General features: G+C 47.4%; 350 protein-coding genes, 1 tRNA gene, 4 pseudogenes and 1 riboswitch (1 of these 356 only partly in view). Of the genes and pseudogenes, 87 read left to right on the forward strand and 268 right to left on the reverse strand.

Features of this window, described 5'->3' with window-relative positions:
• From FGT79_RS15440 to spoIIR, 54 genes are all read right to left on the reverse strand, one after another.
• Positions 1-334, reverse strand: the beginning of a protein-coding gene (locus FGT79_RS15440) for a flagellar hook-basal body protein (RefSeq protein ID WP_138753725.1). The gene continues 530 nt to the left of window position 1, outside the view; 334 of the gene's 864 nt are visible here — the first part of the coding sequence; it begins with the start codon at positions 332-334; the stop codon falls past the left edge of the window.
• A gap of 165 nt (positions 335-499) precedes the next feature.
• Positions 500-1,498 (reverse strand): rod shape-determining protein MreB, encoded by a 999-nt coding sequence (gene mreB / locus FGT79_RS15445; RefSeq protein ID WP_138753726.1) that lies wholly within the window; start codon positions 1,496-1,498, stop codon positions 500-502.
• A gap of 124 nt (positions 1,499-1,622) precedes the next feature.
• Positions 1,623-1,910, reverse strand: a complete 288-nt coding sequence (spoIIID, locus tag FGT79_RS15450) for a sporulation transcriptional regulator SpoIIID (protein WP_053373789.1) — start codon at positions 1,908-1,910, stop codon at positions 1,623-1,625.
• A gap of 171 nt (positions 1,911-2,081) precedes the next feature.
• Positions 2,082-2,825: a M23 family metallopeptidase gene (locus tag FGT79_RS15455; protein WP_138753727.1), complete on the reverse strand. Its 744-nt coding sequence runs from the start codon at positions 2,823-2,825 to the stop codon at positions 2,082-2,084.
• 79 nt (positions 2,826-2,904) lie between these two features.
• A complete protein-coding gene (spoIID, locus tag FGT79_RS15460; RefSeq protein ID WP_246096453.1) occupies positions 2,905-4,098 on the reverse strand; it encodes a stage II sporulation protein D in 1,194 nt (397 codons plus the stop codon).
• Positions 4,099-4,223: 125 nt separating this feature from the next.
• Complete coding sequence (locus tag FGT79_RS15465; protein WP_138753728.1) at positions 4,224-5,414, reverse strand: ABC transporter permease; 1,191 nt, start codon at positions 5,412-5,414, stop codon at positions 4,224-4,226.
• Positions 5,356-6,123, reverse strand: a complete 768-nt coding sequence (locus tag FGT79_RS15470; RefSeq protein WP_425465018.1) for an ABC transporter ATP-binding protein — start codon at positions 6,121-6,123, stop codon at positions 5,356-5,358. The genes FGT79_RS15465 and FGT79_RS15470 overlap by 59 nt, the downstream gene beginning before the upstream one ends.
• The gene (locus tag FGT79_RS15475; RefSeq protein ID WP_171056265.1) at positions 6,120-7,709 is read right to left on the reverse strand and encodes an efflux RND transporter periplasmic adaptor subunit; all 1,590 of its coding nucleotides are present in this window, start codon (positions 7,707-7,709) and stop codon (positions 6,120-6,122) included. The genes FGT79_RS15470 and FGT79_RS15475 overlap by 4 nt, the downstream gene beginning before the upstream one ends.
• Before the next feature lie 236 nt (positions 7,710-7,945).
• On the reverse strand, positions 7,946-8,899 hold the full coding sequence (locus tag FGT79_RS15480; RefSeq protein ID WP_138753730.1) for a carbohydrate kinase family protein: 954 nt from the start codon (positions 8,897-8,899) through the stop codon (positions 7,946-7,948).
• A gap of 11 nt (positions 8,900-8,910) precedes the next feature.
• On the reverse strand, positions 8,911-10,365 hold the full coding sequence (locus FGT79_RS15485) for a glycoside hydrolase family 32 protein (RefSeq protein WP_138753731.1): 1,455 nt from the start codon (positions 10,363-10,365) through the stop codon (positions 8,911-8,913).
• Between the two features lie 497 nt (positions 10,366-10,862).
• Positions 10,863-12,311, reverse strand: coding sequence for a UDP-N-acetylglucosamine 1-carboxyvinyltransferase (gene murA, locus FGT79_RS15490; RefSeq protein WP_138753732.1), 1,449 nt, complete (start codon positions 12,309-12,311; stop codon positions 10,863-10,865).
• 392 nt (positions 12,312-12,703) lie between these two features.
• On the reverse strand, positions 12,704-12,970 hold the full coding sequence (locus FGT79_RS15495; protein ID WP_138753733.1) for a DUF1146 family protein: 267 nt from the start codon (positions 12,968-12,970) through the stop codon (positions 12,704-12,706).
• A gap of 129 nt (positions 12,971-13,099) precedes the next feature.
• Entirely contained in the window at positions 13,100-16,201 is a 3,102-nt protein-coding gene (locus tag FGT79_RS15500; protein ID WP_246096454.1) for a S8 family peptidase, read from the reverse strand.
• Between the two features lie 491 nt (positions 16,202-16,692).
• The gene (locus FGT79_RS15505) at positions 16,693-18,243 is read right to left on the reverse strand and encodes an NADH-quinone oxidoreductase subunit N (protein ID WP_138753734.1); all 1,551 of its coding nucleotides are present in this window, start codon (positions 18,241-18,243) and stop codon (positions 16,693-16,695) included.
• 3 nt (positions 18,244-18,246) lie between these two features.
• Entirely contained in the window at positions 18,247-19,881 is a 1,635-nt protein-coding gene (locus FGT79_RS15510) for a complex I subunit 4 family protein (RefSeq protein ID WP_246096455.1), read from the reverse strand.
• The gene (gene nuoL, locus FGT79_RS15515) at positions 19,878-21,749 is read right to left on the reverse strand and encodes an NADH-quinone oxidoreductase subunit L (protein ID WP_138753735.1); all 1,872 of its coding nucleotides are present in this window, start codon (positions 21,747-21,749) and stop codon (positions 19,878-19,880) included. The genes FGT79_RS15510 and nuoL overlap by 4 nt, the downstream gene beginning before the upstream one ends.
• An 8-nt stretch (positions 21,750-21,757) precedes the next feature.
• Positions 21,758-22,060, reverse strand: coding sequence for an NADH-quinone oxidoreductase subunit NuoK (nuoK, locus tag FGT79_RS15520; RefSeq protein WP_138753736.1), 303 nt, complete (start codon positions 22,058-22,060; stop codon positions 21,758-21,760).
• A gap of 3 nt (positions 22,061-22,063) precedes the next feature.
• Entirely contained in the window at positions 22,064-22,582 is a 519-nt protein-coding gene (locus tag FGT79_RS15525; RefSeq protein ID WP_138753737.1) for an NADH-quinone oxidoreductase subunit J, read from the reverse strand.
• The gene (gene nuoI / locus FGT79_RS15530) at positions 22,583-23,032 is read right to left on the reverse strand and encodes an NADH-quinone oxidoreductase subunit NuoI (protein ID WP_138753738.1); all 450 of its coding nucleotides are present in this window, start codon (positions 23,030-23,032) and stop codon (positions 22,583-22,585) included. It abuts the gene before it with no gap.
• Between the two features lie 16 nt (positions 23,033-23,048).
• Entirely contained in the window at positions 23,049-24,065 is a 1,017-nt protein-coding gene (nuoH, locus tag FGT79_RS15535; RefSeq protein WP_138753739.1) for an NADH-quinone oxidoreductase subunit NuoH, read from the reverse strand.
• Positions 24,065-25,165: an NADH-quinone oxidoreductase subunit D gene (locus tag FGT79_RS15540; RefSeq protein ID WP_138753740.1), complete on the reverse strand. Its 1,101-nt coding sequence runs from the start codon at positions 25,163-25,165 to the stop codon at positions 24,065-24,067. Before FGT79_RS15540 ends, nuoH begins: the two co-directional genes overlap by 1 nt.
• Before the next feature lie 5 nt (positions 25,166-25,170).
• Positions 25,171-25,827, reverse strand: coding sequence for an NADH-quinone oxidoreductase subunit C (locus FGT79_RS15545; protein ID WP_138753741.1), 657 nt, complete (start codon positions 25,825-25,827; stop codon positions 25,171-25,173).
• Positions 25,824-26,342: a NuoB/complex I 20 kDa subunit family protein gene (locus FGT79_RS15550; protein ID WP_138753742.1), complete on the reverse strand. Its 519-nt coding sequence runs from the start codon at positions 26,340-26,342 to the stop codon at positions 25,824-25,826. Before FGT79_RS15550 ends, FGT79_RS15545 begins: the two co-directional genes overlap by 4 nt.
• Positions 26,327-26,698, reverse strand: a complete 372-nt coding sequence (locus FGT79_RS15555) for an NADH-quinone oxidoreductase subunit A (RefSeq protein ID WP_138753743.1) — start codon at positions 26,696-26,698, stop codon at positions 26,327-26,329. Before FGT79_RS15555 ends, FGT79_RS15550 begins: the two co-directional genes overlap by 16 nt.
• Before the next feature lie 98 nt (positions 26,699-26,796).
• Positions 26,797-28,020 (reverse strand): GerAB/ArcD/ProY family transporter, encoded by a 1,224-nt coding sequence (locus tag FGT79_RS15560; RefSeq protein ID WP_138753744.1) that lies wholly within the window; start codon positions 28,018-28,020, stop codon positions 26,797-26,799.
• Between the two features lie 5 nt (positions 28,021-28,025).
• Positions 28,026-28,268 carry a hypothetical protein gene (locus FGT79_RS15565; protein WP_138753745.1) on the reverse strand — a complete coding sequence of 81 codons (243 nt, stop codon included), beginning with the start codon at positions 28,266-28,268 and terminating at the stop codon, positions 28,026-28,028.
• Positions 28,269-28,277: 9 nt separating this feature from the next.
• Positions 28,278-29,528 (reverse strand): Ger(x)C family spore germination protein, encoded by a 1,251-nt coding sequence (locus tag FGT79_RS15570; protein WP_138753746.1) that lies wholly within the window; start codon positions 29,526-29,528, stop codon positions 28,278-28,280.
• Positions 29,525-31,138, reverse strand: a complete 1,614-nt coding sequence (locus FGT79_RS15575; RefSeq protein ID WP_138753747.1) for a spore germination protein — start codon at positions 31,136-31,138, stop codon at positions 29,525-29,527. Before FGT79_RS15575 ends, FGT79_RS15570 begins: the two co-directional genes overlap by 4 nt.
• A gap of 174 nt (positions 31,139-31,312) precedes the next feature.
• The gene (locus tag FGT79_RS15580; RefSeq protein ID WP_138753748.1) at positions 31,313-33,535 is read right to left on the reverse strand and encodes a methyl-accepting chemotaxis protein; all 2,223 of its coding nucleotides are present in this window, start codon (positions 33,533-33,535) and stop codon (positions 31,313-31,315) included.
• A gap of 314 nt (positions 33,536-33,849) precedes the next feature.
• Complete coding sequence (locus FGT79_RS15585; RefSeq protein WP_138753749.1) at positions 33,850-34,254, reverse strand: F0F1 ATP synthase subunit epsilon; 405 nt, start codon at positions 34,252-34,254, stop codon at positions 33,850-33,852.
• Positions 34,255-34,275: 21 nt separating this feature from the next.
• Positions 34,276-35,682: a F0F1 ATP synthase subunit beta gene (gene atpD / locus FGT79_RS15590; protein ID WP_138753750.1), complete on the reverse strand. Its 1,407-nt coding sequence runs from the start codon at positions 35,680-35,682 to the stop codon at positions 34,276-34,278.
• Between the two features lie 79 nt (positions 35,683-35,761).
• Entirely contained in the window at positions 35,762-36,622 is an 861-nt protein-coding gene (gene atpG / locus FGT79_RS15595) for an ATP synthase F1 subunit gamma (protein WP_138753751.1), read from the reverse strand.
• A gap of 109 nt (positions 36,623-36,731) precedes the next feature.
• Positions 36,732-38,246, reverse strand: coding sequence for a F0F1 ATP synthase subunit alpha (gene atpA / locus FGT79_RS15600; RefSeq protein ID WP_138753752.1), 1,515 nt, complete (start codon positions 38,244-38,246; stop codon positions 36,732-36,734).
• A gap of 25 nt (positions 38,247-38,271) precedes the next feature.
• Positions 38,272-38,811, reverse strand: a complete 540-nt coding sequence (locus FGT79_RS15605) for a F0F1 ATP synthase subunit delta (RefSeq protein ID WP_138753753.1) — start codon at positions 38,809-38,811, stop codon at positions 38,272-38,274.
• Positions 38,808-39,290, reverse strand: a complete 483-nt coding sequence (atpF, locus tag FGT79_RS15610) for a F0F1 ATP synthase subunit B (protein ID WP_138753754.1) — start codon at positions 39,288-39,290, stop codon at positions 38,808-38,810. The genes FGT79_RS15605 and atpF overlap by 4 nt, the downstream gene beginning before the upstream one ends.
• Positions 39,291-39,376: 86 nt before the next feature.
• Complete coding sequence (gene atpE / locus FGT79_RS15615; protein WP_053373757.1) at positions 39,377-39,592, reverse strand: F0F1 ATP synthase subunit C; 216 nt, start codon at positions 39,590-39,592, stop codon at positions 39,377-39,379.
• Between the two features lie 86 nt (positions 39,593-39,678).
• Positions 39,679-40,437, reverse strand: a complete 759-nt coding sequence (gene atpB, locus FGT79_RS15620) for a F0F1 ATP synthase subunit A (protein WP_138753755.1) — start codon at positions 40,435-40,437, stop codon at positions 39,679-39,681.
• A 22-nt stretch (positions 40,438-40,459) separates the two neighbouring features.
• Complete coding sequence (locus FGT79_RS15625; protein ID WP_171056266.1) at positions 40,460-40,828, reverse strand: ATP synthase subunit I; 369 nt, start codon at positions 40,826-40,828, stop codon at positions 40,460-40,462.
• Complete coding sequence (locus FGT79_RS15630) at positions 40,821-41,054, reverse strand: AtpZ/AtpI family protein (protein ID WP_138753757.1); 234 nt, start codon at positions 41,052-41,054, stop codon at positions 40,821-40,823. Before FGT79_RS15630 ends, FGT79_RS15625 begins: the two co-directional genes overlap by 8 nt.
• A 190-nt stretch (positions 41,055-41,244) precedes the next feature.
• Positions 41,245-42,393, reverse strand: a complete 1,149-nt coding sequence (gene wecB / locus FGT79_RS15635) for a non-hydrolyzing UDP-N-acetylglucosamine 2-epimerase (RefSeq protein WP_138753758.1) — start codon at positions 42,391-42,393, stop codon at positions 41,245-41,247.
• A gap of 38 nt (positions 42,394-42,431) precedes the next feature.
• On the reverse strand, positions 42,432-43,061 hold the full coding sequence (gene upp, locus FGT79_RS15640) for a uracil phosphoribosyltransferase (RefSeq protein WP_138753759.1): 630 nt from the start codon (positions 43,059-43,061) through the stop codon (positions 42,432-42,434).
• 165 nt (positions 43,062-43,226) lie between these two features.
• Positions 43,227-44,306 (reverse strand): glycine-rich domain-containing protein, encoded by a 1,080-nt coding sequence (locus tag FGT79_RS15645; protein WP_138753760.1) that lies wholly within the window; start codon positions 44,304-44,306, stop codon positions 43,227-43,229.
• Between the two features lie 375 nt (positions 44,307-44,681).
• Entirely contained in the window at positions 44,682-45,644 is a 963-nt protein-coding gene (locus FGT79_RS15650; RefSeq protein WP_138753761.1) for an ABC transporter ATP-binding protein, read from the reverse strand.
• Positions 45,641-46,639, reverse strand: coding sequence for an ABC transporter ATP-binding protein (locus tag FGT79_RS15655; protein ID WP_138753762.1), 999 nt, complete (start codon positions 46,637-46,639; stop codon positions 45,641-45,643). The genes FGT79_RS15650 and FGT79_RS15655 overlap by 4 nt, the downstream gene beginning before the upstream one ends.
• A gap of 12 nt (positions 46,640-46,651) precedes the next feature.
• Positions 46,652-47,575 (reverse strand): ABC transporter permease, encoded by a 924-nt coding sequence (locus FGT79_RS15660; RefSeq protein WP_138754046.1) that lies wholly within the window; start codon positions 47,573-47,575, stop codon positions 46,652-46,654.
• Positions 47,575-48,507, reverse strand: coding sequence for an ABC transporter permease (locus FGT79_RS15665; protein ID WP_138753763.1), 933 nt, complete (start codon positions 48,505-48,507; stop codon positions 47,575-47,577). Before FGT79_RS15665 ends, FGT79_RS15660 begins: the two co-directional genes overlap by 1 nt.
• Before the next feature lie 131 nt (positions 48,508-48,638).
• Positions 48,639-50,324 (reverse strand): peptide ABC transporter substrate-binding protein, encoded by a 1,686-nt coding sequence (locus FGT79_RS15670; RefSeq protein ID WP_138753764.1) that lies wholly within the window; start codon positions 50,322-50,324, stop codon positions 48,639-48,641.
• 743 nt (positions 50,325-51,067) lie between these two features.
• Positions 51,068-52,315 carry a serine hydroxymethyltransferase gene (locus FGT79_RS15675; protein ID WP_138753765.1) on the reverse strand — a complete coding sequence of 416 codons (1,248 nt, stop codon included), beginning with the start codon at positions 52,313-52,315 and terminating at the stop codon, positions 51,068-51,070.
• Positions 52,316-52,492: 177 nt separating this feature from the next.
• Positions 52,493-53,098 carry a TIGR01440 family protein gene (locus FGT79_RS15680; RefSeq protein WP_138753766.1) on the reverse strand — a complete coding sequence of 202 codons (606 nt, stop codon included), beginning with the start codon at positions 53,096-53,098 and terminating at the stop codon, positions 52,493-52,495.
• A 16-nt stretch (positions 53,099-53,114) separates the two neighbouring features.
• A complete protein-coding gene (gene rpiB / locus FGT79_RS15685; RefSeq protein WP_138753767.1) occupies positions 53,115-53,573 on the reverse strand; it encodes a ribose 5-phosphate isomerase B in 459 nt (152 codons plus the stop codon).
• 98 nt (positions 53,574-53,671) lie between these two features.
• Positions 53,672-53,752, reverse strand: a riboswitch (ZMP/ZTP riboswitch).
• 70 nt (positions 53,753-53,822) lie between these two features.
• Positions 53,823-54,401 carry a low molecular weight protein arginine phosphatase gene (locus FGT79_RS15690; RefSeq protein ID WP_138753768.1) on the reverse strand — a complete coding sequence of 193 codons (579 nt, stop codon included), beginning with the start codon at positions 54,399-54,401 and terminating at the stop codon, positions 53,823-53,825.
• A 44-nt stretch (positions 54,402-54,445) separates the two neighbouring features.
• Positions 54,446-55,006, reverse strand: a complete 561-nt coding sequence (locus FGT79_RS15695) for a manganese efflux pump MntP (RefSeq protein ID WP_138753769.1) — start codon at positions 55,004-55,006, stop codon at positions 54,446-54,448.
• Positions 55,007-55,103: 97 nt separating this feature from the next.
• Complete coding sequence (locus FGT79_RS15700) at positions 55,104-56,165, reverse strand: L-threonylcarbamoyladenylate synthase (protein WP_138753770.1); 1,062 nt, start codon at positions 56,163-56,165, stop codon at positions 55,104-55,106.
• Between the two features lie 221 nt (positions 56,166-56,386).
• Positions 56,387-57,148, reverse strand: coding sequence for a stage II sporulation protein R (spoIIR, locus tag FGT79_RS15705; protein ID WP_138753771.1), 762 nt, complete (start codon positions 57,146-57,148; stop codon positions 56,387-56,389).
• 307 nt (positions 57,149-57,455) lie between these two features.
• Between spoIIR and FGT79_RS15710 the strand changes: the two genes are divergently transcribed.
• Positions 57,456-58,328 carry an RNA polymerase sigma-70 factor gene (locus FGT79_RS15710; protein ID WP_138753772.1) on the forward strand — a complete coding sequence of 291 codons (873 nt, stop codon included), beginning with the start codon at positions 57,456-57,458 and terminating at the stop codon, positions 58,326-58,328.
• 127 nt (positions 58,329-58,455) lie between these two features.
• Positions 58,456-58,893 (forward strand): carboxymuconolactone decarboxylase family protein, encoded by a 438-nt coding sequence (locus FGT79_RS15715; protein ID WP_138753773.1) that lies wholly within the window; start codon positions 58,456-58,458, stop codon positions 58,891-58,893.
• 301 nt (positions 58,894-59,194) lie between these two features.
• Here FGT79_RS15715 and prmC read toward each other — a convergent pair whose 3' ends face one another.
• The 4 genes from prmC to ychF all read right to left on the reverse strand — a co-directional run bounded on the left by prmC (position 59,195) and on the right by ychF (position 62,782).
• A complete protein-coding gene (gene prmC / locus FGT79_RS15720) occupies positions 59,195-60,148 on the reverse strand; it encodes a peptide chain release factor N(5)-glutamine methyltransferase (protein ID WP_138753774.1) in 954 nt (317 codons plus the stop codon).
• A complete protein-coding gene (locus FGT79_RS31225) occupies positions 60,123-60,260 on the reverse strand; it encodes a hypothetical protein (protein ID WP_171056267.1) in 138 nt (45 codons plus the stop codon). Before FGT79_RS31225 ends, prmC begins: the two co-directional genes overlap by 26 nt.
• 134 nt (positions 60,261-60,394) lie before the next feature.
• On the reverse strand, positions 60,395-61,465 hold the full coding sequence (gene prfA, locus FGT79_RS15725; protein ID WP_138753775.1) for a peptide chain release factor 1: 1,071 nt from the start codon (positions 61,463-61,465) through the stop codon (positions 60,395-60,397).
• A 216-nt stretch (positions 61,466-61,681) separates the two neighbouring features.
• Positions 61,682-62,782, reverse strand: a complete 1,101-nt coding sequence (gene ychF / locus FGT79_RS15730) for a redox-regulated ATPase YchF (protein ID WP_138753776.1) — start codon at positions 62,780-62,782, stop codon at positions 61,682-61,684.
• Between the two features lie 174 nt (positions 62,783-62,956).
• On the opposite strand from ychF, the gene FGT79_RS31230 reads away from it, so the two are divergent.
• Positions 62,957-63,100, forward strand: coding sequence for a hypothetical protein (locus tag FGT79_RS31230; RefSeq protein WP_171056268.1), 144 nt, complete (start codon positions 62,957-62,959; stop codon positions 63,098-63,100).
• A 135-nt stretch (positions 63,101-63,235) separates the two neighbouring features.
• Here the strand turns inward: FGT79_RS31230 and FGT79_RS15735 are convergent, their stop codons facing one another.
• The 7 genes from FGT79_RS15735 to FGT79_RS15765 all read right to left on the reverse strand — a co-directional run bounded on the left by FGT79_RS15735 (position 63,236) and on the right by FGT79_RS15765 (position 69,662).
• Positions 63,236-65,617: a YcdB/YcdC domain-containing protein gene (locus FGT79_RS15735; RefSeq protein WP_138753777.1), complete on the reverse strand. Its 2,382-nt coding sequence runs from the start codon at positions 65,615-65,617 to the stop codon at positions 63,236-63,238.
• A gap of 142 nt (positions 65,618-65,759) precedes the next feature.
• Positions 65,760-67,049 carry a phospholipid carrier-dependent glycosyltransferase gene (locus FGT79_RS15740; RefSeq protein WP_138753778.1) on the reverse strand — a complete coding sequence of 430 codons (1,290 nt, stop codon included), beginning with the start codon at positions 67,047-67,049 and terminating at the stop codon, positions 65,760-65,762.
• 5 nt (positions 67,050-67,054) lie between these two features.
• Positions 67,055-67,399 carry an EamA family transporter gene (locus tag FGT79_RS15745; RefSeq protein ID WP_138753779.1) on the reverse strand — a complete coding sequence of 115 codons (345 nt, stop codon included), beginning with the start codon at positions 67,397-67,399 and terminating at the stop codon, positions 67,055-67,057.
• Positions 67,399-67,743 carry a DUF2304 domain-containing protein gene (locus FGT79_RS15750; protein ID WP_138753780.1) on the reverse strand — a complete coding sequence of 115 codons (345 nt, stop codon included), beginning with the start codon at positions 67,741-67,743 and terminating at the stop codon, positions 67,399-67,401. Before FGT79_RS15750 ends, FGT79_RS15745 begins: the two co-directional genes overlap by 1 nt.
• 63 nt (positions 67,744-67,806) lie before the next feature.
• Entirely contained in the window at positions 67,807-68,589 is a 783-nt protein-coding gene (locus FGT79_RS15755; RefSeq protein WP_246096458.1) for a glycosyltransferase family 2 protein, read from the reverse strand.
• 269 nt (positions 68,590-68,858) lie between these two features.
• The gene (gene trxA / locus FGT79_RS15760) at positions 68,859-69,170 is read right to left on the reverse strand and encodes a thioredoxin (RefSeq protein ID WP_138753781.1); all 312 of its coding nucleotides are present in this window, start codon (positions 69,168-69,170) and stop codon (positions 68,859-68,861) included.
• Positions 69,171-69,242: 72 nt separating this feature from the next.
• Positions 69,243-69,662 carry an RrF2 family transcriptional regulator gene (locus FGT79_RS15765; protein ID WP_138753782.1) on the reverse strand — a complete coding sequence of 140 codons (420 nt, stop codon included), beginning with the start codon at positions 69,660-69,662 and terminating at the stop codon, positions 69,243-69,245.
• A 288-nt stretch (positions 69,663-69,950) separates the two neighbouring features.
• On the opposite strand from FGT79_RS15765, the gene FGT79_RS15770 reads away from it, so the two are divergent.
• Entirely contained in the window at positions 69,951-70,160 is a 210-nt protein-coding gene (locus FGT79_RS15770) for a hypothetical protein (RefSeq protein ID WP_138753783.1), read from the forward strand.
• Between the two features lie 62 nt (positions 70,161-70,222).
• Here the strand turns inward: FGT79_RS15770 and FGT79_RS15775 are convergent, their stop codons facing one another.
• The 11 genes from FGT79_RS15775 to FGT79_RS15825 form a co-directional block, all read right to left on the reverse strand.
• Positions 70,223-70,900 (reverse strand): serine/threonine-protein kinase, encoded by a 678-nt coding sequence (locus FGT79_RS15775; RefSeq protein ID WP_138753784.1) that lies wholly within the window; start codon positions 70,898-70,900, stop codon positions 70,223-70,225.
• A gap of 128 nt (positions 70,901-71,028) precedes the next feature.
• On the reverse strand, positions 71,029-71,352 hold the full coding sequence (locus FGT79_RS15780) for a DMT family transporter (protein WP_138753785.1): 324 nt from the start codon (positions 71,350-71,352) through the stop codon (positions 71,029-71,031).
• A 1-nt stretch (position 71,353) separates the two neighbouring features.
• Positions 71,354-71,734: a DMT family transporter gene (locus FGT79_RS15785; protein WP_138753786.1), complete on the reverse strand. Its 381-nt coding sequence runs from the start codon at positions 71,732-71,734 to the stop codon at positions 71,354-71,356.
• A gap of 6 nt (positions 71,735-71,740) precedes the next feature.
• Positions 71,741-72,346 (reverse strand): TetR/AcrR family transcriptional regulator, encoded by a 606-nt coding sequence (locus tag FGT79_RS15790; RefSeq protein ID WP_138753787.1) that lies wholly within the window; start codon positions 72,344-72,346, stop codon positions 71,741-71,743.
• Between the two features lie 273 nt (positions 72,347-72,619).
• Positions 72,620-73,042 carry a hypothetical protein gene (locus FGT79_RS15795; protein WP_138753788.1) on the reverse strand — a complete coding sequence of 141 codons (423 nt, stop codon included), beginning with the start codon at positions 73,040-73,042 and terminating at the stop codon, positions 72,620-72,622.
• Positions 73,042-74,103 carry a histidinol-phosphate transaminase gene (gene hisC / locus FGT79_RS15800; RefSeq protein WP_138753789.1) on the reverse strand — a complete coding sequence of 354 codons (1,062 nt, stop codon included), beginning with the start codon at positions 74,101-74,103 and terminating at the stop codon, positions 73,042-73,044. The genes FGT79_RS15795 and hisC overlap by 1 nt, the downstream gene beginning before the upstream one ends.
• Positions 74,104-74,232: 129 nt before the next feature.
• Positions 74,233-74,682 (reverse strand): VanZ family protein, encoded by a 450-nt coding sequence (locus FGT79_RS15805; protein ID WP_138753790.1) that lies wholly within the window; start codon positions 74,680-74,682, stop codon positions 74,233-74,235.
• 2 nt (positions 74,683-74,684) lie between these two features.
• Entirely contained in the window at positions 74,685-75,398 is a 714-nt protein-coding gene (locus tag FGT79_RS15810) for a metallophosphoesterase family protein (protein WP_138753791.1), read from the reverse strand.
• Positions 75,395-75,901 carry a GNAT family N-acetyltransferase gene (locus FGT79_RS15815; RefSeq protein ID WP_138753792.1) on the reverse strand — a complete coding sequence of 169 codons (507 nt, stop codon included), beginning with the start codon at positions 75,899-75,901 and terminating at the stop codon, positions 75,395-75,397. Before FGT79_RS15815 ends, FGT79_RS15810 begins: the two co-directional genes overlap by 4 nt.
• 81 nt (positions 75,902-75,982) lie before the next feature.
• Complete coding sequence (mobA, locus tag FGT79_RS15820; protein WP_138753793.1) at positions 75,983-76,582, reverse strand: molybdenum cofactor guanylyltransferase; 600 nt, start codon at positions 76,580-76,582, stop codon at positions 75,983-75,985.
• 82 nt (positions 76,583-76,664) lie between these two features.
• A complete protein-coding gene (locus tag FGT79_RS15825; RefSeq protein ID WP_138753794.1) occupies positions 76,665-78,338 on the reverse strand; it encodes a glutamine--tRNA ligase/YqeY domain fusion protein in 1,674 nt (557 codons plus the stop codon).
• Positions 78,339-78,593: 255 nt separating this feature from the next.
• Here FGT79_RS15825 and FGT79_RS15830 point away from each other — a divergent pair, with 255 nt between their 5' ends.
• The 3 genes from FGT79_RS15830 to FGT79_RS15840 are packed head-to-tail and all read left to right on the forward strand — an operon-like array spanning position 78,594 to position 81,742.
• Positions 78,594-79,826 carry a hypothetical protein gene (locus FGT79_RS15830; RefSeq protein ID WP_138753795.1) on the forward strand — a complete coding sequence of 411 codons (1,233 nt, stop codon included), beginning with the start codon at positions 78,594-78,596 and terminating at the stop codon, positions 79,824-79,826.
• Positions 79,827-79,850: 24 nt separating this feature from the next.
• Positions 79,851-80,597 (forward strand): glycosyltransferase, encoded by a 747-nt coding sequence (locus FGT79_RS15835; RefSeq protein ID WP_138753796.1) that lies wholly within the window; start codon positions 79,851-79,853, stop codon positions 80,595-80,597.
• Positions 80,594-81,742, forward strand: a complete 1,149-nt coding sequence (locus FGT79_RS15840) for a glycosyltransferase family 4 protein (RefSeq protein ID WP_138753797.1) — start codon at positions 80,594-80,596, stop codon at positions 81,740-81,742. Before FGT79_RS15835 ends, FGT79_RS15840 begins: the two co-directional genes overlap by 4 nt.
• Before the next feature lie 73 nt (positions 81,743-81,815).
• Here the strand turns inward: FGT79_RS15840 and FGT79_RS15845 are convergent, their stop codons facing one another.
• From FGT79_RS15845 to FGT79_RS15870, 5 genes are read right to left on the reverse strand one after another with little or no spacing between them, the layout of a single operon-like run.
• The gene (locus FGT79_RS15845; RefSeq protein ID WP_171056269.1) at positions 81,816-83,825 is read right to left on the reverse strand and encodes a tetratricopeptide repeat-containing glycosyltransferase family 2 protein; all 2,010 of its coding nucleotides are present in this window, start codon (positions 83,823-83,825) and stop codon (positions 81,816-81,818) included.
• A gap of 5 nt (positions 83,826-83,830) precedes the next feature.
• Entirely contained in the window at positions 83,831-85,414 is a 1,584-nt protein-coding gene (locus tag FGT79_RS15850; protein WP_171056270.1) for a tetratricopeptide repeat-containing glycosyltransferase family 2 protein, read from the reverse strand.
• The gene (locus tag FGT79_RS15855) at positions 85,365-87,536 is read right to left on the reverse strand and encodes a glycosyltransferase (protein WP_138753800.1); all 2,172 of its coding nucleotides are present in this window, start codon (positions 87,534-87,536) and stop codon (positions 85,365-85,367) included. Before FGT79_RS15855 ends, FGT79_RS15850 begins: the two co-directional genes overlap by 50 nt.
• A gap of 45 nt (positions 87,537-87,581) precedes the next feature.
• Positions 87,582-89,117, reverse strand: coding sequence for a DUF6385 domain-containing protein (locus FGT79_RS31920; protein WP_246096459.1), 1,536 nt, complete (start codon positions 89,115-89,117; stop codon positions 87,582-87,584).
• Positions 89,118-89,173: 56 nt separating this feature from the next.
• On the reverse strand, positions 89,174-89,620 hold the full coding sequence (locus FGT79_RS15870) for a DUF6385 domain-containing protein (RefSeq protein ID WP_138753801.1): 447 nt from the start codon (positions 89,618-89,620) through the stop codon (positions 89,174-89,176).
• Between the two features lie 188 nt (positions 89,621-89,808).
• Here FGT79_RS15870 and FGT79_RS15875 point away from each other — a divergent pair, with 188 nt between their 5' ends.
• On the forward strand, positions 89,809-90,342 hold the full coding sequence (locus tag FGT79_RS15875; RefSeq protein WP_138753802.1) for a hypothetical protein: 534 nt from the start codon (positions 89,809-89,811) through the stop codon (positions 90,340-90,342).
• A gap of 1 nt (position 90,343) precedes the next feature.
• Positions 90,344-90,925, forward strand: a complete 582-nt coding sequence (locus FGT79_RS15880) for a hypothetical protein (protein WP_138753803.1) — start codon at positions 90,344-90,346, stop codon at positions 90,923-90,925.
• Between the two features lie 806 nt (positions 90,926-91,731).
• Here FGT79_RS15880 and FGT79_RS15885 read toward each other — a convergent pair.
• From FGT79_RS15885 to FGT79_RS15895, 3 genes are all read right to left on the reverse strand, one after another.
• Complete coding sequence (locus FGT79_RS15885) at positions 91,732-92,277, reverse strand: glutathione peroxidase (RefSeq protein WP_138753804.1); 546 nt, start codon at positions 92,275-92,277, stop codon at positions 91,732-91,734.
• Positions 92,278-92,453: 176 nt separating this feature from the next.
• Positions 92,454-93,800, reverse strand: a complete 1,347-nt coding sequence (locus FGT79_RS15890; protein WP_138753805.1) for a DUF2252 domain-containing protein — start codon at positions 93,798-93,800, stop codon at positions 92,454-92,456.
• 20 nt (positions 93,801-93,820) lie between these two features.
• Complete coding sequence (locus tag FGT79_RS15895) at positions 93,821-94,300, reverse strand: CcdC family protein (RefSeq protein WP_171056271.1); 480 nt, start codon at positions 94,298-94,300, stop codon at positions 93,821-93,823.
• 186 nt (positions 94,301-94,486) lie between these two features.
• On the opposite strand from FGT79_RS15895, the gene FGT79_RS15900 reads away from it, so the two are divergent.
• Positions 94,487-95,023, forward strand: coding sequence for a hypothetical protein (locus FGT79_RS15900; RefSeq protein WP_138753806.1), 537 nt, complete (start codon positions 94,487-94,489; stop codon positions 95,021-95,023).
• Between the two features lie 171 nt (positions 95,024-95,194).
• Here FGT79_RS15900 and FGT79_RS15905 read toward each other — a convergent pair whose 3' ends face one another.
• The 15 genes from FGT79_RS15905 to cls all read right to left on the reverse strand — a co-directional run bounded on the left by FGT79_RS15905 (position 95,195) and on the right by cls (position 112,779).
• Positions 95,195-95,959 (reverse strand): IclR family transcriptional regulator, encoded by a 765-nt coding sequence (locus FGT79_RS15905; RefSeq protein ID WP_246096460.1) that lies wholly within the window; start codon positions 95,957-95,959, stop codon positions 95,195-95,197.
• A gap of 75 nt (positions 95,960-96,034) precedes the next feature.
• Complete coding sequence (locus tag FGT79_RS15910) at positions 96,035-97,621, reverse strand: HAL/PAL/TAL family ammonia-lyase (protein ID WP_246096461.1); 1,587 nt, start codon at positions 97,619-97,621, stop codon at positions 96,035-96,037.
• The gene (locus FGT79_RS15915; protein WP_138753808.1) at positions 97,548-98,645 is read right to left on the reverse strand and encodes a thiohydantoin desulfurase; all 1,098 of its coding nucleotides are present in this window, start codon (positions 98,643-98,645) and stop codon (positions 97,548-97,550) included. Before FGT79_RS15915 ends, FGT79_RS15910 begins: the two co-directional genes overlap by 74 nt.
• A gap of 28 nt (positions 98,646-98,673) precedes the next feature.
• The gene (locus FGT79_RS15920) at positions 98,674-100,323 is read right to left on the reverse strand and encodes a thiourocanate hydratase (protein ID WP_212758590.1); all 1,650 of its coding nucleotides are present in this window, start codon (positions 100,321-100,323) and stop codon (positions 98,674-98,676) included.
• Positions 100,223-101,590, reverse strand: a complete 1,368-nt coding sequence (locus tag FGT79_RS15925; protein ID WP_138753810.1) for a Zn-dependent hydrolase — start codon at positions 101,588-101,590, stop codon at positions 100,223-100,225. Before FGT79_RS15925 ends, FGT79_RS15920 begins: the two co-directional genes overlap by 101 nt.
• Positions 101,587-102,960 (reverse strand): dihydroorotase, encoded by a 1,374-nt coding sequence (locus tag FGT79_RS15930; RefSeq protein ID WP_138753811.1) that lies wholly within the window; start codon positions 102,958-102,960, stop codon positions 101,587-101,589. Before FGT79_RS15930 ends, FGT79_RS15925 begins: the two co-directional genes overlap by 4 nt.
• 68 nt (positions 102,961-103,028) lie before the next feature.
• A complete protein-coding gene (locus tag FGT79_RS15935; protein ID WP_138753812.1) occupies positions 103,029-103,946 on the reverse strand; it encodes a DMT family transporter in 918 nt (305 codons plus the stop codon).
• Between the two features lie 102 nt (positions 103,947-104,048).
• On the reverse strand, positions 104,049-105,407 hold the full coding sequence (locus tag FGT79_RS15940) for an LLM class flavin-dependent oxidoreductase (protein ID WP_138753813.1): 1,359 nt from the start codon (positions 105,405-105,407) through the stop codon (positions 104,049-104,051).
• 26 nt (positions 105,408-105,433) lie between these two features.
• Positions 105,434-106,375, reverse strand: a complete 942-nt coding sequence (locus FGT79_RS15945; RefSeq protein ID WP_138753814.1) for an ABC transporter substrate-binding protein — start codon at positions 106,373-106,375, stop codon at positions 105,434-105,436.
• A 26-nt stretch (positions 106,376-106,401) separates the two neighbouring features.
• Complete coding sequence (locus tag FGT79_RS15950; protein ID WP_138753815.1) at positions 106,402-107,052, reverse strand: ABC transporter permease; 651 nt, start codon at positions 107,050-107,052, stop codon at positions 106,402-106,404.
• On the reverse strand, positions 107,049-108,185 hold the full coding sequence (locus tag FGT79_RS15955) for a betaine/proline/choline family ABC transporter ATP-binding protein (protein ID WP_138753816.1): 1,137 nt from the start codon (positions 108,183-108,185) through the stop codon (positions 107,049-107,051). Before FGT79_RS15955 ends, FGT79_RS15950 begins: the two co-directional genes overlap by 4 nt.
• 255 nt (positions 108,186-108,440) lie before the next feature.
• Positions 108,441-109,277: a DUF427 domain-containing protein gene (locus FGT79_RS15960; protein WP_171056272.1), complete on the reverse strand. Its 837-nt coding sequence runs from the start codon at positions 109,275-109,277 to the stop codon at positions 108,441-108,443.
• Positions 109,278-109,603: 326 nt separating this feature from the next.
• The gene (locus tag FGT79_RS15965; RefSeq protein ID WP_171056273.1) at positions 109,604-110,410 is read right to left on the reverse strand and encodes a winged helix-turn-helix transcriptional regulator; all 807 of its coding nucleotides are present in this window, start codon (positions 110,408-110,410) and stop codon (positions 109,604-109,606) included.
• Complete coding sequence (locus tag FGT79_RS15970) at positions 110,386-110,781, reverse strand: Fur family transcriptional regulator (RefSeq protein WP_138753819.1); 396 nt, start codon at positions 110,779-110,781, stop codon at positions 110,386-110,388. The genes FGT79_RS15965 and FGT79_RS15970 overlap by 25 nt, the downstream gene beginning before the upstream one ends.
• A 558-nt stretch (positions 110,782-111,339) precedes the next feature.
• Positions 111,340-112,779: a cardiolipin synthase gene (cls, locus tag FGT79_RS15975; protein WP_138754051.1), complete on the reverse strand. Its 1,440-nt coding sequence runs from the start codon at positions 112,777-112,779 to the stop codon at positions 111,340-111,342.
• A 237-nt stretch (positions 112,780-113,016) separates the two neighbouring features.
• Between cls and FGT79_RS15980 the strand changes: the two genes are divergently transcribed.
• Positions 113,017-114,333 carry a deoxyguanosinetriphosphate triphosphohydrolase family protein gene (locus FGT79_RS15980; RefSeq protein ID WP_138753820.1) on the forward strand — a complete coding sequence of 439 codons (1,317 nt, stop codon included), beginning with the start codon at positions 113,017-113,019 and terminating at the stop codon, positions 114,331-114,333.
• Between the two features lie 76 nt (positions 114,334-114,409).
• Here FGT79_RS15980 and FGT79_RS15985 read toward each other — a convergent pair whose 3' ends face one another.
• Positions 114,410-115,375 carry a nucleoside hydrolase gene (locus FGT79_RS15985; protein ID WP_138753821.1) on the reverse strand — a complete coding sequence of 322 codons (966 nt, stop codon included), beginning with the start codon at positions 115,373-115,375 and terminating at the stop codon, positions 114,410-114,412.
• A gap of 72 nt (positions 115,376-115,447) precedes the next feature.
• On the opposite strand from FGT79_RS15985, the gene FGT79_RS15990 reads away from it, so the two are divergent.
• The gene (locus tag FGT79_RS15990; protein ID WP_076266302.1) at positions 115,448-115,603 is read left to right on the forward strand and encodes a DUF1540 domain-containing protein; all 156 of its coding nucleotides are present in this window, start codon (positions 115,448-115,450) and stop codon (positions 115,601-115,603) included.
• A 95-nt stretch (positions 115,604-115,698) separates the two neighbouring features.
• On the opposite strand, the gene FGT79_RS15995 is transcribed toward FGT79_RS15990, so the two are convergent.
• Complete coding sequence (locus tag FGT79_RS15995) at positions 115,699-116,619, reverse strand: M15 family metallopeptidase (protein ID WP_138754052.1); 921 nt, start codon at positions 116,617-116,619, stop codon at positions 115,699-115,701.
• Between the two features lie 339 nt (positions 116,620-116,958).
• Here FGT79_RS15995 and FGT79_RS16000 point away from each other — a divergent pair, with 339 nt between their 5' ends.
• The gene (locus FGT79_RS16000) at positions 116,959-118,827 is read left to right on the forward strand and encodes an LTA synthase family protein (protein ID WP_138753822.1); all 1,869 of its coding nucleotides are present in this window, start codon (positions 116,959-116,961) and stop codon (positions 118,825-118,827) included.
• A 97-nt stretch (positions 118,828-118,924) separates the two neighbouring features.
• On the opposite strand, the gene bcp is transcribed toward FGT79_RS16000, so the two are convergent.
• The 7 genes from bcp to FGT79_RS16035 all read right to left on the reverse strand — a co-directional run bounded on the left by bcp (position 118,925) and on the right by FGT79_RS16035 (position 124,645).
• Positions 118,925-119,395, reverse strand: a complete 471-nt coding sequence (gene bcp / locus FGT79_RS16005) for a thioredoxin-dependent thiol peroxidase (protein WP_138753823.1) — start codon at positions 119,393-119,395, stop codon at positions 118,925-118,927.
• 15 nt (positions 119,396-119,410) lie between these two features.
• A complete protein-coding gene (locus FGT79_RS16010; RefSeq protein WP_171056274.1) occupies positions 119,411-120,091 on the reverse strand; it encodes a VOC family protein in 681 nt (226 codons plus the stop codon).
• Between the two features lies 1 nt (position 120,092).
• Complete coding sequence (locus FGT79_RS16015) at positions 120,093-121,151, reverse strand: asparaginase (protein WP_138753825.1); 1,059 nt, start codon at positions 121,149-121,151, stop codon at positions 120,093-120,095.
• Positions 121,152-121,381: 230 nt separating this feature from the next.
• Positions 121,382-122,776, reverse strand: a complete 1,395-nt coding sequence (locus tag FGT79_RS16020) for an ABC transporter substrate-binding protein (protein WP_138753826.1) — start codon at positions 122,774-122,776, stop codon at positions 121,382-121,384.
• A 33-nt stretch (positions 122,777-122,809) separates the two neighbouring features.
• Positions 122,810-123,364: a ferric reductase gene (locus FGT79_RS16025; protein WP_138753827.1), complete on the reverse strand. Its 555-nt coding sequence runs from the start codon at positions 123,362-123,364 to the stop codon at positions 122,810-122,812.
• Positions 123,361-124,323 carry an FAD:protein FMN transferase gene (locus FGT79_RS16030; RefSeq protein ID WP_138753828.1) on the reverse strand — a complete coding sequence of 321 codons (963 nt, stop codon included), beginning with the start codon at positions 124,321-124,323 and terminating at the stop codon, positions 123,361-123,363. Before FGT79_RS16030 ends, FGT79_RS16025 begins: the two co-directional genes overlap by 4 nt.
• 1 nt (position 124,324) lies before the next feature.
• Positions 124,325-124,645, reverse strand: a complete 321-nt coding sequence (locus tag FGT79_RS16035; protein WP_138753829.1) for a hypothetical protein — start codon at positions 124,643-124,645, stop codon at positions 124,325-124,327.
• A gap of 542 nt (positions 124,646-125,187) precedes the next feature.
• On the opposite strand from FGT79_RS16035, the gene FGT79_RS16040 reads away from it, so the two are divergent.
• The gene (locus FGT79_RS16040) at positions 125,188-125,781 is read left to right on the forward strand and encodes a PadR family transcriptional regulator (protein ID WP_138753830.1); all 594 of its coding nucleotides are present in this window, start codon (positions 125,188-125,190) and stop codon (positions 125,779-125,781) included.
• Between the two features lie 79 nt (positions 125,782-125,860).
• Here the strand turns inward: FGT79_RS16040 and FGT79_RS16045 are convergent, their stop codons facing one another.
• The 4 genes and pseudogenes from FGT79_RS16045 to FGT79_RS16060 form a co-directional block, all read right to left on the reverse strand.
• Complete coding sequence (locus FGT79_RS16045; RefSeq protein ID WP_138753831.1) at positions 125,861-129,073, reverse strand: MMPL family transporter; 3,213 nt, start codon at positions 129,071-129,073, stop codon at positions 125,861-125,863.
• A gap of 28 nt (positions 129,074-129,101) precedes the next feature.
• Entirely contained in the window at positions 129,102-129,542 is a 441-nt protein-coding gene (locus FGT79_RS16050) for a MarR family winged helix-turn-helix transcriptional regulator (protein ID WP_138753832.1), read from the reverse strand.
• Positions 129,543-129,729: 187 nt separating this feature from the next.
• Positions 129,730-130,587 (reverse strand): aldo/keto reductase, encoded by an 858-nt coding sequence (locus FGT79_RS16055; RefSeq protein ID WP_281285967.1) that lies wholly within the window; start codon positions 130,585-130,587, stop codon positions 129,730-129,732.
• Between the two features lie 23 nt (positions 130,588-130,610).
• Positions 130,611-130,832 (reverse strand): annotated as a pseudogene (locus FGT79_RS16060) (ArsR/SmtB family transcription factor); the annotation flags it as partial.
• Positions 130,833-131,005: 173 nt separating this feature from the next.
• Between FGT79_RS16060 and FGT79_RS16065 the strand changes: the two are divergent.
• Positions 131,006-133,660, forward strand: a complete 2,655-nt coding sequence (locus tag FGT79_RS16065) for a putative bifunctional diguanylate cyclase/phosphodiesterase (RefSeq protein ID WP_138753835.1) — start codon at positions 131,006-131,008, stop codon at positions 133,658-133,660.
• A 92-nt stretch (positions 133,661-133,752) separates the two neighbouring features.
• On the opposite strand, the gene FGT79_RS16070 is transcribed toward FGT79_RS16065, so the two are convergent.
• Positions 133,753-134,916, reverse strand: a complete 1,164-nt coding sequence (locus tag FGT79_RS16070; RefSeq protein WP_138753836.1) for a hypothetical protein — start codon at positions 134,914-134,916, stop codon at positions 133,753-133,755.
• Between the two features lie 292 nt (positions 134,917-135,208).
• Between FGT79_RS16070 and FGT79_RS16075 the strand changes: the two genes are divergently transcribed.
• On the forward strand, positions 135,209-136,954 hold the full coding sequence (locus FGT79_RS16075) for a methyl-accepting chemotaxis protein (protein ID WP_138753837.1): 1,746 nt from the start codon (positions 135,209-135,211) through the stop codon (positions 136,952-136,954).
• A gap of 150 nt (positions 136,955-137,104) precedes the next feature.
• Here FGT79_RS16075 and FGT79_RS16080 read toward each other — a convergent pair whose 3' ends face one another.
• Together FGT79_RS16080 and FGT79_RS16085 are read right to left on the reverse strand one after the other, a co-directional pair.
• Complete coding sequence (locus FGT79_RS16080) at positions 137,105-139,132, reverse strand: ABC transporter ATP-binding protein (protein ID WP_138753838.1); 2,028 nt, start codon at positions 139,130-139,132, stop codon at positions 137,105-137,107.
• A gap of 22 nt (positions 139,133-139,154) precedes the next feature.
• Positions 139,155-140,900 (reverse strand): ABC transporter ATP-binding protein, encoded by a 1,746-nt coding sequence (locus FGT79_RS16085; RefSeq protein ID WP_138753839.1) that lies wholly within the window; start codon positions 140,898-140,900, stop codon positions 139,155-139,157.
• 655 nt (positions 140,901-141,555) lie between these two features.
• On the opposite strand from FGT79_RS16085, the gene hmpA reads away from it, so the two are divergent.
• Positions 141,556-142,788, forward strand: a complete 1,233-nt coding sequence (gene hmpA, locus FGT79_RS16090) for an NO-inducible flavohemoprotein (RefSeq protein ID WP_138753840.1) — start codon at positions 141,556-141,558, stop codon at positions 142,786-142,788.
• Positions 142,789-142,798: 10 nt separating this feature from the next.
• Here the strand turns inward: hmpA and FGT79_RS16095 are convergent, their stop codons facing one another.
• Positions 142,799-143,299 (reverse strand): Crp/Fnr family transcriptional regulator, encoded by a 501-nt coding sequence (locus tag FGT79_RS16095; RefSeq protein ID WP_138753841.1) that lies wholly within the window; start codon positions 143,297-143,299, stop codon positions 142,799-142,801.
• 142 nt (positions 143,300-143,441) lie between these two features.
• Here FGT79_RS16095 and FGT79_RS16100 point away from each other — a divergent pair, with 142 nt between their 5' ends.
• Positions 143,442-143,984, forward strand: a complete 543-nt coding sequence (locus FGT79_RS16100; protein WP_138753842.1) for an HPP family protein — start codon at positions 143,442-143,444, stop codon at positions 143,982-143,984.
• Between the two features lie 90 nt (positions 143,985-144,074).
• Here FGT79_RS16100 and FGT79_RS16105 read toward each other — a convergent pair whose 3' ends face one another.
• Together FGT79_RS16105 and FGT79_RS16110 are read right to left on the reverse strand one after the other, a co-directional pair.
• Positions 144,075-146,378 (reverse strand): helicase C-terminal domain-containing protein, encoded by a 2,304-nt coding sequence (locus tag FGT79_RS16105; protein WP_425465019.1) that lies wholly within the window; start codon positions 146,376-146,378, stop codon positions 144,075-144,077.
• Between the two features lie 186 nt (positions 146,379-146,564).
• Positions 146,565-146,945 (reverse strand): hypothetical protein, encoded by a 381-nt coding sequence (locus FGT79_RS16110; protein ID WP_138753843.1) that lies wholly within the window; start codon positions 146,943-146,945, stop codon positions 146,565-146,567.
• A 150-nt stretch (positions 146,946-147,095) separates the two neighbouring features.
• On the opposite strand from FGT79_RS16110, the gene FGT79_RS16115 reads away from it, so the two are divergent.
• Entirely contained in the window at positions 147,096-148,196 is a 1,101-nt protein-coding gene (locus FGT79_RS16115) for a GGDEF domain-containing protein (RefSeq protein ID WP_171056275.1), read from the forward strand.
• A gap of 31 nt (positions 148,197-148,227) precedes the next feature.
• On the opposite strand, the gene FGT79_RS16120 is transcribed toward FGT79_RS16115, so the two are convergent.
• The 4 genes from FGT79_RS16120 to FGT79_RS16135 form a co-directional block, all read right to left on the reverse strand.
• Positions 148,228-149,097: a PP2C family protein-serine/threonine phosphatase gene (locus FGT79_RS16120; RefSeq protein ID WP_171056276.1), complete on the reverse strand. Its 870-nt coding sequence runs from the start codon at positions 149,095-149,097 to the stop codon at positions 148,228-148,230.
• Positions 149,098-149,245: 148 nt separating this feature from the next.
• Positions 149,246-150,562 (reverse strand): ABC transporter substrate-binding protein, encoded by a 1,317-nt coding sequence (locus tag FGT79_RS16125; RefSeq protein ID WP_138753846.1) that lies wholly within the window; start codon positions 150,560-150,562, stop codon positions 149,246-149,248.
• Positions 150,563-150,710: 148 nt separating this feature from the next.
• Entirely contained in the window at positions 150,711-151,544 is an 834-nt protein-coding gene (locus FGT79_RS16130; protein ID WP_138753847.1) for a carbohydrate ABC transporter permease, read from the reverse strand.
• A complete protein-coding gene (locus FGT79_RS16135; RefSeq protein WP_138754054.1) occupies positions 151,544-152,431 on the reverse strand; it encodes a carbohydrate ABC transporter permease in 888 nt (295 codons plus the stop codon). The genes FGT79_RS16130 and FGT79_RS16135 overlap by 1 nt, the downstream gene beginning before the upstream one ends.
• 179 nt (positions 152,432-152,610) lie before the next feature.
• Between FGT79_RS16135 and FGT79_RS16140 the strand changes: the two genes are divergently transcribed.
• Both FGT79_RS16140 and FGT79_RS16145 read left to right on the forward strand, forming a co-directional pair.
• A complete protein-coding gene (locus FGT79_RS16140) occupies positions 152,611-154,467 on the forward strand; it encodes a sensor histidine kinase (RefSeq protein WP_171056277.1) in 1,857 nt (618 codons plus the stop codon).
• A complete protein-coding gene (locus tag FGT79_RS16145; protein ID WP_138753849.1) occupies positions 154,464-156,086 on the forward strand; it encodes a response regulator in 1,623 nt (540 codons plus the stop codon). The genes FGT79_RS16140 and FGT79_RS16145 overlap by 4 nt, the downstream gene beginning before the upstream one ends.
• A gap of 83 nt (positions 156,087-156,169) precedes the next feature.
• On the opposite strand, the gene FGT79_RS16150 is transcribed toward FGT79_RS16145, so the two are convergent.
• Both FGT79_RS16150 and FGT79_RS16155 read right to left on the reverse strand, forming a co-directional pair.
• Positions 156,170-156,400: a cold-shock protein gene (locus tag FGT79_RS16150; protein ID WP_053373644.1), complete on the reverse strand. Its 231-nt coding sequence runs from the start codon at positions 156,398-156,400 to the stop codon at positions 156,170-156,172.
• 261 nt (positions 156,401-156,661) lie between these two features.
• Entirely contained in the window at positions 156,662-157,363 is a 702-nt protein-coding gene (locus FGT79_RS16155; RefSeq protein WP_246096462.1) for a hypothetical protein, read from the reverse strand.
• A gap of 125 nt (positions 157,364-157,488) precedes the next feature.
• Here FGT79_RS16155 and FGT79_RS16160 point away from each other — a divergent pair, with 125 nt between their 5' ends.
• Complete coding sequence (locus FGT79_RS16160; protein WP_342778492.1) at positions 157,489-157,623, forward strand: DUF4023 family protein; 135 nt, start codon at positions 157,489-157,491, stop codon at positions 157,621-157,623.
• 170 nt (positions 157,624-157,793) lie between these two features.
• Here FGT79_RS16160 and FGT79_RS16165 read toward each other — a convergent pair whose 3' ends face one another.
• The 5 genes from FGT79_RS16165 to ggt all read right to left on the reverse strand — a co-directional run bounded on the left by FGT79_RS16165 (position 157,794) and on the right by ggt (position 162,584).
• Positions 157,794-158,120, reverse strand: coding sequence for a hypothetical protein (locus tag FGT79_RS16165; RefSeq protein WP_138753850.1), 327 nt, complete (start codon positions 158,118-158,120; stop codon positions 157,794-157,796).
• A gap of 38 nt (positions 158,121-158,158) precedes the next feature.
• Positions 158,159-158,857 (reverse strand): pirin family protein, encoded by a 699-nt coding sequence (locus FGT79_RS16170; protein WP_138753851.1) that lies wholly within the window; start codon positions 158,855-158,857, stop codon positions 158,159-158,161.
• A 69-nt stretch (positions 158,858-158,926) separates the two neighbouring features.
• Positions 158,927-159,787 carry a fumarylacetoacetate hydrolase family protein gene (locus FGT79_RS16175; RefSeq protein ID WP_138753852.1) on the reverse strand — a complete coding sequence of 287 codons (861 nt, stop codon included), beginning with the start codon at positions 159,785-159,787 and terminating at the stop codon, positions 158,927-158,929.
• 19 nt (positions 159,788-159,806) lie between these two features.
• On the reverse strand, positions 159,807-161,003 hold the full coding sequence (locus FGT79_RS16180; RefSeq protein ID WP_138753853.1) for an amidase: 1,197 nt from the start codon (positions 161,001-161,003) through the stop codon (positions 159,807-159,809).
• Between the two features lie 30 nt (positions 161,004-161,033).
• On the reverse strand, positions 161,034-162,584 hold the full coding sequence (gene ggt / locus FGT79_RS16185) for a gamma-glutamyltransferase (protein WP_138754057.1): 1,551 nt from the start codon (positions 162,582-162,584) through the stop codon (positions 161,034-161,036).
• Between the two features lie 285 nt (positions 162,585-162,869).
• Here ggt and chrS point away from each other — a divergent pair, with 285 nt between their 5' ends.
• From chrS to chrA, 3 genes are read left to right on the forward strand one after another with little or no spacing between them, the layout of a single operon-like run.
• Complete coding sequence (chrS, locus tag FGT79_RS16190; RefSeq protein WP_484217459.1) at positions 162,870-163,352, forward strand: chromate efflux transcriptional regulator ChrS; 483 nt, start codon at positions 162,870-162,872, stop codon at positions 163,350-163,352.
• A gap of 2 nt (positions 163,353-163,354) precedes the next feature.
• Entirely contained in the window at positions 163,355-163,954 is a 600-nt protein-coding gene (chrB, locus tag FGT79_RS16195; protein WP_281285968.1) for a chromate efflux transporter ChrB, read from the forward strand.
• 3 nt (positions 163,955-163,957) lie between these two features.
• The gene (chrA, locus tag FGT79_RS16200) at positions 163,958-164,503 is read left to right on the forward strand and encodes a chromate efflux transporter ChrA (RefSeq protein WP_138753854.1); all 546 of its coding nucleotides are present in this window, start codon (positions 163,958-163,960) and stop codon (positions 164,501-164,503) included.
• A gap of 72 nt (positions 164,504-164,575) precedes the next feature.
• Here chrA and FGT79_RS16205 read toward each other — a convergent pair whose 3' ends face one another.
• From FGT79_RS16205 to yidC, 4 genes are all read right to left on the reverse strand, one after another.
• Positions 164,576-164,785: a hypothetical protein gene (locus tag FGT79_RS16205; RefSeq protein WP_138753855.1), complete on the reverse strand. Its 210-nt coding sequence runs from the start codon at positions 164,783-164,785 to the stop codon at positions 164,576-164,578.
• A gap of 96 nt (positions 164,786-164,881) precedes the next feature.
• Positions 164,882-165,463: an O-methyltransferase gene (locus FGT79_RS16210; protein WP_138753856.1), complete on the reverse strand. Its 582-nt coding sequence runs from the start codon at positions 165,461-165,463 to the stop codon at positions 164,882-164,884.
• A gap of 197 nt (positions 165,464-165,660) precedes the next feature.
• Positions 165,661-166,485 carry a sugar phosphate isomerase/epimerase family protein gene (locus tag FGT79_RS16215; RefSeq protein ID WP_138753857.1) on the reverse strand — a complete coding sequence of 275 codons (825 nt, stop codon included), beginning with the start codon at positions 166,483-166,485 and terminating at the stop codon, positions 165,661-165,663.
• Between the two features lie 17 nt (positions 166,486-166,502).
• Positions 166,503-167,333, reverse strand: coding sequence for a membrane protein insertase YidC (gene yidC, locus FGT79_RS16220; RefSeq protein WP_138753858.1), 831 nt, complete (start codon positions 167,331-167,333; stop codon positions 166,503-166,505).
• 529 nt (positions 167,334-167,862) lie between these two features.
• On the opposite strand from yidC, the gene FGT79_RS16225 reads away from it, so the two are divergent.
• From FGT79_RS16225 to FGT79_RS16245, 5 genes are all read left to right on the forward strand, one after another.
• A complete protein-coding gene (locus FGT79_RS16225) occupies positions 167,863-169,365 on the forward strand; it encodes an ABC transporter substrate-binding protein/permease (protein ID WP_138753859.1) in 1,503 nt (500 codons plus the stop codon).
• Complete coding sequence (locus tag FGT79_RS16230) at positions 169,358-170,080, forward strand: amino acid ABC transporter ATP-binding protein (protein ID WP_138753860.1); 723 nt, start codon at positions 169,358-169,360, stop codon at positions 170,078-170,080. The genes FGT79_RS16225 and FGT79_RS16230 overlap by 8 nt, the downstream gene beginning before the upstream one ends.
• Before the next feature lie 131 nt (positions 170,081-170,211).
• A complete protein-coding gene (locus FGT79_RS16235; protein WP_138753861.1) occupies positions 170,212-170,730 on the forward strand; it encodes a DinB family protein in 519 nt (172 codons plus the stop codon).
• Positions 170,731-170,828: 98 nt separating this feature from the next.
• Positions 170,829-171,254, forward strand: a complete 426-nt coding sequence (locus FGT79_RS16240) for a DUF1284 domain-containing protein (protein WP_138753862.1) — start codon at positions 170,829-170,831, stop codon at positions 171,252-171,254.
• A gap of 84 nt (positions 171,255-171,338) precedes the next feature.
• Positions 171,339-174,437 (forward strand): ATP-binding protein, encoded by a 3,099-nt coding sequence (locus FGT79_RS16245; RefSeq protein ID WP_138753863.1) that lies wholly within the window; start codon positions 171,339-171,341, stop codon positions 174,435-174,437.
• A 70-nt stretch (positions 174,438-174,507) separates the two neighbouring features.
• Here FGT79_RS16245 and serS read toward each other — a convergent pair whose 3' ends face one another.
• Positions 174,508-175,788 (reverse strand): serine--tRNA ligase, encoded by a 1,281-nt coding sequence (serS, locus tag FGT79_RS16250; RefSeq protein WP_138753864.1) that lies wholly within the window; start codon positions 175,786-175,788, stop codon positions 174,508-174,510.
• Between the two features lie 410 nt (positions 175,789-176,198).
• Between serS and FGT79_RS16255 the strand changes: the two genes are divergently transcribed.
• Positions 176,199-176,765 carry a hypothetical protein gene (locus tag FGT79_RS16255; RefSeq protein WP_138753865.1) on the forward strand — a complete coding sequence of 189 codons (567 nt, stop codon included), beginning with the start codon at positions 176,199-176,201 and terminating at the stop codon, positions 176,763-176,765.
• 74 nt (positions 176,766-176,839) lie between these two features.
• Here the strand turns inward: FGT79_RS16255 and FGT79_RS16260 are convergent, their stop codons facing one another.
• The 3 genes from FGT79_RS16260 to FGT79_RS16270 all read right to left on the reverse strand — a co-directional run bounded on the left by FGT79_RS16260 (position 176,840) and on the right by FGT79_RS16270 (position 180,936).
• Entirely contained in the window at positions 176,840-178,837 is a 1,998-nt protein-coding gene (locus FGT79_RS16260; RefSeq protein ID WP_138753866.1) for a GTP-binding protein, read from the reverse strand.
• A gap of 152 nt (positions 178,838-178,989) precedes the next feature.
• Positions 178,990-180,393 carry an MATE family efflux transporter gene (locus tag FGT79_RS16265; protein WP_138753867.1) on the reverse strand — a complete coding sequence of 468 codons (1,404 nt, stop codon included), beginning with the start codon at positions 180,391-180,393 and terminating at the stop codon, positions 178,990-178,992.
• Between the two features lie 324 nt (positions 180,394-180,717).
• Positions 180,718-180,936 (reverse strand): hypothetical protein, encoded by a 219-nt coding sequence (locus tag FGT79_RS16270; RefSeq protein WP_138753868.1) that lies wholly within the window; start codon positions 180,934-180,936, stop codon positions 180,718-180,720.
• Positions 180,937-181,219: 283 nt separating this feature from the next.
• Between FGT79_RS16270 and FGT79_RS16275 the strand changes: the two genes are divergently transcribed.
• The 4 genes from FGT79_RS16275 (at position 181,220) to FGT79_RS16290 (ending at position 185,579) form a co-directional block, all read left to right on the forward strand.
• A complete protein-coding gene (locus FGT79_RS16275) occupies positions 181,220-181,858 on the forward strand; it encodes a hypothetical protein (RefSeq protein WP_138753869.1) in 639 nt (212 codons plus the stop codon).
• Between the two features lie 203 nt (positions 181,859-182,061).
• A complete protein-coding gene (locus tag FGT79_RS16280) occupies positions 182,062-182,565 on the forward strand; it encodes a hypothetical protein (protein ID WP_138753870.1) in 504 nt (167 codons plus the stop codon).
• Between the two features lie 79 nt (positions 182,566-182,644).
• Positions 182,645-183,130, forward strand: coding sequence for a hypothetical protein (locus tag FGT79_RS16285; RefSeq protein WP_138753871.1), 486 nt, complete (start codon positions 182,645-182,647; stop codon positions 183,128-183,130).
• Between the two features lie 172 nt (positions 183,131-183,302).
• Positions 183,303-185,579 carry an ATP-binding protein gene (locus FGT79_RS16290; RefSeq protein ID WP_138753872.1) on the forward strand — a complete coding sequence of 759 codons (2,277 nt, stop codon included), beginning with the start codon at positions 183,303-183,305 and terminating at the stop codon, positions 185,577-185,579.
• A gap of 87 nt (positions 185,580-185,666) precedes the next feature.
• On the opposite strand, the gene FGT79_RS16295 is transcribed toward FGT79_RS16290, so the two are convergent.
• From FGT79_RS16295 to FGT79_RS16330, 8 genes are all read right to left on the reverse strand, one after another.
• Positions 185,667-186,347, reverse strand: a complete 681-nt coding sequence (locus FGT79_RS16295; RefSeq protein ID WP_138753873.1) for a DUF4956 domain-containing protein — start codon at positions 186,345-186,347, stop codon at positions 185,667-185,669.
• A gap of 18 nt (positions 186,348-186,365) precedes the next feature.
• The gene (locus tag FGT79_RS16300) at positions 186,366-187,076 is read right to left on the reverse strand and encodes a polyphosphate polymerase domain-containing protein (protein WP_138753874.1); all 711 of its coding nucleotides are present in this window, start codon (positions 187,074-187,076) and stop codon (positions 186,366-186,368) included.
• Between the two features lies 1 nt (position 187,077).
• Positions 187,078-190,188, reverse strand: a complete 3,111-nt coding sequence (pelG, locus tag FGT79_RS16305; RefSeq protein WP_138753875.1) for an exopolysaccharide Pel transporter PelG — start codon at positions 190,186-190,188, stop codon at positions 187,078-187,080.
• Entirely contained in the window at positions 190,164-191,603 is a 1,440-nt protein-coding gene (pelF, locus tag FGT79_RS16310) for a GT4 family glycosyltransferase PelF (RefSeq protein ID WP_138753876.1), read from the reverse strand. Before pelF ends, pelG begins: the two co-directional genes overlap by 25 nt.
• Positions 191,604-191,607: 4 nt before the next feature.
• A complete protein-coding gene (locus FGT79_RS16315) occupies positions 191,608-193,440 on the reverse strand; it encodes a DUF2194 domain-containing protein (RefSeq protein ID WP_138753877.1) in 1,833 nt (610 codons plus the stop codon).
• Position 193,441: 1 nt separating this feature from the next.
• A complete protein-coding gene (locus FGT79_RS16320; RefSeq protein ID WP_138753878.1) occupies positions 193,442-194,335 on the reverse strand; it encodes a hypothetical protein in 894 nt (297 codons plus the stop codon).
• Position 194,336: 1 nt separating this feature from the next.
• Complete coding sequence (locus tag FGT79_RS16325) at positions 194,337-196,520, reverse strand: NAD-dependent epimerase/dehydratase family protein (protein ID WP_171056278.1); 2,184 nt, start codon at positions 196,518-196,520, stop codon at positions 194,337-194,339.
• A gap of 424 nt (positions 196,521-196,944) precedes the next feature.
• Positions 196,945-199,713, reverse strand: coding sequence for a right-handed parallel beta-helix repeat-containing protein (locus tag FGT79_RS16330; protein ID WP_138753880.1), 2,769 nt, complete (start codon positions 199,711-199,713; stop codon positions 196,945-196,947).
• Positions 199,714-200,198: 485 nt separating this feature from the next.
• On the opposite strand from FGT79_RS16330, the gene FGT79_RS16335 reads away from it, so the two are divergent.
• The 4 genes from FGT79_RS16335 (at position 200,199) to FGT79_RS16350 (ending at position 204,824) form a co-directional block, all read left to right on the forward strand.
• The gene (locus tag FGT79_RS16335) at positions 200,199-201,794 is read left to right on the forward strand and encodes a histidine kinase N-terminal 7TM domain-containing diguanylate cyclase (protein ID WP_171056279.1); all 1,596 of its coding nucleotides are present in this window, start codon (positions 200,199-200,201) and stop codon (positions 201,792-201,794) included.
• Positions 201,795-201,830: 36 nt separating this feature from the next.
• Positions 201,831-203,198 carry a TrkH family potassium uptake protein gene (locus FGT79_RS16340; protein ID WP_138753882.1) on the forward strand — a complete coding sequence of 456 codons (1,368 nt, stop codon included), beginning with the start codon at positions 201,831-201,833 and terminating at the stop codon, positions 203,196-203,198.
• 82 nt (positions 203,199-203,280) lie between these two features.
• The gene (locus FGT79_RS16345; RefSeq protein ID WP_138753883.1) at positions 203,281-203,988 is read left to right on the forward strand and encodes a futalosine hydrolase; all 708 of its coding nucleotides are present in this window, start codon (positions 203,281-203,283) and stop codon (positions 203,986-203,988) included.
• Entirely contained in the window at positions 203,985-204,824 is an 840-nt protein-coding gene (locus FGT79_RS16350; RefSeq protein WP_138753884.1) for a 1,4-dihydroxy-6-naphtoate synthase, read from the forward strand. The genes FGT79_RS16345 and FGT79_RS16350 overlap by 4 nt, the downstream gene beginning before the upstream one ends.
• A gap of 167 nt (positions 204,825-204,991) precedes the next feature.
• Here FGT79_RS16350 and FGT79_RS16355 read toward each other — a convergent pair.
• A pseudogene (locus FGT79_RS16355) lies at positions 204,992-205,246 on the reverse strand (ArsR/SmtB family transcription factor); the annotation flags it as partial.
• A 39-nt stretch (positions 205,247-205,285) separates the two neighbouring features.
• Positions 205,286-206,638: an MATE family efflux transporter gene (locus FGT79_RS16360; RefSeq protein ID WP_138753886.1), complete on the reverse strand. Its 1,353-nt coding sequence runs from the start codon at positions 206,636-206,638 to the stop codon at positions 205,286-205,288.
• 137 nt (positions 206,639-206,775) lie between these two features.
• Here FGT79_RS16360 and FGT79_RS16365 point away from each other — a divergent pair, with 137 nt between their 5' ends.
• Positions 206,776-207,462: a TetR/AcrR family transcriptional regulator gene (locus FGT79_RS16365; RefSeq protein WP_138753887.1), complete on the forward strand. Its 687-nt coding sequence runs from the start codon at positions 206,776-206,778 to the stop codon at positions 207,460-207,462.
• A 139-nt stretch (positions 207,463-207,601) separates the two neighbouring features.
• On the opposite strand, the gene FGT79_RS16370 is transcribed toward FGT79_RS16365, so the two are convergent.
• Together FGT79_RS16370 and FGT79_RS16375 are read right to left on the reverse strand one after the other, a co-directional pair.
• Positions 207,602-208,540, reverse strand: coding sequence for an NADP-dependent oxidoreductase (locus tag FGT79_RS16370; RefSeq protein ID WP_138753888.1), 939 nt, complete (start codon positions 208,538-208,540; stop codon positions 207,602-207,604).
• A 43-nt stretch (positions 208,541-208,583) separates the two neighbouring features.
• Positions 208,584-209,051, reverse strand: coding sequence for a MarR family winged helix-turn-helix transcriptional regulator (locus tag FGT79_RS16375; RefSeq protein ID WP_246096463.1), 468 nt, complete (start codon positions 209,049-209,051; stop codon positions 208,584-208,586).
• 256 nt (positions 209,052-209,307) lie between these two features.
• Here FGT79_RS16375 and FGT79_RS16380 point away from each other — a divergent pair, with 256 nt between their 5' ends.
• Positions 209,308-209,871, forward strand: coding sequence for a hypothetical protein (locus tag FGT79_RS16380; RefSeq protein WP_138753889.1), 564 nt, complete (start codon positions 209,308-209,310; stop codon positions 209,869-209,871).
• A 184-nt stretch (positions 209,872-210,055) separates the two neighbouring features.
• Positions 210,056-210,322 carry a hypothetical protein gene (locus tag FGT79_RS16385; protein ID WP_138753890.1) on the forward strand — a complete coding sequence of 89 codons (267 nt, stop codon included), beginning with the start codon at positions 210,056-210,058 and terminating at the stop codon, positions 210,320-210,322.
• A 94-nt stretch (positions 210,323-210,416) separates the two neighbouring features.
• On the opposite strand, the gene hxlB is transcribed toward FGT79_RS16385, so the two are convergent.
• The 3 genes from hxlB to FGT79_RS16400 all read right to left on the reverse strand — a co-directional run bounded on the left by hxlB (position 210,417) and on the right by FGT79_RS16400 (position 212,075).
• Positions 210,417-210,977, reverse strand: a complete 561-nt coding sequence (hxlB, locus tag FGT79_RS16390; protein WP_138753891.1) for a 6-phospho-3-hexuloisomerase — start codon at positions 210,975-210,977, stop codon at positions 210,417-210,419.
• Positions 210,978-210,981: 4 nt separating this feature from the next.
• The gene (hxlA, locus tag FGT79_RS16395) at positions 210,982-211,614 is read right to left on the reverse strand and encodes a 3-hexulose-6-phosphate synthase (protein WP_138753892.1); all 633 of its coding nucleotides are present in this window, start codon (positions 211,612-211,614) and stop codon (positions 210,982-210,984) included.
• Between the two features lie 122 nt (positions 211,615-211,736).
• Positions 211,737-212,075 carry a winged helix-turn-helix transcriptional regulator gene (locus FGT79_RS16400; protein WP_138753893.1) on the reverse strand — a complete coding sequence of 113 codons (339 nt, stop codon included), beginning with the start codon at positions 212,073-212,075 and terminating at the stop codon, positions 211,737-211,739.
• A 277-nt stretch (positions 212,076-212,352) separates the two neighbouring features.
• Here FGT79_RS16400 and FGT79_RS16405 point away from each other — a divergent pair, with 277 nt between their 5' ends.
• From FGT79_RS16405 to FGT79_RS16420, 4 genes are all read left to right on the forward strand, one after another.
• On the forward strand, positions 212,353-213,072 hold the full coding sequence (locus tag FGT79_RS16405; RefSeq protein WP_138753894.1) for a 3-ketoacyl-ACP reductase: 720 nt from the start codon (positions 212,353-212,355) through the stop codon (positions 213,070-213,072).
• A gap of 118 nt (positions 213,073-213,190) precedes the next feature.
• Complete coding sequence (locus tag FGT79_RS16410; protein ID WP_138753895.1) at positions 213,191-214,204, forward strand: LLM class flavin-dependent oxidoreductase; 1,014 nt, start codon at positions 213,191-213,193, stop codon at positions 214,202-214,204.
• A 174-nt stretch (positions 214,205-214,378) separates the two neighbouring features.
• Positions 214,379-216,496, forward strand: coding sequence for a YhgE/Pip family protein (locus FGT79_RS16415; protein WP_342778496.1), 2,118 nt, complete (start codon positions 214,379-214,381; stop codon positions 216,494-216,496).
• Positions 216,497-216,574: 78 nt separating this feature from the next.
• On the forward strand, positions 216,575-217,141 hold the full coding sequence (locus FGT79_RS16420) for a beta-class carbonic anhydrase (RefSeq protein ID WP_138753897.1): 567 nt from the start codon (positions 216,575-216,577) through the stop codon (positions 217,139-217,141).
• A gap of 81 nt (positions 217,142-217,222) precedes the next feature.
• Here FGT79_RS16420 and FGT79_RS16425 read toward each other — a convergent pair whose 3' ends face one another.
• The 4 genes from FGT79_RS16425 to FGT79_RS16440 all read right to left on the reverse strand — a co-directional run bounded on the left by FGT79_RS16425 (position 217,223) and on the right by FGT79_RS16440 (position 220,619).
• Positions 217,223-217,744: a GyrI-like domain-containing protein gene (locus FGT79_RS16425; protein WP_138753898.1), complete on the reverse strand. Its 522-nt coding sequence runs from the start codon at positions 217,742-217,744 to the stop codon at positions 217,223-217,225.
• A gap of 64 nt (positions 217,745-217,808) precedes the next feature.
• Positions 217,809-218,723: a helix-turn-helix transcriptional regulator gene (locus FGT79_RS16430; RefSeq protein ID WP_342778493.1), complete on the reverse strand. Its 915-nt coding sequence runs from the start codon at positions 218,721-218,723 to the stop codon at positions 217,809-217,811.
• Between the two features lie 54 nt (positions 218,724-218,777).
• The gene (locus FGT79_RS16435) at positions 218,778-219,581 is read right to left on the reverse strand and encodes a GNAT family N-acetyltransferase (protein WP_138753900.1); all 804 of its coding nucleotides are present in this window, start codon (positions 219,579-219,581) and stop codon (positions 218,778-218,780) included.
• A gap of 129 nt (positions 219,582-219,710) precedes the next feature.
• Entirely contained in the window at positions 219,711-220,619 is a 909-nt protein-coding gene (locus FGT79_RS16440) for an NAD(P)/FAD-dependent oxidoreductase (RefSeq protein WP_138753901.1), read from the reverse strand.
• A gap of 265 nt (positions 220,620-220,884) precedes the next feature.
• On the opposite strand from FGT79_RS16440, the gene FGT79_RS16445 reads away from it, so the two are divergent.
• Positions 220,885-222,363: a hypothetical protein gene (locus tag FGT79_RS16445; protein WP_138753902.1), complete on the forward strand. Its 1,479-nt coding sequence runs from the start codon at positions 220,885-220,887 to the stop codon at positions 222,361-222,363.
• Between the two features lie 18 nt (positions 222,364-222,381).
• Positions 222,382-222,912: a hypothetical protein gene (locus FGT79_RS16450; RefSeq protein WP_138753903.1), complete on the forward strand. Its 531-nt coding sequence runs from the start codon at positions 222,382-222,384 to the stop codon at positions 222,910-222,912.
• A gap of 64 nt (positions 222,913-222,976) precedes the next feature.
• Here FGT79_RS16450 and FGT79_RS16455 read toward each other — a convergent pair whose 3' ends face one another.
• Entirely contained in the window at positions 222,977-224,248 is a 1,272-nt protein-coding gene (locus tag FGT79_RS16455) for a TolB-like translocation protein (protein WP_138753904.1), read from the reverse strand.
• A gap of 352 nt (positions 224,249-224,600) precedes the next feature.
• On the opposite strand from FGT79_RS16455, the gene FGT79_RS16460 reads away from it, so the two are divergent.
• Positions 224,601-226,517, forward strand: a complete 1,917-nt coding sequence (locus FGT79_RS16460; protein ID WP_138753905.1) for an acyltransferase family protein — start codon at positions 224,601-224,603, stop codon at positions 226,515-226,517.
• 365 nt (positions 226,518-226,882) lie between these two features.
• On the opposite strand, the gene FGT79_RS16465 is transcribed toward FGT79_RS16460, so the two are convergent.
• The 4 genes from FGT79_RS16465 to FGT79_RS16480 form a co-directional block, all read right to left on the reverse strand.
• Positions 226,883-228,991: a glycoside hydrolase family 36 protein gene (locus FGT79_RS16465; RefSeq protein WP_138753906.1), complete on the reverse strand. Its 2,109-nt coding sequence runs from the start codon at positions 228,989-228,991 to the stop codon at positions 226,883-226,885.
• A gap of 98 nt (positions 228,992-229,089) precedes the next feature.
• Positions 229,090-230,409, reverse strand: a complete 1,320-nt coding sequence (locus FGT79_RS16470) for an ABC transporter substrate-binding protein (protein ID WP_138753907.1) — start codon at positions 230,407-230,409, stop codon at positions 229,090-229,092.
• A 130-nt stretch (positions 230,410-230,539) separates the two neighbouring features.
• The gene (locus FGT79_RS16475; RefSeq protein WP_138753908.1) at positions 230,540-232,180 is read right to left on the reverse strand and encodes a response regulator; all 1,641 of its coding nucleotides are present in this window, start codon (positions 232,178-232,180) and stop codon (positions 230,540-230,542) included.
• Positions 232,173-233,969: a sensor histidine kinase gene (locus FGT79_RS16480; RefSeq protein WP_138754061.1), complete on the reverse strand. Its 1,797-nt coding sequence runs from the start codon at positions 233,967-233,969 to the stop codon at positions 232,173-232,175. The genes FGT79_RS16475 and FGT79_RS16480 overlap by 8 nt, the downstream gene beginning before the upstream one ends.
• A gap of 202 nt (positions 233,970-234,171) precedes the next feature.
• On the opposite strand from FGT79_RS16480, the gene FGT79_RS16485 reads away from it, so the two are divergent.
• Positions 234,172-235,062 carry a carbohydrate ABC transporter permease gene (locus tag FGT79_RS16485; RefSeq protein WP_138754062.1) on the forward strand — a complete coding sequence of 297 codons (891 nt, stop codon included), beginning with the start codon at positions 234,172-234,174 and terminating at the stop codon, positions 235,060-235,062.
• A complete protein-coding gene (locus FGT79_RS16490) occupies positions 235,062-235,901 on the forward strand; it encodes a carbohydrate ABC transporter permease (protein ID WP_138754063.1) in 840 nt (279 codons plus the stop codon). Before FGT79_RS16485 ends, FGT79_RS16490 begins: the two co-directional genes overlap by 1 nt.
• 170 nt (positions 235,902-236,071) lie before the next feature.
• Here the strand turns inward: FGT79_RS16490 and FGT79_RS16495 are convergent, their stop codons facing one another.
• Positions 236,072-238,129, reverse strand: coding sequence for a methyl-accepting chemotaxis protein (locus FGT79_RS16495; RefSeq protein ID WP_138753909.1), 2,058 nt, complete (start codon positions 238,127-238,129; stop codon positions 236,072-236,074).
• A 349-nt stretch (positions 238,130-238,478) separates the two neighbouring features.
• On the opposite strand from FGT79_RS16495, the gene FGT79_RS16500 reads away from it, so the two are divergent.
• Positions 238,479-239,090: a class I SAM-dependent methyltransferase gene (locus FGT79_RS16500; protein WP_171056280.1), complete on the forward strand. Its 612-nt coding sequence runs from the start codon at positions 238,479-238,481 to the stop codon at positions 239,088-239,090.
• A gap of 4 nt (positions 239,091-239,094) precedes the next feature.
• Positions 239,095-240,276: an ATP-grasp domain-containing protein gene (locus tag FGT79_RS16505; protein ID WP_138753911.1), complete on the forward strand. Its 1,182-nt coding sequence runs from the start codon at positions 239,095-239,097 to the stop codon at positions 240,274-240,276.
• A 62-nt stretch (positions 240,277-240,338) separates the two neighbouring features.
• Here the strand turns inward: FGT79_RS16505 and FGT79_RS16510 are convergent, their stop codons facing one another.
• The 12 genes from FGT79_RS16510 to FGT79_RS16565 form a co-directional block, all read right to left on the reverse strand.
• Positions 240,339-242,189 (reverse strand): Rieske 2Fe-2S domain-containing protein, encoded by a 1,851-nt coding sequence (locus FGT79_RS16510; protein WP_138753912.1) that lies wholly within the window; start codon positions 242,187-242,189, stop codon positions 240,339-240,341.
• A 234-nt stretch (positions 242,190-242,423) separates the two neighbouring features.
• Positions 242,424-242,789 carry a DUF1304 domain-containing protein gene (locus FGT79_RS16515; protein WP_138753913.1) on the reverse strand — a complete coding sequence of 122 codons (366 nt, stop codon included), beginning with the start codon at positions 242,787-242,789 and terminating at the stop codon, positions 242,424-242,426.
• 17 nt (positions 242,790-242,806) lie between these two features.
• The gene (locus tag FGT79_RS16520; protein WP_138753914.1) at positions 242,807-243,421 is read right to left on the reverse strand and encodes a flavin reductase family protein; all 615 of its coding nucleotides are present in this window, start codon (positions 243,419-243,421) and stop codon (positions 242,807-242,809) included.
• Between the two features lie 32 nt (positions 243,422-243,453).
• Complete coding sequence (locus tag FGT79_RS16525) at positions 243,454-244,068, reverse strand: alpha/beta hydrolase (RefSeq protein WP_138754064.1); 615 nt, start codon at positions 244,066-244,068, stop codon at positions 243,454-243,456.
• A complete protein-coding gene (locus FGT79_RS16530) occupies positions 244,068-245,015 on the reverse strand; it encodes a ring-cleaving dioxygenase (RefSeq protein WP_138753915.1) in 948 nt (315 codons plus the stop codon). Before FGT79_RS16530 ends, FGT79_RS16525 begins: the two co-directional genes overlap by 1 nt.
• Before the next feature lie 60 nt (positions 245,016-245,075).
• A complete protein-coding gene (locus FGT79_RS16535; RefSeq protein WP_138753916.1) occupies positions 245,076-245,477 on the reverse strand; it encodes a DoxX family protein in 402 nt (133 codons plus the stop codon).
• A gap of 151 nt (positions 245,478-245,628) precedes the next feature.
• Positions 245,629-246,081: a MarR family winged helix-turn-helix transcriptional regulator gene (locus FGT79_RS16540; protein ID WP_138753917.1), complete on the reverse strand. Its 453-nt coding sequence runs from the start codon at positions 246,079-246,081 to the stop codon at positions 245,629-245,631.
• 319 nt (positions 246,082-246,400) lie between these two features.
• On the reverse strand, positions 246,401-247,333 hold the full coding sequence (locus tag FGT79_RS16545; RefSeq protein ID WP_425465021.1) for an MBL fold metallo-hydrolase: 933 nt from the start codon (positions 247,331-247,333) through the stop codon (positions 246,401-246,403).
• 271 nt (positions 247,334-247,604) lie between these two features.
• Positions 247,605-247,856 carry a GlsB/YeaQ/YmgE family stress response membrane protein gene (locus FGT79_RS16550; protein WP_138753919.1) on the reverse strand — a complete coding sequence of 84 codons (252 nt, stop codon included), beginning with the start codon at positions 247,854-247,856 and terminating at the stop codon, positions 247,605-247,607.
• A 143-nt stretch (positions 247,857-247,999) separates the two neighbouring features.
• Positions 248,000-249,067 (reverse strand): sensor histidine kinase, encoded by a 1,068-nt coding sequence (locus FGT79_RS16555; RefSeq protein WP_138753920.1) that lies wholly within the window; start codon positions 249,065-249,067, stop codon positions 248,000-248,002.
• Positions 249,064-249,738, reverse strand: coding sequence for a response regulator transcription factor (locus FGT79_RS16560; RefSeq protein WP_138753921.1), 675 nt, complete (start codon positions 249,736-249,738; stop codon positions 249,064-249,066). The genes FGT79_RS16555 and FGT79_RS16560 overlap by 4 nt, the downstream gene beginning before the upstream one ends.
• A 21-nt stretch (positions 249,739-249,759) precedes the next feature.
• On the reverse strand, positions 249,760-251,505 hold the full coding sequence (locus FGT79_RS16565) for an ABC transporter ATP-binding protein (RefSeq protein ID WP_138753922.1): 1,746 nt from the start codon (positions 251,503-251,505) through the stop codon (positions 249,760-249,762).
• 292 nt (positions 251,506-251,797) lie between these two features.
• Here FGT79_RS16565 and FGT79_RS16570 point away from each other — a divergent pair, with 292 nt between their 5' ends.
• A complete protein-coding gene (locus tag FGT79_RS16570; protein ID WP_138753923.1) occupies positions 251,798-252,778 on the forward strand; it encodes an N-acetylglucosamine kinase in 981 nt (326 codons plus the stop codon).
• 74 nt (positions 252,779-252,852) lie between these two features.
• Here the strand turns inward: FGT79_RS16570 and FGT79_RS16575 are convergent, their stop codons facing one another.
• Complete coding sequence (locus FGT79_RS16575; protein ID WP_138753924.1) at positions 252,853-253,227, reverse strand: winged helix-turn-helix transcriptional regulator; 375 nt, start codon at positions 253,225-253,227, stop codon at positions 252,853-252,855.
• Between the two features lie 127 nt (positions 253,228-253,354).
• Here FGT79_RS16575 and FGT79_RS16580 point away from each other — a divergent pair, with 127 nt between their 5' ends.
• Positions 253,355-254,383 (forward strand): zinc-binding alcohol dehydrogenase family protein, encoded by a 1,029-nt coding sequence (locus FGT79_RS16580; RefSeq protein ID WP_171056281.1) that lies wholly within the window; start codon positions 253,355-253,357, stop codon positions 254,381-254,383.
• A gap of 149 nt (positions 254,384-254,532) precedes the next feature.
• Positions 254,533-255,219, forward strand: coding sequence for a class I SAM-dependent methyltransferase (locus FGT79_RS16585; protein WP_138753925.1), 687 nt, complete (start codon positions 254,533-254,535; stop codon positions 255,217-255,219).
• A gap of 18 nt (positions 255,220-255,237) precedes the next feature.
• Here FGT79_RS16585 and FGT79_RS16590 read toward each other — a convergent pair whose 3' ends face one another.
• The 3 genes from FGT79_RS16590 to FGT79_RS16600 form a co-directional block, all read right to left on the reverse strand.
• Positions 255,238-255,852 carry a class I SAM-dependent methyltransferase gene (locus FGT79_RS16590; RefSeq protein ID WP_138753926.1) on the reverse strand — a complete coding sequence of 205 codons (615 nt, stop codon included), beginning with the start codon at positions 255,850-255,852 and terminating at the stop codon, positions 255,238-255,240.
• A 30-nt stretch (positions 255,853-255,882) separates the two neighbouring features.
• Complete coding sequence (locus FGT79_RS16595; RefSeq protein WP_138753927.1) at positions 255,883-256,446, reverse strand: class I SAM-dependent methyltransferase; 564 nt, start codon at positions 256,444-256,446, stop codon at positions 255,883-255,885.
• Between the two features lie 85 nt (positions 256,447-256,531).
• Positions 256,532-257,980 carry a DEAD/DEAH box helicase gene (locus FGT79_RS16600; protein WP_138753928.1) on the reverse strand — a complete coding sequence of 483 codons (1,449 nt, stop codon included), beginning with the start codon at positions 257,978-257,980 and terminating at the stop codon, positions 256,532-256,534.
• A gap of 264 nt (positions 257,981-258,244) precedes the next feature.
• Here FGT79_RS16600 and FGT79_RS16605 point away from each other — a divergent pair, with 264 nt between their 5' ends.
• From FGT79_RS16605 to FGT79_RS16615, 3 genes are all read left to right on the forward strand, one after another.
• Positions 258,245-260,077, forward strand: coding sequence for an HSP90 family protein (locus FGT79_RS16605; RefSeq protein WP_138753929.1), 1,833 nt, complete (start codon positions 258,245-258,247; stop codon positions 260,075-260,077).
• Positions 260,074-261,135, forward strand: coding sequence for a hypothetical protein (locus FGT79_RS16610; RefSeq protein WP_246096464.1), 1,062 nt, complete (start codon positions 260,074-260,076; stop codon positions 261,133-261,135). Before FGT79_RS16605 ends, FGT79_RS16610 begins: the two co-directional genes overlap by 4 nt.
• Before the next feature lie 370 nt (positions 261,136-261,505).
• Positions 261,506-263,122, forward strand: coding sequence for a copper amine oxidase N-terminal domain-containing protein (locus FGT79_RS16615; RefSeq protein WP_138753930.1), 1,617 nt, complete (start codon positions 261,506-261,508; stop codon positions 263,120-263,122).
• A gap of 80 nt (positions 263,123-263,202) precedes the next feature.
• On the opposite strand, the gene FGT79_RS32730 is transcribed toward FGT79_RS16615, so the two are convergent.
• Together FGT79_RS32730 and FGT79_RS32570 are read right to left on the reverse strand one after the other, a co-directional pair.
• Positions 263,203-263,532: a choice-of-anchor Q domain-containing protein gene (locus FGT79_RS32730; RefSeq protein WP_484217460.1), complete on the reverse strand. Its 330-nt coding sequence runs from the start codon at positions 263,530-263,532 to the stop codon at positions 263,203-263,205.
• Positions 263,533-264,514: 982 nt separating this feature from the next.
• Positions 264,515-264,733, reverse strand: a complete 219-nt coding sequence (locus FGT79_RS32570) for a hypothetical protein (RefSeq protein WP_425465023.1) — start codon at positions 264,731-264,733, stop codon at positions 264,515-264,517.
• A 276-nt stretch (positions 264,734-265,009) separates the two neighbouring features.
• Here FGT79_RS32570 and FGT79_RS16625 point away from each other — a divergent pair, with 276 nt between their 5' ends.
• Positions 265,010-267,244: a GDYXXLXY domain-containing protein gene (locus tag FGT79_RS16625; protein WP_171056282.1), complete on the forward strand. Its 2,235-nt coding sequence runs from the start codon at positions 265,010-265,012 to the stop codon at positions 267,242-267,244.
• A 101-nt stretch (positions 267,245-267,345) separates the two neighbouring features.
• Here FGT79_RS16625 and FGT79_RS16630 read toward each other — a convergent pair whose 3' ends face one another.
• Both FGT79_RS16630 and FGT79_RS16635 read right to left on the reverse strand, forming a co-directional pair.
• Complete coding sequence (locus tag FGT79_RS16630; RefSeq protein ID WP_138753933.1) at positions 267,346-267,804, reverse strand: hypothetical protein; 459 nt, start codon at positions 267,802-267,804, stop codon at positions 267,346-267,348.
• Positions 267,805-267,985: 181 nt separating this feature from the next.
• On the reverse strand, positions 267,986-268,315 hold the full coding sequence (locus FGT79_RS16635) for an MGMT family protein (RefSeq protein ID WP_138753934.1): 330 nt from the start codon (positions 268,313-268,315) through the stop codon (positions 267,986-267,988).
• 405 nt (positions 268,316-268,720) lie between these two features.
• On the opposite strand from FGT79_RS16635, the gene FGT79_RS16640 reads away from it, so the two are divergent.
• Together FGT79_RS16640 and FGT79_RS16645 are read left to right on the forward strand one after the other, a co-directional pair.
• Complete coding sequence (locus FGT79_RS16640; protein WP_138753935.1) at positions 268,721-269,167, forward strand: DUF1641 domain-containing protein; 447 nt, start codon at positions 268,721-268,723, stop codon at positions 269,165-269,167.
• Between the two features lie 36 nt (positions 269,168-269,203).
• The gene (locus tag FGT79_RS16645) at positions 269,204-270,385 is read left to right on the forward strand and encodes an NAD(P)/FAD-dependent oxidoreductase (RefSeq protein ID WP_138753936.1); all 1,182 of its coding nucleotides are present in this window, start codon (positions 269,204-269,206) and stop codon (positions 270,383-270,385) included.
• Between the two features lie 409 nt (positions 270,386-270,794).
• Here the strand turns inward: FGT79_RS16645 and FGT79_RS16650 are convergent, their stop codons facing one another.
• From FGT79_RS16650 to FGT79_RS16685, 8 genes are all read right to left on the reverse strand, one after another.
• On the reverse strand, positions 270,795-271,154 hold the full coding sequence (locus tag FGT79_RS16650; RefSeq protein WP_138753937.1) for a hypothetical protein: 360 nt from the start codon (positions 271,152-271,154) through the stop codon (positions 270,795-270,797).
• 53 nt (positions 271,155-271,207) lie between these two features.
• Positions 271,208-272,404 (reverse strand): ParM/StbA family protein, encoded by a 1,197-nt coding sequence (locus FGT79_RS16655; protein WP_138753938.1) that lies wholly within the window; start codon positions 272,402-272,404, stop codon positions 271,208-271,210.
• A 456-nt stretch (positions 272,405-272,860) separates the two neighbouring features.
• Entirely contained in the window at positions 272,861-273,418 is a 558-nt protein-coding gene (locus tag FGT79_RS16660; RefSeq protein ID WP_138753939.1) for a pyridoxamine 5'-phosphate oxidase family protein, read from the reverse strand.
• A gap of 37 nt (positions 273,419-273,455) precedes the next feature.
• Complete coding sequence (greA, locus tag FGT79_RS16665) at positions 273,456-273,935, reverse strand: transcription elongation factor GreA (RefSeq protein WP_138754067.1); 480 nt, start codon at positions 273,933-273,935, stop codon at positions 273,456-273,458.
• An 82-nt stretch (positions 273,936-274,017) separates the two neighbouring features.
• Positions 274,018-274,854, reverse strand: coding sequence for a YitT family protein (locus FGT79_RS16670; protein WP_138753940.1), 837 nt, complete (start codon positions 274,852-274,854; stop codon positions 274,018-274,020).
• Between the two features lie 142 nt (positions 274,855-274,996).
• Positions 274,997-276,073 carry a dual-specificity RNA methyltransferase RlmN gene (gene rlmN, locus FGT79_RS16675; protein WP_138753941.1) on the reverse strand — a complete coding sequence of 359 codons (1,077 nt, stop codon included), beginning with the start codon at positions 276,071-276,073 and terminating at the stop codon, positions 274,997-274,999.
• 139 nt (positions 276,074-276,212) lie between these two features.
• Positions 276,213-277,331, reverse strand: a complete 1,119-nt coding sequence (locus FGT79_RS16680; RefSeq protein WP_171056283.1) for a response regulator — start codon at positions 277,329-277,331, stop codon at positions 276,213-276,215.
• Positions 277,309-280,362: a hybrid sensor histidine kinase/response regulator gene (locus FGT79_RS16685; RefSeq protein WP_138753943.1), complete on the reverse strand. Its 3,054-nt coding sequence runs from the start codon at positions 280,360-280,362 to the stop codon at positions 277,309-277,311. Before FGT79_RS16685 ends, FGT79_RS16680 begins: the two co-directional genes overlap by 23 nt.
• 294 nt (positions 280,363-280,656) lie before the next feature.
• On the opposite strand from FGT79_RS16685, the gene FGT79_RS16690 reads away from it, so the two are divergent.
• From FGT79_RS16690 to FGT79_RS16710, 5 genes are all read left to right on the forward strand, one after another.
• Complete coding sequence (locus FGT79_RS16690) at positions 280,657-281,715, forward strand: phosphatidylglycerol lysyltransferase domain-containing protein (protein ID WP_138753944.1); 1,059 nt, start codon at positions 280,657-280,659, stop codon at positions 281,713-281,715.
• 104 nt (positions 281,716-281,819) lie between these two features.
• The gene (gene pepT, locus FGT79_RS16695) at positions 281,820-283,052 is read left to right on the forward strand and encodes a peptidase T (protein WP_138754068.1); all 1,233 of its coding nucleotides are present in this window, start codon (positions 281,820-281,822) and stop codon (positions 283,050-283,052) included.
• A gap of 162 nt (positions 283,053-283,214) precedes the next feature.
• A complete protein-coding gene (locus FGT79_RS16700) occupies positions 283,215-284,405 on the forward strand; it encodes an MFS transporter (RefSeq protein WP_138753945.1) in 1,191 nt (396 codons plus the stop codon).
• A gap of 146 nt (positions 284,406-284,551) precedes the next feature.
• Positions 284,552-285,031: an RNA polymerase sigma factor gene (locus FGT79_RS16705; protein ID WP_138753946.1), complete on the forward strand. Its 480-nt coding sequence runs from the start codon at positions 284,552-284,554 to the stop codon at positions 285,029-285,031.
• A 4-nt stretch (positions 285,032-285,035) separates the two neighbouring features.
• Positions 285,036-285,728: a zf-HC2 domain-containing protein gene (locus FGT79_RS16710; protein ID WP_138753947.1), complete on the forward strand. Its 693-nt coding sequence runs from the start codon at positions 285,036-285,038 to the stop codon at positions 285,726-285,728.
• Positions 285,729-285,783: 55 nt separating this feature from the next.
• Here FGT79_RS16710 and FGT79_RS16715 read toward each other — a convergent pair whose 3' ends face one another.
• From FGT79_RS16715 to FGT79_RS16750, 8 genes are all read right to left on the reverse strand, one after another.
• The gene (locus tag FGT79_RS16715) at positions 285,784-286,125 is read right to left on the reverse strand and encodes a zinc ribbon domain-containing protein YjdM (RefSeq protein ID WP_138753948.1); all 342 of its coding nucleotides are present in this window, start codon (positions 286,123-286,125) and stop codon (positions 285,784-285,786) included.
• A gap of 110 nt (positions 286,126-286,235) precedes the next feature.
• Positions 286,236-287,135 (reverse strand): NAD(P)/FAD-dependent oxidoreductase, encoded by a 900-nt coding sequence (locus tag FGT79_RS16720; RefSeq protein WP_171056294.1) that lies wholly within the window; start codon positions 287,133-287,135, stop codon positions 286,236-286,238.
• A 252-nt stretch (positions 287,136-287,387) separates the two neighbouring features.
• A complete protein-coding gene (locus tag FGT79_RS16725; RefSeq protein WP_171056284.1) occupies positions 287,388-289,109 on the reverse strand; it encodes an S-layer homology domain-containing protein in 1,722 nt (573 codons plus the stop codon).
• 38 nt (positions 289,110-289,147) lie between these two features.
• Complete coding sequence (locus FGT79_RS16730) at positions 289,148-291,361, reverse strand: hemoblobin-interacting domain-containing protein (RefSeq protein WP_138753950.1); 2,214 nt, start codon at positions 291,359-291,361, stop codon at positions 289,148-289,150.
• Between the two features lie 138 nt (positions 291,362-291,499).
• Positions 291,500-292,636, reverse strand: coding sequence for a response regulator (locus FGT79_RS16735; protein WP_138753951.1), 1,137 nt, complete (start codon positions 292,634-292,636; stop codon positions 291,500-291,502).
• The gene (locus tag FGT79_RS16740) at positions 292,617-294,434 is read right to left on the reverse strand and encodes a sensor histidine kinase (RefSeq protein WP_138753952.1); all 1,818 of its coding nucleotides are present in this window, start codon (positions 294,432-294,434) and stop codon (positions 292,617-292,619) included. The genes FGT79_RS16735 and FGT79_RS16740 overlap by 20 nt, the downstream gene beginning before the upstream one ends.
• Positions 294,435-294,671: 237 nt before the next feature.
• Complete coding sequence (locus tag FGT79_RS16745) at positions 294,672-295,529, reverse strand: class II fructose-bisphosphate aldolase (protein WP_138753953.1); 858 nt, start codon at positions 295,527-295,529, stop codon at positions 294,672-294,674.
• A 304-nt stretch (positions 295,530-295,833) separates the two neighbouring features.
• Complete coding sequence (locus tag FGT79_RS16750) at positions 295,834-297,423, reverse strand: stalk domain-containing protein (protein ID WP_138753954.1); 1,590 nt, start codon at positions 297,421-297,423, stop codon at positions 295,834-295,836.
• Positions 297,424-297,604: 181 nt separating this feature from the next.
• On the opposite strand from FGT79_RS16750, the gene FGT79_RS16755 reads away from it, so the two are divergent.
• On the forward strand, positions 297,605-298,399 hold the full coding sequence (locus FGT79_RS16755) for an AIM24 family protein (protein ID WP_138753955.1): 795 nt from the start codon (positions 297,605-297,607) through the stop codon (positions 298,397-298,399).
• Positions 298,400-298,573: 174 nt separating this feature from the next.
• On the opposite strand, the gene FGT79_RS16760 is transcribed toward FGT79_RS16755, so the two are convergent.
• From FGT79_RS16760 to FGT79_RS16780, 5 genes are all read right to left on the reverse strand, one after another.
• Entirely contained in the window at positions 298,574-299,692 is a 1,119-nt protein-coding gene (locus FGT79_RS16760) for a response regulator (RefSeq protein ID WP_171056285.1), read from the reverse strand.
• A gap of 341 nt (positions 299,693-300,033) precedes the next feature.
• A complete protein-coding gene (locus FGT79_RS16765) occupies positions 300,034-304,218 on the reverse strand; it encodes an S-layer homology domain-containing protein (RefSeq protein ID WP_138753957.1) in 4,185 nt (1,394 codons plus the stop codon).
• Between the two features lie 171 nt (positions 304,219-304,389).
• The gene (locus tag FGT79_RS16770; RefSeq protein WP_138753958.1) at positions 304,390-307,746 is read right to left on the reverse strand and encodes a glycosyl hydrolase 53 family protein; all 3,357 of its coding nucleotides are present in this window, start codon (positions 307,744-307,746) and stop codon (positions 304,390-304,392) included.
• Positions 307,747-308,055: 309 nt separating this feature from the next.
• Positions 308,056-308,391, reverse strand: a complete 336-nt coding sequence (locus tag FGT79_RS16775) for a carboxymuconolactone decarboxylase family protein (RefSeq protein WP_138753959.1) — start codon at positions 308,389-308,391, stop codon at positions 308,056-308,058.
• A gap of 1 nt (position 308,392) precedes the next feature.
• On the reverse strand, positions 308,393-308,797 hold the full coding sequence (locus tag FGT79_RS16780; RefSeq protein ID WP_138753960.1) for a tautomerase family protein: 405 nt from the start codon (positions 308,795-308,797) through the stop codon (positions 308,393-308,395).
• A 108-nt stretch (positions 308,798-308,905) separates the two neighbouring features.
• Between FGT79_RS16780 and FGT79_RS16785 the strand changes: the two genes are divergently transcribed.
• A complete protein-coding gene (locus FGT79_RS16785) occupies positions 308,906-309,799 on the forward strand; it encodes a LysR family transcriptional regulator (RefSeq protein ID WP_138753961.1) in 894 nt (297 codons plus the stop codon).
• Positions 309,800-309,874: 75 nt separating this feature from the next.
• Here the strand turns inward: FGT79_RS16785 and FGT79_RS16790 are convergent, their stop codons facing one another.
• From FGT79_RS16790 to FGT79_RS16840, 12 genes are all read right to left on the reverse strand, one after another.
• Positions 309,875-310,717 carry a DUF5666 domain-containing protein gene (locus FGT79_RS16790; RefSeq protein WP_138753962.1) on the reverse strand — a complete coding sequence of 281 codons (843 nt, stop codon included), beginning with the start codon at positions 310,715-310,717 and terminating at the stop codon, positions 309,875-309,877.
• Positions 310,698-311,195, reverse strand: coding sequence for an RNA polymerase sigma factor (locus tag FGT79_RS16795; RefSeq protein WP_138753963.1), 498 nt, complete (start codon positions 311,193-311,195; stop codon positions 310,698-310,700). Before FGT79_RS16795 ends, FGT79_RS16790 begins: the two co-directional genes overlap by 20 nt.
• A 303-nt stretch (positions 311,196-311,498) precedes the next feature.
• Positions 311,499-316,067, reverse strand: a complete 4,569-nt coding sequence (locus FGT79_RS16800; protein ID WP_138753964.1) for a fibronectin type III domain-containing protein — start codon at positions 316,065-316,067, stop codon at positions 311,499-311,501.
• 40 nt (positions 316,068-316,107) lie between these two features.
• Entirely contained in the window at positions 316,108-318,519 is a 2,412-nt protein-coding gene (locus FGT79_RS16805; protein WP_138753965.1) for an autotransporter outer membrane beta-barrel domain-containing protein, read from the reverse strand.
• 212 nt (positions 318,520-318,731) lie between these two features.
• The gene (locus FGT79_RS16810) at positions 318,732-319,625 is read right to left on the reverse strand and encodes a LysR family transcriptional regulator (RefSeq protein ID WP_138753966.1); all 894 of its coding nucleotides are present in this window, start codon (positions 319,623-319,625) and stop codon (positions 318,732-318,734) included.
• Between the two features lie 233 nt (positions 319,626-319,858).
• Positions 319,859-321,463 carry a hypothetical protein gene (locus FGT79_RS16815; protein WP_138753967.1) on the reverse strand — a complete coding sequence of 535 codons (1,605 nt, stop codon included), beginning with the start codon at positions 321,461-321,463 and terminating at the stop codon, positions 319,859-319,861.
• A complete protein-coding gene (locus FGT79_RS16820) occupies positions 321,460-322,344 on the reverse strand; it encodes an ABC transporter ATP-binding protein (RefSeq protein WP_138754070.1) in 885 nt (294 codons plus the stop codon). The genes FGT79_RS16815 and FGT79_RS16820 overlap by 4 nt, the downstream gene beginning before the upstream one ends.
• Before the next feature lie 264 nt (positions 322,345-322,608).
• Positions 322,609-323,058 (reverse strand): NAD(P)/FAD-dependent oxidoreductase, encoded by a 450-nt coding sequence (locus tag FGT79_RS16825; RefSeq protein ID WP_138753968.1) that lies wholly within the window; start codon positions 323,056-323,058, stop codon positions 322,609-322,611.
• Positions 322,997-323,152 (reverse strand): hypothetical protein, encoded by a 156-nt coding sequence (locus FGT79_RS31235; protein ID WP_171056286.1) that lies wholly within the window; start codon positions 323,150-323,152, stop codon positions 322,997-322,999. Before FGT79_RS31235 ends, FGT79_RS16825 begins: the two co-directional genes overlap by 62 nt.
• Positions 323,153-323,389: 237 nt before the next feature.
• Positions 323,390-323,689 (reverse strand): protease inhibitor I42 family protein, encoded by a 300-nt coding sequence (locus FGT79_RS16830; protein WP_138753969.1) that lies wholly within the window; start codon positions 323,687-323,689, stop codon positions 323,390-323,392.
• Positions 323,690-323,939: 250 nt separating this feature from the next.
• Positions 323,940-328,508, reverse strand: a complete 4,569-nt coding sequence (locus FGT79_RS16835; RefSeq protein WP_171056287.1) for a hemoblobin-interacting domain-containing protein — start codon at positions 328,506-328,508, stop codon at positions 323,940-323,942.
• A gap of 383 nt (positions 328,509-328,891) precedes the next feature.
• On the reverse strand, positions 328,892-330,937 hold the full coding sequence (locus FGT79_RS16840) for a methyl-accepting chemotaxis protein (RefSeq protein WP_138753971.1): 2,046 nt from the start codon (positions 330,935-330,937) through the stop codon (positions 328,892-328,894).
• Positions 330,938-331,307: 370 nt separating this feature from the next.
• Here FGT79_RS16840 and FGT79_RS16845 point away from each other — a divergent pair, with 370 nt between their 5' ends.
• Positions 331,308-332,012, forward strand: coding sequence for an MBL fold metallo-hydrolase (locus tag FGT79_RS16845; RefSeq protein WP_138753972.1), 705 nt, complete (start codon positions 331,308-331,310; stop codon positions 332,010-332,012).
• Positions 332,013-332,388: 376 nt separating this feature from the next.
• On the opposite strand, the pseudogene FGT79_RS32575 reads toward FGT79_RS16845, so the two are convergent.
• The 8 genes and pseudogenes from FGT79_RS32575 to FGT79_RS16885 form a co-directional block, all read right to left on the reverse strand.
• A pseudogene (locus FGT79_RS32575) lies at positions 332,389-332,505 on the reverse strand (phage tail protein); the annotation flags it as partial.
• On the reverse strand, positions 332,504-334,126 hold the full coding sequence (locus tag FGT79_RS31925; protein WP_425465024.1) for an ATP-binding cassette domain-containing protein: 1,623 nt from the start codon (positions 334,124-334,126) through the stop codon (positions 332,504-332,506). The pseudogene FGT79_RS32575 and the gene FGT79_RS31925, both read right to left, overlap by 2 nt.
• Before the next feature lie 134 nt (positions 334,127-334,260).
• Entirely contained in the window at positions 334,261-335,112 is an 852-nt protein-coding gene (locus tag FGT79_RS16860; RefSeq protein ID WP_138753974.1) for a glycosyltransferase family A protein, read from the reverse strand.
• Entirely contained in the window at positions 335,109-335,774 is a 666-nt protein-coding gene (locus FGT79_RS16865; protein WP_138753975.1) for a glycosyltransferase family A protein, read from the reverse strand. The genes FGT79_RS16860 and FGT79_RS16865 overlap by 4 nt, the downstream gene beginning before the upstream one ends.
• Before the next feature lie 4 nt (positions 335,775-335,778).
• A complete protein-coding gene (locus FGT79_RS16870; RefSeq protein ID WP_138753976.1) occupies positions 335,779-336,198 on the reverse strand; it encodes a hypothetical protein in 420 nt (139 codons plus the stop codon).
• A gap of 1 nt (position 336,199) precedes the next feature.
• A complete protein-coding gene (locus tag FGT79_RS16875) occupies positions 336,200-337,237 on the reverse strand; it encodes a phosphoenolpyruvate carboxykinase (ATP) (RefSeq protein WP_138753977.1) in 1,038 nt (345 codons plus the stop codon).
• A gap of 38 nt (positions 337,238-337,275) precedes the next feature.
• Entirely contained in the window at positions 337,276-338,448 is a 1,173-nt protein-coding gene (locus FGT79_RS16880) for a nucleotidyltransferase family protein (protein WP_138753978.1), read from the reverse strand.
• A gap of 828 nt (positions 338,449-339,276) precedes the next feature.
• The gene (locus tag FGT79_RS16885; RefSeq protein ID WP_138753979.1) at positions 339,277-340,221 is read right to left on the reverse strand and encodes an alpha/beta fold hydrolase; all 945 of its coding nucleotides are present in this window, start codon (positions 340,219-340,221) and stop codon (positions 339,277-339,279) included.
• 97 nt (positions 340,222-340,318) lie between these two features.
• On the opposite strand from FGT79_RS16885, the gene FGT79_RS16890 reads away from it, so the two are divergent.
• Together FGT79_RS16890 and tnpC are read left to right on the forward strand one after the other, a co-directional pair.
• On the forward strand, positions 340,319-341,233 hold the full coding sequence (locus tag FGT79_RS16890; protein ID WP_138753980.1) for a helix-turn-helix transcriptional regulator: 915 nt from the start codon (positions 340,319-340,321) through the stop codon (positions 341,231-341,233).
• 514 nt (positions 341,234-341,747) lie between these two features.
• Positions 341,748-343,190 (forward strand): annotated as a pseudogene (gene tnpC, locus FGT79_RS31930) (IS66 family transposase).
• Positions 343,191-343,292: 102 nt separating this feature from the next.
• Here tnpC and FGT79_RS16905 read toward each other — a convergent pair.
• From FGT79_RS16905 to FGT79_RS16915, 3 genes are all read right to left on the reverse strand, one after another.
• Complete coding sequence (locus tag FGT79_RS16905) at positions 343,293-343,613, reverse strand: hypothetical protein (protein ID WP_342778497.1); 321 nt, start codon at positions 343,611-343,613, stop codon at positions 343,293-343,295.
• 42 nt (positions 343,614-343,655) lie between these two features.
• The gene (locus tag FGT79_RS16910) at positions 343,656-344,357 is read right to left on the reverse strand and encodes a response regulator transcription factor (RefSeq protein ID WP_138753984.1); all 702 of its coding nucleotides are present in this window, start codon (positions 344,355-344,357) and stop codon (positions 343,656-343,658) included.
• 145 nt (positions 344,358-344,502) lie between these two features.
• On the reverse strand, positions 344,503-346,536 hold the full coding sequence (locus FGT79_RS16915) for a sensor histidine kinase (RefSeq protein WP_212758592.1): 2,034 nt from the start codon (positions 346,534-346,536) through the stop codon (positions 344,503-344,505).
• Positions 346,537-346,784: 248 nt separating this feature from the next.
• Between FGT79_RS16915 and FGT79_RS16920 the strand changes: the two genes are divergently transcribed.
• Entirely contained in the window at positions 346,785-347,147 is a 363-nt protein-coding gene (locus tag FGT79_RS16920) for a hypothetical protein (RefSeq protein WP_138753986.1), read from the forward strand.
• 5 nt (positions 347,148-347,152) lie between these two features.
• On the opposite strand, the gene FGT79_RS16925 is transcribed toward FGT79_RS16920, so the two are convergent.
• From FGT79_RS16925 to FGT79_RS16945, 5 genes are all read right to left on the reverse strand, one after another.
• Entirely contained in the window at positions 347,153-351,601 is a 4,449-nt protein-coding gene (locus tag FGT79_RS16925) for an InlB B-repeat-containing protein (RefSeq protein ID WP_246096472.1), read from the reverse strand.
• Positions 351,602-352,212: 611 nt separating this feature from the next.
• Positions 352,213-352,692: a 23S rRNA (pseudouridine(1915)-N(3))-methyltransferase RlmH gene (rlmH, locus tag FGT79_RS16930; protein ID WP_053373454.1), complete on the reverse strand. Its 480-nt coding sequence runs from the start codon at positions 352,690-352,692 to the stop codon at positions 352,213-352,215.
• A 37-nt stretch (positions 352,693-352,729) separates the two neighbouring features.
• Positions 352,730-352,897 (reverse strand): CxxH/CxxC protein, encoded by a 168-nt coding sequence (locus FGT79_RS16935; protein ID WP_063845975.1) that lies wholly within the window; start codon positions 352,895-352,897, stop codon positions 352,730-352,732.
• A 56-nt stretch (positions 352,898-352,953) separates the two neighbouring features.
• Positions 352,954-353,151 (reverse strand): hypothetical protein, encoded by a 198-nt coding sequence (locus FGT79_RS16940; protein WP_138753988.1) that lies wholly within the window; start codon positions 353,149-353,151, stop codon positions 352,954-352,956.
• A gap of 78 nt (positions 353,152-353,229) precedes the next feature.
• Positions 353,230-354,591 carry a S1C family serine protease gene (locus tag FGT79_RS16945; protein WP_138753989.1) on the reverse strand — a complete coding sequence of 454 codons (1,362 nt, stop codon included), beginning with the start codon at positions 354,589-354,591 and terminating at the stop codon, positions 353,230-353,232.
• Positions 354,592-354,751: 160 nt separating this feature from the next.
• On the opposite strand from FGT79_RS16945, the gene FGT79_RS16950 reads away from it, so the two are divergent.
• Positions 354,752-354,973, forward strand: coding sequence for a hypothetical protein (locus tag FGT79_RS16950; RefSeq protein ID WP_138753990.1), 222 nt, complete (start codon positions 354,752-354,754; stop codon positions 354,971-354,973).
• Here the strand turns inward: FGT79_RS16950 and FGT79_RS16955 are convergent.
• From FGT79_RS16955 to FGT79_RS17025, 14 genes are all read right to left on the reverse strand, one after another.
• Positions 354,942-355,748 (reverse strand): MBL fold metallo-hydrolase, encoded by an 807-nt coding sequence (locus FGT79_RS16955; protein WP_138753991.1) that lies wholly within the window; start codon positions 355,746-355,748, stop codon positions 354,942-354,944. The genes FGT79_RS16950 and FGT79_RS16955 overlap by 32 nt on opposite strands.
• A gap of 32 nt (positions 355,749-355,780) precedes the next feature.
• Positions 355,781-356,530: a two-component system regulatory protein YycI gene (yycI, locus tag FGT79_RS16960; protein WP_138753992.1), complete on the reverse strand. Its 750-nt coding sequence runs from the start codon at positions 356,528-356,530 to the stop codon at positions 355,781-355,783.
• A gap of 32 nt (positions 356,531-356,562) precedes the next feature.
• On the reverse strand, positions 356,563-358,017 hold the full coding sequence (locus FGT79_RS16965) for a YycH family regulatory protein (RefSeq protein WP_138753993.1): 1,455 nt from the start codon (positions 358,015-358,017) through the stop codon (positions 356,563-356,565).
• On the reverse strand, positions 358,014-359,864 hold the full coding sequence (walK, locus tag FGT79_RS16970; RefSeq protein ID WP_138753994.1) for a cell wall metabolism sensor histidine kinase WalK: 1,851 nt from the start codon (positions 359,862-359,864) through the stop codon (positions 358,014-358,016). The genes FGT79_RS16965 and walK overlap by 4 nt, the downstream gene beginning before the upstream one ends.
• 1 nt (position 359,865) lies before the next feature.
• Complete coding sequence (yycF, locus tag FGT79_RS16975) at positions 359,866-360,612, reverse strand: response regulator YycF (protein WP_138753995.1); 747 nt, start codon at positions 360,610-360,612, stop codon at positions 359,866-359,868.
• A gap of 1,162 nt (positions 360,613-361,774) precedes the next feature.
• On the reverse strand, positions 361,775-363,349 hold the full coding sequence (locus FGT79_RS16985; protein ID WP_138753996.1) for a M23 family metallopeptidase: 1,575 nt from the start codon (positions 363,347-363,349) through the stop codon (positions 361,775-361,777).
• A 142-nt stretch (positions 363,350-363,491) separates the two neighbouring features.
• The gene (locus tag FGT79_RS16990) at positions 363,492-364,172 is read right to left on the reverse strand and encodes a hypothetical protein (RefSeq protein ID WP_138753997.1); all 681 of its coding nucleotides are present in this window, start codon (positions 364,170-364,172) and stop codon (positions 363,492-363,494) included.
• Between the two features lie 169 nt (positions 364,173-364,341).
• Positions 364,342-365,628 carry an adenylosuccinate synthase gene (locus tag FGT79_RS16995; RefSeq protein WP_138753998.1) on the reverse strand — a complete coding sequence of 429 codons (1,287 nt, stop codon included), beginning with the start codon at positions 365,626-365,628 and terminating at the stop codon, positions 364,342-364,344.
• A gap of 198 nt (positions 365,629-365,826) precedes the next feature.
• Positions 365,827-367,188 carry a replicative DNA helicase gene (gene dnaB / locus FGT79_RS17000; RefSeq protein WP_138753999.1) on the reverse strand — a complete coding sequence of 454 codons (1,362 nt, stop codon included), beginning with the start codon at positions 367,186-367,188 and terminating at the stop codon, positions 365,827-365,829.
• A gap of 135 nt (positions 367,189-367,323) precedes the next feature.
• Positions 367,324-367,767 (reverse strand): 50S ribosomal protein L9, encoded by a 444-nt coding sequence (gene rplI / locus FGT79_RS17005; RefSeq protein ID WP_138754000.1) that lies wholly within the window; start codon positions 367,765-367,767, stop codon positions 367,324-367,326.
• Positions 367,764-369,725: a DHH family phosphoesterase gene (locus FGT79_RS17010; RefSeq protein WP_138754001.1), complete on the reverse strand. Its 1,962-nt coding sequence runs from the start codon at positions 369,723-369,725 to the stop codon at positions 367,764-367,766. Before FGT79_RS17010 ends, rplI begins: the two co-directional genes overlap by 4 nt.
• An 18-nt stretch (positions 369,726-369,743) precedes the next feature.
• Complete coding sequence (locus FGT79_RS17015) at positions 369,744-370,649, reverse strand: DUF2232 domain-containing protein (protein ID WP_425465020.1); 906 nt, start codon at positions 370,647-370,649, stop codon at positions 369,744-369,746.
• Between the two features lie 317 nt (positions 370,650-370,966).
• The gene (locus FGT79_RS17020; protein ID WP_138754003.1) at positions 370,967-371,395 is read right to left on the reverse strand and encodes a CBS domain-containing protein; all 429 of its coding nucleotides are present in this window, start codon (positions 371,393-371,395) and stop codon (positions 370,967-370,969) included.
• Between the two features lie 92 nt (positions 371,396-371,487).
• The gene (locus FGT79_RS17025; protein ID WP_138754004.1) at positions 371,488-372,537 is read right to left on the reverse strand and encodes an LCP family protein; all 1,050 of its coding nucleotides are present in this window, start codon (positions 372,535-372,537) and stop codon (positions 371,488-371,490) included.
• 154 nt (positions 372,538-372,691) lie between these two features.
• Between FGT79_RS17025 and FGT79_RS17030 the strand changes: the two genes are divergently transcribed.
• From FGT79_RS17030 to FGT79_RS17040, 3 genes are all read left to right on the forward strand, one after another.
• Positions 372,692-373,099 (forward strand): DUF4870 domain-containing protein, encoded by a 408-nt coding sequence (locus tag FGT79_RS17030; RefSeq protein ID WP_246096465.1) that lies wholly within the window; start codon positions 372,692-372,694, stop codon positions 373,097-373,099.
• 265 nt (positions 373,100-373,364) lie between these two features.
• Positions 373,365-374,684 (forward strand): hemolysin family protein, encoded by a 1,320-nt coding sequence (locus FGT79_RS17035; protein ID WP_138754005.1) that lies wholly within the window; start codon positions 373,365-373,367, stop codon positions 374,682-374,684.
• Between the two features lie 111 nt (positions 374,685-374,795).
• Positions 374,796-375,260, forward strand: coding sequence for a CBO0543 family protein (locus FGT79_RS17040; RefSeq protein WP_138754006.1), 465 nt, complete (start codon positions 374,796-374,798; stop codon positions 375,258-375,260).
• Here FGT79_RS17040 and FGT79_RS17045 read toward each other — a convergent pair.
• From FGT79_RS17045 to rpsF, 5 genes are all read right to left on the reverse strand, one after another.
• Complete coding sequence (locus tag FGT79_RS17045; RefSeq protein ID WP_138754007.1) at positions 375,255-376,412, reverse strand: AI-2E family transporter; 1,158 nt, start codon at positions 376,410-376,412, stop codon at positions 375,255-375,257. The two genes, FGT79_RS17040 and FGT79_RS17045, sit on opposite strands and share 6 nt — an antisense overlap.
• A 95-nt stretch (positions 376,413-376,507) precedes the next feature.
• Complete coding sequence (locus tag FGT79_RS17050) at positions 376,508-377,662, reverse strand: cation:proton antiporter (RefSeq protein WP_138754008.1); 1,155 nt, start codon at positions 377,660-377,662, stop codon at positions 376,508-376,510.
• A 134-nt stretch (positions 377,663-377,796) separates the two neighbouring features.
• A complete protein-coding gene (gene rpsR, locus FGT79_RS17055) occupies positions 377,797-378,081 on the reverse strand; it encodes a 30S ribosomal protein S18 (RefSeq protein ID WP_054025756.1) in 285 nt (94 codons plus the stop codon).
• Positions 378,082-378,192: 111 nt separating this feature from the next.
• Complete coding sequence (gene ssb / locus FGT79_RS17060) at positions 378,193-378,711, reverse strand: single-stranded DNA-binding protein (RefSeq protein WP_138754009.1); 519 nt, start codon at positions 378,709-378,711, stop codon at positions 378,193-378,195.
• Positions 378,712-378,747: 36 nt separating this feature from the next.
• The gene (gene rpsF, locus FGT79_RS17065; protein ID WP_053373427.1) at positions 378,748-379,032 is read right to left on the reverse strand and encodes a 30S ribosomal protein S6; all 285 of its coding nucleotides are present in this window, start codon (positions 379,030-379,032) and stop codon (positions 378,748-378,750) included.
• Positions 379,033-379,282: 250 nt separating this feature from the next.
• On the opposite strand from rpsF, the gene FGT79_RS17070 reads away from it, so the two are divergent.
• Positions 379,283-379,465 carry a YjzC family protein gene (locus FGT79_RS17070; protein WP_138754010.1) on the forward strand — a complete coding sequence of 61 codons (183 nt, stop codon included), beginning with the start codon at positions 379,283-379,285 and terminating at the stop codon, positions 379,463-379,465.
• A 53-nt stretch (positions 379,466-379,518) separates the two neighbouring features.
• Here the strand turns inward: FGT79_RS17070 and FGT79_RS17075 are convergent, their stop codons facing one another.
• The 5 genes from FGT79_RS17075 to FGT79_RS17095 form a co-directional block, all read right to left on the reverse strand.
• Entirely contained in the window at positions 379,519-379,986 is a 468-nt protein-coding gene (locus tag FGT79_RS17075; protein WP_138754011.1) for a helix-hairpin-helix domain-containing protein, read from the reverse strand.
• Between the two features lie 71 nt (positions 379,987-380,057).
• Positions 380,058-380,148 (reverse strand) — tRNA-Ser (locus tag FGT79_RS17080).
• Positions 380,149-380,219: 71 nt separating this feature from the next.
• Positions 380,220-380,441, reverse strand: coding sequence for a DUF951 domain-containing protein (locus FGT79_RS17085; protein ID WP_138754012.1), 222 nt, complete (start codon positions 380,439-380,441; stop codon positions 380,220-380,222).
• Entirely contained in the window at positions 380,431-381,306 is an 876-nt protein-coding gene (locus FGT79_RS17090) for a mechanosensitive ion channel family protein (RefSeq protein WP_138754013.1), read from the reverse strand. Before FGT79_RS17090 ends, FGT79_RS17085 begins: the two co-directional genes overlap by 11 nt.
• 32 nt (positions 381,307-381,338) lie before the next feature.
• Positions 381,339-381,593, reverse strand: a complete 255-nt coding sequence (locus FGT79_RS17095; protein ID WP_138754014.1) for a putative Se/S carrier protein — start codon at positions 381,591-381,593, stop codon at positions 381,339-381,341.
• Positions 381,594-381,704: 111 nt separating this feature from the next.
• Between FGT79_RS17095 and yyaC the strand changes: the two genes are divergently transcribed.
• Positions 381,705-382,313: a spore protease YyaC gene (gene yyaC, locus FGT79_RS17100; RefSeq protein WP_138754015.1), complete on the forward strand. Its 609-nt coding sequence runs from the start codon at positions 381,705-381,707 to the stop codon at positions 382,311-382,313.
• 7 nt (positions 382,314-382,320) lie between these two features.
• Here the strand turns inward: yyaC and FGT79_RS17105 are convergent, their stop codons facing one another.
• From FGT79_RS17105 to rpmH, 12 genes are all read right to left on the reverse strand, one after another.
• On the reverse strand, positions 382,321-382,803 hold the full coding sequence (locus tag FGT79_RS17105) for a DUF4446 family protein (protein ID WP_138754016.1): 483 nt from the start codon (positions 382,801-382,803) through the stop codon (positions 382,321-382,323).
• A gap of 27 nt (positions 382,804-382,830) precedes the next feature.
• Entirely contained in the window at positions 382,831-384,006 is a 1,176-nt protein-coding gene (locus tag FGT79_RS17110) for an aminotransferase class V-fold PLP-dependent enzyme (RefSeq protein WP_138754017.1), read from the reverse strand.
• A gap of 101 nt (positions 384,007-384,107) precedes the next feature.
• On the reverse strand, positions 384,108-384,962 hold the full coding sequence (locus FGT79_RS17115) for a ParB/RepB/Spo0J family partition protein (RefSeq protein ID WP_138754018.1): 855 nt from the start codon (positions 384,960-384,962) through the stop codon (positions 384,108-384,110).
• Positions 384,943-385,716, reverse strand: coding sequence for a ParA family protein (locus tag FGT79_RS17120; protein WP_138754019.1), 774 nt, complete (start codon positions 385,714-385,716; stop codon positions 384,943-384,945). The genes FGT79_RS17115 and FGT79_RS17120 overlap by 20 nt, the downstream gene beginning before the upstream one ends.
• Before the next feature lie 233 nt (positions 385,717-385,949).
• On the reverse strand, positions 385,950-386,768 hold the full coding sequence (noc, locus tag FGT79_RS17125; RefSeq protein ID WP_138754020.1) for a nucleoid occlusion protein: 819 nt from the start codon (positions 386,766-386,768) through the stop codon (positions 385,950-385,952).
• 571 nt (positions 386,769-387,339) lie between these two features.
• Positions 387,340-388,062: a 16S rRNA (guanine(527)-N(7))-methyltransferase RsmG gene (rsmG, locus tag FGT79_RS17130; RefSeq protein WP_138754021.1), complete on the reverse strand. Its 723-nt coding sequence runs from the start codon at positions 388,060-388,062 to the stop codon at positions 387,340-387,342.
• Position 388,063: 1 nt separating this feature from the next.
• Entirely contained in the window at positions 388,064-389,953 is a 1,890-nt protein-coding gene (mnmG, locus tag FGT79_RS17135; RefSeq protein ID WP_138754022.1) for a tRNA uridine-5-carboxymethylaminomethyl(34) synthesis enzyme MnmG, read from the reverse strand.
• A 104-nt stretch (positions 389,954-390,057) separates the two neighbouring features.
• Positions 390,058-391,437, reverse strand: coding sequence for a tRNA uridine-5-carboxymethylaminomethyl(34) synthesis GTPase MnmE (mnmE, locus tag FGT79_RS17140; protein WP_138754023.1), 1,380 nt, complete (start codon positions 391,435-391,437; stop codon positions 390,058-390,060).
• A 95-nt stretch (positions 391,438-391,532) separates the two neighbouring features.
• Complete coding sequence (gene jag / locus FGT79_RS17145; RefSeq protein WP_138754024.1) at positions 391,533-392,156, reverse strand: RNA-binding cell elongation regulator Jag/EloR; 624 nt, start codon at positions 392,154-392,156, stop codon at positions 391,533-391,535.
• Positions 392,153-392,935, reverse strand: a complete 783-nt coding sequence (locus FGT79_RS17150) for a YidC/Oxa1 family membrane protein insertase (RefSeq protein WP_138754025.1) — start codon at positions 392,933-392,935, stop codon at positions 392,153-392,155. Before FGT79_RS17150 ends, jag begins: the two co-directional genes overlap by 4 nt.
• Before the next feature lie 353 nt (positions 392,936-393,288).
• Complete coding sequence (rnpA, locus tag FGT79_RS17155; protein WP_138754026.1) at positions 393,289-393,660, reverse strand: ribonuclease P protein component; 372 nt, start codon at positions 393,658-393,660, stop codon at positions 393,289-393,291.
• A 129-nt stretch (positions 393,661-393,789) separates the two neighbouring features.
• Positions 393,790-393,924: a 50S ribosomal protein L34 gene (gene rpmH, locus FGT79_RS17160; RefSeq protein ID WP_054025773.1), complete on the reverse strand. Its 135-nt coding sequence runs from the start codon at positions 393,922-393,924 to the stop codon at positions 393,790-393,792.
• Positions 393,925-394,562: 638 nt separating this feature from the next.
• Between rpmH and dnaA the strand changes: the two genes are divergently transcribed.
• From dnaA to gyrB, 6 genes are all read left to right on the forward strand, one after another.
• Entirely contained in the window at positions 394,563-395,918 is a 1,356-nt protein-coding gene (gene dnaA, locus FGT79_RS17165; RefSeq protein WP_138754027.1) for a chromosomal replication initiator protein DnaA, read from the forward strand.
• 229 nt (positions 395,919-396,147) lie between these two features.
• Positions 396,148-397,290 carry a DNA polymerase III subunit beta gene (gene dnaN / locus FGT79_RS17170; RefSeq protein ID WP_138754028.1) on the forward strand — a complete coding sequence of 381 codons (1,143 nt, stop codon included), beginning with the start codon at positions 396,148-396,150 and terminating at the stop codon, positions 397,288-397,290.
• 38 nt (positions 397,291-397,328) lie between these two features.
• The gene (gene yaaA, locus FGT79_RS17175) at positions 397,329-397,544 is read left to right on the forward strand and encodes a S4 domain-containing protein YaaA (RefSeq protein ID WP_138754029.1); all 216 of its coding nucleotides are present in this window, start codon (positions 397,329-397,331) and stop codon (positions 397,542-397,544) included.
• Positions 397,545-397,571: 27 nt separating this feature from the next.
• Positions 397,572-398,681 (forward strand): DNA replication/repair protein RecF, encoded by a 1,110-nt coding sequence (gene recF / locus FGT79_RS17180; protein ID WP_138754030.1) that lies wholly within the window; start codon positions 397,572-397,574, stop codon positions 398,679-398,681.
• 29 nt (positions 398,682-398,710) lie between these two features.
• Positions 398,711-398,962, forward strand: a complete 252-nt coding sequence (gene remB / locus FGT79_RS17185; RefSeq protein ID WP_012772007.1) for an extracellular matrix regulator RemB — start codon at positions 398,711-398,713, stop codon at positions 398,960-398,962.
• Between the two features lie 46 nt (positions 398,963-399,008).
• On the forward strand, positions 399,009-400,919 hold the full coding sequence (gene gyrB / locus FGT79_RS17190) for a DNA topoisomerase (ATP-hydrolyzing) subunit B (protein WP_138754031.1): 1,911 nt from the start codon (positions 399,009-399,011) through the stop codon (positions 400,917-400,919).
• Between the two features lie 59 nt (positions 400,920-400,978).
• On the opposite strand, the gene FGT79_RS17195 is transcribed toward gyrB, so the two are convergent.
• Positions 400,979-401,752: a YheC/YheD family protein gene (locus FGT79_RS17195; RefSeq protein ID WP_138754032.1), complete on the reverse strand. Its 774-nt coding sequence runs from the start codon at positions 401,750-401,752 to the stop codon at positions 400,979-400,981.
• 286 nt (positions 401,753-402,038) lie between these two features.
• Between FGT79_RS17195 and gyrA the strand changes: the two genes are divergently transcribed.
• Together gyrA and FGT79_RS17205 are read left to right on the forward strand one after the other, a co-directional pair.
• Complete coding sequence (gene gyrA, locus FGT79_RS17200) at positions 402,039-404,519, forward strand: DNA gyrase subunit A (RefSeq protein WP_138754033.1); 2,481 nt, start codon at positions 402,039-402,041, stop codon at positions 404,517-404,519.
• Between the two features lie 103 nt (positions 404,520-404,622).
• A complete protein-coding gene (locus FGT79_RS17205; RefSeq protein ID WP_138754034.1) occupies positions 404,623-405,696 on the forward strand; it encodes an HD-GYP domain-containing protein in 1,074 nt (357 codons plus the stop codon).
• Positions 405,697-406,142 lie beyond the last annotated feature (446 nt).

A 406,142-nucleotide genomic window follows, 5' to 3' on the forward strand; every position in this document is an offset into this window, starting at 1 on the left:
CGCTTTTGCCTGATGCATCGAATGACATACCGTCTACTTCAATGTTGGAAATAAGCGCAAAGTCAGACGAGTTGTTCGTTTGCGTGAGATCACCTTGCAAATGAATAGACAAGCTTTCTTCTGCAAAAACGCCGTTCGTCAATTTACCGATTTGCTTGTAATTCTCTTGTCCCGCTCCCGTTAATGACAGCATCACTTCTGGAAACGAACGAGTTACCGCATTCGTCTGTTTATATCCAGGCGTATTTATATTCGAAATATTATTCGTTACCGTATCATGTCTGCGCTGCTGGGAAATCATACCCGACGCAGCCGTATACAAGCCTCTTAACATCGCTGTTACCTCCCCGAATGCTTCCAAACGAACCTACTATATATGTTATCGGTTGGAAGCAACGCTGCCTGAATAGCTTGTCATGCGACCTATGACCCATTTACGCCTCGGCTGCGCCCCCCAAAGGCTCCCTACCCGCGCAAATGTATGTGGCCAGGCCGCTTGTTATCTTCGCTTCTTCCCGAGCTTGTCCAAATTATCAAGCAGAATGCCCGTTCCCTTCACAACGCAGTGCATCGGATCCTCTGCGATCAACACCGGCACCTTCAATTCCTCCGCAAGAAGCGCATCCAAACCACCTAGCAGAGCGCCACCGCCCGTTAGAATAACACCACGGTCAATAATGTCAGCTGACAACTCCGGCGGTGTCCGCTCCAGCACAGCTTTAGCTGCCGAAACGATAGACATAACGGAATCCCACAACGCTTCGCGAACTTCACCTGAACGGATCGTAAGCGTGAGCGGCAGACCAGATACCATGTCACGGCCACGAATGTCAATTTCCTCCTGCTTACCGCCTTCGATTACTGTACCAATCTTGATCTTAATGTCCTCACTTGTTCTCTCGCCAATAAGCAGCTTGTACTTATTTTTAATAAACTTCATGATCGCATCGTTGAACTTGTCCCCTGCAACCTTAATAGAGGAGGAGGTTACGACGTCGCCCATCGATAGAACAGCTACGTCCGTCGTTCCTCCGCCAATATCAACAACCATATTGCCGCTAGGCTGGAAAATATCCATTCCTGCCCCGATAGCAGCAGCTTTCGGCTCATCCTCAAGAAATACTTCTTTTGCGCCGCTGCGTTCAGCAGCTTCACGAATAGCCTTTTGCTCGACTGACGTGATATTCGTCGGCGCGCAAATAAGAATACGGGGACGGCTAAACCATTTCCGTCCCTCAACACGATCAATAAATGCCTTTAACATAATTTCTGTAATCTCAAAATCGGCAATAACTCCATCCCTAAGCGGACGAATTGCGATAATATTGCCTGGTGTCCGGCCAACCATACGATGCGCTTCCTCACCAACAGCGAGCACATTCTTCGTATCGCTTTCAATCGCTACTACTGAAGGCTCATCCAGCACAACGCCTCTACCTTTCACATGAATAGAAACATTGGCTGTACCTAGATCAATCCCAATATCCTTGCTCAACATAAGGCTTAAGTCCCCCAACGAATAATAATTACATAACGTACGTTTAGTTCCCTTGACACAGAAACCGCTAACGTTTATTATTCGCCAAAAAAGACAAATTTCCTCTATAATTCGAGAAAAAACTTCATAACTTTCCAGCAGCGAGCACTTCCCGCTTCTTCGTGCTAGTTTTCTTATACTTAATCTTGGTCGCTTCTCCCCCTCTCAAATGCCGAATCGATTTGTGGTACTCGAGAATGTGCTTTACCTGATCGGCTAAATCGGGGTTTATTTCAGGAAGCCGCTCAGTCAAGTCCTTGTGCACCGTGCTTTTGGATACACCGAACTCTTTCGCGATCGTCCGCACCGTGTGCTTCGTTTCCACGATACAGCGGCCTATTTTAATGGTTCGCTCCTTAATGTAATCGTGCACGTTCCCGCCTCCCTACTCGAGATAGTTTGGTACATTATATGAGTAGGCCCAGTATATATTCGTTGTGGTCAAGCCTGACAGGCCGGAATGTGAAAAAATTTTCATAAAAACGTAAAACAGGCAGGGAATTGTTCCCCGCCTGTACGTCTAAAGTCCTATTTCGTTCGCTTCTTACTCCGCAATCAATGAACTCGGATTAATCGGCTTCCCATTATTTCTTGTTTCATAATGGAGGTGAATACCAAGATCCCGTTCGAGGTCATTCCGGCCCGCTTTAGCAATGACCGTGCCCTGCGTTACATCGTCGCCTTCTTGAACGGCAATATCAGTAACGCTCTGGTACACGGTAACCAAACCACCTTCATGCGTAATCTCAATGACATTCCCATTTGTCGGCTCCGTCTTCACATAAGTGACTTTGCCGGAAAGAGATGCATGTACATCGAAGGTTTTCCCGCTTGGGTCAACGAAGTCAACACCCAAATGCGGAGAGAACGTGTCCCCGATTTGAACGAGCGCTGCCTCGCGCTCCTCATCAGACGCCTTCTCATCGTAGAACGGCAGCTCCACGTTCAGCGCTTTGATGTCAGCTACTGGCCACTGGAACGACTCATTGCCTGCAATAACCGGGGCTGCTTCTTCGCCTTTACCTTGCGTTTCAGTCGTACCTTCTTGCGAAACTTCAGTAGGATCGGCTTTACCTGTTGTAGGACTCGTTGTATCCGTTCCCTGATAGATCCACATTAAGGTTACAATAATTGCTGCCGCGGCCATGAAGATTGCTGGAGATACCCATCGCTTTGCAAAAAGGTTCTTCCATCCACTGCTAGATTTGGCGGCAGACGCTCCTCCCAGATTCGTTTTGGGAGTTTCTTCTGGTCTTTGCTTCGGTTTACCTTGATTTTGATCATTCATTTTCTATCACCTCACTAGCCATTGTTGCCAGATCTGCTAGGTTTATACGTGAGGTATTATGAAATATTGAAAGATTCCTTTAGAGCCGGCTAGCAAGCACAGCTGCCCATTTGGAAGCCTGCTCTACTTGAACGCTAGAATAGTAATGTGCTAGGATCTCATCGTCGCTTGCGCCTGACTTCGCCATGCCATTCGCTCCCCATTGACTCATACCAACGCCATGACCGTATCCATAGGTTGTAATAGATATCGCACCTTTTTTCATTCTCCACGTGAATTGAGAAGAGGCTAGGCCGAGTTTCTCTCTTACTTCCCGCCCTGTGAAGGTCATGCCTCCTATCCTAATCTTACTAATTCGCTTGCCTTCCGATTTCTCTATAATTCGTATAGTTGATTTGACTGAGGACTTACCCTGCATCCCCAGCCTGCTATAGAAATCTTCCAGTTTAAATGTAATGGTTTCTTCGTATTTGGGAGATATCGCTTCATCCCACGGACTTGCCACACTTCGAAGATAAGGTATTTCCTGACTCCAATAGTCTTCTGAATTTTCAGTATATCCATTGCTGGTTGAGAAGAAGGCCGCTTCTATCGGATCGCCTTTGTAGGTAATGATCTTTCCCCTTGTTTGTGCGATAACTGCGTCCAGCTTCTTCATGTTCGCTTTCTGATCCGCTGCAGGCCACTTCTTCGCCAGCTCGGCAAGAGGAATATACACCTGATGCTGGACGGTATCTGTCACATCAGCACCATCTATCGGCACTCCGCTGTCATCATCGTGAACGATTCTTCTCATCATATACGTCCGCGCAGCAATCGCCTGCGCCTTTAGCGCCTCAAGCTCAAAGTTGATCGGCATCTCAGCAGCTACAACACCTCGCACATACGTTTCTAGAGGCACGCTCTCTATGCGCTTTTCTTTTGCCAAATAGATGCGAATGATCAGCCTGTCCATTGCTTCAAGCTCTTCCGAGTGCCGGTCACTGCTTTCTGCTGCACTAGGTTTCAGCGGTACTACTTCATCGGAATCCGTCTGATGCCCTGTGACCTCATCTGGCTTAGAAGCAGCCTGAACCGTTTCCGTACCAACCTGTGCGGTCGAAGCAGCGACATCCTGCGTGGCATGAGCCGCTCTCAGCTCAAGCAAAGAAAGCTTCACTAAGAGCGCGGAAGCACCTAACATAGCGCCAATCGCAAATAAAGCCGCCCACCGACTTGTTCGTAAACGACCGATTAACGTAACAATTGAAATTCTACCTATCCTCCGCTTCATAAGCTCTCCTTCCACTTTGGCAGGCAAGAGAGAATAGGAATAGAAAGCTTCTAGTCCGCTCTCTCTTAAACCAATCCTGATGGTTCATTCTATGAGCGTAAATGATAGGGTAGAACCGTTAACGTCTAATCATGGCGAAGCGCGTCAACAGGCCGCAGTCCCGCCGCCTTATTAGCTGGCAAATAACCAAATACGACACCAACCAGCGCTGAGAATGCGAACGCCAGCCATACGGTATCTATCGGAACTTCCGTCTCCGTCTGCATCACTACTCCAATGATGACAGAAGCAATATAGCCAAGCCCAATGCCGAGCGCACCGCCAAGGCCGCTTATGCATACGGCCTCCACTAGAAACTGGAACAGGATATCCCGTTTCTTCGCTCCAAGAGACTTTCGAATTCCAATCTCTCTCGTTCGCTCCGTTACCGATACGAGCATAATATTCATGATGCCAATACCGCCGACGATCAACGATATAATCGCTACATAAATCAGCTGTCTGTTCATCGTCTCATTTACCGAATTAAGTGTCTTCATCGCTTCCTCTTGATTAAGCACACGGTATGCATTCTCGTTGCCCCGGAATTTCTCATAGAGAACAGCTTCAATTGCAGTAACCGTCCTAGCCATTAACTCTGTATCCGTAACAGTTAGATTAATCGTAGAAACACCTTTAGTTTGAAATATTTTTTGAGCCGTCGTAACGGGAATCAATATTTTCTCATCGTTTGAGCCTGTAAGCGAGCTGCCTTGGGATTCAAGCAAACCGACAATGGTAAACTGGTAGCCGTTTATCGTAATTTTTTTACCGACTGCGGCAGACGGGTCCTCTCCCTCATCTTCAAAGAGATCAGTTGCAGTATCTACTCCAATCAGCGCTACCTTTGTATTGTTCTTGATATCAGGAGAAGCAATATACCTCCCATCCTGCACAGGGAAATCCTTCACCTCTTCATAAGCTGCAGTAATCCCCTCTACCGTTACAGATACTTCCGTCTTCCCATACTTCGCATAACCGGTCGCACTTGTAACAGGAGCAACACCGGCTATGTTTGACACGTCACCAAGCTCATTCGCTTCATCGACAGACAGCGTCGTAACCGTACCGCGGCCTAGAATCGTAACGGAGAGTGAGTTCGGGCTGCCTAGAGACGATACCTGCTCCGCCACTTCATTAGAGGATGCCTTCCCCATCGCCACAAGCGCGATAACCGTTGCAACGCCAATCAAGATCCCAAGCATAGACAGAATGGTTCTAAGCTTGTTGGACAATACGCTCTTGACTGCCATCTTGAGGCCCTGTGTAAGTTTCATCGCCGTCCCTCCTCTCCCGGACATGCTCAGTCAGCACCCCGTCCCTAATAATAACTGTACGGCTAGCCCGTTTCGCGACTTCCATGTCATGGGTAATCAATACGATCGTCTGGCCCGTTCGGTTCAGCTCCTCCATCATACTGAGCACTTCCATACCCGTCTTCGAATCCAACGCCCCTGTAGGTTCATCTGCCAGCAGCATAGGCGGATTCGTCGCTAATGCCCGTGCGATGGCAACCCGTTGCTGTTGTCCGCCGGAAAGCTCGTTCTGACGATGGTGCATCCGCTGCCCAAGTCCTACTCGCTCCAGCGCATCCATCGCTCGCATTCTCCGCTCCTTGCCTGGTAAGCCTCTGTAAATAAGAGGAAGCTCGCAATTCTCCAGCGCCGTCAGCTTGGGAAGCAGGTGATAGCCTTGAAAGATAAAGCCAATCTTTTTGTTGCGCATTTCCGCCAGTTTATTGTCGCTTTGCCCGGTTACTTCCATCCCCTCCAGCTTGTAGCTGCCTTCGGAAGGCAGATCGAGACAGCCAATAATGTTCATGAGTGTTGATTTGCCTGATCCAGAAGGACCTACGATAGCTAGAAAATCACCATGTGCAACCTTAAGCGATACCTCATGCAGCACGGTCGTCTTCTCACGAGCCATCATATAAAACTTCGTAACATTAGACATTTCAATTAAAGGGGCATTCGTATGCATGCTCATCGTGTTCCACCGCCGGTCGCAGCCCGCGTACCGCCGCCTCCGCCTGTACCGCCCATTCCCATTCCGCCTCCACCGCTAGGGAAACCCATACCTCCGCCTGGGAAGCCGCCTTGCTGTGTGAAGGATTCCGTTTCTGAACCCATCCCTGCTGTACCCTGTGCGATAGGAACAAGTACGTTGTCACCTTCTGCCAATCCTGATACGATTTCAACAAAATTCTCATCGCTGAGGCCAGTTGTCACTTCAACCATCTGGCCTTCAAGACCACCCATCATCCTTCCTCCGCCTGTTCGACCGCCCGCTGCCATGCCTCCGCCTGCGGTTGCACCAGCTTCTCCGCTTGCAGCCGCGCCTGTCCCTTGGCCACCTTGCTGTCCACCCGCTGCCATACCCGTACCTCGGCCGCCTTGCAGACCGCCTGCAACCGCACCTGTCCCTTGACCGCTTTGCTGACCGCCCTCTGCCATACCCGTACCTTGGCCGCCTTGCTGACCGCCTGCAACCGCACCTGTCCCTTGACCGCTTTGCTGTCCACCCGCTGCCATACCCGTACCTTGGCCGCCTTGCCAGCGTCCTTCAGACGTTCCGCCCTCTTGGCCTGCTGGCGCAGAACCCTGCTGACCGCTGGTTCCCGCTGACGCTTCACCGTTTTCGCTAGGAATACGGACAAATGATCTTGTCCCCATCTCTACGACCGCATTAACCGGGACAAGTACGACATTTTCCTTAGAAGCAATCGTGATGGCAGCTTCACCAGACATGCCTGCCTTTACTCCCGTGATATCATTAATCAAAATATTCACTTCAAAAGCGGAAGAACCATTGCTCGAGGTACCTTCCTTCGCAATTTCAGAAACGGTCGCTTCAATTGTTCGATCCGTGATGGCGCTCAATGACAAATTGACGGCTTGTCCCACCTCAACCATTGCAATATCAAGCTCGTCAACAGACGTGACAAATTCAAGCTCCGTATAATCCACGATCGCAGCCACTGTTGTATTCGCATTAACCTCATCACCGACCTCGATATCCATTTCTGTAATCTCACCGTCAATAGAAGCGGCAACGACCTTTTCTTCTTTCGCTTGCTCTTCATATATATCTTGCAATTGATCGTTGTAGTCGGCGATCTCTACGTTCGCAGCCTCCATCTCCTTCTGGAGAGACTTCTTTGTTTCCTCCTCCTTCTCCGTTCCCGTTGCTTCCTTGTAGCTCTCCTGATAGCCCTCAATGGAAGTCTTGAGCTTCGTTATGCTCTTTTCAATTGAACTTATTTTATCTTCATTATCTTCAGCCGCTTCAAACGTAACGAGCACTTGACCGGCTTTAATTTTATCCCCAACCTTGACGTTTACTGTTGCGATTGTACCGCTTTTTCCTGCTGTTACCGTTTCACGCGAATTCGCGGCAACGGAACCTGTACCGCTGATTTGCTTCAAGATCGAACCTTTTGTGGCGGCTACCGTTTGCGATGTTGGCGTTGCTCCCACTGCTGCCTCGTCTTTTGCAAAATAAAAATAATAGGCCCCTGCACCTGCAGCCGCCAAAATGATGATGATGCTAATTCCTATCGTCCATTTCTTCATTCGCTTACATCCACCCTCCATTAGTCTAAGTAAGTTAGAATATAGCACTCTAACATGAACGGAAGATGAACAAGCCGGCACTTCAAGCGTAAACAATTGAAGCCGTCCTCTGGCGGCTAAGCTAATGTTTCGCGCAGAAATTGACATAAATTTGAAAATATATATTTTCCTATATTTCAAAAAAACAAGGCTCCCCCTCCCAAACGGGAGAAGAAGCCCTGCCGAAATGATAGTTATTAAGCCAGCACAGGAAGCTCTGCTAACAGTGGAAGCGACGAAATCGCGCCTTCCCTAGTCGTTGTCAGCGCAGCAGCAGCATTGGCAAATGCCACGATTCGCTCAGCTTGACTTGCATCTATGTGCTCCAGGTAGCCTTTGTTTCTTTGGAGCTGATACAGCAGGGCACCTACAAAAGCATCTCCCGCTCCCGTTGTATCGATCACCGCTACCTTCTGGCCTGGAATAGATACCTCGTATTCACGCGTATACCATACCGCTCCTTCCGATCCTTTGGTGTAGACCACCGCCAGCACATCGCCTACAAACAAAGAGGAGATTGCCTCCTGCTCGTCCGTAATGCCGGTAATAAAAGCAAGCTCATCCGAGCTGATTTTGACCAAATGACTTCGAGGAATAAACGAAAGAATGGTCTGCCTGCATTGCTCATGGTCTGCCCATAGCGGCAATCTAACATTCGGATCGAAGCTAATAAGCCCGCCAGCCGCTTTCATAGCCGTAATGGCTTTGATGTGTGCATATTTGACTGGTGCCTCGATGAGATCCACGGAACAATAATGCAAAATATCTCCTTCGTGAAACCAAGCCTCGTCGATTTCGTCCTCTGTAAGCAGCATATCCGCACTAGGATTCCGATAAAATGAAAAATCCCGATCTCCGTCTGCCTTTAAGCTGACGAATGCGAGCGCCGTATTCGCTTCGCCAGTCCGCAGTACGAAGCGCGTATCGACATTGACGGCAGCGAGCGTCTCCACTAAAAAGTCGCCGAAGGCATCCGATCCCAGCTTGCCTATAAATGCACTGCTCCCGCCTAGCTTCGCCACTGCGCAGGCTACGTTAGCTGGAGCGCCGCCAGCTTCCTTCCTAAACGAGACCACATCCTTCAATTCCGTCCCCCTAGTATCCGGAATGAAATCGATCAACGCTTCACCAATCGTATACAGCTTTGACAATGCAAACCCTCCTATTTCATCATGTCCCATTTCTTAAACGATACAATCGTACATACCCCATCGCTATACGTTTGAATGCCAAGCGAACGGGTACTTGGGTAAATTCTGCTGGTCATAACCTTCTCGCCGCCTTGAATAAATACCTCAACAGAGGATTTATCCACAAAAATATTCAACGCGAGCAATCCATCCTTCATCGCTATCCTAGTTCTACGCTCACCGCCAAGGCCGATACCAGACTTATCACGGTTAAATCGGAATTTCTCCTCTGCCTGCCGATAGGATAGCACCGTCTCTTCCTCGCCGTACACCCTTAGCTTCAAGCCAAACTCCTCTGCTTGATCCGCCTTGAAAACGACCTCGAGCTCATAGCAATCCCCACTGACATCCATATCTTTAATACCTGATAAAACAATATCGCTTGTCTCATAACCATTCTTTCGGTAGGCCTTCGTTTCCTCCAGCGGCTTGAATACTAACGACTCTCCTTGTAAAACAACTTCGCGAGGCAGTGTCATGGCACCAGCCCAATAGTGACCAAGCTGCGTCGGAATCTCAGTTTCCCACGTCTCCATCCATGCCATAATAATGCGTCTACCTCTCTCGTCGGTCGTCGTCTGCGGAGCATAATAATCAAAACCATAGTCGACAGGCTCATAACGATCGTAGCTAAAGGTGCTTTGCAGAATATCCAAGCGTCCTATCATATATGTAGTGGAGTGTACATTATGATAGTCATCTCCTTGTGCAGGCATACGCTGCGGCGACATTACAAGCACATCATGACCGTCCAGCTCAAATAAATCCGGGCATTCCCAGTTATCGCCAAGCTTTCCGTCACTACGGGCGATTTCACCGATGAAATTCCAATCCACTAAATCAAAGGAACGATATAATAAAATCAATCCACTGCCATGCCCATCATTAGAGCCTAGCACCACATAATATGCGCCGTCACGTTCGAACACCTTGGGATCACGGAAATCCTTTTGGCTTACGCCTGCGGGGATTTGCTCCGTACGGATGACCGGATTGGCAGCCAGTTTCTCGAAATGGATACCATCCTCGGATACTGCTATATTTTGATTTTGGCGGTAATCATTATCCGTCCCTGTTACGATATGGCCGGTATACATCAAATATAGCCTGCCATCGCGCTCGAAAGCGCTGCCCGAGAAGCAGCCATCGCGATCATAGGTCTGATCTGGTGCTAGAGCAACCGGCAGATGCTTCCACGTCATAAGATCCGGACTCACCGCGTGTCCCCAGTGCATTGGGCCCCATACGGGTTGGTACGGATAATACTGATAGAACATATGATATTCCCCATTGTAATAGATAAATCCGTTTGGATCATTCATCCAGCCAAACTCGCTTATGAGATGATAATTAAGCCGATATTCATCCTTTAATAAATACTTACGCTGAGCAACAAATGCATCCGCATTTTCTCTTGTATATAAGATAAATCAATCATCCCTTTCTACTTATTTAATGGAGCCTTGCATAACTACTGGAAAAACAACTAGGCAATGCGTCTGCATACGCTTACATCACATCCGATATTCATATGAATGGGGACCCATTTGCAGTTTAGAAAACCAATGGAGCCGGTATATTTTGAAGACAAGAATCACAAGAACCTGGCATGATACAATCATGACTACAACCATTAAAAAGAACAAACATCCATAGCATATAGTCCCATTAAGTATAGCTAAATTCGCAGCATAATCAATCTATAGCTAGATAATTATGCTCGGATCAAGCTGAGGATAGATAGCATGGATCGGCAAGGCGAAACGGCAGTAGCCGTCCTCAGGCTGCGTGTGTTTCATTCCGAGAAATATAGTGAAAGGATGGCGAAATCATATCCTTTCCTATATTTCAAAAAAAGAAGCTGTTTCAAATAAGCTCATTACAGCTTGTTTGAAACAGCTTCTTCATTGTGTTTGCCTTGACCCTAAGCCCAGGTCGGTTGAATCTTAAGAACAGCTACTTCCTTCTCACGCATGTAAGAAACAGCAGCTTCTCCTTCAGACGATGCTGCAACTGTACTAGCAGCTGCTGCAGCCAATTCCTTAGCTGGTTTAGATGATCGGGTAACGACTGACTCCTGATGGCTTGTCGCCACATCCAAAGCATTCTCAGCAACTGTCTCGATACGGTAAATATCCGCTCCTAGCGCGGCAAGCTTGCCCGTAATATCGACATAACCACGATCAACGTGATGCAGTCCGGTAAGTTCCGTCTCGCCTTCTGCACGTAATGCTGCGCAAATCAGCGCGGCTCCTGCGCGCAAATCAGTTGCGCATACTTTAGCACCTGTAAGCGGCAGCCCACCGCTAACGATAGCTGTGCGTCCATCGACTTTTATTTGAGCGTTCATTTTCTGGAACTCATCAACGTGCATGAATCGGTTCTCGAATACCGTTTCCGTCACTACGCTTGTGCCTTCTGAAACGAGCAGCAGCGCCATCATCTGCGACTGCATATCGGTTGGAAAACCAGGATGCGGCAGCGTCTTAACATCGACTGACTTCAGTACAGGTCCCGCTTGTACGCGAATACCGTTGTCGCTTTCGGTAATCTCCACGCCCATTTCTTGAAGCTTAGAAATAACCGGAGTCAGATGGTCTGCAATAGCGCCTTCCACGAATACGTCGCCGCCCGTAATAGCAGCAGCAATCATATATGTACCCGCTTCAACACGGTCAGGAATAACATGATGAACAGCGCCATACATGTGATCCACGCCTTCGATACGAATAACGCCTGTACCTGCACCGCGAACCTTACCGCCCATTGCATTAATATAATTAGCCAAATCTACAATTTCCGGTTCCTTGGCTGCATTCTCAAGAATGGTTGTGCCATCAGCCAATGCTGCCGCCATCATAATATTTTCCGTTGCTCCGACACTCGCTACGTCCAAATAAATTTTGGCACCCTTCAGACGCGTTTTTACGCTGGCTTCAATAAACCCATGGCCTAACGTTATTTCTGCACCCATCGCTTCAAAGCCCTTCAAATGCTGATCGATCGGACGTGTACCGATTGCACAGCCTCCAGGCAGTGAAATTCTCACCTTGCCAATACGGCCAAGAAGCGGCCCCATGACGAGGAAGGATGCACGCATTTTACGAATGAGCTCATAAGGAGCTTCAAATGACGTAATGGCTTGCGCGGTAATGCGCATCGTTTCATTGTTATAGGATAATTGTGCGCCTAAAGAGGCTAACACCTTCTGAATCGTCATAACGTCGTCGAGGAGGGGTACGTCATGGATGACGCTGTCTCCTTCTGTCGCTAATAATGAGGCCGCTAAAATGGGGAGTACTGCATTTTTTGCTCCGCTAACACGGACCGTTCCCTTCAAACGCTGGCCTCCGCGGACGATAATTTTGGTCATCTTATGGTTCCCTCCGCGAACTGCAATTTCTATTACCTATTCGTGTATTTTCTGGAATAACTCAATTTACCCAAACTTCATCTTATCACTCAACTACATGAATCGACAAGCGTTAATTTAAGGACATTTTTTGTACATGATTCCCTCGGCAATTTATGACCTTTTTCCACATAAACGGCTTTCATTTGAGCTGAACATAAGTTTCTCATACAAGGTGAAACGACTGTCTCCATTCTTTGGCGGCGCGCTTCATTCCGAGAAATATAGAGAAAGGATGGCGAAAGTATATACTTTCCTATATTTAAAATTAGACCCTAATGGATATCTATTCGTATGCCTGCAGCTTTTTGAGTCCGTCATGTATTACCCATTCTTGACATGTTTCGCATTTGTTATTCGACAAAGCTTTTGAGCAGCACCGTATAACCCCAATATTCCAATATAAACTTAGCCAATAAATGCCCCATAATAATGGCAACAAACACTTGAAACATGCGGGCTTTCGGACTGCGAGGAAACTTGAAAAAGGTTTCCCACTTAATCTCCTGCACGACAAACCAAACGAGTATTATACTCAGAATAACGATAATAATCGAAAACAATCCGGTCATACCGTTGTAGGTCTGTACGTTTTCATAAAGCTCATTATTCACGCTCATGCTGCCTCCCCGGCTTTCCCCTGTATTCTCAAGGGCTGAGCTTACAAGCATAAATAGATTACTTATCTACCTGATGCTTGCTGCCTATCTTTCAAACGAAAAGGAAAGCCAAATTGTTTTATGCAAATATTAGGAAATCACCCGATACAGGAGCACGGTAAAGTCTGCGCGGCTCGCATTCTGTTTCGGTTGGAAGGTTCCCGCATTCACGCCCTCAAGCTGCCCTGTCGCCTTCATAGCGAGCAGCATGGGAGCCGACCAATGGGTTCGAGATACGTCATTAAACGGGTCTCCAATTGGCATACGCGGCTTAACGCCTGCCGCATATCCGATAATAAGCGCCATCTCCGCTCTCGTGATCGGCTGATCGGGCTTAAAGGAGCCTCCAGGGAAACCTCTTATCCAGCCTTGGCTGACAGCGCTCGTTATTGCTGCATAAGCCCAATGGTCAGTGGATACATCCGTGAACCGCTTCGAGTTCAGCTTGCCTCCAGAGATCGGCTTATACGTCTTCACGACCATTGCAACAGCTTCTGCCCTTGTAATGGCTCGTTTCGGCTCGAAACGATTGTTGCCCGTGCCGTTTATGATGCCTTGTTTGCTGAGTGCTGCAATTTCATTCTGTGCCCAGTGACCTTTAATATCCTTGAAGCCAGCGACCAGTTCCTCCGCATTCACCTTCAATCGATAATACTGTCTGTCGAAGGGTGCATCCGCCATCAGCTTCACATAATAAATACCTGGTTGCAGCAGCTGATCACTCGTCTGGAGCTTGCCGCTGCCTGATGTGCTTGCGGTCGCTAATTGCTTCATACGTTTGTCGAACAGCTGAAGCTTCATATTTATATCAGTGGGCACACCCGTTATCGTCAGACCAATGACGCTGGGGGACGTGAGGCGGTACTGAAACCAATCGACGTCAGAGGCGCTTCCTATAACACCAACATATTCCGTACCTGGATTAATCATAAACGCTTCATATGATTTATCATTCGGTTCGTTCGGATCGTCGTATTTGGGCGTGTAGTCCACTTGGAGCGTATAGGTGCCAAGTGTCGGACTCGCCTCGGAAGAGATCGCATTGTGAACACGAATATAATATTTGCCAGGTGTCACGGTTATGACTGGAGACTGCTCTGTCTCCCCTTCGGATTCGTCGTCGTATACCATCAGCTGCTGCCCAGCCTTCTGCAGGGCAAGCCCCGGGTCAATCCGCGCCGTATTTGTGCTGAGCGCAAGCTTCAGCTTACCGCTTTGCGTGAAGGTTATCGCGAACCAATCACGATCGCCAAGCTGATGAAAATTGCCCGTAATCGATTGGGACCTCGGCTGAAGGGTCGACGCCTCATACGACTTATCGTTTTTCTCGTAATCGTCTGACTTCATCGTCAAGGTAGAGGTGAGCAAGTATGGCAAATTCTCATTGCTGCTTTGGTTGATCAGCTCGAGATGAATAAGATGCTGCCCTTTCTTCACATCCAGATCAATGGACCGATTCGCCAGCTTCGTATCGCTGGAGCTCTGCTTCACCCCATTGAAGAAATGAGTAAGCCTTACTGGCGGAACGATATTGCCGCTAGCCACCAGCCCCTCGTACTGAATCGTCAGCTTGCCATCATAAGGTGTATCTATCCGAAACCAATCGTGGTCTGCTGTCCCTTCCAGCAGGCCTGAGATTTGTGTGCCAAGAGGGAAGCGCGCCGCCGTTTTCTGGCTGTCGTTCGGTTCGAAACCGTCGCTCTTGAGCGCAGTGCGGACAGCTTGATCAATCTGCAGTAAGCCATAACCGAAAGAGCTGTCTGCTCCTGCTGTACCGATATTTTTGGCAGTTTGGCGCAGCAGCTCCCGAATCTGATACGGCTTTAACGTTTTGTATCGCGCCCATATGAGCGCCGCTGCGGCAGCGGCTTGCGGGGCCGCCATCGACGTCCCCTCCTCTTTCTTATACAAACCACCCATCGCTGTCGTATATACATTCCAAGGGGCAACGATATCCAGCTCCGTTCCCCGATTGGATCTGGCATCAACGACATTATTGGTTTTAATGCCGCCAACAGCGAGCACAGTCGGGTAAGCAGCAGGATATTTCACCGCCGCTTTCGTACCCAGCGTGACACCGTCATTGCCTGCTGCTGCAACAAGCAGTACGTTTTTGCTCTCCGCATACTGCACAATATCTAGCATATAAGGGGAATAACGATGCAGTCCGACAGACAACACGACGATCTTCGCGCCGCTGCGGACCGCATACAGTATAGCATCGCCCAGCTCTTGCTCCGTCCCATCGCCACGGTGATCGAGTGCCTTGATCGGCATAATGCGAGCCTTCCAGAGAATGCCTGCAACACCAATACCGTTATTGCCTTCAGCTGCGATAACGCCTGCAACACTTGTTCCGTGTCCATTGTCATCTTCAGGCGGCTTGCCCGGTTCAACTAAGTTGGCACCTGGAACGAGATTATCTTTCAAATCAGGATGGTTAAGGTCAATACCAGTATCCACAATCGCAATCGTCAGCTCTTGCTGCTCGCGAACGGTTTCCCATGCTTTCTTCGCTCTGATCTGATTCAGATACAGCTGCTTAGGCAGCTCAGGATCGTTCGCGGGCAGTACCGCTGCTGGTGCTGCTGCAACTCGCGCAGAAGATTCCGCTGCGGCATCCTGCGACTGCTCCGCTGCGGGCGAAGGCGTGCCGGCCTCTGTCTCATCAGCCGGCAAAGCTAGAATGTGCACCGATTCATTCGGGTGCACATACTCTACGCCCGGCAGGCTCTGCAGCCGGCCGAGCCACTCTTGTACGTCCGCGTCCTTATCCGCCGGACGTACGAGCATGACCGCCGCCTCATTCTGGCGGCGGAGCACCTGCGTCCCGCGCAGCTCGTGAGTGAGCGCGGGGCTGCTCCATTTGAGCAGCCAGCTTTGCGGCTGCTCTGCAGCGGCGCCTGCGGCGTCGACTGCGGCGCTGGAAGCGGCGGCGAGCGCCGCAGGCGCCGCTCCGGGAGCGAACCCTGCGGGGGCTATGCCCCCGAGGGTGACGCTCCCGAGCAGCAGTGCGAGCAGCGCCTGGCGGAGCAGCTTGGGCGCGGCGAGCTTACGCTTTGCGCCTGATGCATGCTTGCGCAGGCGCTTCAGTTGAGCCTTTCCGAAGGGCACTTTGCCTGCCTTTAGTCCCGCTGAATCAACAGTATTAAGCTTTGCGCCCTGTTTTGTTCCTATTCGTTTAATCATCATATTCTGCCTTCGCATATGGGATCTGTAATGTTTGTCCCTGCTTTCAATTAAAAATGCCACTCTTAACCATTCTCTTTCTGACAGCCAATTCCCTTGTTGCCTGCAGACAAAAGGACAAAAGACCTACACGGTTCACTTATCCTCACAATAAATAGTCGGTAATAATCCTTATCTATTATTTCCCGGTAAATACATACTAGAATGATGCACAATTGCGGATGTCTCACACGTCTCAAAGACTACTAAACCAACCCTTCCGCCCTGCTGCTCAATACCCACTTCATTTGGTTATGAAACAGGTGAATTTGCTTTCAATAGCTTCGGTTCAGCCCCTTGCTCATGCCTAGATCATGCACCTTTAACTCATAGACGGATAAAGAACGATAGAACTAAGAAGGGATTGCTCTGCAGGTCCGTGTACATAACCGCTTGGAGCAATCCCTTATGTTTATCGATTACGCAGCAGCAAGCTTCTTAGCTTACCTGTACCGTTAACCAAGCATCATTAAATCACTTTGCAACGAGAATACAACGTCGATCCATTCCATAATAGGCCCAGGGAATAGGCCGAGCGCAATTGTCGCTGCTGCACATACCCAGATGACAATACCGGTTTCCACAGGCACCCGAATTCGTTCTTCATCACTCCCGCTTCGCATGAACATCTGCCGTACGAAGCCAAAGTAGAAGTAATAAGAGATGACGCTGCTTGCAACTATAATGACAACCAGCCAATAAGCCTTTGCATTCGCTGCCCCAAGAAGAATAAACAGCTTGCCGAAAAACCCACCCGTAACAGGCAAGCCTGCGAGCGATAAAACAAAAACAACCATCGCCGCAGCGGTCCATGGAGCGCGGTAATACATCCCGGCGAAGCTTCTGAGCTCATCATTCCCTGAGGCGCGGCTTACCGCCGACACAACCGCAAACGCACCTATCGTCATGAATAGATAGGCAATGAAATAATAGACGAATTCAGAGAAGTTGCTGCTATGAACGACCGACAGCGAGAGACCGATAGGCACAAGCATATAACCAGTATTCACCACACCGGAAAGGGCAAGCAGCCGCTTTGCATTTTTTTGCCTAAGTGCAGCCATCGCCCCCGCCAGCATCGCAGCAGCAGCCAGCACGAGCAGTGCAAGCCAAATATCATCAGCTACAATCGCATGCTCATCTCTCAAGGTCAATAACGTACTATATATAATTCTAAACAAAGCAGCGAACGCTGCTCCCTTGGCAATAACCGCAAGAAAAGTGGATATAGGTGTAGGTGCTCCTTGATAAACATCCGGTGCCCAAGCATGAAACGGTGCGGCCGCGACTTTAATGCCAAAGCCGGCAATGATAAAGAAGAAGCCCACATACGCAAGCGCTTTGAAGTCAGTAAGGGCGGCTGGCAACGCCTCCGCAATGCCCCCCAAATCAACTGTGCCTGTAATCCCGTACAAATAAGACATACCGAACAGCAGCATAGCGGAGGAAATGCCTCCCGTTACCACATACTTAAACGCAGCTTCGGCAGACAAGGAGGATTTCCGCTTTAGTCCTACCAAGATGTAGCTCGTTAAACTAAGCAGCTCCAATCCGATATACAGCGTCACCAAGTTTCCTGATGATGCCATCATCATTGCTCCGATAAGCGCTGGTAGCAGTAAATAGAAATATTCGGCTCTAGCCGTGATCGCTTCATCATCCCGAACGGAACCTAGTGCAAGCAGCGTTACTAGAGCCGTCCCAGCAAGAAACATTATTTTGAGCAGGCTTCCGAAATCATCAACCCGGTAGCTGTTACCAAGCAGCTGAATCGCTTCACCGGATACGCCCCCTTGATTCATATCTACCATTCGCAGCACCACAAGAAGCAGTGAGCCTGCAATACCTGCTAGCGTAAGCCAGCCGATCGTAAGACGCGTTATGCGCCTCGGCATTAGCAAATCAAGCAAAATGAGCAAAACAAAAACTGCGGCAAGCAGAAACTCCGGGGCAAGGTAGAGCATATCTGTCCACGTCAGCGGCACAAATGGAACCTCTTTCAGCATAGTCTAACCCCCCGCCCTTGTTGCAAGTAATTGATCGAGCAGACCGTCTATGCCAAGCTGCGTCGTATCCGTCAGCACGGATGGGAAGCAGCCCAGAAGCACAATGAACGCGAGCAGTACGATCATCGGAATCGCTTCGATTAGCCTCGCATCCTTGAGTGCCGTGTAGTCTTCCCGTTGCAGCCCGAAGGTGATCTTCAGCACGGCGCGCAGCATGTAGACCGCTGTCAGAATAATTCCGACAGCCGCTGCCACACTCAGCCAGCGCTGTGATTCGAACAGCCCCAGCAAGGAGAGAAACTCTCCGATGAAGCCAGATAACCCCGGTAAGCCAAGCGAAGCGAGGCCTGCCGTCAGCAATACTCCGCTGACAAATGGCATCGAGCGGGCTAAGCCTCCCAGCTCGCGCAGATCAGTTGTTCCCGTACGCTCATAGATGCTGCCTACAACTAAGAACAGCAGCGCAGACACAAGTCCATGCGACACAAGCTGAAACACCGCGCCCTGCAAGCCAATCTCATTCATCGCAGCCAATCCTAGCAGAACGATCCCCATATGACTAATCGAGGAGTAAGCAAGCACAAGCTTGAACTCCTGTTGACGCAGGGCCAGCAGTGCGCCGTATAACAGATTGATAACGCCAAGCGCAGCGAGTGGAATCGCGAATGCGCGTGCCTGCTCTGGAAAGAGCAGCAGACCGAACCTGAGCAGACCGTATGCGCCCATCTTGAGCAGCAAGCCGGAATGAACCATGACAATAGCAGTAGGAGCTTCCGTATGCACTTTCAGCATCCACGTATGGAAAGGAAAGATCGGCAGCTTGATGCCGAATGCAACGAGCAACAGAATGAATAACGTCCATTGCATCGTATGAGTCATTAAGAACGGATTAACGGTACCCATTTGCTCTGGTGCAAGGTTCACCCAAGCCCCTGAATCCGCAAGATTGTGAAAGATGTTTGAATAACTTCCGCTGTATAAGAAGCTTACCTGATCACCGATTTGATCCATGCGGAAACCGGCGGTATTCACGAGAATGACAAACGCGATCAACATAATAGCTGAGCCGATGCCATTATAAATCAGAAACTGATTAGCAGCCCGCTCACGATTGAAATAGCCCCAAATACCAATTAAGAAGTACATCGCAATAAGCGTGATTTCAAAAAGAATAAAAAACAAAAAGAGGTCTCGGGCCAAAAAAACACCAAGTATTCCTATCTCAAGCAGCAGAAACCATATAAAGAAGGCTTTCCACCTTTTTTTGACTTGAATAACGGCGAGCGACGCCATTGCGGCTACAATCGTTGTCAGCAGGAGCAGCGGCAGCGATAATCCATCAACGCCAAGCTCATATTGAAGCGTGAACTTGAATTCGGAAGGAACTGCTGCCTGCGTCTCCTTATTCAGTGGAATGTCTGCCCAGCTCTGCTGTTCATCAAAGACAGATCCGTCCTGCTGCTTGTCGTACTCAGAATAAAGCCAGAACGATAGAACAAGCGGAATTAGCGTTGCGACTACGACCGTCTTCTTCATCCAATTGCTCCGATTATGGGGCAGCGCGAGAAGTACAACTATTCCTAGCAATGGTGAGAATAATATAAACGATAAGATAGGAATATCATTCAGGATGCTCATGGTAGGAACCTCCTTCCTACTATCGCAGCCACAAGCACCACAAGCCCGATAGCAGCAGCTAAGCTGTAGGTTTGCGCTTGACCATTCTGCAACCGTGCTGCTGCTCGGCCTGCCGTGCTAACTGCAGCCCCTGCTATACGAACGATACCGCCTATTACATAAGTATCGAATGCAAGCAGTACGTTGCCAAGCAGCTTCAAAGGCTTTATGATGACGGCTGAGTAAAGCTCGTCGTTATAATAGCCTCGTTCTAACAATCTCACCAGCCATGGCAACCTCTCATGCCAAGCAGCGAAGCTGATGCTTCTCTTGCCATAAGCCAGCCAGCCTATATAAATACCTAGAAGACCTACCGCAACAGAGTAGGCAATTACTGCTCCGCTGGCGTGTGCTTCTTCCGATCCGTCCGTAAGCCATGTTCCTAACCAGCCGTTCCATGGCGTCTCGACGAAGCCTGAGACAGCAGCGAGCACCGCAAGCACGATCAGCGGAAGCGTCATTACAGCTCGTGATTCCTGTGCATCCATTGATGCCGCACTTGGTTTCCCCATAAATACAAGGAAGAACAGCCGGGACATATAAAGAGCCGTTAAGAAAGCAGCAGCCAGACCTGCGCCAAACAGCAGCGGATTCGTTTCCCAAGCTGCGGACAAGATCAAATCCTTCGACCAGAAGCCAGAGAACGGCGGAATACCGATAAGAGCCAACGCGCCTATGGCAAAGGTCCATGTGGTCACGCTCATCTTCGAGCGCAGGCCGCCCATTTCGTTAATGTTCTGTGTATGTACGGCGTGAATGATACTCCCCGCACCTAGAAACAGAAGGGCTTTGAAGAACGCATGCGTGAATAAATGAAAGATCCCGCCCGTCAAGGAGCCAAGGCCGAGTGCCATCATCATATAACCAAGCTGGCTTACAGTCGAATACGCCAATATTCGCTTAATATCGTTCTGAGCCAGCGCAATCGTCGCCGCAAATATAGCAGTGAATCCACCGACATAGGCGATCGTTTCCATCGCTGCGGCTGAATCCTGAAAAATATCAAATGTACGGGCAATGAGAAATACGCCCGCGGCAACCATGGTCGCGGCATGAATCAGCGCGCTGATTGGCGTTGGTCCCTCCATAGCGTCCGGCAGCCAGACATGCAGTGGGAATTGGCCAGATTTTCCGATGGCACCCACGAATAGCAGCAAAGCGATTAGCGTTGTAATTCCGTTTGTGATCGCTCCAGATTGTCCATCGAATACACTTTGAATCGTCGTGAAATCAAGCGCATGCTCCGGCATGTACCAGAACAGCAGCAATATCGCAAGCAACAAGCCAACGTCGCCTACTCGCGTAACGATAAAAGCTTTCTTAGCAGCTGCGCGTGCCTTAGGTAGCGTAAACCAAAAACCGATGAGCAGAAATGAGCATACGCCGACAAGCTCCCAAAAAATATAAAACGACAATAGATTATCCGATAATACAAGACCTAACATTGAGAAGGTAAATAACGAAACATAACCGTAGAACACGGTAATCCGTTCGTCATCCTTCATGTAACCCGCCGAATACAGCTGAACTAAGAGGCTGACAAGCGTTACGACCGCCAGCATCAACGTAGTCAGATTCGTAATCTCAAATCCAATCCGAAGCGAATAATCCCCTATGGCCAGCCACTCAATAGAATAATTGTAGTCCACTTGGTTCGCACCGAGCCGGTCTACTACAATGAATAAGGAGAACAAAAAGGCTGCAAACGAACCTACAATACCTATTAATACGCCCACGCGCCGGTAGCTTCGGCCGAGCGCCGTCAAAATAAGGAAGGCTGCCAGCGGAAACAACGGGATAAGCCATGCCGTTTGTGTTAATTTATCCATACGCTGCGCTACCTCCTCATTTTGTCAAATTCATCGACATTAACCGTTCCGCGCATTCGGAACAAAGCTATTAATATCGCTACGCCTATGGCTGCCTCCGCTGCTGCAACTGTGATGGTGAATAGAGAGAAAATTTGACCCGTCAAGGAAGGGACAACGCCATATTTTGAGAAGGCGACCAAATTCAAGTTTACTGCATTCAGCATGAGTTCCAGACAGAGGAGTACGACAACTGCGTTCCGCTTCACTAAGGCACCGTACAGTCCGATACAGAATAACATGGCTGCTACCGTTAAGTAGGAGGCTAACATAGGTCAATCCGCCTCCTTTTTGGCAATCACGATAGCACCTATAAACGCGACTGTTAGCAGCACAGACAGCAGCTCAAAGGGGATCACATATCCCGTATATAAAAGCTCGCCAATCGCCATCGTATTGTCCTCTCCGGGCTGAAACGGTTGTTGTTGTTCAGGAAAGGTCGTTGTACGGATGGCATAGAATAGAATGCCGAATAGGCTAATCGCAGCAATGGCTGCCAACGTTTGGTGCAGAGGCTTCGAAGGCTCTTGCTCCACCGCATGATGCTTCGTCATCATAATGCCGAAAATCATCAGTATCGACACAGCACCCGCATAGATTAGCACCTGAACGAAAGCTACAAATTCAGCTTCAAGCAATACGAACATGCCCGCCAATCCAATGAATACCGCCGCCATAGAAATAACCATATGAACGACCTTTTCCAAGCTAAGCATGAGAACAGCTCCGCAGATCATAATCGCCGAGAGGGTAAAAAAGGCGACGAATTCGCCTGTTATCGCAATATTAAACAACTATTTCGCGCCCCCTTTGGCCGGCGCACCTATATTATTGTTATCCTGCCGGGTAAGCGTGTTATTGTCCGTAAGCCACTGCGCATCCTTGAACAAGTCATCCCGGCTGAACGTTGCCAGCTCAAAGTGGTTGGACATGACAATCGCTTCGGTCGGACACACCTCCGTACAAAGATCGCATAGAATGCAAATCTCGAAATTAATATCGAACGTATCGATAACTTTGCCCTTTTTATCGGGGTCCGGATTCGGTTTGCCAGTCAGCGTAATGCAATCCGTCGGACAAATACGCGCACATTGATTGCATACGATGCAGAGATCCGGTATAAAATGCTGGATGCCGCGGAAGCGATCCGGCATAACGATTGGTACGTCAGGATAGGAAGTGGTCACTTTTGGAGCCGTCATCGATTTGAGTGTTACACCCAGTCCTTGCAGCATTCCTTTCATTTCCTTCTCCCCTTTGCTAATTCTTAATAAACAGCTCCAAATAAACAGCCGTCAGAAATACGTTAAGCAGCGATACAGGCAGCAGCACCTTCCAACCAAGAGCCATCAGCTGGTCTACACGAATTCTCGGTAGTGTGGCGCGAATCCAAAACAGAAAAAAGACAATAAACGCAAATTTCAACAAAAACCAGACGATTCCTGGCACAAAGTCAAGGAACGGAGCCGGCGCATGCCAGCCGCCTAGAAATAAAACAGTCGTTAACGCAGCAATCGCATAAACGTATACATATTCCGACAGCATAAAAAACGCAAAGCGAAAGCCGCTGTATTCGACATGATAACCTGCCACAAGCTCTGACTCAGCCTCAGGCAAATCGAAAGGCGTACGATTCAGCTCCGACACAGCCGCAATAATAAAGACTACGAAGCCGATTATTTGCGGCAGGAAATTCCATTCCCAGAACCAGCCGCCTCCCTGCGCAGCGACTATATCACGTAAATTCAAGCTGCCGCTTAGCAATATCACGCCAACAACCGATATTACAAGCGGTACTTCATAGCTTATCATCTGCGCGGCCGAACGCATACCCCCGAGGAGTGCGTACTTATTATTAGATGCCCAGCCGCCAACTACGATAGCGAGCGTCGAGATACCCGATAAAGCAACATAGTAGAGCAGACCGACATTCAAGTCCGCGAAATAAAGATTTTGCGTATAAGGCAGCACCGCAAGCACGGAAAAGGCAGGTACGTAAGCCAGCGCCGGTGCAAGAATGAACAGAACACGATCAGCCTTGCGCGGAATCGTGTCCTCCTTAATAAGCAGCTTGAATATATCTGCAACTGTCTGCAGCATACCGAACGGACCGACCCGATTAGGACCGATACGCAGCTGCATCCAGCCAATTACCTTTCGCTCGAAATAGATAGCATAGGTTACGAACCCAAGCACGATGAATAGGAATACAACCGCCCAGAGGAACAGCACAAGCACATTTCCCCAGGTTAGCGGCTGATTAAGCCAAGACTGCATCAGCAATCGACCTCCCCGACGACAATATCAATACCGCCCAATATCGTAATGAGATTCGTCATTGTTTCTCCGACCAGCAGCTTAGGCAATATTTGCAAATTGACGAAGGAAGGCCTTCGGAATTTGAGCCTGTAAGGCTCTGCTTTGCCTTTGGATACGATGTGGCATCCAATCTCTCCGCGCGGTGATTCAATTCTTACATAGACCTCACCGGCAGGAGGACGAAGCACACGAGGCACCTTGCCCATCGTGTCTCCCCCTTGCGGAAATTGTGCCAGCGCTTGCCTTAGAATACGCAGGCTTTGACGTATCTCCTCCAAACGAATACGGTAACGATCGTAGCAATCACCTGTTGAGCCGAGTGGTACGTCGAATTCGAATTGTGAGTAAAGACTGTAAGGCTCCGCCTTGCGAATATCGAAGTTAACGCCCGTACATCGCAAATTAGCACCTGTCAGCCCATAATTGATCGCAGTTGTGGCATCATATGCCCCGATTCCTTTGATTCGGGCAAGAAAGATCTCATTGCCGCTTACGAGCTTATCGTATTCGAGCAGCTTACTCTCCATATAAGGGATAAACGCATGTACTTTATCAATCCAGCCTGGAGGCGCATCCCACTTCACCCCGCCAACTCGCATATAGTTATACGTTAGCCTTGCGCCGCACAGCTCATTAAACAGATCAATGATGATCTCCCTATCGCGAAATGCATACAGAAACGGACTCATTGCCCCGATATCAAGCAGGTAAGTTCCCCACCAGACCAGATGGCTCGCTACCCGCTGAAGCTCCATGACAACTAGTCTAAGATATTCCGCACGCTGCGGCACCTCAAGCCCCATCATCGTCTCCACCGCATGCACAAGCACATAGTTGTTTGTCATAGCCGAGACATAATCCATACGATCCGTATACGGAATAATTTGCGTGAAATTCAAGTTCTCTGCAATTTTCTCTGTTCCCCGATGCAAGTAGCCCATAACGGGTGTCGCCTCGGTAATGACTTCGCCGTCAAGCTTAACGATGATTCGGAATACGCCATGCGTGCTCGGATGCTGCGGACCTACATTTAAGAGCAATTCTTCTGTTCGGATCAAGGCTGCTACACCTCCGGATCTATCGGTTCGTAATCCTTGCGAAGCGGATGCCCAACCCAGTCATCAGGCATCATGATCCGCCGCATGTCTGGGTGACCTGGGAAATCAACGCCTAACAAATCATAAATTTCGCGCTCATTCCAATTAGCGGTCGCCCACACCGGCGTCGCCGAGAACACAGAGGCTGCGTCTCGGTCGGTCCTTAGCTTCATCGCAGCCTCTCGTTTGCTATCCAGCGAGAGCAAATGATAAACAACCTCCATATGCGTCTCATAATCCACACCAGAAACGTTTCGCAAGTAATTAAACTTGAGCTCCTCATGCTCTTTTAACAGCTTCGCCACTTCGCGCCAATACCTATTGTTAATAATAAGAATCGGCATGTCGCCATTTAATTCATTCAAATAAAAGTCCTCAACCGCCGACTCTGCAATCTCTTGTTTGATGAGCGCAGCCAACTTATCCAGCTCGGGCTGCTTTGGTGACGGTGCTTTAGGAAGCTCTGGCACCGTTTCCGCTGCGCTTGCTTCCGCCTTCTCCTTCGCTGCAGTTCTTGCTGCACGCGCTTCGGCTGCTGCTTTCAGCTTCGCCTCCCGCTCTGCATCAACTGGCGTATCATTAACGAGCGGCTTCTCCGCTTCCCTGCCTTGCTCCTCGCTCATCGGCCCGTCACCGGCTTCCCAGTCTTGGCCTCGTAGCGAATCTTCTCCTGAAGCTTGTTGATACCGTAAATGAGCGCAGCAGGGTTAGGCGGGCAACCTGGAATATAAACATCTACAGGTACGATTTGATCGACACCTTTTATAACTGAATACGATTTAATATACGGGCCGCCCGCCGTTGCACAAGAGCCCATAGCGATAACCCACTTTGGTTCAGGCATTTGGTCGTACAATCTTCTCAGCAAGGGTCCCATCTTCTTCGTCACCGTACCTGCTACAATCATGACATCCGACTGCCTTGGCGAGGTGCGGAACATAACGCCGAACCGATCCAGATCGTAATGCGATGCGCCAGTTCCCATCATTTCAATCGCACAGCAAGCAAGTCCGAAGGTAAGCGGCCATAATGAATTGCTTCTGGCCCAAGCCTTCAATTGCTCCAGTGTCCCCATAAATACATTGCGTTCCAGCTCTTTGCGTTCCTCTATTGAAATTGATTCTAGATTGAATTCCATTTCATCACCCTCTTCTTCCAGGCATATAGAAGACCAATAAGAAGCATTCCCGCAAATATGATCATTTCGACTAACACAAATAAGCCGAGCTTATGATATGCGACGGCCCACGGATATAAGAAAACGGTTTCCACATCAAAGATAACAAACATTAAAGCGAATAGGTAATAGCGAATGTTGAATTGAACCTGACCCTCACCTATAGGCACATTGCCGCTTTCATAGGTGGCTTGTTTGCGATCATTCGGCTTATTCGGTCTTAGCAGTCTTCCAACAGTCAATGCAACGACTGGGAGCAGAATGCCAAGCACGATAAAAATAGCCACGACGACATAGTTATTGGCGTAGTTCTCCACACAATCGCCTCCGTCAATTCGTTAGGTACGGACCGTTGCCGCTTGGTCAATTTTCCTCACAATTATAACAAATGCTTCCACTGCCGTCTATGATGGAGTTACGTCCTTACAGGCTCCTTGTCCAGCATTTCTGGCTGCTCCTCGGCCTGTTTCGACTGCTCAGCACCTGCTGTTTGCTGCGGAATAATTGGCGGGAAGCTCCCCTCGCTGCCATCTTTCTTTTTTCTAATAACCGCTATGACAAGCAGCATAAACGGGAGTACAAAGCCGTGAAAGAGACTATAAATCGTCCATACCCCCATTGCAAAATCCCTGGAATGCGCAACATTGCGATAAGCAATTAAAGAGAGAGGCACGATAATGAATGCATAAGGCAAGATCAACGTACGATAGGTCGACAAATTCAACATTTGCGCCGTAAGGACAGCAAGTACATATACACATAGAGCGAGCTTCATAAATACGGTTCCGATCCATACCATAGCAACCAGTATTTCAACGCGCACCAGTATTTCCTCAATGTTTATGTTTTTAGCCATATCATATACAGCGAACGGACTCCGGCTCGTTTCGTCTACACCCATTACACCAACCAAAAATACGGTAAAGAGCACACTTAGAAAAGCTATCAGCACTGCCGATACTTTCAAAGATTTTCTGAGCTTCTGCAGGTCCTGCTGCCGCACTAACGGTAGAATGGCCGTTATGAAAACAAACTCCCCAATCGGGAAGCCTAATACGGGATATACACCTTTAAGCGGTCTTAAGATGCCGTCATACAATATAGGCTCGAAGTGACGCAGATCAAATTGATTGAACAACGAGAAAATGATAACCATGATGACAACCATTCCCCAGCCAAACAATATTTCGCCTGTTCGTGCAATGGTCTCAATGCCCAAAAACACGCCATAAATAACAACGAGCATAAACGTACTATCTATGAACCACTCTGGCGTCAGCGGCAATACGGACAGACTCATAAAATCCGAGATATTGCGGAGCACCAGTGCGCTTAGCAAGAGAAAAAACAGAATATAAAACAGGGTGAGCACTTTGCCCCCCCATTTCCCCACAATCTTCTCAGCATATTGTGCAAGAGATAGGTTTGGAAAGCGTTCAGCCAGTGCCAAATACACAATGAGTATAAAGTAATTAAACGGCCCTGCGATGACCATTGAAATCCACCCGTCTTGCTTGGCAATTGCAGTAACAGCAGACGGCAATATTAATGCAGCACTGCCAAGTGCAAACAGTAGCAACAGCTTGGCAATTTGCCCCGATGTAATTTCCGCATTGTTTATTCCAGCAAATTTACTCATACCCGTTATGTTCCTTCCTCAATCCATGCTAAAATCGGCTTGTAGATGGGCGCCAATAAATTTGAAATCCAATCTGTCGGATTCGGAACCGGCAGACGCAGCAACACAGCCATGCTAAACCATAATCCAATGACCAGAATAAACAAAGACCAGCCTCTCTCGCGAGAACGCTCCTTTTCACCATTGTTTTTCCAAATAATGAAGCCTATCACTGCGGCAAGCAATACAAGAATGACAGGTGCCAGCATACTGATCACTCATTTCACAATAGATTCTCCACGAATACCTGATCCAAGTATGATGGTATTGCATATGACCTCGCTTTTGATAGACGGGAATTCAGCTTCCCACTCTCCACCCAGCCGCTTCCAGCTGTTTGGCTGCTGCAAATAGATTTCCTTCCCCCATCCAAGCGCGTCAATCCCCAGCTTCTTCTGCAGCCTATTTATCGTTTCTTCCATTTCGTCCTTTACCGCAAGGCTTGTCATTTCACCGATCTCGTTTAACACCTTCTCTTCTCCTACATTGACATCGGGACACATAATTTCCTGAATGCTTCCGGTCAGCCTCACAGTTACCTTTACCACAGGAAGCCCGTTTGCATCATGTTTCACCTTGTACGCGATGCTTGCATTCTGAATCTCAACGATCAACTCTCCTTCGGAATTCGGGCAAGCCAGCTTAATCACCGTACTCTTCACTTTATTATGCAGCCATGACAAACCTCTCGATTCCTTAGGCTTTAAGTAATCCACCAGCCGTCCATCGCGAAAAACAGCCATCGTTGACAATACGGGGATAGCAGCAGCGGGAATGCTATTCACATTCTCATTCGAATGGCCAATCGCTTTATTCCCTTCAATTCGTATAGACGGGAGCACTGCCTGCTGCTTCCCTTCCCCGCTCAGCCTCGTCAGCTCTTTGACCTTCACACCGAAATTAGTTCCGTATGCGGTTTGATTCACTTTGATCATTTCGTGAATCTGATTAATCGGAATCGATTCCATCTGTGTTGTTAGCTGCAGCAACTGCTCCGCTTTCATTCCCCGCGTGACGATAACCGATATATCCGTACGTATATCCGGATTCCGTTCGATTAGGTCAACTAATGGAAAAATACCCTTTCTTGCCATCGCTTCTCCGATGACGAGCATTTGCGTATGAGAGAAAAATAGTCTTCTAGACGTTTTCGCCGACATCTTTCGTATTGCTTCAAATAGCGTATCGCCAGTTTCTGTGAAGGTAGTTACCGCCGTTCCTCCTATCCCCCCCTTACTTTCTGCAGCTACATTTTGGGGGAGAACTACTTGCACCGTGAGCTGAAGCTTTTGCTTACCGGAAGGATCATCATCAACACCGAGAGCGAGCACGACACCAAGCTTGTCCAAATAGCGCAGGTCCCAGCAGCCGCTAAGTGTAAGGAACAGACACGCTGACAAAAGCAGAAGGCTTCGCCGCAGACACATCTGCGTATTGCTTTGGGGCTTGTAAGCGTGCTTGCGACTCATTGCTCAGGCTCCTTCCTCGGCTCTAGTTCCATGTCCTGTCTCACTTTATTCTGATTGCCCAGCTTTTGCGGACGTTCACGCATCAACCATAATGGCGCACGAACAAGCGTATCCTTCATATCTTTAAGGAAAAATGGCGCGAATGGCTTAATATAGGGCATCCCAAACGATCTGATATTGCTAAGATGCAAAATGAGCAGCAGCACCACGAGCCCAATTCCATAGAATCCTAACGTTGAAGCAGCAAGCAATAAAAAAAACCGCAGCAGCCTCGCAGCAATACCTAGACTATAGGTTGGCGATACGAAGCTGGCAATCGCGGTGAACGAAACGACGATAACGACAGCTGGCGAGACAATCCCCGCCTCTACTACCGATTGTCCGATGACCAAACCACCTACGATAGAGATCGTATTACCTGCGGCGCTTGGCATTCGCACGACCGCTTCCCGCAATATTTCAAATACGAATTCCATGATGAAGGCTTCCAAATAAGCAGGGAAAGGAACGCCTTCACGCTGCGCAGCCAGCTTTAGGAGAAGCTGTGTCGGAATCATTTCCTGATGATAGCCCACGATAGCCACATATACAGAAGGCATCAACAACGCAATTAAAAAGGATACAAACCTAAGCATTCTTAAAAAGGTCGTAATATCAAACCGTTGGTAATAATCCTCAGATGCTTGAAAAAACATGTTCAAGATCGCAGGAACGACAAGAACAAACGGCGTTCCATCAACCAGAATGGCAATTCGGCCCTCAAGTAGATTGCCTGCAACCGCATCTGGACGCTCATTGCTTAATATCGTAGGGAAAGGCGACCACTTCTGGTCGGCAATCAATTCTTCAATATAGCCAGACTCCAGTATCCCGTCTATTCGAATTGATTCCAGACGCTCACGCAAATCCATGAGTATTTTCTCGTCGGCCAGCCCTTTCACATACATGATACAAACCGGTGTTTGCGAAATTTCTCCGATCGTCCATTGCTCCATCCACAACTTAGGACTTCGAATTTTGCGGCGGATCATCGATGTGTTCGTCCGAATGGATTCGGTGAATCCCTCCCTTGGGCCACGGATAGCCATCTCGGTCTTCGGTTCCTCGATGCCTCTTCTTGCTCCCCCAATGACATTGGCGGCAATGGCTTGGTCAGAGCCCTCAAGAAATAATATGGCATAGCCCATAAACAGTTTCTGGAACAGCAGCTTCCAATCGGAAATATCCGTTACAATGCCAGTTGATAGAACGTCCGCTTTCAATACAGCCAGCAACTCTTGTGAGTCAAGAGCAGCATCCAGCGGAAACCGTTCTCTATGGAGAGGCTGTATAATGAATTCATTTAAGCGCTCATCATCAACCATACCCTGTACATAGACGATAAGCCCCTCGGTATGATTGTGATCAGCAATCGTTAGTAAGCGGAATATAATGTCCGCACTTTCTCCCAGCTCTTGTTTGACCATTTCCATATTAGCCGTAACGGACAGCGAGAGGGGCTTGTCTGCGTATGGATCAAGCTGTTCCTTCTCGTGCTTCTCTACACGAGGCGATTTTTTTTCCTTTTTCTTCTTCGTCCTAGCATTGCCCTGTGAATCAGATCGATACATTCGCCCCTCTCCCTTCTGATCATCATAGCTCGCTGTCTTAGGATAACTATTCCATGGGATAATTATGTACAAGAAATTTAATTGCTTACTATTGCAGCTTTAATGCCTTTAACGCCAAAAAGCTGCATGCATCCGTTTCTAGACGGTTGCATACAGCTTTTCATTCATAGAAGACTATCGAATTCGGGATTCTGTCAGTTTAAATTGACCTACCAACTGTTGCAGAAGCTTCGTAATGGACTCCACACTTTGAGAGGTTTGGCGCACATTCGTCATCTCGCCAATCAACTCCTGCACCTTGCTCTCAACATCCGAAGATACCTTACGATTTTCTCTGCTGACGAGTGCAATTTTCTCCATCAGCGAAACGACCTCATCCACAACCTGCGTCTTCCGTAAATCTTCGGCATGGGCATTCGCTAGCGTACTCGCGGCGGCTGCTACGAGCTGATTGCCTTCCTCGACCACTCTCGTTCCCTCATCCATGGAGGCGTAAGCATCTTTCGCTTCATCGTAGATATGACGAGTAATCTCGTGGACCTCTTCGGTCGATTTCTTGGTCAAATCCGCAAGCTTGCGGATTTCAGATGCAACGACAGCAAAACCTCTGCCTTGTTCACCGACTCTAGCAGCCTCAATGGATGCATTAAGCGCAAGCAAGTTCGTTTGTGCCGATATTTCCTCAATCACATGCAGTACACCTTGAATATCTTTTACCGTATCCATAAATTTGTGAATCGTTTGATTCGACTCGCCCACCTTGGCGGATATATGATGCATTTTTTCACCTATACGGTCGACCTCAGACTTAGCGACTGCTATCTGCTCAGCGGCTTGCTCCTCAAGCTGCTTCAATGTCGTCCGCATATCGCCTGCGGCATCCTTCGCCATATCGATATCCTTCAGTTGCAGCCTGATACTGCCGATCATATCAGTCACTTTACCACTTACACGCTCAGTTGAAGCAGAAGTTACAGCTGCCGATTCATTAAGCACATGCTGACTGGACAATACATCAGATGAAGCTAACCTTACCTGAAGCATGATGCCTTCTAAGGAATCAATCATATTATTAATCCATTTCGCAAGCTCTTTGGACTCATCATTATCAAACTCATCAAGCGCTAGTCTTTGCGTTAGATCGCCTTTGCCTTCAGCATTCATTCGAATAAAGCTGTTGATTCGCCGCATATGGGATACGACTCGATCAGATTCTTTCTTCTGGAACGCGCCGCTGACTATTAATCCAAATAAAAGATTAAACATGCCGGCTGCAACAGCCGTCACCCATACAGGCGCACTTGCTGCGATGAATACAATTAACAGCGCTGTCAAAATGCTTAAACTTGCTGCCGATATAAGCTGCTGCTTCCGTTGCCTCCAACCGACGCTTCGAATCCGATACACCTCTTCCAAGTCACCTTCACACATCATCCCCCATTTGTCTGGGCAATGCGGCAATTGGAAGGTTACTCCTTTGCCAATTACAGATATGTGCCTGTAGTCGGAATAGCCCGGAAATTGGGCAAATAAATTACTTCCATTAGCAATCGTATTCGCTACGCCGGGGTGCAGCTGTCCTGTAGCTGGATCGGTGAACATAATTTCAAGCTCTGTATGCTCTTTAATCGAGACCGTACCCCAATCGGTCGTTACGCCGTCCTTGAGATTTTCTCCATGCGTAAACGTCCGGTCCTCAAAGCGGCTGCGTGATAATGCCGTACCTGGTTCAATTTGTGTGTTCAAACCAGCCTTCGCCATAAACAAATAGTTATCTCCGGAATCAGGATAGACATGACCCGACTCCCGTTGAATCAAATCGCCTAATACATCGTTCGGTATGCGTCCGCATAGCGTGCCCACAAAACTTCCATTCATCGAAATAGGTACCATGAACATTAAAGTCATACTGTCGTGAAAGGAGGAGGATCGCGGCCCCAATTTCAAAGTAATAGCGTCACTGAATGGTCCGAACAAGCATCTGCGCGGGCTGCTCGATTCTCTCATATACGCAAGGCCCTTATACAAAATGCTCACCACTTGATAAGTCTTTCCGATATGAGCGGCATAAGTCGAATGAACGACCGCCTGCTTATCATCTAAGAAAAATAACTCTGTGACATCGATTGCTCTTGCATATGTTCGTTCAAATAGTTTTTCTATTTGTGACTGCACTGTAGAAGTAGAAGAAAGGTCAGGCTGACTGAATACCGCTGTCATTTGCTCGCTTAATCGATCTAAATGCGTCCAATAATCTGCCGCCCATGTTGTAAGAAGCTCTTTACGAGTCTCGGCAATGCCTTCAAAGCTATGTTCGACATCCGTCTTCAGCTTTTTGTTCAATTGCCACGATACCCAGAGTGGAAATCCTACCTTCATACCTAACCAGTCAAACATATGACTCTCCCCCTGCTAACTCTATCATTTCTAATGTTAATTATATTAACATATATTACTGGGGATTTCATACAAAATATTAGAGTTTTTGTCGAAATATCTATTTTACATGGATATCTAACATCAAATAAGCCTCAAAACACGAATATTAGACATAACCTAACGTGAGAACTATACATGTAGATGAAAGAATACCTAGCATTTCCTACTATAGCGTTCTAGAGAATTAGTTGAAACAAAAAAAGGGCTGCACAGGGGGGATCATTTAATCCCATGTACAGCCACTTTTAAGGTTTTACTCTAAGCATAAGAACTTACTTATGCTTAATGTTCAGACGGTTCATCGCACGCTGCAAAGCAAGCTCTGCGCGGCGGAAATCGACATGATCTTGTTGTTTAGCGGCTAGACGCTGCTGGGCACGCTGCTTAGCGGCTTCTGCACGCTCAATGTTAATATCGGTCGCAAGCTCGGCGCTCTCAGCAAGAATAACGATCTTATCCTTGCGTACTTCGATAAAGCCTCCATTAACCGCTACGATATCAACTTTATTATTATCACGTTTGATGGTAACAGGCGCGATACGAAGTGGCGTTACAAGCGGAATATGGTTCGGCAATATGCCGAGCTCACCTTCAACACCTGTTACGCTTACCATATTCGCTGTCTCTGCATACACTTTACGCTCTGGTGTTACAATCTCTACCAAAAAAGAACTCATGTGGATTCCTCCCGCCTTTCGCTATTGAAGCGTTTTGGCTTTCTCCACGGCTTCTTCAATCACACCAACATATCGGAAAGCTTCTTCCGGAAGGTCGTCATGTTTGCCCTCGAGAATTTCTTTAAAGCTGCGAACGGATTCTTTAACAGGTACGTATTTACCTTTCGTGCCTGTGAATGGTTCAGCAACGTGGAACGGTTGAGATAGGAAAAGCTGAATTTTACGTGCACGAGACACGGTCAATTTATCTTCTTCGCTAAGCTCGTCCATACCAAGGATTGCGATAATATCTTGAAGCTCTTTGTAGCGTTGAAGAATTTTCTTAACGCCTTGAGCTACATTGTAGTGCTCTTCGCCCAGAACAGATGGGCTAAGGATACGCGATGAAGATGCTAGTGGATCAACCGCAGGGAAGATACCCATCTCAGAGATTTTACGCTCCAAGTTAGTTGTCGCATCCAAGTGGGCAAACGTCGTTGCAGGAGCCGGATCCGTATAGTCATCGGCAGGTACGTAGATCGCTTGGATCGACGTAACAGAACCTTTTTTCGTAGACGTGATACGCTCTTGCAATTGACCCATTTCAGTTGCCAGCGTTGGCTGGTAACCTACCGCGGAAGGCATACGGCCTAGAAGGGCCGAAACCTCGGAGCCTGCTTGCGTGAAACGGAAGATGTTGTCGACGAACAATAGTACGTCTTTTCCTTCTTCGTCACGGAAATACTCAGCCATTGTCAAACCAGTCAAAGCAACACGTTGACGCGCGCCTGGCGGCTCATTCATTTGACCGAATACCATCGCTGTTTTGCTTAGTACGCCGGAATCCTTCATCTCGTGGTAAAGGTCATTACCTTCACGAGTACGCTCACCTACACCTGCGAATACGGAGATACCGCCGTGCTCTTGCGCGATGTTATTGATAAGCTCTTGAATCGTTACCGTTTTACCTACGCCGGCGCCGCCGAAGAGGCCGATTTTACCGCCTTTTGCGTATGGTGCGAGTAGATCGATAACTTTGATGCCTGTTTCAAGAATTTCCGCTTGCGTGGACAATTCGTCGAACGCAGGTGCTGCACGGTGAATCGGCAGATTGATGCTCGAAGTCACGTCGCCAGCTTCATCGATTGGTTGGCCAAGTACGTTAAATACACGGCCAAGTGTTGGCGCGCCAACAGGAATCGTAATAGCTGCGCCAGTATCTACAGCGATCATACCGCGTACAAGACCGTCTGTCGTACTCATAGCTACGGCACGTACCTTATTGTCTCCGAGGTGAACGGCAACTTCAAGCGTCAAGTTAATATCAATGCCGCCTGCTTCGCCCTTTTGCTCGATTTTGACAGCGTTCAGAATCTCCGGCAAATTGCCGCGTTCGAACTCTAAGTCTACGACCGGACCCATGACGGATACAACATGTCCTTTTTTCATGGTTTTCCCTCCTGGTTCCTTCTTGTTGCTGCACGCAGGTCAGCTTTATAGCAAGTGCCTGCACCTTGCAGAACATATATTAAGATTGGGCGTTTGCCCCTGCAACGATTTCAGAAATTTCCTGCGTAATCGCAGCTTGACGCGCTCTATTGTAAGTGAGCGTCAGTTGGTTAATGATTTTCGATGCATTTTTCGTTGCGCTTCCCATGGCAGTCATACGTGCGCCGAACTCACTCGCTTTGCCGTCTAGAACTGCGCTATAAATGAGCGTTTCCGCATATTTAGGCAGCAGCACCTCAAGCACGCCTTCTGGTGATGGCTCGTATTCATACGACGTTACAGCTGTAGTCCCGCCTACTTCTTCAAGCGGCAGCAAACGTAACGCTGTTGGAACTTGTGTTATCGCATTAACGAATTCGTTGTAATACAAGTAAAGCTCGTCATAAGCGCCTTCCGAGAAATTTTTAACTGCGGAATAAGCGACTGACTTAATATCAGCGAACGTAGGAGCATCCGGCAAGCCGATAACTTCCTCGACGATTGGCATGTTGCGACGGCGGAAATAATCACGGCCTTTCCGTCCAATCACGAACAATGCATATTCATCAGTAGATTTATGGTTTTCACGAATCGTTTGCGTTACTTTACGAAGAATATTCGCATTGTAGCCGCCTGCAAGACCACGATCGGAAGTGATAACGAGATAACCCGTTCTCTTAACCGGACGATTCTCCAGCATCGGATGTTTAACATCCCTCGTGCCAGCAGCGATGCTTGCTACAACTTCCTTTAGCTTCTCAGCATAAGGACGTGCTGCTTGCGCAGCCTCCTGTGCTCTTCTAAGCCTAGAAGCGGCAACCATCTCCATCGCTTTGGTGATCTGCTTCGTGTTTTGTTTACTCTTGATTTCGCGCTTAATATCGCGCATACCTTTTGCCATTTGGTTTCACCCGCCTTTGTTGCTTTGGACCTGCTCCAAAGCCTGGTGTTGGTGGAGTAAGAGCAGCCTAAGCCCGGACAAATGCGAACGGGCCTCGGCTATATATTTTTTATGCCGTTACGGCAAAGCTTTTCTTGAATTTATTGAGCGCGTCAACAAGAGCTCTCTCGTTGTCAGCAACGATGTCCTTCGTGTCACGGATGGATTGGCCGATTTCAGGGCTGTTCGAATCCAAATACGCGTGGAACTCTTTCTCGAAGCGAAGGATATCACCAACTGGAATTTCATCCAAGTGACCTTTAACAGCAGAGAAGATTGAAATAACTTGCTTTTCAACCGGCATCGGCTTATTAACGTCTTGTTTGAGAATTTCCATTGTGCGGGCACCCCGGTTAAGACGAGCCAGCGTTGATTTATCAAGGTCAGAGCCGAATTGCGAGAACGCTTGGAGTTCACGGTATGCCGCAAGGTCAAGACGGAGTGTACCAGCAACCTTCTTCATCGCTTTGATTTGTGCGGAACCGCCGACACGGGATACAGAGATACCAACGTTAACCGCTGGACGTTGACCCGAGTAGAACAGATCTGCTTCAAGGAAAATTTGACCATCTGTAATCGAGATTACGTTCGTAGGAATGTAAGCTGATACGTCGGATGCTTGTGTCTCAATGAATGGCAATGCCGTCATTGAACCGCCGCCTCTTGCATCGCTAAGCTTAGCTGCACGCTCAAGCAAACGGGAGTGCAAGTAGAAAACGTCACCAGGGTATGCTTCACGACCCGGTGGACGACGAAGCAAGAGTGAAAGCTCACGGTACGCTGCTGCTTGTTTCGATAGATCATCATAAATAACGAGAACATGCTCGCCTTTGTACATGAAGTACTCACCCATTGTGCAGCCCGCGTAAGGAGCTAGGAACAACAATGGAGCAGGCTCAGAAGCACCAGCTGTTACTACGATTGTGTACTCAAGCGCGCCGTGACGGCGAAGCGTTTCAACAACGTTAGCAACAGTGGATTGTTTTTGGCCTACAGCAACGTAAATACATTTTACGCCGTTGCCTTTTTGGTTGATGATTGCATCGATTGCAATCGCTGTTTTACCTGTTTGACGGTCACCGATAATAAGCTCACGTTGTCCGCGGCCTACTGGTACCATCGCGTCAATCGCTTTGATTCCTGTTTGCATAGGCTCATGAACCGATTTACGGTCGATAACGCCTGGTGCAGCGGATTCAATTGCGCGGAATTGAGTAGTGTTGATTGGTCCTTTGCCGTCAAGCGGTTGACCAAGCGGGTTTACGACGCGGCCAAGAAGCTCATCGCCGACAGGTACTTCCATAATGCGTCCTGTACGTTTCACTTGATCGCCTTCGCGGATATCCGTGTATGGTCCTAGGATAACGACACCGACATTGCTTTCTTCCAAGTTCAAAGCCATACCGACAACACCGTTGGAGAATTCGAGCAATTCGCCTTGCATCGCATTTTCCAAACCGTGTACGCGGGCGATACCGTCACCGACATTGATTACGGTGCCGACATCCACGACTTGAATTTCGGATTTATATTGTTCGATCTGTTGTTTAATCAGCGTGCTGATTTCATCAGGTCTGATACTCAATTCGTTCACCCCTATCTACCGTGCATTAGATTTTAAACGATTTTTGTAAACGTTCCAGCTTGCCCGACAAGCTGCCGTCATAAAGGCGGTCGCCGATGCGTACTTGTACGCCTCCGAGCAAGGAAGGCTCAACGATTTGCTGTGCAATAATCGTCTTGCCAGTTATTTGTCCAAACTGCGCCGCTACACCAGCAAGCTCTTCATCAGAAAGCGCTTGTGCCGAATAAACAGTCGCATGGGCTTGTCCAAGCGAGTCTCCTGCTACCTTGGTGTATGCTGCGTATACCTCAGCAATAGCATCCTGACGGCGGCGAGAGATTAAGATTTGCACCGTGTTAAGAACGAGTGCAGATAGACGATCACCGAATGCTGCTTTCAGCACGGCAATCTTCTTTTCTGGATCAATGCTAGGAAGAGAAAGAAATTTTTGAATGTCTGCGTCTTGCTCAAGTGCTTGCACAATCAGTTTAAGCTGCTCCTCAACCTCGGAAACGACATTCTGACTCTGAGCAACCTCGAACAATGCTTTTGCGTAGCGCTTCGCTACGACCGCATCGCGGCTCATTTATTTCCAACTTCTTTCAAGTATTGACCTACCAATTGCTCTTGCGATTTCTCATCCACTTGCTTCTCAATAATTTTCGAAGCGATTTTCACGGAAATGCCGCCAACTTCTGTACGAAGCGCTGCAATTGCTTTGTTTTTCTCGCTTTCGATATCTTTGAGAGCATCGTCTTTCAGACGGGATGCTTCTGATTTCGCTGTTTGAACGATCTCTTCCGCTTGCTTCGAGCTCGTCGTTCTCGATTGCTCGATAATTTCATAAGCTTCCTTACGAGCTTGCTGGAGTGCAGCCTTCTGCTCTTCCATTTGCTGCTCGGCCGCTTTCCGGCTGCTCTCAGCTGTATTCATCTGTTCAAGCACTAGCTGTCTGCGTTTCTCCATTACTTCGAATAATGGACCAAATGCATACTTGCTTAGAAGCCAATACAAAATACCAAACGCAACCATCGCGATTACTGTCGATTCCCAATGCCAGCCCATAGATGCCGCTCCTTTCTCACCACAATATTGTCATAATCATAACGAAGGCGAAGAGGGCTAAGGCCTTCCCCGCCAATTGTCAGTTATTAGGCTTGGAAGAAAGCCAAGAAACCGATAACTACGCCGATGATAGGCACAACTTCTACGATACCTACACCGATAAACATTGTTGTTTGCAATTTACCTTGAAGTTCTGGCTGACGAGCGATACCTTCAACTGTTTTACTAACGATCATACCGTTACCTACGCCCGCGCCAACTGCGCCCAAACCTACTGCCAAAGCTGCTGCTAATAATTCCATTTTTAAAATCCTCCTCAAAAATTGTTGTTTTTTGTTTGTATAGCTAACCTCAGTATTTATAAATCATCCGAGGCATAAAGCGGATATTAATGCTCTTCATCGTGTATAGCTGATTGTGAGATATACACCATTGTAAGAATTGTGAACAAGAAAGCTTGGATACCACCGACGAAAAGACTGAAGCCTTGCCATGCGGCAAGGAACGGCGTACCGTACCAACCAAGCATCAGGATCGTTGCAATAAGCACCTCACCCGCGAAGATGTTGGCGAACAACCGAAGCGCTAGTGTAACCGGCTTCGAAATGGTCTCAATGATGTTGACTGGCAAGAAGACCGGAAAAGGATGGAAATAATGCTTCAAGTAGTGCTTTCGATTCAGTCTCAGACCAAGGAAATGGACGATAACGAATACGATAAGCGCTAAACCAGCAGTTACTGAAATGTCAGCTGTTGGTGATTTCCACCAAGCAAGCTCAACATGTCCGCCTTTCTCGTCCAACAGTTCCTGTGTTACACCAAGATTCTCATAAACATGGTGAGTTTCAGTCACGATACCGAAAGGCAAGCCTAACAGGTTGGATACGAAAATGAACATAATGAGCGTCATCCCTAGAGAAACAAAGGGCTTGACTCGGTTCGCCGGCATTGTGCTTGAAATAAAGTTTTGTACGAAATCCACAACCCATTCCAAGAAGTTCTGCATCTTCGAAGGGTTGTCCACCGAAAGATTGCGAACAGCCAGCTTCGCGATCAAGAACGTCACAATGACGGAAACCAAAATAGCTACTGTGGTCGAGATATCAATATTAAACGGCCCCAGTGGCATCACCGGAAATTCATGCATCTAAAATTTTCACCCCTTTCCGCTAAGATTGTCGTTTATTGTGGATATAAGCTGATACCAATAGTACAAACGGCATGACCATACAGCCAGCTAAAGCGGCCGGCATGTTCAGATCCTCCGGAAAACGATAGGCGATCATGGCAACCAAGAGCACTGTTGCAATACGGTTTCCAAGACCAAGACCTCTCTTGCGCGGCCCAACCCCTGCTGCTCCTAGGGTGACCATTTCGACTCTGCGCCTCAGTAAAAACGCATTCATAGAACTTGCTGCCAACCCCACAAGAAGGCCGAGAGACACCGTACGCCATTCCGGAAGGAAAGCCCATACAATTAGGCATACCGCCATTGCATAAACAAGCGTACGTAATGCTGTCTTCATTATTTTATCCATCGGCTTCCTCCATAACCTTCTTAACAAGCAGAATGGCTGAGAGTAGTCCGACAGCCAGACCGACCAGTATGCCACCGAGCATCCAACTCTTCTCATCACCGAAACGGGTGCCGAGAGCTGAGCCGAGCCAATAGCCTAAAAAGATACATACAGCGACTTGCACTCCGAGCGCGCCCACTAGTCCAGCAGCGAACAGCGGATTGTCCCTTCTGTCCTTTTTATTCATGGTTCATACCCCTGTCAATCCTCATTTATTTTATCCAAGCCGCAACACGTTTGTCAATTGAATTAACTACGAATTTTCGGTGAAGCGATCGTCCAAAACCCTTGATACATAAGGTATTGCGACCCCCAAAAACCGTACAGTACTACTGTATGCTGTACATTCGCCGTTCAGGTTACTGCCTAAGTCCAATCTATGAACGTTGTGTGAACGAATCTGGACGCTCCTTCAGCCTTCCAAAATGATGCAAAATCGCATCTACAATCCGCTCCGAAGCATGCCCATCGCCGTATGGATTCGCCGATTGGCTCATCCGCGCATATAGCTGAGAATCGGTCAACAGTGCCTTAGCACGGCTGTAAACAAGCTCTTCATCCGTTCCAACGAGTTCAAGCGTTCCAGCTTCAATACCTTCCGGACGCTCTGTCGTATCTCGAAGTACTAACGTCGGTACGCCAAAGGAAGGAGCCTCCTCCTGCAAGCCGCCCGAATCCGTCATAATCATATGCGCATGCGGGTAAAAATTATGGAATTCAAAAACATCAAGCGGTTCAATCAAACGAATACGCGGGTGGTCGCCGAGAATTTCATTCGCTGGCTCACGCACAGCAGGGTTCGGGTGCACTGCATATACAACAACAACATCCTCATGCTCATCGGCAATCCGCTTAACCGCACGGAATATGTTACGATGCGGCTCGCCCAGCGCTTCCCGGCGGTGAGCCGTCATAAGGATCATCCTTTTCCCTTTTGCCCAATCGATGACTGGATGCGAGAAGGACTCGTCTACTGTGTATTGAAATACGTCTGTAGCCGTGTTTCCGGTCACATAAATAGCAGCATCCGACTTGTTTTCCTTGCGCAAATTGTTCGCCGACCATTCAGTCGGGGCAAAGTGCACGTCAGAGAGCACGCCAGCAAGCTGCCGGTTCATTTCCTCCGGGTATGGAGATAGTTTATTCCAAGTGCGAAGCCCTGCTTCGACATGACCAACCTGGATTTGCTTGAGAAACGAGGCATAGCTCGCTAGGAACGTCGTCTGCGTGTCGCCATGGACAAGCACGATATCCGGTTTTGCTTGCGCGAGCACAGGGTCCAGTCCTTCCAGCACACGGACAGTCGTCTCCGTAAGCGTCTGGCGATCCTTCATGACATTCAAATCATAGTTTGGATGAATCTCGAAAAAATCAAGAACCTGATCCAGCATTTGGCGATGCTGGGCGGTTACGCATACGATTGATTCGATTTCATCCTCGCGCTTCTGCAGTTCAAGTACAAGCGGGGCCATCTTGACGGCTTCGGGACGCGTTCCGAATATAGTCATTACCTTCAGTTTAGACAAAATCTTTCACTCCTATTATCAATTCATGCCGCAATGAACTAATTAGTTCCGAACATGCGGTCACCGGCATCTCCCAAACCAGGAACAATATAACCTTTTTCATTAAGATGATCATCCAAAGCAGCGATATAGATATCAACATCCGGATGCGCTTCTTGTACGGCCTTCACGCCTTCAGGCGCTGCAATCAAACACATAAGCTTGATTTGGTCACATTTATGGTTTTTCAAAGATTGAATAGCTGCTATAGCTGAGCCGCCAGTTGCAAGCATGGGATCAATGACAATAAGCAGGCGATTAGGCGCGTCGGTTGGCAGATTAATATAGTACTCCTTAGGCTGCAGCGTCACGTGATCGCGGGCTAAACCAATATGTCCTACCTTTGCGGATGGAATAAGCTTCAAGATTCCGTCCACCATGCCAAGTCCCGCACGCAGAATGGGAACAAGCCCCAGCATTCTTCCTGAAACGACCTTAGCTTCCGTCTCTGCGACAGGCGTCTGCACCTTAATCGTATCGAGCGGAATATCTCTCGTAATTTCGTATGACATTAATGTGGCAACTTCATCAACCAATTCCCGAAAATCTTTGGTATTCGTTTCTTTATTCCGAATAAAAGTCAGCTTATGCTGAATTAAAGGATGGTCGCAAATGATTAATTTGCTCATGGAACGGTATTCCTCCCGTACATTGTTGTTATTGTTCTAGTCTAATCCTGACACAATCCCGTATATTATAGCATTGTAAACAAGCCGTTGCATCTTGTGTTTTGCAAACAGGCACCTCTGCATCGGAATGGCGCCAGCATTTCATAATAAGCTATAAGTATGTCGTTAGCTGCTGCTGCAGCCACCGCCGCATGACGACCCGCAGGAGCCGCCGCCACTGTCCCCTCCGCTATCCCCGCCAGAGCCGCCGCTGTCACCGCCATCCGAATGATCCCTGCCGTTATCTGACGAGCCGCTGCAGCCATATGTTGAATCTCCGCTGCCATTCGCTTTGCGCTGCTCCTCACTTTGAGCTTGGTCCATCTGCCGTGTGAAATCATTGGGGTTCGTAATGGAATGGTAGATCAGCATACCAGATAGCAATCCTGTCGCCCCTAGAACCGGATCGTATCCGTAGCTTCTTCCATTATTGCCAATCTCGTTGCGACCGCTGCCTGCTTCTACTAACTGCGACTTAGCGCGATCAATCAAATAATCGATCGTTTCGCTCAAATCAGCAAACCGCGAGGAAGCCTTTGTGTTGAACCACTGCGAACGCAGCGTTTCCTTACTGAATTCTTTTATCTCATCGAGCTTATGCACAGACATACTTGTTCGATAGAATGCTCCCCACAGCCTGCCGCTTGCGGGCGCCTGCGCAAATAGCTCACCATATAGCCAATCGAACAGCGCACGCTCACCCGGCTGCGGCGCAGCTCCCGGCGCATGCGGGGCGTGATGGATCATCTCGCCGCAGAAGCTTATGCAGAACTCTTCATACTCCCGTGTAAACATAAGCATCTCATGCCACACGGTATCCACTTGCTTGCTGTACATCGGAATGCTTCGCATGATTCCGCACATGAAGAAGTAACGTTTCATCTCAAACCAAGTCCATGCCCATTCTTTATCTGACATTCTCGGAAATTCCTTTAATACACGATCCTTAACGCGGCTCTCAAAAAACAAGCTAAGCGAAGCCTCCAAACGCTCTGCCGCTCCTCTAGCGGGATGACCATATGGAACCCCTAAAGCTAAAGGCACTTCAGCGCTTGGCCATGGAACGAATACATTCGTTCTGCCGATCGAGGTTCTTCCTCCTCGGGATGATTGGCTGCGCCTCATCGACATATTTGCTCTTACAAATGCTCTAATTACAATAAAAAGGATTGCTACAAGGAATAAGATCAGGACAATTTTAGCCATTTCAGCCTCCTATGCATGTTGTCGTACCCATATATTAACACAGTTGTTTGCTCACAGGCTTACACCTTCTGTATGAAAGGATTTTATACTAAACCAGAGCTCAAGTTATTTGATTATTTTGTGATTACTTTCAACTATTCACAGACATATCCCCAACCCGTCCACATTTGTCCACAATCTGTTGATACGACTGTGTATAACTATCAAAAAAGCTAATCCCCCCTGTGGACAAAATTTAATGACCCTTTCCTAGTAAACGTCCTAACTGCTGCACATTAACGCCAAAAAGGCCAGAGACAGCTCAATCTGCTGCTCTCTGACCTATAATTATTACCGTATTTTACGCGGCTAATACACGTGTAGAACCCTCTCATCCTACACGGATGCATAGTGACAAGCGGCAAAATGACCTTTACGCACTTCAAGCAGTGCTGGCTCGTCTACCTTACATTTCTCGGTAGCGATCGGGCAGCGCGTATGGAACTGACAGCCAGTTGGCGGATTAATAGGACTCGGCAAATCGCCGGTCAATACAATTCGCTCACGGTTTTCCTCAACCTCCGGATCAGGAATTGGGATAGCCGACAACAGAGCCCGCGTATAGGGATGCGCAGGGCTTGCATAAAGTTCGCTGCTCTCTGCAAGCTCAACGATTTTCCCCAAATACATAACCGCGACGCGGTCGCTGATATGCTTAACCATCGACAGATCATGTGCGATGAACAAATAGGTGAGACCCATTTTGCGCTGCAAATCCTGCATCAGGTTCACAACCTGTGCTTGAATGGATACGTCAAGCGCGGAGATCGGCTCATCCGCAATAATGAACCGCGGATCCACTGCTAGTGCGCGAGCAATCCCGATACGCTGCCGCTGACCGCCGGAGAACTCATGCGGATAACGAGTAGCATGGTCAGGGTTCAGACCCACCACATCAAGCAGGTGCTCCACGCGATGCTTGCGCTCTTTCTTGCTTGAGACAAGCTTGTGGATATCTAATGCCTCACCGATAATATCCATAACCGTCATACGCGGATTGAGGGATGCGTACGGGTCTTGGAAGATCATCTGCATGTCACGTCTCAATGCTTTGAGACCAGCACCCTTGAGCTTATAAATATCTTGTCCATCAAAGGTTACGCCGCCGCTAGTTGGCTCATACAGCCGCATAATCGTACGGCCTGCCGTAGATTTCCCACAGCCGGACTCGCCTACGACACCGACCGTTTCCCCTTTTTGAATGGAGAAGGTAATCTCATTGACGGCACGAAGTGTCGCCCCCCCGCCCAAGTTGAAAAACTTGCGCAGGTTGTTAATTTCGATTAATGGCGCGCTCATACAGACACCTCCCGATTTGCATAAGGGTGTGCGAGCCAGCATGCTGAAGCATGCGATTCATTCCCGTCTACCGGGAGCAGCTCAGGATCATTATCGACGCATACTCGCATCGCATCGTCACAACGGGCGCAGAAGCTGCAGCCCACAGGGGGTTTGATCAAATCCGGCGGCATTCCGTATATCGGAACAAGCGGCTCTTCCTTCTTCTGATCAAGACGCGGCAGCGAGCGAAGAAGCCCTTTGGTATACGGATGCTTAGGGTTTTTGAATATTTCCCATTTCGTACCCGTTTCCACCACTTTACCCGCATACATGACAATTACGCGGTCACACATGTCGGCTACAACACCTAAATCATGAGTAATAAGAATAATAGAAGTGCCAAGCTTCTGCTGCAAGTCCTTCATAACACGCATAATTTGCGCTTGAATCGTCACGTCGAGTGCAGTAGTTGGCTCATCAGCGATGAGCAGCGACGGGTTGCACGCAAGCGCAATTGCAATCATCGCCCGCTGGCGCATACCGCCAGAGAACTGATGCGGATATTGATCCACCCGCGACGACGCGTTAGGAATGCCGACCAAATTCAACATTTCGACCGCACGTTCGGTTGCTTTCGAACCACTAATGCCTTGATGCTTAATCAGGCCCTCTGTAATCTGACGGCCAATAGTCAGCGTTGGATTTAGCGAGGTCATCGGATCTTGGAAGATCATGCCCATCTCTTTACCGCGAATGTCCTCCATCTGATGATCCGTCAATTTCAGAATCTCTTTGTCTTTGAACATAATCGATCCGCTGGTCTCAGCCGGAGGAGATGGAATCAGCCGCATAAGCGACTGTGCGGTAACACTTTTGCCACAGCCAGATTCCCCTACAATTGCTACTGCCTCGCCTTTATTTACATGAAAGTTAACGCCGCGAACCGCCTTCACGATCCCGCCGCGAACTTTGAAATGAACACGTAAATCTTTAACTTCAAGTAATTTCTCCATCCTTGTCACCTCCTACTTTTTCATTTTCGGATCAAGCGCATCTCTTAGGCCGTCACCAAAAATATTAAAGCAAAGCATTGTAATACTGATGACCGCAGCAGGGAAGATCATTCTCCACGGATACAGCGTCCACGCTTTGAGCGCATCGTTGATCATCGTACCGAGTGATGCTGCCGGAGACTGGACACCAAGACCAAGAAAACTTAAAAAAGCTTCCGCGAAGATCGCACTCGGTACAGTCAAGGTCAACGTTACGATAATTGGCCCCATTGCATTCGGAATCAGATGACGGAATAGAATCCGAGCCGTGCTTGCCCCCAGTGCTTGGGCAGCCATAACATATTCTTGATTTTTGAGCTGCATGATCTGGCCTCGAACAATCCATGCCATACTCACCCAGCCTGTGATACTGAGTGCAACGACTATGGTGAGCATGCTCGGCTTGAAAATAACGATAAGCAGAATAATAATAAGCATGCTTGGAATCGAGTAAATAATTTCACAGAAACGGTTTAAGATCTCATCTACGCGCCCGCCGAAATAACCCATGATTCCGCCAATAATAACGCCTAGAACCAAGTCTGCAAGCGCCGCATAAATACCTACCTGCAAGGAAATGCCCGCGCCCATCCAAGTACGCGTGAAGAGATCGCGGCCAAGATCATCCGTACCGAACCAATACGTCGCATTCGGTCCAAGATTTTTCTCTTTCAAGTGATTGGTGCGATAGTCCTGCTCCGATATCATCGGTCCAAAAATCGCCATCAGCGCGACGATAACCAAAATAATAAGGCTGATCATCGCGATTTTATTCGAGCATAACCGCAGCCATGCATCCTTCCAAGCGGAAATACTCTCACGAACGACAACTTCCGTATGCTTCTCGTCTTTATTCAGCTTCGTGAATTGATCTGGTGTAAAGGCGTTGTCCTTCATCACTTGCCCCCTCCTCTTGAAAGCTTAATACGAGGATCGACAAAACCGTAGGCAATGTCAGTCAGAAACCGCGCCGCCATTAGGATAATGCCATAAAATAAAGTAAGCCCCATTATGAGCGTATAGTCACGGTTAGTAATACTTTGAACGAAATATCTGCCGATTCCACCGATTCCGAATATTTGTTCAACGACGACAGATCCGGTAATAATATTCGCAGTCATTGGTCCGATATACGTAACCACGGGCAGAATAGCGTTGCGAAGCGCATGACGTACCAAGATGACGCGTCCGCTTAACCCTTTGGCGCGGGCGGTCTTAATATAATCAGCAGATAATACTTCCAGCATCGTCGAACGTGTCAGACGCGCTATGAATGCCGCAGGCAGGAACGAGAGTGCAAGCACAGGCATAATGAAGTCGGTCGGGTCATTGAGACCGGATACGCTAAGCCATTGCAGCTTGCTTCCGAACACATATTGCAAGATAGACGCAGCAAGAAAGTTTGGAATAGATACCCCAAGCACCGCAATGATAATCGTTACGCTATCAAGCCACTTCCGATGGTTAAGCGCAGCGACAATGCCAAGAATTAGGCCTACCGCCAGAGATACGAAGACGGCAAATAGTCCAATTTGAGCCGAATAAATAAAGGTTTCCTTAATGATTCGTGTTACAGACATATACTGCTGCTTCATGGACATACCCAAATCGCCATGCAGCAGATTGTTCAAGTACATCAAATATTGCTTCCAGATAGGCTGATCAAGTCCGTACACAGCAAAGAGATGCTCTCTAATCTTTTCCGGTATCGCTTTTTCCCTCATAAAGGGATCGCCGGGAATGATTTTCATAAGAAAAAAAGTAGCTGTGGCAAGAACAAACAACGATAGAAGCATTGACACAAACTTCTTGAAAACATATTTTATCATCGCAATGGACACCTCCTTACAAAATATAAACAAGAGGAACTACTAAGTACTAGCGTCTAAATCAGTCAATAAGAAAGGGATATATGCGGAATGTCCGCATATATCCCCACCTTCATTTACTGGAAGGATGACTATTTGGCTTCGTAATAACCTCTTGTGTAGTCGATGTCACCTTTGTAATCCAAGAAAATATTTTTGAAGCCTGGTTTTAGCATGTACGTGTTACTGTAGTAGTAAATCGGCATGATCGGCATTTGATCCATAAGGATTTTTTCTGCTTCAGTCATTGCCGCAATACGCTCAGCTTGGTCGCCGCTTGCGTATGCTTTTTTAATCAGAGCATCATACTCAGGCGATGAAAAACCTGTATTGTTCTGACCGCCGCCCGTAACGAACATATCCATGTAAGTCATCGGATCGTTATAGTCAGCTCCCCAGCCCGCACGAGAAATTTGATAGTTCATCGCCGTACGGTTTTTGAGCAATACGGAGAATTCCTCGTTTTTGGCACCAACTTCGATACCAAGGTTTTGACGCCACATTTCTACGATTGCTTCAGCAATTTTCTTATGACCATCACTTGTGTTGAACGTCAATGTCACTTCTGGGAATTTGGCAAGTTTAAGCTCAGCAAGACCCTCAGCAAGCAATTTCTTCGCTTCCTCAACATCTTCTGTGAAGAAATCGTCTTTCACTTCATTACGGTAATCATCCTTCATCCCGATGATGCCTGGTGGTACAAAACCGAAGGAAGGAACTTCTCCAGCCATCGTCACACTCTCAACAATAGCTTGACGATCAATCGCCATAGCAAGCGCCTTACGCACTTTTACGTTGTTGAAAGGAACTTCTTCTGTGTTGAACATGTAGTAGTATGAGCTTGCAATACCTTTGGTAACGAACTCATCCTTCTTCGATTCTTTCAGAACAGGAATCTGCTCAGAAGGAATCTCACCTGTTGGCTTGCCTGTGTAGTCAAGCTTGTTCGTCTCATAGTTAGCAAGTTCAGTTGCAGAGTCCTCGATCATTGTGAAATCAACGCCTGCAAATTTCACTTGGTCTTTGTCATAATAGCTGTCACTCTTAACAAGCTTAATGGATGTGTTGTGCTGCCATTCGCTCATTTTGAAAGGGCCGTTACCGATGATTGTAACAGCATCTGCAGCCCAAGCCTCGTTGTCCTTAACGGATTGGTGAACCGGGTTGTATACGTAGAAAGACGTCAGGCTCAAGAAATATGGAGTTGGCGCCACCAATTTCACTTCAAGTGTTTGAGCGTCAAGTGCTTTGATGCCAACAGCATCCGCATTTGTCGTTTTGCCTTCGTTATAATCTTGTGCGCCAGCGATGTAATAGAATTGGTAAGCGTAAGTTGAGCCAGTTGCAGGATCAAGCGCACGTTTCCAAGAGAATTCAAAATCATTAGCAGTGACAGGGTCACCGTTGCTCCATTTCGCGTCTTGGCGAATAGTGAATGTGTAAGTTAGACCATCTTCCGATTGTACCCATTTCTCAGCAGTAGCTGGTATGGATTCACCGTTCTCGTTTTTACGAGTCAATCCTTCATAAATACCTGTTGCTAGTGTACCTGATACGTTGTCTTCCATTAGTGCAGGGTCAAGCGATGAAGGCTCGGAGTGTATATTCATTCTGAATACCTTTGCGTCAGTTGCTTCGCCTGCAGCTCCATTGTTGCTAGATTCGTTGTTTGCAGCGCCGTTGTTTCCTGTCTCGTTCTTCGGCGTACAGCCTACTGCGATAATAGCAAGAATGAGTAAAGCAGCGATAAATGAAAAAGCAGACTTTCTAGTTCTCATTGTTACCCTCCCGTTTTTTCTCTACTGTGTTCAGTAGTGAGTAGTATCATCCACTTGGCCTGTCATATATACAAACATTTGATTTCTCTGTGTCATGCTCTCCTGCTTCAAATGCGCATATCTAATCTTAGGTAGTGTTATACACTCTTCTTATCCAAACATAGAGATTTTTATTTTTTAATAATTTTTACTATACATCCGGGTTAATTATTTATCAACAATATGTAAGCTGTAAATTTATGTATTAAATGTCTTTAAAGATAATTACTTTAGCACTTTGACGCGTTTATTCAATTAAATATTTTGTTGCTTTAATGCTGTACAGCGTTTATTCAATTAATTATTCTGTTACTTTAACGCTTGAACGTGTTTGCAAGGAATATATACCATAATTAGATCATTTTTTAAGAATTTATGTCGAACACTAATATTCATTTTATTCCCATTTTAATTCATGCTCATAGCCATGACCCAACGAAATTCACGATATAAATATCAAAATTATTTAAATATATAGTTGTATATTATCGAAAATAAATATATTTTTCAGCATGTGGTTTATTATCTGAATTTTCAGTTTTACTAAAAATCGGTTGTTATCGATTTATTGTTTGCATGAATCGACTCCTTATTGGCTTATTATTTTATATCACAAATTGATTTATGCATTCAGAAACGCAAAAAAAGACCTATTCGTGTATAAACACCGAATAGGTCTTCTGAAACAAGCGGCAGCCAAAAAATTAATAAGTGATACCTGGATAAAGTGGATATTGAGCTGTAAGATCACGAACCAATCCGCGAGCTTTGGCAAGAACCTCTTGATCTTCAGGGCTGTTAAGCACGAGTGCAATAACTTCTGCAATGACTTTCATTGCACTTTCTTCCATTCCGCGTGCCGTCGCTGCCGGCGTACCGATGCGAATGCCTGAAGTAACGAATGGACTTGTTGGGTCAAACGGAATTGCATTTTTGTTAACGGTAATGCCTACTTCGTCAAGTACATGCTCAGCAACCTTACCTGTAATGTTCAGGCTGCGTGTGTCAAGCAGCATCAAGTGGTTATCCGTACCTCCGGATACGATGTTGAAGCCTTTTGCAACAAGCTCTTCGGAAAGAACCTTTGCGTTTTTGACAACTTGTGTAGCATATTGCTTGAATTCTGGTTTAAGTGCTTCGCCGAATGCTACCGCTTTGGCTGCAATAATATGCATCAACGGACCGCCTTGTGAACCAGGGAAAACAGCTTTATCAATTGCCGCTGCCCAAGGCTGACGACAAAGAATCATACCGCCGCGTGGTCCGCGAAGTGTTTTGTGTGTAGTTGTCGTTACAAAATGTGCGTGAGGTACTGGGCTCGGGTGAAGACCCGCAGCAACCAAACCAGCAATATGTGCCATATCCACCATGAACAATGCGCCTACATCATTAGCGATTTTGCCAAGCTTCTCGAAATCGATTGTACGCGGATACGCGCTCGCACCAGCTACGATTAAGCGAGGACGGTGTTTGAAAGCCAGCTTGCGAACTTCTTCATAATCAATTGTGAAGGAATCCTCTTGTACGCCGTAAGCAACGAAATTATAAAGCAAGCCAGATGCGTTAACCGGGCTGCCGTGCGTCAAATGTCCGCCATGTGCCAAATTCATACCAAGTACAGTATCCCCAGGCTGCAAAGCAGCAAGATAAACCGCCATGTTCGCTTGTGCGCCGGAATGCGGCTGAACGTTCGCGTGCTCGGCACCAAACAGTTCTTTGGCACGGTTGCGGGCAATATCCTCAACGATATCTACATGCTCACAGCCGCCATAGAAACGTTTGCTTGGGTAACCTTCTGCATATTTGTTCGTAAGCACGCTTCCCATAGCTTCTAGTACCGCTTCGCTTACAATGTTCTCAGATGCGATAAGCTCAATGTTATCACGTTGGCGTGTAAGCTCAAGGCCTAATGCTTTCAATACTTCTGGATCTTGTTTGCGCAAATTTTCCATTTGAATTTTCCTCCTCAGATTAGAAAGCTTTTTATATCCAGCGTAAACGGCTGACGCCTTACTCAAACGGCAAAGCTAGCGTTTCGCCTAGAAATATAGAGAATGTATAGCCTATGGATATACTTTCCTATATTTGATAATTAGTTATACATAAGGTTAACGCTTGGCGCATGTCTGCTACTCACATGCACCAGCAGATTGTTCAGCTGTTAATTCAGCCTGCGGCTCATAAACAGCGCGTGCGCCTCCGATTAGCTTCGGCCGCGTAATCGCCATCGTTACATGGGCTTCCCCAATGCTCCGAATAGATGGGCGTACTGGAACGGCTACCCGCTTCAGATGCATACCGATAAACGTATCGCCAATGTCAATACCCGCATGAGCCTGAATCGTCTCTACAAGGCATGGATCATTCAACTGCCCATAAGCATAGGCTGCCATTGATCCACCGGCTTTCGGTACAGGTACCGCACCGACAATTTCCAGGCCATAACGTTCAGCAGCAGCACGGTCAATAACAAGCGCACGATTAAGATGCTCACAGCATTGATATACAGGAATGAAGCCAAGCTCTGCACTCACTGCTGCAACACCTGCAAAAATTTGTGCAGCCGTCTCCACCGTTCCTGCCGTACCGATCCGCTTACCCAACACTTCACTTGTACTTACACCAATTACGACTAGCTGACTCATACCTAAATTCCCTGCACTAGCCAGCTCGCGTAAGATCGTCTCTACCTGCTGCGCTATGGCATCAAGCTGTACATGGTTATTCGTGCTCATGGCGATGCCCCCTAGCTTAGGACTGGCTGCTGAATTGCTTTTCGATATCCATCACTTTGTTTACTCTGCCTACATGACGCTCACCGTCGGAGAACGGCGTATCCAGCCAAATCCGAATAATCTCTAGCGCCGTACCTGGACCAATAACCCGTTCTCCAAGCGCCAACACATTCGTATCATTATGTTCTCTTGTCGCTTTCGCGGAGAACATGTCACTCACCAGCGCACAGCGGATTCCATTTACTTTGTTCGCTGCGATGGACATGCCAATTCCTGTCCCACAAATCAAGATACCGCGTTCTGCTTTACCGCTCGTCACTAGGTCGCATACGGGCAATGCATAGTCCGGGTAATCCACCGATTGGTCACAGCTGCAACCGACATCTTCAATTTCATGGCCCAGTGATTGAAGAAAGGGAACGACCTCGTCCTTCAATCGATAGCCGGCGTGATCGGCACCAATAGCAATTTTCAACGTAAAAGACCTCCTTCGGAATAAAACATTACAGTGCTAGTATACCTATTTTTGCAGAAAAAGACGAAAAAAGAGCAAGACATGCTAATTAGCATGCTGCTCTTTGCCCAGGCGACCGGCCGTATATTCCGATGCTCCACCGTGGTTACCCACTTCCGTCGCCAGTTACATCGAAAACCGTATATTGTCTCTTCATAATAGCCGAAGCCGTTCAAAAAATCAATCTAAAATCCGTCACTATTCGCGTAATTATCGTTTCGATAGCTTGTCCAGAAGCTTGACGAGCGCATCCTCGATCTCATTGGCACTGCTATTATAAATCGATAGCGAGCCGCCAAAAGGATCCACGATGTCGAAACTTGGTATTTTACGTTCAAGCGCAAGCAGCCGGCTTCGCTCCTGTGACGTAAGCTGCTGACCCAAAGCTTGCTTCATATGCATCTCCGAGTACAGACGCTCCAGCTCCTCGATGTCAGCAAGCACGCGGGAATCGTGATTCGCATATTCCTTCAGCGTGTAAGTCTTGTCAATCGCCTCTGGGTACCATTGCAGCAAGCCCCGCTTATGGTTAGCCGTCATGGTCAGAATGAGATCTGCCCAACCGACGGCCTCGCCAGTCAGCGCAAGCGAAGTGCTCTTATGATCGATATCCCGCTGCTTCAGCGTCTCCACCGCATGTGCCGATACAGGCAGACCATCAATCGTCGATATGCCCGCTGAACGGACGGCAACCGTAATGCCTCTCAGAGCAGCCATTCGGCGCAGCATTGCCTCCGCCATCGGTGAGCGGCACGTATTGCCGGTACAAACAAACAATATACGTTTCACACTGCCAACTCCTTTTTTTCACTCTATTTCAAGCTGCCTTGCGATCAGAAAATAAATAGGATGCCGAATATAAACAAAATGCCCCCGCCTATTGCCTCGCCATACTCGCCAAGATTGCCGCTAACCTTGCGCCCAAGCATCAAGCCTAACACAGCCATCAGGCCCCCTAGCAAGCCAATCAGCAGAACGGTCGTCCACATATTGGCCGCGAACATGCCGAGCGTGATACCGACAGAGAACGAGTCGATGCTAACGCTTAACGAGAGCACAAGCAGTCCCCATAACGATTTGTGATCGAAGGATTGCACCGCCTCGCCCCTAAGCGAACTGTATATCATATGCCCGCCGAGCAACACCAGCAAGACGCCTGCCGCAGTCGTCGCAACAGAGCCAAGCAGAACACCAACATACTGCCCCGTATAAATGCCTGCAAGCGGCATGATGACATGGAACAATGCAATTACGGTGCCAAGCTTCAAAATATCCCGCAGCCGTATCCCTTTCAGTCCGATCCCAAGCCCCAGCGAAAAAGCATCTAGACCAAGCGCTAACGCAATAATGAGCAGTGTCAAAAACTGACCAGCTTGCAACTGTGCCTCAACCAAAGCCTATCTCCCCCATGTCCGCCTGTTTTCTATACCAAACATATGCGGGCATGGGGACAAACATACTATTCTTAGCATAACCTCTTCAAATTCAGGCCTATACGCGAACTACACGATTTCCTGCTGCCTTAGCCAAACGGTTCATAAGAGCAGCACCAATGCCTTGCTCACTGCTGCTCTCTGACCAAATGCGCTGCGCGCCGCTTTCATCGAAAGTACGGAGCGCTGCATAAAGACGGTGGGCAGCATCGTTCAGCTCGACTTCACTGCCTAATGAAAGAACACGATCGGCGTTATACTGTGCCAGCCGTTCTTCAAAAGCTAGAACACCTGTCCTCTCGCCATTCCTCGCCGCTCTATCGACTTGTTCTTGAATATAAGCCGCCACATTAGCCGGCTCTCCTTGTACGAGCACAAGCTCACCCTGCGGTGCATAATGCGTATATTTCATGCCGGGTGAACGCGGGGCTGAATCAAGCTCCTGGTCCGAGGCACTGTCAATGCTAGCATCCGGTGCCGCTGCTTGCAGCGCTTCTCGGGTAATTCCCCCTGGGCGGAGGATTCGGATAAGCTGCTCGCCAACCAGCTCAATAACTGTTGACTCCAAGCCGACACCTGTCGCCCCGTCATCAACAAGGCCGTCGATACGTCCAGCCAAGTCCTCCATTACATGCGAAGCAAGCGTCGGGCTCGGCCTTCCAGATCGATTCGCGCTAGGCGCGGCAACCGGACAACCTGCTTGCTCAAGCAGCGCAAGAGCCGCTCTATGATTCGGCATGCGAACGCCAATCGTAGACAGCCCCGCCGTAACGAGCGGCGACAGTACATTCGTCCGTACGGGCAGCACGATCGTCAGCGGTCCTGGCCAGAAGCTGTCCATCAGCACGGAAGCAAGCTCTGGGTACGGAAGCACAAGAGCATCCAGCTGTATGCGGTCCGCGATATGTACGATTAAGGGATTGTCAGATGGCCGTCCCTTCGCGCTGAATATGCGTTCCACGGCAGCCGAGTTCCTTGCATCTGCACCGAGACCATAGACCGTTTCTGTTGGAAAAGCGATTAAACCGCCATGCTTTAGACAGGAAGCAGCAGCTGAAAGCTCCGCTCCAAGCTGTTCATCCGGGAGCCGTTCTACGCTCCAAACATTCGTTGTTATCATTTCATTCTTCAATCCTTGCTCTTCAATGAAATAGTTCAATCTACCGTTATTATAGCACATGCATCTCGCAACAAGCGTAAACGGCTTAAGCCGTCCTCACGCGGCTAAGCTAACGTTTCGCGAAGAAATATAGAGAAAGCTTGCGAAATCATATACTTCCCTATATTTCAAGCACAAACGGCAGCTTCGTCCTTAACTAGCAAGACGCTGCTGCCGTTCCTTTAGGCGAACAATGATTTAATCCATGAAATCAGCGACTGAATGATTTCCCACAAGAAAAACTTTGCTTCAGGCGCCTCTCCAGCGGAAGGAGTTTCTTCTGCTAAAGGGAGTGAAGCTGCCTTCACCGCGTTACCCGCCTTTGGAGCATCGTTAGCATCCAAATGGTCTTCAGCTGCTGCAGCTGAGGCTTCTCCGGTAGCCGCGTCGATGAAGCAAAGCGGCGGGAATAACACGCACCACCAGTTTTGACCGCCGCCCTCGCCTAGTGTTATACGCAGCGCTTCGTAATCACCTGCTGGGTAAATGTCATTGCCGTACATTTTGGTCGGGAACGGAACGATACCAAGCTCTGCAGAAACGCCATATGTGAAGCCGCGGCTTTCCAATACCTTTGCCGTGATGCGTTCAATCTCTGGCATATTGGCAAGAATGGTCTGGCGAGCCTCCTCAATCGTCTGAGGACCTGTTGCCCAGCTGTTCATTGCCTGTACGATTTCATCCCGAACCAGCCGTTTCACAATTTGGTCGGCGGGACTATCGGAATTAGCTAATATACGAAGACGGATAGCTTCCTGCGGAATTTGGCCGCCTGCGACTGCTGCGTCCATTTGCTGAGCTTCCCAGCTCATAATTAATAGAATAATAGCAAATACGATAAAACCATAGGATTTCCGATATGAATATTTAGAGGCTCCCACCGATTTGGAAGCTGCTGATTTCTCAACATTGGAATAAGTATGATTAGAAAAATGGCTGGACATACACACAAGCTCCTCTCGTCGCACCCGTCAGTGCGTCTGCTTGCGTTCCGGAACGTATCTATCCGTCAGTATGTCCCCCACTTGGAATATATAAACCTAGCATTCTGTATTTTGTTTATTTAGTAGACTAAGCCTGTACGATATAAGTGCAACTAAAACACTAAGATGGCTAGAGTGCGAATGGTACTTGCGAAGCTTAGCGTATGAATTATCATTCGCACTGCACAGCTGAACAGTCCACATAGTTGTAAAATTTAAATCTTACGCTATTCTATAAAGGTTGAAAGATGAAAGTGAGGATACCGACATGGATTTCATGAAGGCCTATGAAGAATACCGAACGCTGCTCCATTCCCTTGCTTACCGCATGCTCGGCTCATTCAGCGAAGCGGAGGATCTGGTGCAGGATGTTTTTGCCGATTACAGTCAGCTAAACACCCAAGATATAACCAATGAAAAAGCTTATCTCGTACGGATGGTCACGAACCGCGCCATTAATCTCAATCAATCCGCCCGCAAAAGACGCGAGGTTTACGTTGGAGAGTGGCTGCCCGAGCCGGATATCGACCATGATCTGCTCGATCCCGCAAAGCTGTTCGACCAGCATGAGTCCATCTCCTATGCCCTCCTGGTTATGCTTGAGCAGCTAACCGCAGTAGAGCGGGCCGCATTTATACTAAGAGAATCGCTCGCCTATGAATACGACGAAATCGCTGCTTGCCTGCAGAAGACAGAAGCCAATTGCCGAAAGATCGTCAGCCGGGCCAAAGAAAAGCTGCAGAAAGACCGCGAGCAGCTTCCCGCCAATACAGCCGAGGCCCAGCCGCTGGTTACTGCGTTCATCGAAGCCGCTGCCTCCGGCGACTTCAACAAGCTGGTTGCGCTTCTCACCGAGGAAGCTGCACTTATCTCCGATGGCGGCGGCAAAGTACGGGCTGCGATTTTTACAATCATCAGCAGAGAGCGCGTCATTGCTTTTTTGAAAGGCGTCATCCCCAAAGCCTTCTTAGGCGACGGACACCAATTCACAGTCGTCAATGGGCAAGCTGGCGTCATTATCAAGCTGGACGGCATGCCCCGCAGTGTGATCAGCTTTCAGCTTGATACTGCTGGCAAGCATATCGAACGAATATTTGTGCAGCTTAATCCCGATAAGTTGAAACATGTGCGAATAGCGTAATTTCGTTCTTTCGAAATAAATAGTTGTCCTCTTGTCACAAACGAGCATACTGTTTTGTCTTAGATACTGAAGACACGCAGGATGGCTGAATAGCCAATAAATCGGAGTATAGAGGAGAATGATTACCATGACAGAAAGAATCGTTATCGCCACAGAGCTTCCCGCTGCATACCAAGCTATGTTCGGACTTGAGAAATATTTGGGAACAACAAGCATCAGCAAATCGCTGAAAGAGTTAATCAAAATTCGCGCTTCACAAATAAACGGCTGCGCTTTTTGTATCAACATGCATACGAAAGACGCAAGAGAGCTAGGCGAGACGGAGCAGCGTATTTACGCGCTGAGCGCTTGGCGCGATACACGCTATTTCACAGAGGCAGAACGGGCGGTGCTTGCCTTGACTGAAGCCGTCACCCTCATCACGAAAGAACATGTTCCGGATGCCATTTACGAAGATGTCGCCCGCTATTTCGACAGCAAGCAGGTAGGTGAAATCATTATGGCCATCGTAACGATTAATGCTTGGAACCGCATTGCAATCAGCACGAATATGATGCCGGAATAAACGAGCAGCTCAGCTGGTTATCGGCTTGCGGGAGAAGCCTGCATGCCACAAGATGAACCATCTGTCGCCGTCCTTTGGCGGCGCAGCGCGTTTCAGTCCAAGAAATATAGAGAGAGGACAATCCAATCATTTCCTTTCCTATATGCAAGCAAAAACGCCTTCGGCGTCCTTTAGACGCTGAAGTAGCTTTGACGGTGAAATATAAGCCCTTTATAAGCGAACAAACTTATAAATGCTTATATTCTAAAAAAAGGATGTCCTGACAGCCTAATGGCTGCATGGACATCCTTTTGCTATAGAGCTAGCGCGGCTGTGACTGCGTCGCAATCACATGGCGTTCAATACCCGCATAATCGCTAATAATGCGAATATCGTCCCACTCCGCGAGTGCACGCAGCATATCCGCTACAATGCGAGGCTGACCCATGCCGAGCTCGAAGGCGACGATACGCGGCAGCTGTACAAGCTGCGGGAGCTGCTCGATCATGCGGCGGTACGGCGTCAGTCCGTCCGCTCCACCCTCCAGCGCGAGATGCGGCTCATAGTCGCGCACCTCGCGCTGCAGCCCTTCCATGTCCGCCGACGGTATGTACGGCGGATTAGAGACGAGCACGTCGATGCGAAGCTCGGCGTACTGGGGTTCGCTCTGCTCATGCCCAGGTATGAAGGGCATGAGCAGGTCGCCCTGCACGAGCGTCAGCCGATCCGCAGCTTCATGGCGGACGGCGTTCGTGCGGGCGACTGCTAGCGCATCCGGCGATAGATCGGACGCGCACACGCGCCACGCGTGACGCTGCGAAGCAAGCGTCACGGCGATGGCGCCGCTGCCGGTGCCGACGTCGAGGACCGTCGGCATGAGCACTGCCTCGCCGCCCGGATCAACGGGCCAGAGCCGTTCGGCGGCGTCCAGCACCGCCTCCACGAGCAGTTCTGTCTCCGGCCGCGGAATAAGTACGGCCGGCGTGACCGTAAACGGCCGGCCATAGAACCACTGCTCGCCGATCATATATTGAACGGGCTCGCCTGCTGCCTTCCGGCGGATCAGCGTTTCCCATTCCACCAGCCGCTCCTGCGGAAACGGCTCACTCCCATCACGCAGCAGCGCTGCGCGGTCAGTGCCAAGCAGATGCATAAGCAGCAGCTCTGCATTATTGCGCGGCTCTTCAACCTGCTCTGCCTGCAGAATCATGCTTGCTTGCACCATGGCCTGCCTTATCGTCAGCGCTCCATTAAACCACGGCTCCTCCGATTGCATCCCCATCTCTCGCACCAATTCCCTTCACAATCATATCCCTTGCTGCACACCAGCCAGCACCTACAGGCACCAAATGAATCGTCTTGAACCAAGGTGAAACGGCTATGGCCATCCTATGGCGACGCGCGTTTCAATCGGAGAAATATAGAAAGTACGAGCAAACTCATATGCTTTCCTATATTTCAAACAAAACGCCGAACCTCCGGTTGCTTAGCGTAAGCAACCATCAGTCCAGCGCCATAAGGTTTAAGCCATTTCACGTTCCATAATATCGGCTTGCTCCGCAATCGTAAGCGAGGAAATAACCTCTGTCAAATCACCGTTCATAACCGAATCAAGCTTATGCAGCGTCAATCCAATACGGTGGTCCGTCACGCGGCTTTGCGGGAAATTGTACGTACGAATACGCTCACTGCGATCGCCCGTTCCAACCTTGCTTTTGCGTTCGCCTGCATATTTCGCTTCTTCTTCTTGACGACGAACGTCGGAGATACGTGCACGAAGAACGGCAAGCGCCTTCGCCTTGTTCTCATTCTGCGACTTGCCGTCCTGACAGGTCGCCATAATGCCCGTTGGAACATGCAATACGCGTACCGCGGATTTCGTCGTATTAACTGATTGACCGCCTGCCCCACTAGAACAGAACGTATCGACGCGAATATCCTTGTCAAAAATTTCGATCTCTACATCTTCAACTTCCGGCATAACAGCTACCGTTGAAGTAGAGGTATGAATACGGCCGCCTGATTCCGTGACTGGAATACGCTGTACGCGATGAGCGCCGCTCTCAAACTTCATTTTGCTGTATGCGCCTTTGCCTGTAATCATGAAGATAACCTCTTTGAACCCGCCAACGTCATTCTCACTGAAATCCATCAGCTCTACGCGCCAGCCTTGTGCGTCCGCAAATTTTGTGTACATCCGGTACAGCTCATAAGCGAACAAAGCAGCTTCGTCTCCACCCGCAGCGCCGCGAATTTCGACAATTACGTTCTTGTCGTCATTCGGGTCCTTAGGCAGCAAAACAATGCGGATTTTCTCATCTAGCTCAGCTTGACGCGTGCTTAGCTCGTCGATTTCCATCTTCACCATTTCGCGCATTTCGTCATCGAGCTTCTCTGCCTGCATCAGCTTGGCATCATCGAGCTGCTCGGTCACTAGTTTATATTCCGTAAAGGCATCATACGCCTCTTGTAAATCCGACTGCTCCTTGGAAAGCTCTCTGAGGCGCTTGGGATCACTGGATATATCTGGATCACACAATAGCTCACTAAGCTTCTCATACCGGTCTGCGAGTGCTTGTAAACGGTCAAACACGATCATTCACCTCTGTTTATTCCATTAGGATAATGTTTATTATACCATACCGCGCGAATTGTATCGACTGCTGGTTTTGATTGACAGCTTGCTTCTGCGCCCGAATTTTCAAACCTCTATACCTACATATGCCTGCCGAGCAGCCATGGTTACCTTAGCCGCAACAAAGCCCCGCAAGCGTTCAGCGCTTGCAGGGCTATCGAATGGCCGATCCAGTTATACGTTGAAACGGAAGTGAATAACATCGCCGTCGCGCACGACATATTCCTTGCCCTCAAGGCGAACTTGACCCTTCTCGCGAGCCGCTCCCATCGAGCCTGCAGCAGCCAAATCCGTGAAGGAAACAACCTCGGCGCGAATAAAGCCGCGTTCAAAGTCTGTATGAATGACGCCCGCAGCTTGAGGAGCCTTAGTCCCGCTGCGAATTGTCCATGCGCGAACCTCTTGCACGCCCGCCGTGAAATACGTATACAAGCCAAGCAGCTTGTACGCGGAGCTGATCAGACGGTTAAGACCTGACTCCGACATACCGAGCTCCTCAAGGAACATATCTTTATCCTCGCCCTCAAGCTCAGCGATTTCTGCTTCAACCTTCGCGCTGATTGGAACAACGTCCGCGCCTTCAGCAGCAGCGAATTCACGCACCTTCTGCACGTATTCATTGCCATCCGAATTGGAAACCTCTTCTTCGCTCACGTTAGCGGCATACAATACCGTCTTCATCGTCAGCAAATGGAGATCACGAATAAGCAGTTTCTCATCATCGCTTAACTCAACGCTGCGCGCAGGCATATCGTTGTACAGAGCTTCCTTGACACGTTCAAGCACTTCAATCTCTTGGGCAACCTTCTTGTCTCCGCCCTTGAGGTTTTTGCGTGAGCGATCAATCTTCTTATCAACGGAATCGATATCTGCCAGTATAAGCTCTAAATTAATCGTCTGAATATCACTAATCGGATCTACTTTGCCCGATACATGCGTAATGTTATCGTCTTGGAAGCAACGAACAACGTGAACAATTGCATCCACTTCTCGGATATGCGCTAGAAACTTGTTGCCAAGTCCTTCGCCTTTGCTCGCGCCTGCTACCAACCCTGCAATATCAACAAACTCGAATGCAGTAGGTACGATGCTTTTTGGTACGACAAGCTCAACCAGCTTATCTAGACGCTCGTCCGGTACTTCAACGACGCCGACGTTCGGATCTATTGTACAAAACGGATAGTTGGCAGATTCTGCACCAGCTTGTGTAATTGCGTTAAATAATGTCGATTTTCCCACATTTGGAAGACCTACGATTCCAGCTTTCAATGCCATGCGATAAGACACCCCTATTTTCCCGAAAGTAAACAACTCCAGCTATTATACCCTAGTGCCCCCTACATTGAAAGTCTAAACCGCTGGAATGATTCGTGCTTCGGCGGCAATACTACGTAAGCGGCAGGCACGCAAGTCACATCTAAGCGACTGAATGACGTGGGAGGTGATTACATGGAAAACAAGAAGCATAAAGGGAATTATACCGGTACAACGAATATGAAAGCGAAGAATCAAGACATGGCCTTCGTCAATGATACAATAGAGGATACCAAATCCACCTCCAATTTCACGGCGGACAAAAAGAAAACCGATTAGCCCCTTCTCAAGCATGAAGAAGAAACGCCCGACGGCGTCCTTGCTATAGACGCCATCGTTGCAGCGAAACGTATAGGCCCGAAACCAGCGACACTGCGATCGCCTGGTTTCGGGCCTTTCATTTCATTTATGCCGCTACATTCTAATCGGAGCTTCCTTCAGCTCAGCTCGAGACTGCAAATAACGGAAGAATGCAACGGAAGCTTCTCCTCGCGTCACCTGCTTCTTAGGTAAGAACTTGCCATCGGCAAGACTCATGATTTGGAGACCCACGACGATTGCCGCTTGTCCTTTATTCTCGATTTGCGCAGAATCTTTGAACGATGACATAAAAATGTGATCGTAATTCGCAAGCGCATTATAGCCCAGCGCACGCACGATGAGCTCAGCCATCTCATCGCGCGAAACCTTGCCGCTAGGGTTGAAAGAGCCGTCTCCGAGATCGATCAAATTCTGCTCCAGCGCTGACTCCACATATAAGAAATAACTAGAATCCGCAGCTACATCGTTGAAGGACGCTTTGGCGGTCAAACGCTCACCTGCAGCTATAATTGGCGAGTTCCCGCTGCTTCTTGCAAGCACCAGCATTTTGATCAATTCGCCACGCGTGACCGCTTCATTCGGACGTACTTCGCCGTTTTTCACATCAAGCGCCTTGTAAGCAACCATCAGCTCTAATTGACGCTGCGCCCAGTGGCCTTCGATATCCTTGGCCTTAGGCTTCTCGAGCTGCGTAACCTCGCCCGTCTCCCTGTTACGCCAACTGCCCGTCTCTGCATCTAGAAATACCGCCTCGTCAATCAAACGTGGGATAAGCTGAAACACGAGCTCTGCTTCAGTATTCGTCTTAACCTTATCACTTTTCACATCTCCAGAGGCAACCATCAGCTTGTATTTCTCAATCGGAAGCGGCTGACCGTTATAATAGAATTGCTGAACAAGGCGATACGTCAACTGAATCCGATAGTAGTCAAGCCAAGCAGCAACTGCTTCTCCCTTCCCAAGTACAGCTGGGGCTTGGACTGGGTATTCAAAACCCGATAGATAAGCATCATAGCTCGTTACTTCTCCCGTACTCGAGTCCACCGTCACACTAATGCTGTCATAATCGACTGTAGCACCATGAATTTGGTGGACAAAGCTGAAATAATACCTTCGGTTCTCGCCCGCTTGCAAGCTTTCATATTGTTTAGGGTCCGGCTTGATGAAATAGAGCTCATCCGCTAACCATGGCAAACGCTTCTTCACCGTCTCGATCGCGAGAGCAGAAGCTTGCTCCAGCGTTACTTTCGGCGTACCGGATTGCCCATCGTTTGAATAGTAATAGTTATTGAAGCTTCGGATAGCGCCTGTACGTGCATCAACAGTGGCTGATGCAGATCCCGTTTCTTTACCGTCCTTCTTGATCATCCAATACAATTGCCAGAACGTCTCAGTCTTCCCAGTGCCCTCATCGTTCTGCTCGCTGTAATTAGAACCATTCAGTTCTGCTTCAGCAGGTAGCTTGAAAGCCGATTTCACCACTTCAACCGCTTGCTTCTCTGTAAAGTTGCCCGCCTTAGGCTCCTCGCCAAGCGGCTTTTCCGAAAGTGGTGTTGTGGATACCGTTCCCGCCGGGTAAGCATTCATGTTTTCGTCATCTTTCAAGCCGCCTGTAGAAGCATCGATTGCGAATGGAACAAGCCCATAACTGAGCTTTGGCACTCTTTTCCCTTGTACGTTGTAGGGAACGATATACGTAAGCTTAGGTGCAGCAGCCGCGCGTAGTTTTTCATTCGCCTGCTCTGCTGTAAGCACAGCTTCGATCTTGGGAAACTCAATCGTCTCATCCCACCGCAGCAAATAACTGCGCACATGCCCCTCACTGTCTACCTCGAGATCTATGTAGTTGTCTATGTAAGGAATTCCATTCTCGATTCGATCATAGCGGAGCGTGTGCAGCACTTCTCCAGTAAGCGGAGGAAGCAACTGCAAGCCATAATCAGGATTATATTGAATACGGTCCTTATAGTTCGCCCCAATCGACTGAATGAACCCAAGCGCTACCTGCTGCGCACTGCTGCGCTCAACTTTGAGCGGGTAAGTCGGTTTGGATGAGGTATTGTCGTTGTATGATCTGAATTCCAGTAGTTGTCCGTTCTCCGCATGAATGCGGACATAAACGCTTCCCAATTGCTTGCCATTTACCTTTTTAACAAAGTCGAGTCCCCAAGAATTGCGCTTCTCAATGCTGATTAGCTCCTTGGACAAATTCGCCCCCTGAAGCACATAATCTTTAGGAATACTGACATACTGCCTGGCAAGCGCTTCGGCCTTTTCCTTCGATATGGCTGCATCAACCGGAGCCGTATTTGCTTCATCCATCGTAACTCCTCCTGACGCAGGCGCCGCTTCCGCAAGCGCACTCTTTTCTGCTTGCGATTGCCTGCTCTCGGCGAATGCCGAAGCAGGCAATATGCTCATGAGCATCGCCGCCGACAGCATAACTGCAAGCTTCTTGCGATTATTTTTTCTCACTGCTTCACCCTCCAATGCATTTCCAATTTAATCATAAATTAGACGCAAGCTGCATGCAGGAAGTTGCAAAAATATGTTAAAAAAAGACTGCCGCGGTTTCATAACCGACAGCAGCCTTCTCCAATTTAAATGATATAAGCAGCTATGCTGCTTTCCTGCGTCTGATCACATTTTTGATCCGCTGCAAGAGGTAGACGGCAAGCCAGCTCGATAGAATAATAAACAATGGCATAACCGTGAAGTTATATCTGTATTCAGGCACAAACAGCAGCCTGATCAAAGACATAATAATAATGACTACCGCCAGCATCACCGCAGGATGCCTCCAGCGCCATAGTAGAAGCAGCAGCGGAATAAGACTGCTGTATACAATTAGCTGGTGAAAATTATGACCTTTCGGATACACGGTGAACCCTGGTTCATGACCAGACCCGAAGAACATCCTATTGTACGTATATTCAAGCTTACCTACTGTGTACCATTTCACATATTTCCAGGTTTGTTCCGTGAACCCTGCTTTAATCCTCGCCCAAGCAACTTCATCCTGAGACAGACCTGTCGGATCGACGATTTTGTCTGTGTAGTCCTTATTCGGATAGGTTCCTGCTTTGAACGGATTCGATTGTGAAGCCGTAAGCACGAACTCATGCAAGGTTACTGCATTTCGAATCCACCAAGGAAGCATCATTGCTGTTAAACAAAGACCTGTAATAACACCAAGCAAAACCACTTTTTTTGCAGTTTTCCATTTCGAGGTTGTCGCTTCCATTAGCCCAGAACGGCGTCTGAAACATTGCTGGAGTAGAAATGCGCCGTAAAGCGGTACGAATAGCGGAAGGAATTCTGCTCGCACAAGCACCGTTAAGCCGAGCAGTACGCCAGCAATTGCTGCGTCGCGCTTTCGTTCTGTACGGAAAGCGTAGAGCTGCATAGCTAGGTAGGCCATTAAGAAAAATAAAGCAAGCGTCTCTGTTAGTACAGCGCCAGTCGCCCAAATAAAGGGATGATAGATCGCTCCTATAATAATAGACAGCATCGCAACCCATTTATTACGCGTAGCCAGCATAGCAATAATGTAAATCAGAGCTAATGTAGCTACACTCAGCAGCAGCTGAAACCATCTAATTAATGAATAAGGTTCAACATTGATTGCGTCGGCAAGCAGATAAGTTCCAGTCATGAACAACGGGTAACCCGGCGTTACCCTTGCATTTGGAACCTCTTCTTTGTAAGCGTATATTCCCTTATCGAGCAGTCGATGTACCATTTCATCATAATACTTCGTATCGTGTGATACTGTATGCTTGACCGACGTAAGAAAATCAGCCCTTAGCCAGCTTGCAAGCAGAAATATAAGTACAATTGCAATCGTCCAAGCTTTGTTTTTCCTAACCCAATCTACCAAATCCTTAAATCCTCCTCTTTGTTCCATTCTGCTTATTTCCAAGCAAGGACAATAACCCCCACTAAAATAATGGCAACGCCGATCCAGCGCTGCAACGGTACTGTTTCATGAAATATGAATACAGCTGCAATCAAAGCAATAACATAAGCCATGCTTTGCAGCGGATAGGCTAAGCTAAGCGGTAATTTCTTGAGCACGTACAGCCACATGACGGTAGCGATGCCGTATAAGACAAGCCCTGACCAAATATGAGGGGACCATAACAGGGATACCCATGAATCCCCTTTGGCCGTGTCAAGCTTGTTCATCCCTGTTTTCCATAATAACTGACCCGAGACAAGCAGCAAAATATTCAGAAATAATATGATATATGCCATTAGGAATCCGACCTTTTGCGCTCATGCAATTCATGATGCAGTATTCCGAGCTCCTGGGTAAGTCGAATGACCTTCTCCGACAGCTTCGATACAATAACGGTAAGGTGCAGAATAAGAGCGATACAGAACAGTATGCCGACCAAGAAGAGCAGCGCCGGGGCATATTTAATACCGACCGCATGGGCCAATGAGTCAATGATCTGTACTCGGACAGACAAAATAAGCATAACGACCCCGAACAACAGCCAGAGCATCGAATACTGCTCTCGCAGAAGTCGACGGTTAATTAACATAATGAGTACAAACAAAAAAATAACGCTTGTGATAATCCACAAGGCTTGCATGGTGTATCCTCCTTCAAGCTTTCATGACCTTGTATTCATGCTGCATGCAGCTTTGTAAAAACGCTACGACTGTACCTCGGCAGGTTTGGTTGCCTTTAAGCTGCGTATAAAAAGCGACAACGTTACCTTAACCATATAATACACCGAACGAACCGCATTTATAGATGAAGTACCTCCGGTACGTGCATCCATGATGACTGCCACTTCACTTGTACGCAGACCACTGCGGTGAATCAGTACGATAGAATCCACCTCAGGATAATCCGTTGCGTAATCGCTTTGAAATACAGCAATCGCTCGTTTGTTTGCAGCTCTGAAGCCTGATGTTACATCAAGCACGCGCTTGCGCGTCATTGCGCTGACAATGGTAGACAATATTTTGATTCCTGCTCTCCGCGAAGCCGAAGAAAGGAAGCCCGTTTGCTCGATAAACCGAGATCCGATTGCAAGATCTGCTTTCCCACTGAGTACTGGATCCAAAATAAGGTGCAGCTGTTCCGCTTTATGCTGTCCGTCTCCATCTACCTGAACAGCGACATCATAGCCATAACGATAAGCATAACGATAACCGGTTTGCATCGCGCCGCCTATACCCAGATTCGTTGGTAGTGTAATGACAGACGCTCCATTTTGTTCCGCTACCTCACGGGTGCGATCCTTCGAGCCGTCATTGATGACCAGTATATGAGCAGACGGGCAATGTGTCTTCACATCTTTAATCACATGGCTTATACTGTGCTCTTCATTGTAAGCCGGGACGATGATCAAAATTTTTGAAGACGTCAACCCTTGCCGCAGAGACTCTCCCGTAACCATGGTGTCCTTTTTCGTCTTGACTGCGTTCACTCCATCACCACTCCATAAATCATAATTTGGGTACGCCAATTGCGCACAGTTAGTTCAATTCTACTAACAACTCTATTAGAAAGCAACCAAAGCGATTGTGAATTTGTGTAAAATATGTGTATTCCAGACGGTTTTGCAACACAAAAGTTTCTAAAAATAGTAATTTATATTAATAGAAAAGAAAGTGAAACGAAAAAAATATCGCCTGGTTAGCAGTCGCAGACTGACACCAGACGATATTAAGACGTTATTTAACCGGAAAATGTTACTTACAGCTGACCAGAAATTTTTGCTTTCAATGCGTCTTTGCTTTGAACGCCGACCATTTTGTCAACAGGTTGACCATCTTTGAAAAGAATCAAAGTAGGGATACTCATTACGCCGAACTGGGAAGCAAGCTCAGGCTGGTCATCTACATTGATTTTTGCGATTACAGCTTGACCTTCAAGCTCAGTCGCAAGCTCCTCAACGATTGGAAGCTGCATTTTGCAAGGTCCGCACCAAGGTGCCCAGAAGTCTACAAGGGAAACGCCGTTTTGAATGCTCTCGTTAAAGTTTTCTTTCGTCAATGCTACTGCCATTTCAATCATCCTCTCTAAACAATCTGTATGATAAAGGGAATACCCGTCTCACCGCTTGTTGAAACGCGTCTGCTATTCGCAAGCGTGAATTTGTTTCAACACATCCTGAATCGTTATCGCGCTGAAATGACTTTCCAGCTGCTTCTCCGCCGTACAAAATATGCCGAACATGACTTGATTCATGTTCGATCCGACGACGCAATCCATCTCTGGATTGCCCGAGCACCAGCTCGGGATAAGCGAGCCCTGTGCCATAACTCGATAAATATCAGCGAGTGTTACTACACTCGGATCAATGGTCAGTCTGTAGCCGCCGCCTGATCCTTCACGTGTATCCACATATCCGCTGCGTCGCAAACCACCCATTACCTTCCTGACGCGCGCAGAATGCGTGCCAACGTTGTCGGCAATCATATCGCTGCTAGCCATTCTATCCGGTAAATAAGCCAAGTAAACGAGACTGTGTACGGCAATCGTAAATTCGCTGTTCACTGTTTAAGGGCCTCCCTGCTTTGTACTGTAATTTTATCAGTTACAGTTCAATTTGTCAATAGACAGGCAGCCAAATTGCTTCCTTAGCATGCGGAGGGAACGTTTCACATATCCTGCTCAATATTTGGATCAGATTCAGAACATTTTTTTAATTCTCAGTCATGATTATCCGCTCTCACTGAATAAATATGAATTGTGCTTCTTCGTTCGGATCGCCATCCTAAGCCGAGCAGGCATATGCTTCCTATACCGGTTTTACTAGGTAAAACTTTAAGGAGGTGACACAACATGGCATTATTTTGGAATCGATGGATTCCCGTTCGTACAGAAGGCGGTTCTAGAGCCGAGCTTATCGATCGGTTGGCGGCTCACTTTAAAGCGAATGGATTGAAATCCAAAATTACCATTGAAGGCAATTCCTTGAGACGGATTCATGTGCTTAAAAAGGACGCTGAGCTTGCGAAGGATCTAGTCGAAGCGTTTGACAAGGAGCATTAAATCAAGCATGAAGCCCGTCAGCGGCATTCCAAACGAATGCCGCTGATGGGCAAGGGCTGCCGCTAGGACGAGCGTCCAATAACGGAGGAGCTTCTAACAAAGCGGTAGCCCTTGCGAACGCCGTTAAGCACCCATTCAGGAACCGGAATCGGTTTTTTCGATAAGAACGGCATATAAATTTTATTGTACGCTTTTTTCAAATCATCCCACATGGAACAAGGCTCTACTTTCAAAAAATCGGAAATATCGAGTACGATACCGCGCCCGTCCTGCATCATGACGTTTTTGCCATGAACATCATGAGGATGCAGGCCTCTCTGCCTCGCATAATCAAGTGCTTCGTCAATATCGTCGATGACCGATTTGGGAATAATGACCCCGTCAATAATACACTGATATAGCGTCTTGCCTTTTAGACGTTTTAATACCAAATAATAATGCCCTTTATACTCATCTGCGTGATAACACTCGGAATAAGCGGGATGGCTGCCTATCCTTGCGTACACCTCGCATTCACTCTCCCAGCCTTCACGCCCTGGTGCATATACCTTCACCGCAATATCCGAATGATCCTGGTGCGTAAATACACCAGCATAGTTACCAGCCCCAAGCAGCTTCCAGCCCTGCGGTGTCTCATCCACACGAATAGGGTCAGCGGGATCAACGCTGCCAAGCTCCAGATTAGACAATAAGGTCTGCTCCACAAGTCGGATAAATCCATCCAATTGTTTCTCATCCATGACGTAAATTCCTTCTTTCTTCTCCCGCGAACACTGTTTCCTTCATTGTAAGACCCGCAGACGCAAAAATAAAGACCGTAACCGAAAGCTTTATAGCCTTCAGTCACAGTCTCTTCCGTTTACGAAGCTCAGTGGCCTCCGCTTACTACCTTCAAACCAATAACACCAGATATAATCATCGATAAAAACAGTATTTTGCGCCAATCTCTCGATTCTCCGAAAACAAACATCCCTAATATGACGCTGCCGATTGAACCGATACCCGTCCAAATTCCGTAGGCGGTGCTGATTGGAATCGTCTGCAGCGCTTTGGATAAGAAGAAAAAGCTGACGAAGCCTGCTGCAATCGCGCCTGCCGTGCCCTTCCAGCGCCGGAAACCGTCGGACAGCTTCATAAACGTAACGCCGCCAACCTCGCCTAATCCCGATATAATTAAGAAGATCCAAGCCATGTTAAGAACCCACCTTTTCTTGCTCTAAGCTGATTTCATTTTCCCGCGCAGTCTTTGCTGACTTATCTGTGGATACAAGCTTTAATCCAACAATCCCGCCCACCAGCAAGGCAATAAAGAACAAACGCCAGAAATCAGCCGGCTCATCCAGAATCAATATACCAGCTATAACCGTACCGACCGTCCCAATTCCGGTGAACATCGCGTACGCCACGCCAATCTCAATCGTCCGCATGGCCCGTGCAAACAGCATGAAGCTGGCCGCCAGCACCACAATCGTAATGATGCTTGGAACGAGCTGCGTAAAGCCCTCCGAATACTTAAGTCCGAATGTCCAGCCTACCTCAAGAACCCCGGCTAATAATAGAAATACCCACTGCATGTTTGCTCAATCCTCTCTCGCTGTCATCGTCCATAGCTGCCACAATGATTGCCACACTTGTTTTTTCCTTTTCTCGAACAGCTCTTCCGCATAGAGCTGGTTCTCAACCAGCATACCGTCCACACATACATAGAAAGCGGCAATGAGCCGTTCCTCCTCTGCAGGTGCAAATAATCCCTCGGCCGCTCCTTTATGCAGCACCTTCGCGATCCCCACGGTCAGCTCATTCTCGTACTTCAAAAAATCCTGCCTCAGTTGATCGCGCAAATGCCTGGGCGGGACGAGTATCGTACGCTTCAAGAAAGCCTGGCCTGTCGGCATCTGATTAAGATCTGTGAAAAAATCAAATAATCGGTATACCTGCTGCTTAATCGGATCCTGCACCATATCTTCTAGAAGCACCATATACTGCTTCCGTTCTTCCGCAATAACTTCCTGAATGAGTTGGAGGAACAGCTGCTCCTTCGACTTATAGTGCGCATATATGGATGGGGTTTTAATACCCACTGCTTTGGCAATTTCTGAGAGAGCAGCTCCCTCATACCCGGACTCTGTGAACATCGTTAACGCCGCCTGCTTGATCTTCTCAGCCGTTGTCGGCTCAGCACTCATAGACTATTCCTCCAATGCACCGCACATTTCTCCTAACGAACGTTAGTTAGTTTCAATGAATTGTAAGACGATTTACACCAAATGTCAACCCCGCTGCTGCCACAAAAAAAAGCCGTACAGGCTCCTGCTTGCTCGGAGTCTCTATACAGCTTTGCGTTCACGATTGTTTTTTGACGTATAGGAAAGGATATGATTTCGCTCATACTTTCTCTATACGTTTCGCTGAAATGATGGCGTGTACAATAAGGACGCCTTCAGGCGTTTTTGCTTGGTTCAGTTATATCTATCCCACAGCATCCAGCAAACATTGACAAGCATGCCCAGTCCCAGACCTACCAGCATAACCAGTACGTTTAAAATGAGATAATAGACGAGCAGCAATCCGAAATCCGTATTTTGCTGTGACAGCGGAAGGATCTGACTGAGCACATAGGCAAGCAGAACACTAAACGGAATCCAGAACAAAAAAATAAATATCGGGAAATACCAATGACGATTACGAAACCACTTTACGATCGGCATTGCAAAAACAAGCACCATACCCGCGCAGATCAAATAGCTATTCTCCACGATTCCACTGTTGAAATACGCTGCATACATCCATACATTCCCCGCCGCGGCGTATAGAAAACTTAGCAGCAGCACCGTACGCATGGAACGCTTGAACAACATCTGCTCTTTCACTGCCTCTTCCATTACTCGCCCACAATCTGCTCTAGCGCTTGGATAAAGGCATCCATTTCTTCATCCGTCCCGATGCTCACGCGCAAATATTCATCAATCCGCGGCTGATTGAAATAGCGGACCAGCACACCTTTATCTCGCAGCTGCTGGAAGATCACTTTCGCCTCCAACGTACGATGCGAAATAAATACAAAATTCGCTTTGGAATCGGTTACCTTAAAGTTCATCGCAAGCAGTTGCGCTGTCACACGCTCACGGGTGGCAATTACACTCGCTGTCGTTTCCTTGAAGTAGGCGTCATCCTCGAGTGCAGCAACGGCTCCTGCCAGTGCAAGGCGGTCCATCGTATAGGAGTTGAAAGAGTTTTTTATACGATTCAAGCCTTCAATAAGCTCCTCGCTGCCGAAGGCAAAGCCCACACGCAAGCCTGCCAAAGAACGTGATTTCGACAGTGTCTGCACGACAAGCAAATTCGAGTAATCGCTAATCAACTCGACAGCCGACTGTCCTCCGAAATCAATGTAGGCTTCATCAATGATGACAACTTGCTCCGAATGCGCTTCTAGCAGCTTGCGGATCTGCTCAAGTGGAAGAAGCTCCGCCGTAGGCGCATTAGGGTTCGGTATAATAATCCCTCCGTTATCTGCACGGAAGTCCTGGGTTCGAATGTGAAACTGCTCGTCCAGCGGAACAAGCTCCGCAGTCAAGCCATAAAGCTTAGCATATACCTTATAGAAGCTATACGTAATATCCGGAAACAATAGCTTCTTGGCGGGATCAAAGAAAGCCGCGAAAGCAAACGCCAAAATCTCGTCCGATCCATTTCCTGCAAACACTTGTCCGGCAGGCAATCCGTAATAAGACGCCGCCGCATTCACAAGATCTTCACAGGTGGGATCTGGGTACAGACGCAGATCTGCATTCGCAGCATGCTGGATTGCCTCGATCACCTTAGGAGAAGGCGGGTATGGATTCTCGTTCGTATTCAGTTTAATATACGTTTTGTCCTTGGGCTGCTCGCCGGGCACATACGGCACAAGCGAAGCGGTTAGCGGACTCCAAAATTTACTCATTGTTGCTCTTCCTTTCGTACGGTTCATTGATAATTACTGCTTCTATAGTAACATTAATGCGGTCAGCAGAGGCAGACGGGAAAACGAGACAAGCAGCCTAGACGCCCTACTCCCCTTGGGTGGCAATGATCATTTCTTGCGAACAATAAGCTTAAGCATCAGCAAACCAAGCAGTGCTCCGAACGTGTTCAAAATAATATCATCGACATCGAAGCTGCCTACTCGCGTAATCATTTGAGACAGCTCTACAATCGTAATTAATAGGATAGAGGCTGCAGTAAGAACGAAGATGCGGCCATATTTTTTATGGAGAAGCGGAAGAAAAATACCAATCGGAATAAACAACACAATATTGCCGAACAAGTTCTTGAACCACGTATCGAAATGAAAACGATCATAATAAATGATATATTTTTTAATCGTATAGAAAGGAACGAGATTATAGCTGTAGCCTTCGCCAAAATAACGATTTCGATAAAATAACAGCCAACACATCACGAGTGCATAGCCCAAAGCGAGCACGGTAATGAATAGATTTAAAAGAAAGCTTTTGAAATAGGCATTTGGATATAATCGCATCGCTACAATCTCCAAGGCACGACATAGCTATTGAATTCGTCAGGCCCTGTTATCGCCAGTCCGTTAAGCTGATAGCCAGAAGCACAGCCTCCGTCAACGCCGATTTTCCCTGGTCCGAACCAAATGTTAGGATTGCCGTGAATATCGATTGCTTTGGTATGCCCGAAGACGACGGTCTTGCTTACGTTGGTCGGCCTGCTCAGAAATGGCTGCTTAATATAGAGAAAATCTCTAGTTGGCTGATCTTTCCAATTCAAATAATTCGGGTTAATCCCGGCATGCACATAAATGAAATGCTCATCCTCATGGTAATACGGCAACTGGTCGAGAAAGGTCATATGGTGCATATAGCGTTCATGTACAGCGGCCTTCGCCTGTTCAATAACATCACCAATTGCCCCCTGCTTGACTCCGGCATAGCTCTCGGCGGTCTGCCTTCCGCCATGTCCCGTAAATTTGATCAACGCCTGCTCGCTGCGCTCAAGCATAACATCTACCAGTCGCTCATCATGGTTTCCTTGAATTGCGATTGCGCCATCCTTCTGTACAAGGCCTATAACCTGCTCCACGACTTCGCGGCTTCGGGGGCCGCGATCAACAAAATCGCCAAGCAGCATCAACTGATCCTCACCCGGACAGTAATTCATACGGTCGAGCAAATCATTAAACGGCGTATAGGAGCCATGAATATCACTTATGACAAGGGTTCGCTTCATATGCGTCTCCCCGAGATCACGAGATCTCTCTCTATGCCGTCAAGTACTGCAACCCGCGGGAGATGCCCCCACGGTTCAAAACCGAACTTGCGGAGCAGCGCCAAGCTTGGCTCATTGTGTCCGAACACGAAGCCGAGCAGTGTACTTAGCCCCAAACGAGGACAGTCGTCAATCGCTTTCTGGATAAGCACAGACCCCAGACCCAGCTTTCGGTAAGGCTCCGCTATATAAATGCTGATCTCCGCAGTAGCAAGGTAGGCGGGCCTGCCATAAAACGATTGAAAACTAAACCACGCAGCAATCTCCCCATCCAAGCGTAGAACCCATAACGGACGGAAATCAGGAGAATGGTCATTGAACCATGCCCGTTTGCTTGCTACAGTAGCAGGCTCCAAGTCCGCTGTAACCATTCTGCTTGCAATCGTTGCATTATAAATAGCAACGATGTGCTCCAGATCGCTTAACTCTGCATCCATAATTTCATACTGTAGCTGTCTGGTCATGCTCGCCACCTCTTACCCTTCTATGTTAGTCGCATATAGACATCAATTGTCATGCTGTAAGCTTTGACAAATTATATCACATCACGAATTATGAGCTATATATTTATTGTATTCCTCCGGCGTGTTCAAATTAATAAAAGGGGAGATGAACTCCGTCTCCCTTGGATCAACCTGAACAGACTTAAGCTTGCCTAGCAGCCCCATTAAGCGAAAATCGCCCGCTGCAAGCGACAGCGATATCGCCGAAGCTGTTCTTGCATGATATAGCGCATGAAAGGGCTGACCTGATACATGAATGACGTCTGCTTCATGCTCCAGCTTCTGCAGCAGTTCGGCAAGAAGCTCCTCTGAGAGCAGCGGCATATCGCAAGCCATCACAAAAACATATCCTTCTCCAATGGCCGATAAACCGGCATGAAGACCAGACAAAGGGCCACAACCCGGATACCTATCACTGACATAGCTCACTGCATCCGCCAGTTCACCCAAACTTTCACGGTACACCCCTTCACGCTCCGTATGTCCAATGGACACTGTCACATGCTCCGTTAAACCTGCCATCTGCTTCGCTAACCGGTATATAAGCGACTTGCCGCCAATGTCCAGCAGCGCTTTGTCTGTTCCCATTCTCGAGCTTTGCCCCCCGGCAAGCAACAGCCCTTGAATATGCGGCTTCTTCATTTGTTCGTCTCCTTTCCTATATTTTAAATCGACAAAGCCCGCCGAGTACTTATGCTCGGCGGGCTTTGTTCAATAGTTGGCCTTAGGCTTTGGACGGATCGAACGAGCTCTTCAGTGAAACGATTCGGTTGAATGCCAGCTTCTCTGCTGTCGTATCTTTCGGATCTACGTTAAAGTACCCGTGACGGAAAAACTGAAACTTGTCGCCGCCAGCAGCATCCTTCATGTTCGGCTCAACGAAGCCTTGCAGCACCTCGAGCGAATTCGGATTGATGCATTCGAGGAAAGGCTTGCCTTCCTCTTCAGCCTCGCTCGTAATCAACGGCTCGAACAAACGGAAATCCGCTGCTACCGCTTGCGATGCTTCTACCCAATGGATCGTGCCTTTAACCTTGCGTTCATTAAAGCCGGAGCCGCTCTTCGTCTTAGGGTCATACGTGCAACGAAGCTCTGTTACATTGCCCGCCTCATCTTTAATAACCTCTTGGCATGTAATAAAGTACGCATGCTTGAGCCGCACCTCATTGCCAGGAAAGAGACGGAAATATTTGTTCGGCGGGTTCTCCATGAAATCATCTTGCTCAATATAGATCTCTCGCGAGAATGGAATTTGGCGCGTGCCCATTTCCTCATTCTCTGCATTATTCTCCGCATCCAACAGTTCGGACTCGCCCTCTGGATAATTCGTAATGACAACCTTCAACGGGCGAAGCACAGCCATCGTGCGAAGAGCTTTCAATTTCAAGTCTTCTCTTATGAAATGCTCCAGATTGCGTTCGTCAACGAGACTATTGCTCTTCGATACGCCAATCTCAAGGCAGAAAGCGCGAAGCGCTTCTGGTGTATAGCCTTTACGACGCAAACCGCTGATCGTTGGCATGCGGGGATCGTCCCACCCGTCTACTACCGCTTCATCAACAAGCTGCTTCAGCTTGCGCTTGCTCATGACGGTATTCGTCACGTTGAGACGGGCGAACTCATATTGGCGCGGCACAGCTGCCATCTCGCATTCAGCAACTGTCCAATCATATAATGGACGGTGGTCTTCGAACTCCAGCGTACAAATCGAATGCGTAATGCCTTCAATAGCATCGCTAAGCGGATGCGCATAATCGTACATAGGATAGATGCACCACGCATCGCCTGTGCGATGGTGATGCGTATGCGCAATTCGGTAAAGTACAGGATCGCGAAGCGTAATATTCGGCGAAGCCATATCGATTCTAGCGCGCAGCACCCTCGCGCCGTCCTTGAACTCACCAGCACGCATCCGTGCGAACAAATCCAAATTTTCTTCTACGGAGCGGCTGCGGTACGGACTTTCCTTGCCCGGCTCAGTCAATGTACCGCGGTACTCACGCGTTTGCTCCGCCGTCAAGTCACAGACATAGGCTTTGCCCTTCTTGATCAGCAAGACAGCACGGTTGTAAAGCTCTTCGAAATAGTCCGATGCGAATCGCAGATCATCCCATTCGAAGCCAAGCCAGCGGACATCCTCCTGAATGGATTCTACGTACTCGGTATCCTCTTTGAGAGGATTCGTATCGTCAAACCGAAGATTGGTTCTACCCTTGAATTCATCCGCAAGCTCAAAGTTCAGGCAGATTGATTTGGCATGTCCAATATGCAAATAGCCGTTCGGCTCAGGCGGAAAACGAGTAACGATTTCCTGTACATGGCCGCTCTTCAAATCTTCGACTACAATGTTTTTTATGAAATTCGAGGATGATGACTTATTCTCTACAGCATTCTCCATCTGCGACCAACCTTTCCCACGAAAAATATTTATCCTCCTATAATACACAAATTTCCGCAAAATTATAATACTCTCCTTAGATAGCGCGAGTTGATAGAGGCACCTAGCCCCTGCCGTTTCCAAAATATATCCGCATGGGTACATGCCGAGTCTGCATAGGCTTCATAAAAGCGAATACCGCAAGGTGAAACGGCTGTCTCCCTTCTTGGGTGGTACAGCGCGTTTCATTCCGAGAAATATAGAGAAAGTTGGAGAATGGAAGGTGAACAGGCAGTGACTGCAACTTCCTTTGTTATTTTCCCGGACGGCGGCTGGAGTAATCTCCCCGCCCCCTTTCAAAAACTGTTCGACGAGCTTAGCTTAAAGCACGCCGTTTATTTTGTTGCGGCTGAACCAATCTCTTCCCACGCTCCCGCAGCTATTCAAGCTCTGTCATTAGACCAGATAGAAGCGTTTGGCTGGGCAGAAGCCGCCGCCGTCGTCCTTCATCCCTGCTGGATACAAGCTGCGATGGCGATCGCCCCCAAGTACCTCATCGCCATGCCGGACTCCCCCCAACAAGGAGAGCCCGCACTATGGTCCAAATGCCGTAAATGGCTGTGCGCCCACTCCGACCTGATTATTGCCGATGCAGAGCCCTATTACTTAGAGCAGGCTTTCTGTACAGAGCATATATTCCTTCTGGATGGTCGCGACGAGGTAACCGACCTGCTTGCGCGGCAAGCCTTCAGTTGGACGCTCAGCGGCTTCTCTCCGAAGCCGCTCGTTCGCTTGCAGCAGCGATGTCTTGCAGAATGGCACAATAAGCGGCTGACTTCCGACTCGGAAAAGCTTGGTAAGGATAAGCTTCCCACCTTGTTTTTCCACTCGGTCTATCAATACCTCATCTATGATCTCGAACGAGCGAAGGAATCTGCACTTGCTGCATTCGAGCTAGCTGTACTGGAAGGCAAATCGGATGCGCTGTCTATGTACTACCGATTCGTTTCCGCTATCGAGCTGAAGCAAGGACTTACGAGAGCTGCTGTACAGACATACAGTTACACGGCAGTGACCGATGAGGATCGGCGTACGGTCGATTTTCTCGATGAATGGCTAAAGGAAGGTAAGGATGGACTCGCAGGCGCGCTGCTCTACCGACTGAATGATGATTATAAGCAATCGTTAGCAAGGCTGGAGCTGCTCGAGTCTGATCCTATGGCACAGCAGCTAACGATTGAATGCTATATCCAAACGGGCAAGCTCAAAAAAGCAAAGGACAGCATCAAGACAGATCAGTTGAAGCAAGGTGATGAACAACAGCAGTATTTGCTGCTGCGCGGAACCTCAGCGCTGCTTGCCGGACAGCGGCATGAAGCTATTCATTCTTTTTTGGAGGCGGCGGAACACCGGATAGAAGCACTCGGCAATATCGCGGAAATTGCTGCGTTGGACGCAGCCGTACTGGAACTGTTCATGGGACCTGCAGGCGATAGCAGTCCGGATTAAACGGAAGCGGAGGAGGATGCACTTATGAAGGATGGTCGTATTTGGCGGCGCAAACATACGGGAAACAAGCTGACGGCAATCATGCAGGTCAGGAATGAACAAGGCCGTTACTTGGAAGCGGTGCTGGCTGAGCTGTCGCAATTTGTTGATGACATCGTTATTGTTGATGATGCCAGTACTGACGACACGCACGAGCTGTGCCGCTCGTTCGATAAAGTCGTTAAACTCATCCGGCTTGATACATCCCTCTTCCGCACCGAGTGGCAGCTGAGACAACGGCTTTGGGAGGAGGCCATCACCCTAGAGCCGGATTGGATTCTATCGGTGGATGCTGACGAAATCTATGAGCAGCGTGCCGCTTTAGCCATTCGAGAGCTCATTGACCAAGACCGATACGACTGGGTAGGCTACCGGATGTACGATTTCTGGGGCTCGCTGACCCATTACCGCGAGGATGAATGGTGGACTCTTCACAAGCGGCATACGATGACATTGATCCGGTACTTGCCTGGGTATCATTATTATTATCCGCAGTGGGAGCATCATGTTCCCAGATTGCCCATTACTGCCGCCGCACTGCCTGGAATATGTACGGAATTCCGGATCAAGCATCTGGGCTGGGCCGGCAGCGAGGAGGATCGGCGGGCCAAATACGAGCGATACAAGCAGCTCGATCCATTCGGCAAGTGGGGCAGCCTCGCGCATTACGAATCGATCCTTGACCCTAAGCCTCGGCTCATACGCTGGAACGAGGAGGCGAGCCAATCATGAACGTGCCAACGCGGGATACCGTAACCATACTGACTCATAGCTATTTGGACGGATATACACAAAATCTCTCTCGCCCCTTCGGCGGAGGCCTAGAACGATATGTGCATGCACTTTGCCGCGTTATTATTCGAATGGGACTTCAACCAGTCGTCTATCAGCTCTCATATTTCGGCGCTTTCGACACCACCTACAATGGCGTTCGCGTGCGAGGATGGACGTATGAGCTAGATAACATAGCCGTCGCATTTGAGACAATGGCCGAATCTGCCGAAGGACTCCTCCTATACGGCAGCTGCATCTGGCATCCGATCCGCTACCGTCCGGGCAGCATCGGCATATGCCACGGAATCAGCTGGGATCGTCATGACATGCCTCGCGACACCAAGCAAGAGGTAGCTGGCATTATTAATGAAGCCGTCGGCCAGCTTGAGCTTATCGTTTCGGTAGACTCGCAATTTCTAACCTATTGCCGATCGGTCTGCTACTTCCCTGATCCAGCTCGCATTGCACTCCTTCCGAACGCCGTGGATACTGAGTGGTTCACGCCGATTGCGGGAGCGAATGCGGGAGCAGGCAGCGTACCGCTTCGCGTTTTGTTTCCGCGCAGATTGAGTTTTGAGCGCGGGATCGTACCGATGATGCTGCTGGCTACAACTATCCTCCGCGAATATCCCGATGTGATCGTCGAGTTTGCTGGCGAACTAGTGGAGAAAACACCGATCGCAATTGCCTTTCGCCTATGGCTGGACTCCCATCCGCATCAGAACCGAATTGAGCAGCGCGTCTACTCCTTCGAAGAAGTGCGCACCGCTTATCAGAATGCGGACATCGTCGTTATTCCTACTATTTTCTCGGAAGGTACATCACTCGCCTGCTTGGAAGCAATGAGCTGCGGAGTTCCTGTCGTGTCCAGCAACGTTGGCGGCTTAAACGATATCATCGTCGATGGCTTGAACGGCCTGCTCGTCCCTCCTCAGTCTGCAGCGCTGACAGCTGCTGTTCGCACATTACTGGACAATGAAGCGCTTCGAAGCTCAATGGGACATCTTGCGCGCCTTACAGCGCTCGCGTTCGATCAGCGCAAATGGGATTCGCAGTGGATGTCCATTATCGAAGCGCAGCGGAAGAAGCTGCTGCGCTCCTAACGTCGTTGTATACAGAGACCTGGCAGGGAGCCTATACAAGTTCGCACTCACCTGGGGTGATACCTAAAGACGTTCAAGAAAATAACGCAGACACCGCTCTCAGCTTCAGCTCCGCTTCAACCTGAAGCGCCGGCAGCGCCATGTCCTCCGGCGCTGACAGCGCGGCGCGAGCACGCGCCGCGAATGCTGCCGCCAGCCCTGCTGCGGCGGCGCGTGCAACCCATGGCACAGCCGCCGCATCAGTCGCCGCTGCGCCAAAGCTGCTTGCCGCAGCGCGCCAGTCGGCTGCTGCAGCTGCAAGCACGCCCGCGGCCAGCCGCGCGGGCGCAGAGCTGCCGCTCGCGAGCGCTATGCGCTGCGCTGCGCGGCAAGCCTGCGGTGCGCGAATAATCGCGCACCACTGCAGCGGCGGCAGAGCCGCAGCGCTGACGCTCGCAGCGCGCATAGCGCTCCATGCTCGCCAAGCGCCTACGCGCAGGAGAGCCTGCTCCGGCGGGGCTAGGTCAGTATGCGCCGTCGCTTCACGAAGCTCCAGCGCACTCAAATAAACGGCGCGCCGCCCGTCTCCCTCCGGCAGACGCTCCCACAGAGTACGCCCTTCCAGAAGCCGGCCACGCTGTACGCTAAGCAAGCCGCGCCAATACAGACTGTCGGGATCACCCTCTCCAACACAAACTGCATCGATAAGCTTTCGCATAACGGAACCCCTATCCGTATTCCCGCAGCTGTCTCCTGCTTGCATAAGTCCCTCATCCTCATTTCTACAGCCGTCGCCGGTTTGCATAAGTCCCGCATCCGCAATTCGCTCCAGAAGCAACCCGCCTGTCCACTGCAGCACCTGCTGCTCCCCTTCATGAACAAATGCATTTAACGCCTTCATAAAACGACCGCGAAGCCGCCCGTCAACTGCACTCAGCAGCAGCAGTCGCTCCCAAGCAGGCATAAAAGCAGGGTACGAGGAGATGGAGCGTTCATAATAGGCTGCTGCGTTTTCCCATTCGCCTATCCGTTCACTTGTGATGCCAGCCGCATACAGCGTGCGATAGCCGCCCGCGCCAGGTGCAGAAGAGTAATGGGCAGGTGTTATCCCGAGCCGCAATGCTCGATCCAACACCTCAAGCGCATCTTGATTTCTATCCTGCACGAGCAAGGCGGAAGCCCATGCATCATACAAATCCGGAAAATCTACAAAGCCAAGCTCCTCGATCCCCCTTCTTGCCCACTCCTCCGCCTCGCTCACCTTGCCCAACGCTTGTAGTGAATAGCTCAGCTTCAATAGAAGATCGGATGCGTATCCCTGCTCTAGCTTCAGAGACGATGCCAGCGGCGCCAGCCAAGCAGCCGCCCCGCTCCAATTGCCGTAAGTAAAACACTCTGTCCCCATTGCATACTGCAGCATGGGATCGTCCGGACTGCGCTCCAACGCAAGCTTAAGAATCCTTCCGTTCCGCTCCCGCTTCCCCTTTGCTATAACGACTTCCGCGCGGTAGCCCTCATGCCAAATCGTAAGCGGAGCGTAACCTAGCCGCTGCGCCCCAAGCTTCGCAACACTCGTTGCTGCTTCTTCATGCAGCGCACCAGAGAATCGAATACGGGGATCGTTGCGAAACAAACGGCAAACCGCATCTGTCATATAAGACTCAGCCCGCTCCGTTTGCATCCGCTGCCCGGCAGCAGAATCGATCCAACTGCAAAGCCTGACGTAATAACCCGACAGTCCGTCATTCGCGAGTAAGCCTTCCCATACAGTCAGCGAACATTGTGCCAGACGCTCATCAGCATCAAGTACCAATATCCATGGCAGCGCGGCCAGCTCAAGCCCTTGATTGCGTGCTGCTGCAAAATCATCCATCCATGCCGCGTGGACAACCTTTGCCCCGTAATGCTCAGCGATTGCGACAGTGCGATCGCTAGAGCCTGTGTCCACAATTATGATTTCGGATACATACGCCTCAGCCGAATCAAGGCATGCTGGCAGAAACCGTTCCTCGTCCCGAACAATCATACATAACGAAATCGGCAGCTTCCCGCTTGCTGGTTTGCCTAGCTCCAAATTTACGCATCCCTTGCCTTCGCCACTCATCCTCATTACCCCCAGCCTTCCCCGCGCGGGATAAGCAATCGAATGGCAGCGAAGACTTTGGCAGACGAAGCTCCTCTGAGTAATGGAGCTAGAGTACTCTGCCTATGCGGCAACGCGTCACCCGATTTCAGCTTGAGCTGGAGCTGCTCCAAATGCCGGTCAGCATGGCTGCACATTTCAATGAATAAAGCAGTAGCTTCTGCCTTTTCATCCTCTGCCGTATGACCTATGAACGACCTAGACGCCTGCTTGCCGTCATTATCTGCAAGAATAGCATCTGCTTCGGTGCGCTCAAGCCAGGTCACCAGGCCCTGCTCATCTACTCTGTTGAATAGAGCGGCATGCCACCTTACCCAAGCCTTCGCCGCTTCGCAGCAACCACAAGCGAGCATAATGTCCGCTACCTTAATAACCGCATCCTCGCTGCGGCACACCAGCTTAGCCTCAAGAATAGATGCAAGCCGCGCTTCTTCACCAACGACACGCAAATAGATACACAGCCTGTATAAAGGTGGCATAAGTGTCGAATGAAACCGCAGTGCGGCGATATAAGCCTCAATGACGCCCGGCGTATCCAGCAGCCCTTCTCTAAATCGCCCAAGCATATAGGAAGTCCGATAGGTGCCAATACCGTCCTCCGTGTGATAGTGCTGCGGTGCAGCACCAATCTGCAGCGCTTTTTCCGCAGCGCGTGCAGCCTCTCTCAACTGACCACATTGAGCAAGCGAAAGCCCCTCGTAATGGAACAAATCCGGATAATCCGAAAAATGTTCAGCACCTATGCGCGCAATTTCCGCCGCCTCCACCCATTCACTTAAAGCTAACAGGCTTCTCACCTCATATTTCACGACCAAGTGCGCATAGCTGAGCTGCTCGAACCCTGGCTGTCGACGCGCATGGCGAAAGGCTTCCAGCGCCTTGCCCGGCATGCCCGCCCGCAAATACTCGACACCGATGTTATACCGGTGGAAGCCATTGTTCGGCTCTTGCTGTACCGCTCGCTCAAGCAATTCCATATTACGCCTCAGCTTGTTTTTCTGAATAACAACATCTTGCCGATAGCCGTAATGGATAATTTTCACTTCGGTTAGTTGAAATACCGCCTGCGGCCATTTCCGAAGAATAGAAGCCGCAATCTGTTCGTGGATACTTCCCTCGAATCGGATCTCAGGATCACGGCGAAACATACGCAGCACGGGATGAACCGTACCTCCGCGCTCATCGTCACCTGCTCCAACCACATTCCATATTTGCAGGAATAGTCCCTCAACTAAGAGCGATGCCTCAGCTCGCAGTTGCCTTCCGCTATGGGCGTCAAGCTCCTCATCTGCGTCAAGAAACAAGATCCACTCTCCCTGCGCAACCTCGAGTCCTGCATTTCTTGCTTTGGCAAAATCATGCTCCCACTCCGCGAGCACAACACGCGCTCCGTACTGCTCGGCAATGGCAACCGTCCGATCCGTTGATCCCGTATCCACAACGACGATTTCGTCGACGATGCCTTGCACACTTTGAAGGCAGCTCGGGAGGTGGTGCTCTTCATCCTTCACGATCATGCATAAGGAAATCAGCTTCTGCTGCTCGACCATTCGCCCTCCTCCTTTGCATGCCATTCCATTTCGTTCTCCATCCAAGCGCAGCTATTCGCTGCTGGGCTGCATGCAGCTTATCTGCATCAGACTCTGCCCAGCTCCCATCCCATGAGCGGCTGCCTTGCGGACCCGCAAGGCTTAGCGCTTCCATAGCAAGCTGAAGGCTAGCCGCTGCCGCACCAAGCCGCATTCGACGAACGGTGTCCGATGCTGCCCACTCTTCCTGCTCCTGCTGCTCTGACACTGTGATTCCCTGCTCGAACATACCAAGCGCCTCACTAAACAGCCCTTTAGAATAGAGAAGCTCCCCAAGCCTGAACCAGTGTCCGACCTCCAGCTCACCCGTCGAAGAATAGCGACACAGCATCCTGTCCGCCGCTGCATCCTTGTAACCCTCATCATAAAGCGCATGCTCGAAAAGAAGTGCCAGCCTTTCATCATCTTGAACAAGTCGCTCGGCTAATTGAAGCATTGCCAACGAGACCGCATGACCAAGCAGCCTGCTCAGCCATGTTATCCCGTTCTCAACCCATTTCACTCGCTGCTCCTTAGGAACAGGAGATGCAAACACTGCCTTCTCTAAGCTTTTTAGATTAATCGATGCTTCTGAGCCAAGCAGTCGCATGAATCGGTCTTCATCCTCTACGGCTAGCGGACACCCGTTATTCCAGTTGCATAATAACGTAACGATTGCCGCATTCTGAACAAGCTGCCTTACGCCCTCTTTTATGGGTAGAGCCAGTGACTCCAGCATGCCAAGCAGCCGTTCTCCCGCTTCAGCAATCTTACCCTCACCAATTAGCGCTCTGGCATAGAAAATCATGTCCTCTACCTGAGAAGCTTCATCGCTTGCTGCGGGCCATACTTTTTGCCATAAAGGCAGAGCCGATTCGTATGCACCAATACGAGTCAATGATCGGGCCACCATATACTCGTTTGCTTGCTGCGTTCCCGATATGGATAATAGATATTCGCATATTTCCACATCACTTCTACCTGCAAGTTGCAAGCAAGCTGCCAGACCGTCATACCCCGGCTCAGATCGCGGATCGTCACGCAGCACTTGCTCGAACATAGTCTGCGCTTGGTCGAACAACCCGAGCGCAAGCTCTATTTCCGCAAGAGCGAGGCGAGGAAGTACGCCTCCTGCACCAGCTTCCGAGATGTACTTGCTTTGACCGCTCAGCGAATCAACTGCAATAGCATCTTCATAGGCTTTCTTAGCCTCCAGCAGCATGCCGCCAGTTCGCAACGCATCGCCATACCATAGAAATAGGTCCGCATAATCTGCATATCTACTCGTTTCCTCCGCCAATAGCGCTTCAGCTTGCCCTGTGCGCTGAAGAGACAATAACACTTTGGCGTAATCACGAACCAAAGTCGGGCGATATGGCGCCTGAACTTCAGCCTCTGCAAGCGAATGTCCAAAGGCTTCACTGGACTCAGCAAGCCTGCCCAACTGGCATAACGCAACGCCATAGTTGTAAAGGCAAAAAGGATCATTGGGACGCTCGGACAACTGCCTCGCAATGATCCTTTCATTTCTAATCGCCTTTTCCTTGCGCGCAATAACGGCTGGCTGGTAGCCATCATGCCGAATAACGATTTCGCTCTGCGCTAGCGGCCCATCCACATCCAGCCATCGCCCTGCACCACCGACAGCAAAACGAACTAATTGCTCGTGTATTTCACCCACGTAAGCAAAACCACGGTCAGCGCGAAATATGCGAAGCGCCTCATTGGAGAGCATGCTTCCCGCTTCATCTTCTTCCAATAGGTGCTCCATTTTCAGACGCAGTGCCGCTTCCCGCGTTCGCTTCAGCTCTTCCCTTAGCTGCTTGCCAGTATGGATTGAGCCTTCCAGCCATTCGTCCGCGTCTAGTACCAACACCCACAACGTTCTGGCATGCTGAAGAGCTTCATTTCGAGCCTTTGCGAAATCATCTTCCCATACAACGTCGATCACGCGAGCACCCATTCGCTGCGCGATCTCCTTTGTCTCGTCCGACGATCCTGTATCCGCCACAATCACTTCATCCGCGAATGCTTTTACGCTTTGCAAACAGCGCTCCAGCACGTCAGCCTCGTTACGTACAATTAAATGTACCCCGAGCAGCATGCGTTACCCTCCCACATCTATAAGCATTTTATGATGACAACGATCTTACGTCCCTTGTCCATTGAAGTACGCATCAATTGTAGTCGGCAATCCGGTAGCACTGGAACGATAAGCGAGCCTTGTATATTTCAAAAACCGCTGTGGCACCAAGACGTCAACAGACCCTACCGCTACGCCAGTCACCGTATCCACGTCTGCATACCAGTTCGTGCCGTTCGCACTAATCTCAACGCGAGCATCAGCAGCATTGGTACCCGGCCCCTTGTTATACACGAAAAATGAATATGTGCCGAAGACACTTGTCGTTACGCTAGGCAACGCCGTATAAGCATCGGCTGTTACGATATTTAAACTGCTCGTTTCCTGAAAACTCTTTTGCGATATTGACGTTACACTGTTAAGCGTACCCGCCGTTATCGTTGCTCCAAGCACACTGTTGATTGTTCCTGCCGTTATCGTTGCTCCTAGCACGCTGTTGATTGTTCCTGCCGTTATCGTTGCTCCGAGCACGCTGTTGATTGTTCCTGCCGTTATCGTTGCTCCGAGCACGCTGTTAACTACGTCTAATGTTCCTGCGGTGATTGTCGCTCCTAGTACACTGTTGATCGTCCCTGCTGTGATCGTCGTTCCGAGCACACTTGTAATCGTCCCCGCCGTTATCGTTGCTCCAAGCACGCTGTTGATTGTTCCTGCCGTGATCGTTGCTCCAAGTACACTGTTGATTGTTCCTGCGGTGATTGTCGCTCCTAGTACACTGTTGATCGTCCCTGCTGTTATAGTCGTTCCGAGCACACTTGTTATCGTCCCCGCCGTTATCGTTGCTCCAAGTACGCTATTAATCGTTCCTGCTGTGATCGTTGCTCCAAGTACGCTGTTGATCGTTCCTGCCGTTATCGTTGCTCCAAGCACGCTGTTAACTACGTCTAATGTTCCTGCGGTGATTGTCGCTCCTAGTACACTGTTGATCGTTCCTGCTGTAATCGTTGCTCCGAGCACGCTATTGATTGTTCCTGCCGTTATCGTTGCTCCAAGCACGCTATTGATCGTTCCTGCTGTGATCGTTGCTCCAAGTACGCTGTTGATCGTTCCTGCTGTTATAGTCGTTCCGAGCACACTTGTAATCGTTCCCGCTGTTATCGTTGCTCCAAGTACACTATTGATCGTTCCTGCCGTTATCGTTGCTCCAAGTACGCTGTTAACTACGTCTAATGTTCCTGCGGTGATTGTCGCTCCTAGTACACTGTTGATCGTCCCTGCTGTTATAGTCGTTCCGAGCACACTTGTAATCGTTCCCGCTGTTATCGTTGCTCCAAGCACACTGTTAATCGTTCCTGCCGTTATCGTTGCTCCAAGCACACTGTTAATCGTTCCTGCTGTAATCGTTGCTCCAAGCACGCTCGTGATTGTTCCTGCCGTAATCGTAACGCCCATCAGATTGCTGATCGTTCCGTCTAACATAATATTCACAATGTGGCCTGCGGTGTCCGTCGCCAAAGCCTGCGCGGTGTTCGTACTGTCTTTACCGAATATTAGCGTACGCAAATTATCCGGATTAGGGTTAAATGATGAGAAGTTTGGCACTTTTTCTTCACCTTTTTCTTGTTAGAGTAGGAGCGGTCACGAGGGAGAGCCTTTCACTATGCAAGCTGCGCTTGAAAATAAACCTGCAGCCTTGTTGGCTGTCCCTTCAGCTTAGATTTCATCGTAAGTCTGGTGTAGCGCATAAATTTCGAAGGTACTACGACTTCTGTCATCCCCTTCTCGACTACCCCCTCCATATCAACTGCATAATCAGAGCCGTTGGGACCGACTTCAAGTCTAAGTACAGCCGGATTTTCACCATGGTTCACAATGGCGTACGAATACATCGTTTTATTGGAGGTATCCTGCATAGGAAGCGGTTTGAATTGATCACTCGTATGCAAATCCTTATACACGACTTCACAAAAACCGCTGCGCGTGCACTTTTCTTTGCGTTTACGGCGGCGGCATCTTCTTCTGCACTTCGACTTCCGCGGCTTTGCCGATATAACGGGGTTCTTTTTCCTACCAGTCCTTTCACATCGATTCGCCGGTTTTGGCATCTGCTCTTCTTCCCCTCGTGTCCATGCTTCGATAATCTATGTCGACTCTACGAGTTTCGAAACGGCGATTGTTCCTCTACCCGAGCACCCAAATCAGAAATTCTCCGTATTCCCCCATACAAAGCTGAGGACAGCGCCATATAATGCTAGAAATACAAGCATCCTAACAGAAAATGAGGGGATCTCTTTTGACAAACAACTCCGTATTCAACACCGAAAACAAACCGCTCTATACACTTATTAATAATCCTTACAGTTCATCTGCCTCTATCGCTCCGCCGGAAGCAGATGCGTCAAGTAACGGCAGACTGTTTATGGTCACCACTGCAAACGCCGCAATTGCAGGCGGATCGAACCAGCTCGTTCAAATTACAAACCCGAACCTAAGCGGACGCTCTCTATACATCTCAAGAGTTTCTGGCGGAATAACCGCTGCAGCTACGCTCATTTTGTATTCTTCAGGTACGGTTACTGGCGGTACAACGCCAACCCCGTTTAACTGCCAATTCGGAAATGCTACAGCCAGTATTGCAACAGCTAGAACCTCTGCCGGTACGGTCGGTGGTACACCAACACTCTTCATGTCTCTACCAATGAGTACAGGCATGTTCAGCTTGGATTTCACAGGCGGAATCATTGTTCCTCAGGGCCGCTCAATCACGCTGTCTCTAGGCCCTGGCGCAATAACCGCTGCCACCAATATCTCGTGGTGGGAGGTCTAATATGCCGAATCATAATGCTATGGACAACCCCGGAAACGAGCTTTACGGCCTAGCTGTGAATGGATATGATGAGCCTGGTTCAGCCGCTCCACCTCAGACTGGTGCCGCACGGGCTGCACGTCATTTCGCTTCTGAAGCCTCGACCAGCGCCAATCTAGGAATATTAGGCGGTACCGTGAACATCACGATAAGACTAAGTAATCCACTCGGAAGCGGAAAGCTGGTTTACATCGCTAGCATCGGAGGCACGATCGACGTTTCACTCAGCTTGCTCTCCAGCTTTACTGGCCTCGTTACAATACTAAGCGGCGGGACGCTTACCAGCCCGACTGCAGCGGCATCTTCAAATCTTTACTTGACGAGTGCTGTCACGAGCACTGGAGTTGTAACCTCTTCGACAAGCGCGCCTACAGGGGGAACAACCTTCATGATCTATCCCACTTTTCCCTCACCCTTTCGATTTACCTATACCGGAGGAATCCAACTGCCTCCCGGACAATCGCTTATCGTTAATGTTAGAGGGTCCTTGACCTTGCTTGGATTGCTTGGAACGAGAGTCAACCTAACTTGGTGGGAGACGTAGCATACTGTCATGCTAAAATATCTGTAAACACACAATCAAACATTGATCTTCACCTTTCATTCTCCACTCACCCACCAATATCCGCTTGATTATTTTTTATATAAAAACAACATATAAAAACATAAAACGAAATTGTTTAAAAACCTATAAAACAGAGGAATACACGATTTTCATAAATTTTCATTTATATATTTACACATGAAACGAATGCGATATTGATTCGAAAATTGCTAATAACAATTGCTAATCGAGATTACCAGCATTGGAGCTATTTCTGCTTGTACACAACCTCTCGTTCGGAGGGAGTCAAGAGCTGAAAAGGATGATAAGGAAATAGAAGATAAAATATATACAAGATGAGGATACTGCCGGAAGCTGGAGAGAAGGAGAAGGAGAAGGAGAAGGAGAAGGAGAAGGAGAAGGAGCGGGAGCACGGAAACAGAACGTACTGCTCATTGATGTTCATCCAAATAGAACCCTTTATATACGCGTATTGAAATTAAAAGGATACAACGTATGCGGCATTCATAAGTGTTCCTTTCCACACCACTGAGACGACAAAAAAGGCGATGTCCGAAGACGATCACCTTTCTCACACAAATAGATACCTACTAGCTGGCCCGCTTTCAACCTATCCTATGACATCGCAGCTATTACGGAGCGGCGCATATTAATAGAAACGCTCTGTTCCTTCAAGCTGCTCGACATAAATCGTCAGATTTTTGCTTAACCTGCCTTAAAAATCCATAATATGGGCTTTTTTTCGCCGGGAAGCCGCATCTATTTCATTTTGAACTGAGGGAGCATTAAAGAAGAGCCTCGATTTCGCCCTTCATTGCAAGCGGTTCATCGGTCGATTCGAACCGTTTAATGACGTTTCCTTCGCGATCTATTAGAAATTTAGTGAAATTCCATTTGATCGAGTTGCCCTCCAAGTAATGAGGCAGCTTCTCCGAAAGAAAAGCATTCAGCATTTTACCGCTCGGTTCATTCGTATCGAAGCCATCGAATGGAGCTTGCTCTGTCAAATAGTTGAATAATGGATGTGCGGTTTCATCCCGAACATCCGTCTTATCGAAGAGCGGAAATGAAACACCATAGTTTATTTGACAGAAGCTTTGTACATCAGAGTTGGTACCTGGTTCCTGCTCACCGAATTGGTTACTTGGAAAACCAAGAATTTCCAGGCCCTGATCTTTATATTCTACGTACAGCTTTTGCAAATCCGTATATTGTGGTGTAAAACCGCATTTGCTTGCTGTATTGACGACAATCAGCACCTTACCTTTGTATTGCTCCATACTTTGTTGCTCACCTTTAATTGTTTCTACATTATACGAATAAATACTCATAGCCGCTGCCTCCTGTGTGTTAACTAAGTTTTAATAAATTATATTGAACACAATTAAATATATTTACAGATTACCATCTTGGAACGAACAATGTCAAATCGCTATTCCATTAGAAAAGGACCGCTCAGCCAACTGGTGATGCTCCGTTGACATGCCGTCCTTAGCTCTAACCTATTTTATGATTGCGATGATTTTTTTCTTCCACCTAGCCACTCCGTGAACAAGGCGTAATCCTGTTCCACTTGGTCTGCATAAGAGACCGCCCAATTTGCAATTGAAGTACAGAATACATCCTCATCGTTACCCATCGCTTTCACGATTTCAACTTCGCTATGATAAGCCAATATGCCCTGCGCCACATCGCTATCCGCTCTCGCATGCATTTTGGCAGTCAATTTCCCCATCGTATCCGTAACTGACAGCATATCTCCAACCGTTTCAAGCGATTCAAGCTTGAGTCTTTTTTTGTACGGCGAACGCTCCCGCACATAGAATTGACGCTCTCCAATCGACAACCAGCCGAGATACGGATCAGCTTCGTGATGCATCGCTTTCTGTGTCATCGTTACGCGTTTGCCTTGATGCTCGAACGATGACCAGAAGGACTCGCTATATGGCATGAAGTACGCCGGCACAGGTACTCGTACCTCCTTGACCTCCAGCACAACGTCATCCTCTCCTTGTGCTCCATCGCCCGCTTCGATTAACACATAATACCGGTCAAGTCCGATAGAAGCGGTGCCAGAACCATGCTTGACTGCAATATCCTTCACCTTGAAATGATTCAATCTTTCCGCGTCATTGGCAGCGACAGTTGCCAGATAGTCTGGCCACGCTTCCAAAAGTGAATCCCTCTCCACCTCAGTTGGCGAAACGATCTCATCTGTTGTCGCGAACTGGCGATGCTCCTGTACGAGGGCCGTAACTTTCTCAAGGAAATGCTGGTCCTTGCGCTTTTGCAGCTTTTTGAGTAGCTTCTTGACAGGACCCTCTGCTCGTTCCAAATCAACAGCGTAGGTCCCTGGGTCGTCCTTACCCTTTGCAAAGCGTCGCATTTGCTTGGAATAGGCTTGCAGGTAAGCTTCTACCCCGCTTATTTGATTGTTATAGGATTGACCTTTCAGCCTGCCAACAAGCGCGATACTGACCGACATCCGCATCAAGTCGTACAAATAAGAACCTAAATAACCTTCATCAAAGTCATTCACGTCATAGACGAGCGCACCGCGCTCATTGCGGAATGCTCCAAAGTTCTCGAAATGCAAATCGCCTTGTATCCAAGTCGGCCGGCTAAGCGGCGTATGGTAGGGAAACCATTCCCGCGAGACGTCGAAATAAAACAAATACGCGCTGCCTCTAAAAAACGAGAAGGCCGTTTCCGACATTTTCGTATATTTTTCCTCACGTTTATCGCGTGTAAGCTTCATAAGCTTCTGGTCAAATTCCTGAAAGATCGCGGATAATGTCCGTCTTCTTAATTTGTTCTGCGTTAACTTTACTCGTTCCGCTAGCTTCGGATCCATTCCATTCTCCCCCTCTTCCATTACGATTCTACTTTTTGCAGCCTAATGTAGTCACTCAGCATGGCAAGGCGCCAAGGTACGATCATACCGAAAGCCAGCAAGTAGAAAATAGCACCTGTTTGCGGGATCGACATGTATTGCTCGACAACACGGTGCAAAGACAGTCTTATGACGAACAAGGTTAACATAATAAAGATGAAAGCCTTCGAGCGTCTGACATAGATTTCAGATTCCACACGTTCAAGTCGCGTAGTAACAATTAACGGAAAGGCGAATATAAGCAGCCCCGTCAGGAATGCGGACAGTCCCCATAACCAAGGGATATGAGTAACTGAGAATGCGAACATGATGAACCCCGTTGCCATGCCAAGCGGCGGTATTGCGATTTTACGCAGCGATGTGGGCTGTTTTCCTGCACGGATACGAAGTATGATAAGTGTGAGGCCAGCGAAAGCCGATATGATAATCGAGCCGATTTGGATCAAGTTCGTTGACAGCACAACACTGCAGCCTCCCTGTTTGATTGGAAATTTGTCCTATTATTTCTTCATCGTACTGCAAAAACATAGCAACTGCAAATAGGGATGGCCTATCATATGATCGATAATCGTTTCTCAGAAACCGTTTATCGCATGGACACGTCTCATTCAAAATAATAGAAAATAAATGAAAAGGAGCGTCTTTAATTGGATACCCCTACACAAACAGAGGTTTCGTATTCCCTTACGATAAAAGAAGAACTTTTTATTACACCTGAAACCTCTAACGAATTGCCACAAGAGCTTCAGAAAGTATGGCATAAGCTTGCTTTCTGGATGCGGACAACGGCCGTTTTCACCTTGCTGTTCGGACTCTTCCAGACGTTTATCGGCATTATTAATTTCGGCTGGGGTACGCTTGCCGGCATTCTAGAGCTTGTCATGACGATTGTCCTGCTCATTATGGCCAGTCAAGCTAAGAAGCTTCAAGCGAACCCACGTGATGAGCTGACAGCAGCAAAGCTAGCAAATCGACTTCTTCTTTACTTCCGGCTCCAAAGCGCTTTCGTTATCGTTTTTTCATTCGTAATTATTATGTTAGTCATAACCATCCTGCAATTCATTACCGATTGGGACTGGCTTATCCATCTCGTGAAAGAGGGTAAGAAAGCGGACAAGCTGCTGATTAAAGTACAAGGCTGGTATGAAACCATTGTCGTTTGGATATCTAAGATCAATGATTAATACCCGATAGCTGCCTTGGAATTAACAAATGCGATTCAGCAGTACATCGCAGGCAGAAGTTTTAAGCAAATAGCCGCTAACCCTTCCGAGCTGTGGAGGTTTAGCGGCCGTTTTGTTTTGATAGCCTAAAAGCGATAAAAACCAGGAGCGCGTTAAGCGTCCCCTGGCTTTTTATTCTTTTCCAAGCTTACGTGAAACTTGCTCTGCGGCATGCTGCACCGCATCAATTGATAGCTGCCTCAGCACATCATCAAAGCGGTATTTCGGACCAGCAATGGAAAGGCTGGCTACGAGTGCGCCACGCGAATCGAATACAGGCGCACCTACGGCGAACACGTCGGGATCAATCTCCCCTTGAGTCAATGCGTAGCCCTGCTCGCGTATGCTGCTCAGCTCGCTTAGCAGCAAGTCCTTGGATAAGTCAGGCGACCATTTGTCCAGCACATTGTGAACGATCTTCTCACTTTCATAAGCGAGAATGGCCTTGCCGGATGCGCCCAAATATAAGGGCAATATTCTTCCGTTCTCTGCGGAATATTGAATAAGCGCCTTGCTCCTAATGGTCTGAATACTAATGGCATTCGTCCCCGAACGGATAAACAATAGTGACGTTTCATTGGTCTCCTTCGTTAGTTCCTCCATGACGGGCAAGGCCAGCGGAACCAGCTCGCGGTGTACCTGCTCGCTGAGACTGCGTGCCAGGTCAAGTATTCGCATCCCTAGACCGATCTGTCCTTTTCCTCTACGCTCTACAATGCCATTCTGCTCAAGGGTCTGAAGGAACCGATAGGTTGAGCTTTCCGGTATAGATACCTTCTGCGCAATATCACTCACTGTTAATGTGCCGTCCGCTTCTGCCAGTGCAAACAGAATATCCAAAGCACGGCTTAATGTCTGTGTTCCATTCATGGATCGCATCTCTACATTTGTACTCATAGTCACCCCTATATATGTAGCTATCGGCATGAAATACCTAGTCTGTCATTGCCTCTGCTAGCTGTCAATCGTTCCCTACTTCTGTCCAAGCTCCCCTGCTTTCAACAGTGTGTAGACCGCCTGTACATCACCGCTCAAACTGCGGTCGCGATCCAAAAAGGGAATAACCGATCTGATTCTATTATACGCATGCCGGGTGCCTTCTCCCAGCTTTATGTTTTTACGCAGATCGATAGCCTGAGCTGCGTGCATCGCCTCTATCGCCAAAATATAAGTCAGTCTATCTATGATTTCCGCTGTTTTATGAACGGCAAGCGGCGCATTCGTCGAATGATCCTCCATATCGCCAGCCAAGGAATAATAATCCGCAGATACAGGGTTCGAGAGCTGCCTGATTTCTGTATCGAGCGCGGTGAATGTTTTCTGAATCGTGCTGAAAGCTAGAATATGCTCCTCAGGTGCCAAAAACCGCGGAAGCCCGGTAAAACTCGGCGTGCAAAGCTTAATTGATCGATAACAAGAAATTTTGGAGACATGACTGAGTGCAATCCCCAGCATCTCGAAACCTAGCACCCAAGCAAGCGGCTCAAAGCTGGCAGTGGCTAATATTCGCCCTTCCTCCTCCAGCACGCAGGGATTATCCTCCGAGCTATTCAAATGAAGCTGCAATGAACTTCTAGCATAATTAAGCGCTTCAAGCGCGGCGCCATGAACTGGCGAGGCACTGCGGAAGCTCAGCGGGTCCTGCAGCGCAACCGCCCTATTATCCCAAAGACTGCTGCGGCTCAAAAATATCCGCATTCTAGAGCTGCTTCTGCCTTGCCCCTCGTAAGGGCGGCTGCGGTGAACGCTCTCATCCAGCGGAGAGAGCTGCCCCTGGAGCGCTTCAAGTGACAATGCGCAGACCAGATCAGCAAGCTCCAGCAACTGCTCGCACTCATGGATAACCAACGCTCCGCTGCCGGCCGCAAACGCATTAGAGGAAACAATCGCCAGCCCATCTTTCGCGCCAAGCTTTACAGGCTCTAGGCCCGCGTGAATGAGCGCCGCTTTCGCGGATATTCGCTCTCCCTTATACATAACGTCGCCCTCTCCGATGAACGCGAGGCCAAGATGAGACAGCAGCGTAATATCGCCTGCACCGACAGAGCCTCTGGTTGGGAGCAACGGATGAATACCCGCATTTAGAAATTCGGCATATTGCCTAATTAATGAAGGAGAAGCTCCCGTTGTGCCCACGAGCAGCGTATTCAGTCTGGCAAGCATAGCCGCTCTTACATCACGCACGTCAGCGTAAGGCGTAACTCCCGCAGAATGGGCGTAGAGCAGGCTGCGATTATAGCTCTCATAAGCCTGTTCCTCAACGATACGGTCCTTATTCAAGCCTACACCACGGTTGAATCCGTATATAGGCGTATCGCTCGCGGTTTGCTTGAGCATAAACTGCCGCGAGCGTATAACCTGTTGCCAAGCGTCTTCCGCAATTTCGACGCGGACAAGTCCAGCGGCTGCCGCATGCACATCCTCAATCGTCAAAGTGCTCCCATCTAATACTAGTGCGCGTGTCCTCGTTTCGCTTGTCATCGGCTTAGTCCTGAATGCCATCCAGCGCGTAGACGGCCAGCTGTATGCCGAGCGCCTTCTCCACTTCCGGATAGACACTCTTATCCTTCACACTTGAGCTGAGTGGAATCTGGCTCTTATGAATGGAGAACACAGCTAGCTTACTTCCCACCTCTACATGACCTACGCTGACAGGCAAACCCGTCTCATAGGACAGCGTTGTAATCACATCCGGATAGGTTGTAAGCCGGCTGCCGCTGCTGTCATCTACCGCCATATATTCATTCATAACATGAAGCGTGAGAATGCCGCTCGCTGTTTCCACATCGATTGTACCGATATCGAAGGCTCCAGAGTAATAGACCTCGCGACGAGTCACGACGCCTTCACCGAGTATACTCCCATTCGTTTGGGTTACAATCGTATCGATGACAGCTCTCCCGCCTTGCGGCTGCGCGGCGATAATGGCCTTGCCAAGTGCGATGGCAATGGAGATGCCTCCTAGCGCTGCATGCTGCTTAATATAGGAGGCTGGCAAAGGATGACGTGCCGAGGCGATAAAGCCGCCTGCCTGATCGGCAGCCGTGCGCAAAATATTCGATGTGCGGGCAGGTGAGCCCTTGACGACCAGTTCAATATACGAGCCGTTATCACGCTTGCCACCGACGACGACTTGTATCGTTTCGTAATCGTGCAAGGCCGCGAGTCCCATCGATCCCATTTTCCCAGTTGGATGCGCACGGATGTCGCCTGTTGCATCTACGACGGCCAGATCAAGCAGAGCGGCAGGAAGCCAACCATTTATTGTACTGGACATTCCATTTTGCGGGGTCATAACGCCTGAAATTTTGCCTTCGTAATTCTCCTGCAGCAGCTTAACTGCTTTAATATAATCGGTACCGAGCATCTGCCAATCCGTACCCGCCGGGGCTCCAATAGCGGTAGCCGTAATGACGATGGCATCGTCCGGCAGCTCATCCACGGAAACTAGCCGCGGCTGACCAATCGCAACGGCTGCACCGCCGATTTGCAGTCCATGATCGACCCAACCTCCTCCACCGCTCGCAAATACTGAGCCTCCTCTTACCGCTGCCCATACATCCTCTTCAGTTAAAATACGCATATCGTTTCCTCCTACTCCTTAGTCGTAATCATTTCGTTTGGATTCGCCTGATGCCTTTGCGCTCCACCTCATCAATCGATTCCTCATAGCCAGCATCTGCATAGCGCAGTACGCCGAGACCTGTGTCATTGTTCAGCGTCGTCTCTAGACGAATATCGCTCTCGGACGTCCCGTCCGCCACCAACGTAACGCCTGCGCTTGTCATGTAGCCGGAATATCCGCCGCCGCCCGAATGAATCGTGACGAGATCCGCCATTGAAGAACAGTTCAGCATCGCGTTCAAGAGCGGCCAGTCCGAAATCGCATCGCTGCCGTCCTTCATTTTCTCGGTCATGATGTTCGGGTGAGTCATTGAGGCCGCATCCAGATGATCACGCGAGAAGGCCACCGGACCACTTAAAGTTCCATTCCTAACCATCTGGTTCACAGCCAACGCCAGTCTCGTACGTTCGCCATGGCCGAACCAGCCGATTCGTGCAGGCAGACCTTCTACCGGAACATGCTCACGCGCGAGCCGAATCCAGTTGACAATAATCTCGTTATCCGCAAATGCTTCGAGGATATATTCATCAATCGCTTGAATGTCGCTGACATTGCCGCTTAAAGCAACCCAACGGAAAGGGCCGATTGCCCTTGCAAATAAAGGACGTAGGAACGCTTCTGTGAAAATATCAATATCAAACGCCTGCTCTACCCCAAACAACTGGGCTTGCGAGCGAATATTGTTGCCGTTATCGAATACGATAGAACCCTTCTCCTTAAACGCTAGCATTGCACGTACCTCGCGGGCGATCGAAGCCCCGGCGGCTTGCTGCAAGCGAACGGAATCCGTTTCCCTAAGCTGCTTAAGCTCAGCGACACCGTATTCGGAAGGAACATAGCCATATAGCAAATCATGGGCTGACGTTTGATCCGTTACAATATCGGGTATGATGCCACGTTTCACAATTTCCGGATAAATATCAGCTGCATTGCCAATGAGCCCGACAGATATTGCTGATTGGCTGCGAATCGCTTCAGCAATCCACTCGAGCGCTTCATCCAAATGCTCCGTCCTTCGCTGCAGGTAGCCCGATTGAATTCTACGTGCCACTTTCTCCTCGGATACCTCGATACAAAGGATCGCTGCCCCAGCCAGCGTTCCAGCAAGTGGCTGCGCCCCACCCATTCCGCCAAGACCAGCAGTCAGAATAAACTTCCCTTGTAACCGCCCATCGAAATATTTCCTAGCAATACTCTGAAAAATTTCATACGTCCCTTGAATGACACCCTGTGAGCCGATATATTGCCAAGCTGCAGCCGTTAGACCACCCCATATAAGCAAGCCCTTCTCCTGCAGCTTATAGAAATTTTCGCTCGTCGCCCATCGGCCAACCAAATTGCAGTTGGCCATGACAATAAGCGGCGCGAAGCGATGGGTCTTAAAGATGCCGATCGGCTTGCCAGATTGAATGACAAGCGTTTCGTCTTCTTCCAGCTCTTTGAGCGTGCTAACAATCGCATGATAAGAAGGCCAATCACGTGCCGCTTTTGCAAGCGCCGCATATACGATTAAATCCTTCTGGTTCTCACCATTCTCAAGGACGTTCTCCAGCATCCGAAGCAGCGCTTCCTGTCGCCAGCCCTTGCAGCGAAGCTCCGTCCCCCTGGCCGCAGTTATCCGTTCCATATCCGTCATCCTCTCCACCTTGAATATCCCATCGTTGATCAAATAGAAGTACCGATTGAATAATCGCTTCAACCCCGGAGGCAACCTGCTCGTATGCAGTCCATTCCTCCGGGCAGTGACTGCGCCCGCCGACGCTCGGCACGAAGATCATCCCGATCGGTGCAATCCGTGCCAGCTGATTCGCGTCATGTCCCGCTCCGCTTGGAAGATCTAGCGTAGGCGCAATCGCGCTGCATGCCTCCCGTATCACATTCTGAACTGTGTCGCTAACCCGAATGGGCTCCGACCTCGACAAAGGCTCCAAGCGGATGCCGATCCCTCTGCGCGCTGCTATGTGAGCCGCTCTCTTCTTCAGTTCCGTCGCCGCCTGCTCCACAATCGCTGTACTCAAGGAACGAATCTCCAGCTCGAATGTAACCCGGCCTGGAATGACGTTCGCTGCATTCGGCTCAACAAACAGCTTGCCTACCGTCCCCACAATCGGCTCGCCGTAAGACTTGCTTGCTATCTCTTCGAGCGCAAGCACCAGCTCAGAAGCCCCCGTCAGCGCGTCGGCACGCAGCCCCATTGGCGTCGTCCCCGCATGATTTGGAGCACCCTCCACCGTAACTGCAAATCGGTCGATGCCGACGATGCCCGTAACCACACCAAGCAGATTCCCCGTCTGCTCAAGCACCGGCCCCTGCTCGATATGAAGCTCCAGGTATAGGGCGATATCTCCCGCTCGTCTCGCCTGCTCACTGATCTCTACTGCCGCCCCCCCAGCCTGATCGATTGCATCCCGAAGAATAAGCCCGCTCTGATCCTTGCGAAGCAGCATCTCCGAGGTCAAATTGTCGACCATTGCGCGGCTGCCAATTGTGGAGATTCCAAATTCACTCGGCTCCTCCGCTGTGAAGTCCACAATTTCAAGCGGATGCCGTAGAACGATTCCCTCCTCCTTGAGCACCCGAGCGAGCTCAAGTCCCGCAATAACGCCAATAATACCGTCAAACCGGCCGCCGCCCGTAACGGTATCGGTATGGGAACCCACCATAATTGCCTTTAACCCCGCTTCGCTGCCCGGCAAAGCACCAATGAGATTGGACCCTGCATCTTGGCTCACGTTTAACCCTAGCTCTTGCATCTGGTTTTTCAACCATAGCCGCCCTTGCTCGTACCAAGGCGTGAAAGGCCTTCTGGTCCAGCCTGGCTTACTAGTATCTATATAAGCGGCAAGCGCCTCAATCTGCTGCCGAATACGTTCCGTACTTATGGATAATCGTGCCATGCTCATGAGCTGACAACCTCCCTTTTATAGGCAGAGCCTGCAATGAACTGGCCGCTGCCTGGCTGTGCCACGATCTGATTACCGTCATACACGCTTTTCCCTCTAACAATCGTATGCTTAATTTTCCCCTGTACCTCATGCCCATGGAATGGCGAAAGCTTAGAATGAGAGCGCAGCTTCGTCTGGTCAATCGTCCAGCTTTGCAGCGGATCAATAACAGTAAAATCCGCATCATAGCCAGGTGAGATTTTCCCTTTGCGCGGTATGCCGAACACTTCCGCAGGATACTGGGACATCCATTTGGCAAATACCTCCGGCGGAACCCCTTCCTGCATTACCGCATGGTCAAACATAAGAGGGATCATTATTTCCACGCCGGGCACGCCGGCAGCCGCCAAGAAAATATTATGCTCCCCTGCTTCCTTGCGATCCGCTCCCCATGGCGCGTGATCGGAAGTAATGATATCAATGCTTCCTTGCCGCTGCAGCTCCCACAGTTTAGCCGCGTCTGCAGCCAGTCGGAGCGGCGGATTGTTTTTGGCAACCGGACCGAATTTCTCCAGCGCAGAAACATTCATAAGCAAGTAGGGATAGCAGGTTTCCGACGTAACATCTACCTGTCCTTCTTTGTACCACTGAATCAATTGAATCGTCCTCGGGTGGCTAACATGTACAATATGTACCTTAACTCCTGTCCAATAAGCGAACTCCAGCACCTTCAGTACGGCGCTAGTTTCCGTTACCGGCGGCCTCGTCTCCATATGTGCTCTCGGATACAACCGACCCGCACTTATATATTGCTTGGTTAGGCTTTTAATCAGTTCGTTATTCTCAGCGTGAAAAGCAACCCTTAATCCCGTGTCCCGTATAAGCTCCATCGCCTTTATAATTTCGTGGTCCGGAATTTCCGGGAAGCGAAACGGATCCGTCTCGAAGGTCGACAACTTGAAAGCCATCGCCCCCGCCTCAGCCAGCGGTATAATTTGCTCCGTGCCTTCTGTCTTGGCAATCGTAGCCCAAAGACCAATATCGACAATCGCTTCTCGTTTAAGCCGATCAACCTTTCTCTTAAACAACTCGGCAGAGCTGATCGGAGCAGGCAGATCATAAGGCATATCCAGCAGGGTGGTTATGCCTCCTGCTGCAGCTGATGATGATGTCGTTACAAAACCCTCAAGCGGATTACTGAAGCAATGCACATGAGCATCGATCATACCTGGAAACACGAAGCACTCCTCGAAATCAAGCGTGCGCGCCCCCCGCAGCGTACGCGACTCAGTAATTCGATGAATCGCCTCGTCTTTGATTCCAACTTCCCCATAAACAACTTTATCTTCCAATACGAGATTGCCCCGCACAATCAAATCATAGAACATGCCTTAGCCTCTTTCCTTGTGGAGTAGATGGAACGGATCTGCAGCAATTACGAGTCCTGCGCCTTCGGTTACCCGGAGGCGCTTTCGGCTTCGATTGCGGGCTTGCGATTCCCTGTGAAACTCGATAGAAATACACCGGCCAATATAACAACTCCACCAATCAGCTGGGTTCCCTCAATGGGATCTCCTAGCACCAAGAAGCCGGCCAAAAGGGCGATAAACGGTGGTACGTTATTGAAGAGTGAAGCAGTCCCTGCTCCTACGACTGCCACCCCGCGGGTCCACCACCAGCCTGCGCATACGTTTATGAGGCTGGCTGCCGCAAGCAGCAGCCACATCATCGCCTCTCCGCTAAGCTCAAGCTTGCCAAGCACACCCTCACCTAAGGCAAAGGGGAGCATAAGCCCCATTCCTGCGAAAGTGGAGTACAGATTCATCGACAATGTTGACAATCGGCGTGATAGCCTCGGAATAAACAGCAGACTGATCGAGAAGCCCAGCATGGCAATGAGCAAATAGAAATCGCCTATAGAGACGCCGCGCGCCGACTGGCCCGATACAACAATGATAAGAACGCCGCCGAAGCCCAGAAGCGCACCGCCTATTTTACGACCCTGCAGCTTTACCCGAAAAAACACAGCCTCCAGCAGCAGCGTAACGAGCGGTGCCACCGCATAAATCAGCGATCCATTGGCCGCGGAGGAATACTGCAGCCCCAGAAAATAGAACGGCTGCTGAATGAGCGTGAAAAAAAAGGAGGACGCGAGCAGCAAGAGCCACTCGGTCCTCGTCGGACGCTGAATGGGCTGGGCTCTGCTTATTGCCAGCAGCAGCACGCCCGTCAGCACTATACGAAGAAAGGAAAGGAAAACGGGTGAGAAGCCTTTAAGCAGGTATGCACTAAGCACATAGCTGATCCCCCATAAGACTGTAACAGCAACTAACCCGATATAAGCCGATCTTTGCGCTGATGGATTCAACGACATAATAGCCACTTCCCTTGCAATGGGCTCATCAGCTTTCTTGTCTCCCGTCCTTCAAGAACCATTGCAGATTAATATGCGCCATTATCTATCTCTCCTTTTCGTTTAAACGCGAACCGAAGAATACCTGTTGGCAGGACGCTGCAAATTCAAATGCTCACGCAATGTGCGTCCTGTATATTCCGTGCGGAACAATCCGCGGCGCTGCAGCTCCGGAATGACCAGCTCGACAAAATCATCCAGGCTGCCTGGCAAATACGGGAATGCAATATTGAAGCCATCGGCGGCTCCATTCACGAACCATTCTTCCAGATGGTCAGCAATCTGTACCGGCGTACCAGCGAAGCCCCGTTTGTTCGTAACGCGCTGATACAACTGACGAAGCGTCAACGGCTCCTGCGCAAGCAGTTCCCGAATGCGTTCGAGTCCGCTCTTGCTTTGGTTGAAGCCATCAAGCTCCGGAATAAACGGCAGTGGCTCGTCGAGCGGGTAGCCCGAAATGTCGTGACCCAAATAATGCGATAGCAGGTCAAGCCCCAGCTTCTGCGGCGTCAGCTCCTCAATCAGAGCTAGACGCTCCTGCGCCTCGGACTCTGTGCGGCCGATAATCGGCATGATGCCCGGCAATATTTTGAGCTCATCCGGATTCCGGTTGTACTTGGCCATTCTGCCTTTGATGTCCTGATACAGGCGCTGCCCGTCCTCTAGCAGACCTCCCGGAGCGAACGTCGATCCTGGTGCAAAAACGACCTCCGCTTTCTCCGCTGCAAGCTCCTTGCCGGCCTCTGAGGCTCCCGCTTGAATTAATACGGGGTAGCCCTGAGGCGGACGAGACACGTTAAGCGGACCTCTTATATTGAAATCCTTACCCTTATGCTCCGCATTGTGCAGCTTGTTTTTATCAGCAAAATAACCACTCTTCTTGTCAAACAGCAGCGCATCATCCTCCCAGCTGTCCCATAGGCTTTGCGTGGCATCAACGAATTCGCCTGCCCGCTCGTACCGAAGCGCGTGTTGAAGATGCTTCTCTTTGCCGAAATTGCGCGCTTCCTCGTCCGTCTGAGAGGTAACGATGTTCCAAGCGGACCTCCCGCTGCTGAGATGATCAAGCGTAGCAAGCTTGCGAGCGATATGATAAGGCTCGTTGTACGTGGTGGAGATCGTAGCTGCAAGACCGATATGCTCCGTGACAACAGATAGCGCCGATAGGAGCGAGAATGGCTCCGGCCTTATGCTGTTGGAGTGGCTGATGCCGGATTCGAAGCGATCCCATACGTACAGCTCATCTGCATAGAAGAACATATCGAACTTGCCGCGCTCAGCGGTTTGAATAATTCGTTTGTAATAGTTGAAATCCATGACGCCCTCCGCGTCCGCTTCCGGGTGCCGCCAGCTTGATATATGCTCGCCGGCTGGAAAGTACATCATAGCGCCAAGCGCCATCTGTTTTTTAGGGGTACCCATAGGTGTATCACCACTCCTTCTTCTCGTTACTTAGCAAGCAATCCGTTCGCAGTCAGCCATTCCTTCGCTACGTCGAGGGCTGGGCGCTGCTTCAGCTCCACTTCGCCATTCAGCGTCTGCATCTGGTCATCCGTTATTTTACCTGCCAGTTTATTCAGCACCTTCTCAAGCTCCGGATGTTCCTTTATTACCTCATCACGCACAATTGGAACTGCATAATAAGGAAGGAATACATGTTTATCGTCCTCGAGCACGACAATTGGCTTTACCGTAATTTGACTGTCTGTCGTATAGAGAATCATAGAATCAATCAGCTTCTGGTCAATTGCCTGATACGCAAGTCCGGGGTTTTGAATCGTTTTGATTTCCTTGAATTTCGGATTGTATTTCTCAAGAATCGGCGGCCATGCATCGGGACGGTTTATAAATTCCTCACTCGCGCCAAATATAAGCTCTCCAGATTTCTCCGCCAGCTGGCTGGTCGTCTTAATGCCATATTTCTCTGCTTGGTCCTTATGCAGGCCGAAGGCATATGTATTGTTGAAACCAATCGGGTCCAGCACCGTCAATTGATTTTTTTCCTTTAACTCCTTTTTTACCTTGTCGTAGGCTTTCTGTGGATCAAACTCCGCTTCCGCCTTCAAAATATTAATAAGTGCCGTACCTGTATACTCCGCATAGAGATCCACATTACCCTCCTGTATGGCACTCCAGAGCAGCGAGTTGTCAAGCGTCTCTACGTTTGCTTTGAGCTTCGTATCATTCTCAATAAGCAGCTTGAAAGCATTGGCCAAAATATCCGATTCGGCAAAGCCTTTAGTCGCGATGTTGATCGTATCTGATTTGCCTGATCCTGAGGTGGAGCATCCGCTCATCACAGTTATTAATAATGCCGCAGTCCCCAATACGATCCTATTACGAATGGAACGGTTACCTCTAATGCCTTTTTTGTAATTGCTTGTTTTCATTTCTTTTTCCCCTTTCACAATCTGTTTTATATTTTCGATTGCTGCCGCAACCCTTTTGGCGTCAAGCGGCGATTCAGATACAGCAGCAGCAGGTTTACGACAATCACAAGCAGCGATACAGGTATAGCACCAGCCAGAATAACGTTTGTATTAATCATTGATATGCCCCGCGTAATGATATCGCCGAGCCCCCCTGCGGCTATATAAGTCGCAATCGTAGCCAAGCTGATCGTTTGGACGGCGACAACCCGGACGCCCGCCATAATGAAGCTGCGAGCGATCGGCAACTGAACCATCCGCAATATTTGCCAGCGCGTCATGCCCATGCCCGTTCCGGCCTCAATTAAAGCGGGATTTACGCCCGAAACGCCGACATACGTATTCTGCAATATCGGAAGCAGCGCATAGAGCGTCAGCGCAATAATGGCCGGCTTCGTACCGATGCCTACCAGTGGAATCATAAAGCCGAACAAAGCGAGGCTCGGAATCGTTTGAATGACGGATACGACCGTAATAATCCCATTCGCCAGCCGTTTATGTGTCGTGAGGTAGATCCCAATCGGTATGGCAATCAAGCAAGCGATAACGACCGATATTAAGGACAATTCCACATGCTCTACCGTTTTCCGCAAAATATGCTCCCAGTCCGCCCTAATGGTGTTCCAGAATTGGTTCATGCCAGCACCTCCTCCCTGTTAAACTGCTTACTGATGGCTTCTAGCAGGCTACCCTGCGTGACTGCCCCGATAAGCTTATGCGAAGCATCCACAACCGGAACGATGTGGTTTTTCTTCAGCAGTTCAAACAGCTGCGCAATCGGTGCATCTCCCCTCACGAACGGAGCGTCCGTACGCATGATTTCGCTAACAGTCCGTTCGCCGTCCCCAAGCTGCTCTCCTTGCAGTTGATCCCGTCCGATAATGCCCAAATACTTATTCTGCTCGCACGTTACAGGCAAGGTATCCAGTTCATGCGTCTTCGCATATTGCAGAGCGTCAGCTGGTTTGGAGTACCCGTATACCGAAAAGTGATGAGCAAGCGCGCTGGAAACCGTATGCTGCGGTACCAGCGTCTTAAAGCGCTCCTGACCAATAAACTCCTTCACGAAATCATTCGCAGGGTGATTCAGCAGTTCCTCCGGTGTGCCTGCCTGTACGACCTTGCCATCCTTTAGCAGAACGATTTGATCCGCGATCTTCAACGCCTCATCGATATCATGCGTTACGAATACGATCGTCTTCTTCACATGCTCATTCAGCTTGATCAGCTCCTTCTGAAGCTGAATCCTGCTAATGGGGTCCAGCGCGCTGAACGGCTCATCCATGAGCACAATGGATGGATTCGCAGCAAGTGCCCTCGCTACGCCAATCCGCTGCTGCTGTCCGCCGCTTAGTTCATGCGGATATCGCTTACGGTACGCTTCAGGCTCCAACCCGATAAGCGACAGCAACTCTTCTGTGCGCTCCTTGAGCTGCCGTTTCGGCTCTCCCTTCAGCCGAGGAACAACGGTAATATTCTCTTCGATGGTCATATGTGGGAACAACCCAATCTGTTGGATGACATAACCAATATTTCTTCTAAGCAGCACGGGATCGAGCTCTCCGATGTCACTGCCCTCGAGTAGGATCTGACCCGCCTCCGGCTCGATGAGACGATTGATCATTTTCAGAATAGTCGTTTTACCGCAGCCAGAGGGACCTATAATCGTTACAATTTGCTCCTTAGGCACTGTCAAATTGAAGTTGTTCAGCACGAACCCCGCACCATAATCTTTGCTAACCTGCTTAAATTCAACGGCAGTCTCGCTCATCCTCATCCATCCCTTCTAAAAAGAAAAGGCCTCACTTTCCACTTTGGGAAAGTGAGACCTCCTCGCGCAAGGTAGATCTCTAATTATTATTAACATACGATAACCAACAACTGTATTACAATAATATTATGGAGACAGATTGTTGTCAATCATTATTTATACTAATCCTATCGGAATTAACAGTTTATAAATGCGTATAAAAAAAGACCTCCTGTCAACAGGTCAGTCGGGACATGCTTATGCGATTTATGACCCTTATTTCTTCAATTCGCTCGCGTTAAAAAAGTCTAGTGCAGAACGATACCAGCTTGACTCTGCTTCCTTCACCTCATCTACAAAAACAGCGTCTACACGCTCATTGTAGAACGAATGCAGCTTCGCTATTTTCGGAATTTCCGGTATTGGACTCGGATAGCTCCACAGTATATTTTCATAAGTTTCACCGTTAATCTGCGCAGATAAATACGAGGCATTCCCTTTGTAAGGGCAACTGGTCTGCAAGCTTGATTCCGTGAAATATTCCTGCCGAATGTCCTCTATTGGCAAGTAATAACGAGTTGGTAGCCCTGTTTCAAACACAATGACCGGACGTTTGCTATCCGCTACCGTAACGCCATTCAATACGACCTGGATGTGACGAGAACTTGCTATCGCATCAACACGTTTATAAGGATCACGGGGATGAACGAATATTTCCTCTTCCTCCTCGAGCCACTTATCCACCTTATTCCAGTAGAAAGCAACATGTCCGCGAAGCGCTTCGCTCTCCGGTATTGGGTTCGCATAACCCCACACCGCATTTTCGATAAAGCGTTCGCCCACTTGAATGCTCCAATAAGAGGCATCCCCTTTCAGAGGGCAATGGGATTGCTGCTCCGATGGGACTAACAAGTCTTTCCGAACATCCTCCAACGGGAAATAATAAACGGGTAGATGCCCCCGCTCATGCAGTGTAATAACGGACTTGCTATCTGCGATCGTCACGTTACCGACCTGCACACGGACCCATCGCGGGTTAAGCTCGGCCTTTATATTTTGCTTAGATGTATTATCCGTCTGGCAGCCTTCCTGCTCGGTTTGATGAATACTCATGTTCATTCCCCCTATTAATTATCAATATTAGATAATTCATTACCATATACGTATATTAACACCCGACTTTCAAATACACAACTATTATTCTTATAAAACCAATCGGGATTTAAGTGTATAATGTTATTCTTGTTTTTTCGCCCGCAGTGAAACAGCTGTTGCCGTCCTAGGCGACCCGTTTCATTCCAAGAAATATAGAGAACGGATGGCGAAATCATATCCTTCCTATATTTAAAAAAAGCCCATTATTGCTCGGAATGGAGCATTAACGGGACTCTGCTATTATCTAATGACAAGCGGTTCATGAAGAATGGCCGATGAGTCAATTAATCATGCTTGTCGGCAATCCGATAGCCTGCACCTCTTACGGTAACAATATATTTTGGAGAAACAGCGCTATCCTTGAGCTTCTTGCGCAGACTTTTGATATGGGCATCGACCAGATTGCTTCCTCCGTAGAAATGCAGTCCCCATACCGTATCAAGAAGTGATTCACGCGACAGCACAGAGCCGTCGGAAGATATAAAATGCAGCAGCAAATCGTATTCTGTCTTCGTGAGTTCTACGCGCTGCCCGTCGCGATCAACCGTCATCTTCTTCATATCGATTGTAATATCTTTAAAGCTTCGAATTTCTTCATCTGCAGCTTTGGCAGCGGGACGACTCGACAGCATACGGTTGATTTGCTTCACCGCTTGCTCGGGCTTCGCTGGCCACACAAGCAGCTCCGCAGCTCCAAGCGCGAATGTGTCCCGGCTGTCATAAGAGTTTTGGTCGAGCAGAATCAAGACGGGGACTGCATGCATATCAGCAGATTCCAGCAGCTCTGCTCCTGCTTGGAGCGTATGTCCTGTCACAGCATTCACGAGCGGAATGGCGTCGAAGACGAGCAGCTCCGGCTGCAAACTTTGCAGCATGCTCTTTTTGAAATCATGCAAAGAGAAAACATCGAAACATTCAGACGACAATGCCACAAGCAGGCTTTTCACCCTCTCGGGCAACGGGCTGACAATCATAACTCGCTGAGTAATGGAGCAAACGATCCCATTCTGAAGCAGCTCTTCTTCTGTGTAACTCGCCGCTTGATCACCGCTCGCAGAAACGTTGCTTATAATGGTTGTTTCGTCGCGCATGACTCGCATACCCCCTCTAATACAACCTGAATATGCATGATTCTATATTTCGTTTCCGCCGCCGCCTTCTGCAGCCATTCACTCGGAAGCTCAGCCACTACCTCATCTACTCGTCCGCAAACCGTACAAACCATATGCTGATGCTCATCCGTCCGTGCGTCGTAGCGGCTAACGGCCTCACCCAGCCTGAGTTCGCGAATAAGACCGACCTCGGTCAAGTACCTCAAAGAATTGTATACCGTACCATAAGCAAAGTTAAAGCCTTTGCCCTTTAGTCGATCAATCACATCGGCAGCTGTCGGATGATCTGGAGCCTGCTGAACGACATCTAATATCTCCTTGCGCTGTATCGTTAAGTTAATTTTGTTCATATCCGCATCATTCCTTTAGCCTTAATGACTTTAGACTAAGTATAAAATTATTATACAAAACGGTCAACCACGCGGTCATTCAGATGTGTAGGCTATGTATTTAATGAAACGCGCCGCCAAAAACTGCAATAGCCGTTTCATCTTGTCGAAATAAATAATCTGAATATTTACAAAATTCTAATAATGAGTTATACTAAGCCTATCTTAAACGAGAGGGGATAGCCCATTGAAGTAAGTTAGCGAAGCATGTCTCATAAACTCGGAAAGGAGTACCCATTAGGATGAAGGACATGCGGGACCCATAGCGAATGTCAATCGAACGACAGTTGGACAACCGATACTTAAGATGATTGGAATTTGAAACAAATCGAAAGGATGTTGATCGAGGTCATTACAATTAAGATCGAAGTCGATAAGGTTTGTAACAAATTCGAAAGGACAAAGCAGAAACAAGGCAAGCCGCGGATTGGAGCGTTTGAATAAATTGAATAGTTGTCTACCCAGTACGTGAAGGGCTTCTGGTTATCATAGATAAGCAGAAGCCCTTCTTATGTGTGTCTATAGGATTGGACTTAGCAAGCGTGAGATCGATTCCTTAAATCGATTCATAAGCGGTCGACCCGCATACAATTCAAGAGTAAGCTCGGAACTGACCTTCATGTCATCCTCGAATATCCGTTGCAGCTTGGCTGCTGTCTCCGTATCATAAATAAAGGCATTCATCTCGAAATTCAGCTTAAAGCTGCGAATATCCAGATTGGCTGTTCCAACGGATCCAACCTTGCCGTCAATGACCAGCGTTTTGGCATGTAGGAACCCTTTTTCGTACATATAGCATTTGACCCCATTAACAAGAAGCTCGCCTAAGTAGGAATGCGTTGCCCAATAGACGAAGAAATGGTCAGGCATGCTCGGCAGCATAATACGAACGTCGACGCCTGACAAAGAAGCGATCTTGAGTGCAGTCATCAGGCTCTCATCCGGTACGAAATAAGGAGTCTGCAAGCAAATGGTCTTTTTGGCTGCATAGATCATTTTGATATACGCGTCCTTTATTTGCTGATACTCCGTATCCGGGCCGCTCGCCACAAGCTGCATCCCAATCGTACCCTGCTTATCGACCATAATCGGGAAATAGAGCTCGTTCAACTCAATCTTGCCCGAGGCGGCCAAATTCCAGTCCATGAGAAACTGTGCCTGCATTTGCAACACCGCGTTGCCCTGTACCCTCAGATGCGTATCTCTCCATTCCCCGAAATGCTTGTTCAGCCCCAAGTATTCATCGCCAATATTAAATCCGCCGATGTAGCCAATCTGTCCGTCAATGATCACCAGTTTGCGATGGTTGCGGTAATTGATTTTCAGATTCAAGTAAGGAATACGCGACGGGAAAAAGGCCGCTTCCTGACCGCCTGCCGCAAGCAGCTCTTGGAAATAACGCCTCGGCAATCCGGTGCTTCCAATATGGTCATACAGAAACTTGACCACCACTCCCTCAGCAGCTTTCGCCGCCAGCGCCTTCACCAGCCGTCTGCCCAGCTCGTCGTCACGCACGATATAGTACACAAGATGAATATGATGCTGTGCAGCTTCAATATCCTTAAGCAGAGCATCAAACTTCTGATTGCCCTCGGTAAAAATATCGACTGTGTTGTTGCTCGTATACAGCGCATAGCTTGTTTTCAAATTCATGTAGATCATATCCTGATAACTCTGCGTCGCTGAATCGGTATAAGCGAGTTCACCATCGCGAAGCTGCCGCATTTGACGTTCAATCGTATGCTCAATAATGCGCTGGCTGTCGCCTAGCAGCTTATATAGCTTCCTTTTGCGCACCTTTTGCCCCAGGATCAAATACAAAATAAAGCCGAAGACCGGTATGAAGAATAGAATCATAAGCCATGCCCACGTCGTGCTTGCATTGCGACGCTCAAGAAAGATGACCGTGATCGCGAGGAAAATATTAAGCAGCATAATAATTCCATATAAATTCTGCATGATAACCGATTGAATAATAAACACCTCAGTCTGATGTAAAAGCTACTGCGATCATACTCCATGCAGGATGTATGTTCAAGCTTCATTATATGCTACAATTTAAGCAGAGCTTCTCATTGCTTCATTAGTACCCCCTTCCGAATAATAAGTAACACAAGATAAGAGGACTTACCATCAGGGAACGAGAAAACCCGATGATTTCATATGACACGCAGCTTTGAATCTGGAGGAACAACGATGGATATACGCAAATTTAGATTGGACGAGAAAGCGTTAGGCACCTTTAGCGAGGAACGAGATGAATACGAACGGGATTACGCGCGGCTTATTCAGTCCCCCGCTTTCCGCCGCTTGCAAGGAAAATCGCAAGTATTCGGGGCAGGAACGGGTGATTATTATCGGACTAGGTTAACGCATTCGCTCGAGGTTTCCCAGATTGCGCGCGAGGTAGCCCGCAGGCTGAACAAGCAATATGAATTTCTATCACGCAAGGAGCATCCCGGACTTATTCTGGATCCGGCAGTCGTTGAGATTGCGGCACTCGCTCATGATCTCGGACATCCGCCGTTTGGACATAAAGGTGAGGAAGTGCTCAACCACCTGCTTATGGAAGAATACGGTATACCCTACGAGGGCAATGCGCAAAACTTTCGCATCCTCATGTTTCTGGAGAAACGGGCTGGAAGCGGAAGCGGTCTTGACCTGACTGCTGCCGTTCTGCTTGCTGTTAATAAATACCCATACAGTCTGGGAGAGCCTGGTAGGCTCAAAGGTTTATACAATACAGAATGGGGAGAAATCGAGCAGCTTCGCCGTGCTTGGAAAATCCCAATCGGGTGCTCCACGCTGGAAGCGCAGCTGATGGATCTCTGCGACGATATTGCCTATTCGACGCATGATATCGAGGATGGCATTCGTGCCGGCAAAATTCAAATGAACCGCAGCTTTTTTGAAGACAGCAGATTGATCGACCATGTCGTGCAGGAAATAGTCGAGGACAAAGGCAACACAGGCATTGGCTGGGGTGAGGTTGACATACCTGCTATGGTCAAGCGCGTGCTCGTCTCCTATTTCGAGCAATGGCAGGAGCTGTACGCCGGCTGTGAGCGCGAGCCATCACGCACGCGCCGTGAGATGAAGGCAAGATGGGTAAGCCTGTTCGCTGCCAAGGTAGGTATCATTGACGACACTTCGCTCGGCTGGAAGAAAGTCACCTTCGTCAACAATGGGCAGCAGGATATTGAATTGCTGCGTACGATGGAAATTCTGAAGAAGCTCGCATGGGTGACACTTATTAAGGATTTCCGTGTACAGCGCCTGCAAATGCGAAGCGAAATTATGATCCGCAGGCTGTGGGACAGCTTCAAGGTTCCTGAATACGGAAGGCTCATCATCCCGCCCGACTGGATCGAGAATTACGAGCTGCACAAAAACAAGTGGAGCTGGCCGCGGTTTGTCGCGGACTACATCTCAGGCATGACCGACGCCTATGCTGAGAAGGTATATGCGGAGCTCTATGCAAGCAAATCAGGATCAATCTACGAAATGGATTAACATGCAAAAGCGCGACGAGTCCGGGAATAACGCTCCCTTATCGCCGCGCTTTTTTGATAGGCTGAACTGTCTGTACTTAGCCTATAGAAGCGCTAACCGCATTTGCTGACAACTCGGTAATATAATCGAAGAACCGGACAGGATCAACGTCGTATACAAGGCTGACTGGACGTCCACCCTCAAGCTCTACCGTACGGCCTTGGCTGGCTCCCTCCTTAATGACTGCACTGTTCACTGTTTTGATCGCTACAAGCTCTGGGTTGCCGACAACCGCTGTCGTAAGCACATCCCACAAATAATACGTCGAATTGGTTTCCATATACACAAGCGGCGGGCAGGCAGCGTAACATTGTCCTACGAAATCAAGCCCTTCATGTTTCCGAAGTGACGCCCAACGATTGCGAACCTCCATCGTCAGCGGAACCTTATTCGTACTCTCTAGCGCTACAAGTAGAATAGGGATACGGCTCGCCCATACACGGTGTACAGCCTCTGGGTCCCAGAAGGCGTTCCATTCAGCCGTGCCGTCATGCTCAGGCTCTTGTACATTTCCCTTCTCGTTAAACGTTCCGCCCATCCAGACGAGCTTTTCGATTTTCTCCTCAATGTCTGGTGCCTCATCCAAAGCCCGCGCAAGATCGGTGAGTGGTCCCGTAAACAACAAGGTCACCTTCTCGTCCGATTGGCGAAGCTGTTCAATGATATGCTGATGCGCGGGCTTATCGGCAACGCTGGTACGCATTGTACCCGATTCGTTCAGAATCGGAAGCGCATCTACAAAAAACGTATGCATCCGCCATTCAGCAGGAAATGGATTAACCCCGCGCGAGTTGGATCTCGCTACTTGCAGGGACTGTGTTTTTGCTGGATCGCCAAAACGGTCGATTATTTTGCGGCTGGCCTTCATTCCCGGCTCCAAATAGCCATCAGCAGGAATAACAGATACGCCGATTAGATCAATATCCTTCATTTGCAGCAGCAGAAACAGGGAGACCAGATCGTCTACACCCGCGTCATGATTGAAATAAAGCTTTTTTCCCATAGGTATTCATCCTCCTAAGTATAAAACGATATATCGTTTGTCAATCCTATATAGCGAGGAGGTGAATTGTCAATGGCTAAGGATGTATTGTGCGAAGTGAACTCATGCAAGTTCTGGGCAGCAGGTAATCACTGCGGCGCCTCTTCTATTTATGTAGTCAGCAACCGCGGCAAGCAAGCGAGCAACTCCGAAGAAACAGATTGCAAAACGTTTGAAGCAAAGATTTAACGCATCACCTTATCTATGAACCAGCGCAAGCCCTCTGAGCCGAATCACCACAAATGCCTCGGCATGTTTCAGATGAGGCTTGCGCTATTTGTTTCTTATTGCGTGACAGGAACAGCGTCATAATACTCCTCCAGCGTCTCCCCGCTATTGGCAAGTTCCGCTGCTAAATCTACACCTACGAATCGCAAGTGCCATGGTTCATATTGATAACCCGTAATTTTCTCCTTGCCCTCTGGGTAACGAACAATGAAGCCATATTCGTCAGCGTGCTCAGCAAGCCACTTTGCTTCCTTCGTGTCCGCGAAACAATCGGCAGCCGCACATTTGCCATCACTGCCCGAAATGTCGATAGCAAGTCCCGTCTCATGCTCGCTTGTCCCTGGGAAAGCGCTGTATGTTCTCGCCTTGACCAATCCATCACGCTTGACATATCGATCAAACAGCTTTTGCTGCGTACTATGCGAGCGATAAGCAGATACTCCTGCGAGCATGACCTTGTCATCCTCGGCAGCAGAGAACAGCTTCTCGAGCGCCGTTGCCGCTTCTTGCCGCAGCTTGCGCTTTTCCACCTTCTCGGAGAATATGAATCGAACATCCGGATAAACGAGATCTGACGGGTTATATTCCTCTGGAAGCTTGCGCTGCTTGTTCACTAGCACAGCGATATCAGCCGGCTGCGCGATGACAACCAGACCATCCTCCGTCTGCTCTTCTCCTTCAGCGTTGTTCCCTTCATGACTCGGCTGGTCGCTTGGCAACTCTTCACTGCCCGATTTGGATTCATCCGTAGGAGCTGGGCTCTCCGCTTCGGCTGGAGCCTCGCTTTCGGCATTTTCTCCAGTCTCAGCATCGCTATCGCCCGACAGCTCGCCGCCGTCTTGGGTTGTAGTTCCATCAGCAGCAGCCTGCTTAGGCGGAATCGTAGTCGACTCTTCTTTATTGAATAAAGAGTAACCAATTACCATTGCTGCGCATACCATAACGAACAGCAACAGCCTTCTTCTTCTTTTTTTCATCATTTGCCTCCAAAAAATATTTTTACATATATTTCATGTTTTTATTCATCTACTCCTTGTTTGTCCACTCTCATTGTATTAATAGACTACTAAAACTGTTGCAATGTTTCAATCTGCTAGCATGAAAATACTGCATCCAAAAAAATAAACAAAAAAGGTTCATTATTTCTTATCTTGCTAATATTTTGCTTGGGCATAGAGGAGCCTTTTGCCTTTTGACATTAGGGTGTCATAAGGAGCATAATGGATAAGAATTTACCGAACGCATATATATTATTATAAGCGGGCTGGCTGCCTCTGAGAGACGGCCTGTTTTTGCTGTGAAAGGTAGGCGGTTATATGACATTCCTTACTCCCAAGCGTTTATTAAGCACGCGTCCCATTCTTTTCTTTTCCTTGATTATGCTGCTCAAAAGTTATTTGGCATGGATGGTTATTTTCGATAATGGACCCTCATGGACAACGATTCTAAAAGAAATCCCATTTGTGCTCGTGGTGTACTGCCTCATAGAATGGTTCGCATCCAAACGCAAGCTCGTCTATTATTTGATTGCCAATCTATTAATGACCCTTATTCTATTTGCCGTCATTATGTATTACAAGTATTACGGAGTCATTGTTACCTATTTGGCGCTGGAGCAGGTTAATCAGGTTACGGCTGTCAAAAACAGCGTATTTTCGTTGATGGATCCTTACTATCTGCTTATTTTTATTGATATCATTGTTATGGGCATCATGTTGTTTCGCTCCAAAGGTAAAGGTGGGGGTAATGGGAATAACAAAGGTCCGCGCAAGGAGAATAAACGGCTTATTGTCGCTCTGTTCAGCATCTCGATTGCGCTTTGCCTATTCAATATCCTGCCAAACCGCGCAAGCATGAACGAGATTGTCAAAGCCGAGCAAATGGGTATTCTCAACTATGAGGCCTATATGATTTTCTCTAATAAAGATATTGATTTCGTTGATCCGAACCATATCACGCAAGAAAAGATTGATACAGTCAAAAAAGTAGAACAGCCCGCCGCTCCGCAGCTTTGGAAAACAGCGACAGGCAAAAACGTCATCATACTCCAAATGGAGTCGTTCCAAAACTTCCTCGTCAATCTCAAGATCGATGGACAGGAAATTACGCCTAACATTAATAAGCTCGTAAACGAAAACTATTATTTCAAGCATTTCTACCAGCAGGTCGGTCAAGGCAATACATCCGATGCTGAATTCGTCGTGAATACTTCCTTCTATATTCCGCCACGCGGCGCGGCTACGATGATTTATGCCGACAAAGAGCTTCCAAGCTTGCCGAAAATGCTGAAAGAAAACGGCTATGATACAGCCACCTTCCATACGAATGTCGTGGAGTTCTGGAATCGCGGCGAGCTCTACAAAGCACTCGGTTTCGACCGTTATTACGATGCTAAGTTTTTCGGTACGGAGGATACGGTATTCTTCGGTGCCTCTGATGAGCAGCTGTACAAGAAAACAGCAGAAGAGCTTGATCGTATGAGTCAGAATGGCAAACCATTCTACTCGCATGTCATCTCGATGACGGCGCATCATCCGTTTACAATTCCTGCTGACAAATACAAAATGACGCTGCCTGAACGTTACGAGAATACGTTCGTCGGCGATTATATCCGTGCTCAGAACTATGCCGACTATGCGCTTGGCGAGTTTATCGCAGATCTGAAGGCACGCGGTATTTGGGATGACAGCCTCGTATTGCTTTATGGCGATCATCTCGGTCTTCCTGTCTACTCGCTCGACAAGGATGACAAAGAGCTTATGGCAGAAATTTACGGTCACGAATACGGCTACACCGATATGATCAACATTCCGCTTGTAGTGGCTTCTACAGGAGTTACAGAAGGAAAAGTGTTCGATCAGCTAGGCGGCCAAGTCGATATCCTGCCAACTATCGCGAACATGCTGGGCATTTCGCTGGATAACCACATTCATTTCGGCCAAGATCTGCTTAACCAATCGTACAATGTGCTTCCTCAGCGTTATTATCTCCCATCCGGCTCATTCTTAAGCAGCAAAGAGCTGTTCATGTCGGGCAGTGGGTTCGAGGATGGCAAACACTATTCCTTAGCCGGCAACGGGGACACGGAGCAAGAAGCTACAGAGGATGAATACCAGCGCGCGCTGGAGCTGCTCAATCTATCGGATAGCTACGTCAGCCAGTTGCCAAGCTGGAAGACTAAATAAAAATACGAAAAGACTCACCTTGAAGCGCAGCACGCGGCTTCAAGGTGAGTCTTTTGCTATATTTTCGCAATACATTATAAATAGGCGGTTGGATAGTCTAGCTGTTCTTAACAGCCTCGAGCACTTCATTCACATGCCCTTCTACACGTACACTTCGCCATTCGTTAACTAGCTTGCCGTGCTCGTCCAGCAGGAAGGTCGAGCGTTCGATGCCCATAAACTCCTCACCGTTCCAGCTCCGCAGCTTCCATACGCCAAACAGCTCCGAAACGGTATGTTCTGTATCCGATAGCAATAGGAATGGCAGATCATGCTTATCCACAAACTGCTCATGAGATGCCAAATCATCAGGACTGATGCCGATTACCTCCGCATTGTTCGAACCAAATTGTCCGTTGAAATCACGGAAATCACAGGACTCTGTCGTGCAGCCCGGCGTCATATCGCGTGGATAAAAATAAATAACGAGCTTCTTTCCTGCGTAATCAGCAAGCTCTACATCCTTGCCATTCGATGCTTGCAACTTGAAATTCGGAACCTGGTCTCCAACCTTCAATAATTCACCCATAGCTGCGCACTCTCCTCAATCTATATTTTCAATCGTCACGCCATGCTCACCTTCACTCAGATACAAATCTCCTACTCCATGTACCGTTACACGCACAGGGAAGCATTCTGCGGACTTAGCCGTGAAATGCCAGCGTCTGCCCGTTTCCACCACCATCAGCAAGCCGTTGTCGTCCCCCACAGGGTTAAAGCTTTCATTGCGTGTCTTGTACGTAAGTAAACCAAGCTCAGCTAGACGCTCAACAGCTGCTGGAACTTGTGCTGTCGGCACACCGATCTCACTAATGCAAAGGATATCCCGCTTCGGATCGAAAGGGTGGCTCACTGCATTATTCATCGTGTGCCGTGCAATCAGCTCCAGAATATTACCCGCGGGATCTTCGAAATAAACCGAATGCGAGTTCCAAGCCTCACTATACGAAATATCCTGTCCCGCTTCTGTGCCAAGCTGCGTCAAAGCTTCAATCCATCGTTTTGCTTCAGGCAGCTTATTCTCTGGAATCGTAAAGGCAAAATGATAATAATGCTCCACGGCCGGCAGCTGTTCCAATTCCCTGAAGGTCAGTTCACTCCAGCCAGCTTGAACGGTGAAGCCCTCTGCCCCGGAACGAATCACGGGAAGACCCAGTACATCCTTATAAAAAGGCAGTAGCGCACTCACGCTCGCTGTATGCAGCAATAACTTCTCTATGATCATTCTACACCTCATTATGCTCGTAATACAAAATACTTTCCGTTGCAAAGGCTCGTGCCTCTGCAGCATCCTCATAGAGACCATAAGCCAGCATAAGCTTCGTCAAAGCTGCTTCCACAGAAAGCTTCTCGATCACGATCGCACCCGCTTCAATGAGTCTAAGTGAGGAAGAGTAAAGTGAATCCGAGCGGTCTTTAATCGGACATATGTACACATCAATACCTTGAGCGCGGCATGCTTTGATAAAACGCGGAAGCGAATATGGGCCTTCTTCCATCGCACATGCTGTTCCCGAATGATGAAGATCATGGAGCACCGCTTTCGGTTGATTGCTGCTGAAGTCGTAATAATCATAATTAAGACCTGGATAAGGCTTGATATAGACAATACTCGTCTCCAGTCGAAGCGATCCCTCATCCCAAATCCAAGTCGATTTAGACGATGACCGGAGCGACTCCGGCTTCGGATTGCGCTCATGCGGATACCACTCGAAGCGGCTGTCCACGATGGTGCCATAAGGTATGCCGTATGGGCTTCCGAACTGATCCGTAAAGGATGCACATTGCGTGATTCGTGTTCCGAGGTACACAAGCGCTTTCCCTGTATCATTCTCATATAACGCGAATACGCCTGGTAACTGCTCCTGTGCGGCGAACGCAATGGCGTTCGCGAAATTACGCCGACCATTGCTCCGTTCATCCGCTAGTGGATAATTACTTGCGGTAAGGATGAGCGGTATCGAAATACCCGCAAATAAATAACCCATCATCGCAGCGCTATAAGCCAGCGTATCTGAACCATGCGTAATTATAAGACCGCTATACAAGGTTAAATCCAAACGACGAATCGCTGCAGCGAGCGTGATCCAATCGTTTGTCGTCATATTCTCGCTTAAAATATTCAACGGCTGAATCGCATGCAGCTGAACATCATTGCGCTGATGCTCGCCATTGTTGTAATCGTCGATGAGCGAATACGAGCCTGCTCCATCAACATCAATGCCGGAGCCTTGTTTTTTACTGCCAATGGTGCCGCCAGTAAATACAACTAACAATTGTTTCAATGTTGTTCCTCCTTGCTGACCTGCCTCTGTTACCTAGCCCCATGTCATGATGGATTTGGATTGCCTTTATCGTATATGCGCTCATGCATTCCGGTCAAGACGGACCGCCATTCTTTAGATTTTATAGGTTTCCCCGTCATCCGTCCTTCATACGATCTTTCCTATACGTCAAAAAAGCCGCAAGGTATGTGCAGCCATAAGCGCCTGCCTAACCCGCAGCTCCTAACTCATTAATCACTCAGTTGCTTCCTTTGCTCCATCCAAAAGGCATCAAACTGATCCAACAGCCCATCGGTTGATAGGCTCTCCTGCAAATATTTGCGTCCTAGGACCGTACCCATATTCAAGTATTCGCTATACCCAGCATAATGACTCGGCCGCTTTACGCCTTGGAAGTGTAACGGATCATTAGCCATTAACGTATATGGAGCATATGGTCCTATGGAAAATTTCTCTTCAGACAGCGGCTTATTATAGATGGAGATAACACCCGCTGCATCAGCAAAGCTTCGATTGTTATCAAGCGTGGATAAATACGAAATAAATGTCCACGCTTCTTCTGGATGCTCCGACTGCTTCGCAATGCCCCAGCCTGCCGCCCCGACAATGTAGTGGGAGACACCTTCCGGACCAGCCGGCAGGGGCGCTGTCGCCCACTGGCTATCCTTCAGCTTGTCTTTTATCAACGGAATAACATCTGAATCCTGTATGAGCATACCCGCTTTGCCTGACACAAATGCCTCTACCTGCTCGTTAAAACCCCAATCAATGGAGGAGGGATGAGAGGTCTCTACGTATATCTTACGGTAGAGCTCAAGCGCTTCACGGGCGTGCTCCCCTTTGAATATCGTCGTTCCATCGACGTTAAACATCGATTCAGCCACGCTTACATTGCTCCCGTTATAGTCCTGTATAATCGAGGTCAGAGTGCTCGCAGCCCCTCTTCCCCCGCGAAAAGCATATCCGTACTGACCAATCTCTGGCCTCGTGAGTTGTTTTCCGACAAAAAACAACCCCGCCCACGTTTCCGGAACCTGAAGCGCCTTTGCGTCGAACAAATCCTTGCGGTAGTAAAGCTGCACTTGATAAAGGCCATATGGAATATAGTAGGTTATATTCCCAATGTCCCTTGCCATTAGCCGAGCATTATCGCTTAACAGCGTAAAATCGTTCCACTCTTCAACGTAATTGTCCAAGTTAACGAGAAAATCTCTTGATGCATAATCATGTGCTGTAATATCGCGAACCTCAACGATATCCACCTCCTCGCGTTTGTCCAGCATTGATAGAATTGTATCATCCGCTGTTTCGTAAGGCGGAAATAGGAGTTGAATTCCGATAGTAGGATGTTCCTTCTCGAACTGCTCGATCAATCGCTGAAGCTCTAACGTCCGCTTAGGGCTCATCAAACTTTGGGCAACCTTTAAGATCACTTTGTCAGCAACAGGCTGTACAGAAACTTGAGGCTGATTGCTGGCATGCGTGCAGCCGCTTATCATAGACATCATTAACATTAATGAGAGCGGGTACAGTGCTCTGCTCAACAAATAGAGCTTCATCATATCCCCCCGATTCAAGTAATGGTTGTTAACCGTTACTTTATATATCGGCTTCAAGCTTCCCAAACAATACAGTTCCAGCCTAGTTTTTTTTGCGGATTATGCGGCTACACCCCGTACCGGCTTGCGAATAAGTCCCCTTCCCCCCAGCAGCAGCAGCGTAGTCATTAACGTCAAACCGTACATCCATTTCACGAGAGGCGCTTGCGAATCTGTTCCTGCGAGAAATCCATGAGCCATCGCGAGTACAAAAATAGGATAAGCCAGCAAATGAATGGTCAGCCAAACCCCCTTCGACAGCTTCGTCCGGAAATCAGAAGTAAGCAACAGCAGCAGCATGCCGTAGAGAGACAGCGTGCCTATCCCATAAATAACCGGATGCTCATGTGCCGTAAAAGGAATGAGCAGCTCCAACCAAGTAAATGGAGTATACGTATCTATGATAAGCACCGCTGCATGCAGCAAGGCGAGCAGCGCGCCGCTATTCGTCAAACGCATATGATATTTATACACCGCCTGCTTTCTTTTACCCTTAACGAACGGATAGCTATATAGAATGCCCAACGCCATTCCTCCGAACAAGAGCAAATACGCCGCAATTCCGAATATGCGGGTGAGCTGCCATGTAGGCAGATTAATCAGCCAGTCCGTCATGTTTCTCTCCTCCTTCCCACATGGTCTTCCAAGGTGATTGGGTGCTGATGGAATGACCGATCTGATGTATAGATATAACTTCTATAAGTTGGAGCGTGTCTCGTTAGAAGCTGCATTCCTCTCTCGAATCCGGCGATGCAGAAAACCTTCGACCACACCTCACAAGCTGTAACGTCCGAGCCTGTTATCGTGCACTGGACAACATCGCTTGTACTTGGCTTCATCCTCCGAGGATCGATAATGTGATGGAAGCACTCGCCTGCTGCTGTAGGCCAGCTTCGACCAAGCGTGCTTGAGGTAGCTGCTCCGCCATTAAAGAGTCTAATTGCCGCATCGCTGTCTAAGGTATTCCACGGGTTCTGAATCCGCAGCTCTGACGGTTGCTCTTCTCCTATGTCATCCCATACGACGGCATCTCCGCCCGCATTGATCAGCCCTCTCGTAATACCTTTCTTACGGCGCAGCCAGCCCGAGAGCTTGCGAACGCTCCAGCTCTTTGCAATCCCGCCTAGATCCAGCTGTACACCACTTCTAAGTTTGACCGCTTTCATGCGTGAATCTAATTCATAAACAGCTTGTTCATTCCACGGGAGCAGCTGAGCATCTTGGTTTTCCTGAAACTGTGACACATGATCAAAGGAGCGATCGTAGCCTGCTGCTTGAAGCGCTGCGAGGACGTTAATAGTGAACAGTCCTTCTGAATGCAAACGATAGGTCTCGGCCTCTGTCAGCAATTGATACATTACATCCGATACGAGCATCCAACTGCCTGAGGATCGGTTTAGCTGACTTACTTCACTATTAGATAGGAAGCGGCTAAGCCGCAGCTCCATATCTCGGAACCAGTCCTGCACAAGTGCAGTATATTCAGCGCCTTTCTGCTCGCTGAGCCCATGGATAAGCTGCGCCTCTACATCTGTGTTCATAGCGCGGAACTTTACCGTAACAAGGCTGCTCATACTAGGACCTCCCTGTCTGTGACTTCAAGCCGCCGCTCGTCGAACCAGACTCTGCGCTTTGTCCACCTGTTGATCCATAGCTGCTCTCTTGTCGATCCGTGTTTCGGTTCGAACGTCCATTCGACCTTTGCTCTGCCCAGCTATCCACGACATCATCCTCACTTTCAAGCTGCTGATCAATGGATTGAACCGAGCTCCCGCTTGCCTTTGATGCAGCAGCCTGCTGGAACGCCTGACTATTCTGTACAGAACCGAATATGAGAAACATAGAAAATGCACCGCATGCTGCCAACTGCCATTTCAACGCTTTGGACTGCTTCATAAACCCTTTCACCTTCCCTCTCTGGGATTTGCTTCTTAATTAAGCAGAGTATATCGCGCTACTCTGAAGCTCAGGTTAAACAAACATAAAAATACGATTAGACTTGCCGCTTCGGCGAGTCTAATCGTATTTGTCGATCATTATGGCAATGAAGAAGCATCATTCATGCGGTCAATGAGGATTATTTTTGCAGATTGCAAATAATAATAATAATCATTGTCAATGCTGTTAGAGAGTAGTTAGTCGTGTTCATCTCATCCGAGCAACAACACCTTCGGCGTCCTTTAAGACGCTGAAGCAGCTTTTGACGGTGAAATATAAGCCCTTTATAAGCGAACAAACTTATAAATTCTTATATTTTAAGAAGAATCGCCTGACGGCCTCCTTACTATAGACGCCATCGTTTCTGCGAAACGTATAGAGAAAGGATGAGTAAAATCATATCCTTTCCTATACGTCAAAAAAGCTGACTGTACCCATTCTCGCTGATGGTTGAACGCTGCGACCTTTCCTTTACCATAAAACAGAGGTGAGTATTACACATGATGAATCAGAGCTCAGATGTCACTAAAAAGCATCGTCAGTATAAACAAACAGGAGCCCGCACAACGGAAAGACGCTTGGCGGGCAAACACTATTTCGGCCGCGGCGGTATTAAGTTTGCACTATTGAAGCTCCTGAGCGGACAGCCTATGCACGGCTACCAAATCATGAAGACATTAGAGGAGCAATCCGGCGGGCTATACCAGCCAAGCGCAGGCTCCATCTATCCCACGCTTCAATTGCTTGAAGCAAGCAGCTTTATTGCCATTTGTACGGAGGACAACGGTAAAAAGGTGTACCGCATAACAGAGCAGGGGCGCTCAGCCTTACTGCTGCTTACGGATAAATCAAGAGGCAAGGAAACTCAAGCGGCTCACCTCACACCTGACGAGCAGTCGTTCCGACATGCGAAGATATGTCGAAAGCTAGCCCTTTCAACCGAATCTTATGATTTATTCTGCTTAGTAACAAGGGCAGAACAGGAAGCCTTTGCGAGTAAGGAACGAACGGAGCTGTTGCAGAGACTGCTAAGTGAGCAGCATCACCAGCTCAGCGCTTTTCTAGCTAACGGAGAGACCCTCACTCGGCATTAATCCGGCAAAGTATGATGGCAAAAAAAAAGATTACGCGCAGTCTCTTTGCCAGAGATCCACGGGTAATCTTTGTTATCCTTTAATGCGCAGAGTCATGAGAGACATGCTGCTTATTGAGCCCGACACTGACTTGATTGTCAGAGTGGTTATGATTATGTCCACGCCCCATAAACGGCCACCAGTTGGCCGCACCGAACGTCCGAACCATAACGGGAATAAATAAAGGAAGCATCAGCAGCGCATACATAAACAATCCGCAAAGCACGATTGTTGCGATTTGCAAGAGCGACATAACGCCCGAAGGGAGCATCGCCGCAAACGTACCGCCAAGAATAACGGCTGCAGACATGATGACCGTCCCCATGTTCTTCATCGCTTCAAGAATAGCTTGCTGAGGCGATAGATGGCGATATTCTTTAAAACGATCCATTAAGAAAATACTATAGTCTATGCCAAGCGCAACCAGCATAACGAAGCCGAAGAACGGCACCGCCCAGCTAATGCCTGACTGTCCGAGTATTCTTACGAATATAACCTCTGCGATTGCAAGCGATGAATAGAAGGTCACCAGCAAGGACGCGACCATATAGAGCGGCATCACGATGGAGCGGAACAAGATGATTAAGATAATCGAAATACCGATCAACATAAGAATGACTGTGCGTGAATAGTCTGCGTTCGATATGTTTCTCAAGTCATTGTTCATGCTGGTAACGCCGCCGATTGCCACCTCAGCGCTGCTGTATTCCGTACCTTGAAGACCTCTTGTAACAGATGCCTCAAGCCCATCGATTTCGTTCATCGTTTCCTGCGCGTAAGGGTTACCGCTAAATACTACATCGAATTTCGCCGTTTGACGGTCCTCTGACATGTACACGTTAAGCGCCGCCCCAAACTCCTCAGTCGCGATAGCATCCGCTGGAATATACCAGCCAGACATTTGCTTATTCGGCGCTTCAGAAAGTCCATTCAAGTAACCGCTGGCAGAGGCCAGCCCATCCGTAACCTGAGTTAAACCGTCAACACTCTGATCAAGTCCGCTCGTAAGCTCGCCAAGCTGATCGTTTAACGATGCAAAGCCCGTCTGGAGCTCCTTCTGTCCGTCAGAGAGAGCGTCGAAGCCCTGCGTAACACCAGGAAGCTTCGACACAATTTGTCCTTGGCCTGCCGCAGCCTGTGAAATACCTTTCTCAAGCTCAGCCATACCAGCGGCCAGCTTGCCTAGTCCGGATGCAAGCGACGATTGACCTTCCGTTGCCTGTAGAAGCCCAGCATTCGCTTGCGTCATGCCTCCGGATACACCGGATAGCTGAGCGCTGAGCTCAGTCAGTTGACCGCTGATACCTGCTGCTCCCAATTGAAGCTGACCCAGCGTACTAAGCGCCTCTTGGAACTGTTCGTCATTCTGAAGCTCCGGGTAGCTACCTTGCACCCCTGTCAAGCTTTTCTCGACCCCAGACAATCCGTTAGCAAGCTTCGCTTGCTCCGAAGCAATGGTCGAAAATGCATCTGTCAGCTTGCCAAGCCCGCCGCCTAACTGTTCGTAGCTGGCAAGCAATTGACTGCTTGCGCCAGCCAACTGCTTTGCACTTGATTCGGCTTGCTTCAATCCCTCACTCAGCTCGCTTGCACCAGCCGAACCGTCCACCAAGCCTTGCTGAATCTGCTTGAGACCAGCGCCCAACTGCACGATTCCGGCCTTCAGCTCATTAGTACCATCAACAAGCTTCCCTGCGCCGTCAACTGCTTCATTAAGCTTTGGCGCATTTTCACTTAGAGCACTGCTTGCCTCAGTTAGTCCATCTCCAATCTTACCCAGGCCGTCTCCACTTTGGCCTAGACCATCCTCAAGCGTTGTAACCTGATCAGATACGAGGAATTGCTCCATGACATCGCCAGTCGGCCTCGTCGCACTGCGAACCGCCTTTACGCCTGCCGTATTGGCGAGTTCACGGCTAACCTGCTCCAGTGCAGCAAGCCCCTCGGGCGTATCGAGTGGTTTATCCGTCTTCACAATAACAGTCGTCGGCAAAGAATCACCAGGTCCGAAGCTATCCGAAATAATGTTGAATGCTTTAACCGAATCGTATTTGTCCCCAATCTCGTCAAGCGAGTTAAAGGAGATTGTACCTTTATAAGCCGTAAGAAAAGGAACGATGATAACAGCCAATATGAGGAGCGCCCATACAGGTCGTTTCAAAGAAAATTTGCCGACGGTTCCCCATAGCTTGCTCGGTTTGTGCTCCAGAGAGCCCTTGGCGGGCCAGAACAGTTTGGTACCGAGAACAGCCATGAAAAACGGTACGATCGTAAACAGAGCAAGAAGCAGCACCGCTACCCCGACTGCTACCGCTACCGCTGAGCGGTATAGCATGAAGGTAGAGAATCCGATAGCAGAGAAACCGACCAGCACCGCAAGTCCAGAGAATAGAACGGTTCTGCCTGCTGTGCGATAGGTTTGAATAATCGCTTGCGTCTTGTCGCCATCGCTATGTGTCAGCTCTTCCTTGAAGCGACTGATAAGCAAGATACAATAATCCGTACCGATGCCGAACAAGACAGCAACAAGAAAGATCTGCGTGAAGTTCGAGAGCGGAAAGTCGAAAGAATCGACTAAGAATGCCACCACCGATTGTGTAGTCAAATAAGTAAAGCCAACCGCTACAAGCGGTACGATTGGCGCAATAGCCGAACGGAATACAACAAACAGGATAATGAGGATAAACCCCAGCGTGATGAACTCTGTTTTCTTGAGTCCTTCCTGTGAGCTTTGTACAACATCCTCAGAGATCAGCCAATTTCCAGTGTAATAGTGTTCGACCTCTACATCCGCTATGGCTTCGTACAGACCATCTCTCAGCTCCGAGAGCTGACGGTCTCCCGCTTCGACGTTAACCAGCGCCAGAACGGTACTGCCATCCTCGGATACCATTTGCTCCTCCAACTCTTTGGTGTCGAAGTGGGTCGTTACAGACAGTACCCCAATAGCTTCCGACTTGCTTTTCAGCTCGTCTATACCAGCCTTTACTTCAGCCAGATCCGCCTCAGACATACCGCCGTCACGATGGAATACAAGGACGGTAGCCATTCCGCTGCTCGCACCTGTACCATCAGTCCCGCCGATTGCTGCCTCCAATTCATTTGCAAGGGTGGAAGAATAGCCTTCCGGTACGTTCACCTGCCCTTTCGTACGAACAAGCTCCTCCATATTCGGCGCTGTGATCATTAAGCCCGCTGCTACCGCCACCCATAGCGCCAGTACAAGCCATCTAAATTTCAGTATGGTTCTCATCTCTGTTCTCCCTTCAATATGAATATAACTATGATTGCATCATGCCCTTCGCCAGCTTCTCGAAGGTTTCAATAAAACCAATCGCTTCCTGCTCGCTGAACGGTTCAATATATTTGGCAAGCAATACATCAATCTTATCGTTCATATGGTCGCATATTTGCCGGCCTTCCTCAGTAAGCGCTAAATAAATGACACGGCGATCCTTCTCATCCGGCAGCCTCTGAATAAGGTTTTTATCAAATAGCCGTGTAACAATCGCGGTGATCGAGCTCTTGCCTACACAGAAAATATCCGCCAGCTCAGAAGAGGTGCTTCTATTATGTAATTGTAAGTACCTCAGTGTAGATAATTGGTCAACTGTAAGATCCTCTGGCATAAGCTCGCGGAACATCGCATTCAACCGGCGGTTGACGAGGAAATGCGCTGCCTCGTAACGATCAATAATGTCTTTCAGCATCGCTTGTTCCAAGATGATAACCTCCCTTTCCATGATGCCAATAGAAATAACATCAAAATAATTCTACTATCAAATAGTTCGATAGTAGAACTATATCAGAAGGGGCAGAGCATTTCAATCCTTCAGCTCTGTACATTTTAAGACCAAAGACAATTACCCTAGATAATGTGCGCACCACAACATTATTCAAAATAAACGTTCACACGAACAGCTTCATAAGTTTTACATACAGCGGATTCACCATATACCCAGTCGGGCTTATCGAATATCTTGTCCCTGAATCCAATCGAAGGATTCGGTCCATTTCTATATCGGTCAGCTCAAAATCGAATATATCTCTATTTTCCTGGATCCTTCGCGTATTCGAAGACTTAGGGATTACAATAATATTCCGTTGCAGGTGCCAGCGCAAAATGATTTGCCCTACCGATCTTTTGTGATGATGGGCGATTGCAGTAAGCTCCGGATGCTCCAAGAGTTTCTTGTTTCCTTGTCCTAGCGGCCCCCAAGCCTCATGCAAAATATGATGTTGAACCAAATAATCATGCAATGCATGCTGCGGAAATTCCGGATGGGTTTCAATTTGATTGATCATCGGTGGAATCGCACCATGCTTCATGAGATTTTCCAAATGCAGAATTTCAAAGTTCGCAACACCGATTACTTTGATTTTCCCCTCTATGTATAGCTCCTCCATCGCTTTCCATGCTTCTATATAATGAGGACCTGCAAAGTGAATCAAATACATGTCGAGATACGTGACGTTTAGCTTCCTACAGGTTTGTTCAAACGCTATTTTCGTCTCGAGATAACCGAGATCCGTCGTCCATACTTTAGACGTTATGAAAAACTGTTCCCGAGGAATTCCACTTTTGTAAATCTCCCGCCCCAGCGCTTCTTCGTTCCCATAAATTTTTGCTGTGTCGAAATGACGATAGCCAGCTCGAATTGCTTCGCTGATCGCTCTTTCAAATGGTTCTCCTTTAGCCATTTTATACACACCAAATCCCAATTGTGGAATGGGTACACCGTTCACCGCCTTAATCGTTTTGTTCAATTTCTTTCTCTCCCTCCGAAAAGCTATTCGCATTGCGAAAGCGCGTTCTCGATTACATATGTTAAATTTTTTAACAGTTTGAGCTTACTTTTGGCGTCCAGACGGTAGTAATTAATAGCACCTTCTTTACGAACGCTTATGATTTCAGCTTCCTTCAATATTTTTAGATGATGGGATACAGCAGGACGAGACAGGTGGGTCTTCTCTTTAATCTCCCCTACGCGCATGCCAGGATGTTGCTCCGTCAAAGTTCCTATAAACGAATAAATTTGCTTTAATACGAGTTTGAGATACATGGATGTAAGTTTATTCGCTTCTCACAGCGTCGAATAAATGGAATATTATTCATATAAAAAGGAGGATCCTGAGTGGTTTTGTCGAATTATAGGAGAAAATATAAGTGTTCAGGAGGCAGCAGGTGGGTAACACATGGTTTAAACAGTCACAGACACAACTAACGATGGTTTGCGCAATTGCTTTTCTCGCACTTCTTGCACTAGTGTCCGAGCTCCTTTCATTTCCATTCTCATACGGAATTTCCTTTACCTGCACAAGCTTGTTTGTCCTACTGATGTTACGCTTGTTTGGATTATGGCCTAGCCTCTTAACTGCGGGTCTCATCTTATCTATCAGCATATTTCTGTTTGACCAGCCCCTTTACCACTCCATTCTATTCCTTGAAGTTTTATTAGTCGGCTTGCTCTTGCGAAGGTACAAGCAGCATTTGTTCAGCTTAGATTCCTTATTCTGGATTCTGGTTGGCATTCCGCTCATCTTCTTCTTATATGCTAAGGATTCCCTGCTAAACGCAACGGATCTGCTGCTTATTACGGTCATGATCGCGATGAATGGTCTATTTAATTCCCTCTTCGCGGAAATTATTGATCACTATTTCCCATTGCGCCGCTGGGCCGGATTATCACAAGAAGGAAAAGAACCCCGTTCCTTCCGCAAAGTGCTGTTTCATTTCTCATTCGGCATCGTATTCGTTTCTTTTCTGCTTAATATCTTCTTGAACAGTTTAAGCTCTTTCAAAGAAGTTACTTTATATGCCCAGGGAATATCCTCCATTGAAGCGCAGCGCCTTATGGAAGCATGGGATACGTGGCTCGCATCCGAGCCGTTTCTCATGCTTACCGAAGCGGAGAAGACGGAAGAGCAGATTCTTTTCTTCCAACGACTAATGGCTGAAAACCCTGAAGGCTTTCGATTGTACGTCACCAATAAGGATGATTTCATCCTAGCATCCAATCAGCTTGAGTCTAAGGGAGAGCAGTATGATTGGCGCAACAGCCGCAAAGTGACTGCAATTAACAGTCATCTGTCCTTGACCATCCCGAGCGAGCCCAGGCATATTATGAAGCTCCGCACCTGGCATGAAGGACTGTTCGTCTATACCGAAGATATACGTTTCACTGACTGGAATATCTTTCTTGAGGCACCAATTAAAAACTACCAGAGATATCTTTTCTCCAAATACTTTACACATTTCTTCTATTTGATCGGACTCTCCGGCTTCACCGCCGCCTTGGCCTTCATCATTAACCGTTCGCTGTCGCAGAAACTACTGCACCTTACCGAGGCGACAACGAACCTGCCGCTCAAGCTGCATCAAATGAAAAATGTAGACTGGCCGAGCAGCAGCATCGTAGAAATTCATTCCTTGATTGCGAACTTTAAGGATACGTCCACAAACTTGATTCACATGTTTCAAGAGTCGCAGCAAAGTAATGTACAGCTTGAGACGCAGGCCTTCATGCTCCTGCAATCCGAGGAACGACTGAATCAGCTCGCTTATTACGATATGTTGACCGGCTTGCCCAACAGACATAAATTCACCATATACTTGCAGGACTTGATTGCTCTTTATGACACCAGCAAGCAGCCTATCGCTGTTATGTACGCGGATGTGAACCGCTTCAAGCAAATAAACGACACGCTTGGACATGCCGTCGGCGACGAACTGCTGCGAATGGCCGCGGAGCGTTTTAAGTCTGCCATGCTTAATGACTGTACCGTATTCCGACTTGGCGGCGATGAATTTGTTTTTGTAGGACATTATGAGAACGAAGAAATGGCTGCCGCCAATGCACAAGCTGTCGTCGATTCCTTCCATAACCCCTTCTCAATTGAAGGCACCTTGCTCTTCCTGACTGTAAGTGTAGGAGTCAGCTTGTATCCGCAGGATGGCGAGCATATGGATACGATCATACGCAATGCAGACATCGCTATGTACAACGCCAAAGAACAGGGCGACGGCTGCTACCGTTTCTATCAGCCTACACTTGTTTCTGCCATGACGGAAAAAATGCAGATTGAGAACGGACTTTACAACGCGCTGCAGCAGAATCAATTATCCTTGTATTACCAGCCTAAAGTTATTGCTGCTACAGGTGAGCTCAGCGGCATCGAGGCGCTTATTCGCTGGCATCACCCGGAGCTTGGCATGGTTCCGCCGGATAAATTTATTCCGCTTGCAGAAGAATCAGGATTTATACTTGATATTGACAGCTGGGTATTCCGAGAAGCCTGCCGTCAGAATAAAGCCTGGCAGGACGAAGGCTTGCAACGAGTGTGTGTCTCCGTAAACATCTCAGCGAGACATTTCTATCAAGGAAATTTAAGCGAAATGATTACCCAAGTGTTGAGCGACACGGGGCTTGAGCCTCAATACGTAAGTCTGGAGATTACCGAGGGCGTATTTATGCAAAATATAGAGCAAGTCATCGAGACTATTCTTTACCTTAGAAGTTTGGGCATCCAAATTTCCATCGATGACTTCGGTACGGGCTTCTCTTCCTTGAACCAGCTGCAGCGGCTGCCTATATCGGATGTAAAGCTGGATCGCTCCTTTATACAAGGCATTACGAATGACGAAAAAAAGTCCTCGATTGTTAAAGCAATTATAGAACTCGTTCACAGCATGAACATGCGCGTCATTGCAGAAGGTGTAGAGACGGTAGAGGAATCTAAGTTCTGTACCGATTTGCACTGTGACGAGCTGCAGGGCTACTTATTCAGCAGGCCGATTCCTCCCAAGGAATTTGAGCAGATGTTGAGAAAGACCGTTTAAATCATAAAGGAGCTGTCTCTAGGTCAGTGACCTTAAGAGACAGCTCCTTTGAACATGCTGCTACCATTCATGTTGTGTTACTATTTGTTCGATTATGCTTCTGAAGCAGCCGCTTCTGCTGGTTGCTTATCATTAGCAGCTCTATCCGGACGCTCGCCGCCGCGAGGGCCTTTACCACCAGAACCGCCTTTGCCGCCTTCCGGCGCTTTCAGCTCGCCATTTAGTTGCTTCGTAACGCGTTCAACCACTTCGGCAAGCTTCGCATCATACTCCGCTTGCGTAATCGTTCCAGCCGCAAGCTCAGCTGCTAGCTTCTCCTTCTTATCCTTTACCTGCAAATCGATGAGTGTCTGTAAAGCTACACCCTTCTCCGCCGCTAAAGACGCCAGCGTTTTGCCTGCTTCCAGCTCTGTCTTCAGCACATCCTCCGTCACGCCAAGCGCCGCTGCCAGCTCATCGAGATTCCGCTCGAAACCTCCGCCTTTGCCGCGCTGCGGCAGCACGCCATTCACATGCTGAGTTGCACGTTCAACCGCTTTATCGAACTTGTCATTATACTGCTCCTGCGTGATCGTACCAGCCGCAAGCTCAGCTGTCAGCTTCGCCTGCTCATCCTTTACCTGCAGATCGATGAGCGTTTGTACAGCTACACCTTTCTCCGTTGCCAAGGCAGCCAGCGTTTTACCTGCTTCTATCTCCGATTTAAGTACATCCTCTGTCACGCCAAGCGCCGCTGCCAGCTCAGTTAAATTCACGCTCAAGCCATGTCCTTGCTTGCCAAAGAAGAATCCCTTGGAATCAAGTAGTTTCTCTGCTGCAGCCGAAGCATCCAACTTCACAGGCTGCTTGTCCGTATTGGTCGTTGTGCCGTCCGATTGCTTAGCCGGCGCTGCCGCTTCTGCCGCCTCCAGCCACTCGACTAACTTCGTTTTGAGCTCAGCTCTTGTTTTTCCTTGCGCCACTGCAACCTCTGATAATGTTGCGGATTCCAGTTTCGTTTGAAGCGTCTGCTCATCCAGCGCTAAGTATTCTAGCAATTGTGTCTGTATTTGATCAAAGCCGCGTCCGAATCCGCCTCGTTTGCCTGCGTGATCCTTGCCCGCTTTGCTGTTATCTGTCTGCGCACCCTGCTCCAGCTGTTTGTCTGTGCTGCTTGCTGCATTTACATATTGGCTTGCCCAAAGTCCGCCGCCTCCAAGCGTTAGTGTAAGCGCGATTGCGCCTGCTGTTATTGCTTTTGCTTTTGCCTTCATCATTGTTTCTTCCACCTCTCTACTTCGATTTGTTGTTGCAAGTCTATCATAGCCTTTAATACTTAAAGCTCCTTTAAGCCCCGCTGAATGTTACCTGAATGTGTATACGACGAGTCTGCCTATAGGCACAACACTTTTCTAACAGTAAGCCCCGCATTTATCTAATCTTTCATTGTTAATATAGTTACAATTGCTTCGATAGGCTTAGTTAAAAAATGGGCAAATATTCCTCTTCATTTTTCGACATTTTTCGACGATAACTTATCTTATCTTATCATTATGAGGTGTGGTCCGTATGAAACGTATCAAAGACAGAAGTTTAGTCGTAACCAGCTCCATTGTTCTTGCACTGCTGCTAGTTATGGTTATTGGCATCACCGAATACCTTTCCTACAACACGCAAAAAAAAGCTTATCTCTCTGAAATCGAACGGATGGGAGAAACGCTAAGCTACCAGGTCGAAGCTGGTCATGATCTGTTAACCTTCGGCTACAACGAGATAACCGCTGGAGGAGAAACGAGCAACGAGATGTTCGAGAGGTTCAAGCTGCAGCTGGACGTTATGATTAAAAATGACATTGTCTCCAATGCATACGTGTATATGCCTGATATTATTGAACGGGACGGCAAGCAATTTCTCAAGATGATGCAAAGCAATGAAGCGCTCAATGCGGAAGGCCTCGGACCAGGAGACGATTATCCGATGACACCCGGCTTTGCTGCCGACGTACAAACTGTGCTTGAAAAAGGGAGCGTCGTCACGGAGCCAGTCGTTGATGACTACGGCCAATGGGTTTCCTATTTAACACAGGTTAAAGATCCTAGCGGCAAGGTGCTCGGGATTTTTGGAATTGATATCGATTACACACAAATTAACAAGGCGATGCAAGAGATGCTATGGCAGAGCATTGGAATTGCTGCTTTGCTATCAGCTATTGCTGTCCTAATCATTGTATATTTGATTCGCTTAGTACTGAAGCCGCTCAAACGGCTTGCCGAGGTATCCTCCTTGGCTGCCAAAGGCGACTTGACACTTGCGGTTCCCGTTAAAGGCGGGAATGAGATTGCACAAGTATCGTTCGCCTTCAACGAAATGATTGCAAGCCTTCGTCAGCTCACAAGCGATATCCGCATCACCTCCGACGAGGTTGCTGGATCGGCATTTAACATGCAGCAAAGCGCCGAGCAAACCTCACGTGCAACGGAAGAGGTCACAGAGGCCATTCAAGAGGTAGCCTCTGGCTCAGACACGCAGCTGCAGAGCTTCCAAGAATGCCAGCGCGCCATGACAGAGATGACTATCGGTATTCAGCGCATCGCAGAGTCTTCTTCATCCGTATCCGAGCTCGCAGCAGATACGACTGCGCTCGCAACGGAAGGCGAGGCCGTCATCGAAGAGACGCTGCTGCAGATGCAGACTGTCGAAGCCAACGTCGTTGCCACTGTATCTACGCTGCATGAATTAAAGGATCAAAGCGACAAAATCGGCGGCATTCTCGCTTTAATTGGTGAGGTTGCGAACCAAACGAACCTGCTTGCGCTTAACGCTTCTATTGAAGCAGCGCGTGCCGGCGAGCATGGCAAAGGCTTCGCTGTCGTTGCCCACGAGATTCGCAAGCTGGCGGAGCGCTCTAAGGATTCATCGGAGCAGATTGGCACCATCTTGCACAGCATCGGCAGCCAAACGGCCGCTGCTGTTGCAGCCATGGAACAATCGGTGGAAGCCGCGCGTGCCGGGTCGAAGGTGTCCAGCCATGCCGGCGAATCATTCCGCTCCATTGTATCGTCTATACGCGATGTATCCAGTCAGGTTCAAGAGGTTTCCGCTGCTTCGGAACAAATGTCCGCAGGCAGCGAGCAAATCGCTGCCTCTCTCGATGAGTTGGAAGTTATAACGGCTAGTACTGCCGGCAACTCACAGCGCGTTGCCGCCGCTTCGGAAGAACAGCTCGCCTCCATGCAGGAGGTTGCCAGCTCCTCCGAGCAGCTCCGCAACCTAGCCGCAAGCTTGAATGAAGCGATCGGCAAATTTAAAAACTAAGCGTAAACGACTTTAGCCGTCATCTGGCGGCTAAAGTTAACGTTTCGCTTAGAAGGATAGAGAAAGCTTTCAAAATGATATTCTTTTCTGTATTTGAAAAAACGGCTAAGCGGAATCTATCCGCTTAGCCGTTTTTATACACCTCTATCCTTACGCTGGCAAAGCCCCTCCGAGCTGCAACTGGTACATCGCAAAATATTTGCCGCGCTGCTCCATCAGCTCATCATGATTGCCACGTTCCACGATGACGCCGCGATCAAGTACAAGAATTTGATCGGCATTGCGTATCGTAGACAGTCGATGTGCGATGACAAATGTCGTTCTGCCCTTCTTGAGTACATCAAGCGCCGCTTGAATAATCGCTTCCGTCTCCGTATCGATACTAGCCGTTGCCTCGTCGAGAATGAGAATCGCTGGATCGTAAGCAAGCGCCCTTGCGAATGATATGAGCTGCCGTTGACCGGCCGAGAGCGTACTTCCCTTCTCGATTACCGGTGCATCTATGCCGCCCTGAAGCTGGCTGAACATGTCGTACGCTCCTACGTCACGAAGCGACTGCTCGATTCGTTCCCGACTGATCGCCGGATTATCCAGGCTAATGTTGGATGCGATCGTTCCCGTGAACAGGAATGGATCTTGTAGAACAATGCCCATATGCTGGCGAAGCAGCTGCTTCGGCATATTACGAACATCCTGACCATCTACAATAATCTTGCCTTCATTCGTATCATAGAAGCGGAACAGCAAATTGAGTATCGAGCTTTTGCCTGAACCCGTGTGACCGACAAGCGCTACCGTCTCACCCTGCCGAGCATGGAAGGAAATGTGCTTCAACACGTATTCATCCTGCTTGTAAGCGAAGGATACATCCTCGAACTTCACATCGCCCTTGTACCGCTCCATTTTGCCTGAGACTACCTCAATTCCTTCCTCATCCATCAGCTTAAATACCCGTTCTGCCGATACGCGTGCTGTCTCGAGATTCGACAGCTGGTTGACGATACCGACAATTGGCGCGAACATCCGGTTCATATAATCCACGAATGCATAAAGCACGCCTACCGAGACTGCACCTCTGAGTGAATCTCCCCAGAACATCCAAAGGACGATAATAAACAAAATGTTCCGTACAACATTCACGAGGTTGTGAGACGTTATCGAATTCAAACTAAGCAGTTTGTTCTGATACCTGTAATAATGCTCGTTCATTTCCTCGAATTCCTTCGTCGTTTCCTTCTGACGTCGGAATGCTTGGATGATCGTCATCCCTTGTATCGATTCGTTGATCATTCCATTAATCTCGCTCAGCTTCGTTCTAATAATACGATTATAGCGTGCAGCGAATTTGCGATAGACGATAATCCAAACAATCAGAATCGGCACAAGCGGAAGCGCCACCAGCGCCAGCTTCACATCAAGTAGAAACAATGCTCCATAAATAGCTGCCATATAAATCGTACCTGTGAAGAAGTTGGCAAGCACCGATACATAAAGCTCTCGAATCGCTTCTGTATCATTCGTTACGCGGGAGACAACTTGACCGGCAGACAGATTGTCATAATAACTGACCGGCAGACGCTGCGTATGTGCGAAGATATCGGAGCGCATCTTGCGTACGATGCGATTCGCTGATGTTTGAAGCATAAGTCGCTGTCCGTAAGTGAAGACAGCAACCAGCAGCAAAAACCCAAAATACATGAGCGCCAGCTTCATTAATGAAGGAAACTCTGGCTGATAGAATGCGTACAGCTCATCTTTCGTCAGCTTCGCTACGGGATAGGTGACACTCTCACCCGTTTCCTTGTTCGTGACAGTCAGCGTGCTGCCATCGACCACCCGTTTGCCGCCTTCGGATGCAAGCGCATCGTTGAGCCAATAGAAGCTTCTACCAACCTGGAGGACGCGAACCTCTTTGCCCTTCTGCTCATAAGCGTCTGCCGCGAAGTGGTCCTCCCGCTTATACCAATTATCTTTATAAAGAACGGCGAAGTCCTGCTCGCCCTTAACCTCATGCCATTTTTTCTCGATGCCGAGAATGTTTTGGTCAATCATTCGCTTCGCGATCAAAGGGCCTGCCAGCTCAGCGCATACGGCAAGTATGAGCAGCAGCAGCGCAAGCATAATCGGCTTTTTATAAAGCATGGCGTATTGAAACAATCGTTTTCCTGTATGACCCATTGCTCTTCACGCCTCCCATTTATTACGTTTCAATAATAGCCTCTAGCTGCTGGCGATCGTACTGCTCGCGGTACCAGCCGCCGCTCTCAAGCAGCTGCTCATGCGTGCCTTCCTGTACGATTCGTCCATCATCTAAGACGATAATCCAATCGGCATGCTGCACAGCAGATAAACGATGCGTCGTAATAAGCGTCGTCTTACCCGCTCTTTCCGTGCGGATACCCTCGATAATCTCAGCCTCGGTCTTGCCGTCTACAGCAGACAAGGCATCATCCATCAGCAGTATCTCCGGATCGGCGATGAGCGCGCGAGCAATGCTGACGCGCTGCTTCTGCCCGCCGGACAGCGCTACGCCACGCTCGCCCACCATCGTCGCCAGCCCGTCAGGAAGGAACTTAATGTCCTTCGCGAATGAAGCCCGCTCCAGCGCTCGCTGAAGATCGGCTTCGGTACCTTCCCTTAGACCGAAGAAAATATTTTCTCGGATCGACTTGGAGAATAGGATTGGCTGCTGGGGCACATAGCCGATCCAGCCTAGCAAATCTTCGATTCTCAAACAGTCCAGGCTCGTGCCGGATATACTGATCTCACCCCGTCCAAGCGGGTATTCACGAAGCAGCTGCTTCAGAAGCGTCGTCTTGCCGCTCCCTGTCCGTCCTACAATTCCTAGCGTCTGACCTTGTCTTAGCGTAAAGGATACGTTCGTTAGATTATCAACCGCAGAGGATGGATAACGGAACGTAACATCGCGGAACTGCAAGGAGGACGGCTCCTCGACAGGCACAATCTTGCCAGCGTCTGCAACATCCGGCTTGTAACCGAGCGTCTCGCTGACGCGATCCAGAGAAGCATTGCCTCGCTGCATAATATTAATCAGCTCGCCAATTGCGAACATTGGCCAGATCAGCATCCCTAGAAAGACGTTGAAGGAGACCAATTCACCGAGCGTAATTTCATTATGGAATACGAGATAGCCTCCATAGCAGAGACCGATCAAATAACTCGTTCCAACGAGTATTTTCATTGTGGGCTCGAACAACGCGTCAATACGCGCGACCGCTATATTTTTTTGGAGCACATCATTCGTTTTGGCGCCGAAACGCGCCTCGCTCGCTTCTTCCTGCACGAAGGCTCGGATGACGCGAACACCAGAGACAGATTCAAGCACTTGATCGTTCAAATCACCGAATGCATCCTGTGCATCCATGAACCGCTCGTGAATTTTTTTGCCATAATGCTTCATAGCCAGTGCCATAAGCGGCAAAGGCAGCAATGCGGCAAGTGTAAGCTTCACGCTTATCAGTCCTGCCATAACAATAAGAATCGTAATCATAAACAGCGTCGAGTCAACCAATGTCAGAATGCCGAAGCCGGCTGTTGTCGCCACCGCTCCCAAATCATTCGTTGAACGCGCCATAAGGTCGCCCGTTCGATTACGCTCATAGAAAGTTGGAGTCATCCGCAGGAAATGTCCCATTAAACGTGACCTGAGCAGCTTCTCCAGCACGAACGCCCCGCCAAACAGCTTATAATGCCATATGTACGTAATGACATATCCAACCACCGTCAGTGCAATCCAGCCGTATAGTATGCGGTTGAAATCTGGCTGCCCCAGTAAATCCTGTTGAATGCCATCGATCGTGTAGCCAAGCAGCCAAGGGGGAATGACATCAATAAATCCCGTTATAATCAAAAGCGTAATCGCGACAGAATATCGCTTCCAATTCAACTTGAAAAACCAGCTTAATTTTTTGAGTACACTAAACATATTTCTCTACCACACCTTCCGCTATCCATCCCTTGCTTCGTTACCCTTTAATTGAAACCCGCAGCATCCTTCAACCCATAGCAGTTACCTGTATTGCAGCATATCTTCTCCTATATTTGAAAAAAAAAGAAGCATATCGCCGTAACGACACGCTTCTTCCTCCTTCAGTCAGTCCTGACCTTAAGGCATAGAAAAGGCGCATGATTACGTTGACGTAACCATGCGCCTTTGATGATGGGGGTACCCTCTATCAAAGAAAAACGACGCGCGGATGGATTACGTTATTCATGTTCAAACGATGATTCGTTGCAGCAGTTAGATTCATGTGAATGTTTGTATTCATGTAACGTAACCCTCCTCTCGATAAAATCTAATTGTCACTTTATCATTCAGACATATAGCTGTCAACCCCTGTAACCGTATTCTTTGGCTATAATCAAACGTTACCAAGCTCGGAAGACTTGCCATTACCCTCCGAACATTCAGTCCTTCATTCATACCACCCGTCACAAATTGTTACCGTTTTCTGTGATTGTGATCACAGAGCATTCGCTTTACCCGCGGCTATACTTTGTTTATACCTGAAGGCACAGTGAGGGCTTGTGAATCTAGATCATTCCTTGCTGGAGAGCCGCTAACCATTGGAGGGGTTTCGATGTTAAGCACGCAATCGATTCAAATCATTAAATCCACCGTACCTGTTCTTGAGGTTCATGGCGTCACGATTACGAAACGGTTCTATGAGCTGCTGTTCACCAACCACCCTGAGCTGCTGAATATTTTCAATCACGCCAATCAAAAACAAGGAAAACAACAAACCGCTCTAGCGAATACCGTTTACGCTGCGGCCGTGCACATAGACAATCTAGCAGCGATCATTCCCGTTGTGAAGCAAATTGGGCATAAGCATCGGAGTCTGGGCATTCTGCCCGAACACTATCCGATTGTTGGCAAATTTCTATTGCAAGCTATCAAAGATGTCCTTGGAGATACTGCAACAGATGACATTTTGTCCGCTTGGGCTGAAGCATACGGCATTATAGCCGATGCCTTCATCAGCATTGAGAAAGAAATGTATGAGGAAACGCATGCACAGACCGGCGGCTGGGAAGGGTTCCGTCCGTTCAAGATCGAACGCATCGTTAAGGAAAGCGAGGTCATCTCCTCCTTTTATTTGGTTCCCGAAGATGGCGGTGCCATCGCGAGCTTCCTGCCGGGACAGTATGTGAGCGTTAGAATTAAAAAGGAAGGCAACGAGCATACACAAATTCGCCAATACAGCCTGTCAGATGCTTCAGGCAAACCTTATTACCGCATTTCTGTGAAGAGAGAGGATGCTTATGGGGAACGGCCTGCAGGCGAAGTATCGACGTATTTGCATCAATGCGCGCAAGAAAGCAAGGTCATCATGCTGTCCGCCCCTGCTGGCGATTTCACTTTGAACACCGCTGATGAGCGCCCAGTTGTGCTGCTAAGCGGCGGCGTTGGCATAACTCCGATGATCAGCATGCTGAACACACTCACCGAGCAGTATAAATCACGTCAGGTTACGTTCATCCATGCGGCGCAGCACGGCGCATTCCATGCGATGAGAGACGCGGTGAAGGAGCTTGCAGAGCAAAATCCTCAGCTTGCTGTATATTACTGCTATGAGAAGCCTTCAGATGAAGATCGACAGCTTCAGCTTTTCGACAAGGAAGGGCATATTGATCTAGTTTGGCTGAAATCCATCATTCCGAATGCGAACGCCCACTATTATTTCTGCGGTCCAACACCTTTCATGGCTGCTATTAACCAATCGCTTCTGCAATGGGGTATCCCGCAGGCCGATATTCATTATGAGTTTTTCGGTCCATCTGCGAGCCTTGAGCCGGCAGCAGCCCGCTAATCAGCTTGCATCATTTCATCTGGGCACGCAGCAGTCGATTGACCGTCTCACGCCTAAGGCCGATAAGCTGACCAATCTCATCCTGCGTAAGCACATCCGTAATCGGTGCAGCGCCTATATACATCGCGAACCATTGCTGAAGCTTCGCCAGCTTGTCGACGGGAGCGACTTGCGTTAATTGGTCTATTCGCTGCTGCATCATACGAAGCTTGCCTTGGAGAAGCAGTGCGATTTCGCGGCTCTTCTCCGGGCTGCGCTCAAGCTCGTTGTACCATTGCTGGGGCGATACAAGCTCGACCTCGCAGGTTACGAGTGCTATCGCCGTCCCGTGATAAGGCATAGGACTAATTAATGAATGATGAGGAATCATTTCGTCCGGTACAATGATATTCACTAAAAAGGGATTGCCATCCTCATGGACGCGCACAATCTTCAGCAATCCGCTCTTCAAATGATACAGCGACCCGCTTTCTCCTTGATGAAACAGCGTTTGTCCTTTATGCAGCAGCATGCCGTTCCTCCTTATAACTAAGCCCAGCCGTTAGTCGGTTGGGCTTTTTATGATTCACCTACAATTTCTAACCCTATCGCAATTCTAATAATGACACATTTAGGGAATTGACTGTACAAGTTCTTGCGGAGTAGAATATAACATGCTAAGTAAGTTTATCGGTTTATCCAACTATGAAAGAAGGCGAGCTCGCAGCATGCATGTACGTACCTATGCGATTTGCTTATATATCATCTTCATTTACTGGATTTCGTCTCATATCCCACATATGCAATCGTTATTTTTCCCTACGCTAGGCGCCTTCAGCCTGCTCTTCATTTCACGGCCGTTCGAGAAAGCAGAGGTTCGCAAGATCGCCTTCGGCGCCGTTATTTCCTCCATTGTCGGATCGGTATCTGTGTATATTCACCCCGGCGTTATATCGCTGCTCCTGACACTTGTTATCGTTATTTCCTTCATCAATACGTTCAAATGGAATGCGCCGCCTATTCTTGCCGTGTCGCTCATCCCCTTTTTCACGCAGCCACCACTGCTCTGGGTCATTCCTATATCCGTCTGCGTTGCTCTGATCGGCTTGATGCTTACACTTTCGGCTGCGGCGTACATCGAGAAACGGTTCGGCACGCTGTCCTTGTTACCAAAGCGCGCCAAGCGTAAACGGCTGAAGCCGACCTCTAGCGGCTAAGCTAACGTTTCGCGTAGAAATATAGAGAAAGTTGGGGAAGTCATATACTTTCCTATATTTGAGTAAGTCGAATCGGACTCCGTACTGTAATCAGCTCCGCCACTCCTCCGGCAGCAGCCGCTTATATTGCGGCTGCGAATACCGATCATCGACGAGCACCAGCGTTCCACGATCGGTTTCTGAGCGAATTAAACGGCCGCCCGCTTGCAGCACCTTGTTCATACCAGGAAATACGTAGGCGTAATCATAGCCGCTCTTGCCCTGCCCGTTGAAATAATCCTTCAGCATATTCCGCTCCACGCCTAGCTGCGGCAGGCCGACTCCAACGACGATGACGCCAACCAGCCGTTCACCGGCTAGATCAATTCCCTCAGAGAACACGCCGCCCATTACGGCAAAGCCAATTAACGACTTCCCGCTGCCAGACTGGAATGAAGCGAGAAATTGATCCCGCTCCTCCTCTGCCATGTCCTGCTTCTGCAATAGAACCTCCGTATCAGACGAAGCGCCAGCTGGTATCGACCATGCCCTAAGCTCCATGTAAGTCTCATACACCGCATTCATATAGGCATAGGAAGGAAAGAACACGAAGTAATTGCCGGGACGCTCATGCATCAGCTCCATGATAAGCTTCGCGATCGGCAGCTTCGATTCATCACGATCATGATAGCGCGTCGAGAGCGGCTTCACGATAACATCAAGCTGCTCCCTCGAAAAGGGAGACGGCACCGCAAGCGTATAATCATCCTCCCCTGCACCCAGCATGTCCATATAATAAGAAACAGGTGAGAGCGTTGCCGAGAAATAAATATGCGAGCGATATCCTTTGCCCATATGCTGAAGCAGCTGAGAAGGGTCCAAGCAGAACAGCTTCAACCGCACATCGCTTTTCGTCAGCTCCGTATACACAACATAGCGCTCATCGAACAGCTTCGCTGTACGTATAAAGCTCTGGGCTGTGAAATAGGCATCCAGCAGCACGCCGCCAGTCCCCATGCCCGCTGCAAGCGCCTGCTCAGCAGCCGAAGCGAAGGCATTGACTAGCCCTACCAGTTCCTCCGGCAGCTGGTGCTCGACTAGATGCGGTGCGCCGTCGCTTTTTTTGCGCAGCGCAATAAAGTAATCGTTAATGGCCTTCGCCGTGCGGTAGCCCTCGCTATGTTCACCCTTCAGCTCACGCTGCAAGGCGAGAAACGGTGCCTTCGACAGCTCCGCTGAGAACATCTCTCGCGCACGATCCACTAAATTATGTGCTTCATCAACTAGCAATGCCGTTCGTTTCTTCATCTCCGCATATTGGCGCTTGAATGAAATCCGCGGGTCAAATATGTAATTATAATCGCAAATGACAGCATCCGCTGCGTAAGCCAAATCAAGTGAGTATTCAAACGGACATACGCGATGCTTATGAGCATAGGCCTCAATGACCGATCTAGTCATCACCGTCTCTTGCTCCAGAATATCCAGAACCGCACCATTAATGCGATCATAATAGCCGTCTGCATAGGAGCAGTGCTCCTTCTCGCAGCGAACCTCTTCTTGGAAGCAAATTTTGTCTTTGGCCGTTATCGTGACAGCATGCACATGCAGCCCTTTCTCCTTCATGAACAGCAGAGCATCCTCAGCGGCAGCTCTTGTTGTCGTCCTCGCCGTCAAGTAATAGAACCGCTGCAGCATGCCTTCGCCGATTGCCTTAATAGCTGGAAAGGTCGTGGATATCGTCTTCCCGATGCCGGTAGGCGCTTTCGCGAACAATCGGACCCTCTCCTGAATCGACTTATAGACTGCTCCCGCAAGCTTGCGCTGTCCAGCCCGATACGCATCAAATGGAAACGCAAGTTCGCCGATGCTCGCATTCCTAACCTGTTCATGCCTGCGCTGCTGCCGCGCGTAAGGCGCATACCGGGCAGCAACCTCATGGACATATTGCTCCAGCTCTGCGAAGCTCGCTTCTCTTGCGAAGCGGCGCTCCTCTTCCGTATCCGTCTGGACGTAGGTCAACTGCACGCGCATAGACGCCTGCTCATGCTCCTTCGCATACATATATGCATAGAAAAGCGCCTGCGCCCAGTGCACGGGATACCCGTCATCCGTTATACGGTCAAGGTCGCCGCCTGTAGATTTAATTTCATCGACGGTGAGCAGCGGCTCCGTAAAGAGCAGTCCGTCACAACGTCCGTCCACGACAAACAGCAGATCATCCACTTCGATGTCCGCCTTAACATAAACTTCTTTCGCGTCCTGCTCCCCGTAAGCTCGCTGCACTCTTTGATGAGCCTTGGTACCCTCATGCATCGCATCGATCGCATTCAACCTAACATCGATGCTTCCGCTCAGAAACACATATTCCACCAAATGCCTTACTGAAATCGCAACCGTTCCATTTATTAGCATAATGCCTTCTCAACCGCCCCATAAAGAACATTCGTTCTTCAATTGTACCACATGCATGCTGCCAAATAGCCAACCTATACAAAGAAGCACCCCCTTGTCCATTTCTAAAATGGAGCAGAAGATGCTTCTTTTAACGCATAAGCAGGCATGCACGCAGAATGCTCCTTGGACTAAGGAATGGCGTAGTTAACGCTCGTCCGCCTCTTCTTCTGGATGATTTCCTACGCCGTTCAACAAATCTGTGCCGTGAAACTCCTCGCCTGGCGAAGCAGGGTCAACCGGGCTATCTTTCGCAATCATATCCGCATCGGGAACTGCGGCAAGCTCCTCCGAAATTTCCTCGGCTGTATCCACCTCAGAATAGCTGTTCATATCCAGTGTGTCTGGAATATGCGATTCATGCACATGAGTATCCCCTTGTGGATACTGGTTAGCAAGCCTTTCATCCGCAGCGGGTACGGCATCCGCATTCGCCTCCTCCGTGAACAAACCAAAAGCCGGATCAATATCCCTTTCGGTAGCCAAGCTACCTACATGTCCTTTATTACGTTCGTTAGCGTTATCCATTTGATGACCTCCTCAAACGTTTCTACCCTATAATACCCACTATACTCATGCTTCTAACCAAAAACTCAAACAGTCTTTGTCGAAAAAAAAGGATGCAGCTGTAAATTCGTCGAACCCTATGCATACTGCACCTTAGAAATGGAGGCTTATATGTCAAGGCCACATCTTCAAAGCTTACTTATTACATTCAATTGGAACCGATTAATTCTTAATATTTTGTGGGCTATATCCTTTGTTGTATTCGCTTCGCAATGGTTAATTTTTAAAGTAATCACAACAAAGCTGCCTTTTTTAATGTCTATGAATGATTTGGAGCAAGAAATGCTCATACCTAATTCAATCTCTCTCATCGTTATGGTTGGACTTGAGCTCTGGCATCGGACTTATCCCAAGTGGACAGAAGGTGCCATCCTAACCGCATCGATAACGCTTTCGTTTGTTTATTTGTATTTCATAAGCGATTATTTTGCTGCTGCCCCTGTCATTCTGCTGTTTCCTATTTTCATTTCCACCATCTATTTCAAAAAGAAAGATCTGCTGATTTGCCTAGTCATATGTGTTGGCGGGTTAATCGGATGCTACTTCATGTACGAGGATCATTCGCCGTATACGATGATCAACTTCATTATAATAACCTGTACCATTCTGATTGCCGCTCTTACTGGGTTTGCCGTTATTGAGCGGGGCAGTGAGCTGGTTACCCAGCTCGATAGTGTACAGCAATCCGAGCAGGAGCTTCGCGTGCAGACGATACTTATGGAGCGTATGGCCAAGATTGATCCTTTAACAGGCTTGCATAACCATAAATCGTTTCATGAATATATCGAAAAGCTGCTTGAGGATCAGAGGCTCCACGCATTCCCCATCCAGCTTGCCATTCTCGATATTGACAATTTCAAGCAGGTTAATGATACGTATGGGCACTGGGCAGGCGACATTGCACTCAAACAAGCTGCAGGCTGTATGGCCGATTATATTGGCAAGAGTAGCTTTGCAGCCCGGTACGGCGGTGAAGAGTTCGTCATCTTGCTGCGAGAGAATAACATCCAAGCTGCTTGGCAAATCATAGAGAAGCTGCGAATCGCGATTGCTCGCAGCCCCATTGCTGAGATGAACCGCCGGCATATATCCGTAAGCATCGGACTGCATCAAATCGAAGCAGGTGAAACGAAGGAATATGCCTTCCAACAGGCAGATCAAGCGCTCTACGTTTCTAAGAGAGAGGGCAAAAACCGGACGACAATCCAGTAAACAGAAGACAAGCTGTCAATCTGCTCATACCTTACGAATAACAGCCTGCAATCACGATTGTCGCGTTATCCTGGTACGGCCGTTGCTGGTTCATGACATGGGTAATGATAGACGCCGCCGCTTCAGGGGGAGACAGCGTCAGTGCTTCCCCCAGAAGCTCCTCGGACAAATCTTCATTCAGCCCATCACTGCTCAGAATAACAAAGTCACCTGCTGTTAAGTGAAGAGGTACTAGATTCGCATCGATTTCCGTAACGAGTGGTATGCCTAGGTAGCTCGTCAGCAAATGACGTTCTGGATGCGCTGCCGCTTCCTCCTCTGTCAGCTCGCCGGCTTCCACTCGTTCCTGCAGTCGATTGCCATAAATATGATCCTTCGTTAGGGCCGTTAAGCGGCCGCCTCGATACAAATATATACGGCTGTCACCCGACGATATCCAGAATAAGCGTCCTTCCTGAATAACAACAGCAACCAGTGTGGTGCCCACGCTCCATTCCAGCTCATGCGTTAACGCCAGCTCATAAACTGCCTGGTTAGCAGCATGCAAGGCTCTTCGAAGCGCATGCGGCGCCAACTCTTCAGCCGCTCTCTTCCCATATTGCTCAAGCATCACTTGCGCTGCCAGCTGTCCTGCTTCCTTGCCCATTTCATAGCCGCCCATCCCATCCGCCAACACAGCCAGCACACCTTGTCGCTTAATGATTGCCTCATCCTCCAAATCTGAGATGCGATAGTCATCTTGCTGCTCCTCACGTTCGCCAATATACTGCGCATAACCAAGACGAATCTGAATGATGTCCTGGTCAGAGCTTCCTCTTTGCTGAGTGACACGCCTAAGAATCGTAAGTTCCGCTGCCAGCAGCAGGCCGATCGCTATCCATATCCACCATATTCCATTCATCGCATTCCCGCCTCGCCCTCGAACTTGGCCCGTACACAAGCTTCCCTTCATTTATATTCATATTGGGCTGAGCAGTCATTTATGTTCACTAATAGGCACAGTGAAGAGCCCCGTACAGCTAGCTGTACGGGGCTCTTCTTATAACTGTTTATTTCTTCACAATATCCTGCACGGCTTTGTCGAACTTCTCAAGCAATTGATCGCTTGTAATTTGTTTGCCGAGGTACTCCTGCATAGCCGCTCCCCATTGCTGCGTAATGCCGTCAGGGAAACGATCCCAGTTCCATCCCTTTACTTGCTCTGGATTCGCGCTTGCGAACGCTCCGAAGTCGCCGCCGATCTTGCCTACTGCTTCTGAATTCGATGGAATGGACGACAGCGCTGGAACGAATTTAAAGTCGGTGGAGATGAATTTTTTACCTGTCTCCGAAGTGACCATCCAGTTCAAGAAGGCTTTCGCCTCTTCAACCTGTGCCGATTTGTTATTGACGATCCAGTTGTTCGGCACACCTGTGAATACATTCGGTTTGCCTTGAAGCGGTACAGCCATCATGCCAAGATTAAGTGCAGGGTCGATCTCATCAACCATACCTTGAATCCAGTTTCCGTGCTGAATCATCGCATATTTGCCAGCCGCGAACTCCGCTACCTGCGTGTTGTAATCCGTTGTCAAAGCGTTGTCTTGACCGTTCGCGAACATGATGTCAACAAGGCGAATCCATTCTTTCATAATGGGATCATCCTTCAGCTTCACAGTGCCTGCCTTAACGTCTTCAATGAAAGCAGCCGGATCCGGTTGATTCGCGAAAGCGATATTCAGCGTATGAATGCCCATCGACCACCATTCGGAAGTCAGTGCGAACGGCGTAATACCTGCGTCCTTCAGCTTTTTGGCAACAGCGTCGAGCTCATCAAGCGTTTGCGGAAGCTCGGTAATACCTGCTTTGGCGAACAAGTCCTTGTTATACGTGAAGCCGTAAGCTTCAAGGTTCATTGGCATGCCGAGCAGCTTACCGTCACGTGTAATTTGTGCTTTGGATGCTTCAACTAGATCCTTCGCCCACGCTTCACCAGAGAGGTCTGTCGCACGGTCCGCATAAGGATCGAAGCCTGCCCACCCGCTGGAGTTGAAAATTTCCGGTTCTTCGCCTGCAGCCAGCTCCGCTTTCAGCAATGCGCTGTAATCTTCGCCGCCGCCATGCGTCTCGATTTCTACCTTAACGCCGGTTTCCTTCTCATACTCGGCAGCCAGCTTCCCAAGGGCCTCTGCAATCTCTACTTTAAACTGGAACACTTTAATGGTGACATCCTTCTTCGGTGCCTCGGTTGGATCCGGCTCTGCAGCTGTATTATTTGTTTTCGCTGGTGCGTTTGTTGCTTTCTCGCCGTTTGTGTTGTTGCCGCAGCCGCTTAACAGAACGATAACCATGATAGCCGCGAGCATTAGAAAAGAAACTTTTTTCATCTTATGACCTCCCGCAAATTTTATATATCTTCTTTTTTTGTAACGCTTACATCGTCATTATAATGGTGCAACAAGCTAGCATAACACCGAATATATTGTACATATAGGTGTAAAATGTTGATAACTTCCATTTATTCTAGTGAAGCAATCAGCCTTTCACCGATCCAGCCGTAATACCCTCAATAATATGCTTCTGTAAAAACAAGAAAAATATAATAATCGGAATCGTACTCAGTGTGAGGGCTGCCATAGCCAAATCCCATTTGCGCAAATACTGTCCGAAAAACTTCTGCACGGCGAGTGGAATCGTGGTCAGATTGTCATTGATTACAAGTACGGGAAGCAGGTAGTCATTCCAGATCCACAGCACATTCAGAATGATGACTGTGACTGTAATAGGTTTGAGCAGCGGGAATACGATTCGCCAGAATACGCCGTACGGCGAGCAGCCATCCATCACCGCAGCCTCTTCCACCTCGAGCGGTACCGATTTGATAAAACCGTGATACAAAAACATCGATAATGAAATACCGAAGCCCATGTAACAAATAACGATACCATACAGATGACCGCGAAGCTCGAACAAGGAAGTAATGCGCATAAGCGGCAGCATCACCGACTGGAACGGAATGATCATCGCAGCAATCAGTACGGTAAGCAGCAGCTTGTTGAAGGTCGTCGGCCTTCTTACCAAGCGGTATGCCATCATCGAGCTGACGATTACGAGCAGCAGTACACTAATCGAAGTGATGAGAAATGAGTTCAAGAACACCGTCGGAAAATCAATCGCTACCCATGCCCGCTTGAAGTTGTCCAGTCCCAGCTTCTCCGGCAGGGAAGCAGCGTTCAGGAGAATGTATTTGAGTTCCTTGAATGAATTGACGATCAGAAAGTAAAACGGTGTCAGAAAGATAAGAGCCACAGCAACACCGATAAGCTCCAGCAGCAGAATGAGCGGTGTATAACGCTGTCTGTTCTCCATTATGCTTCAACCTCCTTCTTCTTCGTAATCCATACCTGCGTGACCGTAATCAGCGCAACGCCGAAAAAGAAGATCATCGCTTTGGCCGTACCGAGGCCATAACGGTTGTTCACCAATCCCTCGCGGTAGACGTTGAGCGCGATCGATTCGGTCGCATTGCCTGGTCCGCCAGCTGTTAGCGATAAGTTAAGGTCGAACATTTTGAACGAGTTGGAGGTCGTTAGGAACAAGCAGATTGTAATCGCCGGCATGATAAGCGGTACCGTTACGGAGCGCAGCAGCTGCCAAGCACCGGCGCCATCGATCTTGGCTGCTTCGATCAAATCCTTGGGCACACTGATCATTGCTGCGATGTAGATAATCATCATGTAGCCGGCTGTCTGCCAGACAAAGACAATAACGATGCCCCAGAATGCCGTGTTTGGTGTGCCAAGCCATTGGAGGTTGAAGAAGCCGATGTTCGTAGCCTCGCCAATCGCCCGGAAGCCCCGCACGAATATAAAGTACCAAATGTAGCCGAGCAGCAGGCCGCCGATCACGTTGGGCAAGAAAAACACGGTGCGCAGAAAATTGCGGCTCTTGAGATTGCGTGTCAGCAGCAGCGACAGTAGAAAAGCCATGACGTTGGTGACAACGACAGCCGCAACTGTGAATTTGGTCGTGAACCAGAATGCATGCCAGAACCGCTCGTCGTCGGTAAATATTTTAATTATATTTTTCATCCCCGTCCACTTGGCATTGCCAAGATCCATCCCGTTCCATTCGGTGAAGGTGTAATAGAACCCCATGACGAACGGCGCAAGCACAATCAGTATAAAGGCGATAAGCCCCGGACCGACAAAGACCGTTTGCTGAACCCATTCGGTCCATTTGATTTTTTTGGACATCATCCTCGTCCCCTCTCTCTTTCCCTCTGACGGAAGCTATCTGTTCATATTCACAGTATAAAACCGAGAGACGGAACCCGAACACTGAGGATGATGATAACGTTGGTGGACTATATTGACCATCGGCAGGCAGATCGGTTACTGTGTATGCATAGAACAGAAAGCGGGAGATGGCGGTCATGAATAAGGGGAAACCGTTCAATACGATTCGAAAAAAGCTAATGCTGCTGCTGCTTGCGGCCACGATTCTCCCCATTGCCACCTCAATGGTCATTTCTTACAACGCAACGACCAAATCAATTACCGAGGAAGCGATCGCCAAAAATAACCGTCTGCTCTCGCTTGGCAAAACGAACATCATGAACTACATGAACAACATCAACCAAAAGTCGCTTGCCGTCTATAATGCGATGAACGTGCCGCGCTCGTTGTATTATATTTTGGAGCACAGCATGGAGGATGAAGTGTTCCCGAACGATCTGACAGACATTATCCGCAATCGCAATTTGCTGAAGGACCACCTCTACAACATGTACCAAAGCGTCAGCGAATTTCATAAAGTCAGGCTGTATGTCGTGAACCAGAATGCCACTTATTTGCTCTGGAATGACGATATCAAGGTCGGGCAGCATGCAGAAGCTGTTCTCCAGACAACTAAAAAAACATACATCGAGCCCTCGCATCAGAGCCATAACTACGGACTCGTCGATTTAAAATCTACTGCTACCGAAGAAATGGTGTTCACGCTGCACCGCCCCATATTTCTAGCGCCTAGCGAGGTGCTGCTAGCGGAGCTGTCCATCGACGTAAGGCTTCATGTACTCGAAGACCTGAACCGCCAGCTGTATGACGGCGGCCAAGAAAATTTTTATATTACGGACGCGAACGGCCAAATTGTGTTATCCTCGGATAAAAGTGAGATTGGCACGGAGGCCAAGCAAAGCTGGCTCAGCACCGTTCTGCAATCAGGCCAGGACAGCGGCCACTTCGACTGGAAAGCGGAGTCATTCGATGGCATGGTTTTCTATGACCGGATCAAAACGCCGTACATGGATTGGTATTTGATCAAACAAACACCCTATAAGCATCTCTATAGTGCGGCAGACCGAATTGCACGTATCAATACTGCCGTCGGCATCGCTTTTCTGGCTGTCGTCGTGTTTGCAACCTTGTTCATCTCCATCCGATTTACGAAGCCGCTGCTGCGCCTAATCGGGTACGTGAACAAGATCGAAACTGGCAATCTGAACGTGTCGATTGACATTCACAGCAATGATGAGATCGGCTTGCTGGCACGGCGTTTCCGCTCTATGATGCAGACGATCAACAATCTGATCCTAACCGAATATCGGCTTGAGATCGCCAACAAGACCAATGAATTGAAAGCGCTGCAAGCGCAGGTCAATCCGCATTTCCTGTACAATGCACTGCAATCCATCGGCACTGTATCCTTGCAGCACGGAGACAAGAAAGCCTATTCCTTAATCACGTCCCTTGGCAAAATGATGCGCTATCAAATGAATACGATGAATGCCGTCGTAGAGCTTAGCCGAGAGCTCGATTATGTGCAAGCTTATCTCGATTTGCAGAAGCAGCGCTTTGATACCGCCCTTCATATTCAGCTCCATATTGACGAGCAAACAAAAGATATTCTGATTCCCAAAATGATTCTGCAGCCGCTTCTTGAAAACTTTTTCAAGCACGGATTTGTGCAAACGTTTGAGCATCCGTCCGAGCTGGTTATTACCAGCCTATTAGACGCTGATCGGCAATTATTGTCCATCGAAGTGAAGGACAATGGCTGTGGATTGTCGGAGGAGCGGCTGCAGGAGGTATTGAATCAATTGCATAAGGTGCCTCGACTTGGAGCTCTCCATCCGGAGAACGAAGATGAAAGCGGCATCGGACTGCATAATGTGCTTTCGCGGCTGCGGCTGCATTTCGACGACAACGCTGCAATGGAGCTGCACCGCGTACAGCCTCACGGCTTTTCCGTTACGATTCATATTCCGCTGGCGAAGGAGAATGAGGAATGAAGGCATTAATTATTGACGATGAGAAGCATGTGAGGGAAGCCATTCGCATGCTCGTGCCTTGGACGCAGCTTGGCATCCATACGCTGCTGGAGGCACAGGATGGCATAGTGGCTACGGAGCTGATCCGCTCCGAGCGTCCAGAAATCATATTTACCGATATGATGATGCCGAACATGGACGGTACGGAGCTCTTGCAATGGACTGCCGCGCACGCGCCTGCCAGCAAAATCATCGTCATCAGCGGCCACGATGATTTCAGCTTCGTACGCCATGCGGTCAAATACGGTGGAGTCGATTACATTCTCAAGCCGATTGATGCCGAACAGCTCGTGAGCGCGCTGACCAAAGCGGTAAACTGCTGGATGGAAGAAGAGCAGGAACGTGTACGCAAACGCAGCATGAGCATCGAGCTGAACCAGCTAAAGCCGATGTATCTAGAGCAATATTTCTCCACAATCATTAATGAGCCAGGTGCCCATCCAAGCTTTGCTGATACACTCAGACAGGAGCTTGGTATCGTGGAGCCGATTGCGAGTGTCCGAATCGCCGTCCTCCGGCTGGAGCTAACCCCGCCTGCTGTACGCGACAAATTCACTGACGGCCTTGATCTGCTGCTGTTCTCGCTGACGAATATTTGCAATGAATTTCTAAAGGGGCAGCAGCAAGGCTTTGCGCTTCGTCACTGGGGCCATGAGCAGGAGATTGTGCTGCTGTTCTGGGGCGAGAGCAGCCATGCTCCGGCACTGATCCAAGAAATCAACGATGCCATTTATACTGCACTCAAGGCTCGGTTTCACTTTGGCCTTGGCGAATCATTCGCTTTCCCTGCAGCCGGCGCCAGCGCCTATCAGCAAGCGAAACTCGCGCTGCTTCAACGGAATTTGCTCGCGAACGACACTTACTGCCACTTGTACAACGTCGCTCCAAGCACGAGCAAGAATACCTCGCTGCTGTTCAGCGAGCATGAAGAGCAAATTCGATTTGGCGTGCTCAGTGGCAGCAAAGAGCAGATTCGTCGCGCCCTGAAGCCCTGGTTCGATACGCTGGAGCAAGAGAGCTACCTCTCTCTTGAGCAGCTTATTGTATGGCGACAGCAGTATATGCTCGCCATGTCGATTTGGGAGTCCAAGCATGCCCGCAGCCGCAAGCGCAGCCCGGCATCGGGAGCTTTGGAGCAGACCATGCTGCCCGTCGATGCGAATGGTTTTTTTGATTTTGAACAATGGAAGAACGCCGTATTAACGGAAGCTTATGACATCTCAGCGCAGCTTGCGGAGCAAGACAAGGAGCGCAGCGTCATTGAGGAAATTGCCAGCTATATTGAGCAGCACCCGCATGAGGAAATTACACTTCAGGACATATCCGAACGTTTTTATTTGAGCAGGGAGTACATTTCTCGCAAATTCAAGCAAGAGACGAATGGAAACCTCTCCGACTTCATAGCAGAGGTACGCATTAAACGTGCCAAGGAGCTTCTTGCCAACGGACAGTTGAAAATTTCGCAGGTTGCTGAGCTAGTCGGCTTCCAGGACGAGAAATATTTCAGCCGTGTCTTCAAGAAAAGAACGAACTGCTCGCCTAACGATTACCGGAAGCATCATTTCGGGACGGATGACTGAATCTCAGCAGAAAAAAGCCGAGCTCTGCATAAATGGCGTTAACCGTTCATGCGAAGCTCGGCTTCAATCTGTGAAAGAGGGAACTACATAATTGGCGTACCCTTTTTCAACGTCTTCATGTCGCTATTGGAGTTATTGAGCGCGGGCAGCATCTTCTCGCCGCTGACCATTGGTTCATGGCAGATCAAACAGGTAGGTACGTGATCAAAAGCAAAGTTATCGCGCATCCAGCTGTTGCACCCTTCCGTCTCGCATGTCCATACCTTCGTGTTTTCTTCCGGAATCTCTTCAAGCGGTTTTTTACGATTGTACATGGTCAGCCCCCTTCGCAATAAAAAGGAAAAACTGCCTCAAACCTTAGAAGTAAGGGGCAGTTATCGTTTATAAACAGCAGTGTATTGTGAATATGTGTTACAAACTTGCAAGTGATCTTATTATACCATATTTCGTCCAATAAAGGCAAATATGAGCTCGCGTTTGTGCGCCTTTTTTTTAAATATAGGAAAGTCATTTATTTCGCCAACATTGTCTATCTGTCTACGCGAAACGTTAGCTTATGCCTCCAGAGGACGGTTTCAGCCGTTTACGCTTGTAAAGGGATTGTAATAGGCGAATAACTGCTCCACCGGCTTAAAAAACAGATGCCCATCCTCCCATGGCTGAAAGTGCAGATCCATTCGTGAATCGCTCCAAGTCGTTGGAGTACCCTTCGTACTGAGCTTGCGAGGTGAACTGGGCTCTTCTACGACAACCGGAAACTCTTGGTACCCAAACAGCAGATTCTCGTGCATCGCTATGATCTCGTATTTGGGCCCATGAAAGGCCTGCTCTTCCTGCAGCTGATAATGAAAATAAATGTAGCTCGCCGCCATCTCTGGCTTCAAATGCGCCACCCTGCCTACCCTTCGCTCAACCTCTTCCTTGCGCAGCCAATGCTCTATACTGACAGGCTCATTGAAATGAAACACATCAATCATCGTGATCCACTTCCGTGCTTCCGGCTGGCCCGGCCAATCCGCTAAATATGGCTCCAAGGACGGCAGCAGGCTCTCAGGCTTCAACTGTTGATCCAAACATTCACAATATAAAAATAAATTACGCTCCCACCGAAAGCAGCCGATGGTCATGATCTCCCTCTGCTCCAACAGTGCATGAAACGACTGCTCCTGCTTCGCAGCTTCCATAGCTTCTACTTCCATGCCTTCTGTCATATACGCCCTAGCAATGAGTCTGATCATATGTACCTCGCTTTTCGTAATTTCTTTTTCAGCCATCATATCGAATTCCCAAGCCTGCATTCAATGGTTAGCTAATAAAAATTTCGTGTACATGCCTGAATTGTCCAATGTTGGTTATTCTAATGGGAGCAGCTTATCAATTAGCTGTATACGAGGAGGAATAAATGATGGATAGCACCAAAGCATTTGTCGATAAAATAAAAGCCAATCAGCATAAAGCTGAGCTAAACAAGCGGCGCAATGGCAATGGAAATCCAGCGGAACGACTCTCAAATAAGCAGCATTCGACGAATAAATAAACGAAACAGATCATGCTGCCTGCTAATTTCATACTGAAAGAGGATATCCCTCTTATTAGTCTAATGAGATACACTGGCAATATCAAAAAAACCAGTCCTCTCCCCTTATCATATGGAGAGTAGACTGGTTTTCTTCTTGTTTGACCTAGTACACGGCAATCTTATCCGATCTAAACCGAATATTCATGCGGGAAATACTCGATGCGCGAGTCCGTAACAATCGTAAGGCTGCCTTTGTCCGCATCATATTCGACCGGACCATCCTTTACGTAATACCACGTTTTCAACGTCGGTTGATCCGCATATTCCTGGAATATAAATACGTTCAATTCATTCTTATTTGCGAGTAGATCTTCGAGCACAGGGCCCTGCGGCAAGTTAACGGTGAATCGCCAGCCCCGCTCCAACGCCTCAACCGTATAAGGTACGTCCAGCTTATTGGAATCGAAAAACATCCGCCCGCCTACCGCGTGCTTCACCTGAAACGTTTGCTTCATCACGAAACTCCTCCCCAAAGTGTAAGCATACAAACCGCTTACGGCAAATCAATCAGCATAAAAAACGCTGGCGTTACCGCGGCAAAAGCAAGCTCATCCGCCGCATCGATCTGTGCGGTGTCGCCGATTTCCAGCTTCACTCCGTTTACTTCAAGTACGCCTTCAATTAAGTAAATAAATTGTTTGCGCCCTGTTTCGACAGGATACGCAAGCTCTTCACCTTGCTCCAGCTTGCTTAAATAAATCGTCATGTCTTGACCAATCGAAGCCGTATTCTCCAGCTCATGACTCGATACGACAGGCAGCAGCGCATTGTGCAGCTTATCAACATCGAAGCTGCTAGCTTCGTAAGAAGGTGCAAGACCGCGCTCCTTCGGCATAAACCAAAGCTGCAGCAATCGAAGCTCCGTTTCCTCCGAAGCATTAAATTCCGTATGAATAACGCCCGTACCTGCAGACATCCGCTGCACTTCTCCGAAAGAGGATACGACCGAGTTTCCCATATTATCTTCATGTCTAATCAGACCATTCAATACGATGGATACAATCTCCATATCGCTATGAGGATGTGCCCCGAAGCCTCTTCCTGGAGCCAAATAATCGTCATTGCACACACGCATTACGCTAAAGCCGGTTCGAGCCGGATCATTATAGGCTCCGAATGAGTAGCTGGGGTGGCTGCGAAGCCAGCCGAGATCTGCCGAATGCCGTTCTGCAGCGGGGAATACGTCGATCATCGTCTCTCCTCCATATAACATCTTATTTACTTACTTATTTATAGCAGGTTTCAGTCAGCCAAGCAACTGCTAATCCCTTACAGGATTCAACAGCGGCTCGAAGCCGTCAATATGGCATGCTACAACGTCTCCATCACGGATAACGACGGCACCTGGAGTACCCGTCATAATGATATCTCCGGGCAGCAGCGTCATCACTTGCGAGTGGTACGCCACACAAAACCAAGGTCGAAATTTCATATGAAATGTTAAGTTGGTATGAATGCTCTCTCCATTCAGCACGGTAGCCACCTGAATTGAAAGTGGGTCTGGAAACTCATCCTTTGTAACAAGCTGCGGTCCGAAGCTAAAGAAGGTATCGAAGCTTTTGGCTCTCGTCAAATACCGCTGATTACGAGCATGGATATCCGCTGCTGTCACATCGATCGTTGTCGTATAACCGGCGATGACGTCGTACACTTCCGCTTCGGTGATGTTTTTGCATGCTTTGCCGATAATGATGCCAAGCTCCGCTTCCGCTGTAATCTTCCCTGCATGAGCGGGCAGGCGGATCGGATCAAGCGGCCCAATAAGCGACGTATCTGGCTTCATGAAGCTGACGGGCTCTTCACTCGGATCGACTGCGGCAAGCTCCTCCGCATCCTTCACATAATTAAGACCGATTCCCCAAATTTTGCGAGGATAACGATACAGCGGAGCATATACTGCTTCCTCATGAGGTATCGCTTTAAGCTGTACAAGCTTGTCTTTTCCGCCAGCCCGATACCACTCCGTAAGAGACTCCAGCTCGCCTAATCGAATGAGTTCGAACAGCTCGACACTCCAATTCGCGGCTTCAGCCGCATTGATCGTTTCTATAAGAACGAGACCTTGCACACTAGCGACTGCGGCAAGCTCTTTTCCATTTGTTCGAATCGTTGCTACTTTCATGACCGAGTGCCCCCTCTCCTCAGCATACTTCTTTCACAATCTCAGCCACGTAATTGGCCACCCATTCCAGCAGTCTCAAATCTTGGCCGCGACCCGCCACAAATGAAATACCAACCGGACAGCCGAGCTCTCCGATTATCGGCACCGTAATTTGTGGCAATCCAGCGAGGCCCGCCATACAGCTCATTTCGAATGTTCGCAATCGGCGCTGCTCGACCTCTTCTCCTCCCAAATTCAAAAGCGGCGCAATCGCCGGAACCGTTGGCAGAACGAGGACAGCGTCAGTTCCGAGCAGCTCATCCATACGCTTGCTCGCTGCTTCACGCAGCATAAAAGCTGCTTCGCTGTCCTTCGCTTCCAGCGTACTTGCCCACGCGAACCGCTCGGCGATTCCCGGGCCGAATGTTGGCCGCTCCTGCTCAATCCAGCTCTGATGCTCACGCCATATTTCTAATCCTTGTATGGTTCGGAATGCGTCCCTCCACTTGTGCAATCCGTTCGGTGCTGCAATGACGTCGTCATGCTCTTCCGCCAAGTTGTAAAGCGCCAGGAAATAAGAGGAGGCTGCGTCATAGGTATGCTTATCCGTTAGCTGCCATACATCGCTCGCGAACCGTATTCGGCGGAAACCTGTGTTGCTTGCGATCCCCATTTGTTTGCCAAGCAGCACATGACCTACCTCTAGCAGTGTCTGAGCGTCGCGGGCCATCCATCCTGCTGTATCAAAGCTGGGTGCGAGCGGAATCAAGCCCGCTGTATCTACAGCCCCATGCGTTGGACGAATGCCATATATGCCGCAGTAAGCAGACGGTACCCGAATCGAGCCGCCTGTGTCCGTGCCTATGGCAAAATCCACTAAACCCGCCGATACCGCTGCTGCCGATCCACTTGAGGAGCCGCCCGGAATGCGCCCTGGCGCCTTCACGTTAACTGGCGTACCGTAATGGGCATTCTCTCCGTTGATGCTATACATCATTTCGTCGGTAATGGTCGTTCCCGCGAGCCGCGCTCCGCTGCGAAGGAGCATCTCCACAACCGCAGCATGCTGCACTGCTGGCTCATGCGTCCGCAGCCAATCCGGATTGCCAGCGCCAGCCGTATAGCCAGCGATGTCGAACACATCCTTTACTGCGAACGTTTTGCCGCTCAGTCTGCCTTCAGCCGCAGGCTCTGCCACTACTTGCTCATCCGCGTATACGTTATAGCTCTGCTTCATTCCAAACTCCGCCTCCCTATCTTCGAAATGCTACCAACCGATTGCAGCACCATCGCAGCGCGGATCGGAGCCGCCTTGCAGGAAGCCTTGCTCATCGCGCTTAATGGCATGGGCATGACCCATAATGCCGTCGAACTCCTTAACTTTCCGTACCGTATGTCCAGCTTTTGCGAGTGAATCGAGCACTTCCTGTGATACACGCCCCTCTATCTTGAGCTCCTGCGTCGGTTCGCCCCAAGTACGGCCCCACACCCATCTAGGCTCATTGATCGCCTGCTGCGGATCCATGCCATAATCGATCATTCGCGTAATGATCGCCGTTTGCGTCTGCGGCTGGCCTTCCCCACCCTGTGTACCATAGAGTATGGCGGGTTTGCCGCCCTGACAGGCCATTGCTGGCATAAGCGTGTGGAACGTTCTTTTGGCCGGCTGCAGGCTGTTCACATGATTCGGGTCCAGTGAGAAAAAAGAACCGCGATTTTGCAGCAAAACTCCCGTACTCCCCGCAACTACGCCAGATCCGAATTCAAAATACAAGCTTTGGATGAAGGATACGGAATTGCCTTCCTCGTCCACTACAGCTGCATAAGCCGTATCACTGCCGAGCACCTCTGATTTCTCCGTGGATGCACGGTTCAACTCGATAGATGCAGCAAGCGTAGCCGCATATTTCTTGTCAAGCAGTCGCTCCAGCGGCACATTCGTAAACGCAGGATCAGACAAATACTTATTTCGATCACGGAAGCTAAGCTTTAGCGCCTCTACGCACAGCTGGTAGTAGTCATGTGAGCCATGCTGAATCTCAGCAAGCTTGAATTTCTCTAATATATGAAGCGCCATAATCGCCGAAAATCCTTGCGAGTTAGGCGGCATTTGATGAATCGTATAGCCGCGGTAGGAGCCCTCGATCGGCGTAACCCAATGACCATGGTGATCGGCAAAATCATCCGCTGCCAGAATCCCGCCATGCTTGCCCAAAAAATCGGTTATTTCCTTAGCCGTCTCGCCTTTATAGAACTCATCGCGCCCACGCTCAGCCAAACGGCGAAGCGTCTTTGCAAGTGCAGGCTGCTTGAAGCGCTCGCCTATCTTCATGGGCTGGCCGCTCGGCAAATATATATCCGCCGTTTCAAGCGTCCTCGCCAGCACCGCTTCATTATGCACCGTATTGTGATATTGATCCGGTGACATGGGAAAGCCATTCTCAGCATAGTCGATGGCCGGCGCCAGCACCTCAGCCCAAGTCAATCGCCCGTACTCGCTATGAACCGCATCCCAGCCGTCAACCATACCGGGTACAGTTACAATGCTGCCGATTCCTCTATTCGGAATTGCATCAAGTCCAGCATATGCATCCATGTTTGCTTTATAGCCAGATCGGCCGCTTGCATTATACCCTCTTACTTTACCCTCACTATGGTGATAGCCCAGCCAGAATGAGTCTCCACCGAGACTCGTCATATGCGGATAGACGACTGCAAGGCATGCACTTACAGCTACAGCAGCGTCATATGCATTACCGCCCTGCTCCAATATGCGTGCACCAGCGGCAGTAGCCAAATAATGTGGACTGACAACCATCGTTTTTGTGCCGATTACGGATTGATTCACGCCGACCACTCCCGAAAAATGATTTTGATAAGTTTATAAGTCATTAATCATTCATTCTTATGACAGATAATATGACATAACATAATTATAAAATACCACCTATGCTGTTGATAGGCAACAAAAATGAAACTAAATTTCTATTTTTATGTTGATAACGAATGTATTTCTGTATATATTTAAACATATAGTAATCAAAAATAGATATTACAAGACACATTGATTATACACTGATTTGTGATAGGAGCTGATAAACACGTGCAAACAAGATCATTTGATGAACCAAACACGATAGAAATGGATGATATTGATCGGAGGATCATTGCCGAACTCAATGTAAATGGAAGAATTTCTTACACGGATCTGGCCAAAGAAATTGGTTTATCGCGAGTTGCCGTTCAATCCCGCATTAATGCACTAATGGATGGAGGCGTCATAGAACGGTTCACTGCTGTTATTAATCCGGAGCGGATCGGCATTAATGTATCTGCTTTTTTCAATGTAGAGGTTGAGCCCAAGCACCTGCATGCCGTTGCCGATCAACTGTCGACGGAGCCGTTCGTAACAAGCCTGTATCATATGACGGGGCCAAGCAAGCTGCATATGCACGGACTGTTCCGCAACAATCAAGAGATGGAGCATTTTCTCAAGGATAAGCTTTATACACTGCCGGGCATTATGAGCGTCGACTGTCAGGTTCTGATTAACCGGTATAAGAGCCGTATGGGAATGAGGCTGTAAACATGGCTGACAAACTGCTGAACAACCGCTACATGCAGCTTTCGTGGGCCATGATGAAGACAGGCATTCTCGGCTATGGCGGCGGCCCCTCCGTTATTCCACTCATTCGTTACGAAGCTGTAACCCACTACAAATGGATAGATGACGAGGAGTTCGGTGAAATCCTGGCGCTTGCAAATGCACTCCCAGGGCCAATAGCAACAAAAATCGCTGCTTATCTAGGCTACCGTGAGAAGGGTACGCTTGGGGCCATTCTATCTGTGCTTGCACATATTATACCTTCCAGCATCGCCATGATTCTGCTGCTTACGACCGTACAATACCTTAGCAGCGCCGCATTCATACAAGGCATGATCGGAGCGGTAACGCCCGTTATTGCGGTCATGCTCGGGATGATGGCTTACGAGTTCGGTGAACGGGCGGTGAAGGGACTAGGAAAATATGCAGGCTTTGGCTTTTTTGCAATAGCTTTCGGACTGCTTCAGGGCATCCATATCCATCCCGCTATCGTTATCTTATTGTTTCTTGGCTATGGTGCTTTCCACTTGCGTATCGTTGCGGCATTGCAGCGTAGGAAGCAGCAGAAAAAGGAGGGTATATAACCCGTGGAATGGATTAATTTAATCATCGGCTTCTTCATTGCCAATGTGCTTGGCTATGGTGGTGGACCCGCCTCAATACCGCTCATGTACCGCGAGATCGTTACGAACCACGCCTGGTCCACGCCGATGGAGTTTTCAAACATACTGGCTCTCGGCAACGCCCTTCCAGGCCCGATTGCAACCAAAATAGCCGCATTCATCGGCTACGACGTCGGCGGCTGGTTCGGTCTTATTCTCGCTTTGGCAGCAACCATTATCCCATCGGCTGTCGCGTTGATTGTTTTGCTTAAAGTGCTCCAGAAGCATCGCCAATCTCCTATAGTCAAAGGATTGACCCTGCTCGTGCAGCCTGTAATTGCTATCATGATGCTTCTGCTCACTTGGCAAATGGCGCAAAGCTCTGTGGAATCGATTGGCATCATCCAGTCGCTCATTATAGCGGCCGTTGCCTTCTGGGCGATGCAATTCCGCAAAGTTCATCCCGCAATCGTCATCGTTATCGCATTTGCTTACGGCGGGCTTGTTATTCCGCATTTGAACGTACTTTAACACTAACTAAAAAGGACAGTCTCCCTCCGGTGCCTAGCGGATTATCGGGAGATCTGTCCTTTTTTTGTTGAGCTACGTAGTAGCTAGCTTATACAGATAACTGAGCACAACCCCTATAACAAAGACAACATAAATGTTTTTCTTTTTGCCCGGATCATCTGATCTTTTAGCATCCATAAAAAAAACAATTCCGACCATAAAGACTTTTAAAATCAGAGTTACGAAAGGAACGATAAGACCGAGTCCGAAGGCCGTCACATAAAATAAAATTTTAAAGTTCATAATAAACCCCTCTACTTATAAGTTCCTATCGACAGCATTGGAGGCTCCCTTTATACCGATTGCCAAGTTATCACTCAGTGAAAGAGAATAGTTAGCTTAATGCTTCTTTGTTACTATAATTATTCCAGTAGACCAATCCAGCTTGGTCAATTGTAAGTCCTCCCGACTATCCAAGCTCCTTATCAAAGTATCAACTTTCGCTGGGTGACCTTCCGACCAAGATGGAATCGGTATTAAATCATCAATGATATACAGCCCTCCCGGCTTTAGCAAAGCTAGTGCTTCTTCAAGCGCGTGAAATTTCCCCGGCCAAGTATCTGCGAAAATAAAATCAAAGCTTCCCGCCTCCAGCTCTTGGATGAGATCTGCCCCGTCCATTACGAACAATCGAAGCCTCTCATCCCCTCCCAGATGTTTCTGCGCAATACCCTGAACGCTTTCATCACTCTCTACCGATAATAACACCGACTCCTTGCACATGCCGTCCAGTATCCAACTCGTTGAGACACCAGCTCCCGTACCCAGCTCTAATAACCTGCCCTTTGGACATGACGCCGCCAGCGTTCGAAGCAACGAACCCGTTTCCGTATCACACGACATATTGAAGCCTAATGCATCCGCCTCTCGGTTTATAGCTTCAATCGCAGCAGGCTCTCTACTATTTTTATTATGCAACATATAACATCCCCCTGTTCGGCTAGTCAGACTTCTTATTTAGAAATCCCCCTTCATCATTCAATTTACAAAAAAAGGAAAGGTATAACTTCTACATAAAAAGCAGATTCTCCTTTAATTGATTCATATAAATGAAAAAAAGCCTCCCTTCTGCTTATTGGCAGTTGGAAGGCCCTCTTATACTCTATTTGCTAATACGATTAAACCCGCCCGCGAATCTCGTCCATAAACGCCTTCGACTGCGCCATTTCATGCTCCTTCGCTTCCTCCATAATGATATGGACATGCGGCTTGTATTGATTAAGAAGCTTCAAATACAGCTCGTAGTTCATCTCGCCAAGTCCGGCCGTAACCGTGCCTAGCTCACCATTCGCAAGCAAAATGCGATCCTTCGCATGTGCCGCAATAATTCGGTCTCCGAGCAGGTCGAACGCTTCTGTAATGACCTCGTCCTGCCTGGCGAAATTAGCAGCATTCAGAAGGTTCCCTGGATCAATCACAACGCCAATGTTAGAGGAAGGAACCTCCTCCAGCATTCGCGCCAGCTCAGGTGCTGTTCCGACCAAATGCCCGTCGGCTGCCTCCAGCCCAACAAAGACGCCCCATTTCTCGGCTTCCTCTGCAAGCTCCTCGAGCGTTGCTTTCATAACAGCCCAATCGCGATCCGTATAGTCCCCGCCCTCATTCTTGCCCGTTTCCGCCGCAACCATCGGAGCTCCAAAAAACCTAGCGTAGCGCAGAAGCTCCTTGTACTTGTTCACATTCGCGCGTCTAATCGACTCGTCACGCTCGAATAAATGAACATAACAGCCAAGCACCGAGATCGACACGCCATTCTTATCGAACTGCTCGCCAATCGCATTCGCAAGACCCGGGCTGATGTTGCCCGGCTTGCTGAAATCGACATCGCTGATCGCCTTCCACAGCGCTAGCTGTACATGGGTAAAACCACTCTCCGCTACCTTGGCGGCTAGCTCCTTATGAGGCAGGCTTCCGAATAAATGGGCAAGAACACCAACTGACATCTGATCGACTCCTTTTATTAGACACTGCCTTTCAAAGCAACTTCCAACTCTGCATTAGGCGCATACACCTTTTTGGCCAAATACGACTGCGCAATCATAAAAATACCGCCCGTTACCCAGTACAATGAGATTGCAGCAGGTGCTGACAAAGCGAAAACACCCATTAGGATCGGAGATAAGTAGCCCATGAATGCCAGCTGCTTCTGCTGAGCAGCGTTCGCATTCGGCTGCGTAGTCTGAGACACCTTGAACTGTACGAAATACACGAGTGCCGCAATGATCGGAAGCACAATATCCGGCGAGCCTAGCTTGAACCAAAGGAATGAATGATCCGCCAGCTCCGGCGTCAGCTTAATCGCTGAGTACAGCCCCATCAGGATCGGCATTTGGATCAGCATTGGCAAACAACCAATCGCCAGCGGATTCACCTTGTGCTTCTGGTAGAGCTGCATCGTTTCCTGCTGCAGCTTCTGCTTGGACTCCGCATCCGATTTGCCTTTGTACTTGTCTTGAACCAGCTTGAGCTCTGGTTGAAGCACAGCCATCTTCGTTTTCATCTGGCTCTGAGCGCGGTATTGGCGCATCATAAGCGGCAGCAGCACTAGACGGATAATCAAGGTAATGCCAATAATCGCGAAGCCATAGTTGCCATGGAACATATCAGCCAAGTACTGAAGCACCGCGGATAGCGGATAGATCACATAGTGGTTGAACAGTCCCGGCGTATCTCCGTCAATCGTACCGCTTGCCGTGCTGCAGCCGCTCACCAAGAGCAAGCCTGCCAGCATCATACAGACAATTATGAGCCGGCCATATTTTAATGAAGGGAATACATTGTTCGTTTGCATAGAAATCCTCCTCGTTTGTTTGAAAGTAGCGAAACAAACGAGGCGGAGCAATCTGATATGTCATCATCAGGCGATTCCTTGCGCTTCACCTTCCTGGCCAGCCAGTGATGCAGCGGTACAGTGCGAATCAGCACCTGCGGCATCGAGAGGTACAATATACTTACAACTTGATCCCGCTCCCAGTATTCATGTTCATCAGATTGCAAATGTGAAGCATAAGCGAAAGCCAAGGAACACAACAGGCTGAGGGATATCAGATATGGCATAATATCATGCAATTCAAACTCGAACAATGTATTCACCTCCTTTCATTTTTAAGTTAGAAATAGATTTGTTGCTGTCTGGTTATTATAACAGTAATTATCATCGGATTACGACTGTTGCCATCACAATTATGTTACGAATTGGTGCTTCTTTGTTATTTACAAACGACTAACCTGCACCATATAATCTCTAAGTTGCCAATGTCCGCACTCCGGTGCTTCGTTTCACCATAGATTCCCAATCAACTTAGAAGAAAGAGGACAACATGAATCAAAAAAGATTAAAAATCATCTATTTATCGCTTATTGCATTCACAGTTCTACTGGTCGCTATCGGTTCGTTCTTCCCTACTGGGAAAACCGGCTCTTATGCCGTGAACGCAGAAAGTGCCGCAACACCCGCCTCCAGTCAGAAGAAAAAACTCATTATGGGCACATCAGCCGACTATCCGCCTTACGAGAGCGTAGATGCCAAGGGCAACGGCCAAATCGTCGGCATGGATATCGATGTAGCCAAGTATATCACCAGCCAGCTCGGATATGAACTGGAAATCGCCAACATGGATTTCAATGGGTTAATTGCCGCTCTGCAAACCGGACGCGTCGATTTTGTCATGTCTGCCATGTCTGCTACGGATGAGCGAAGACAAAGTGTTGAATTCTCTGATATGTACTACGCCGCACGCAATACGATTGTTTCCAAAAAATTAGAACCGCTTGAAACGGAAGCCTCACTCGTTGGCAAGCGGGTCGGGACGCAGCTCGGCTCTACTCAGGATCTCTACGCGGCAACGATCGACGGGGTCATTTTAAAGAAGCTCAATAAAATTCCCGATCTTATTCAGGAATTGAGTTCCGGCCGTATCGACGCCGCTATCGTTGAAGATGCCGTCGCCGTTGAGATGACCAACTCCAATCCCAATCTCGTTATGAATTTCCTGCCTGCTGAGTCTGCGGACAACGGGTATGCGATTGCTTTTCCGAAACAATCGCCAATTGTCGCAGAGTTTAACCGTATTCTCTCCGAAATGAAGGAGAGCGGAAAGCTGGATAACATTACAAATAAATGGTTTGCTGAGGAAGAGACAAGTTCAGGGGCCTTGCTTGGCCTGAACATTGATTTCAGTACACTCAAGGACTATATTCCTTATATTCTTAAAGGGGTTTACGTCACCCTGCTCTTCACGCTAGTGTCTGCCTTGTTCGGATTGGTGTGGGGAACGATTCTATCGCTATTCAAAATATCCGGTATTAAGCCGCTGGAGTGGTTCGCAACCGCCTATACATCCGTATTCCGCGGAACGCCACTGCTCGTCCAGTTGACTATTATTTATTATGCGACCCCGCAGCTATTTAATTACGATATTCCTGCGCTGATGGCAGCCGGACTCGCTTTCGGACTGAATTCAGCTGCCTATTTGTCCGAAACCATTCGTGGCGGCATTATGGCTGTAGATAAAGGTCAGCGGGAAGCCGCTATCGCACTAGGCGTTCCTTACCGAAAAATGATGATTCGCATTATTTTCCCACAGGCGCTTCGTACCATTCTTCCCGCTCTTGTGAACGAATGCGTAGCATTGCTGAAAGAATCATCGCTCGTATCTGTCATCGGCGTGTCCGATTTAATGAGGCGTGCAGACGTCGTTCGCGCAGACACCTTCCGCTCCATTGAAGTGCTGCTATTTATCGCTGCCATCTATTATGTTCTCGTTCTTATTCTAACCACATTTGCCCGTAAGCTTGAAAGGAGGCTGCGCCGCAGTGATTAACATAACCGACTTAACGAAAGCCTTCGGCAAGAACCAAGTGTTGAAAGGCATCACAACAACGGTTCAAAAAGGGGAGGTCGTAGCACTGATCGGCCCGTCCGGTTCAGGCAAATCCACTTTTCTGCGCTGTATCAACATGCTGGAAACACCTACCTCAGGCCAAATAGATATTGAGGGTACAGCCATTACCGATCCCAGAACCGATATCGCTCGCGTGCGTCAGCGCATTGGCATGGTATTTCAGCACTTTCATCTGTTCCCGCATATGACGGTTATTGATAATATTACGTTCGCTCCTATAGAGGTGAAGGGGCTGTCCGCCGAAGAAGCCCGCGCCAAAGCGATGCAGCTGCTCGCGCGTGTCGGGCTATCCGACAAAGCGGACAGCTACCCCTCACGCCTGTCTGGCGGGCAGAAGCAGCGCGTCGCCATCGCAAGAAGCCTTGCAATGGAGCCTGATATTATGCTATTCGATGAACCAACCTCAGCACTTGATCCTGAGATGGTGAAAGAGGTTCTTACAGTTATCCGCAGCCTTGCCGACAGCGGCATGACGATGTTGATTGTCACGCATGAGATGAAATTCGCCCGTGAGGCAGCGGATACGATCTATTTCCTAGACGACGGCAAGCTTGTTGAGCGTACTACGCCAGAGCTATTCTTCACGAAGCCGCAAAGTGAACGGGCTGCAAGATTTCTGGAACAGGTGCTTTAAGGGAAGACGCTCATGTCTCTTGGATACCTGGACAATACTGTGATAAACGACGGGAAGCTGAACGATGAATCAACTAGATTCATTCTAAGGATAGTATGGTATAATCTTCAAAAAAGAAGGAGGCTGCTATCATGTCCTTGCGACCATCTACTGAAGAATATAACGCATATTACGAGACATACATCGGACTCGTAGGCGAAGAAAACGTCATTGACCTGCTCGCAGCCCAGCTTGCAAGCACGACAGAGCTTCTGTCCGATATACCCGAGAAGCAGGCGGATTACCGCTATGCAGAAGGAAAATGGACGCTGAAGCAAGTAATCGGCCACATTTCGGATACCGAGCGCGTCATGTCCTACCGTCTGCTGCGTGCCGCTCGCGGTGATAGAACGGCACTCGCTGGCTTCGACCAGGATACATTCGTAGATGCCGCTTCATTCCAGAGCTGGAGCCTCTCTCAAGTCATCGAGGACTACATCGCTGTTCGCAAGTCCACGCTCACTTTACTGCGAGGCTTGTCTGACGAAGCTTGGGGGCGCCTTGGTGTAGCTAACGGCGGCGATGTGTCCGCAAGAGCGCTCGCCTACATTATTGCTGGACATGAGCTGCATCACCTGAATATCGTACGTGAGAAATATTTGCAAACCTAAAGTAAAGCAATCAACCTAAAGAACTCCTATATGTAAACCTTTTATTATGATAAAATGGTTAACATATAGGAGTTCTTATTGTAAGGAGCGATGCTTGAATGACGATTCGACTACGAGGACATCATCTGCTCTGTCTGCTTGGCTATAGAGGCATGGGATACTCGGACGATTTCTGCACCAACATGACTTTCATTTATGAAACGTTGCGCACTAAACCTCAGACTGAGGTTGAAATTATAATAGGACCTGATGATGTCTGCAAAGCCTATCCGCCTGACAAAGCTTATCATTGCGAAGGATCCGTATACGGCTTGGACGAAGCTGTGCTCGTGAAGCTTGGTCTTGAAGAGGGTATTCGAGAAAGCTGGCACTCCTTATGCAGCCGTGTGGCAGAATCTATGATACCGGCGGATATTCAGATTCTCTGCACGACCTGTCCTTGGGAAAAGTACGGCGTATGCGCCGAGGGCGTGGGTCTTCTAGCGAGCGGACAACCATTGCCCAAAGTGGGAGTTAATACCTAATGTCCGTACAGCTCATTCAGGGTTCCTTCTAGCAATCCGTGAAGGGAAAACACGATTCTTGTCGAATATGACCATATGCGAATAATGAATATATTACCCACCCTTAAACGTTTCTCCATCCTGTTATTGTTTCTATGTATTCTTCTTGGCTTACGATGGTTCTGGACAACCGTATTCCCCACTGCCGTTGCGCCGAACCCAGTCAATGGCGTACTCGATTTACGAGGATGGGACTTGCAGCAATCACCGCCCATAAGCTTAGACGGGGAGTGGGAATTTTACCCCAGCCAATTATTAAATAATAGCGATCAATCTGCAATAAATGATCGAGCGTCTACATATGTACAGGTCCCCGGCAACTGGGAAAGCTCTTTTCCCGAAACAAACAATAATGCTCTCGGGTACGGAACCTACCGGCTGCGCATGTTAATCGACCCGCTGAAGGAGCCCGTCACATTCTCATTCAAAAAAATTCAATCATCATCGAGAGTGGAAATTAACGGCGTCAGTGAAGGAACGATAGGCATACCGGCAGCAAGCCCTAGCGACTACGTTCCAAGGAGTATTTCTTTTACGAGCACGTACACGGAGCTCGGTGTACAAGAGCTCGTCGTGTCCATTCAAGTAGCCAATTATGACAACCCTTATAGTGGTGGGATATTGAACCCTGTCCGTTTTGGCTCTCAAGCAGCTATTGAATTCGAACGATGGTACTCGATTGGTTTTCAGCTTATTACCTTTGTCATCTTACTTCTCCACGGCTTGTACGCCTTCGTTCTGTATTTCCTGAACAGAAGGGAGAGAACGCCGCTTCTATTCTGCCTGCTGTCATTGGCAGCGGCCTTATCCATTATCTCAGATAATGATAACGTGCTCGTGCTATGGCTGCCAATTGATTACGCTTGGTCTATCAAAATCAGATTGCTATCGTACCTGTGGCTCGCCTATTTGATTGTTTTCTTTTTCAGAAAATTCACCGCAATGCTGCAAGGAAGCAAAGCTTTTTCCGTATATTCAGGAATACTTTTATCTTATTCTATTTTCATGTGCTTGGCGCCGATCTCGCTCGTCAATGCAACTTATTATTTTAAAGTTTTTAGCGTTCTGTACCTATTCCCTTTCGCGTGGCTCATTTATTTGATAGTTAAGCTCTTCTTCACGAAAAAAACGGACGAGGATGCCTTTTTCTTGCAGCTATCAGGTGCTGCCGTCATTTCCAGCACCATCTGGGGTGCTGTAAGTTTTGACTTTACCAATATGAATCTGTACTACCCGGTTGACATCATCGCTGCCATTATCGGATTTTCGATGTACTCGCTTAAAAAATATTTCCGAAAAACGCAAGAAATCAGCCAATTAAATAGACAGCTGCGTGAGGCAGACCTGCTGAAAGACCAATTTCTAGCCAACACGTCGCATGAGCTTAGAACGCCGCTGCACGGCATTATGAATATTGCAGAAACGGTACTACTTCATGAGAAAGACAGACTCCATTCGAAAAGCATAAGCGATATGGAGCTTCTCGTTACGATTAGCAAGCGAATGTCGCATTTACTTGCCGATCTTCTCGACATCACCAAATTGAGAGAACATCGCATCGTACTGCAGAAGGAACCTTTACACGTGCAAGCGATTGTTCCTGGCGTCGCGGGCATGCTACGTTCTATGTACGAAAACAAGCCGATTGCATTCATACTGCATATTGATCCGTCTTTCCCTGCTGTATTGGCCGATGAAAAAAGATTGGTTCAAGTATTGTACAACTTAATGCATAATGCGATTAAATTCACAGAAAAGGGAACGGTATCCGTTACCGCAGCAACGAATGGCGGGAATGCGATCATCCATATCTCCGATACTGGCGTCGGCATGGACGAAGAGACAGTAGCCCGCGTCTTCCAGCCCTATGAGCAGGGATCTCATGGTATCAACGAAGGCAGCGGAATCGGGCTTGGACTCAGCATCTGCAAACAATTAATCGAGCTTCATGACGGTTCGTTCACGGTTCAATCAGAGCCTGGCAAAGGTTCCGTGTTTAGCTTTAACCTACCGCTGGCCGAAGCGTCGTTGCCGAAGCCTCTCTCTGAAGGCGAGACTGCCATAGAGCTTGTCGCAGCCTCATGGGGAAATAGCCAGGTTCCGAGCAACTTCGCAGAGACATACATGGCATCCATTCCGAAACCAGCTAATGACGAACGAATTCAAATTCTTGCGGTCGATGACGATGCTGTCAATTTGAAAGTGCTTGTGTCGATTCTATCGACTGAATCTTATGCGATTACTACAGCAAGCTCTGGCGATGAGGCGCTTAGCATGCTGGACATGCAGCAATGGGATGCTTTGGTGATCGATGTGATGATGCCGCACATGTCCGGCTACGAGCTCACTCGAAAGATAAGGGAACGATATTCCTTGTCTGATCTTCCCATTCTCTTATTGACGGCTCGAACGCAGCAGGAGGATATCTATACGGGTCTATTATCCGGCGCCAACGATTACGTAACGAAACCTGTCGACGCGCTGGAATTGAAATACCGAATGAGAACCTTAACGAATCTGAAGCAATCGATTCATGAGAGCATGCGGATGGAGGCTGCTTATTTGCAGGCACAGATCCAGCCTCATTTTCTGTTTAATACTTTAAATTCCATATTAGCCTTGAGCATGATCGACACGAGCAAAATGCAAGAGCTGGTCGAGGCTTTCACGGACTATCTGCACATCAGCTTCCATTACTTGAATACGCAGCCTGTTGTTGATTTATCTCACGAAATAGACTTGGTGAAAGCCTATCTGTTTATTGAGAAGTCACGATTCGAGAATCGCTTATCAGTAGAGTGGGACGTTGATCAAGGTTGTCTGCTCAGCCTACCCCCGCTAACGATTCAACCGCTTGTGGAAAATGCGGTCAAACACGGGCTGACCCGTATGCAGGGGGTTAACGTAACGATAAGTGTTATTCGTCAAGGCGATTACGTGCATATTGAAGTGAAGGACGATGGAGTTGGAATGGACAACGAGACGGTTGCTAGGCTGCTTTACCAGCCTAGTGCAGCCAAGAGCGGAATCGGCCTATACAATACAAACCGTAGATTAATTAAGAAATATGGACAAGGCTTGATCATTCATAGCAAACCTGGAGAGGGTACTAGCGTTTCCTTCCAAATTCCGATTCAACACTAAAAGTATGCATGGAATGTGAAAAGCGGCAAGGCCGGGCATAGAGCCGACCTTGCCGCTTTCGTATATTCTCTTAATGAACCTCTAGCTTCTCCATCCCGTTCATATACGGCCTTAGCGCCTCAGGTATCTGAATTGCCCCATCCTCGCACTGATGATGCTCAAGCAGCGGAATGAGAATGCGCGGACTTGCAACTGCCGTATTGTTTAACGTATGACAGAACTTCAGCGAACCATCCGCTGTGCGGTAACGGATATTCGAGCGGCGTGCCTGAAAGTCACGGAGATTCGACGACGAATGGGTCTCCCCATAGCTCGCTCTGCTTGGCATCCATGTCTCAATATCGTACTGCTTATATGTTTTTTGCGACATATCGCCCGTACATACTGCCATTACCCGATAAGGCAGCTCAAGAAGCTGAAGCAGCTCCTCCGCATTTGCTGTTATTTCTTGAAGCAAAGCCTCCGACAGCTCATGGTTCGCCTCACAGAGAACAACCTGCTCAACTTTGGCGAACTGGTGTACACGGTATAGACCATGGACGTCTCTGCCCGCCGAGCCAACCTCGCTGCGGAAACACGTCGATGCTGCTGCGAGCTTAATGGGAGCTTGTGCATCGACGATTTCATTCGCATAATACGTAATCATCGGGACCTCCGAGGTGCCGACGAGCCACTTGTCGTCATTCGCGATCCGATAGGTCTGATCTTCCCCAAGCGGGAAAAAGCCCGTGCTGTTCATTGCCTCCGTACGAACCATCAATGGTACTTCAAGCATCGTAAATCCCTTCTTCACCAGCAAATCCAGCGCCAGCTGCTGAACGGCCCGGTGAAGGACAACCCCCGCTCCCTTGAGGTAATAATTGCGGCTGCCCGCTGCCTTGACTCCGCGCTTAACGTCGATAAGATCATGCAGCTCGCCGAGCTCCATATGATCCTTGGGTTTGAAGTCGAAGCTTCGCGGTTCGCCAAATGTTCTTACCTCTACATTATCAACATCCGACCTGCCAATAGGCGTATCAGGCGATACAACGTTAGGAACTAGTGCGAGCAAGCCTGCGAGTTTGTGATCAACAATCGCAAGCTCTACGTCCGCCGCTCCCAGCTTCACATTCGTCTCCGCTACTTGCAGCTTCGCCTGCGCCGCCTCGCCCTCAGCCCCTTGTCTAATCAGCCTGCCAATCTGAGTCGAGAGCTTATTCCGCGCTGCTCTAAGCGCTTCTGTCTCCTGAAGAAGCATACGCTTCTTCTCATCCAGCTGCAGCAGCTCCTCCAGCGACAATCTGATTCCCTTCTGATCTGCTGCCGTCTGTACCTGCTCCGCATTTTGCCTAATCCATTTCAAATCCAACATGCCACCGCGCTCCTTTTGAGTAGAAATACAAAAAACGCCCTCATCCCATATGGGACGAGGAGCGTTTTTACTCGCGGTGCCACCCAAATTGACCAAACAGACAGGCTGTTCAATCCTCTTTGATCCGCGATAACGGGCGGGCCCGGTAAACTTAGGGGGAAGTATCTGCCTCCCCTTGACGAGAACGCCTCCGAGTTGGAATCTCTTCACTGGCGTGATCCGATTATGAATTTCTAGTACTATAGCATAAGTATCGTCAGAAAAACAAGTCCTTCCTCTAACGAAAGTGCTGATGATCTTTTTGAAGAAGCAAATGTACGACTTAGGGTTGAAATGTCAACGACAGGTTTAAACTAAGTGTATATACATGATTTGCTGAACTTAACATGCCGACCTCAAAGGAGACTGTTATGCTAAAGAGAATAAAAAAGTTCATATATTCGGACCGTCAGAAACAAAGCACCCCTACACTTGTCGCCCTTGGCATATCCTTAACGTTCCTTGCTGGATGCGGGCAATCCGGAACAAGAGCTATAGATGTGTATTCCAGCTCTCCGAGCGCTGCGACAGCACCTGCTCATGATGCCAAGGAGACAGCTATGACAACCGATTCAACAGCTCAAGAGGATAATCCCTTTGCACCTGCAGGAATAACCGATCCAGCTGCCTTCATCCAAATGTTTAAGGCCATGCAAGCGGCCGTTGCCGCTGGTGATAAAGCAGCCGTCGCAAAGCTCATCCTTCTGCCCCTGCATGTCAATGGCACAAACCCATTTGTGATCAACACAAAGGAACAATTCATAACCAGCTATGATGTCATTATGACAGAGCCCGTAAAAAACGCGCTCGCAGTACAAAAGGTTGAAGAACTGTTCGTTCGAGACCAAGGTGTCATGGTTGGAAACGGCGAGCTCTGGTTTGGGGCAACCCAGGGAGAGCCCCAGACGTATGGCTTAATTGCCGTTAATCCCATGTAAGCAGTGCACACACGGTAAGCTACACGAACTCCGCTTATCCGGCTCCGCATTTTACCAGGGCTCGAGCACCCAACCTATGAGCTGGCAAGCGCATTCCGAAACGCCAAAATATATTTCGCTTGATCCAGCGGATTGACGCCTCTGCGGACACGCTCCGCACGAACATCAGGCGGACACTCGCGATAGCCGCCGAAGAACGTCGAGAGGGCGCCTCTCCCCTTCGTAAGCGAGCCGAATCTTGCCGGGAAATCAAGCGAGGTTGCTACAGGAAGCATCCCTTCCAGCTCCATTCGCTCCTGTCTAACGACAGGTGTGCCGAACTCCCCGCGCATTTGAATCAATTCATTCATAAGCTTGCCGCCCGTCTCCTCCGGCACAGATATTCGGAAGGAGAGCAGCGGTTCCAGCAGCTTCACTCCCGTATGCGCCAAGCCGTCCATGATGCCCATCGGCGTCGCCAATGCAAAATCAAGCGGATGGGTATGCCAGACATGATGTTCCCCCTCAATGAGCGTCACCTTCAGATCCGTTACCTCCCAGCCAAAAAGGCCCTGCTGCAGCGCTTCCGGCACACTTCGTGCCACCTCGTTCTGATAACGCTCCAGCAGCCGCTCTGACCGAACGGCCGAGCTATAGGTCAACCCGCTCCCGCGCTCGCCTGGTTCGATACGGAATCGCATAATAGCCCAGCATGGCTTAGGCATCGTGTAGGCAATAAAACCCTCGCCCGCTTCCGCTGGCGTTTCTTTGTAAATGACAGATGGCTGGCCGAAATCAACCTTCAGGCCGTACCGGTCGTTCATAACATGCGTCAGCACTTCAATCTGAATCGGCCCCATCACCTTGAGATGCAGCTCGCGCTGCTCTTGGAGCCATTGCAAATCGAGCAAAGGGTCCTCGTCCGCAAGCTCCTGCAGCGCTGCAACAACAGATGGATAGTCAGCCTCACTGCTCCACTTCACTTGAACGGTGAGCAGCGGTACTGCCATTCTCGTCTCCGACGGCACATAATCCGCGCAGCCAATAATGTCACCGATGCGCGCCTGATTCCAACCACAGACAGCTGCAATATCACCAGCGGAAAGCACACCGACATCTTCTGCTTTCTGACCATCAATTTTGCGGATTTGCGTAATCTTCTCCTCAATTTGCTGCGTCACATTAGGAATAGAATCACGATTGCGAATCATACCGCTATACAGGCGAACATAAGCAATTTTGCCCATCGCCGAATCGCGCTCAATTCGGAATACGACGCCAGATAACGGGCCGTCTGCAATTGCAAGCGGCGCAGGAAGCAGCGTCACCATCGCTTGCATAAGAGGCTCGATGCCAATCCCTCTATTAGACGCGCCGAACAGCACCGGAAACAGCTCTCCGCTCTGCGCAAGCACTGGCAGCCTTTTCCTTAGCTCTTCGCGCGGCAGCGAGCCGCTGTCCAAGTAATGAAACAGCAACGATTCATCGCGTTCAGCTACCGTCTCTTCCAGCAGCTGCAAATAGCTCTGTGCCTCTACGACATCGCTATCCGCCATATCGAGTACGCTCATCGCACCGCCAAAGCTGTCCTCTATGCCCAGCGGAGCTTGCACGGGAACAGCCTGGGCCGATAACAGCCGTCGAACCTGCTTCAGCACAGCCTGCGGATCAGCTCCAATTCGATCCATCTTATTCACATAAATCAAAGTCGGAATATTACGCTCTCTAAGAGCATGCCAAATAACCTCAGTTTGAGCTTGTACGCCCTCTACCGCCGACAGAATAAGCACAGCCCCGTCCATTACGCGCAAGGACCTCTCCACCTCGGATAGGAAATCAACATGTCCTGGAGTATCCACTACATTTATCGTCACACCCTGCCAGGTAAACCGTGTTGCCGCCGCGCGAACGGATATGCCTCTAGAGCGTTCAACCTCCAGAAAATCAGTCTGTGCCGTTCCTGCATCTACACTGCCAAGCGACCGAATACGCCCGCTATGGAACAATATTTGCTCTGTCGTTGTTGTTTTGCCTGCATCGACATGAGCGAAGATTCCAATATTTCGTATATGTTGTGACGCGTTAGTCTCCATCTCGCATTTCTCCCTCAGGCTGCTTCTTCCTTTATCGTAACGCTGAAAGCGCATTACAGCAAGCCTATACAGCCGCTTTGCCAAACGCAAAAAAACGGCTTTACTGGCAATAGCCAGTAGAAGCCGTTTCGTACGAACCTATGCTAAAAAAACTATACATGCGCCGCCGGAGCCGCTTCCTTACGCTCGCGCTTAACAAGCGCATGCTTCTCCCAAGCTCTGCTGCGCCAGCGGAAAAACATAATGAACGCACGCAGCCATTCATCAGCAGCAATTGCCAGCCAAATGCCGGCCAAGCCTAAATCAAGCTGGAAAATAAAGAAGTAACCGAGCGGCAAGCTCATCCCCACCATCGAGAACATGCCGACCCAGAGCGGATACTTAGCATCTCCCGCCGCACGAAGCGAATTGACAAGCACGATATTAATCGTTCTTCCCGTCTCGAGCACAATGCTGAGGAGCAGTACACTTACGCCAAGCCTGACAATCTCCTCATCGTCCGTAAACATCCGCATGAGCGGCTCACGACATGCGATAACGAGCAAGACCGCGAATAAAGTGACGCCGCTTGCCCAGCGTACGCTTTTCCACACCCGCTGATACGCAGTTGACGCTTCACCTGCCCCGACTAGACGACCGACAATGATAGAAGTTCCCATACCAATGGCGAAGGCGAACAAATACGTAAACATCGATATGTTATTCGCATAATTTTTGGCTGCCAGAGAAGCCGCACCAAGATAGGTTGCGTAATATAGAAAAACGATTTGGCATGTTTGATACATGACCTGCTCAAGTGCAGATGGAATGCCGATTTTCAGTATTTTCGAAATATACTCCTTGGTTAACGTGTAGTAATAATGCAGCTCCACTCTAACCGGCAGGATACGGTACAGCATCCAGAAGAACACTACAAGCGCCAACCCGCGACTAATAACCGAGGACACCGCTGCGCCTTGCACACCCATCTCCGGAAAGCCAAAGTTGCCGAATATAAGCAAATAGTTGCCGATAATATGAATAATATTCATGCCTAGCGATACGTACATCGCTTCCTTGGTAAAGCCGTGTACGCGAATAATCGCCGCAACTGAGTTAATAATCGCCTGCAGGAATATCATTCCGCCAACGATGGACAAATAGCTTTTGGCATGAACCAGAATTTCGCCTTGCAAATTCAAAGTTTGCAGCAAATGTCCGCCGAACACAACGAACGTCATGCTGATGATCAGCCCAACTAACAAATTAAGTGTAACGGCAAGCGCTGATATTTTGGCCGCTTCTATAAATCTTCGCGAGCCGATGTATTGTGCAACGACTATAGACGCTCCGTTGCCGATAACCTCCAACAAAAGAATAGCAATGTGCAAATATTGATTCGCAGCACCGACTCCCGATACCGCGTTATCCGAAATTGCGCTGAGCATTAGTGTATCCGCAATTCCCATGAGCATAAACAAAAAGATTTCCAAAAATATAGGCCATGTGAGAAAAAATAAACGAATATCCTTCTCACCCTTTTGCCCTTGTCTACTGCCGTTTTCTGCCTCGGTCATGATGTCACCTTCTTCTATTAGGAAAAGTAAAGCACAGGTATCGTAGCATATCACAAGGGCTATTGCACGTTAGAAATATGATTTTACTTGAATAAAATGTTGGTAGTCTGTATGTAAACGCATACGAGCTTCATTTGCCTGATTCTATCAAGCGTAAACGGCTGAAGCCGTCCTCTTGCGACTAAGCTAACGTTTCGCGTAGAAATATAGAGAAAGCTTGCGAAATGGTATGCTTTCCTATATTTCAAAAAAAAGACTGCCCGATAGCCGTCGAAACCGCTTCGAAACAGTCTTCCTCTTTATAGTATAAAATGATGGATATCATTATTGCTCTTCAGACTCTTCCTCGGCTGCGTCTTCCTCCGCCGCCTCTTCCTCTGCTTCTTCTGCAGCTTCTTCCTCTACTGCAGCAGCCGCTTCTTCCGCTTCCTCTTCCAATTCAGCTTCAACAGCTTCTACTGCCTCTTCCGCTGGAGCCTCTTCCGAAATGAGTTCTGCGGTTTCTTCCACGCCTTCTTGAACTACTTCTTCCTCTTGGCTCATGTTATCACCTCCTGCCTCTTATTACCTTAATAATAGCGTTTTCATAGAACTAAACAAGAGGTGTAAAATGTCGTTTCATAAGAAGTATTTCCGCTTTTTGTAGCGTTCGATTGCGTTCGCGAATATCCGACACATATCCCCCCGCCACAGGTCTAGGACTACGTTCGGACCTACGGCGGTTTTGCATGAACCTTATACTAGATAAGATGGATAACGACTAACACAGATAGCTTCGTGCAGTGCTCCAGCCTTATACCAACCATTCCTTCAGGAGGCCATACCGATGTATGAACTACTCATCTATGCCCAGCTCAGCACGTTAATGCTGCTCATTGTTTGTTCAGGGATAGCCGCCATACAAGCATCCAAACTCATATACAGTAAATCAGAGAAGCAGCTTAACCATAAAACCCGTCATCTCACTTTTTGGTCCGTAAGCTTAAGCCTGCTTGCTGCTGTATATATACTACTTGCCACTGCAGTCCATCCAACAATTGGACTTGCGCAGCTGCTCGTTCGCACGTCGCTCACAGCCATACCTGTAAGTCTGATCTGGCTCACTTCCGCTCCGAGGCTTCGTAAGCTTGTTAGACGGACAAACGCTTGTACGCCTCTTATGCCGGATGTCGCACGCAGGCGTCAAGCTACCGATCCCGCATTCATCTTTCCTTATCAATTGACTGCGTTATGTTCGGCCTCTTTACTCTATCTCGCTGCTGTGCCAGCTATCCCATTCCAATGGACAGCTGTCACGATTCCTGCAACCCTACTGCTGTTTTTGTCGTGCTTGCTGTGGCTTCTGCAATCCCACCGCAGCCAGCTCGCAGCAGAAGCCGCGCCTGTCTATCATCCGTGGCGGTTTAGACTTGCGCAAACCGCCTTACTGCTCAGCTTGTTAGTCATTAGTAAACTACTTCTATAATTACAGTATCTCGGCAGGATCTTGACACCGCGGACAGCAGATACTGGACTTTAGTCTAGTCTGTATTTTTACCTATAGCAGGAGGACAGCTATTTTTGATCTATGCTATGCTGAATGCAGCTAAAGTGAAACGAGCGCTGCCCTTTGGCGGCGCGTTACATTCTTATATTTTCATAAAACGTAGATTGGGGTGCTTCAAAACAATGAATCTCAGAACCATTAGCGGGTTCGTCCTCCTGCTGCTAGGCGCATGCCTATTTCTAAATCAAGGCCAAACCTTCGGGCCAGGCAAAATATTCGCCTATTTCTGGCCTTCACTATTCGTTATTCCGCTCGGACTGTTCTTTCACTGGATGTACTTCTCCATGCTTAGGAGGAAAGGAGTTGGCCTCCTTGTTCCCGGCGGTATTCTGTTTGCCACAGGAACGATCTGTCAAATCGCCATGCTGTTCAACAATTGGAGCTACATGTGGCCGGGCTTTATTCTAGCGGTTGCAGTCGGCTTATTCGAGTTATACTGGTTCGGCAATCGGAATAAGTGGCTGCTCATTCCCATTAACATTCTAACCGTCCTATCGATTCTCTTCTTCGCGGTATTCTCGATTGGCTCCTTCTACAATAAGTTTGTGCTCAGTCAGCCGATTATCGCAATCGCCTTTATTCTCATTGGCGCAATCATTCTTCTGATGAAACGCAAAGACGCTTAACAGGTTCCTCCTGCAATGTGGTATAATCACAAACACCGCAAAGAAGTGGTTTGCTACGCAAACCTTTAGGAGGAACAAAATGCTTTCTTTTGAACAAAAGCTCGCTGTTATTGAAGCTTTCCCCGAGTTGGAACGGAAAGACGTCTCGCTGGGACGCACCAATTTCCACTACGAGGAGAGCGCTCACGAGAAAAAATCGGTCGTGCACCATCTGCACCCGAATGGAAACGGCTATGTATTCGCTGGACTGGTGCCAGGAGCAAAGACGGATGACAAGGGACTCGTCAATATTCGTGACTTCACGGCAGATGAACTCCGCTCGCTTATCGAGCAGTCCATCAGCTCCCTATCTATTGCACCTCCCGTAAAACCGGAATCAAAAAAGAAGAAAAAGAAAAATCCGCCGCTGGAACAGCGCTGGATTGGACCGGACGATGCTGTGCTTACCCTCCTCTTTGAAGAGGATCTATGGTATTTGTACGCGGATCTAAACCTCGAGTCCGCATTTGAAACTTATGAGGAAGCTGAGCAGTACTTGGAAGAGGAACAATTTACGCGTGCTTAGCCTTTTTAAAAGTCGTATTGAACGGAGAAACAGCAACCTGTTTCTCCGTTTTTTATTGTCCTACAATTATGTCCCGACATTATTTTTATAGGATGCATAAAACAAGACAGGAATATTGTTGATCCGTGTCTAATTGTAGTAAGTGCACCTTAGACTTTGGGGGGATAATCTGTTGTCCATTAAAGCCAAACTATCATTCTCGATATCTATTATTGTCGCTGTCATTCTGGCACTCAGCTTATCCATAAATTATTTCTCTTCCAAGGCTGAGGTACAATCAAGTCTTGAACAGCAGGTAAACAATATTGCGAAGCAAATCAGCCTCACCATTACGTCTTCAGAGAGCGCCAGACAATCTATGGAGGATGGAATCGGCAAAATGCTTCGACTTGCTTCCATTGCGGCGAAAGCCCAGCTCGACCCTGATATTGACAACGTAACGAACGAAGAGCTAGTTGTGCTGAGCCAGAAGATAGGTGTCGATCATATTACACTTTGGAAAAAATTCGATAACGACATCCTTGCCCTGAAATCATCTGATCCTAATGAGATCAATATGAGCTCCAAAACATGGGATTATTGGTACAGGGCATTCAATCAGCTATTTAACAATTATAATGTAACGATTCCCGAGGGGCAGAAGCTTGAGAACTATTGGTCTGGTCCGTTCAATTTCTCAACCTCTGATCCCAAAAAAATTCGAAAATGGGGCAGTTACTACGACGGTACGACCAACTACATGATTAATCCGTATGTGAATGCACAAGTCCTGCTTGATTTCGATTTTAAAATTGGGACGAATGCTGTCGTGAACAAAATTATCGCTAATCAACAAGATATATTAGAAATAACCGGATTCGATCCTCAGTTTTTCGGCAAGAGACCGATTATTAAAATGAAGAAGGGCATTCCCGTTTACAATTTGGATGTACGCGACATTCCATTTGGACAATACACATACAAAGACCAAGATAATGATTCCATTCATATCCAAGCTGCACTGGACAGCGGGCAGGCTATAACGGCCAAAAGCGATATACTTGGTAAACAAGTAATGAAAACCTTCATACCTATCATCATAGACAAAACCTATGTCATAAGTATCAGCTTCGACCAAAATGCCATTCTAAAACCGCTGAATGATCGGCTTTACTTGCAAATGATTATCTCGTTAGGCTTGATATTGCTGTCCATGGTTGCGAGCTATTTCATTGCAGACTTTATGATTCGCGGCCTGAATCAAATTCTGAACAAAGTCAATGCCATCGCAGCGGGAGATTTCGGTCAAGTCATTACCATTCGCAGTAACGACGAATTAGGCTTGCTTGCTTCACGTATTGATACAATGGGTCACAACCTGCACAGCTATACCACGCAGCTTCAGGACACAGCTGAAGAGCTTCGCAGCACGAAGCAGTATCTGGAGTCCTTCGTGAACCATACGTCTGATGCCATTCACGTAACGGATTTAGTGGGCAATATTATACAGGTGAACAAAGCTTTCGAGACCATGTACGGCTGGCGTGAGGAGGAGGCTCTGGGCAAGCCCCTAGATAATGTACCGCCCGAATATTTAAGCTCTCAGCATGAGCTTGAAGCTACCGTACTGCGCGGAGGCTCCGTATCTGACTTTGAAACGATGCGCTATGCCAAATCCGAACAGCTTATCGATCTAAGTCTGACGATTTCGCCTATTCGCAATGAGCTTGGCGCCATCATTGCGATTGCGACAATTTCCCGTAATATCACGTCGCGCAAACAATCAGAGGAAATCATCAGACGGTCTGAGAAGCTCTCTGTAGTCGGCCAGATCGCAGCTGGCGTTGCCCATGAGGTTCGCAACCCGCTGACGACGCTGAGGGGCTTTGTGCAGCTTCAGCAGAAGACCGGATACCTCTCACAGGCCAACTTGGAAGTTATGCTCGGCGAACTTGACCAAATCAATATGATCGTCAGCGAATTTCTCGTATTCGCCAAGCCTCAGGCTGCCCACTATCAGCCTGTAAATGTGCTCCATCTCGTCAGTGACATTATGATGCTGCTCGATTCAGAAGCCAAAATGAGCAACGTCCAGCTTGATTTGCTCGCCGACCCTAAGCTGCCAGAGGTCATTGGTGAAGCGAATCAGCTCAAGCAGGTTTTCGTCAATATTATGAAGAACGGCATCGAATCCATGCCTAAAGGCGGTATGCTGTCTCTGAGGCTTGAATGCAACGAGCATGGCTTCGTTATCTTGCAGTTTATTGATCAAGGCTGCGGAATTGCCGAGGAGGATCTCGTGCGTTTAGGAGAGCCCTTCTTCACGAAGAAAGCGAGCGGTAACGGCCTTGGCCTGATGGTTAGCCAACAAATTATTGCGGCGCACAACGGCTCTATCGTCTTCCGCAGCGAGTTTGGCAAAGGTACCTGTGTCGAGCTTAAGCTGCCTATGCGTGCTAATTCTGCATGACCCTACCGCCGAAACAAAGCAGGCCGACATCCCACCTAGGGTTGTCGGCCTGCTTTGTTATGCTTACGTATTCCGTTCCATTGCTTCTTATTGTGCGTAATCGCCTGTGTAGTTGATTAGTGATGTGTCATGCACACCTTCAATATCACTGATTGCTTTCATGAATGCCGTATTGTCGTCACGCATCTTGATTTCAACGGTCAGCTCCGTGAAATCCTTGCGAACGGTTTTGGATTTCAGCTTGGAGTCCAGCTTGCGGAGGTGTACCCGCAGCTCTGTAGACGCAGCCTCGGAATGACGAATGATTAGGAGATAAGCTTGCTCCTTTATTTTACGCTTGGACAACCATGCCAGCGTCAATCCAATAATAATCGATCCGCCTAGCGCGAGCGGGTACATTTTGGCGCCGCTAGCGATACCCGCAGCGATTGCCCAGAACATATATACGATGTCCAATGGGTCTTTCACAGCGGTTCTGAAACGCACGATACTGAGTGCCCCTACCATCCCCAGTGACAATACGATGTTCGTGCTAATGGTCATAATAATTAGCGCGGTAATCATCGTCATTAGCACGAAGGACACATTATAGTTATAGCTGTATACCACTCCGCGAAACGTTTTGCGATATATCCAATAAATGAACAGACCAATAATGAATGCTGATGCTAAGCCGAGCAACATATCTACATATGAAATACTCCGGAATGCTTCGAGATGAAGCATGCTTTTTTTAATTACGTCCTGAAAATTAACCGTCTCGTTCATTATTGCACCCCTGCTAGTCTATTGTTTGAAATGCTTCATGGCCGTCTCGCGGCAGATGACGTACTTGGAAATCGCAGATCGCGCATGCCGCTCAGGCTGAACAACTTTACGTATATTATCCGGAAGAAAATCATCAAATTTTATTTCCATGATGGTTTGAGCCGGCAACAGCGTTTCTTCCTGAACCAATTGCGGGTCGAACAAATCAAAGGAATTGACGCCAGCAGTCAATCGTTTGTCGAACGTGATGCGGACATTGCCTGGCTCATACACATACGCCTCGCGGAAATAATCCACAATAACTATCGGGCGGAATGCACGGTGCGCGAGCGCCGAATAAAACTCGATCAGCAGAGGCTCTTTTCTAACGGAAAGCAGCTCGTAGTCTTTCTTTATAATAGCATCGTACTCCGCTCGGCTAATAGAAGCTGCTTCCTTGCACACAAACTCCCCGTACTTGCTCTTGCGCTCCACCGTAATCTTCGCATCACTGCCATTGTAGATCCGTATCCGATATTTCTCACGTTTAAATATGCCGTTGTTCTTATCATACAAAGAATGATCATGAGGCCCGTCGAAGTAAAGACTACGAATCCCATAGCCATCCACTGACAATGAATTTTTATCCATAATAAGCATCGTAGATACTTTATAACGAAGTGAAATATAGTCATGCGTATGCATATAATATTTCATTTCATTTCGCAGCTTTTTACCTTGAAATAACATACTACTCCACCTCAAACTGTCGAATACCGTTATACTCGTTGCCTTCTTCATCCGTGTAGGAGTCGAATGAGGTTTGCTCATGTCCCGCACTGTCTCTTACCGCTACACGCCAATAATAAAAACCATCAGCTGGTCTCTTGAACGATACGCTATTCACCTGAATGTTCTCTTGCGTCGCAACAACTTGCGTAAACGCAGGATCACGGGCGACCGTTACATCGTAGAGGAGATCATCTCCCTGTAGGTCAAACGAAATACCCCAAGAAAAATTGATGTTCTCCGCTTCCACATCGACATCATCCATATAGAATGGCTTAGGCTTCTCCAAATCTTCAAGGAATCGTTTTACTCCTCTTTCCGGAGTATTAACAATTTGCTCCATTTCTTGATCGAAACTAGTATTGAGGCCTGGCAAGTAATTCATATCCGGTGACCTGAATAGAAAAGGCTTAACTAAATCTTTGTATTCATTGAGCTGCTTCTCCACCGTGTCTTTATTAATCCATTTTGCTAACTCTTCTACTTTTTCCTTCAACTGATTAACATGCTCTTCATTACGGAAATAACGGTTATGCAAGGTGCTTCCCCAGAAATTACTAAGGCCTGCTTGATAGGATCGAATGTAATTACCTTCCCTCTGAAGCTCCCAACCTCCGTCATAATCCCAAGGGAGCAAGTACCACTTCTTCGAATTCAACGGAGAGTACAGATAGAAGTTATTAGCATCCGTATCCATATTATCCATCAAAATATTAATAGCCGTCCAAGTGAGGAAGTTTTCCAAATCAAAATGCTCTTCTATGACTTCATCAATTGGCTTATTCATGTTGTTCAAGTCATCCAGCATTTCAATTAATTTATCATGCTCCTCGCGGCCTTTAATCTCAAGAATGGTTTCAAATGCGGCCTTATCATAATCCGGATCTGATTGCGATTTAATGAGATTTGCATAGCGTTGGAATTCAAAAAACGTAACTTTGTACAGTTGGCCATATGGATCCAACCAATGTGACTTCAAAAACATTTCATTAGGCTGTTCAATATGGCTGTAGAGACCATAGTCTTCATAGCCGGTATTTTTACCTTCAGACAAATCCTTCACATACAAATGAACAAACTGCGTTCTTAAACTCGTAATATGAGGGATTTGCTCCAATAGATCAAAGCTTAGCTTATTGCGTAATCTCGAAAGATCCGTGGAGTGCTTGTTTAAATTCAGTGTCCTTTGGTTTTGCCATAAACCTGCTTCATCAAACAGCTTGATTTTATACGATTTTTGAGCAGCATAGCGGGCAGTGTTGCCTCGAAGACTGATTTTGGCATTAGCCATATCTGCTCCATAGCCGAACATCCCTGTAACTGGCCCCTTGCCGTCCTCATTGCCTTCTTGCATAATCACTTCCAGGTTTTCCTCGCTATAACGATCCGTTATCCGGTTTAGCCCATACCAGTTAACGGGATCCTTCTCACCAGCTTTATCCGGCATAATCGTTACATACAATGCTTTAATTGACCCATCCTCATCGCGTTCATAGATCCGCTTATCCTCCGCAATACCATCGCTTTGCAACGATTCGGTAGTTGTGGTCTCCGTATTGGAGGATTGATCGCCTGCAGGAGAAGGGGAAGCCTCTGTAGAACAAGCGGATAATACAACCGCCATCACGACAATAGAAGTAAGCACGACGCCTGATTTCGAGAGCGAGAGTCGTGATTCCTGACGTTGGCTCTTCGTCGTAAGCGGCTGAGAACAGAACGTATAGTAATCAATATTGCGAAGCACATGCAGCAGCCTGCCTATGGCGAACGCCAGCGCTACAAAGGCTGCAATAAACATACCGAATCCGTTCAGGTCTAAATTCATCATCCAGTACGTTAACCCGGCATTCGCAGCAATAAATAGCCCACTAATCATAAGAACACCTTTTCTATCATCAAAGTACATCAGCACGTGAACGAGCACGAACATAATAATAAAGAGGAAATAGCCTAATGTTAAAATTAAAAAGAGATCAAGCTGCGCCATCGTAAATCCAATTTTCGGTAAAAACTTCATGCCCAGCGCGATGGATAGTATTGTGAAGAGAAGCTGTACCTCCATCAGGAAGCTGACCTCACGCAGCAGCGTTTTTTGCATCGTCTGTTTGGCCTTGTTCATATCCTGGAAGGTTCCGCCATCCAACACATTCAGGTAATACACACGAAACTTTTCATAGAAAGAAGTTTCTACAGAAACGACGAACACAACCATTGAAGGCACAACAGATAGGAAGGCGTAGAACACAGGCAAATCATAGCTAGGCATAACTAAGAATCGATTGGCAATCTCCTCACCAGACGGCCCAAACCAATATACGAAGCTATGAATATACACACCGCCATAAACGAAGCAGCCTGTAAAGAATAACGAAGGGTACTTTTTGAAATAGGTCAAGAATGTGAAATATTCTCGGCTTTTAGCACGCGGGAACATTTGTTCAAAGTGGAACGAGGATAGTACGGCAATGATAAAGAAGCCGATATCAATAGATAGCAATGCCGTTGTCGTCGCTTGGAGATCCGAGTAAGTAAACAGCAGAAATCCGCTAAGCAGCGCTGCAACAACACCGATTGCGAAGCTTCGAACGATGCGCATATAGTCCTTCAGAGCAGAAAGATAGATGCCTTGAATCCATATAATGATAAGCTCCATAAAAAATAAATAAGCAGACAGCTTGTAGCTTGCGTCAGCAGATACCTCGCGCAGGAACAGCCACGCAACCAGTGCACATACTGGCAAACAAACGATTAATGCTCCGTAATAAGAGGATAACAGCTGTTCATATTTTTTCTGATAGATCATATCCGCTATGAACCGCGTTATGACCATAGATATGCCGCTTGTCATAATAATGGAGAATATGAAGCAATAGGTCACTGTCGAAATATACAGCTCCCACTCCAAATAGCTGCCATTATAGACGGACATCATTCTTTGAAGCGCGATAATTAGGAACATACATAAGACCATCGGTCCAATTGTTGTCAAAGAAGAGTATGCATAAGCTTTGACGTTATTTACTAATCCTTGCTCCTGAAACAATTTCCTCAGTTCGAAGCCGATTCCAGCCACTCGCGAGAGCCTCCCAACGATTGATAAAGATTACGATAACTTGATATGAAATCCTGATGCTTATAAAAACGCTGCACGCGTTCGAAGGCATTGCGTCCCATCTGTTCACGCAGCTTCTGATCTTGGCAAAGCTTAATGACGCTATTAGCGAGTTGTTCATAATGCATGACTGGCGCGACCAGGCCTGCCGGTCCTATACCATCATCCAATCCGTTGATAAGCTCTTTGCAACTTCCAACATTCGTTGCTACAAACGGCTTAGCGCAGGCCATTCCTTCCAATATAGCAAGGGGTTGTCCTTCACTGATGCTCGTAAGCATGAGAACATCCATTTGACCGATATAATCCTTGATTTGAACCTCACCTGTGAAGATAAGATCCTTAATTTCCATCGACTCTACCATCTGCATGCATTCTTGGAAGTATTGCTCGTCCTCTTCCGTAGGACCCATGATGTACATTTCAGCATTCGGCACTTCATGCTTGATCAATGCGAAGCTTTGAATCATTGTCTTAATATCTTTAATTGGTACAACTCGTACGATCGCCCCAATACGAAGCTTCCCATCCTGCGGCGCTGTTACTAAATTTGTATAGTTATCAATATTTACACCGTTAGGGATAATGCTGATTTTGGATGCCTCGCACCCAACCTCGATTTCAATCTCCTTATTCCGACTGAACAGCGTAATGACTTGATCAGCTGCTTCATACGTGCAGGTAGACAAGTTATAGAAATATTCAATCCATAGATCCTTAAAGTAGCCCTTTACCCAATCCGCTTTGATGATCTCTTCTTCCCGTTCACGTGAGTAAATACCGTGCTCTGTTAACAACAATGGCTTTTTGTGCAGATGCTTGGCCAATGCTCCGACCACACCAGCGTATCCTGTAGATACACTATGATAAACATCCGCTTGTGGAATATCATGCCTAATCGTTAGAAATAACGGCAAAATCATCGAACGAACCGTCCAGAACATTTCGGTAAATGGGACCAAATTATATTTATTCCGCCCGAGCTGCTCCAAAATGTCGAAATAGTCCTTACTGGACAAGAAGTCTGCAGCTCTCCGGAATTTACTTGTGCGAAGCAGATCAAAAATATTTCCCCAATTAATGGTCCCTTCTCCGCTTAGAAGGGCCATCATGTCCTTTTGCTGATCGTTTGTCAGTTTGAAGCGGCGTCCCCACTCGCCCTCCTCGAACAAATACGCGTCCAGAAACATTTCCTTTACTTCAACGACGTTGTTAGGCAGCTTGTATTTAAATTGCCCTTTTTGCTTGGTCTGTGCACCGATTGCATAAATAACGAACTCATGCTCAGGCATTTGCGTGATAATACTATTGATCCAACTGGATACCCCGCCTGTAATATAAGGGTAGGAACCTTCAGCAATTAAGCATATTCTCATGTGTTTACCCACCTAATTCGATCGTGAATTTGGAATTATAGACTTCTACGAGAAACGTATTTGCATCTATTTTTTGGACTGAACAATTAACCTGTTTTCCAATCTTCTTATCCGAGCGCAAAACATAATAGAGATTGGAACGATAATTCGAGATTTCACCTTCGATACGATTATCGGTCTCAGTTACTGTCAATTGCGATGTCAAGGCTACTCCCATATCAAGCGCAGCTTCTGTTGAGGTCATTGGGCGCACCCATGGATAGGTCTTTTTCAGCCTTTTGAGCTTGTCCGTAAAGCCTTCATACAGCTTCTCCCACGTTTGGTTTTTGCTGCGTGCGCTGCTTAATACATCATCCGGATGAACGAAATGGGAGTAAACGCCTAATCCCGTCATCGCATTTGCTTCCGCCCAGTGCTCGAAGCTATCCTCCATGTAACCGGACGTTACACGCGGCATCTCAATAATGCCGTCCTTTGCTATTTCATACTCCTGTACGTAGGCCATGCCACTAGCATCCTCGCCGTACAAGGAAGAAATAACGGTTAAATTCGGCCAACCTTTTTTTAATGCCTTGCGCCCTTCTTCATCAAGCACATTAGAGGGAGGCACATAGGAGAGCAGCGAATATTTCGGAAAGGCATCGCTCGTGAAGCTGAGTACTTCCTTAATCGATTCCGCCATAACATCGGCATTCTTCCAGGCGTTATAGCCAAAGCTATCCGACACCGCTTTATTAACAACAAGTGATTGATGGTTATAGCCATGAATGCCAATTTCGCCGCCGCTTTTAATGACTTCACGTCCATATGATATTAATCCAAAACGATCTTCATCAATAGGATTCTCGAATGGTGGCAATACCTCGTCATGATAGGATTGAATAATGACAGCTGTATATTTCACCGCATATTTCTTAGCCGCCTTCAACATATCTGGCCACCATATTTGCTGATAGAAGCTAGGCGTATCCCGTTTGTATTCTCTGTAGATGGCAGGTACCACTCCCTTTGAAATCGGAGCAGGAAAATCATCTATAAAAAATATTTTCGAGTTAAATATAGGGTAAATGAACTGGGGCTCGAGCAAGCTCAATGCACCTGCAAAAAAGCCGCGGTTGATTTTTTCCTGAAACATGGAACCGTTAAATACCATAAAAGTGCCTTTTCCATACGCTCTTTTCCATAACAATGGTGTTCCATCTGTCGTCGTTGCCAGTACCTGTGACTTATGATCAAGCTCGACGCTCATCGTGGAATTAGACATGAATTCTTCATCTACACGGAGCTCTTTCTCACCGATCAATACATTAGACATGAGGGCAATACCCTGTAATTCATGAAGTTCCCCGAATGCAGCAATTCCCATTTTCCGGTATATCACTTGGAACTCCGGGTCTATGTTTAAGGAGCTCATAAATAAGATATGGCCGCCTTTATTTACATACTGATCAATTTGATTTATATCTCCCAATTGCTCAAGGCTATTATAAGCAACGATCAGCACGCCGCAATCCGAAAAACGAGGTGCTTGCTCATCGATGTTTATCTCCGTTGTATGTTTCTGCATGTATTGAAGCGTACGAGATGCGTTATTCTTGAGCCGCATACTGTAGTCATCAGAGCCTTTGTACACGACACAATAGTTCGTACCCGAAATTTCCTTCGGGGGGTTCTCCTTAACGTTAGCAAGCAGCGCTTCACGCTGCTCCAGTAAGTCTTTGTTATGCTTGAATTGCAATACGTACTGGGAACGCGCGATTTGTATAAGCACGCCTAGTGATAATATGACTAACAATATAATGTAAATATTTTTGGAGAAATTGAGCTCCTTTTTCATTTCATGCCCCTTCCGACCAGAACCTTACCATGGTGAGGGCCTTGTTCGAGAGCCTCAACGGTGACTTTTTTAATGTGTCTATTGTGTTTTGCAGCTTATCCGCTGATTTCGTCATAAAGTACAGCTGAATTAGACATAAGTAAGCATCCTCGCTAAGCGGATATCGTGCAATGTATGCATGACAGGTTTCCTCGCTCGCCAGATACTCCCCCAGCTCCATCTCCGTATTCAGCTTTTCTGCAAACGCCGATTCCGCATCCTCAGAATGCGTGATCAGGTGATTTAATACCGCTACATAGGTGTACTTATACTTTAGTGATGTCCGCTCATCCAAAAATCCGCTGCGCATAAAACCTTTCAATACCTCAGCATATGCGCGCAGCAGATGCTCGTCTGTTTTGTTATGCTCATACTGAACAGATAGCTCCTGAATCGATAGGGAGAGCTTTCTCTTCGCTTCCATAATCGCACTGACCGCGTAATGCGAGGTTTCCGTGTCCTCATTGCTAACGGCGGTTTGCAATACCTCCAAATAGTTCATGGAGTCCTGCTTGAGCACATCAATCATGACCCTGCGTCTTGCAGAATGCTCACTGACAATAAGCGCGTCTTCGATCGATATAATATTCAATTCTTTTTCAACTTCGAGCTTCTTATGAATACCTATGGTGCTTACCGACATTTCTTCCTGCTGCTTGACAATGTACTCGTCCAGCTTCTCGCCGGCATGAACAAACCAGCTTCTTGGCCAGAACACAGGTAGCAGCCATCCGATGACGGGAATCAGTGCCACTATTAAGAATCGCAGCGAAAATTCGCGCAGCGATTTGCGATAAAGGATGAATAAAAGGAGTGCCGACAACAATACATAAAGACCGTATAGTAATCCAATCATATTAGAGCTCCCCTTCGACAACTCTCATGCTGATCTCTTTTTGAGCGAAGCGAGACAGCACGAAGTTGGCATCCTCTTCCGCAGAGTTGGAGAGAATAACGACTACTTGCCCATCATTTACGGTGCCAATGTAATCTGTTTCCCGCAGCATGCTTGCAACCTTCTCCGAGTATTGTTTCAAGGATAACTGGCCGAGCTCACCTTCTAGCAGCAAATACGGCGTATTATGCATACTCTTAGCCTGTTTTTTGCTTGATAGAATTTCCTCGAACGCTTCTTTGCGCAGTACCGATGTTCCTTCAATAAACCTGCGGCTTTCCGTCGCATCGTAATAAGCTAGTGCACGCGACAGTGCAGAGGATACCAAATCGGAAGTGACCTTAAATAGATTTTGATAGTATAGGGAGAACTTATCGATAGACATACCTTCGATTGCTATAAATGCTGCAATTGTGTTCTCGTGATAAACCGGGACACTCATTAAAGGCGCCTGATCATTCAGCTCCTTGTTTACGAACACTTTTCCGTCTGCCAGCATTTTCTGAATATAGGCATGATCTTCAACCCGCAATGATTTGCTAACGGCCGCACCTGAAACATTGGTATGCGCAACAAGACGCATGAATGAACGATTGGGACTTAGCGTATAAATGGAAACCGTTTGGACATCCATAATCGATTTGACCACATTAACCGTCGACATGAACACTTTCTCCAGCTCCAGGCTCTCCAGCTCTTTCGTAATCGAGTGGATTTTGCCAAAGCTGTCTCCGCTGTTCAATATCCGTTGCTGCAACTCATCTTTTACTTCACGAACCTCCGTGTATACCCCGTTCAAAAATTCGTATCGTTTCTCAAGCTCATCTATCTTTTGCTCTTTGGCTTGAATCATTCTATTGCGACGCTCTACCGAATAGCCGACAACAAGACCGATAAACAAGTAGATTGCGATCTGAAAGAAAAAGTCCGTATCATACATAAGGGATACAATCTCATGTCCATCATTTAGTTTCTTGAACAGGAATAAGCCAATTGACAGAACAACTGCCAGTATGGATTGTCTATTGCCATAAATAATACCGATGATCGTGATGTAAAATAATTCAACATCAATAAGACCATAAGCGCTGCTTTGTTGGCTAAGTACGATCCATGCTGTTAAAGCAAAAGCAAGCACATTCTCGGCATAGGGTTGTACGCTCTTCATCCATGTTCTCAAAGAAGAAGGCTGAGCAGTTGCTGTTGTTGCAGTTGCCGCACTTTCTCGGCTTGCTTGGTTCGATTGGAACCAAGCATACGTACGACTGAGCCCCTCGTCCGTATCATACATAGGCGACCAATCCAGCTCGGCTTTAATTTTTTCATTGCTTAACGTTGAACGAGTGATATCACCAGCCCTATTAGGTGTATGCTTGATCTCCTTCACGTCCTGAAGTTCCTTCAAGACATCAACCAACGAGTTAATGCTGCGTTCCGAATTTGTCGATAGGTTATACACGCCCAAAACGCTTGAGTAAGAAGCCCGATAAATGGCATCTGCAACGTCCTCGACGTAGATGAAATCTCTCGTTTGCTCTCCATCTCCATGTATGTATAAAGTCTGACCCGATATCACCCGATCCATGAAGATCGATATCACTCCGCCTTCTCCTACGCTTCCTTGACGCGGACCATATACATTGGAGAACCTAAAGCATACGGTGTCAAGTTCATAGAGCTGGCTCCACTTCAAACAGTAGGACTCACCGACCCATTTGCTAATACCATAAGGGGAAATAGGATCGCACTTGTCCGTTTCAACTAGCGGCAGCTTGTCATTCATGCCATAAACGGCAGCTGAGGAAGCAAATAGAAACTTCTTAACATTGTATTTCTTGGAGAAGGTAAGCATGTTGACCAGACCAAGTACGTTTGACTCTGTGTCGAGTCTCGGATTGCTGACCGATTCCGCAACGCTGACTTGAGCAGCCAAATGAACAACGGCATCGAACCGATTCGAGCGGAATATCTCCTCACACTTTGGGTCCTCAACTGACAATTGGTAGCCCTTGTGTTTAAAGTTTATATTCTCTTTCCGTCCTGTTGACATATTATCTATAATGAAGACTTCATATCCTTCTTTATGAAATCTATCTGCCACATGGGAACCAATAAAACCATAGCCTCCTGAAATAAGAACTTTCACAATTCCACCCCGTCTTTATAATATGAACAGCATGCAGCATAACCGCTTTATTGTTCAGCCTGCTTAATCCTTTAAAGACACTGGAATGATTAGCTGCAGCTTTGCTGGAAGCCCCGTGCGGCTTGAAGAATAGTCCTAGCAGAACAAAAGAAAGTCTTGTTATTTTGCCTATTAATTGTATGTAAATGTCGAATGCTCACCTATGATAACACAGGTGATTCATTTAGACTACGGAATATATATAATAATGCAGAATTTTGAGAGCCCATGCTATTCTTAGAAATATTTTCTTCTTTTTTCCATCATATACAGACAAAAAAGCCCTAAATTCGACACTGTTCGAGAAGTCGCTCTTTTAGCGAGCTTCTCAATACGATCGAATATATAGGGCTTTTTTCGTAAGGTAGAACTTATTAAACTTCGACTATCCTTTGTTTATCGTAAATGGTTTCATTATTCCGTTATTCGGAAGCATTGTTTTGGTAGAATCAGCCAGGAGTGCGCCGATAGCTACGGTATCCCCCACCTTTAGACCTAGTACTTCGAGAGCAATTGCAAACTCGACCACTTCAGTAGTGGATACATATTTTTTGCTCGTTTTTAACGAATCGATCTTTTTCCATGACCAATCGCTTCCCGAACCTGAATACGCATATAAGGTACCGTTCTCCAGCAGAAATTCCGCTCCGCTCTCCGTCAGCTTCGTGGATTTGTAGCCCGTTTTTGAACTATTGTCCGTATCGAAATATACTTGAACCTTGCTGGACAAATCACTACCCTGCAATAGAACATTCAGATTCGAATCCGATTGAACAGCTTTCAATGATTTAGGATTTGCTTCGCCAGTCATAAACTCCGGCACAGCGTTCCAATCGGTCGTTTCCCCATTAATAACGATCGCTGTCTTAGCCGGCTCAGGCGTAGGCGTTGAAATTACAGTTGGTACAGGTGTTGGCACAGGTGTCGGACTTGGTGTCGCGACGACTGTTGGTACCGGAGTAAGAGTTGGCGTTGGACTCGGTGTCGGGCTCGGTGCCTGCGTCGGTGCTGGCGTAGGCGAAGACCCATTCAGCCCTTTCCCTGTCCATAAACTAATCGATGCCAATTCCTTATCCGATGGCAGCTTATCAGACTTAGAATCATTCCACACGTATCCAGCTGAAATCGTGGCTGCCTGTGTCATTCCAATATCCGCCAAAGCAATCGATACTTCAATAACCGTATTGGTTTTCACAAATTTCTTCAGCTTCGCATAATCCTTCACCATACTCCAAGACCAGCTCGTACCGTCCGAACCGCTGTACTTATATAGCACACCGTTCTCTATTAGATATTCCGCTCCGCTTGCTGTCCAGTAAGGAACTTGGAACCCTGTCGCTTTATTATTATCCGTATTAATGAAGAATTGACCCTTCTGCTCTAACAAACTGCCGTATACGAACAGTTGAAGCTCCGTATTCGACATTACCGCTTTGAAGTTCTGTGCATTGGACAAGCCTTCATTGAGCACCGGAATCGAGTTCCAATCTGTCAAATCGCCGTCAATCGTAATGGCTGGAATCTGATCCTTGTCAGGGACCGTAACAACCGGAGCGCTATCCGGTACAGACGGAACTTCTATAACAGGGTCTGTTGGTACTGGAAGCATGAACTCGCTGGCTCCAATATCAACACTCGCACCTTGCAGGCGCACAGTATTATGGAAATCAGACAATCCATTAAGATTGGACTCCGTCAATCCTTTATTAATTGCAGGAGAATTGCTGTTCAATAGTGCGTCACCATTCTTATCCGTTAGAGAAGGATCGGAGAAGATCGAGTGTTCATCATGGCCGGTCGCTTTCTTATAAGCATCCCATGTGGAATAAGAAGCGCCTTGCCATCTCCATGTCACCGCGTCCGACAAGCCTCCGGGGCGATACATGAGATTATAATCAATGATATTGCCAGAACCGCTTGTGTTCGACTTGTAAATAAAAGCTTTCTGTGGCGTGCTGTAAATAAGATTGTTTATAATTTTATTGTTTTTATTATTCCACTGAAGCGTAATTTCACCATATCCTTGATTCAACGTATCGTTCTCGATGAGCGTGTTATTAGAGATAATATTATCCGATGCTCCGCCATTTGATGAGCTAGATCCGCCCATAATAATTCCCGCACCATAGTTATGATGCACATAATTATTCCGAACAATGATTTTATTCGTCAGCTTCCCCTGGTTCTCGCTTGCCAGCTCGATGCCAAAGTCATTATTGAATACGAGATTCCGCTCAATAACCACTCCCGTACCGCCGTCAACGTAGATGCCGCCTGCAGCATGCACACCTTTATAAGCGGGGTTTGTTGAAGAGTCAATATTGTATACGACATTGTCAGACACGGTTCCGTTTCGTGCTTGGTCGGTACAAAGCCCCGAGCATGCTCCATAAAAACCAGCTATATCGATTCCGATATTATTATTATCGTGAATGGTATTGTTGTCGACGGAGAAACCATTAATGTTTCCGCTTAACGTTACAGATTCACTGTAGCCCGTAATAAGATGATGAACCTCGTTGCCGCTTATTTTAATATTGCTCATCTCCACGCTTGAGCTTCCGTAGAAATGAATGCCGTGTGCGTTGCCGCTGGACGACTTATTAGCGATATCGTGAACATTGTTATTTAATATATAAATGTTCTGACTGCCCTCACGTGCCCTGATACCTGCTGGAGTGATCGAACTGCTCGTTGTCGTTAAATTCCGCAGCTCAAACCCATCAATTATGATGTAGCTGGCATTCACGATATGAATCAGCGCATTTTTCCCGCTTGCTGGTGTCATCCCCGATGCATCGATAATAGGCTTCTCACCAGGATGGGCCTGAAAGGTGATGAATCCTCCCTCTTTCGAGCCCTTAGCCGTAATCGTTACAAATTCCTTATATATGCCGCCGCGAACGTAAACCGTGTCACCTGCCAATACGGTATTCGCTGCTTTCTGAATCGTTTTCCATGGTGCTTCCTTCGTTCCCAAGCTGCTATCGCTGCCTGTTGTTGCAACGTAATAAATATTCCCTCCGGAAGCTGCCTCGACACGCGACCCAGATACCAACGGAAAGGACTCTACCACTACCATAATGATTAGAAATACCAGAAAAAACAACTTCACATACTTCAGGCCGGCAATGCGTTGTGTGTCTAGCTTCATAGTAGAATCAGCATCCTCTCTAGCCAATATTTCATTACGTATCCAGCAAACCCATTCCTTAGCCGTTCTCAGGTTCTTATATAGATTATACCAAACGAATATGGCATTCTCATGAGTTAAATAGCCTGACAAAAAGACACATTTTATAAGAATGTTGATACCATAGTCATATTTTTCGACAAAAGCTTACAATTAATCACTTTATTCGCTTCAATTCTGATGTGTAAATCATTTTTTGTAGAATTATGTATGCAGACTTATTCTCCATGCTATATCCCTGTACCTTTAAAGTATAAAAATTATTTTCAAGCAACGACAAAAAAATACTAGAATAGACGCATTCGGTCACATATCCGCAAATTTTATATTTTTTTGAAGTAAAGCAAGCGCATATGGTAAAATGTGTCCGTAGCCTTTTTGCAAGCAATGGGAACACTTAAGCTATAACGCATGATCATTCCGCTATATTGGAGCCGCATATGTTAATGACTATGGATACCCCTATTTCTCAGTATATTATTTTTGTCGTTATTTCCGGCGTTCTTAACGTGCTGCTTGCCATATATGCTTACTACAACAAGAATAAGTTCACAGGCATGAAAACATTTATGTGGTCAACGATTCTATCCGCGGTATACACATTTGCTTTCGCCTTCGAACTTGCAAGCCAATCGCTTAACGAGATAAGGTTCTGGCTGAATATTGAATATCTCGGCATGCCATTCATTTCACCCTTAAGCTTGCTGCTCATTATGCATTATGTCGGCATCGATAAATTCAATTCATTTAAGAAATCATGGATCTTCTTTATTATCCCGTTTATTACCTTGATCATGGTCACCACGAATGATTACCATCATTTGTTCTACAAAGCGTTGTATCTTCACCCTAATACGGATACGCCAATGGTCGATGTCGTACCTGGCCTATGGTATTACGTACATGGAAGCTATACCTCGGGCTCGATGTTTGCCAGCTTGTTCATCTTGTACCGTTATTGGCGGAAGACGAAGTCAATCTACCGTAAGCAAATGATTACGTTAGCCATTGGTATAGCACTCCCTATGCTCGGGGCACTGTCCTACGTGCTAGGCATTACGCCACTCGGAATGGATCCTGTTCCAATCTTAATGTGCATCACGTCTACCTTATATGTTACTTCCATATTCTCAACTTCACTGCTTACTGTTGCCCCTATTGCGCGTGAGCATATCTTTGAGAGCATGCGGGACGGGGTGTTGGTGCTTAATTTGGAAAACCAAATTATGGACTTTAACGGAGCCGCCGCCAAAATCATTCCCGCCTTAACTCCTGAAACGATCGGCCAGCGGCTTGATCATATCTGGAAGCGCGGTGCGGATACAGGAGCCTTTTCTACAGGTGCGGATGACACTCTTGATCATGAGGAAGAATTGAAATGGGTACGTGGAGGGGAAACTTTCTACTATAGAATAAGATCCTCAAAACTACTCAAGCCGAATGGCCAATTGGCTGGTAGAACCATCGTTATGATTGATGTGACGGAGCATACGCTGCTGCATCACAAACTTCGCCATCTAGCGGAGATTGATGGTCTTACTTCTATATATAACCGCACCTTCTTCATGGAGAAAAGCAGGGAGATGCTGGCTGCTACCCATCAGAACCAAACTCCACTTTGTTTTATATTGCTTGATATCGATCATTTCAAACAGATTAATGACCGTTATGGGCATAGCGTCGGTGATTTCGCACTGAAACATGTCGTTATGATCTGTCAGCAGTTTCTGCCAGACCGCTGTTTGTTTGGTCGGTACGGTGGCGAAGAGTTTGCCATCAGCTTGCCTAATACAACGCTCGCGCAAGCCGGTCAAGCTGCAGAGTTGCTGCGATCAGCTATTGCTGGCAACCCTCTCTACAGTGCTGCCAAATCCATTACCATTACCGCAAGCTTCGGCGTCACGCAAGCTCGTACCGCCGATATACCGCTTGAAGCTTTGCTGAGCGAAGCAGATATTGCGCTATATCGTTCAAAAAATAGCGGTAGAAATGCTGTTCATTTGTCCAATAACGGAACCATTCATGCCTTTCAAGAAAACTAACCATACCAGCAGGGAAGAGACAGGTGAGAGTAACTTATGCTTAAAGCAGCTAACCTGCGCGACAAATTACGTTTTCGACCTAGCCCGCCGCAGGTTATGACCTTTGGCTTTATCCTGCTTATACTCGTTGGAGCACAGCTCTTGTCGCGACCGATCTCCTACACGAATGACACCTCTATCTCTTACCTGGATGCGTTGTTCATGTCAGCGAGTGCGACCTGCGTTACAGGCCTTACCGTACTTAACACGGGCACACATTTCTCCACATTCGGACAGGTTGTCATTATCCTCTTAGCTCAGATTGGCGGACTGGGCTTTATGACGATGGCAACCTTATTTGCTCTCCTGTTTCGCAAACGGATATCGTTCCGTGAGCGGCTCGTGCTCCAGGAGTCCATGAACTATGGCTCAACCGAGGGTATCGTACGCATGATACGTAAAGTACTGTTATATGCCCTTGTTATCGAGCTGTCCGGTGCCATACTGCTGAGCGCCTATTTCATGCTGGAGATGCCGGTTGGTCGTGCCATTTACTTCGGTATATTTCACAGCATTTCATTTTTCAACAACGCAGGATTCGACTTGTTCTCCCAGTTCCCAGAACGTGCCAGCAGCCTCATTCATTACGTAGAGGATCCGTTCGTCAACATCGTATCGATGCTGCTGATCTTTTTCGGGGGAATCGGATTCATTGTCATTTCCGAGCTTGTGACGTATCCCAAGAACAGAAAGTTCAGCCTTCACAGTAAGGTCGTTTTGTCCGTTACCGGCATGCTTACTGCCATTGGGGCGATTGTCATATTTGCACTCGAATTTTCGAACCCGCATACACTGCAGCCCTTGTCGGCTGCCGGCAAATTTCTCGGTGCTATGTTCCAATCGGTTACAGCGCGCTCAGCAGGGCTTAGTACGGTAGATCCCAGCATGCTTCGGGAGGTTACTCAATTCTTCCTTATTCTGCTCATGTTCATCGGGGCAGGACCTGGCTCGACAGGCGGCGGGATTCGTGTCACGACCTTTGCCATTCTCATTGGCGCGATTATAGCGATGATGCGCGGCAAAGATGATGTCGTGCTGTTCCGCTACCGTATCGCCAAGCAGCAAATCCATCAAGCGATCATGTTCACTATGATTGCTTTCTCGATCATTTGTGGAGCGACGATGCTGCTGTCCATCACGGAAACGGGTTCATTCCTGGCTATTTTGTTTGAGGCTACCTCCGCTTACTGTACGGTCGGCATGTCAGCAGGATTAACCAACCATCTGAGCGATATCGGCAAAATCATCATCATTTTACTCATGTTTGTCGGACGCCTCGGTCCTGTTACACTAGCATTCGCGCTCAATACACGTTCCAAAAAAGAACTCTATCGCTTTCCCGAAGGGAAGATTACGATCGGATAGCTCAGGTTTGCATCTACATTCCTGCCAGTGATACGATTAAGATCAGCCACTCATTCGTATGATTAAAGGAGCTTCCATACCTATGCCACTACATATAGATCGCCATACAGATCAATCAAACACGGCCGAACAAAAAGCTGCCCGTCGCGTGCTCATTGTCACCGCTGTCGATGCTGAACGGGAAGCTGTGCTCCGCGGATTGGATGGCTTGCAGGGCGTCGATGTTATCGCTGCCGGAGTTGGTTCAGCGGCGGCAGCAGCGGGAACAGCAGCAGCACTCGCCTCTGCACCATCGACGTATCACTTCGTCATAAGCGCTGGTATAGGCGGCGGCTTCGTAGATAGAGCAGCCATTGCCTCGCTTGTCATTGCCAATCTCATTATTGCTGCCGATCTAGGTGCAGAATCGCCTGACGGCTTCCTAAGTCTAGACGAGCTGGGCTTCGGATCTGCACGAATCACTCCGAATTCAGATTGGAACAACCAACTATTTGATGCCATACATCATACAGGACTAACGGTATGCCAAGGCGCGATTCTGACCGTTACGACAGCAACTGGGACAGCTGAAACGGCAACCGCCCTTAAAGGGCGAATCAGCGGCGCGGCGGCTGAAGGCATGGAAGGACATGGCGTAGCCGTCGCAGCGGCTAGCCTCGGCATTCCAGTCACCGAAATTCGCGCTATATCCAATGCCGTTGGACCACGCGACCGCGCAGCTTGGCGAATTGGAGATGCCTTGTCTTCGCTGGAAGCAGCAATCAAAGCCATACGGGAGGTACTATCATGAATATTGCATTCTCACCTTGTCCGAACGATACCTTTGTCTTCCATGCATGGGCGCACGGATTAATTCAAGACGCACCTGAACTGGATGTTACTTACGCCGATATAGACATTACGAACAACTGGGCAGCCAAATCCAAAGGCCCTGAGGTTATGAAAATCTCTTATGCAGCTTTGCCATGGGTGCTCTCTGAATATAAACTGCTGCCTTGCGGCGGCGCACTCGGACGCGGCTGCGGCCCCCTTGTCTTAACGAACAGCTTGGAGGGAGACAAGGCCAGTCCCGCTTCACTAGCAGGCAAACGAATTGCTGTACCTAGTGAACGCTCTACAGCTTACCTTCTCTTCCGCTTATGGGCGGCTGAGCACATACCCGGCGGAGCCGGTGAGATTGTCGTTATGCCCTTTCACGAAATCATGCCTGCTGTCCGCGACGGCAGCATCGACGCAGGGCTCGTTATCCATGAAGCGCGCTTCACCTATCCAAGCTATGGACTAAGTATGCTCGTTGATCTAGGAAGCTGGTGGGAATCGAATACGGGCCTGCCAATCCCGCTCGGTGCCATTATTGCCAAGCGTTCAATGGATACAGATGCGATTACAGACTGGATTCGTTCATCGGTTCGATACGCATGGGCCCACCCGGAGGAATCGAAGAACTACATCATGATGCATGCGCAAGAGCTCTCACCTGATGTCGCACAAGCGCATATCGATTTGTACGTCAATGAGTTTACGGCTGATCTGGGCGACGATGGGTATGCAGCTATTACCGCACTGCTCGGACGAGCTGCAGAAGAAGGGCTTGTGCCGGCTTTCGATTTATCGCTGCTAAGATAACGAGGTAGTGAAAATAGAGACGTTCGGTGAACCCACATGCCGAGCAGCTTCGCACTTAAAAAAGAGAAACGGCTGAACAGGCGAGTAGCCTGACAGCCGTTTCTCTTTTGCATGTATTACGTCAACAACCTTCATAAACCTCACCTACACATTGTGCTCATTACGAGCTATTCGACTACCTTAAGCGAGCCAAACGAATCTTCATTCGTACTGGCGGTTTCGTCTGTTTCTACATAGTGCTTCAATGCATACAGCTTATTGTCCCAATAGCGCTCATAATAAGAGAGCCAACGCTTCAGCTCCTGCAGAGGCTCCGGATTAAGGCGATAACGTGTTTCCCGTCCTACCTTCCTGCCTGTTACAAGCTCGGCTTCAGCCAATACACGCAGATGCTTCGAAACCGCTGTTCGGCTCATCGTGAATGTCCGCTGATGGCTGTCAAATGAAAGAAACTAGTCTACCTACTGTACTAACTGATCCAAATCCGGCTGCAATTTGTTCCGTAAAACATACAGCATGATGGCACCAACAAGGAACGCGACGGTGTCCGCAATGACGAGCGACCAGACCACCCCATGAAAGCCGTTCAACTGATTAGCAATATATAAGACAGGAATCAAAGTAGCTCCTTGAATGACGGACATAATAAACGCGGCGGTTCCTTGCGCTGTTGCTTGAAAAATCCCCGTAAACAGCGAGGTCATTCCTGTAATAAACAACGATAAGAAAGTCACATGCAAAATGTAGCTGCCCATTTCAATTAATTGCGGGTCGTTCGTAAATAAACCAATTAAGTGGTCGGAAATCAGATAGACGATAATACCAAACACGACCGCTAACGCCCCAATCGCTTTAATCGTGAATCCAATGGTTTGCTTCATGCGTAATTTATTCGCTGTGAAAGAGAAGGCAATTAACGGCACGACTCCCTCGCATAAGCCCATCAGAATAAACTCAGGAAATTGCATTAACCGAGATGAAATTCCAAACCCTGCTACGGCCTGATCCCCATATTCGACAAGAAAGTGGTTAAGGATGAGCGACATGGCACCCAAGAAGATACTCATCACAAAGACAGGAACTCCGATTTTGAATACATTGCTCATAATGACCCTGGTTGCCTTGAACCATTTTGCGGATACGGTTAGGAATTGGCTCTTATATCTAATATGGAAGGCGTAGTACGCACTCGCAACCAAGTTAGAAATAACCGTAGCAGAAGCAACACCGATTACATCCCAATGGAAAACAAAGATGACTAGCGCATCGAGAACTATATTTACAACCACACTAAGAATCATACCAATCATCGACGTAATTGCTGCACCTTCCGAGCGTACGATATTCTCTAATGTAAAAAATAATATGACGAATGGAGAACCAATGAGCATAATCATCACATAGTCCTTGGTGAATCCAATAGATTCAGGCGTTGCCCCCAGGCCATGAACGATTAGATCAATCAACGGGAGTCCAACGGCTATCACGATAAGACCGAGAACTAAACTACTGTAAAAAGCGAATGAAGACACATGCTTTAGGTCATCATATTTCTTCTCTCCCAGCAATCGAGAGATGAATGTGCCGCTGCCCATACCGATCAAGTTGCCTAGCGCCATAATCACCGCGAATAACGGCAAGGTTAGTGCGAGTGCAGTTAACATGGCGGTATTGCCCAGTGTGCCAATGAAGAAAGCGTTCAAGATGGAATAAATGACAGTCATCGACGTGCCTAACATCATTGGTATTGCGAAGTGAGCAACCGCTTTTGCGACCGGTGCTTTTTCAAAGTAATGGAGGTTTTGTGCATCCATGTGGATCACTACTTTCGTTGTTTATTTTGTCCTTTAATCTAACACCGTTAGTTTGTGCCTTACAGTGTTAGATGATATCATGAGCCTATGAACCTGTAAAGCATAAACTTACACTGTTAGATAAAGGGCGGATATCGATGAAAAAAAAGCAGCCTCAAATTTCGGAGGATAAAATTCTGGAAGCCTCATGGCAGCTCCTTGGCGAGGAGGGTATCGAGAAATTCAGTATGAGACGATTGGCCGATCGGCTGGGGATTCAGGCACCCTCTTTGTATTGGTACTTCAAGAGCAAGCAAAATCTCTATCAGCGTCTTGCCAACCAGGTATCGAAAGTGATTTTGGAGGAGTTTCATTCAGAGGGGAACTGGGAGGAGCAACTGACAGAGCTTGCGGTAACGATGAGGAGTGTGCTCTCTCGGTACCCCTGCTCTACACAGCTCATGATGATGACATTGCCTCACGAACCGGACATCATTCGATTCACCAACCGTTTGCTGCTCTGTATGGAATCGACACCACTTGAACAAGAGCGGAAATTGCAAGCCGTTCTTACGCTTGTGAACTTTGTCTTCTACTTCGTTCTCGACCATTATCAGCATCAGCGCATTTTGTCTACTATCTCTGAGGACCAGGCTGAACATCAACAAGAGGAGCTCCACCATCTGCTTAACTCCATGAGCGAAACAGATGCAGGACTGTTCCGAGGGATGTACAAGAAAGGACTGTTCGAGTTAATGGGGACAGATAGAGCGTTTGAGTTCGGATTGAAGCTGATTCTGCTCGGGGTTGAGCAGGTGATCAAAGAGCAGGAGGGTAGTATATAAATGGTTATTTGATTTATAATCAGTTGCTTGTCTTTTACAATTCACTAAAGGATAAGTCTGGTCATCGGTTTATGCAGTATGGTTAGATGTGAACAAAAAACAACACGTAGTGTAGAGCACGCTACGTGTTGTACCATTGTTATATGGCGTTTACCTTCAGTAGAATTCTTCCCCGTCCATGTCTTGCTTCGCTTTTCTCCAGTGCTTTAACCGCTTGGCTTAACGGGAATATAGAATCAATCTCTGCTTTAATCGTACCTTCGGCAATTAATTCCGTTAAGATCTGCATGTCCTCGCGGGTAGGGAATTTAGTATTGAATTTAGCTGTAACGCCATGCTTATGAGCGTTCTCTTGGGAAGGTGCCTGAGTCAATGAGACGAGGATTCCGCCTTTCTTCAGAACGGACCAGGATCGAGTCTCCGTTTCACCACCGACGGAATCGACGACCAAATCCACTGCTTTTGCAACCTCTTCAAATTTTGTCGTTGTATAATCGATAACTTGATCCGCACCCAACGACTTAACGAAGTCCACGTTAGCGGTTGAAGCCGTGGCAATCACGGTTGCTCCTTTCCACTTGGCCAACTGGACGGCAAACTGTCCAACGCCGCCTGCTGCCGCATGAAGGAGAACGGTTTGCCCAGACTGCAGTTCACCTTCAGTGAACAATGCTTTCCAAGCGGTTTCCGCTCCTGCTCTAATCGTTGCCGCATCTTCAAAGGTGAGACCTACAGGCATCATCATTAAATCTTTGGCTTTTGCAGTTCCATATTCAGCGTAAGCTCCTCTGATACTACCGAAAATGCGATCACCAGGCTTGAACTCCGTTACACCTTGCCCAACCTCTTCAACAACTCCTGAAGCGTAAAAACCCGGGATGTAGGGCATTGTTACAGGAAAAACATTTTGAAGCCACCCGTTTCGAATTTTATAGTCAAGCGGAATGACCGTAGTATACGCGATGCGAACAAGCACTTCATCCGTTTCCGGTTGAGGGCAATTAACGGATTCTACCTTTAAAACATTTGGACCACCATATTCATTAACCAGAATGGCTTGCATCGTCTTTATCGACATTTTTATCTCTCCCTTATCTTTTATCATTTTTTTAATTGAATCGTTAGCTTTCTAAAGAAGCTGCTATTTTTTGTGCCAGAGCTATAAACTGTTTTTTTTCTTCATCATTGAGAGCTTTCGTTGTCATCTCTTCCAGCTTGCTCCAAGCCTGAGTCACTCTGGGTTCAACTTCACGTCCCGTTTGAGTGAGCGATACGATGGTTACGCGCTTATCTTCCTGGGAGCGGCTGCAAGTGACCAGCCCCGCATCTTCCAAACGACGAACGGATTTAGCTATAGTCGAGTGATCCAGGCGTAGCGATCTTGAAAGACTATTCTGTGACTGACTGTCCCGGTGCCATAGCTGCATTAGCACGAGTTCCTGCCCTGGGTATAGGCCTGCTTCTCGAAGCAACTGTCCTGCATGTCTATGATGTGAACGAGCCATGCTGAATACCGAGAAGCTTACGGGGAAATCCGTTACTGCACCGATTTCATTATCGATGGCTTCGTTATTGCTGTTTTTCTTCAATCGCTTTAGCCCTTCTTTCGATTATGTGGTCGTCAACATACTTGATAAAATTCAAGATACCATTTAAATATGTTGCCGTCAACATAAATTAATGCAATGAACCATGGAGCAGCTTGCGATCCGGCAACTGCTCTATTTTTCATTAGTCTGAGGAATAGTTCATGTTATAGAAGGAATTCACACACCTCTCACGAATAAGGAAATATATTCTAAATATAACTGGATGAATGAATTATATAGAGAAGAGGTGCAAGTAATGAGTGAATTTACGTACGGCAATATTGTTCGAACAGTTGATAAAACAAAGCTTGTCGAGCACTTACCTAAAGATACCCCCACTCTTAAACTGAGTGAGGATTGGTTTGCATTCTTTACACCAGAAGACGGAGAGTTTGTGTCTCCGAAGCTACTTAAGACGTTATCCTCACATTGTCCGATCTTATATTTTTCCAACTTGGAGGATCATGGCTGGAGTTTTGAAATCTTATATGAGGGAGAGGTCTTGTCGAGCCTTCAAGTGATGTATGAATTTATGGACGATGACGATGAAAAAAATGAATTGCTGGATGAATATGAGAAGGCTTATGACTTCGTTTTGGATGAATACATCCAACAAAATCCTAGTGCCGAGGCCTTTAGGGTTTTCGAACTTACAAATGAACAAATAAAATCCATTGAAGAGCTATTGGCTGGTAATCTCACGTTCGATGATGAGGATTTTGTTGCAGTTGAGACGTTTAAGGAGCTGCTTGGTATCCAAGAGATGAGTTGGATCCGATATGATCGTACAGATGGTCGAGAAGAAATAGATTACATTTAGCCCTGCAAATTAGCAGAAGATGCTAAGTTTTATTTTATGAAAGTGAAATTCACGATTTAGTCTTCCCGACTTTGCTCCGGCAATGGATAATATTCTACTCTTGGAATAATTACTTTTCGCATCGGCCTAAAAAGGAGTATGAGATGAAGTATTTTATGACCGATATTCATGGAGATTATGATGGATGTCGGAGATAGATTTCTACCGAATTCCTAAGAAAGTGCTTTTAAGCGCTACGTGTAACAAGCCAGTCGTGCATGGACATACACCAGTTGAACGAATTTATTTTGATGGCGCTCGACTTAATGGAGATATGGGTTCAAATACTTATGTCATTATTGAGGAACGGGGAGTCGGTCTTGTTAATCTAACAACAATGGAATATTACGTATATAAACAGACCAGTAAAATAATCGAACAGCGAAAGATTGGCCTTATCCATGCGATATGACATTTCGACTACAATACTACACCTACACAAAAAGGCGATTACAAAGGCGCTTCCCGCCACTCTGTAATCGCCTTTTCTATTGTGTTACCCGGTATTACTCCAAATTGGCATGATTGCCATACATGGCAATGCCGCTCAATTCATGCTGTTCCATGAGCTTCAATATGACTGAATCACAGACAAGCAGCAGCATCTGCTCAAATAATGAGCCCATCGGCTGAACCGTAGAGGCCTCATGATCTGCTTGCTCCTTCGGTGCGCCTGGCAGCTTGACGACAAAATCCGCCAACAAGCCAATCGTCGACCCTGGCAGCAACGTCAGTGCCCCTACCCTAGCTCCAAGACCACGAGCCTTCTCCGCCATCGGAACCAGCGATCTCGTCTCGCCGGAACCTGAACCGATAAGCAGCAGATCCTCTTTGCCCAAGCTGCGGGTTACCGTCTCGCCGACGACATATACATCGAGACCCATATGCATGAGGCGCATCGCGAACGCGCGCATCATCAGCCCTGAGCGGCCTGCTCCGGCAACAAATACCCTGCCTGCGGAGCTTACCGCTTCGGCCAAATGCCCGAGTTCATCCTCATCAAGCTGATTTGCAGCTTGCTGCAGCTCATTCAGAATCACAGTTACACTAGCAAGGCTGGACCTCATCCGCTTACCCTTGTTTGATCAATTGCTGCATCTCGGAAGCAACTGCACGCATATCTGCTTGGCCGGTAATGCCGCCGCCTACGATAACAAGATCCGGGCCTGCTGCGATAACCTCTGGCAGCGTGCTCAGCTTGATCCCACCAGCAACGGCTACTTTGGCATTTTTTACAACCGATTTCAACGTACGAAGATCCTCGAAGGAATTCTGGCCTTCAGCCTGAAGATCATAGCCCGTATGAACGCATATATAATCGACGCCAAGCGCATCCACTTGTGCAGCACGCTCTGCTAGATTTTTCACAGCAATCATATCCACTAGAATTTGTTTGCCTTGCTTCTTAGCCTCTTCCACTGCGCCTGTGATGCTCGCATCCTCAGCTACGCCAAGAATCGTAACGATATCCGCTCCGGCTTCGGAAGCCTTCATAACCTCGTAGCCGCCTGCATCCATAATTTTCAGATCGGCAAGCACAGTCATATTCGGGAATGCCTCTTTTAATGCTTTTACCGCGTGCAGTCCTTCGTTAATGACGATCGGTGTACCAATCTCCACAACATCCACGTACGACTCCACTTGCTTCACAACCTCGATCGCACCCTGTATATCAACCAAATCCAACGCTAATTGTAATTTCATCTATTTATCGCTCCTCATCATTTTTTCTACCTGACAGCCTCTATAATAGACCCTCATAGTCAGAAAAAACAGTACGCACTTTTATGGAACGTAGTACCCATTCGGGTACTATGAGGAGTTGTTCACGCCTCCTCCATCGACTTGGCAAGTCTTTCTTGGTGCTGCTCACCCCACTGCGACATGACGTTCAGCAGCGCTTTCACCGACATGCCGTACTCGGTTAACGAGTACTCTACCTTCGGCGGTACCTGCACGAACACTTTGCGGTCAATGATTGCATCCTCTTCGAGCTCACGCAGCTGCTCCGTAAGCATCTTCTGTGTAATCGCCGGCATCTCCCGCTTCAGCTCCCCGAACCGATGTGTGCCTTCTGTCAGATGACATAGAATGACCGGTTTCCATTTCCCCCCGATAACTTTCAAGGTGAGCTCTACCGTTTCTTTAAAATGCTGATCTCCCAACACGAACGACTCCTTCCCTGTAGAAATGATACAATCCAGCTGCTAAGTTGCTATTTGGTTTACGTATGAAGTAGCATAATAATGACACCTAACGTACGTTATCCCTTGCCAAGCGTAAACGGCTAAAGCCGTTCTCTGGCGGCTATGCCTACGTTTCGCGTAGACGTATAGAGAAAGTATGAGTAAAATCACATGTTTTCCTATACGTTAAAAGAATAACATATCGATGTCGTATTACACGAATCATCTAACCTAAGCTCATAGAGGAGAGATCAACATGGAATTAAAAAATAAATCCGCTATTATTACTGGTGCTGGAAAAGGCATAGGCAAAGCAATTGCAATCGCATTAGCAGCCGAAGGCGTTAACCTCGGCCTTGTCGCTCGTACAAGCTCTGACCTCGAATCGCTACAAGCGTTGCTTACCCGCACCTACGGTGTAAAAGTTTATCTTGCACCCGCTAATATAGCCGTCAAAGCAGAGGTTGATCAAGCCGTTGCCGCTCTTAAAGAAGATCTAGGCTCCATCGATATTCTAATTAACAATGCCGGAATCGGAACGTTCGGCACGCTGCTGGATATGGATCATGAGCAATGGGAACGTATTATTCAAACGAACGTGCTTGGCACCTACTACGTGACGCGTGCCGCTCTCCCAACGATGCTTGCGCAAAGCAGCGGAAGCATCATTAATATCGCTTCTACAGCAGGCGAGCGCGGCTTCGCAACCGGTTCTGCCTATTGTGCCTCCAAATTCGCTGTACTTGGCATGACAGAGGCGCTTATGCAGGAGGTTCGCAAGTCGAACATTCGTGTTACCGCTCTTACGCCTAGCACAGTCAACACGGAGCTGGCTACGAACGCTGGTCTCAAGATTGGTGACGAGGACCGCATGATGCAAGCCGAGGATATGGCTGAGCTTGTACTCGCGGCGCTCAAGCTGCCTGACCGCGTCTTTATTAAATCAGCTGGCATCTGGACCACGAATCCGCAATAAGCACAGCTATGAAAAAGCCCCGCGCCTACTAAAGGTATCGGGGTTTTCCGTCTATTCATCCCTTCATCTTCAGGAAGCAGCATTGCTGCTTCCACTAATTCGAGGAGGTCTCTATACCATGCCTATTCAAGACATTCCTTTCTCCATCTTAGACTTGGCGCCAATCGTTGCGGGCGGCACACCGGCACAATCCTTCCGACATACACTGGACTTAGCCCAGCATGCCGAGCAATGGGGCTACAAACGCTATTGGGTAGCCGAGCATCACAATATGCCGGGTATCGCAAGCTCAGCAACCTCCGTCGTTATCGGATATATTGCTGCAGGCACGCAATCGATCCGCGTCGGTTCAGGCGGCATCATGCTGCCGAACCACGCACCGCTCATGATCGCTGAACAATTCGGCACACTCGAATCGATGTACCCTGGCCGAATTGATCTCGGCCTCGGAAGAGCGCCGGGCTCTGATCAGGTTGCCGCCCGTGCGCTGCGGCGCGGGCTTGGCTCAGGCGGGGAGGATTTCCCGGAGCAACTGAACGAGCTTCGCTATTACTTCAACCCGACCGAGGAAGGCCGCGGCGTCATGCCTAGAGCGATTCCAGGCGAAGGGCTGGACGTGCCGATATGGCTGCTTGGCTCCAGCGGCTTCAGCGCTCAGCTTGCTGGACATCATGGACTCCCGTTCGCATTCGCCAGCCATTTCGCACCGGACTTCCTTCTTCCTGCGCTCAAGCTGTATCACGATAATTTCCGTCCCTCAAACGTACTCGATAAGCCATATGCGATGGCTGGACTTAACGTGATTGTCGCTGATTCCGATGAAGCTGCTGCTTACCTCGCCACCTCACAAGAGCAGGCTTTCCTCAACCTCATTCGTGGACGAATGGGGCAGTTGAATCCGCCTGTCGATACGATGGACGGGCTTTGGACGGAGCAGGAGAAAATGATGGTACGCAAGCAGCTAAGCTTCACAATTGCTGGTTCGAAGGCAACGGTCAAAGCCAAGCTGAACACGATTATCGACCAGACAAGCGTTGACGAGTTGATTGTCGTCAGCCAAATTCACGATCATGCCGCTCGTCTCCGCTCCTTCGAATTGCTCGCTGAGCTGATCAACGAGGACCGCGCCTAATTCGGTTATTATAGCTATTCTTGAATGTGTGAAGCAGAAGCTGCAGCCTTATCGCTGCGTCTTCTGCTTTTTTGGTACTCCGTGGGTAGATATGAGCGTATTCACTCATACTAAGATAAGCCTTTTTAGGAGTGGATACCCATCAAGCAACTAATCGCTATATACACCGAGGATCTGCGCGGCATTGTGCGCAACAGCGCTGCTGCCATCATCATTATCGGACTCGCGTTTCTGCCGTCTTTGTATGCTTGGTTCAATATTAAAGCTTCTTGGGACCCGTACGGCCAGACAAGCTCGCTCGCTATCGCAGTTGTCAACAACGATGAAGGCGCTGAGCTGCGCGGCACGACGATTAAGATCGGGGACGAGATCATAACATCCCTCAAGGAGAATAGAAAAATCGGCTGGGTTTTTGTAGAAAACAAACAGGCGATAGATGGTGTGAAGCATGGGGATTATTACGCCAGCATCACGATCCCTGCCGACTTCTCCGCCAGAATGGCTACGGTACTGTCCGACAATTTGCAGCAGGCAGAGCTCGATTATGCCGTCAATGAGAAAATAAATGCGGTTGCGCCCAAAATCGCCCAAAAGGGAGCCAGCGGCATTATTGAAGAGGTTCGTGCCAGCTTTGTTAAAACAGCGAATGAAACGATATTCCGCGTCTTCAACCAGATTGGCGTCGAGCTAGAAGCTAATCAGCCCGCTATTGAGCAGGTGAGAAGCACCGTTTTCAAGCTGGAAGCGCTCATTCCACAAATAAATAAAGCAGTTGCACTGGCATCCAGCGATATAGAGAAGTCCAAAAAAATCGTATACAACATCCAGGCTGAGATGACTAAGGCTGCCCAGCTTGCCAAAGATGGCGAAGCCTTCACGAAGCAGCTGGGATCGTTTTTTGATCAAAGCTCGGCAGCACTCGATAACGCCGGCCCGCTTGTTAAACAGGATTTGCAACTGCTTCTGGAGGCAGCCGAGGCGACGGCTCAGCTCACGACTCTTCTACAAGACGAAACGCTAGATCCCGCCATTGTCCAATCGACGCTCGCGCTGGCTGAGAGACGACTCTCCAGCGCCGTTCGCGTCACGGATGGGATGGTCAAGCTGCTGGAGAGCTTGAATGATCTAACCAACAATAAGCTCTTGGCTGATGCAATTGGGAGGCTGAAGCCAGTAAGCGGCCAGTTCCAACAGCAGCTGGAGCTAGTGCAGCATATCCTTGCCGCCGCTGAGAAAGGTGAACAACCAGCACAGACATTGATTGATCACCTGAATACCCTGTCGAATAACGCGGCGGAGGCTCTCAACGATGTGCTCAGCCGCTATGATAGCGAGCTGCTGCCGCGCATCAAACAAGCGGCAGAGCAAGCAACGAAAGCTGCATCGACTGCTCAGTCCATACTCACCGAAGCGAGCAATGCCATACCCGGAGCCATCAGCATCGTGAACGATGCGGCGAAGGGACTTTCGATCGGCGGCCGCGAGCTCGCAAAAATACAAGCAAGCCTGCCCGAGACCGAGCAGCGGATCAAAGCTTTCGCTCAGCGCATCCGCGAGCTTGAGAAAGAGGGCAATCTCGATGAGCTGGTTGACCTGCTCAAAAACGACGCGGAGCGCGAAAGTGCTTTTTTCGCTGAGCCTGTTGTATTGAAGGAAAACCGATTGTATCCGATTCCGAATTATGGATCAGCTATGTCGCCATTTTTCACAACGCTGTCCTTATGGGTAGGCGCATTGCTGCTCGTTTCACTGCTCTCTGTCGACGTTCATTCAAAAGGAAATGACTACCTAAGCTATCAAATCTATTTGGGACGTTATCTGACGTTTCTGACTATCGCCATCGTACAATCGCTGCTCGTTACGCTTGGTGATATATGGCTGCTGAAAGCGTATGTAGCTGACCCGATATGGTTCGTACTATTCGGCATTTTGCTCAGCACCTTGTTCATGCTTATTGTGTATACGCTCGTATCTGTCTTTGGCAATGTAGGCAAAGCGATGGCTATCGTGCTGCTCGTCCTCCAGCTTGCAGGCTCAGGCGGCACATTCCCGATTCAAGTCACACCGCCGTTTTTCCAAGCGATTCATCCGTTCCTGCCGTTCACCTATGCCATCAGTATGATGAGAGAAGCTGTGGGCGGCATTCTATGGGATATTGTGGTTCGGGATCTAATTGCACTCGCGGTCTTTGCTGCTGCAGCACTGCTGCTAGGTCTAGCTCTGAAAAAATGGCTCAATCGCTACATCTTCAAAATGATGGAAAAAGCGAAGCAAAGCAAAATCATTCATTAGATCTTTATTTGACTCGCTGACCCTTTCCATGAATAATATGAATAGGATACAGGCATAAAATGGCTAGGAGGTTAAGATATGTCCAGTGTTTCGCGCATCATGGAGTTTAACAAGCAATTCGTTGAAGAAAAACAGTATGAGGCTTATCTGACTGACAAATTTCCAGATAAGAAGGTAGCTGTCTTAACATGCATGGATACGCGGCTCGTAGAGCTTCTGCCCAAAGCATTAAATTTCAAAAACGGCGATGCTAAGTTTATTAAAAATGCGGGCGCTATTCTAACACAGCCATTCGGCAGTGCTATGCGCAGCATTCTTGTCGCTGTCTATGAACTCGGCGCACGCGAAGTATTGGTTATCGGCCATCACGGCTGCGGCATGACCAATCTCGATGCACAAGGTATGGTAAGCAAGTTTATCGAGCATGGCATCGACCCGCTCGCTCTAGAAACATTAGAGAACTCTGGCATTCGCATGGAAAAGTTCCTACGGGGCTTCGAGAACCCACAGGATGGCGTCATAAGCAGCGTCAAGCTTATTCGCAAGCATCCGTTGTTTCCGAAAGACATACCTGTCCATGGGCTTATCATCGATCCCGAGACAGGCGCACTAGAGGTGCTTGTTGAGGATTACCGCGGCGAATAACTGTAGCCCATATATCATATAAAAAACGTACAAGCCCCGTTTTTTCGCGGAGCTTGTACGTTTTTTATAATTTCGAGATTCTTATTTAATTGCGATATAAATATCAATCTCAGCGCTCTCAGGATGGAAGGTCCGCGTATCATAGAGCTCGAAATCACCCGTATAAGTACGCTCCAGTGAAGCATTCTCGAAGTAAGCCCAAATTTCTCCCCATGCCTTCGCTACGACATCATAGACCGGGCCCTTCCTCGTCTTGAATACGATATACTTCGCTTCGGGAACCATAGCTTGCTCCAAAACTATGGGCTCCGTAGCTTGTTCCAACACCAGAGGCTCTTGAAACCGCTCCTCCGTTTGTCCACCCGCATACTCATGCCCGATTAAAGTCGTATAAGCACCGCTTGCATCACTTTCGTAATCCGTGTAAAGCGCGTAGATCAAATGACTGTTCTGTACCTGTACTTTCTCGGCAATGCCGCTGCTGAAATAGGATTGCCATAACCCGGCAAGCTTACCGCTTGGACCTGTTTCTGCTTCATTAGTGGTACGAACTGCTGCTCCTATCAGAGAAAATGCTGGTTTGACTATGAAAGACTCATTCATCTGTTATTCCCCATTTCGTTATTCTTGCCTTAGTATAACGAGGGAAACTGGACAGCAGTCTGTCTTAGTTCTCATAGCTTGCAATAATTTGATAAGCACGACGAACGATCTCCTCTGCGACATACGAAGGCTGCTCTACCTTCACTTGATTGCCGTAGCTTAGCACCATGCCATACAACCACTCATCTACCGTCAAATTTCCCGCAACACGCAATGTACCGTCACCTTGCAAAGTTACCATATCCGGGTGAAAGGAATCGCGTACGCGGTAGCCCACTTCAGACCGGAACAGCAGTGTCACCTCTGCGAGTGTTTGGCCAGGCCATTCCGAATCCCATGTATAGCTGTCTAAGGCTGGAGCCTCGCGACGCTCGAACCGCTGCTCAAGCCGCTTAAGCTTCTGTACACGGGACAGGCGAAATACACGGAATTGTTCACGCAGCATGCAATAAGCATGTAAATACCACACGTTCCCCTTCAGAATCAACGCGTATGGCTCAACCGCCCTTTCTGATTCCGAGCCGTTCATGTTCATATAGCTGAACTGTGCGAGGCTCTTTTCTTCTATTGCTTGCCTGAATACATTAACCTTTTCACGCGCTGCGGGCCCTTGTCCCCACGGATTAAGATCGAAGACGAGGCTATTTGAGCCATGGCCGTCCTGAGACTTGTCCGACTTATGCAGCAGCGCCTCAACTTTATTCTGCAAGCCGACATAGAACTTATCGTCCATGGCGGTTCCAAGCCCCTTCACAACAGCGATAATAGACGAGATTTCGGAGAGTGACAGATACTGACGCGAAATAGTGTACTGCTCCATGATTTCAAAGCCGCCCGCCGTGCCTTGATGGGCAAATATCGGAATTCCCGCTTGGCTAAGCGTATCCATGTCCCGATAAATCGTTTTTGTAGATACCTCAAAACGCTCTGCAAGCTCCTTGGCGCTAATGCGTCCACGATTCAGCAGCAACACAGTCATCGCTAATAAACGATCGATTTTCAGAACCAGTTCCTTCTTTCCCGCTGCAGGTTTTTACATAAATCTGATCTCGGCAATCAGCCCGCTCTCTACAAAGCCGATATTCTTGTACACTTTATTAGCCTTTTTTGCATCTGCGTACAGCATCGGTTCACGGTTTTCGTCTTCTAGAACCGAGCAAAGCCCAGCTACCACCGCACTGGCATAGCCGTTCTTCCGCAGAACCGGAGGGGTATAAACGAGATTAATTCGTCCATGCCGGGGCGACCTATGGGCAATATTGGCCATCGCGACCGGAAGCTCGTCAACAGCCCAGAAGTATAAATCACCCCTCATGACCATACCCTCAGCAGCAGGGAGCTGGCTTGCAGGAATAACGGACGCTCCATAAACGTCCTCCGTGAAGCCTGCCATAAATTCAGCAACAAGCTCCACATGCTGAGGCGTTGCCCGAATCAGCTGTCCCTTCACCTTAACAGGCTTAATGACCTTGGGGCAAGAATAGGTTTGCTTCTTCATGTACGCATGGTGCTCAAGCGCATTTATTTCTGAATATAGATTAGCGAACTGCTCAGCAGTAGATGGGGAGCCGCATATGCCTGGCAAATCCGTCCCTTGATGGTGCGCGATGAGCTCCTTCATGAGCTGCAGTCTATACTCATCCGTGACATCCTCCGAAAGCCAAAGCCATGCATTATGACCCGGCGAGCCCGCAAATAGCATTCGACCATCAGGCGTTTTGAGCTTAGTAGCCCCTTCAATCGCTGTTATGAAATGAATTAATTGGTATTGCAGCTCATCCCGCAGGAATGGAAACTGATTTAGCACAACATCATCTGCTTGTAATTTCTCCAGCATAAGCTCCCTCCTCCTGCTCACGGTTGAAGCCTTTTGTCGCTATGTGAGCAGTCTCATTGTATTCGTCTACAACCTTTACCCATAATGAGAGCAGCCGTAACAAATTCGGGATTCATCCACATAGCGGCCTTAGCCAAAATCCTCATTCGTCAAATCTGTATTCGCGCCAATCGCCGCTTTGCTCCCTTCTCCTGCTGCTACGATTAGCTGTGCAGGCACAATAATAGAACAATCGCCGGCTGCATACACGCCTTTGACACTCGTTCTGCCATAGTCGTCTGTTATGAAGCCGCCCGAAGGCCTCATCGCACAGCCTAGCGTTTCCCCGAACGAAGCAGCCTGATTCCATGACGGTGTGACGAAGCCGCCCATACGCTTGACCTCCTCGTCATTCTCGAACACGATTCGCTCCAGCTTCCCGTTCTTACCTTGAAGTGCTTTAATGCGCTGCGGTGCCACTTGAATACCCCGTTGCCCAAGCATAGCCGCCTGCTGCATAGTCAAATTGTTCGCCCCGTTCATGCATACGAGCACGTCCTTGCTCCAGTTATAGACGATTTTGGCCAAATGAAACAGGTTAGAGCCTTCTGATATAACTATCAGCGGCTGATCGCGCAGTTCCCATCCGTCGCAATAGGGGCAGCTAAAAATACTTGTACCATAACATGGCTCGAGGCCCGCTATGCGTGGCAGCGTTTCCTTCAGCCCCGCAGCCAATATTACTGTACGCGCTTCATATAAAACGCCGTTGCTCGTCATCACCTGAAATCCGTTACCGGCGGCCTGAGGCCTAATTTCAATGACCTTATCCGGTTTAATCGTCACTGTCGGATAGTTCACAATATCTGCATGCGCCAGCTTGCGCAGATCACGCGGCTCAATACCGTCGCGCGTAATAAACCCGTGAGATTGACGGGTAACCGCATTTCTGGGCTTATTGTTGTCGAATACAATAACATGTCTTCGCGATCTGCCCAGCACTAGCGCAGCGTTCAAGCCCGCAGGTCCTCCGCCAATAATGGCACAATCCAGCCTCAAATGATCCGCTCCCCCTTCTCGTCAATCCATGTACGGATTTAACCAAAGTTCGCTTATCCTTATTCATAGAGACAGAGGTGCATGCCTATGATTTATAACATTGTGAAAAATACCTGAAATCTTGTCGAAATAGAGGTAATTTATACCATTTTAATAGTACATTTTGGCAAGTCATGCTAAGATAAAAGAACTACACTAGAAGCTCGGATCACGCATGATTACACTAGTTCATTACACAAGCTATCCACCTTAGGAGGGGTAATACTTGGCCAACAGTCCATTACAGAAGAAGCCGACTTCTTCCCGCGAATCTATCAAATCAACACCAGGCCAACCCTCTGTCACTTCAGATCGCGCACCTAGTTCCCCTGCTGCTCCTTCCAACGTGCTGCAACTGCAGCGTGCGGCAGGAAATCGCGCTGCACAAGCCAGCGTCAAGCAGCTTCAGAACGACGGAGCTGCAGCTGCAGGCGGCTCCCAAGCGGTCGCAAGCTGGCTGAAAGCAGAGGCTGCAAAGGATAAAAAAACAGAGCTATTCAGTTTCTATGAGTCATTAAGCCCGATGCAGCAGAAGATGGTTACGCATCTCTGTTCAGGCGGGACAGGCTCTTCCTCATTAGCCAAAGCGAAGAAGCATATTACGGGCTTCACTGGGCGCAGCGTTGACTGGGACAAGTTCTCGACGATCATCCGTACGGTCAAAGGAAAAAATGCGAAAAACTACAATGAGGACACCGATCGGGACTATGTAACCTACGCGACAACAGCAGCAGCAGCCTCAGTAGGCGCATCGAGCTCGACTGCAGCAGGTGTGAGCACATCTCAGGATTTGATTACAGGCGCAGCCAACGAAGGCGCTCTTGGAGCCGTTAAAGATATCGGGCCAGCAGCCGCTATGCTTAGCGGAGTGACCGCAGGCATGCAGATTTACAATGCAACGCAGAACCATGACGAATCATTAAGCACGCATGACAAAGCACAAAACATCGGAGCAGAAGGCTTTGCCGGTACTGCCGATCTTGCACGTTTCAGCGCACAAAGTGTCGTGAATACACAAACATACATGGGCGCTGCTGTCAGCACCGCAGCTACTGCAGCAGCTGGTGCTGCCGGCGTAGTCGGTGGAGCAGCCTATCTTGCTGGTGGCGTTGCCGGCGTCTATACGCATGGCAAACGGGAGAAAAACCTCAAGAACTTGGAGAAAGAAGCAGAAGGCAAAGATGCCGAGCTTAACCTAGCAGCCAACATTGGCGGCAGCACACAAGCCATTAACAAAAAGAAAAGCGCAGCTACCGCGCTGAAAGGCGCAGCCATGATCGTCGGCGGTGGTCTGCTGCTCGCAAGCGCGGCTACACCTGTCGGCTGGCTGTTGCTTGGCGTTGCTGGAGCCATCGGCGGTATTGCAGCCATCTATAAATTTTATAAAAAACGTACGCGCAAAGAAGAAATCGTTGATCGCTTCCTTGGTGTCGACAAGAAAGTGGCTGAGCTCCAAGCTGCCGATCCGAAAGCGAAGCCAGATAAATCAGCACTCCGCAATGGACTGCTGCAGCAGAACGGCTTCAACTCCGTCGGCCAATGCTATAGCCAGATTATTACCGATCTTGCACATACAATCTACAAAAAAGGCGTACTCGATTCCGATCCGCAGTACGTCACCTTGCTTAATAACATTGGCCTCAAGCCAGACGGCAAGAAAAAAACGCCAAAGGTCGACCTTATCGCGAAGAAGCTTCACACTTAGACCGCTTAGGGGGTACGTATGACAATCGATTCAAAGGGGCCAAACCGACTGCTTCAATTGCTCGAGGCCGATTACAGCGCCGAAGGCTTCCAAACCGGATGGACAGAGCCATCAGTCGAAGATCCGTTTCGTTCACTTATCGTCTTGTTTGACGGTGTTGGGGAGGACTCGCGGGACATACAGCTAGAGCTTTGTTTCCTTACCGATATGGAAGATGCAGAGGCTGCAGGTATTTGTATTCTGCAAGCATTCGTTACCATTACCGAAGACGTGTCATCCGAGTTTTATGAGCAGCTGCTGCTTCTCATAGTCAAGCTGAATACTGTATTGCCTTTGGGCGCATTTGGATTATTCGCCGACACTGGCGTCGTGTACTTCAAGCACAACTCACTCCTCCTGCTCAGCAACGAGGATTCATCCAATGTCAAAGCGATTGACACACAGAACGGACTGATTCTTCATCTCCACCAGCTGTACATGGAAGCGTTGCTTCGCGTATCAGCCGGACATGAATCCGCTGAGCAGACGCTTGAGAACCTGCTGCTATAGCCTGCAAGAACAATCTGCCTCCAGCGCGTCAAGCTGGAGGCTTTTTTGTTCGTTACTTTAGCTATTACCTTCCTACCGCCTGCGTTTGTGGATGGACGTAAAAAGACACGACCGATGACCAGCTCCACTGCCCATAATAAGACGGGGCAATGTCTATCTTCCTAATCCATATTGCAGCATGACGACCATGCTCATCTGCCAGTACCACGTTCGCTGTCGTTTGATCCGCATTCACCCATGCAAGACTATCATTCAGAGTAGATGGGTTATACTCCCCGTGTTTTTTCGACGGCTTCGTCAGCTGCTTTTGCTTGCCGCTTGCCAGCTCAATGTTGACAAGATGCGGGTAGACCGGATTTGCAGGCGCCAACTCGCCATCCTTCCTTTCCTTCGCTCTTGAGACGACGATATGCGCTGAATTCTGCCACGCGAAATCCCCATCTACAAAACGTCTAGGCGTGTAGGCAGCCGTTCTCTCGGACGAAACAGCAACCACCTTTAGCTGCTTATTGCTAGTCGCCTCACGTCCTACTCCAGCTATGTAGGCAAGCTGATCACCTCTCGGCGACCACTCGAACCACTGCTCATGATTAACCATCTCATCCAGTGTACGGAATACAACACCGTCTGCCGAGACAGCACAAAGCGTGTTGCTGTCAGCTGATAACGATGCGGTCGGTTTAGCCAAAAAGGCGATCCATCTCCGATCTGCCGACCACTTGAACATGCTCGTACCAACGGCAAAAAAATCATCCGAAGGCTTTGGCAGCACATGCACCGTCACATAGTCGGCAGGTTTGCCTAATGCCTCCAGCGGTATTTCGTAAAGGGTTATTGGCGTCCACCCATCAGGCAGCAGCTCAGATTGAGAAGAGGCAAAAAAGCCTTTTCCGCTTGGCAGCCACGAAAAATTACCGATGCCCGCAGCCGTCCCAAGTACGACATTCGGTTGTTTCGCATTGATATAGTTCAGTTGCCCGTCGATAAGATACGCCAGCTTCTCATCATGAGGAGACCACTGGAAACGAGCACCTCCTGCCGAATGAACAAGTGTGCTAACAGCACTGCCAAGCTCCCGCACCCATAACTCCGGTTCATCTGCTCCCTTTGTATAGGCGATCCATTTCCCATCAAACGACCAGCTTGGATTCTGAACAGCTGGCCCTTTATCCAGCAGCTTCTCTTCAGCTCCTGTTTTTACCCATAAGCTTCCTTCCCGAACAAACGCCGCCTTAGGCAGACTACGATCTTGAGCTGCTTCGCTATATTCAGCTCCTCCTGCAATCCAAATAAAAGACAGCAACAAAGCCATAATAACCACTCTAAACATACGCATCTGTTGTATTCCTCCTCGTGTTCAGCACATTATGATTACCGTTCCCTGCGCCAGAAGAAACATACTTTATTTTCATGCATGATTTAGATTGCTGCCGTTTGGAATTGGATTTCGGTTTGATTCCAGATAGATAGCGTTTTTGATACCTTTTTGATACCGATTTGTAACTGTTCTGTTACGAATTTTCTAAGCAACCCTTTTATAATGACTAATACAACGATCTAACTTCCAGAGGGGCTGAAAATCATTTTTACCATCCGCATTTCCTTCCTAACGCAACTGTCTCGCACGCTTCGCCTAATTCGCTCTGCCTTACGTCTCCCCAGCCTGATTAGTGAAGGAGGCGCCCGCTATGCCTAAGCCTATTGGCAACAGCAGCAGGTATATGCCTGGACTGGACGGTCTGCGCGCTGTCGCTGTCCTAGCTGTGATTGCCTATCATTTGAATCTTAAGGCTGTGCCTGGCGGCCTGCTTGGCGTGAGTATGTTTTTTGTCCTCTCTGGTTACCTGATTACGGATATTTTACTTAAACAGCTTGGTCAAAATAAAACTATCGATCTCAAAACCTTTTTTATTCGCCGAGCAAGACGGCTTCTTCCCGCAATGTTTCTCATGATCGCCATTGTTTCCTTATGGTTATTCATAAGTGATTCCAGCAGACTCTTTGCTTTAAGAGGAGATATCGGCTCTGCTTTGCTCTATATAAGCAATTGGTGGCTTATTTTTCACGAGGTCTCTTATTTCGAAAGCTTTGGTCCTGCTTCACCATTCGGCCATTTATGGTCGCTTGCCGTCGAGGAGCAATTTTATCTCATATGGCCGCTTCTGCTTATCGCAGCCATCCGTTTCATTCCGAGGCGAGGGAAGCTTGCATTATGGATACTCATTGCTGCAGCTGTATCTGCGGGCGCTATGGCAGTGCTCTATCAGCCGGGCATGGACCCAAGCCGCGTCTATTACGGTACGGATACAAGAGCTTTCGCTCTTCTTATCGGCGCGGCACTCGCAGCAATCTGGCCAAGCTGGCGGCTATCCGCGTCCATACCGACGCGCAGTCGCATCCTGCTGGACAGTGTGGGTACGTCCGGCTTAATCATCATTATGGTTATGATCGCTGTAACTGGCGAGTACGATTCCTCCCTCTACCGCGGCGGTATGGTTCTGCTTGCGCTTGCAACAGTAGCGGTGGTTGCCGCAATGGCACATCCCGCAAGTAAGCTTGCCGGCTTGGTTGGCAATAAGGTACTCGCTTGGATCGGGGTTCGTTCCTACGGTATTTATTTATATCATTATCCGATTATCGTGCTGACAACACCGACTGCCGAAGCAGGGGAGCTGCATCTGGCAAGAGCGTGCATACAAATCGTGCTTACCTTCATTCTTGCGGAGCTGTCTTGGCGCTTTGTAGAGGAACCGATTCGGCACGGCGTACTTAGCAAGCTGTCTCGTTTGATCCAGGAGCAATTCCAGCGTCCTCAGGCAAGGAAGTCAACGAGCTACTTCGCCGGCATTGTCTTGATCGTATCCTGCGTATCTTGTGCAGGCACTGTCGATCTCCCATCAGCAGCCGTCCAAGGCAATAGCGGATCAGAAACAAGCAAACCGGCTGCATCCAACGAAACAAAACCAGTGCCTGCTAAGCCTGCTTCGCCCGACATATCGGGCCAACCGGATCATAACGAAGAAACGCTGCATACGAGCCCAACTGCGACGGGCGGAAAGCCTGTAACAGCTGTTATTAAACCAACGAGTCCTGCGGCTACGTCAAAACCTGCACCTGAAACCAAGCCGCCTGCTGTTCATTCGACTGAAATGACAGCCATCGGAGACTCTATCCTGCTGGATGCAGGACCCTACCTTGAGAAGCTGCTGCCCGGCATCGCTATAGACGGCAAGGTGGGCCGACAGTTCTCACAGGCTGCTGCTATTCTAGAGAAGCTGAAAAGCAGCGACGAACTCGCGGACATCGTCATTATTGAGCTGGGAACAAACGGCTCTTTCACGACCAAGCAAATGGCTGCGCTGCTGGAGACGATTGGACCAGATCGCAAAATCTTCATGATCAACACACGCGTACCACGCAAATGGCAGGATACTGTAAACAAAATGCTTGCGGAAACGGCTAAGACAAACGAAAATGTGACGATCGTGGATTGGTATTCAGCAAGCAAGGGGAAAAAGGATTTCTTCTCCGCGGACGGTGTCCATTTGAAGAAACATGGTGCTTCTTTCTATGCCGATATGATAGCCAGAGCACTCCAACGATAAAAATAGAATAAGAAATACCAAGGTGAAACGGCTATCGCCCTCCTTTGGCGGTGCAGCGCATTTTAGTCAGAGAAATATAAGCCCTTTATAAGTCGAAAGACTTATAAATGCTTAAATTTCAAGCAAAAACGCATCGGCATCCTTAAGACGCTGAAGTAGCTTTGACGGTGAAATGTAAGTCCTTTATAGGCTGACAAACTTATAAATTTATATATTTTAAAAATAGCGTGCAGCGGAGAAAACGACTCTCCCTGCACGCTATTCGGATTAAAAAACTGTGGTCACACCTTCAACTGCCTAAACAAATCCTCACTAACCTCGTCCATGTTGCTTTCAGCCTTCTGGCATGCATAATCCGGCTGCTGCTAAGCAGACGATTGGACTCGCAGCTCGAATAACCGAGCCGTTCTTTCTTCCATCAGATGAATTTCAAGCACACCTTCTGCTGCATGCCACACCCATTCCGTACCGTGCGACTCAGCAGGATAAGCGCAGCGGGTATCCAGCTGTTGTCCTTTCCATCTTGGCAAAGGAAGCTTCACCGTGCCTGAGCTTCCTTTGATTCGCCATACGGCCAAATAAATGCGATCCTCGTGCCGCAGTCCATAGCTGACCCATTCATCCTGCTGTGTCGGCAGACCAAGCGGCCAGAGAGGCAGTGCTGCTGGAATGTCACTGCGGATCGTTTTGTAATAATCGAGTGCCTCCTTAACGAGCTCCCGCCTGCGCGGACTAAGCTCTGCCAGATGGCCGCTCTGATGGACACGCAGCAGCAGCGCATTAACCATATTGAATATGACTTCCTCGTCATCGCCCTCACGCAGCGGATAGGACCAGATCGCCGATTGCTCCGGTGTGAGCACCGCAGGAGAGCTTGCTGCGATTGCCGCATACTTCACATAATCCTCCTGGTCGCTAGTCGATTGAATACTATGACGGCTTAGCATCGCATAATCCATCCGCATGCCGCCGCTGGAGCAATTCTCAATGACCAGATTCGGATAGGCGGCGAATGTCTTGTCGAGCCAGCCCAGATAAGCCCGGTTATGCTGCAGCAGCCCGTCTCCATAGCTGTCTGCATCGCTTTCCGTCCCAATACCCGCATTAATATTGTAGTCCATCTTAATATAGCCAACGCCGTAGTCTTCGACGAGTCTGCGGATGACCTCATCCGCATGGGCAATAACCTTAGGATTGCGATAATCGAGCTGATAACGGCTGCGATCCTTGACGCGTTTTCCGTGACGCATGAAGAACCAGCTGTCGTCCGTCTCTGCAAGCTTAGGGCTGTTAATGCCCATTACCTCAAGTTCCAGCCATAAGCCAGGAATCAGGCCTTTACTGCGGATATAATCCAGTACATATTTGATGCCTTCAGGGAACCGCTCTTCTGAAGGGAGCCATTCTCCCACGCCATCCCACCAATCGCCAGGTGCATACCAGCCCGCATCAATACAGAAGTATTCGCAGCCTACCTCGGCTGCAGCATCAATGAGCGGCAGAAGCTTCGCTGTCGTTGGTGCACCCCATAAGCAGTTCATATAATCATTAAATATGATGCGCAGAAGCTCGTTATCCTCATTGGGTCTGCGAATAAGACGGCGATAAGTCGTCAACTGATCAACAGACTCTTCAAATCCGCCTTCTACCGCGCCGATTGCAAGCGGTACGGACACGAACTCTTCCCCCGGAGCAAGCTTAAGCCACCAATGATTGTCATGCTCGGTTGGGCCGCTAATGAGCACGGTCAGCAAATCCGACTGCTCGATGATTTCCCAATGCCATGAGCCATTATGCTCAATCTGCCAGAATAAGCTTGTACCTGCCTCTTCATTCTGAAGCACGGCCATCGGGATATGCTCCGCAGCTGACCAAGAGCCAGTATTACTGCAGGAAACACGCTTCGAGCCACGGTCCATCAAATGCGACATGCCAAGCTCAGGCAGCTTGTATGAACGCCATTGCAGCTCACTTTGCCAGCCGTTGTGAGCTAAGTGCAGCCTCATTTTATCATCGCGGTCTTGCAGCCCTTCTTTATCTATTCCCGTCAACGCAAAGGAAGAGACATACTCGATCTCCGCATCCGCCGCGCCTTCGTTTGTAAGCACTGTATAGCAGCGTACAGTCTGTACCCCGTCATAGAACTGAAAGTGCTGGACCGCTCTTACGCCCGTCAGCCCATCCCGCACACTAAGCTCAAACTTCCGGCCTGCATCATTACGCGTATCCACATGCTCGTCATACACCATTCGGAGACCTGGATAAGAGGCACGATGTGTACGGCCATGATATTCAGCACGGTCCTCGCCCGTTAATTGCAGCTCCAGTAGTCGGAAGCCCGGCTTCTGCTTCTCATTAATGCAATCCTTATCAAACGGCTTGCTTCCGAAATGAAGAAAAAGCACATCTCCGCTGTCTGTAATTTCAAAATGCAGGTATAACCCATTTTCCACGATTTCGATCTGCTTGCTCATCTGCATTCACGTCCTTAGCTGTTAGATTGCATCCCCATAAAACAACTTAACCCAGCACTGTGAAAGCGCTGAGTTAAGGTACTGCTTATTCGCGAGGCTTATTCTGCAGAGCCAAATTGTATCCAAGCCTTTTGAATTTCGTCAATAGCTTGATCCTTTGTTTTGCTGCCGCCGATATAGCCTTGCATCAACTCACCAAACTTTTGGTGGAACGTATCTAGCGAGTAGTTAACCGACAAATCGCCAGATTTTTCTGTTTTTAGAATCTCTTCCATTTGCTTAGGCATATCCAGTTCAGGAAGCGGAGCGTCCTTAATTGGAGGAATAACCTTCGCTACAGTTGAGAACCAGCTTTTGCCGTAATCAGAAGTGTACAGCCAGTTAAAGAATGCAATCGTTTCATTAACCACTTTGGAATCTTTGTTGATTCGAAGCGCTTGGTCAGCGCCAGTTACAAGCAAGGTTTGCTCCGCTTTTTCACTTACAGGGTAGCCTACGATACCAAGCTCAAAGTCAGGTGTAATTTTTTTGATCGCTTCTTCATCCCATGCGCCTTTACCCGTCATGAATGCTGCTTTACCAGTAGCGAAGTCACTTACTTCTGCGTTGCTGTCGCGCTCAAGCGGCTTGTTCGTGCCATGCTTAACCGTCGTATCGATAAAGCTGAAGAAGTTGTCTTTCAATACAGGGTAATCGTTGAATGTCGTTTCTCCTGCAATAAACTTGCTTACCAATTCTTTCGGCGTAATGCCTGCATCCTCAGCAGCTGCATTCACGAAGTTTTGGAAAATATGTTTCCATACCCACCACTCTTTATAAGCGTTGGCGAACGGTGTAATGCCTTTTGCTTCAAGCTTTGCAATCGCGTCTTCCATTTGGGAAGTTGTTTTCGGTACTTCTGTAATACCTGCATCTGCAAGCAATTTTTTGTTGTAAACCATGTTCATTAGGTTCCCTTTCACAGGAAAACCAAGTACTTTGCCGTCTTTGGAGCTCATGTTGATTTTGACGGAATCAGTCATAGCTGCCGCAAGCGGCTCGTTCGTCAGGTCAGCACTGTATTCAGCGAAAGTATCAATGTCACCGCCAGCTGTTGTCTGGAACACATCCGGCGTGCTGCCTGCAGCGATTTTCGATTTCAACACGGTGTTGTAATCGGCTTGCATAATTTCAAGATTAATCGTTACGTTCGGCTTTACTTTTTTGTATTCTGCGATGTATGCGTTGAATGCGTCTGTGTATTCTGGAGAGGCGGTGAACATGTTGATCGTGACTGGCTTATCCGAGGCTTCGGTGTTTCCGCCGGTATTCGTACCCTCGTTGTTGCTTGTTGTATTGTTTTTGTCGCTGCCGCAAGCAGCCAGTATTCCGATAATCAGCACGAGGCTGACGGATAGTGCCAGAAATCTTTTGAACATTGAAATGCCCCCATTTCTTTCATTGGTTGTGGTCTACGATGCCTATTCTAAAGAAAAAGAAATCGGATAAGAATGCACATAAGTGAATAGTTAAGGGTAAAAAAGTGTCATTCTGCAAGCGGTTCACTTTTTAGCCTGTTCCGCTGGATGCCCTATATTCGCTCGGCGACAACGAATAATAATTTCGGAACGCCTTGCTGAAATAGTTCTTATCTTTGTAGCCCAGCATTTCGGAAATATCTTGGATCTTCAAACCCGGATCATCCAGCAGTTCCTTCGCCTTTTCCATTCGCACCTTCTGCACATACTCATGAATGCCGAATCCGAATTGCTGTTTGAACAGCTTCATCAAATATTCTCTGCTCAAAAAATACTTCTCCGCGAACATCGAGATTTTGATCTCTTCAAAGTAATGATTGTCGATATAGGCTTTAATATCCCCTACTTCAAATGGTTGATTCGTCATAAGCGATTTCCTAATTTGACCGCTGAAATAATCGAGTATGTCGTAGAACAACTGCTCGAATTGGTCCATGCTTGCGAAATCGCTCACAATCCCTAAGTCGCGCAGCGCTTGAATGCCGCCAAGCGGCAGCTCGGATTGCTTAACACCCAGCTCAAGCGCCATATCATTCAGCAGAATAATGAATTCATGCAATGCACGATCCGCTTCCCCTATATTGAATCGATCGGATAACCGCCATTTCTTCATGTAATCGTTCAGAATCGTTCTAGCATTATGTACGTTGCCGCTCTCCAATGCACCGCGAATGACCAGAATTCGACTCGTCAGCGATTGTGTTTCCTTGGGAGTCGAAGCAAGGTCAGAGGCAGCCGTTACAACAGCCCCGTTCAGCTTGAGCACATCAATACCATTAATCGCTGCCTTAGCAGCTTCATATGAGGAAGCCAGCTGCAGCACATCAGTCGTGGAAGGCCCAATGCCGATCGCTACAACAATGCCGAAGAGTTCCTTCAAGGTTGAAATCACCTTGTTCAATTGATGTATAGACCGGTACGCAATGTCCTCCGGATAGCCGCCCTTCATCGTGAGAATAGCAATAAGCTCACGCTCCTGCTTAGGGCTGGCGAAGCTGAAAGCTCCGAAGTGATCACCCGCGATTTCGTTTATGACATTCGCTACTGCAAAGTGCAGCAGGTCTGTATCGTGATGGAATCGCTGCTTCCGAATTTGCTCTAGATTGAGCACACGGACAACGACTGCTGTGAACCGGTTGCCGGGATCATCTGCACCAATCAGCGGCAGGAAAGCTTCGTTCGTTTGGCTTTTGAAGCTGCGCTCGATAATGGAGATGTACACCTTCTCTTTCAGCCGCGGTAGCGACATATTGAGCGTAATATTGCGATTAATGAAATCACTATCCTTTTTCCGCTTCGCATCCAGCACATCGATTGCCTTACGCAGGGAAAGATTGAGATCTTGACGGTTGACCGGTTTCAGCAAATAATCAACGACCTTGGAGCGTATCGCCTGACGCGTATATTCGAAATCGTTGTAGCCGCTGATCACAATCGTCAGCAAATCGGGATAATCTCGCTCAATGATTTGCAGCAACTCTGTTCCGTTCAGCTCCGGCATCTTCATATCTACCATCGCAAGGTCAATTTTATGCTCAGCGAGCATACGGAGTCCTACTTTCCCGTCTGTTGCCTCCAGTACTTCTACAACTCCTAAGCCCTTCCAATCACCCAATATACGAATCGCTTCGCGCAGCGGCTCTTCATCATCAATAATCAGTACTCTATACATGGCTTACGCCTCCTCTCGGTAATAACATGGTCAGCTCTGTGCCTGACTTATCCGTCTGGATAAGCAGCTTGGCCTCATCGCCATAGAGCAGCTTCAGCCTGGTGTTCAAATTCACGAGTCCAATACTCTCATTCTCATCCTCACGGTCCTTCCACTCCTGAAGAAACGATTGCTGTACCTGCTCAAGCCGCTCGGGAGAGAATCCTGGTCCATCATCCCGAACAGCAATAACGGCATGCGATTCCGTAACCGCAGCGCGAATTTCAATCGTAATCGTGCTGGACACCTTCTCCAGCGCATGCTTGATTGCATTCTCGACAAGCGTCTGGATGGATAGCTTAGGCAGCTCAAGCTCCAGCAGCGACTCCTCCCAATCAAATTCCGCTTGCAACCTGCTGCCGAAACGCGCCTTCTGCAAGGAAAGATAATTCTCAATATGCTTCAGCTCATCCCTTGCCCGTACGATATCTTTGCCACTAATGCAATAACGCAGAGTAAGTGCCAGCGCATCGACCATATCCGCAATATCATAGCGTTCATTTTTTAACGCTTTGGTCGAGATCGCTTGCAGCGCATTATACAGGAAGTGTGGATTAATCTCAGCTTCGAGCGCCTTTAGTATAGCGTTTTTCTCCACAAGCTTCATTTTGTACCGTTCATTGATGAGGTCGTTCGTGCGTCTTACCATCTGATTGAAATGCCGTGACAAATAAGCAATCTCATCACGTCCCTTCACCTCAGCCTCGGCGTCGAAATCCCCCGTACTGAAGCGATTCATTTGGTAGGATAGCTTCTGAAGCGGCTTTGTGATCGCGTTGGAGAAATAAATGACGACGATGATTGACAGCAGCAGGAACAGCATACCGATAACGAAGCCTATATTACGTGTCGTTCTGGCTGCTTCGTATATTTGTGAATACGGGACCGGCTTTACAAGCTTCCATCCCTCCTGCTCTCCGATGTTATAGACGACCAAATACTTCTGATTCGCCTCCGACCAGGTTAGCTGACCGTTCGGAATCGCTGTCAGCTTGTCCGTCAAGGAGGCCTCTTTCGCTCTCTTGTAGAAGGCTTCATCATCGGTAAAAAATGGCTCATTGTCTGGGCTGAGGAACAATAGATGCTGTCCTGCATCGAAGGGAATATCCTTCAGAATCTGCTCGCTTACTGAATCATCGAAGTAGAAAGAGAGTACAGCCTGCGGCTGCCTGGATACGATGGATCGCAGTACCCTGTGATAGGCCATGAAGCTATTCTCATGCTTAACCTCATAGCCTGTTTCTGCATCTGATTGTGCAATGGATTGATAAGATCGGTTGAACGGACTCGCCATCGCCTTCTGATACCAAGATGTTTCTGTAATGTTAGGATTGACTCCTGTTCGAACCGCAATATTATAATTTTCCTGTGAAATCGAATAAAATTTATTTTCTTTCACAACGTATAGATAGATGGCTTGTAGATCACTTCTTGAATAATATAGCTGGCGCAAATAGTTTTCCAAATACATCTTGGAAGCATAATCCTCCGATTCATGCATGATCGCATACGTAATTTCATCGAATCTGATCTGAGGAAGCGACAGCTGCTCCATTCCTTTCAAGTAATCCTCCATATTCTGATTAACGAGCAGCAGATTGTTAGAGGTGCTGGCAATGCTGTTCGTAACCGATTCCTTCTGGAACATCTGATATGAAATAAAAGTCAATGATGACACGACGAGAATAATAATAGTCGTAAATAGCAAAATAAGCTTATTCACCAACCGTCTATTCACACGCTCAGCCATTTCCCGTACTGCTCGAAAAGCCTTTTTCAAAATAGAAATCACAACCTTTCTGCTCCATATTCCGTTCACCTTTTTACCCCTAAATGATTTCTTAAATCCATTTTTGAGAGGCGGATGGCTGTTTTATAATACACAATATAGCGAATCCCGATTTTTTGAAATATAAAATTTAAATAACCCCTTAAAGAGAGTAGGTGCGATGATGTTCAAGGCATTAGGGAGAAAATGGAGCGAGAAGCTTGAATTCGGCATCTTTACGCTGCCTGTACTCATTTGTATCGCGGTCGCGTTTTACATTCCGTTCGCGATGACCATTCGATATTCATTGACAAAGTGGAACGGCATATCCAAGCATCCAAAGTTTGTTGGTCTCGACAATTTCAAGCAAATCTTCACAGGTGACACCAACTTTGCGAACTCGGCTTGGTTCACGATTAAATACGCCGTGTTGTACATCGTTATTGTGAACATTCTGGCCATCCTGTTAGCTGTTGTACTGGATATGAAGCTCAAATCGACCTCATGGCTGCGGGCTGCTTTCTTTATTCCCTATATTCTAAGCCTTGTTATCGTCGGCTTTATCTGGAAATTCATTTTCATGCAGGGCTTCGAGTCATTGGGACAAAGCACAGGCTGGGGCATATTCGATCTCAGCTGGCTCGGTGATCCCAAGCTTGCCTTCGTTTCCATATTGCTCGTATCGATCTGGCAATCCATCGGGTTCTATCTGGTTATCTACATTGCTGGCTTGCAATCGGTGCCGGACGATCTGAAGGAAGCCGCGACCGTTGATGGAGCAGGACCGGTTAGACGCTTCTTCAGCATTACGCTGCCGCTGCTTGCACCTTCCATTACGATCTCGGTATTTATGGCGCTGACCAACTCCATTAAAGTATTTGATGTCATCCTCTCGCTTACGGGCGGCGGACCAGGCGGAACGACTTACAGTATCGCATATGACATCTACAGAGATACGTTCCAGAACAATCTCTACGGCTACGGTACGGCAAAAGCGCTCATCTTATTCGTCGCTGTCCTATTCGTAACGATCATTCAGCTCACGATCTTCAAACGCAGGGAGGTTGAAGCTTGATGAAAACAAACAGCAGTGGAAGAGTCGGACGCATCATACTGGAGATCATCATGGTGCTCCTCTCACTCGTCTTTCTATATCCCTTGTTCTTGGCCATCAATAACTCGTTCAAGAGCTTCGGCGAGGTGATGACCGATGTTGTCGCTCTTCCTAAACAGCTTGTATTTGAAAACTATTCGTATGTATGGTCATTCATCAACTATCCGAAGCTGTTCCTTAACAACTTTGTCATTACGACCGTCGGACTTGCAGGCATCATCCTCGTCTCTTCCATTGCCGCCTACAAGCTGGCTAGAACGAAGACACGTTGGAGCGGACTGCTCTATATCGTCTGCATTATGCCAATGCTCATTCCGTTTCAATCGATCATGCTTACCGTGCTTCAGCTTGCCAAAAGTCTGAATCTGTCCGAGAGCACATGGGGACTGGGCATCCTATACTGGGGCTTCGGTGCACCGCTTGCCGTCTTCATCTACCACGGCTTCGTGAAAGGCATACCGAAGGAAATTGACGAGAGTGCGACCATTGACGGCGCATCCGGCTTCAAGCTTTTCTTTCTTGTCATCTTCCCGCTGCTCAAATCAGTTACCACAACCATCGTCATTATTGATGTGATGTGGATCTGGAACGACTTCCTGCTGCCGCTGCTTATGGTGAACGGTTCGCCGGATACGAAGACGCTGACACTGGCCGCGTATACTTTTGTAGGTCAATATACTTCGGATTGGCAATATGCGATGACCGCTATGGTCATGGCTGTGCTGCCTTCGATTATCGTGTTCATCTTCTTGCAGAAGTACATCGTCAAGGGTGTAGTTGCCGGAGCGGTGAAAGGCTAGTCAACAGTAATGAACGCAAGCGTAACGGCTTAAGCCGCCCTCTGGCGGCTAAGCTAACGTTTCGCGTAGAAATATAGAGAAAGCTAGCGAAATGATATACTTTTCTATATTTGAAAGAAAGGCAGCGCCCCTGCTCATTAGGGGCGCTGCCTTTCTCCGTTCGTACTTCCTTATTCGGTTTTGAACTGGGCGGATGCCGATGCCAAGTCCTGTGTCAATCTGTCGATTGTCGTTACCATCTCTGCGAGCTGTTGCACCATAGCCGCTTGCTCCTGCACAGTCGCAGTCACCTCTTCAACGGAGGCTGAGACCTCTTCGCCAGAGGCTGACAAGTTCTGAGCAGCATCGAGCACGTCGTTCTTATCGTTCTCGATTTCATGCAGCTCTTCTACCATTGCCCTTACTTGCTCGATAATATTCTGTACATGCCCAGATACAAGGTCGAAGGATTGTTTCGTTTGTCCTACGCTGTCATTATGCTGAACGGTAATGCCTTCAATAATGTGTACACTTTGGTTGTTCTTCTCAACGTGGCTAATCGTCTGTCCCACGATGGCGTTTATGTCCTGTGATTGAATAGAGGTCTGTTCAGCCAGCTTCCTAATTTCACTAGCTACAACGGCAAAGCCTCTGCCATGCTCACCAGCTCTTGCCGCTTCAATGGATGCGTTCAAGGCAAGCAGCTTCGTCTGATTGGCGATTTCGGCTATCGCGTCAGTCATCCGCCCAATGCCAGAAGAGCTTTCAGCCAGCTGGCGCGTAATTTCCGATATTTTACGGACTTCCTCTTCATTTCTCACATTAATGGCAACCAAAGTTTCAATAACCTCATGGTTAGCTTCAAAAATATCGGTTATCGCATCGGCCTTTTCTTTGATCCTATGCGATTTACTTGTAGCACTGGCGATCTTGTCGCCAACGTCCATAAATTTATTCACGATAGATTCCGTATCATTCGCCTGCGATTCCATCGCCTTTGCAATCTCAGACGTCGTCGTCGATGTTTCCATAATGGAGACTGATGTCCTGCTTGAAGTCTGATCCAGCTCTCTCGTGCTGTTATGAAGCACCGCGATTGAGCCATTCATGCTTGAGATCAAGTCCTTATTGCGCTCAGCCATCGTGTTGAAGCTGTCCGCGAGCTCCTTGAACTCTCCACTGTATCGGCCAGACGCAGTGACCGTAAGATCACCAGATGACAGCTTCTTGAACAGCCCTGTCAGCTGTACAATTGGCTTCGTAACTAATCTGGAGATGATCACCCCGACCGCGATGGACAATAATAAGGCAATGAGCATAACCGTCATCATTTTCTTCAACATCGACTGCAGCGGCTTATTCACATCCGAATACGGATCTTCTACAATGATGGTCCAGTCCGATAAAGGTATCTTTGAATAGTACGATACCTTATCCGCAAGCTTTACTTCTCCCTGATTCAGCTTTCCATCGCCGCTCGGCTTTAATATTTCGTTATATTCTGCTGTTTCCAACGGCTTGCCAATGAGCGCCTCGTCTGCTGAATGATAGACGACCGTTCCCACCCGGTCCAAAATGATAACTTTTCCTTGATCATTTATTTGGATGCTCGCTAATTTATCAACAAAGAAGGAACTGACGGCTGTTGCGATAAACACGCCTTGTACACTCCCACTTGAATCAAGTACGGGCATCGAGAATACATTGACCTGATTGCCGCTTACTTTGGACACCAGCGCTTCGCTGACTACTGTCTTTCCTTGCAGACTATCTTGGAAGTACTGGCGGTCCGACCTTGATTTTGTTAGCGTGTCTGGGTTATTTGATGCAATGACAATTCCTTGCTTGTCGATCAGCATAAGCGATTCAATGCCCGGCATTCCCTTAATGCTGGCCTCAAGCATCTTATTCGCTTTCACATGCGGCCCATTAGAAGCTGAGAAAAACGTCTGATCTTCCAAGGTTCCTGTATTCCGCAGCGCTAATAATTCAGTAATAGAATTATTGACAGATAGGAGGTATACAGACTGCTGCTCAAGCTGGACCGAGGATAACAAGCCCTCTCCGATTCTGTCCGAGGTTGCCTTAATCTCATCCTTGCTCTTGTCCAGCGTAATGCTGGCAGCAATCCGGTAAGAAATGATGCTGGTAGCAGCTAGCACAACACACACGAGCAAACAAATCATAGCTGGAAGCTTAAAGCGGAATGATAGATTCGTAAAGTAGTCCTTTTTTGTAAAAACGGGCATCTTACAATCTCCTTTGGACAGCTAGTTTGGCGTTTATATGGTAGGTTACTCTCTGATCCTAACAGAGGATTATTAGATTAATGAGAGAAATGCTTTAGATTATTGTTAGCATTCCGCAACAGCTCCTCATCACTCATTTTCACCCTATTAATTTCCCTCTGCAGCCCCAATCTTTAAAGGATTTTAATAGCACCATAGAGAAGTACTAGGGAGGAAACCCTCTGTGAGGGAGCTTGATTGAAAGAGGTAAAAGCATCCTGCGAACAAAACTCCATCGAAGGCGGTGTTCATCATTTCTAACCTGAACGTAGAAACATGGAATTCCATTTATTCGCAAGGCAGAAGTTTATTGCAATATCCTGATGAAGAAGTCGTATCTTTTTTTAACCGTAACAAAGGCAAATTCCAAAAGGGCATCGACATAGCTTGCGGAGCAGGGCGACATACTTTTCTTATGGCCTCTCATGGTATTGAAGCAGTGGGCGTTGACAGTTCCACGTCCTCGATCGAATACGCAAAAGCAACAGCTGCGGATAAACAAATAACGAACGTATCCTTTGAGTGTAAGTTAGCCCAAGAGCTAAGTTTCCCAGATCAAACATTCGACGTCGTCGTCGTGTGGGGACTTATTCATTATCTTGATTTGGAAGCTCAACAAAGCACATTAAAAGAAGCTTATCGTATTCTGAAAGACGGCGGCCAGCTTCTATGCACGCTTCGCTCGGAACAAGATACACGTGCAAAAGAAGGAATCGAGACGGAGCCGAATCGGTATTCCGTTGAGTATTTCGATGCCGGTTCCTCCGATCCTAAAAAAACACTCATGTATTTCTGGGACGAAGCAGCCGTTCGCGCAAAACTAAGTGACTTTCAATCCATCGAGCTTGGTCATCGCGTAATCGAACCAATCGGTAAATTAGGCAACAAAACCGCACATTGGCTTATTTCTGCGACGAAATAACGATATGATATCTGATCGTTTCGTTATCAGCGTAGGTGCGGGTCATCACCAATTGCCGTTTATTAGGCGTATGGCTGAGTTGAATATTCCAATTGTAGCTTTCGACCTGAACCCGGAAGCCCCCGGTAAAGCTTACTGCCAGCATTTCAAGGCAATAAGTACATGGGATTATTCCGAAGCGCAAAAGTGGTTAACTCAGCTAGACTTGGCATACATCGGAGTTGGGTGTTTCTCTTACGGTAAAGCGCTGGTTACACAGCAGAGAATCGCCCATTTTTTCAACCTTGTGGGTGCATTACCTGAGAAAACGTTCTTGATGAATGACAATAAAACAACATTACGGCAAGAATTAAAGGCTGCTGGTGTTAGCCATCTCATGGAATGGCGTGCAAGTGAATTGCTTCAATGCTGGCAAGGCATTATTCAAGAAGATTCAAATTATATGGTCAAACCTACAATGGGCGGATCCAGCCGTGATATCCAAATGTTTAACGGAGAGGCTTTAATACAACGCTTAGATTCGAATGAAATTGACCCGTCCGCCGTCGTTCAATCATTTGTCCCAGGACCAGAATATCGAATCATAGCTATAATAGAAGATGATGATGTTGTGTTCATAAGCGTGATGCAAAAAGAAAATCACCCTGATACTTTTTGTACCGGCAGGCTGATTCCGGATCATTCGAAGGAAGCTTGGGGAAAACGTATTGTTGAATCATTAGTCTCTCGCTTCGATCTGAAGAGAACCGTATTGAAACTAGATATCATTGATCAGGATGAAAGATTTGAAATCATCGAAATGGATTTCGGTATTCCCGGCGATTATTTCGAATCTCACTTCTCGCTGTTCTCTTATGATTTCGACTACATAGATCGATACATTGAATTGATCTGCAACAAAAAAGTTCAACGGCAGCCTCACGAGCAAAAGATCAGTAATCATTCGATGTGTTTTGACTATTTATATTGGATGGACGAGCAACCATCCGTAATAAATAACCGTTTAATCACTCAGAAGCTAGTCTCCATGCTAGGAGAGACGGCTCTCGTCATTCCGAACAAGCTTGATGGCCAGGTTGCGTTAAAGCCGAACAGTAATATGGATAACGTGTCTGCCGTATTGCATCACAGACCTGAGTTATCTCATTCTGTGATATGCAGCTACCTGCGATCCGCCTTACAATAACCAAAAAGACAACTGCCCCTTTTGGCAGTTGTCTTTTTGGTTATGAAATCATGATTCGAAACTCATTCAGCAAACAAAACATCAAGTTCCCGATATAAACGTTCTTTTTTTTCTTGCAGGATACCATGAGACACAAGGGCGATTTCCAATGTTTCCTGATTAGAACGATAGCAGCCCATACAATATAGTCCATAGCGTCCTAATATTCGCTCAACATCATCGCCATACCGATCGAACAAATCTGCTATCGTCATTTTATTTAGTTCATTCTCCGTACTCAACTGAGATAATCGATTAATCATTGGATTCTTACGATAATATGGCGCTTGAAGCAATCTCCAGAAATCAGCATGATAGATCTCTGAATCCCGATAGAAGTTACACCAGTAGCCAATAAAGGCTTCATCCCACGATTCATCCTTCTGAACGATCGCTCCTAAAATTTCATTCGGCATACTAATCGTGATTCCAGTTTTTCTTGATCCCACTTCTTCAATCGATAATTGTCCATCTGCGATACGGAAAACGACATCAAATGATAAGTCAGGTACCTTCCCAGTCGATGTAATTAAAACCTCAACATCCTCTGAAAAAATAATCTCTGGTACCTCATTTAACTTCAATAAGTATGAAATAACTTCCTGCCGAGTAACCTTGATAGCGGACGGAAATGAATTCAAAAAGCTCGCTTGGTCAAAGTGTTCTTTTAACCAAAGGCTTTTGGTAACAGGATCATACAATTCTTTGCGATTATAACCAATGCGTTCAATTTTATCCGTACTCGGTATCCATTTTTCTCCAGCTAACAAGTCAACCACACGGACCGGTTTATTTTCGAAAAAGCTAAGCACATCATCCAAGCTGTTTTTGAGCGTTTTTTTCACATATGGCTCGTGTTCGGGGTGCCACAATTCAAAATGACTTGCAAAGGGAATTAAATACTTGGTCTGGTACAGAGATACCGCTTGTTCTAACATCGCTAGAAGACCGCTGCGGCTTTTCTGCATAATCGTTGTTTTCTCGTCTTCACTTAAATGTCCCCATGTTAAAGGGAAGCCTGATGCGCCTGGTGAGAATGCTGAAGCAATGGCATCTACAGGACCAACCAATTTAGCAATGTGTGGATTTAATCCTGCATCGTTCAAATTCAAGAACCGGAAGCCTTTTATTTCAATAAGTACAAACGCATCATTCCAGAGACTTATCGGCTCGTAACAAGTAATAAAAACGTCATTCGCGATTTGAATTCTCTCCCCAAAGGGCATCGCATGAACGTTACGGAAGCCAAGCTCCGCTAAACGGTGATTCAAACGCTGATTCGGAAAATCGGGTATGTATACAGGGGTTTCTTTATTGAAATGAGCAAGGGTCGGCTCATGAAAGTGATCGGAATGCTCATGCGAAATCCATATCGCATCTGGTCGCAAATCCGAGCCATTTGTTAACGGAGTAGGGTAATGCGTCCACGCCCCTAGAAAGCAAGGACCGTCAAGCCACGGGTCCGTCAATAATCGAAAGTTGTCCGCCTCGAACTCTAAGCATGCATGAGAATGGAGCTTAATGGACAAATCCTTCGGCATTTGTTTGGTCGACTTTTTGATGACTGGCTCCACTTTGTCACTCTCTAACAGAGCAAAGATCATCCCATCTTCAATGATCGTATCTATGGATTTCATATTCTGATTTAGATTGGTTAAACATTTCCCTGACTTCTCATCGAATTTCCACATATGCAGCGGACATTCAAATACGCCATCCGTATGACAAATCGTACCTCCCATATGTGGGCAAGTGGATGAGAGAAGTTGAATCGAATCGTTTTCCCGAACTAAAAAGAACGGTTTTCCATCGATTTCAATGGTAGAAGGCCAAGTATTAAACTGCGCAACATCTCCGATTAACACTTTTTTCATAAGTTCGATTCTTACCTCCAACAAAAATTAAATTAGCTCCGTTCCGATAACAGCGCTTGATGAATAGGTTACAACAATACAAGATATATGATTATCCAAACTTGCCTGAAATAATGAATCACTGCCGATTATAATAGAATCGACATTTCCGTTTAGTTTCTGTAGGTTTCACAAGAAAATAACCCGTACCGGTGAACGATCACCTCGGTACGGGCTGTTTGACTTCGCGGCTCTTTACATAGCCAGCAATACGAATATAAGCGCGATAAGTGCTGGAAGACCTTGTACGACAAGAATGGATTTCTTAGCAGTCAAACCACCGTATATGGCTGCAACAACGACACAGGCCACGAAGAACAGCTGGATTTGCTGACCAAAGTCGGCATTAGGATGGAATAGACCCCAAAGCAAACCTGCCGCCAAAAAGCCGTTATACAGTCCTTGATTCGCAGCAAGTGATTTGGTGCTCTCCGCGAATTCCTTCGTCGTTCCGAAGGTTTTGCGTGCGCGAGGCGTATTCCACAAAAACATCTCAAGCAGAAGAATATAAATATGTTCAATTGCAACGATAGCAACGAATATGATACTTGCTATAACCATGAATTTCCCTACTTTCTTTAATTAGGCCTGATAATTGTGAACGTCTCACCAAGCTTCGCATAATCGTTCCCCGCCAGCCTGCTTACCGGCTTCAGAGCATCCGCTCCGATACGGCCGTTTTCGTACAAAGCATCTTCGACATGGAACCTAACGACTCTTCCGATCAATAAATCACAGGCAGGCGATTGCTCATCTCCACCTAGCGGCAGTGCCTGCTCCAACACGCATTCCATGCGAATCCTTGCCTCTGCAACACCAGGCACGGGAATGATCTCGCTTGCCGCAACAGTAAGTCCTGCAATCGCAACCTCACTCTCCTCCGGCGGCAAGTTCGCCGCTGTCTCATTCATCGCTTCCACGTAGCCCTCGTCGGCAATATGTACAACGAACGAGCCTGTGTGAACGGCATTACGGGCGGTGTCCTTCTGGACACCACCCGGTTTGCGCTGTACGGATACCGCTACCATCGGCGGGTTTGCGGTCACGATATTGAAGAAGCTGAAGGGCGCCGCATTCAGTACACCCTCGCTTGATAGCGTCGTAACAAAAGCGATCGGACGCGGTATGATGCTGCCAATAAGCAGCTTATAATTGTCCTGCACGCTTTGACTCGTTGGATCAATGGATTTCACGGACAGCCCTCTCTTCAATCTTCAGATTAGCCTTACTCGCTCTTGAATGTATGCTGGTACCAAGCAGTTGAAGCTGCCACTTCTGAAGCTGTCAGCTGGTGTCCGAATGATTCCCAGTGCAGCGTGACGGAAGCGCCTGCCCCTTGCAGCAATTGATGGAGCTCTTTCGTTTCTTCTGGCGGGCATATCGGGTCATTCGACCCTGCGCCGATAAAGCAAGGCACGCCAGTCAGGTCAGGCAGCGCAACCTCTCGAATCGGTACCATTGGATGATGCAGAATGGCTCCGCGCAGTGCGCCTTTGTAATGAAACAGAAGACTTCCCGCAATGTTGGCGCCGTTGGAATAGCCTACTGCAACGAGGTTGCTGCGGTCGAATCCATATTCCTCAGCAGCGCTGCCCAGAAAGTCATTCAACTCCTGCGTCCGGAATACGAGGTCCTCTAGATCGAACACGCCCTCCGCCAATCTGCGGAAATATCGCGGCATGCCATTCTCCAGTACGTTGCCTCTTACGCTAAGGACAGACGATTCGGGAGACAATCGATCCGCGAGCGGGAGTAAATCCCGCTCCGTTCCACCTGTACCGTGCAGCAGCAGCAGTACTGGTGCGTTTGGATCTGATCCTTGCTTGAATATATGCTTCATCATTTGTCCGCCTCCAATACTCTGATGTCAAACGGTGTTAATAGTTGCTCGATGTCATGACGGCGTCCCTCGTACCAAGCTGGAAGCATTAGTTTCTCACCTAGATGCTCCGCATCCTCATCACGGGCAAAGCCTGGAGGATCAGTCGCGATCTCGAACAATATGCCGCCCGTTTCGCGGAAGTAAATGGCATTGAAGTATTGGCGGTCAATAATTGGGGTAGGTAGGAAGCCGCTGCCCTCTACTTGGTTTCTCCATTGCGCATGCTCGATATCATCTTTAGCTCTCCATGCAATGTGATGAACCGTTCCTGAACCACCGTGACCAAGCGGCATGCTCTCAATATTAACGTCGATAATGTTGCCTAGATCACCCGACGCTTTGAAGCGTGCATATCCGCCTTCTTCTCCGATTTTCTCGAGTCCCATAACATTTACAAGAGTATTCGCTGTTGCCGCGGACGCTGTGCTGTACAGAATCGCCCCGCCGAATCCTTTGATCGCTTTCTCAGCAGGCACGCCGCCGAATGACCACTGGCTATTAGTCCCCTGCTCACGGGCAACGATCTCCAGCAGCAAACCATCTGGGTCCTCAAGCTGCAAGTACTGCTCGCCAAACCGCGCTGTTTCCGTGAAATCCACATTCAGTTTCACAAACCGCTCTTTCCAGAAATCGAACGCATCCGTAGGAACAACATACGTCGTATAACCGACCTGACCACCGCCTACTTTTCCTTTACGAGAGTTTTCCCAAGGGAAAAACGTAATGATTGTGCCTGGGCTGCCTGCTTCATTGCCGAAGTACAGATGATAAACTTCTGGTGCATCAAAGTTAATCGTTTTTTTAATTAAACGCAGCCCCAGCACCCCTGCGTAAAAGTCTGCTGTTACCTGAGGATTTCTTACAAAAGCCGTTACGTGATGAATACCTGTCGTTTGAATTGTCATTTGAGCCACTCTCCTATTTTATATGAATGTCGAAAGTATTGTAACTAACTATTTATTAGATTAACGAATAAGTGCGTCGATTGAATATTCGCCTGCTCCGGTTAATGCAACACCTATAGCAATGGCTAAAAGTACAAGATTATATTCATACCCGTTAGCTGTTGCCCACAGGCCGTTCTGTCCGTGCACCTTCACGATAGCAACGAGCATCGTCATGACGATCAGCACTGCGGCAAGCGGTGTAAGGAGTCCCGCTGCGAACAGCAGCCCGGAAACAAGCTCCATCAGACCTGCAACGACTGCCATCGCTACTCCCGGCTTCACGCCGATCGACTCTAACCAACCGCCTGTTCCTTTCGGTCCGTAACCTCCGAACCAACCAAACAGCTTCTGCGCTCCATGACCTACGAACAATAACCCGACAACTAGACGAACAATCAATAATCCCAATGCAATACTCATTTGAAATACCTCCATGTTTTTATTATTAATTAAAGAATCTTTAATTTAAGATTTTTGGCAAAAATAAATGAATGATGACTGCGGCACCTATTCGGTGCTAAAAGTCTTTCCTCAGAAGCGCAGCTGCTATGTCTGAGCTGGAACAACCACGCTACTTATAATGCTCCTGTGCGTATCTTCCTAACTTCTTGAGCAGCATGCTCGTGAGCTGCTTTTCTTCCGTTGACAGCCCTGCGACGGCCTGCTCGATCTTAGCTTGATGAGTAGGAAACACCTGCTCAATGAACTGTTTGCCTTGATCGGTCAGCTCTGCAAAGATGAGACGCCTATCTTCCGTTGATGCTCTGCGGCGAACCAATTCCTTCTTCTCCAGCTTATCAACCACGTACGTAATGTTGCCGCTGCTCATTAACACTTTCTCACCAATTTGCTGTAAGGGCTGCGGTCCTCTATGGTACAACAACTCCAGCACGCCGAATTCCGTTCGATTCAAACCGTTGCCTCGTATGTCTCGGTCCGCATGCGCATTTACCCATTGAGTCGCTCTCGATAGTGCAATGAATAGATCGAGTGATTCATTCGGTTTCGAATTGTCGCTTGCCATGATTCTCACTCCCTTCGTTTGCTTCATGTCTTTAAGTTAAATATCTTGAATTAAAGATAATATATTTTGAAGCTGCTGTCAACACCCTTTTTTAAAAATATAGGAAAGGATATGATCTCGCCATCCTTCCCTACATTTCTCGGAATGAAACGCGCCGCGCCGCCAAAGGACAGTGACAGCCGTTTCACCTTTATTCTTTTACAAATACTAAGAATACACATCATACGCATACGGAAACATGGAGACAATAGCAGATGCTCCCCCAAAATAGGAAGAGCAAGAGCATACCAGCACGAAGCTTAGTACGCCCTTGCTCAGCTTATTCCCACCAAACGGAGGAGGGATACGATGCGCCATGAATGACAACCGTCTCGCCTATACGGGGAGTTGATATCGTTACGCGGTGTGCCTTGGCTGCCTTTACTGCTCGTTCGATAGGGTCCGACCAGCTGTGCAGCGCCAATGTGAATGCACCCCAATGAATCGGTATGAGCACTTCGCCCCGTACGTCCAGATGGGCCTGCACCGTTTCTTCCGGCATCATATGAATGGCCGCCCACCGCTCATCATATTGTCCACATTCCATTAAGGTAAGATCGAAAGGTCCGTATTTATCCCCGATTTCCTTGAAATGAGGACCGTAGCCGCTGTCTCCGCTAAAAAAGAGGTTGGCCGTCTCGCCTTTAATGACCCACGAGCACCATAAGGTAGCATCTCGGTCTGAGAGGCTTCTTCCGGAAAAATGCCGCGCCGGCGTACAAGCCAGCCTGATCCCTTTATAATCGAACTCATCCCACCAGTCATGCTCCTCAATGATGGACGGGCTTACGCCCCATCTAATAAGATGCGGCGCTACGCCAAGCGGCACAATGAATCGCTTTACCTTATCCTTGAGTTTCACGATTGAGCCATAATCCAAATGATCGTAATGATCGTGAGAGATGATTACCGCATCGATAACCGGCAGCTGATCGATTTCAAACGGCAGCTTACTGCTGAATCTTTTTGCCCCGATGAAAGGGAATGGAGAAGGTGCCTCACCGAACATCGGATCAAGCAGCAACGTTTTTCCGTCCAACTGCAGCATCGCAGCCGAGTGTCCGAACCATGTAAGCTTAGGCTCTGAGCCATTCCCGGCCGAATGAAGATCGTTCATGCGCAGCGTCGCTATAGGCTTGTCCGGCCTTGCTTGCGGGTTACCCTTCACGAATGCAACGAGCATATTAAACTTCTCTCCAATTGAAGTTTCCATAGACGTTGGGATTGCATTAACAAATTTTTTGCCGCCATACTGTTTCGAGCCGCTGAGCGCCTTCCGCCGCTTCTTGGACGGGCCCACCCCGAATGCCGGATAATAATTCAGAACCAATAAAACAGCCGCTATCACTAACACGATAATTCCAAGCGCTATAAGCATCCCATTCAACCTCTTCCATCCTATCTTTATAAACGTAGAAAAACCGCTATTGAAGTATACGTTACTACTTCAACAACGGTTTTATCAAGTTTTGGTCTAGTGTTGACTATGCTCTTCTAGAACCGCGCATAATAGCGGATAAGATCAGTACAACTACAATCGCTCCAATTAAAGCCGGGATGATGGCGAAACCGCCAATCGCTGGTCCAAAACTGCCAAGTACCAGTGATCCTAACCATGCACCGACTAGACCTGCCACGATGTTACCAATTATGCCGCCCGGCACATCACGACCTACAATTAAGCCACCTAACCATCCGATTACCCCGCCAACAATCAATGTCCATAATAGACCCATATTTATCTTCCCCTCTCTCATCTTGCGATATAGCTAAGATTAACCTCATACACAGGCTTTGAAACATAGCTTCGGGAATCAAAATATGGAAACGGGAATCTGCTTATCTTACTTCAACAATAAACATTTATCGGTGCAAACCGCTAGTCTGGAAACGTTACTTCGAAGGCAGAGCCTTCATTCAATTTACTTGCTACCTCTATCCTGCCATTATGGAGTTCGACAATCTTCTGGACAATTGACAGGCCAAGTCCGCTTCCGTCTGCTGTTCTTGTGCGCTGCTTATCTCCTTTGTAGAAACGCTCGAATATGCGAAGCTGGTCTTCCTTAGCTATACCAATGCCGTTGTCCGCAATGACAATGTTCACTTCATTTACTGTGCGGCGAAGTTTAATCTTTATGTTGCCTCGGGCAGGCGTGAACTTAATGGCATTGTGAATCAGATTAACAAAAACTTGGCTAAGCATTTCTTCGCTTGCTGTAACCGTCGTCTCCTCTAGATCCAGCTCGAGCTCCAGCTCCTTCTCCAGCCACTGCGGCTCACAAGCGAGCACAATATTTTCCAGCTGCGTGTCGAGACGGTATGGGTGCAGATCAAGCTGCTGCTGCTCGGCTTCTAGGGTGGTCAGCTTGAGCAGATTATCGCTGATTCTCGAGAGACGTGTCGTTTCCTTCTCAATAATGGATAAGTAATGTCTCTGCTCCTCCAGACTAAGACCTTCGCGTTGAAGCGTACTGGCAAAGCCGCGAATGGACGTTAAGGGAGATTGTATTTCATGAGAGACATTCGATATAAATTGTTGGCGCATTTGCTCAACCTTCTTCAGCTCATAAGCCATATCATTGATGGACTGCATGAAATCACCCACTTGGCCGTGATACTTCTTGCCGCTGCCGAGCATGATATTGAAATCACCTTTAGCCATCAGCTTGAGCGCATCAATCATCTCTTTCCATACCGCTCTTTGCTTAGGCACGGTCAGCACATTCACTATGCCAATGAGAAAAATAAGAATAAGGATGCCCAGTCCCCAATTCACAAGCTGCAGCACATATTCAGGCAGGTCCAGCGGGTGATGCGAATAGAACCATTTGGTCAGCCAATACGCAAGCGAGAAGGCCCCGCCGCTCGACAGGAACAGCACCGAGATTGAACCTGCCAGACGCAGCGCGATGTTGAATGTAGAAAGTCCCCGCTTCACTTCAGTCATTTCAGCGCCTCCAATCGATAGCCGAGACCACGAATCGTAGTAATTTTCACTGAAACGTTCCATGCCATAAACCGCTCGCGCAGCCGATTTATATGCACGTCGAGCGTACGCTCATTGCCGTCAAAGTCATAACCCCAGATCGCCTCGATTAATTGATTGCGCGTCAATGTTCGACCCAAATGCCCGACCAGCATGAACAGCACCTCGAATTCCTTCAGCGGGAGCGTAGTAAACTCTGCACCTATCTTCACCTCGTACGTTTGGCGATCCAGCATGAGCTCTGCTACCGACACTTGCTGTGAAACAGCAATTCGATAGCGCTTCAGCAGCGCCTTAACCCGAACCACAAGCTCCGCCGGATCGAACGGCTTCACCAAATAGTCGTCCGTTCCCAGATTAAAGCCCTTTACCTTATCGCCCATCTCTCCTTTAGCCGTAAGCATAAGCAACGGGATATCATGCTGCTTCCGCAGCTCTCGGCACAGCTCCCAGCCGTCCATATTCGGCATCATAATGTCCAGAATGACCATATCTGCAGTTGCTTGCTCCATATGAGCAAGCGCTGCTTGCCCGTCTGGAGCCTCTTGTACAAGCAGACCCTCCTTCTGGAGAATGACATGAATGAGCTCGCGAATATGTGGATCATCGTCAACTACGAGTATATGCCCCATCTTTATCCCTCATCTCTCGCCCTAGGAAGCCGTTCTGTTCATACGCAGCTGACCGTTTGCGAATTCCCGGTACATGGCATGGCTCGCATAAAGCTGCTCATGGGTTCCCACGCCGGTAATGACGCCTTTCTCTAGGAACACGATTGAATCTGCGTCAACTACCGTCGACAATCGGTGGGCAATGACAACTGTTGTCCTTCCGATCATCAGGTTTTTGAGCGCGTCCTGTACGACCTCCTCTGATTTGCTGTCCAGATTGGAGGTCGCCTCATCCAGCATGAGGATGCGCGGATCACGAAGCAGTGCTCTCGCTATAGCAATCCGCTGCCGCTGACCGCCCGATAGCTTGATGCCTCGTTCTCCCACCTCTGTATCATAGCTGCCTGGCAGCGCTTCGATAAAACCGTCTGCATAGGCCATTCGCGCAGCCTGCTCGATCTCCTCCTGCGTAACCTCACGAGCAAGACCGTAGCATAAATTATCTTTAATGGTACCCGCTATTATTGGACTTTCTTGTGAAACATAACCGATCTGGCTGCGCCATGAACGCAGCGAGGCGTCTCGAATGTCCGTCCCGCCTAATAGAATTGCGCCCGAGGTCGGATCGTAGAATCGCTCCAGCAGGGAGAACAGCGTTGTTTTTCCGCTGCCGCTTGGGCCCACAAGCGCCGTTACCTTGCCTGCTTCGATCGTCAGGCTCACATCACACAGAATCGGCTCCTCGGGCTTATAGGCAAAGGATACATGCTCAACCTGCAGCGTTTGGTTCATTTCTGTTACGATTTTGCCGTTGTCCTGATCTTCCTCTTCTGACTCTATAATACCAATAATGCTCTCCGTCGCACCCATTGCCTTCTGGAATTGCGTGAAGAATTGCGAAATCTGCGTGATTGGCAGCATAATTTGGAACAAATACATAATGAATGCAACTAGCTCTCCGGCAGTCATGGCACCAGAGGATACCTGAACACCGCCAAATCCGATCAAGCATACGAGCAGCAGCAAAATAATAAAGGAGACCATTGGCGAGATTAACGCCTGCATGCGGGCTTCCTTCAAGCCAAAGCCGAATAAGTTTTGAATACCTGTACGCCCTTGCTCATATTCCGCAGGCTCAGAGCCCGATGCCTTCACCAACCGAATTTCCGATACGACACGATTCACAACCGAAGTAAACTTTGCATTCTCGGCTTGAGTTGCCTTCGAGATCGCGTACATTTTACGACCGATCGGCACCATAATAAGGGCAGCCACTGGGAACACGGTCAGCATAATAAGCGTCATTTGCCAGTTCATATAGAATAAAATCGCAAGCGCGCCGACGATGGACAATATGCCGGTGAAGAAACCGGTCACATGCTCAGTGATGAGCCCCTTCAGCAAAGCCGTATCGTTCGTCAGACGGCTGATTGTATCACCTGAGGCTTTGTTGTCATAATACTGGACAGGCAGGCGGAGCAGCTTGCTCCACAGCCGCTCGCGGATGGAGGATACGATCTTGTTGCCGCTGTAATGAAGCAAATATACAGATACGCCGCCTGATACGACCTGTGCAATGAAAGCAACCGCCATACCGACAATCTGTATCGTGCTCAACGAGCCAAGCGAGAAGCCGTTAACCATGTTTTTCGTAAATAAGGGGATCGTCAATCCGACAAGCGTCGTAATAACGCTTAGTATTACCGCTATGGATAACATCATTTTCGGAGGGTTCGTCTCCGTAATCAATCTGATAAAGCGTCTAACATTGCTTTTTTTATGGTGCATCTTGATCTCTCCTCTATCTCTCTTCTCTTACTATGCTGTTTACTTTACCTTCCCTGTTTAAACGCAATGTAAACAAAGCAGCGAGTTGGATGAATACCTTTTAATACCGTTTTGTGAGAAAAGGGTTGCAACTGGCATTGGCACAACGGCAAACCAGCAAAACAGATCAGAGCGTGAAAGAAGCTGTCCCCTTCAAAAAGGTACAGCTTCTTTTTTATGGAAAATGAAAGTAAAATAAATGGATAAGGCTCGGTTTTCTGGGCTTATTCAACGAGAAAGATGAGGGCATTCTATGAATAACAAGCAAGTAGTTATTGGTATCGATGGCGGTGGGACTCATACCCGTGTAATGGTTAGTGATCGTCAGGGGCATATATTAGCCTATCTGGAGCGAGGTTCGGCATCTATATACAAGGACAAGCAGGCAGCGCAGAACGTACAAGGAGCCATTGCTGAGGCGCTGCTTAAGGCAGAGCGAACTACAGCTGACGTATCAGCGCTGGTTGCCGGAATTGCCGGTTATGATGCACCTTCTGATCTCGAATGGATAACGCCATTAACCGAACTGGAAGGTCTCACCTGCCCGAAATTCCATGTGAATGATGCCGTTTCCGCTCATTCGGGTGCGCTGATGGGCAGACCGGGTATTGTCATCATTGCCGGAACGGGATCCATCATAGTAGGCGTGACGGAAGACGGACAATTCATCCGCAATTATGATTTCCATCATTACGCCGCAACTGCCGCTCGATCGATCGCATACGATGCCGTATATGAAGTACTTGCCGGCAGCTATAATGAAACAGACCGCGAGTTTATGGGGTCAATGTTGGCGCATTGGGGCGTTCTAACTTTAGACGAGCTAGCCGACACTGCCAAAAAAGGCTTCAACACCGACCGTCGTGAACGAGATAAGCAGTTCGGCGACTTTGCTCCTGCAATTACGAAAGCAGCAGAACAAGGAAGCTCTGTTGCAGTCCGTGTATGCGAGCGTGCGATTGGTCAAATCAAAGTCGGGATTGAGCTCATTGGCGCCTCCTTCGCAGACGAAGAAGTTGCTGTCACCTTCATAGGCAGCGTGGCAAACAGCACTTATTACTTGCGCACACTGACAGACAAGCTTGCACAAGGGAATAATAAACGCTATCTCATCGTACGGCCGCAATTCCCGCCTGTTATCGGCTCTGTACTGCTCGCGCTGAAACATGCGAATATCGCTGTAGATGAGCACATCATTCATCATCTGCACAGCTATGAGCAAAGCAGTCATTAAACGTATCTACAGACTTGACGATTGTATTCACTCCGCTATGCTATCTTGCAAAAGCGCAGGATAGCATGCGGCTCCTACTTCATCTGCCGATTCTTAGAAAGCTCCCGCAAGCTATCCTTGTAGGTTTCTCCCCACTGCTTCATTTGCAAAATGATCGGTTTCAGCGTTTCCCCAAATTCCGTAAGTGAATACTCCACCTTAGGTGGTACCTGATGATAAACCTCACGATGAACAATCCCATCATTCTCAAGCTCTCGAAGCTGCAAGGTAAGCATGCGCTGCGTAATTGTGGGGCATATTTTGCGAAACTCATTAAATCGCTTCGTTCCATCGATCAGATGATAAAGAATGACGCCTTTCCACTTGCCCCCAATCACGTCCAGCGTAAATTCAACGGGGCAGCCCTCGCCAGACGGACAATCGCCATACCCGCTTATCCGGTCTCTCATTTTATATCTCCCTCTCTTTAACAGTATACAATTTGATACTACATCACATAAATGTGCGTACTTACGCATTTGTAGGTTAACACTTATACTAAATCAAAAGCTAGTCAAAAAGAGAGGAACGATCATCATGACCACAATGAAAGCCATTGGATTACACCGCTATTTGCCAATCGAGAATGTCGAAAGCCTCATCGATCTGACCATAGAAAAGCCTGTTCCTGCGGGACGGGACCTGCTTGTGAAGGTTCAGGCCATTTCTGTTAATCCCGTAGATGTAAAAGTCCGTGCGCCAAAGGAAAAAACGGAAGCTGCACCGCGCGTACTCGGCTGGGATGTCGCTGGCATCGTCGAAGCTGTCGGACCAGATGTATCCCTCTTTAAACCGGGTGACGAGGTTTATTACGCGGGCAGCATTACACGCGCAGGAGGAAACAGCGAATTTCATCTCGTCGATGAACGCATTACCGGCTATAAACCGAAAACGCTTGATTATGCACAAGCTGCGGCTTTGCCGCTTACGGCTATTACAGCTTGGGAAGGTCTATTTGATCGTCTCGGCATCTCACATGACCGCAACCTTAATGAAGGCAAGTCCATCCTAATTATAGGTGCTGCCGGCGGAGTCGGTTCCATCGCCACCCAGCTCGCAACCGAAGCAGGCTTGACCGTAATCGGAACCGCTTCGAGGACAGAATCCGCAGAATGGGTGCGGGCATACGGCGCCCATCATACCATTAATCACCATGCGGCTTTCCTACCTCAGCTGCAAACGCTCGGCTTAGCTTCGGTCGACTACATTTTCTGCCTTAATCAAACGGAGCAACATTGGTCTAGTATGGCCGAAGCTATCGCACCTCAAGGCAAAATTTGCTCCATTGTAGAGATGAGCTCGCCCATCGACCTCACTCTGCTCAAAAACAAAAGCGTAACCTTCGTCTGGGAGCTCATGTTCACGAGAGCCATGTACGAAACGGCAGATATGGAAGAGCAGCATCGACTGCTAAATGAGGTTGCTAAGCGAATCGATAGCGGCACTCTTCGTTCAACCATTGCTAAGCGGCTGTCCCCTATTCATGCGGCTAACCTGCGAGAAGCCCACCAAATCATAGAAACGGGCAGTATGATTGGTAAAATTGTTTTGGAGCATTTTGAGTAATCACAAACGTTACCTGCCACTCAACAAGTGCAGCAGATGAAATGAAAACATTCACCTCATTAACTTCGAATAATGAGGTTGACTTTAACGTTACGTACACCTTTATACTCGGGAAAACATCATTCCAATACGTAAAGGAGAAGTTGCGAATGTCGAATCATGAGACGCTATACGCCAAACAAGCAGTACGCTACCATGAATTAATTGCAAAGCAGCCTAGTTTGAAAATAATTATAGAGGAAATAAGGTCAGTCAGAGGACTCGATGTGGTCGATTTGGGTGCCGGTTCGGGCAGGCTCACTGCTGTACTTGCAGATCAAGCGAGGTCCATTGTTGCGCTTGACGCAGAAGCAGCTATGCTGGAGATCACCGCACAGCGGCTGACACAAGCGGGGTATACGAACTGGAGAACGGGCGTGGCCGATCATCGAAGCTTGCCCTTAGAGGATCAAAGCGCAGATGTAGTCGTATCCGGTTGGAGTATTTGTTACTTGGGCAGCGATGAGCTGCCGGATTGGGAACATAACATTCAACAGGTCATGAATGAAATGAAACGAATACTGCGCCCTGGAGGAACCATCATTATTTTCGAAACGATGGGGACGGGGTTCGAGACACCCAATCCCCCTATCTTCTTGAAGAAGTACTACGCTGCTCTGGAGAATGAGTACGGCTTCAAGCACCGCTGGGTGCGGACTGATTACGATTTCGACAGTGTGGATCAAGCCGAGCAGCTTACGCGCTTCTTCTTCAGTGACGAGCTGGCTGACCGCGTCGCTGATCAGAGGCTTATTCGTCTGCCAGAATGTGCGGGGATCTGGTGGCTGCAGCTATAATCGCTCACCTGCTAGACGTTAGTTCTGCTTCTGGATACATAAGGTCGTCATGCAGCGCTTGCCTGCAACGATGACGGTTTTGAGCGGCTCGTACAGCTGTCCGCTCAGCCTCTCTACAAGCGCAACAATTCGCTCTTCATTTACGAGGAAACGTCTGCTTCCATCAGGAAGCAGAAATTGCCCGTCTCCAAGCGGCGGCATAGCTTCCTCCATCCCAATCGTGGAGGCTAAACGTGCGAACAGCCTGCCGCCAGGGGCGAGCACCCGCCAAAGCTCATCCGTCATCTGCTCGAAATGCTCCTCGTTGTGTGCGAAATGCAGCACCGCACTGCTTATGATGAAGTCGAAGCTTTCGCTTCGGAAGCTAAGCTGCTCAGCAGTCTCCACGCGCGCCTGCTCATCCCGCCAATTCGGCGAGCACTTGGCACCTAGTCTCCGAACTTCTGCAATCGCCGCTTCCGAGCGGTCAAAGGCAACGACCGAATAGCCGCTTTGAAGCAAATAAACGAGATTGCGCCCCGAGCCGCAGCCCGCATCCAATATGCGCATATCCTTCGTCATCCGCCCCTTCAGCAGCTGATCAAACAAATAAATATCGATATCTCCGAATAATGCTTTCAGATCTGTTTCCATACCAACATTCCCTCGCTTTCCTAGCTGTCATCACGCTTTATAGAGGTAGATTGGGGTACGATACATATCCTTGCATACCATAACCTGCTCCGGCTCCCAATCCGGCAGCGCGAACAAAATGCTGACCACGTAAGCTCCAGGCTTTAGCTGCTCACGAAACAGCGGACTCAAACGTCGCATCGCCCCCGGGTACAAATAACATACAACTCTATCCACATCCCGGTAACAATATGTGTATAAATCACACTTCGTAAACGATACATTCATCCGATTCTCAAGCTTTGCCGCGCAAAAAGATATCCACAAGGGGATAACTGAATTTTCGAGCCCTATAATACGCCACCCCCGGAAGCTTCTGCCAAGCTGCAGCGCAAGTGATCCCCAGCCCGAACCCGCCTCGATCATGACACCATCTGACAACGGACCTTGCATGGGCAGACGCTTCATCAACCGAAGAACCTCGCGCCGCACGACAGAGGAGGACGGCATCGGTGAAATGCCGTTTCGCCAGCTTACAAAAACGATGGACATCAAAGCGAGCAGCATTACAGCAGCCGTCGTAAGCAACACGATCTGATACACTAAGCTTTCCATCCTATTCACCTGAACTCTGTGCTCCGCCTGTCTGAGCGAGCAGCGTACCGCTACTCAATCTTCTTCCTGCGCAGCATACGAATTGTTATGATTTATTTCCTCTACGCACTTTCAACTGCTTGCCTTTGACCGTGGTGTTCCTCATCACTTCAAGTACGAGCGAGCCCTTGCCGTTCAGAATCTCCACATCAGTCACATTGTCCAGAATCGTGATAATCCCGATATCGTCAGCGGACACGCCTTCGATCTTGGCAATTGTTCCGACGAAATCGACCGCACGCAGCTTCTTTTTCTTGCCGCCGTTGAAATTAAGCTTCATAATCTGCTTATTTAGCTGCTCGCGCTTGTCCTTCTTCAGCACAGGGCCAATATGCAGCTTCTGCTCGAAGGCTTCTCTGCGAAGATCAACGGCAGTCTCGGACGGCGCCTTTGCCCTCTCGATGGCGAATCCGATATAGCTCTCGATTTCTGCAAGACGTCTTGCGTCCTTAGAAGCCGCGAAGGTAATCGCTTTGCCTGTTTTTCCAGCACGCCCAGTACGGCCTGTACGATGGACATAGCTCTCCTTCTCAAGCGGAATATCGAAGTTGATGACATGTGTAATATTCGAAATGTCGATACCCCGTGCAGCCACATCGGTTGCAATCAAATAGCGGAATTGGCCTCTACGGAACGCATTCATAACCTCGAAGCGCTCATCCTGCTCCATACCGCCATGAATGCGGTCGCATGGATAGTCAAGATCCGCCATCTGCCGGAATACTTGATCGACGTTCTCCTGCGTGCGGCAAAATATGATGCAGCTCTCGGGATTCTCAACGATCATTACATCCTGCAGCAACGCGAATTTATCTGCTTCCTTCACCTCTATAACAGCATGCTCAATCGTTGCAGTCGTCAGCCCAGCCGCTTTGATCTCAACCTGTACAGGCTCATGCATGTATTTATGCGAGAGCTTGGCAATATCCGCAGGGAACGTTGCAGAGAAAAGCATCGTCACTCGGCTCGTCGGCAGCTGCTCAATAATCGCTTGCACCTGCTCAAGAAAGCCCATGTTCAGCATTTCATCGGCTTCGTCGATGACTAAGTACTGAATGCGCTCGATTGGGAGCGTACCGCGTTCGATGTGGTCATGTACACGTCCAGGCGTTCCGACAACCATATGTGTTCTTTGCTTGAGCTCCGCTTTCTGAATATGGAATGGCGCTTTGCCATATACAGCCATTGATTTGATGCGCTTGAAGCGCCCAATATTCGTAATATCCTCATTCACCTGAAGCGCCAGTTCTCTCGTAGGTGTCAGGACAAGCACCTGCGGCTTGTTTTCGTTCCAATCCACAAGTTCGCATAACGGAATGCCATACGCAGCTGTTTTACCACTGCCTGTCTGGGATTTAACGACCAGATCCTGCTGTTTCAATGCTACCGGTACCACTTCTCGCTGTACCTCGGTAGGCGTCTCATAGCCCAAGCTTTCAAGAGCCCTTACAATTTCTTCACTCAGAGCATAATCAGCAAACTTCATTTCACTCATCTATATACCTCTTCTGCATATTATTATGGTTTTCGTACATTTAAGCATAGCATACTAGCTGTCTATTTGATCCAAAAACCTTTCCTTTCGCATTTGAACTAGTGATTAAGGTGCGGCGGACAGGACTCCAGACTCATGCACCTGTAAGCCCTTCGTCTTATTATTGTGCCAATATTGGAAATAAAACACAAAACAATAGTAAACTAAGGCGAATGCCTATCAGCTTTTATGCCATTTGGTAACTACTTTAAGGGAGCGTGTCCGATGAGTGAACAGCAGGAATATCGGTTTCAGGTTAATCTTAGCGGAATGATCAATATATTATCTAATCACTTATATAGCAGTCCAAAAGTCTTTTTGCGCGAGCTTCTGCAGAACGCTACGGACGCCATTACAGCGAGAAGCAGCCTCGATCCTGCCTACAAAGGTCAGGTATCGGTTGAAATCGCCGGCAGCGGCAATAACCTCACCATGACCGTCGAGGATACAGGCATCGGTCTAACTGAAGCGGATATTCACCAATTTCTAGCGATGATAGGCCACTCCTCGAAGGTTGGCAAAGACTTTCTAGCAGCTGAAACTTCTTTCATTGGCCGGTTCGGTATCGGTCTCTTATCTTGCTTCATGGTGAGTGATGAGATTGTGGTACTCACCCAGTCCGCTGCAGACGGTCCGTCCATGGAATGGCGGGGCAAGCCGGATGGCACCTATACGATTCGCAAGCTGGATACGAAGCTATCCATCGGGACGAAAGTCTATTTGCGCTGCAAAGCGGATTGTACCGACTATTTCGATCCCGCTGCGGTAGAGGAATTGCTCTTCTATTACGGGGCGCTGCTGCCGTACCCGGTCACTCTTCTAGCTGGCGGACAGCAGAAGCCCATCAACGCCGTACAGCCGGTCTGGTTCGCCGAGCCCGAGCTTGCTCGCGGCAGGCGCCAAGAGGTTCTTGCGTTCGGAGCACGGCTGCTCTCCGAGCCGTTCGAGGATTTCATCCCGCTGCGCACAGCAAACGGTCGCACCGGCGGCATCGCCTATATTCTGCCGCATAGCGTCAGCTTGAACACAAGGCGCTCGCATAAGGTGTATTTGAAGCAAATGCTGGTGTCGGACAAAGCGGAGAACATATTGCCGGAGTGGGCATTTTTCGTCAAATGTCTCATCTGGACGGATGAGCTTCAGCCCACCGCTTCTAGGGAGCATTTCTATGAGGATGACCGACTGCAATCGGTGCGCGACGAGCTGGGCGATGCAATTAGGGACGAGCTTGTCCGCATCGGGAGCCATGAGCCGGAACGACTTCAGCGTATCATCGCCCTTCATGCTCTGCCTATGAAGGCGCTGGCGGCGGAGGATGCGTCCTTCCTGAATACGATCTATAAATGGCTTACGTTCGAGAGCACCTATGGAGAGCGCACGCTTGGCGAGCTGATAAACGAAAAGAGAAAAATATACTACACTGCTACGGTTGATGAGTATCGCCAGATTACCCATGTGGCTGCTGCACAATCGCTGCTCGTGCTAAACGGCGGATATATATACAACTATCAGCTTCTTGAAGGTATTTCCTATCTGAATCCCGAGCTTGAGCTGGAACGGCTTACACCTGAGGACGTATCGCTGTCCTTCATCGACCTGACGCTGGAGGAGAAGACAAGCTACTACGAAGCGATTCGTCTCGCCGATGTCACGCTGCAGCGATTCCGCTGCCAAATCCAGCTGAAACGGTTCAAACCAACCGAGCTGCCTGCGCTTTATACGCTGTCGAGGGAGTCTTCCGCGCTGCGGTCGCTTGAGAAAGCACAGGAATCAAGTCCCGATCTGCTGTCCTCTGTGCTCAGCAATCTAGGTGCAAGCATGGGGGAGTCGGCTTATTCTACCTTATATTTCAATCTGGACAATCCGCTAATCGAGCGGTTATTCACCACTGGCAGTAAAGAAATGCTGCCGGCGGCTGTGGAGATGCTGTATACTAACGCACTAATGATGGGGCACTATCCGATGAGCCGTCAAGAGCTTGCTGTTCTTAACCAAGGCATCGTCCGCTTCATTGAATGGGGCTTGACCGCGAACGCGGGGAACGGAGGAGCTAAATGATGAACAATGACTTCGAGACACTCATGGACGAAGCCTATGATCTGCCCGATGGCCTTGCAAAGCTTGAGATTCTAGAAGCGGCAGCCCGCTATGCCGATTCTGAAGGCAATATTGAACAAGGTTATGAGGCGAGAGCCGAGATTGTTCAAACGGCCATTTTTCACGGGTATCCGCTCAAGGCGCTCATTGCGTTCTCCTGGCAGCTTGGGCAATACGATCGCAGCCCTGAATCGTTCGAAAGCTTTAATCTCATGTGGTCCTACAAGTGGATTGTCGGACAAATCTCTCACTTCCCAGAAATTCCACTCCATAAGATTGAGGAACTCGTCGAGGATCTGGGCAAGCGCTACAAAGAGCATGGATACAACGAGCGCACTTATTTCTATTATCGCTTTCGTACTGCTATGGATTTGGGTCAAATGGACAAGGCTCAAAACTATATCGAGCTCTTCCAGAAAGCCGATCGGGATCATATGAGCGACTGTGATGCTTGCGAGCAGAATCAGATCGTACAGTTCCATTCCCTGCTCGGGGAGCATGAGAAGGCGCTTGAAGCGGCGAAGCCCATTCTATCCGGCGATATGAGCTGCGCAGAGGTACCGCATATTACACTTGCCTACCTGCTGCTTCCTATGCTGGAGCTGCAATCTGAGCAGGAGGCACGGAAAACCCATATTAGGGGCTATCGGCTAATTAAGGGCAAACGCGACTTTGTTGAGACAATAGGCAGGCATATGGCCTTTCTAGCTCTAACAGACGTCAAGAAAGGCATCGACTTATTCGAGCATCATCTAGCGATGGCGCAAGATCACGAGGATCCTTTCCATCGAATGATTTTCTATCTCTATAGTGCCAAGCTGCTGAAGCAGCTTGCAGCAAGCGGCTCGAAATATCGGCCGCGACTGCCGGTATCCTTCCTCGGAACGGAAGAGGACACTAGTCTGGACTCCCTAGCTGACCACTTTGCCCAGCTTGCGCTGTCATCTGCTCAGCAATACGACACGCGCAATGGTAATTCTTATTACATGGAAACGGCAGAAGCTGTGCTGCGTCCATAACGGAAAGGCTTCTCCTCCTTGTCTATCACAGACCAGAGGGAGAAGCCTTTTTTTGGCCCGAGCATGCTTGCTTATACTGTGCCCATGGCCATATCCAGATGGCTCAAACACTTATTTTTCCCTGTGTGGCATCATGAATATGCAGTCTTTTCACAGCATAACAAGGTGAAACGGCTGTCGCCGTCCTTTGGCGGTGCAGCGCGTTTCAGTCCGAGAAATATAAGCCCTTTATAAGTCGAAAAACTTATACATTCTTATATTTTCAAAATACTTAAAACTTTTTTCGAAATAAAGTGATCCAACTTTTCATTCCCATCGTGAGCCTTAGTAAGAAAGCAAAACAACAACTCACGAGGAGAGTGAATGAACCATGAAAATGAAAAAATGGCTTGCCCCTGTACTTAGCTTATCACTGCTTCTACCCGCCCTTGCTGGAACACAGAGTGTACGTGCACAATCAATGAAACCAACCGTTGAAACACCAGCGGTCGAATTACGAGCTGGACTCGATTACTTATTGTCCGAGCATTTCACATTAGCGGTCGTGTCTATGACCAAAGCTTATGACGGCGCAACGGATGCGGCAGCAGCACAAGCCGCACTTGACCAGAATGCTAAAGATATGGTGCCTGCCATCGCTTCCATTTATGGTGACGCTGGTGCCAAAGAATTCGACCGCATCTTCGCAGCTCATAACGGCTATACAGACAAATATGTAAAAGCAGTAAAAACAAAAGATACGATGAGCCAATCAGCAGCACGCAGCGAGCTCGAAGCGTTCGCTAAGGAATTCGGAAGCTTCCTAGGCGCTGCTACGGAAGGCAACCTGCCCGCTTCCGCTGCACAAGACGCCGTTCGTACACATGAGGAGCAAGTGCTGGAAGTGTTCGATTCTTATGCAGCTGGCAATTACAAAGCAGCATATACCGAGTTCCGTGAGGGCCTAGGCTTTATGTTCGGTGTCAGCGATGTCTTATCGGATGCCATCACGACCCAATTCCCGGCCAAATTCAACAATACCAGCTCTGACACGCCTGCCGGAGATTTACGCTCCGCGTTGAACCATCTGGCGGCTGAGCACTATGCTTTAGCCGTTCTGAGCATGCAGAAGGGCTTCGACAAATCGCCCGCCTATGCTGCGCTCCTAGAAGCACAAGACGGCAACACCAATGATTTCACAGCTGCCATTACATCTATCTATGGTGCTGATGGCGGTGCAGCATTCAAGAAAGTATGGACCGGTGATCATATCTTCGCACAAGACGAAATCATCAAAGCTGTACTAGCCGGCGATTCAGCAGCAATTAGCAAAGCAAGAGCAAAGCTCGATACCTTCTCCTCAGAGTTCGGTAAATTCCTCGGAACAGCAACAGGCGAGAACCTGCCTACCGCAGGCGCGACTGCAGCTGTGGCCGAGCATGAGAAGCTTGTCCTTGAAGCATTTGATATCTACCAATCAGCAAGCAAGACAGGTCTATATGACAGCTTCCGCAAAGGCTACAGCTTCATGTTCGGTGTAGGAAAAGCGCTTGGCGGCGCCATCGTGACGCAGAAGCCAGAGCTGTTCCAAGTTGCTCCACCCGTTACACAGCCTGAGAATCCGAATGCTGTCACAAGCATCTGGTTCCAAATTGGCAACAAAAACGCTCAAATAAACGGCAAAAACGCGATGATGGACGTTGCACCTTATGTTAAGCAAGGTACTACATTCGTCTCTCTTAGAACGTTGACGAGCACGCTCGGCGCGGATGTAAAGTATGTGCCGTCGAACAAAACCGTGGAACTTAAACTGGGTACAGACAAGGTTGTGTTCTGGTTAGGCAAAAACATCATCCAAGTCAACGGTGAAAACGTTAAGCTCGATGCCGTCGTTCACATCAAAGAAGGCCGCACACAAGTACCGCTTCGCTTTATCGCAGAATGGCTTGGTTGGAATGTGAATTTCAACAAAAGCAACCAATCTGCTACATTAACGAAAGCCATGTAATACATTACAATTGCAGACTAGAGACAAAAGAAGCTCCTGACCGCCATAGTCAGGAGCTTCTTCTCGTTTGATTAACCTTATTACTCAAAGGCTCCGATATTGATCGTTTTACCGCTTACCCGTGCTTTTCCATCAAAGTCGTACGTATTCCATAAATTGCGATCACTATATCCCCGATCTATCGCAGGTGAGCCTGATTTGAGATGAAGATCAAAGCTTTTTGTTTGAACAAACCTAGGATCCACAAATAATGAATGAGCATCCTGACCCGTACCGGATTGATAAGCAGCCAATCCCGAATATGATTTATTTTTCCATACCCATTGCGCCTTTGCACCAGTCCCTGGACTGAAATATAGATTATAGTCAACGACATTGCCTGTGTTTTTCTTGTATTCGTTCGCTATCATCTTATTCCCAGAGCCAGCAGCTATGATGTTGTTTCGTATGAGGTTGTTGCTTGTATCGTACTGGATTAATAGCTGTCCACTGCCTGAGCCGGAGGTATCATTGTTGTATAAGGTGTTATTAACAATGCTGCTGCCTGTCGTAGAGCCGCGCTGCTTATCATAGCCTCCAAGTGCGATTCCGGTTAACCGGTTGCTATGAATGACGTTGCTGCGAACGGTAATGCCGCTTGTCGCTTTGCCCTTATGCTCGGAGGCCAGCTCGACTCCAATGTCGTTGTTGTAGCTTAGATTACGTTCTACGACAACGTTCTTTCCGCCATCGATATAAATACCCCCTGCCGCATTGCTGTCATTGGGCAGCTTTTTTCCATAAGATGGGTTGTTGTTAGATGAAATATTGTATACCGTATTTCCTTGTATGAGCCCGTTTCGCGCTTGATCGAATGCCGATTTCGGAGCGACCCCTTCAAAACCGATAATATCAATTCCTATATTGTCGTTATCATAGATGCGATTATTTGATATGGTGAATTGCTCGATATTGCCGTTAAGTACGAGCGACTCACTGGACCCGAGCACCAGATTATGCAGTTTATTGCCATCGATTATTATATGATGAAGGGATTGCGGCGCCTTGGTTCCGTATACGGCAATACCATGTGCATCACGGCCCCGTAAGCTCTTGCCTGTAGGAGCAGCCGTATTCTGAATGCTATGAATATTATTATTCGTGAGCTGAATATAGCTTCCCGCGCCTTGAACGAGAATACCAACGGGAGCCGTATCGTTTGCACGCGACTTATAATTCCGTATTTCCAAGCCATTTATATGAATATAGCTTGCATCGTTAACGGTAATGAGACCCTCTCTGCCCTCTACCGTAAGCCCTGTCCCGTCCAATATGACCTTCTCGGAGCCATAATTGGAATACGTTATTGCTCCCTTGGCAGCGGAACCGGAGCGAGTGACGACAAGCTTTTGTTTATATACGCCGCTGCGCACATACACCGTGCTGCCCGCCTCTGCAAGATCCGCAGCATGCTGCAGTGTTTTCCAAGGTGAATCTAACGTCCCTGCATTCGCATCGCTGCCTGTGGGAGCGATAAAATAGGCAGTCTCCTCGGTCGAATTGGCGAACTCTTGTTTCTCCCCTATGAATAGCCCCGATAACGTGATGCCCAGCAATAAAAGGCTGATTAATTTGGTGTGTAGCATCGCTGTTCCCCTTTCATTGCCACATGATGGACGGTGTTGTACCTACCCTATCATACTAGCAATTGTCCGAATACGATAGAAACCAGCCTGCTCGATTTCCTGAGTAAGCTCGTTTTGCGTTGTTTCCGAATACTCTGGGTAAAAATATTCTGATGGATATATTCGCCTCTGCGAACCAGTACTATAAAAAGTGAGTACTATCTGACTAATGATTGGGTCATTATAATACAAGACATACCAACTAGAAAGGCATGTGAGTCCAATGCTACGACTAAACCTAACACGCGTCGGCTTCCTAATGGGCGTGTCCCTGCTCCTTGCTGCCATCATCTACTTCTTCGCTGCCAACTGGAGCGGCCTTGATCGTGCCGATAAAATTCTCGCCTCTGCTGGAATAATGGTGTTATTCTACGGGGCATCCGCTTTTTTTGCCAAATTAAAAATCATGCTCGGGCACCATTCCTTCCTTTCAGCAATCTTACTGGTCGGTGGATGTGTTTCGTTCGGTGCCGCAGTAGCGCTGCTCAATCAAGTCTACAATTCGCATGCAGACACCTATGAGCTTTTTTTTGTATGGTCGGTTCCTGCACTGCTGCTCTCTTTTATTACGCGCTTTAACCCTTTCTATGTGCTGTCCTATATACTTGTACATGTAACACTGTGGCAATACTTTTTCCCGAATGCGATGTACATTGCACGTACAGATAATGAGCTTTGGCTAATTGGCTGCTTGTTTGCGCTCATCAATCTCATCCTATTCCTGCTCACGCAGGGCAAGCTGCTGCATTCCGCACCGATTCGATTCGTCAGCTTCATCGTCTTCCATATTGCCCTACTCGTTCTATCCAACTCTACACAATTCGAGCAGTTTGGACCTTGGATGAACATCGTTTGCTTAGCTGCGATTGCCGCAGGGTTCTACTACTTCATCCGTGTTCGACTGGATAAGCTCATGCTGACACTGAATGCGCTCGCAGCATCCGCTTTTGCCGTATTCAAATTTCTGGAGCTGCTGAGCGAGCATGCTTCAACTGCATTCTTTGTGTACGGTCTGCTCTTCGTCGCCTTGCTGCTTGGCGCAAACTTCTTTTTCTTCCGGTTCCTCAATCGACTTGGCTTAGGTGAAGCAAGCGAGGAAGAGCAGCCTGCAGATCATGCTGGAGAAGAACGTCATAGCGCAGTCGTCGGCCATATCGTATCCACGATTGTGACCGTAATCGGCGTACTGATCGGGAGCATCTCATTGGTTGGCTTAGTACTCGTCTCCTCGAGCCAAGTAGAGCCACAACATGTCTTGCTCGTAATTTCATTCCTGTTCGTATTGCCGATGCTTCTGCTCCCACGTCTTAATCCAGCTATCCGTTATACGGTTCTTACGATGGGGTACGCTGCCGGTATGATTGCCATTGGTTGGATGGATACTGCACCACTCACTTTACTATTCCTAGTCGTAACGATAGCTGGCTGGTTCAAGCTGCACGGACGGGCACAACATCTCTTTCTCTACTCGCTCATCAACCTGAACATCGCCATTCTGCTGTTCCAGCTGTTCGAATATACGCAGCATGCTTCATCCTTTATCGTGCTCATCATGGCTGTCCTGAACGCCGTCTTCTTTGCCAGTCATTATCTGCTCGGTGATAGCGCCATGAAACAGCATTTGCGTGAGTGCGGGCTGTTGTTTACTCTGCTGCTTCTGTTCTGGCTAACCTTCATGGAGGATATTTTCCCAGGCTCCTATGAGCTGTTTAACCTGCTGAACTTCCTTGTTGTTACCGTATTAGCCTTCTTGTTCGTACGCAAAGGTCAATCGCTCGAAGCAGCAGCCAGCCTTGTGTTCTGGTTCATCTTTATCGGGTTCAAATATTATGATCTATTCTGGACGCTGCTCCACAAATCAATAACCTTAGCGTTGCTTGGCATGATCGTAATTGCAGCTACGTATTTATTCGCGTACCGGACACGTGCCAGTGTGCCAGAGAATACGGATGCATACAACCGAATGCTGCACAAGCACCCGATATGGCTAATTATCGTGATTGTGCTCCAGCTCGGTTATATCGGCTATCATGCCGCTTCAAGCGAAATTCTCCTCTCAGGAGGAACCCCTGTAAAGCTTGCGATCGAGCCACTTGATCCAAGATCACTCTTGCAGGGCGATTACGTTAGACTTAACTACACCATATCGTCACCGCCATCTCAGGCAGTTAAGGAATTAGAAGCCCATGACGGATCGAAACGGGTCAAAGCAGTGCTCATGGAGGACGCTGACGGTGTTTACCAATTCAGCCGTTTATACAAGCAGGGTGAGTCGTTAAATCCCAAGGAAATCATCATAAATGGTATCTACAATGGCTGGGATGGCATTTATTACGGCATCGAAACCTACTTCGTTCCGGAGGGCACCGGTACCGAAACCGAGCGCAACGCCAAGTTCGCATATGTAAGGGTCGGTAAGAGCGGCGACTCCCTTCTTGAGCGATTAAGCAAAGATTAAGCGCCATGCTCAGCTCAAAAAAACAGGACGCATGCAGCTTGCTTAGCTGTATACGTCCTATTTCTTCTTATGCATTCGTCATTCGATCATTCGATCATTCGTCAATTCGTCAGCTTGCTAAGCTCAGGGAATTCTTCAAGGTAGCCGTTTCGTTCCAGCTCGTTAATCGCCCTGCGAATGCTCTGCTCGTCCTCGCCCGATTGGTCTGAGAGCGCGAGCAGCTCCGTCAATGTAATTTCTTTATGCTTCTTGCAGTAGGTAAGCAGACCTTTAGCCGCCCAAGACAGACGGTCATCTTGGAACTCTCCGATCATTTTACGGAACAATTTATGTGGTATTAACTGCTCATCTACTAAGGACTGCATCGCTTTAATCGCTAATTTTGTCGTCATACGTCCCTTTTTGGCAACCTCATCTAAGGTGAGCGATGCTGTATCCGCGGTGCTTGAGCTTAATACGATATAAATCATTTGCGAATAAATATCCAAGCTCGGATTGTAAAAGATTTCAGTAGAAATAGTGAAGTTGCGGACGTTTCCATGTGTGATGTCTGTGGCCATATTCTTTCTCTCCCTTCCGATTGGTCTATACCATAATAAAGGTTCGGATAACCGGTTTCAAATCAGGCTTAATTAGAAAAGTTTAATGGTGCTGAGCAGATGGCGAAGCGGTTCTATATTCAGCGAATATTCAGCACTCACGGCGCATCGCTTATAAGCCTTCCGTTAGCCTATTCGCCCCCTATAGCGTGGTTTCTTGATCTTGGTGCGGGTGATACCGGTATTTCTCCAGATCGATTCGTCCCTCTTCGCTTACTACAATACCCTCATTCGCAAGATACAGCATTTGCATATACCTCGACTCCTCATCGGTCAAGGCAATTTCTCCTTTTGCATTAACAACTCTATGCCAGGGAAGCTTATGAATACGGCTTAACGAATGAAGAATTCGGACGACCTGCCTTGCGCCTCTCCGGCTTCCGGCTTGCTCCGCAACTTGCCCGTAGGTCATGACGCATCCTTCCGGTATCGCCTGAATAATTGCAATTACATTCTGAGTGAAAGGCTTCATAATCATCATTCCCCTTATCCATTTCTTGTGGCAATTGGGCAGCCGCCGCCCTCATGATTCCTTATTAAATGAGCAAAATTTGTGCACTTCTGACAAGGGTTTAGTTGGTTTTTGGAGCCTAAAGCGGCAAAGCATTATTTATTTTGCAAAAAGTAATAAATTTCTTTTTAACTTTTGGCGAAAACGATGTAGAATAGAAGCAAAGGGTTCAATCCGATTACGTCATTATCGCTAACGCTTCCTTTTCTGATTGCCAGGATAAGACTGTTACTTACACACAGACATATTTATGTGAAACTATGTGAAAAGTGTAACAAACTTCATGGACGCATGACTGCACCTAGCGAATGACACAATTGAGACCACAACTTACTTTCAAATTTACGCAAAGGAGGACATTCTATTATGTCACAACCAACTGCTGGACAAGAGGTCGCAGCAAGCCTCGTGGAAGAAAAGCAAACTTTGGATGTACTTGATCAGTTATTGAAGCCGGAGGTTCAACAGTCTCTGACTGTGCTCGTGGACAACCTTCCGAAATTAGCTGAAATGGTTACACTGATGACTAAAGCTTATGACTTCGCGCAAGGCATTGCAACAGACAAAGTGTTGATCAACGATTTCGCTCAAGGTATCGGTGAATTCGTCAAACCGGTTCAAGAAAAAGCAAAAGGTATCGCTACTGCTGCTATGGAAGCAGGCGAGCGTTCGCAAGAGGCAGCGGCAACTGGATCATCCGTCGGCCTATTCGCTATGTTGAAAATGCTGAAAGATCCAGAAGTTCAAAAAACGCTTCGCTTTGCTCAAGCATTCCTTAGCGTATTGTCGGAACGGAAAAACGAAAAAGCTTAATACACTGATTACGTACAGAACGAACGGAGGATGAACATGTCGAAGCAAATTCTTATTCTTGGCGGCGGTTACGGCGGTCTATTGACTGCTCTTACTGCTCGCAAGCACCTAAGCGCAGCAGAAGCAAGCATCACAATCGTTAACCGTTTTCCTACTCACCAAATCATCACTGAGCTGCACAGACTTGCCGGCGATACTATTGCTGAGCAAGCTGTTGCGCTTCCGCTGAGCAAGCTTCTAGGCGACAAACAAGTCAACATCGTGGTTGACACTGTAAAAGAAATCAAACCTAACGAGAAACAAGTTGTTCTCTCAAGCGGCCAAGTACAAAAGTACGATACGCTAGTGGTTGCCCTAGGCAGCGAAACGAACTACTTCGGAATTCCTGGACTTGAAGAGAACAGCCTTGTTCTCAAATCCGTTGCTGATGCTAACCGCATCCGCAAGCATGTGGAAGACCGTCTTGATGCTTACAAAAAATCAGGCAACAAAGCTGACGCAACAATCGTTGTTGGCGGCGGCGGCTTGACTGGCGTTGAGCTTGTCGGCGAATTCGCAGACAGACTTCCTGAAGTATGCCGCAGCAAAGGTATCGATTTCAATGATATCTCCCTTTATTGCGTAGAAGCTGGCCCTGCCGTATTGCCAATCTTCCCTAAAGTATTGATCGATCGTGCAGTTACAAGCTTAGAGAAACGCGGCGTGAACTTCGTTACTAGCGTAGCAATTACCGAAGCAACGAAAAGCTCTGTATCTTTGAAAGACGGACGTACAATCGAATCCAGCACAATCATCTGGACTGGCGGCGTTAAAGGCAACCCTGTTGTCGGCAGCAGCGGCCTTGCAGAGGATCGCGGCCGTTCGACAGTTACGCCAACGCTTCAATCGACTTCGCATGCTGATGTTTTCCTTGCAGGCGACTGTGCGGTTGTATTCCCTGAAGGCGGCGACCGTCCTTACCCTCCAACAGCTCAGCTTGCTTGGCAAATGGGCGAAACGGTAGGCTACAACCTAGCGGTTCAAATCAAAGGCGGCGTTATGGACAAGTTCGTACCGGTATTCTCCGGCACACTTGGAAGCCTTGGCCGCAAAGACGGCGTGGGTACAATCGGCGGAAACGCAACGCAGCTGAAAGGCTTGCCTGCATCCCTGATGAAAGAAGCGAGCAACATCCGTTACCTTTCACACATTCACGGCCTCTTCGCATTGGCTCACTAATATATGCAAAAGAAGGAGAGCATCCGCTCTCCTTCTTTTTTTTGGCGTATAGGAAAGCATGTGAATTTGCTCATACTCTCTCTATACGTTTCGCTGGAACGATGGCGTCTATAGCAAGTACGCCGTCAGGCTTTTCTTCTTATGCCATTCATTATGCCTGCTGGCTTAGTTATAATTACACTCGCAACTGCTCGAATACTTTAAATGAAATTACGCGTGTAAGTGCTTGTTTATCGTCAGCATCTCTAAGTAATGTGAAGTAACACTAAGTATCCTTTAATATTACCTTGTGATATACAAGATCATCATAAATGCTACTTTTCCAATATTTCTTAGAAACACTTAGTATTACTCAGCATTACTTTACATGTTTGTGAGTATATATACCTCGTCTTAAAGCGCCTAGCCTCTAGCTCCAAGCCTCAATATCATCATCATCGAACTCTTCTTCAGCAGCCGGCTCTTGTACCTTAGGAGGTGCAATAATCTCTTCAGCAGCTGCTGCCAGTTGTCCAAGTCCTGAGGCCAATTGCGTACGCAGATCGGCATCCTGCTGCAATAATGGCTCTCCGCTGTGCAGCATGCTTCGCTCCATCGGAACAAACGCCTGCAAGTTGCGAACGCCATGGCTCGCAATCTCCCTTTCGACCAAATAACGAAGCGAATCCATCAGATTCGATTGCGTATTCAGCCACTGCATAACCAGCGGGTCCTCTGTCTTTTTGGTTTTCAAGCTTATATTATCACCGGGCTGTTTCGTTTTTTTCATCTTATTCACCTACCAGAATCCGTTATGATATACCGATACTTGCCTCAACCTCATTATACGGGTTGAACGGCCTTGTTCTTGAGTGCCTCATAAATTTTCCCGCGTACGAAAGCATCAAGACCCATGGCGTTAAGCTGTACGGCATATTCAGCTGGAATATACAACAACTGCATTTCCCGTTCCTCACATAGCTCCTTCAGCTGTCCGTAAAGCACCGAACGCATAAGAATGCTGCCTCCGCCGTAGACGCAAATCAAATCAATCTCATTACGCGCCTTGGTCAACTGCTTCTTCACATGCTGCACAATTTGCCGAACCTGACTCTCAAGCGGACGCTTGAGCGTCTTGAGTGCACGCGCATGGTATTTGTGCCCTGCATTTTTGATCACATCACTGAAAAATTGACGCGGGCTGTCAGGCAAATGAATGAGACGGTTAAACTCCTGCAGCGCTTCTTCAATAGCATAACCTGCACCATGATGGCTACCATGCACGAATTGACGCAGAAACTTATTGCCCTCTGTAATCGGATACTCTGTCGAGCCATCGCCGATATCCACATGAAGGATACGCTTGTCCTTGAAGTAGCTGCCGTTGAATTTCTTCTCAATTCCGTAAGACTCAAGGAAATCGCCGAAGATTTCGCCCTCTCTCCAGCTGCCTTCCGCATCCTTCTGCAACGTGAATATAACCGGCGTTGCTTCCGGAACAACCTTGGCAAACGGGAATACGATTTTGACAGCTACACGCTGCATGCCCAGATGCACCGTCACATGATGCGTCCCCGTGGTGAACCGCTTCTCGAACTTGGTTGAAGTTTCATCCGTATGCTGAGTTACTGGCAAAGCTGTTGCCATATCTACTTCCACATCGATTTGTTCAGGAATCTTCTTCTTTTCTTCGTATGCCTTCTGTACGGCCATTGCTGCAATCTGTGCGAGTGTATTGATAACTGGCAAATCCATGTCGCTTTTCAAATCGATTCCGATTTGCAGGTTATCTAGAATTTCTCCACTCTCGAGTGCGAATTTCCCAACATAGTACATACCTGGTCTGGATGCAGGCGAATCGATCGTAACGACCAGCTGATCCTGCAAATTTTTGATAAAGCTCTCCGGTGTTTGCTCCTCGCTCCAAGGCAGCTCGTCCACCGTACAATTCACATTGGGCTGCTGAACCAATTTACCGTCGATGATCAAATCATGCTCACTGTTTCCATTGTCATTGCCTACAAAAAAATGATAGTTCATAATAGCGTTCCTCCTAAAAAAGATTGTTGGAAAACCTATTTAGCTTCCAAAGTTTAATGATCCGTGTATCGCATTGCTAAGTATTACTTTGCCATACTAAGTGTTAGTTTACATCAAGCTAGAGTCCTATCCCTCATTAATCTTTTCTCATCTGAATTTGTCGATCGCTGTTTATTGAGCTCATTAGACGTGTAATGCTGTCGCTTCCTCTGCTTTTCGCCAATAAACGTATGGACAAAAATAAGCAGCACGCCCCGCACAATTCCATACGACATGCTTCTTTAATTGGAATCATTGTAACAGGTCGCTACTAGGATGAGTCTATTTTTCAGTCTAGCTACTCTTGCTACATACGTGCTTACAGCGGCCATGCTCTGTTGTGAATACGTTCATGAACAAACAAAAAGACTAGCAAAGCAGCTCAACTGAGAGCCGCTTACCAGTCTTTTTAGAACTTTACTTATATAGCACACTCAAAGGGGTTGGCATACCGTCGATGCTTTTCGTATTTTTCTGCTTACGGTAATCCTTAAGCCCTTGCTCGCCTTGTTGAACCGCCCAGCGCTGAAGCGTTTCACGCTCGCCTGTGTAAGACATAAAGGGAATCGAAAACCCACAGGAGGTTTGTACCTTATGCACTTCAATATCCATAATCTGCCTAGCTCCAGGCAATGGAGTAAACAACGGATAAAGCGTATCCCACTCCGGCGAATCCGGCAGCACCACCTTCCCTGTGCCGTAAAGTCTAAGGATGTTAGGCGCTCCGTCAAATGCACAGAACATGACTGTAATTCTTCCGTTTTCCTCAAGATGTGCGCTCGTTTCATTGCCGCTGCCTGTCAGATCCAAGTAGGCAACACGATTCTCAGACAGAATCCGCAAGGAATCATGCCCCTTAGGTGAAAGATTAACATGTCCATCCGCAGATAATGGTGCCGATCCAATAAAATAGATATGCTGCTGGCGAATAAACGCCTCATGCTGAGGTAACATGGAATCAAATTGTTTACCCAATTCCCCTCACCCTTTCTTGTATCATCCGAATGAATAATTACGAACCTTTAATTTCAAGAAGCTCATACTTAATGACACCCATTGGAGCATTGACGCTAATAATGCTGCCGACAGACTTGCCAAGCAGTTCTTTCCCGAGCGGGCTTTCGTATGAAATTTTATTATCCGCTACGTCCGCTTCCTCCGTACCAACGATTTTGTACGCAATTTGTTCGGAGAACTCTATGTCGTTAAGAATAACGGTTAATCCAATATTCACCTTGGAGAGATCTTGCGTATCGGCTTCAACAACACGCGCTTTCTTGAGCATATTCGTTAATATAATAATTCTTGTTTCCATAAAGGATTGGTCATTCTTGGCTGAATGGTACTCACTGTTTTCCTTCAAGTCGCCATAGCTGATCGCCAGTTTAATCCGCGCAGCCAGCTCCTTGCGTTTCACGTATTTCAGATCATCAAGCTCGGCTTGCAGTTGCTCTAAGCCCTCTTTGGTTAGAATTACTTCTTCGTTCGACATTTCAACAGCTCCCATTTGCATTCTTCCTCTAATCTTACTCTATATTGCAATAATAAGCGAAAAGTTAACTGTCCGTTATGTTTCACTTCGATATATCAATAAAACCTTCTCCGAACACATCCCGCACATCATGAATCGTAATAAAGGCGTTTTTGTCAGCAGCCTTCACAATTTTCTTCAACGTGCTCAGCTCTTGCTTGCTGATGACGATGTATAAAATTTCCTGCGGTGTTTTCGTATAATAGCCTCGTCCGTAGATCACCGTAACCCCGCGATCCATCACCACATTAACCTGTTCTGCAATTTTGTCCTGCTCCTTCGAGATGATCGTAACGGCTTTCTTCGGATTAACGCCCTCAATAATAAAGTCCATCACCTTCGTGCCGATATAGAGCATAACAATCGTCAGCATGAGTGCCTCTGCCCCAATGATGAAATACGAGGAGAAGGCCACGATTAGATCAAAAAACAGCAGCGCATAGCTAATGTTCCAGTCCAAATATTTGTTAGCAATACGAGCTAGAATCGTCGTTCCAGCCGTTGTACCTCCGACCCGAATGACCATACCTATCCCAATTCCGCCGAGTAGACCTCCGAATACAGCATTAATAACTATTTCATCAGATGCGATGCTCCAACTCTCGGTCAGATGCAGGAAGAGTGAGTTGAACAATACAGCAGCAATCGTGTAGATTACCGTTCTTGGGTCTAAGAAGCGATAACCAATAATAAGTAGGAAAGAGTTGAATATTAAACTCATCAAGCCCGGTGACCAGCTGAACATATAATATAAAATAATCGTTATCCCCGTAACCCCGCCCTCGCCAAGTTCATTCGGAATAACGAACAAATTGATCGCTAACGCAAAAATAAACGCCCCCGCCATAATCATCAGCAAATCTAAAGCCTTTTTCTTCATGTATGATACACCCTTCTCAGCCAAAATAATCCCGTGCGGCAAATTCATCTTATCAGATTATGAATGGGAGCAGAAGGCTGTCACGTTAACGCAAAAAAGAGCATTCCCCATTCAAGGAATACTCTTAAGAAACTTCCGTTCATTACCCAAGCTGAAGCTCCTTGGTTTTCTTAATTTGCTTGCTTCTGAGCTGGCCGCAAGCCGCATCAATATCAGTACCGTGCTCCAGGCGGACGCTCACGCTGACGCCTTGTTTCTTCAAGGTATCATAGAATGCGCGAATCGTATCCCGATCCGTTCTCTGGTACTGACTATGCTCATCCACCGGATTGTAAGGGATCAGATTGACGTTAGCTAAGCTGCGACGATTCCCGATCAGTTCTGCGAGCTCGAGCGCATGCTCCTTCTGATCGTTCACATCCTTGAGCAATATATACTCCAGCGTAATTCTACGATTCGTCTTTTCCAAATAATAATCGATGGATTCCATCAGCTTCTCAATCGGAATCGCTTTGTTAATCTTCATAATCCGTGTCCGCAGCTCGTTGTTCGGCGCATGCAGCGATACAGCGAGATTCACTTGAAGATCGGAGTCTGCGAACTCCACGATTTTGCCTGCAAGACCGCTCGTTGATACCGTGATATGTCTCGCGGCAATGGCGAGCCCCTTCTGGCTCTTAATAACACCGATGAAATCGGTCATGTTCTTGAAATTGTCGAAAGGCTCGCCGATACCCATAACGACTACATGGCTCACCTGCTCATCCTGCTGCATGCGATCCAGATGAAACTGCGCCTGCATAATCTGCTCGACAATCTCGGCGCTCGATAAATCCCGGCTCTTGGCAAGCAAGCCGCTCGCACAGAAGCTGCAGCCGATATTGCAGCCTACTTGAGTCGTCACGCATACCGATAGACCGAATTTATGCCGCATTAATACCGTCTCAATTAAGTTGCCATCCTGCAGCTTGAACAAAAACTTATTCGTTCCATCAGCAGACTCCTGCCGCGTGTGCTCCGTCAGCGTTCGGATAACAAAGTGCTCGGAGAGCAGCGACACGCATTCCGCCTTCACATCAATCATATCTGCGAATGCTGTAACCCGCTTCCGGTACAGCCACTCCCACACCTGCGATGCCCGAAACTTCGTAAAGCCATGCTCCTTGAAAAAGTCCGTCAGCTGCTCGAAAGTTAATCCATATATAGATGGTTTATTCATATCTGTTCCTCTTTTCAACACTGTACGATCCAGTCTAATCTGCCCTAACTACCGAAGCTTGCATACTGCTTATTATTGTCCCAAAATTAGCTCTGGAAAACAAGGGGTTCTCAGCCGTTTAACGAATATATGCCCATACTCACCGCTGTTTGCGATTGATTGCCGCGTCCAGCTCATTGCCAATGATTTGTCGCCTTTGTTCGTCCAGCTTGGCAGCGGCTGCACGATTGCCTTCTTGATGCAGATGCTCCAGCAATTGATCATAATATTTCAGAGTATAAGGCTCCAGCCCAATTAGTCTGCGCAGCAGCTGCTCTTTCATAGATGGGGCCGATTGCTCCGCTATATAATCCAAGTGATCGATAAAGCTTGTGCGAACCTGTTGCCGCTTCTCATCGGCCCAGCTATAATGCTCCATCTCCAAGTAGTCTCCGCGATAGAGTGCCAACAGCTCCATAGCGTGATAAGCCTGAGCATCTCCAGACAGGATATGCTCCAATCGAGACAAATCGCTCACTATTCCTGCTGCAGTCAACCAATAACGTTCATCACCGAATGCTACAGCATCCGAGAAACCTGCTTTTTTGAGACTGGTCCGCAAATTATAGAGGGTCGTATGGAACAAAGTTTGTGCACGCTCCAATTCCGTTTCCGGCCAAAGGTCATGCAAGATGTAATAGCGATTGACCGGTGCTCCTGCGAAGCTCCATAAGTAGGCAAACAGCTCTTTCGTTTTTTTCGTACGCCATGTCACGAGCTTTCCATCCGCTTCATAAAGCTCTAAGCTTCCCATGACCTTGAGATGAAGAGCTTTGCGCTCATTGGACAGTGAAGCTGCTTCCTCTTCCTTCGCCCGATCAACAGCGGCAGAAGCGCTGCTTCTACGTATCAGCTTCTGCTGCATCTCGATATAGCGGTTTAACGTTTTGGCGAGCTTATCCTTAATGACCGGCTTTAGCAAATAACCGATAGCGTTTGATTCGAATGCTTCAATGGCATATTCATGGTGAGCCGTTACAAAAATAACCTCACTCTCCGGAGACTGGGCAAGGAGCAGCTCTGCCGCCTCCAGCCCATTAATACCCGGCATCTGAATATCCAGAAAAATAAGATCCGGCTTCAACTCTGCGGCTTGTGCGATCGCATCCGCTACCTGACTGAACTTGCCCGCTACGTATACTCCTCCAATCTCCGCAAGAAGAATGTCTAATACCTCGAGTGCGATTTCTTCATCGTCAACCATCATTGCTTTTAGCATGAAATTCCTCCGGTATATGAAGCTTGACTTGTGTCCCATGTCCAGGCGAACTGTGCAGGCTCAGCTTGCCGCCATATAGCACCTGAAGACGCCTGTTAACGTTAGCGATTCCTACCCCGCCCGCTTCGCTATTGTCGAGCTTGCGCAAGGTAGACTCATCCATGCCCGCTCCGTCGTCCTCTACAGTAATCGCTATTCCATTCCCGATGCGGCCAATCGTAATGTGAATACTGCTTCCCTCCGGCTTCTGGCCTATGCCGTGTCGAACCGCATTCTCAACGATTGGCTGCAAGGTGAGTGGAGGCAGCATGACATGAATACCATCCTCAATATGGTAATAAACCTTCAGCCTATCGCCGAAACGCAGTTGTTCAATAGCTAGGTAGGCTTCGACGAGCTCTAGTTCTTTTTTAAGATCAATGAACTCGCTTTGAAACACAAATGTAAACTTTGCACGCAGATAGGTGGACAGATGGTAAATCATTTCCCTCAGCTTGTCTACGTTCTTATAGCTAAGACCCACTAAAGCATTCAAGCTATTGTATAGAAAGTGAGGCGTAATCTGCGCTTGCAGAAAGTCCATTTCCCTGCGCACCGCTTGTTCGGATGAATTCTTCATCGCAAGCAGTGATTTCATCCGTGCCTTCAGCTCCAGCAGCTCGAACGGCTTCTGAACAATATCATTGGCTCCCGCAGCGAAGGAGGCTATCACATCGCCGGTTTGCCCTGAGGCGGTCAGCATAAGAACTGGAAGCTCAGCGAGTCCCTGCAGCTTCCGTATTTCCCTGCAAACGTCCAAACCGGATACGCCTGGCATCATAATGTCCAGCAATACAAGATCCGGCTTGACCGAGCCCTGAAGCGCTGCCAGTGCTTCTTCCCCGCTATGAACCGCCGTATAGGCATACGGTATCGATTCCACAGCGTCCATTAATATTCTCAAATTTGAAGGTTCGTCATCGACGATCAGGATATGAAACGATGTATCCAGCTCGCTTGCTGCCGCACTTAATATAGGAGCGTAATTGCGAATAAGCTCGGCCTGCTCGGCCTCCAATAAGTGCTCTTCCTCTGCAATCGCTGCTGGAATCGTGAACGTAAACCGCGAACCTTCGCCTACCTCCGACTCCACCTCTAAGATACCTCCTTGAAGCTCTACCAACTGCTTCGAGATACTAAGCCCAAGGCCAATACCGCTTCGCACGCCAATTCCCTCATGCTCATACTGGACAAAGGACTGGAAGAGCTCCTCCATTGCTTGCGGCGGAATGCCCCTGCCTGTATCTGTGACGGATATAGCAAGCATATCTGCCCTCTTCTCTGCTGAGATCGTAACCGTACCTTTAATGGTATATTTCAAACCGTTCTCCAGCAGGTTATGAAGAATCTGTCTCAGCCTGTTCTCGTCAGCAAAGACGAGTGGCAGCACACTTGGCAAGCCATTCACAATCTTCACGTCACGGTTGAGGGAAGAGATCGATAGCGTCTCCATTACGAACTGGACCGACATATGTAGGCTGACTGCCGTTTTGTTTATCGATAAATGCCCGTGCCTAATCTGATTCATATCCAAAATATCATGTACCAATCCAGAAAGCCTGCGACCTAATAAATGCAGCAGCATAATGTTCTCGCGATGCTCCAGACGGAGCGGCTTATCCTCATTATCAAGCAGTGTCTGCGACAAATTAATGATGCCGTGCAAGGGTGTTCTCAGCTCATGGGAGGTTTTTGCCAAAAATTCATCCTTCTGCTTATCATGGATAATCAACTGCTCCGCAAGTCTCTCGCTTCTCTTGAAAGCCTCCTGCATCCGGTTCGAGATAAGAAAGGCTTGGGAAAATACGAGCAGCAAAGGAGTAACGACTAAATAATATGGATTATCGAGCGCCATCTCGTAGCGCAGCTGCGCATAGATCCAGCTAACAATTAGAAAGAAAATACCGAGTAGAATAGCAAAGCTGCCAGGTGCGCCTCTGCTTCGGCTACGGAATATTGCATAAAAAACCGTAACAAACGTAACTACCTGCAAAATAATGGCAATAAAAAAGATGCTGCGCAAGTACATGTTTGGTATGATCATAAACACGAGGAAATAGATCATCGAGCAGCGGCGCAGCCATCGGAACACGATGTTGTCCGGCTCGCCCAAGTAGCTGTAGGCATACAAGACGAAAAAAATAAAAGAAAGATACGAAAATAGAAATAGCAGCTTTTGGAGCCATAAAAAAGATAAGCCAGGAATGAGCAGCATGGCCAAAATTTCATTATCAATACTGAAAAACAGACCCGTTGCCAAACAGAAAAAGCTGAAATACATCAGATGAGCTTCTTTGCGCCACTGCCTGAACATCCCCGCGTAATACAAACCGAACACAAGCAGCATCGTCACGACAATCATATCTGCCAGCCTCGAGTGGTCACGGCGATTCAGAATATCATCATCTAATCCGAACTCAGGAGCTTGAACCAATCCGCCCTCCAAATATTTAAAGCTGGCAACCTGTATCAGAATGTCTATGGTTTCGCCGCCCGAATGTGCGGCTCCTACAAACGGGACATTGCTAGAAACAAAAGCATCTGGTGAAAGAGATGTTTTTCCCGTGCCTCCAAGATCGGTATTATTCATAAATATATGGCTCGACATTCGCATTTTTTTGCCACGGAAGCTGTAGATATCAGCCTTGCTAACATATATCTTCAAATGATAGGTTCCCGCACCGAATCCTCTTTCATTCGGGAAACCCTCTATTTCTTTCCATCCTCCGGGAACCTGCGCAGGCACAGCCTTCGCATCTCGGGTCATTATGGGCAAATCGTCCGGCGTCAGCAGTTTCCCCTCATAGAAATCCCACTCGCCCCGCAGTGGAATGAATCCTTCCTCCGCGAAATTCCAAGCTCTAGCATCCAACACGCCGTCCTTCGCTTGCGGATAACTCACGGAGGGGTGTATCCACTGTATGATGAACGTGACCGTCACCACAAAAAACAACCCGATTATACCAAGCCACACAGCCAGCTGTTTGTTCATTGCATTAGTCCTCTGCCTCTATCATTTTGCTATTATGAATATACCATATTCAAACTCTGGCGGATGCTCAAAACTGCGCAAATACATGTGCAAAGTAGCAGAACAATCTTTCAATTACATAAGCGGGGAATCAAGCAAGCTTATTATAAGCTTGAATCATGCAAGAATGTATATTTCTACAACTTTGTTTGTGCATAATCGCGCTTATCTCTTTAAACTAATGCTGCAAACGCCGATGTATATAAAGTACGACATATTTCGACATAGTCATTGTTCACTTGGAGGATTTCTCAAATGATTGATCACCTTTCTAAAAAGCGCCTGAAAGATTTGCTAAAAACCTGCGGTCACCACGCACATTCCCATTTGTATTACCTTGGCGATAAAGAGTGGCTATGGGACTCTAAATACGAAGCGCTTCTGCTCTATCGCTCCGTCGGCAATCGCCGGATCGTACTGGGGGACCCGCTTGGAAAGCCAGGCTCCGTAGAGCGTCTCATTAAGCAATTTATTGAAGCATGCGCGAAGGACAAAATGGTACCCGTATTTTATCAAACGACATCTAAGTATTTGCCCCTATATAAAAGTCTTGGCTTGGTTCACTCCAAAATAGGCGAAGAGGCCCAGGTCGACCTGCCCAGCTTCAGCTTACAAGGAAAGAAGTGGCTTAAAATGCGGACTCGCATCAGTAAGCTACAGCGCAGCGGCTTCACCTTCGAAGTATTGCAGCCTCCCTATTCGAAAGAGATGCTGAGCCGCTTGAAGCATATTTCGGACGAGTGGCTCAGGAGCCGTAAGGAAAAGGGCTTTTCTGTGAGCTCATTTTCCATGGCTTATATTAGCCAATCCCCTATTGCCATACTAGTGGGACCAGACGGCAGCTGCGAGGCATTTGCCTCTATTGCAGGCGGTAATCATGCCGGGAAAGCCAAGGATGACAGCATATCCAAACGCATAACGGTCGACCTCATGCGCTATACGAATGCATGTCCGCATGGGGCAATGGATGTGCTGTTTGTTTCCTTGTTCCAATGGGCTGAGGAGCATGGATACGAGAGCTGCAGCTTAGGCATGGCGCCGCTTGCCAATGTAGACCATACTCTTGCAGCAAGGCTGCTGTACAAATACGGAAGCCGCATGTATAACTTCAAGGGGCTTTACGAGTATAAGAATAAATTCGCACCAGTATGGAAGGATGTTCATTTCGTTTATCCGCCCGGCACGCTGCCTCTTAATATAGCGCTGCTAACGTTCATCATCCATATGCCGAAGCCCGTATCACATTCCCGCAAGCGCCTCGCTATGACCAGGCTGCCGGCGGAAAGCGAATCCTCGCTCAAGAAACAAGCCTAACACTCTATACAGCAAAAATCTGAAACGGCCTCCATTTGGGATGCCGTCTTTTTTGTATTATACTTTCGTATATAACCAAATGAACTGGAGTTGTTCAAATGACGATGAAAACAGTGATTATTAATCGATTTATTACTTACGCGCAAGTTGGAACCCAGTCCGATGAGAGCAGTGACGCTTGCCCCTCAACACCGGGACAGCTCGTACTTGCCCGTCTGCTCGTTGACGAGCTTGCAAGCATCGGTATGCAGGATATTACGATGGATGCGAACGGCTATGTCATGGCCACCCTCCCATCCAATACCGACAAACAGCTGCAAACGATCGGCTTTCTAGCTCATATGGATACAGCAACGGACTTTACCGGTAAGGACGTCAAGCCTCAGGTTATCGACCATTACGACGGGAATGACATTGTCCTGAATAAAGCGCTGAACATTGTCCTGTCACCAAAGGATTTTCCTGAGCTGACAGGCTATAAAGGGCATACGCTCATTACAACAGATGGCACTACGCTGCTTGGTGCCGACGATAAAGCCGGTATTGCGGAGATTATGACAGCGATGGCTTATCTTCTTGAGCATCCCGAGGTGAAGCATGGCAAAATTCGCGTCGCCTTCACACCAGATGAGGAAATCGGCAGAGGCCCACATCGCTTTGACGTGGCAGCCTTTGACGCTTCTTATGCTTATACAATGGATGGCGGCCCGCTAGGCGAGCTGCAATACGAGAGCTTCAATGCAGCCGGGGCTCATATTGTCATCAAAGGCAAAAACGTTCACCCCGGCACGGCTAAAGGCAAAATGATACATTCCGCCAAAATCGCTATGGAGCTGCAAGCCAAGCTGCCTGCCGATGAGTCGCCAGAGTACACCGAGGGCTATGAAGGCTTCTTCCATCTTGTCTCAATAGAGGGTGACGTCGAAGAGTCGCAGCTCCGTTATTTGATTCGCGACCATGGCCGCAAGCGGTTTGACGAACGTAAAGCCCAGATAACACGCATCGTGGAAGAGCTGCAGGCCAAATACGGTAACGACCGCCTTACGCTGGAAATTAAGGATCAATACTTCAATATGCGAGAAAAGATCGAGCCGGTCATGGAGGTTGTAGAGATTGCTAAGCAAGCGCTTGAGAATCTCGGCATCGAACCGGTTATTGAGCCGATACGCGGGGGCACAGATGGCTCTCAGCTATCCTACATGGGACTGCCTACGCCGAACATTTTCACAGGCGGAGAGAACTATCACGGCAGATTCGAATACGTATCGGCTGACAATATGGTGAAAGCTGTCCATACAATCATTGAAATTGCAAAGCTTTATGAGGAAAAAGCATAACTTAACCCCTTCGCTTCTCAACAATTAACAGTCATGCAGAAATAGCTTGATAACACGCATAGAAAACGAAATAATAGGTAGCAGGCCTATACAGGCTTGTTGCCTATTATTTGATTCTATACACGCTTTAGCGAGCACAGCAGAGAGGTTGACAAGAACATCATGGAGCTAACAGAACGTTTAACTAAGAAACAAGCGGCCAAAGAGCCGTTCCCCGTCTCGATTCTCTCCCTGACCGTCGGTGCATTCGCCATTGGCATGACCGAATTTGTCATTATGGGACTCCTTCCGAACGTGGCACAGGACTTGGGCGTGAGCATATCATCCGCAGGTCAACTAATCACCATGTATGCACTGGGAGTTGCTGTCGGTGCACCTATACTGACGATCCTCACCCACCGCATCCCGCAAAAAAAACTATTGCTGCTTCTAATGGTACTATTCATTATCGGCAATGCTATTTCGGTTATCGCCCCCAGCTACGCCGTACTAATGGGAGCACGGATGCTGACCGCCCTGACTCACGGCACTTTCTTCGGCGTTGGCGCCGTTATTGCATCCAATCTGGTACGTCCGGACAAGCGAGCCGGAGCCGTATCCATTATGATGGCAGGACTTACTATAGCCAATATTATCGGTGTACCGCTCGGCACCTTTATCGGGCAGCATATGGGATGGCGAGCCTCATTCGGAGCGATTGCCATCATGGGCGTACTCGCACTAATCGGCATTTTACTTTTCATTCCGAAGCTGAAGCCTGAACAGCCAGTGAGCATTGTTAAGCAAATTAGCGCTCTTGCAAGCCCTAAGCTAATGTTGTTCCTGCTCATAGGAGCACTTGGCAACGCAGGCCTATTCGCCGTATTCACTTATATTGCCCCGCTGCTCGTTCAGGTATCGGGCTTCGCTGAGCATAGCGTTACCTGGATTTTAGTCTTATTCGGTATCGGTGTGACGATTGGCAATATCGTTGGTGGAAAACTGGCCGACTGGAAGCTGCTGCCCGCCATTCTTGGTCTATATTTGGCGATCTGCATCATTCTGGCCATCCTCACCTTTACCATCTACAGTCCTGTAGCGGCTGTCATCACGATCTTCTTCTGGGGAGCAGCGTCATTTGCCGTCATGCCTGGCCTGCAGGTTCGCATTATGAGCCTGGCGCAAGCAGCGCCGGCACTTGCCTCTACTTCAAGCCACTCAGCTGGCAATCTAGGCAATGCAGCTGGTGCGTTTATCGGCGGATTAGTTATTACCCACCTGTCCATAACGGCGCTGCCCTGGGTTGGTGCTCTGCTAGTCGGTGCTGCTCTTATTCTAGGAATGGCATGTTTCATCTCGGAACGCAGAGCGTGACAGCCATTGATACGGAAACCGGACTGACACAGCTATTTGTGTTTAGGCCGGTTTTTTTCATTCGTCTGCCGTGCCCGCATATTTTTTTCATAGTGTTGTAACGAAATGCGGCTATTGCAGTCTTATGTAGGTGAGGAAGTGAGAGCATGAACGATTTCGAGAACATCTATAATCAGTATTTCCGAGATATTTATTTGTTTGTGCTTTCTTTAAGCCGAAACGAAGCGATAGCGGAAGAGATCACACAAGATACATTTTTCAAAGCATTGAAGAGCATCGACAGCTTTAAAGGTCATTGCAAGATAAACGTATGGCTCTGTCAGATCGCCAAAAACACTTATTTCTCCTATGTGGAAAAACAAAAACGGTTTGAGCTCGGACAAGTACCTGAACCTGTAAACCTCATCAATATTGAAGAAGCTATGCTGGATAAGGATAACGTTCTTCGCATTCACAGAACGCTGCGTCGTCTGAATGAGCCTTATAAAGAGGTTTTCACGCTGCGTGTGTTCGGGGAGCTGTCTTTCGGCCAAATTGGCGATTTGTTCGAGAAAACCGAGAGCTGGGCTAGAGTCACCTTTTACAGGGCCAAAACAAAGATGCAGCAAGCACTAAAGGAGGAATAGCCATATGCTGAAATGTGAGGTCATTAAGGATTTGCTGCCTTTGTATATCGATAAGGTGTGCAGCCGCGAGAGCGCTACACTTATCGAAGAGCATCTCGCTGGTTGCAGCAGTTGCCGATTGGAATGGGAGAACTTGCAAAGCGCGATTCCACTCCCGCTGCAGACAGTTGATAACAATCGCAGGGATGGTCTTGTCTTGAAAGCCATCTCCAGCTACTGGGGCCGCACCAAGCTGAAAGCTTTCATGAAGGGGGCTATGCTGTCATCCCTAACGATTGGTCTTCTAGTACTCGCTTATTTCGGCTTAACACAGTGGCATATTATGAAGGTTCCTGCTGATCTTGTCGTCATTGAGGATGTAGGGAAAATGAAAGACGGCAGAATCGCCTTTCATCTGCGGCTAACGGACGACTACGATTTGAATCAAATCAGCTACGATATGGATGAAGAAGGCAACTTCTATATGACCCCGTACCGTCCTATTATCAAGAAGAAAAGGGTAGCTCCCGTCGGACTGTTCAACATGTATCAAGCATTAGATTCCTTCCTGAATGAAGTGTATAAGAGCAGATTCGGAGCCGATACCCATATAAAAGCTTTATATATTGTGACGCGCGACGAACATATCTTGGTCTGGCAGGAAGGGATGTCGCTGCCGCCGGCAAGCCTTGCGGCTGAGGAAGAATTGAAAAGGTAAAGCAGAAGAGGCTATCCCATAGCGTTACGGGACAGCCTCTTGCATGTGCGGTAGATTATGCCTTTTTCACAAACTCCGACTTCAGCTTCATTGCTCCAAAGCCGTCGATTTTGCAATCGATATCATGATCTCCATCTACTAAGCGTATGTTTCTTACCTTCGTGCCTATTTTCAATACAGATGAGCTGCCTTTTACTTTAAGGTCCTTGATTACCGTAACGGTGTCGCCATCTGTTAGAATATTTCCGTTCGCGTCCTTCACGATCTTGTTATCATCGCCAGCCGCAGCCTCGGATTCCAGTGTCCACTCATGGCTGCATTCTGGACAAATGAGCATATTTCCGTCCTCGTACGTGTATTCTGATTGGCATTTCGGGCAATTTGGCAATTCCGTCATTGTATAATTTCTCCATTCATAATTAGTCCTTATACTATACGATGGTTGCCCGAATAAATCAAAACGCCCCGCCATACTCATAGTGAATCGTATACGGAATAACAAGAAGTTTAGCGGCTGTTCCATGTCTCCATAAGCAGCTCGCCAGTCATCATAGCACCAGCCAGCGATCCCATAGCTGCAGCAGCTATAGCCTGATGCATCTCCGTAGCCGCATCTCCCGCACTGTAAACGCCAGCGATATTCGTCTTGCCGAAAGCGTCCACGACCACAGCTCCCGATTCCTTCATCTCGCAGCCTAACGTTTGCGGCAATTCAGATCCGGCAGCGAGCTTAGGGGCAAAAAATATGCCTTTGCATGGGATAATAGAACCATCCATTAGAACAACTCGTTCCACCAATCCTTCACTCGATTCAATTCTCTCGATTGGCGAGTCATACGTTGGAACATTGTGCCGAGCAAGCTCCTCTCGCTCTTCGTCCGTCCACTCATCAGGACCATTCGTGCAAATCGTGTAGCTGTCTGTCCAACCGGCCAGCATTTTCGCTAAATGCAGCCCTCTGGCACCCTTCACAATCAAGACGAGCGGCTGATCCCTCAGCTCCCAGCCATCGCAGAATGGACAGACAAACGCACTTTTTCCATAAACATCCGCCAGTCCGTTAATGTCCACCGGAAGATCCTTCATCCCCGCTGCAAACAGCAGCTTCCTGCTTCGGTAGCTTATTCCCTGCGCAGTTGTCACTTGAAACTGACCGTCGCTTCCTGTAACGGATACGGCTGAATCTTCGACAAATTGGACACCGGGATACGCGCTAATCTGCTCCTTCGCAATACGGCGGAACTCACTAGGACTAATGCCGTCACGGGACAGAAACCCATGGGTTTCACGAGTCACGCGGTTGCGTGGACGTCCTTCGTCAATGACAACCACATTTCGTCTTGCTCTTCCAAGTACAAGCGCCGCATTCAAGCCTGCGGGACCTCCGCCTATAATAATAACATCCATAATCTTCTCCAATATAATCACCCTTCCAGATCCATAATGTCTATAATTAGTGCGCAAAAACGACGATCATTTCATGTTTTCTGTAGGCTAGAAGCAGTTACTTACAGCCTATCCTCTTACAATGTTTAGAGACGTCAACGCTATATTTCAGCTATTACAGACTCTTAATGTCTATTATAGACAACCTGAGCCTACTATTCAAGTACAAAAAAAACCGCCAAGCCCAAATGGACTTGACGGATCAGCAGTTGATTAATTAATAAAGTGCGTATGTTGTAGGAAACGCTTGAGCATAACAGCCGCTTGTGCACGTGTAGCATTAGCAGCGGGAACGAACGTCTCCGCAGTCATGCCCGTAATAATATCAGCTTCCACAGCCTGTGCAACAGCTGCTTGCGCCCAGCTGCTAATGGAGGCTTGATCTTTGAATGCAGTGAGCGATCCAGTAGCTTGACCCGCATCCGCAGCTTTAACACCTGCCGCAGTAATCGCTCGTGCAATCATAACTGCCATTTGCTCACGAGTAATCGTATCATTTGGCTTAAAGCTGTTGTCGCTAAAACCATCAACCAGCTTTGCCTTTGCTGCAGCAGCGACAGCTCCTGCGAACCAATCGCTAGACTTTACATCTGCGAAGCTCGCAGATGCTGCATCTGCTGGAAGACCGAGGGAACGAACGAGCAATGCCGCAAACTCTGCTCTTGTGATTTGACTATTAGGGGCAAAGTTGCTTTCCGTTACGCCATTCACAACTAACTTGGACGCGAGCAGCTCAATATCTGCTTTAGCCCAGTGCGTGCTTACATCATTAAAAGTTTTAGCCGAGGAAAGCACGGTATAGATGCTGTTCCCGTTTCGCTTGAAAGTAACCTTCGTAGATCCGTCCGCTTGTTTCTCGAACAAAGCTGGTACGAAAGAAAATGCACCTGTCAGCGGATCATACAGAACAACTGTCGCTTGTTTATCATTCACAGCTGTCGATAATACAATGCTTCTGTCGACATAGACGGAACCAAACTGATTCAGCTCAATGGACTTACCGTTGCCTATTGCCGATACAGTGAAATCAATCGCAATGCCCAATTGGGATGCAGATATGCCTTGTGCATTCAGTTTAATCTTTGCATCCAAATCTGTTGTTGCTGGAGCAATTGTAATTTGAATGCTTATTCCTTCACTCGAAGCGCCTAGAGCTTGAGCGATTGCGGCAAAATCAATGATGTTCAGCGGCAATGAGTACTCGCCGTCATTGGTTTGCAACGAAATAATTGAATTCGGAGCAGCAACTGCAGCCGCTGCTAATTCAGCTGACGAGAGATTAAACTGCACTTTCTCTCCAGCAGCGTTATTGTACGCGATATAAACAATCGGTGCAGCCCCGCCGTTATCCTGCTTCGCTGCTTTCGCTAATGCTTCAGCAAGAGCCGCCGCATTCTGCTTAACTACCGTTGTTGCGCGGCCATCAGCATCCTTGGAAGGAGTAGCTTCATTCTTGCTTGTATCCACCGATACAGGCACTGCACTAGACTTTGGAGGCGTGATAGGCTTGCCCGACACCGTTGCAGGTGTCTCTATCGTCCCGATAGGCGCGCTGCCCCCGTTGTCTCCACCATTATCTCCGCCACCCGTGCTTGCTGCTTTCACAGTAAAGTCGAGCGTGGCTACTTGCTCAGCTTGTCCTGCGACAACCTTGTAGGTGCCTGCAATCTCTCTGCTCGCCAAAGTAAAGGAGCTAGAGAACGTGCCCCCGCTTACTGGAACGATTGTATAGAACACCACGCTGCTTCCTGGGCGCAGCACTTTAATAATAACCTCATCCAAAGTGGATGTACCGCTAATAACAACATTGCCGCTTTGCTCAACGGGCTCTATTGCGTTGATCGTAACCGCAGCAGTGCTTGCGAAAGCTGTGACGGGTACAAGCATGAAACAAAGCATAATGACCAGCATCATATTAAGCTGTCGTAATTTCACTTTTATATTCCTCACCTTCATATTCATTCAATAGCTTATTAAGACGGATTATTATTATTGTTGTTCTCACTTAAAAGAAGAGCTTGATCAAATTCGCTTTGTGTCTTCACGCTAGCTAGATTCAAGCCTACATCAGTCGGATCGTCGCTGTATTTGCTCACGATATAAGCTTTGACGGTGTAGTTAGGGTTTGTCGCTGCATCGCTCACATTGAAGTTAGCCGAATAGGTGCCTGTTCCTACTTTCAGATCAGCTGCAACGATGCTTACTGGTGTTGTTCCATTAAACAGCTGGAATACAACGGATTGATTGCCGCTTTGATTCGTATTGCTATTAGAATCGCGTGCGAGTAGATAATCATTGCCACTTTGATTGTTGTTATTGCGTGCAAGCACATTAATCTTAGCGGTAATGCCATTAACTGGAGTTACGGCTGGTGCCGTCATGTAAAATAGCTCAGTGGATTTCATGGCATAACCCTCAACACGTTTACTGCTGTATCCATTCGCTTTAATATTGATGTAGTATTCGCGACCGTCTAGAAAGACACCTTTCTGAATGGTAAGCTTTCCATTTGTCAGGGTATATTCAGAGCTTGTAAGTTCCCTAGTAATATCTTGATAATTATCATATACTTCGATGCTTGTTACTTGATCACGCCAGCTTGTATTATCTTCGAATAGGAACTCACTTACTGCATTGCTCAGTATAGAGCCTCTAAAATCGGGCGTATTGTCTGTAATACGTGTATTAACCTCAATATTCTTTCGATAACCATACTCATCTCCTACAATGCCGTCCTCTACCTTCAACTGAATCGAACCCACTGTAATCGCATTATGGAAAATAATCTTTATCTCATTATTTTGCAGTGACACAATATCGTTAGGTCCAAGTTTTTCAAAGGTATTGCCTTGGTCCAACGAAATTTGAATTTTTTCTTTGAGATGTGATCCCGTTCCATCTACTGTTAAATCCACCAAACTATTACTGTAGCTTTCAAACCCTAAACTCAACAAGCGACCATTATAGGATAGATAGTTGTTATATGAGTACATATTCGAAAGTTGATTTTTATTAGTCCATCTGGTTTCGAATCCATTATCGCTGAGCTTGTTTCCATTCATATCGGTAATTACATCTAATCCATAGAAATAAAAATAGCTGTAGTCGCCCGGTGGCAACGTCACGAAATGAAGGTTGATGGTGTTACCAGATATGGTAACTTGGACATCATTTGCAAGGCCATTGTAATACCCGGTTGCATTATTATACATTTGTACGTTCTGTTTAAAGGTTGCAATAGCAGCTTCATCCATTTGAATATCCTCATCAAAATACAGGGCCAAATCATGAAGTTCATTAGAGAAAAAATATCTCTCCAACTTAGGTGGCGTTGTATCTGCTGGATTAGGATCATTTACGCCCGTGTTTGCCTTAATATAAGCAGTTGCTCTTGTATCATTCTGCACATTGCCTTCGGCATCCCTGAGAGCCCTGCCAGAAATGATAATTTGGTTGGATTCTCCTTTAATCGCTTCCACCAAATGAATATGCAGCTTACCAGAAACAACCGTTGCTGTATCCTGTTCCGTTAACTGGATTGAGTTTTTTTGAGGATTACGTGAAATTTCAATATATTCTTTTAGAAAGCCTTCATCTTCAGTATTATCGAAAACCTCTTCGTTGAAAGTGATAACAATATCATGATTATCGGAACTAACTTCTGCGCTCTGTATAACTGGCGGGCTTACTTGAAGATTCATCTCTTCGTTCAGGTTGCCCACTTCATCCTTTATGGTTCCAGCAGCAATCTTAATGACTGTATTAGCACTAGTAATAATTTTCATATTTTGATTGTAGGACAAATATAATTCCTGATCTTCTATATAAGCTTCACTATCTTGCTTCTGGAAAGGTGTAAAATTCACGCCATCACTCGACAGACTGATATTATTTTTCAGAAAATCTGCAACCTGTTCAGGGGTGGAATTGTCCGGTGCATGAATTGAAAAATACTCATTAAATTTTAAATATACATATTTTCCGTTTGAGGAAACCGCACCAACAAAGACTGGAGGAGCCGTATCTGGTACTGTTAGCGGTACAAAGTTAACCTCTCCTCCAACTGGCGTTGCATAGCCTGTAACGGGTGCTGCACTTAGAACCGCCGCCGCTGTCAGCGTAACAGCCATCCACTGCGATACCTTTCTTTTCAACTGCGTCTTGCCTTTTTTGTTTCTTGTATTCATCTGAACTTTTCACTCCTGTTTCGATAAATTTACCTACTAAAGTCCAGTATACAAGGTCCCAATGACGGGAAAATGACAAACCTCGACATAAAAAAAGAACCCCATATCCAAGAGGTTCCTCCCTTTTGCTGCAATCACCTACGCATTTAGTCCTGATAGCAGCCGAGTGTATAAGTCCGAAGCCTCAAGAGAAGGCTTTATGCCAATTTCTCGGTGCAGTACGTCCGCGAAACGGGAATAGTTGCTCACTAGCGCTTCTTTATTATCCTGTAGTGCCCAAGCCTTCATGAGCAGCATAAACGATTCTTCATCAATTTCATTATGTGCCATCAGTTTCAGCAACAATCGAATCGCCGTATTCGTCTCTCCTCTGTGGAGCAGCGCCATGCACAACCGATGCACGAAGGCGCTGTACATCAAGGTTAATCGCTCTACTTCATTCCATGCCCATGGAAAGGAGCGCTCTCCGAACAAATGCCCCGTGTACTTCTGCTCCAGCTCAATCGCCAGCTGAATATTAGATTCATCTACGATGGAGAGCTGCTTGCAGCCTACTTCAAAACTGAGGAAATCCACATGCACCTGATTAAGACTGAATGCGTAGTGATTGCTCTCCGAATGGAGATTTTCCTTCAATTCGTAAGCTTCCAGCACTTTGCGAAGCTGATACACCGTTGTATTCAAATATGTTTCAGCGTTTTTTTGCGCCATCCCGCCAAACAAATCCTCAACGATTTTGGAACGAGACACCAACCTGCCTTTATGGACAAGCAAATACCCGAGGAGCTCCGCACTTTTACTCGACTTCCACTTCACTCGTGTGTTATTCGCACTTTGTATATCAATGCCACCCAAGCAGATTAACGTAATATGCTCCGAAGCAGGCTTTCGTATCGACTGCAGCAACTGTTCAGAACGCTTCTCTTCGAACGCCTTTTGAACGGTTCTATGCAGTCTGTCCTGCATAACAGGCTTCACGATGTAGTCAAACGCCTCCACGTCGAAGGCAAACAGCGCATATTCCTTATGAGAAGTTAGAAACACAATCTTCGTATGTAGTCCTTTTTCCCGAATACGTTCAGCAAACTCGACTCCGGTCTCTCTCGGCATGCTAATATCAAGGAAAACCAAGTCTACTTCAAATTGAATGAGATACGAGAAGGCTGACTCTGTTTCTTGGAATATGCCAACGATCTCTACATCCGGCATTTTGGCAAGCATCTTTTTCATAATCAAGTGCATGGCCTTCTCGTCATCAATGAGCAAGACTTTCATAATATTCCCCTTTCATAATCGTGAGCGATTGATCAAGACGTGTAGGAGGAGTCGGTATTGTGAAGTAAAAGATACTCCCCTGTGCAGGCGTACTCTCAAACCAAATGGTACCGCCGTTCAACTGCACAAACTCCTTGCATAAGGTTAATCCCAGCCCCACACCGCGCTCCCCGGCCGTTCCTGTCAAAGAATTCGGATACACATCCTGCAGCAAGGTGTCGGCTTGATCACAGGATATGCCCTGTCCCGTATCATGAACGGATACCGTTATTTCTCTGTCGCTGCTAACAGCGTTTATTCGAATGCTTCCATCGAAATCTGTAAACTTAATGGCGTTGGACAGTAGATTACGAATAATGAGATCGAGCATTTCTTTGTCTGCATACACAAATAGTCCCGGCTGTATGTCCGAAATAATCTGAATCCGCTTCGCCTCGCTTCGAATGCGCATCAGCCGCATATTGCTTTGAATGGCTTGCAGCAGATCTCTTTCGACCGGGCGAAATTTCATGCCTTCTCTTTGACTCCGAAACCAATCCAGCAGGCTTTCCACGAGATCGAAAGTATTCTGAATTTGCTGACCCATCTCACTCACAATCTCATTCTGGCTTTCTCCGCGATCCTGTATTTCCTCCTCCATCAGCTCGATGAGGTTAATGAGTACGGCAAGCGGATCACGGATATCATGAGCGACAACATTAAACATCTTATCCTTGAAGGTGTTGAGCTCGCTCAGTTTTCTAGCGTTCTCATGCAGTTGCTGCTCAGCACGCACCATATCCGTTATATCACTCAGCAGAACCATCTTGCCGAAGGGCTTCTTCCGTTTGTTGTTCACATAGGACATATGAATATTAAAAAATAACTCGCCATTCTGGCTGGATAGCTTCATCTTGCTTGCATGGAAAGGATGCTGTACTACCTTTTCCAGCAGCATCGGGTATTCGAAGAAAACAGCTGCGACATGCTCGCCAATCTTTTTATTATTCAAGCTTCTAAAGGCGGCCGCAGCAGGTTGGTTATAGCTCACGATACTATTTTCCATATCAAGTACAATAACAGCATCCTGTATCGATTCAAATATTTTTTGCATAGCGAACGGCGCTAATCGCAGTATATTAAACTGATAGATTCCCCACATATAGAAAAATCCCGATATGACGAACCCGAACGGCGAGATGTCGACCGGCATGTAGATAATGTTGCTTACATATATAAGGGCAAATCCGAAAGGACCCCAAGAGCCAATGAACATGATGGCAACTTGTTTTCTAACCCGTCCTGTCCTTCTCACAAACATTTGAATGAGCATGCCCATACCGATTACAAAAACGCTATACGAGTAAAAAACATGAAACCAGTATAACGGTCCTTTTTCTAATTGGAGCTGAGCAAATCCCTCTGAATAGTCAATCGTCATGCTTTTATAAAATAAATGGTGAAATTCGTTGGTGTTATGGGAGATTAACGTAATCATAGGTACGACCGTAAGCGCAGCTATAAACCATTTGCGTACTAATGCCTGTCGACCTGTATATTGCAGGACCATAATAAACCAGAAGAGTGTTCCAAAGGGAATTCCAAGGTATTCCACTCTCAGCCAGAAGCGCATATGCTCCAGGGAGGTGCTGACAATCTCGAGAGCGTAGCCAAACGTGTAAATCAGACCCGTCAGCATGCCTAGTCCATAGCTGATGGAGATAGATAGATTTCTTCTTTTCCAACACAAATAACAGATCACCAGCGCGCAGCAGGATGCTGCCATCAACAATGCTGATAAATACATATTGTAACTCACAAGGCTAGCCCCCACGCTGGATATATCGTTCTTCTACATTTACCTATTAGTGCTAGTATATCATCTTTCAATGACGTAAAAGTGACAAACTTCGACAAGATCAGGATGCGCAATGGGACAGCATCTATCCGTTTTGGACAACATTCATTATGGCGTGATGAATCCATTTCCGCACAAAAAAAATGGTTGGGGAGCATGCACGCTGCATGCTTCCCAACCATTCGGTTTATTTCGTTATTACGCTTTGTTTGAAGAACCAAACTCGCGGATTTTGCCTTGAACCGTTGCTTTGATTGCATCGCGGCCTGGGGACAAGAATTTACGCGGATCGTAAACTTCTGAATCCGAAGTCAAGATTTCACGAGCAACTTTTGTGAACGCGATTTGGTTTTCTGTGTTTACGTTGATTTTTGCAGTTCCCAGCGAGATCGATTTCTTAATATCTGCAGTTGGGATTCCTGTACCGCCGTGCAATACCAATGGAAGCTTGATTGTTTGACAGATCTCTTCCATTTCTTTGAAGCCTAGGTTTGGTTCGCCTTTGTAAGGACCATGTACAGAACCTAGTGCAGGAGCAAGGCAATCGATGCCTGTAAGCTCAACCAATTGCTTACATTCTTGCGGATCAGCGTAGATAACGCCCTCAGCGATAACATCGTCTTCTTGTCCGCCGACTGTACCAAGCTCAGCTTCAACAGAAACGCCGCGCTCATGCGCGTAAGCAACAACCTGTTGTGTTGTTTTTACGTTCTCGTCGAATGGCGAGTGCGAAGCATCTATCATAACGGAAGTGAAACCAGCATCAATCGCTTCTTTACATTTCTCGAAGCTTGAACCGTGGTCCAAGTGGATCGCAACTGGAACAGTGATCTTCATTTCTTCGATTAGGGATTTTACAATTGCAGTTACAACTGTGAAACCGCCCATGTAACGAGCTGCGCCTTCAGAAACGCCAAGAATAACAGGTGATTGCTCAGCTTGAGCAGCGCCTAGAATCGCTTGTGTCCACTCCAGGTTATTGATGTTGAATTGACCTACTGCGTAACCTTCTTTAAGACCTTTGTTCAGCATTTCTTTCATTGATTCCAAAGCCATGTGATAAATCCTCCTTCAAAATAATTGCAATTTTAATACTCGACCTTTCAATCATACCCAATTCATCCGCAGTTTAAAAATACGTCCGCAAACTGCAGTGATACTGGCACGAACGGAATCGGCTTTCCCACGTTCACGTTCTACTTATCAGTCTACATGTTATCACAAATTCCGCTATAAGACTACCTCAATGAAGGGTTATCGCACGTTTCAAGCGATTCTAGACACCTAACGAAAAACGATAAATAAGGAGAAGCCAATGGCCTCTCCTTATCGAACGATGCGTTCAACGTTTTATTTAAGCCTATTTTCCTTGCGAAGGAACAAAGTCGCTTAATTTCTCAAGCACTAATGATAAATCCTGAACATCGTTTCCAGTACTAACCGTAAAAGTAACATCTACCGTGTGTGGTATGCCAGAGCTGTCTCGATAACTGATAATACGATACTTTCCTGCAGGCGCGTATAACTGAACTGTCGATCCACTTAAGCTAGCATGTGCAATTGTAGCACGATTAGAATCATAAATCATAATTGTCCCATCCGCTATAGCGATCGTGTTGCTCGTTAGCTTGGCGCGCACGTTTAGCTCAGGCAGTTTTAACGTATTAGGTGTTATTGTCGTACCTTGAATTGTGATGTAACTATTCAGCGGTGCAATATACGTCGTACCATATATCATCAAATCATTAATTTGATATCTTCCGTTTGCTGCATCCACATTTGCTGGACCGTTACTCCAGCTAACATAAGTATTTAATTCATTAGGAGAATCCAAAGAACGAAGATTCATATTGCCATCATTAATCTGCTTGCCTTTGGCATCCGTAATGATGATCGATGGTAATTCAACACGCCCATCCTGTATGATCAGCCAGCGATTCGTATTGTTCTGAACACTTAATTCATAAGGGGTCGTACCATGCTCGTTTACTTTGTACGGATCAGCACCAGCTCGAAGCAACGATTGAATGATGCTGTAGTTCTGGGCAGAAACCGCTCTATAGAGAGAATTGTCCAGGCCAGGGTCTGCTCCATGCTTCAGCAGCGTACTGACAACAGCAGGAGATGGGTTCAACATTTTAGAAGTGCCGTTCTCTGAACCGATTGAAATTACACCTGCGGCCGTCTCAAGCAATGTACCTACTCGATCTCGTTTATTCGGATCCAAACCCGCCGATAGCAGTATATCAAGCAATTCGGCATTTTGATGCGTAATGACTGTAATTCCTAAAAATATATCGTTCCCGTTCATTACGAATCCGCCAGCTACTAAGGCGCGGGCAGCCTCCGTTTTGTTGTTAATAACAGCATAATTTAGAGGTGTATGATCGAGATATTCCTCCAATAGCTTACCATTAGGATCCGCACCTCGCTTAATCAAACTTGTTACGGCAGCGGCATCTCCCTTTATAGCCGCTGCAAACAAGCTTCGCTGTAAAGCCTTTCTAGCGGCATCGGTTAATCCAAAAATCAGCTGATTTGCCTTTGCATCGTAAGTCGCGTCTTTGCCTATTACGATACTAACAAACCTTGCCGGCACATAAATTCGCCCGTCCCTGACTACGGGAGCCTGAGTCAAGCGAAGCTCACGGCTTCCAACGTAAATGCGAGTCTGATCTACATCTGCTTTGTAAGTAACATCCGCGTGCTTCACCGTAATTCGCTTCTTATCGAATGCTGCGTTTATTTTCAAGGCGTCAAATATCCCTTTTGCATGCAGCATCGTGCTCCCATTCACAACAATGGGTTTAACCGCAAGCTTGATCTCAACACCGTCAACAACAACCTTCATTGATGGCTTTGCTGCGTCCACTACGGGTGTGCCAACCACTATGTACGAAAAAGAAAACAATATAATGACCAGCCATAGCATACTCTTCGTTGCTCTCATTTAGCATAGCTCCTTTTTTATCAACTTTTCTCATTGTATCATGTTGGAAATTTATTACTATTTATTTTTAGTTGCCAAGTATAATACAAGATTGCAAGGATACTGCTTCCTTCTGTCGAATACCTAGATCTGGAAGGATAATCAACGATGCTCATAACTTCTACAGGAGGCGAATATCAATATGGCTTTCACGATTAATAATCTAAAGGACAACACCAATGTTGTCATTAAGGAACAGCTCGGTGGGTTTACCGTAATCGAGTATAAAGAGGATTTGAGCAATACGACGATGTTAGAGGCACAAGCCAACTTTTTTATGAGCAAAAGCAATATGCGCAACAAGCAGCTCATGATTGAGATCAAAAATAGCGAGGTTATGCTAAGCGCTGGAGCCATGCAATATATGATTGGCAATATTGAGATGACTTCCGGCATTAAAGGCGTTGGCGGCTTAATGAGGAACCTAGTGTCCAGCGCGGTAACGGGTACGAGTGCTGTCAAACCTCTTTATAAGGGTACCGGCACCATTCTACTGGAAACGACTTATAAGTACTTGTGGCTGATTGATGTCGACAACGACCACATTGTCATAGACGACGGTATGTTCCTCGCTTGCGAGACGACTCTCGAGATCGGAGTGTCTGCAAGAAAGAACCTCTCTTCAGCCGCGCTAGGTGGAGAAGGCCTGTTTAATCTTAGCGCCAAGGGCAAAGGCATTCTAGCGCTCGAAGCACCGATTCCATCGGAAGAAGCTGTCGTCATCGAATTGCAGAATGATGTGCTGAAGGTCGATGGGAACTTCGCGCTCATGTGGTCGAACTCCTTGGATTTCACCGTTGAAAAGTCTGGTAAGACACGGCTCGGTTCTGCCGCTTCTGGGGAGGGACTCGTCAACGTTTACCGGGGAACAGGCATGGTATGGCTCGCACCGCTTATGCAGTACGGTAATGGATTAATACCAAAGAATACTCCTTAAATTAATGAATATGAAAGAAGGGGTTGCCTTAAAAGATGATTTCTGATCTTTTGAGGCAGCCCCGCTGTATTTCATTTCGTTATGAAACTACTGCATGATTATTAAGATACAGCTATTCTTTGATTGCCAGCATGTTCAGCAGAACCGTTACGGCCTCCGCTCTCGTGTAGTTCATTAATAATATTGTTCATACAGCTGTTGAATAGTTGCCGATGGCTGCAGGTTAAGCTCTTTGAGCAGTGATTGCGAATAATATTCATAACAATCATGCACGGACTGCCGATCTCCCATTGACCCATATATGTTCAAGAGCAATATAATGGACTCTTCCTCAAATTCATTGCGCAGCATTAATCTCCTCGCAATATGTGCCGCTTCTCTGTAACGCTTCTGATCTAGGAGCCAGCTTGCGAGACGTTTGGCATAGGAATCGTATACAATCGACAAGCGCTCTCGTTCTAAAGCTGCCCACTCATAGGATTTATCCTCAAACAGCTCACCTGCAAAACGTTTCTCCAATTCGATTGCTGCCGCTTCATTTGCTGTATGAATTTCAGATAATTCCATCACGGCCTGCTCGAATTGCATAAAATCTACGTCTGCTTGGTCCAAGTTAACACGATACTGTTCTTGGGAGGATATAATCATCTCCTTAAAGCCGTGCAGTGCTAACACCTTCCTAAGCTGATAGACCGCCGTATTTAGATAGATTTCAGCATTTTTAAGAGGCATCCCCGGGAAAATATCCTCCAAGATTCGGGTTTTGGTTACGCTTTTACCATAACAAACGAGCAAATAAGCGAATAGTTCCATGCTTTTCTTCGAAATCCATTTCAACGTACCCGCTTGCTCACTGCTGACATTAAAACAGCCAAGACCACGGACTGTCAGTCTATTAGAAGTAGAGCCGCTGTCTGTACCCAAAGAAACGCCGCGTCTGCTGCCCGCACGTGCAATCGTCTGAGCCAGACGCATTCTTGAAATGGGCTTAACCATATAATCTAATGGATATACATCATAAGCTTCGAATGCAAAGTCTGAATGGGAGGTTATAAACACAATCTCTAGATCTAAGCAAAATGAACGCAAGCTGCGAGCCAGCTCTAATCCATTGTCTGCTGCAATCTTAATATCTAGAAATGCGAGGTCTACATCGTCCCTTTCCCTTATGAATGCCAAAGCCTCTGACGCCGTCTGGAAGGCACCAACCAGCTCCACATTTTCTATATTTGATAGCAGTCGTTTCAGAGCGAGCAGCATGGCAGGCTCATCGTCAACGATGAGAACTTTCATGATTTCCCCCCGCCTCTCATAGTGAACTGAAATACGCTTCCTTGTCCCGCTTTGCTCTCCACCCAAATAGATTGTCGAGTTTATGATGATAATCCCCTGTTTCGAAATGTTATGTTGATTTAGATGCTTGCTGCTCTCCCTAACAGTATACGACACCATCAGATACAATATATGATTTCTGAGCCTGCAATAGCAAAAAAAATGACCAAATTTGTCAATAAAAATAATATTTTAGCTTGTTAGACTATCACTAGGCAAGTATATGGTTATCTCTAGCCTGCCTTAAATCAAATAAAAATGAGCAGGTGCCTAGGCACCTGCTCATTCCTATACGTATTCTATTAATAAAGAACATTCCAAAGTCGTAATAGAACGACTGCCGCCTCAGCTCTAGTGGTCAAACCTGTCGGCGCGAAATGATTATTTTCCCGTCCTTTTATAAGGCCGTTTTCATAAGCATTTGCAACATAATCTCGTGCCCAAGCTGGAATGGAGGCATCATCTGCAAAAGAAGCGCTTTTCGCATTCTCGGCCTCCCATTTCATTGCTCTGGACACCATTGCAGCCATCTCTGATCGATTGACCGTTTTCTGCGGCTGTAATGTTCCATCCGAGTAACCCTCAATAATTCCCGCAGCTACTGCTGTCTGCATCTCCAGCTGTGCCCACTCTGGAATGCTGTCCTTGTCACTGAATGGCATGGCAATAGCTTCGCTGCTTATTGGAATCTGAAGAGTACGAAGCAGCATAACCGCGAACTCCGTCCTTGTCACGTAGCCATTCGGCACAAAAGTGAAGGCATTTGTTCCCTTGACGATTCCAAAGCCTACCGCTTCGCAAATAGTCGCTTTTGCCCAGTGATTCGTAGTATCCGTGAATGTACAAGACGATGTGCTCACATCATCAGCAATGCGATTAACTGTGAGCTTATATGTCTTAACCGTTCCATCCTCTGCCTGAACTGTTATCGTGAATACATTAGCTCCCATTGCCAAAGGAAGGGTCTTGGTCTCTCCGATGCGTTCCCCTAACAGCTTAACAACGGCATTGGAATGAGGAGGTGATAATTTCAATTCAATCTGCTCTGCGTCTGTCTGTACAGTATAATCCGTTTTCTCAGGTGTAAATGCAGGCAATAACTCTAATTGCGTGCCCAATGTATATAGGTCTAATTTGGATAGGTTGGCATTGCTCGAAAGCGTTACTGTTGACGGTATTGACGGTGTCGGTGTTGATGTTGGCGGTGTTGACGGGACTGCCGCTGCACCCACTGTAACCGTAGAAGCTTGATCGACTACCTCCACGCCATTAAGGTAAACCGTTATGCTATAGTTTTTAGCAGACTGGGTTCCATTGTTCGGAAGAGTAATAATGGCTGTCGCACTTGTGCTGCTGCTGACCGCTGCAATTGCAGCTTCAACTCCATTCACATATACCTGTAGTGTCTGTCCCGTTAGATTGACCCCAGTTACAGTAGCCGTTATATCGCCTCCGGTACTCGGCAAGCTAATTGGGCTCGCTGCAATACTTGAAACTTTAGGAATAACTACGATAAAGGCAGCCTTCGCTTCATCCAGCGTTGTGCCATACTTATTAGCTACCTCGTCCCCAGAAACATGAACCTCGTATTCGCCATTCCTGAGCGTATCGTTAAACGTCAACGTAAATGCGAATGAAGACTCGTCATAGACTTTCGTATAGTCGGAGAATGTATGGCCATCCTTCGTTATGCTGATTAAATCCAGCGCATTGGCAGAAGTGAGCTCCGCTCCTCCAGCAACCCAATATACGGACTCGCTGACTGTAACGGAGACACTAGCAGGCGGTACAACGAATAGCTGATTATGTGTAAAGTTACCGAATGTAACTACTGACTTCGTCGTATCGAAAAGTGTGCTGAATGTATTGGATGCTGTATTCGCATTGCCTGCCGCATCCGTTGCAGCTCCTGCTTCAACGAATACCGTAACATTCTGACCACTTGTCGTCGGACTAATGGTCGCTGTGTAGGTCGATTCGCTTACAGAAATTAAGTTGGATGCAGTTCCGTTCACGACCCCAAGATCATCCACAGTAAATCCATTAACACCCTCGTTGAAGGTGATTGTTACCGGGAATGAGGCGTTCACCGCACTGCCTGCTGAGCTGGATATGGCTGCTGTCGGTGCAGTGTTATCCAGTAGAAAGGCGCCTGAAACAGCAGCAACCGCATTACCTACGTTGTCCATTGCTCGAATATGCAAGTACCAGTTGCCGTTGCCGGTTGTCTGGCTTATCGTATCCTCGTCATTGAAAGGCATCCATCCACTGGATGGAGCCACAGTGCTTTGGCTCCATACATATGCCAAGGAATCAGCATTGACGCCGCTTTGTGTATCATTAAGCAGTACCTTACTTGACGCTGTTTTCGCCGCTGTTAATTGTCCATTCGTACCAAACGCTACTTCCGGGGACGTTGCATCAATTTCAAGCGTGATCGTGTAGGTTTGACTTGCCTTAAGATAGGGCTCGACGCGAATAGGAATAACCGTATTCGTGGTTGCTCCCGCTATGTTAATGGTCTTCGAGCTGCCGCTGGCCAGCAGCTCATTGTTTACATATAAATCTGCTTCTGATGTACTTGCAAGCGTTGGTGTTACATCTACGCTGGACAGTGATTGTCCATCATAGTAATACGTGTAGGAGGTGTCGGAGGCTTGGAAGGTCTCTGAGAAATCACCTTCTTGCAAAGCTAGACCGCTTAAATTGGCATTACCTGGCGCGACCTCTGGATGATAATTGTCTCCTCCCCACCCGACGACCGTACCATCCGATTTCAGTGCTAGTGAAAAGGAAAACCCCGCAGCGATTGAGACAACCCCACTTAGTCCATTAGGGACAGTGGTTTTACCAGAAGTATTCGATCCCCATGCCACGACCGTACCGTCTGATTTTAGCGCGAGTGAATGATTAGCTCCTGCAGCTATTGATACCACGCCGCTTAGTCCAGCAGGAGCAGAAATCTCACCATCAGTGTTTCTTCCCCACCCCACAACGGTGCCATCTGATTTCAGCGCGAGCGAATGATATTCTCCCCCAGCAATGGACACCACGTCAGTAAGCCCAACCGGTACGGTACTTTGACCACGAAGATTACTCCCCCATGCCACAACGGTGCCATCCGATTTTATCGCGAGTGAATGATTAGCTCCTGCAGCTATTGATACCACGTTAGTAAGTCCAGCCGGTACAGAACTTTGACCCAAATTGTTTTGACCCCATGCCACAACGGTGCCATCCGATTTCAGCGCAAGTGAATGAACTGATCCTCCAGCAATCGACACCACGTTAGTAAGTCCACTCGGTACGGAACTTTGACCATAAACGTCATTCCCCCAACCGATGACGGTGCCATCCGATTTCAGTGCGAATGACTGGTGAGACGCAGCGGCAATCGACACCACGTCAGTAAGTCCCCCAGGAACGATTGTCTGACCAAAAACGTTATTTCCCCATGCCACAACGGTGCCATCCGATTTCAGTGCAAGTGCATGGTGAAACCCAGCGGCAATGCTGTTGCCTTTAATAGGCAATGCAGCACTCGTCGGTATGGTCGTTTGACCATAATTGTTGGCCCCCCAGGCAACAACAGTACCGTCTGTTTTCAAGGCGAGCGTATGGTTCCAGCCTACAGCGATTGAAGCCACATTAGTCAATCCCGCGGGTACGTCACTCTGACCATTAGCGTTGCCTCCCCAAGCGACAACGGTACCATCCGTCTTCAACGCAAATGAAGTGTTCCCTCCTGCTGCGATTGATGACACGCCGCCGCCCATAAGTTCGGCTGGTATTGTTGATTGACCATTAACATTGGTGCTGCCCCATGACTCTACCGTTCCATCCGCTCTCAGTGCAAGTATATGATTGATGCCCGCAGTAATGGCTACCACGTTATTTAATCCATGAGGGGCGTTCATTAGTAAACTGCCTCCCCATACGACAACAGTGCCATTCGATTTCAATGCGACTGAGAACTCTCTACCGGCAGCAATTGCAGTTACACCTGTCAGTGCTTCAGCAGGTACAGTCGACTGACTAACGTCATTTACCCCCCATGCAACGACAGCACCATCTGACTTTAGCGCCAGTGAGCTGCTTCTCCCTGCTGCAATGGCTATGACTCCGCCCTCTGCCAAATCATCTGGTATTGTCGTTGCACCTCCTTCGTTATTCCCCCATGCAACTACAGTGCCATCCGATTTCAGTGCAAGCGAATGCTCGATTCCAGCAGCAATTGAGATGACATCAGTCAAATGGTCCGGAATACTCACTTGACCTGAATTATTACGACCCCAGCCCACTACGGTGCCATTGGGTTTTAAGAGAAGCGAATGGTTGGCTCCAGCAGCAATTTGTGTTCCCTCCACACTTCGAATTCCCACTTGCGATGCATAAGCGATTTGCGATCCGTAGGGAACCATTAAGCTAAACAGCAGTACAAAAGCCAATAAAAGGTGAACAGATTTGCGTGAATGTATGAATAACAATGTATACGTCTCTCCCTCGTGTGAAAAATGGAGGAAATTCACCATAAGAGGTTAACTTCCTTTTTTCACTGTAACACAGCGCTCTGAAAGACTAATGAAAGAATCATGCATCAAAAAAACACGGTAGAGCCGCTTACTCAGACTCTACCGTGTTTTTATTGGGTAATCCTATTAAAGCTTTAGACCAAGCTCGAGCGTAACGTTTAACAGACGAAGGATCATGGCAACAGCTTGTTCCCTTGTCGCATCCTCGTTCGGGTTAAACTTATTGTTGCCTACACCGCCCACAATTCCTGCGTTAGCGACTGTGTGAATGGCTTCCTGTGCCCAGCTGCCATTAATATCTGAGAATACATTTCCATCCCCAGCTTTTCCTGCATTCAGCACTTTTGCAATTATGGCTGCCATCTCGGCCCGAGAGATGGTTTGATCCGGCTTAAATGTACCATTGGCATAGCCAGAGATAATCCCATTCGATTGCAGTGCTTGAATAGCATTCTCTGCCCAATGTCCTTTGGTATCTGAGAAGCTTGCGCTATCTGCAGAAGTCAAACCAAGCGCATTAACAAACATGACAGCAAATTCTGCGCGTGTTGTGCTTTTTTTAGGATTAAACGAGCCATCCTCGAATCCAGAAACGATACCCATTCTAGATGCAAGATCAATGGTTGCTGCGCTCCAAGAAGAAGCCGATACATCAGTAAAGGTTTTGGATGGTTCGCTCTCCGCTTTCGCCACAATACCTTTAACTACGTCAACGTTTACCTTATTGTTCAGCGACGCTTTATCCTGTGCGCTATCAGGAGTCGGTGTTGGAGTAACAACTGGCGTTGTTACTGGCGTTGTTACTGGCGTTGTTACTGGTGTTGCTACTGGCGTTGCTACTGGTGTTGCTACTGGTGTTGCTACTGGCGTTGTTACTGGCGTTGTTACTGGTGTTGTTACTGGCGTTGCTACTGGTGTTTCTACTGGTGTTGCTACTGGCGTTGCTACTGGTGTTGCTACTGGTGTTTCTACTGGTGTTGCTACTGGCGTTGGCGTAGGAGTAACTACTGGTGGTTCCGTTGTTCCTGGATCTGGGTTCTCCGCCTCGACATCTTTGACAAAGTTCAAATAGAAATCATCGATTGTTCCCCATGCGCCGCCATCGGCTTTGACATTAGCTCCAATCGTCAGCGTTCCATCGGTAACGAGAATATTCTGAATCTCTGGCGTATTCCACTGCACCCACCCGTTTACACCGGTTGGCACTTTCAGTTCCTCGCCGTCCGTTATAGCAAATAGGTTCATATCGGGGTTAGCAGTATCTCCACCTTGAATGTTCATTGAGAGATTGTAATACCCCGGTTTAAGACCCGTAATGGTCTGCTCTACTCTGAAATTCACTCCAGCTGCGGAGTAGTAGTGCAAGGAATAGCTTCCTGTCTTGGCATCTGAAACCTTATTCTGGTAGCTCGTATGTGCTGCGCTTCCCGCTCCATAAGTAATTTTCCACATGCTTCTGTTACTATTCTCAAAGCTGGCATTAATAACAAAGTTTTCTTTCTTAATTTCAAGAGAAGCTGTAATGGTCTGGCCGCCTTCGACGGTCCCTTCAATGACATAGCTGCCCGCACCCTTAGCAATAGCCTGTGCCAGCGCGTCTTGATCCCATACAACCGATACCGTCCCAGTACTGCCATCATTGTAGGTAACGCTAGTTGTAGTAGGCAAAACAATCGTTTCGCCCGCGATTGCAGACACCGTAACATTTTTGATTTCATCAATAGCAAGTGGAGCAACGGCTCCTGTATCTACATATTTGAACACATTCAGCGAAGCAAGCGGATGCCCGTTGAAATCAAACAGAGCCTGGTTGTCAACAGCGCTGCCGCCATACCATTCTCCAGCATCTTTAGGGTCATACTCCTTCGCATAGCTGGAAGCCCAGCCTGAACCGTATTGTTCCCAAATCGCTTTATTCTGCTCTAAATTCTCTTTCGGGCCTACTGGAATCCACGCCGGCTCCCAATAAAACACACCGATCCCCGCTTCACCGATATTCGAAACAGCTTCAATTACATTTCTAACCGAAGTCGCTTGGCCTTGAACGCTAATTGGATAGTCTAACGTTTGACCGGAGCTTCTTGGTGCAGTATTCTCATGACCATCACCGTCTTCAGCAGTATAGGCATAAGAGGTTTCAGCCACCATTACTTTTTTGCCGAAGTTGTTAGCCACATTTGTAAGTACAGATGTCAGATTGCTTAATGTTCCATGCCAGAAAGGATAGTATGAACTCGCAAACACATCATAGTCTACTCCATTCGTCTGCAAGGTTTGCGCATAGGTCGCATATCTGCCGGACGCTTCTGGATTTGTGAAATGCAGAGCGATCAGAATTTCATTGTCGATCTCACGGATCGCACGGCTTCCCGCGTTAAACAATTCACTCATTCTTGTCCAGTTCGATTCACCGACGAATTGTCCATTGGTTTCATTACCTACCTGAACCATACCAACATCGATGCCTTCATCAATCAGAGCTTGCAGGCTATCTTTGGTAAAGTTGTATACTTCGGTCTTCTTATCCTCAAAGCTCAAATTCGCCCATGCTTTAGGCGTATGCTGTTTAGCTGGATCGGCCCAGAAATCAGAATAATGGTAGTCAACCAGCAGCTTCATACCATTAGCTGTTGCTCTTTTACCGATTGCGATAGCGGTTTCCAGATCATTATTGCCTCCGCCATAGCCCTTTCCTGCTGTATCATAAGGATCATTCCATATACGTACCCGAATGTAATTCACTCCAGCTTCATTCACCGTTGTGAATATATCCTGTCCTTCTCCATCCTCATTGTAGAATTGAACTCCGCTATTTTCTAAAGAGATAATACTCGAAATATCCATACCTTTAATAAAGTCCGGCTGAAGCCCTTCAACCTTCTTCACAAAAATATCCGCATCTACTGGTGGAACGACTACCGAACCCACCTTTGTCAGCTTGAAGCTATCCAAGTACCCCCATGCCGATGGAGCACCACTTATCGTTGCTCCGATGTTAAAGCCCGATACGGCCTGCTCCAATTCAAACGATAGGCTAACTGCACCCCAAGCATTATAGCCGGTTGTAGCAACCGGTACTGATTTGTCATTGCCTGCAAACAACGTAACATTCCCCGCTGCACTTCCAGCACCGCCCATGGACTTAGCCGTTAGCTCATAGCTGCCTGCAGGGAGGGATGTGAACGTCTGTTGCAGCGTAATAGACTGGTTCCCCACTGCGGTAGCTTTGATCCAATATTTGAATGCATGCGTTCCTTCATCTGGTGTTAGCCATGGATCATCAGCATATGCAAAATGCAGCATATCTACTTGAGCGGCGTTTGCCGTTGTCGCGCTCCAAGTTTGATCGCTCAAAAAATTCGTTTCGAAACCGCCATTTACTAGACTCGTACTGGCCGAAGCAGTCCCGACGCTGAATGAAAATGAACTTAGCGTCAACAACGCTGCTAAAAATAAAGACATAACCTTTTTATTAATTTTCATGTTCTAATCACCTTTCTTCTCTAAACTTTCGATGCAAATGATTGCCGTAGCTTTCATATAACGCTTACATCTCAATATACCAACAGTTACTTTAATACGTAACGTATACAAATCTAATATTTTGTATGTTTACGCAAGCATTTTTACGTTTATAGGCTAGCTTTGCGTACATTCTCTCACAATCCGCAGAAAATCTCGTTTTTTTGATCGATGAAGCATCAAAATCCTGAACGCTTTGCATGACAAAAAGAGCGATCTGCTCAACCGCACGAATCTCTCCCAAGTCCCTCTAATCGCAACATCTTCTTCTTACCGCCTCTCCTGCTCCCCAAACACTTCTTTCACAATCTGAAGTGCCGAAGCCGCGCGCGGCCATCCGCTATAGAAGGCTAGATGCGTAATAACTTCCACAAGCTCAGCTTCCTCTACCCCGTTCTCCACAGCCAGTCGCAGATGGTAGGAAAGCTGTTCGGTCATGCCTCCTGCCACAATCGCAGCAACCGTAATCATACTGCGGTCCCGGAGCGATAATGGCTCCCTTCTCCAGAGATCCCCGAATAATACGTCTTCTGAATAGCTGACGAATGCCGGAGCAATGTCTCCGAACGACTCCCGTGCACTGGACATGATTTTTCGGTGCGCCATATCACACCTCCCCGATCGGTCGTTGCACCATTTGAGCTAAACCGTTGCCGAACGACCAATCCTCAAACTCCGTATCGACCAGTACAATGAACACATCTTCTTTCCTCATAAGAAGCGTCTTTGATAATTGTTCAGCCAAAGCCTCGTAAAAGCTTGTTTTCTGTCTTGTCGTTCTACCTGACTTGAGCGTTATTTGAATAAATAGCAGTGCGTCACTTCGTTCAATGTTCAAATAATGTTTGCTGTAAAAGTACTGTCCTGCTTTATGAGCATGGAACACCTGAAACAGATCGTCTTCCGGCACATTGAAATGCTGCACTAATGCGCTCATAATGGAACGGCTAATGGCTTCCAGCTGTCGGTCTTCATATACATGCTCCAAGTAGCTAACTCTAACAAATGGCATCGGTCACGCTCCTTCATTAAGATAGCTTTATTGTACTCAACCATTCATCATTTATATAATTGAATAATATGATATTCTTGATTCATTATATCGATCGAGGTGACCTGAATGGACTTAAGAGAATTGATGGCTTTCCAAACGATCCTGCAAGAGGGAACCTTCTCACGAGCAGCCGAGAAATTAAATTACGCGCAGTCGACCATAACGAATCAAATCCAACGATTAGAGAAACAAATCGGCGTACAGCTATTTAAACGGGGATGGGATGCAGAGCTAACGAGCGCCGGACGAGTGTTTGCAGCCGAGATCGACAAGCTTATTCGTCATTGGAATGATGTAACTGAAATCACGAAGGCGCTGCAGCAAGATGAGATTGGCAGCCTGCGTATCGGAGGGATAGAACCCATGATGGAACATGCTCTTCCGAACGCCTTGCGAGCCTTTCAAAAACGCAAGCCAAGAATGGTCTGCCAGATTACCATGGGAAACACGGACTACTTATCACACGCCATTCTCCAAGACGAGCTCGATTTTGCCATTTGTGGTGAGCCTTCTGACGCATCTGCTTTTTATTTCGAGCCTCTTTATGCAGAAAAAATCGTTTTTGTCGTAGATCGACATCATCCGTTATGTGAAAAGAACGATATTTCCTTCCGAAATATTCTTGACTATCCCATCATTGTCGGAGGGCATACTTGCCTGTATTATGTACATGTGGCAAAGCAGCTATCCCGTTATGAAGCAGTTCCTCCACGTCTAAACACAGTAAGCCAAATCTCTGCCATTCCCCATTTCACCAAACAAACGCTCGCCGTTGGCATCGTGCTGGAATCGACCGCTCTGATCCCCGAAATCATGAGAATTGATGTCGAACTACAACAACCTTTCATTCCTGTGGGACTCCTTCAGGCTCGCGGCATGCAGTATCCCGCTGCATCCGCTAAGAGGCTTCTTATGGAGTTTATGAGAGAAGAGATTTTGTCCCGATATAAAGCCCAGTAAATACAGAAAAGAACATTCCCAAGGGGAATGTTCTTTGGATCAGCAGTGAACAGCACCGCTTCATGCTTATTAATATTATTGAGCCGGAGCCATATTGTTGTAAATGTTAGTTGCCGTTACTTTACCCGAGCTTACGTCCTCTGTCGTAAATCCGGACACGAAGTTGCCGACTTTGAATTCTTTTTGCAGCAGCTCTTCAGAAGGCGCAGCAGCAGTTGGTCCACCGATACCAAGCTCCGTATCTGGCGTTACCGTTACCCACAAATCGCCAACCTTGAAGCTGTTGCCGTCTGCACTCACTTCAGAGATCACACCATCAATATTAACTGCCGCTTTACCTTTAGCAGGCGGGTTTGCAGCCTCGTCATTCTGTGGTGCAATGTTGTTGTAGATCGCATCCGCAGTCACTTCTCCGGTGCTGACATCCCCCGAAGTGAAGCCTGATACGATATTGCCAACTTTGAATTCTTTCTGTAACAACTCTTCAGAAGGCTCCGCAGCTGTCGGGCCATCGATGCCGAGTTTCGTATCTGCTGTTACTTTCACCCACAAATCACCAACCTTGAAGCTTTTGCCGTCTGCACTCACTTCAGAGATCACCCCATCAATATTAACTGCCACTTTACCCGAAGTCGGAGCCTGAACGATACCCGCCGTAGGCTGTGGTGTACCAGTCGGGGCATTCTGATTCATTGTAAGGATACTGAATGATAATACCGCACATGCTGCAATACCTACTGTCCAACCAGTTAACTTCTTTTTATTTGCTTTTTCCATTTTAAACCGCTCCTTATGATTTATATTAGTTGTTTGTGTTGTTTTTTCTATATCTGACATCATCTTCTGATAGGTTGCTTCTTTGAAATCATCACTTGTTTTCACACGGGACATTGCGGATTTATAAACAGATTTCTTCATCCTCAAGGCCTCCCATCTTCTCTTTTAAAAGTAATCGTCCTCTGGCCAGCCATGTTCCTACCGTTGCGGGCTTGGACTGCAGAATAGCTGCAATTTCCTGGATCGAATATCCCTCGTAATAGTGCAGATGTATCGGAATTCGATATTTCTTGTCCAATGCCAATACGGCCTGTAGAACATCACTTTCTTCCTTTGGAAGGTAGCTCAAATCTTCGGGAACAGGGTTCCTGCTTTTGAACCATCCGGTTTTCAGCATGTTTTTACTTTTGTTGATTGTTGTCCGAATTAACCATGCTTTTTCATGTTCACCGTTCTCAAATACAGGGCGCTTCTGCAAATAGGTGAGAAATACTTCCTGTGCTACCTCTTCTGCATCAGCTATATTTTTCAAATACGCGAAGGCAATTTTGATCATGCTTTGTGAGTATAGATCCAAGGCCTGCCGCACAGATTCATTGAGCTCTAATGAATTGTACACCTCAGCACCCCCTTTCACTATGAATACAACTGAGAACCCTCATATTTTTCATTGCTCCTCATATTTTTTTAGCTTATGGCTAATTTTAATGAAATAAACGTTCGGCACTAAGAATAGAGCTCGGCCATTGTCCTGATGTGACCATATAGCTCCTGCACAGCTATAGACGTAAAAAAGCGACAAATTACTGCAATTGTAACCGTACGGATTTTCAATAATGGCATATTGTACGATAAGTGAAAACATAAAAAAGGATCACCCCAGAAATGGAGTGATCCTTTATGAACGATTAACCTCAAGCTTTTATTGAATGCCCAGTGCCTTTAGCACAATGACTACTGCTTCTGCTCGGGTCGCCTTATCGTTAGGGGCAAACAAATTACCATTGCGTCCTGTTATGATACCTCTCTCACGTGCAGCCTCTATGGCATCCCTAGACCAGACAGGAATCGCGTCTGCATCGGCAAAACTGCTATCTAGTTTCGCATCTGTACGTGCAAGCTCAAATGCTCTGCTCACGATAACTGCAATTTCAGCGCGCGTAATTTCCGCATTCGGACGGAAACTTCCATCATTGTATCCGGAAATCACCTTTGCTTCAACGGCTTGCGCAATGGCCTTCTGAGCCCATGAGCCAATAGCATCCTTATCGTCAAACGAGAGGCCTTGGCCTTCGTTCTGCCAGTTAAGTGCCTTTGCTAGAATAACGATAAATTCCGCACGGGTAATCGTTTTATTCGGTTTAAAGTCACCTTCTGGGTATCCTGAGATCAGAGCCTGTTCTACAGCTTGCTTGATTGCAGTCTCTGCCCAGTGTCCGGCAATATCTGTGAACTGAACCACTGGCTTAGGATCAGACTTGTTCACTGCGAACACGGCAAACTTTGTGAAATGATCTACTTGTACCGATATGATTCCGTTACTCACGACACCGCCGATTTCTACCCAGCGTTTAGCTGTCTCATCATAATAGAACACGGATACCGTTTGACTTTCGTCTTGCAGGATCTTCTGATCAAATGCAAATCGAAGTGTAATCGGCTTTGAGAAGTTTTCTGTAAAGTTTTTTAGCAGCTCAAAAATAGGGCTCGCAAGCTTTTGACCGTTCTCGACCAAGTTTGCGCTATTCAATAGCTTCTCTACTTTAATTTGAATCGCCTGATCCGATGTTTCCTTCGGAACAACGACCCAAACCTCCTCATTCAGCTTGACTTCACCAGCTTCATTCGCCCGAATAACCGTTTCAACCTTTGTAGTCGGTGTTACTGGCGTTGATACAGGTACCGATGGAGAAGTAGAACCTCCGCCTATTGGCACAACTGCCGAGGAAGAGTCTGACGACAGTGAATCGCCTATGCCATTGCTCGCAACTACCGTAAACGTATACGTTGTTCCGTTGACAAGACCAGCTACGCTGATCGGACTGGAAATACCAGTCGCTGTCTTAGCCGCTGTAGCCCCGTTCCATGCCGTCACCGTGTACAAGCTGATTTGGCTTCCGTTGCTTGATGGAGCAGTGAATTGTACGCGCACTTCACCGTTGCCTGCTGTCGCCTGTACGTTTAATGGCTTATCCGGTACAGTGGCTGGCGTCTCTTCACCCGGCTCCGGATTTCCCGGCGTTTCCGTTGCTGTCGGTGTTACCTCTTCCGAAGATGCGGATGTCGGTGAATCACCGATTGCATTGGTTGCAACTACCGTAAAGGTGTAGGCTGTTCCATTCTCCAGTCCCGTTACCGTTATTGGGCTCGACGTTCCTGTCGCCGTCTTAACCGCTGCGCCGCCAGTCCATGCCGTAATGGTGTATAAGCTGATATTACTTCCGTTGCTTGATGGAGCAGTGAATTGTACGCTCACTTCACCGTTGCCCGCTGTCGCCTGTACGTTTAATGGCTTGTCCGGTACAGCAGCTGGCGTCTCTTCGCCCGGGTCTGGATTTTCTGGTGTTTCCGTTGCTGTCGGTGTTACCTCTTCCGAAGATGCGGATGTCAATGAATCACCAATTGCATTGGTTGCGACTACCGTAAAGGTGTATGCCGTTCCATTCTCTAGTCCCGTTATCGTAATGGGGCTGGACGTTCCTGTCGCGGTCTTGACCGCTGCGCCTCCAGTCCATGCTGTAACCGTATAGCCGCTAATTGTTCTTCCGTTGGATGCTGGCTCAGTGAAGCGAACCTCCGATTGACCATCTCCAGCAGTCGCCGCTACACCTGTTACCTTGCTCGGCACTGTAGCTGGTGTTACCGCTTCTGTTGCATCGGATGCAAGCGAATCTCCGATTGTATTCGTCGCAATCACCGTAAAGGTGTACGCTGTTCCATTCTCTAGTCCCGTTACCGTTATGGGGCTGGTCGTTCCTGGCACACTTTTAACCGCTGTGCCTCCTGTCCATGCCGTAACCGTATAGTCGCTTATCGGTCTTCCGTTTGACGCAGGCTCGGTGAAACGAATCTCCGATTGACCGTTACCACCTGTCGCTGTTACACCTGTTACTTTGCTCGGCACTGTAGCTGGTGTTACCGCTTCTGTTGCATCGGATGCAAGCGAATCTCCGATTGCATTCGTCGCAATCACCGTAAAGGTGTAAGTTGTTCCATTCTCTAGTCCCGTTACCGTAATGGGGCTGGATGTTCCTGTCGCTGTCTTGGCCGCTGCGCCTCCAGTCCATGCCGTAACCGTGTAGCCGCTTATCGGTCTTCCGTTTGACGCAGGCTCGGTAAAACGAACCTCCGCTTGACCGTCTAAAGCCGTTGCTTCTATGCCTGTTACCTTGCCTGGCACAGTGGCTGGCGTTACTTCTTCAGATGGACTTGATGCCGGTGAATCACCAGTTGCATTGGTTGCAACTACCGTAAACGTATAGGCTGTTCCATTCTCAAGTCCTATTACCGTAATTGGGCTCGACGTTCCAGTTGCGGTCTTAACTACTTCGCCGCCAGTCCATGCGGAAACGGTATAGGCTGTATTTATACTGCCATCAGGAGCATCTGGTTTCTCGAAGCTGATTACGGCCTCTCCGTTGCCTGGTACTGCGCTAACATGAACAGGGGTAAGCGGATGAAGCGCAATCACCTCTATGAGATGGCTCGCAATGGCTGATGATTGCTTTGCTGTCGCATTTTGTGCCACAGTAGCTGTTACCGTTGCAGTGCCTAGCTTATGCGCCTTCAATGCTCCAGTTACTGGATCAATAGAAATGATGCTGTCATCTGAGCTGCTGAATACAACACTGTCGTTGCCTGCGCTCAATTCTACAGCTAATGTCGCTTCCTCCCCGAAGCTGTACGTCTCCTTCACATTCGTGAAGCTTACCGTTCTCTTCAGCCAATCTGCGGTAAGAGAAGTGGATAAACTTCCCGCATTGCCCGCATCAAGCTTCGAGGCTTCTGAGGTAAGAGCAACGAATTTGGCTCTGTATACTTCACCCGATGCTGCCGTAATCGTGAGCTGAGACGGATTTTCGGATTGATTAACAACAGCCGTCGGATTGGCGCCCGCTCCCTTAAACCATTCAACCGTGTAATCCGTACCATACACAAGCGGATAACCGCCTTTATTCACTACCGAACCCAAGTTGTTAACAGCAAGGGTAACCGGAGTTCCGTAATAAAAGCGAGCGTCTCCTTCCGCATCTGCCTGAACTGAAATGGTCGGAGACGAATTCAGTTCACGGGATACCGTTGCAGCACTGTTCGGATAACTGGTTGTCGACGTCGTTGTTATTACATTTCCATAGTAGGTTTTCCCTGTCGTTTTTAACGTAATATCGACTGGTATTGTGCCGGCAGGCAGGAACAGATATACTGTTCCACTGCTCAATATGGACGTATTCAATGTTTGGTCTCCGTAATGGACAGCTACAGCAGTACCAATGGCTGGAGCGGTGGCAGTGTCAACTTTGATTGCCGTTGCATACACCGTTTGACCGTCCTTGTTCAACGCCTGCCTGCCATTAAGAAGTTGAATGTTGTTCGTAAACAGATTGCCGCCATTAATAATTACGGTCGTCTTCTGCACATTGTCCGCCCTGTTGGTGGTAGAAGCGTAACCTGTTCCTATTACATCGTAGGCATAGCTTGATGTATTAGAAGGCACCTTGGCATTTATCGTACCGCCATTAATCGTGACGCGTGTCGTCTTACCAGGGTAGGTCGAGGACACGTCGCCTCCGCCTATCGCTGCCGCTGTACCGTTGTAAGACTCCGCCGTAATAACGCCGCCATTAATGACGATATTTCCGCCTGCGCCTCCCTTTCCTCCACCAATTGCAGCGGCAGAGCTGCCGCTCGCTCTGAAGTTTGCTGTTATTGTACCGCTATTAATCGTAATGCTGCCTGCGGTTTCCGAGATGTTGCCGCCTATCGCAGCTGCGCTGCTATAGCTGCTGGCTGTCAACGAATGACTGTCGTTGCCGTCAATCGAATCGATAATCAGCTCGGTTCCCTCTGGCACGCTGATAGGCGCCTTTTGGGTAGCTCCATTATAAGACGATACGACATTCGTACCACTTAGCGCCAAATATACCTTTGTACCGCTGCCTTCGATTGAAATCGTCGGAATAGACCCATAAGCAGAGGTCGTCTTAGTAATGGATGCATTCTCCAGCGTTACATGCTGCTCTACGCCGCCCTTAATTGCCACTACGTAGGTAGTTGAAGAACCTGTAATAATATAGCCGTTTGCATTGTAGACAGCATTTGCACCGCTTGATGTTTTCCCTGTGACAGTGCCATCGCCGATTGTAATACTACCCTTGGAAATGTCGAGCGTCGTCTTCAGCTCATCTGCGGAAGCATTCGGGATTACCGCTGTGAACAAATTCGTAACAATGGCAGCCACAAGCCCCAGCCGCAGCCAATTTCCTTTTTTCATTGCGCAAGCTCCTCTCTTGTTGATTAAATTGTGTCTTCCTTTATTCGATCAAGCTAGCGTTAATAGAAATGCGGATGTTGCTCGTAATCGTATCAAGGCTTAATAGTCCCGTTTCGCTGTCATAGGTATAATTCGCGTATTTCACTTGAATGTCGCCATCTTGAATCGTATAGCCTTCTTTTGCATGCACATACAATTGCGCACTGCCTCCGGCTACGACATCTACCGCACCTGTCTCCCACACAACGGAGTCTGTATCAATTGGCGTTACTGTCCATTGTGCTGTTTGAACCCACACAAGGTAACGATAATCTGATGCCAATGTATACACGTCGCCAGTGTAGGACGCTTTGTAGCGAATGCTATACAGGCTTGGCTCTAGATTCTCAATGACATTGCCCGTTACCGAATAAATTTGCTGATCGTTCCCGATTGTCGGAATCCATTTGATGTATTCTTGTGACTCATCCACACCAAATATTTTCCCGTTATTCGTTCCCGTCTTTGCTGCAATCGTCGTAAAGCCAGACGGCTTAACGGGCTTCACAACGGTAAAGTTTTTGAAGTAGCTCACGCCCTCGTAAGAAACGCCTTTTGCTTTTCCTCCATCGTAAGCAATGCGGATCGAATGCTCGCCTGGTAGAAGAGCGCTGAAGGTAAAGCTGATAACGCCTGCTTTTTCTCCTGTGCCCGTTACTCTTGAATAAAAGTTTTTCGATCCGTCCTGATAGAACCGTACTACAGCACCCTCAATCGGCGTGTTTTGGCCGTCATCAGAAGTCAGCTTCAACGTATACGTAATTGCACCGGCTGTTGGATCCGGCTGTTTCGTGAACTCCGCTTCGGAAGTAACGCTTAGTTTGGCAGGCACGCTTGGAACCAATATGCCGCCTTCCTTAGGACCAAGAGATGTCTTGCCCGCAGAGAATGATGAGGAACCAATTACCTTGCCACCAGACACTGCTACGAATTTAGCTTTGTATGAATCACCCTTTAGAGGAGTAACCGTCAATTGGGATTCGTCTTCCAAATCTCCAGCGATTGGCGTTGATCCCTTATACCACTGAACAACAAAATCAGTGCCAGCTTGCAGCGCATAGCCGCCGGCATTTCCAACTTCATTGTAGTTGGAAACCGTAAGCACGCTTGTTTTGCCTTCGTTTAATTCCTTATCCTCAGAATTACCGTTCTCAATGGATAGAACAGGCGCATTCTTGATCGTGCGTGAAGCAATACCAGCTATAAACGGGCTGCTCGCAATTCCTTCTCCCGCATTTACGGTTCCGTAGTAGGTCTCCCCTGTATCCCCGCGCGTAATGGCTACGTCATGGGAGCCTGCCGACAAGAACAGATAGACATACCCGCCGTTTACTGTATTCGTCTGAACACTATTGCCTTCGTATTGCAATTCGACCGTTGTGCCGTTTGCTGGAGCGTCCTCTAGCTTAACACCCGCTGCATACAGCTGCTGACCCGCGTCATTGACCGGCTGCCGTTTGTACAGAAGCGCCGTAATATTGCTGCTGTCATTACGACTTACGATGCTGCCTCCATCAATGACAACTGAAGTTGATGCCTGAACCGCTGATGCATAACCGGAGCCGACTTTACCATAGCCGATAGAGTCATATACCGCTGCATTTGGAATTTTTGTCGAAACTGTACCGCCATTAATGGTTACTTCAGTCACTTTACCGTTATAGCCGGTAGTCGAATACCCGCCTCCGATGGCAGCGGCATAACCACCGTACGATTCTGCTGAAATGGAACCACCATTAATTACGATTGTTCCTCCCGCTCCGCCTTGGCCGCCTCCAATTGCTGCTCCGTAGTTGCCGCTGCGGACAAACTTAGCCGTAATCGTACCTTCATCAATGGAAATCGCACCAGATGCAGCTGCTTCATTGCCTCCAATTGCCGCTGCATAACCTCCGTACCCGTTAGCCGTCAATGAATGGCTGTTGCTTCCATCCACTGTACCAATCGTTAGATTTGTCCCTTCAGCTACGCCAAGCGCAGCTTTTTTCGGATTGCCGGACGTAAGTACGCTTGTACCGCTAAGCGTCAAGCTCACCGTTGTTCCTGCATTTTCAATCGATATAGGGGATACGCCACTATAGCCCGTGCTTACTTTAATGTTTTTAATCTCAATCTCATTTGTTCCACCGCTGATTGTAACCGTATTAGCGGTTTCAGAGCTGGAGCTGCTTGTAATAATATAGCCGCTCGCGTTGTATCCCGCCGCCGCTCCTGCAATCGTCTTGCCAGTAACCGTTCCATCGCCGATCTTGATGCTACCCTTAGATAGATCAAGCGTTGTCTTCGACGCTTGCGCCGACGTGTAAGACGCCGGAGTAGTTAGGGATAGAAGCAGCGCAATGACACCAGCAAGTGCTGCCAGCTTAAAGCCCCCGCTCTTTAAAGATGAGCGCAGTTTGGTTTGTTGATACATAATCATCATCCTCCTATTAGATACTCACACATTCCTATGTATATAGTCGGATTTACAAAAATACTAAACCGTCACCCGACGCCACACCATGCTAATTCACTTATTCCGTAGTCTATCAATCCATACGGCAGCGACTTCCATGGAAAAGGATACAATATGCTCCTAACATTATCACCCCTGGTAAAGTACGTCCAATAAGCATTTGGATCCGATCAATAGAACCGTTCTATCAATTTTAACTCTTTGTTAATTTCTAGAACGGCCTCGAATAGGGAGGAGTCACCTTCCTTAAGCATAATAAGATTGGTCACCAGCGACAATTCAGATAATGAAGGAATTGTAACGGGTATGAGCAGGCCGTCCTTTACTTCCCGTCTAATGCACAACATTGGTAGAAAGCTAATACCTTGACGCTCAAGCACAAGCTTTTTCGCCGTTTCCATATTGTCAATATGATAATCAATGATTGGCGGCTGGCTTAACGTTTCGAATAAACGATGAATTTTGGTCCAATTGAGTGAACCGCATTCATAGAAAACAAGCGGCTCTGTTTCTAGCGCCTCGATAGATAAAGGTGGCTCCTTCAAAAAGGAGTGTCCCTGATAGACGCATAGTTTAATAGGATCCTCAATAAATTTTACAGATTCCAGAGCAGGATGCGAAACGCTCCGTACAAAACCAAGATCAATCTCCTTATTTAGTACCTTCTCTATAATAGAATCACTGTTGTCCGTAATAATGCGAATCTGAAAATTAGGGAAACGCTCCTTTAGCTTAGGCATAACATGGGGCACTACATAATGGGAGATCGTCTCCGTACAACCAAGGCGCAGCGTCTTTACCTCCGTTGTCTTGCCGGACATAAGCTGCTCCGCTCTTTTGAAGGACTTGAGCGTCTGCTGCGCATGGGGCAGAAACATCTCCCCTTTCTGAGTCAATGAGAAGCGTTTCCCTTCCCTGACAAGCAGCTCCACACCAAGTTCCTTCTCCAGCGTCCGAATACGAGATGATATAGATGGCTGCGTCAAAAACAGCGCATCCGCCGCCTTGCGAAAGCTATTAAAGTGCACCACATATACAAAAGCTTCGATATTTTCAAGATTCATTTATCTCGACACCTCCTCAAACCGTATAGGTAGTCTACCGGCAAAATCAAATGAGACTTAAAGCCTGCTTTTCGTTCATCCATATAATTATATCATACTATTATACTATGTTTTGTCAGAATTAGTACTATGAATTTCCTATTTTTACGAAAGAAAGGACGGTTCCTCATCAAATGTTGAGGAGACCGTCCCTTTTTTCCACACAGATAAAGGTATGATACAGCATGTAGTCATTAATTGTACATTTTCACTTGACGTACTCTTCCAGCAACAGCCAGCACCAGCAATATAATGGTTGCTAGTAAGTAATAGAAATATATTCCTCGGTCAAGTGCCTGTTGTGTTGTACCCATAAAATCGGCAACATCCCACTTGTTTAGCGGGCCCATATACCACAGTAACATAAAGACCACTTGAAATAGCTTGCTGCTCCCCGACCATACGCCTAGAACTAAAGCTAATGTAGGTATAAACAATCCGCCAATGGCCATAGCCATTAAGCTTTCCCACTCGCCTGCCACAAGAAAATGAATCATAGCTCCGCTACCTGTCAAATAAGCAACCATAATTCCAGCCAGCCATAATACAATGAACTGATTACGAACGGGATTCATAGCTGTAAAAATCAATTGCTGGGTGCGGTGCTGCGCTTCATTTGTCCCCATTGCCGACCAGATGAGAATGGGCCAAGCCCAGGTAAAGGGTACAATAAATTCGACTACGAATTCCATTGGTAATAATAAGCCTAGTACGATCATTACCAACGCTATTAAGTACCACCACAAACGCAATCCTTTAAGCATAAGACGCAGTTCCAAGACTAGCGTTTTGAAATAGTACGATCGGGATCGAGATTGCGTATTCGAATAAGGAGTTAGCTTTATTTCTCTATCGTTCCTATGTACAGGCTTACTGTCAGGCTTTGCAATTTCAGCTGCACGGGCACGGCGCATACTTTTTTTGCTTATTATAGACGACCTTGTTAGATCAAACCGATGAAAGAAGAATGAGGCTATTACTGCAATAATAATCGGTAGTGCTAACCAAACATAACGTTCTACAAACATCTGTATCGTCCAATGTACACCATTCCAGTCGTAGGTTATTAACTCACCTTTCAAGGGAGCTATTCCTCCGACATGACCGTCAGCGTTACTAGAAATTGTTTCATTCGCGTCGCTCGACATCTTCATAAGCAGCGGTGAAATGCCGAATATATCCTGGTTCGAATGCTCCGCCTGAGTTGACCGAATAAGCGCTAAGAGCCATATTGCAAAATAAACCAAGTTGCCCAATCCCTTACGTAACAAGGGAACGGATTCAAAAAGGATAGCTACCGAAGCCACCAAAGCCATTGTCGGCAATGTGGAATACAGAAATGGAAGCAATAATGCCGCCATATTAATGGTATAATCTTCCCCTCTAATGAATTGCATAGCAAGCGCAGATACCATTAATACAGCTACAATAGACATTAAAAAAACAAAATTACTCCACATTTTTCCCATCGTGTACATCCACTTTGTAATCGGAGTCGTTGCAATGATCTGCCCAACTCCAGTCTGCACATCTCGTTCAATTGCATTTTTCACTAGGAAAAACGCTGGAAGACTTAATAGCATGGAAGCTAAGATAGCAATTCCACTACCTACCCATGCGGAGTTATATAGGCCGCGTATCGATTGAAGGGATAAGGTTACATAATTCTCATCACTTGAAGGCAGGTACTTATATACGAAAAAAATCGACACGAGTACAGTGATTAAGAAGCTGTACCTTCGAACTCTTTCCAAATAATCAGCTTTTATCATATGGAATAGCATACGAATCGAGGTCATGCAATTGCCTCCTGCTTGTTTGCCGCAATGTAATACATATAGGCATCTTCCAAAGTCGGCGTTACTGAGCGGCTATCGACTGAAGGCTGAGTGTCTGCAATAACCCTCACACGCACCCCTTCACTGCTTTGAATGGTGCTGCTGACCAGCAATTGTTTGCGTACTTCCATCCATGTATGACTTGGAATTAACCACTCCCATACTTTACCTTCCGTCGCAGCTAATAACTCGCTTGGAGCTGCCTGTATTACGCTGCGTCCTTGATTGACTATGGCGATATCTGTTGCAGTCGCTTCAATGTCCGATACGATATGAGTGGATAATATAACAATGCGATCTCCAGATAGTTCGGATAGAAGATTACGGAAACGAATGCGCTCTTCAGGATCAAGCCCCACCGTTGGCTCGTCAACAATTAACAGCTTGGGATCATTGAGCAGTGCCTGCGCAATACCCACTCGCTGTCTCATCCCGCCTGAAAATCCGTTCAGCGGTTTCTTGCGAACCTCGTGGAGATTAACCAAATGCAGCAGCTCGTCAATTCTTTTTCTTGCCACTTTGTAGTCTAACCCTCTAATAGCCGCTAAATATTCTAAAAACTCAACCGGGTTTAAATGAGGATATAAACCAAAGTCTTGTGGCAAATAACCTAAGACCGCTCGTACCGCATTAGGATCTTTTGTTATATCTGTGCCGTTCCAGCTCACCCTTCCCCCTGTCGGCTGAGTAATAGTAGATAAAATTCTCATCAGTGTTGATTTTCCGGCACCATTCGGCCCTAACAAGCCGAGAATACCTGGTTTAATGAATAGGGATAAGTCCCGAAGCCCGTAAAAATCACCTTTATACTTTTTGCTTACACGTTCAATAAGTAGCTCCATCATTTCCTCCATTAAATGTATAATTCTAACGCCTCAGCATAGTATAAATAGCCTTGCCCAAAAAAACACTCCATTTAACTAACATTATCTTCGATAGAGTGGCTATCATTTCCAGTGTTCTTCTCTGTGACCTACTTTAACTGAAAATCATCCTCACCAAATCAGTCTGAGGTTCTTTGTTTACTAGACCTTAGTCATGCAGGTAACATAAAAAACCTTAACCCTTCAACTTCTAAGGATTAAGGCTTACATTTGTCATTATCTTTATACGTTCTCTTCTATTATACGGAGTGCCTTGTTCTGCTCATTAAATTTGGCATTATGCGAGGAGACATACGCCGTCGTAGAAGCCTTAGGGTCCATATACAGCTTTGCGCCATTAACAGCGAGCGCCGCATCCGTGAACGCTCCGGCAATTAAATGAAGCTTTTTGGAGTAGCCAGCCGTATCGCCCGCGACAAAAATCCCTGGGAAATTCGTCGCCATTCTGTCATCTACGGGGATGTTCCATTTGCCCATCTCTAAGCCCCAATCAGCAATTGGGCCAAACTCCCCGAGCATACCATGATTGATAATAACGGCATCCACTTCCAACCAAAGCACTTCCTCTGTTAAACGTCCTTCTGCATCCACCGGTGCAATTGTGACAGCTTCAATAGCGATAATCCGTAATGGCAGCTCCTGTACCTGCCATTGTAATGAGCATCCATTCATATGGCATGTTAAGTCGCTGCTCCAGCTGAATACCGCTGCAACATAATCTTGTTATCGACTTGAATGCATATAACCGATCGTTATTTGTGTTCATATCCCTAACTCACCTGGGTTCCGATTATTTTTCTGGCCTTCATCCCAACCATTTTTATCGATAATAGCATACGCCCAGATGCTCAGAACAAACCAAATACCCCTATGAAGATTCACCTGCTTCATAGGGGTATTTATACATACGAATTTCGTTTCCTTCTACACTATTCGTATTGAATGTACTACTCCTCAGTAAAGACTACATTAGCCATTGACTTCCTGCAGTAAACAGACATATTTATTTTACAACCTTCACGGTATAGATCTTGGTTTCTGCAGCCTTCTGTCCTTGATCCCACGGCTGAGAATAGGTGAAGGTCAATAGATAAGTACCTGGGTTCATAGCTTTGAACCTGAACACTTTCTCATGCCCCATACCTACTAAGGGCTCGTTGTCTGCTTTTGGTATTTTAATGTATTCGGATGCTAAATGCAGCCCTTGCTCGTCCGTTACGTAGCTCCAAGAATATCCGGTTGATGTGTTCTCATACAGCAAAATTTCGAATGATTCTCCCGCTTCAATGCTAATTTTATTCATATTTACATCTCCAGTAACTGTATTGGTAATTATCGATGCAATGGATGATCCTTTAGCAAGAGTACTTCCTTCTATAAGGGCATTTAACTACGTAAACGTATACCAAAGTAAATAGGTTGCAGATAAGCTTATCATTTCCAATTGAGAGTGAACTTATGAGAATGTAGAGCTGTCACTAGAGCTTTAGCTAATGAAAAAGGCACTCGCATGGAGTGCCTTCCTTTGTTATCGCGTTTCAAACATACAAGCTTTAATCCCGGGCTCTAAGCAAAACAGCCACAGCCTCGGCTCTCGTTGTATGATCTTGTGGCGCAAAGCGGTTATCGCCCTTCCCGTTCACAATTCCCGCTTCTTTCACATAAGCCACGCTGCCCCTAGCCCACAAGGCAATATCCCGCTCGTCGGCGAAGCCGATTACAGCATTCGCATCGCTCGATTTACCCAGCGCTTTGGCAATCATGACCGCCATCTCTTCGCGCGTAATCGCTGCATTCGGACGGAAGCTGCCATCCTCATAGCCAGAAATAATCCCCTCTTGTACCGCTAACGAAACAGCTTTGCGCGCCCATGTGCCAATCTTGCTTGAATCAGCAAAAGTTAGCTCTGCTTCATTTCCTTGAAGCTTGAACGCATTCGCCAGCATGACGACAAACTCTGCTCGTGTAATGGAATGATTGGGCTTAAACGTACCGTTTGGATAACCAGTCACGATTCCTTCACTCACGGCCTGTTTAATGTTAGCCTCCGCCCAGTGACCAGATATATCGCTTATGTTAACTGCCGTTGGAACCTCTGGCGAATCACTGACAGCAAACACCGCAAATTTTGTGAAATGGTCTACCTCCACGACGATTTGTGTACCGTTTACTACGCCTCCTACTTTCACCCATACCTTCTTCAGTTCGTCATAATAGAATACCACTGGCTTCTGGTTTCCAGTCAGGCTCGCAGGATCGAATGCAAAAGTTAACGTAACCGGCAGATTGAAGTTGTCCGAGAAATTTTTTAGAATTTCAAAAATCGGACTCACTAAAACCTCTTTAGCGCTAACTAAATGTTGAGTGTCCAGCAGCTTTTCTATTTGAATATGAATAGCTTGGGACGAAGCATCCTCAGGGATGAAAACCTTAACTTCATTCTGCAGGCTTACTTCACCCGACTTGTCTTTCGGAATCGTTAACTGACCGTTATTCGATGTAACCGGCGTGGAGACTGGCTCGGCGGCACCGCCGCCGCTTCCTCCAGTGCCACCACCACCTGGTAATTCTGCCTGTGCATTACGAGTTATAGTAACCCAATACGTCTTGCTTGTGCCATTCTCTGCCGTAACAATAATAGGGACAAGATTAGCACCTACGTTTAGACCAATTGAACTGCTCGGTTGACCATTTGATGTTGGAACACCCTTAATGGTCATAGTTGCCTTCGTGTCATCCAAGCTAGCTGTAAGAGTAAGGTTATCTATGGCATAATCCACGCGGGAAGTATACTCGGTCGTCCCTGCTGCAAAAGTGGGAGTCAGAGTACCGTTTGATAGCGTTATACTCTTCAAATCCGCATTTCCGCTAACCGCCAGCGCACGGTTCACAAGAAGGCGATACGGAATGACTGTCAATCCGTCCTGCGCCATTACATGAATTTCAATAACGTTTGTCCCCACAGCCAAATGAGTAGCGCTGTAAGTATACACGCTGCCCGTTACCGATATCTCATCCGCTCCCGTAACCGCTAGCATTTGTTTTGTATTTGCTTTGGTTACAGAGAAGCCGAGACTCTCCGCTGCGTTAGGCACATCTATGCTGTACTCCAGTATGGACGGTACAAATGTTAACGACACTTGATCCACTGTTATATTAGATAGCAACGCGTCATCGCTAACCTTATACACTTCAATCGTGTATGTCTTCGAAGTGAGGCCATCCTGCGAGGTTACGACCACCGTTATAATATTCAACCCTGCATGTAAAGGAATGACCGAACTAGACTGCCCGCTAATTACTCGCTCTCCCGCTCCACTATTGGCGGCGACAGTCACAATTGCAGTCGTATTGGCAGCTGTCGGTGTGACCGTTACACTCGCCACATGGCTAGCTACGCTTAATGAATAATTTATTGTAGCCGCATTAAACTGGAGCAAACCGCCGCTTAGGCTTAGATTGCTCAATTCCATCAAGCCCGTCAGAATGTCTTGTTGGAATGTCACGTCTGCATAATTGAAGGCCTCTATTGTGAGTGTATGGCTACCTGTAGAGAGCACGCCAGCGTTAAATGTAATCTTGCCAGAAGCAACGGTATAAGCCCCTGCCGACAAAGTAGTCGTGCCATTCTTAATTGCCGTAATTGCTCCACGCCATGCCGGGTCATCCGGGAATGAAACTTCAATCATGCTCGCTGCATCATTATTTGTCGTATTAGCTGTTATTGTTGGCGGCTTCATGCCCACCCGTTGAGTGACCGTCGCATTCGCATACCTTTCTGCAAATACACTAATGGCATGATCGCCAAGCGTGAGCACCCCTGCTTTAAACGTAATTTTTCCCGCATCTATACTGTATTTGGACAACGGCAACGTCGTCGTACCATCCTTTACCGCCGTAATGGCGTCCCGCCACGCTTCATCGTCTGGGAACGTAATTTCTAGTGGGTTTGCCGCACTATTATCCGTTGTGTCAGCTGTTAGCGCCGGAGAAGGAATGAGCGTAACTTGCTGATCCACAATAATGTCCGAGTAATTGGTTGCTGTAATCGTTAAGGTGTGATTACCTTCCGCAAGGACACCCTCTGGAAAAATAATCTTCCCAGGAATAATGGTATAGTCGGTTATTGCCGTCGTTCCGTCTTTGATTTCTGTTATTGCGTCACGCCATACCGCATCATCCGGGAATGAGAGCTCAATAGGGTGCCCGACATCGTTTTGCAACGTATCTGCGGTAACGGTCGGCTTTTTCAAAAACACAGTTAAGTCTACCTTTGCCTCTTTATAGTGCGGTGGCGCCGATATCGTAATGGAATGACTGCCCAGACCGAGCGTTCCCGTGTTAAAGGTGATTTTCCCTGCACTAATCGTGTACGTCTCAGGAGCCAGCGTAACCGTTCCATCCTTTACCGCCGTAATGGCGCTCCGCCATGCCGCTGAATCTGGGAAGGTAACCACAACGGGGCTTACCGTATTGTAATTTGTCAAATCTGCCGTTAGGGCAGGCGTATTCAGCTGAAATTTATAAACATCTGGTCTAAAGCTACTAATACCATTATTGCTGAAGCTTGGTGATGAAGTCGCTAAATAAGGCACCTCATTATCAACGTATAGGGAGGTATAGGTTGCTCCCATCTCCGTTATTCCTGAGTTGCCTACGCTAACCCACTGGCTTCCCACTAGCTTCTTAACAACCGTCTTGCCCTTTGCAATATAAGTTACATAAAATGTTCCCTCGAAGGCATAGAAGCTATAGTCGGACTCATTGCTTATTGACCCGTAACCATCTACTATGGACCAGTCGCCGCTTGCCTCGAGCTTCTTGACTGCAACCTTAGTTCCAGTTACCCCGCTTACAATATCATGATAAGCCACATAGGGAATATCGTCCTTTACGAGCAGCTTCGTCATCTCTGGGTTGTCATTAGAGAATTTCCCTAGATCAGACCAACTATTGCTTGCCTGATCGAACTTCTTAGCCCAACCAGAAGGTGCAAACGTCCAACCGAGCCCCCTCACAAAAAACGGAAATTCGTTACGGTAGGCCACGTATGGAATACCTTTGGAGATCACGAGGGAAATGTGCGATACCGGGTCCTGCGAGAATCCGCTAACGCCCAACAAATCCCAATCGTTCCCATTGTAAGACTTTACTGTTAATCGATTGCCGTTTGCCTTATCCGAATAAGCGATGTAAGGCTTATTATTATAGACCGCTAAGGAGAACAAACCCTTTCCGTCTAAAGGAATTTGCACATTACTTCCAACGTCTAAAGACGACCAATTACTTCCATCATACTTTTTGATATACAGCTTGGAGTCACTAAAATCATAATAAGTTAAGTACAAACTTCCGCCGGAGGAAATCATAGTAAATGCCGAAGTATACCCCGCTGATAAGCCTCCACTATCTACTGAAACCCAGTTATTACCATTGTATTTTTTAACAAAGAGTTTATAACTATAGGCACTATCAATATAAGCCATATAAGGAGTGCCATCCAGCACGGCCATCCCTAAGCCTCCCATGGACATTCCCGTTGATAAGCCTCGGTTGCCTACTAATTCCCAGCTACCGAGATCATTCTCCATTACGTCAATTACTATTGGTCTATCGAAAACGGTTCCCTGACCGCTCACAAGCGCTCCAGCTTCAATAAGCAACTGGTTATCCGTCCCCATTAGCGGGTCTTTAAACGTAATATGAAGATTACTCGTCTCTATCAGAAAAAAACCAGGGGTGGCAGAGGTTACATTGCTGACGGTATCCTCTGGACCAAGCTCATGAAAATCTGTTTCATCCGTTCTTTTAACTCTAATTTTGCTCTTGAGGTCGGCTATTGTGCCTACCTGCGTTTCTTTGACGGCAAACAAAACGGTAACCGTTTTGTTATCCTCGCTAGTAGACGTAGACAAATCGGCATCAAGCTCCGCTTCAGGGTCAATAAGAATGTAACACGAGCCATATAATTGATATATCGCACCAAACTCAGCGCTTAAGCAACTGACACCCTCTGTAGAAGAACCGTCGGACAACGTGTAGCTTCTCGAGGCTATTTTTTTACTATTATTGATGTAGTTATCCCCGTAACCCACAACCCCCGTACCGGTAAAATAACACATACCTCCTTCCATACCGCATGGGACCCATGTTGGCGCTGCCTCGGCGCGCGGTATAGATGGGGATGACAGTGAAATGACAGAGAGTAAAGTAGAAAACATTAAAATCATAGAAAGCTTTACTAATAAAAATTTCTTCATTCTTGCAGTAAATATCATTGCAGTTACCCCTTTCAGCATAAAACATAGTTATGATTAAGGGTAACAAATTGAAATAAAAGAATAATAAAAAAAATTAACGGCAAATAGCCCAAACCCACGCAGCACAAAGGCTGCGGGATTTGGTAACGCGCAGGATTTATTTGCAGCTTAAGCTAATTCTCTTACCTCTGTGCACGCTGCCATAAGAAAAAGGTGCCCTTATGGCACCTTCTGACGCAAAATGATTATAGCTTAAACTTATCTACAACCGCTTGCAGTTCTACTGCCATACGGGTCAAATGCGACGAGGATGAAGATATATCTTCCATTGAAGCCAGTTGCTCTTCCGTTGCAGCCGATACCGTCTGTGCGCCAGCCGCAGTCGATTGTGAAACCTGAGAGATGTCCCCAATCGCCTTCACGACTTGCGTCGTCCCTGTAGAAATCTGCTCAGCCGTCACTGTTACCTCGCGAACCTGATTATCCACCTCGTCAACAGAACGCTCAATCTCAGCGAATAGCCTCCCCGCCTGCTGAACGACATTCATGCCTACGCTCACTTCTTTCGTCGTTACGCGCATCGAATTCTCCACTTCACTGATTTCTTCACGAATGGCGACGATCAGAGCAGCGACTTTCTCTGTCGACTGTGATGATTGCTCAGCTAACTTCCTCACTTCTCCCGCAACGACAGCAAATCCGCGACCTTGTTCCCCTGCCCTAGCTGCCTCAATTGCTGCATTTAACGCTAGTAGGTTGGTTTGCTGAGATATAGACGAAATCGCTTCAATAATTTGTCCAATCTCCGTCGATGTATGCACCAAATGACTAATGACGTCAGACAATCCATCGACTGAATGGTTTATCGAGCCCATTTGCTTCACAGCGCTTTGAACAGCTTGTCCGCCTTCCGTTGATTTCACCGAAACCTGCTCCGTCATCATTGCAGCCGTATGCGCATTTTTGACAATTTGCTGTATTTTACCCGAAACGTCATTGATTGTTCGCGCACTCTCGTCAACTAGATTTACTTGATTATTAGCACCATCCGCCATCTGCTCAATTGCACCCGCGATATGCTCCGTTGCCGATGCGGTTTGTCCCGCGCTTGCTGACAGCTGTTCTGACGAAGCTGCTAACTGATTAGCTGAATGACCCACTTCGGATAAAACCGTTCGAAGGGAATCGACCATTAGATTAAAGCTGGCACCAAGCTCACCAAACTCGTTTTTCGCCTTAACGTCCACGCGCTGGCTCAAGTCTCCCTGACTAATAATTTGGGATGTTTCTGTTAAAGCCTTCAAAGGCTTTGTGATCGAACGAATGATGAAGAACATTAGACATGACCCAATAAGTATGAACAACACAATTACAATCAGCGTATTGTTTAGAATCGGAGCCGCAGTACGTGTAACTTCACTTGGAGAGCGATCACCTGCAATTTTCCAACCCGTTAAAACATTCGTAATGTAGATCAAACGCCGAGAATCACCATCTGGAGATGTCTGTTCAATTTTACCTGACTCGTCACTAAACATATTTGGTGGTTGATTAGCTTCATCAGCTGTTGGTTCCTCGGCTGCGTTCACATTGGTGGCCTCTGTACCCGCCGCGCTATCCATTCCTTCTTGTACTTCCCCAACTCCCCATGGAGGAGGAATAATGGCGAAGCTCGCGGAGCTGACAATAATAATAAAACCATTCTCACCGATTTTCACATCACTGACGGTTTGCTTCAGCTCTTCCAAACTAAGCACGACGGCGACTACCGACTGCCCGTTACTCTCAGCCTTCGCTATAGCAACAACCGTATTTCCCGTTTCCGTAGAAGTATACGGCTCCGTAATGACGACCTCGTCCTTGCTCTGAATCGCTTGCGTGTAGAAGGTACTTTCCTTCGGATTGTAATCCGAGGCAAGCTTCAGACTGCTAGGCGCATATACATATTCTCCGCTGCTTTGAACAAGGGTGACAGCTTCAACCTCTGGGTGGTTCTGTGCATACATATTCAACTGCTCACTAGTCGGTTCAATCGCTAGCTGCTGCGACAACGTATTTACATCACCAATCTTGGCTTGTATGTATTGATCGACCATCTTACTAACAAGAGAAATATCGGTTGCAGCCATGCTCTGCAGCTGATCGTCCACTTTATTTTTTGCAGTTATGTAAGAAAAACTTCCAATTGCTAAGCTAGGTACCAACAGGATAAGCATAAATGAGATAACTAATTTGTTTCTGACTGAGCCGAACTTAAACTTAGAATAAAATAACTTTTTAACGGATTTCATCTAGATGTCTCCTTCATCTGAAAATCGATTACCGCCATTATAGTATATTTTAAATTTTTACATATGAACCTTAACTTAAGCTCCGCTGAAGAAACGCTGAAAGTGTCTTTATACGTGAAGCATTGAAGAGAATAGAGGAGACCAGAGCCATTGCTGTTGCTGCAATTTTTTGTTGGAATTAACTAAAACTCAAAGCAGCTCTATTTTGTTTGGAAATGGTTTAGTGACACTTGTTAGAATTGGTACTGTTTAAATACGCATATATTTTTACAATTTTTTCGCAACAACCGAGAGGACAATTTTAAAAAGGATTATAGCGATATGTGAAGAATAGTAATTAAAACCAAATTAAAGGAGTTGATTTAATTAAATGGAGCTTTATGCTGTGAGATTTGGGGAATCTTCGTTTCAGCTAAAGTATATATACCGTGATACGAATCATTCGGAGGCAATCGTTAAGATTGCGTGGTCGTATTATATTGCCAAGCATAATCATAAAACTATTTTCATTGATACGGGATTCCGTGATGAGCATGCAGCCATTCAATGGGGTATTACGTTTACAGGCGTTGAAAATGAGCTCGGTAGCATCATTGATGACCTAAGTCTCGTTGATACGGTTATCATCACTCATAGTCACTTTGATCACATTGAAAATCTTGACTTGTTCAACACACCTGAAATCATTATCTCCAAAATTGACTATGAACACGCATTAAATCAATGCTCGCAAGCAGTTAAAGAAAAGCTGCTTCAATGCCATGTGGTAACCGTTGAAGATGAATATGTTATCGACGATCTCTTCAGATTCAAAGTTATCGGCGGTCATAGTAATGGTTCATCTGTTCTTTATTTTGAAGCGAATGATAACAACTACATCATAACGGGCGATGAATGCTATTGTTGCGATAATATGATAAGTAATCGTCCCATTGGTGTTTATTCGAATACAGAACATAACGAAAGGTTTTTGAACGATGCTCACCACAGCGGTTTAATCCCGCTTCCATTCCATGATTTGAACCTATTCGAACAATATCCAGCGGTTTCTGAACATATCGTTAGAATACTTTAATTCGCTATCTATAGCGGCAAGCTTAAAGGCCATCCTTTGTGGGATGGCCTGGATTTTTTAACTGCTTGAGGTAGTCTCATCCACATCCAACTCCACTATATTTAAACCTGATTCACAGGACTCACTTTTTATAGATCGCTGATTTACTTAAATGCTGCTTCAACCCCTTTGTTCTATGCTTGCCCGCTTACGCTCAGTACCAACTATTCCGCTTCCAAAGCGCTCATAAGCCCTGAAGCCGTTGTCTTAGCGTTCAGAATTGGCTGCTCACCCAAGCACCTCACTTCTTCTCAAGAAAATTCGTCACCCGAATTACGCGAAGCGTGCTAGAGCAGGAGCTGCAGCCACACAGAGGTAATTAATAAAACTCCCTTCCATACATGACGTTGATCCTTAGACCGTCCTCATAAAAGACATAAGCAAATTTGATATTGTCCACTTGAAACTGTGACGTTTCCAAAGGTTTGGACGCAAACTCAATATCACGTGCTTCATTTCAAATCATAAACGAAATCACAATACTTTAAAGTTGACTCTCGATGAGATGCAATGATAACAGTCTGATTATTTAATCCAGACACGGCTCTCATCACTTCCTCTTCAAGGCATTCGTCTAATGCAGATGTTCCCTCGTCCAACACCAAGATATCCGGAGAATCGTACACCGCCCTCGCTAGGCCCACGCGTTGGCACTGTCCCCCAGAAAGAAAGATTCCGTTTTCACCAAGATTGGTGTTTTCGCCATGACTTAACCCTGCAATCATATCTGCTAATTGAGCTACCGATATAGCATGCTTCATTTTTTCTTTATTATAGTCCCGATAGAAAATAATATTTTCCTTCAAGGTTGCATTCAACAAAAATACTTTTTGCGGAAGATATCCGAAACGAAGCTTTACCTCGCTAAGTTGCTCCGTCGTTCCATCTCCATGCTCCACTTCGAGTCTTCCGTCGCTTGGCACAAGAAGACCTGTCAACAGATTTAACAGTGTACTTTTGCCTATTCCGGAGGGCCCCCTTAAACCGATGATAGCACCACAAGGAATCTCAATACTTATTTTCTTCAAAACTTCATTTCCATTCTCATAGGAAAAAGACAGATTACTACATACTATTTTGCTGCCCTCATTAAATCTGCCTGTAGAACGTGTATCTTTGTCTTGATCATTTGCGGCATGCGACTTGCTTTGTTTGTCTTCCTTTAGTATCCCTTGGATCTTCTCGTAGAAACCTCCGTCCATTCGATCCAAAACGGAGGAGTTGGCATACAAAGAAGATAAATAACCATTTATTCTGGTCACTCCTGGCATAACTCTAATTAGAATCAAGGCTAGGATGGCCATTTTCGACATGACGTCCTCAGAGGAGCCATTCGTTACATAAACAGCAAGAAACGCCATCAACATACAAGCCACCGTAATCAATTCAATCAGATGTCTAGGCAACGTGGAATAGACAGTCTGCTTTACTTCTAAGGTTACATTCTCCTTGATATACCCTTCATAGAGATGCTCCACTGCTTCTTTTGCGTGATACAATTTTACTTCCTTGATACCATTTATGGCCTCTCTTGTAACTGCACTCATTCGGTCAAAACTGTGATTGGAACGTTTTGCGGTATCTCGCACTTTAGTATAAATAAACCGATGGAACAAGGTCATGATAAGAGCATACACCAGAATCAAAGCCGCCGAAATATTGATATTTAGGACGCACATGTAAGCCAAAAGCATGAGAATGACTACAGCTTCTGCAATAAATTCGAGCATATTCTGTATACTCAGGAAGATGGAGCCTGTATATTTGTTAATATTATTAATAAGAGCCGACGAATCTTCATCAGTGAAAGATTGATAATCTTGATCCAGGTACGTGCGCAACAATGACTTGCTTGTATCCTTATAATGGTTAACGATATATTTGCGCTTTATAATTCCTAACCCATATACAAACACGTTTTTTACTAGAAAACATATAAAAACAATTCCCGCAAAAAAAGCAACTTTGCTTATACTCTCATGATCCCCTTCTAGAATGGCAGAAACAAAGGGGAAAATAAGTGAAATGCTTGCGGTCTCTAACACTGCACCTATCACATAAAAAAAGACAAGCACGCAAAATTGAACCTGTCGCTTTCGACCAAACAGGTTCCATAATGTAAGTAAATTTACTCCGAGTGATTTATTCAAGGCAAGTCGCCGCTTTCTTCATATAGTCCATTAAAACTACTTTACGCTAATTTCAATCTTCACTCGTTGCTCGTTCTATTTCTTGCTATCATGGCCGTAGTTTGCATTAAGGTCTTCTTAAATGCAGCAATCATATTATCCACTTCTTTGTGATAATACGCTTGATCACATTCACAATAAGGCAAAATACTTAAATAAAGCTGCTTGATATCTTCAATCCGTTTCATAGTTTCCGTGAAACTACGCTTCGTACTAGAATGGCCGCTGCTTCTCCTGCAATATACATGCAGCTCCTCGTTTAGATAAGCACACTTGCTTCTGCTCGCGATTGGAAGCAGCAGCTGCGGATTCTGATCCACATTGGATGCTGGAATCTGACGATTCGGATAACAGGAAAACAAGGCTTCCGTTCGCACCATAAATCGGCCCGCAAGTTCCAAGATACGCTCATGGAACAAATCATCAAATATATCGGACAAAAACGGCTGGTTTTCTTTTTCTCTATACATAATCGGATTCTCTGTCTCATCTTTGATCAGGCCATTGCTTCGCACCATATTAATATCAAGATGAGTTAGAAGACACTCCACCTTCTTTTCAATACTGTCCTCCGTCCAGTAGTCATCCGCATCGCACCAGGTTAAAAATACGCCGTGGACACTCGGAAGTGCCAGATTTACAGCAGCCACCTGTCCTGCATGGTTTTGGGATAGAACTATCACCGATATACCTTTTGCTTCCATTATAACTGCCCGCTCTGTAAGGACCGAGAGTGAATCATCGGTAGATCCGTCATCTACCAGTATAAGTTCTAACGGCGCATAGGTCTGGTTTTCTACAGAATCTAAGAAGGTATTTAAATAAGGCATGGCATTATAGATTGGCGTTATTATGGATACTAACGGTTTCATTCCTTTGACATCCTTTTCCTCAAAATAGCTGCATAATTTTTCATTTCTTCCTCACGTTTCAAACGTCCTGTATTAGTCATATGAAGGCGCCGTCTTAACGTTACTTGATTGATTTCCCGAACCACGGCTCCTGTTTCCTTCAAATTCATCATCCAGTCTACCGTTTCTCCACTTGAAAGATTTTCATCGAAGTAGCCGTTCCAATCAAAAACCGTTTTTTTAATAAGCGCACAGCCCGGCAATACACCGCCATAACCGTTTTCTCTTGCCTTCAGTTTCATCCTTTGTTCACTCGATAACTCCTGCGATACAAAATCTTTTGCCTTTCCATATACAACCTCACAGTTCGAATCATCTTCCATGGCAGTAAAAAGATTTTCCAATGCATCCTGCGACAAAACATCATCTGCATCCAGAAACAGTATATAATCCCCACAAGCCATCTTGAGTCCGACATTCCTTGCCTTTGCTGCACCACCATGTTTCACCGAGATCACACGATCACCCAATCTTTGGGCTGTGGTAAAGGAATGATCTTCTGATTGATCATCTACAATAATAATTTCCTTCTCACCATTCCAGGTCTGGCTCGATATCGATTCCACTGCTTCTTCTAAATAACATCCCGCATTGTATACAGGCATAATAATAGATAGCTTCATTATATTAATCCTCTTCTTTTAGCTTAGGCCATCCCATATCTGCTTCCACATCATGTACGGGGTCTGCCAACAGAAGATCTTGAACCTCCGCGAATTCATTCAGTTCAAGGCTGTAATCTCCATTAACTACGACAAAATGACCCAATGATTCCTGGCTGTAAGGTTGATTATCTGAAATAAAAATTTCCTTTTCCGTAAGCGCAGCAATAAACCGCTCTACACGCTGATCAATATCCACCACACAGCCTTCATTATTTTTGATTGTATCGACAATCTGTTTCGGTTCCTGACCTTGCATCAACGCATCTAAAACCATCGATCCAAGAGCACTTGCTCCATAATACATTCCAGTAACAAAATTGATTACAATGGCCTGCCCGTCAGCCATATCATAAAACATCTTCTCTTCGTTTAATTTATACATGTTAAAGTCCCTCCATAAAGTTCTGCAATACGGTTACATTCTTTTTAAGGTCTTTACTTAAACGGAACTCATAAACGGGTAAATCCTTCAATCTGTCCATCATTCTCTTAACCATTTCTGTATCTCTTCGTCCGCCAATCTGACTTACACTGGAATGAACCAATTTCACCAATACTGAACCTCGGTCCGTCGGCACAATTATTGGCTCGCTTCCCTCTGTAACAGTTGGACACAATATAGCTTTAATCGGTAATTCTTCTTGAAAAGGATAGGCGGATGCATCAAAGAACTTCTTCCCGTTGCGCTTTTCCTCTGTCTTGATAACAGGCATGCTCGGTTTCAAAATCTGATACATGTCCGAATTCAATCCAACCATTGTATATAGTGGCAGTGCATTTCGTTCTCCCACTTCACGCATCATAACATAATCATCTGCCACAAAATCTAATCCCTCAAGCAAGCAACTCACCGATAAAGTTGACTTTCCAGCACCGCCCCGCGCACTTATCAATACTCCCTTTTGATGAAATCCTACTGCAGCGGAATGCAGAATCAATAAATTCTCCTGCTCTGCCCAAAAATAAAAACATCTTATAAGTGGATGTCCCAACATGCAATCATCATAATCAGTGCCTGCTTGTCTGCAGAAATAATAGGTCTTTCTGATGTAGTCGGCACCCTCCATCTCCGTACTTCTAGTAACCTTGATGCATCCCGTTGTATCCTTTCCCTGATATACGTCGGTTATTGCTCCTTCTGGCAGCGGCTTATCGCGAAACGAATCGGGAATATACCTATTAACATCATCTGTATAGCACCAGATCACTGCATCCGACACTACGTGCTGCTCTTTTGCAAGTACTCTTCCCAAAAGAGATGATCGTATTAATGAAACCTCTATGTCATCCCAATATCGAATTTCAAGAACCTTACCTGCTAATCCGATTTGCAAGTTCTTATAGAGAATCCCGTTTTTCTTCAAAATTCGTTTGTTAACATTTTCAAAGAAATTGGATATTGTAGCTTTTTCATTATCCATCCATTATTCTCTCTTTTCTCGCATAGTATTTGTTTCAATTAACGAAGTTTTAACCGTGAAAGATATTTCCGATACAATTTCACGGGTCTATTCAAATGGTAAAGGTCCGCAACATATCTTGCAAAACACATACCCGATTCTAATTTTTTTAATTCGTGAGAATAATACCTGTACTCCTTTCTGATGGGTTTGTATTTTATTCTTAAACGTATGACCCGCAGCGTGATTGAGCTATTTTCGTCCGCACGTCGTTCTTTCATATAGGGCACAATGGTCTCATAAAAATCCATTGCGTCTTTCAGCCATTTGGCATATCCACTATCCACTGCAAATAAGTTCGATACATCCTCTAACGAAATGTCCTCTGGAAAACAGGCTGCAAATAATTTCATCATCAAGTGAACCCGATAGCTACAATGCAGTTCATTCGCGCGCTTTGCTACTGCTGTCCAATCCGTGCCAGGCATCATTTTCAACACCATTTTTGCATCAAATAACCATTTCATCCGACGTTCTGGCATCTCATCAACAAATATGCATCTGGATTGCGAATCTAGTATATGAACAAACATGTCTACCGGTGACAATACTCTGAATTGACAGCTATTAACCTCAATCTGTTCAACTCTCTCCCAAATATCACTGCCCTTTTCGAGATTGTTTTTAAAAATAACATGATGAATATCAAACTCTGTCTTTCCCAACTTATATGTAATGGAATGCTTTGCTTCTACTATATACTCCGCACCCATATCTTGAAAAATCGACACCGCTTTTTCATATTGCTTGCCCTCAAGCGCAAAGTCTATATCAGCCATCATTCTAGATACTCCCGAGGCAAAATGCAGACGCATTGCGGCTCCCTTTAAAAGCAACGGGTATATATTGTTTTCATTCAACTTTTGTATGCTCATAAAAAGTTTCTGCAGCATCAGTGCATTCTCCACCTGATAATAGCGATAGATACCTTTTAATTGCGGGATGACATGCTCCGGAAATCCTATCCAATCGACATTATACCCAAAATGAGCTAACATCAGCAGATAGTTATGATTACCCGTATCCATATTCAGACCTTGAAGCTGGTCCTCTATTTCTTCTATATTGACGTGTTCCTTAAATAGGAGTGACAGTAATCTTTGCTCGCTCGGAACAAGTAGCCGTTTCTGCAACTCTTTTTCAATCTCACTATTCATATCTATTCTTTTCATCCATTCCTCTTTTGTGGCTTTAATACACTAATGATTATAACATTATAAATCTTTATTGTTTCCGCCAAAAGATAATGCCCAATCGCTACGTATAGGCCTCCTCCACCCAAGATGAATGACAATAATAATGCGACAGTCAAGAAATCTATTAACGTTCGCTTCATTTTTCCACTTTTATTCATTCCATTTATTACTTTTGGAATTATAACAGATTGTTATGAAAGAATAATGAAAGAAATGAATTTTTGGTTTTGTTCCTATGTACAGCCTCCTAAAACTAGAATGCTCTTTGGTCATCAGACCTTTTGTCGAAATAAATCCTATAGTCTTATTAGGCATTGTTTATAAAGTAAAGACTCATTGGGCAAGTCATTCATAGTCAGGCTGCTGATAATGGGTTAATCGGGCAATCCATTGACGTTTATTAGGCAACGTTGCTTAAATTGTATAATTGCTGGGCTGAAGTAAATACGGAAACCTCCCTACTTGGTGATTCCGCATAATTGAATCCATATAGACGAAAACCACCAATTACCAGAAATGGCGTTGGTGGTTTTCTCAGTTCCGTCTACAATGGACGTTCTCCTTTATGTCGCCTTGGTGGAACATGCGGGAAACGTGAAAAAAGATGGTCGGGCTATTCGATATATATTTCCCATACACCGAACGCCACCCGCACGGCTCACGACCGCCGCGCCTTTAGGAGGCACGTCCTAGCCCTACCGGGGTAGCGGTGTCCAATTAGTCACCACGAAGACGGTGACCGCGCGTCTCATTCCACCCTCCGGTCAAGCGGAGAGCAGGCTCAACCTTGAAATGCTCTAAGAACTAGGTAGCATCCTGCTGTTCCAGCCATCTCAGAATTACTTGGTTTGTTTCTTCTGGCTTTTCTTGTTGAATCCAATGACCGCAATCCAGATTGACCACTTCCACATTGGGTACGAATTTTGACAAGCTTTCAGACCTCTGAACCACATCCCGGTCGCCGAAGATCATGAGAGTAGGCTGTTGGATAATTGGGTTCACATCCGCCAATAAGCGCCAGTTGCGGTCAAGGTTCCTGTACCAATTTATGCTGCCCGTGAACCCTGATGTTTCAAAGGCAGAGACGAAAACAGCCAGTTCGCTGTCGCTCATCAAGGGCTCACCCAGTGGTGTTTCTGCGTTGGCTAGATTAATCATCATCATTCCCGGCTCGGGCGCTCGAAGTGGCTCGTTCTTCCGGTACATGTTGCGAAGGAACTGGAATGTATGGTCTTCTAATACAGCGTCTGCAACACCTGGCTGTCGATTGAAGTGGACGAAATAGAAGTCGCTGCCAAATATTTCTTCCATGAACTCGATCCAGGGTTTTTCTCCGCGCTCTTGGTAAGGCAAGCTCAGATTTATCACTTTGTTTACACGATTTGGATGCAATAAGGTCAGTCCCCAAACGACCATTGCACCCCAATCATGACCGATAAAGGTGGCATCTTCGTATCCGTAGTAATCGAGTAGTGCGATAAGATCACCCGACAAATGTTCAATGTCATAGTCTGTCACTTCAGTCGGACGGGATGAGTTGCCGTAACCCCGCTGGTTTGGGACGATGACGTGGTAGCCCGCTGCGGCAAGGGCGGCCATCTGATGGCGCCAAGAAAAGGCATGCTCTGGCCAGCCGTGACAGAGGACAATGGGTTTTCCGGCATTTTGTCGGCCTGCTTCAAAAACTTCAAGTTTCACACCGTTGACTGAAATAAGGGTAGGCTTTGGAAAATCGGTTGGAATAAACATGTAATTACCTCCTTCTTGTAATACATGTAGTATAATGGACAATAGGTGACACCTTATTGTCACCATTCTGAAATCATTTAGAAAAAAGAGGGCAATTATGGACAAAGTGGAGAGACTCATTTCGATTATCATGATATTGCTGAAAAAAAAGATTGTTTCTACAACGGAATTCTCACAACTATTCAATGTTTCCAAAAGAACGATCCTTCGCGATATGGAAACATTGAGCTTATCGAACATCCCAATTTACTCTGTCAATGGGGCCAAAGGCGGCTACGGCATAATGGATGAATACAAGATTGATAAACGCCTTTTAAGCAGCTCCGATTTACAGAATATATTAACTGCGCTTGGCGGATTGGAACAAATTCTCCGTACGGAAGAAGTTGAAAGAACGATAAAAAAAATAGAGGCAATGGTTAGTCCATTGTCTCTGAATCGTTCCATTCAACTGTCGTTTTATAATTGGGAAGGTCGGTCCGAGATTCTTGAAACCCTAAAGACATGTCAAGAATCCATTTTAAAGAAAAGGCAGGTTTCGTTTGATTATACAGATAAAGACGGGGCTGTAACGAATAGAATGGTCGAGCCCTATGAGCTGCATTTTAGCGAATCGAGTTGGTACTTGAGAGGATTCTGTTTACATCGTCAGGGATATCGAACATTCAAGTTATCTCGAATCGATCATATTACTATGGATGAACGCGCGTGTCTTCCTAGAGACGATTGGTCAGAGCAGGAACACGAAGCAAGTTATCTACCACAATTCGTCACGATTAAGGCATGGATATCGCCTAGCATAAAATATCAAATCATCGAAAGGTATGGTCGAAAAAGTATTGAAGATCATCGTTCTGGATCTTTATTAGCAACCATGTATGTCCCGCAAACTCATATGGGATTTCAGTTTTTAGCAGGCTTCGGCACTCAGCTAAAAGTTGTAGAGCCCCAAACTTATGTTGAAGACTTTCGGAGTTATTTATATCAAATGATGGAGAACTATTCCTACTAATGGACTCGTCCCGGCATATTGGACCGATTCCACTGGAGTTGGGTCTTTATGTGCTGCTTTATAGATTTAGTATTGAAGCTTCAAACTTCAACTCAACTTTTCGCCGTCATTTATGGTGGTGTTCACCTTATCATGTATAGAGCGAAATGAAGGGCACCCGCTTGGATGCCCTTTATTATAGAGTTTTTGATCAAGTATAATTTGTGCATCCTTGATTCCTTTTTACAACCGTGGCTTAAGATCGCAAAGACAATTTTTTTGTTCTGAATTACCATATCTATCTTTATAGACTTCAATCTCATATGCTGGTTGGCTCCTTCACAACTAATTTTATTTAAATAATTAGTTATACCGATTACGATATAACTTATAAATACAAATTATCGATCCAAACCATAAACTTGTTTAAATCACAAAATACTTTTCTAGTTACTACTTAGGTACCACTATATTAAACTTTTGGAAATTAAAGTAGAAAAGAAAACAAATAAGAGAACGGAAAAGAGGTTACATCGTGAAGCTAACGCCAGAGCAAATCTTAGGAATCAGTAAAGGAGACGCAGAAATTGCGGCCTTTATCACGATGCTAACTCAAACCATTGAGCATCAAGCCGAGCGAATCGAGCAACTTGAAGACAGAGTGAAAGATTTGGAAAGACAACTGGGTCAAAACTCAAAAAACAGCAGTAAACCACCTTCCAGTGACGGCATGCGTAAACCTGTTAATCAACGTAAGCCAAGTGGAAAGAAGTGCGCACCTAAAGGTCACGAAGGTCATACGTTACGCTTCTCAAGCCTGCCGGATAAAACCGTTGAATATACCATTTCAACATGTTTACTGTGTGCTAGTTCGCTCGAAGATGAACCGGGACTTGAATGGGAGAAGCGTCAGGTGTTCGATCTACCCAAGCCACGAATTGTCGTGACTGAGCATCGTGTTCAGAAGAAATGCTGTCCAAACTGTCATACCTTGCAACAGGCGTCATTCCCAGCTGAGATTAAAGCGCCTACTCAGTATGGAGCAAGCGTCGCCTCATGGGCTACCTACTTAAATATGTATCAGATAATTCCGTTGGAGCGAATCTCTCAATTCTTCCATGATCTTACCGGTTATCGACCGAGTGAAGCTACTTTACTTACTTCCATTAAGAAAATGTCCGAAGTACTAGAACCTCTCGAAGATGTCATTCGAAATCAGTTATTACATAGCCCTATCGTACATGCCGATGAAACAGGCTTGCGAGTAGATGGGAAAGGTCACTGGCTACACGTCATGTCCAATTCAGATTGGACATTGCTCGGCGTACATGAAAGCCGTGGAAGCAAAGCGATCAAGGAACTGGACTTCTTACCTCGCTTCACAAACACACTGGTGCATGATTGCTACGCCACGTACTTCAAAGAAGTCTACTGTTTTATCCATGCTTTATGTAACGCCCATTTGTTACGCGAATGCATAGGGATTGAAACCTATGATAAACAGCCTTGAGCCACTCAAATGAAAGAGTTTCTTCAAGAGAGCTGGGAAGTCGTGAAGCAAGCTCGCACAGCAGGAATACCTCTCGAAGAAGAGTTACTCCAAACTATGGAAATGCGCTATGATGACATTCTTATTGAAGGTCAGCAAGAATGGGATACTGGAGAACATACAGAACGCATACGTTCAGCAGGAAGAAAGAAAAAGAGTAAAGCTGCAAACCTAGGACAGCGATTTAAGCTTCATAAAGAAGCCATTCTTCGTTTTATTCGAGATGAGAACGTTCCCTTTGACAACAATCAAGCCGAGCATGATATTCGCATGGCAAAAATTAAAATTAAAGTATCAGGCTCCTTTCGAACGTTTACAAATGCAGAGCAATTTGCACGTATCCGCAGTGTTATCTCTACGTTCCGCAAACAAAACCTTCCGATTCTCTCTTCACTCGCTTCTGCTTTCAGGGGTCAATTCAGCTTCTAAGGGTACCTAAGTAGTAACCTTGTATCTATGTACCATAAAATGAAAACCCATATCTATATAGATATGGGTTTGATTAATAATTAGCTATTTAATTTACAACCATTAAAATTTAGTCCATTTATTATCAATGGCTATGCAATGCCCTCTTAAATGCTGTAAGGCCGCTGAAACAGCTACAACATCAGACAAAAGCTGTCCGTTCCCGTCTTTGACTGCTGAAGCGTAGCCCCGGTTACCCGTCCCCCCTACTCCCAGTTGTCCGCTAACATTCCGGCCCCAAGACATAACCGTTCCGTCACTCATTAAGGCCAACATATGATAAGTCCCCGCAGAAATGGACTGAACGGTCAGCGAGGACTGGGGTCCATCTGCCGCGTTAACGGTTGAATAAGGAGTTGTCCACGAAGACGCAATGAATATAATGAATAGACTATAACTAAGCTTGTTCCCTGCTCTTCCTCCAGATTAGTAATCTTCCACCCAACAAAACTTGTAGCCAAAGCCGCGAACCGTTTGAATATATTTCGGTTCTGAAGGATTGACCTCGATTTTTTTACGTAAATAGCGAATATGAACGCTTACCGTGTTCTCCTCGCTTGTTCCTTCCAGCCCCCAAATTCTGTCGTATAGCAAGCTTGCGCTAAACACTTGATTGGGGTGATCGGCCAAAAATAAGAGAAGCTGCCGTTCCTTAGCCGATAGTCCTACCGTCTTTCCGCTAACCGTTACTTCACAGCTATCCAGATCGATGCTCAATTCCTGATTACGCAATCTATTTTTATAATTTGACTGCTTCCAATAAGCGTAGCTGCGCAACTGTGTCCGAATACGTGCGATCACGACATCGACATCGAATGGCTTCACGATATAATCGTTCGCCCCACCCTCCAAGCCGGCTACGATATCGCCGCCTTCCTTCCTGCAAGTAATTAGAATGACGGGGATATCCGAGCGGTTGCGAATTTCAGCGCACAGGCTCATCCCGTCTCCGTCCGGAAGGTTAATATCCAGCAGCGCCAGATTAGGCAATTCATTGCCCAGTAAAGCTTGTGCTTCTCTCACGCTTCCAGCTGTCGTCACGTGAAATCCGCTGCTCTCCACGCACAACCGCAGCAGCTCCCGAATATCCCGTTCATCCTCAACGATCATGATGTGCCCGTCAGACATTATAAGCACCTACCTTTCACTCCGATATCGACTACATCCGACTTTTATTGTGGTATTCCCTCTGAAAATGACGCAGCACAATTTACATCCTAGCAACACCAGATTAAGAGTAAATTAAGAAAATGAAAAATGGAGACTCCCGCCCTTACGCGGTCTCCTCCGACTCCATCTCCCTTACATATGCATAACGCAACGGAAAACGGATATAAAACGTGCTTCCTTGAGTAGATGAACGTTCAAGTCCGACCTCGCCGCCATGAGCGTTCATAATTTCTCGACATATCGGCAGTCCCAGCCCCGTTCCCGTAATCGCTCCTGTCTTAGCGCCCTTCCCCCGGTAATAGCGCTCGAAAATAGACTCCCGCTCCCCCTCATCTATCCCGTACCCACTGTCGATTATCCGAATGGTAATGGCTGAAGGCTGAGCCCCGAGTTCCTCCATTGCCGCCTCGACGCGAATCGTACCTCCCGGAGCTGTAAACTTCCGCGCATTCGACAGCAAGTTAGCAAACACTTGCTCCACGCGCATCGGATCGGCGTAAATGGCCGTAAATCGATCTGGCCAATAAGGCTCCGGCATCGGAACCCAGGAGAAGGTAAAGCCCTGCTCCAGCATGTCCATCTGCACCTTCGAACACAGCCTTGCGAATAAAGCCCCAAACGGAACAAGCTCGAATTCGAACTGAATATGTTTATTTTCAAGCCGGACGATTTCCAGCATATCGTCGATCATCCGCTCCATCACCAGCGATTTATCATGAATGACCTGAAGATAGCGGGTTTCTCCCGCCGGAATCGTACCATTCAGCATTAACTGGACATAACCTTTAATTGCTGTAATCGGCGTGTTGAGCTCATGACTCACTTCGGAATACATATTGCTGCGAATCTGATCGATGTGGGATAGCTTTTCATTGGTTATAATAAGCTCGCCATTTACCTTCGCCAGCTCCTTGTTCGTTGAACGTAACTGTACCATACGCATAAGCCGCATTCCCATGATGATCCCGAAACAGATGACTACCCCGCCGAAGCCAAGAAAGGTCCAACTGATCTGGGCAAGCGCGTGATGCGACGTCAACAAGGTCCGCGTCGTAGGAAAGAGTCCGAATTGCCCGCTCATCGCCCGACCAAGTACAAGCCCTCCAACAAATAAGGCATTTCCGATGGCAAATACCATGATTTCCGAATTTCTTCGCCGTTTAAGAGCAAGAAAAAGGACAACTATTAATGTGAGTAACAGACATGTCGAAACATAATCGTAAAAAAGTCGATAAAATAGCAGCTGCGCATGTTCACCGAACAACAGCCAACCCGCAACCGCAACAAAGGCATAGACTAACACCACGTAACCAAGATTACGAATCCACTTGCTGCCTTTACCACCAACAATCGCATACGTGATCAAAATCCCGCTGGCATATCCGATATACCAATTAAAGTGAATGAGCGATCCCCAGACCCATAGAGCTTCTGGTCGGAAAGCGAACTGCCAGCCTCCCCACATGACGGTTAAATCTATAGCAAGACTCACGAAAAAAACGGCAAAATAAATAAAAAGCGTTTGGCTGCGATTAAAAAAATACAATAGTAAAGATACTGCGCTTAGCAGTAATAGCACAATTGCCCCAGCCCACATCGGCGCTTCCGTTCGCAGCAGCTTAAGCGCTAAAGACGATGAGGTTCCGGACCATACCTCGAAACCTTCCAAATTTTGATAAGGGGCAATGCGAGCCACCAGTACCTGATCTTCATTACCCGTTATATTCTCATACGAAATGATTCTCCAAGAAATAAATCCCGATGGTAGAAGCTTCTCTGACTTGAAGACAGGCTGGCCGTCCAGAAATAAGGCAATCTCAAAATCCTTAACTAAATAGGAATAGACCAGAAGCTGCCCCGGTGAAATCCCTTTTTTCGAAAGATCAGCTTTTAGCCAAAGCTCGTTGCCTGGATGAACGCCATTCCGATCCGAGTCCATCTGGGAGAATGGATGCCATTCGGAAGGCAACTGTCCCTTAGTCATATTTCCGAAATAGTAGGCTTCCCAAGCGATCCTCGATGCCTGATTTTGATCCTCATGCGAGCTTGCCTGCACCGGGTTAGCTTGAAGAATGAGGCCAGCGGTAAGCAGCACAAGGATAAACCGTATGATGAGTAATCTATTCGAATGGCTCACAATATTGATCATGTCTCCTTTGGCACATCGTAGGCTTGTTGTCCTCAGTTTAACCTGTCTCTTCATTCAAATCCACATAGCTGGAGGTTCATTATGATCATATTGATACAGCTGAAGAATGGATTTTGCAATTGAATGGTCATCAGAGCTTGAAGATCAGCGTTTATCGCTATCGCAACAGTTAGAAAAGCGTTGCTGCGCATGTTTGTGGAATAAATTACCCTTTAGCAAGGACGCACCGCGAAGCATTGGCCGCCAAGTTGAGAAGATCAAGCTTCACTTCGAGCCAGCGCAAGTGGTTCTTCAAGCATCTCGAGTCAAGCGGCTTCGACGACGAGCTGTTCGTCGAGCGGCTCAGCGAACTGAAAGCCCAGCACGACCAGCTTGAGCGACGCAAGACCGAGGCCGAAGGGCAACTGGTGGACAGCATGTCCGACCCTGTCCCGCTCCAGCTTGACCCGACCATCGAAAAGCATTTTTTGAACTGCAGGCAACATCGCTGTCGATTGCCAAGGCAGTCCAGGTTATTCATCTGGCAGCGGGGAATCCGGGTTATCGGTTCTACAAAACAAGGCTGCTTTGAATTTGACTTCAAAACAGCCTTGGTCTAGATTCTTTACTTGCCTTTTTGTTCCAGCATTTTTAAGAGCACCGTTACCGCCTCTGCTCTTGTCGTTTTATCTCCAGGAGCGAATTGGTTCGCACCTTTGCCTTCAATAATACCCAGATTTTTTATAGTGGCCACAGCGATTTTCGCCCAGTCCGGAATGTCTATATCATCTGCAAAGCCAGGTGTCTCAGTTGTTCCGCCAGTCAGACCCAAGGCCTTTGCAACCATCTTAGCCATTTCTGCACGAGTGATTTCCGCATTCGGGCGGAAGGAGCCGTCCTCATAACCACTAATAATACCCGTGTACACGGCCTGCGCGATAGATTTCTGCGCCCAGGAGCCAATCATCGCCTTGTCGGTGAACGTCAGGGCTGCTCCATCTCCTTGCGGTTTGAGCGCATTCATCAGCATGACCGCAAATTCCGCGCGTGTCACGGTGCGGCCTGGCTTGAACGTGTTGTCCGGATAGCCCTTAATGATGCCCGCGCTTACCGCTTGCTTAATACTGGCTTCCGCCCAATGTGCGGCAATATCGCTGAAGCTCACTTTCGTTAATCCGTCCGTTGTCGGAGGGGCAGTATTGGCTACCGCAAATACAGCGTATTTAGTAAAGTGATTAACCTCTACGGTAATGTTGTTGCCGCTCACAGTGCCGCCAACCTTCACCCATTCCTTCTTTACTTCTTCATAATAGAAGACGACCGCCTTCTCATTGCCCTTCAAGCTATTTAGATCAAATTTGAAAGAGAGCGTGACAGGTTTGTCGAAGTTCTCCACAAAGCTTTTCAGAATTTCGAATATCGGGCTAAGCAGAATATCCTTATTTGTAATCAACGTCTGTACATCCGAGACTTTATCGATCGTTAATTTCAACTCTTTGCCTGTAGCGTTAGCAGGAATGACGATCTTGATCTCATCGCCTTGGCTAACCTCTCCCGCTTTGCCTGCTGGAAGCGTTAAATGACCATCTATAGAGGTGACCTTGGTGTCACTCGTTGGCGGAGTTGGAGTGTATGAGCCACCATCACCGTTCGTTGCGACCATCATGCTTTCGCTGACATTCGAAATGTTTCCCAACATATCAACAGCTTTAGCCGTATAAATATACTGCTTCGAAGCAGAAAGTCCGGTATCGACATACGTACTTTCAGCCGTTTCCACAATGAGCGTCCCATCACGGTAAATCATATATTTGGCCACACCCGAATCATCGTTCGCAGCAAGATGAAGCGTAATCGAGTTTTTCGTTTTTGCGCCGGATGTGATTGTTACCTGGTTCGGTGCGGTCGTGTCCGCCAGCACTCCGTATGTGGAGAAATGGCTGACTGTCGTCTCAATGCCGTTGTCCGTTACTTGGGAAGGATTATATTCCCACTTGCCAGTAGACACGTTGTAATAATAAACAGCGAGCTTACTCCTATCTGAACTATCGTCATACCCGAGTGTAATCTGTACAGGTTGAGTAATGGTCATGCCTTCAAATTGGAATTCGATAACTTGTCCTGCTCTAGCGAGTTTAACCTCCCCGGAGGGCGTGGCGTTCGAATTTTGTACCGTCAATATTGTCCCTTCGGGAATTACCAGTCCGTCAGGTAGCTTAATTTCGAGCCCGCCCGGGTACGTAAGCGTACGAACCGAAGGGTCTAATTGCATCGGCTCTCCTATGATACCTTCTCGGGCAATTGTGACCACGTATGTCGTGTTTGAGCCGTCTTGCGCCGTCACGGTAATCCGAATAGGGTTATGTCCGACGAACAAGCTTGATGCACTGTAGCCATATACATTTCCCGTTACCGAATTGTAATTCGCCCCTGTAACCGTTAGAGATTGGTTAGGATCGCCTTTACTCAGAAAAAGGTTAAGAGTAGAAACCGAATTCTCAACTCGTACAGCATAATTCGTCTGCGATGGTGAAAAATGGAGCATTCCATAATCCAGTGACAAGCCGGACAATAATGTGTTCGCTGACAGCCATTGTGCATACAAGGTAACATTCTGAGTGCCTATAAAAAAACTCACCCCACTGGCATAGCTAATGCCGCTTCCGTCCGCCGCTGTATTCCAACCTGCAAAAGTATATTCCGTCTTCACCAGATTCCCGTTGTTGCCGGATACCGATACCGAAACGCCCTGCTCATACGAGCCGCTGTCGGTCGGTACGCTTCCTCCCGTACTGCCGTTGCCGCTATATGTCACCGTAAATGTAGGGTTCATTATCCATTTTGCATATAGCGTCACATCGGACGAGCCCATACTGAATGAAGCGCCTGAAGCATAATCTGTTCCGATTCCATCCGCCTGCGTATTCCAACCTGCAAACGTATAGTGAGTCTTCACCAGATTTCCGCTGTTCCCAGATACCGACACCGTATTGCCCTGCTCATACGAGCCACTGTCCGTCGGTACGCTTCCTCCCGTACTGCCGTTGCCGTTATATGTCACTTTGAATGTAGGGGTCAATATCCATTTTGCATATAACGTCACATCGGACAAGCCCATGCTGAATGACGCGCCTGAAGCATAATCTGTTCCGGTTCCATCCGCCTGCGTATTCCAACCTGCAAACGTATAGTGAGTCTTGAGTAAAGTTGCCGTATTGCTATAAACGTTGACTGTTTCGCCTTGCGAATACGACTTGCTGTCAGTCGGCACACTCCCGCCTGTGTTTCCGTTACCGTCATAAGCCACAAACTTTTGTATTTCCTGCAAATAGGGATATCCGTTATTGCGCGATGGACTTATCCCCCAAATGCTTGTGAAGTTCCAGTTTGAATCTGCATAAGTGCTTTGCGTCTTCATCTCCGTGGTCGATCGGCCAACGCCTTGGCCTGTATCCGATTGACCTGTTGTACCCGAGTCGTAGAAGCTGTAGCTGATCGTTCCACTACTATTGTTGCCAATCAAACCGCCTACTTTGGTCCCGCTTCCCGTTACACTTCCTGCTGCATAGCTGTAGCTGATTGTTCCGCTGTTGGTGCCAATCAAACCACCTACATTGGTGCCGGTTCCTGTTACGTTTCCTGCTGCATAGCCGTAGCTAATCTCTCCGAAATTGGCTCCAACCAAACCGCCTACATTGGTACTGCTTCCTGTTACATTTGCTTTTGCGAAGCTGTTACTAACCGTTCCATAGTAATTGTAGCCAATCAAACCGCCTACACTGGCGCTTGTTCCTGTTACACTTCCTGTTACATAGCTGTTGCTTATCTCACCGCCATCGATACGGCCTACCAAGCCGCCTACATATTGTTTGCCTGTAACATTTACATTTTCCAGAATCATATTGGAAACACTTGCATCATAGTCTATATAACCAAACAACCCTGAAAAATTATCATTAGGTCTATTAATCGTCAAGCCTGTGATCTTGTGTCCATTGCCGTCCATATGCCCCTGAAATCGGCCGCTAGAACCCCCGATCGGCAACCATTCTTGGCCATAGCTGCTCAAATCAATATCCGCCGTCAGCTTGAAATGCAGATCCAAACCCAAATAATTCCTGACCGTATCCAGCTCCTCACCGGTTGTAATCTGATAAGGATCACTTGCAGTACCCGTTCCAACGTTTAAAGTCTTCCTCCATTTCGCGTACAGCGTCACATCGGACGTGATTACGCCTTCAGCGTCTGCTTTATAATCCACTCCATGTCCATCCGCCTGCGTGTTCCAGCCTGCGAAAGTGTAGCCTGTCTTCACCAGATTTCCGTTGTTGCCAGAAATCGACACCTTAATGCCCTTATATGAGCCGCTGTTAGCGGGCACCTCTCCTCCAGTGCTGCCGTTGCCGTTATACACCACGGTATACCTAGGGTGTACGGTAAACGTCGTGGTCGCTTCGCTTGCGGCATGAGCGTCGTCCCCTTGAAAGGCAGCGGTAATGGCGTGTATACCGATCGCCAGAGCGGATGTCTTAAAGCTGGCGCTGGACGAGGCGCTTAGGAGTTCTCCCCATCCCACCGTAATCGTCATGTCATCTTGACCCCAGAAGGTGAAAGTTTGAGCAGCAGCATCCATCGTAATGTTCGATAAATAACGCGCTCCTGCCTTTTCCAGTTGGTTAACAATATTGCCGGAAGCGTCGTAAGTAACAATGTTCATCGCAATGCGATTATCCCCAAAGCTGTAAGCCCGGTAGGTGTATGCCCCCCATTGAATAACGGGACAAGCAGAGCCACAGTTCGTTGTCGTAATCACTGGTTCAGCCGTAGTTAATCCAACTGTCATAAGGTCCTGATTACCATCCCTGAAGGTGACTGTCCCGCTGGGGGTCATTCCACCGATTACCGGATCGAGTGCAGTGATGTTAAAGGTCACATCCTCCCCATAAGTTGAATCCATGGAATTTGCTAAAATCTTCAATGTGGCCGTACCCTGAGCTTTAGCGACCCCCGAATAAACGTTGATGAATACTGCCAAAGCGAGGAAGACCGTGAATATCTTTTTCTGTTTTACCATTCCCAAAATATGATGCACTCCTATCTCTCCTTTGTTATATCAAATAGAAAATAACAATTAATATAATTCCAATATTTAAATAGATCTGATGCTTTCGTCCTCCACAATCATAATTTGCTCGTCAGACATAATAGGGACACTATGCGAATAGTATCAGCTTCAGTTTAAGAGTAGATTAAGAGATGCAAAAAAGAGACTCCGTAAAGCTCGCAATCTCTTCCGATAGATCTCTAATCTGTACCTCCCGGCATGAAATATAGCGGATTTTTCTGCGGAACGGCACAAACGATTCGGACATCTGATATCCTTGGTCGTGGAACCCAGTTTACTATGTATCTACCATGTGCATAACAAATTGTATACTTCAACTCGGGGTTTACTGAATCTAAATTGTATTTTGCCCGAGCTGGGCTCTTACAAAAATACTTATTCATTCAGATCATCCCTCTTAAAGCGATTACACCATTTTTAGTATACTGGAAAATGGTGTAATCGGTCGATTTTTCTCAAAAGCAAAGACCCTACAGTCGAAGGCTATAGGAGCTCAAACTCTTCATATCTCATTTTCGTTTTACACTCCCGCATATCCTCAACACCCGGATTTTTCGCCGTTACTTGTGATAAGGTTCCCCCCGATTTATCTTCACAGCTCGATAAATTTGCTCCACCAGCACCAGCCGCATTAACTGGTGCGGCAGCGTCATGCGCCCAAAGCTAAGCTTCTGTTGGGCACGCTTCAATACAGCGGGAGCAAGACCATTGCTCCCGCCAATAACAAAAGCCACGTGGCTCCGCCCATACGTGGCTAATTTATCGAGCTGGCCCGCGAGATCCTCGCTTGACCAGAGCTCGCCTTCAAGCGCGAGCGCAACTACGTGCGCCTCAGGCTTCAGCTGCGCTAGAAGCCTCTCGCCCTCTCGCTCGCGCACAATTGCTTCCTCCGCCGGACTCATCGTCTCCGGCGCTTTCTCATCGGGCACTTCCGTGAGCGTAAGCTTCACGTACGGCCCGAGACGCTTGGCATATTCCGCTATGCCAAGCACCAAGTACTTTTCCTTCAGCTTGCCGACGGCAGCTATTTGTATATGCAAACCCGACACTTCCCTTTATGCTTTTATTCCTTATTACCTAAACCACCAGAAACGTAGCTGGTTCATCACAAAAATCACATTTCCGCGGTGGATCCCAATCTGCGAATTGTGTCTCCTTCAAATCAACAACATCCGGTGCATCCTCATATTCATCTACAAATCGGTCCAAGGCCGTCTCCATATGCTCTTTACACACACAATACATCGTCTGCACGCTTCCTATCCTAGTTGAATGTATTTTGCCTAACGGTTTCTTCTTAACTAACCGTCATCTAATTCCTGTTCCACGATCCCTGCTACCGTCTTACCAGTCTGTCCAAAAATATCTATACCCAGCATATCAGAAAACGCCCTCCCTTTGAAGTCGACAATTTCCGCAAACGTTATGCATTCACCAACATTAGCCTCTAATGCTTTGCCCCATCTCAGCTTATTCCGTTTGTATCGCTCACCTTCCAACCTCATCTACCACCACACAAGAAAACCGCGGCACCCAAACGGTTTCCCATTCGAGCACTACGGCTATTCAAAAACTTATTATTCCTCGTCTTCCTTCTCGCCCAACTTGAACTTCGCGACCTTCAGCTTACCATCACGATAATAGCTGATTTCGATCTCGTCGCCAATCTTTTTGCTGCCGTACAAATATTTACGCAGGCCCATCGTGCTGCTAACCGCTTGACCATCGAGCTTCACGATAACGTCGTTGAAGAGCAAGCCCGCTTCCTGTGCAGGGCCAACAGCCTCAAGCACGATTACGCCGTCATAGATATCATCAGGCAGGTTAAGCTTAGGCACTGTACCTTCAATAACATCATCTGATTCCTCTTCCGGTGCCTCGGCATCTGGCAACAAGTCCTCTTCGCCTGCGTCACCGTAAGCGTCCTCGAATCCCTGCTGCTCCCAGTACTGCTCCAGATCCATCGTATACACGCCTAGATAAGGACGCGGCACATGGCCCAGCTTGATCAAGCTCTCCACGATTGGCATAGCCAGATTAATCGGAATCGCGAATCCAATGCCCTCAACGCCAAGATCAGCAATCTTCATACTATTGATGCCGACTACGCGCCCATTAAGATCAATTAGCGGTCCGCCGCTATTGCCCTGATTAATGGAAGCGTCAATCTGGATAACCTCTTGCTCCCAGTCGTACACGCCATCCTGATTAAGCGATACCGGCACGATCTGTTTCGTCTTGCTCACGCTTCCCGTTGTTACGGACTCCCCTAGCCCCAGCGGATTGCCGATTGCAATAATGTATTCAGCAGGGCGCAGTGCCGATGAATCGCCAATCTCAGCGACAACATCAATGCCCTTCGCATCAATCTCAAGCACGGCCAGATCGGTGATCTGGTCTTTCCCAACGATACTCGCCTCGCGCGTCTCTCCATCCATCAGCACGACCTTCACGGCCTGCGCCTGATCAATCACATGATAATTCGTTATGATGATCGCTTTGCCATCCTTCTTGCTGATAATGACACCAGAACCAACGCCCGCCTGGCGCAGTGTTCCTTTACCCTCGGAGCCTTCTGGAAGCGGCTTCCCATTGCCAATACCAAGCGCATACATTTGCTGGTTAATGACGCTGACGACGGCTGGTCTCACTTTCGCCGACGCCTGTATTGGACGCTCCAGCGGATCAACGGCCTGCACACTGCCAGCTGTTGCTACTGCGCCCCCGCCATTGCCGATCCCGCCTCCGTCCCCGAATACGGCACCGAACAGCAGGGTTGCGGCGACCGCACTCGTAATCGAGGATACGAATGCAATGCGGACGTTAGACCACTTTCGCTCCTTGCTTTTATATGGAAAAGCAAAGTCTCCTTTCTTGCTTTCGCGAGATGCACGCTTGGAAACTTTGGTCGAATAAAAATCATCGTCGAATAAGCTCATTGCTATCGCTCCTCTCGATGTTTTAGACATCAAGACTATTTTTTATAATATAGGAATGTTTTCGGAAGATTTGACTAAAATAATAATAGATTCGAACGATGCTCAGAACTTATTTTCCATCCCGCTTCCCACCATCATAAAACCAAGGAGAGATGCTGCAATGAAAACCAAAACGCCCGCCGCATGGGAACAAGTACAGCTCGCTGCCAAGCTCGCCGACTTAAAGGATGACCACTACCGGACCGTTCTCACATTAAGCGCCATGCTAGAATTATTCATAGACAAAGGCATACTTACAAGAGAAGAGCTAAGCGCCAAAGCCGATTCGCTTGATGCACAGCTGGAGTCGCTTATTTCCGCTTCACTTCATCCCATGGGGTAGGCTTGTCGTGGTACGTTGCCCGCAGAGGATGCTCTTCCTTCTTATAAAATATTCCGTTATCCTCCAAGATAGAATTCACGGTTAGCATCGCTAAATCCATCATGTTATGATCAAGGCTCAAATGAGCCAAATAGACGCGTTTCGTCCGATCCGTCATAAGCTCCAGCAGCGCTTCGCCTGCCGCCACATTAGATAAGTGACCGACGTCGCTCAAGATACGGCGTTTCGTATTCCATGGATACCGCCCCATTCGCAGCATTTCGGTATCATGATTGGCCTCCAGCACCAATACATCTGAATCGATGATATGCCGCTTGACCTTCTCACTCACATAACCGAGGTCTGTTGCTAGGCTGAGCTTCTCCCCATTCTCCACAAAGCAGTAGCCGACAGGCTCAGCCGCATCATGAGAGATCGGATAAGATTGAATCGCCATTGACCCGAAGGTCACTTCTTCGCCCGTTTCCATAAACACACGTTTCTCCGGGGCAATGTTGCCTACATGCCTCTCCATCGCGGCCCATGTAGCTTCATTCGCATAGATGGGCAGTTCATACTTTCGTGCGAACGCCCCAAGTCCCTTAATATGATCAGAGTGCTCATGCGTGACGAACAGCGCATCGAGCTGATGCCCCGTCACTCCCCGCTCTCGCATAAGCTCATCCAGCTTCTTCGCACTCATTCCTGCATCAACAATGACGGTCTTCTCATTCCCTTGTACAATTGTCGCATTGCCGGTCGAGCCGCTTCCCAGTACTGTAAATCGAAGTCCCATAATGCTCTTTCCTGTCCCTTCTCCCGCTCCCGTTAACGAAAACCGTTCGCTTCCCCTTGTTCTTCATCCGTTGCAACCTCACCGCTTATCGCGTGCACATAGAACAGATGGCCGTCCTCCAGCATCACACGCCAGGAAGGCGCCGACACCTGCTTCTCCGAATCGAAGATTTGGCCTTTGTAGCCGAGTTGAATATCTGTAATAATTGCGCCATCAGGCAAATAGGTTTCGATTAGGCTTGCTACAATTTTCGCTGCGGGAAGCACTGGCTTCGCTTCACCTGCACCGAGCAGCTCTACCCGATCCTGTAAGAAGGAAATGATTTTTTGATCGCTGATGTACAGTGTAAGCTTTACATCGAACATCGGCCGTCCTTCGACAACACGATATAAGACGAACTGATCTACGCTGCTGTTCAGCAAGTCGAATGCATATTGGTCAAGCTCAGGAATACGGCTGCCCAGTGTCTTCAACAGTTCTTTTTTGGAATAAATAATTGTACTGTCTACCGGCTTGTCCAGAATAATCGGCTCCGCATTCTTACGGCTGTCAGAGTGCAGGTTATAAGTTAAATCCCCTAGCTCCGGTGTTTCAAGCGGCAGATTGGCTTCGAGCGAAATACGCTTCTGCTGCATGATAAGCACCTTGTCCTTCGGCAGCTCCGCTGTGTTTACATTCAGATTCAGCTGCTCTCTAATATCGAGCCAGAGCTGATAGCCCAGCAATACGTTGAGCAGCAGAAACGAAATAATAAGCACACTTTTCGCTCTTCCCCAATCCACCCGCTTTCACCCCCGGCCCTATCTATATACCCTTACTTCCCTTTCCCGAAAAACAACGGGTTCGCTCCTCCAGCAGCCAAAGCTGCCGCAGCGGCGCCACTCACAGCCATTTCGGAGTTATCCTCTACGGCAGTATCGTCTTCTGTATCCTGAATAGACGATTCCACTTCCTGTTTAGGCGGCTCATAGCCATTCGGATAAGCTTCCGTCAGCGTTTCCTCTGTCCCATCGGCTAACCGTACTGCCCATACTGGAATGAAACGAATTCGTTCCTCATCAATCGGCAGCGCCTGCAGCGCAGGGAACAACGTAGTCACCTCACTGCGACGACCATAATCCTTGAGAATAGACTGAAGATCGTCTCCTCCGGGCAGCCATCTAACTGTACGTGATTCCGAATCTGCTGTTAGTGTAATTAATGATCGTGCATATTCCGTAACTACGCCCTGCTGCAGCGTAAGCTTCATATAACCATAACGGAATGGAGGTGTTGAGATTACGGGATATTGTTCGATGTATTGCTTGAACCGAATATCCTTGCCTTCTCCACCAGGATTCGCATTTACGAACCGATGAACCCCATCCCAGCCGCCGTGCTCATTCACGAAATCTACCGAGGCGTACACATTGTCGCTTAGCAGGTTTTCTGTAATCTGCGGGGCGCTTGGATCGGTATAGCTAATCCATTTGCCATTCTGCTCTACCTGCAGACCTCGTTTGCCGTCCGTATAAATTTGTGAGCCTTCCCGATCCTCCAGTGCCCTTGTCGTGCTTGGATCAAAGAACAAGCTTCGCTGCATCAAGTCCGGCGAATACGTGTCATATGGAAACAACATTTCCGTTGATTGAATCGGAACAACCGGAACATAAAGCCCGTCTGCTGTCATCGTATAATTAGGCTGATATTGCCCGAAGCCCACATAGTCCTGTACATCACGTACAGTCAAGTCTGCACGCACGGATTCATAGACCATTTCGCCGTCCGCACTGAAGAAGAACGTTCTAATCTCCTCCGTACCCGTCGTCTTGAAGATCCAGATCCGGTCTATCGTCTCATTCAGAAACAATAGATCGCCCTCCAGCTTCAGCAGCTTCTGCAGCAGCTCCACCGGAATTCCGTTATCGAACCGAAGCTCAATCCCGATATCATTCTTGCGGATCTCTTCCCAGTTGAGCACATCGGAAGGACTGCGCTGGAAGCCCTTGAACTCCCTGCCCTGAATGCGCTGATTCAGAATCATGTCATAGAACTGCATGCCTGGATACATAACGGTATGCTTGTTCCCACCCATATGGATGACAAGCGTCTCTGGAAAAATAACACTTTCCACGCTTGCCGTCTTACCCATCGGTTCAGCATTGACATAATCCTGATCGCTTCGGACTGTAACACCTAAACCCGGCATGCTGTAAGCGAGCAAGTAGCTTTGGAGCAAGCTCAGCACGACGAGTACAATAAGCGTTGTCGTCTTTATTCTCTCCTTCATGCCGGCTCACCCCCTTCTTGCAGCAGCGGCAGCGTGAAGGTGACGGTTGTACCCTCGCCCAGCTCAGAGTGCAGTGAAATGGTTCCACTATGCGCCTTCACAATTTCCCGGGCAATGGACAGCCCAAGACCTGTTCCGCCCATATTGCGGGATCGCGCCTTATCTACTCGGTAGAAGCGGTCGAATATCCGGTTCAAATCCTTCTTGGGGATGCCAATTCCCGTATCCTTAACGCTAATGGCAAGCAATGCCGAATCGGCCGGCTTCTTCGCCGTTAGTTCAATCGTTCCACCGTCCAGCGTGTATTTAATGGCGTTCGAGAACAAGTTGTCGAGCACCTGATCGATCTGGTCGCGATCAAGCCACGCCGAATCAAGTCCGTTATCAACGCGAACCGCTGCCTTAATCGACTTCTGTCTAAGCTGGAAGGAGAACCGGTCAGCTACCTCGTCCAGCATATCATGCACATTAGTCTGCCTGCGCCGCAGAGGTGCCTGATTCGAATCGAGACGCGACAGATGCAGCAGATCCGTTACCAGCCTAATCATGCGCTCCGTCTCATTGCGGATAACACCGACGAAGCGTTCCGACAGCTCTCGCTCTTCAAGCGCGCCGTCATTAAGAGCTTCTGCGTAGCTCTTAATCGTCGTAAGCGGCGTTCGCAGCTCATGTGATACATTGGCTACGAACTGGCGGCGCGATTGCTCAAGCTTCTCTTGCTCGGTTACGTCCTGCAGTACGGCGATCGTACCCGTAATCCCTTTGTCACGACGATGAATCGGTGTAAAGGTTGCCCGCAGATGTCCTTCCTCACTGTCGTCCATATCCTGCTCGTCCGCATGGTGTGCAATAAGCAAAGTTTGGCCCCGGCCTTGCTGAAGCTCATCCAGCCGCTGCTCCGACAATTCAAAAACCTCTGACAGTGCAAGTCCTTCGAAGGTGCGCACATCCAGCAGTTCGAGCGCCCGCCTGTTCCATACGATTACCTTGCCATACTCATCGGCTGCGACCACGCCATCGCTCATATTCGATAGAATGGAAGTCAGCTTCTCATTCTCCTCTTCATTCACCGACAAAGCTTCCTTCAGTCTGATCGTCATGTCATTGAACGCGACGCTCAAGCTGCCGATCTCATCATCGCCCAGTACCGGAACCTGAAGATCGAACTTCCCTTGCGCGATCGCTTCCGCTTGCCGCGTCAGTCCTTGGATCGGACTCGTAATGGTGTGCGCAAGCAGAATGCCGAGAACGCCCGTCAGCCCGAGGGCAATGAGTGTTCCCGAGAAAAAGATCTGATTGACTCGATTCACCGTCTCATACAGCTCATTCATCGAAGCGACGACATACACAACACCAACCACTTTGTTGTCATTAATCGTCACCGGCTGCGCGATCATCTTCTTGCGCGTATTATCTTCATCTATAATTTCTTGCTCATTATCTGTAATGTTCTGAAGCGCCCGGCTTACAGCGAGCGATTTGTTCTTCTGTCCAATATAAGATTGGTTGCTCTGAACCGACGTAGCGACCATCTTGCCGTTGGAATCGAGTACTTGAACCTCTGCGCCGCTAATACTGAATAGATTGCGAACCACGAAGCTAAGATCCTCCGTTGTGCTCTCCGCAGAGTCGCTTTCCGTATCCGGCTTCGCTGCAAGACTTGGTGCTGCGAATTTCGAGAGGATATCCGCTTGCTCTTTGAGGTTTTTAGTGAAGCTGTCGATAAGCGAATTTTTGACGGTGCTGATGAAATATACGCCAATCAACTGCATCGCTACAAGAATCAGCAGCAAATAAATAATAACCAGCTTGACTTGGATCGTTCGGAAGAAGCTCTTGCCCTTCATCCTACGCGAAGCCTCCGGACTTAGCATTACGCATCATATATCCTAGTCCGCGCCGGGTCATAATATATTCCGGACGACTAGGGTCATCCTCAATCTTCTCACGTAATCTTCTAATCGTTACATCTACCGTACGCACATCTCCGAAATATTCAAAGCCCCATACGGCCTGCAGCAAATGCTCGCGTGTCATGACTTTGCCGCTGTTGCGTGCCATATAGTAAACTAGCTCGTACTCGCGATGAGTAAGATCAAGCGGCTCTCCGTCCTTATAGACAACGTACATATCCGTATCAATAAACAGATTGAACAGCTTGAAGCCCTGCTGCTCCTGCTCTGCAGGTCCTTCTATCGCATTCGTATGCTCTCCATTTGCTCCTGCAGGCTTTTGTTGCCTGCGCAAATGCGCTTTCACACGGGCAAGCAGCTCACGCGTACTGAACGGTTTCGTGACATAATCGTCAGCGCCCAGCTCAAGCCCAAGCACCTTATCGATTTCTGTATCCTTGGCAGTCAGCATAATAATCGGCATCTGCAGCTTGGTACGAACCTCGCGGCATACGTCCATGCCATCTTTGACTGGCAGCATCAAATCAAGCAGAATCAGATCAGGAAGCTCCTCGAATGCAAGTCTCACTGCTTCTCCGCCGTCAAAGGCACAGATTACCTGATGCCCTTCCTTTTCCAAATTAAACTTTATAATATCGGCTATCGGCTGTTCGTCATCGACCACTAATATTTTTCCGTGCATCGCTACACCGCCCGTCGCTTGTCCTTAGTAAAACATCTATAACTTCTATTCTAGCACACGTTATCCATTCCTTCACAATGAAACTTCCCTCATGTTAGCAAGGTTTTTCCTTTCCATGTTCATGCAACGCACCCTAACGAACAAGAAACGATAAGGTCTATAGAAAGGAGGCCATCATTTATGCGACTTTTCTACCAAATCTACACTCCATCTAGCTATTGCAGTCCCCACCATTTGAACAGCGGCCCATAAGTAGCCTGAAGCAGCAGCACTCAGCTTGGAAGTTCAATAAGGCGAACATTACGTTACTACGGCTGCCCTGCTCTGCTTTGTACTAATCTACTCTGTTCAACTCAAACCTTCCTCTCGCTCAAAATACTGCCGTATCTATCCTGCACTTTTGCAGTAACTTCCACCTCTATACACACCTTTTACTGCCTATCCTGCACGTTCGCATTAGCCTCATTCATTCAGGACCTTAACCACTCCTATTTCTACTCTTCTAATGCATCTATCCTGCCAGAGTGCAGGATAGCCTTCCTCGACGGTCGATATACGGTCTCTATCCTGCGGACGTGCAGGATAGATATAGATATGTGTTGAAGTGCACTACTAGCGACACGGTAAGCGGTTGAGGTGTTGGTTGGTTGGTTGGTTGGTTGGTTGGTTGGTTGGTTGGTTGGAGCTGCTTCCTCTGACTCCCTCCAGCCTACCACCCTAGCTACGTTGCACTTTATACACTCTATTCGTCGTTTAAGTAACCACGCTCTTGCTACGTTGCAGTTTCTGCAACATAAAGGTGGTTTCACAGCCTATATCTCACTAACAGGAGTGATACTGTTGCACTTTCTGCAGCGTAGCCTGACGAATTGCCTTTTTTACGCGGTTCTATTGCACAAAGTGCAATGTACGCCGCAGTGCTCAGGTTGGTTGGTTCCGTTCCTGCAACGAAGTGTAATCGTATGGACAAACCGTTAACCCTTTATCATATTCTCAAACAAACAACTGATCTACACAAGCAGAAACGCCTGACGGCCTACCTTCTATAGATGCCATCGTTTCTGCGAAACGTATAGAAAGGATAGAGAAATCATATCCTTCAAAAAAAAATCACCCCCGCAACATGCGGAAGTGATTATCTTTGTTTATATTTGGGTATAAATTATAAGTACTTTAATGGATTCTGCAGAACGCCGTCCTTATGAACTTCGAAATGCAAATGAACGCCAGTAGAATTTCCGGTGCTGCCCATAATACCAATCAGGTCGCCTTGTTCGACAACAGCGCCTACCTTTGTTTTATACGAGCTTAAATGCCCGTAAACGGTAGTATAACCGTTTTTGTGATCAATAATAATCGTATTCCCCAGGCCAGGCTTCGTACCAACGAATTCAACGATGCCATTATCAGACGCAAGAATGTTCTTATTACCGGTCAAATCGATTCCGTTATGCATACGGCCCCAACGGGTGCCGAACTTACTTGTTAATCGGGATCCAGTCACTGGCATCGCGAAACGGCCTGTTCCTTCACCAAGTATAACTTTCGTGCCGCGCTCGACAATTTTAGGCGTAGCTTCCTTGATGACTTCCTTCGTCAGAAGCTCTTCCGATACGACATAACCGTTCTGCTTCGTAATGAGGTATGTCATTCGCTTCGAGCCTGCCGAACCTTCTGATATCGTCTTGGACTCGCCAACACGCATGTCCGCATTTTTTTTAATCTCAACTGGCGGCTCGATCGTCTCGACCTCCACCAAGTTCTCAACCGTCTTAACCGTTAGTTCCGGCTGAAGTACTGTTAAATCCAGCACGTCGCCGATTGTAATCTTATCATCCTTAATCCATGCATTGTTCTTATAAATAACCTCTGGCGAAATATCAAATTTCTGTGCGATACAGCCGACGCAATCCCCTGCTTGTACCGTGTACTTAGTTGGTTGAATGCTGCCCTGCACGAGCATCTTATAGATCGCTTCTGCTTCCATGATCTGCTCTGGGTCGGTATCGATGCTTTCTGTCATAACGGCCTCAATGAACTCGACCTCTGTAACCACGCGTCCAGGTACCTTGGCTGCCGGCTTCGCGTCCGCGGCTGATTCCGCATTCTCGTTAGCATCGAAGGATAAAGATTTAACTTCCTTCTCGTTCTTCTTAGCAGCGGCGAGCTCCGGCGCGAACTTACTCTGTACGCGCAGCAGAACATCATCTGCCGTCTGCTGATCCTTCACGATTCCAATGACTTTGCCATCTACCTTCACTTCGACACCAACCGCATGAGCGGCGAACAAGCCTTCAAGCTTGTCCAACGTCACTTCCGTTTCAGGTGTTCCTTTGAACGCTTGATCCGCTTCGTATGTAATCGTTCCTGTGTCGAGCACCATGTTAATGCCAGGGTTCGCTTGCTGTACCTCTTCCGTCTCCAGCAAGACGAGTTGTTCTACTTCCTGTGGATCACTAACGGTTCCAACTGCTGTACCATTCATATATACGTTATAAAATTCGACTGTGTTTGCTTGGACATATTGGATTCCGCTAAATCCTGCCACTGTGAGGAGAACGAGAGCTCCCCCTGCCAATTGAACCGGTTTCTTACGCCATATAGGCATTTTGGCCTTATCGCTTGCAGGTTGTTGCTGTTTCTTGCCATTCAAGTGTTGCGATCGGTCATGCCGAAAGTACTGAATCGTCTGATTCCATACCTTCTGAATCCGACCCTTGTCCCTGAAAACGGTCATGATTGTCTCCTTTTCGCGCTTATGCAACTTTTTTTCGTGTATCCGACAATTAAAAAAAGACGAATTATCCTGTCGGATCACTCGCCTAATACTTTAACATATGGCTAACAATGGGAGCAACCTTTACAAGACGTTCGTAATATTAATATTTCTTCAGAATGTCCATCATTTGGTTATATTCTGTCTTATCGAGATGCTGTGCCATGATCTGTTGAATAGCTGTAAGTTCCTGCTCTGTTAGTCCATTTTCGACAAATTGTGATATAGTTTGCATCGATTCCTGCGGCAATTTGCTCATCAATAGGCCAAACAGCTTATCTTTATCCGAATCGCTCATTTGATCCTTTACATCGGTAAGCTCCTCCGTTGTCATTGCCGTTTCGGTGCCATCGACGCCTGCTGTGCCTTCTTCCACGATCGTACCTTCATCAGGTGCAGAACCAGCGCCTGCCTGCGAGCCCTGCCCAATTCCGATATCCGTCAGCGGCGGATCAGACGCTTGGCTGAATGCATCTACTGCTGATGGCGCACTGTCGTCATCTTCCTCCTGAACATCCGTTTGCTTTGCTGGTTCATTATTCGGCGTTTGTACTGGAGCTTCTTCTTGTTGGGCCAAATCCGCTGTAACCAGCGGGTCAGCGCCCCAGAGCTTGCCCCAAACGCCCGACATCGCCATTGGCGGCACTTCAAGCGGTAGATTGAACTGCTTTAATATTGTTTCCACATAGCTGGTTACAATATATCCTGTCGTCCATATACATAGAAAGCTGAGAATCAGACCTGAAGCAACCAGCTTCGCCAGCCAACCAATCCGTTTCACCATTTGCGACATTCCCTTCATTGCGCAGTCTCGACAACATTTCGACAAGACTTGCTTTTCCATAATCTGTTATCTACCATTATGGTCAACAATAGGGGCAGACATTCTCCACTGTGCCAAATTGCGCAAAAAAAAGGATGGCCCGCGAAGGCCATCCCTATCATTCAGCATACTATTCGTAAATCGGACGAACCGGATTCGTTTGCTCACGGTTGCGGCCTACAGAGAAGATCGCAATCGGAATACCTGTAAGCTCTGATACACGGTTCAAGTAGTTGCGCGTGTTAACTGGCAGATCCTCGAGCGTCTTCGCATTCGAGATATCCTCGGACCAACCTGGGTGCTCCTCATAGATCGCTTCGCACTCAGAAACCATTTTGAGGCTTGCTGGATACGTTTCAATAACTTCACCGCGCAGCTTGTAGCCTGTGCAGATTTTTACAGTATCAAGACCTGTAAGCACGTCGAGCGAGTTCAAGGACAGACCTGTAATGCCGCTTACGCGACGCGCATGACGAACGACAACCGTATCGAACCAGCCCACGCGGCGAGGACGACCCGTAACTGTACCGTATTCGTGACCTTTGTCGCGAATCAATTGGCCAATCTCGTTATCCTGCTCCGTTGGGAAAGGACCATCGCCTACACGAGTTGTGTAAGCTTTGGCTACCCCGATAACCTGCTGGATCTTGGATGGACCAACGCCTGAACCGATACAAACACCGCCAGCTGATGGGTTGGAGGACGTAACGTACGGGTAAGTACCTTGGTCGATATCGAGCATAACGCCTTGAGCGCCTTCGAACAGCACCTTCTGGCCTGCATCGATAGCATCGTTAAGAATGACAGAAGTGTCCGTTACATATTTACGCAAAGTTTCTGCGAATCCGAGATAATCGCGAACGATCGAATCCGCATCCAGAGGCGTACCGTTGTACACTTGCTCGATCAATTGGTTTTTCTCGATGATAATGCTGCGAACTCTTGCTTCGAACTCCTCAGCATCCATCAAATCAGCGATACGGATACCGTTGCGGGCTGCTTTGTCCATGTAGCAAGGGCCGATCCCTTTGCGTGTTGTACCGATCTTGTTGTCGCCTTTGCGATCTTCCTCAAGACCGTCAAGCACAAGGTGATAAGGCATAATAACATGCGCGCGATCGCTGATTTTCAAGTTATCTGTCGAGAAGCCGTTCTCATGAATATAGTTAATTTCGTCGATCAATGCTTCCGGGTTGATTACCATCCCGTTGCCGATGACGCAAGTTTTATTATGATTGAAAATGCCCGATGGAATCATCGTCAATTTATACTTTTTGTTATCAATAAGGATCGTGTGTCCGGCATTGTTTCCTCCTTGGTAACGAGCGACGACGTCGGCTCCCTCTGCCAAGTAATCAGTGATTTTGCCTTTACCTTCGTCTCCCCACTGTGTACCAACAACAACAACCGTAGACATAATTATACCCCCGTCCGGTGTTTATGAGCACCGAAAATTACCGTTCAATTGCTGCTTCACGAAATTCCTTCAGTTAGAAAGATCATCATTGCTTCGTGATATCAGTCAAAAGACAGCATTAATAGTGTAGCAGTCCATCTGCTAGAAGTCAAACGAAAAACGAACAATTGCATAGTTGTCCATGCAATTGTTCGGATATTAAGAAGCTTGCATCGGATCCTGATGCGCCCTGTCTATGCTGACGAACTTATTGTACTTTTTGAGGAACACCAGCTCAACCGTACCAACCGGTCCATTACGCTGTTTGGCAATAATAATCTCGATAATATCCTTTTTCTCCGACTCTTTGTCGTAGTAATCGTCCCGGTAAAGGAACGATACAATATCGGCATCTTGCTCGATCGATCCGGATTCCCGCAGATCGGACATCATTGGGCGTTTGTCCTGGCGCTGCTCAACACCCCGACTGAGCTGCGAGAGCGCAATGACCGGAACCTCAAGCTCACGCGCGATTTGCTTTAGCGTCCGCGAGATCTCAGATACCTCTTGCTGCCTATTCTCGCCAGCCTTGCCCCGACCCGAGATGAGCTGAAGGTAGTCGATCATGATCATGCCAAGTCCTTTTTCCTTCTTTAGACGGCGGCATTTGGCACGAATCTCCGCTACGTTAATCCCCGGCGTATCATCAATAAAGATTTGCGCTTCAGACAAGGAGCCGATTGCCATCGTCAGCTTCTCCCAATCATCGCCTTCCAGATGGCCCGTACGCATGCGCTGTGCATCCACATTCGCTTCGGCACAAATCATACGTTGAACGAGCTGAGCCGCTGACATCTCCAGACTGAAGATGGCTACCGTCTCACGGGCGCGAACGCCTACATTCTGTGCAACGTTAAGTGCGAATGCGGTTTTACCTACGGAAGGACGGGCAGCAACGATAATCAAATCGCTGCGCTGAAAGCCGGCTGTCATCCGATCTAAATCGGTGAAGCCGGACGGAATACCTGTTGTTCCGCCTTTATCCTGATAAAGCTGCTCAACCTTCTCGAATACTTCCATCAATACGTCTCTGATGGAGATGAACCCGCTGCCGGAGCGGCGGTTCGAGATTTCAAGAATCTTTTTCTCAGCATCGCCAAGGAGGACACCAACATCCTCCGAGTTGGCATAGCCGTCGGATACGATATTCGTTGCTGTGCGGATTAAGCGCCGCAGCATCGATTTCTCCTCAACGATCTGTGCATAGTAATCAACGTTGGCTGCCGTCGGTACAGAATTGGCCAGCTTCGCTAAGTAGCTGACACCGCCGATTTCCTCCAGCAGATGCTGATCCTGCAAATGCGCAGTCAGGGTCACGAGATCGACCGGCTGGTTATTCTCAGCAATCTCAACCATCGCTTCGTAGATTTGTCTATGAGGGCCGCTGTAGAAGTCTTCGCTGCGCACCCGCTCCATCGCTGTAATGAGCGCTTCCGACTGCAGCAATATGGCTCCGATAACAGCTTGTTCAGCCTCTAGGTTTTGCGGTGGAACTCGGTCAAACATCAGCTCAGTACTCATTTGGGAACCTCCTACAAGGTTTGTGTAACAAACCTACTTCGTAAGCATCATCTTCAGGTTTGTGTAACAAACCTACTTCGTATACATAAGCGAGGGCCTGCGTAGCAAAGCTGCTTCACAAGCCCATGTCGCCTTCTATTCTTCGCTTGCCTGTACGCTAAGCTTCGCTTTCACCTCAGGGTGGAGCTTAACCACTACCTGTGTAACACCGAGCGTTCGGATCGGATCTTCTAGCTCGATTTTGCGTTTGTCGATTTTTATGCCCTGTGCCGCCAGCGCCTCGCCGATTTGTTTACTCGTAATGGCACCGAACAATCTTCCGCCCTCGCCTGCTTTGGTTTTAATGACAACCGTCATTTCCTCCATCTTCTTGCCAAGCGCCTGCGCGTCTTCCTTTTCCTTTTCCTTACGCTTCTGCTCAGAAGCATTCTGAACCTCAAGCGTCTTCAGGTTGCCGTCTGATGCCAGCTTAGCCAGCCCTTGCGGCAATAGAAAATTACGTACATACCCTTCGGAAAGCTCCTTTACTTGCCCTTTCTTTCCTTGTCCTTTAACATCCTGCAAAAAGATCACTTTCATTCAAATAACCCCTCTTCCGTTTCAATTTCGTCTAATACTTGTTTCAAACGCTCAGCCACTTCTACTACTGAGCCTTCAAGCTGAGCGGCCGCATTCGTCAAATGGCCGCCTCCGCCCATTCTCTCCATGACAACCTGCACATTCATATGTCCAAGCGAGCGGGCACTTATGCCGATGAGGCCATCTGCCCGCTCGCCAATGACGAAAGATGCCAGAATGTCGGTCATATTCAATAGCGTATCGGCCGACTGAGCGATGAGCAGCTGCGAATATTTGCGGCCAGATTCCGTTACGGCAATCGCTACATGCTCGTATAGCACCTCAGCATGTTTAATAATTTCCGCCTTGCGAACATATTCTTCCAGGTCTTCCTTCAGCATCCGCTGAATCATCATCGAATCCGCACCATTGCGGCGCAGGAAGGATGCGGCTTCAAAGGTTCTTGCTCCCGTTCGAAGCGAGAAACTCTTCGTGTCTACCGTAATACCGGCAAGAAGCGCCGTTGACTCCCTGACATCGAGTACGACTCGGTCATGAATATACTGAAGGAGCTCAGTAACAAGCTCGCAAGTGGATGACGCATACGGCTCCATGTAAATTAAAATCGCATTCGCGATAAATTCTTCACTGCGGCGATGATGATCGATGACAACAATTCGGTCTGTCTGCGTCAGCAGCTTAGGCTCCTTCACCATCGATACCTTGTGGGTATCGACAACGACTGCAAGCGTCTGCGGCGTAATAAGCGCGGATGCTTGCTCTGGTGAGACGAATCGCTTGGACAGCTTCTCGTCCTCCCGAATTAATTCCATCATCTTCTGAATGGCCGGATTGACACCTTCTAATACAATGTATGCCTCCTTGCCAAACAGCTGTGCAGCCTTCATGACGCCAATTGCCGCACCGATTGCATCCATATCTGGCATCTTATGCCCCATAATAACGACATTATGGCTCTCGCGGATGAGATCGCGCAGCGCATGAGCAACGACCCGAGCACGGACGCGCGTCCGTTTCTCCACCGCATTCGACTTGCCGCCATAGAAAGATTGGCGGCTTCCGACTTTAACGGCCGCTTGATCACCACCGCGGCCAAGTGCAATATCAAGGCTCGTGTGTGCCCATTGTCCAAGCTCGATAATATGCTCGGCACCTGCTGCGAAGCCGATACTGAGCGTGACCGGAATTTTGTGATCACCCGTAATCTCTCGCACCTCATCAAGTACAACGAAGCGCGATTGCTCAAGCTGCTTTAGTGTCCGCTGATCAGTAACAAGCAGGAATCGGTCCGATGTGAGTCGCTTCAAATAAATTTGATATTTCTGCGCCCATTCGGTAATTTCCGTTGTCACCTTTGCAAGCATAGAGCTGCGCTGATGATCATCAAGTCCCTGCGTTACTTCCTCTAGGTTATCGATCATAACGACGCCAAGCACAAGCTTCTCGTCATCATATTTGCGACCGAGCTGCCAGAGCTCTGTAATATTCTTGACGTACAGAATACGTTCCTTAGGTTTGAAGATCAACTGGTAAACCTGCGAGCCCACCGCCGCTTCAATCGTGCCTTCTCGCTCTTTCACTTGCTGCAAGGACGGGAATATCTCGGCAAGCGGAACACCTATAACCGAGTCCAAGCCCGTCATATCCGTGATATAGGGGTTATGCCATTCCACGATGCGATCTTCGTTATATAGAATAATTCCGAAGGGAAGCTCGCTGACAACATCATGGCCTGCTTTCTTCACCCGGTAAGACAACGTACCTAAATAGGATTTAAGATCCTTGCGGAATGCCCGCTCCGCCATTACGGTATAAAGCAAAACTCCGCCAGTAAGCAGCAGCCCGACTAAACCAAGCTGCCACTGAAACCAGGCAAGCGCCACCGACATGAGCACCATGAGAACAAACGCCCATATCTGGTGCATGCCATGCCAACGTGTAACCAAAAACTTCGGCATTTCCTATCCGCTCCTGTGCTATGGTTTCGTAAAAGACTTGCGGATTGGGAAAGCGGTATCCAGCACGCCAATTAAGCTAAGCGGCGGGAATAGGAGCACCGGTATGGCAATAAGCACCGGCACCGCTTTGTTCCATCCTCGCTGATGAGCAAGGAAGAAGAAAAATCCGACAGCCTGAAACGCAAAAACAAAACTAAGCAAAGGAACCAGGTTAAGTAAAGCGACCGAGAAAAAAGAATCGTTCGTTGTGGATGCGAATAGCTCCATTACATAAGTAATTAAGTACAACACGACTAGCAAACGCGGCAAACGCCATTCCCTTGCACGTGTGAATCTTGGAACCTCAGGACCTCCGCTCCATTTCACCGCTCTGCGACCAATAAACTGCGCGATGACGGTAATCGTGAAGGCAATCATAATAAAAGTAATGGGAATGGAATTAATCATCGTATGGATCACTAGTTCAGTAATATCCGAATTCCATTCTACAGGCAGATATTTCTGTGCAATGAGATCCTCAATAGTTGTACGCATGAAGGAGCTTAGCTCTTTAATTAGCGATAAATTAAAGAACATCTGAAATACGAGCAGTTGCAGCATTAATTGTGCCAGAATGATAACGCCAACTGTGCGAACCACCTTCGACGCTGGTGCTTGCTTGATATACAAGTGGCCCATCACAATAGACGGAATTAGAAAAAACAATCCGATTATAAGTGTAGCAGGACCGCCGATAATAAGTGCAAGCACCCATACCGGAAGCAGATGCAGCGCGAACGCTTTGGGCGACAAGGTCGTATAAAGCACGACATAAGGCACCATAAGCAGCAGCATCGCAAAGACATTCAAGAGCGGTACTAGAAGGGTTAATAATAAAAGGAGTGCTGCACAGCTCCACAGCACTGGTTTCAAGCCGGTTCTCAAACCGTTCACCTCTTGCTTATATAATCTGGTTTCTTACGAAACTTTTACAACTCATTATAGCATAAAAGCAAAACATATCACGTACATTCCAGCCCGCGCCATTGTTTCCTGTAACGAGGTGAAACGGCTGTCACCGTCCTATGGCTGCTTTACGCGTTTCATTCATAGAAATATAGAGAATATATGGCCTAAGGATATACATTCCTATAGCTAAACAAAAAGACGGAATCGTTACTCCATCCCGTCTTCGCTCTTATTAGACTGCCCTGTCCCGTTTGAACTTAGTACCTGCTGCTCTGCCGTACGACTGCCATTCGCTATTGATCCTGCAGCACATTATGCTGCTCCATAATCATTTTCTGACAGTAGTCGATAATTTCACTTCTGCGAACAATACCGATAAAGCGGTTCATGTCATCGACTACAGGCACAAAGTTTTGCAGCTTCGCAAGCGAGATCAGATCGTCCATATTCGCATCAATACGAACGGTCTTGTTATTCATGCGAAGCGGCACATCAGCTAGCTTCACCTTGTTGGTCTGCTCCAGTTTCAAATCTGCATGATCCTTGATGTACCATAGCAGATCGCCTTCTGTCACCGTGCCTGCATAGCCGCCGTCATCGTTAATGATAGGTACCGCTGTATAACGGTGATATTCCATCCGCTCAAGCGTCTGTCTAAGTGTCGCATCCTGAGTCAGACATACCACCTCTTGTTTCGGCAATAAAAAGAAAGCAATATTCATGTGTTTAAGCAACTCCGTTCCGTTTGCTGTTTCCCTGTATTCCTATTCTACTTGGCTGAAGGCAGCAGGGCGGATCGGAGCAGGCAGCCCCTTTACTGCTCCGCCGAGCTTTCGCTAGTTTCGAGTGTGCCTGTCTCTTTCACCTTATTCACTGTGTACTTATCCGGCAATATCAAGCTGGATGCAGGCGTATCTGCATTCAACCAGCTCTTAATCATCGTCTGTACCTTCGCCAAATCTTCATCATCCGCAAAATAATACCAAGCCCCTCCGCTCTTCAGGCGATGGCCATTACCGAGCAGCGAGTGACTGTATATATTGCGATCTTTCGCCTGCAGCATGCTCTGACCTAGATCGATCAGCTGCTGCGGACGCATATCCGTGCTGAAATTATCACCCATAATATCCATTAGTTCAGGAATCTTGGACCACTGATTCATTTGCTTCGCCTTATCCATAAGAAGGTTTAGAAATATCTGATGCCGCTCTGTACGGTTGATATCTCCGCCAGCATCCTCGCGATACCTGACATAGTTAAGTGTATCTTGACCATTATAGCTGTCTTGACCAGCTTTGATGACAAACTTCTCATGATCAGCGTCATCATTGACCATATCCTCTTCAATAGGTAGCGCTATGCCGCCCAATGTGTCAATAACATTGCGGAAGCCTTCGAAATTAATAGAGGCGTAATAGTTAATCGGCGCATCTAGAAACTTTTCTACAGTATCCATAGCCATTCCTGCTCCGCCGAACGCATAAGCATGTGTAATTTTATCCTCTTTGTTCTTACCCACAATCTCTACATAGGTATCTCGCGGAATCGACACCATCAACATATCTCCATCATTCGGTCGAACGACGGTATAGATCATCGTATCGGAGCGTCCGATCTCTTTGCCTCTCTGATCAACGCCAAGCAGAAGCAATGCGAATGGATCTTGTTCCTTATCTATTGTACTAACCGGTATAGGCTCGCGTCCATCTATTGGTTTATAGGTTTGCTCCAGTTGCTTCTCTACATGACCTTCAAGAAACCAATCAAATCCCAGCATTGCCAATGCCCCGCGATTGAAAAATACAGTAACAGCAACAATAACCACCGCGGCTGACGCTGCATACATCCATTTACGTTTATTCATAATATGATGACTTCTCCTATCTAATCTATTCTTTTTATAAATACCATTCTCAGTTTAGACGATATAAGACTGCAACAGGTTACAAAACTTTTACAATGGAATAATGCCAAATCTGGATATTTATTTATTTAACAAGGAGGTCTATCTACCATTAGTGACGAATACAATCATGAAAGAAAATGTAAATATAGAAAGGGTGAATATTGTGGATCAACCCCCATCCTTAAAACCGGACAGCTCTTCGACCGGCCTTGACCCTAAAGTAGCAGGTCTGCTTTGCTACCTCGGAGGCTTTGTCACCGGCATTATATTTCTAGTGCTTGAGAAAAACAGCCGCTTCGTCAAGCTGCATGCTGTGCAATCGATCGTCGTATCAGTCGCACTAATCGTCCTTAATGTGCTATTCGGCTTTATTCCGATAATCGGTTGGATTCTTGGCTTACTGCTTGTTCCGGTAGGTTTGGTTCTGTGGATCGGACTTATGCTGCTGACGCTGCAAGGCAAGCTGAATAAGCTTCCTGTCATCGGTGATTGGTCAGAGCAACAAGCCAATAAATTTTAATGTATTGCCTTAAAAATGGACGGCCTTCCTGCTGTTCATTTTTTTGTTCTTTCTATAAGTTCATAAGAACTGTTCACTAAACTATTATTATTACCTCGTAATTCAATGAAAACGTCCAATATTGATCTATCCAACGCTCCAAATGCGTTTAATTCGACTTGTACTGCGCATTTTAGCCGATTTAGCGGTTTGAAGAATTGCCAGAAAGTTCGTACTATTAATGAACAACAAAAATTCGAATAAAGAAGGATCGTGAATATTTCTTATGGGTATAGGACTTAATCTATTTTTATTTGCTTTACTAATTGTTCTCACTGCTTTTTTCGTTGCTACTGAATTTGCCATTATTAAGCTTCGAACCAGCCGAGTCGATCAATTAGTCGTTGAGGGTAAGAAAAACGCACTTGCTGTTCAACGTGTAGTTAGTAATTTAGATGGATACCTATCGGCCTGCCAGCTTGGTATTACGATTACAGCGCTCGGCCTTGGTTGGCTTGGAGAGCCGACTGTTGAGCGATTGCTCCTCCCTGTTTTTGAGCAATGGAACCTTAACAGTGATTTTAGCCACATCTTATCGTTCTTGATTGCCTTTATCGGCGTAACCTTCATTCATGTCGTAATCGGTGAGCTTGCTCCCAAAAGCATTGCGATACAGAAACCTGAGCTTGTCAGCTTCGCGGTTGTTAAGCCAATTATTATGTTCTACAAGGTGATGTACCCATTTATTTATCTCTTAAACGGATCAGCTAATGCATTAGTTCGTTTGTTTGGATTGAAGCCTGCCAAAGAGCATGAGAATGCTCACAGCGAAGAAGAAATTCAAATTATTTTAAGCGATAGCCTAGAAAGCGGTAAGATTAACAATACGGAATATGGCTATGTTAACCGTATCTTTGCTTTTGACGAAATTTTGGCCAAAGAAATTATGGTACCACGTACCGATATGGCTGTTTTGTATAAGAACAACACGCTTCAACAAAATATGGACATTATCCGCCAAGAGCAATATACTCGTTTCCCTGTAGCTGGCGACAGTAAAGATAATATTGTCGGTATGATTAATACCAAGCAGCTGTTTCTACAATATCAAGAAAATAAAGAAATAGATTTGCAAACCTTGATCCAACCGGTTATGTCTGTCGCGGAGGTGCTGCCAGTCAAAACGCTTCTGACTCGGATGCAGCAAGAACGTGTACATTTCGCCATTGTGGTCGATGAATACGGCGGCACATCCGGTCTAGTTACGATTGAAGACATCCTAGAGGAAATTGTAGGAGACATTAGAGATGAATTCGATGCAGACGAGCGTAAAGACATTGAGATGATATCCGAAACCTCCTACCTCCTTGACGGAAAAGTATCGCTAACCGAGCTTGGCGATTTGATTGGTACGGAGCTGACTCATGATGAAGTCGATACCGTTGGCGGCTGGTTATATAGTGAAATGGAAGAGCCTAAGCCTGGCAAGCAATTCGACTTCCATAACTTAACCTTCACGGTACGGGAAGTGAGCAAGCATCGAGTTAACAAAGTAGAATTAACGATTACCCCGCTTCATTCTTTGCTAAAGCCTGAGGTAGGATAATAATGAACAAGGCAGATGTCGCTGGACATCTGCCTTGTTTTTCTATATATGCGTATACACACCTTTTCCTAGGGCAAGTTAATAAGAAAATGCACAGGAAAGGAAATCGATATGCATATTGATATGATGATTAATATCATTTGCGGCTTGATTATTCCTTGGCTCGCAGCCATTCCCCTTATCCGTAAAAAAACGAAACTGCTGCTGTTGATCTTTCCCATTGGAGCCGTCGTCTCAATGGTCATTAACTCACTCGGCTTCCAGATGAATTTCTGGGACTTTACACCGTTCATTCCAAATGATGAATCCGTCTCAGCTATGCCGCTCGATCTAGGTCTCTACCCCGTACTAGGCAGCTACATGATCTGGGCCATCACACTACGCAAAAGTTGGACCGCAGCTATTTTGTTACTGTTTATCCTCTTTACGACATTGCTCGAATACATCGCATTACTTTGCGGTAAAGTCAGCTACGGGAACGGATGGAATATCGGCCATACATTCTTATCGTATTTGCTTGCTTTTGGGCTCGTCTATTTGTACTTCAAGCTGCTTGCGCGATTTCGTATGCTATAGAGTCTGCTCTTCGCTCTTCTCATCTTGGTAAAGCGAGGAGCGGCTTGTGAACCAGCCATACGTATGAATGACGATAACCTTCAGCACAGCATAGCCTGGAACCGCGAGCACGATGCCTGCAAGCCCAAACAAATTGCCCGCCGTCAGAATAACGAAAATAATAGTGATTGGATGAATCTGCAAGCTTTTACCCATAATTTGCGGCGAAATAAATTTACCTTCAATGAATTGAACAATTGTCCAGATAACGATCATTTTGAGCAGCATAACAGGTGATGTAACTAACGCTACGACCAAAGCCGGCGTTATCGCAATCGCTGGCCCCAGATAGGGGATTACACTCGTACAAGCCGCAACTAGCGCAAGCACAAGCGAATATTCAAGTCCGATAACCAAATACCCGATGTAGAGAAGCATCCCTATGCAGAAGCTAACAATAATTTGTCCACGGATGTAGCTGCTGATCTGACCATTCATCTCCGCCATAATACGTTTGGACTGCGGCTGAGCCTTGTTCGGCAGAAAACGTACAATTGCTTGTGGCAAATGTTTGCCATCCTTAAGCAAGTAGAACAAGATGAACGGCAGCGTCAGAACCGCTAGAATGACTTCTTTGAGCGCTCCCACAAACGAGCCCACACTTGATAAGGTTCCATTGAGCAGCGCGGTGGCTTGCTCGGTGAAATTGCTCGACAACTCCGAGGGATTCAGATTGAACCAATCCTGTATTTGCAGAAACCCTGGACTATCCATGAATTGCTCGAAATTGCTGCGCAGCTGGTCCCCGTATTTCGGGAAGTTATTTACGAAGCTTACCGCTTGTGCATTAATAAACGGGATGACAGCGACCAGTAATATCGTAATAAGCCCTGCGCCGAGTAGGAACAGCAAAATAATCGAATAAACCCTTTTAACCTTTTTTCGTTCCAAGTAATCCACGATCGGATTCAGCAAATAATAGGCAATACCCGCCAATATGACGGGCAGGAGCAGCGTTTTGAGAAGCACGGTAACTGGCGTAAAAATATAAGATATTTTGGTCAGCACCATAATATTAAGTCCAACTAACAACAATACGAGCAGAAACAACACAAATTTATTATTGAGAATAAACCGTTTAAACCGCTCTGTCCCCGTTTTTGTATTTTCCATAGTGAAGTCCCTTTCCTTCCCATTTAGGCAATCATTTTGATTTATTGTAGCATTTCTATAAACCTAAACGCGAATGAAAGGGCTAAGCATTATACTCATTCAGAATACGACTGTTTTTTTTGAGGAAAAATAAGCTTTAACATCGGTGGCGTTGCCAACGTCGTAATCATAATAACCATCACAATGGAAGTGAAATAGAGCTGCGGCAGCATGCCGGATTGTAGACCGGAGGCTGCAATGATAAGCGCCACCTCTCCTCTCGATACCATGCCTGCGCCAATTGCAAGCGACGAACGATTATGGAAGCCCGTGAGCCTTGCACCAAGCCCTCCTCCAGCCAGCTTCGTCAGTATGGCGACCACAGATAACACCACGATAAACAAGAGCTGTCTCCCTACGCCCTCAAACGTAATATTCAAACCGATGCTAACGAAAAATATGGGAACAAACAGCGTATACGCAATTGGCTCCACTTTCCTCTCCACTTCATGTTTGAAAGTAGTCTGTGAGATCGCAATGCCGGCTGCGAATGCGCCAATGATACCGGCAACACCCATTTTTTCTGCGAAATAGGCATATGCAAAACAGGCGATTAAAGCCCCGCTCATCAGCGCCTCCGTTACTCTAAACCTTGCAACTAGTTTCATGAAGTGCGGAACAACCCAGATAGACGCTGCGATTACAACGACAAAGAACAGTACTTTTTTGCCTAATAACGCCGGTATCGACACGCTTTCCGTAGTACCCAGCAAGCTGAGCATCACTGCAAGTAGAATGACGACGACAACATCATCTACGACGGCTGCTCCAAGAATCGTGCTCCCTTCCCTGGAGTTCAATTGATTCATCTCTTTCAATGCTTGAACAGATATGCTGACGGAGGTTGCACATAACAGCAGCGCTAAGAACAACGATTCGGTATCTGATAATCCCAGCGCAGATGAAGCGGCATATCCACCGATAAAGGGTAATATAATACCACCGAGCGCCACCGCAACGGCTGATTTCCAGTTCTGGCGAAGCTGATCCAGATCAGTTTCTAATCCCGCAATAAACATGAGCAGCAGCACACCAATTTCAGCAAAATGCGTAATGAAATCATTCGGCTGTATCCAGCCAAGCAGCGCTGGCCCCAGCATAATCCCTACGATCAACTTGCCGAGCACCGCTGGCTGCCCCAGCTTAACGGACAAGTGGCCGGCCGCCTTCGTCGCTGCGATCATAAGCACGAGATCTAAAATAAATGCCACAGGCTCACCTTCTTTATGTTTATCGTTTAGCATACAACAAAAAAAGGCCCCTATGCATACGAGGCCCTTAGAATAAACAAAAAGAGCCCTTGGTGACAGGCTCCTCCGTTTGTCGTGCATATTCACTTATCGACCTATTCAGTCGTGTAAGGAAGCAATGCGATTTGACGTGAACGTTTAATTGCGATTGTAAGCAAGCGTTGGTATTTCGCGCTTGTTCCAGTCACACGACGTGGCAAGATTTTGCCGCGCTCGCTGATAAACTTTTTCAGCAAATCTACATCTTTATAGTCAATTTTAGAGATTTTGTTCACAGTGAAGAAACATACTTTACGACGTTTGTTGCGTCCGCCTTTACGTCCGCTGAACTTACGTTCTGGACGCTCGTCGCCGCCGTTATCTCTTTGCTTGAAAGCCATGATAGGTATCCTCCTTATCGTTGAAAATTTTACAATTACGCAGCAGCTTCATCTTGCAATAAAGTGTGCATAACCGTTCCATCGATATCCGAAGTAGAAGCTACTCCGATATCAGAATGGCAAATCATCCTCTGATATATCAATCGGGCGTCCGTCATCCTGGAAAGGATCACGGCTGTCGTTACGTGAGTTATTGCCAGATGGCCGGTTGCCGCCGCTTTGGGAAGCGTTGCCGCCGTAAGATCCGCCGCCGCTGCTTGTACCGCCGCTGTAGCTGCTTCCGCCTTCTTCGCGCGAGCCGCCGTCTTTGTTGGATTCCAAGAACCGTACGTTATCAGCGATAACTTCCGTTACGTAGACGCGTTTGCCTTCGTTGTTCTCGTAATTCCGCACTTGAATGCGTCCTTCAACCGCTGTTAAGCGGCCTTTACGCAAGTAGTTGGCGCAAGTCTCGGCCAGTTGACGCCATGTTACAACCGGAATGAAATCCGCTTCACGCTCGCCTTGACCACCGCTCGTAAACGGACGATCTACTGCTAACGTAAACTGTGTAACTGCAACACCTGCAGGCGTATAGCGAAGCTCTGGGTCTCTCGTCAATCTACCAATTAGTATAACACGATTCAACATCGTTTCTGACCTCCCAATCGAACAATCCAGCGTGGATTAAGCGACGTCTCTGACGATCAACGAACGGATAACTTCATCCGTAATCTTCATGATGCGGTCAAGTTCATTCACAACTTCAGTCGTTGCGTTGAAATGTACCAAGACAAAATAACCATCACGAAGCTTGTTGATTTCATACGCAAGACGACGTTTTCCGCTCACATCTTGCTTTGTGACTTCTCCGCCGTTGGAGATAATGCCATGGAATTTGTCAACGATTGCCTGCAAGGCTTCTTGCTCAACGTCAGGACGAACGATGTACATTACTTCATATTTGCGCATATTGTTTCACCTCCTCTTGGACTAGCGGCCCCATAAATGGAGCAAGGAACGAGCTTCTGCTCGCATCTCTATATTATATCAAATCCAATCGCCTATGACAAGTGTAAATGACAGATGAAGCCGGCCAAACGTTTACACCCGATATCTTCTACTTATGTAATCGAGCCCAGTTGCAAATACTATTTCAGGCGGATAGATGAGAAGCAATGATCTTACCGTTTATTGATTACCTTATTGGAGGTTGATGATAATGGGTGAAGGAACGATGTTCTCGCCGGGAGACAAAGCACCAAATGATGGAACATATATCGAGGAAGGCGTAAATGCCTTTCACATGGGCATTCAGAATCCGAAGAAGGTAACCTTGAACAAGGGACAACATTTCCCCGACACCAGCAATCATGAACGCAAGTGGAAGCGTATGGGACATTAATTAAACGTTGCTGTTAACAAACAGAACAGAAGCCTGCTCACACGAGCTAGCTTCTATTCTGTTTCCACATGCCAAGCTTTGCGCGGTCGATCTGGCAGGTAGCCATGCTGCTCACGATACGCCTTACGCTCCGCCGTAAAATCCCACCATTGCTTTTCGCTCTCAGGATGACTTGCATGATACACAGCCAGCCTCATCACATCCTCCACGCAGGGGTCCATCCAAACGCCATGCAGACGTTCCAGACGATCTACAAGCTGAGCGCCGCTCTCTCCGCTTTCCTTTATCATCTCTATAGAGCTAAAACCAAGCTCCGTTAAGTTTTTCGCGAGGCTCGGCCCGATCGATGGTATTCCTTGAAAGATAGCAAGGCCACGTATATGCTCCGCTCGATCCATTGATATCTGCAAAGTCGCACTCAGCTCAGCAGCAGAATATTTTTTCAAATCCATTAGCTTAATCTTCGCTTTTCTTAACAGCTTGCGTTCGTCTTCGGATAAAGGCAGCTTAGGTGTGCTCATCTGAACCCCGCCTTCCTGATATAGATATAAAAAAAACGATTCGGCAAGCGAATCGTTTGTCTGTTTGTTTATGGCGGAGAAGGTGGGATTCGAACCCACGCACGGTTTGACCCGCCTAGCTGATTTCGAGTCAGCCCCCTTGGGCCTCTTGGGTACCTCTCCGCATGTAAATATTATCATATCACACAGCTTGTCATCATGCAAGATATTTATTTCCATAATGAAAGCATACTCTAGAAGGAATCTAGTCCAACTTCACCCGATCCATTAGAGCGAAGCACTTTTTTCATGTTTTTTTCGAATTTCGCTCTCGGGATGAGCACACTATGTTTGCAGCCCACACATTTGATGCGTATGTCCATGCCCATCCGTATGATTTCCATTTCATTAGAGCCGCATGGATGCTGTTTTTTCATCTGAACAACGTCGCCCAGCTCGAATTGTTTACGCTCCATCTTTCACGCCTCCCTTTTCATTTCGGTGATAGGTTACCATTCTAGGGTATGGTATTTCGATTCCGTTCGCGTCCAGTGCTTTCTTAATCACCATGTTGAGCTTACGCGCTATAACCGGATGGGTGTTTGGCCGACATTCTGCAATGACGCGTATCGTTACTCCTGTTGGAGCAATAGTCTGAATACCAAGCACCTCTGGCGCATTAATCAGATTCTCATCTTGCATCGCAATCATCGTATGGCGGATTACCTCAAGTGCGCGATCAACCTCTTCCTCAAAAGCAATCGAGATATCGATGACTGCAATGCTGTTATTAATCGAGAAGTTGGTAACCTCATTAATCATGCCATTGGGGACAATATGCACTTCTCCCGTCCAGCTTTGAATTCTGGTTGTGCGCAGACCGATAACTTCCACCGTTCCTTTGAATTGTCCGGTCTGAATCACGTCACCAACAGCGAATTGATCCTCCAGTACAATGAAGAACCCGGTTATAATATCTTTCACTAAACTTTGTGCACCGAATCCGATCGCTAATCCGAGGACGCCTGCCCCAGCGAGCAATGGCCCAAGGTTAATGCCAAACTCAGATAATACGAGCATGATTGTAATAAAATAGACGACATAGGAGGCCACATTTTTCATGAGCTTACCTACGGTTGTCATTCGTCTAGTATGGCTAGCCGCCCTCTTGCTCTCACGCTCCAATATGACACGATCAATGGTTTTATGTATAGCCCATACGACTAATCGCCCAATAACAAGGAACATGATGACCCTCAGCGCTGAGCTTCCGAAGGCTTCCCACCAACTATTGTCTGTTAACCATGTGACAGTCCTATCATAGCCTTCATTGATTGACATCTCTGCTCCTTCCCTGAAACCTTCAATTCGGTTTACATTTCGATTTGCTCATAACCATTCTCGACTGGCTTAAATATACCTCTAACCTCTACGTTTTCTTGAACGATGACGTCCTTCACCATGACCAAGTCCGCTTCGGGAAAATGAATGGATAAAGCACAGCCAGCTGTTATTTCCTTTGGCGTTGGACAAATGTCAATTTCAATTTCAGCATATTCAAGCAGCATCTCCGCACGCAACGCTTGCTGCGTCGAGTCGAACGCAATTAACACGTGCAAGACCTCCATTTTATTCGAATATGAAACAAGTAAACATAATAAATATCAAATCTATCTGACGTATAAAATGGTTGTCCTATCCATATACTAGTAACATATCGGTATTATCGGAGGGATTCTATGAAACTTTCATTTATTAAAGAAGCGCCATTGAAGGTACCCTACACGACTGCGAATGTTATAGGCATGCTCGTTAACCGTCTGACCGCTATGCTGGAGGAGCTTGCAGATAAACGCCCCATAGTCGTCGTATGCATCGGAACAGACCGATCTACCGGCGATTCATTGGGACCGCTTATCGGCACCCATTTGTCCAAGTATCGTAGTCCTCATTTCTCGTTATTCGGTACATTAGAGAATCCCGTACATGCCATGAATTTAGATGAGACGCTTATAGAGATTAACAAACGCTATCACAAACCATTTGTAATTGGCATTGACGCTTGTCTTGGCCAAGTATCCAGCGTTGGGAGCATTCAAGTCGGTATCGGTCCTGTTCGTCCAGGAGCTGGTGTCAACAAAGATCTTCCTCCGGTAGGCGACATTCATATTACCGGTATCGTAAATGTTGGCGGCTTTATGGAGTATTTTGTTCTACAAAACACACGCTTGCATCTTGTTATGAAAATGTCGGATATTATCTCGCTTAGTCTATTTACCGCTATTGCCAACCACGCCCATTTAACTACCGGTGCTCTTGAGCAAACGGCTGCTTCGGATACGAATTAACTGAAGCTTATTTCGCCTCTATAATGGCTTTCCGCTCCTCCGGAGTCAACGGATAGGTTGATTCGCCCTTCTCAACTGGTTTAGCATACACATAAGTATTATCTCTGCTATGAATACCTGAGAAGATAGCACCATCCTTCTCATCATTAACAATCGCAATCGAAAAACTAAGATCACTGCCTTGCTCGGCAAAGGCATTGTATCGAACGATACCTATTTTGTTTTTTTGAAGCGGCAATGCTGATTGAATACCCACTAGCTGTGCTTTTAGTTGTTTATTAGCCTGCTGCTGCTCAGCAAGACCTTCCTTCAGTTGAATAATGATTTCCTCCATGTTTGTAACTCCTGTATTCCCCATGACCGCTGTATATTGCTTTCTCAGCTTTTTCAGCCGCCCGCCGACGACTGCAACCCATATGATTAATATGATGACCAATAAAGCGATAACTACCGTAACAGCATTCATCGGATTTGATGTCCAGTCTTCCATTGTTGTTAATCCGCCCCCAATTCATTGCTATGCTCCGTACTGCTGTGCGATTTCCTTTATGGCCGCTGATAATGCATCAACTTCCTCATTTGTTGTAAATACACCTACGCTGGCGCGAATGGCTCCCGTCTCCGTTGTCCCCGCACTTGCATGTGCGAGCGGTGAACAGTGAAAGCCGGCTCGCACGGCAATGCGATAATGCTGGTCTAATATAAATGACAGTTCCGATGGATCAACTCCACTCAAGTTAAAAGCAACAATTCCAGTGCGCTCTTGGCCAAGTTCGGGTCCTAGCAGCTTCACACCATTAATGAGCTTTAGTCCCTCCATCAGCCGTTGTGTCAATAACCATTCCTTAGTATGGATTTTCTGAACAGTCTCATTCAACACATACTGAACACCAGCTTTAAGCCCTGCTAAGCCCGGTGTATTTTGCGTGCCCGCCTCGTAACGATCAGGTCTTACCATAGGCTGTTCAAGCGCCTCAGATTGACTCCCCGTCCCACCATGCAACAAAGGCACTAACTCAAGCTCAGGATCGATGTACAAGCCTCCTGTGCCTTGTGGACCCAACAGGCCTTTGTGACCTGGAAAAGCCAACATGTCGATTCCCATTGCCTTCACATCTACAGGAATAATGCCAGCACTTTGAGCTGCATCGACAAGCAGTTTAATGCCATGTTTTTGAGTCAGTTCACCAATTTGTGCAACTGGCATAATAGTACCAAGAAGATTTGAACTATGATTAACAACAATAAGCGTAGTTTGTGGACGTATGGCATTGGCAACATCATCTATATTCAAATACCCTCGTTCATCTGACTGCAAGTAAGTGACTTCAACACCACTGGTCTGCTCCAAATAATATAACGGTCTCCTTACCGAATTGTGTTCAACCGAGGTAGCAATGACATGATCGCCTGGCTTCACCCAGCCTTTTATCGCCATATTCAGCGCCATCGTCGTATTGGAAGTAAAAGCAATATCATTTGGGTTTTTTATGTTAAAAAGCTTAGCAAGCTGCTTTCGCGTCTCGAACAAAATTCGACTTGCGCGTACTGCCATCGCATGGCTTCCTCTGCCTGGATTAGCTGCATCATTTAGCATCGCCTGTACAATGGCTTCCGTTACCGCTGGCGGTTTGGGCCAAGAGGTTGCTGCATGGTCCAAATAGATGAGCGATTGTTCAGTGTCTATCATCATTTCACACCTTTCCTAGCTGTCTCTCCACAACAATGGCATACCTTAGTTTAATCTTTCAAAAGCAAGATTACAACTTAGGTATGCCATTGTTTGAATAGCGTCTATGCCATATATTGAAGCAATTCGAGTAGTCTTTCCAAGTCTTGTTTACTATAATATTGCAGTTCAATTTTCCCTTTATCTTTCTGCTGTTTGATCTTTACCGTTGTCTTAAATCGTTCTCTAAGAGACTCTTCAAGATGGTCGATATACGGATCACGTTTCCGCTGTGTTGCCTTTGCTGCAGTATCATCTGGCTGCTTTGCATCTAGATTTTGAATCGCTTCTTCCAGCTCACGGACGCTCCATTCCTGCGACACAGTAAGATCAGCCAATTCCTTTTGCTTCTTATCATCCTTAATTCCGACCAAAGCTCTTGCATGCCCCATGGAAATTGTTCCACGTGAAACATTGTCTTTGATTTCGGTAGGTAATGAAAGCAGACGCACAAAGTTTGCAATATGCGAGCGCGACTTTCCAACTTTCATGGAAAGCTCCTCTTGCGTAAGTTTAAATTTATCAATAAGTGCTTGGTAGGCAATCGCCACCTCTATTGCATTCAAATCCTCACGTTGAAGATTTTCAATTAAAGCAATCTCCATAACTTGTTGATCCGTGAAGCTTCTTACAACAGCTGGTATCGTAGCATTGCCACAATATTGCGATGCACGGAAACGTCTTTCACCCGCTATAATCTCATAGCCTTTGAGGACAGTCCGTACAATAATAGGTTGAATAATGCCATGCTGCTTGATCGACTCTGCCAACTCTTTAATAGAATCCTCGTCAAACGTCTTTCTTGGTTGATAGGGATTTGGTCTTAACTGGTTCAATGATATTTCAATAACTTTATCGTCGTCATTCACAGAAAGCGATGGGATAAGCGCATCTAGCCCTCTACCTAGCCGCTTGCTCATACATAATCACTTCCTTTGCGAGTTCAGTGTAAACTTCCGCACCTTTAGAACGTGGATCGTATGTGATAATAGCTTGTCCATGTGATGGCGCCTCACTTAAACGAACATTGCGAGGAATTATGGTTTGATACACTTTTTGTTGGAAGTACTTTTTAACTTCTTCGATAACCTGAATGCCCAAATTCGTTCTTGCATCAAGCATCGTTAGAAGAACACCTTCGATTTGAAGCGATGTATTAAGATGCTTCTGAACCAAACGAACCGTATTAAGAAGCTGACTTAATCCTTCTAATGCATAATATTCACATTGAATCGGAATAAGTACAGAATCTGCTGCAGTCAAAGAATTGATTGTTAGAATACCTAATGATGGAGGACAATCAATAAGAACATAATCGAATTCATCTTTAACCATATGCAGTGATTTCTTCAGACGAAGCTCACGTGAAATGGTTGGAACCAACTCAATTTCTGCTCCTGCCAGTTGAATCGTTGCAGGTATAATCTTTAGTCCTGGAACGCTAGTCTCAAACATCGCATCCTTCGGATGAACATCATTAATAAGCACATCATAAATGCAGTTTGTTACGTCACCCTTGTTAATGCCTAATCCACTCGTTGTATTCCCTTGTGGATCGATGTCGACTAACAACACTTTTTTTCCGAGTGAAGCTAGGCAAGCAGCTAAATTGACAGACGTTGTCGTTTTTCCGACACCGCCTTTTTGATTGGCTATAGCTATAATTTTGGACAAAACCGGCTCACCTCTATGTGTATAGCTTTTATGTGCTAAGTCTTGAAGTCATTTAATGATTCGAACCATATCATTCATTGTTGAAGTATATCCCTGATTGTAGTATAAAACATACTGTTCATAATTCGCATTTAATCCCTTATTGCAATTCAAGCAATTTAGCTACAAATGGCTTCGCCGCCCTCATAGAGGGCGGCACAAAAAAAGCGTAATTATGAGCATAATAATTACTTCTATCGCTTAGGAATCTGAATGACAATCTCATAATGATCGTCATGATCCTTTTCATTCGTCTTAATTTGTAAACCTGAACCGGATACCATTTCAATGGATTGTCTGATTGTATTTAAAGCTAATCGAACATCCTTCGTAAATGAAACACGTTTTGCCTTTTTCAACTTCGTTGATTCCTTCAAAAAGGCAATTCTAACCTCAGTTTGTTTGACATTTAAATCCTTATTCATAATTTCATCTAAAACTTTCAACTGCAGCTCTTCACTATCCAACGACAGCAAAGCACGTGCATGCCGCTCTGTAATTTTCCGCTCCATTAAAGCCATCTTAATCGTATCATTCAACATTAGCAACCGCAATTTATTTGCAATCGTAGACTGGCTCTTGCCTAGACGTTGTGCCAAGCTTTCCTGCGTTAATTGATGTAACTCAATTAGTTTCTGATAAGCAATCGCCTCTTCAATAGCAGACAAACCTTCTCTCTGAAGGTTTTCGATTAGCGCAATAGATGCAGTCTGTGAATCATTAAATTCGCGAACAATACCAGGAATCGTATCATAGCCAAGTTTGGTAACTGCGCGCCAGCGGCGCTCCCCAGCTATAATTTCATATCTTCCATTCCGCATACGTACAACAATAGGTTGAATGACACCATGCGTTCTAATAGTTTGGCATAATTCTTCAATTCGGTCGTCATCAAAAATGCTCCGAGGCTGGAACGGGCTCGGATCAATCTCTTGAATCGGTATTTGCCGAACTTCTTCTTGCGGTATGCGCTGCTCGGACAGGCCGAACAATCGAGAAAATTGTTCTTTCATATCGATAATTACCACCCGATCATGAGATAAACCTCGTATTATTTCATATCAAATGAATCCATCTTCTCCCTCATATGGTTGGGATTAATGCATTTCATTTCAAATGCAGCTCTTATAACCTTTTTGCAAAAGCAGGCTGCTATTTTATTCATGAGTAACCACGAGGTTTTTGCATTAAATACGCTTCAGCAGTAAGATTGGTTCATTTCCATTAAGATGATTTTTATTGCCTGAACCTATCTCTGGTAATAATCATCAACTGCACGGCGAACATCCATGGCAACTTTCATTCGGCAATAACAGTAGAGGCTATTTAAATATAAACAGATGTATTTCAATTATACACATCGCTTATATTTCCCGTAATGCGAATTACTGACCGTTCTATAAACATGGCTCTTTTATTCGCGATGTAACGGTATTATCCAGTCTCTTCATCTACATTATAAATTCGACTATGATCGCTTGTTCTCCTGCTTGACACATGCTTGTGGTTGAATAAATCTTGTATGAATCCATTGCTCTATACGACAGAGACAATAAATGTTTCACGTGGAACAATGAATGCTACCTACACAAGTGGTTGCTTAATTGGAGTTCCCGCTTTTCTTGGGTACTTGCGCGGAGTAACATCAAGCTTCTGAATTAATACAATATGACGCTCTGATTGTTCATTTGGAAGTACGAGTTGATGTTGGGATTTAATCTTCCCTTTTAGCTCTTTCAAGCTAAACGTCGCCTCGCGAACCTCTTCATCTGATTGAGAGCCTTTCATAGCTGCGAATATACCACCTTTTTTAACAAACGGTAGACAGAATTCATTGAGTACGTTCAAACGTGCGACTGCCCTCGCAGTTACCAAGTCGTAGCTGTCACGATGTACTTGCTGCTGCGCAATATCCTCAGCACGGCCATGCAAGCATATGACATTATCGAGTCCAAGCTGCTCCGTCAAATGAGTGAGAAATTGGATTCTCTTATTTAATGAATCAACAATCATTACTTGAAGATGCGGGAAGCAAATTTTCAGCGGTATACTGGGAAAACCTGCGCCAGATCCGATGTCAGCGAGCTTGCGAACGCTATCCATATTCGTATAGAAGGATAGTGATACCGAATCATAGAAATGCTTCTCATACACAGCATCTCGTTCTGTAATGCCTGTCAGATTCATTTTTTCGTTCCACTCAACAAGTAGTCGATAATATAGCTCGAATTGGTCAAGTTGAACAGTGGAAAGCGGAATACCGCTCTCCTCCATTTTTTTTGTGAACCATTGCAATGTATCATCCATCTTATGAACCTCTCGCTGCAGTTACGCGGTTATAGTGCTCTAGATATACAAGTAGAATAGAAATGTCAGCTGGTGTTACTCCCGCAATACGCGAAGCTTGACCAATTGATAAGGGACGAATAAGCGAAAGCTTTTGCTTTGCTTCCGAAGCTAAGCTCCTCACATCGTTGTAAACAATGTCATCTGGAATTCGCTTTTTCTCCATTTTGTTCATACGTTGTACCTGTATAAGCTGCTTTTCAATATAACCTGCGTACTTGATTTGAATCTCGACTTGTTCCTTCATATCTTCTTTCATTTCTGGTACAGATGGTACGACCGATTCAAGCATCGCATACGTTACCTCCGGACGTCTTAGCAAGGAAAGCGCGTCTGTACCGTGCTCCAGTGGAGCAGTTCCTGCAGCTACAAGCATTTCATGCACTTGATCCGGTTTCACCTTTGTTCCACGAAGTCGCTCAATATCGAGTTCAACCATTTCTTTTTTGTGCAAAAATTTATTGTAGCGTTCTTCCGAAATAAGGCCAATTTCGAAGCCTGTTGGCGTTAGCCGAAGATCCGCATTGTCGTGACGAAGCAACAACCGGTACTCTGCACGCGAGGTCAGTAACCGATAAGGATCATTTGTACCTTTTGTAACCAGGTCATCAATCATAACGCCAATATAGCCTTCTTCTCTTCCAATAATGATCGGCTCTTTCCCTTGAACTTTGCGGGCAGCGTTAATGCCTGCCATAACGCCCTGTCCTGCAGCCTCTTCATATCCAGATGTGCCATTAATTTGACCTGCAGTAAACAAGCTATCGATAACTTTCGTTTCCAAGGATGGCCACAGTTGCGTAGGAACTACAGCATCATACTCAATCGCATAGCCATTACGCATCATCTCAACTTTTTCCAAACCTGGTATTGAACGTAAAATGCCTAGCTGCACATCCTCTGGCATGCTTGTTGATAATCCCTGCACGTAATACTCCGAAGTATTTTTACCTTCAGGCTCCAGGAAGATCTGATGTTTAGGTTTGTCCGCGAAGCGAACAATTTTATCCTCAATAGATGGACAGTAGCGCGGCCCAGTACCCTCAATAGCACCAGAAAACATAGGTGCACGGTGCAAATTATCATTGATGATTTTATGTGTCGCTTCTGATGTATACGTTAGCCAGCACGGCAACTGCTCATTCGTAGATGATTCTGTTTCGTGAGAGAAAAACTTAGGTTTATCATCGCCGGGTTGAATTTCTGTTTTGGAGAAATCAATTGTGTCTTTGTGAACGCGCGGCGGCGTACCTGTTTTGAAACGAACGAGCTCAAGACCATGCTCCTTCAAGCTTGCAGAAAGTCTTACCGATGGCTGCTGATTGTTTGGACCACTTTCATACATCAGCTCACCCATAATAATTTTACCGCGCAAATAGGTTCCGGTTGTTACGACCGTCGTACGAGCACGATACTCTGCGCCTGTTTTAGTGACTATGCCTAAACATTTGCCATCCTCAACGATAAGTTCTTCTGCCATCCCTTGGCGAAGTGTCAAATGTGGTGTTTCTTCAATCGTCTTCTTCATCAAATGCTGGTAATCAAACTTATCAGCTTGTGCGCGCAATGCATGAACTGCAGGCCCTTTACCTGTATTAAGCATTCTCATTTGAATAAACGTTTTATCGATATTTCGTCCCATCTCGCCGCCCAGAGCATCAATTTCACGAACAACATGCCCTTTGGCTGGGCCACCAATTGATGGATTACAAGGCATAAAAGCAACCATATCCAAATTTATCGTAAGCAGTAGCGTTTCGCAGCCCATACGTGCAGCAGCCAGTGCCGCTTCGCAGCCTGCATGCCCTGCTCCAATGACAATAACGTCATATTCTCCAGCTATATATCTCATTTTTATCCTCCTTAAGGTTTTCGTAGAAAACCCTCTTCATAAGCACAAGCTCTGGTTTTTATAGAAAACCAGCCACAAAAAAATCCGTTTGATGCAGTCTCCCTCTATTTCCCTAAACAGAACTGCGAGAATATTTGATCAATCAATGAGTCTCCGGCTTCATCGCCAAGAATTTCACCAAGTGACTCCCACGCCGAACGCGCATCAATCTGAATGAGATCGATAGGTATACCTGCTTCAGAAGCTTCTATTGCTTCGACTAACGATTGTTTAGCCCGTTTCAACAAAGCAATATGTCGGACATTGCTTACATACGTCAAATCACCTGATTCAAGCTGACCCTCAAAAAACATATCGCTTATCGTCTTTTCCAAACGGTCGAGACCATCTTCCTCAAGAACTGACATTTTCACAATAGAATCAGCAGCAATCGACTCCTCCACCACCTCAATTTCTAATTGACGCGGCAAGTCAGTCTTATTTAGGATCGCAATGACGGGTCGCCCCTTCATTTGCAGCAAAAGCTCACGATCATCAGTTTGCAGCGGCTCATTATAGTTAAGCACCAACAAGATGAGATCCGCCTCTTCTAGCGCATTTCGCGAGCGTTCTACTCCGATTCGTTCAACCACATCATTCGTCTCTCGAATGCCGGCTGTATCAAGTAAACGCAGCGGTATACCATTCAAAGCGACGAACTGCTCAATGACATCACGCGTAGTCCCAGGAATGTCCGTGACAATCGCTTTGTTCTCCTGAGTGAGAACATTCATCAGCGACGACTTGCCGACATTAGGACGCCCGACAATGGCCGTTACAATGCCTTCACGTAATATTTTGCCTTCATTCGCCGTTTTTAACAAACGATCTATTTCATCAATAGCAGAATCGCATTGGTCACGAATAAAGGCATTCGTCATTTCCTCTACGTCATGCTCCGGATAATCAATGTTCACTTCAATATGGGCAAGCAGTTCAATAACGGTCTGCCGCAAAGCTTTAATTCGCCTGGACAATACACCCTCTGCTTGTTTACGAGCTACAGAAAACGCGCGATCCGACTTGGAACGTATGAGATCAATAACCGCTTCGGCTTGCATAAGATCGATACGACCGTTCAGGAACGCCCGCTTCGTAAATTCCCCTGGCTCTGCTGTGCGGTAACCATCCAACTGCAATACAACATCAAGCACCTTCTTAACAGCAATAACGCCGCCATGCGCGTTAATCTCGACAACATCCTCAGCGGTAAAAGAACGTGGACCTCGCATTAACGTAACGAGTACCTCCTCCACCTCTTCGCCTGTTGCCGAATCAACGATATGTCCATAATGCAGCGTATGGGTATCTGCATCCTTTAAATTCATTTTGGATCGAAAAACAGAAGCGATTCCGGCAATTGCCTCAGGACCGCTTACTCTTATTATCGCGATGCCGCCTTCTCCGACTGCTGTCGAAATAGCTGCTATCGTATCGTGTACCATTGCTGTCAGCACCTCTCAAATGGAAAAACAGCAATGACCATTATGAGCCATTGCTGTGGATAGCGTATTGATTCTTATACATTTATAGGGATAGCCTACTGTCTTAACGCGATGACAACTCGCCTATTCGGCTCATCACCTTTACTGAACGTTTTTACCTTAGGGTGGTTCTGCAACTGCGAATGTATTACCTTGCGCTCATGCGGAGACATTGGCTCCAGGACAACTTCTTTCCTGGTCCGAATGACTCGTCCAGCTAAACGGTCGGACAAATCCGCTAACGTCTTGCGGCGGCGCTCACGAAAATCCTCTGCATCAAGAACGATACGCAGATGACTGTCTGAATAACGATTAGCCACAATGTTAACCAAGTACTGTAGTGCATCCAACGTTTGTCCGCGACGTCCAATCAGCATACCAAGGTCACCGCTGCCAGTTACGGACAGATGGGTTCCCTCTCTTGTTTGCTTTCGATCGATGTTCACTTGCAGCCCCATCGTACCAGCTACTTCACGGAGGAATTGCTCCGCTTCCAGCATGGGATCGGGAATAAGCTCAAGTTCAACTTTCGCTTCTTTTGCCCCGAACAGTCCAAAGAATCCTTTGGTTGGCTGTTCAAGTACAACTTGCTTAACGCGGTCTTCAGTGACTTGCAATTGTGTTAAACCGTTACGTACAGCATCCTCTACCGTTTTCCCTGATGCAATGATTTTCTTCATTTCGCAGGGACCTCCTTACCCTTATCAGCATTACGAACATATAGGAAGTAGTTTTGAATGATCGTGTAAATGTTACTGTAAACCCAGTATAGCGGTAGTGCTGTTGGGAAACTCAATGCCATTACAAAAATAAGTACTGGGAATATCGCTAACATCATTCCCATACCGGGCATCGTTTGTGTTTGTTGTTTTTGCATCATCTTCGATTGAACAAAAGTCGTAGCAGCAGCTAGAACAGGAAGGAAATACCAAGGTCCCGCTTCACCTAATGGAAGACCTAGGAACGTGTCTTCAGCAATCGCGCTGCTCTTGTAAATTGAATTGTAAAGCGCAATGAATACAGGCATTTGTACGATAAGCGGCAAACAACCTGCCATCGGATTAACCTTATTCGTCTGGAACAGCTTCATGGTTTCCTCTTGCTGTTTCTGCGGGTTGTCCTTATGCTTCTTCTTAATTTCAGCCATCTGAGGCTGTAGAGCTTGCATCGCCTTCGAGCTGCGATATTGTTTTAGCGTTAATGGTAAAATTAATGTTCGCACTATAATGGTCAAGAGCAATATAGCTAAACCGTAATGCCCATTAAACCAGCCCGCAAACGTATCAAGCGTAAGTGCGAAATAGTAAACAACATATCTGTCCCAGAAGTTACCACCCAGTAAATCTTCAGTCACCATCTTCTCACCCTGTGGAGGTGTACAGCCTGCTAACAGTCCCATTAGCAGTACAAGTCCAATTACAAGAAACCATTTCTTCTTTGAGTCAATACGGAACAACATTAAAACTCCTCTCTGAGAGCCATCACATCAAGCGTAAACGACTGGTGCCCTACTTCGGCTGCCTAGCTTTCGTTTCGCAATGAATATAAGCATTATATATGTAACAAACATAAACGGCTATGCCATCTATTGGCGGCAATGCTGCGTTTAGCGTTGAAATATAAGCATTGGTATAAGACTGAAACTTATACGTCCTTATATTTAAACAGAATCACATTAATGATATATTTTCATTCTAGACTATACCATAATTTATGGTACAAAGAAACATGGAGCAAGTCCCTCTCATCGGCTTATTTGCGCCAACAAAGACCTCTTATTTTTGGAACACAAATGGAGCGCCCAGAATAGCTTTAATCTGCCCGCTTCACCTTCGTATTTGCTGTGCTTTTCAACAAGCCGGCTTTCTTCAAAACATGAAGCACGCTCTTCTCCATTTCCTTCATCTTCATTAACGTTGCCGGCTTTCTGACAATGAGAATGAAGTCAGTCCTGGGAACAACACGATTCGCTTGATGACGAACAATTTCTTTGATCATCCGGCGCATTCGGTTACGAACAACCGCATTGCCGATTTTTTTACTCGCGGACACGCCAAGACGAAACGGATCGGCCGATGGCTGCTTAGACCAATAGACTACAAACTGCCCATTCGCAAATGATTTGCCGCCTCGGTAAATCCGGCTGAAGTCTTCACGGTTGCGAAGACGCAATTTTCTATGCACGACTGATGGCCACCGTTCCTTCATTGATGTTCTAAATATCATAAGCAAGTGAGCAGCATAAGCAGCCTGCTCCCCCCGCTCCTCATCCTCACAAGCAAAAAAAAAAGACCACCGGACGTGGTCTTCTGCTTATGCGCTCAGTACTTTTCTTCCTCTTTGACGACGCGCTGCCAAAACTTTACGTCCGTTCTTTGTGCTCATCCGTTTGCGGAATCCATGCACTTTCGCGCGTTTGCTTACATTAGGTCTAAATGTAGGTCTCATCGTTCTGCACCTCCTATACTGCGTGTTTCCAATCAAGCGTAAACGGCTCTCGCCGTCTAAATGGACGGAGCAGCATCGTTTCGCAGTGAAATATAAGAATGGATATAAGTCGTAGACTCATACCTCTTATATTAAAAAACGCTTTTTTTATTAAACCATGTTGACCGCCAAAAGTCAATGACCCGTGCCAATCGGAAATGGTGGATAAAAAGAAACGATCCTTCCGCTGTGGATAACGTATGAAATCCATCTCCTTATCAAAAACTAATAACATGTGCACAATCCACAGCTGCCCACAACGAACTTTGTCGAAATCTTAACAAGATATAAACAATATGTAGTGGTGTAGATAACTTTTATGCACAAGCAGTTGAGAATGTGGATAAAATATGCGATTTCGTTGAAATATAAGGGATCTTTTGCTATGATAATTATGTTTTCATTGTGGATTAGATCGTTATTGCCTCAGTTTTATCAACAGCCTGTGGATAACATTGTGAACAAACTCATCCCCTATTTATAACTCATTCACTTGGTAATCTGTACAATGTGGATGGTTTCGTTATAATACCCTTAATTTCGACATTTTTTCTTGCAACTGCGCCACTTGTGGCGATTTGGATAAGGAGTGACAGTCTGTGGACAGCCATACCTATGATTTATGGCAGCAAGTGTTGTCGATCATCCAGACTAAATTAAGCAAACCGAGCTTTGACACCTGGTTCAAAGCAACGAAGGCTTCTTTTGTTGATGATTCCATGCTTGAAGTAACAGCGCCGACAACATTTGCGGCCGAATGGCTGGAAGGCCGTTATACGAAGCTAATTAGAACAACTCTCTTTGAGTTTTTGGGCAGGCAGGTCGACGTTCGCTTTTCTATAGAAGAACCAAAGGGCGCCGAGCCGGCCTATATGTTCCCGCAGAAAACCGTACATTCGCCTGTTATGAGTGAAGAAGCAACACCTACTCATATGCTTAACCCGAAGTATACATTTGATACATTTGTAATCGGGGCGAATAACCGATTTGCTCACGCTGCGTCGCTAGCTGTAGCCGAAGCACCAGCCAAAGCCTATAATCCTTTGTTTTTATACGGGGGGGTAGGACTGGGCAAAACCCACTTAATGCACGCCATCGGCCATTACATCATGGATCATAATCCGAATACGAAGGTGCTTTATATTTCGTCCGAGAAATTTACGAACGAATTTATCAATGCCATTCGTGATAATCGCGGCGAGAGCTTTCGTACAAAATATCGCAATATCGACGTCCTTTTGATTGATGACATTCAGTTTCTCGCCGGAAAAGAGCAGACACAGGAAGAGTTTTTCCACACGTTTAATGCGCTTCACGAGGAACGAAAGCAGATCGTCATCTCTAGCGATAGGCCTCCCAAAGAAATTCCGACGCTGGAGGATCGTCTGCGTTCTCGGTTTGAATGGGGACTCATTACCGACATACAGCCTCCGGATCTGGAGACACGGATTGCCATTCTTCGAAAGAAGGCAAGAGCAGAAAACCTAGATATACCAAACGAAGCGATGATCTATATTGCTAATCAAATCGATACGAACATTCGTGAATTAGAAGGCGCCTTAATCAGGGTAGTCGCTTATTCATCCCTTATAAATGCTGATATTACGTCCCATTTGGCGGCAGAAGCACTCAAGGATATTATTCCCTCCAGCAGGCCAAGGATGATTACGATGCATGACATACAGACCAAGGTTGGCGAGTTCTATGGACTTCGTCTAGAGGAGTTCAAAGCGAGGAAGCGGACAAAAGCAGTTGCCTATCCGCGGCAGATTGCAATGTATTTGTCGAGGGAGCTCACCGATTTCTCACTCCCTAAGATAGGCGAGGCTTTCGGAGGGCGTGACCATACGACAGTCATTCATGCGCATGAGAAAATTACACAGCAGCTAAAGATTGATCAGGATCTATACAAAATCATTCAGAATCTGACCGAAAAAATCAAAAATCATATGTGAACAACTAAGCAAGCCTATGCACACGCTATGCACATGTGGATAGGCTTGCTTTATCGGTCTTCCACGGGGTTATCCACATATTCAGTGCCCCTACTACTACGACTATTAAAAATCTTTAAAATAACATCATCAAATAAGCGTAAACGGCTATTGCAACCCTTTTGCAGAAAATCCGTTTTCGTATAAGTTCATACCTGAATCCATTTATAAAAACGCTAGGAGTGAAACCATGAAATTAACCATTTCAAAAAATGAACTAAACGATGCGATACAACAAGTAGCCAAAGCTGCCTCTTCACGCCCTGCGATACCGATTCTTGGCGGTATCAAAATCGAAGTCACTCATTTAGGCGTAACACTTACTGCAAGCGATACTGATATTTCCATACAAAGCTTTATCCCTGTGGAAAAAGATCAATTCGTTATTGCACATGTGGATAAACCCGGAAGCGTTGTGCTTCCAGCCAAGTTTTTTGTGGAAATCGTAAAAAAGCTTCCTTCCGAACAAGTGATGATCGAAGTTAGCTCAACGTATCAGACAATCATCCGCTCCGGCTCGACAGAAATTCAAATGGTGGGTCTTGACCCAGAAGAATTCCCTGTACTTCCTTCCATCGAGCAGAACGAAGTGTTGCAAATGCCTGGCGATCTATTAAAAGCGATGATTCGTCAAACCGTGCTAGCTGCTTCGGCAAGCGAACAAACGCCTATTTTGACAGGTGTACTATGGAATCTTCTAGAAGGCGAACTTAAATTTATTGCTACTGACCGTCACAGACTTGCAAGCCGTACAGCGCAAGTAGAAACGGACGATCAGTTCAAATTCAGCAATGTCGTTATATCCGCCAAAACATTAATTGAGCTCTCGAAGCTCGTACCCGAGCAGAACGCGCTCGTTGATATTGTCGTAGCAGATAACCAAGTGTTATTTAAGCTGGGGAATGTTTTGTTCTATACACGCATCTTGGACGGCATCTATCCAGATACTTCTAAGATTATTCCGCAAACGTTCAAAACAGAACTTGTACTTGATACAAAAAATGTAATGGACGCTATTGACCGTGCATATCTGATGTCTCGCGAGGAAAAAACGAATATCGTTCGTTTAATGACGCTGGAAGACGGCACGATTGAAATTTCATCGAGCTCAACGGAGCTTGGCAGAGTGACAGAGCAGCTTGAAGCGAAGGAATTCAATGGCGATCCGCTTAGAATTGCTTTTAACTCGAAGTACATGCTGGATGTGCTCAAGGTAATCGACAGCGAGCAGCTCTTTTTTGGCTTTACGGGAGCTATGAGCCCCATCATTATCAGACCTATGGATCATGCGTACAGCATGTACGTCATCTTGCCTTATCGGACCACAGGCTAAAGGCTCGTTTAAGCATAGACATGAAAGAGGGAAACCAAGTGAAAGAAATTGCGATTAAGACAGAATATATAACGCTGGGACAATTCTTGAAGCTGTCCGACTGCATCTCAACAGGCGGTCATGCTAAGTTCTTTCTGCAGGAGAACACGGTTGTCATTAACGGAGAAGCAGATAACCGCAGAGGCAGAAAGTTATATGTTGGGGATAAAGTAGAGGTTGAAGGCTGCGGGGCTTTTGTAGTAGGCAAAGTGTAACGCACCAAGGGACCTGGAGGTCGAAACGTGTTTCTAACAAGCATTCAGCTTCAAAATTATCGTAACTATAGCGAGCTTGATCTGCAAACACCGAATAAGGTGAATGTATTTCTAGGCCCCAACGCCCAAGGGAAAACGAATTTGCTCGAAGCGATATTTGTACTTGCACTTACGAAATCACATCGCACATCGAAGGATAAAGAGTTGATTGGATGGCAAGCGGATTCTGCGCGCATTTCAGGCGAGGTCGACAGAAAATATGGATCTATAAAGCTGGATCTGCTCTATTCGCCGCAAGGAAAGAAAGCCAAAATCAATGGCCTTGAACAACGTAAGCTAAGCGATTTTATCGGATCTGTTAATGTCGTGATGTTCGCGCCAGAGGATCTTGAGATTGTAAAAGGAACGCCGGGTGTGCGCAGACGGTTTCTCGATATGGAAATCGGTCAGGTGCAGCCCGGCTATTTGTATACGCTCCAGCAGTATGGCAAAGTGCTGCAGCAACGCAATAATTTTTTGAAAGCAGCTTACCCTGGAGGGGCAAATCAAACGATGCTGGATGTGTGGAATATGCAGCTGGCAGAGCATGGTGTTAAAATCATGAAAAAAAGGAAACACTTCATACATAAATTACAAACGTTTGCAGAACAGATCCATGCAGGTATAACAAACGGGGCCGAGCAGCTCACAATTGAGTATCGCCCTTCTTTTGATGCGGATGCTCAGCAAGATGAAACTGTTTTATTTGATCAATTTATGATAAAGTTAACACAGGTGAAAGATCAGGAGATTCGCAGAGGGGTTACGCTAGTGGGACCGCATCGCGATGATCTGGCGTTTTTTATAAACGGCAAAGAAGCGCAAGTCTTCGGCTCTCAAGGGCAGCAGCGAACAACGGCCTTATCTTTAAAATTGGCAGAGATAGAGCTCATTAACGAGGAAATCGGTGAATATCCGATTCTATTACTTGACGATGTGCTGTCGGAGCTTGATCAGAATCGTCAAACACAGCTTATTGAGACATTTCAAAGCAAAGTACAAACCTTTATTACAACGACCGGCCTTGAAAGCGTGAATGTGAGCAGGCTTCAAGATGCCGGCATCTACCATGTGCAGAACGGCCGAGTGACGCGTTAGGTGCGAATAGGAGAGGTGAGGAAGAGGTCATGTACATCCATTTGGGCGGCGAGAAAATAATTCGGGCTGCGGAACTGGTGGCCATTTTTGATATTTCTATCGAGCAATCCTCCAAACTCTCCAAGCAATTTGTTGCGGGAGCACGCAAGCGCAAGGATGTTGAAACGATAGGCGAGGAAGAGCCGAAATCGATCGTTGTAACGAAGCAGAAAATATATTATTCGCCTATTTCATCCTCTACGCTTAAGAAAAGGGCTCATCATTTTGCAGCGAACGGCTAGAGCGAAGGCGATTAGGAACAGCAGTTGAGAGGAGCAGTGAAGTTGCATGTCTTTGGAGCAGCATACGTATGACGAGAGTCAGATACAGGTCTTGGAAGGATTAGAGGCGGTACGCAAACGTCCGGGGATGTATATTGGCTCCACCAGTGGCAAAGGTCTTCACCATCTCGTATGGGAGGTTGTCGATAACAGTATTGACGAGGCTTTGGCCGGTTTTTGCTCAAGAATCGAAGTAATCATTCACGAGAATAACAGCATAACTGTTATCGATAATGGACGCGGCATTCCTGTGGGGGAGAATACGAAACTGAAGAAATCGACTCTTGAGGTCGTAATGACAGTTTTGCATGCTGGAGGTAAATTCGGCGGTGAGGGCTATAAAGTATCTGGCGGCTTGCATGGCGTCGGTATATCTGTCGTAAACGCGCTTTCCGAGCTCGTCATTGTTCAAGTTAAACGTGAAGGACATATCTATCAGCAAGAATACCGTAAAGGCGCTCCGCAATATGATATCAAAATTATCGGAGATACGACGGAAACGGGCACACAGACTACGTTTACGCCGGACAGCGAGATTTTTACGGAAACAACCGTTTTTGATTATGAAACGCTGCAATCGCGGATCCGCGAATTGGCGTTTTTGAATAAAGGCATTGAAATTGTATTGTCCGATGAGCGTACAGGCGTATCGAATACGTTTATGTACGAGGGCGGACTTATCGAGTTCGTAAAATATTTGAACCGTACTCGTGAGCCGCTCCATGAGCAGCCGATTTATGTGGAAGGGTCGAAGGATCATATCCATGTAGAGGTCGCTTTGCAATACAACGACAGCTATACGGAAAATATTCATTCCTTTGCCAACAACATCAATACGCATGAAGGCGGTACACATGAGTCCGGCTTTAAGAGCGCTCTGACGCGTATCATCAATGACTATGCACGCAAATCCAACCTGATTAAGGATAATGATTCGAACTTCTCCGGAGACGATGTGCGCGAAGGCTTGACGGCTATCATTTCCGTTAAGATTCCTGAGCCACAATTCGAGGGTCAGACGAAAACCAAGCTGGGCAATAGTGAGGTTCGCGGAATTGTAGAGTCGTTTTTTGCTGAGAAGCTTCAGGAGTTTCTCGAAGAGAATCCGTCCGTATCACGCAAAATTATTGAAAAAGGGCTGCAGGCCGCACGTGCCCGCGAGGCAGCGCGCAAAGCTCGTGAGCTCACTCGTCGGAAAAGCGCCCTTGAAGTTGGATCGCTTCCTGGCAAGCTTGCCGATTGTTCTTCCAAGGATGCATCGATAAGTGAACTGTACATCGTAGAAGGTGACTCTGCAGGCGGATCTGCAAAGCAAGGACGCGACCGTCACTTCCAAGCCATATTGCCGCTCCGCGGTAAAATCTTGAACGTAGAGAAAGCGCGTCTTGATCGTATTCTCGGCAATGCAGAGATTCGGGCTATCATTACAGCGCTCGGAACCGGTATTAGCGATGACTTTGATCTTGCCAAAGCAAGGTATCACAAAATCATAATCATGACTGATGCCGACGTCGATGGCGCTCACATTCGTACGCTTATGCTGACGTTCTTCTATCGATATATGCGTCAAATTATAGATGCGGGTTATATTTATATCGCTCAGCCGCCGCTCTTCAAGGTTGAACGCAATAAGGTTATCCGCTATGCACAGACCGAGAAGGAACGTGATCGGATTATTGCAGAGTTCGGCGAAGGCGTTAAAGTAAATGTCCAGCGTTATAAAGGACTAGGCGAGATGAATGCTACACAGCTATGGGAGACAACGATGGATCCAGAGAGCCGCACGATGCTGCAGGTGACGATTGAGGATGCGATCGAAGCCGATGTCGTATTTGATACGCTCATGGGCGATAATGTTGAACCGCGCCGCGATTTTATTCAAAAATATGCGAGATACGTAACAAATCTCGATTTCTAAAATAGGAAGGTTTCAGCCGTTTACGCTTGGCAAGCGTAGAGGTAAGAAGCAGACGCCCATTACGGACGCCTGCTTCTTTTTTTGAAGCGTCCGTAGGCGACCGCGTAGCGGTACACTTTGTGAAAGACGCTTTGGTCGGGCAGCTTTCGGAATATAAAAGGGTCAGGCAGCGTATTTACTTCCAGTATCCACGGATGGAGCTTAGCGTCAATGGCAATATCGACACCGATTTCCTTCAAATGGGGATAGGCTGCCTCCAGATTACCTGCGATGGCGATACTGAGCTTTCTTAATCGGTTTTTGAAAGCAGCAAGCTCTGTTAAGGTGGCATGGCCGCTCATAAGCCTTTCAATAGCCATTGGAGTTCCACCGCTATGATAATTGGTTACAATTTTTCCAGGATGGGCAAGGCGTCCAATAATACCTGTTGCCTCCCATTCATTACGTAGATCTTTTTGGACCATCACTCGAATGTCAAAGCGACGCTTCTGATGGCGAAGCAGGTGGATGCCCTTCTGTACGATGTGGCGTCTGCCTTTCTTTTGGCGTACAAGTCTTTGGTATAGCTGCTCGAAGGTTGGGAAGTACATAATCTTTGTGTTCAACTGGTAACGGTACCCGAGACCTGGAGTCGTTGATCTCTCAATGCGGGTGACGCCGTTTCCAAAGGTTCCATTAATCGGCTTGAAATAGATCATTCCGTATTCGTTCAGCATTGACTGGAGCGTTGCTCGGTCAAACAGCCTTGTGGCGGGCATGTATTGGCGCAAATAATCGGATTTGAGCATAATTTTTGTTTTTGCCCATTTGCTCTTAACACGTTGAATGCTCAACGATTTTTCTCCTCTCTCGCTGTTTCTGATCTTCGCTTGGAATTCCAATGATGAAGGAGACAGACTTGGAATTGAGTGGTATAATGAAAGTTGGGTCTGTTTATTTTATGGCAGCTTTTTATTTATGGAGAGCGGTAATTCACCTATTTTTAAACAATAATGATGAGAGATTTACCGGAATCCCAAAAGCATGAGCGAAATAGGTTTATAAGCTCGCTTTTTGAGAAAGAAATATAAGGTTATGTTGGTTTAAGAGTAGCTATAGATGGTGTCAGGGAGGTAAATCATGGCGGAAGAACAACGTATATCTATAAAGGACCGGGATATTGGTACAGAGATGCGTGATTCTTTTATGGATTACGCAATGAGTATCATCGTAAGCCGGGCTCTTCCCGATGTTCGGGATGGACTGAAGCCTGTGCATCGACGAATTTTGTATGCGATGTCTGAGCTTGGCATGTCACCGGACAAGCCCCATAAGAAATCGGCGAGAATCGTCGGAGAAGTAATCGGTAAGTACCATCCACACGGTGATTCGGCCGTGTATGAATCAATGGTTCGGATGGCGCAGGATTTCTCCATGCGTTACATGCTTGTTGATGGACACGGTAACTTTGGTTCGATTGACGGCGACTTTGCAGCAGCCATGCGTTATACAGAAGCTCGTCTTTCCAAAATCGCGATGGAATTGCTGCGTGATATCAACAAGGAAACAATTGACTTCGCACCCAACTACGATGGTGAAGAATCGGAGCCTGTCGTATTGCCTGCCCGGTATCCGAACCTTCTTGTTAACGGAGTAACAGGAATCGCGGTCGGTATGGCAACGAATATTCCACCTCATAACTTGAACGAGGTTATTGACGGTGTTCAGGCTCTCATTGTGAATCCTGATATTACGCCTGTTGAATTAATGGAATATATCAAAGGTCCGGACTTCCCGACAGCAGCTTTTGTAATGGGCCGACAAGGCATTCGTCAAGCTTATTTGACAGGCCGTGGCTCCGTGACCATGCGTGCTCGGGCTACAATCGAAGAGAATAACGGCAAAGCGCGCATTATTGTGCATGAGCTGCCATATCAAGTCATCAAAGCAAGGCTGGTCGAAAAGATCGCTGAGCTGGTTCGGGAGAAGAAAATCGAAGGTATTACTGATCTTCGAGATGAATCTGACCGTAATGGTATGCGAGTTGTTATTGAGCTTCGCCGAGATGTAAATCCAAGCATTGTACTGAACAATTTATACAAGCATACGCAGTTGCAATCCAACTTCGGGATTAATATGCTGGCGCTAGTGAATGGCGAGCCTAAGACGCTCAATATTCGCGATATGCTTTACCATTATTTGCAGCATCAGATTGTGGTTATACGTCGCCGTACCGAGTTTGACCTCAAGAAGGCAGAAGCTCGGGCACACATTTTGGAAGGCTTACGAATCGCACTTGACCATCTGGATGAAGTAATCGCGTTAATTCGTGCATCTCAGACAGCAGATCAAGCACGTGAAGGATTAATCACTAGATTCTCACTCAGTCATGAGCAGGCACAAGCGATTCTAGATATGCGCTTGCAGCGTCTGACCGGACTTGAAAGAGACAAAATAGAAGCAGAATACGCGGAGCTCATGCGGAAAATTACTGAACTCAAAGCTATTCTAGCGGATGAGCAGCTAGTGCTCGATATCATCAGTACAGAGCTCGCGGAATTGAAGGATCGTTTCGGTGATGAACGACGTACTGAGCTCATGGCAAGTGATGAGGAAATTCTGGATGAGGATTTGATTCCTCGCGAGGACGTTATCATTTCCATTACGCATACTGGCTATATCAAGCGTCTGCCAGTTGGTACGTATCGGAGCCAGAAGCGGGGCGGTAAAGGTGTAGTCGGAATGGGAACGAAGGATGATGACTTTGTCGAGCATTTATTCGTCTCCAATACGCATCATTATCTCTTGTTCTTTACGAATAAGGGGAAGGTGTATAAGCTGAAGGCTTACGAGATACCTGATCTTAACCGTACTGCGCGTGGAACGCCAATTATCAACCTTATTCAAATTGAACAAGGTGAGACGATAAATGCAGTTATCCCTGTACAAGAGTTCGATTCCGAGCACTTCTTGTTCTTTGCAACAAGGCAAGGCGTCGTGAAGAAGACTCCGCTTGATGATTATGTCAACATCCGGAAGGTTGGACTTATCGCGATCTCACTTCGCGAGGATGATGATCTAATCGGCGTGAAGCTGACTGACGGTAACCAAGAAATTATTATGGGTACAGCTCAGGGGATGTCGATTCGTTATTCGGAGCAGGATGTTCGGTCTATGGGACGTTCGGCAACCGGCGTGAAGGGAATCCAGCTTGACGAGGAAGATACCGTTATCGACATGGATGTTATCGTACCGGATAAGGATATCTTAATCGTTACCTCCAAAGGCTACGGCAAGCGTACACCGGTACTCGATTATCGCATTCAGAATCGTGGCGGCAAAGGTATCAAAACGCTTAACGTTACGGATAAGAATGGTCCGATCGTTTCGCTTAAAGTCGTTGAGAACGATGAAGATCTTATGATCATGACTGCATCTGGAACGATGATTCGTACCAGCATGGAAGGCATCTCAACGATGGGACGTAATACGCAAGGCGTCAAGCTCATCAACACACGTGAGGACGATACGGTGGCGACGGTTACTCGTGTTGCGCGCAGTGAAGAGAATGAAGCACTAGACGAGAATGAAGAAGAGATTGGCGAAACGCCAAACGAATAAATGGAGAAACATAGCTGATTCCGATACTTTGCGGATCAGCTTATGTTTTTAGTTTCTTAAATATATGTAGCGAAAATATTCATTTACTGGGGAGAGGACTCTCGTGGCGGCGGTAACGTTATTACATCTTAAATTAGGCGACAAAATTATTGAAGATGTCCTCACTCCGCTTGGCAGTGTTTTATTTCAAAAGGGGAAAGTTGTAACACCTAAAGAAATGGAAATATTGCAAGCATTCCTCATTACAAGTGTAGAGATTGAGTCAAACCAAGCTTCAAGCAAAACACGTGAGGACGCAGATGAGGATGCTGCCCAAGAAGTGAGTCCAATGATTGCGGCATCTCCCCTTCATGAAGAATATGACAAGATGGTCATTGTTTTGCGACAAGTATTCAATTCTTTTGTTGCTGGACAAGTTTTGCCAGTGATGGATATTCGCAAGCAATTGGAGAAGCTATTGGAGCAAATTAAAAATTATAATTTGCTGACTTTTGTACCGCGTCAATTTTTGGAGAAGGATTATTTACTTCATAATGCGGTAATGTGCGCTCTAACTTCTTATCAAATTGCACAATGGACAGGCTTTCCTCAGAAGGATTGGATGCAAATTGCATTTGCAGGACTATTTCATGACATTGGGAACGTAAAAATCGACAAATCGATTCTTCTGAACCCAAATTCCTTATCTGTGGAAGAGAAGGAAGAAATGATGCGTCATACGGTACTTGGCTATCAACTGCTCAAAAATGTGCCAGCTCTAACCGAAGGGGTTAAAATGGCATCATTGCAGCATCATGAGAAAGTTGATGGAACGGGGTATCCACTCGGTATTGACGCGACTAAAATAAATCCATATGCCAAGATTGTAGCTATTGCAGATATCTTTCACGCAATGACTTTAAATAAAGCGTATAGAAAAGCCGCATCTCCGTATCTTGTGCTGGAGCAGATTCAAAGTGATGCGTTCGGTAAGCTGGATCCTACTTATGTGCGTGTTTTTGTAGAGAAGGCTACGCAGTTCCACAATGGAACGGTCGTAAGGTTGAGTGATGAACGAGTTGGCGAAATTGTATTCTCGGATCAACACTATCCGACTAGACCTTGGGTTTCCATTGAAGGTGTCATTGTAAATTTAATTGTCGAGAGACAACTGCATATCAAAGAAGTACTGAGGTAATTTTTTAATGAAAAGCAGTAAGTACGGAATGGCTGCCTGAAGTAATTGTTCAGAAGCATATTCATGTACGTGCTGTTTTTTTTTGAATAGATTAGTACGTCTTGAGAAGATGAATTAATCATTTTTTGTGTATAAACCGCTATATAGTAAGGGTTTATCGGGAATGCAATGGGACTAAATGCTGCTACATAGAAAAAAAACGAAAAAAATGAAAAAAACACTTGCAATGGGATAGGCGCCTATGATATATTATCTAGGTCGCCAACGAGAGACACGGTCGACACGAAAGAAAAGCTTGCTCTTTGAAAACTGAACAACGAGTAATAACTGCCTCGCAAATCCTTCGGGATAAGCGAAAAAGCGATAAAAAAGTAATGAGCATTTCAAACACCAATTTGGAGAGTTTGATCCTGGCTCAGGACGAACGCTGGCGGCGTGCCTAATAC

This window comes from Paenibacillus sinopodophylli (genome assembly GCF_005930355.1).
Taxonomy (GTDB): domain Bacteria; phylum Bacillota; class Bacilli; order Paenibacillales; family Paenibacillaceae; genus Pristimantibacillus; species Pristimantibacillus sinopodophylli.

What these genes read in the sequence shown, in the direction of transcription:
- FGT79_RS16810 (WP_138753966.1), bottom strand. Translation starts at nt 319,625, where the DNA reads ATGAATCTTGAAAATATCGAAGCTTTTGTATATGTGGTGCACTTTAAT.
- atpG (WP_138753751.1), bottom strand. Translation starts at nt 36,622, where the DNA reads ATGGCAAAAGGTATGCGCGATATTAAGCGCGAAATCAAGAGTAAACAA.
- FGT79_RS15750 (WP_138753780.1), bottom strand. Translation starts at nt 67,743, where the DNA reads ATGCAAGCCTTGTGGATTATCACAAGCGTTATTTTTTTGTTTGTACTC.
- FGT79_RS16650 (WP_138753937.1), bottom strand. Translation starts at nt 271,154, where the DNA reads ATGAAAAAAACGAAACAGCCCGGTGATAATATAAGCTTGAAAACCAAA.
- mnmG (WP_138754022.1), bottom strand. Translation starts at nt 389,953, where the DNA reads ATGAGATATATAGCTGGAGAATATGACGTTATTGTCATTGGAGCAGGG.
- FGT79_RS16845 (WP_138753972.1), top strand. Translation starts at nt 331,308, where the DNA reads ATGGAGCTTTATGCTGTGAGATTTGGGGAATCTTCGTTTCAGCTAAAG.
- FGT79_RS16075 (WP_138753837.1), top strand. Translation starts at nt 135,209, where the DNA reads ATGAAACGTATCAAAGACAGAAGTTTAGTCGTAACCAGCTCCATTGTT.
- FGT79_RS16540 (WP_138753917.1), bottom strand. Translation starts at nt 246,081, where the DNA reads ATGGCAAGCGACAATTCGAAACCGAATGAATCACTCGATCTATTCATT.
- FGT79_RS15630 (WP_138753757.1), bottom strand. Translation starts at nt 41,054, where the DNA reads ATGAATAAAAAGGACAGAAGGGACAATCCGCTGTTCGCTGCTGGACTA.
- FGT79_RS15625 (WP_171056266.1), bottom strand. Translation starts at nt 40,828, where the DNA reads ATGGATAAAATAATGAAGACAGCATTACGTACGCTTGTTTATGCAATG.
- FGT79_RS15710 (WP_138753772.1), top strand. Translation starts at nt 57,456, where the DNA reads ATGGATTTCATGAAGGCCTATGAAGAATACCGAACGCTGCTCCATTCC.
- pepT (WP_138754068.1), top strand. Translation starts at nt 281,820, where the DNA reads ATGAAAACAGTGATTATTAATCGATTTATTACTTACGCGCAAGTTGGA.
- FGT79_RS15965 (WP_171056273.1), bottom strand. Translation starts at nt 110,410, where the DNA reads ATGCGCGACGAAACAACCATTATAAGCAACGTTTCTGCGAGCGGTGAT.
- dnaN (WP_138754028.1), top strand. Translation starts at nt 396,148, where the DNA reads ATGAAATTAACCATTTCAAAAAATGAACTAAACGATGCGATACAACAA.
- FGT79_RS17150 (WP_138754025.1), bottom strand. Translation starts at nt 392,935, where the DNA reads ATGTTGTTCCGTATTGACTCAAAGAAGAAATGGTTTCTTGTAATTGGA.
- cls (WP_138754051.1), bottom strand. Translation starts at nt 112,779, where the DNA reads ATGCAGAATTTATATGGAATTATTATGCTGCTTAATATTTTCCTCGCG.
- FGT79_RS17085 (WP_138754012.1), bottom strand. Translation starts at nt 380,441, where the DNA reads ATGGAGCGTAAACAATTCGAGCTGGGCGACGTTGTTCAGATGAAAAAA.
- FGT79_RS16885 (WP_138753979.1), bottom strand. Translation starts at nt 340,221, where the DNA reads ATGTTTATTCCAACCGATTTTCCAAAGCCTACCCTTATTTCAGTCAAC.
- rpmH (WP_054025773.1), bottom strand. Translation starts at nt 393,924, where the DNA reads ATGAGACCTACATTTAGACCTAATGTAAGCAAACGCGCGAAAGTGCAT.
- FGT79_RS16475 (WP_138753908.1), bottom strand. Translation starts at nt 232,180, where the DNA reads ATGTATAGAGTACTGATTATTGATGATGAAGAGCCGCTGCGCGAAGCG.
- FGT79_RS16635 (WP_138753934.1), bottom strand. Translation starts at nt 268,315, where the DNA reads ATGAAGCCTTTCACTCAGAATGTAATTGCAATTATTCAGGCGATACCG.
- FGT79_RS15985 (WP_138753821.1), bottom strand. Translation starts at nt 115,375, where the DNA reads ATGGGAAAAAAGCTTTATTTCAATCATGACGCGGGTGTAGACGATCTG.
- FGT79_RS17090 (WP_138754013.1), bottom strand. Translation starts at nt 381,306, where the DNA reads ATGTCAATCAATGAAGGCTATGATAGGACTGTCACATGGTTAACAGAC.
- ssb (WP_138754009.1), bottom strand. Translation starts at nt 378,711, where the DNA reads ATGTTGAATCGTGTTATACTAATTGGTAGATTGACGAGAGACCCAGAG.
- FGT79_RS15835 (WP_138753796.1), top strand. Translation starts at nt 79,851, where the DNA reads ATGAAGGATGGTCGTATTTGGCGGCGCAAACATACGGGAAACAAGCTG.
- FGT79_RS15580 (WP_138753748.1), bottom strand. Translation starts at nt 33,535, where the DNA reads ATGTTTGACTGGTTAGGTATGAAGGTAGGATTTCCACTCTGGGTATCG.
- dnaB (WP_138753999.1), bottom strand. Translation starts at nt 367,188, where the DNA reads ATGAGTACTGAGCTGATGTTTGACCGAGTTCCACCGCAAAACCTAGAG.
- FGT79_RS17025 (WP_138754004.1), bottom strand. Translation starts at nt 372,537, where the DNA reads ATGAATAAACGTAAATGGATGTATGCAGCGTCAGCCGCGGTGGTTATT.
- FGT79_RS16340 (WP_138753882.1), top strand. Translation starts at nt 201,831, where the DNA reads ATGCTTAAAGCAGCTAACCTGCGCGACAAATTACGTTTTCGACCTAGC.
- FGT79_RS16130 (WP_138753847.1), bottom strand. Translation starts at nt 151,544, where the DNA reads ATGGAGAACAGACAGCGTTATACACCGCTCATTCTGCTGCTGGAGCTT.
- FGT79_RS16100 (WP_138753842.1), top strand. Translation starts at nt 143,442, where the DNA reads ATGCTAAGTAAGTTTATCGGTTTATCCAACTATGAAAGAAGGCGAGCT.
- FGT79_RS16860 (WP_138753974.1), bottom strand. Translation starts at nt 335,112, where the DNA reads ATGAAACCGTTAGTATCCATAATAACGCCAATCTATAATGCCATGCCT.
- FGT79_RS16655 (WP_138753938.1), bottom strand. Translation starts at nt 272,404, where the DNA reads ATGAACTATCATTTTTTTGTAGGCAATGACAATGGAAACAGTGAGCAT.
- FGT79_RS15870 (WP_138753801.1), bottom strand. Translation starts at nt 89,620, where the DNA reads ATGCCAAAACCGGCGAATCGATGTGAAAGGACTGGTAGGAAAAAGAAC.
- FGT79_RS15855 (WP_138753800.1), bottom strand. Translation starts at nt 87,536, where the DNA reads ATGCTGCTCGGGGTACATTTAATTGTACGTAACGAGGCTGACGTGCTG.
- FGT79_RS16720 (WP_171056294.1), bottom strand. Translation starts at nt 287,135, where the DNA reads ATGGATGTTATTATTATAGGCGGAGGTCCCGCAGGCTTGAATGCGGCG.
- FGT79_RS16245 (WP_138753863.1), top strand. Translation starts at nt 171,339, where the DNA reads ATGAATATATTACCCACCCTTAAACGTTTCTCCATCCTGTTATTGTTT.
- FGT79_RS16625 (WP_171056282.1), top strand. Translation starts at nt 265,010, where the DNA reads ATGCTACGACTAAACCTAACACGCGTCGGCTTCCTAATGGGCGTGTCC.
- remB (WP_012772007.1), top strand. Translation starts at nt 398,711, where the DNA reads ATGTACATCCATTTGGGCGGCGAGAAAATAATTCGGGCTGCGGAACTG.
- FGT79_RS15470 (WP_425465018.1), bottom strand. Translation starts at nt 6,123, where the DNA reads ATGAGCATGCATACGAATGCCCCTTTAATTGAAATGTCTAATGTTACG.
- FGT79_RS16260 (WP_138753866.1), bottom strand. Translation starts at nt 178,837, where the DNA reads ATGGAGACTAACGCGTCACAACATATACGAAATATTGGAATCTTCGCT.
- FGT79_RS16470 (WP_138753907.1), bottom strand. Translation starts at nt 230,409, where the DNA reads ATGTTCAAAAGATTTCTGGCACTATCCGTCAGCCTCGTGCTGATTATC.
- FGT79_RS17095 (WP_138754014.1), bottom strand. Translation starts at nt 381,593, where the DNA reads ATGGAGGTCTTGCACGTGTTAATTGCGTTCGACTCGACGCAGCAAGCG.
- FGT79_RS15670 (WP_138753764.1), bottom strand. Translation starts at nt 50,324, where the DNA reads ATGAGAACTAGAAAGTCTGCTTTTTCATTTATCGCTGCTTTACTCATT.
- FGT79_RS16155 (WP_246096462.1), bottom strand. Translation starts at nt 157,363, where the DNA reads ATGATGGCTGAAAAAGAAATTACGAAAAGCGAGGTACATATGATCAGA.
- FGT79_RS16990 (WP_138753997.1), bottom strand. Translation starts at nt 364,172, where the DNA reads ATGGTGAAACGGATTGGTTGGCTGGCGAAGCTGGTTGCTTCAGGTCTG.
- FGT79_RS16105 (WP_425465019.1), bottom strand. Translation starts at nt 146,378, where the DNA reads ATGCTAATAAATGGAACGGTTGCGATTTCAGTAAGGCATTTGGTGGAA.
- gyrB (WP_138754031.1), top strand. Translation starts at nt 399,009, where the DNA reads ATGTCTTTGGAGCAGCATACGTATGACGAGAGTCAGATACAGGTCTTG.
- FGT79_RS16320 (WP_138753878.1), bottom strand. Translation starts at nt 194,335, where the DNA reads ATGATTGGATTACTATACGGTCTTTATGTATTGTTGTCGGCACTCCTT.
- FGT79_RS17115 (WP_138754018.1), bottom strand. Translation starts at nt 384,962, where the DNA reads ATGAGCAAGCGGCTAGGTAGAGGGCTAGATGCGCTTATCCCATCGCTT.
- FGT79_RS16560 (WP_138753921.1), bottom strand. Translation starts at nt 249,738, where the DNA reads ATGGGGCATATACTCGTAGTTGACGATGATCCACATATTCGCGAGCTC.
- nuoK (WP_138753736.1), bottom strand. Translation starts at nt 22,060, where the DNA reads ATGTTAGCCTCCTACTTAACGGTAGCAGCCATGTTATTCTGTATCGGA.
- FGT79_RS17105 (WP_138754016.1), bottom strand. Translation starts at nt 382,803, where the DNA reads ATGGAAGACTGGACATCAAATCCGATGAATGCTGTTACGGTAGTTATC.
- FGT79_RS16820 (WP_138754070.1), bottom strand. Translation starts at nt 322,344, where the DNA reads ATGGAGCTACTTATTGAACGTGTAAGCAAAAAGTATAAAGGTGATTTT.
- FGT79_RS16275 (WP_138753869.1), top strand. Translation starts at nt 181,220, where the DNA reads ATGTATGAACTACTCATCTATGCCCAGCTCAGCACGTTAATGCTGCTC.
- FGT79_RS16595 (WP_138753927.1), bottom strand. Translation starts at nt 256,446, where the DNA reads ATGGAAAGCTTAGTGTATCAGATCGTGTTGCTTACGACGGCTGCTGTA.
- FGT79_RS16495 (WP_138753909.1), bottom strand. Translation starts at nt 238,129, where the DNA reads ATGCCCGTTTTTACAAAAAAGGACTACTTTACGAATCTATCATTCCGC.
- FGT79_RS15500 (WP_246096454.1), bottom strand. Translation starts at nt 16,201, where the DNA reads ATGATGATTAAACGAATAGGAACAAAACAGGGCGCAAAGCTTAATACT.
- FGT79_RS17070 (WP_138754010.1), top strand. Translation starts at nt 379,283, where the DNA reads ATGGGTGAAGGAACGATGTTCTCGCCGGGAGACAAAGCACCAAATGAT.
- FGT79_RS16955 (WP_138753991.1), bottom strand. Translation starts at nt 355,748, where the DNA reads ATGGGACTTCGATTTACAGTACTGGGAAGCGGCTCGACCGGCAATGCG.
- FGT79_RS15995 (WP_138754052.1), bottom strand. Translation starts at nt 116,619, where the DNA reads ATGAAAAAAAGAAGAAGAAGGCTGTTGCTGTTCGTTATGGTATGCGCA.
- yyaC (WP_138754015.1), top strand. Translation starts at nt 381,705, where the DNA reads ATGAAACTTTCATTTATTAAAGAAGCGCCATTGAAGGTACCCTACACG.
- FGT79_RS16425 (WP_138753898.1), bottom strand. Translation starts at nt 217,744, where the DNA reads ATGAATGAGTCTTTCATAGTCAAACCAGCATTTTCTCTGATAGGAGCA.
- FGT79_RS16045 (WP_138753831.1), bottom strand. Translation starts at nt 129,073, where the DNA reads ATGAGAACCATACTGAAATTTAGATGGCTTGTACTGGCGCTATGGGTG.
- FGT79_RS16575 (WP_138753924.1), bottom strand. Translation starts at nt 253,227, where the DNA reads ATGAGAGACCGGATAAGCGGGTATGGCGATTGTCCGTCTGGCGAGGGC.
- FGT79_RS16330 (WP_138753880.1), bottom strand. Translation starts at nt 199,713, where the DNA reads ATGAAGCTAGACACACAACGCATTGCCGGCCTGAAGTATGTGAAGTTG.
- FGT79_RS16175 (WP_138753852.1), bottom strand. Translation starts at nt 159,787, where the DNA reads ATGAAAGTAGCAACGATTCGAACAAATGGAAAAGAGCTTGCCGCAGTC.
- FGT79_RS16880 (WP_138753978.1), bottom strand. Translation starts at nt 338,448, where the DNA reads ATGAAAAGAATAGATATGAATAGTGAGATTGAAAAAGAGTTGCAGAAA.
- mreB (WP_138753726.1), bottom strand. Translation starts at nt 1,498, where the DNA reads ATGTTGAGCAAGGATATTGGGATTGATCTAGGTACAGCCAATGTTTCT.
- FGT79_RS16605 (WP_138753929.1), top strand. Translation starts at nt 258,245, where the DNA reads ATGAGTGAACAGCAGGAATATCGGTTTCAGGTTAATCTTAGCGGAATG.
- FGT79_RS15980 (WP_138753820.1), top strand. Translation starts at nt 113,017, where the DNA reads ATGGATATACGCAAATTTAGATTGGACGAGAAAGCGTTAGGCACCTTT.
- FGT79_RS16580 (WP_171056281.1), top strand. Translation starts at nt 253,355, where the DNA reads ATGACCACAATGAAAGCCATTGGATTACACCGCTATTTGCCAATCGAG.
- atpE (WP_053373757.1), bottom strand. Translation starts at nt 39,592, where the DNA reads ATGGAATTATTAGCAGCAGCTTTGGCAGTAGGTTTGGGCGCAGTTGGC.
- FGT79_RS15885 (WP_138753804.1), bottom strand. Translation starts at nt 92,277, where the DNA reads ATGAGTATTTATTCGTATAATGTAGAAACAATTAAAGGTGAGCAACAA.
- FGT79_RS16525 (WP_138754064.1), bottom strand. Translation starts at nt 244,068, where the DNA reads ATGAAGCATATATTCAAGCAAGGATCAGATCCAAACGCACCAGTACTG.
- FGT79_RS16585 (WP_138753925.1), top strand. Translation starts at nt 254,533, where the DNA reads ATGTCGAATCATGAGACGCTATACGCCAAACAAGCAGTACGCTACCAT.
- FGT79_RS16935 (WP_063845975.1), bottom strand. Translation starts at nt 352,897, where the DNA reads ATGTATTGTGTGTGTAAAGAGCATATGGAGACGGCCTTGGACCGATTT.
- FGT79_RS16420 (WP_138753897.1), top strand. Translation starts at nt 216,575, where the DNA reads ATGTCCAGTGTTTCGCGCATCATGGAGTTTAACAAGCAATTCGTTGAA.
- FGT79_RS16465 (WP_138753906.1), bottom strand. Translation starts at nt 228,991, where the DNA reads ATGAGCAAGCAGATCGAAATCGTGGAAAATGGGTTATACCTGCATTTT.
- FGT79_RS16215 (WP_138753857.1), bottom strand. Translation starts at nt 166,485, where the DNA reads ATGTCAGTTGGTGTTCTTGCCCATTTATTCGGAAGCCTGCCTCATAAG.
- FGT79_RS16545 (WP_425465021.1), bottom strand. Translation starts at nt 247,333, where the DNA reads ATGGAAACTTCAATTGGAGAGAAGTTTAATATGCTCGTTGCATTCGTG.
- FGT79_RS15815 (WP_138753792.1), bottom strand. Translation starts at nt 75,901, where the DNA reads ATGACCAGACAGCTACAGTATGAAATTATGGATGCAGAGTTAAGCGAT.
- FGT79_RS16760 (WP_171056285.1), bottom strand. Translation starts at nt 299,692, where the DNA reads ATGAAAGTTCTCATCGTTGACGATGAGCCTGCCATGCTGCTCGCTCTG.
- FGT79_RS16865 (WP_138753975.1), bottom strand. Translation starts at nt 335,774, where the DNA reads ATGAAGCTATCTATTATTATGCCTGTATACAATGCGGGATGTTATTTA.
- FGT79_RS15840 (WP_138753797.1), top strand. Translation starts at nt 80,594, where the DNA reads ATGAACGTGCCAACGCGGGATACCGTAACCATACTGACTCATAGCTAT.
- FGT79_RS31225 (WP_171056267.1), bottom strand. Translation starts at nt 60,260, where the DNA reads ATGGCCATAGCCGTTTCACCTTGGTTCAAGACGATTCATTTGGTGCCT.
- pelF (WP_138753876.1), bottom strand. Translation starts at nt 191,603, where the DNA reads ATGAGAATATGCTTAATTGCTGAAGGTTCCTACCCTTATATTACAGGC.
- FGT79_RS16890 (WP_138753980.1), top strand. Translation starts at nt 340,319, where the DNA reads ATGGACAAAGTGGAGAGACTCATTTCGATTATCATGATATTGCTGAAA.
- FGT79_RS16535 (WP_138753916.1), bottom strand. Translation starts at nt 245,477, where the DNA reads ATGAGTATTGCATTGGGATTATTGATTGTTCGTCTAGTTGTCGGGTTA.
- FGT79_RS15505 (WP_138753734.1), bottom strand. Translation starts at nt 18,243, where the DNA reads ATGCTGAAAGAGGTTCCATTTGTGCCGCTGACGTGGACAGATATGCTC.
- atpD (WP_138753750.1), bottom strand. Translation starts at nt 35,682, where the DNA reads ATGAAAAAAGGACATGTTGTATCCGTCATGGGTCCGGTCGTAGACTTA.
- FGT79_RS16385 (WP_138753890.1), top strand. Translation starts at nt 210,056, where the DNA reads ATGTCGGAGATAGATTTCTACCGAATTCCTAAGAAAGTGCTTTTAAGC.
- FGT79_RS15850 (WP_171056270.1), bottom strand. Translation starts at nt 85,414, where the DNA reads ATGGTCGAGCAGCAGAAGCTGATTTCCTTATGCATGATCGTGAAGGAT.
- FGT79_RS16640 (WP_138753935.1), top strand. Translation starts at nt 268,721, where the DNA reads ATGTCACAACCAACTGCTGGACAAGAGGTCGCAGCAAGCCTCGTGGAA.
- rpsF (WP_053373427.1), bottom strand. Translation starts at nt 379,032, where the DNA reads ATGCGCAAATATGAAGTAATGTACATCGTTCGTCCTGACGTTGAGCAA.
- rplI (WP_138754000.1), bottom strand. Translation starts at nt 367,767, where the DNA reads ATGAAAGTGATCTTTTTGCAGGATGTTAAAGGACAAGGAAAGAAAGGG.
- FGT79_RS15935 (WP_138753812.1), bottom strand. Translation starts at nt 103,946, where the DNA reads ATGTCGTTGAATCCATCAGCGCAAAGATCGGCTTATATCGGGTTAGTT.
- FGT79_RS16700 (WP_138753945.1), top strand. Translation starts at nt 283,215, where the DNA reads ATGGAGCTAACAGAACGTTTAACTAAGAAACAAGCGGCCAAAGAGCCG.
- FGT79_RS15785 (WP_138753786.1), bottom strand. Translation starts at nt 71,734, where the DNA reads ATGCAGTGGGTATTTCTATTATTAGCCGGGGTTCTTGAGGTAGGCTGG.
- bcp (WP_138753823.1), bottom strand. Translation starts at nt 119,395, where the DNA reads ATGGGTGAATTATTGAAGGTTGGAGACCAGGTTCCGAATTTCAAGTTG.
- FGT79_RS16285 (WP_138753871.1), top strand. Translation starts at nt 182,645, where the DNA reads ATGCTTTCTTTTGAACAAAAGCTCGCTGTTATTGAAGCTTTCCCCGAG.
- FGT79_RS32730 (WP_484217460.1), bottom strand. Translation starts at nt 263,532, where the DNA reads ATGATAGCGAACGAATACAAGAAAAACACAGGCAATGTCGTTGACTAT.
- FGT79_RS16295 (WP_138753873.1), bottom strand. Translation starts at nt 186,347, where the DNA reads ATGAACGAGACGGTTAATTTTCAGGACGTAATTAAAAAAAGCATGCTT.
- FGT79_RS15645 (WP_138753760.1), bottom strand. Translation starts at nt 44,306, where the DNA reads ATGGCTAAAATTGTCCTGATCTTATTCCTTGTAGCAATCCTTTTTATT.
- spoIIR (WP_138753771.1), bottom strand. Translation starts at nt 57,148, where the DNA reads ATGTCCAGCCATTTTTCTAATCATACTTATTCCAATGTTGAGAAATCA.
- FGT79_RS17020 (WP_138754003.1), bottom strand. Translation starts at nt 371,395, where the DNA reads ATGAATATTGCTTTCTTTTTATTGCCGAAACAAGAGGTGGTATGTCTG.
- FGT79_RS16380 (WP_138753889.1), top strand. Translation starts at nt 209,308, where the DNA reads ATGAGTGAATTTACGTACGGCAATATTGTTCGAACAGTTGATAAAACA.
- FGT79_RS15680 (WP_138753766.1), bottom strand. Translation starts at nt 53,098, where the DNA reads ATGAGCACGAATAACCATGTACAGCTTGATGCCATAGCGCAGCAGGTA.
- FGT79_RS16745 (WP_138753953.1), bottom strand. Translation starts at nt 295,529, where the DNA reads ATGGCTTTGGAATCAATGAAAGAAATGCTGAACAAAGGTCTTAAAGAA.
- FGT79_RS15990 (WP_076266302.1), top strand. Translation starts at nt 115,448, where the DNA reads ATGGCTAAGGATGTATTGTGCGAAGTGAACTCATGCAAGTTCTGGGCA.
- FGT79_RS15605 (WP_138753753.1), bottom strand. Translation starts at nt 38,811, where the DNA reads ATGAGCCGCGATGCGGTCGTAGCGAAGCGCTACGCAAAAGCATTGTTC.
- FGT79_RS17045 (WP_138754007.1), bottom strand. Translation starts at nt 376,412, where the DNA reads ATGGAAAATACAAAAACGGGGACAGAGCGGTTTAAACGGTTTATTCTC.
- FGT79_RS16780 (WP_138753960.1), bottom strand. Translation starts at nt 308,797, where the DNA reads ATGCCATTTGTTAGAGTTAGCTACTTGGAGCATGTATATGAAGACCGA.
- FGT79_RS16025 (WP_138753827.1), bottom strand. Translation starts at nt 123,364, where the DNA reads ATGACGGACTGGCTGATTAATCTGCCTACATGGCAGCTCACCCGCATA.
- FGT79_RS16365 (WP_138753887.1), top strand. Translation starts at nt 206,776, where the DNA reads ATGAAAAAAAAGCAGCCTCAAATTTCGGAGGATAAAATTCTGGAAGCC.
- yidC (WP_138753858.1), bottom strand. Translation starts at nt 167,333, where the DNA reads ATGCAAACGAACAATGTATTCCCTTCATTAAAATATGGCCGGCTCATA.
- FGT79_RS15790 (WP_138753787.1), bottom strand. Translation starts at nt 72,346, where the DNA reads ATGAGTGCTGAGCCGACAACGGCTGAGAAGATCAAGCAGGCGGCGTTA.
- FGT79_RS16840 (WP_138753971.1), bottom strand. Translation starts at nt 330,937, where the DNA reads ATGAAATCCGTTAAAAAGTTATTTTATTCTAAGTTTAAGTTCGGCTCA.
- FGT79_RS17040 (WP_138754006.1), top strand. Translation starts at nt 374,796, where the DNA reads ATGCATATTGATATGATGATTAATATCATTTGCGGCTTGATTATTCCT.
- noc (WP_138754020.1), bottom strand. Translation starts at nt 386,768, where the DNA reads ATGAAAGAACAATTTTCTCGATTGTTCGGCCTGTCCGAGCAGCGCATA.
- FGT79_RS15960 (WP_171056272.1), bottom strand. Translation starts at nt 109,277, where the DNA reads ATGAGTATTCATCAAACCGAGCAGGAAGGCTGCCAGACGGATAATACA.
- yycF (WP_138753995.1), bottom strand. Translation starts at nt 360,612, where the DNA reads ATGCACGGAAAAATATTAGTGGTCGATGACGAACAGCCGATAGCCGAT.
- FGT79_RS16280 (WP_138753870.1), top strand. Translation starts at nt 182,062, where the DNA reads ATGAATCTCAGAACCATTAGCGGGTTCGTCCTCCTGCTGCTAGGCGCA.
- hxlA (WP_138753892.1), bottom strand. Translation starts at nt 211,614, where the DNA reads ATGAAATTACAATTAGCGTTGGATTTGGTTGATATACAGGGTGCGATC.
- FGT79_RS16670 (WP_138753940.1), bottom strand. Translation starts at nt 274,854, where the DNA reads ATGAAGAAAAAGGCTTTAGATTTGCTGATGATTATGGCGGGGGCGTTT.
- FGT79_RS15925 (WP_138753810.1), bottom strand. Translation starts at nt 101,590, where the DNA reads ATGAGCATGGCACGATTATCCATAAGTACGGAACGTATTCGGCAGCAG.
- FGT79_RS16565 (WP_138753922.1), bottom strand. Translation starts at nt 251,505, where the DNA reads ATGCACCATAAAAAAAGCAATGTTAGACGCTTTATCAGATTGATTACG.
- FGT79_RS16835 (WP_171056287.1), bottom strand. Translation starts at nt 328,508, where the DNA reads ATGTGTTATTTTACCGGTACGGGGGTTGTGGGTTACGGGGATAACTAC.
- FGT79_RS16875 (WP_138753977.1), bottom strand. Translation starts at nt 337,237, where the DNA reads ATGGATAATGAAAAAGCTACAATATCCAATTTCTTTGAAAATGTTAAC.
- FGT79_RS16790 (WP_138753962.1), bottom strand. Translation starts at nt 310,717, where the DNA reads ATGAAGAAATCTGTTTATAAATCCGCAATGTCCCGTGTGAAAACAAGT.
- gyrA (WP_138754033.1), top strand. Translation starts at nt 402,039, where the DNA reads ATGGCGGAAGAACAACGTATATCTATAAAGGACCGGGATATTGGTACA.
- FGT79_RS16685 (WP_138753943.1), bottom strand. Translation starts at nt 280,362, where the DNA reads ATGAACAAACAGCTGGCTGTGTGGCTTGGTATAATCGGGTTGTTTTTT.
- FGT79_RS16645 (WP_138753936.1), top strand. Translation starts at nt 269,204, where the DNA reads ATGTCGAAGCAAATTCTTATTCTTGGCGGCGGTTACGGCGGTCTATTG.
- FGT79_RS16590 (WP_138753926.1), bottom strand. Translation starts at nt 255,852, where the DNA reads ATGGAAACAGATCTGAAAGCATTATTCGGAGATATCGATATTTATTTG.
- FGT79_RS16945 (WP_138753989.1), bottom strand. Translation starts at nt 354,591, where the DNA reads ATGAGCTTATTCGACGATGATTTTTATTCGACCAAAGTTTCCAAGCGT.
- FGT79_RS16455 (WP_138753904.1), bottom strand. Translation starts at nt 224,248, where the DNA reads ATGCGTATGTTTAGAGTGGTTATTATGGCTTTGTTGCTGTCTTTTATT.
- FGT79_RS16240 (WP_138753862.1), top strand. Translation starts at nt 170,829, where the DNA reads ATGACGATTCGACTACGAGGACATCATCTGCTCTGTCTGCTTGGCTAT.
- murA (WP_138753732.1), bottom strand. Translation starts at nt 12,311, where the DNA reads ATGACCAAAATTATCGTCCGCGGAGGCCAGCGTTTGAAGGGAACGGTC.
- FGT79_RS15665 (WP_138753763.1), bottom strand. Translation starts at nt 48,507, where the DNA reads ATGATAAAATATGTTTTCAAGAAGTTTGTGTCAATGCTTCTATCGTTG.
- FGT79_RS16035 (WP_138753829.1), bottom strand. Translation starts at nt 124,645, where the DNA reads ATGAAGCAGTCCAAAGCGTTGAAATGGCAGTTGGCAGCATGCGGTGCA.
- serS (WP_138753864.1), bottom strand. Translation starts at nt 175,788, where the DNA reads ATGTTGGATTTGAAATGGATTAGGCAAAATGCGGAGCAGGTACAGACG.
- FGT79_RS15880 (WP_138753803.1), top strand. Translation starts at nt 90,344, where the DNA reads ATGCCGAATCATAATGCTATGGACAACCCCGGAAACGAGCTTTACGGC.
- FGT79_RS16775 (WP_138753959.1), bottom strand. Translation starts at nt 308,391, where the DNA reads ATGGCGCACCGAAAAATCATGTCCAGTGCACGGGAGTCGTTCGGAGAC.
- FGT79_RS16335 (WP_171056279.1), top strand. Translation starts at nt 200,199, where the DNA reads ATGACTATGGATACCCCTATTTCTCAGTATATTATTTTTGTCGTTATT.
- FGT79_RS16710 (WP_138753947.1), top strand. Translation starts at nt 285,036, where the DNA reads ATGCTGAAATGTGAGGTCATTAAGGATTTGCTGCCTTTGTATATCGAT.
- atpB (WP_138753755.1), bottom strand. Translation starts at nt 40,437, where the DNA reads ATGCATGAATTTCCGGTGATGCCACTGGGGCCGTTTAATATTGATATC.
- FGT79_RS16615 (WP_138753930.1), top strand. Translation starts at nt 261,506, where the DNA reads ATGAAAATGAAAAAATGGCTTGCCCCTGTACTTAGCTTATCACTGCTT.
- FGT79_RS16755 (WP_138753955.1), top strand. Translation starts at nt 297,605, where the DNA reads ATGGCTTTCACGATTAATAATCTAAAGGACAACACCAATGTTGTCATT.
- FGT79_RS15890 (WP_138753805.1), bottom strand. Translation starts at nt 93,800, where the DNA reads ATGGATCCGAAGCTAGCGGAACGAGTAAAGTTAACGCAGAACAAATTA.
- FGT79_RS16785 (WP_138753961.1), top strand. Translation starts at nt 308,906, where the DNA reads ATGGACTTAAGAGAATTGATGGCTTTCCAAACGATCCTGCAAGAGGGA.
- FGT79_RS17075 (WP_138754011.1), bottom strand. Translation starts at nt 379,986, where the DNA reads ATGAGCACACCTAAGCTGCCTTTATCCGAAGACGAACGCAAGCTGTTA.
- nuoL (WP_138753735.1), bottom strand. Translation starts at nt 21,749, where the DNA reads ATGGATAAATTAACACAAACGGCATGGCTTATCCCGTTGTTTCCGCTG.
- FGT79_RS16715 (WP_138753948.1), bottom strand. Translation starts at nt 286,125, where the DNA reads ATGACGGAATTGCCAAATTGCCCGAAATGCCAATCAGAATACACGTAC.
- FGT79_RS15675 (WP_138753765.1), bottom strand. Translation starts at nt 52,315, where the DNA reads ATGGAAAATTTGCGCAAACAAGATCCAGAAGTATTGAAAGCATTAGGC.
- FGT79_RS16735 (WP_138753951.1), bottom strand. Translation starts at nt 292,636, where the DNA reads ATGAAAGTCTTGCTCATTGATGACGAGAAGGCCATGCACTTGATTATG.
- FGT79_RS16965 (WP_138753993.1), bottom strand. Translation starts at nt 358,017, where the DNA reads ATGAAGGAGAGAATAAAGACGACAACGCTTATTGTACTCGTCGTGCTG.
- FGT79_RS16030 (WP_138753828.1), bottom strand. Translation starts at nt 124,323, where the DNA reads ATGAGCAGCCTTGTTACGGTAAAGTTCCGCGCTATGAACACAGATGTA.
- FGT79_RS16995 (WP_138753998.1), bottom strand. Translation starts at nt 365,628, where the DNA reads ATGTCTACGGTTGTTGTTGTTGGTACACAGTGGGGAGACGAAGGTAAA.
- FGT79_RS16910 (WP_138753984.1), bottom strand. Translation starts at nt 344,357, where the DNA reads ATGTCTGACGGGCACATCATGATCGTTGAGGATGAACGGGATATTCGG.
- FGT79_RS16730 (WP_138753950.1), bottom strand. Translation starts at nt 291,361, where the DNA reads ATGAATACAAGAAACAAAAAAGGCAAGACGCAGTTGAAAAGAAAGGTA.
- FGT79_RS15940 (WP_138753813.1), bottom strand. Translation starts at nt 105,407, where the DNA reads ATGGGTACCCCTAAAAAACAGATGGCGCTTGGCGCTATGATGTACTTT.
- FGT79_RS15700 (WP_138753770.1), bottom strand. Translation starts at nt 56,165, where the DNA reads ATGATAACAACGAATGTTTGGAGCGTAGAACGGCTCCCGGATGAACAG.
- FGT79_RS16515 (WP_138753913.1), bottom strand. Translation starts at nt 242,789, where the DNA reads ATGGTTATAGCAAGTATCATATTCGTTGCTATCGTTGCAATTGAACAT.
- FGT79_RS15810 (WP_138753791.1), bottom strand. Translation starts at nt 75,398, where the DNA reads ATGAAGCGAACCCTTGTCATAAGTGATATTCATGGCTCCTATACGCCG.
- FGT79_RS16000 (WP_138753822.1), top strand. Translation starts at nt 116,959, where the DNA reads ATGACATTCCTTACTCCCAAGCGTTTATTAAGCACGCGTCCCATTCTT.
- FGT79_RS15805 (WP_138753790.1), bottom strand. Translation starts at nt 74,682, where the DNA reads ATGCGATTATATCCAAATGCCTATTTCAAAAGCTTTCTTTTAAATCTA.
- FGT79_RS15905 (WP_246096460.1), bottom strand. Translation starts at nt 95,959, where the DNA reads ATGAGTACAAATGTAGAGATGCGATCCATGAATGGAACACAGACATTA.
- FGT79_RS16225 (WP_138753859.1), top strand. Translation starts at nt 167,863, where the DNA reads ATGAATCAAAAAAGATTAAAAATCATCTATTTATCGCTTATTGCATTC.
- FGT79_RS15780 (WP_138753785.1), bottom strand. Translation starts at nt 71,352, where the DNA reads ATGGCTTGGATCTTCTTAATTATATCGGGATTAGGCGAGGTTGGCGGC.
- FGT79_RS16085 (WP_138753839.1), bottom strand. Translation starts at nt 140,900, where the DNA reads ATGTTTAGTGTACTCAAAAAATTAAGCTGGTTTTTCAAGTTGAATTGG.
- FGT79_RS15950 (WP_138753815.1), bottom strand. Translation starts at nt 107,052, where the DNA reads ATGAACCAATTCTGGAACACCATTAGGGCGGACTGGGAGCATATTTTG.
- spoIID (WP_246096453.1), bottom strand. Translation starts at nt 4,098, where the DNA reads ATGAAGCGGAGGATAGGTAGAATTTCAATTGTTACGTTAATCGGTCGT.
- FGT79_RS16070 (WP_138753836.1), bottom strand. Translation starts at nt 134,916, where the DNA reads ATGATGAAGGCAAAAGCAAAAGCAATAACAGCAGGCGCAATCGCGCTT.
- FGT79_RS16255 (WP_138753865.1), top strand. Translation starts at nt 176,199, where the DNA reads ATGCTAAAGAGAATAAAAAAGTTCATATATTCGGACCGTCAGAAACAA.
- FGT79_RS15585 (WP_138753749.1), bottom strand. Translation starts at nt 34,254, where the DNA reads ATGAGTTCTTTTTTGGTAGAGATTGTAACACCAGAGCGTAAAGTGTAT.
- FGT79_RS16125 (WP_138753846.1), bottom strand. Translation starts at nt 150,562, where the DNA reads ATGAAAAAAGTTTCTTTTCTAATGCTCGCGGCTATCATGGTTATCGTT.
- ychF (WP_138753776.1), bottom strand. Translation starts at nt 62,782, where the DNA reads ATGGCATTGAAAGCTGGAATCGTAGGTCTTCCAAATGTGGGAAAATCG.
- FGT79_RS16180 (WP_138753853.1), bottom strand. Translation starts at nt 161,003, where the DNA reads ATGAAGCAGAGCTATAACGTATACGCGGATGAGCAAGTAGTGGCAGAG.
- FGT79_RS16140 (WP_171056277.1), top strand. Translation starts at nt 152,611, where the DNA reads ATGAATAAGGGGAAACCGTTCAATACGATTCGAAAAAAGCTAATGCTG.
- FGT79_RS15955 (WP_138753816.1), bottom strand. Translation starts at nt 108,185, where the DNA reads ATGAGCGAGACTGCCGTTGAATTTAAGCAGGTTAGCAAAGATTATGGT.
- FGT79_RS15465 (WP_138753728.1), bottom strand. Translation starts at nt 5,414, where the DNA reads ATGAAACTTACACAGGGCCTCAAGATGGCAGTCAAGAGCGTATTGTCC.
- FGT79_RS15475 (WP_171056265.1), bottom strand. Translation starts at nt 7,709, where the DNA reads ATGAAGAAATGGACGATAGGAATTAGCATCATCATCATTTTGGCGGCT.
- rlmN (WP_138753941.1), bottom strand. Translation starts at nt 276,073, where the DNA reads ATGAATAAACCATCTATATATGGATTAACTTTCGAGCAGCTGACGGAC.
- FGT79_RS15775 (WP_138753784.1), bottom strand. Translation starts at nt 70,900, where the DNA reads ATGGATGAGAAACAATTGGATGGATTTATCCGACTTGTGGAGCAGACC.
- FGT79_RS15660 (WP_138754046.1), bottom strand. Translation starts at nt 47,575, where the DNA reads ATGAAGGACAACGCCTTTACACCAGATCAATTCACGAAGCTGAATAAA.
- ggt (WP_138754057.1), bottom strand. Translation starts at nt 162,584, where the DNA reads ATGGTTGTCAGTCCACATTATTTGGCTACTGCCGCTGGTGCACGCATA.
- FGT79_RS16460 (WP_138753905.1), top strand. Translation starts at nt 224,601, where the DNA reads ATGCCTAAGCCTATTGGCAACAGCAGCAGGTATATGCCTGGACTGGAC.
- FGT79_RS15920 (WP_212758590.1), bottom strand. Translation starts at nt 100,323, where the DNA reads ATGACGGATATGGAACGGATAACTGCGGCCAGGGGGACGGAGCTTCGC.
- greA (WP_138754067.1), bottom strand. Translation starts at nt 273,935, where the DNA reads ATGTCGAACGAAGAAGTAATTCTAACCAAAGAGGGCTTAGAGCAACTG.
- FGT79_RS16480 (WP_138754061.1), bottom strand. Translation starts at nt 233,969, where the DNA reads ATGGCTGAGCGTGTGAATAGACGGTTGGTGAATAAGCTTATTTTGCTA.
- FGT79_RS16770 (WP_138753958.1), bottom strand. Translation starts at nt 307,746, where the DNA reads ATGAAAATTAATAAAAAGGTTATGTCTTTATTTTTAGCAGCGTTGTTG.
- FGT79_RS15495 (WP_138753733.1), bottom strand. Translation starts at nt 12,970, where the DNA reads ATGAGCGTGAATAATGAGCTTTATGAAAACGTACAGACCTACAACGGT.
- FGT79_RS15655 (WP_138753762.1), bottom strand. Translation starts at nt 46,639, where the DNA reads ATGGAGAAATTACTTGAAGTTAAAGATTTACGTGTTCATTTCAAAGTT.
- rsmG (WP_138754021.1), bottom strand. Translation starts at nt 388,062, where the DNA reads ATGGATGATACATTGCAATGGTTCACAAAAAAAATGGAGGAGAGCGGT.
- FGT79_RS15970 (WP_138753819.1), bottom strand. Translation starts at nt 110,781, where the DNA reads ATGAACAAAATTAACTTAACGATACAGCGCAAGGAGATATTAGATGTC.
- FGT79_RS16870 (WP_138753976.1), bottom strand. Translation starts at nt 336,198, where the DNA reads ATGTATAAATTAAACGAAGAGAAGATGTTTTATGATATGGCTGACGGG.
- FGT79_RS15795 (WP_138753788.1), bottom strand. Translation starts at nt 73,042, where the DNA reads ATGGAAGAGGCAGTGAAAGAGCAGATGTTGTTCAAGCGTTCCATGCGT.
- FGT79_RS16270 (WP_138753868.1), bottom strand. Translation starts at nt 180,936, where the DNA reads ATGAGCCAAGAGGAAGAAGTAGTTCAAGAAGGCGTGGAAGAAACCGCA.
- FGT79_RS16170 (WP_138753851.1), bottom strand. Translation starts at nt 158,857, where the DNA reads ATGATCGACGTATTCCCCGCTGCAGAACGGCATTCGGCAGATCTCGGC.
- FGT79_RS16950 (WP_138753990.1), top strand. Translation starts at nt 354,752, where the DNA reads ATGAAAACCAAAACGCCCGCCGCATGGGAACAAGTACAGCTCGCTGCC.
- FGT79_RS16080 (WP_138753838.1), bottom strand. Translation starts at nt 139,132, where the DNA reads ATGGGTCATACAGGAAAACGATTGTTTCAATACGCCATGCTTTATAAA.
- hxlB (WP_138753891.1), bottom strand. Translation starts at nt 210,977, where the DNA reads ATGAGGTCCAGCCTTGCTAGTGTAACTGTGATTCTGAATGAGCTGCAG.
- FGT79_RS16805 (WP_138753965.1), bottom strand. Translation starts at nt 318,519, where the DNA reads ATGTATCAACAAACCAAACTGCGCTCATCTTTAAAGAGCGGGGGCTTT.
- FGT79_RS16830 (WP_138753969.1), bottom strand. Translation starts at nt 323,689, where the DNA reads ATGAATAAAATTAGCATTGAAGCGGGAGAATCATTCGAAATTTTGCTG.
- FGT79_RS16370 (WP_138753888.1), bottom strand. Translation starts at nt 208,540, where the DNA reads ATGTCGATAAAGACGATGCAAGCCATTCTGGTTAATGAATATGGTGGT.
- FGT79_RS17010 (WP_138754001.1), bottom strand. Translation starts at nt 369,725, where the DNA reads ATGCCGAAGTTTTTGGTTACACGTTGGCATGGCATGCACCAGATATGG.
- FGT79_RS15740 (WP_138753778.1), bottom strand. Translation starts at nt 67,049, where the DNA reads ATGGAACAAAGAGGAGGATTTAAGGATTTGGTAGATTGGGTTAGGAAA.
- FGT79_RS16210 (WP_138753856.1), bottom strand. Translation starts at nt 165,463, where the DNA reads ATGTTGCATAATAAAAATAGTAGAGAGCCTGCTGCGATTGAAGCTATA.
- FGT79_RS16570 (WP_138753923.1), top strand. Translation starts at nt 251,798, where the DNA reads ATGAATAACAAGCAAGTAGTTATTGGTATCGATGGCGGTGGGACTCAT.
- FGT79_RS16815 (WP_138753967.1), bottom strand. Translation starts at nt 321,463, where the DNA reads ATGACCTCGATTCGTATGCTATTCCATATGATAAAAGCTGATTATTTG.
- FGT79_RS16350 (WP_138753884.1), top strand. Translation starts at nt 203,985, where the DNA reads ATGAATATTGCATTCTCACCTTGTCCGAACGATACCTTTGTCTTCCAT.
- FGT79_RS15945 (WP_138753814.1), bottom strand. Translation starts at nt 106,375, where the DNA reads ATGAAAACAAGCAATTACAAAAAAGGCATTAGAGGTAACCGTTCCATT.
- FGT79_RS15570 (WP_138753746.1), bottom strand. Translation starts at nt 29,528, where the DNA reads ATGAGTCGCAAGCACGCTTACAAGCCCCAAAGCAATACGCAGATGTGT.
- FGT79_RS15575 (WP_138753747.1), bottom strand. Translation starts at nt 31,138, where the DNA reads ATGTATCGATCTGATTCACAGGGCAATGCTAGGACGAAGAAGAAAAAG.
- FGT79_RS16010 (WP_171056274.1), bottom strand. Translation starts at nt 120,091, where the DNA reads ATGATCATAGAGAAGTTATTGCTGCATACAGCGAGCGTGAGTGCGCTA.
- FGT79_RS16165 (WP_138753850.1), bottom strand. Translation starts at nt 158,120, where the DNA reads ATGAAGCAAACGTTTCAGGTGAAGCACGCGGTAGGCGGGCGGATGTTT.
- FGT79_RS16600 (WP_138753928.1), bottom strand. Translation starts at nt 257,980, where the DNA reads ATGAGTGAAATGAAGTTTGCTGATTATGCTCTGAGTGAAGAAATTGTA.
- FGT79_RS15560 (WP_138753744.1), bottom strand. Translation starts at nt 28,020, where the DNA reads ATGAGTAAATTTGCTGGAATAAACAATGCGGAAATTACATCGGGGCAA.
- FGT79_RS16120 (WP_171056276.1), bottom strand. Translation starts at nt 149,097, where the DNA reads ATGAATGGAATATGGTGGATATGGATAGCGATCGGCCTGCTGCTGGCA.
- FGT79_RS16040 (WP_138753830.1), top strand. Translation starts at nt 125,188, where the DNA reads ATGATGAATCAGAGCTCAGATGTCACTAAAAAGCATCGTCAGTATAAA.
- FGT79_RS16315 (WP_138753877.1), bottom strand. Translation starts at nt 193,440, where the DNA reads ATGAAAAAGGAGCTCAATTTCTCCAAAAATATTTACATTATATTGTTA.
- FGT79_RS16750 (WP_138753954.1), bottom strand. Translation starts at nt 297,423, where the DNA reads ATGAGAGCAACGAAGAGTATGCTATGGCTGGTCATTATATTGTTTTCT.
- walK (WP_138753994.1), bottom strand. Translation starts at nt 359,864, where the DNA reads ATGAAGGGCAAGAGCTTCTTCCGAACGATCCAAGTCAAGCTGGTTATT.
- FGT79_RS16405 (WP_138753894.1), top strand. Translation starts at nt 212,353, where the DNA reads ATGGAATTAAAAAATAAATCCGCTATTATTACTGGTGCTGGAAAAGGC.
- FGT79_RS15565 (WP_138753745.1), bottom strand. Translation starts at nt 28,268, where the DNA reads ATGCTGGCACCTGTCATTCTTGTATTGCTTGCCGCAGTGATAGGCTTC.
- FGT79_RS15825 (WP_138753794.1), bottom strand. Translation starts at nt 78,338, where the DNA reads ATGGAGAATGCTGTAGAGAATAAGTCATCATCCTCGAATTTCATAAAA.
- FGT79_RS16115 (WP_171056275.1), top strand. Translation starts at nt 147,096, where the DNA reads ATGTCAAGGCCACATCTTCAAAGCTTACTTATTACATTCAATTGGAAC.
- FGT79_RS16630 (WP_138753933.1), bottom strand. Translation starts at nt 267,804, where the DNA reads ATGGCCACAGACATCACACATGGAAACGTCCGCAACTTCACTATTTCT.
- FGT79_RS16555 (WP_138753920.1), bottom strand. Translation starts at nt 249,067, where the DNA reads ATGACTGAAGTGAAGCGGGGACTTTCTACATTCAACATCGCGCTGCGT.
- FGT79_RS15745 (WP_138753779.1), bottom strand. Translation starts at nt 67,399, where the DNA reads ATGGCATATATCATATTATTTCTGAATATTTTGCTGCTTGTCTCGGGT.
- FGT79_RS16510 (WP_138753912.1), bottom strand. Translation starts at nt 242,189, where the DNA reads ATGAAAAAAGTGTTAATCGGAGATGTTGCGCAGTTTAATACTTGGCCT.
- FGT79_RS16530 (WP_138753915.1), bottom strand. Translation starts at nt 245,015, where the DNA reads ATGACAATTCAAACGACAGGTATTCATCACGTAACGGCTTTTGTAAGA.
- FGT79_RS15915 (WP_138753808.1), bottom strand. Translation starts at nt 98,645, where the DNA reads ATGCGTATTTTAACTGAAGAGGATGTATGGGCAGCGGTAAGAGGAGGC.
- upp (WP_138753759.1), bottom strand. Translation starts at nt 43,061, where the DNA reads ATGAGCAAATTAATCATTTGCGACCATCCTTTAATTCAGCATAAGCTG.
- FGT79_RS16300 (WP_138753874.1), bottom strand. Translation starts at nt 187,076, where the DNA reads ATGTTATTTCAAGGTAAAAAGCTGCGAAATGAAATGAAATATTATATG.
- FGT79_RS31235 (WP_171056286.1), bottom strand. Translation starts at nt 323,152, where the DNA reads ATGAACACAAATAACGATCGGTTATATGCATTCAAGTCGATAACAAGA.
- FGT79_RS16985 (WP_138753996.1), bottom strand. Translation starts at nt 363,349, where the DNA reads ATGACCGTTTTCAGGGACAAGGGTCGGATTCAGAAGGTATGGAATCAG.
- FGT79_RS15770 (WP_138753783.1), top strand. Translation starts at nt 69,951, where the DNA reads ATGGCATTATTTTGGAATCGATGGATTCCCGTTCGTACAGAAGGCGGT.
- FGT79_RS17110 (WP_138754017.1), bottom strand. Translation starts at nt 384,006, where the DNA reads ATGATGATAGACACTGAACAATCGCTCATCTATTTGGACCATGCAGCA.
- FGT79_RS15845 (WP_171056269.1), bottom strand. Translation starts at nt 83,825, where the DNA reads ATGAGTGGCGAAGGCAAGGGATGCGTAAATTTGGAGCTAGGCAAACCA.
- FGT79_RS16800 (WP_138753964.1), bottom strand. Translation starts at nt 316,067, where the DNA reads ATGAAAAAAGGAAATTGGCTGCGGCTGGGGCTTGTGGCTGCCATTGTT.
- FGT79_RS15550 (WP_138753742.1), bottom strand. Translation starts at nt 26,342, where the DNA reads ATGGAATTCAATCTAGAATCAATTTCAATAGAGGAACGCAAAGAGCTG.
- jag (WP_138754024.1), bottom strand. Translation starts at nt 392,156, where the DNA reads ATGAAGAAAATCATTGCATCAGGGAAAACGGTAGAGGATGCTGTACGT.
- FGT79_RS31230 (WP_171056268.1), top strand. Translation starts at nt 62,957, where the DNA reads ATGGAAAACAAGAAGCATAAAGGGAATTATACCGGTACAACGAATATG.
- FGT79_RS16925 (WP_246096472.1), bottom strand. Translation starts at nt 351,601, where the DNA reads ATGGTAAAACAGAAAAAGATATTCACGGTCTTCCTCGCTTTGGCAGTA.
- FGT79_RS16430 (WP_342778493.1), bottom strand. Translation starts at nt 218,723, where the DNA reads ATGACTGTGTTGCTGCTGAATCGTGGACGCATTAGCGCCAAGGAGCTT.
- FGT79_RS16410 (WP_138753895.1), top strand. Translation starts at nt 213,191, where the DNA reads ATGCCTATTCAAGACATTCCTTTCTCCATCTTAGACTTGGCGCCAATC.
- FGT79_RS17035 (WP_138754005.1), top strand. Translation starts at nt 373,365, where the DNA reads ATGGGTATAGGACTTAATCTATTTTTATTTGCTTTACTAATTGTTCTC.
- FGT79_RS16705 (WP_138753946.1), top strand. Translation starts at nt 284,552, where the DNA reads ATGAACGATTTCGAGAACATCTATAATCAGTATTTCCGAGATATTTAT.
- FGT79_RS16205 (WP_138753855.1), bottom strand. Translation starts at nt 164,785, where the DNA reads ATGAACTTTAAAATTTTATTTTATGTGACGGCCTTCGGACTCGGTCTT.
- FGT79_RS16095 (WP_138753841.1), bottom strand. Translation starts at nt 143,299, where the DNA reads ATGCTGCTGCATAAAGGACAAACGCTGTTTCATCAAGGAGAAAGCGGG.
- FGT79_RS16485 (WP_138754062.1), top strand. Translation starts at nt 234,172, where the DNA reads ATGTTCAAGGCATTAGGGAGAAAATGGAGCGAGAAGCTTGAATTCGGC.
- hisC (WP_138753789.1), bottom strand. Translation starts at nt 74,103, where the DNA reads ATGAGTAAATTTTGGAGTCCGCTAACCGCTTCGCTTGTGCCGTATGTG.
- nuoH (WP_138753739.1), bottom strand. Translation starts at nt 24,065, where the DNA reads ATGCAGTCTTGGCTTAATCAGCCGCTAACCTGGGGAAATGTGCTTGTG.
- FGT79_RS16825 (WP_138753968.1), bottom strand. Translation starts at nt 323,058, where the DNA reads ATGAATGGATGCTCATTACAATGGCAGGTACAGGAGCTGCCATTACGG.
- FGT79_RS15455 (WP_138753727.1), bottom strand. Translation starts at nt 2,825, where the DNA reads ATGAATGATCAAAATCAAGGTAAACCGAAGCAAAGACCAGAAGAAACT.
- FGT79_RS16550 (WP_138753919.1), bottom strand. Translation starts at nt 247,856, where the DNA reads ATGGGTCTATTATGGACATTGATTGTTGGCGGGGTAATCGGATGGTTA.
- FGT79_RS16345 (WP_138753883.1), top strand. Translation starts at nt 203,281, where the DNA reads ATGCCACTACATATAGATCGCCATACAGATCAATCAAACACGGCCGAA.
- FGT79_RS16150 (WP_053373644.1), bottom strand. Translation starts at nt 156,400, where the DNA reads ATGTACAATCGTAAAAAACCGCTTGAAGAGATTCCGGAAGAAAACACG.
- FGT79_RS16505 (WP_138753911.1), top strand. Translation starts at nt 239,095, where the DNA reads ATGATATCTGATCGTTTCGTTATCAGCGTAGGTGCGGGTCATCACCAA.
- FGT79_RS15545 (WP_138753741.1), bottom strand. Translation starts at nt 25,827, where the DNA reads ATGAGCGAGGAGCAAGGCAGGGAAGCGGAGAAGCCGCTCGTTAATGAT.
- FGT79_RS16110 (WP_138753843.1), bottom strand. Translation starts at nt 146,945, where the DNA reads ATGGATAACGCTAACGAACGTAATAAAGGACATGTAGGTAGCTTGGCT.
- mobA (WP_138753793.1), bottom strand. Translation starts at nt 76,582, where the DNA reads ATGAAGAAGCCGCATATTCAAGGGCTGTTGCTTGCCGGGGGGCAAAGC.
- FGT79_RS15830 (WP_138753795.1), top strand. Translation starts at nt 78,594, where the DNA reads ATGGAAGGTGAACAGGCAGTGACTGCAACTTCCTTTGTTATTTTCCCG.
- FGT79_RS16160 (WP_342778492.1), top strand. Translation starts at nt 157,489, where the DNA reads ATGATGGATAGCACCAAAGCATTTGTCGATAAAATAAAAGCCAATCAG.
- FGT79_RS15930 (WP_138753811.1), bottom strand. Translation starts at nt 102,960, where the DNA reads ATGTTCTATGATTTGATTGTGCGGGGCAATCTCGTATTGGAAGATAAA.
- FGT79_RS16360 (WP_138753886.1), bottom strand. Translation starts at nt 206,638, where the DNA reads ATGGATGCACAAAACCTCCATTACTTTGAAAAAGCACCGGTCGCAAAA.
- FGT79_RS16680 (WP_171056283.1), bottom strand. Translation starts at nt 277,331, where the DNA reads ATGCTAAAAGCAATGATGGTTGACGATGAAGAAATCGCACTCGAGGTA.
- FGT79_RS15650 (WP_138753761.1), bottom strand. Translation starts at nt 45,644, where the DNA reads ATGAGCGCGCCATTAATCGAAATTAACAACCTGCGCAAGTTTTTCAAC.
- FGT79_RS16450 (WP_138753903.1), top strand. Translation starts at nt 222,382, where the DNA reads ATGACAATCGATTCAAAGGGGCCAAACCGACTGCTTCAATTGCTCGAG.
- FGT79_RS16145 (WP_138753849.1), top strand. Translation starts at nt 154,464, where the DNA reads ATGAAGGCATTAATTATTGACGATGAGAAGCATGTGAGGGAAGCCATT.
- hmpA (WP_138753840.1), top strand. Translation starts at nt 141,556, where the DNA reads ATGTTAAGCACGCAATCGATTCAAATCATTAAATCCACCGTACCTGTT.
- FGT79_RS16135 (WP_138754054.1), bottom strand. Translation starts at nt 152,431, where the DNA reads ATGTCCAAAAAAATCAAATGGACCGAATGGGTTCAGCAAACGGTCTTT.
- FGT79_RS16435 (WP_138753900.1), bottom strand. Translation starts at nt 219,581, where the DNA reads ATGCTGGAGAAATTACAAGCAGATGATGTTGTGCTAAATCAGTTTCCA.
- FGT79_RS16235 (WP_138753861.1), top strand. Translation starts at nt 170,212, where the DNA reads ATGTCCTTGCGACCATCTACTGAAGAATATAACGCATATTACGAGACA.
- nuoI (WP_138753738.1), bottom strand. Translation starts at nt 23,032, where the DNA reads ATGAAAGGAATGCTGCAAGGACTGGGTGTAACACTCAAATCGATGACG.
- atpF (WP_138753754.1), bottom strand. Translation starts at nt 39,290, where the DNA reads ATGGGCTGGCATTGGGAATCGACAGTAATCGCGATGGTTGCGTTTGGT.
- FGT79_RS16690 (WP_138753944.1), top strand. Translation starts at nt 280,657, where the DNA reads ATGATTGATCACCTTTCTAAAAAGCGCCTGAAAGATTTGCTAAAAACC.
- FGT79_RS15510 (WP_246096455.1), bottom strand. Translation starts at nt 19,881, where the DNA reads ATGAGCATCCTGAATGATATTCCTATCTTATCGTTTATATTATTCTCA.
- prmC (WP_138753774.1), bottom strand. Translation starts at nt 60,148, where the DNA reads ATGCAATCGGAGGAGCCGTGGTTTAATGGAGCGCTGACGATAAGGCAG.
- trxA (WP_138753781.1), bottom strand. Translation starts at nt 69,170, where the DNA reads ATGGCAGTAGCATTGACGAAAGAAAACTTTAACGAGAGCATTCAAAAC.
- FGT79_RS16265 (WP_138753867.1), bottom strand. Translation starts at nt 180,393, where the DNA reads ATGACCGAGGCAGAAAACGGCAGTAGACAAGGGCAAAAGGGTGAGAAG.
- mnmE (WP_138754023.1), bottom strand. Translation starts at nt 391,437, where the DNA reads ATGGTACACGATACGATAGCAGCTATTTCGACAGCAGTCGGAGAAGGC.
- FGT79_RS16490 (WP_138754063.1), top strand. Translation starts at nt 235,062, where the DNA reads ATGAAAACAAACAGCAGTGGAAGAGTCGGACGCATCATACTGGAGATC.
- chrB (WP_281285968.1), top strand. Translation starts at nt 163,355, where the DNA reads ATGGCTGACAAACTGCTGAACAACCGCTACATGCAGCTTTCGTGGGCC.
- rpsR (WP_054025756.1), bottom strand. Translation starts at nt 378,081, where the DNA reads ATGGCTTTCAAGCAAAGAGATAACGGCGGCGACGAGCGTCCAGAACGT.
- FGT79_RS16610 (WP_246096464.1), top strand. Translation starts at nt 260,074, where the DNA reads ATGATGAACAATGACTTCGAGACACTCATGGACGAAGCCTATGATCTG.
- FGT79_RS15715 (WP_138753773.1), top strand. Translation starts at nt 58,456, where the DNA reads ATGACAGAAAGAATCGTTATCGCCACAGAGCTTCCCGCTGCATACCAA.